The 461,373-nt window shown below is 47.2% G+C and carries 387 protein-coding genes, 1 tRNA gene and 28 pseudogenes; 207 read left to right on the plus strand and 209 right to left on the minus strand.

Going from position 1 to position 461,373, the window contains the following annotated elements:
* Nucleotides 1-34: 34 nt before the first annotated feature.
* The 6 genes from ON05_RS22735 to ON05_RS22760 all read left to right on the plus strand — a co-directional run bounded on the left by ON05_RS22735 (nt 35) and on the right by ON05_RS22760 (nt 6,543).
* Nucleotides 35-568 (plus strand): hypothetical protein, encoded by a 534-nt coding sequence (locus tag ON05_RS22735; protein WP_010468260.1) that lies wholly within the window; start codon nt 35-37, stop codon nt 566-568.
* Between the two features lie 419 nt (nt 569-987).
* On the plus strand, nt 988-1,179 hold the full coding sequence (locus tag ON05_RS22740) for a hypothetical protein (protein ID WP_139025579.1): 192 nt from the start codon (nt 988-990) through the stop codon (nt 1,177-1,179).
* Between the two features lie 109 nt (nt 1,180-1,288).
* Nucleotides 1,289-1,945 (plus strand): Uma2 family endonuclease, encoded by a 657-nt coding sequence (locus tag ON05_RS22745; RefSeq protein ID WP_010468256.1) that lies wholly within the window; start codon nt 1,289-1,291, stop codon nt 1,943-1,945.
* Between the two features lie 97 nt (nt 1,946-2,042).
* Nucleotides 2,043-2,792, plus strand: coding sequence for an ABC transporter ATP-binding protein (locus tag ON05_RS22750; RefSeq protein ID WP_010468254.1), 750 nt, complete (start codon nt 2,043-2,045; stop codon nt 2,790-2,792).
* The gene (locus ON05_RS22755; RefSeq protein WP_010468252.1) at nt 2,792-5,410 is read left to right on the plus strand and encodes an ABC transporter permease; all 2,619 of its coding nucleotides are present in this window, start codon (nt 2,792-2,794) and stop codon (nt 5,408-5,410) included. Before ON05_RS22750 ends, ON05_RS22755 begins: the two co-directional genes overlap by 1 nt.
* Nucleotides 5,411-5,412: 2 nt before the next feature.
* Complete coding sequence (locus tag ON05_RS22760; protein ID WP_010468251.1) at nt 5,413-6,543, plus strand: lipocalin-like domain-containing protein; 1,131 nt, start codon at nt 5,413-5,415, stop codon at nt 6,541-6,543.
* Between the two features lie 38 nt (nt 6,544-6,581).
* Here the strand turns inward: ON05_RS22760 and ON05_RS22765 are convergent, their stop codons facing one another.
* Nucleotides 6,582-6,995, minus strand: coding sequence for a YHS domain-containing (seleno)protein (locus tag ON05_RS22765; RefSeq protein ID WP_010468249.1), 414 nt, complete (start codon nt 6,993-6,995; stop codon nt 6,582-6,584).
* 282 nt (nt 6,996-7,277) lie between these two features.
* On the opposite strand from ON05_RS22765, the pseudogene ON05_RS22770 reads away from it, so the two are divergent.
* A pseudogene (locus ON05_RS22770) lies at nt 7,278-8,666 on the plus strand (ISKra4 family transposase).
* Nucleotides 8,667-8,682: 16 nt separating this feature from the next.
* On the plus strand, nt 8,683-9,537 hold the full coding sequence (locus ON05_RS22775) for a LysR family transcriptional regulator (RefSeq protein WP_010467863.1): 855 nt from the start codon (nt 8,683-8,685) through the stop codon (nt 9,535-9,537).
* Nucleotides 9,538-9,607: 70 nt separating this feature from the next.
* Here ON05_RS22775 and ON05_RS22780 read toward each other — a convergent pair whose 3' ends face one another.
* The 6 genes and pseudogenes from ON05_RS22780 to ON05_RS22805 all read right to left on the minus strand — a co-directional run bounded on the left by ON05_RS22780 (nt 9,608) and on the right by ON05_RS22805 (nt 18,977).
* Nucleotides 9,608-10,636, minus strand: coding sequence for a hypothetical protein (locus ON05_RS22780; RefSeq protein WP_010467865.1), 1,029 nt, complete (start codon nt 10,634-10,636; stop codon nt 9,608-9,610).
* Nucleotides 10,637-12,979 (minus strand): single-stranded-DNA-specific exonuclease RecJ, encoded by a 2,343-nt coding sequence (gene recJ / locus ON05_RS22785; protein ID WP_010467867.1) that lies wholly within the window; start codon nt 12,977-12,979, stop codon nt 10,637-10,639.
* Nucleotides 12,969-13,133, minus strand: coding sequence for a hypothetical protein (locus tag ON05_RS22790; protein WP_010467869.1), 165 nt, complete (start codon nt 13,131-13,133; stop codon nt 12,969-12,971). The genes recJ and ON05_RS22790 overlap by 11 nt, the downstream gene beginning before the upstream one ends.
* Before the next feature lie 190 nt (nt 13,134-13,323).
* A complete protein-coding gene (locus ON05_RS22795; protein WP_010467870.1) occupies nt 13,324-14,067 on the minus strand; it encodes a helix-turn-helix transcriptional regulator in 744 nt (247 codons plus the stop codon).
* A 109-nt stretch (nt 14,068-14,176) separates the two neighbouring features.
* A complete protein-coding gene (mutS, locus tag ON05_RS22800; RefSeq protein WP_010467872.1) occupies nt 14,177-16,828 on the minus strand; it encodes a DNA mismatch repair protein MutS in 2,652 nt (883 codons plus the stop codon).
* Between the two features lie 761 nt (nt 16,829-17,589).
* Nucleotides 17,590-18,977 (minus strand): annotated as a pseudogene (locus ON05_RS22805) (ISKra4 family transposase).
* A 734-nt stretch (nt 18,978-19,711) separates the two neighbouring features.
* Between ON05_RS22805 and ON05_RS22810 the strand changes: the two are divergent.
* The 6 genes from ON05_RS22810 (at nt 19,712) to ON05_RS22835 (ending at nt 27,667) form a co-directional block, all read left to right on the plus strand.
* The gene (locus ON05_RS22810) at nt 19,712-20,569 is read left to right on the plus strand and encodes a WecB/TagA/CpsF family glycosyltransferase (RefSeq protein ID WP_139025692.1); all 858 of its coding nucleotides are present in this window, start codon (nt 19,712-19,714) and stop codon (nt 20,567-20,569) included.
* Nucleotides 20,570-20,648: 79 nt separating this feature from the next.
* On the plus strand, nt 20,649-21,602 hold the full coding sequence (locus ON05_RS22815) for a glycosyltransferase family 2 protein (protein WP_010472382.1): 954 nt from the start codon (nt 20,649-20,651) through the stop codon (nt 21,600-21,602).
* A gap of 31 nt (nt 21,603-21,633) precedes the next feature.
* Nucleotides 21,634-23,130 (plus strand): lipopolysaccharide biosynthesis protein, encoded by a 1,497-nt coding sequence (locus ON05_RS22820; RefSeq protein WP_010472380.1) that lies wholly within the window; start codon nt 21,634-21,636, stop codon nt 23,128-23,130.
* Nucleotides 23,131-23,370: 240 nt separating this feature from the next.
* Nucleotides 23,371-24,594 carry an O-antigen ligase gene (locus ON05_RS22825; RefSeq protein ID WP_236618926.1) on the plus strand — a complete coding sequence of 408 codons (1,224 nt, stop codon included), beginning with the start codon at nt 23,371-23,373 and terminating at the stop codon, nt 24,592-24,594.
* 92 nt (nt 24,595-24,686) lie between these two features.
* Nucleotides 24,687-25,457 (plus strand): sulfotransferase, encoded by a 771-nt coding sequence (locus tag ON05_RS22830; RefSeq protein WP_010472378.1) that lies wholly within the window; start codon nt 24,687-24,689, stop codon nt 25,455-25,457.
* Between the two features lie 110 nt (nt 25,458-25,567).
* A complete protein-coding gene (locus ON05_RS22835; RefSeq protein ID WP_010472377.1) occupies nt 25,568-27,667 on the plus strand; it encodes a P-loop NTPase in 2,100 nt (699 codons plus the stop codon).
* A gap of 225 nt (nt 27,668-27,892) precedes the next feature.
* On the opposite strand, the gene ON05_RS22840 is transcribed toward ON05_RS22835, so the two are convergent.
* The 3 genes from ON05_RS22840 to nei form a co-directional block, all read right to left on the minus strand.
* A complete protein-coding gene (locus ON05_RS22840; RefSeq protein WP_262560991.1) occupies nt 27,893-28,435 on the minus strand; it encodes an IS630 family transposase in 543 nt (180 codons plus the stop codon).
* A 13-nt stretch (nt 28,436-28,448) separates the two neighbouring features.
* Complete coding sequence (locus tag ON05_RS22845) at nt 28,449-28,952, minus strand: winged helix-turn-helix domain-containing protein (RefSeq protein WP_010482719.1); 504 nt, start codon at nt 28,950-28,952, stop codon at nt 28,449-28,451.
* A gap of 277 nt (nt 28,953-29,229) precedes the next feature.
* Nucleotides 29,230-30,051: an endonuclease VIII gene (nei, locus tag ON05_RS22850; RefSeq protein ID WP_010471036.1), complete on the minus strand. Its 822-nt coding sequence runs from the start codon at nt 30,049-30,051 to the stop codon at nt 29,230-29,232.
* Between the two features lie 161 nt (nt 30,052-30,212).
* Here nei and ON05_RS22855 point away from each other — a divergent pair, with 161 nt between their 5' ends.
* Nucleotides 30,213-30,824: a hypothetical protein gene (locus tag ON05_RS22855; RefSeq protein WP_010471034.1), complete on the plus strand. Its 612-nt coding sequence runs from the start codon at nt 30,213-30,215 to the stop codon at nt 30,822-30,824.
* On the opposite strand, the gene ON05_RS22860 is transcribed toward ON05_RS22855, so the two are convergent.
* From ON05_RS22860 to ON05_RS22875, 4 genes are all read right to left on the minus strand, one after another.
* On the minus strand, nt 30,811-31,569 hold the full coding sequence (locus ON05_RS22860; RefSeq protein ID WP_010471031.1) for an ABC transporter ATP-binding protein: 759 nt from the start codon (nt 31,567-31,569) through the stop codon (nt 30,811-30,813). The genes ON05_RS22855 and ON05_RS22860 overlap by 14 nt on opposite strands.
* Nucleotides 31,570-31,584: 15 nt before the next feature.
* Nucleotides 31,585-32,802 (minus strand): ABC transporter permease, encoded by a 1,218-nt coding sequence (locus tag ON05_RS22865; protein WP_010471029.1) that lies wholly within the window; start codon nt 32,800-32,802, stop codon nt 31,585-31,587.
* 2 nt (nt 32,803-32,804) lie between these two features.
* On the minus strand, nt 32,805-34,259 hold the full coding sequence (locus ON05_RS22870; protein WP_010471027.1) for an efflux RND transporter periplasmic adaptor subunit: 1,455 nt from the start codon (nt 34,257-34,259) through the stop codon (nt 32,805-32,807).
* A gap of 189 nt (nt 34,260-34,448) precedes the next feature.
* The gene (locus ON05_RS22875) at nt 34,449-36,065 is read right to left on the minus strand and encodes a hypothetical protein (RefSeq protein WP_010471024.1); all 1,617 of its coding nucleotides are present in this window, start codon (nt 36,063-36,065) and stop codon (nt 34,449-34,451) included.
* 111 nt (nt 36,066-36,176) lie between these two features.
* Between ON05_RS22875 and ON05_RS22880 the strand changes: the two genes are divergently transcribed.
* Nucleotides 36,177-37,535: a hypothetical protein gene (locus ON05_RS22880; protein ID WP_010471022.1), complete on the plus strand. Its 1,359-nt coding sequence runs from the start codon at nt 36,177-36,179 to the stop codon at nt 37,533-37,535.
* Nucleotides 37,536-37,556: 21 nt separating this feature from the next.
* Here ON05_RS22880 and ON05_RS22885 read toward each other — a convergent pair whose 3' ends face one another.
* Complete coding sequence (locus ON05_RS22885) at nt 37,557-37,844, minus strand: DUF2470 domain-containing protein (protein ID WP_010471020.1); 288 nt, start codon at nt 37,842-37,844, stop codon at nt 37,557-37,559.
* A gap of 210 nt (nt 37,845-38,054) precedes the next feature.
* Between ON05_RS22885 and hisS the strand changes: the two genes are divergently transcribed.
* The 3 genes from hisS (at nt 38,055) to ON05_RS22900 (ending at nt 40,874) form a co-directional block, all read left to right on the plus strand.
* Complete coding sequence (hisS, locus tag ON05_RS22890) at nt 38,055-39,347, plus strand: histidine--tRNA ligase (protein WP_010471018.1); 1,293 nt, start codon at nt 38,055-38,057, stop codon at nt 39,345-39,347.
* Between the two features lie 116 nt (nt 39,348-39,463).
* Nucleotides 39,464-40,621 (plus strand): hypothetical protein, encoded by a 1,158-nt coding sequence (locus ON05_RS22895; protein WP_010471017.1) that lies wholly within the window; start codon nt 39,464-39,466, stop codon nt 40,619-40,621.
* A gap of 22 nt (nt 40,622-40,643) precedes the next feature.
* Entirely contained in the window at nt 40,644-40,874 is a 231-nt protein-coding gene (locus tag ON05_RS22900; RefSeq protein ID WP_010471015.1) for a hypothetical protein, read from the plus strand.
* Between the two features lie 85 nt (nt 40,875-40,959).
* On the opposite strand, the gene ON05_RS22905 is transcribed toward ON05_RS22900, so the two are convergent.
* Entirely contained in the window at nt 40,960-42,165 is a 1,206-nt protein-coding gene (locus tag ON05_RS22905) for a phosphoglycerate kinase (RefSeq protein ID WP_010471014.1), read from the minus strand.
* A gap of 185 nt (nt 42,166-42,350) precedes the next feature.
* Here ON05_RS22905 and ON05_RS22910 point away from each other — a divergent pair, with 185 nt between their 5' ends.
* Nucleotides 42,351-42,752 (plus strand): universal stress protein, encoded by a 402-nt coding sequence (locus ON05_RS22910; protein ID WP_010471013.1) that lies wholly within the window; start codon nt 42,351-42,353, stop codon nt 42,750-42,752.
* A 59-nt stretch (nt 42,753-42,811) separates the two neighbouring features.
* Here ON05_RS22910 and ON05_RS22915 read toward each other — a convergent pair whose 3' ends face one another.
* The 3 genes from ON05_RS22915 to ON05_RS22925 form a co-directional block, all read right to left on the minus strand.
* Entirely contained in the window at nt 42,812-44,773 is a 1,962-nt protein-coding gene (locus ON05_RS22915; RefSeq protein ID WP_010471012.1) for an ATP-binding protein, read from the minus strand.
* Nucleotides 44,745-45,293 (minus strand): heme NO-binding domain-containing protein, encoded by a 549-nt coding sequence (locus ON05_RS22920; RefSeq protein ID WP_010471011.1) that lies wholly within the window; start codon nt 45,291-45,293, stop codon nt 44,745-44,747. The genes ON05_RS22915 and ON05_RS22920 overlap by 29 nt, the downstream gene beginning before the upstream one ends.
* Nucleotides 45,294-45,654: 361 nt before the next feature.
* The gene (locus ON05_RS22925) at nt 45,655-46,362 is read right to left on the minus strand and encodes a pirin family protein (protein WP_010471010.1); all 708 of its coding nucleotides are present in this window, start codon (nt 46,360-46,362) and stop codon (nt 45,655-45,657) included.
* Nucleotides 46,363-46,500: 138 nt separating this feature from the next.
* Between ON05_RS22925 and ON05_RS22930 the strand changes: the two genes are divergently transcribed.
* From ON05_RS22930 to ON05_RS22940, 3 genes are all read left to right on the plus strand, one after another.
* Complete coding sequence (locus ON05_RS22930; RefSeq protein ID WP_029315067.1) at nt 46,501-47,421, plus strand: LysR family transcriptional regulator; 921 nt, start codon at nt 46,501-46,503, stop codon at nt 47,419-47,421.
* A 200-nt stretch (nt 47,422-47,621) separates the two neighbouring features.
* The gene (locus ON05_RS22935; RefSeq protein ID WP_010471008.1) at nt 47,622-49,394 is read left to right on the plus strand and encodes a S8 family peptidase; all 1,773 of its coding nucleotides are present in this window, start codon (nt 47,622-47,624) and stop codon (nt 49,392-49,394) included.
* A gap of 7 nt (nt 49,395-49,401) precedes the next feature.
* Nucleotides 49,402-49,626, plus strand: a complete 225-nt coding sequence (locus tag ON05_RS22940) for a hypothetical protein (protein WP_010471006.1) — start codon at nt 49,402-49,404, stop codon at nt 49,624-49,626.
* A 3-nt stretch (nt 49,627-49,629) separates the two neighbouring features.
* Here the strand turns inward: ON05_RS22940 and ON05_RS22945 are convergent, their stop codons facing one another.
* From ON05_RS22945 to pgeF, 3 genes are read right to left on the minus strand one after another with little or no spacing between them, the layout of a single operon-like run.
* Nucleotides 49,630-50,496: a hypothetical protein gene (locus ON05_RS22945; RefSeq protein ID WP_236618882.1), complete on the minus strand. Its 867-nt coding sequence runs from the start codon at nt 50,494-50,496 to the stop codon at nt 49,630-49,632.
* A gap of 39 nt (nt 50,497-50,535) precedes the next feature.
* A complete protein-coding gene (locus tag ON05_RS22950) occupies nt 50,536-51,033 on the minus strand; it encodes a hypothetical protein (protein ID WP_050857439.1) in 498 nt (165 codons plus the stop codon).
* Nucleotides 51,009-51,824, minus strand: a complete 816-nt coding sequence (gene pgeF, locus ON05_RS22955; RefSeq protein ID WP_010471000.1) for a peptidoglycan editing factor PgeF — start codon at nt 51,822-51,824, stop codon at nt 51,009-51,011. The genes ON05_RS22950 and pgeF overlap by 25 nt, the downstream gene beginning before the upstream one ends.
* A gap of 84 nt (nt 51,825-51,908) precedes the next feature.
* Between pgeF and ON05_RS22960 the strand changes: the two genes are divergently transcribed.
* Entirely contained in the window at nt 51,909-52,604 is a 696-nt protein-coding gene (locus ON05_RS22960) for a biotin--[acetyl-CoA-carboxylase] ligase (protein ID WP_010470998.1), read from the plus strand.
* Nucleotides 52,605-52,818: 214 nt separating this feature from the next.
* Complete coding sequence (locus tag ON05_RS22965) at nt 52,819-54,087, plus strand: M23 family metallopeptidase (RefSeq protein ID WP_010470996.1); 1,269 nt, start codon at nt 52,819-52,821, stop codon at nt 54,085-54,087.
* Nucleotides 54,088-54,379: 292 nt separating this feature from the next.
* On the opposite strand, the gene ON05_RS22970 is transcribed toward ON05_RS22965, so the two are convergent.
* Nucleotides 54,380-54,565 (minus strand): hypothetical protein, encoded by a 186-nt coding sequence (locus ON05_RS22970; RefSeq protein ID WP_010470992.1) that lies wholly within the window; start codon nt 54,563-54,565, stop codon nt 54,380-54,382.
* 427 nt (nt 54,566-54,992) lie between these two features.
* On the opposite strand from ON05_RS22970, the gene ON05_RS22975 reads away from it, so the two are divergent.
* Together ON05_RS22975 and ON05_RS22980 are read left to right on the plus strand one after the other, a co-directional pair.
* On the plus strand, nt 54,993-56,453 hold the full coding sequence (locus ON05_RS22975) for a glycoside hydrolase family 13 protein (protein ID WP_010470991.1): 1,461 nt from the start codon (nt 54,993-54,995) through the stop codon (nt 56,451-56,453).
* A 149-nt stretch (nt 56,454-56,602) separates the two neighbouring features.
* Nucleotides 56,603-57,307, plus strand: a complete 705-nt coding sequence (locus ON05_RS22980) for a hypothetical protein (protein ID WP_010470988.1) — start codon at nt 56,603-56,605, stop codon at nt 57,305-57,307.
* A 115-nt stretch (nt 57,308-57,422) separates the two neighbouring features.
* Here ON05_RS22980 and ON05_RS22985 read toward each other — a convergent pair whose 3' ends face one another.
* Complete coding sequence (locus ON05_RS22985; RefSeq protein ID WP_010470986.1) at nt 57,423-58,283, minus strand: M48 family metallopeptidase; 861 nt, start codon at nt 58,281-58,283, stop codon at nt 57,423-57,425.
* A gap of 393 nt (nt 58,284-58,676) precedes the next feature.
* Here ON05_RS22985 and infC point away from each other — a divergent pair, with 393 nt between their 5' ends.
* Nucleotides 58,677-59,210, plus strand: a complete 534-nt coding sequence (gene infC, locus ON05_RS22990) for a translation initiation factor IF-3 (RefSeq protein ID WP_010470985.1) — start codon at nt 58,677-58,679, stop codon at nt 59,208-59,210.
* A 37-nt stretch (nt 59,211-59,247) separates the two neighbouring features.
* Here the strand turns inward: infC and ON05_RS22995 are convergent, their stop codons facing one another.
* The gene (locus ON05_RS22995) at nt 59,248-59,517 is read right to left on the minus strand and encodes a YciI family protein (protein WP_010470983.1); all 270 of its coding nucleotides are present in this window, start codon (nt 59,515-59,517) and stop codon (nt 59,248-59,250) included.
* Nucleotides 59,518-59,520: 3 nt separating this feature from the next.
* Entirely contained in the window at nt 59,521-60,393 is an 873-nt protein-coding gene (locus ON05_RS23000) for an S-methyl-5'-thioadenosine phosphorylase (protein WP_010470981.1), read from the minus strand.
* 184 nt (nt 60,394-60,577) lie between these two features.
* Here ON05_RS23000 and ON05_RS23005 point away from each other — a divergent pair, with 184 nt between their 5' ends.
* Nucleotides 60,578-61,093 carry a type IV pilin-like G/H family protein gene (locus tag ON05_RS23005; RefSeq protein ID WP_139025644.1) on the plus strand — a complete coding sequence of 172 codons (516 nt, stop codon included), beginning with the start codon at nt 60,578-60,580 and terminating at the stop codon, nt 61,091-61,093.
* Between the two features lie 67 nt (nt 61,094-61,160).
* On the opposite strand, the gene hemF is transcribed toward ON05_RS23005, so the two are convergent.
* The 4 genes from hemF to ON05_RS23025 all read right to left on the minus strand — a co-directional run bounded on the left by hemF (nt 61,161) and on the right by ON05_RS23025 (nt 63,426).
* A complete protein-coding gene (gene hemF / locus ON05_RS23010) occupies nt 61,161-62,186 on the minus strand; it encodes an oxygen-dependent coproporphyrinogen oxidase (protein ID WP_010470977.1) in 1,026 nt (341 codons plus the stop codon).
* A 113-nt stretch (nt 62,187-62,299) separates the two neighbouring features.
* A tRNA-Ala gene (locus ON05_RS23015) sits at nt 62,300-62,372 on the minus strand.
* A 95-nt stretch (nt 62,373-62,467) separates the two neighbouring features.
* Entirely contained in the window at nt 62,468-63,007 is a 540-nt protein-coding gene (psbP, locus tag ON05_RS23020) for a photosystem II reaction center PsbP (RefSeq protein WP_010470975.1), read from the minus strand.
* Between the two features lie 146 nt (nt 63,008-63,153).
* Entirely contained in the window at nt 63,154-63,426 is a 273-nt protein-coding gene (locus ON05_RS23025) for a hypothetical protein (RefSeq protein WP_010470974.1), read from the minus strand.
* Between the two features lie 76 nt (nt 63,427-63,502).
* On the opposite strand from ON05_RS23025, the gene ON05_RS23030 reads away from it, so the two are divergent.
* Nucleotides 63,503-64,285: an ABC transporter permease gene (locus ON05_RS23030; RefSeq protein ID WP_010470972.1), complete on the plus strand. Its 783-nt coding sequence runs from the start codon at nt 63,503-63,505 to the stop codon at nt 64,283-64,285.
* A 3-nt stretch (nt 64,286-64,288) separates the two neighbouring features.
* On the opposite strand, the gene ON05_RS23035 is transcribed toward ON05_RS23030, so the two are convergent.
* Both ON05_RS23035 and argC read right to left on the minus strand, forming a co-directional pair.
* On the minus strand, nt 64,289-64,723 hold the full coding sequence (locus ON05_RS23035; protein ID WP_039779368.1) for a hypothetical protein: 435 nt from the start codon (nt 64,721-64,723) through the stop codon (nt 64,289-64,291).
* 48 nt (nt 64,724-64,771) lie between these two features.
* Entirely contained in the window at nt 64,772-65,830 is a 1,059-nt protein-coding gene (gene argC / locus ON05_RS23040; protein ID WP_262562312.1) for an N-acetyl-gamma-glutamyl-phosphate reductase, read from the minus strand.
* 268 nt (nt 65,831-66,098) lie between these two features.
* On the opposite strand from argC, the gene ribBA reads away from it, so the two are divergent.
* Together ribBA and ON05_RS23050 are read left to right on the plus strand one after the other, a co-directional pair.
* Entirely contained in the window at nt 66,099-67,781 is a 1,683-nt protein-coding gene (ribBA, locus tag ON05_RS23045; RefSeq protein ID WP_010470965.1) for a bifunctional 3,4-dihydroxy-2-butanone-4-phosphate synthase/GTP cyclohydrolase II, read from the plus strand.
* A gap of 271 nt (nt 67,782-68,052) precedes the next feature.
* On the plus strand, nt 68,053-68,796 hold the full coding sequence (locus tag ON05_RS23050) for a tetratricopeptide repeat protein (RefSeq protein WP_010470964.1): 744 nt from the start codon (nt 68,053-68,055) through the stop codon (nt 68,794-68,796).
* A 154-nt stretch (nt 68,797-68,950) separates the two neighbouring features.
* Here ON05_RS23050 and ON05_RS23055 read toward each other — a convergent pair whose 3' ends face one another.
* From ON05_RS23055 to ON05_RS23080, 6 genes are all read right to left on the minus strand, one after another.
* Nucleotides 68,951-70,324: a cytochrome P450 gene (locus ON05_RS23055; protein WP_010470963.1), complete on the minus strand. Its 1,374-nt coding sequence runs from the start codon at nt 70,322-70,324 to the stop codon at nt 68,951-68,953.
* 220 nt (nt 70,325-70,544) lie between these two features.
* Nucleotides 70,545-70,901: a hypothetical protein gene (locus ON05_RS23060; RefSeq protein WP_010470962.1), complete on the minus strand. Its 357-nt coding sequence runs from the start codon at nt 70,899-70,901 to the stop codon at nt 70,545-70,547.
* A 66-nt stretch (nt 70,902-70,967) separates the two neighbouring features.
* Entirely contained in the window at nt 70,968-71,978 is a 1,011-nt protein-coding gene (gene thiL / locus ON05_RS23065; RefSeq protein ID WP_029315066.1) for a thiamine-phosphate kinase, read from the minus strand.
* Nucleotides 71,979-72,052: 74 nt separating this feature from the next.
* On the minus strand, nt 72,053-73,147 hold the full coding sequence (locus ON05_RS23070) for a peptidylprolyl isomerase (RefSeq protein WP_010470960.1): 1,095 nt from the start codon (nt 73,145-73,147) through the stop codon (nt 72,053-72,055).
* 198 nt (nt 73,148-73,345) lie between these two features.
* Complete coding sequence (gene murI, locus ON05_RS23075; RefSeq protein WP_010470959.1) at nt 73,346-74,248, minus strand: glutamate racemase; 903 nt, start codon at nt 74,246-74,248, stop codon at nt 73,346-73,348.
* A gap of 399 nt (nt 74,249-74,647) precedes the next feature.
* A complete protein-coding gene (locus ON05_RS23080) occupies nt 74,648-76,666 on the minus strand; it encodes an elongation factor G (RefSeq protein WP_010470958.1) in 2,019 nt (672 codons plus the stop codon).
* Nucleotides 76,667-76,921: 255 nt separating this feature from the next.
* On the opposite strand from ON05_RS23080, the gene ON05_RS23085 reads away from it, so the two are divergent.
* On the plus strand, nt 76,922-78,016 hold the full coding sequence (locus ON05_RS23085; protein WP_010470957.1) for a lipopolysaccharide assembly protein LapB: 1,095 nt from the start codon (nt 76,922-76,924) through the stop codon (nt 78,014-78,016).
* Nucleotides 78,017-78,031: 15 nt separating this feature from the next.
* Here ON05_RS23085 and ON05_RS23090 read toward each other — a convergent pair whose 3' ends face one another.
* A complete protein-coding gene (locus tag ON05_RS23090; RefSeq protein WP_010470954.1) occupies nt 78,032-79,288 on the minus strand; it encodes a pitrilysin family protein in 1,257 nt (418 codons plus the stop codon).
* A gap of 33 nt (nt 79,289-79,321) precedes the next feature.
* Nucleotides 79,322-81,460 (minus strand): glycine--tRNA ligase subunit beta, encoded by a 2,139-nt coding sequence (gene glyS, locus ON05_RS23095; RefSeq protein WP_010470951.1) that lies wholly within the window; start codon nt 81,458-81,460, stop codon nt 79,322-79,324.
* 262 nt (nt 81,461-81,722) lie between these two features.
* On the opposite strand from glyS, the gene ON05_RS23100 reads away from it, so the two are divergent.
* From ON05_RS23100 to ON05_RS23115, 4 genes are all read left to right on the plus strand, one after another.
* Nucleotides 81,723-82,139, plus strand: a complete 417-nt coding sequence (locus ON05_RS23100; RefSeq protein WP_010470949.1) for a heavy metal-responsive transcriptional regulator — start codon at nt 81,723-81,725, stop codon at nt 82,137-82,139.
* A gap of 60 nt (nt 82,140-82,199) precedes the next feature.
* Nucleotides 82,200-83,351 carry an ACR3 family arsenite efflux transporter gene (gene arsB, locus ON05_RS23105; RefSeq protein ID WP_010470947.1) on the plus strand — a complete coding sequence of 384 codons (1,152 nt, stop codon included), beginning with the start codon at nt 82,200-82,202 and terminating at the stop codon, nt 83,349-83,351.
* A 22-nt stretch (nt 83,352-83,373) separates the two neighbouring features.
* Complete coding sequence (gene arsC, locus ON05_RS23110; protein WP_010470946.1) at nt 83,374-83,772, plus strand: arsenate reductase, glutathione/glutaredoxin type; 399 nt, start codon at nt 83,374-83,376, stop codon at nt 83,770-83,772.
* Nucleotides 83,773-84,008: 236 nt separating this feature from the next.
* A complete protein-coding gene (locus ON05_RS23115) occupies nt 84,009-85,805 on the plus strand; it encodes an SLC13 family permease (RefSeq protein ID WP_010470943.1) in 1,797 nt (598 codons plus the stop codon).
* A 27-nt stretch (nt 85,806-85,832) separates the two neighbouring features.
* On the opposite strand, the gene ON05_RS23120 is transcribed toward ON05_RS23115, so the two are convergent.
* The gene (locus ON05_RS23120) at nt 85,833-86,855 is read right to left on the minus strand and encodes a WG repeat-containing protein (RefSeq protein WP_010470942.1); all 1,023 of its coding nucleotides are present in this window, start codon (nt 86,853-86,855) and stop codon (nt 85,833-85,835) included.
* A gap of 220 nt (nt 86,856-87,075) precedes the next feature.
* On the opposite strand from ON05_RS23120, the gene ON05_RS23125 reads away from it, so the two are divergent.
* The 6 genes from ON05_RS23125 to fabZ all read left to right on the plus strand — a co-directional run bounded on the left by ON05_RS23125 (nt 87,076) and on the right by fabZ (nt 93,207).
* Nucleotides 87,076-87,891 carry an inositol monophosphatase family protein gene (locus tag ON05_RS23125; RefSeq protein ID WP_010470940.1) on the plus strand — a complete coding sequence of 272 codons (816 nt, stop codon included), beginning with the start codon at nt 87,076-87,078 and terminating at the stop codon, nt 87,889-87,891.
* A gap of 24 nt (nt 87,892-87,915) precedes the next feature.
* Nucleotides 87,916-88,326, plus strand: coding sequence for a DUF1824 family protein (locus tag ON05_RS23130; protein ID WP_010470938.1), 411 nt, complete (start codon nt 87,916-87,918; stop codon nt 88,324-88,326).
* A gap of 115 nt (nt 88,327-88,441) precedes the next feature.
* Nucleotides 88,442-89,179, plus strand: a complete 738-nt coding sequence (purC, locus tag ON05_RS23135) for a phosphoribosylaminoimidazolesuccinocarboxamide synthase (protein WP_010470936.1) — start codon at nt 88,442-88,444, stop codon at nt 89,177-89,179.
* An 87-nt stretch (nt 89,180-89,266) separates the two neighbouring features.
* Nucleotides 89,267-91,807 (plus strand): BamA/TamA family outer membrane protein, encoded by a 2,541-nt coding sequence (locus ON05_RS23140; RefSeq protein ID WP_010470934.1) that lies wholly within the window; start codon nt 89,267-89,269, stop codon nt 91,805-91,807.
* A 27-nt stretch (nt 91,808-91,834) separates the two neighbouring features.
* Nucleotides 91,835-92,704: a UDP-3-O-acyl-N-acetylglucosamine deacetylase gene (gene lpxC / locus ON05_RS23145; protein ID WP_010470932.1), complete on the plus strand. Its 870-nt coding sequence runs from the start codon at nt 91,835-91,837 to the stop codon at nt 92,702-92,704.
* Between the two features lie 32 nt (nt 92,705-92,736).
* Nucleotides 92,737-93,207 (plus strand): 3-hydroxyacyl-ACP dehydratase FabZ, encoded by a 471-nt coding sequence (gene fabZ, locus ON05_RS23150; RefSeq protein ID WP_010470930.1) that lies wholly within the window; start codon nt 92,737-92,739, stop codon nt 93,205-93,207.
* Here fabZ and ON05_RS23155 read toward each other — a convergent pair.
* On the minus strand, nt 93,204-94,742 hold the full coding sequence (locus ON05_RS23155; protein WP_010470928.1) for a hypothetical protein: 1,539 nt from the start codon (nt 94,740-94,742) through the stop codon (nt 93,204-93,206). The genes fabZ and ON05_RS23155 overlap by 4 nt on opposite strands.
* A gap of 95 nt (nt 94,743-94,837) precedes the next feature.
* Here ON05_RS23155 and lpxA point away from each other — a divergent pair, with 95 nt between their 5' ends.
* Entirely contained in the window at nt 94,838-95,653 is an 816-nt protein-coding gene (gene lpxA, locus ON05_RS23160; RefSeq protein WP_010470926.1) for an acyl-ACP--UDP-N-acetylglucosamine O-acyltransferase, read from the plus strand.
* Between the two features lie 6 nt (nt 95,654-95,659).
* Entirely contained in the window at nt 95,660-96,835 is a 1,176-nt protein-coding gene (gene lpxB / locus ON05_RS23165) for a lipid-A-disaccharide synthase (RefSeq protein ID WP_010470924.1), read from the plus strand.
* Here the strand turns inward: lpxB and ON05_RS23170 are convergent.
* Both ON05_RS23170 and ON05_RS23175 read right to left on the minus strand, forming a co-directional pair.
* Nucleotides 96,828-100,421 (minus strand): diguanylate cyclase domain-containing protein, encoded by a 3,594-nt coding sequence (locus tag ON05_RS23170; protein ID WP_010470922.1) that lies wholly within the window; start codon nt 100,419-100,421, stop codon nt 96,828-96,830. The genes lpxB and ON05_RS23170 overlap by 8 nt on opposite strands.
* A gap of 319 nt (nt 100,422-100,740) precedes the next feature.
* Complete coding sequence (locus ON05_RS23175; protein ID WP_010470920.1) at nt 100,741-101,223, minus strand: GNAT family N-acetyltransferase; 483 nt, start codon at nt 101,221-101,223, stop codon at nt 100,741-100,743.
* A 412-nt stretch (nt 101,224-101,635) separates the two neighbouring features.
* Here ON05_RS23175 and ON05_RS23180 point away from each other — a divergent pair, with 412 nt between their 5' ends.
* The 6 genes and pseudogenes from ON05_RS23180 to ON05_RS23205 all read left to right on the plus strand — a co-directional run bounded on the left by ON05_RS23180 (nt 101,636) and on the right by ON05_RS23205 (nt 107,213).
* Nucleotides 101,636-101,893, plus strand: a complete 258-nt coding sequence (locus ON05_RS23180) for a hypothetical protein (protein ID WP_010470918.1) — start codon at nt 101,636-101,638, stop codon at nt 101,891-101,893.
* Nucleotides 101,894-101,902: 9 nt separating this feature from the next.
* Nucleotides 101,903-103,255, plus strand: coding sequence for an MFS transporter (locus ON05_RS23185; RefSeq protein WP_010470916.1), 1,353 nt, complete (start codon nt 101,903-101,905; stop codon nt 103,253-103,255).
* The gene (locus ON05_RS23190; RefSeq protein ID WP_010470914.1) at nt 103,252-104,526 is read left to right on the plus strand and encodes a glycosyltransferase; all 1,275 of its coding nucleotides are present in this window, start codon (nt 103,252-103,254) and stop codon (nt 104,524-104,526) included. Before ON05_RS23185 ends, ON05_RS23190 begins: the two co-directional genes overlap by 4 nt.
* A gap of 48 nt (nt 104,527-104,574) precedes the next feature.
* Nucleotides 104,575-105,129, plus strand: a complete 555-nt coding sequence (locus tag ON05_RS23195; protein ID WP_010470912.1) for a sugar O-acetyltransferase — start codon at nt 104,575-104,577, stop codon at nt 105,127-105,129.
* A 182-nt stretch (nt 105,130-105,311) separates the two neighbouring features.
* Nucleotides 105,312-106,399: pseudogene (locus tag ON05_RS23200) on the plus strand (ISAs1 family transposase).
* Between the two features lie 22 nt (nt 106,400-106,421).
* Nucleotides 106,422-107,213 carry a hypothetical protein gene (locus ON05_RS23205; protein WP_010482435.1) on the plus strand — a complete coding sequence of 264 codons (792 nt, stop codon included), beginning with the start codon at nt 106,422-106,424 and terminating at the stop codon, nt 107,211-107,213.
* Nucleotides 107,214-107,301: 88 nt separating this feature from the next.
* On the opposite strand, the gene ON05_RS23210 is transcribed toward ON05_RS23205, so the two are convergent.
* The gene (locus tag ON05_RS23210; RefSeq protein WP_010482436.1) at nt 107,302-107,898 is read right to left on the minus strand and encodes a TetR/AcrR family transcriptional regulator; all 597 of its coding nucleotides are present in this window, start codon (nt 107,896-107,898) and stop codon (nt 107,302-107,304) included.
* A gap of 43 nt (nt 107,899-107,941) precedes the next feature.
* Between ON05_RS23210 and ON05_RS23215 the strand changes: the two genes are divergently transcribed.
* The 10 genes and pseudogenes from ON05_RS23215 to ON05_RS23260 all read left to right on the plus strand — a co-directional run bounded on the left by ON05_RS23215 (nt 107,942) and on the right by ON05_RS23260 (nt 120,991).
* On the plus strand, nt 107,942-108,430 hold the full coding sequence (locus ON05_RS23215; protein WP_010482438.1) for a hypothetical protein: 489 nt from the start codon (nt 107,942-107,944) through the stop codon (nt 108,428-108,430).
* A gap of 198 nt (nt 108,431-108,628) precedes the next feature.
* Nucleotides 108,629-110,018, plus strand: a pseudogene (locus ON05_RS23220) (ISKra4 family transposase).
* A 310-nt stretch (nt 110,019-110,328) separates the two neighbouring features.
* Nucleotides 110,329-110,817: a hypothetical protein gene (locus ON05_RS23225; RefSeq protein WP_010467699.1), complete on the plus strand. Its 489-nt coding sequence runs from the start codon at nt 110,329-110,331 to the stop codon at nt 110,815-110,817.
* Between the two features lie 167 nt (nt 110,818-110,984).
* Nucleotides 110,985-111,287 (plus strand): annotated as a pseudogene (locus ON05_RS23230) (transposase); the annotation flags it as partial.
* Between the two features lie 96 nt (nt 111,288-111,383).
* Nucleotides 111,384-111,752: a VOC family protein gene (locus tag ON05_RS23235; protein ID WP_010467697.1), complete on the plus strand. Its 369-nt coding sequence runs from the start codon at nt 111,384-111,386 to the stop codon at nt 111,750-111,752.
* 502 nt (nt 111,753-112,254) lie between these two features.
* Nucleotides 112,255-113,628 (plus strand): sensor histidine kinase, encoded by a 1,374-nt coding sequence (locus ON05_RS23240; RefSeq protein ID WP_139025558.1) that lies wholly within the window; start codon nt 112,255-112,257, stop codon nt 113,626-113,628.
* 11 nt (nt 113,629-113,639) lie between these two features.
* Entirely contained in the window at nt 113,640-114,515 is an 876-nt protein-coding gene (locus ON05_RS23245; protein WP_010467695.1) for a response regulator, read from the plus strand.
* 54 nt (nt 114,516-114,569) lie between these two features.
* A pseudogene (locus ON05_RS23250) lies at nt 114,570-116,208 on the plus strand (IS1182 family transposase).
* 67 nt (nt 116,209-116,275) lie between these two features.
* Nucleotides 116,276-117,640 (plus strand): bifunctional diguanylate cyclase/phosphodiesterase, encoded by a 1,365-nt coding sequence (locus ON05_RS23255; RefSeq protein ID WP_255345122.1) that lies wholly within the window; start codon nt 116,276-116,278, stop codon nt 117,638-117,640.
* A 129-nt stretch (nt 117,641-117,769) separates the two neighbouring features.
* Complete coding sequence (locus ON05_RS23260; RefSeq protein WP_010481154.1) at nt 117,770-120,991, plus strand: PAS domain S-box protein; 3,222 nt, start codon at nt 117,770-117,772, stop codon at nt 120,989-120,991.
* 280 nt (nt 120,992-121,271) lie between these two features.
* Here the strand turns inward: ON05_RS23260 and ON05_RS23265 are convergent, their stop codons facing one another.
* Entirely contained in the window at nt 121,272-121,559 is a 288-nt protein-coding gene (locus ON05_RS23265; RefSeq protein WP_010481156.1) for an RNA-binding protein, read from the minus strand.
* Nucleotides 121,560-122,192: 633 nt separating this feature from the next.
* Nucleotides 122,193-123,533, minus strand: a complete 1,341-nt coding sequence (locus ON05_RS23270) for a TAXI family TRAP transporter solute-binding subunit (RefSeq protein WP_010481159.1) — start codon at nt 123,531-123,533, stop codon at nt 122,193-122,195.
* 26 nt (nt 123,534-123,559) lie between these two features.
* Between ON05_RS23270 and ON05_RS23275 the strand changes: the two genes are divergently transcribed.
* From ON05_RS23275 to ON05_RS23285, 3 genes are all read left to right on the plus strand, one after another.
* A complete protein-coding gene (locus ON05_RS23275) occupies nt 123,560-124,756 on the plus strand; it encodes a dipeptidase (protein ID WP_010481161.1) in 1,197 nt (398 codons plus the stop codon).
* A 520-nt stretch (nt 124,757-125,276) separates the two neighbouring features.
* The gene (locus ON05_RS23280) at nt 125,277-126,389 is read left to right on the plus strand and encodes a diguanylate cyclase domain-containing protein (protein WP_010481163.1); all 1,113 of its coding nucleotides are present in this window, start codon (nt 125,277-125,279) and stop codon (nt 126,387-126,389) included.
* Between the two features lie 406 nt (nt 126,390-126,795).
* Nucleotides 126,796-127,710, plus strand: coding sequence for a M23 family metallopeptidase (locus tag ON05_RS23285; RefSeq protein WP_010481165.1), 915 nt, complete (start codon nt 126,796-126,798; stop codon nt 127,708-127,710).
* Here ON05_RS23285 and dxr read toward each other — a convergent pair.
* Nucleotides 127,679-128,884: a 1-deoxy-D-xylulose-5-phosphate reductoisomerase gene (gene dxr / locus ON05_RS23290; protein WP_010481168.1), complete on the minus strand. Its 1,206-nt coding sequence runs from the start codon at nt 128,882-128,884 to the stop codon at nt 127,679-127,681. The genes ON05_RS23285 and dxr overlap by 32 nt on opposite strands.
* Before the next feature lie 82 nt (nt 128,885-128,966).
* Nucleotides 128,967-129,332: a hypothetical protein gene (locus ON05_RS23295; protein ID WP_010481171.1), complete on the minus strand. Its 366-nt coding sequence runs from the start codon at nt 129,330-129,332 to the stop codon at nt 128,967-128,969.
* 116 nt (nt 129,333-129,448) lie between these two features.
* Between ON05_RS23295 and ON05_RS23300 the strand changes: the two are divergent.
* Nucleotides 129,449-130,563: pseudogene (locus tag ON05_RS23300) on the plus strand (IS630 family transposase).
* On the opposite strand, the gene ON05_RS23305 reads toward ON05_RS23300, so the two are convergent.
* The 4 genes and pseudogenes from ON05_RS23305 to ON05_RS23320 all read right to left on the minus strand — a co-directional run bounded on the left by ON05_RS23305 (nt 130,539) and on the right by ON05_RS23320 (nt 136,503).
* Nucleotides 130,539-130,832, minus strand: a complete 294-nt coding sequence (locus ON05_RS23305) for a hypothetical protein (protein WP_175307199.1) — start codon at nt 130,830-130,832, stop codon at nt 130,539-130,541. The pseudogene ON05_RS23300 and the gene ON05_RS23305 overlap by 25 nt on opposite strands.
* 95 nt (nt 130,833-130,927) lie before the next feature.
* Entirely contained in the window at nt 130,928-132,991 is a 2,064-nt protein-coding gene (locus ON05_RS23310) for a zinc metalloprotease HtpX (RefSeq protein WP_010471773.1), read from the minus strand.
* 258 nt (nt 132,992-133,249) lie between these two features.
* Nucleotides 133,250-134,848, minus strand: coding sequence for a Ppx/GppA phosphatase family protein (locus ON05_RS23315; RefSeq protein ID WP_039779597.1), 1,599 nt, complete (start codon nt 134,846-134,848; stop codon nt 133,250-133,252).
* Nucleotides 134,849-135,510: 662 nt separating this feature from the next.
* Nucleotides 135,511-136,503, minus strand: a pseudogene (locus ON05_RS23320) (IS1 family transposase).
* 258 nt (nt 136,504-136,761) lie between these two features.
* On the opposite strand from ON05_RS23320, the gene ON05_RS23325 reads away from it, so the two are divergent.
* Nucleotides 136,762-137,442 (plus strand): hypothetical protein, encoded by a 681-nt coding sequence (locus tag ON05_RS23325; RefSeq protein WP_010477190.1) that lies wholly within the window; start codon nt 136,762-136,764, stop codon nt 137,440-137,442.
* A gap of 142 nt (nt 137,443-137,584) precedes the next feature.
* Here ON05_RS23325 and ON05_RS23330 read toward each other — a convergent pair whose 3' ends face one another.
* Entirely contained in the window at nt 137,585-138,499 is a 915-nt protein-coding gene (locus tag ON05_RS23330) for a LysR family transcriptional regulator (protein ID WP_010477188.1), read from the minus strand.
* A 238-nt stretch (nt 138,500-138,737) separates the two neighbouring features.
* On the opposite strand from ON05_RS23330, the gene ON05_RS23335 reads away from it, so the two are divergent.
* Nucleotides 138,738-139,388, plus strand: a complete 651-nt coding sequence (locus ON05_RS23335; protein ID WP_029315460.1) for a ParA family protein — start codon at nt 138,738-138,740, stop codon at nt 139,386-139,388.
* Complete coding sequence (locus ON05_RS23340) at nt 139,388-140,371, plus strand: hypothetical protein (protein ID WP_236619075.1); 984 nt, start codon at nt 139,388-139,390, stop codon at nt 140,369-140,371. The genes ON05_RS23335 and ON05_RS23340 overlap by 1 nt, the downstream gene beginning before the upstream one ends.
* A gap of 18 nt (nt 140,372-140,389) precedes the next feature.
* Here ON05_RS23340 and ON05_RS23345 read toward each other — a convergent pair whose 3' ends face one another.
* Entirely contained in the window at nt 140,390-142,834 is a 2,445-nt protein-coding gene (locus ON05_RS23345; protein ID WP_236619074.1) for a type II CAAX prenyl endopeptidase Rce1 family protein, read from the minus strand.
* 259 nt (nt 142,835-143,093) lie between these two features.
* Here ON05_RS23345 and ON05_RS23350 point away from each other — a divergent pair, with 259 nt between their 5' ends.
* The 3 genes from ON05_RS23350 (at nt 143,094) to hemL (ending at nt 147,077) form a co-directional block, all read left to right on the plus strand.
* The gene (locus tag ON05_RS23350; RefSeq protein ID WP_010477179.1) at nt 143,094-143,816 is read left to right on the plus strand and encodes a lipid-binding SYLF domain-containing protein; all 723 of its coding nucleotides are present in this window, start codon (nt 143,094-143,096) and stop codon (nt 143,814-143,816) included.
* Nucleotides 143,817-143,827: 11 nt separating this feature from the next.
* Complete coding sequence (locus tag ON05_RS23355; RefSeq protein ID WP_010477178.1) at nt 143,828-145,516, plus strand: phospholipase D-like domain-containing protein; 1,689 nt, start codon at nt 143,828-143,830, stop codon at nt 145,514-145,516.
* 262 nt (nt 145,517-145,778) lie between these two features.
* Complete coding sequence (gene hemL, locus ON05_RS23360) at nt 145,779-147,077, plus strand: glutamate-1-semialdehyde 2,1-aminomutase (RefSeq protein ID WP_010477177.1); 1,299 nt, start codon at nt 145,779-145,781, stop codon at nt 147,075-147,077.
* Between the two features lie 222 nt (nt 147,078-147,299).
* Here the strand turns inward: hemL and tsaA are convergent, their stop codons facing one another.
* From tsaA to ON05_RS23375, 3 genes are all read right to left on the minus strand, one after another.
* The gene (tsaA, locus tag ON05_RS23365) at nt 147,300-148,064 is read right to left on the minus strand and encodes a tRNA (N6-threonylcarbamoyladenosine(37)-N6)-methyltransferase TrmO (RefSeq protein ID WP_010477176.1); all 765 of its coding nucleotides are present in this window, start codon (nt 148,062-148,064) and stop codon (nt 147,300-147,302) included.
* The gene (locus tag ON05_RS23370; RefSeq protein ID WP_010477175.1) at nt 148,051-148,782 is read right to left on the minus strand and encodes a TrmH family RNA methyltransferase; all 732 of its coding nucleotides are present in this window, start codon (nt 148,780-148,782) and stop codon (nt 148,051-148,053) included. Before ON05_RS23370 ends, tsaA begins: the two co-directional genes overlap by 14 nt.
* A gap of 251 nt (nt 148,783-149,033) precedes the next feature.
* The gene (locus ON05_RS23375; RefSeq protein ID WP_010477174.1) at nt 149,034-149,333 is read right to left on the minus strand and encodes a DUF4282 domain-containing protein; all 300 of its coding nucleotides are present in this window, start codon (nt 149,331-149,333) and stop codon (nt 149,034-149,036) included.
* Nucleotides 149,334-149,894: 561 nt separating this feature from the next.
* On the opposite strand from ON05_RS23375, the gene ON05_RS23380 reads away from it, so the two are divergent.
* Nucleotides 149,895-150,902: a hypothetical protein gene (locus tag ON05_RS23380; protein ID WP_010477173.1), complete on the plus strand. Its 1,008-nt coding sequence runs from the start codon at nt 149,895-149,897 to the stop codon at nt 150,900-150,902.
* Nucleotides 150,903-150,919: 17 nt separating this feature from the next.
* Here the strand turns inward: ON05_RS23380 and ON05_RS23385 are convergent, their stop codons facing one another.
* From ON05_RS23385 to ON05_RS23425, 9 genes are all read right to left on the minus strand, one after another.
* Nucleotides 150,920-153,427 (minus strand): hypothetical protein, encoded by a 2,508-nt coding sequence (locus ON05_RS23385; RefSeq protein WP_010477171.1) that lies wholly within the window; start codon nt 153,425-153,427, stop codon nt 150,920-150,922.
* Between the two features lie 126 nt (nt 153,428-153,553).
* Nucleotides 153,554-155,065 carry a flotillin family protein gene (locus ON05_RS23390; RefSeq protein WP_010477169.1) on the minus strand — a complete coding sequence of 504 codons (1,512 nt, stop codon included), beginning with the start codon at nt 155,063-155,065 and terminating at the stop codon, nt 153,554-153,556.
* Nucleotides 155,066-155,067: 2 nt separating this feature from the next.
* The gene (locus tag ON05_RS23395) at nt 155,068-156,420 is read right to left on the minus strand and encodes a flotillin family protein (protein ID WP_010477167.1); all 1,353 of its coding nucleotides are present in this window, start codon (nt 156,418-156,420) and stop codon (nt 155,068-155,070) included.
* Nucleotides 156,421-156,521: 101 nt separating this feature from the next.
* A complete protein-coding gene (locus tag ON05_RS23400; RefSeq protein WP_010477165.1) occupies nt 156,522-157,163 on the minus strand; it encodes a DUF1449 family protein in 642 nt (213 codons plus the stop codon).
* Nucleotides 157,164-157,262: 99 nt separating this feature from the next.
* Nucleotides 157,263-158,537, minus strand: a complete 1,275-nt coding sequence (locus ON05_RS23405; protein WP_010477163.1) for an amino acid permease — start codon at nt 158,535-158,537, stop codon at nt 157,263-157,265.
* Nucleotides 158,538-158,597: 60 nt separating this feature from the next.
* Nucleotides 158,598-158,891, minus strand: coding sequence for a membrane protein insertion efficiency factor YidD (gene yidD / locus ON05_RS23410; RefSeq protein ID WP_010477161.1), 294 nt, complete (start codon nt 158,889-158,891; stop codon nt 158,598-158,600).
* Between the two features lie 100 nt (nt 158,892-158,991).
* Complete coding sequence (locus tag ON05_RS23415) at nt 158,992-159,594, minus strand: hypothetical protein (protein WP_010477159.1); 603 nt, start codon at nt 159,592-159,594, stop codon at nt 158,992-158,994.
* A gap of 166 nt (nt 159,595-159,760) precedes the next feature.
* The gene (locus tag ON05_RS23420; protein ID WP_010477157.1) at nt 159,761-161,101 is read right to left on the minus strand and encodes an OB-fold nucleic acid binding domain-containing protein; all 1,341 of its coding nucleotides are present in this window, start codon (nt 161,099-161,101) and stop codon (nt 159,761-159,763) included.
* 139 nt (nt 161,102-161,240) lie between these two features.
* Nucleotides 161,241-162,347: a saccharopine dehydrogenase family protein gene (locus ON05_RS23425; protein WP_010477156.1), complete on the minus strand. Its 1,107-nt coding sequence runs from the start codon at nt 162,345-162,347 to the stop codon at nt 161,241-161,243.
* Between the two features lie 761 nt (nt 162,348-163,108).
* Between ON05_RS23425 and ON05_RS23430 the strand changes: the two genes are divergently transcribed.
* Genes ON05_RS23430 through ON05_RS23440 form a run of 3 tightly spaced genes read left to right on the plus strand, consistent with a single transcriptional unit; the run spans nt 163,109 to nt 163,947 of the window.
* Complete coding sequence (locus tag ON05_RS23430; RefSeq protein WP_175307261.1) at nt 163,109-163,276, plus strand: GNAT family N-acetyltransferase; 168 nt, start codon at nt 163,109-163,111, stop codon at nt 163,274-163,276.
* A gap of 38 nt (nt 163,277-163,314) precedes the next feature.
* The gene (locus ON05_RS23435; protein WP_010477150.1) at nt 163,315-163,545 is read left to right on the plus strand and encodes a hypothetical protein; all 231 of its coding nucleotides are present in this window, start codon (nt 163,315-163,317) and stop codon (nt 163,543-163,545) included.
* Between the two features lie 9 nt (nt 163,546-163,554).
* Nucleotides 163,555-163,947: a RidA family protein gene (locus tag ON05_RS23440; protein ID WP_010477148.1), complete on the plus strand. Its 393-nt coding sequence runs from the start codon at nt 163,555-163,557 to the stop codon at nt 163,945-163,947.
* A gap of 45 nt (nt 163,948-163,992) precedes the next feature.
* On the opposite strand, the gene ON05_RS23445 is transcribed toward ON05_RS23440, so the two are convergent.
* Nucleotides 163,993-164,277 carry a DUF427 domain-containing protein gene (locus ON05_RS23445; RefSeq protein ID WP_010477146.1) on the minus strand — a complete coding sequence of 95 codons (285 nt, stop codon included), beginning with the start codon at nt 164,275-164,277 and terminating at the stop codon, nt 163,993-163,995.
* A 142-nt stretch (nt 164,278-164,419) separates the two neighbouring features.
* Between ON05_RS23445 and ON05_RS23450 the strand changes: the two genes are divergently transcribed.
* Nucleotides 164,420-164,812 (plus strand): hypothetical protein, encoded by a 393-nt coding sequence (locus ON05_RS23450; protein WP_262562319.1) that lies wholly within the window; start codon nt 164,420-164,422, stop codon nt 164,810-164,812.
* Between the two features lie 355 nt (nt 164,813-165,167).
* Entirely contained in the window at nt 165,168-165,605 is a 438-nt protein-coding gene (locus ON05_RS23455) for a hypothetical protein (RefSeq protein WP_139025991.1), read from the plus strand.
* 152 nt (nt 165,606-165,757) lie between these two features.
* On the opposite strand, the gene ON05_RS23460 is transcribed toward ON05_RS23455, so the two are convergent.
* The 11 genes from ON05_RS23460 to ON05_RS23510 form a co-directional block, all read right to left on the minus strand.
* Nucleotides 165,758-166,708, minus strand: a complete 951-nt coding sequence (locus ON05_RS23460) for a cation diffusion facilitator family transporter (RefSeq protein ID WP_139025989.1) — start codon at nt 166,706-166,708, stop codon at nt 165,758-165,760.
* Nucleotides 166,709-166,726: 18 nt separating this feature from the next.
* Nucleotides 166,727-168,007, minus strand: a complete 1,281-nt coding sequence (locus ON05_RS23465; protein ID WP_010477138.1) for a DNA methyltransferase — start codon at nt 168,005-168,007, stop codon at nt 166,727-166,729.
* Nucleotides 168,007-168,828, minus strand: a complete 822-nt coding sequence (locus ON05_RS23470) for an SDR family oxidoreductase (protein WP_010477137.1) — start codon at nt 168,826-168,828, stop codon at nt 168,007-168,009. Before ON05_RS23470 ends, ON05_RS23465 begins: the two co-directional genes overlap by 1 nt.
* 54 nt (nt 168,829-168,882) lie before the next feature.
* Nucleotides 168,883-169,554, minus strand: coding sequence for a histidine phosphatase family protein (locus tag ON05_RS23475; protein ID WP_010477133.1), 672 nt, complete (start codon nt 169,552-169,554; stop codon nt 168,883-168,885).
* 14 nt (nt 169,555-169,568) lie between these two features.
* The gene (locus ON05_RS23480; RefSeq protein ID WP_010477131.1) at nt 169,569-170,894 is read right to left on the minus strand and encodes an aminotransferase class I/II-fold pyridoxal phosphate-dependent enzyme; all 1,326 of its coding nucleotides are present in this window, start codon (nt 170,892-170,894) and stop codon (nt 169,569-169,571) included.
* Entirely contained in the window at nt 170,887-171,342 is a 456-nt protein-coding gene (locus ON05_RS23485; RefSeq protein WP_010477129.1) for an acyl carrier protein, read from the minus strand. The genes ON05_RS23480 and ON05_RS23485 overlap by 8 nt, the downstream gene beginning before the upstream one ends.
* Before the next feature lie 366 nt (nt 171,343-171,708).
* The gene (locus tag ON05_RS23490) at nt 171,709-173,589 is read right to left on the minus strand and encodes a fatty acyl-AMP ligase (protein ID WP_029315458.1); all 1,881 of its coding nucleotides are present in this window, start codon (nt 173,587-173,589) and stop codon (nt 171,709-171,711) included.
* Nucleotides 173,590-173,602: 13 nt separating this feature from the next.
* Nucleotides 173,603-174,385, minus strand: a complete 783-nt coding sequence (locus tag ON05_RS23495; protein ID WP_010477125.1) for an aspartyl/asparaginyl beta-hydroxylase domain-containing protein — start codon at nt 174,383-174,385, stop codon at nt 173,603-173,605.
* A 73-nt stretch (nt 174,386-174,458) separates the two neighbouring features.
* Nucleotides 174,459-175,190: an aspartyl/asparaginyl beta-hydroxylase domain-containing protein gene (locus tag ON05_RS23500; protein ID WP_010477123.1), complete on the minus strand. Its 732-nt coding sequence runs from the start codon at nt 175,188-175,190 to the stop codon at nt 174,459-174,461.
* 31 nt (nt 175,191-175,221) lie between these two features.
* The gene (locus ON05_RS23505) at nt 175,222-176,031 is read right to left on the minus strand and encodes an aspartyl/asparaginyl beta-hydroxylase domain-containing protein (RefSeq protein WP_010477121.1); all 810 of its coding nucleotides are present in this window, start codon (nt 176,029-176,031) and stop codon (nt 175,222-175,224) included.
* A 73-nt stretch (nt 176,032-176,104) separates the two neighbouring features.
* Nucleotides 176,105-177,898 (minus strand): fatty acyl-AMP ligase, encoded by a 1,794-nt coding sequence (locus ON05_RS23510; RefSeq protein WP_010477119.1) that lies wholly within the window; start codon nt 177,896-177,898, stop codon nt 176,105-176,107.
* Between the two features lie 782 nt (nt 177,899-178,680).
* On the opposite strand from ON05_RS23510, the gene ON05_RS23515 reads away from it, so the two are divergent.
* Nucleotides 178,681-179,694: a lysylphosphatidylglycerol synthase transmembrane domain-containing protein gene (locus ON05_RS23515; protein WP_039781261.1), complete on the plus strand. Its 1,014-nt coding sequence runs from the start codon at nt 178,681-178,683 to the stop codon at nt 179,692-179,694.
* 128 nt (nt 179,695-179,822) lie between these two features.
* Here the strand turns inward: ON05_RS23515 and ON05_RS23520 are convergent.
* A pseudogene (locus tag ON05_RS23520) lies at nt 179,823-180,179 on the minus strand (endonuclease domain-containing protein).
* 101 nt (nt 180,180-180,280) lie between these two features.
* On the opposite strand from ON05_RS23520, the pseudogene ON05_RS23525 reads away from it, so the two are divergent.
* Both ON05_RS23525 and ON05_RS23530 read left to right on the plus strand, forming a co-directional pair.
* Nucleotides 180,281-180,461: pseudogene (locus ON05_RS23525) on the plus strand (ISAs1 family transposase); the annotation flags it as partial.
* A gap of 114 nt (nt 180,462-180,575) precedes the next feature.
* Nucleotides 180,576-181,338: pseudogene (locus ON05_RS23530) on the plus strand (ISAs1 family transposase); the annotation flags it as partial.
* 36 nt (nt 181,339-181,374) lie between these two features.
* On the opposite strand, the gene ON05_RS23535 reads toward ON05_RS23530, so the two are convergent.
* Nucleotides 181,375-181,818, minus strand: a complete 444-nt coding sequence (locus ON05_RS23535; RefSeq protein WP_039778935.1) for a DUF2004 domain-containing protein — start codon at nt 181,816-181,818, stop codon at nt 181,375-181,377.
* A gap of 166 nt (nt 181,819-181,984) precedes the next feature.
* Here ON05_RS23535 and ON05_RS23540 point away from each other — a divergent pair, with 166 nt between their 5' ends.
* Complete coding sequence (locus ON05_RS23540) at nt 181,985-182,443, plus strand: YaiI/YqxD family protein (RefSeq protein WP_010469601.1); 459 nt, start codon at nt 181,985-181,987, stop codon at nt 182,441-182,443.
* On the opposite strand, the gene ON05_RS23545 is transcribed toward ON05_RS23540, so the two are convergent.
* Nucleotides 182,428-183,048 (minus strand): bifunctional 2-polyprenyl-6-hydroxyphenol methylase/3-demethylubiquinol 3-O-methyltransferase UbiG, encoded by a 621-nt coding sequence (locus tag ON05_RS23545; RefSeq protein ID WP_010469599.1) that lies wholly within the window; start codon nt 183,046-183,048, stop codon nt 182,428-182,430. The genes ON05_RS23540 and ON05_RS23545 overlap by 16 nt on opposite strands.
* 5 nt (nt 183,049-183,053) lie before the next feature.
* On the minus strand, nt 183,054-183,926 hold the full coding sequence (locus ON05_RS23550; RefSeq protein ID WP_010469597.1) for an alpha/beta fold hydrolase: 873 nt from the start codon (nt 183,924-183,926) through the stop codon (nt 183,054-183,056).
* 192 nt (nt 183,927-184,118) lie between these two features.
* Between ON05_RS23550 and ON05_RS23555 the strand changes: the two genes are divergently transcribed.
* Nucleotides 184,119-184,418, plus strand: coding sequence for a hypothetical protein (locus ON05_RS23555; protein WP_010469595.1), 300 nt, complete (start codon nt 184,119-184,121; stop codon nt 184,416-184,418).
* Nucleotides 184,419-184,506: 88 nt separating this feature from the next.
* On the plus strand, nt 184,507-185,211 hold the full coding sequence (locus ON05_RS23560; RefSeq protein WP_010469593.1) for a glutathione S-transferase N-terminal domain-containing protein: 705 nt from the start codon (nt 184,507-184,509) through the stop codon (nt 185,209-185,211).
* A gap of 205 nt (nt 185,212-185,416) precedes the next feature.
* Here ON05_RS23560 and ON05_RS23565 read toward each other — a convergent pair whose 3' ends face one another.
* Both ON05_RS23565 and ON05_RS23570 read right to left on the minus strand, forming a co-directional pair.
* Complete coding sequence (locus ON05_RS23565) at nt 185,417-185,569, minus strand: hypothetical protein (protein WP_010469592.1); 153 nt, start codon at nt 185,567-185,569, stop codon at nt 185,417-185,419.
* A gap of 29 nt (nt 185,570-185,598) precedes the next feature.
* Nucleotides 185,599-186,525, minus strand: coding sequence for a hypothetical protein (locus tag ON05_RS23570; protein ID WP_010469590.1), 927 nt, complete (start codon nt 186,523-186,525; stop codon nt 185,599-185,601).
* A gap of 229 nt (nt 186,526-186,754) precedes the next feature.
* Between ON05_RS23570 and ON05_RS23575 the strand changes: the two genes are divergently transcribed.
* The 5 genes and pseudogenes from ON05_RS23575 to ON05_RS23595 all read left to right on the plus strand — a co-directional run bounded on the left by ON05_RS23575 (nt 186,755) and on the right by ON05_RS23595 (nt 205,374).
* Complete coding sequence (locus tag ON05_RS23575; RefSeq protein WP_175307182.1) at nt 186,755-195,649, plus strand: PAS domain S-box protein; 8,895 nt, start codon at nt 186,755-186,757, stop codon at nt 195,647-195,649.
* 147 nt (nt 195,650-195,796) lie between these two features.
* Nucleotides 195,797-200,713 (plus strand): AAA family ATPase, encoded by a 4,917-nt coding sequence (locus ON05_RS23580; RefSeq protein ID WP_262562322.1) that lies wholly within the window; start codon nt 195,797-195,799, stop codon nt 200,711-200,713.
* Nucleotides 200,710-202,100 (plus strand): annotated as a pseudogene (locus tag ON05_RS23585) (ISKra4 family transposase). Before ON05_RS23580 ends, ON05_RS23585 begins: the two are co-directional and overlap by 4 nt.
* 134 nt (nt 202,101-202,234) lie before the next feature.
* A complete protein-coding gene (locus ON05_RS23590; RefSeq protein ID WP_262562489.1) occupies nt 202,235-204,703 on the plus strand; it encodes a PAS domain S-box protein in 2,469 nt (822 codons plus the stop codon).
* The gene (locus ON05_RS23595) at nt 204,700-205,374 is read left to right on the plus strand and encodes a response regulator (protein WP_010471708.1); all 675 of its coding nucleotides are present in this window, start codon (nt 204,700-204,702) and stop codon (nt 205,372-205,374) included. Before ON05_RS23590 ends, ON05_RS23595 begins: the two co-directional genes overlap by 4 nt.
* Nucleotides 205,375-205,430: 56 nt before the next feature.
* On the opposite strand, the gene ligA is transcribed toward ON05_RS23595, so the two are convergent.
* The 3 genes from ligA to ON05_RS23610 form a co-directional block, all read right to left on the minus strand.
* On the minus strand, nt 205,431-207,458 hold the full coding sequence (ligA, locus tag ON05_RS23600) for an NAD-dependent DNA ligase LigA (RefSeq protein ID WP_010471707.1): 2,028 nt from the start codon (nt 207,456-207,458) through the stop codon (nt 205,431-205,433).
* Between the two features lie 107 nt (nt 207,459-207,565).
* Nucleotides 207,566-208,525, minus strand: a complete 960-nt coding sequence (locus tag ON05_RS23605) for a hypothetical protein (RefSeq protein WP_039779579.1) — start codon at nt 208,523-208,525, stop codon at nt 207,566-207,568.
* Between the two features lie 14 nt (nt 208,526-208,539).
* On the minus strand, nt 208,540-209,010 hold the full coding sequence (locus ON05_RS23610; RefSeq protein ID WP_010471704.1) for a Rad52/Rad22 family DNA repair protein: 471 nt from the start codon (nt 209,008-209,010) through the stop codon (nt 208,540-208,542).
* 200 nt (nt 209,011-209,210) lie between these two features.
* Here ON05_RS23610 and ON05_RS23615 point away from each other — a divergent pair, with 200 nt between their 5' ends.
* Complete coding sequence (locus tag ON05_RS23615; protein WP_010471703.1) at nt 209,211-210,221, plus strand: protochlorophyllide reductase; 1,011 nt, start codon at nt 209,211-209,213, stop codon at nt 210,219-210,221.
* Between the two features lie 104 nt (nt 210,222-210,325).
* Here ON05_RS23615 and ON05_RS23620 read toward each other — a convergent pair whose 3' ends face one another.
* Genes ON05_RS23620 through ON05_RS23645 form a run of 6 tightly spaced genes read right to left on the minus strand, consistent with a single transcriptional unit; the run spans nt 210,326 to nt 214,459 of the window.
* Nucleotides 210,326-210,988 (minus strand): HupE/UreJ family protein, encoded by a 663-nt coding sequence (locus ON05_RS23620; protein ID WP_010471701.1) that lies wholly within the window; start codon nt 210,986-210,988, stop codon nt 210,326-210,328.
* A gap of 43 nt (nt 210,989-211,031) precedes the next feature.
* A complete protein-coding gene (locus ON05_RS23625; RefSeq protein WP_010471698.1) occupies nt 211,032-211,379 on the minus strand; it encodes a nitrile hydratase accessory protein in 348 nt (115 codons plus the stop codon).
* A gap of 16 nt (nt 211,380-211,395) precedes the next feature.
* Nucleotides 211,396-212,019: a nitrile hydratase subunit alpha gene (gene nthA / locus ON05_RS23630; protein WP_010471697.1), complete on the minus strand. Its 624-nt coding sequence runs from the start codon at nt 212,017-212,019 to the stop codon at nt 211,396-211,398.
* A 3-nt stretch (nt 212,020-212,022) separates the two neighbouring features.
* Nucleotides 212,023-212,769 carry a nitrile hydratase subunit beta gene (gene nthB / locus ON05_RS23635; RefSeq protein ID WP_010471695.1) on the minus strand — a complete coding sequence of 249 codons (747 nt, stop codon included), beginning with the start codon at nt 212,767-212,769 and terminating at the stop codon, nt 212,023-212,025.
* Nucleotides 212,766-213,767, minus strand: coding sequence for a GTP-binding protein (locus ON05_RS23640; protein WP_010471693.1), 1,002 nt, complete (start codon nt 213,765-213,767; stop codon nt 212,766-212,768). Before ON05_RS23640 ends, nthB begins: the two co-directional genes overlap by 4 nt.
* Nucleotides 213,768-213,781: 14 nt before the next feature.
* Nucleotides 213,782-214,459: a formylglycine-generating enzyme family protein gene (locus ON05_RS23645; RefSeq protein ID WP_236618899.1), complete on the minus strand. Its 678-nt coding sequence runs from the start codon at nt 214,457-214,459 to the stop codon at nt 213,782-213,784.
* Nucleotides 214,460-215,134: 675 nt separating this feature from the next.
* Here ON05_RS23645 and ON05_RS23650 point away from each other — a divergent pair.
* Nucleotides 215,135-215,620: a hypothetical protein gene (locus ON05_RS23650; RefSeq protein WP_262562323.1), complete on the plus strand. Its 486-nt coding sequence runs from the start codon at nt 215,135-215,137 to the stop codon at nt 215,618-215,620.
* Here ON05_RS23650 and ON05_RS23655 read toward each other — a convergent pair.
* Complete coding sequence (locus tag ON05_RS23655; protein WP_010471687.1) at nt 215,617-216,300, minus strand: bifunctional 2-polyprenyl-6-hydroxyphenol methylase/3-demethylubiquinol 3-O-methyltransferase UbiG; 684 nt, start codon at nt 216,298-216,300, stop codon at nt 215,617-215,619. The genes ON05_RS23650 and ON05_RS23655 overlap by 4 nt on opposite strands.
* 79 nt (nt 216,301-216,379) lie before the next feature.
* On the opposite strand from ON05_RS23655, the gene ON05_RS23660 reads away from it, so the two are divergent.
* The 3 genes from ON05_RS23660 (at nt 216,380) to ON05_RS23670 (ending at nt 218,348) form a co-directional block, all read left to right on the plus strand.
* On the plus strand, nt 216,380-217,333 hold the full coding sequence (locus ON05_RS23660; RefSeq protein ID WP_010471685.1) for a pentapeptide repeat-containing protein: 954 nt from the start codon (nt 216,380-216,382) through the stop codon (nt 217,331-217,333).
* 195 nt (nt 217,334-217,528) lie between these two features.
* Nucleotides 217,529-217,927 carry a DUF4259 domain-containing protein gene (locus ON05_RS23665; protein ID WP_010471683.1) on the plus strand — a complete coding sequence of 133 codons (399 nt, stop codon included), beginning with the start codon at nt 217,529-217,531 and terminating at the stop codon, nt 217,925-217,927.
* A 247-nt stretch (nt 217,928-218,174) separates the two neighbouring features.
* Nucleotides 218,175-218,348 carry a hypothetical protein gene (locus tag ON05_RS23670; protein WP_175307197.1) on the plus strand — a complete coding sequence of 58 codons (174 nt, stop codon included), beginning with the start codon at nt 218,175-218,177 and terminating at the stop codon, nt 218,346-218,348.
* On the opposite strand, the gene ON05_RS23675 is transcribed toward ON05_RS23670, so the two are convergent.
* The gene (locus ON05_RS23675; protein WP_010471680.1) at nt 218,326-220,215 is read right to left on the minus strand and encodes a vanadium-dependent haloperoxidase; all 1,890 of its coding nucleotides are present in this window, start codon (nt 220,213-220,215) and stop codon (nt 218,326-218,328) included. The two genes, ON05_RS23670 and ON05_RS23675, sit on opposite strands and share 23 nt — an antisense overlap.
* Before the next feature lie 548 nt (nt 220,216-220,763).
* On the opposite strand from ON05_RS23675, the gene ON05_RS23680 reads away from it, so the two are divergent.
* From ON05_RS23680 to ON05_RS23700, 5 genes and pseudogenes are all read left to right on the plus strand, one after another.
* The gene (locus ON05_RS23680; RefSeq protein WP_262562325.1) at nt 220,764-221,147 is read left to right on the plus strand and encodes a hypothetical protein; all 384 of its coding nucleotides are present in this window, start codon (nt 220,764-220,766) and stop codon (nt 221,145-221,147) included.
* A 41-nt stretch (nt 221,148-221,188) separates the two neighbouring features.
* The gene (locus tag ON05_RS23685; RefSeq protein ID WP_262562326.1) at nt 221,189-222,277 is read left to right on the plus strand and encodes an ISAs1 family transposase; all 1,089 of its coding nucleotides are present in this window, start codon (nt 221,189-221,191) and stop codon (nt 222,275-222,277) included.
* 12 nt (nt 222,278-222,289) lie between these two features.
* Nucleotides 222,290-223,813, plus strand: a pseudogene (locus ON05_RS23690) (NACHT domain-containing protein); the annotation flags it as partial.
* A gap of 123 nt (nt 223,814-223,936) precedes the next feature.
* A pseudogene (tnpC, locus tag ON05_RS23695) lies at nt 223,937-225,360 on the plus strand (IS66 family transposase).
* A gap of 65 nt (nt 225,361-225,425) precedes the next feature.
* Nucleotides 225,426-226,976: a WD40 repeat domain-containing protein gene (locus ON05_RS23700; protein WP_262562328.1), complete on the plus strand. Its 1,551-nt coding sequence runs from the start codon at nt 225,426-225,428 to the stop codon at nt 226,974-226,976.
* 58 nt (nt 226,977-227,034) lie between these two features.
* Here the strand turns inward: ON05_RS23700 and ON05_RS23705 are convergent, their stop codons facing one another.
* Together ON05_RS23705 and ON05_RS23710 are read right to left on the minus strand one after the other, a co-directional pair.
* Nucleotides 227,035-227,955, minus strand: a complete 921-nt coding sequence (locus tag ON05_RS23705; protein ID WP_010481482.1) for a hypothetical protein — start codon at nt 227,953-227,955, stop codon at nt 227,035-227,037.
* 4 nt (nt 227,956-227,959) lie between these two features.
* Nucleotides 227,960-228,574, minus strand: coding sequence for a sigma-70 family RNA polymerase sigma factor (locus ON05_RS23710; protein WP_010481486.1), 615 nt, complete (start codon nt 228,572-228,574; stop codon nt 227,960-227,962).
* Nucleotides 228,575-228,830: 256 nt separating this feature from the next.
* On the opposite strand from ON05_RS23710, the gene ON05_RS23715 reads away from it, so the two are divergent.
* From ON05_RS23715 to ON05_RS23725, 3 genes are all read left to right on the plus strand, one after another.
* Nucleotides 228,831-230,105, plus strand: coding sequence for an NAD(P)/FAD-dependent oxidoreductase (locus tag ON05_RS23715; protein WP_010481489.1), 1,275 nt, complete (start codon nt 228,831-228,833; stop codon nt 230,103-230,105).
* A 133-nt stretch (nt 230,106-230,238) separates the two neighbouring features.
* A complete protein-coding gene (locus tag ON05_RS23720) occupies nt 230,239-230,646 on the plus strand; it encodes a DoxX family protein (protein WP_010481490.1) in 408 nt (135 codons plus the stop codon).
* A 194-nt stretch (nt 230,647-230,840) separates the two neighbouring features.
* A complete protein-coding gene (locus ON05_RS23725; RefSeq protein ID WP_010481491.1) occupies nt 230,841-231,251 on the plus strand; it encodes a hypothetical protein in 411 nt (136 codons plus the stop codon).
* Between the two features lie 78 nt (nt 231,252-231,329).
* Here the strand turns inward: ON05_RS23725 and ON05_RS23730 are convergent, their stop codons facing one another.
* From ON05_RS23730 to ON05_RS23740, 3 genes are all read right to left on the minus strand, one after another.
* Entirely contained in the window at nt 231,330-231,752 is a 423-nt protein-coding gene (locus tag ON05_RS23730) for a rhodanese-like domain-containing protein (protein ID WP_010481492.1), read from the minus strand.
* Between the two features lie 19 nt (nt 231,753-231,771).
* Nucleotides 231,772-232,404, minus strand: a complete 633-nt coding sequence (locus tag ON05_RS23735; RefSeq protein WP_010481493.1) for an HAD-IA family hydrolase — start codon at nt 232,402-232,404, stop codon at nt 231,772-231,774.
* Nucleotides 232,405-232,489: 85 nt separating this feature from the next.
* Complete coding sequence (locus tag ON05_RS23740) at nt 232,490-233,554, minus strand: hypothetical protein (RefSeq protein ID WP_010481494.1); 1,065 nt, start codon at nt 233,552-233,554, stop codon at nt 232,490-232,492.
* 257 nt (nt 233,555-233,811) lie between these two features.
* Here ON05_RS23740 and ON05_RS23745 point away from each other — a divergent pair, with 257 nt between their 5' ends.
* Entirely contained in the window at nt 233,812-234,126 is a 315-nt protein-coding gene (locus ON05_RS23745) for an SH3 domain-containing protein (protein WP_010481497.1), read from the plus strand.
* A 237-nt stretch (nt 234,127-234,363) separates the two neighbouring features.
* Here the strand turns inward: ON05_RS23745 and ON05_RS23750 are convergent, their stop codons facing one another.
* A complete protein-coding gene (locus tag ON05_RS23750) occupies nt 234,364-234,867 on the minus strand; it encodes a hypothetical protein (RefSeq protein ID WP_010481498.1) in 504 nt (167 codons plus the stop codon).
* Nucleotides 234,868-236,317: 1,450 nt separating this feature from the next.
* Here ON05_RS23750 and ON05_RS23755 point away from each other — a divergent pair.
* Nucleotides 236,318-237,312, plus strand: a pseudogene (locus ON05_RS23755) (IS1 family transposase).
* 149 nt (nt 237,313-237,461) lie between these two features.
* Here the strand turns inward: ON05_RS23755 and ON05_RS23760 are convergent.
* The 11 genes from ON05_RS23760 to ON05_RS23810 form a co-directional block, all read right to left on the minus strand.
* The gene (locus tag ON05_RS23760; RefSeq protein ID WP_010468109.1) at nt 237,462-237,725 is read right to left on the minus strand and encodes a hypothetical protein; all 264 of its coding nucleotides are present in this window, start codon (nt 237,723-237,725) and stop codon (nt 237,462-237,464) included.
* A 255-nt stretch (nt 237,726-237,980) separates the two neighbouring features.
* Nucleotides 237,981-238,517, minus strand: a complete 537-nt coding sequence (locus tag ON05_RS23765; protein WP_010468107.1) for an IS630 family transposase — start codon at nt 238,515-238,517, stop codon at nt 237,981-237,983.
* A 278-nt stretch (nt 238,518-238,795) separates the two neighbouring features.
* Nucleotides 238,796-238,933, minus strand: coding sequence for a transposase (locus ON05_RS23770; protein WP_010468102.1), 138 nt, complete (start codon nt 238,931-238,933; stop codon nt 238,796-238,798).
* Between the two features lie 417 nt (nt 238,934-239,350).
* Nucleotides 239,351-240,304: a F0F1 ATP synthase subunit gamma gene (locus ON05_RS23775; RefSeq protein ID WP_010468100.1), complete on the minus strand. Its 954-nt coding sequence runs from the start codon at nt 240,302-240,304 to the stop codon at nt 239,351-239,353.
* 9 nt (nt 240,305-240,313) lie between these two features.
* Nucleotides 240,314-241,831, minus strand: a complete 1,518-nt coding sequence (atpA, locus tag ON05_RS23780; protein WP_010468098.1) for a F0F1 ATP synthase subunit alpha — start codon at nt 241,829-241,831, stop codon at nt 240,314-240,316.
* 73 nt (nt 241,832-241,904) lie between these two features.
* The gene (gene atpH / locus ON05_RS23785; protein ID WP_010468096.1) at nt 241,905-242,462 is read right to left on the minus strand and encodes an ATP synthase F1 subunit delta; all 558 of its coding nucleotides are present in this window, start codon (nt 242,460-242,462) and stop codon (nt 241,905-241,907) included.
* Nucleotides 242,459-243,019 carry a F0F1 ATP synthase subunit B gene (locus ON05_RS23790; RefSeq protein ID WP_010468094.1) on the minus strand — a complete coding sequence of 187 codons (561 nt, stop codon included), beginning with the start codon at nt 243,017-243,019 and terminating at the stop codon, nt 242,459-242,461. Before ON05_RS23790 ends, atpH begins: the two co-directional genes overlap by 4 nt.
* A 32-nt stretch (nt 243,020-243,051) precedes the next feature.
* On the minus strand, nt 243,052-243,480 hold the full coding sequence (locus ON05_RS23795) for a F0F1 ATP synthase subunit B' (protein ID WP_010468091.1): 429 nt from the start codon (nt 243,478-243,480) through the stop codon (nt 243,052-243,054).
* Between the two features lie 145 nt (nt 243,481-243,625).
* A complete protein-coding gene (gene atpE / locus ON05_RS23800; RefSeq protein ID WP_010468088.1) occupies nt 243,626-243,871 on the minus strand; it encodes an ATP synthase F0 subunit C in 246 nt (81 codons plus the stop codon).
* 130 nt (nt 243,872-244,001) lie between these two features.
* Nucleotides 244,002-244,772, minus strand: coding sequence for a F0F1 ATP synthase subunit A (gene atpB / locus ON05_RS23805; RefSeq protein ID WP_010468086.1), 771 nt, complete (start codon nt 244,770-244,772; stop codon nt 244,002-244,004).
* 59 nt (nt 244,773-244,831) lie between these two features.
* Complete coding sequence (locus tag ON05_RS23810; RefSeq protein WP_010468084.1) at nt 244,832-245,281, minus strand: hypothetical protein; 450 nt, start codon at nt 245,279-245,281, stop codon at nt 244,832-244,834.
* 151 nt (nt 245,282-245,432) lie between these two features.
* On the opposite strand from ON05_RS23810, the gene ON05_RS23815 reads away from it, so the two are divergent.
* The 3 genes from ON05_RS23815 to ON05_RS23825 all read left to right on the plus strand — a co-directional run bounded on the left by ON05_RS23815 (nt 245,433) and on the right by ON05_RS23825 (nt 250,181).
* Entirely contained in the window at nt 245,433-246,371 is a 939-nt protein-coding gene (locus ON05_RS23815) for an alpha/beta hydrolase-fold protein (RefSeq protein ID WP_010468080.1), read from the plus strand.
* A gap of 30 nt (nt 246,372-246,401) precedes the next feature.
* The gene (locus tag ON05_RS23820; protein ID WP_010468077.1) at nt 246,402-247,739 is read left to right on the plus strand and encodes a recombinase family protein; all 1,338 of its coding nucleotides are present in this window, start codon (nt 246,402-246,404) and stop codon (nt 247,737-247,739) included.
* A gap of 186 nt (nt 247,740-247,925) precedes the next feature.
* Nucleotides 247,926-250,181 (plus strand): ankyrin repeat domain-containing protein, encoded by a 2,256-nt coding sequence (locus ON05_RS23825; RefSeq protein WP_010468076.1) that lies wholly within the window; start codon nt 247,926-247,928, stop codon nt 250,179-250,181.
* 5 nt (nt 250,182-250,186) lie between these two features.
* On the opposite strand, the gene ON05_RS23830 is transcribed toward ON05_RS23825, so the two are convergent.
* The 4 genes from ON05_RS23830 to ON05_RS23845 all read right to left on the minus strand — a co-directional run bounded on the left by ON05_RS23830 (nt 250,187) and on the right by ON05_RS23845 (nt 254,094).
* Complete coding sequence (locus ON05_RS23830; protein ID WP_029314930.1) at nt 250,187-251,365, minus strand: hypothetical protein; 1,179 nt, start codon at nt 251,363-251,365, stop codon at nt 250,187-250,189.
* A 282-nt stretch (nt 251,366-251,647) separates the two neighbouring features.
* On the minus strand, nt 251,648-252,592 hold the full coding sequence (locus ON05_RS23835; RefSeq protein WP_010468071.1) for a WD40 repeat domain-containing protein: 945 nt from the start codon (nt 252,590-252,592) through the stop codon (nt 251,648-251,650).
* Between the two features lie 153 nt (nt 252,593-252,745).
* Nucleotides 252,746-253,258 carry a hypothetical protein gene (locus ON05_RS23840; RefSeq protein WP_010468069.1) on the minus strand — a complete coding sequence of 171 codons (513 nt, stop codon included), beginning with the start codon at nt 253,256-253,258 and terminating at the stop codon, nt 252,746-252,748.
* Nucleotides 253,258-254,094, minus strand: a complete 837-nt coding sequence (locus ON05_RS23845; protein WP_010468068.1) for a DUF2059 domain-containing protein — start codon at nt 254,092-254,094, stop codon at nt 253,258-253,260. Before ON05_RS23845 ends, ON05_RS23840 begins: the two co-directional genes overlap by 1 nt.
* Nucleotides 254,095-254,277: 183 nt before the next feature.
* Between ON05_RS23845 and ON05_RS23850 the strand changes: the two genes are divergently transcribed.
* The 3 genes from ON05_RS23850 to ON05_RS23860 all read left to right on the plus strand — a co-directional run bounded on the left by ON05_RS23850 (nt 254,278) and on the right by ON05_RS23860 (nt 256,476).
* The gene (locus ON05_RS23850; protein ID WP_010468067.1) at nt 254,278-254,943 is read left to right on the plus strand and encodes a class I SAM-dependent methyltransferase; all 666 of its coding nucleotides are present in this window, start codon (nt 254,278-254,280) and stop codon (nt 254,941-254,943) included.
* Nucleotides 254,944-255,241: 298 nt separating this feature from the next.
* Complete coding sequence (locus tag ON05_RS23855; protein ID WP_029314929.1) at nt 255,242-255,718, plus strand: pentapeptide repeat-containing protein; 477 nt, start codon at nt 255,242-255,244, stop codon at nt 255,716-255,718.
* 113 nt (nt 255,719-255,831) lie between these two features.
* Nucleotides 255,832-256,476 (plus strand): DUF4033 domain-containing protein, encoded by a 645-nt coding sequence (locus ON05_RS23860; RefSeq protein ID WP_010468065.1) that lies wholly within the window; start codon nt 255,832-255,834, stop codon nt 256,474-256,476.
* 12 nt (nt 256,477-256,488) lie between these two features.
* Here ON05_RS23860 and ON05_RS23865 read toward each other — a convergent pair whose 3' ends face one another.
* From ON05_RS23865 to cysH, 5 genes are all read right to left on the minus strand, one after another.
* Nucleotides 256,489-256,785 (minus strand): Txe/YoeB family addiction module toxin, encoded by a 297-nt coding sequence (locus ON05_RS23865; RefSeq protein WP_010468064.1) that lies wholly within the window; start codon nt 256,783-256,785, stop codon nt 256,489-256,491.
* Complete coding sequence (locus ON05_RS23870; protein ID WP_236618804.1) at nt 256,766-256,945, minus strand: type II toxin-antitoxin system Phd/YefM family antitoxin; 180 nt, start codon at nt 256,943-256,945, stop codon at nt 256,766-256,768. The genes ON05_RS23865 and ON05_RS23870 overlap by 20 nt, the downstream gene beginning before the upstream one ends.
* Nucleotides 256,946-257,159: 214 nt before the next feature.
* A complete protein-coding gene (locus ON05_RS23875; protein ID WP_010468062.1) occupies nt 257,160-257,945 on the minus strand; it encodes a class I SAM-dependent methyltransferase in 786 nt (261 codons plus the stop codon).
* A gap of 61 nt (nt 257,946-258,006) precedes the next feature.
* Nucleotides 258,007-258,276 carry a hypothetical protein gene (locus ON05_RS23880; RefSeq protein WP_010468061.1) on the minus strand — a complete coding sequence of 90 codons (270 nt, stop codon included), beginning with the start codon at nt 258,274-258,276 and terminating at the stop codon, nt 258,007-258,009.
* Nucleotides 258,277-258,330: 54 nt separating this feature from the next.
* Entirely contained in the window at nt 258,331-259,158 is an 828-nt protein-coding gene (gene cysH, locus ON05_RS23885) for a phosphoadenosine phosphosulfate reductase (RefSeq protein ID WP_010468060.1), read from the minus strand.
* A 253-nt stretch (nt 259,159-259,411) separates the two neighbouring features.
* Here cysH and ureE point away from each other — a divergent pair, with 253 nt between their 5' ends.
* Together ureE and ON05_RS23895 are read left to right on the plus strand one after the other, a co-directional pair.
* Nucleotides 259,412-259,870, plus strand: a complete 459-nt coding sequence (gene ureE, locus ON05_RS23890) for an urease accessory protein UreE (protein ID WP_010468059.1) — start codon at nt 259,412-259,414, stop codon at nt 259,868-259,870.
* Nucleotides 259,871-259,936: 66 nt separating this feature from the next.
* A complete protein-coding gene (locus tag ON05_RS23895; RefSeq protein WP_010468058.1) occupies nt 259,937-260,509 on the plus strand; it encodes a Uma2 family endonuclease in 573 nt (190 codons plus the stop codon).
* Between the two features lie 16 nt (nt 260,510-260,525).
* On the opposite strand, the gene ON05_RS23900 is transcribed toward ON05_RS23895, so the two are convergent.
* The gene (locus tag ON05_RS23900) at nt 260,526-261,629 is read right to left on the minus strand and encodes a glycoside hydrolase family 113 (RefSeq protein WP_010468057.1); all 1,104 of its coding nucleotides are present in this window, start codon (nt 261,627-261,629) and stop codon (nt 260,526-260,528) included.
* A gap of 506 nt (nt 261,630-262,135) precedes the next feature.
* On the opposite strand from ON05_RS23900, the pseudogene ON05_RS23905 reads away from it, so the two are divergent.
* The 3 genes and pseudogenes from ON05_RS23905 (at nt 262,136) to ureG (ending at nt 265,200) form a co-directional block, all read left to right on the plus strand.
* Nucleotides 262,136-263,662: pseudogene (locus ON05_RS23905) on the plus strand (IS5 family transposase).
* Between the two features lie 132 nt (nt 263,663-263,794).
* Nucleotides 263,795-264,496, plus strand: a complete 702-nt coding sequence (locus tag ON05_RS23910; protein WP_010479693.1) for an urease accessory protein UreF — start codon at nt 263,795-263,797, stop codon at nt 264,494-264,496.
* 89 nt (nt 264,497-264,585) lie between these two features.
* Nucleotides 264,586-265,200, plus strand: a complete 615-nt coding sequence (ureG, locus tag ON05_RS23915) for an urease accessory protein UreG (protein WP_010479691.1) — start codon at nt 264,586-264,588, stop codon at nt 265,198-265,200.
* A 74-nt stretch (nt 265,201-265,274) separates the two neighbouring features.
* Here ureG and ON05_RS23920 read toward each other — a convergent pair whose 3' ends face one another.
* Complete coding sequence (locus tag ON05_RS23920; RefSeq protein WP_010479689.1) at nt 265,275-267,110, minus strand: iron uptake porin; 1,836 nt, start codon at nt 267,108-267,110, stop codon at nt 265,275-265,277.
* A gap of 1,220 nt (nt 267,111-268,330) precedes the next feature.
* Here ON05_RS23920 and urtA point away from each other — a divergent pair.
* From urtA to ON05_RS23950, 6 genes are all read left to right on the plus strand, one after another.
* Nucleotides 268,331-269,623 (plus strand): urea ABC transporter substrate-binding protein, encoded by a 1,293-nt coding sequence (gene urtA, locus ON05_RS23925; protein WP_010479687.1) that lies wholly within the window; start codon nt 268,331-268,333, stop codon nt 269,621-269,623.
* A 46-nt stretch (nt 269,624-269,669) separates the two neighbouring features.
* Nucleotides 269,670-270,830 (plus strand): urea ABC transporter permease subunit UrtB, encoded by a 1,161-nt coding sequence (gene urtB / locus ON05_RS23930; RefSeq protein WP_010479685.1) that lies wholly within the window; start codon nt 269,670-269,672, stop codon nt 270,828-270,830.
* A gap of 9 nt (nt 270,831-270,839) precedes the next feature.
* Nucleotides 270,840-272,018 carry an urea ABC transporter permease subunit UrtC gene (urtC, locus tag ON05_RS23935; protein WP_010479683.1) on the plus strand — a complete coding sequence of 393 codons (1,179 nt, stop codon included), beginning with the start codon at nt 270,840-270,842 and terminating at the stop codon, nt 272,016-272,018.
* Entirely contained in the window at nt 271,993-272,748 is a 756-nt protein-coding gene (gene urtD, locus ON05_RS23940; RefSeq protein ID WP_010479680.1) for an urea ABC transporter ATP-binding protein UrtD, read from the plus strand. Before urtC ends, urtD begins: the two co-directional genes overlap by 26 nt.
* Nucleotides 272,741-273,487, plus strand: coding sequence for an urea ABC transporter ATP-binding subunit UrtE (gene urtE, locus ON05_RS23945; protein WP_010479678.1), 747 nt, complete (start codon nt 272,741-272,743; stop codon nt 273,485-273,487). The genes urtD and urtE overlap by 8 nt, the downstream gene beginning before the upstream one ends.
* Nucleotides 273,488-273,650: 163 nt before the next feature.
* The gene (locus ON05_RS23950) at nt 273,651-274,268 is read left to right on the plus strand and encodes a glutathione S-transferase family protein (protein ID WP_029315629.1); all 618 of its coding nucleotides are present in this window, start codon (nt 273,651-273,653) and stop codon (nt 274,266-274,268) included.
* Nucleotides 274,269-274,310: 42 nt separating this feature from the next.
* On the opposite strand, the gene alr is transcribed toward ON05_RS23950, so the two are convergent.
* Nucleotides 274,311-275,471 (minus strand): alanine racemase, encoded by a 1,161-nt coding sequence (alr, locus tag ON05_RS23955; protein ID WP_010479674.1) that lies wholly within the window; start codon nt 275,469-275,471, stop codon nt 274,311-274,313.
* Nucleotides 275,472-275,498: 27 nt separating this feature from the next.
* Nucleotides 275,499-276,038 carry a 5-(carboxyamino)imidazole ribonucleotide mutase gene (gene purE / locus ON05_RS23960; RefSeq protein WP_010479672.1) on the minus strand — a complete coding sequence of 180 codons (540 nt, stop codon included), beginning with the start codon at nt 276,036-276,038 and terminating at the stop codon, nt 275,499-275,501.
* Nucleotides 276,039-276,249: 211 nt separating this feature from the next.
* Here purE and ON05_RS23965 point away from each other — a divergent pair, with 211 nt between their 5' ends.
* From ON05_RS23965 to ON05_RS23975, 3 genes are read left to right on the plus strand one after another with little or no spacing between them, the layout of a single operon-like run.
* The gene (locus tag ON05_RS23965) at nt 276,250-276,513 is read left to right on the plus strand and encodes a hypothetical protein (protein ID WP_010479670.1); all 264 of its coding nucleotides are present in this window, start codon (nt 276,250-276,252) and stop codon (nt 276,511-276,513) included.
* A gap of 10 nt (nt 276,514-276,523) precedes the next feature.
* On the plus strand, nt 276,524-277,690 hold the full coding sequence (nagA, locus tag ON05_RS23970; RefSeq protein WP_010479668.1) for an N-acetylglucosamine-6-phosphate deacetylase: 1,167 nt from the start codon (nt 276,524-276,526) through the stop codon (nt 277,688-277,690).
* Nucleotides 277,691-277,696: 6 nt separating this feature from the next.
* Nucleotides 277,697-278,851, plus strand: coding sequence for an alanine--glyoxylate aminotransferase family protein (locus tag ON05_RS23975; RefSeq protein ID WP_010479666.1), 1,155 nt, complete (start codon nt 277,697-277,699; stop codon nt 278,849-278,851).
* 42 nt (nt 278,852-278,893) lie between these two features.
* Here the strand turns inward: ON05_RS23975 and ON05_RS23980 are convergent, their stop codons facing one another.
* The gene (locus ON05_RS23980) at nt 278,894-279,121 is read right to left on the minus strand and encodes a DUF2949 domain-containing protein (protein ID WP_010479664.1); all 228 of its coding nucleotides are present in this window, start codon (nt 279,119-279,121) and stop codon (nt 278,894-278,896) included.
* An 833-nt stretch (nt 279,122-279,954) separates the two neighbouring features.
* Here ON05_RS23980 and ON05_RS23985 point away from each other — a divergent pair.
* On the plus strand, nt 279,955-280,701 hold the full coding sequence (locus ON05_RS23985; RefSeq protein ID WP_010479660.1) for a heme oxygenase (biliverdin-producing): 747 nt from the start codon (nt 279,955-279,957) through the stop codon (nt 280,699-280,701).
* Here ON05_RS23985 and mscL read toward each other — a convergent pair.
* Nucleotides 280,698-281,138: a large conductance mechanosensitive channel protein MscL gene (gene mscL, locus ON05_RS23990; RefSeq protein WP_029315627.1), complete on the minus strand. Its 441-nt coding sequence runs from the start codon at nt 281,136-281,138 to the stop codon at nt 280,698-280,700. The two genes, ON05_RS23985 and mscL, sit on opposite strands and share 4 nt — an antisense overlap.
* Before the next feature lie 227 nt (nt 281,139-281,365).
* Here mscL and rsmH point away from each other — a divergent pair, with 227 nt between their 5' ends.
* From rsmH to ON05_RS24005, 3 genes are all read left to right on the plus strand, one after another.
* Nucleotides 281,366-282,262, plus strand: a complete 897-nt coding sequence (gene rsmH / locus ON05_RS23995) for a 16S rRNA (cytosine(1402)-N(4))-methyltransferase RsmH (protein WP_262562330.1) — start codon at nt 281,366-281,368, stop codon at nt 282,260-282,262.
* Nucleotides 282,263-282,499: 237 nt separating this feature from the next.
* Entirely contained in the window at nt 282,500-283,009 is a 510-nt protein-coding gene (locus tag ON05_RS24000) for a hypothetical protein (RefSeq protein WP_010479653.1), read from the plus strand.
* Nucleotides 283,010-283,030: 21 nt separating this feature from the next.
* A complete protein-coding gene (locus tag ON05_RS24005) occupies nt 283,031-284,839 on the plus strand; it encodes a penicillin-binding protein 2 (protein ID WP_010479651.1) in 1,809 nt (602 codons plus the stop codon).
* Between the two features lie 190 nt (nt 284,840-285,029).
* On the opposite strand, the gene ON05_RS24010 is transcribed toward ON05_RS24005, so the two are convergent.
* Complete coding sequence (locus ON05_RS24010; RefSeq protein ID WP_010479648.1) at nt 285,030-285,473, minus strand: thiol-disulfide oxidoreductase DCC family protein; 444 nt, start codon at nt 285,471-285,473, stop codon at nt 285,030-285,032.
* Between the two features lie 146 nt (nt 285,474-285,619).
* Between ON05_RS24010 and ON05_RS24015 the strand changes: the two genes are divergently transcribed.
* A complete protein-coding gene (locus tag ON05_RS24015; RefSeq protein WP_010479647.1) occupies nt 285,620-285,955 on the plus strand; it encodes a hypothetical protein in 336 nt (111 codons plus the stop codon).
* Between the two features lie 58 nt (nt 285,956-286,013).
* Here ON05_RS24015 and ON05_RS24020 read toward each other — a convergent pair whose 3' ends face one another.
* Nucleotides 286,014-287,504: a pitrilysin family protein gene (locus tag ON05_RS24020; RefSeq protein WP_010479645.1), complete on the minus strand. Its 1,491-nt coding sequence runs from the start codon at nt 287,502-287,504 to the stop codon at nt 286,014-286,016.
* Between the two features lie 129 nt (nt 287,505-287,633).
* Here ON05_RS24020 and ON05_RS24025 point away from each other — a divergent pair, with 129 nt between their 5' ends.
* Nucleotides 287,634-288,038 carry an NIL domain-containing protein gene (locus ON05_RS24025; protein ID WP_010479643.1) on the plus strand — a complete coding sequence of 135 codons (405 nt, stop codon included), beginning with the start codon at nt 287,634-287,636 and terminating at the stop codon, nt 288,036-288,038.
* A gap of 98 nt (nt 288,039-288,136) precedes the next feature.
* On the opposite strand, the pseudogene ON05_RS24030 reads toward ON05_RS24025, so the two are convergent.
* A pseudogene (locus ON05_RS24030) lies at nt 288,137-289,327 on the minus strand (ISAzo13 family transposase).
* 139 nt (nt 289,328-289,466) lie between these two features.
* On the opposite strand from ON05_RS24030, the gene ON05_RS24035 reads away from it, so the two are divergent.
* Nucleotides 289,467-289,874, plus strand: a complete 408-nt coding sequence (locus ON05_RS24035) for a hypothetical protein (protein ID WP_236619123.1) — start codon at nt 289,467-289,469, stop codon at nt 289,872-289,874.
* Nucleotides 289,875-289,996: 122 nt separating this feature from the next.
* On the opposite strand, the gene ON05_RS24040 is transcribed toward ON05_RS24035, so the two are convergent.
* The 6 genes from ON05_RS24040 to ON05_RS24065 form a co-directional block, all read right to left on the minus strand.
* On the minus strand, nt 289,997-290,758 hold the full coding sequence (locus ON05_RS24040; RefSeq protein ID WP_010479210.1) for a hypothetical protein: 762 nt from the start codon (nt 290,756-290,758) through the stop codon (nt 289,997-289,999).
* 38 nt (nt 290,759-290,796) lie between these two features.
* Nucleotides 290,797-291,849, minus strand: a complete 1,053-nt coding sequence (locus tag ON05_RS24045; RefSeq protein WP_010479213.1) for a polyprenyl synthetase family protein — start codon at nt 291,847-291,849, stop codon at nt 290,797-290,799.
* A 40-nt stretch (nt 291,850-291,889) separates the two neighbouring features.
* Nucleotides 291,890-293,887, minus strand: coding sequence for an FAD-dependent oxidoreductase (locus tag ON05_RS24050; RefSeq protein ID WP_010479215.1), 1,998 nt, complete (start codon nt 293,885-293,887; stop codon nt 291,890-291,892).
* A gap of 47 nt (nt 293,888-293,934) precedes the next feature.
* Complete coding sequence (locus ON05_RS24055; RefSeq protein WP_010479217.1) at nt 293,935-294,780, minus strand: encapsulin; 846 nt, start codon at nt 294,778-294,780, stop codon at nt 293,935-293,937.
* A gap of 128 nt (nt 294,781-294,908) precedes the next feature.
* Nucleotides 294,909-295,799: a DUF3237 domain-containing protein gene (locus tag ON05_RS24060; RefSeq protein WP_010479219.1), complete on the minus strand. Its 891-nt coding sequence runs from the start codon at nt 295,797-295,799 to the stop codon at nt 294,909-294,911.
* 18 nt (nt 295,800-295,817) lie between these two features.
* Complete coding sequence (locus ON05_RS24065) at nt 295,818-299,258, minus strand: adenylate/guanylate cyclase domain-containing protein (RefSeq protein WP_010479220.1); 3,441 nt, start codon at nt 299,256-299,258, stop codon at nt 295,818-295,820.
* 787 nt (nt 299,259-300,045) lie between these two features.
* Between ON05_RS24065 and ON05_RS24070 the strand changes: the two genes are divergently transcribed.
* The 3 genes from ON05_RS24070 to ON05_RS24080 all read left to right on the plus strand — a co-directional run bounded on the left by ON05_RS24070 (nt 300,046) and on the right by ON05_RS24080 (nt 303,865).
* Nucleotides 300,046-301,176 (plus strand): cob(I)yrinic acid a,c-diamide adenosyltransferase, encoded by a 1,131-nt coding sequence (locus ON05_RS24070; RefSeq protein WP_010479221.1) that lies wholly within the window; start codon nt 300,046-300,048, stop codon nt 301,174-301,176.
* A 149-nt stretch (nt 301,177-301,325) separates the two neighbouring features.
* A complete protein-coding gene (locus tag ON05_RS24075; RefSeq protein ID WP_236619124.1) occupies nt 301,326-303,449 on the plus strand; it encodes a PAS domain S-box protein in 2,124 nt (707 codons plus the stop codon).
* Between the two features lie 35 nt (nt 303,450-303,484).
* Nucleotides 303,485-303,865 carry a response regulator gene (locus ON05_RS24080; RefSeq protein WP_010479225.1) on the plus strand — a complete coding sequence of 127 codons (381 nt, stop codon included), beginning with the start codon at nt 303,485-303,487 and terminating at the stop codon, nt 303,863-303,865.
* 27 nt (nt 303,866-303,892) lie between these two features.
* Here the strand turns inward: ON05_RS24080 and ON05_RS24085 are convergent, their stop codons facing one another.
* From ON05_RS24085 to ON05_RS24095, 3 genes are all read right to left on the minus strand, one after another.
* The gene (locus tag ON05_RS24085) at nt 303,893-304,129 is read right to left on the minus strand and encodes a hypothetical protein (RefSeq protein WP_010479227.1); all 237 of its coding nucleotides are present in this window, start codon (nt 304,127-304,129) and stop codon (nt 303,893-303,895) included.
* A gap of 435 nt (nt 304,130-304,564) precedes the next feature.
* Nucleotides 304,565-305,263: a J domain-containing protein gene (locus tag ON05_RS24090; protein WP_010479229.1), complete on the minus strand. Its 699-nt coding sequence runs from the start codon at nt 305,261-305,263 to the stop codon at nt 304,565-304,567.
* 61 nt (nt 305,264-305,324) lie between these two features.
* Nucleotides 305,325-306,689: a cytochrome P450 gene (locus ON05_RS24095; protein ID WP_010479231.1), complete on the minus strand. Its 1,365-nt coding sequence runs from the start codon at nt 306,687-306,689 to the stop codon at nt 305,325-305,327.
* Between the two features lie 255 nt (nt 306,690-306,944).
* On the opposite strand from ON05_RS24095, the gene ON05_RS24100 reads away from it, so the two are divergent.
* A complete protein-coding gene (locus ON05_RS24100) occupies nt 306,945-308,252 on the plus strand; it encodes a pentapeptide repeat-containing protein (protein WP_010479233.1) in 1,308 nt (435 codons plus the stop codon).
* A gap of 39 nt (nt 308,253-308,291) precedes the next feature.
* On the plus strand, nt 308,292-308,609 hold the full coding sequence (gene grxC / locus ON05_RS24105) for a glutaredoxin 3 (RefSeq protein ID WP_010479234.1): 318 nt from the start codon (nt 308,292-308,294) through the stop codon (nt 308,607-308,609).
* Between the two features lie 61 nt (nt 308,610-308,670).
* Here the strand turns inward: grxC and ON05_RS24110 are convergent, their stop codons facing one another.
* Nucleotides 308,671-309,528, minus strand: a complete 858-nt coding sequence (locus ON05_RS24110) for a fatty acid desaturase (protein WP_010479237.1) — start codon at nt 309,526-309,528, stop codon at nt 308,671-308,673.
* 162 nt (nt 309,529-309,690) lie between these two features.
* On the opposite strand from ON05_RS24110, the gene ON05_RS24115 reads away from it, so the two are divergent.
* The 5 genes from ON05_RS24115 to ON05_RS24135 all read left to right on the plus strand — a co-directional run bounded on the left by ON05_RS24115 (nt 309,691) and on the right by ON05_RS24135 (nt 316,854).
* Nucleotides 309,691-310,902: a TetR/AcrR family transcriptional regulator gene (locus ON05_RS24115; RefSeq protein ID WP_010479239.1), complete on the plus strand. Its 1,212-nt coding sequence runs from the start codon at nt 309,691-309,693 to the stop codon at nt 310,900-310,902.
* A gap of 754 nt (nt 310,903-311,656) precedes the next feature.
* Nucleotides 311,657-312,025, plus strand: a complete 369-nt coding sequence (locus tag ON05_RS24120) for a hypothetical protein (RefSeq protein ID WP_010479243.1) — start codon at nt 311,657-311,659, stop codon at nt 312,023-312,025.
* Nucleotides 312,025-313,530, plus strand: a complete 1,506-nt coding sequence (locus ON05_RS24125) for a glycoside hydrolase family protein (protein ID WP_010479245.1) — start codon at nt 312,025-312,027, stop codon at nt 313,528-313,530. The genes ON05_RS24120 and ON05_RS24125 overlap by 1 nt, the downstream gene beginning before the upstream one ends.
* Before the next feature lie 637 nt (nt 313,531-314,167).
* Nucleotides 314,168-316,186: a lipoxygenase family protein gene (locus ON05_RS24130; RefSeq protein WP_010479247.1), complete on the plus strand. Its 2,019-nt coding sequence runs from the start codon at nt 314,168-314,170 to the stop codon at nt 316,184-316,186.
* A gap of 230 nt (nt 316,187-316,416) precedes the next feature.
* Nucleotides 316,417-316,854 carry a hypothetical protein gene (locus tag ON05_RS24135; protein WP_175307278.1) on the plus strand — a complete coding sequence of 146 codons (438 nt, stop codon included), beginning with the start codon at nt 316,417-316,419 and terminating at the stop codon, nt 316,852-316,854.
* Here ON05_RS24135 and ON05_RS24140 read toward each other — a convergent pair.
* Entirely contained in the window at nt 316,835-318,076 is a 1,242-nt protein-coding gene (locus ON05_RS24140; RefSeq protein WP_010482646.1) for an ISAs1 family transposase, read from the minus strand. The genes ON05_RS24135 and ON05_RS24140 overlap by 20 nt on opposite strands.
* A gap of 106 nt (nt 318,077-318,182) precedes the next feature.
* On the opposite strand from ON05_RS24140, the gene ON05_RS24145 reads away from it, so the two are divergent.
* Nucleotides 318,183-318,980 carry a cytochrome P450 gene (locus ON05_RS24145; RefSeq protein ID WP_236618961.1) on the plus strand — a complete coding sequence of 266 codons (798 nt, stop codon included), beginning with the start codon at nt 318,183-318,185 and terminating at the stop codon, nt 318,978-318,980.
* Between the two features lie 529 nt (nt 318,981-319,509).
* A pseudogene (locus ON05_RS24150) lies at nt 319,510-321,036 on the plus strand (IS5 family transposase).
* Between the two features lie 197 nt (nt 321,037-321,233).
* On the opposite strand, the gene ON05_RS24155 reads toward ON05_RS24150, so the two are convergent.
* Nucleotides 321,234-322,133 (minus strand): hypothetical protein, encoded by a 900-nt coding sequence (locus tag ON05_RS24155; RefSeq protein WP_010468595.1) that lies wholly within the window; start codon nt 322,131-322,133, stop codon nt 321,234-321,236.
* 125 nt (nt 322,134-322,258) lie between these two features.
* Nucleotides 322,259-325,714, minus strand: a complete 3,456-nt coding sequence (locus ON05_RS24160; RefSeq protein ID WP_063825616.1) for a DUF4157 domain-containing protein — start codon at nt 325,712-325,714, stop codon at nt 322,259-322,261.
* 89 nt (nt 325,715-325,803) lie between these two features.
* On the opposite strand from ON05_RS24160, the gene ON05_RS24165 reads away from it, so the two are divergent.
* Nucleotides 325,804-326,061, plus strand: coding sequence for a hypothetical protein (locus ON05_RS24165; protein ID WP_010468593.1), 258 nt, complete (start codon nt 325,804-325,806; stop codon nt 326,059-326,061).
* On the opposite strand, the gene ON05_RS24170 is transcribed toward ON05_RS24165, so the two are convergent.
* On the minus strand, nt 326,030-326,668 hold the full coding sequence (locus tag ON05_RS24170) for a Crp/Fnr family transcriptional regulator (RefSeq protein WP_012161435.1): 639 nt from the start codon (nt 326,666-326,668) through the stop codon (nt 326,030-326,032). The genes ON05_RS24165 and ON05_RS24170 overlap by 32 nt on opposite strands.
* 109 nt (nt 326,669-326,777) lie before the next feature.
* Complete coding sequence (locus ON05_RS24175) at nt 326,778-327,446, minus strand: ABC transporter ATP-binding protein (protein WP_010468591.1); 669 nt, start codon at nt 327,444-327,446, stop codon at nt 326,778-326,780.
* 163 nt (nt 327,447-327,609) lie between these two features.
* Between ON05_RS24175 and ON05_RS24180 the strand changes: the two genes are divergently transcribed.
* Nucleotides 327,610-328,056, plus strand: coding sequence for a DUF3531 family protein (locus ON05_RS24180; protein WP_010468590.1), 447 nt, complete (start codon nt 327,610-327,612; stop codon nt 328,054-328,056).
* A gap of 24 nt (nt 328,057-328,080) precedes the next feature.
* Here ON05_RS24180 and ON05_RS24185 read toward each other — a convergent pair whose 3' ends face one another.
* The 3 genes from ON05_RS24185 to ON05_RS24195 form a co-directional block, all read right to left on the minus strand.
* A complete protein-coding gene (locus tag ON05_RS24185; protein ID WP_010468589.1) occupies nt 328,081-329,076 on the minus strand; it encodes a ribose-phosphate pyrophosphokinase in 996 nt (331 codons plus the stop codon).
* Between the two features lie 130 nt (nt 329,077-329,206).
* On the minus strand, nt 329,207-330,481 hold the full coding sequence (ftsZ, locus tag ON05_RS24190) for a cell division protein FtsZ (RefSeq protein ID WP_071826329.1): 1,275 nt from the start codon (nt 330,479-330,481) through the stop codon (nt 329,207-329,209).
* 206 nt (nt 330,482-330,687) lie between these two features.
* Nucleotides 330,688-331,614 carry a cell division protein FtsQ/DivIB gene (locus ON05_RS24195; RefSeq protein ID WP_010468587.1) on the minus strand — a complete coding sequence of 309 codons (927 nt, stop codon included), beginning with the start codon at nt 331,612-331,614 and terminating at the stop codon, nt 330,688-330,690.
* A gap of 256 nt (nt 331,615-331,870) precedes the next feature.
* Here ON05_RS24195 and msrP point away from each other — a divergent pair, with 256 nt between their 5' ends.
* The gene (gene msrP / locus ON05_RS24200; RefSeq protein ID WP_010468585.1) at nt 331,871-332,878 is read left to right on the plus strand and encodes a protein-methionine-sulfoxide reductase catalytic subunit MsrP; all 1,008 of its coding nucleotides are present in this window, start codon (nt 331,871-331,873) and stop codon (nt 332,876-332,878) included.
* On the opposite strand, the gene rfbD is transcribed toward msrP, so the two are convergent.
* Nucleotides 332,855-333,769 carry a dTDP-4-dehydrorhamnose reductase gene (gene rfbD / locus ON05_RS24205; protein ID WP_010468583.1) on the minus strand — a complete coding sequence of 305 codons (915 nt, stop codon included), beginning with the start codon at nt 333,767-333,769 and terminating at the stop codon, nt 332,855-332,857. The two genes, msrP and rfbD, sit on opposite strands and share 24 nt — an antisense overlap.
* 235 nt (nt 333,770-334,004) lie before the next feature.
* Between rfbD and ON05_RS24210 the strand changes: the two genes are divergently transcribed.
* The gene (locus tag ON05_RS24210; RefSeq protein WP_010468581.1) at nt 334,005-335,210 is read left to right on the plus strand and encodes a glycosyltransferase; all 1,206 of its coding nucleotides are present in this window, start codon (nt 334,005-334,007) and stop codon (nt 335,208-335,210) included.
* On the opposite strand, the gene ON05_RS24215 is transcribed toward ON05_RS24210, so the two are convergent.
* The 3 genes from ON05_RS24215 to ON05_RS24225 form a co-directional block, all read right to left on the minus strand.
* Nucleotides 335,207-335,512 (minus strand): hypothetical protein, encoded by a 306-nt coding sequence (locus tag ON05_RS24215; RefSeq protein WP_010468579.1) that lies wholly within the window; start codon nt 335,510-335,512, stop codon nt 335,207-335,209. The two genes, ON05_RS24210 and ON05_RS24215, sit on opposite strands and share 4 nt — an antisense overlap.
* 25 nt (nt 335,513-335,537) lie before the next feature.
* Nucleotides 335,538-336,455, minus strand: coding sequence for a cation diffusion facilitator family transporter (locus ON05_RS24220; protein ID WP_029314954.1), 918 nt, complete (start codon nt 336,453-336,455; stop codon nt 335,538-335,540).
* A gap of 177 nt (nt 336,456-336,632) precedes the next feature.
* Nucleotides 336,633-337,175: an NADPH-dependent FMN reductase gene (locus ON05_RS24225; RefSeq protein WP_010468575.1), complete on the minus strand. Its 543-nt coding sequence runs from the start codon at nt 337,173-337,175 to the stop codon at nt 336,633-336,635.
* A gap of 317 nt (nt 337,176-337,492) precedes the next feature.
* On the opposite strand from ON05_RS24225, the gene ON05_RS24230 reads away from it, so the two are divergent.
* The 5 genes from ON05_RS24230 (at nt 337,493) to ON05_RS24250 (ending at nt 341,495) form a co-directional block, all read left to right on the plus strand.
* Nucleotides 337,493-337,996: a hypothetical protein gene (locus ON05_RS24230; RefSeq protein ID WP_010468573.1), complete on the plus strand. Its 504-nt coding sequence runs from the start codon at nt 337,493-337,495 to the stop codon at nt 337,994-337,996.
* 512 nt (nt 337,997-338,508) lie between these two features.
* A complete protein-coding gene (locus ON05_RS24235) occupies nt 338,509-339,123 on the plus strand; it encodes a hypothetical protein (protein WP_010468568.1) in 615 nt (204 codons plus the stop codon).
* Nucleotides 339,124-339,831 carry a response regulator transcription factor NblR gene (gene nblR / locus ON05_RS24240; RefSeq protein ID WP_010468566.1) on the plus strand — a complete coding sequence of 236 codons (708 nt, stop codon included), beginning with the start codon at nt 339,124-339,126 and terminating at the stop codon, nt 339,829-339,831.
* Entirely contained in the window at nt 339,812-340,357 is a 546-nt protein-coding gene (locus ON05_RS24245) for a DUF192 domain-containing protein (protein ID WP_010468564.1), read from the plus strand. The genes nblR and ON05_RS24245 overlap by 20 nt, the downstream gene beginning before the upstream one ends.
* A 175-nt stretch (nt 340,358-340,532) precedes the next feature.
* Nucleotides 340,533-341,495, plus strand: a complete 963-nt coding sequence (locus tag ON05_RS24250; protein ID WP_039778657.1) for a methylenetetrahydrofolate reductase — start codon at nt 340,533-340,535, stop codon at nt 341,493-341,495.
* Nucleotides 341,496-341,566: 71 nt separating this feature from the next.
* Here ON05_RS24250 and ON05_RS24255 read toward each other — a convergent pair whose 3' ends face one another.
* The 3 genes from ON05_RS24255 to ON05_RS24265 all read right to left on the minus strand — a co-directional run bounded on the left by ON05_RS24255 (nt 341,567) and on the right by ON05_RS24265 (nt 346,355).
* Nucleotides 341,567-344,506, minus strand: coding sequence for a UPF0182 family protein (locus ON05_RS24255; protein ID WP_010468561.1), 2,940 nt, complete (start codon nt 344,504-344,506; stop codon nt 341,567-341,569).
* An 84-nt stretch (nt 344,507-344,590) separates the two neighbouring features.
* Entirely contained in the window at nt 344,591-345,688 is a 1,098-nt protein-coding gene (locus ON05_RS24260) for a DUF4268 domain-containing protein (RefSeq protein WP_010468559.1), read from the minus strand.
* Between the two features lie 292 nt (nt 345,689-345,980).
* Nucleotides 345,981-346,355, minus strand: a complete 375-nt coding sequence (locus ON05_RS24265; protein WP_050857416.1) for a hypothetical protein — start codon at nt 346,353-346,355, stop codon at nt 345,981-345,983.
* A gap of 57 nt (nt 346,356-346,412) precedes the next feature.
* Between ON05_RS24265 and ON05_RS24270 the strand changes: the two genes are divergently transcribed.
* Nucleotides 346,413-346,604, plus strand: a complete 192-nt coding sequence (locus tag ON05_RS24270; RefSeq protein WP_010468553.1) for a hypothetical protein — start codon at nt 346,413-346,415, stop codon at nt 346,602-346,604.
* A gap of 342 nt (nt 346,605-346,946) precedes the next feature.
* Here the strand turns inward: ON05_RS24270 and ON05_RS24275 are convergent.
* The 14 genes and pseudogenes from ON05_RS24275 to ON05_RS38695 all read right to left on the minus strand — a co-directional run bounded on the left by ON05_RS24275 (nt 346,947) and on the right by ON05_RS38695 (nt 360,659).
* Nucleotides 346,947-348,036, minus strand: a protein-coding gene (locus ON05_RS24275) for an ISAs1 family transposase (RefSeq protein WP_262561039.1) whose coding sequence is annotated in 2 segments (ribosomal slippage) — nt 346,947-347,495 and nt 347,497-348,036 — 1,089 coding nt in all. Because the reading frame shifts where the segments join, the coding sequence is not laid out codon by codon here.
* Between the two features lie 128 nt (nt 348,037-348,164).
* The gene (locus ON05_RS24280; protein ID WP_139025618.1) at nt 348,165-348,566 is read right to left on the minus strand and encodes a hypothetical protein; all 402 of its coding nucleotides are present in this window, start codon (nt 348,564-348,566) and stop codon (nt 348,165-348,167) included.
* A 67-nt stretch (nt 348,567-348,633) separates the two neighbouring features.
* Nucleotides 348,634-349,011, minus strand: a complete 378-nt coding sequence (locus ON05_RS24285) for a hypothetical protein (protein ID WP_010469956.1) — start codon at nt 349,009-349,011, stop codon at nt 348,634-348,636.
* A 471-nt stretch (nt 349,012-349,482) separates the two neighbouring features.
* Nucleotides 349,483-349,971, minus strand: a complete 489-nt coding sequence (locus ON05_RS24290) for a hypothetical protein (RefSeq protein ID WP_010469954.1) — start codon at nt 349,969-349,971, stop codon at nt 349,483-349,485.
* 218 nt (nt 349,972-350,189) lie between these two features.
* A complete protein-coding gene (locus ON05_RS24295) occupies nt 350,190-350,438 on the minus strand; it encodes a hypothetical protein (RefSeq protein ID WP_010469952.1) in 249 nt (82 codons plus the stop codon).
* 1,005 nt (nt 350,439-351,443) lie between these two features.
* Nucleotides 351,444-352,133 (minus strand): deoxyribonuclease V, encoded by a 690-nt coding sequence (gene nfi, locus ON05_RS24300; RefSeq protein ID WP_010469950.1) that lies wholly within the window; start codon nt 352,131-352,133, stop codon nt 351,444-351,446.
* Between the two features lie 209 nt (nt 352,134-352,342).
* Nucleotides 352,343-353,275: an NAD(+) kinase gene (locus ON05_RS24305; protein ID WP_010469945.1), complete on the minus strand. Its 933-nt coding sequence runs from the start codon at nt 353,273-353,275 to the stop codon at nt 352,343-352,345.
* A 64-nt stretch (nt 353,276-353,339) separates the two neighbouring features.
* Nucleotides 353,340-354,101 carry a GNAT family N-acetyltransferase gene (locus ON05_RS24310; RefSeq protein ID WP_262562331.1) on the minus strand — a complete coding sequence of 254 codons (762 nt, stop codon included), beginning with the start codon at nt 354,099-354,101 and terminating at the stop codon, nt 353,340-353,342.
* Nucleotides 354,102-354,162: 61 nt separating this feature from the next.
* Complete coding sequence (locus tag ON05_RS24315) at nt 354,163-355,539, minus strand: FAD-binding oxidoreductase (RefSeq protein WP_010469941.1); 1,377 nt, start codon at nt 355,537-355,539, stop codon at nt 354,163-354,165.
* Nucleotides 355,540-355,863: 324 nt separating this feature from the next.
* A complete protein-coding gene (locus ON05_RS24320; protein ID WP_010469938.1) occupies nt 355,864-356,889 on the minus strand; it encodes a hypothetical protein in 1,026 nt (341 codons plus the stop codon).
* A gap of 522 nt (nt 356,890-357,411) precedes the next feature.
* Nucleotides 357,412-358,773 (minus strand): S-layer homology domain-containing protein, encoded by a 1,362-nt coding sequence (locus ON05_RS24325; RefSeq protein ID WP_029315019.1) that lies wholly within the window; start codon nt 358,771-358,773, stop codon nt 357,412-357,414.
* A gap of 424 nt (nt 358,774-359,197) precedes the next feature.
* On the minus strand, nt 359,198-360,100 hold the full coding sequence (locus ON05_RS24330; protein WP_010469933.1) for an Rpn family recombination-promoting nuclease/putative transposase: 903 nt from the start codon (nt 360,098-360,100) through the stop codon (nt 359,198-359,200).
* A 109-nt stretch (nt 360,101-360,209) separates the two neighbouring features.
* Nucleotides 360,210-360,425, minus strand: a pseudogene (locus tag ON05_RS38690) (pentapeptide repeat-containing protein); the annotation flags it as partial.
* A 30-nt stretch (nt 360,426-360,455) separates the two neighbouring features.
* Entirely contained in the window at nt 360,456-360,659 is a 204-nt protein-coding gene (locus tag ON05_RS38695) for a pentapeptide repeat-containing protein (protein WP_010469929.1), read from the minus strand.
* Between ON05_RS38695 and ON05_RS24335 the strand changes: the two genes are divergently transcribed.
* From ON05_RS24335 to ON05_RS24355, 5 genes are all read left to right on the plus strand, one after another.
* A complete protein-coding gene (locus ON05_RS24335; protein WP_175307186.1) occupies nt 360,570-360,770 on the plus strand; it encodes a hypothetical protein in 201 nt (66 codons plus the stop codon). The two genes, ON05_RS38695 and ON05_RS24335, sit on opposite strands and share 90 nt — an antisense overlap.
* Before the next feature lie 76 nt (nt 360,771-360,846).
* Nucleotides 360,847-361,374 carry a GNAT family N-acetyltransferase gene (locus ON05_RS24340; RefSeq protein ID WP_010469928.1) on the plus strand — a complete coding sequence of 176 codons (528 nt, stop codon included), beginning with the start codon at nt 360,847-360,849 and terminating at the stop codon, nt 361,372-361,374.
* 154 nt (nt 361,375-361,528) lie between these two features.
* The gene (locus tag ON05_RS24345; protein WP_010469925.1) at nt 361,529-361,861 is read left to right on the plus strand and encodes a hypothetical protein; all 333 of its coding nucleotides are present in this window, start codon (nt 361,529-361,531) and stop codon (nt 361,859-361,861) included.
* Nucleotides 361,862-361,998: 137 nt separating this feature from the next.
* Nucleotides 361,999-362,385: a DUF423 domain-containing protein gene (locus tag ON05_RS24350; protein WP_010469923.1), complete on the plus strand. Its 387-nt coding sequence runs from the start codon at nt 361,999-362,001 to the stop codon at nt 362,383-362,385.
* A 14-nt stretch (nt 362,386-362,399) separates the two neighbouring features.
* Nucleotides 362,400-362,990 (plus strand): NUDIX domain-containing protein, encoded by a 591-nt coding sequence (locus ON05_RS24355; protein WP_010469922.1) that lies wholly within the window; start codon nt 362,400-362,402, stop codon nt 362,988-362,990.
* Nucleotides 362,991-363,048: 58 nt separating this feature from the next.
* On the opposite strand, the gene ON05_RS24360 is transcribed toward ON05_RS24355, so the two are convergent.
* The gene (locus ON05_RS24360; protein WP_010469921.1) at nt 363,049-363,264 is read right to left on the minus strand and encodes a DUF3134 family protein; all 216 of its coding nucleotides are present in this window, start codon (nt 363,262-363,264) and stop codon (nt 363,049-363,051) included.
* A gap of 171 nt (nt 363,265-363,435) precedes the next feature.
* Here ON05_RS24360 and modA point away from each other — a divergent pair, with 171 nt between their 5' ends.
* On the plus strand, nt 363,436-364,215 hold the full coding sequence (gene modA, locus ON05_RS24365) for a molybdate ABC transporter substrate-binding protein (RefSeq protein ID WP_010469920.1): 780 nt from the start codon (nt 363,436-363,438) through the stop codon (nt 364,213-364,215).
* Nucleotides 364,216-364,218: 3 nt separating this feature from the next.
* The gene (gene modB / locus ON05_RS24370) at nt 364,219-366,021 is read left to right on the plus strand and encodes a molybdate ABC transporter permease subunit (RefSeq protein WP_010469919.1); all 1,803 of its coding nucleotides are present in this window, start codon (nt 364,219-364,221) and stop codon (nt 366,019-366,021) included.
* A 541-nt stretch (nt 366,022-366,562) separates the two neighbouring features.
* Here modB and ON05_RS24375 read toward each other — a convergent pair.
* Nucleotides 366,563-368,335: an aspartate kinase gene (locus tag ON05_RS24375; protein WP_010469918.1), complete on the minus strand. Its 1,773-nt coding sequence runs from the start codon at nt 368,333-368,335 to the stop codon at nt 366,563-366,565.
* Between the two features lie 151 nt (nt 368,336-368,486).
* Here ON05_RS24375 and purT point away from each other — a divergent pair, with 151 nt between their 5' ends.
* Nucleotides 368,487-369,713, plus strand: coding sequence for a formate-dependent phosphoribosylglycinamide formyltransferase (gene purT, locus ON05_RS24380; protein WP_010469917.1), 1,227 nt, complete (start codon nt 368,487-368,489; stop codon nt 369,711-369,713).
* Between the two features lie 367 nt (nt 369,714-370,080).
* Entirely contained in the window at nt 370,081-370,383 is a 303-nt protein-coding gene (locus tag ON05_RS24385) for a hypothetical protein (protein WP_010469916.1), read from the plus strand.
* A gap of 288 nt (nt 370,384-370,671) precedes the next feature.
* On the opposite strand, the gene ON05_RS24390 is transcribed toward ON05_RS24385, so the two are convergent.
* Together ON05_RS24390 and ON05_RS24395 are read right to left on the minus strand one after the other, a co-directional pair.
* Nucleotides 370,672-370,872: a hypothetical protein gene (locus ON05_RS24390; protein ID WP_010469915.1), complete on the minus strand. Its 201-nt coding sequence runs from the start codon at nt 370,870-370,872 to the stop codon at nt 370,672-370,674.
* 207 nt (nt 370,873-371,079) lie between these two features.
* Complete coding sequence (locus tag ON05_RS24395; protein WP_039779040.1) at nt 371,080-371,706, minus strand: TetR/AcrR family transcriptional regulator; 627 nt, start codon at nt 371,704-371,706, stop codon at nt 371,080-371,082.
* A gap of 225 nt (nt 371,707-371,931) precedes the next feature.
* On the opposite strand from ON05_RS24395, the pseudogene ON05_RS38700 reads away from it, so the two are divergent.
* From ON05_RS38700 to ON05_RS24415, 4 genes and pseudogenes are all read left to right on the plus strand, one after another.
* Nucleotides 371,932-372,321, plus strand: a pseudogene (locus ON05_RS38700) (ADP-ribosylglycohydrolase family protein); the annotation flags it as partial.
* Between the two features lie 73 nt (nt 372,322-372,394).
* Nucleotides 372,395-373,483 (plus strand): ISAs1 family transposase, encoded by a 1,089-nt coding sequence (locus ON05_RS24405; protein ID WP_262561039.1) that lies wholly within the window; start codon nt 372,395-372,397, stop codon nt 373,481-373,483.
* A 10-nt stretch (nt 373,484-373,493) separates the two neighbouring features.
* A pseudogene (locus ON05_RS24410) lies at nt 373,494-374,084 on the plus strand (ADP-ribosylglycohydrolase family protein); the annotation flags it as partial.
* On the plus strand, nt 374,081-374,593 hold the full coding sequence (locus ON05_RS24415) for an ankyrin repeat domain-containing protein (protein WP_010472820.1): 513 nt from the start codon (nt 374,081-374,083) through the stop codon (nt 374,591-374,593). The pseudogene ON05_RS24410 and the gene ON05_RS24415, both read left to right, overlap by 4 nt.
* 123 nt (nt 374,594-374,716) lie before the next feature.
* On the opposite strand, the gene ON05_RS24420 is transcribed toward ON05_RS24415, so the two are convergent.
* Nucleotides 374,717-374,998: a hypothetical protein gene (locus ON05_RS24420; RefSeq protein ID WP_010472819.1), complete on the minus strand. Its 282-nt coding sequence runs from the start codon at nt 374,996-374,998 to the stop codon at nt 374,717-374,719.
* A gap of 154 nt (nt 374,999-375,152) precedes the next feature.
* Here ON05_RS24420 and ON05_RS24425 point away from each other — a divergent pair, with 154 nt between their 5' ends.
* From ON05_RS24425 to ON05_RS24440, 4 genes are all read left to right on the plus strand, one after another.
* Entirely contained in the window at nt 375,153-376,352 is a 1,200-nt protein-coding gene (locus tag ON05_RS24425) for a glutathione S-transferase family protein (RefSeq protein ID WP_010472817.1), read from the plus strand.
* Nucleotides 376,353-376,492: 140 nt separating this feature from the next.
* Nucleotides 376,493-377,119 (plus strand): hypothetical protein, encoded by a 627-nt coding sequence (locus tag ON05_RS24430; RefSeq protein WP_010472814.1) that lies wholly within the window; start codon nt 376,493-376,495, stop codon nt 377,117-377,119.
* Nucleotides 377,120-377,225: 106 nt separating this feature from the next.
* Entirely contained in the window at nt 377,226-377,831 is a 606-nt protein-coding gene (locus ON05_RS24435) for a hypothetical protein (RefSeq protein ID WP_010472812.1), read from the plus strand.
* A 247-nt stretch (nt 377,832-378,078) separates the two neighbouring features.
* Nucleotides 378,079-378,908, plus strand: a protein-coding gene (locus ON05_RS24440) for an IS5 family transposase (protein WP_396150064.1) whose coding sequence is annotated in 2 segments (ribosomal slippage) — nt 378,079-378,496 and nt 378,496-378,908 — 831 coding nt in all. Because the reading frame shifts where the segments join, the coding sequence is not laid out codon by codon here.
* Nucleotides 378,909-379,285: 377 nt separating this feature from the next.
* On the opposite strand, the gene ON05_RS24445 is transcribed toward ON05_RS24440, so the two are convergent.
* Nucleotides 379,286-379,774 (minus strand): hypothetical protein, encoded by a 489-nt coding sequence (locus ON05_RS24445; protein WP_010472124.1) that lies wholly within the window; start codon nt 379,772-379,774, stop codon nt 379,286-379,288.
* Nucleotides 379,775-380,171: 397 nt separating this feature from the next.
* Between ON05_RS24445 and ON05_RS24450 the strand changes: the two genes are divergently transcribed.
* Nucleotides 380,172-381,056, plus strand: a complete 885-nt coding sequence (locus tag ON05_RS24450) for an SH3 domain-containing protein (protein WP_010472123.1) — start codon at nt 380,172-380,174, stop codon at nt 381,054-381,056.
* Nucleotides 381,057-381,203: 147 nt separating this feature from the next.
* Here the strand turns inward: ON05_RS24450 and ON05_RS24455 are convergent, their stop codons facing one another.
* Complete coding sequence (locus ON05_RS24455) at nt 381,204-381,428, minus strand: hypothetical protein (RefSeq protein WP_010472121.1); 225 nt, start codon at nt 381,426-381,428, stop codon at nt 381,204-381,206.
* A gap of 584 nt (nt 381,429-382,012) precedes the next feature.
* Here ON05_RS24455 and ON05_RS24460 point away from each other — a divergent pair.
* Both ON05_RS24460 and ON05_RS24465 read left to right on the plus strand, forming a co-directional pair.
* Nucleotides 382,013-384,376 (plus strand): EAL domain-containing protein, encoded by a 2,364-nt coding sequence (locus tag ON05_RS24460; protein WP_010472119.1) that lies wholly within the window; start codon nt 382,013-382,015, stop codon nt 384,374-384,376.
* A gap of 11 nt (nt 384,377-384,387) precedes the next feature.
* Nucleotides 384,388-385,719: a diguanylate cyclase gene (locus tag ON05_RS24465; protein ID WP_010472118.1), complete on the plus strand. Its 1,332-nt coding sequence runs from the start codon at nt 384,388-384,390 to the stop codon at nt 385,717-385,719.
* Here ON05_RS24465 and ON05_RS24470 read toward each other — a convergent pair whose 3' ends face one another.
* Nucleotides 385,720-386,121, minus strand: a complete 402-nt coding sequence (locus ON05_RS24470) for a hypothetical protein (RefSeq protein WP_010472117.1) — start codon at nt 386,119-386,121, stop codon at nt 385,720-385,722.
* Nucleotides 386,122-386,545: 424 nt separating this feature from the next.
* On the opposite strand from ON05_RS24470, the gene ON05_RS24475 reads away from it, so the two are divergent.
* The 5 genes from ON05_RS24475 to ON05_RS24495 all read left to right on the plus strand — a co-directional run bounded on the left by ON05_RS24475 (nt 386,546) and on the right by ON05_RS24495 (nt 392,590).
* Complete coding sequence (locus tag ON05_RS24475) at nt 386,546-388,096, plus strand: hypothetical protein (protein ID WP_010472116.1); 1,551 nt, start codon at nt 386,546-386,548, stop codon at nt 388,094-388,096.
* A gap of 271 nt (nt 388,097-388,367) precedes the next feature.
* A complete protein-coding gene (locus ON05_RS24480; RefSeq protein WP_010472115.1) occupies nt 388,368-389,837 on the plus strand; it encodes a hypothetical protein in 1,470 nt (489 codons plus the stop codon).
* Nucleotides 389,838-389,960: 123 nt separating this feature from the next.
* A complete protein-coding gene (locus ON05_RS24485; protein ID WP_010472114.1) occupies nt 389,961-390,833 on the plus strand; it encodes a Tfp pilus assembly protein FimT/FimU in 873 nt (290 codons plus the stop codon).
* Nucleotides 390,830-391,891 (plus strand): type II secretion system protein J, encoded by a 1,062-nt coding sequence (locus tag ON05_RS24490; protein ID WP_010472113.1) that lies wholly within the window; start codon nt 390,830-390,832, stop codon nt 391,889-391,891. The genes ON05_RS24485 and ON05_RS24490 overlap by 4 nt, the downstream gene beginning before the upstream one ends.
* Nucleotides 391,892-392,245: 354 nt before the next feature.
* Nucleotides 392,246-392,590, plus strand: a complete 345-nt coding sequence (locus tag ON05_RS24495; RefSeq protein ID WP_039779686.1) for a hypothetical protein — start codon at nt 392,246-392,248, stop codon at nt 392,588-392,590.
* 243 nt (nt 392,591-392,833) lie between these two features.
* Here ON05_RS24495 and ON05_RS24500 read toward each other — a convergent pair.
* Nucleotides 392,834-393,830 (minus strand): IS1 family transposase gene (locus tag ON05_RS24500; protein ID WP_262561004.1). Its coding sequence is split into 2 segments (ribosomal slippage): nt 392,834-393,466 and nt 393,468-393,830, totalling 996 coding nucleotides; the frame shifts between segments, so codons are not numbered across the junction.
* A gap of 843 nt (nt 393,831-394,673) precedes the next feature.
* Between ON05_RS24500 and bchD the strand changes: the two genes are divergently transcribed.
* Nucleotides 394,674-396,722 (plus strand): magnesium chelatase ATPase subunit D, encoded by a 2,049-nt coding sequence (bchD, locus tag ON05_RS24505; protein ID WP_010478137.1) that lies wholly within the window; start codon nt 394,674-394,676, stop codon nt 396,720-396,722.
* 7 nt (nt 396,723-396,729) lie between these two features.
* Here the strand turns inward: bchD and ON05_RS24510 are convergent, their stop codons facing one another.
* Together ON05_RS24510 and ON05_RS24515 are read right to left on the minus strand one after the other, a co-directional pair.
* On the minus strand, nt 396,730-398,190 hold the full coding sequence (locus ON05_RS24510; protein ID WP_010478139.1) for a DUF3084 domain-containing protein: 1,461 nt from the start codon (nt 398,188-398,190) through the stop codon (nt 396,730-396,732).
* A 25-nt stretch (nt 398,191-398,215) separates the two neighbouring features.
* Nucleotides 398,216-398,596, minus strand: coding sequence for a DUF3110 domain-containing protein (locus tag ON05_RS24515; protein ID WP_010478141.1), 381 nt, complete (start codon nt 398,594-398,596; stop codon nt 398,216-398,218).
* 326 nt (nt 398,597-398,922) lie between these two features.
* Between ON05_RS24515 and ON05_RS24520 the strand changes: the two genes are divergently transcribed.
* The 6 genes from ON05_RS24520 to fmt all read left to right on the plus strand — a co-directional run bounded on the left by ON05_RS24520 (nt 398,923) and on the right by fmt (nt 409,476).
* A complete protein-coding gene (locus ON05_RS24520) occupies nt 398,923-404,109 on the plus strand; it encodes a translocation/assembly module TamB domain-containing protein (protein ID WP_010478144.1) in 5,187 nt (1,728 codons plus the stop codon).
* A gap of 6 nt (nt 404,110-404,115) precedes the next feature.
* A complete protein-coding gene (gene pgsA, locus ON05_RS24525; protein ID WP_010478146.1) occupies nt 404,116-404,640 on the plus strand; it encodes a CDP-diacylglycerol--glycerol-3-phosphate 3-phosphatidyltransferase in 525 nt (174 codons plus the stop codon).
* 557 nt (nt 404,641-405,197) lie between these two features.
* Entirely contained in the window at nt 405,198-405,680 is a 483-nt protein-coding gene (locus ON05_RS24530) for a hypothetical protein (RefSeq protein WP_010478148.1), read from the plus strand.
* 679 nt (nt 405,681-406,359) lie between these two features.
* Complete coding sequence (locus tag ON05_RS24535) at nt 406,360-407,163, plus strand: photosystem II manganese-stabilizing polypeptide (protein WP_010478151.1); 804 nt, start codon at nt 406,360-406,362, stop codon at nt 407,161-407,163.
* 428 nt (nt 407,164-407,591) lie between these two features.
* Nucleotides 407,592-408,386, plus strand: coding sequence for an RNA polymerase sigma factor SigF (locus tag ON05_RS24540; protein WP_010478152.1), 795 nt, complete (start codon nt 407,592-407,594; stop codon nt 408,384-408,386).
* 91 nt (nt 408,387-408,477) lie between these two features.
* Nucleotides 408,478-409,476 (plus strand): methionyl-tRNA formyltransferase, encoded by a 999-nt coding sequence (gene fmt / locus ON05_RS24545; RefSeq protein ID WP_029315508.1) that lies wholly within the window; start codon nt 408,478-408,480, stop codon nt 409,474-409,476.
* Here fmt and ON05_RS24550 read toward each other — a convergent pair.
* Together ON05_RS24550 and ON05_RS24555 are read right to left on the minus strand one after the other, a co-directional pair.
* On the minus strand, nt 409,404-410,420 hold the full coding sequence (locus tag ON05_RS24550; RefSeq protein ID WP_010478156.1) for an alpha/beta hydrolase: 1,017 nt from the start codon (nt 410,418-410,420) through the stop codon (nt 409,404-409,406). The two genes, fmt and ON05_RS24550, sit on opposite strands and share 73 nt — an antisense overlap.
* 4 nt (nt 410,421-410,424) lie before the next feature.
* Nucleotides 410,425-411,530, minus strand: a pseudogene (locus tag ON05_RS24555) (amidinotransferase).
* A 674-nt stretch (nt 411,531-412,204) separates the two neighbouring features.
* Between ON05_RS24555 and ON05_RS24565 the strand changes: the two are divergent.
* Nucleotides 412,205-414,865: an EAL domain-containing protein gene (locus tag ON05_RS24565; protein WP_010478160.1), complete on the plus strand. Its 2,661-nt coding sequence runs from the start codon at nt 412,205-412,207 to the stop codon at nt 414,863-414,865.
* 35 nt (nt 414,866-414,900) lie between these two features.
* Here the strand turns inward: ON05_RS24565 and ON05_RS24570 are convergent, their stop codons facing one another.
* The 4 genes from ON05_RS24570 to ON05_RS24585 form a co-directional block, all read right to left on the minus strand.
* Nucleotides 414,901-415,977, minus strand: coding sequence for a GNAT family N-acetyltransferase (locus tag ON05_RS24570; protein ID WP_262562336.1), 1,077 nt, complete (start codon nt 415,975-415,977; stop codon nt 414,901-414,903).
* 144 nt (nt 415,978-416,121) lie between these two features.
* Entirely contained in the window at nt 416,122-417,207 is a 1,086-nt protein-coding gene (locus tag ON05_RS24575) for a GNAT family N-acetyltransferase (protein WP_010478164.1), read from the minus strand.
* A 6-nt stretch (nt 417,208-417,213) separates the two neighbouring features.
* Nucleotides 417,214-418,134, minus strand: coding sequence for a phytanoyl-CoA dioxygenase family protein (locus tag ON05_RS24580; protein ID WP_010478166.1), 921 nt, complete (start codon nt 418,132-418,134; stop codon nt 417,214-417,216).
* A complete protein-coding gene (locus ON05_RS24585) occupies nt 418,131-418,766 on the minus strand; it encodes a sugar transferase (RefSeq protein WP_010478168.1) in 636 nt (211 codons plus the stop codon). Before ON05_RS24585 ends, ON05_RS24580 begins: the two co-directional genes overlap by 4 nt.
* Before the next feature lie 944 nt (nt 418,767-419,710).
* Between ON05_RS24585 and ON05_RS24590 the strand changes: the two genes are divergently transcribed.
* Together ON05_RS24590 and ON05_RS24595 are read left to right on the plus strand one after the other, a co-directional pair.
* Nucleotides 419,711-420,979 (plus strand): sensor histidine kinase, encoded by a 1,269-nt coding sequence (locus ON05_RS24590; RefSeq protein ID WP_010478172.1) that lies wholly within the window; start codon nt 419,711-419,713, stop codon nt 420,977-420,979.
* Complete coding sequence (locus ON05_RS24595; protein WP_010478174.1) at nt 420,979-421,608, plus strand: response regulator transcription factor; 630 nt, start codon at nt 420,979-420,981, stop codon at nt 421,606-421,608. Before ON05_RS24590 ends, ON05_RS24595 begins: the two co-directional genes overlap by 1 nt.
* 58 nt (nt 421,609-421,666) lie before the next feature.
* Here ON05_RS24595 and moeB read toward each other — a convergent pair whose 3' ends face one another.
* On the minus strand, nt 421,667-422,839 hold the full coding sequence (moeB, locus tag ON05_RS24600) for a molybdopterin-synthase adenylyltransferase MoeB (RefSeq protein WP_010478175.1): 1,173 nt from the start codon (nt 422,837-422,839) through the stop codon (nt 421,667-421,669).
* 36 nt (nt 422,840-422,875) lie between these two features.
* Complete coding sequence (locus tag ON05_RS24605) at nt 422,876-423,382, minus strand: Mov34/MPN/PAD-1 family protein (protein ID WP_139026021.1); 507 nt, start codon at nt 423,380-423,382, stop codon at nt 422,876-422,878.
* Nucleotides 423,383-423,949: 567 nt separating this feature from the next.
* Here ON05_RS24605 and ON05_RS24610 point away from each other — a divergent pair.
* From ON05_RS24610 to ON05_RS24645, 9 genes and pseudogenes are all read left to right on the plus strand, one after another.
* Nucleotides 423,950-424,438 carry a hypothetical protein gene (locus ON05_RS24610; RefSeq protein ID WP_010478179.1) on the plus strand — a complete coding sequence of 163 codons (489 nt, stop codon included), beginning with the start codon at nt 423,950-423,952 and terminating at the stop codon, nt 424,436-424,438.
* A gap of 61 nt (nt 424,439-424,499) precedes the next feature.
* Complete coding sequence (sodN, locus tag ON05_RS24615) at nt 424,500-425,027, plus strand: superoxide dismutase, Ni (RefSeq protein WP_262562337.1); 528 nt, start codon at nt 424,500-424,502, stop codon at nt 425,025-425,027.
* Nucleotides 425,008-425,688, plus strand: a complete 681-nt coding sequence (locus ON05_RS24620) for a transposase (RefSeq protein ID WP_262562338.1) — start codon at nt 425,008-425,010, stop codon at nt 425,686-425,688. The genes sodN and ON05_RS24620 overlap by 20 nt, the downstream gene beginning before the upstream one ends.
* Entirely contained in the window at nt 425,648-426,247 is a 600-nt protein-coding gene (locus tag ON05_RS24625; RefSeq protein WP_262562339.1) for a transposase, read from the plus strand. Before ON05_RS24620 ends, ON05_RS24625 begins: the two co-directional genes overlap by 41 nt.
* Nucleotides 426,248-426,382: 135 nt before the next feature.
* On the plus strand, nt 426,383-426,496 hold the full coding sequence (locus ON05_RS38705; protein WP_396150078.1) for a hypothetical protein: 114 nt from the start codon (nt 426,383-426,385) through the stop codon (nt 426,494-426,496).
* On the plus strand, nt 426,471-426,857 hold the full coding sequence (sodX, locus tag ON05_RS24630; RefSeq protein ID WP_396150081.1) for a nickel-type superoxide dismutase maturation protease: 387 nt from the start codon (nt 426,471-426,473) through the stop codon (nt 426,855-426,857). The genes ON05_RS38705 and sodX overlap by 26 nt, the downstream gene beginning before the upstream one ends.
* Nucleotides 426,858-427,109: 252 nt before the next feature.
* The gene (locus tag ON05_RS24635) at nt 427,110-428,030 is read left to right on the plus strand and encodes a CPBP family intramembrane glutamic endopeptidase (RefSeq protein WP_010478184.1); all 921 of its coding nucleotides are present in this window, start codon (nt 427,110-427,112) and stop codon (nt 428,028-428,030) included.
* A 269-nt stretch (nt 428,031-428,299) separates the two neighbouring features.
* Entirely contained in the window at nt 428,300-429,235 is a 936-nt protein-coding gene (locus ON05_RS24640) for a type II CAAX prenyl endopeptidase Rce1 family protein (protein ID WP_029315510.1), read from the plus strand.
* Nucleotides 429,236-429,430: 195 nt separating this feature from the next.
* Nucleotides 429,431-430,495: pseudogene (locus ON05_RS24645) on the plus strand (ISKra4 family transposase).
* On the opposite strand, the gene ON05_RS24650 reads toward ON05_RS24645, so the two are convergent.
* Nucleotides 430,462-431,610: a phosphatidylserine/phosphatidylglycerophosphate/cardiolipin synthase family protein gene (locus ON05_RS24650; RefSeq protein WP_236619209.1), complete on the minus strand. Its 1,149-nt coding sequence runs from the start codon at nt 431,608-431,610 to the stop codon at nt 430,462-430,464. The pseudogene ON05_RS24645 and the gene ON05_RS24650 sit on opposite strands and share 34 nt — an antisense overlap.
* A 442-nt stretch (nt 431,611-432,052) precedes the next feature.
* Between ON05_RS24650 and ON05_RS24655 the strand changes: the two genes are divergently transcribed.
* Nucleotides 432,053-433,372: an EAL domain-containing protein gene (locus tag ON05_RS24655; protein WP_010482321.1), complete on the plus strand. Its 1,320-nt coding sequence runs from the start codon at nt 432,053-432,055 to the stop codon at nt 433,370-433,372.
* A gap of 217 nt (nt 433,373-433,589) precedes the next feature.
* On the plus strand, nt 433,590-433,733 hold the full coding sequence (locus ON05_RS24660) for a hypothetical protein (protein ID WP_175307320.1): 144 nt from the start codon (nt 433,590-433,592) through the stop codon (nt 433,731-433,733).
* Here ON05_RS24660 and ON05_RS24665 read toward each other — a convergent pair.
* Nucleotides 433,730-434,725: pseudogene (locus tag ON05_RS24665) on the minus strand (IS1 family transposase). The gene ON05_RS24660 and the pseudogene ON05_RS24665 overlap by 4 nt on opposite strands.
* A 547-nt stretch (nt 434,726-435,272) precedes the next feature.
* On the opposite strand from ON05_RS24665, the pseudogene ON05_RS24670 reads away from it, so the two are divergent.
* Nucleotides 435,273-435,368 (plus strand): annotated as a pseudogene (locus ON05_RS24670) (IS5/IS1182 family transposase); the annotation flags it as partial.
* 1,189 nt (nt 435,369-436,557) lie between these two features.
* Nucleotides 436,558-437,643, plus strand: a complete 1,086-nt coding sequence (locus ON05_RS24675) for a calcium-binding protein (RefSeq protein WP_010482339.1) — start codon at nt 436,558-436,560, stop codon at nt 437,641-437,643.
* Between the two features lie 336 nt (nt 437,644-437,979).
* Here the strand turns inward: ON05_RS24675 and ON05_RS24680 are convergent.
* Nucleotides 437,980-439,007 (minus strand): annotated as a pseudogene (locus tag ON05_RS24680) (transposase).
* 507 nt (nt 439,008-439,514) lie between these two features.
* On the opposite strand from ON05_RS24680, the pseudogene ON05_RS24685 reads away from it, so the two are divergent.
* Nucleotides 439,515-439,688, plus strand: a pseudogene (locus ON05_RS24685) (ISKra4 family transposase); the annotation flags it as partial.
* A gap of 29 nt (nt 439,689-439,717) precedes the next feature.
* Here ON05_RS24685 and ON05_RS38710 read toward each other — a convergent pair.
* The 3 genes and pseudogenes from ON05_RS38710 to ON05_RS38715 all read right to left on the minus strand — a co-directional run bounded on the left by ON05_RS38710 (nt 439,718) and on the right by ON05_RS38715 (nt 440,465).
* Entirely contained in the window at nt 439,718-439,855 is a 138-nt protein-coding gene (locus ON05_RS38710; protein ID WP_396150490.1) for an IS3 family transposase, read from the minus strand.
* A 29-nt stretch (nt 439,856-439,884) separates the two neighbouring features.
* Nucleotides 439,885-440,370, minus strand: a pseudogene (locus ON05_RS24690) (IS3 family transposase); the annotation flags it as partial.
* A complete protein-coding gene (locus ON05_RS38715; protein WP_396150086.1) occupies nt 440,334-440,465 on the minus strand; it encodes a transposase in 132 nt (43 codons plus the stop codon). The gene ON05_RS38715 and the pseudogene ON05_RS24690, both read right to left, overlap by 37 nt.
* Before the next feature lie 184 nt (nt 440,466-440,649).
* Here ON05_RS38715 and ON05_RS24695 point away from each other — a divergent pair.
* A protein-coding gene (locus ON05_RS24695; RefSeq protein ID WP_262561004.1) for an IS1 family transposase occupies nt 440,650-441,644 on the plus strand; the annotation gives its coding sequence in 2 pieces (ribosomal slippage) (nt 440,650-441,004 and nt 441,004-441,644; 996 coding nt in all).
* Nucleotides 441,645-441,770: 126 nt separating this feature from the next.
* Here the strand turns inward: ON05_RS24695 and ON05_RS24700 are convergent.
* From ON05_RS24700 to ON05_RS24710, 3 genes are read right to left on the minus strand one after another with little or no spacing between them, the layout of a single operon-like run.
* Nucleotides 441,771-442,211 carry an HNH endonuclease gene (locus ON05_RS24700; protein WP_262562341.1) on the minus strand — a complete coding sequence of 147 codons (441 nt, stop codon included), beginning with the start codon at nt 442,209-442,211 and terminating at the stop codon, nt 441,771-441,773.
* A 19-nt stretch (nt 442,212-442,230) separates the two neighbouring features.
* Nucleotides 442,231-442,554, minus strand: coding sequence for a hypothetical protein (locus tag ON05_RS24705; protein WP_010468435.1), 324 nt, complete (start codon nt 442,552-442,554; stop codon nt 442,231-442,233).
* 8 nt (nt 442,555-442,562) lie between these two features.
* Nucleotides 442,563-443,009: a hypothetical protein gene (locus tag ON05_RS24710; protein ID WP_262562342.1), complete on the minus strand. Its 447-nt coding sequence runs from the start codon at nt 443,007-443,009 to the stop codon at nt 442,563-442,565.
* Between the two features lie 141 nt (nt 443,010-443,150).
* Here ON05_RS24710 and ON05_RS24715 point away from each other — a divergent pair, with 141 nt between their 5' ends.
* A complete protein-coding gene (locus ON05_RS24715) occupies nt 443,151-445,211 on the plus strand; it encodes a thioredoxin domain-containing protein (RefSeq protein WP_029314945.1) in 2,061 nt (686 codons plus the stop codon).
* On the opposite strand, the gene ON05_RS24720 is transcribed toward ON05_RS24715, so the two are convergent.
* Nucleotides 445,192-445,791, minus strand: a complete 600-nt coding sequence (locus ON05_RS24720) for a hypothetical protein (protein ID WP_010468430.1) — start codon at nt 445,789-445,791, stop codon at nt 445,192-445,194. The two genes, ON05_RS24715 and ON05_RS24720, sit on opposite strands and share 20 nt — an antisense overlap.
* A 678-nt stretch (nt 445,792-446,469) precedes the next feature.
* Here ON05_RS24720 and ON05_RS24725 point away from each other — a divergent pair.
* The gene (locus tag ON05_RS24725; protein ID WP_029314944.1) at nt 446,470-446,925 is read left to right on the plus strand and encodes a DUF4347 domain-containing protein; all 456 of its coding nucleotides are present in this window, start codon (nt 446,470-446,472) and stop codon (nt 446,923-446,925) included.
* A gap of 1 nt (nt 446,926) precedes the next feature.
* On the opposite strand, the gene ON05_RS24730 is transcribed toward ON05_RS24725, so the two are convergent.
* The 7 genes from ON05_RS24730 to ON05_RS24760 all read right to left on the minus strand — a co-directional run bounded on the left by ON05_RS24730 (nt 446,927) and on the right by ON05_RS24760 (nt 456,829).
* Nucleotides 446,927-447,187 (minus strand): hypothetical protein, encoded by a 261-nt coding sequence (locus tag ON05_RS24730; protein WP_010468425.1) that lies wholly within the window; start codon nt 447,185-447,187, stop codon nt 446,927-446,929.
* A 304-nt stretch (nt 447,188-447,491) separates the two neighbouring features.
* Nucleotides 447,492-447,824, minus strand: a complete 333-nt coding sequence (locus ON05_RS24735) for a hypothetical protein (protein WP_010468422.1) — start codon at nt 447,822-447,824, stop codon at nt 447,492-447,494.
* A gap of 657 nt (nt 447,825-448,481) precedes the next feature.
* Complete coding sequence (locus ON05_RS24740) at nt 448,482-449,972, minus strand: sodium:solute symporter family protein (RefSeq protein ID WP_010468421.1); 1,491 nt, start codon at nt 449,970-449,972, stop codon at nt 448,482-448,484.
* Between the two features lie 164 nt (nt 449,973-450,136).
* Complete coding sequence (locus ON05_RS24745) at nt 450,137-451,549, minus strand: MFS transporter (protein ID WP_262562343.1); 1,413 nt, start codon at nt 451,547-451,549, stop codon at nt 450,137-450,139.
* Between the two features lie 299 nt (nt 451,550-451,848).
* Nucleotides 451,849-456,072 carry a DEAD/DEAH box helicase gene (locus ON05_RS24750; RefSeq protein ID WP_010468415.1) on the minus strand — a complete coding sequence of 1,408 codons (4,224 nt, stop codon included), beginning with the start codon at nt 456,070-456,072 and terminating at the stop codon, nt 451,849-451,851.
* A gap of 53 nt (nt 456,073-456,125) precedes the next feature.
* Nucleotides 456,126-456,596 carry an N-acetyltransferase gene (locus ON05_RS24755; RefSeq protein WP_029314943.1) on the minus strand — a complete coding sequence of 157 codons (471 nt, stop codon included), beginning with the start codon at nt 456,594-456,596 and terminating at the stop codon, nt 456,126-456,128.
* A 68-nt stretch (nt 456,597-456,664) separates the two neighbouring features.
* Nucleotides 456,665-456,829, minus strand: a complete 165-nt coding sequence (locus tag ON05_RS24760; RefSeq protein ID WP_010468412.1) for a hypothetical protein — start codon at nt 456,827-456,829, stop codon at nt 456,665-456,667.
* A 230-nt stretch (nt 456,830-457,059) separates the two neighbouring features.
* Between ON05_RS24760 and bcp the strand changes: the two genes are divergently transcribed.
* Entirely contained in the window at nt 457,060-457,530 is a 471-nt protein-coding gene (gene bcp, locus ON05_RS24765; RefSeq protein ID WP_029314942.1) for a thioredoxin-dependent thiol peroxidase, read from the plus strand.
* Between the two features lie 175 nt (nt 457,531-457,705).
* Nucleotides 457,706-458,161, plus strand: a complete 456-nt coding sequence (locus tag ON05_RS24770) for an NUDIX hydrolase (RefSeq protein ID WP_050857415.1) — start codon at nt 457,706-457,708, stop codon at nt 458,159-458,161.
* Between the two features lie 2 nt (nt 458,162-458,163).
* On the opposite strand, the gene ON05_RS24775 is transcribed toward ON05_RS24770, so the two are convergent.
* Both ON05_RS24775 and ON05_RS24780 read right to left on the minus strand, forming a co-directional pair.
* Nucleotides 458,164-458,991, minus strand: a complete 828-nt coding sequence (locus ON05_RS24775) for a pantothenate kinase (protein WP_010468406.1) — start codon at nt 458,989-458,991, stop codon at nt 458,164-458,166.
* Nucleotides 458,975-459,409, minus strand: a complete 435-nt coding sequence (locus tag ON05_RS24780) for an anti-sigma regulatory factor (RefSeq protein WP_010468404.1) — start codon at nt 459,407-459,409, stop codon at nt 458,975-458,977. The genes ON05_RS24775 and ON05_RS24780 overlap by 17 nt, the downstream gene beginning before the upstream one ends.
* Before the next feature lie 232 nt (nt 459,410-459,641).
* On the opposite strand from ON05_RS24780, the gene ON05_RS24785 reads away from it, so the two are divergent.
* Nucleotides 459,642-460,769, plus strand: coding sequence for a PP2C family protein-serine/threonine phosphatase (locus ON05_RS24785; RefSeq protein WP_010468402.1), 1,128 nt, complete (start codon nt 459,642-459,644; stop codon nt 460,767-460,769).
* Nucleotides 460,770-460,791: 22 nt separating this feature from the next.
* Here ON05_RS24785 and ON05_RS24790 read toward each other — a convergent pair whose 3' ends face one another.
* Nucleotides 460,792-461,118 (minus strand): STAS domain-containing protein, encoded by a 327-nt coding sequence (locus ON05_RS24790; RefSeq protein WP_010468400.1) that lies wholly within the window; start codon nt 461,116-461,118, stop codon nt 460,792-460,794.
* Nucleotides 461,119-461,373 lie beyond the last annotated feature (255 nt).

A 461,373-nucleotide genomic window follows, 5' to 3' on the forward strand; every position in this document is an offset into this window, starting at 1 on the left:
ACCATAATCCAGAGCATGGATTTGTTCACAGAGAATGAGTATAGATTTTTGCATTGCCTGCAATGATTGCTACGAATATCTAGAGTTGCATAAATGGTTTCCTGATGACGACCTTTCTGAAAAATATCCATGTGATCTGAAACGTGGAAACTACAGTGGCTCCCCTACAAATAAGAATAAAGTAGAGAAAGCAATAGCCATATTCGAAACTGGGCTAAGACAAAAGTGCCCTGGCCATTGGATCGAAAATCTGGTCCCATATTTGCAGTCATTTATTGAAGCACATGATGGTCATTCCCTGTCCATATATAACGACTGTGGCGATATGCCGTGGGATTTTGCTGAGCCTGACTGGCACAAATGGAAAGAAATTAGAGGGCCAATGTCGTGCTGGGATGAAAACTTCAAAGACGTAGTTCTTCCTAGAAACATGATTGATGATTTAGATATTAGTACTTGGGAGGATGCACTAACTCATTACAAAAATAACTGTCTCGATATAATTGGCCCAGGGATACCCAATGAGCTCAAAAAAATCTTCAAAACTCATCTTGAGAGTTTGAAATAAGTAGTTGAACAATGCTGTAATCCCTATGAAGTTTTTTCGTCCAAATATATTGATACTTCGAGATTCAAGTTCGGTTAAGTTTTTCTGATTCACTTTTGGTGCTTGTTATTCTTTGGAGTACGGTTAAGCCTTGTGTGAATCGGATGTTCGCCGCTAGTTCTCATGTTATGTGGATTCCGGTCTGTGATTTAACCATGCGACGGACTGGATATTCTAATCACCTTATTAATTGGGCTATTTTTTTCATTCATGGGGGTTATCAGGATTCGTTATCCGGCTGTTCATATACACGAATACTTGTTACAGACATGGAGACTTCACTTTATAGATTACTCTGGCGAAATCAACTTATCGCTACTCTAAATGAGGTTCACCCGTTTGATTTTCCGTGGGTCTGTGCGAGATTCGTTGCTGAAGAAATGGATCCACAAATCTACCAGTTTCTTCAATGGATCGATCGCGAATCGAAAACGGAAGATGGGATTATTAATGATCCACCATTCCCCAACGAGTTACTGGATGATTGGTACATCGAGAAACCAGATGGCTCAAAGTCCGAAATAATGTTTCCTGTCTTTGATTTCTCGGATGGCACAGTCGAATGGCGATAAGGAACAAGTATAGCAATTTGGATATATTTTGCAACATTAAATTTGGGAAGCGGACAAAGAGTTTTGGTATGTACACTAAAGGCAATGAGCTATCAGGAGTCTGGAGACGATGCAAACTCAGCTACCTGTAACGGAAACCACCCAGACAAGTTCCGCTGAACAGCGGCTAACGCTGAGTAATGTTTCTTGGGAGACTTATGAGAAATTACTGAATGCCTTTGGCGAACATCGAGCCGTTCGACTTCACTATGACGAAGGAGTTCTAGAATTCATGGTTCCTTTAGAAGCCCATGAAAATCCGAGCGATATCATTGGAGCCTTTATCCGACGCTTAGTTGTGGATAGTGGCTGTGACATCAAAAGTATGGCATCCACGACATTACGCCGCAATGAGCTACAGAAGGGAGCAGAACCTGATAAGTGTTTTTATATTCAAAACGAATCCAAGGTGCGGGGCCGAGAAGTTGACTTAGACCAAGATCCACCGCCTGATTTAGTGGTTGAAGTAGACATTACCCATACTGATATTGATAAAAACAGGCTATATGCCCAATTGGGTGTGCCTGAGCTGTGGCGCTTCAATGGTCAATCGCTAACGATTTATCAGCTTCAAGGTGAACAATATCAGGAAGTTGAGCAGAGCCGTAGTCTGCCATGGATAAACAAGGCTTTGTTTTACGACTACCTCAATACCTGCAAGTCCATGGGAGAAGCCCAAGCGTTGCGTCAGTTATCCGCTTGGATCACCACACATCTGCCCCAGTAGACTTAGATATTCTCGAAATCAAACGCTTCTCCAACCTTGTTGCCTCAAAATGTTAACCTTTGTAAAGGATTTTCATTCTTATTCAGGTTAATTTACGATGGCTCGATCTTCTCCCCTGCAAGAAGCGGCTTCAGACAAGGGTTCTAGCGAAAGTCAACCCTTTATCCAATTAGAGAGACTGAGTAAAGCCTTCCAAGAAGGGATGGTTGACCGTCAGGTCTTGCAGGAGATTACAGCGACCTTTGCCACAGGTGAGTTTGTGGTCCTATTGGGTCAGAGCGGCAGTGGTAAAAGCACGCTCCTGAATTTGATCAGCGGCATTGAACAACCCACCAATGGAAGAGTCACCATCAACGCCACAGAATTATCTGCACTGAATGAACGAGACCGCACCTTGTTTCGTCGCGATCGCATCGGTTTTATCTTTCAGTTTTTCAACCTAATTCCTACCCTGACGGTGTTAGAGAATATCACCCTGCCCCAGGAATTAGCAGGCGTATCCCAGGCAGAAGTATCGGAAAAGGCGATCGCACTGTTGCAGCGGGTGGGTCTCGAAGATCGCGGCGATGCCTTTCCTGACAAACTCTCGGGGGGCCAGCAGCAGCGGGTGGCTATTGCCAGGGCCTTAGTCCATGACCCAATGCTGGTCTTAGCCGATGAACCCACGGGAAATCTGGACGAAGAAACGGGCAAGATTGTGCTGGATCTGCTGCTAGAACTGACCCGGTCGGCTCAGAAAACTTTGATTATGGCTACCCATAACCCCGAAATCGCCAAGCTGGCTGACCGGGTGGTACGGATGCAGGATGGTCATCTGGTGGAAGACACACGACTGGGGGCGGCCTGATGACCGCAGTCTTAGAACCTCAAAGAGAACCCCAAAGCTCCAATCGGCCTCTATGGCGAATGGCTTGGCGACGGTTTCAGCAGCGCTCCTTGCAATATCTTCTCTGTTTGCTGGGGGTGGCCTTGGGGGTGGCAATGCTGGTGTCTATCGACTTGGCCAATGGCTCAGCTCAAACTGCTTTTGAATTATCTACAGATGCGATCGCAGGTCGCGCTACCCACCAAATTGAATCCATTGCCCCTGCGGGTATTGACGAGTCCGTTTATCTGCAAATTCGCCAACAGGCGGGCCTGACTAAAACTGCCCCGATTGTGGATGGTTATGTTTTGGCCCCTGACTTGGGCAACCAGCCCATGCGCCTTGTCGGTGTGGATCTATTTTCAGAACCGCCTTTCCGTAATTACTTTGCCCCGGAGAATCAAACTGTAGGGTTGGCGGGACTGCAAACCTTTTTGACCGAACCCAATACCGTCGTTCTTTCCACGGATGTGGCTCGACGCTATCAGGTGGATTTAGGGGATACCCTGACCCTCGATTTAGCGGGGCGTCAAGTTCCAGTGCGGTTAGTGGGCAAGGTGCAGCCGGAGAGCGCCACCACCCAGCGAGCCTTAAGTAGCCTGATTTTTACCGATATTGCTACGGCTCAAGAAATTTTACAGATGGGAGGGCACCTTAGCCATATTGATCTGATTGCCGAAGCAGAGGGAGACTTGGATACGATCGCATCCCTATTACCAGAAGATGCCAGACTAGAAACCGCTGCTGCTCAAAAAAACGCCGTGCGGCAGATGACGGCAGCCTTCCGGTTAAACCTAACGGCCCTCAGCTTACTGGCCTTGGTGGTGGGTATGTTTTTGATCTACAACACCGTCACCTTTAGCGTGGTTCAGCGTCGTCCTTTATTTGGTGTGTTGCGCTGTTTAGGCACCACCCCCAGACAGCTTTTTACCCTGATTATGGGTGAAACGGCTATTCTGGGAATTCTCGGATCTTTTCTGGGGATGGGATTAGGGATTGTATTGGCCCGCAGTATTGTCGGTCTGATTACTCAAACCATTAACGACTTTTACTTTGTGGTCAGTGTGCAGCAGGTGGCAATCCCGCCCGTCTTGCTGGTGAAGGGAATGCTGATTGGCATCAGTTCTGCTCTGCTGGCCGCTTTGGTGCCTGCCATAGAAGCCATGCGCACTAGCCCCCAAACCATCTTGCAGCGCTCCTCATTGGAAAATAAGGTGCAAAAGCTTCTGCCCTGGCTTTTTCTCAGTTGGGTAGTGATTACAGTGATTGGCATTGGCCTATTGCGACTGAAAGCGGGATTAGTGGTGGCCTTTGCGGGGCTATTTGCCATTGTCCTGGGATCCGCTTTGCTGACGCCTCCCGTTACTGCTGCTTTGATGAAGTTGGTCCAGCCCCTTACCCAGTCCCTGGGAGTGTTGGGACGGTTGGCCCCTCGGGATATTGTTCGATCTTTGAGCCGGACTTCAGTTGCGATCGCAGCTCTAATGGTAGCGGTCTCAGTGATTGTCGGCGTTTCGATTATGGTGGGGTCTTTCCGGGTTACCGTGGTTCAGTGGTTGGATCAAACCTTGCAGGCAGATATCTATGTCACTCCACCCAGCACCAACGCCAACCGGGTCTTAGGCCAACTCGATCCAGCCGTGGTAGCCGAAATAAAACGCTGGCCAGGGCTAGATGATGTGGTCACCTATAACGATACCGATGCTACCGTCACTGCCTTTACCTATGGCGACAAGACCTTAGAGATCGAACGATCGATCAAACTAATTTCCGCTGAAGGCGACGTCTCCCACGGTCAACGCCCCTACTCCTGGCGGCAGAACGCCATTGATCCGTGGCCTGCCTTGAATCGAGGGGAAGGTGTGATTGTCTCCGAAGCCCTGCTCCTCAAAGCCAACTTGAGCGATCCACCCACCGCAATTACGATTGACAGTCCCCAAGGTCCACAGACCTTCCCCGTCTTGGCGGTGTTCTACGACTATTCCTCGGATCAAGGCACGGTGATTTTGGACAACGATCCGTTTATCCAGATTTGGGGGGACGAGGGTATCGCCTCTATGGGTCTCTTTACTACTCCCGATATTGACCTAGATACCGTAGTGGAGGATCTAAGGGAACGATATCAAGGCCGCACGGACGTGGTGGTCCAATCCACCCGCAGCCTTCGGGACGGCTCCCTAGAAATCTTTGATCGCACCTTTGCTATTACCCAAGCCCTGCGCTTACTAGCTGTGATCGTGGCCTTTATCGGGGTTCTGAGCGCCCTGATGAGTCTGCAGCTAGAGCGCACCCGCGAAATTGGTATTCTCCGGGCCACAGGTATGACGCCTCAACAGTTGTGGTGGATGACCTTGCTGGAAACAGGACTCATGGGCAATGTGGCGGGTTTTCTGGCCATGCCCCTTGGCTACGTTCTGGCCTGGATTTTAATCTACGTGATTAATGTGCGGTCCTTTGGCTGGACCCTACAAATGCAGCTCAATCCCAGCTATTTCTGGCAGGCTTGGCTAGTGGCCATTGTGGCTGCTTTACTGGCAGGGATTTATCCGGCTTGGCGATTGAGTCGAGTCACGGTGGCAAGCGCAATTCGGGAGGAATAATCATGCGGCGATGGCTTGGATGGGTAATCAGTTTTGTTCTCGGCTTATTTTTAATAGGCAGTCCCGCTTGGTCTATGGAACAGGGCACGGTGGAATGGGCTGCTCCCGCAGAGGTTCCTGAATTTCAAAAAGCAACTGCCCCGATCAAGCTCTCGTTTCCCAAGGACTTTGGCCCCCATGAAGACTACCAAACTGAATGGTGGTACTACACGGGAAATCTAGAAACGGAATCTGGACGGCCTTTTGGTTATGAGTTAACCCTATTTCGTCGGGGACTTACGCCTGGTTTAGCCGATCAACAGGGATCGGCTTGGCGCAGTAATCAAGTCTATTTCTCCCACTTCACCCTTAGCGATATTGAGAATCAACAGTTTTACCCGATCGAGCGGTTTAATCGCGGTGCCGCAGAGCTGGCTGGAGCACAGGCGAATCCTTATCGTATTTGGCTGGACGACTGGTCTGTCGAGGAAGAGCAGCCAGGACAGCTACAGCTCCATGCTCAAGGGCCAGAAGCAGAACTTAACTTACAGATATCCCTGACAGACCCTGTTCTGCAGGGTAATAACGGTTTTATTGTCAAAGGCACTGAGCCTGGGAACGCTTCCTACTATTACTCTGTCGTGCAGCAACCCACCCAAGGAACAGTCGTTATTGAAGGAGAACCATTCACGGTTTCAGGTTCTAGCTGGACGGATCACGAATTTGCCACCCGACCGCTGAGTCAAGGGACTCAAGGTTGGGACTGGTTTTCTCTGCAATTAGAAGATAGTTCAGCGTTAATGCTCTATGGTCTTCGTTCAATTGATGGCTCTGATTTACCAGAATCGAGTGGAACCTATGTTAATTCTGATGGTAAGGTGCAGCATTTGAATGGTGAGGATTATCAAATCCAAGTCTTGGATCGATGGACCAGTCCTAAATCTCGAACCCAGTATCCGTCCAAATGGGCGATTTCTGTTCCCAAACTCGATTTAGAGATACAGGTCGCACCCATGATGAATAACCAAGAGCTACTGCTATCTACAAAGTACTGGGAAGGAGCCGTTGGCATTTCTGGAACACAATCTCAACAGTCGATTCAGGGCAAGGGCTATGTAGAACTCACAGGTTATGATCGCGACCTAAATTTTTAAGGTGCCACACAAATCTCCAAGATTTTGAGCATTAGAGCTTAGTAATCGACAGTCGGATAAACCACCTTTAGATCATCGTTTTGCCAGTGCTGATTGGCATTGACTTTACGGGTTGCTGCATCTGACTCCCACTGTGGTTTTGTATTGCCTAGCTTACCGTTATAAAAGAGATACAGTTTGTCATCGTCTACAATGTAGCTGCTGGGATCAATAGGGAAGGTTTTACCCTCTGAAACCGCCACAGCACAGAATCCACCATATTGAGGTGCATATTTCGTGGGAGCTGCATCAAATGTGGCTTTGTTAGCTGTGCTACTGAAGTGATAAGTTGCACCTTCATAAGTCGTGGAAATTTCGGCACTCCCTTTGACAGGCTGGTTAGAAAAGTAAGACACAGGATCATATCCTTGAAGTGCAACCCCTGCTTCATTGAGGTTGAGTAGATGGGCCATGATTACCTCCTGATGTATACCTGATTTCTTGTAGTTAAAGGCTTATAGCTCTTATCGTCAGCTAATTACAGGGTCTGAGCAAGACGTTTTTTCAGATTGAACCTATAGACAATATCTATCGCGATGGATCTCTACCAAATTCGCTATTTCTTAACCATTGCTGATGTAGGTAATTTTACAAAAGCAGCTGAGCAACGGGCGTAAGCACAGAATCGGGGATGTATGGCTCAAAGAAAAACGGGTCAAGGACAATAGATCCTGTACCCGAATCAAAAACTTGTCATGAGCCTAACATCGCAATTGCCAACCGTACTAGAGCATCACGAATTTCTAGAACAGGTCGAAGCACTCAAAGAATCACCCAGCCTGAGTCAGATGGTTTATATCGTTCTGCAAATGGGTTTGTATTTGGCTCGATGGCTTCTGGAGGATGAACTCTCACGGCGAGCAAAAACAGTATTTGAATGGCCTAGGTGTAGCACCTGCGGAACCCGCTTGCACTCGAAGGGATGGGAATCTCGTCAGATGCAGACACTGGTGGGAAATATTTACTGAAAGCGACGGGTGGGTCGTTGTCCAAAAGGGTGTCCAGGTAGTCTATCAGCTCCTCTGGACCAATCCATTGGGATTACCTCTTACCAGCACAGCAGTAAAGAACTGGTGCGTCTAGGCTGCTTGTTAAGTCTATTTATGCCCTATGAACTGGCCAGTTGGATGCTGAGTCAGTGGAGTGGTTTATCCGTCAGTTCATCAAGCTTGTGGAATTGGGTGCAAGTCATGGGCAACAAAGCTTATCAGGAGCTAGAGGCTCAACTCAAAGCTCAAGCATCAGGTGAACAGGCTCCTAGTGAAGCGATTTCAGAGGTGTTGTCTGCTCTGCCTTTGGCCATTGCTGCTGACGGTGTGATGGTGCCCTTTCGCCCCACTCCGAAAACCCCCAAGGGAAAAATCCAGTGGCGAGAAGTTAAAGTCGCTATCTTAGCCCGCCTGGGAACACGGCTCACCCGAGCTAAAAGAGTGTCCCCAACTACTGCGTCGAAGACTGGTAGCAGTATTGGGCGATATCGACCAGTTCATCCCCTTACTGCAACTCGAAGCCCGCAAACAAGACTTTGAATCGGCCCCAAGCGTCATCTGGTTGAGTGATGGGGGGCGAGGCTTCTGGCGAGTCTACCGCACCTTGTTCTCTCACTGTGCTGTGGCAGTTCTCGATTTTTTCATGCAGCAGGCCATCTTGCACGAGCAACAAAAGTGATGTTTGGGGATGTTCGCTCTGCTCAAGCCCAAGCCTGGTTTCGGCGCTGGCGACACCAATTGCGACATGGGCAACACCTATTAGTATTGCGGTCCTTGACGATGTTGATTCACTCACAATTGTTTACGGGCAAATCTTTTACGACGTTGCTCCAGGTACAGGCTTATTTCCAGCGCCATCTGCGACACATCCAATATCGCCACTTTGAACAACTACAGATACCGCTGGGGTCAGGAATGGTCGAAAGTGCTTGTAAGTGGCTGATTCAACAGCGCTTTAAGGGGGTTGGTATGCGCTGGAGTGAGGATGGTTTCAATCATCTACTCATGCTGCGGCTTGCCTGGGTCAATCAACGGTTTGACTCCCTATTCCCAGGGGTAACCATTCCGAAGTCTAAGGCATCCCCGATCCATTAGCTACGCCCCTGAGCAACTGTTCGTTTCGCAGCCATCGCTCTCAGCGGGAATTAAGAAGCTCGAAAAGGAATTAGATGCAACGCTATTTGAACGAGGAGGACGAACAGTTCTATTGACCCCTGCAGGGCATCTATTCCAAGAAAGGGCACGAGCGATTGTGGCAGAATACCAGTCAGTGCGCCAGGACTTACAGCAACTTAAGGATAAGCCAACTCTCCGAATAGCTACTCTGCACTCAATCCGGGGAAACAGCATAGCTGAGTTAATTAGTAAATTCCACAAACAATATCCCAACGTTTTTATTGAACTTTGCAATGGGTGTCTTCCAGACCTTCAGGACTGGCTAGAGCAGGGCAAGGCTGACTTAGCGCTAACTTGGTTGCGTGAGCAGGATGATGATCAAAACTCCCAATTCTTGTTTCATCAGCCCTTAGCTCTAGCCGTTCCTAGCAATCATACTTTTGCCCAGATAAAAAGTGCTTGTTTAGCCGATCTAAACGAACAGCCCTATATCAAGCGACTAAACTGCGAATTCTGGCAACTTTATCCCAAACTCTTTGATCAAGCAGGTGTTATACCTCATATGGTCTATGCCTCTAATAATGAAGAATGGGTTATCTCACTGATCCAAGCAGGTGTAGGGATGAGTATCATGCCTGTTTGGGACGATCTAACTCATATCACCTACATACCAATGACTGATTTGAGTCTAAGCCGAACTATCGGCCTACAGTGGCGTCGTCAACAGAATTTCGATGTTGTTAACTGGTTCCGTAACTTTGTGGTCGAGCAAGACTGGCAGGTAGCTTGTTCATCGTTGTGCCAAAAAGCAGATATGCAATTAGACAAATCACTCCCAAGCCAAGAATAATCAAATACTTTCGAGCATCAGCAGCAATCTCTCGAATTTTATGCATTGGCTTGTTTTTGAAAGAATTTGATTAGTTCAACGACTGCTGAAAGGTTTGTGCCATTGCCTTAAATTGGGGCAGATAGTTCTTAACTTGCTGTTGGCCTACCATTCCCATCATCAGAATATATCCCCCTTCGTCTGGGAAAAGCATGACCTGATAGAGCATCAAGGGAGTTTGAGATTTTTGATCTTTGCCCGTCGCAGTCAGTTCATAGCCCTCTAGCTCATCGATGGTTATAGGTGTCGTGGTCTGGACCGATTCAATTTCAGTTTGGGCTGTTTCCAACAACCGCCGTCGTGCATATTCTTTACGATTCCCAACGAATACCTCCCCAATCGATAACGCCACAATAAACATAGGATCATTCGGAGTAGCAGTAGGAATTGTGCCATTTAGGGTGAATAGGGCGGTATTCCCCATTGCCACCCCTTGGACTTGGGCTAGGTCAGCGACCGCTTCAATCTCGAAGGGAAGGGGAGCTGCCGCCATTTGAGACGGTTCAACAGACTGAAGAACCGTTTGCAGTGAGTGTCTCAGTTTAGATGCATGAGTCTTAGGGGCGGTAGCCACAACCATTTTTGTCCGTTCGGTATCACCAAAAAGCACCGCCCACTTCAGAAATTCCTGGCCATTGGCTTGCTGAGAAAAGTACACCTTGACGCCAGACTGCCCCTTAACTTGAGTTAACTCCTTGGAGTGCAGGGTCATTCCTTTTTCTGCCAGAGCCGGTTTCGTAAACCCCTGAGTCACTTCTGCAAAGGGCCCTGGAATGGCCAACACCATCACCGATGCCCCCGTAGAAGGTTGTTGAAATCCATAGAAACTTTCTGCTTTCTCAAATCCTGACGGCTGCAGAATCGCAACACCCACATCTGGGAAAGCCACAAGAGATGGAGCTTCCTTGGCAACTTGAGCCTTCAGTTTTCCGGGGGTTGCTAATAGGGGGATCCAAGCCAGGGCTGCGACAAGTTTTCGGAGCATGATGGGTAAAGGAATCAGAAATAAGAGGGTATTTAGGAAAGCTTGATTGTGGAGGGAGGAAAGTTGCGATCGCACCTAGGGCATCACATCATCAGGGTCCTGCTGGTCAGCAATGATTCCACCCATCACATCCACAGAAACGGATTGAAAGTACTGCTGCTGAAACTGTTCTTCTCGGACCGCATCTACAAATTGCAGAATAGCCTGCTGACGCTCTTCCGCCGTCAAGTTTCTAACAGATGGCTTGCCGCTAATATGGATCAGGTTTTTGTGATCACGCACCGTGAAACCATAGACCTGCAAACTTGCCAAGCCTACCTGCAGCGCATGAGGGCCAATCTTGAGGCTGGCTTGCAGCAAAGTTCGGCTGACGCCTCTCTTCATTCGCGCCAAGTACTTAGCCATCCCCACCAACTGTTTCCATACCGCCACTGAGTCAGGGGCATCAGCGCTCTGATAAGCGACGGCTAACGTCTTACCCGCCATTTTGGCCTGCTTTGCCCAACTTTGAACCGTAGCCCAGGAATCGGGACAGTGATCCATCACCAATAGCTCTGGACTGGGTTCAGCTTTATTTGGGTTCTGTCGCCAATCCATGATGGGTGAATTCAAGGTCTGGGTTGGATTTTCTGCTACAGGTCGCACTGCTTCCAGGCGGACCTCATATCGTCTTTCGTAAGCATTAAAATCCAGCTCCACAATCGCATCACAAGGACCAGCGGGAATCTCCTCCTTATAATGCCCCCACCATAATCCTGGGAACCCTGACTCAAATGACGTATCACAGATATAGAAGGTGGTTTTGATGTATTGAACCTTATTGCCCTTGCGATCTTTGATGTTCTTATTCCAAACCTGATCAAACCAGCAGTTGCGGATCAGTAACTTAGGGACTGGATTACCCATCCCACAGGGTTCTAACAGCTTTAATTCCTTAAAAAGTGATCGGCCCCCATCGGTGGCTAATTCGGCTAAGGTCACCACCAAATCGGCCTGAACAACGGCTTCGGGTTCTGTGGCCTGCTGCTGCCGAGCTTGCTGATTAATACCCTCCACCAGTAAAGAAATATTGGCAACGGGCAAACTCAAGCCTGCGGCAAAGGGATGTCCACCGAAGCTCGTCAGTAGGTTTGCCTGGCTATGCACCAATTCATAGAGATCGATCTGGTTTACAGACCGGGCTGAGCCACGGGCAAGGCAAACATTGCTCTTGCCCGCCACCGTTTCCTCCCAGAGAAGAATCGTCGGTCGGCCATAGGTTTGAGCAATCTGACCTGCGACTAATCCCAATACACCAATGGGCCACTGCGGATCACTTAAAACAATAACGGACGTAGTAGACAGATCCAGTTGTTCAAGCTTGCGAGTCACCTGCCGCAGCACGTCTTTTTGCAGGGATTTGCGGCGGGTATTGGCCAGTTCAGTCTCTTCTGCCAACTGCCGACAGCGAGCCGGATCTTTGCTGGTCAGTAACTCCACACAAAAACTAGCCTCGCCATGAATGCGGCTAACCGCGTTGATGCGGGGGCCAAGGCCAAAGGAAATATCGGTGGGACGATCGCCATTGCGCTTACACAGTTCTAAGAGCTTGGTTATGCCAGGGCGCGTTCGTTGGGTGAGTTGCCGTTGCAGCTGCTGAATGCCCCGTTGGGCCAAATACCGACAATCTCCTTTTAGAGCAACCAAATCGGCAATCAGACCAATCGTCACTAAGTCTAATAGATGATCTAGGGGCTGCTGAGGAACCTGGGGCAACGCCAAGTAAAGGGCTTCCACCAGCTTAAAAGCCACTGCTACTCCAGACAGATGGGCCAAGGGATGATCCGAGGGGAAATACCGCGAGTTAATAATAGCGGTCACTGGAGGCCGTTCTAGCGGCAAGGTATGGTGATCCGTGATGATCACATCTAGCCCCAGCTCGTTGGCATATTCAATTTCGGTCAGATTAGTACTTCCCGTATCACAAGTAACGATCAGCTGATAGCCTTGCGCCGCTAATCGCTCAATTCCAGGCCGATTCAGACCGTGGGATTCTGTGATGCGATTGGGAATGGTGTAGGTGAGGAAGCGATTCTGGGTAAAAAATTGTCCGAGTCCGTCCCAGAGAACGGCGGTCGAGGTGATGCCGTCGGCATCGAAGTCGCCCCAGATGGCTACTTTTTGGTTGCGATCGCAAGCCTGTATCAGCCGCTGAACCGCTTGCTCCATCTCTGCCCCAAAGGCAGACGGAGAAGTGGGTTGGTAATGATTCGGATCTAAAAATCCGGGAATCATTTGAGGGTCGTGAATCCCCCGCTGCCAGAGTAATTGAGCTAAATATTGACCTGAAATTTCTGGCGCAACACGTTGTATATCAGCAATCAGCCACTGCGGTGGCGTGACGGCTTGAATAAGATGCCATTGAGGGTCAGTGGGCATTCGCAGTAGTGTGGGCAGCGTTTTGCTCAATTAGCTCATCCACCAAGGAGGAATAGTGGTGGACACCAATCTCTCCTCTAAGATAGCGTTGATACACCTCGGCAATGGCCTGCATAAGGGGCTGACCTTTGTGGGCTAAAGTAGTTGTGCTCATGATGTATCGATCCCTTTTGTTAATAGTGTCAGTTAAGTCGGTTCAGACTTGTTTTTTGAATTAACTAAACAATACCGAGATCACAAATCAAACAAATCAGGAAAAATACGGATTATTTAGAAGTATCCTAACCCTTCATTTTTAAGAAGGGCAAAATACAGACAAACCGTCACCTAGACTACATTTCATCTCAAACAGGCGACACTTTTGCCCGATATAAGAGCTGTTTGCCCTGCCGATACCCCACATAGCGAAATCGGACTGGATCTCCTAATTTCAGGGGTTGTCCAGTCATGGACATAACCTGGTGCCACTGAGGATCATAGGTCGTTTCAGCTCCCACTTCACCAATCGGACTGACGCCCCAAGACGCTAATAATTTTTCTAAGGGACTCAGTAAAGGCAACAATTTTACCGCCGGGGCATCCGGGTTTTTACGGGCAGCATAGGCAGCAGTCGGCCATTGCAATAGCAATGGCTCTAGGGCCTGAATCGTGGATTTTTGGTACTCCACTAGTAGGTATTCTTTCTGGGTCTGTAGTTGCTGCTGCTGGCGCTGGTATTCCTGTTGTAACTGCACCATCTTTTGCTGAAGTTCTTCATGCTTCTGAGCAGAGAGGTCAGAGTCCCTACGCAAATTTACGGAGACAAGCTGATTTTCTCCTGCCGGAGACTGCAATCTCCGTATTATCACGGAGTCATTTTGAGAAAAGGTGGCCAGCAATACCTCCAACTCAACTTGTAAAACCTCACTTAACAAGAGGACCTTTTGCAAACGCAAATCTAAGATGCGACCTTGTCGAATCCAGTTAATATGTGCTCTCGAAAGGCCTGACGTTCGGGATAGCTCGGCAAAGCTCTTAAACCCTGATCGTTGCATCAATTCGATCAGCCTTGGGGTGTAGTCAGGGGCTGCTGAAGGGTTAATTGCCATCAATTAAGCCAACCAAAAACATAAATCCCAGAATGCAACATCGGATGGAACCACTGCAAATCTACAGACTGGCCGGGGGGGTCCCACAATCTCACGCTCTTCATCAGCCTCAAAAAGGTAATTCAAACTGCTGGGTTTTAGCCTCAGTTTCAGCAGATGATTTACGAGCATGCGGTTGAGTATTACCTTTGCGAAGCCCCACAGCAATTTTGCTATGCTGCTCGATCTGCTTCATCACTTGCTTTGCTCGCTTAATCACCGATGGGGGTAAACCGGCCAACCGTCCCGCCTCAATCCCATAGGAACGACTAGCCCCACCTGGGCAAACTTGGTGCAGAAAGATAATTTGATCTGGAAGTTCTTTAACCAGCACCTGATAGTTAGCCACATTTTCTACCAAACTCGCCAGCTCATTCAGCTCATGGTAGTGGGTGGCAAAAATCGTGCGGGCTTGGATAACGGTAGCAAGGTGCTCAGCCACGGACCAGGCAATGGCCAAACCATCAAAGGTGGCGGTGCCTCGACCAATTTCATCTAGAAGAACCAATGATTTAGAAGAGGCATGGTTGAGGATATTTGCGGTTTCATTCATCTCCACCATAAATGTGGACTGTCCAGTAGCCAAATCATCCACAGCTCCTACACGAGTAAAGATGCGATCACAAATGCCTAACCGTGCCGATTGTGCTGGCACATAGCTACCAATTTGAGCCATCAGCTGTATCAGCCCCACCTGACGCAGATAACAACTTTTACCGCTCGCGTTCGGCCCCGTCAAGATAACGAGGTCGGGATGGGGCGTTAAATCAGCGGAAGGCGCACTCCCGAGTTCAGTCGCATTAGGGACAAAAAATCCGGGTGGCAAAGACTGCTCTACCACCGGGTGACGACCGTCAAGAATTTGAATCTCGCGACTGTCGCTCATATCAGGACAGCAGTACCCCTGATACACCGCAACCTCCGTCAGCCCCACCAGAATATCAACGGCAGAGACGGCAGCAGCCACCGTCCGAATCAAGCTGGCCTGCTCCCCGACTTCTGTGCGAAGAGTGACAAACAGGTCATATTCCAGTTGAAACTGTTCCGTTTGGGCGGTGAAGATCCGAGCCTCTCGTTCCTTTAGCTCCGGGGTAATAAACCGTTCTTCGTTGGTCAGTGTTTGTTTACGAATATAGTCATCAGGGGCTTGATCGGCTTTGGCACGAGAAATACTAATAAAGTAACCAAAGGCTTTATTGAACCCCACTTTCAGGGTGGAAATTCCCGTGCGTTCTCGTTCGTCCTTCTCCAAATTGGCAATCCACTGCTGGTCGCTAACAATTTGCTGGCGCATCTGATCCAGCTCAGGATTAACGCTCGGCTTAATAAGGCCCCCTTCCGTTAAAGAGATGGGGGGAGACTCCACTAAATGAGCACGCAGACGCTGGGCCAGCTGATCGAGGATGGGAGGAACCGTTTGCAGAGCCTGCAAATAATGAGCCTCACACTTGGCGACTTTGTGGGATAGCTCTGTTAATTGCCCCAAAGATTCTGCCAAAGCAACCAGGTCACGGGCATTCGCAGTGCCGGAGCCCGCCCGCCCTGCTAGGCGTTCTAAGTCGTAGATTTTCTGCAGCTGGTTTTGGAGTTCTTTACGAAAACCAGTTTGGGGCAATAATTCAGTAATGGCAGCTTGACGGGCTTGAATATCATTGAGATCGAGTAAGGGCTGCAATAACCATCGTCGCAAGGCTCGACTACCCATAGCAGTTCGGGTGCGATCGATTGCCCAGAGCAAAGACCCCCGAAAGGTTCCATCGCGGGAGGTTTGGGTGAGTTCTAAATTACGCCGACTTTGGTGGTCAAGCACCAGATATTGGCTGAGGGTATACGTGGCCAGGGGCTGGAGGGGAATGTGGGTATCTTTTTGGGTGGCTTCTAGATAAGCCAATAGTCCACCCGCCGCTCGTACGGCCAAGGGGAGATGCTCGCACCCTAGCCCTTCCAAAGAACGCACTCCATAGACTTCTTGAATTCGCTGGCGGGCTTCTGCTTGAGTGAATGACGTTTGCGATCGCAACGAGTAGCAAAACTGATTCGGCAATCCTTCCGGAAGTAGATCCGACTTTTCGCCAGGTCGCAAAATCTGTTGAATATCGGGCGCATCCGTTGGGAACAATACTTCCGAAGGCTGAAGCCGCAGCAATTCTTGAGCCAAAGTTTCCCGTTCACTAAACTGAGTCGTCAAAAACTCCCCGGTGGAGATATCCGCATAGGCCAAACCCCAGTGATTACCCGCCAACACAAACGCCGCCAGAAAGTTATTACTACTGGCATTCAGCATCCCCTCTTCCAACAGGGTTCCAGGTGTAATCACCCGAGTGACTTCCCGCTTCACTAACCCCTGAGCTTGGGCTGGGTCCTCCATCTGATCACAGATAGCAACGGCAAAGCCTTTCTCCACTAGCAAACGACTATAGCGATCGAGCTGATGATGGGGAATCCCTGCCATTGCCACTCGACCCACCTCATTTCCAGACTGCCTACTAGTCAGGACCAGTTCTAAGGCTTGAGCAATAGTACAAGCATCTTCAAAGAAGGTCTCATAAAAATCCCCCATTCGATACAGCAAAATGGTTTGAGGGTATTCATCCTTGAGGTCCACATAGTGGCGCATCATCGGGGAGAGGGCTTCCCGATCTACAGTAGTGCGATCTCGATGTTGGGCTGGGTTTTTGCCTTCTCTTATAACAGGGACATCAGGGGCAACAGAATCGCTCATGGAGGATCATCAAGTCTGAATCGTATGTTTACGACTCTATCGCAGCCTACAAGGCAGCTCAACTAGATAAGTTATACTTCGCCTATTTATCTAGTTAATCTAAGGCTACTTCAGCAATACTCCAACTTAGATTCACTTGAGAATAGGCTGATAACTCGTACGCGATAGTGCCATAACTACGCGAAAATCTTTCACACACGCTTGCGGGACCTTGATGAGGAACCCCAAGCCATCCACTAGGACATAAAATCTCCGTCCTTGGAACTCGTTTATCTCCATCAAAACCACAGATCTTGCACCTTTTCTCGTAACTTTAACGGACTAACGATCGGTTGCCATGGCTAAAGAGTAGGGAGATTCGCCCCTCTACTAGGATAGTCTCTTTCGCAGAGGGCGGTTAATGTGCACTTATCCCCTCTTAAACATAAGAGTACAACATTTAGCTCAGTAGAAAATCATGAAGTACAAGATACTATTGACAGCCAGTTCCTTAAGTAATGGCAGGTGGCAATAAAAGCAACTATATCAACATGTGGATACTGGAATCACATAGATTCCATATAGGAATAAACAAATTAATATAGAAAGCCGAAAAAATATTCAAGGCACCTGCTTCAAAGCATCTTAAATCACTTTTAATAGAAGGAGCTTAATAAGCAATTACCTTTTATATCCTTTAAAAAAAATCTTATAAAGCTATTTACTAAAAGCTCTAATCGTTAATAATTTCATATAAATACTATTGCTCCAACAGGGCGTAGCTAATGGATCGGGGATGCCTTAGACTTCGGAATGGTTACCCCTGGGAATAGGGAGTCAAACCGTTGATTGACCCAGGCAAGCCGCAGCATGAGTAGATGATTGAAACCATCCTCACTCCAGCGCATACCAACCCCCTTAAAGCGCTGTTGAATCAGCCACTTACAAGCACTTTCGACCATTCCTGACCCCAGCGGTATCTGTAGTTGTTCAAAGTGGCGATATTGGATGTGTCGCAGATGGCGCTGGAAATAAGCCTGTACCTGGAGCAACGTCGTAAAAGATTTGCCCGTAAACAATTGTGAGTGAATCAACATCGTCAAGGACCGCAATACTAATAGGTGTTGCCCATGTCGCAATTGGTGTCGCCAGCGCCGAAACCAGGCTTGGGCTTGAGCAGAGCGAACATCCCCAAACATCACTTTTGTTGCTCGTGCAAGATGGCCTGCTGCATGAAAAAATCGAGAACTGCCACAGCACAGTGAGAGAACAAGGTGCGGTAGACTCGCCAGAAGCCTCGCCCCCATCACTCAACCAGATGACGCTTGGGGCCGATTCAAAGTCTTGTTTGCGGGCTTCGAGTTGCAGTAAGGGGATGAACTGGTCGATATCGCCCAATACTGCTACCAGTCTTCGACGCAGTAGTTGGGGGACACTCTTTTAGCTCGGGTGAGCCGTGTTCCCAGGCGGGCTAAGATAGCGACTTTAACTTCTCGCCACTGGATTTTTCCCTTGGGGGTTTTCGGAGTGGGGCGAAAGGGCACCATCACACCGTCAGCAGCAATGGCCAAAGGCAGAGCAGACAACACCTCTGAAATCGCTTCACTAGGAGCCTGTTCACCTGATGCTTGAGCTTTGAGTTGAGCCTCTAGCTCCTGATAAGCTTTGTTGCCCATGACTTGCACCCAATTCCACAAGCTTGATGAACTGACGGATAAACCACTCCACTGACTCAGCATCCAACTGGCCAGTTCATAGGGCATAAATAGACTTAACAAGCAGCCTAGACGCACCAGTTCTTTACTGCTGTGCTGGTAAGAGGTAATCCCAATGGATTGGTCCAGAGGAGCTGATAGACTACCTGGACACCCTTTTGGACAACGACCCACCCGTCGCTTTCAGTAAATATTCCCACCAGTGTCTGCATCTGACGAGATTCCCATCCCTTCGAGTGCAAGCGGGTTCCGCAGGTGCTACACCTAGGCCATTCAAATACTGTTTTTGCTCGCCGTGAGAGTTCATCCTCCAGAAGCCATCGAGCCAAATACAAACCCATTTGCAGAACGATATAAACCATCTGACTCAGGCTGGGTGATTCTTTGAGTGCTTCGACCTGTTCTAGAAATTCGTGATGCTCTAGTACGGTTGGCAATTGCGATGTTAGGCTCATGACAAGTTTTTGATTCGGGTACAGGATCTATTGTCCTTGACCCGTTTTTCTTTGAGCCATACATCCCCGATTCTGTGCTTACGCCCGCTCCAACACTTATGTCATACCCTGAAAATATCCAGTTTTAGAAGCATTATGAACCAAAATCTAATATTAATAACACCTAATTGAATTTATTAACTAAACTATAAGTTGCTCAAGTGCAGAAAAACTCTTAGAAAAACAGTTGCTGATACTAACAAGAAGTTGTAAACACTTTAAAAGTATATAGACGAACATTTATCAATTTAGTTCCATGATAATATCACGTCTCAATTAATTTTCAGTACAGACCACAATCTACCATCCAGATATTTTATGATTTCTCAAAATAAAATAAATTTTAGTTATTTCAATAATACATTTATCACACATCCTTTATAGCCCACTCTAGCACTGTCTTACAGATCATTATTCATGAGCGATTTATTGTCTATGGCAATACTCAAAATTATAATTCACTAACTTTATATGACTAAATATTACTTTTTCTAGTCTATTTTCTACATTGACATAATATCCAAGAATTATTATCCTTTGTAGAGCTTATGCAAGTGAGGCCCTCCCATAGGTGGTTTAAAGCTTACTTTCACCAAATATAGTAAATTTTCCTGCTCAGTAAGTTCAGATTGCCACACTACAAATTGCTTATCTCCTGATGATGAAATTCCCCTACTTCTCCCTCACTCGTATCCATGCAGCTAGAATCAAAATCGGCCAATCTGGGCCTAACCCTCAAAAAAGGTTCAGTTGATCAACCAATTATCGAAGTTTCACTTCTTGAGCGTCGAATCACATTCATGACAACGTCAAGAATAGTTGACGTGATAGATGATGCCTGTCTTCACCACAACAAAATTGTAGTGTCCAACTACAATGTCCATGGTTTCAACTTATCAATGCAGTTGCCTTGGTTATATCGCTTCCATCAAAAAGCAGATTATGTCCATTGTGACGGCATGGGAATATTAAAGACAGCAAATTTCCTGGGCTTAGATCTGCCTAGCAGCTACCACACATCCTATACATCTCTAATGCCAAAGGTTCTCGACCTTGCGAACCAAAAAGGCTACTCAGTATTTTTCCTTGGGGGCAAACCCCATATTTTGGAGACAGCACTTCATAATCTAAGGCTTAACTATTCCAATACCAACTTTTTTGGTCATCATGGATATTTCCTATCAGATGACCCAGCTGAGAATGCCTTAAACCAGCAAGAAGTCCTAACTTCCATTAATGAAGTTAAGCCAAATATTTTGGTCATGGGTATGGGGATGCCTCTACAGGAACAATGGGTAGATAGGAACAAAGAGCACCTCAGTGTTAATGCAATTATGCTTGGAGGGGCAATTATCGACCGACTGGCCGGTGAAGTGCCTGACTGCCCTCAACTTCTTACAGAATTGGGACTTGAGTGGATTTTTCGACTAGTACGAGAGCCAAAACGTCTAATGGGTCGATATGTTATTGGAAATCCTACTTTTTTGATGAATATTGCCTTGGCGTCTGCCCTTGGCATTCAACCTTTAACCATTCATCAACATAATCAGTAGATTGATTCCTTGCTCACAATATTTATTCTATATAAAAATACTGAATAGTTAAGTCTAGACCTTTAAACTCCTGAAATGCATGAAGCCTAAGGTATCTGTCATAGTCCCAGCGTACAATATCTCCAAATATATACTTGACGCTTTAAACTCAATTAAAGAACAGACTTATCAAAATTATGAAGCCCTCATTATTGATGATGGCTCTTTAGATGAGACTCCCTCAATTGTCGAGGAATTTTGTAAGGCTAATCAACAATTTAAATTATTAAAGAAACCGAATGGTGGTTTATCCTCCGCTCGGAACTACGGTATTGATCATGCTAAAGGCCAATACATTGCCCTTTTAGATGGTGATGATATCTACAGCAAAGACAAATTGGCCAATCATGTAGCACATTTAGATAATGACCCATCAATTGGTGTTGTCTATAGTGCATCTCAAGCGATTCGTGATGATGGCAAAGCAACCTTTTTTGTCCTAAGTGGTAAGCCACTGTATAAAGACATCCTTACTTCTCTACTATGCAAGAACTTCATTGGGCATGGTTCTAATGGGGTTTTCCGCCACTGCTTAATCAACGAAGTTGGTAACTTCGATGAATCCTTGCCTAGCTCAGAAGATTTAGATTTTTGGTTGAGAGTTGCTAGTACAAAACGTTGGAAATTTTATAGAGAGAGGAAGATTCTCTCTTACTATCGAGTTCGACCTTCAGGCCTTTCTTTCAATATTAGCCGAATGAGAAAGTGTAATGAAAGAGTGATAAGCATGGCTCTTGAGCGATCACCAAAGTTAGTAGCCCCAATTCTCCCTAAAGCTTACGCTTATATGTTCCGATATTTAGCGAGATTAAGTTTAACTTCTGGAAATATTCCGCAAGCACGGGAATACATCAATAAGTCCTTATCTCATGACCGTTCAATTTTTATCCAAGACCCAAGATCTTTATTAACTCTAATTTCGGTATTAGTTTCACCTCTCACTACCCTTACATTAAGAGGGATATTAGGCTCAAACTCTGCAGCTAAGCCTTAACAATCAAGTTTTTTACATTGAGATAGATAAAGTGATTAAGGCCAAAGCACCAACATCAGCAGCGATAACAGAGCAAACTTTCTTTAAAACTGATCATCTCCAGAAAGATTTAAAGAAAAAGTCTGTACGTGGTGGAGCGATAACAATGGCCGCCCAGGCTATGAAGTTTATGCTGCAGATGTGCTCAACAATCGTTTTGGCCCGTCTGTTGACACCCGATGATTATGGTCTCATTGGCATGGTGACAGTCGTCATCAAATTTGTCGTCCTCTTCAAAGATTTAGGTTTGTCAACTGCAACAATTCAAAGAGCTAATATCAATCACAAACAGGTCAGCACATTATTTTGGATAAATATTGCATTTGGAATATTTGTTGCTTTAGTTGTTGCAGGATTATCGCCGTTAATAGCTTGGTTTTATAAAGAACCCAGGCTAATTAGTGTTACTAGCGCTCTAGCATTTATTTTTATTTGCAGAGCCCTATCTGTCCAACATGAGGCATTATTAAAACGCCAAATGATGTTTAACATCTTGGCAAAAATTGATGTTCTTTCCATGCTATTTGCAGTCATTACCGCCATAGTTGCAGCAACCCAGGGGGCAGGTTATTGGTCCATCGTTTACATGCTATTAATGATGGCTACCATTAATACCATTGGTGTTTGGATAGCTTGCCCTTGGCGTCCTGGCTTACCTCAACGTAACTCAAATGTTCGTTCAATGCTGGCTTTTGGGAGCAATCTAACAGGGTTTAAAATTGCTAACTATCTTTCCCTAAACTTAGATAATATTTTAATCGGGCGTTTATGGGGAACAGTTGCATTGGGGCTATATGCAAAAGCCTATCAACTCGTTCTGCTTCCCATGGACCAAATCAATGCACCTTTAACAACTATTGCTCTTCCAGCTCTCAGTCGAATCAACAGAGATCAAGAGAAATATCGAAACTATTACTACAAGGCTGTATTGTCCGTTACGTCAATAGGTATGCCTCTTGTAGGCTATATGTTCGCAACTGCAGACCAACTAATTCCTTTTGTCTTAGGTGATAAGTGGTCTGATGCTGTTCCAATCTTTCTATTTTTGGCTATACCGGCATTTCTTGGGACACTAGAACCTGCAATGGCCTGGGCCTATCAATCTCTTGGAAGAGCTGACCGTCAATTTAGATCAGGACTAGTTATATCAGTATTGACAGCCATTGCATTTGTTATTGGAGTTCGTTGGGGGGCCATTGGAGTTGCTGCAGCGTTAGGAATTACTCGGCCTTTAATAATAATTCCTTCCTTAATCTATTGCTATAGAAATACACCTTTATCGCTTTCAGGTTTGATTCTTTCAATCTACAGGCCTGCTTTAGCTTCAATCAGTGCCGCTCTAATAATTTACTTATTCAATAGAGTTTCAATCCTTACAGGGAACATATTTATTAATTTAGTTATCAGTTTAGTTGTCTACTTAATTTTTTATGCAGCAATATGGATAATTATTCCGAATGGGCGAAAAATAATTCGTGAGCTACTATAAATCCACTAATATTACTCCATAAAATTCACTTTATTTTATCAAAATTTCACTTATAAATACTCTCAAAAGATTTAGCTTCTATTATTTTGTTGGAATTAGTAAATCAGGAAAAACAGCAGGATATTTTTCAGGCTTTTACCAATGAATCAGACAATTTACCCATTATTTAGATTCATCCATCAGAATGCCAGAATCAGGCATGCGTCACATGCTGAGAAAATAGTTTTCTGGACTATTATCTTGACTCCTTTATGGTGGTTATTAGGTATACAGCCATTACTCTATCCGGCCATTCTGATTTTTATTTTCATCAAATCTATTAACCTAGATACACTTATTCGAAATCCTCCTCCTCTATCCATATGGGCATGGCTAGCAATGTCATTGATCATGTTGTGGACTGCTTTAATAGGCATTAGTGACGCATCTTTAGGACTGAAAGAAACTTTAGCTGCAATAGTCACATTTGCTAAAGGTTACTTTCTTATTTTCATTAGTTTAATACTACCTTTCTGGAATCCTATTCGTACTGTAATAATCACCCGAGCGGTAGCTTGGATGGCGAGTGGTTATCTCGTAGGTATACTCTTACTAATCATTAGCTTATTCTTAGGTTTTACAGAATCTTTTTCACCACCCTGGGCAAACTTCTTTCCTGGGAATCCTGCTAGCTTTGTTGTTAAAGCACCAACTTTTCAAGCATTCTTTGGCGTTGTTGTTCCTCGTACTACCTTATACTTTCCAGACCCTCCAATCCTCGGTATCTGTGGGCTTCTCTGCTTCATCATATGTCTAGGAGAATCTTGTCCTACATTAAGAAGGTGGGGACTGTTGGGCAGTTTTACAGCTTTAATTATTAGTCAGAGCCGACTGGCATGGATTTGCTTACCTCTTTCTCTCTGCATATATTCAATTTTTCGTACTCAAAGAGCCCGTTTGGGATCGCTTTGGACTGGCGCATCAGCAGCTCTTCTTTGCACATCGCTTGGTGGGATAACCATTGCAGAATTATTAAATAAGCCATTGGAGATTTTTACGAGTGCACGTCCTGCTTCCTCTACCGATAGAGAATTCGTAGTTCGTAAAACCTTAGAAGCCTGGCAAGAATCCCCTTTTCTAGGTTGGGGTGTTGCTCAAGGAACTGCTGATTGGCATACCTACAGTATTACACTAGGCTCATTTTCCACCTATGCTGCCGTTCTCTATCTACATGGCGTTGTAGGTTTTGCTTTCTTTTTAATAGCTTTACTAAGTACATTATGGAATTTGTGGAAGCTTGCCATCCAAGATCATTCCGCAGCGCAAAAAGCTCTGGGAGCGGTAATTGCCTTAATTATTTTTATGGAGGCGATCCCATTATCTTGGATGGCAGTATATTTTTGGTTCTTTTTTGTTTGGGTAGGAAGTATTCTTATCGAACTAAATTCTCAAAATGATGAACTCATAAAAATATCTCATAGTTAGCTTGTCCATCTAATTTCCTCCTTACTTCCATGCCTTATCTTCCTAAAACGTCTCTAAGAATAAAGCGCTTCAAATCCGTAGTTGAAGACAAGATGCTCAATCAACACCTAATACAAGGGCATCAGAACTACCAGAAATTCGTTGTTCTTGCTAGACCGAGAACAGGTTCTAATCTCTTGGTCAGTTTATTACAATCTCATCCAAATTTAAGGCTATTTTATGAGTTATTCAATGAATCTCTTAGCAGCAAAACATTCTGGGATTTCATCAACTATGATATTGATAATGTATATCAGTATAAAGAAGAAGAGCCTGTCAGTTTTTTGCAGAAATTAGTGTATAGAGAGATGCCTAAATCTGTTTCAGGCGTAGGTTTTAAGCTATTTTATAATCATGCAAGGTCAAGCCATGAAAATCAGGTCTGGGACTATTTGAAAGAATCCAAAGATCTGAATGTAATTCATTTAAAGCGCAAGAACCTATTAAAAACTCACCTATCTGAGCAAGTTGCATTAAAGACACAGATATGGGTAGGGAAGAAAAATCCAAGCGAGATTTACCCAATTGAATTGGATTACAATAATACTTTAGAATTCTTTAATCATATGAAAGAGCAAGAAGAGGAACACCATCAGTTTTTCTCAAATCACAATATTTTTGAAGTAAACTATGAAGATCTAGTTAAGGATATTGAATTCTATTCAAGAAAGTTACAGGCATTCTTAAAGATACCCTATAAGTCGTTATATGTCTCGACACCAAAGCAATCCAGTATACCTTTATCTCAAGCAATTTCAAATTTTCGTGAACTCAAGGAGAGATTCAATGGCAGTCCTTGGTTTGAATTATTTCAAGTAAGTTAGTCATAATCAATCAAAATATAGTATTCTCATTTTTAGAACAAAAATATATTTTCAAATTATAGAATTAATAATATTTACTTATAAGAAATCAGTGTAATGGAGTTTTAAGCGTGGATTTTTGGGTCACTATTTTTAGACACAAGAAATATTTATTATCTTGGAATATATTTGTTGCCATCATAGTACTTTATGCTTGGAGCACATCAGAAAAGACTTGGACTTCTACCATCAAGTTTGTTCTCCCCCAAGCGTCTAGCCAACTGGAAGCAAGCTTAGGAAATCTTGGATCATTAAAAGATAATGGGACTACATTTTCAACCCAGCTGAATCCGATCAAGACCCAAGAGACAATATTAAGAAGTGATGTTTTGGTAGCTCAAGCCTTACGTCTTGATCCTGAATCTACTACCTTTACTGATACAGAGCAGTACAAAAAAGTATACGAAATCAACGCAGTCGAACTATCAAATGTTTTCTCTCTTGATGTAAGTGCGAAAGATCCAGACATTTCTCTTAAAAGAGCTCAAATTCTGACTAAAGTCTATCAACAAAGATTGCATGAGCTTAGAAAAACAGACGTTTCAAGTCGAAAGGAGTTCTACCAATCTGACTTAGAACGGGCTCGGCAGGAAGTCAGTCGGGCCCAATATGCCATAGCCCAATTCAAAAAATCTTCTGGTCTTGTAAGCGATGAAGCACAAATTGACAAGGCTGTAACCCTTTTATCCTCCTTGAAGGAAGCCCAAGCAAAAGCACTTGCTGAAGCTCGAGCTGAATCTGATCAAGCAAAAGCACTATCATCCCGGCTTGGAATTACTTCGAAACAAGCAGTACGTGCGCTTCAATTGGACAAAAATGAAGATTATTTATTAGTCCGCCAAAAACTCACTGAACTTGAGTCAACTCTTAAGGAACAGCGAGCCAAATTAACTGAAAATCACCCTGCCGTTCAAGAAACTCTAAATACTCGCATAGGTCTACAACGCCAGCTTAAACAGTATATTAGCCAGGCAAGGACAAGCAAACAAAGTGGTCTCTTATCCAGTGGTATAGAAGGTCAGACAACGTTTATTGAACAGCTTGTATTATCAGAAAGTCGCGTACAGGCGAAATTAAAAGAAGCTCAACAATATCAAACTGAAATTAATTCTCTGAACTCTCAATTGAGCACCCTTCCAGCAAATCAAGCTCAACTGCAAGATTTACAAAGGAAATATGATGTTGCCCAGGGTGTCTACAACGGCTTAATTGCTCAAATGGAAAAAAGCAATATCGATGCTTTCCAAACTTACCCTAATGTTCAACTATTAAGTCCACCTGCACTAAACCCTATTCCTTCTTCTAAGCTCCTCTTAATCGCTGTCAATGCTTTCTTTGCTGCAGGATTGGGCAGTCTAGCATTGTTATTATTATTGGAGTCGCGTAATCCTCTACTCCGCCCCAAAGATCTAGCGAATGTGGAATTCCCTCTTATGGTCAGAATTCCTCATATGAAACGTCAGCTAGATGATGTTGACGTCACAACGGTTTTAGGAAGCGATGGTGAACCAGCTTTTCTACAGTTGGCGGCCGGAATCCAGTCTCAGCTCCCCGAAACCCAATCTATAGATAGTCGTTGTCTTATGGTTACTAGTGCCGTAGCAGGTGAAGGTAAAACCACTGTAACAACACACCTCGCATGGGCTCTTGGAGAATTAGGGCTTAAAGTACTAATCATCAAAAATGGAATTAAGAATCTTCCTAAGAAAAAATTATTATGTTTAGAGCAGAGCAGTAATCATTTAGAAGAAGATACTGATATTTACGAAGAGAATCTATTTAATTCTGAACTAAAGCCCCCTATCCCTAAACCACAGCGAGTGATTTATACACAGTTTATTAATCGAAATAGTTTTGAAGATCGCCTTCATAAAATCATTGACTCTAATGACTATGATTTTGTTCTGGTGGATGGCCCACCAATAACGAAAGGCAGCGTTGCAACATTAATGGCAAGTATTATTTCTAATGTTTTGTTAGTAGTTAAGCCTGGTAAAAGTGAGCGCTTTCCTGTCCAAGATGCCGTAGATATCCTCTTACAAAGCCAAGTAAGATTGGCAGGTCTCGTTGTCAATGATACAGAGTCATCAAATTTCTCTCCCAGAAATTCATGGAAAGCAAAACACAATTCAGCTGATATTGTGGATCCTAGTCCTGCAGTTCCCATCTAGGATCTTTTTCGCACACTGAGTAAAAGTATTGAATTAGGAAACATTGAGTTAACAAAAGAGTGGCGGTACATAAAATTGATTCATGCGCTCAATCAGTTTCCAAAAGCTCCGATTTATACCAGAGATGGGAAAGACAGCTAACCAAGGCTTAAGCCGTTGATAGAAAATATAGGGTTCAACAATTATACCAAATCCGACTCATTAACCCCCGAAATATCTTATCTGTCAAGCTGGCCACCAATGGTAGTGAGTGAGAGCTTGAATGTCTGATTGCATTGTCATTAAAGTTCGACAGCGCTGCTCGAGCACATCTTCCAACTCATCCAGGGTCTCAAAGCATCGATTGGCCAGTGGTTCATCCGCTAGCCGCCACAACCGTTCAGCGGGCTGTAGCTCTGGAGAATAGGGGGGTAAAACCTTCAGATGAATGCCTTTAGGTACCACCAGATTTTTACAGGTATGCCATCCGGCTCCATCGAGAACGAGAAGAATCTGTTTGTGCTTTCCCGCTCCAACTTGCTGAGCAAAGCTTTGTAGGGCTTGATTAAACCATTCTCCATTGACCCGAGGCAGAATGAACCATTCGGTATTGCCAGTTGCGGGATGAACGAATCCATACAGATAGGTCCATTCATAGCGATGGTCCACCTCAGCAATTGGACGCTGACCCACAGGCGCCCAAATCTTTCGAATAATGGGTTTAAGGCCTAAACGATGTTCATCCAAGGACCAAACTTCGACCTGAGCATTAGGGTAGCGTCGCTCCAATTCTGCTTTGTACTTAGGCAGTTTTTTTAAAAGCGGCTTGGGCCTCTGGTTCACCTTTACGGTGGTGAGGACGTGGGCATTGCAGGGACTGCTCCAATCGCTTGAGATAGTCCCAACCGCGTTGGGGCCAAACCTTATCGACTCCTGTCATCTGAGCGATGACCTGGGCTACTTTGGGGCCGTTCCATAGACCACCGTCGGCGGGTGGGGTTTGTAGACGAGTCAACAATTGTGCACATTGGTCTTGAGTCAGAAGACTGCGAGATTGATGAGGTCGCTTATCTTTGCGTCGGTTGCGTAACCCATGGGCGCCATTGTGGTTATACTCCCTGACGATTTCTCGAGCGTAATCGTAGTTGAGACCGACCACTTGGGCTGCTTGAGTTAGCGTTGTTTGCTCACTGACGAGCCACAGCAGATGCCAGCGGCGCGATTCTACTGGGTCTTGGCTGGCTCGATAATGAGACTTCAGCTCGTCAGGCGAAAAATGGGGTTCGAGATATAGTTTTCTTGGCATTCTCTAATTATGCATTATATCGGAGTTATATAAATCGGATTTGGTATTAGACGCAAATTATTGAGCGTACTTTTCCAATTAGCGCCATTCTGCTAGTGCAAATGTTGACAAAGCTCTTCTAACATACAGAAATCGGCCCAATCTAATTCATTTTTGATTTGCTTGAAGCTATATTCAATTCAGTTGCGCAAACTATACAGTAGCGGCAATTGGAGGTTGTCTCTGAGTAAGCCAGTCATGATGTACCAGCTGTCACTGACTTATAGGGTGGGAAAACTTATTCTCCTTGGCATTGGGGACAGTAATAATACCGACGTCCACCTTGAGCATCTTTGACAATCGGGGTTGCACAGACCCAACAGAACTGCCCTGCTCTGGCAAAGACCCAATGGCGATACACACGCCGCGCAAATCCCTGTGATTTCAATTTAGCGGCCCAGGCAATATCGTTGGTGATGCCGCCGGTTTCATAGGACTGCCTGGGTAGCGCTAGAGCTGCTTCTGCCAGTTTTTCTAACTGCTCATCGGTACAATCTACGGGTCTTAGGGAAGGATGAACCCTGGCAACAAACAAGATTTCACTTCTGAGGTAATTTCCCAACCCGGCCAGAAAATGCTGATCAAGCAATAGTGTCGTGAGCCGACGACGGCGGAAGCGATCGCAACTCAGTCTCTCTTGCAGTTGCTCAACCGTCGTAGATAAATTGAGAACATCTGGCCCAATCCGACTCAGAAAGGAATGGGCTTGAATCCCAGCCGCATCCAAGACATCAATATCTGATGCGCTGTAAAGGAGAGCGGATTTTCGATCGCAATGCAAAGCTAGCCGCAATTGTCGCTTGGTTTGGGGATAGTTGTAGGCTTTACGGATCATCCATTTGCCATAGAGCTGGTTATGGCTGTAGATGCTAAGTCCACAGCCAAAATGCATCAGCAGACCTTTACCCCGAGTTTCTACCTGTTGAATTTGACTGGCACCTAATTGAGCTTCGTATTTTTTTAGGTGGGGAAAGGCGAACCAGACTTCCTGTAGGGGTTGGTTTGCGATCGCACCTGCAATCCGATCCGCAGCACGTCTAATTTCAGGTCCTTCAGGCATGGAATCTACAACAACAAAGAAATACTATCTCAGAAAGATAATGCAATATGCAGTTAAGCTGGTGTAAGAATTTATAACCTAGTAAAACCATTTCGATAAAAAAACATCTACATATCAATTTCTCAAATGAGGCTGACGAGATCAATCTAAATCAACTAAATATGAAGAAGAGTGCGTCTATTCTTTTCACACTAATACTTTCTTTAGCCATACAAAGTTGTAGGGACATTATTTACTCAAAGCCTGAAATCCTTCAGCGAGAAAACAAAAGCCTGATCAAAAACCCTGCACTCAACTCCGCAATTGAAACATATATAGATAAACATTATTCAGAAATAATTCGAATCAGGAACTATAATCCTGACCGTGTAAGAAGAGTATTCTGCATACATCACACAGTTTATGTTGAAACAGCTGTATCAACATCCAATTCAATCACAGCCTATCTTAAACTGACCTGCGCTGAACCTGGAGACTCCTCACCTCAAGGAAAGGCATTATCGAACTTTCGATCACTCAATTCAAAAGCAAACCTTCAGAAATATCCGAAGCAAGAGAAATTCAAAGTTATTTCGCAAGAAACACCTCGTGAAACACCTTTCTATTCAGAAGACTTAAATCGGATTATTAGTAACAATGAGGCGCTAAATCGCCTTCAGAATTCAAAATTCTCCCAAAAAGAAGATAGCAAAGCAATCGCTTCGAAAGCTACAGCTTTTTATAAGAAGTCTCAAGACTGTCAAGAATCCCGGAATAAATTTAAAAAGCCGTAGTATGCAGTTCTTCTGGGTCGAGATGAGCATGAACCACTTGGCCATCTCGGAACCACACCACTCGCTGGGTGGTACGCGCCACTTCTGGCTCATGGGTCACCATCACCACCGTCATACCACTGGCGTTTAAGGTTGAGAAAATATCCAGAATCTCGTTTGTTGTTTTGGTATCCAACGCCCCCGTGGGTTCATCCGCCAGCAGCAAAACAGGCTCATTCACAATGGCTCGGGCAATCGCCACCCGCTGTTGTTGCCCACCAGAAAGTTGAGTCGGTTTATTATGAATGCGATCGCCCAATCCAACGCGTTCTAGTGCAGCCTTACCCCGCTCCCGTCGCTCTTTAACCGGCACATTGGCATAAACCATGGGCAGCATGACATTCTCCAGGGCACTGACCTGACTCAGCAAATGAAACTGCTGAAAGACAAACCCAAGCTTGCGATTGCGGACCAGGGCCAGCTCAGTATCAGAAAGCTGAGCCACATCCACTCCATCCAGGAAATATTTGCCGGACGTGGGCCTGTCCAGACAGCCAATCATATTCATCATGGTCGATTTGCCGGATCCAGAAGCCCCCATAATCGAGCAGTATTCACCAGGGTTGACCACCAGATCCACCCCATCTAAGGCCCGGACTTCCGTTTCGCCTGCACCATAGACCTTAGTGATTGACTCTAGGCGAATAATGGCCTGTTCTGGATTCCCTTTTGTCAGGGACTGAGCTTGCGGCTGTGTAGAAGTCATAGTCTTATTCTTCCCTTAAGCACTACGCAGAGCCACAATTGGATCAAGCTGAGCCGCCCGTCGAGCGGGGACAACGCCAAAGAACAGCCCAATGCCCCCCGAAACACTCACAGCCAATATCACAGCCGGGATGGAAATACCTGTTTCTAAAGGGGTAAGACTGCCTACCATTACCGTGCCACCCACACCCACAAAAGTGCCAATCATGCCGCCCACCGCAGACAGAATAATGGCCTCGATCATAAATTGGACCAAAATATCAGTTTGGGAGGCCCCAATAGCTTTACGCAGACCAATTTCTTGAATGCGTTCTGTTACAGACACCAGCATGATATTCATAATGCCAATACCGCCCACCAGCAAAGAGATACTGGCGATCGCCGCCAACATAAGCGTCAAAGCTCCGCTGATATTGCCGATGATTTCCAATGCTTGCTTCTGAGTCCGAATTGTAAAATCATCTTCGTCAATGATTTTGTGGCGGATCCGCAACAGATTGCGGATCTGAAACTCTGCCGAGGGAATACTCGCCTCATCTTTAGCAGAGACCGAGATAAAGGTTAGCTCCGTACCAAAAGGAGATGTAGATCCCACCACCCGATTCGCCATGGTCGAAATGGGGATAAAAATCACATCATCTTGGCTACTACCGAGGAAAGAGCCCTTCTCCTCCATTAAGCCAATCACTTCAAAATTAAGGTTTTTAATCCGAATTCGCTTACCAATCGGATTTTCAGACCCCACCAAGCGCTTAGCCAAGTCAGTGCCTAATACAGCCACCAAATTGCCTCGCTGGATATCCTGCGGACTCAGGAATCGACCTTTAGCCACATCATGGTTCCGCACAATTGGATATTCATCCGTTGTGCCCATCACCAAGGCCGTTGTATTCGCCCCTTGGTAAACAGTGGTCAACTGATTCTGAAGTTGAGGAATAACAGATTGCACCGAAGAAACAGCTTCTTTAATTGCTTTAGCATCGGCCCATACCAAGGTCTTGGGCACTTCAAAGGTCTGTCGACGGGCTTTATCAGTTCCCGGAACGATAAATAGAATGTTGGGTCCTAAGGACTCAAACTGACCGGAAGCATACTTTTGGGCTCCTTGCCCCACGGCGATCATGGCAATAACAGAAGCATTGCCAATAATCATCCCTAACATCGTCAAACTACTGCGAAGACGGTTGGCGACTAACGTCGCTGAAGCCATTCTTACGCTTTCGAGGATATCCACGGTTACTCTTCCTCTTTTAAATCTTCGGGCTTTTGACCTTCTGGAAACGTTTCAAAAACTTTTTGACCAGGGGTTACCCCCTCCAGAATCTGGGTTTGATTCTTGATCGATGACCCAGTCGTTACCGGCTGAAACTTAGGCTTGCCATCTTCATCAGGAATATAGACCCCTGTTTTTCCATCTTTTGTGGCAATCAAACCGGTGGGTAGCACCATGCTGTCAGCAACGGTATCCCCCAAGAACGTTAGATCTGAATTCATCCCCGATCTCAGCTTGTCTTGCCCAGAGGTAATATTTACCCTGACCTGAAAGGAAGTGACATTTTGCTCTTCAATCGCTTCTGGTGACACCAACCGAACGCGCCCCTTAAAAACCTGATCGGGGAACGCATCTGCGCGAATTTCAACAGACTGGCCGGGTCGGATCTGACCAATATCGATTTCAGGAACCGTGGCTAACACCTCCAGCTTTTGGGCTAAGGCCACGATAGACGTCGAAGTGGCCGAAGAGGTACTCGATGCAGTCGTTGTAGGCGTTACAAAGGCCCCTTCCGTCGCAAATTTTTGGGTAATGATGCCTGCAAAGGGGGCGCGAATAATCGTATCGTTGACCTGGGTCATCACCACCCGCTGACGGCCCTGAGCCTCAGCTACTGACGCTTTTGCTTGAAGAATTGCTTCTGGGCGACTGCCTTTTTGCATCAGCTGGTAGGCTTGACGGGCTTCCGCCACATCGGCTTTAGCCCTTAAAACCTCTGCCGGTTGAGACCCTTGCCGTAAAATTTGCAGGCGCTGTTGCACCTCTCTTAAGTTGGCTTGGGCCGTATCTGCTTCTGCTTTGGCTTCATCCCTGCGATCGCGGGTTTCTGCCCCCGCTTTGTAGAGCTGTTCAAAACTATTTAGGCGAGTCAAGGCTAATCTCAGACGAGCTTTCGCCGACTCCACTTGGCTTTGCACCTGGGTAATCGTTTCCAGTTGATTGCCCCCAGCGATTTGGGCGAGTTGGGCCTCCGCTCGGACCAAACGAGCCCTGGCCTGTTGAATTTCCTCTGGGCGGTTACCGGCCTGCAACTCTGACAGCCGAGCCTTTGCCTGGGCCACCGACGCATTCGCTTGAATAAGCTGGCCTTCTAAATCACGAGTATCCATGCGGGCAATGACCTGCCCCTTTTCAACCTCGTCCCCTTGCTCCACCAACAGCTTGGCCAAAACGCCTGCTTGCTTGGGACTTAAGTTGACACTTTTAGCCGGCGTAATCGTACCGCTAGCCCCAATCCGGAGGGTGACATCTTTTGACTCCACCTCCACCGTCAAGTCTTCTAGGGTTGGCTTATCCGAAGACTGATTGACAAAAGACCTTGCCCCAACTGCCCCCAACAGGACAACGGTACTTACCAGACCAACCACCCATACCTTAGGTTTCTTGACCTTACCAACGACCGGAAGATTGATGTACACGATTGCTTAATATTTCGTAACCTTTTCTCATTCTAGCGAGGATCTTACTCGCTTGTCGTTTTAGTTCTAAAATTCAGCCCTTAGACATAAAGACGATAAGCCTTCCCTACAGGGTTCCCGGCCTTCCCCCAACCTAGACGGATCTCTGGTTAAAGTTGAACGATGCCTCCAATAGGTGAAAAGTCAGCTTCACCGTTGTTGAGCTGAACCTTGCGCCGTAAAGTCCACCAATGCCTGATATTTCGGGGCAGTTTCTAACGGTTGGTTTTGATATTCCAAGGCTCCCCAACTGCCAAAACGGGTATAGGGTGAAACATCTACAAAATGACAGAGCAATCCTCCACCGGACTCCTGCCATTGCTGGAGATACTGCTTATACAAAGTGGCCATGCGGGGGTGACGGTTAAGGGAGGTAAACAGTTGAGTAATCTTCTGCTCATGTTCTTCGCTAAATGCAGCACTGGTTAAATGCTGTCCCCCTTCATAGGCAATTAACTCCAACCCAAACTCGTCTCGAATACGGCTATAGTGCTCCCGCAGAAACGGCCCATAGGACTTAATTTCGGCCTCCATCTGTTGCCAAATTTCGGCTTCAGAACTCTTGAGTAATCGGGGCAAGTTTTCCAGATAATCCCATTCCCCACTGAAGTAGGGGGCAATAGCATAGGCATCTGCGGATTGATAGGCATCTTTCCAAGTCAGCACCTGTTCTGCGGTCCAGGGGTTGACATACTGAGATGCTAATACCCTCACTAGGCGATCGCGGCTGCCAAATACCGATTCCCAAAGTTTGAAAATCTCAACAGATCTTTGGGAGTAGAAGCGTAAGCTAGCTTGATAGGGGTCTTCTGCAAGCTTTAATTCCAATCCTTTGGATTGAGCATACTGATATTGATTAAAGTCGGGGGCGCTGTTCCACACCTCGTTAGAGTACTCCACGTACACCTTGAGCCGAGGATCTAACCGATCGCGTACCATCGTCGCGAATTGACGAACATAATCATCCGAGGCCTGATGGGGCAAGGTAAACCAAGGATTGGCTTGTAGAGTATTGGCCAGATCGATCATGTACTCTAAAGCCACTCCATTGCCAGCCGCTTGGGTCACATCCGACACTTGGGGCCGATCCCGCCACTCTTGAATGTCAGAGCCATTCGTTTCCATCCAGTCCATAAACCGCAAGGTTTTGAAGGGCTGCAACCGCTCCAGGAACAATGGATGAAAAAAACGTTGCTGATAGGCATATTCAAATCCAGGCAAAATCAAGCGAATATTTCGAATGGGGTTTTGGGGATTCGTTCGACTAATTTTCAACCAAATCCCCGTTTTCATTGGCGTTACATCCAATACCATCCGTCCAGATTGCTGACTCGCAATGGTGGCACTGCCATAGTTAAAGCTAATCTCTCCCTCTCCGTCATACAGCAGGGTATATTTCCCCGCCGGGTAATGACCTTTGCCATTGTCAAAGATCACGGTCTCCGCGAACTGCTTGGGTTCTAGGGCCGCAATCCAACCTTCAGGAGTGAGCTTCAGGGGACCTCCCTGGTCAAAACCAGCCCCCTCCCGCCCCGAGAACCAAGGGCGCGATAGCTTAAAAGCATCCACAAACGGCCATTGACTGGTGTAACTCACCACCTCCCCTAAATTCATCCCCAGTTGTGGATTAGAGACCGTCTGGGTAGCCTGGATAGTAGGAGAGGGCGGCTGATTAAACCCGACCACACATAACGCAAACATCGCGATAAAGAGTAGAACTAAAAACCACTCCCTGAGATTCCGAAAAGGATTGCGTCGTCGAGGCACGTTTCATCTCACTCCAATGACATCAATATTCCGTTGAACTCGCAATATCTAATCCATTATTCTGCTGTTAATTTCATCTTCTAGCTTAGCGATCTCATCCTGGCCCGGCTTATGAACTTCATCGTTTATCTCGTGATGTTTGGTTGGATTCCTTTGGTCCTTTATCTATTCAGCCAGCTTCCGGTGCAGCGGGCTTTGGTTATCAGTTTTATTGGCGCTTGGTTATTTCTCCCCCAGGCCAGTTTTCCCTTGGTGGGTCTGCCCGATCTCACTAAAATGTCGGCAACTTGCTATGGCATCTTACTGGCAACGTTTATCTTTGATGCCAAACGGTTCCAGCTCTTCAAGTTCAGCTGGATAGATATTCCCATGGTGATTTGGTGCCTCTGTCCCATTGCCTCGTCCTTAACCAATGATTTAGGGCTATACGACGGACTCGCCCAAGCCTTGGGCCAAACCGTTACCTGGGGATTTCCCTATTTCTTGGGGCGACTGTACCTAGGGAATTTAAGCGGGCTCAGGCAGTTGGCAACTGGCATTATTATCGGCGGCATCCTGTACGTTCCCCTTTGTTTGCTGGAGATCCGGCTGAGTCCCCAACTCCACCGCTGGATTTACGGCTACCATGCCCATTCTTTCGAGCAAACCTTTCGGCTAGGGGGATTTAGACCCACGGTCTTTATGGAGCATGGACTAATGCTGGGGGTTTGGATGATGAGCGCCACCTTAATGGCCATTTGGCTATGGCGCGCTGGCACCCTGACTCGCTTAGGGGATATTCCCATGATTTGGTGCGTATTGGCCCTGGGAGTAACCTTTATTCTCCTGCGGTCTACCGGGGCCTATGCCCTGTTACTCATCAGCCTTATTCTCCTATTTGCCGTTACTTGGTCTCGATCTAGTATTGCCATTTGGCTACTCGCTCTACTAATGGCGGGATATTTAGCCATCAGTTCAACGGGGTCGTTAACACCCACCTATACCCGGCAGCTCGTTGCCACGGCAAGCCAAATCACCGGACCTGAGAGAGCGGCATCCCTCAGCTTTCGGCTTGAAAACGAACAAATTCTATCGGCAAAAGCCCGGATTAGACCCATCTTTGGCTGGGGAGGATGGGGCAGAGCACGAATTTATAATGACCAGGGTCAAGATATCTCCGTAACCGATAGCCTATGGATCATCACCTTTGGCAATCATGGCTTAGTGGGATTAGTGAGTTTAATGACGGCTCTAGTTTTGCCCATCCTGATGTTAGCTAGACGAATTCCTGTCTCCAACTGGACTCACCCCGCTGCTGCCCCCGTCGCTGCCCTGTCGGTGGCCTTGATTATGTATGGGCTAGATTGCCTTGTGAATGCCATGATCAATCCTGTGTTTGCCCTGGCCGCCGGTGGACTATCTGGTTTAGCCGTCCAGAAGATCAATCGGAAACGCTTGAGACGCCCCGGCAGCCAGAGAATCGCTACCTAAAGTCCCTTGCGGCCCCTCGGTTTATGAGGTCATTTGGGTACGGGCAGTTTTTACCATGGCAATCATTGTTTGATGGGCATCTTCGGAATCTTGCAGCACATGATCAAAGACAATCCGGATGGTAGAGTCTTGGTCCCCTGCATTTACGGACAAGTCCATCCCTTCTGGATCAACTTTTAGCATCTGGGCGGCTTCAGCCTCGGTGACCTTGCCATAGGCTTTGGCATAGAGTAAAACAGCATCGGCATGATCATCATTCATGTGTTTGCAGATGCGATCGCTAATTTCGGGGGTAATGGTATCGGCCATAGGATTTATTTGCCAAAATTAATAGGTGTAATAACAAATGGCTTAGTGTAACTCTTTCAAGCCATTGCCTGGGTCAAGTTCATCTTATCTCGCACCTATAAATCTTAGGTACAACGCTGATTCCTTTTCAACCTCAAATAAATCTGAGGCAGAACTGAGCCAATCGGAGATAATAAGCACCGGGGTCAAGGCCATAAGGATATTTTTTTCATGGGATTCATTCAAGTTTCACGAGGGACAAGGGACATTCTGCCAGATGAGGTGATCTATTGGCAGCATGTCGAAGCCACAGCCCGTCAGCTTCTCCATCAGGCGGCATATCGAGAGCTGCGGACCCCCATCTTTGAGCAGACCAATTTATTTGAACGGGGCATTGGCGAAGCCACAGACGTCGTTGGCAAGGAAATGTATACCTTCCAAGATCGAGGCGATCGTTCGATTACCCTGCGTCCAGAAGGGACGGCTGGCGCTGTTCGTTCGTTTATCGAGAACAAGCTTCATGCCCAGGGAGGCGTTCAGCGTCTGTGGTATATCGGCCCCATGTTTCGCTATGAAAGACCCGGAGCAGGACGACAGCGACAGTTTCACCAAATCGGAGTAGAAGCGCTGGGTAGCCAAGATCCGCGTGCTGATGCTGAAGTTATTGCCATCGCTTCCCAACTCCTTAAATCGTTAGGCGTTCCTGATTGGACCTTATCTCTCAATTCGCTCGGCACGGCTGAAGATCGACAAAAATACCGCGAGGCTTTAGTCACTTACCTTAGTCAGTACAAAGATGACCTAGACCCTGACTCCCAGGATCGCCTCCAGCGTAATCCTCTGCGCATCTTAGATAGCAAGGATCCTAAAACAAAAGAAATAGCCCAGTCTGCCCCCAATATCTTGGAATACTTGGGCACTGACTCCAAACAGCATTTTGACCGTGTTCAGCAACTTCTCACGGATCTAGAGATTGCCTATAAGCTCAATCCTTGCCTGGTTAGAGGATTAGATTACTACACCCACACCGCCTTTGAGTTTGAGTTGGATGGGTTAGGGAATCAAGCCACCGTCTGTGGCGGAGGACGCTACGATCGCCTCGTTTCTGAGCTGGGGGGACCCGAAACCCCTGCAGTGGGATGGGCCATCGGCATGGAACGACTGATTCTGCTCCTGCAAAATGCTGAGATCACCTTAAATCAATCTTTAGATTTTTACTGCGTGGCCCGGGGTCCAGAAGCAGAAGCTCAAGCCTTACTGATTTGCCAAAATTTGAGGAAAAACGGCTTTTCCGTGGAGATGGATTTAAGTGGGAGTGCGTTTGGCAAACAACTTAAACGAGCCAATCGGAGTGGGGCCTCAGCCTGCTTGATTTTGGGCGATACGGAAGCTTGCGATCGCACCGTGCAACTCAAATGGCTAGCCTCTGGTGAACAAGAATCCATAGCTCAGGCCGATCTCAGCAACCTCACATCCCAACTCCAAAATAAGCTAGCTGCAGCCAAAGGGAATTCCTCCACCTAAAGCTCCCATTTCTGAACAAGATCAGTTAGACTGTGCTGCATGTTGGAATCCCTTGACAACACCCAGAAAATATGGATCTCTGAACTGTGGCTGTGTGGAGTAGGACGTAAATAACGATGACAGTGGACATAGAATTTCTGATTCAAAAAGAGGGAGATTTTGCGTGGCTCCCCCTCGAATCTCTCAGTGTTGAAATATTAGTCGGCAGATATCAACTGATCGCCCAAACCAGTGAGGCAGACTGCCCCATTCAAGTCCATATCCATCATCAGTACGTGGAAGATGGGTTGTGGCAAGAAGTCGTCCAACACCAACTCTTCCACACCGATTCCCAAGGCCGCATCGAAGTCCTACCCCCCACCTTCCTTCAACATGGTCGTTGGATCATTAGTTGCGCAGCCAACGAAGACGAGCAACTTGCCAACTCAGAGATCGATCGCCATTGTGTACAACTCCAAGTCCTTGAACAAGAAACTGATCTAGACCAAGATTGGGAATTCCTCAGTCATTCTATGGCTTGTCCAGAGTCTAATGGACAGCAAGCAGACCTACTGGCACCCTTGCAAGCTGCCAATATAAGGGCAAAAACGGCTTGGAATAACATTGCCCCGCCCGAAGAGAGCATCTCCATCCCTGAAGAAGGATTAAATCTCGCAGAGAACATCTCCATCCTGGAAAAAGAATTAAATCTCGCAGAGAGCTTCTCCATCCTTGAAGAAGAATTCAACCTCGAAGAAAGCATACCCATCCCAGGGCAAGAACCTGAGGAAACATCCTCCATATCTCCCACTCTTTTCAATATCTACGAGCCAGCCAGGGCTGCAAACAACCCAGATGTACAGCCCTCCCAAGACAGCCGCCCAGAATCCACTGTCCCGCAACTACCGGAGATTCCTCACGATATCACCCCGATCCGTCTGCAGATTTCACCGGGTCTGATTCTTCCACCTGAACTCTTCACACCAGAAACCGATAATATTCCTATCCCCCAGCTTCCTGAATTCCCACACCTTAATCAGTGGAAAGATCTGTCTTATTCAGAACTATCCATTGCTTTAGGGCGCCTTCACTGGAGCAAACTCGATACCTACGGTGAAGCGATTGATGTCGACTTTGGGGCGCTCGAATTACAGGAGCGATTTTTAGCAACATTGACTCAACTATCCACACAGAAAACCGTAAATCCCAACAACGGTACATCTGTCACACCCGAGAAAGAAACACAATCCAACAGTAAAGCCTTGGTCCCCATTGCCTCAGAAGGGGCATCCTAAAGACCAAAAATAAGGACTGAATATGCGTATTTGGCTCATTAGTTTTCTTACCCTCTTAGCCTTAGCAAGAGGATTAGAGTGGCTCCACCACCTGACCTTGCCATTCCCAATCCTCTTATTAGGGGGGGCAATGCTGTCGATTCTATCCAACGAGTCGACCCTAGCAGGCTTACCTTGGATGCCAAAATCACGCTCTGCCAAAATTTCCCAAATAGAACCTGTAGCCCCTGAAAACACCTTTACTCCCCAATAAATTCATTGACCTAGTTTTTGACAAGAAAGGGGTGCTCAAATGAGCACCCCTTTCTCGCTAAGTTTTATAGCTTGAGATAACTGTCTTAAGCTTCATTAAGGGCCGCAATTCCAGGTAAGACTTTACCTTCCAAAAGCTCTAGACTTGCACCGCCTCCGGTAGAAATATGGCTCATTTTTTCAGCCACACCCACTTTTTCAACTGCCGCAACCGAGTCACCTCCTCCAATAATGGTGTCAGCGCCTGTCTCGGTAATTGCAGCCAAGCTATGGGCAACCGCATCAGTTCCTGCTGCAAATTTATCGAATTCAAACACACCCATCGGTCCATTCCAAATCACAGTTTTGCAATCAGAAAGGGCGGCCTGAAACTCTTTCACAGAGTTGGGACCAATATCCAAGCCCATCCAGCCATCAGGAATATTATTGATGCTCACAGTCTGAGCATTGGCATCAGCAGCAAAATTATCTGCAACCACAACATCACTAGGCAGTAACAGAGCGACTCCCTTCTCTTTAGCCTTAGCCTCTAGAGTACGAGCTAAATCTAGCTTGTCTTCTTCAACCAAAGACTTACCCACAGCCAAACCACGAGCTTTATAGAAAGTGAAAATCATACCGCCACCAATCAGTAGTTTGTCTACCTTGTCTAACAAGGTTTCAATCACACCAATTTTGCTTGAGACTTTTGAACCACCCACGATAGCGGCCAAAGGACGCTGAGGGCTCTCAATGGCTGCCTGTAGATACTTCAGTTCTTTCTCAATTAAATAACCCGCCACAGAAGGGCTCAGGTGATGAGTCACTCCTTCAGTAGAAGCATGGGCTCGGTGGGCCGTACCAAAAGCATCATTGACGTACAGATCTGCCACTGAAGCTAGCTGGCGGGCAAACTCAGGGTCATTAGCCTCTTCACCCGCATGGAAACGTACATTTTCCAGAAGGGCAACTTGTCCATTCTGTAATGCGCCGACTTTTGCCGCCACCTCATCTCCAATACAGTCATCACATTTGGTGACCGATTGACCCAGTAATTCAGACAAACGTGCAGCAACGGGTGTTAGGCGCATGGACTCATTGACTTGTCCCTTAGGACGTCCAAAGTGGCTCGCAAGAATGACCTTAGCACCTTTAGACGTTAGGTCTTGAATCGTGGGGAGAGCAGCGCGAATGCGGGTATCGTCTGTAATTTTGCCGTCGCCATCTAAGGGCACATTGAAATCGGCACGCACCAAAACTCGCTTACCAGATAAATCTGCCGATGTTAAATTGGCTATTGTTTTCTTGGACACAGTAAAAATCTCCTAAATGCGTCTATTGCGTTTTATTACCCCCCATAGCAGAGCGCATGGGGTATTGGCATGATGATGGTTGGGATAAATCTATACCCAAACTCGTCGGTCGGGTTGGTTGTTAATGTGAACTGATACCGTGCCGTCCATATTTTACCGGAGTCCGTACCCTGGAGTAGAGCTTCATGTTTAAGACGATTTTGTTTCCAATTGATCAAAGTCGAGCTTCTCAGGATGCTGCTGAGAAGGTGGCCGAAATCGTTAAATTTTGCAATAGCAAACTCGTCATCCTATCCGTACAATCAGATGCTGGGAACACTCCCGAAAACAGTACCCCTGCCAATCAAGCCATTGACCAACTCCTCCAAAACGCAAAAATCGCTTTTTCAGATTGGGGGATTGCTGCTGAGATTACAAAACAAGTCGGAAGACCCGCCTTCTGCATTTGTGATTATGCCGATGAAATCAATGCCGATTTAATCGTTATGGGTTGCCGAGGCGTTGGCCTTACTGAAGAAGGAGCTTCAGAAAGCGTCAGTAATCGGGTGATTAATTTAGCCCCTTGCCCTGTCATGGTTATTCCTTAGGTGAAGGCGTCCTTCACTAAGGATGGCCACACAACACCGACTCAGATGCCCTATCTCGATTATTGCTGAGTTAATTCCAGGATTACATCACACCGATAATTATTGGCCAGGGAGGCCAAAAGGTTTTTTAAATGCTCATATTCAGGTGAGATGTCTTCTAGCAAGTCAAAAATTCCATCCGTATCTAAATTAATGGCCTTACTCTGCAGGTGGTTCAGCCATGATTCAGACATCACTTCCTGTAATTGAGCCTTAAGATCATTCCGTTTAGGTAGGGACAAAGAGTCGCAATGGGTCAACGGAGGAGTCAATTCTTCATATAAATACTTCACCCCTAAATGCTGCGTCATTTTCTCCAAGATAATCGTCTCATTACAGGGTTTATGGAGAAAATCATCACAGCCACACGTCAGCGCTCGTTCTTTATCTTCATCAAAGGCATTAGCCGTTAAAGCAATAATCACTGGTTGTGGGATCTGAGGCATTGCTCTAATCTGTTGAGTCGCCTCCAGGCCATCCATTAAAGGCATCTTAATATCCATCCAAATTAAATGGGGATGCCATTCTTGGCACACTTCCAAAGCTTCTTGGCCATTTTGTGCAGATTTCACCAAAAAGCCAATGGTGGCCAGTAATGTGACTAACAAACATCGATTATCTGCATGATCTTCCACTACCAAGATCCGAAAAATCGGTTGATGAGGGTGAACCTGAAGAATACGCTGTTCGAGGGTGGGTACCAATGCACTAGCAGTACTTACTTTTACGGGAATTGAAAAAGAAAAAGTCGCTCCCTTATTAAGCTGACTCAATATGGATAATTCTCCCCCCATTAAATTGACAAATTGACGACTAATTGACAGTCCTAAGCCTGTCCCATGGACCCCCTGATGGGACTGTTTGCCATACTCAGTTTGGTAAAAAGGATGAAAAATCTTCTCTTGATCCTCTTCTGAGACACCAGGTCCCGTATCCTCTACTGAGAAGGTTAATAAACAAGTCGGCTCCTGAAGGTTTACAGAGTAAGCATCATCGAGATAAAGACGACTGGCTACTTTCAGATAAACTTGCCCTTCATTAGTAAATTTAATTGCATTCCCCAGTAAATTAATTAGTACCTGACGAAGCTTTTTGATGTCAGCTTGAATATATTGGGGAACCGTTTTAGAATATTGAAATTTTAAAGTAATTTTTTTGGAAAAAACCTTCTGTTGGAACAAATTATATAGGCCTTCCAAAAAGTGATGAAGGTTAAAATTGGTGGGATCTAGGGTAATTTGACCAGCCTCAATTTTCGACATTTCTAGAATGTCGTTGAGAAGAGCCAGGAGATGTTCACCACTATTATTGATGATGCTTAGCTTATGAAGATGAGCCGCCGTCAAGGTTGAATCCCGACTCAATAGTTGCGAAAAGCCTAAAATTGCATTTAGAGGTGTTCGCAATTCATGACTCATATTGGCAAGAAAGGTGCTTTTAGCTAAATTCGCACTTTCAGCCATCTCCTTAGCAGCCACTAATTTTTGAGCCCGTTCATCCGCCAACTTATGGGCTTCATTTAAAGCTGTATTTTTGGCCTGTAAAAGAAATAGAAAATCTGAGACCCGATCATGAACAGCAAAATGGTTAAGCCGTAACCCCAGAGGTTTAAGCTCATGGATTTCTGTTACCCAGAGAGAACCAAGGAAAAAAATTAAATTAGTCTCGGCTACATACACCATCTGCCCTTGCAACTGCATATTTATAGCAAGGCAATCTAAAATCAACAACGAACGGCAAGGCTCGCTGAGACTAGCAAAATCTGGTGACAAAGGGGGTCTTTGAATCGCAAATTGCTGTTCAAACTGACTCCCACAGATTTTAGGGAGTAAATGCTGAAGAGAGTCTCCAGCTTGAATAATCTCTAAATCTGAATTGAGAACGAAATGGAATGGGAAGGCAGTGGCAAATTGCCCTGGCGGTAAACTATGCCGAAAGAAAAGAGTCTGATGACTAGGGCTGATAGGTGACTGAGAACACATCGTGATCAGCTCCCTGCTCTCGATCTTGGACTTGGGTTACTTCTACTGCTGTGTCAAATCGCTCCCCTAGCCCTTCCACCAATCCAGATACCATCGGAGCCATTCCTTTTCGATGGGAATAGTAATGCAGGTTTAAGGTCTGTTTCTCCTGATCGCTACATTGAAAGGAAGGCGGTTGCATTTTTGGGAAAATTACCCCTAGACGGCTATGTAAGTCATCGAGATTTCCCAAAAACTCTGGCAAATCATCGCCAGCCAGGTCCATCATTTCGCCATACCCTTCTTGTCCAGTAAACTTTACCCAATATTTCCCAAAATCTTCCATGATCTCGGCTGCAGAAATTCCCAGCACTTGACTGGCAGACTTGACCAAACGATGGGTCAAGTCGTCCGGATAGCTCTCCAAGCTAATAAAATTTTCAGATTTAGTTTCGGAAAGTTCTCTAATCGCTTTCCAAGCATCCTCACCAAAATGGTCACAAACCATTTCTTGAATGGCTTTATTCACTAAGCCATACATACAGCATCCCCCCACTCATTTATTTCTCGGCAAATTAATCTTATAGAAGAGATTTGCCTACAACTATTCCCTCTAATATAATCAAGAACCAAAAATTCGGTCCAAAACAATAGGTTTTATTCAGGAAATCCTTCTGATTTTATTTTGACTATTGCATTTTTTTGAGTTGGGAATAGATAAGCAAATGTTCTTAACTTAGCTGTGGAAACAGGTTGAGTACTCTAGCAAATAAACCTCTATCGCTAAAAAATGAAAGGACATCAGTTATTTCTCTAGCCACATTTTGATCGAATTCAGTAAAGCGTCATATACATATTTGAATGGAGTACCTTACCCAGGACGACAAGCACCTGTTGGCCATCTAGGTCGCCATATCGAATAATATGATTTCAGCACTTTCAGACTGTCCATGAACTGTTATCTCATGGCTATTTGATATAGCAGCAGCATCTCCCGCTATTAGATCATGCTTCCCGTTCAACTGAATCGCACCTTTGGCAACGTGTAACCAAGCTTTCCGTTGGACAGGCATCGGATGGACAATAGTACCTTGCTGGCTGAGCTGGGCCGCATATAAATCCACTTGTTGATGAATAGTGACTGCACCCTGCCGACTCTTTTTAGCCCCTATCAGGTACAGGTGATTGAATGGCTGATCAGCTGATAAGCGAACTTGTTCATATCCAGGCTCTAAATCTTCGGCATCAGGAACTATCCAAATTTGCAATAGGTGTACCGGCTCAGAGAGGGAGGGATTATACTCACTATGCTGAATTCCTGTGCCAGCGGTCATTCTCTGAACATCGCCAGGTTTAATGATTGAGCCATTGCCCAAACTATCCCTATGCTCTAAAGCCCCCTCTAGCACATAGGTAATAATTTCCATATTCTTATGACCATGGGTTCCAAATCCCTGGCCTGGCTGGATGACATCTTCATTAATCACCCGCAAGGGTCCAAAGCTCATATGGCGAGGATCGTAGTACTGACCAAAGGAAAACGTGTGATAGCTCTTGAGCCAATCTAAGTCTGCTGTTCCTCTTTCTTGGCCCCGACGAATATCAATCATTTGAGTCGACCTATCTTTATCTAAAGGAAGGGCAATTCACCTCTTTCAGTTCGGTGATATATCTATCATTAACTAACTCTTTATAAATGACAATATGATATTTTCATGACTTATTGTCTCTTTATTTGCGACAATAAGATGGATAAATTCGACAGTATGTATGCCTTCACCCAAGTGGTTGATGCAGGGGGATTTGCAGCAGCCTCCCGAAAAATGGGACTGTCGCGATCGCAAGTCAATAAACTGGTGATTAACCTAGAGGACAGCCTAGGGGTGCAACTTTTACAACGCACAACGCGCAAAGTAGCCCCCACAAAAACCGGTCTAGCTTTTTATGAGCGTTGTCGGGCTATTCTGGCAGACGTGGTAGAAGCAGAAGAAGCTCTTACTCAATACCAAACCCAGCCCAAAGGAATCCTGCGCATCAACGCCCCCATGTCTTTTGGCACAGAATACTTAGCTCCGCTCCTGCCTGATTTCTTAACTCAGCATTCAGAATTAAAGGTGGAATTGGTTTTAAATGATCGATTTATTGATCCGATCGAAGAGGGGTTCGATATTAGTATTCGTATTTCTGCTCAACCGACAGCTAGTAGCTTAATCGTTCACACCCTTTGTCCTGCCCCCAGAGTGCTATGTGCTGCCCCTGATTATCTTGAGCAACATGGTATTCCTAGGCATCCTGATCAGCTCAAGCACCATTCTTGCTTGCACTATGGTTACTTGGCTCCACTCCATCTGTGGCAACTCAAAGGACCTGATCAAACCCATCGGATTCAAGTCCAAGGTGCTATCTGTTCGAATAATGGAGAAGTACTACGACAGGCAGCTCTCAAGGGATTAGGGATTGCACTGTTACCGATTTTTCTTGTGGGAGAAGATTTGAAAGGTGAGCGATTGCAGGTGGTTTTATCAAATTATGACAGTCCTGGAATCGCAGTGCATATCCTTTATCCCGTGAGTAAGCATCTTTCTGCCAAGGTGCAGTTATTTACAGCGTTCTTACAAACACACCTTGGCCCAGATCCACAACTGGCCGAAGAGGCAGGCAAGAATTAAGATGGGGGAACGAACCTTTCTCAAAATCGCTGAAATACCGTTTTTTGACCTGACTTCGTTTTTAATCAGCCCCTTAACAGAAGTCCTAATTCTCACCCCACTGACTAGCACCCAGTCACCCAGTCTACTCCTAGGCCAGGACCCTACTGAACCCTCTGGACCATTCGTTATACAAGCAACTTATTTGCTAAGGATTTGATATGAAAAAATGGCTGCTGTTGCTAATGTTCATTGCAGGTTTCAGTTGGGCGATCGCAAATTTCCAAGGGCTGTCGGCTCAAGGACAATATGACTCCCTCGTATTTGATTTCAAAGAATCTCTCTCCACAACAGAGATTGAACAGCAGGTCAATGCTTTATCAGAGCAATTCCGCACTAAGTTAGCCTATAACAGTGAGTTTTCCTTAAAGGATCATGTTTTCATTGCTAAGGGAGATGAACAGCTCCTCAAAGCGGTTAGAAAATCTGGCATTAGCGAATTTACTGAATTTGTTGAGCCCAACTACATCTATCAAGCATCGTTCAGTCCTAACGATCCAGAGTTTGACAAGCAATGGAACCTCAAAAGCATCAACATGGAGGCAGCCTGGCAAGCCAGTCGGGGGCGAGGTACAACCGTTGCCGTGATTGATACCGGTATTGCTCCCGTGGCTGATTTGAAACGGACTCGCCTTGTCCCTGGCTATGACTTTGTCAACGATCGGGTCAAGGCCACTGATGATCATGGTCATGGTACCCATGTGGCGGGCACCATCGCTCAATCCACCCATAATAACTTTGGCGTCGCGGGTATCGCCTATGAAGCCCAACTGATGCCATTAAAGGTTTTAAGTCGAGGCGGATCCGGGACTGTAGCAGATATTGCAGAATCTATTCGCTTTGCAGCAGACAACGGAGCCGACGTCATCAATATGAGCCTGGGCGGGGGTGGCGAAAGTGAACTGATGCAAGAAGCCATTGAATATGCCCATCAAAAAGGGGTAGTGATTGTGGCCGCTGCGGGTAATGCCGCCAGAAGTGCTGTAGAATTTCCGGCCCGCTACCCCCATGTCATTGGCGTTTCTGCTCTAGATGCGGAAGGCCAAAAAGCACCTTACTCCAATTATGGGGCTGGGGTCGATATTTCAGCCCCTGGAGGCTCCCTTAAAGGCAACAATAGCTTGGGGGGTATTTTGCAAAATACCATCAACCCTCGAGATGGCTCTTCAATCTTTGCCGCCTTCCAAGGAACCAGCATGGCGGCCCCTCATGTGGCGGGCGTTGCAGCCTTAATTCGATCCATTGGGGTCCAAAACCCAGATCAAGTCGAACAGGTTCTCAAACAGTCTGCAGCTGCGGTCAAAGATGATGCCTCCAATTACTTTGGTACGGGTAAATTAGACGCCAGTAAAGCCGTCAGCTTAGCCGCTCAAAAAAGTTTTGGATTCAACAGCTTTATGGGGTGGCTGCGGAATGGCTTATTCTTAGGACCCCGCTTCTGGTTCGACGCCAGAGCAGTCAATTGGGTCAATAAGTTTATTATGCTAGCGGTTGCAGCTGTGCTCGCCTCCCTATTCCGCTTACCTTGGAATTGGCCCATGGGGTTAGGGCTGATTTTCGGTAGCACCGGCTTATTTATCCTCCGCTGCTTTCATCTGGTGGATCTCCCCCATTGGCCCTTGCGCGTTTTGGGAAGCTCCTTACCCGAATTGGGTAGTGCGATTCAGGGCACCAATGCATTAAATCCCTTAACAGCTAACGTTTTGGCAGCTTTAGCCCTGATTGTCCTCTTCCTAAGCCATCCTCAACTCAAGTGGTTTGCCCTTGGCGGTTCAGTGGGAATTACGGCCTGTTTAGGGGTGAGTGCATTTATAGCGCCCCAAGTCGTCTGGTTAGGCAGCACCGCTGTTGCCCAGGGCTTTTTAGCCATCAATGCTTTGCTCTGCTTAGGGTTAGTTTATTTAGCATCTAAATCCGCCACTCGTTCCGCATAAAATCAGTATGTCTATAGAAGCAAAAGGAACCATCACCTTTCAAAATTTTGGCCTCGGGGTATGGGCTCTAGCGGCCAAAGATGTTACCTACGAGCTATTTGAACCGCCCACCGAATTACAGCAGGAGGGGCTGTCAGTGAACATAACGGGCATCATACGAGATGACATTATGACCGTGGCCATGATTGGCCCAGTTCTAGAGGTTCAAAGCTTTGAAATTTCGGATTCTTAACATTTAAGGTTGATTAGAGCGAACCACAAAGCTTTGCCGGAGGCGGGCAGTTTTGGTTCCCAACCCATAACTAACCCCCAGCAATACAAAACTGGTCAACCCAAACATGAGTCTGGCCGTAGCGCCTGTTTTACGAATGTCTGACTCACTCCCTCGGAGGATTTTCAGTTCTTGGCCTGAAGGAGCGACCAACTTGCTGGTTTGCCCTGACTCAATACTGGCAATAAGAGTTACTTTTTCCCCACTCGGGAAATACTGGCGCAATACTTTAGGGGTCACCGTGCGAGTCGTAGGCAGATCAGCCAAGGGAAAGGTTTGGTCTTGGTACTCAATCGCGATGGGGCGAGAAGTTCTTGAAGATCCGTCATATTGCAATTTAGCGCGAGCCCTTCTATCCGTTCTTAAGGACAGCTGAGCCAAATCGACATCCACGGAAATGGCCTGGTTTGATGCTTGAAGCCTGTTGACCTGAGACAACATCACGCCATCCACCTGCTCCTGCCACTCGTACAGCATTTCATGAGTTGTCTCTCCTGAGTCACGAAATTTAGCTGAGATCTGGAGTTCTCCTTTGATCACCTTCAGCTCCGGTTCATCTGGCATGGAAATGGGATTTGAAGCTAATAAATAGCCTGAGATTTTGAAGGGAGAAGCGCCTTCGCCTTTATGGTTGAGCGCGTCAGAAATCGACATCTCGGGTAGTTCTGCCAGCTCATTCCCTTGCCAGGTGGTCATCCCCAACACACTACTGATCAAAAGCATTGCCCCTAATCCACCCGTGACGACCGTTCCAAACACCATAAATGAATAGCGATTGTACGCTTGCTTGCTGACTTGACGAGGACGATCGGTCCAAAAAGAACGTCGCATCTTCATTGAGATTATTCCTATTCCATCTCTCCATAACATTCACGGTTCGGGTTCAAAGATTTCAACCTGCTGGGACAACACCCCCAAGGCAACCGTCATGCCTGTCTTCATCTGGGGGATAAAGGGCGCTAATACTTCAATGAGTGAGGGTTCCTGAAAATGCTTCGGCTTCGTTTCAGGGTGAGGATAGTAAATCAGTCCTGAAGTAAGGTGGTCGCCAGACTTCACTTGACAGGGGGAGAAGGAAAAGGTTTCGGGGCAAGATGCTGGATACCAATGCACCAGGGGAAACGTCCATTGGGGCTGAATCATCTGGAACTGAGCGGGAGCAATCGAAATATTCAGGGTGCCAGGATAATAGGGGGTTAGGTCTAATCCTAATTCTTTGAAATAAGGTGTTTGTAGCGCAATCGTCCCTTCTGGATAAGGAGAGTTAACCGCTCGTCCAGACGCTACACCATAGCCTGAGCGCAGTTTTCCAGACACATAGGTCCAGGCTGGGTCTTCTGATGCTAACAACTGACGATACCTGACCATTGAACTTGTTTCCGATGTTCTCGCCGATAGGAAAAGAATTTATCGGGGTCTTGGTAGGTGCAATGGGGTGCGATCGCAACTTGGTCTGGCAGCACTCCTATCTGTTCTAATTGCATGGCATTTACCCGCCGCACGTTTAATCGCACTCGTCCTGGCTCTGAATCGGCTATCAGTGGGGAGTTTTTAACTTGAAGGAGATGCTCAGCAATAACTTCAGCAGGCTGCTCTGATAACTGGGGGTCAACGACGGTACTGCCAACTTGAGCTGCAACTTTCGTATCAACCTGATACATTTCACCTGCGATCGCAGGCCCCATGGCCACTCGAATATCTTCAATTTGACTCCCTTGCGCTTGCAGACGCGTCAGAGCGACCGGCACAATTTTGGCCGCCGTGCCTCGCCATCCGGCATGGACCGCTGCAACATGGCCCAAGCGAGTATCCGCAATCAATACGGGGGTGCAGTCAGCCGTACAAACCCAAATGGCCTGGTTTTTACTCTGGCTGATCAAGCCATCTGCAGGCGGGAATTCTGATACCGATTCATCTGTTTCAGGGGCTAGAGATGGCAACTGGTTCCAATAGGCCTGAACTTCTGTCGGATCTAACACTGCATTGCCATGGACCTGCTTAACCCGAAAGGTTTGAGCGTCTGCTTTGAGGGCCGGAGCTAATTCAGCTGGGGGCCTTGGCCAAAATTCTCGGGTGAAAAATCCATGGGGCCAAGGATCTAGCAAACTACAGGTTAAGTACGAGCGCCCCTCACAGGTACGCCAATTCCAAGTATGCATGGGGGTAGATTAGACCTTAAACAATGCTAGGCTTACCTATGCTAGCGCGCCGATTCCAGTTTTAACGGGCCTAGCCCCCGGACTGTGAGTTTTGATCAACTAGCGTTTCAGCAGTATCTAACCACCCAATCTTGGGGACGGCCTCTCCACCACTTTGAGGTTCTTGACTCCACCAACACGACACTCTGGGAATTCATTAAGCAAGGGGCGAAACCGGGAACGGCGGTTGTTGCCGCCCAACAACGAGCCGGTCGAGGCCAGCGGGGACGAACTTGGGAGTCTTCTCTGGGGGGACTGTATCTGTCGGTTGCGATCGCACCTTGTATTCCTGCCGATCAAACTGCCCAACTCACCGTGGCAACCATTTGGGGCCTGGCTACCCTACTACGACAGCATCACATCCCAGTGTGGCTCAAGTGGCCTAATGACCTACTTGTACTTGGAAAAAAATTTGGGGGCATCCTGATTGAAACTAGCCTCCAAAATCAACACGTTCAGACAGCAGTGGTCGGCATTGGCCTAAATTGGCGTAATCCAGTGCCAGATCAAGCCATTAACCTAGTGACCATTACAGAACAGTCCCCCTCACACCATAGATCTTCGATTCATTCCTTAGAAAAGTTAACAGCCCTCACCTTATTGGGTCTAGAAAATGGCTATCGATTTTGGCAAACCCAAGGCATCCATCCATTACTACCCGATTATCTAGATCTAATTAAAATATATCCTCAAGCCAGTCAACCCATCCGCCAAGATTTGGCAAAACGTCTAGGTTTATGAACTCATCAACACTCTAGGTATAGTAAAAGGAAGGAACTCGTTTCCTGGAAATTTATCTACCATGAGGAAATAACTGGCTAGGTTGATTCTTCCTTAGTAGGTATGCTTTGCTTAGTCTTGAAGGTTAACTTAACCTTGTCTCTCTTTGCTTTACTGATGTGTTTTCCATTGATCACCGACAAAAAACTGAATCACCTCTAAGGATCGAATTGGTATGATGCATCGCTCTCACTCAATCTCTATCCGAACTCACCTTCGGTCAACCTCTCTATTATGCCTGGGCAGCTGGCTAAGCCTTCCTCTTGGCTTGGGAGTTCTGTCTCTGAATCAACGAGCCCAAGCGATTGATCTTGAGAGTCCGACCATCACAGAATCTGCCCCCATCACACCGGCAGCCCCTCCCGTCGACACATTTATCGATCCGCCCGAACCGGCTTGGGAGCCAGCGCCTATCTCACCTCCCATTCCTGAGCCCATTGCCTTACCTGAAGCCCCTGCACCGGTGGCTCCCGCAGCACCAGTAGCACCAGCCATATCGCCACAAGTCATGCCGCAGGTGGCTGACCGTCCTGCCAATCCCCCCACAAATGAGGGAATCTCTTCCGTTACCTATGGTGCAGGCGATGAGCCGGTAGAAGCCGTATCTGCCCCAACCTCAAGTAAGACCGTTCTATCGGGTAGCGTTTCTGGCTGTAAAGCGAGTCTCAATATTGATCCAGTCCTTGCGGCGACCCTTTGTGGCCCTGCGGTCCAAACCGCCCAGCAACCTAACATTCCAACTCGTCGGCATACGCCTGTTGCTTCTGCTCCAACCCATTCGACCTATTCTTATCAACCCCCACAACAACCTGCCTCCCAGGAGACAGCCTATTCTCCGTCCTATATCCCTAAAACGGCTCCAACTCCGTGGGTTACAGGTGCTCCAGCCACTTTGAGCCCCTTAGCAAAAGCCTCTCCTTCGATCAAACGGCTGTCTTCCTCACCTAACCCTCTAAAGTGGCTCGTTCCAAATCGGCAGCGAATGATCTTTCCGTTACCAATGCCCGCTTCTATCACTTCAGCGTTTGGTTGGCGGACTCACCCCATTTCAGGGAAAACCAGTTTCCATGCTGGCACGGATTTGGCAGCACCAACCGGCACACCTGTTTTAGCAACGTTTCCTGGCCAGGTCCAAACCGCAGGCTTTATGGGTGGCTATGGCTTAGCAATTCTACTGCACCACCAAGATGGGCAACTGGCAACCCGGTATGCCCACTTATCCAAGGTTTATGTCCAACCAGGTCAATGGGTTTCCCAAGGAACCATCATCGGATTGGTGGGGAGTACTGGCAATTCCACTGGCCCCCACCTCCACTTCGAGACGTTAAAGCGTCAAAATAAGCGCATGGTCGCTTTCGACTCGGGAATTCAGCTCAAGGTCTCCCTGGCAGAATTAATTAAAGCCATGCAGACCGCAAAAGTTCCTCCCAAACCCCAGGGCTAAGTTAGGCAGGGCAGATTGAAGTTCAGTCACCTAAATGAACTCAAGCCTAGCTGTCTTTCTCGCTGATTGATAAGGCACCCTTAGCGATTGAACATTGGAGCCAGTTTTTCATAGACACCTTATTTTTTATCACCATCTGCTGACAATCTGATGTGTGGCATATGTGAGCATGCATTACATCCATCCGTACTCAAATACTCAAGGTTGCTCACTCATTTAATCAAGCAACCGATCATCTTATAGCTGGAGGCTGAATAAAACCGTTCTAGTCATAGAGTCCATGTACCGATAACTAATCTTTAGGAGATTGGGATGGATTGCAAGCTTGCCATACTTCAATCATGGCTTGCACTGCCATCTCCACAGGAATTTGTTCCAGAGTTTGGCTGTGATGAAATTTTAAGCTGATAATCAGTTGCTTGTGTAAAACTGAGAGGCGCTGACGTTCATGGGCAGCCTCAACGACGTCATCTTTCATGGGTTATTAGATTGGAGCCAATAGCATCCAAGAGAAATAAGCATCAACATCAAACACCTGCACTGCTAATAATTTTACATAGCAGAGGAGGAGAGAGTCTTAGAAAAAGCAAAACGAGATGGTTAACCGTACTATCTTCCATTGATATAGACAACAAATTTCTTTTGCCTTCTCGACACCGTCATAAGTCCTAGAGAAAGATGCAAAAGTCTAATCAATATATCCTCAAAAAATGATGAGGTTGAGGATAGCCCAAGGAGAATTAAATTAATACTAACTTAGACAACCGCTATATGGATACGTAACTTCAGATATAGAATCGTACAGGTTCTTGGTTTAACCTCATTGCTACAGCTAATGAAGGGATGGCTGATTCTTCAGACAATTGTTATACCATTGCCATTACTCTGTCGCTTAGTTGGTGATAATGCAGATTAATACGCCTGATTGGGTCAAAAATGCTGTCTTTTATCAGATTTTCCCTGATCGCTTCGCTTGCCGCCCCCATCCATCCATCCCATCCCAAGTTAATTGGGAAGCTTGGCACGCCCCACCCACCTTTCAAGGATATAAAGGGGGAAATTTGTGGGGGATTATTGATCGCCTCGACTATTTGGCTGATTTAGGTATCACAGCCCTCTACCTCACGCCCATTTTCCAATCGGCATGCAACCACCGGTATCACACCCATGATTATTACCAAGTCGACCCCATTTTAGGAGGGAATGAAGCCCTAACTGCTTTACTCACAGCGGCCCGTAAACGCCACATCAAGGTGGTTCTGGACGGTGTCTTTAATCATGCCAGCCGGGGATTTTTCTTTTTTAATGACATCTTAGAAAATGGTCCCCACTCACCTTGGGTGGATTGGTTTCGAATTGAGGGCTGGCCTATTGCAGCGTATCAAGGCAGCAAGCCGGCTAACTATGTGGGCTGGAGTGGGAATCGAGCCTTGCCACAGTTCAACCATAACCACCCTGATGTGCGTGAATACATTATGCAAATTGCGGAGTACTGGATCAAACAAGGCGTTGATGGGTGGCGGCTAGATGTACCCAACGAAATTGAAGTGCCCGGATTCTGGCAAGAATTTCGAGATCGCGTCAAGGGTATCAATCCAGAAGCCTATATTGTGGGTGAGATCTGGGACAACGCCCAGCCGTGGCTACAAGGCGACCAATTTGATGGGGTGATGAATTACCAATTCCGACAAGCCACTATCGCTTTTACAGCAGGTGATCGAGTGGATGTCGCCTATACAACACAACCTGCCTATGCCCCTTATCCTGCCCTGGACGCATCAGACTATCAACAACGGATTCAGGACTTACTGACCTGGTATCCCTGGGATATTCAACTCACTCAGCTTAACTTGCTGTCCAGCCATGATACGGCTCGGCTACTGTCCATGGTGCACCTAGACTACAGCACCATAGAACTAGCGACCCTTTTGTTGCTCACCTTTCCCGGTGCTCCTTGCATCTACTACGGGGATGAAGTGGGGCTTCCCGGTGGAATCGATCCCGATTGCCGTCGCAGTTTTCCTGAGGAGGCAGATTGGCATCTACCCTTACAAGCTATACATAAGCAGCTGATCCAAATTCGGCACCAGCATGCTGCCCTTAGAACTGGTCAATACCAAGTTTTACTGGCTACGGATGAAGCCTATGTTTTTAGCCGGTCCTTGGCAGAAGAAGTGATGATTGTGGCCATCAACACGAGTACGAAGTCTAGCTCTCTCACCATCGATCTCAGCCCGTTATCCCCATCTATTGCAAAGTTGGACTCTATCTACGGAACCCCTAACGTCTTAGCAATAAATACGAATACTGCAACCGTAGAGTTATCCGCACGACAAGGGAGTATTATGATTGCCAGTTTTGAATAAATAAGGCCTCAATTCGCTTAAACCATCGTTTTGGTATCACAGACGTCGGATTACCCTCACCCGTTGGGCATCCTAAGGATATGGGGGGACCCCAGATTCGGGGATGTCATGAATGCATCTAAATTCCCGTACATTAGAAGCCTTAACAGATGGAAGCAATTTTAATGGTTCTAGCTGGATTGCTATTGGGTATTTTTGCCACCGTAGCAATTCTCTATGCCTTCTTGGTGGTCCTAGTTTTACCAAATAGAGAATCTATCTCTACTTTTCAACAACACTCATTTCAACAGCACTTGTCTCAACCACAACGACTCACGACTGAAGTTCGTGAACTCAGTGATTTACAAGCTTTGATGGAAATTAGACAGCCCCAGCCTGTCGAAGCCCAATCTTGGCATCAAGATTCTGAATATCTCGCTTTAAAGGCAGATATACAAGCTGAATCGCAAGCTTACCAGCGTATTCCCACTTTTCTCAGAGGGTTTATGCCCAAACCGTGGAAAAAAGCTTGGCAGTACAGCGAATCATTAACCTATGTGAATGATTCAATCCCCAAAATTCTTGGAAACTGGGATAGTCGAGAATTCTCTCGTCAATGTACTCCTACGTTATTGAAGTCAACTCAAAAGGACAGCTTAGATCAAAGCTTTGCCGATTTACTGGGTCGATGTGGCCAGATGACAGCTTATCAGGGCATCAAATACTTTGGATTGGATAACCTAAGAGGCGATTCGGTCTGGCAATTTGTGGCTCAAGCCGACTTCGAGAACGGATGGGCTATTATAACCGGACGTGTGATTTGGCAAGGACAGCGCTGTTGGTTCGATCACTTCAGTATTAGCAACGCCATATAGTACTGAAATAGACGCCTCAGAGTAGCTTTCTAATTCACGTATTTTAGATGGATTTATTAAAGAGCAGGATGTGCTAAATTGCCAACCCTGCTCTTTTTTAGCAGTTGGGCAGGGATCACCAATCCTTCCAAGCTAGCGGGTGGTCTGTATCAGCTGCATAGGTTTGCAAAAGAGATTGATACATCGGGCTATCTGACCATCGATCAATTTCTCGGGCTCGCAGCACCGGCAAAGGATGAGTCAGTTCAGCTGTTCGCACTGACTTGAGGAGATTTGCTAAATCATGATCGATACGATCATAGGCTCGGGCTTGGTCAATAAAGGCATCCACATTAAGCTGAGACGCCAGAGAAGATGATCCCCCCGCTAATTTCATCAGTACGGAAGCCATAACTTTGGCATTTTGGGTGACGAGTAACCCGGCGCGATCGCAAGTGAATTCAGCACAGCGAACCCAAGCCATCAACTGCCGTTGTAGGTTTTGGGCAATTAAGCTGCCAAAGGGAGACAATTGGCCAGCTGCCAGCACCAGCAGGTTAGCAATGGTGAGATAAACACCATGCTCACATTTGAGGTGCCCGAGTTCATGGGCTAAAACAGCCTGTATTTCTGGGGGATCGAGCAATTCCAGCAGTGACGTATGCACCACAATAAACGGTTGCTGTCCCCGCATGGCCAAGGTGTAGGCATTCGGTGTGGGGTTTTGGCGAACATACAGCTGAGGCTGTTCCAAATCGAGAATATGACAAGCCTCAGTCAGCAGTTGGTGCAGATCAGGGAGTTGTCGTTCACTGACTAAAACGCTGGAACCAATATTTTCTAAATAGAAGACTTGTTCTGCAACACTACCTAGCAGGCTTCTCACAAGCCAATCTAACCCAGGAAGCTGCTGGAGTGTTTGGGTTGCTTCCAAATCAATAGGATGTCGGAACTGAGCAGCCTGCAACCCCAATAAGGGAATTTTTGACATCGGCATTTTGTTTCTGTTTGCGGTGTGGCCTAACTTCATTGTGACATTTGTTTTTAGAGTAGAGAAAAGGGTTAATTTTTTATCGCCTTAACACTGGGAGAAAAGTAAGGATAAGTTTCTATTTACTTTATTTTTTGATGGGACAACAAAGGGTGGCAAACCGACTTGGACATCAGGGTATATTGAGATGACTAACCGTCCAGGGCTTATATCTATCGGCCATTCTCTAGCAAGCGGCTCCATCTAGTTGAAGTGCACCCCCAGCAACCGCTTTTTCAAAGTAGATGTGACGGATGTGTTAAGAGAATGCTGATTCTAATCTGGATCTGTTAGTTTGAAAGGGGTATTCGTTTTCCCTTATTTCTTTCGCTATCTTAATTAACAGTAAATTAAACGCCTGTGGCTCCAATCAAAAAAAGAAATCAACAAAACCAGCCAAATATTAACGAACGCATTCGTTTTCCAAAAATCCGCGTAGTCGATGCAGATGGAACTCAGCTCGGCATTATGGCGCCTAGCGAAGCAATGGAAATCGCTGATGAGCGGAATCTGGATTTGGTGCTAGTGAGTGATAAAGCCGATCCACCGGTTTGCCGGGTCATGGACTACGGTAAGTTCAAGTTTGAACAAGAGAAGAAAGCCCGGGAAGCAAAGAAAAAGCAGCATACTTCTGATGTTAAAGAAGTAAAAATGCGCTATAAGATTCAAACCCATGACTACGAAGTGCGGGTGAACCACGCTAAGCGATTTCTAAAATCCGGCGATAAGGTAAAGGCGACCGTCACGTTTAGAGGCCGGGAGATTCAGCATTCCCATTTAGCCGAAGCGCTACTAAAGAAAATGGCGAACGACTTGCTTGATTTTGCCGAGATCCAGCAAGCACCCAAGCGCGAAGGACGCAACATGATTATGTACCTATCTCCGAAGAAATAGGACTGGCGAATTTCCTGCGCTGGCAACATAATGCAAACTACAAAGGCAGCCCCCCAACTTGTACCCATTCGTGTACTTCGTATTCCACACAATGGTTCAAGATCAGGGGGTCTTGCTCTACAATTTTTTTTGCTTCTTCATAGGACTGAGCCTCAAAGATAAGCATGCCCCCAGCACTCTCCCGCCAATAGCCCGTTTTGGCCTGATGGCTCTCTAGGGTCTTAACATAGGCAAGGTGGGCAGGCACATGGCGATCAAAGGTGGCTTTGTCCACAATGCCGCGTTCGATTTTGATATACCAGGGCATGGCTTAAAGATACTTTTGCAAAATCAAGGAAAGCTGCTCCTTGGTGGCCGCTGGAGCCTGATCCAAGGGGGTAAAGATCGCGTGTTTCAGAGCCTTATGCGCTTTGGAAGCAGGGGGTGATTGACTCAAACGTTTAACGGTTTCTTTAATGACGCTTTGGGCATTACTCGCATTCTTGTGCAGATTGCCAATAATCATTTCCACCGTAACGCTGTCATGTTCAGGGTGCCAGCAATCGTAGTCAGTGACTAGGGCTAGGGTGGCATAGGCAATTTCAGCTTCCCGAGCCAATTTAGCTTCTGGCAAATTGGTCATGCCAATCACGGTACCGCCCCAACTCCGATATAAATTAGATTCAGCTTTGGTGGAAAAGGCTGGGCCTTCCATACACACGTAGGTGCCCTGACGGTGAAGGGTAACATCCGGGAGATTCAGGGATGCGATCGCATCCCCCAATACCCCTGCCAAAGCTCCACAGACCGGATCGCCAAAGCCAATATGGGCCACAATGCCATTACCAAAAAAGGTAGACACCCGATTCTTGGTGCGATCGATAAACTGGTCTGGCACCACCATATCTAGCGGTTTCGCTTCTTCTTTAAGAGAACCAACGGCTGAAGCTGAGATTAAATACTCCACTCCCAAGGATTTCATGGCATAGATATTGGCCCGAAAGGGCAATTCACTCGGGATAAGATGATGATTTCGACCATGACGAGCGAGAAAAGCAACCCGTTCTCCCTCTAAGGAGCCGACGATCAGCGCATCTGAAGGATCTCCAAAGGGAGTTTTAATTTGAACTTCTTCTACATCCGTCAGAGCCTCCATTTTATAAAGGCCACTACCGCCAATAATGCCAATTTTTGCCTGAGCCATATCCAAAGTTCGTGAGTGTTTAATCCTTTCGTAGTGTACTGGGAAAGTTAGGTGTAGCAACTAGTTATTTGCCTACCCTTATTTCATAATCGGTAAATGAAAAAGATTTCCCCTTAGATAACATTCCAAAGAACCTGGGTAACCTAGCGCAGAAGCAAGTATTTGCCGAGGTACGATGTCAAAAATGCCCTTAAAACCTAATTTTCGTTCGCCGTTCAAATCAGTGTTGATCTTCAGTCTTGTCAGTTTAATGGGTGCTTGTTCGGGGGCAACGGAAAACAGCCCCGAGACCAGTCCTCCAGCAGCTACGAGCCCTGGGACACCAGCCCCCACCTCGTCACCTGTGAATACCGCACGCAATGCCGAAGGGGAAACAACCCTAGGAGCAGTGCTTAGAGCTCAGCAGGCCTATTATCTAGAGTATGGTAAATTCGCCGCCAGCCTAGAAGATCTCCAAATCGGAATTACAATGAACTACTTCACGTTTGCAGGATTAGAGGCAGACACAGCCCAAACGACCTTCAAAGCCGTTGCCAACGAAGCAGGTCTGAATAGCTATGCGGGTGGGGTTGCTAGCGTCGACTCCAGTTTTGAAGTGATTCTATGTGAGAGTAGTTCGCCCAGCCAAGATATTACCCCTCCCCAATTTGAAGGGGGCACTTGGAGTTGTAGTCCAGAGTCCCAAAAAGTAGAGGGTTAACAGACAAAAATCAGGGGATGAAAACACAGCCAAGCCCTTGGCTTTTGCTTTAGATATTTAAATGAGCCTAAGCTGAAGCCCACTCTTGAGGCTTTAAGAATGTCTCATATAACTCTGCTTCAGGAGTATCAGGCTCAGGAGAGTAAGCATACTCCCAACGCACTAGGGGTGGCAGCGACATCAGGATAGATTCAGTCCGACCATTGGTCTGCAAGCCAAAAATAGTCCCTCGGTCATAGACCAAGTTAAATTCCACATATCGACCTCGGCGATAAAGCTGGAAGTTCCGTTCACGGTCACCATACTCAGTATCCCGACGTCGCTCGATAATCGGGACATAGGCAGGCAAAAAGGCGTTACCGCAGTCTTGAGCAAAGGCAAATATCTCATCCCATGACCGTTGGGGTAGAGTGCCGAGCTGATCGCTATGGCGAGCAGCAATCCCCTCAGCATGAGGACCACGATACAGAGCACCGATACCATCCTGGTAATCAAAGAAAATACCGCCAACTCCCCGCATTTCTTGTCGGTGCTTCAGATAAAAATACTCATCACACCAAGGCTTAAAGGTGGAGTAATATTCAGGGTGATGACGATCGCAGGCCGCTTTCATCGTTTGATGAAAATGGACCACATCTTCTTTGAAGGGATAATACGGCGTCAGGTCAATCCCACCCCCAAACCACCAAACCGGTCCGGCTTCAAAATATCGATAATTCAGATGTACCGTTGGCACGTAGGGACTGCGGGGATGCAGTACCATCGAAGTCCCCGTCGCATAAAATCGGTGCCCTGCAGCTTCTGGCCTTTGTTTAAGAATAGAGGGAGGCAAATGATCTCCCCAGACCTCGGAGTAATTGACGCCACCCTGTTCTAAGAGTCCACCTTCTCGAAGGACCCGCGAGCGACCACCGCCCCCTTCCGGTCGATCCCAGGAGTCTTCCTGAAAAGTGCTTTTACCATCTAACGCTTGCAGCTTGTCACAAATACTATCCTGCAAACCTCGCAGAAATTTTCCCACCTGCTCTTTAGAGTCTGAAGGAGGTGGAGGAGCATTTGTTACCGCTGAAGGAGTAGAAGGAGATGCGGTCATGAGGGGCCTCTAGAAAAATAGGGGCTGGGCCATGATAAATATGCTTCGCTAATTTTGTAGGAAGCAGATAGCCAGCCAGGTTGCTTTATCTACTCTAGAACGATTTGGACCAATGGAGAATAGGGGATTCGAACCCCTGACCTCTGCGGTGCGATCGCAGCACTCTACCAGCTGAGCTAATTCCCCAAGAAACGCGGGCTATAGCCGCGTCCATGTAGTCTAATAAGTCCGTCTTGGCTCTGTCAATTGCAGAACAGCCACGTACTGATTAACCAACCAGTTTAGTAAACAGAGAAAGAATCCACGACGCGCTGGAACACAGGCTCAACCTTGGTCCAACGAGACTCTGGTGTGGAGAGGCTAAGGGTAAACAGCTTACCTCGACGAACGACAACGGTCGAAAGGTTATGACGCTTACCAATGGGTAAATCAACCGAATATTCAAGGGCGTAATAGACCTTATCATCTTCTGTTCGTGAAGCTGCAGCCAATAAATCCGCTTCCTGGCCAGATTGGGAAGGTGCAATCACTGCATTCAAAAGGGTGCGGGCTACTTCAGTTGGATCCCCTAAATCCGTCAACTGAGTGTCGCTAGTGATGTCACTCACGACTACGCTCACGTTTTCGGTCTCTTCAATCAGGTCATGAAACACAACGTCAGAGCTACCGGGTACTTTGATGGGTGCCCAACCATTGGGATACATAAAGGTATACCCATCAATATTGTCTGCATAAGCTTGCAATCCGGCTGTATCAGACGCGCAGGCTTGTAAGGTCAGACTTAATATGATGAGTGCAAGTGCTGCGATTCTTTTGAACATGTTTTGTGTCCTTAACCCGTTTTCCTTTGCTTGTAGACAAATTTGCTTCATTGAGTGAGTTTATTGTCGCATTGGGAGGAGCGTTACCTCCATCAATTGCAACAAGATGTTTAACCCTCTGGCTCAACATCCTTTACTTCAAACGGTTATGGATACCAATCCGGACAAGTTGAAGACTGCTGCCAGCCAAAAGGGTGAATAGCACAGACTAACGCTTGCCGTGCTTCACTCATACCATAGGCTTTTCCGTGATAATTGGCACAACCCTGACAAGGAGACACTGCTGATTCCGTCTTAGGAGCGAACCCGACCTGAGTTTTAAGAATTTGCCGTTCGCACTCTAGGCGTCGCCATCGTACATTCAGTGCTTTTAAGCGAGCCTGATTAGCTTGACGAAATGGATCTCGCTTCTGCAACATGATGACCTCGCCAAGTTCAGTATCGTTTATCTTAAGGGTGTCTTACAGGGAAATCCAGGCAAAAAGGGGCGAAAGGATGAAACGGTATTTTCGGGTGCTGAAGCTGTTTTGGGCAACGACCATTGCAGCAGAGATGGAATATCGCTCCAACTTTGCAATCTCAGCCCTTAGCAGCCTTGGGAATCTCGCGGGTAGCTTATTTGGCCTATCTTTGTTTTATCGTACAGGCTATACCTTCCAAGACTGGAATTGGCATGAAGCCCTCGTTGTTTTGGGCATCTTCACCCTACTCCAAGGCTTTTCAGCCACCTGCCTAGTCCCAAATCTAAACCGAATTGTTCGCCACGTTCAAGAAGGCACCCTCGATTTCATTCTGCTCAAACCCATCAGTAGCCAATTTTGGTTATCCACCTATTCTGTCTCCCCTTGGGGCATACCTGATGTCCTTTTTGGCCTAGGGCTTATCGGCTATGCCGGATTTCAATTGGGGCTAGGTTGGCAAAATTATGCCCTTGGCCTAGGGCCACTGCTTTGCGGATTCCTTAGCCTCTATAGTCTGTGGTTTATTTTGGGAGCCACCAGCATTTGGTTTGTCAAAATCTATAACGTCACAGAAGTCTTGCGGGGGCTAGTCGAAGCTGGCCGCTATCCGGTCGTAGCCTATCCAACCGCCTATCGCTTCTTTTTTACCTTTGTAATTCCCGTAACATTCCTAACTACAGTTCCCGCTCAAGCCATGCTTAATCGAGCCACCTGGAATTGGAGTCTAGGCGCAGGCATACTCGCAATCGCCTTATTTATATTGTCCAATCGGTTTTGGCAGTTCGCACTTCGTTTCTACACCAGCGCCTCCAGCTAGCCATCAATCCACCACTACCGGGTTTTCCAAAGCGCGAATTTCGACCATAGCTGCCAGCAGTCCACCCATACCTGAGGCAATGAGGCCAATGATCATTCCCACTTGAGTCCAATTGATTGCAGCAAACGGCCAGACAATACTACAGATAGCAATGGGGGCCAGGACCAAGCCTACTGATAAGTTAATAGCACCGAGCAAAAAACTGGCTTTGACGGAGAGGGCTTCCCATCCAGCAGTCGCATCTTGATTGACACGGCTAGCGATTGCTTTCACCAAAGCGCCAATTCCAATCACACATCCCATTCCTGTGACCACTGCCATCGTCGTTCCTGCAGACGCTTTGGTTGAACCCACCAAAGCCCCAACCGCAGAACCCATGCCAATGGTGACGATGGTCCACACCGCCCACACCAGCCTATTCTTATAATTTGTAGCCATCTGCCTAGAGAATTTGTAACTCTTTTATTTTCCCCCAATACGGTTCGCTTAGGGGTAAAAGGTTAGTTCCGGCAATCCCATGGTTTCTGGCCAGCCCATCATCAAGTTCAAGCATTGGACTGCCTGCCCCGCCTGGCCCTTCATCAAATTATCAATAGCAGAAATCACGATAACGCGACCGGTGCGCTGATCCACTTCTATGTCGAGGTAGCAAAGGTTCGTGCCATAGGCCCATTTTGTATAGGGATAGGTACTGCCTGGTAGGACCTTGACCCAAGGGGAATTCCGATAAAATGCGCTAAAGATCGTAATCAAATCTTCTCTAACTAGCCCAGGGTCACGCATCGTGGCATAAACCGTGGCCAAAATTCCACGGGTCATGGGTGCTAAATGGGGCGTAAACTGGACAACCACCTCTCGCCCTGCCAAATCACTACTTACCTGTTCAATTTCAGGGGTATGGCGATGATGGGCGACGCCATAGGGACCAATACTATCATTCGCCTCCGCCAGGAGCAGATGGGTTTTGGCTTGGCGTCCTCCACCGGAGGTGCCGGTTTTGGCATCAATAATGGCACTGTTCGGATCAATGAGCCCTTGTTTAAGCAAGGGGGCCAAAGCTAACAAACTAGCGGTGGGGAAACACCCTGGACAGCCCACTAAGCTGGCCGTTGAAATTCCCTGTCGATAGAGTTCGGGCAAACCATAGACTGCTGTAGAGGCCAACTCACGATCTTGTCGTTTCGTCCCGTACCAATCTTCATAGGTATCCAGGTTTGTAAATCGATAATCAGCAGAGAGATCCAAGACTTTGCAACCTCGTTCCACCAAAGTCGGTGCCATCTCTGCGGCCAAACCATTGGGAAGAGCCAAAAAGACCACCTGGGTCCGCTCAACGACTTTGTCTAAATCGATGGCTTCTACTTTTAAGTCTTGTTTAAACCCCAAGTGGGGATACAAGTCTGCAAACGGACGCCCCGCACTACTATCGCCCCCTAAATAGGCCAGCTGGACATGGGGATGTTCCAACAGTAGGCGAGTTAGTTGGACCCCGCCATATCCAGACGCTCCAATAATGCCAACAGGAATATCTTCCTGAGAACCCATATTCATTTTTTCCTCAGAGGTCAGTCATACAAACAGTTAATGTAGTTCAGGCTTCCCAAAAATAACGATGATGATATCGATCACCACTTTTATTGATATCGATCACTGCATTGAATAGCAACGACTGCATTAGCTCACATGAGCTGCATTGTAGTACCAAATACCGATTTCGACTGGTTTTGGATAATCAAAGGATTCTGTGCGAACTGGCGTCCCCACCCCTTAGAATTAAGGAGAAGATGTTAAAAAACGTTACGGTACCGTCACTTTGAATCCCCACGCTACGCCAACAGACTCTTTTGAATTTGACTCCATTGAAGATGCCCTTGCGGAGTTTAAAGCGGGACATGCCATTGTCGTAGTGGATGATGAGAACCGGGAAAACGAAGGCGATCTAATTTGTGCAGCTCAATTCGCCACCCCTGACATGATTAACTTTATGGCCGTGGAAGCGCGGGGGTTAATTTGCTTAGCTATGACTGGGGAGCGATTAGACGCCCTAGAATTGCCCCTCATGGTTACCAATAACACTGACATGAACCAAACTGCCTTTACTGTCAGTATCGATGCCTCTCCTCATCTAGGTGTGACAACCGGCATTTCAGCGGAAGACCGAGCCCGTACCATCCAAGTCGCCGTCAATCCTGATTCTTTGCCCACAGATTTGCGACGTCCTGGGCACATTTTCCCTTTGAGAGCCCGCTCGGGAGGCGTGCTACAGCGAGCAGGTCATACTGAATCGGCGATTGATATGACTCGCTTAGCAGGGTTATATCCAGCTGGCGTAATTTGTGAAATCCAAAATCCCGATGGCTCCATGGCTCGCCTACCGCAACTTAAAGACTATGCCCATGAACATCAGCTTAAAATCATCAGCATTGCCGATTTGATTAGTTACCGGCTTCAACATGAACGGTTTGTTCATCGAGAAACCGTTGCTGAGATGCCCTCTGAGTTTGGCCAGTTTCAAATTTATGCTTACCGCAATCAGCTCGATCATAAAGAGCATGTCGCGATTGTTAAAGGTGATCCAAAACAGTTTGGTCAACAGCCCGTGATGGTGCGGATGCACTCCGAATGCCTCACTGGAGATGCCATTGGCTCCCTTCGTTGTGACTGTCGGATGCAGCTCCAGGCCGCCCTCAAAATGATTGAGAATGTGGGGCAGGGCGTTGTCGTGTATTTACGACAAGAAGGCCGCGGGATTGGTCTAGTCAATAAACTCAAGGCCTATTCTTTGCAAGATATGGGTCTCGATACCGTAGAAGCAAATGAAAAGTTAGGATTCCCAGCCGATTTACGAAACTACGGTGTGGGGGCTCAAATCCTTAATGATCTGGGCATTCAAAAAATTCGCCTGATTACCAATAACCCCCGTAAGATTGCGGGGCTCAAAGGTTATGGTTTGGAAGTTGCGGATCGGGTCCCTTTGCTAATTGAGGCCAACACCTACAATACGACCTACTTAAACACGAAGGCAGAAAAGCTAGGTCATATGCTGCTGCAAACTTACCTAATGACGATTGCTATTCGATGGCAGGATGAACCCTTAGATGTGACTCAACGCTACGACCGTCTCGAAAAACTTCGTCATTTGGCAGACAACCAACATCTCTTATTACAAGAAGAGGCTCGTCCTGTAGCAATAGCGCTGTTCGAAGGCCCCTCCTTGATTTGTCATTTAGGTTTAGACCAGCCAGATGTTGCCTCGGCAGATTGGTATCAACAAAAAGGACACCCTTACCGGGAAGCGGTTATTCGTATCTTTGGAGATTTAAAGCAAGATTCTAATGTTGCTAGTGTTGAATTTTTGATTTCTTCTGGCACCGATCCGCTCAAGAATCTCCAAGTCAAATTAGATCGAAAAAGCATAAAGGCAGATCAATTACCTTTACCCTTATGTCATGATTTAGAAACACAAACAATCTATAGCGTTGACCTAAGCGAATAGCTATTTCTATATAGGGAAATACCTATTCAACCTGAGTTCAGGATAATCTGAAACCTTCGTTCTTGCGTGGAAGAATCTAAAAAATGGTCTTAACCTGAACTTAGATTATGTAGGCATTTATAAGAAATCAGGCTACTAGACGATATTCAAAATCATTACAGCCATTCGTTTTTTGACCTAGAAAATCGTGATTTTTATTCAAAAACTTGAAATTCGATCACCTAAAGGTTGGAGATGGGAAACCTAAGGGTAATTCATAAGACTACCTTTGATGTTTCATATTGTTGTATTTGCCACAACGGGTTTTTGGATGTATGCGATCTTCGATTGCATCCGAAACGATCCAGATCGAAATGTTTGGATCTGGCTGTTGCTATTCTTTAACTATCTGGGTGCTGTCATTTATTTCGCGACGAGAATGCTACCGCGAATGAATACATCTTCAGCTCCCAGCTACTTTAAACGCTGGACTAAAGGAAGAGAGTTACGAGCGGCCGAAGCTGCAGTCGTTAATATTGGTAAATCACACCAGTATGTTCAATTGGGTAACGTCTTGCTGGAGATGAGTAAGGTAACTCAAGCGGAGGAAGCCTTTCAAGAAGCCATTTCTAAAGAGCCCAACCATCTCGATGCCTTATGGGGATTAGCGTCAGTGGCAACATCTGCCAAACGATGGGAGGAAGCTCAAGCTTATCTACAGCAGATTCTATCTCTTGATTCTGAATATAAGCGGGGCGATGCTTCCTTGCTGCTGGGTAAGGTTCTTGTCTCCAGTGAACAGAGAGAACTAGCAAAACCCCACCTCATTCAAGATATTAAAGCCTGGAGTCATCCTGAGGCAGCATTAATATTGGCTACGCTCCAAGCTGAAGATGGTGAGAAACAGGATGCCTACGATATCTTAAAGGCAATGCTGTCAAAACTGAAAGCTTGCCCTGAGTTCTATTACAGACAGCACCGCCATATCGCTAATAAAGCAGACCGAATGCTCCAGAGCCTAGAGAAGGAACTCTAGGAGACAACCATTAGACCTTATCGGAAATAAAATGGGTGAGAATAACTTCAAACGTCTATGTCGTAAGTCTTTTAGGTCGATTTTCCTCCAAAAATAAAACGCTTTCCCAGTAAGGTTTTCAGCTATTTCCGATAAGGTCTAGTTAATCCAAAATTTAGCCGCCTAGGCGGGTAGCTAGCATAGGCACACCCCCTGCTGGCGTAAAGGTAATTCCCCGCCGAACGGGTTGAATAGGTTTTGAGCTGACCAATTGTAGGCTGGTTTGCCTGAGAATGGTGGCGAGCACTAATTTCATCTCAAATAGGGCAAATGCATACCCTAAACAGCGCCGATTACTCCCGCCAAAGGGGAAATACTCATAGGGTGAAAACTGGCGTTCCAAAAATCGCTCAGGTCGGAAGGTATTGGGATAGGGGTAGAGATCTTCGCGGTGGTGCACTAGATAAATACAGGGGGTTAGCATTGCTCCTGGAGGCAGATCGTAGCCCATCACTCGTAGAGGTTGTTTGAGGGTGCGGCTAAAGGTAAACAATACCAGGGGATAAATGCGCAGCGTTTCTGAGCAAACTGCGCTGAGATAGGGGAGCTTGGCAATCTCACTCGGGTCTGTGTTTGGGGTGATATCCCTTAGCTCTGCTAATAATTTCGTCCGCACTTCCGGAACCTTATGGATCCAGTAGAAGGCCCAAGCCAACGCAGAAGCAGTGGTTTCATGACCAGCAAAAAGGAGAGTCATCAACTCGTCCCGAAGCTCGGCATCACTCATGGGTTCTCCCTGCTCATCTTGGGCAGCAAGAAGCAGGCTCAGAATATCTTGTCCCAATGGCTGTTGCCGCCGTTCCTGAATCTCAGCCAATAGCAGCTCATTGATGGCTTGTCGGCGTCGCAAGAATTTCCCCCATAAGCTCCAAGGGCCTAAGTCTTTTTGCAACCCGGTGAGAAAGAGATGGCTGGACCCCAAAGGAGTATCGAAGGTATGGAGCATCTCGTCCAGGAGCTGACTGAGCTGCTGAAATCGCTCATTGTTGTCAATCCCAAAGATGGTCCGAAGAATAACCCGAAGGGTAATTTCTTGGGTGGCTGAGCGCATCTCAAAGGGCTGATTTTGGGGCCATTCTTGGGAGATTTGGGTTGCGATCGCACACATGGATTCACCATAGGCCCGCATCCGCTCACCATGAAAGGGAGGCATCACCAATTTCCGCCGTTTTTTATGGGCTTCTCCTTCTAACAGCAGGAGACCTTGATCACCCGTAATCGGAGAGATGATCTGATTACCACTGACGCTATCAAAGAGGCTGGGGTCAGTGGTAAAGACCTGCTCAATAGCATCCGGGTGACTAAGGATCACAAATGGAGGAAACCCAAAAGACCGCCCTTCAAAGATGTCACCATACTCAGCATAAGCGTTCTCTAAGTAGGGAATGGGATCGGCTATGGCTCGTATCGTTTGCAGCCACGTCGGAACCTGGACCCGAGGAATGGGTGCAGAGGGAGTAGGGGCAAGAGTAGGCGCTGTAGCAGTCATGGTTTGTCCTCCAAGCTAACAATAGGCTAACCTTGATTCCACTCTCATGGCAGACCCAATATCTAGCTAGGGAAGATCAGAATTTTAGGGGGAAACTTAAGGGAAAAACTAAGGTTCTGGCTTTGGTGCATCTGCTTGATTAGTTGCAGAATTAGAAACAGTGGATGTTAAGACTCGTCCCATCTTCGCGGGCATACCTGCCAGACATTTTACTTTTTAGTCAGCCATCATCACACTTGCACTGTGTTGTATCGAGAGTACCTTTTGCTTGTAGATAAGCAATCATTTCCTTTGCACGTTTAGTCCCTCCCCAACCAATATCAGGATGCAACAGAGTTGAGAACCTAGCTGCAAAATATTCTGCATCATCCCAATTCAGTTGAAGCATGTTTTGCGATTGGCCTATCCATAGAGTTGGGGGCCAGTAACCGATTCGATCGTAATTATGGTTCTTTCTAACCCGTAATTCTAGTTCACAAATGCCTTCATTGGCAGTGGTGTAAGCCAGCAGATAGGATCCACCATCACGGCAAATATCTGCATATTGAATTGATTCTGGGATTGGTAAATTGTCCATTAGAATTTGGCTTGAAGCAGCAGAATAAACGAACAACCATACAAAGTTAATCTACTGCAAAGGAAATCATTTGAAATGTTGGTAGCCTTTTTGCATATCTAACAAATTTTTCTCTCCATTCGACTTAATTAAAGTTACATCATCCTCAGCAACTATATGTCCAATAATCATTGCTGTTGGATCAATTCGTTCCAACAATTCCTGGGCAAACGATAGAGGTAAACATAGCACTAGCTCAAAATCTTCTCCTCCATAAAGTGCCCATTCTATCGCTTGCTCTGAGGTTAAAACTTGGGCATTTCTCAAACTTTTAGGTATCGGAATTTGAGTTTGCTGGATCACAGCCCCCATGCCACTCGCTCTACAGATTTGCAAAACAGCATCTGCCAATCCATCACTACTATCCATTCCCGTCACTCTAGGGACAGGTGTGAATTCTTTGAGCACTTGAATCACATCTAGTCGGGGCTGGGGACGCTGGTGAGCTTGCTGTAGCTCTATTCGCGCTGTAGGACTCAACGCCTGCCCCCAATCTGAGTGGAGTAAGAGTTCCAATCCGGCCCGAGCAGCACCATGAACTCCCGTGACCACAATGGCATCTCCCGGTTGAGCCGTAGAACGCAAAATTTGCTGATGGGGCAAGACCTCCCCTAACGCCGTCATACTGACGGTGATCACTGGAGAACGACTTAAATCTCCACCAATAATGGCCGTTCCATAAGTGTTTAAGCAATCAGCTACCCCCTGATAAAACTGATCAAGCCAGCTAACTGGTAACGTTTCAGGTAAGCCCAGGCTAATAGTCAGCCCCAAAGGACTCGCTCCCATGGCCGCAATATCCGATAAATTGGCAGCAGCAGAACGCCAGCCTACATCAGCGGGAGACGTGGTGCGATCGCAAAAGTGAATCCCATCCACCAACATATCCGTCGTCACCACTAGGAGATGTCCTGCCCGCGGAGTGAGTACCGCAGCATCATCACCCACCATACTGGGTTCACAGAACTGATACAGCCGTTGTAAGACCTGTTGCTCACCTAACTCGGCAACAGTGACACCTAAGTTGTTCTTTTCCATCTGTCCCTGATCAAAAAAAGGCTTGGAAGCAGTTCCCAAGCCTATTGTGGTTGATACTTGTCTAGATTTTGAAATTAGACGAGATTCTCAGCCCCTTTAATCACCCGAGCAGACTCAATCACGTCACCTGGCTTAATCGTCCCGAGAACATCTTGGCCGTCCACCACATAACCAAAGACCGCATAACGACCATCCAATAGATTGGATCCAGCAGGGGTTAGTTCAGGCTCAAAGAGCAAGAAAAAGAACTGGGAGGAGCCGCCGTTAGCATCATCCCCTGGACGAGCCATAGCCATCGTGCCGTAGGAAGAGAAGGTCAATACTGGTTCATCCAAGTAAATTCCTAAATCCTCCAAAGTAGATCCATAAATTGGCTCAGAATCCCCCTTAACCATGATTTCTAGAGGAATCGCCCGATATTCTCCAGTACTCGGATCGATAAAGCCCGCATCAGGGCCATCCGGATCGCCAGTTTGAACCACATAGGACTCTTCAGCCCGCGTAAACTTCAGGCCATCGTAAAATTTGCGCTGCACTAGATCAACAAAGTTGCCCGCGGTCACAGGAGCACTATAGCCATCTACCACCACAGTCATATCACCTTTATTAGTCGTGATGGCAATCGTGGCTCTACCTTTCAATTGAGGCAGATCTTGATATTCTTCAGGTACTTCAAACGGAAATTCCGTAAGCATCGCTTCTTCGATAATACCGACTCGATCAGCTAGGGGCTTACGAATTGTATTGAATTGGTCAATATCTTTGGCCGCTACAGCATCTTCTAAATCCAATAATGCTTGAGCAATAAAATCCAACTGCTCTGATGCAACCGCCTGCTGGTCTGGAGCGACCGCAGCCAAAATATCAGAACGGTGACGCTCAAGGGTTCGTTTAGCTTTACCCAATCCCTTGCGAATTTCAGGCCATCGCTTACCTCGAATTTGGGGCGTCGTTCCCTCTACTGCATTTTGAATTTCCCGAATATAGGGTTCATCAATGGGTAAAGCAAAGCGCAGAATACTGCTGCCATCTTTCACAGCATTTGCCGTTGGCAAAACTGATAGGGGCAGAAACGGTGCAGACCAGGCTGGGCCAGACAGACCAAGAGAGAATACGAGGGTGAGCAGCAACAAGGCTGTTCTTTTCAACCAAGAATGAAGACTATACATAGATCCTAAAATTGCAACTTAAATCAAGCCAGCTCGATCGTGAGCCACCCCACGAGGCTAGAGTTGTTGTTCTGTATCAACAATCCATAAACTTAGTCAAACTAATCAGCTACCGTTGAGACAAATCAACAATAGTGATCATGACGTGTTTGCGAGCCTCTGCCTTACATTAAGGACAGCAATCTTGATCTGGTAGATTTAAATCTGCTCAACAGCCTCAATAGATTGTGGTGAGGTATGTTCAGGCAAGATAACCTTCTCAACGACTGGCAGAAACCCTAGCCATTGGTAGGATAACTCAGCAAACTGTTCGGGACAACCACTGACAAAGAACCGAGTCGTTTGAGCAGCGTGTCCGTTCTGCAATTGGAGAAGCTTTAGCTCTTGTTTGGCGGCAGTCGTGATATACACAGCTGGGTCGACGGTTTTCACATGGGAAGGTAAAATCTGTCGAATCACACCAGACAAGTGAGGGTAATGGGTGCATCCATAGACTAGAGTGTCAATTCCTTGTTGCAGGAGGGGTTGCAAGTGTTGGTGGACAATTTGAAGCGTTTCAGGTTCGCGAATGCGGTTATGTTCAATCAGAGGAACAAATTCTGGGCAGGCCTCTTGGAAAACCTGGGCAGTGGTATTGACCTCTTGAATCGCTTGGGGGTAACTTTCACTCGCCACAGTGGCAGGTGTTGCGATCACACCAATGCGTTTCCCTTGTTTAACGGCTGCTCGTGCCCCGGGCAAGATAATCCCTAAAATTGGAATATCAAACTCAGCGCGTACTTCATCTAAGGCCAATGCCGAACTTGTATTGCAGGCCATAATCGCCATCTTGATGGGCTGTGAAGTCATCCAGCACAGAATTTGGCGAACAAACCCAAGAATTTCGGCCTGGGAGCGCGTTCCATAGGGAACATTAGCCGTATCCCCAAAATAAAGAAAAGACTCATGAGGAAGCTGCTGCTGCAATTCCTTTAGAACCGTTAATCCCCCCACACCACTATCAAAAACGCCTATGGGTAATTGCTGAGGGGAATAAGCACTTGTATTTCTTCGAACGTAGCTGGGGATACCATCGAGATCGCCTTCGCTTCTTTTCCGCACAACGACTGTAACTCCTCACAAACACAAACAACACACACACACTTGACTACGCATTATTGCTTAGAATATGCATTTTTGCCTAGAGGCACCTGACAATATACCTTGAGCTAGAGTATTTTTATTCCCTTTACAAGAAAATATAATCTTTGCTCATTAGTAATGGCTGTGACCTTAAACAGTTAGAGGCTGTGATCCAAGCGCTTAACACTGATAGCAGGATTAACATTCCCGCTTTGTATAGAAAATATGCAGCCTAACTAAGGATAGGCAAAAGAACTTCATAATTTATCAATATTTGGGAGAAATTGGTTTGTAAATCTACAGGAATTACCAAAAAAAGTGATGCGGTTGATACCAACAGACCGCATCACAATAATTCGGAGAAAGACGAGGAAAACCTTAGACTTCTGTTTCGACTCTTGCCAAAACACGTTCAGCCACTTTGTCGGGTACTTCTTCTAAGTGGTCGTCTCGCCAAATAAAGAAGCCCACCCCTTGAGTGAGGGATCTCAACTCAATAATCAGACTTTGCATCTCTGCCATCGGTAAGTAGGCCGAGATTTCATCCCAGCTATCCCAACCGCTTTTGCCTTCATAGCCTAGAACCTGGCCTCGATGATTGCTGATCAAGCGCAGGACCTGAGACGTGAACTTCGTGGGCGTTGACAAGATCACCCGCTCAATGGGTTCCAAAAGCACAGGCTGACAGTTGGGAAGTCCAGACTGCATGGCAATGCGAGCAGCCTGCTTAAACGCCTGTTCTGAGCTATCCACAGAGTGGTAGGACCCATCCGTCAGGGTGACATCAATATCCACGATGGGGAAACCCAAGACGCCATGCTGGAGAAATTCACGAACTCCCATCTCTACACCTGGAATATATTGACGAGGGACTACCCCTCCTACAATGGTTTCCTTAAACGTAAAGCCTTCTCCTCTAGCTTTGGGTTTGATATCTAACCGCACATCCCCAAATTGACCATGGCCACCCGTTTGGTGCTTATAGCGACCATGACTAGAGGCAGACTTCCGAATACTTTCCTTATAGGGGACATGGGGGGTATGGGTTTTAATCGGTAACTTATGCTTTCGTCCTAGCCGATCGATGGCAATTTTTAAGTGGATATCGCCTTGTCCCCACAGAATGATCTCATGGGTCGTCTCTCGATGCTCCCAACTTAAGCTGGGATCTTCTTCCAGAAGTTTACTAACGGCACTACTGAGCTTAACTTCGTCTTTGCGGTCTCTGGGGGCAATCGCCAGGGAGTAAACCGGTTCAAGCTGTTGAGCAGTGGGTAAGTTCGGTACAGCAGATCCATCGACAACGACCAGCGTATCTCCCGTTTTGACGCCATCTAAACGGCTTAAAGCCACGATGTCTCCAGCCTCTGCCTGGGTCAGCGTTTTTTGCTGTTGTCCCAGTAAACGATAGATGCCTCCCACGCGCACCTGATTTAAGATCATGCCATCGGTCAGGGTGCCTTGCCACACTCGCACTAGGGATAGTTTGCCGCCCTGGGGAGAGAAATAGTTTTTCAGGACCTGGGCAACCAGACGATCTGAGCTGGGCTCTAGTTCACGAGATTTAGCCGTGTCATTCGCCTCAGGTGCTTCCTTCTCTAGGGCATCCAGGAGAGGGCGTACACCATACCCAGCCTCGGCCACTCCCACAAAGACGGGTACAATTAAATCAGCCCCGAGTTCTGTTTTCAGATCTTGTAGGACTTCGGATTGAGAGGGCTCGATATCTTCTAGTAATTCTTCTAAAAGGTGGTCATCAAAATCGGCGAGCGCTTCTAACATTTCTGTATGGGCCGCCTTTTCCTGGTCTGCCAACTCTGCGGGTAGAGGCATCGGATCTGCTGGAGAGTCGGGATGGTAATGGAACGCTTGTTCCGAAACGAGATCGATGAATCCCTGAAGGTCTTCATTTTGGCCAATGGGATATTGATGGAGAACCGGTGGACGGCTGGAGACCTGCTTGAGGGCATCCAGGACTTCGCTAAAGGGGGAATTGGCGCGATCCATTTTATTGATAAACACCAGATGGGGAATCTCCCATTCATCTAGGGTTTGAAACAAGGGGGCCAGAGTGAGAACCTTCTGGGGTTCCGGCTCACAAACCACCACCGCAGCATCAACCCCAACCAGACAGTTAAGGGTTTCTTGCAATAACTCGACGGAACCTGGGCAGTCTAAAAAAGTAAAAGAAAGGCCGCCATGTTCAAAACTGGCAGCCGTTACTTCTGTACTCATTTGGCGTTCCCGGGCTTCAGCACTTGCATCCCCCACGGTGTTGCCTTCTTTTACGGACCCTTTTCGGGTGGTGACCTCCGTGACATGAAGTAAACTTTCGAGGAGCGTTGTTTTGCCACTGGAATAGGGACCCACCAGGGCGATATTTCGGAAACTATTCATAGTTGCCTCGTTGATGGACGATAGTGTTGCGATCAAGCACAGCTTGCAAAATGAAGAAAATTGAAACTAGAAGGGGTAAATCTCAGTCTCATGAATGAAGGAGTTCCTGCTCGTAGACTGCAGAGACTTGAGACGTACCTCCGGTGTAACTCAGGATTCAGTCTGTTTTGGTAAAAATGCCATTTCTTTTAAGGCAGGGTTAACAACAGTGAAGTATGTTGACGTTTTTGTAATCAGGAGAGATGAATGTTAAGCATGCGCTTACTAAGCACCAGTATTTTGTTGATTCTGGGGGTTGGAGTCATCATTCCTGAACAGGTAAACAGCCCGGTTCACGCTGAGCCTATCGCCCAGGTCAATAAAGATCGCCAACTCTTTCAGCTATTTAAGAAAGGTAAAGAGTTAGTGGAGGCCAATGATTTAGATATGGCCTTGCAAGCGTATCGGCAAGCCACTCTTTTAGATACCAAAAACCCACGCATATTCTCAGCGATTGGCTATATTCAGGCTCAAAGAAAGGATTTTGCGAGATCAGTCGAAGCCTATAAAAAAGCGATCGCATTAGATGGCAAAAATGCCAATTTCCACTATGCCTTGGGGTATAGCTTGGGTAACTTGGGCCAAAATGACCAAGCTGCGGCAGCTTATCAAAAAGTAATTGAATTGGAACCCAAAAATGTTCGGGCCTATGAAGGCCTAGCGGTCATTTACAGTCGTCAACAGAAATATGACGAGGCCTTTCTAAACTTTCAAAAAGTCATCGAGATTAACCCCAAGAATGGTGGAGCCTACAACTCGATTGGCCTGATCCACTTAAAAAGGAATCAGGTAGAGCCCGCCGTTACCAATTTGGAAAAAGCCGCCACCCTCTCTCCCAAAAATGGCGAAATTCAGATGAATCTGGCTTTGGCCTATGCCGCCCAAGGTAAAACGGAAGAAGGATTAGCAGCCCTAGATAAAGCGGTCAAATTAGATCCAAGAAACCCTAAGGTCCATTTGCGGACGGGACAGCTATTGCAGAGCCAGGGCAACAACGAGCGGGCTATAACAGCCTATAAACAGGCCTTGCGGCATGACAAGAATTTAGGGGCAGCCCACGAAGGTCTGGGGGATGTCTTGATGCAAAAAGGGGATGCATTAGGGGCTGTGGTTGCCTTTCGCCAAGCCACTAAGCTAGAAAAGCGCAACCCTAGCGCCTTTTATAAATTAGCCAAAGCGCTGATTGCCCGAAACCGCCATCGGGAAGCCATTCCTGAATTACGCAAGGCTCGCCAGCTATTTCAGCTTCAGCGCCAAGCCGATGGCGTTAAAAAAGTGGATGCCCTGTTGAAACAGTTATCGGTTAGTTAAGATCGGTCTCTGGGATTAAGATCCTGGCAGTACCGTTAACACTCGATAAGCAGTCGTAGAGAGATAGGTCTGAGCGGCCTGCTGCAAATCAGCTGGGGTCAGTTGCTGAATATGCTGTGGATATAGAAGACCTGCCTTTAGGTTATGGGCGATCGCATGATGGTATCCATACAAACCGGCGCGACTAGACGGGCTTTCAGTACCAAATAGATGCTGATTCACCATTTGCCGTTTTCGTTTTTCTAACTCTGAAACAGGCAACCCTTCATCTTGGAGCTGCTGCAAATGGCTGATAATTTCTGCTTCTACCCGCTTCAAATTCTCTGGCGGCACCTGGGCAGAGATCCAAAATAGCCCTTGCCAGACCTGGGTGAGGTTACTCACAGAAATACGCTCAACCCACTGTTTCTCTTCCCGCAGGGATTTGACTAAGCGGGAGTTTCGTCCCCCTCCTAAAATCTTGGCCAGGACATCTAAAGCATAGGTTTGAGAGAGCTGTTGAATACCGGGGACTCGCCATAGCAACACTAAACGAGCTTGAGTCAGTTTAGGATCGACTACCGTTTGCCGAGTAATTTCAACAAAAGACGGTTCGAGGGATTGGACCGGAGCCAGGGGAGGGGGGCGAGAAGGGGTGGCAAATTCTTGAGCTACGGTTTCAATCATCTGTTCTACGGGCAAATTCCCCACCACAACGGCAGTGATATTTTCGGGATGATACCAGGACCGATGATGGTCATACATTTGCTTCGGTGCCAGGGATTGAATCACCTCAGCAGGACCCAGGACAGGTCGCCGATAGGGCAATTGGGCATATCCCAAGGTCATGGCTTGGCGAAATAACCGACGGCGGACATTATCATCCGACCGTCGAATTTCTTCTAAAACAACCAGCCGTTCCCGCTCAAAGCTCTCGGCATCGAGACGAGCGTTGAGGGTCAGATCGATTTGCAGTGGTGCGATCGCATTAAAGTCCTGGGGAGCAACGGTGATGTAAAAACAGGTATAGTCTTGGCTGGTGACGGCATTAGTGACACCGCCGCGGGCCTCAACTTGGCGTTCAAACTCGCCTTCAGGGAGCCGCTCTGTCCCTTTAAATACCATATGCTCCAAAAAATGAGCCATCCCATTGATGGCATCGTCCTCCACCGCCGAACCGGCATTGATCCACAAACTAAAGTTGACCACATCCACGGGTAGATGTTCGGCAATAACCGTTAACCCTTCAGGAGTACGGTGGCAGGTGGGATGCAGTAAGGGGAGAGTTGCCATGGAGGCAAAGGCACTGTGCGTTCGTCTTTAATTCTAGCTTTTGACAATCGCACCGAAGTCCCCGAGCACGAGGGCGTGATTGCGTAATAGACCTAGTAAATTTAAGCGATTCGCTCGCAAATCATCATCTTCTGCCATTACTAAGACACTATCGTCGCCATCAAAAAATTGGCTGACCGTCGGTGCAATTTTGGTTAAGCCTTGAACCAGCATTTGATAGTCTCGCGAAGACTGGGCCGCTTGTGTTTGAGGTAAAAGGGTGAGTAAGCCATCATAAAAGGCCTGCTCAGATGACTGTTCAAACCGCTTTGGATTAACTACTCCCTTTGGATCCAGGACATCTGAGGCTAGATCCCCTTTGGTGGCTAGGCGAGCAGCACGGTTGACGGTTTCATAGATCGTGTCCAAGGTGCCGTTGGTGCGAATTGTCTGCAGATACTGAGCGCGATCGCGTCCATCTAACACATCCACTAAGACTCGCTGAGTATGCTCGCCCTTTTCTCCTAACACTGCATTAACCAAGTCATAGTCAATCGTCTGCTCATCTTGCAGGAGACTGCGTAAGCGTTGACCAAAGAAGTCTCGAAGCTGTTGGACATCGGGCTGAAACTTAGCAAAAGTCTGAGCAAAGGCAGCAGTCGTTTCGGTCAGGAGCTGATCTAGGTTGAGATCTAGATTGGCAGCCCAGACAATATTGAGAATGGCGTTGGCCGCGCGGCGCAGGGCAAAGGGGTCAGAAGACCCCGTCGGTATCATCCCTAGGCCAAAAATACTGACGAGGGTATCCAGGCGATCGGCAATACCAACAATTTGCCCCACCAGGGTCTGCGGAAGCTGGTCATTGGCCCCTTTGGGCAGGTAATGCTCGACGATAGCAGTGGCAATCTCGGTGGATTCACCACTTGCGATCGCATATTTCTCCCCCATCACCCCCTGCAATTCGGGGAACTCGCCCACCATTTGGGTCACGAGATCCGCCTTACAAAGCTGGGCGGCCCGCTCGACTTGCTGAGTCATCTTCTGATCGAGCTTGAGTTGTTTTGCAACCCACAGGGCATTGGCCTGGATGCGATCCACCTTGGCGCGGACAGACCCCAAATCTTCTTGAAAGGTAACCGTCTCTAGCTTTGGTAAATACTCTGCTAAGGGCATAGCCTGGTCAGCTTTATAGAAGAACTGACCATCGGCTAATCGAGCCCGAATCACCCGTTCATTGCCCGATGAAATAATGTCTGATTTGGCTGGATCGCCATTGGAAATAGTAATGAAGTGGGGCAATAGTTTCGCTCCCTTGGGGGCCTCCACCGGAAAATAGCGCTGATGGCTGACCATTTCCGTCGTAATCACTTCAGCAGGCAGTTCCAGAAATTCCGACTCAAAGCCGCCCACCACAGCAGTGGGCCATTCCACTAAATAGGTAACTTCCGTCAGCAGATCTGCAGAAATAACGGCTTTGCCTTTGACGGATTTTGCACAGGCTTGAATCTGCTCTTGAATTAAAGTTTGACGCTGGTCTGGATCCACCTGAACGGAGGCCTTTTCTAAGGTGGCCACATAGTCTTGGGGATGCTTAATGGTGACCGGATCAGGGTGCAGAACTCGGTGGCCGGAGGAAATGCGATCGCTAGATATCGTACCTGTTGAATTTTCCAATTTAATAGGTATGAGATGGTCGTCCAACAGGGAGACTAACCAGCGAATGGGGCGGGAAAACTTTACTTCACCATCGCTCCAACGCATAAACCGCTTGCCTTCTAGGCTAAAAATCCAGGTGGGGATTAGGTCGGCTAAAACATCAACCGCCGGTTTACCCAGAGTCGTTTTCTGAACAAAAACAAATTCACCTTTTTCCGTATCGCGCAGCTCAAAATCTTTAATTTCGACCCCCTGTTTGCGGGCAAAACCTTCTGCTGCTTTGGTAGGTTCGCCATCCTTAAAGGCAGCTTTTGCTGGGGGACCTTTGACTTCGACCGTTTGGTCCGGCTGCTGGTCTGGCAAGCTTTCTGCCAATATAGCCAGTCGTCGAGGTGTGCCGTAGACCTTCAGAGATTGGGGGGTGAGCAGATGTTCTTCTAGGCTGTTTGGGATTTGCGATCGCCATTGCTGAATCGCCGACTCCACAAAACTTGCGGGCAACTCTTCTGTACCCACTTCTAATAAAAACGTCGCCATCACCGACCCCGCTGAAATATTGCCGAATATATGCAGACCAAAGGTTTGCTTACACAGTCTATCGTGGGTCTACAGCAAAATGGGAAGAGGTTTAGAGAGAACGTCCTCGTCCAATGATTAATCATCTCAACCAGAACAACTTCGATAGATCAGGACGACTTTGAACAATACAGATTCTGAATTCAAACAAGCATATTCCCCCTTGACCTTATACCCAGATACAAGGTTTATGATGCAGTCAGTGTAAATCCCTATCGCCATCATGAATCGTGTTAGCGATGTTGCTCGCACCTTTGGCCTCAACCCCCAGACCCTCTACTACTATGAGCGGATTGGCCTCATTCCTGCCCCTGGAAGGAATGACTCAGGCTATCGAGTCTTTAATGATCAAGATTTGGCCCGTTTATCCCTTATCGAGCGGGCCAAAACCTTAGGACTGACCCTAGACGAGATTAAAGAGATCTTGCAATTACAAGCCGGGAATACCTTAACCTGCTGTGACATTCACGAACGGTTACGCAAAAAACTTGAGCAGATCGAAATCAAAATTACTCAACTACAAGAACTGAAAGCAGAATTACTGCCTCTGATTCATCGATGTGAAGCGCAACTCAGCCAGCAGCAAATTCATACCGATTGCGGAGTCTTTGCTGAAGAAATATCCCTAGACAAAAGTTAGATCGTTTTTCGTGCTTAAAAATTTTCCAAGTTGAGCTATCTCTAGAACACTTCACTCGTCATGACCACTCAAAAAACTCGATTTACCCCACCAGTCCAGGCAGGGGGACAGCTTAATGTCTTTGAACGCTACCTCACCCTTTGGGTCGGTCTATGCATTGGTGTGGGGATTCTTTTGGGACGCATTGCCCCCGGTATTGCAGTGGGCCTAAATGCGGCCAGTATTCACCAGGTCTCTATCCCCATTGCGGTGTGTCTCTTTTTTATGATGTATCCCATCATGGTCAAGATTGATTTTAGCCAAGCTCGCCGAGCAGCTCGCACCCCAAAACCAGTGCTATTAACCCTTGGCATCAATTGGCTCGTCAAACCTTTCACCATGGTTATATTTGCGCAGTTTTTTCTAGGACAGCTCTTTGCCCCACTCCTGCAAGGGACTGAAATTGTTCGCGGGAGTGATATTACCTTGGCCAATTCCTACATTGCTGGCGCTATTTTATTAGGAATTGCCCCCTGCACAGCCATGGTCTTGATGTGGGGATATCTGTCTTACAGCAATCAGGGACATACCTTAGTAATGGTTGCCGTCAATTCTCTAGCCATGCTTTTTTTGTACGCCCCATTGGGGCGCTGGCTATTAGCGGCCAATGATTTAGACGTGCCTTGGCAGACCATCGTGCTGTCTGTATTGATCTATGTCGGCTTACCTTTAATCGCGGGCATGAGTTCTCGGCACTGGATTCTGAAGCACAAAGGTCAACAGTGGTTCGAACAAGTTTTTCTAAAAAGACTCAGTCCCATGGCTGTGATTGCCCTTTTGGTGACCTTGGTGCTATTGTTCGCCCTCAAAGGGGAATTAATCGTGAACAACCCGCTACATATTGTTCTGATTGCAGTTCCACTCTTTTTACAAACGAACTTTATCTTTCTCATAACCTATGTCATCGCTCAAAAGATGGGATTGACCTATGAGGATGCAGCCCCAGCAGCGCTGATTGGAGCCAGCAACCACTTTGAAGTCGCCATTGCCACGGCGGTAATGCTGTTCGGATTGAATTCGGGGGCAGCCCTGGCCACAGTGGTTGGGGTTCTGATTGAAGTACCCGTTATGCTGGCACTGGTTGAGGTCTGTAAACGCACGGCTTTTTGGTTCCCCAGAGATCCTGAAAAAGCGACGCTTTTAGATCCTCGTTGTTCTCGTCCTTTGGCTTAATCCAAATTCCTGGGAGTAAATGATGAAACGCATCATGTTTGTTTGTAAGCATAATTCTCGCCGATCCCATATGGCTGAGGGTTATGCTCGATCAATGGTAGGGGACAAGCTAGAAGTGGCTAGTGCGGGGTTAGAAGCGAGCCAAGTCGATCCTCTTACCATTCAAGTGATGGAAGAAGTGGGCATCGACATTAGCAATCACACCTCTAACGCCTTAGCTGAATTTAAGCCAGAGGATTTTGAGGCCGTTATTTCTTTATGCGGTTGTGGTGTGAATCTACCCGAGGCGTGGGTAGCTCGGCCAATATTTGCAGATTGGCAACTAGACGATCCAGCGGGTCAATCGATTGACGTATTTCGCACCATCCGCGATCAAGTCAGGCAGCATGTCAAAACATTAGTCGAGACTGTCAGCCCCTAAGGACGAATCATCTCCTGATCTAGTCATGGCCTAGAGCCCGTCATGGCTTAGAAATAGTTATCTAGTCATCTGTAGTTAGGGCTGCTATTCTACCCATTACTAGCCATCACCCTTAAGTTTGTGATAATCTCACCTGACTCACCATTTGCGAGCCTACCGTAAGCATAGGCCAGTTCGCGGTTTAAGTTTGATGGCAAACCCCCAACTTCGGCGATTTTTGGAGTGACGGTCCCTCTATGGAGCCAATTTTTCAGACCCTTTTGGTGACAGGACTGACATTACTCTGTTTTGTATTTGAATGGTTACCTCCAGATCTGACGGCAATCTGCGTTATGGTCGTCCTCATGCTGCTGGGACTCGTCACCACAGCAGAAGGGTTATCAGGATTCAGTAATCCCGCCACCATCACTGTAATGGCCATGTTTATTCTTAGTTCGGGAATTGCCCGAACTGGAGCCATTCAAATGGCCAGTGAGTTTCTGCTCAAATGGGGAGGCAAACGCCCCGCCCGACACATGCTGATCATGGGGGCTGTCATCGGGCCATTTACAGCCATCATTAACAATGTCGCGATTGTCTCCGTTTTTCTACCCGTTGTCGAAGATTGGAGTCGCCAACGCCGCATTCCAGTATCCAAATTGATGATTCCCCTGTCTTACATCACCATTTTGGGGGGCATGATTACCGTTCTGGGCACCTCTACCAGCGTATTGGCCAGTGGCTTATCGTCTGACCTAGGCTTAGGCTCTTTTGATATTTTCCAATTTACGGCCCTGAGTTTATGTACGTTTATCGCTGGGCTCGTGTATATGGCTACGATTGGTCATCGCTTGTTACCCAATCGGAAGACCTCTTCCAGTCTGAGTCAAGGGTATGGCCTGAAGGACTATGTCAGTGAAGTGGTGATTACCCCTCAGTCAAGTTTGGTGGGGCAAACCGTTCAGTCGAGTCTGATCCAGCGCATCTATGACGTTGACATTTTGGAGCTGATCCATGATGACAACCATTTTCCACAGCCCCTAGCGGACAAATCCCTGTCAGCTGGCGATATTTTGCTCGTGCGCGGAGGACGGGAAGATCTGTTGAAAATTCGGGATGGCCAAGGTTTGGAAATTCTGCCAGATGTGCAATTTGGCCAAAAATCCTGGCAAGCGGATTTAAGTGCTGAAGAAGGGGCAGCTGAAGCCATGGTACTGGCGGATTCCAACCTGATTGGTTCGACCCTTAAAGATTTACGGTTTCGCCAACGTTACAACTGCACAGTATTGGCGATTCGACGGGGGCAAGAGTTAGTTCGAGACCGGTTAGGAAAAGTACGACTCCGATTTGGTGACTTGCTATTGGTGCAAGGACCGAAGCAAAGTTTAGTGGGTTTACAGACCAGCAAAGACCTATTGGTTATGGAACAGCGGGATGTTGAGAACCTGCGCCGGGACAAAGCATGGATTGCGATCGCAATTGGTCTCCTGGTCGTGGGAGTCGCTGGCACCAAACGGTTCTCCATTGCCGTCACGGCCTTAGCTGGGGTGATGCTAATGGTCTTGACGGGCTGTCTAAAACCAGGTGAACTCTATCGAGCGGTTCGTTGGGATGTGGTCTTCCTGCTTGCGGGCTTATTCCCCTTAGGCATTGCCATGAAAAAGTCTGGCGCGACCCAACTACTAGCGGATCAATTAATTTCGATGGGCGGACAATTATCCGGCTATTGGCTGCTCACGCTGTTTTTTGTCCTCACGGCGTTGCTGACGGAGATTCTCTCTAACAACGCCACGGTTATTTTATTGTTGCCCGTGGCGGTCCAAGTTGCCCAAGAACTCGGCTATAACCCCTTTGCCTTTATGTTTGTCGTCACGTTTGCAGCCTCGAACAGCTTTATGACCCCGATTGGTTATCAAACCAACACAATGGTCTACGGAACGGGAGGGTATCGCTTCCTCGATTTTCTGCGAGTGGGCGGTCCCTTAAGTCTACTCATGGCGCTCATTACCCCACCACTGATTATTCTGCTCTATGGTTTACAGCCTCTTTCCTGAGTTCAGGCGTATATCCATACTTGGCGTTCAAGGGCTTTGCCATACAATTTGGCCCTCAGGATTAACATATCCCTCGCGGCCTCCCGTTTTAATGAAAGCTAATCCCTGCTTAAAGTTGCTCGCTTCATCAAATCGAGGGGAAATCACAAACGCCCCAGCCTTATTGATATAGCCCTGCTTGTTGCTGACAGTGACCCAGGCCTTGCCTTCAGAGAAAGAGCCTGCTCGATCAAACTTAGGGGCAATCACGATTTTTCCGGCTTTATTGACAAACCCATATTTAAGGCCAATGCGAACTAGTCCTAAGCCCTCGCTAAACGCCCAGGCCCGGTCAAACTGGGCTACATGGGCAAATTGGCCATTCGGTTGGATATAACGCCATTTTTGATTGGTTTCCACTGCTGCTAGTCCCTCTCGAAAAGGAGTGGCTTCATAAAACTGGGGAGCAATAACAGCTTGTCCCGTTTTATTGATAAACCCAACCCGACCATTGCTTTGAACTTTAGCAAGACCATTGGAAAAATCGTGAGCCAGATTATATTGCGCTGGTATCACCACCTTCCCCTGACGGTTTATAAAGCCATATTTTTTACCGATTAAGACCCGCGCCATCCCTTCTGAGAACGGTCCCACCAAAAAGAATTGGGGTTTAATCACCCATTGGCCCGAAGCATTAATATAGCCCAGCTGATCGTTGATCATGACAGCAGCCAAGCCTTCAGAAAAATCTTCTGCCAACTCAAATTGGGGCTTAATCACCCATTGGCCCTGAGGGTTGACATAGCCGTATTTTTCGCCAAGCTGAGCCACCGCTAGCCCCTCAGAAAAAGCATGGCTATCGTCATACTGAGGCGACACCACAATTTGGCCCGAGCGGTTGATAAACCCCAGCTTGTCATTCTGACGGATCTGAAACAAGGGATTGCCCTGGGCGGGTTGAGACGATTGGGGAGAAGACGCCGGTTGGCCCTGAGCCAGAAGGGAAGGGCAGCCACTGGCGATTGCTAATCCCAGACCCACAATCGACAAACGACGGAAAAGATAAGTCATAGTGAAATAGAGATGAAACCCAATAATGGCAGTGAACAGTTAATTATTGAAATTCAGTCCTAGAAAGAGAACCCAATCACGTCTGGAAACTGCAAATCTACACATTTTTATACAGTCACCGGGTATTTAGAACGTTTGACGTCTAACTGAGGGAAATAGTTGCTCGATTATCCTTCATAAACAAGGTACGGTAGAGGTCAACATCCCATATGGAAAATTGATGCAAACATTCTGGACTTCGGTCGTCACTTTTGCCCACACCGTTACACAACAAGTGGGGGAACGTTTACTCACTGAATTTGGGAAAGTTCAAGCGACCTCTAAGTCCGATGGTAGCTTAGTCACTCAATCAGACCAATGGGCTGATCACTATCTGCGTCAGGCCATTGCCACTGCTTTCCCCGACCATGGGGTACTGAGCGAAGAGGCAGAACATATCTTTCCCAATACCAACTGGTGTTGGGTCATCGATCCGATTGATGGCACCACTAATTTTTCTCGCGGTGTCCCCATTTGGGGAACCTCCTTAGGGTTGCTCTATCAAGGGGTGCCAGTGTTTGGGTTTGTTCATTTTCCTCCCTTAGGGCAAACTTTTCATGGGTTTTGGTCTGCACCAGAGCAACCAGATGGGGCCTTTTGTAATCAAACCCCTATCCACACCCGGCCCGATGCACCCGCTGGAAATCAATGTTTCAGTCTCTGTGCCCGTAGTCTTTCGGTGTTAAAGAACCCCTTTCCCTGCAAACTTCGAATGCTTGGGTCCGCCAGTTACAACCTACTCATCGTGGCCCAAGGCGTTACCATTGGTGCGGTAGAAGCGACGCCTAAGATCTGGGATATTGCTGGAGTTTGGCCCATTATTCAAGCCGCTGGGGGAGCATGGATCTCCTTAGCCCCTGACCCCATCTTTCCGTTAACCGTGGGTCAAAATTACAGCCAGGTGGCTTATCCTACCTTGGCCCTTAGTCAGGACCAGTGGGTCGAACAATTTGTCCCCTTGGTGACGTCCATTGGTCAACCTCCAGCTACGTCATAGTTTCCTTTTAGGATAAAAATTGCGATGTCCCCTTCCCCCACCGTCCAACAATCTCAAGCGGCCCTTGCCAAATTTGCAGCCCTAGACCCTCCGCCTATTACCACGACCGAGGAGCGAGAGCAGGCTAAGACCGATTTATTAGCGTTGGCCCAGGCCACGGATTACCAAATGTTCGGCATCTTGGCGGAAACCTGTGATCAAGCGATAGCTGCCTTAACGGGCTACAGCCAAGCGTTTGGCTATGAAATGCCGACGAATTGGCAGCCCATTACCGGCCCCACTTACCTGAAGTTCAACCCCAACTTAGGCAGTTGCTATACCGATAACTATGTGGGGAACCATCGTGGGGTGCTGATCTCGTTCCAGTCTGAATCAGAAGAAATTATCAATCAGACCTATGGTCATTTCCCCCTGGATTTATTCTCTAATCCTTGATCCATCTCCAGAAAGTGTCACTCCCAAAGCATTGACTTTGACCCGGATCCCATAGAATCTTTGCAGCTCATCTCTACTGCCCCACCCCCTGAATACCTGAATTAAGGAGACTGTGATGTCTACTGGCGAGTTTCTCTACGAAGGGAAAGCCAAAATTATTTATCGGACGGACGATCCAGACATCCTTTTAGCCCAGTACAAGGATGATGCGACTGCCTTTAATGCTCAAAAACGCGGCACAATCACCAACAAAGGCCGCATCAATTGCGCCATTGCTACTCACCTATTCAAGGTTCTGGAGGCCGCGGGGATTGCAACCCATTTTATCGATCAGCCAAACCCAGACCAGATGCGAATGCGAGCGGTACAGATTGTGCCCTTAGAAGTCGTCGTGCGGAACATTGCAGCCGGGAGTCTCTGTCAACAGACAGGACTAGCGTTAGGTGTTCCCTTGTCACAACCTTTAGTTGATTTCTATTACAAAGATGATGCCCTGGGGGATCCGTTACTCACCCGCGATCGCATTTTTCTCCTGGAGCTTGCAACGCCAGAGCAGCTAGAGCAACTGCGCCAACTGGCCCTGCAAATTAACCAAATCCTGATTAATTTTTTCCATCAATGTGGGATTACCCTCGTGGATTTCAAATTGGAATTTGGGATGACGTCGGACCAACAGCTTTTGTTAGCAGACGAAATCAGCCCTGATACCTGTAGACTCTGGGACGATGCTGAATCAGATCCCACGCGACGGGTCATGGATAAAGATCGGTTCCGCCGTGATTTAGGAGAAGTGGACACGGCCTATGCTCGGGTCATGGAGCGGGTTCTAGCTCAGGACATATACGTTCCCTAGCGCGGTGCGATAGAATACTCCCTGTTTTGGATTTTTTTAAGGTTTCTCTAAGTAATCATTGTTGTTCAGTTGCATGTGGTGTGTGAAGTGACTCAATCTCTATCGACCAAGATTCTCAGTCTTCCACCGATTCTCGGTGCAACCGTAATTACGGCGGCCCTGCTGGGCATTGCACCAGCCCAAGCAAAAGACCAACCTTCTTCAGACAGAGATCATCGCCAAGAGGAGACTAGTGCCTCCGCTTCCCTTGCCCCCTCACTACACCTTGGGCAACTGCCAACAGATGACGCCCCCAGCCAAACTGCCCCAGTTTTTCCCTTACCGGTCCAACCCGATCAACCCTCCACGCCAGGGGTTGAAACACCGTCCACATCGGAAGAACAAACGGATCCAGACGAGGCCACCCCAAATACTGGCGCACCGGGAGACACGCCAACAACAGATGAGATCGCTCCTGGAGACACCCCTGCTGCAGATGATGCCGCTCCAGCCCCTGGAGATGCGCCTGCCACGAACGAAGCGGTCCCAGATAGTACGGGCGCTCCTGGGGATGTGCCGACAGAAACAGAAACGCCCTCTGCCGATGACGCCGCTCCAGTCCCCGGAAACATCCCCCCAGCAGATGACACTGCGCCAGCTCCTGGAGATGGAGATGTACCGCCAGAAACAGACATTCCCTCTGCCGACGACGTCACCCCCACAGACTCGCCAGCGGCCCCCAATCCTGGACTTCCGGTTCCCGGCGGTGATATTCCCAGCGGCAATCCTGGCGAAACTCAAGCCCCGTCTCCCGATAGTTCGGTAGAATCTCCGGGTTCCCCTCCTCAACCCCCCACTGAAACGGCTGAGCCAGCAGCCCCTGAACCAGAGGTTTTGGTCTCAGAAGTCTTAGTTGAAGGGGTCGATGGTGATTTAGCGATTAATGCCTATGAAGCCATTAGTACGCGGCCGGGACAAACAACGACGCGATCTCAAATTCAATCCGATATTAATGCCATTTTTGGCACCGGCTTTTTCAGTAATGTCAGAGCAGAGCCTAGTGATACTCCCCTAGGCGTCAGAGTCACCTTCTTTGTTCAGCCCAACCCCACCCTCCAATCCGTGCAAGTGGCTGGCAATCAGGTTCTCACCCAAGAGAAAGTGGATGAGATCTTTCAATCCCAATACGGCAAAATCCTTAACCTCCGGGACCTCCAAGCTGGCGTCACTCGGGTCAATAAATATTATCAGGATGAAGGTTTTGTCTTGGGCCAAGTGGTGGGCGTGCCCCAAGTGGATCCAGATGGCACTGTCACCCTCCAGGTGGCAGAAGGGGTCGTTGAAGATATCGATGTTCGCTACATCAATGAAGATGGGGAACCTACCAAAGGCAAGACTCGGAAATTTATCATTACCCGCGAAATGCGCACCGAGCCGGGTTTGCCTTTAAACCGCAACAAGCTGCAAACCGACCTACAGCGCGTGTTTGGGCTGGGACTGTTTGAAGATGTCAAAGTAGCTCTTGAACCAGGTCAGGACCCACGGAAAGTCGTGGTGAATCTAAATGTGCAGGAACGAAGCACGGCTAGCTTCTCCGCTGGTGCTGGTTTTAGCTCTCGAAGTGGTTTCTTCGGCACCGGCTCCTTTACTCAGAATAATTTAGGGGGCAACAACCAAACCCTGAGCGTCCAGGCCCAGGCTGGAACCCGAGAATTCTTATTTGATGCTGGGTTTACGGATCCTTGGATTGCCGGAGATCCCAACCATTCCTCCTACAGCATCAATATTTTCAACCGACTAACCCTTCCCCTCGTGTTTGATGAAGGCCCGATTGAAGTGGATCTGCCCAATGGAGACACTCCCAGGGTCAACCGCTTGGGGATTAGTGGTGTGTTTAACCGCCCCTTCACGACAGACCTAGATAACCTAAGACAAGCCTGGACTGGATCGATTGGTTTCCGATACCAACGAATTTCAATTCGCGACAGTGACTTCTCCATTTCTCCTGTTGACGAATTGGGCAATGCCTTAAGTTTTAGCGGGACGGGCAATGACGACCTATTCACCGTCCAGCTCGGCATTGGCCGTGATTTACGGGATGATCCAGCCGACCCCACCAAGGGATATGCCCTACGATTTGGCCTAGAACAATCGGCTCCCATTGGCTCTGGCAGCATTCTATTAACGCGACTCCGGGGGAGCTTTAGCTATTTCGTCCCCATCAAACTCACCAACTTTACCGAAGGCCCCCAGGCCTTGGCCTTTAATGTCCAAGCTGGAACGGTCCTCGGGGACCTACCTCCCTATGAAGCCTTCTCCCTCGGCGGCAGCTCTTCAGTACGGGGCTACGGGGAAGGAGATTTGGGCAGTGGTCGCAGCTTTATGCAGGCCACCGCTGAATATCGTTTCCCATTAATTAATTTCTTAGGAGGTGTAGGGGCTGTCCTCTTCTTTGATGTGGGCAGTAACCTAGGCACTCAAAGTAATGTTCCGGGTCAACCTGGTATTGTTCGCGGCAAGCCTGGGGTTGGCTTTGGCTACGGCATTGGGGTACGTGTCAAAACACCTATTGGTCCAGTCCGACTGGATTATGGCATCAATGACGATGGAGACAATCAATTCCACTTTGGCTTCGGTCAACGATTCTAAGGATCCAGTGTTTATCTTGAGGCAAGCGTGGATGCCAGTAAGACCGATGGGTTGAAGGGTTTTGAGGATGCGATCTCATCTCCCTATCAACACACCCTAAGCCACAGCTTTACCCTTGCTGGCATAGGCTTGCATACAGGGGCTACTACCTCCGTCACCGTTCATCCAACTCCGCCCCATCAAGGGCGATATTTTGGTTACCAAAATCAGCCAGATATTCCTGCTCACCTCTCATCAGTACACCAAACCCAGCTCTGCACCACCTTGAAACAGGCAGATACCACCATTTCAACGGTGGAGCATTTGCTGGCGGCTTTAGCAGGAATGGGCATTGATAATGCCCACATTGACCTAGACGGATCAGAAGTGCCGATTTTAGATGGATCGGCCCAGATGTGGACCGAGGCCATTCTGAAGGCTGGATATCGGGTGCAGTCAGAGCTTCGCCTCAGGCCCACCCTGCATCATCCGGTTTTGGTGCAAGATGCAGACGCCTTTGTTTTGGCCCTGCCAGAGCCCCACCTCTCCTTTAGCTACGGCATTGAGTTTCCTGAACCCGCCATTGGTAAACAGTGGTGCCGATTGAATCCCCACGCGTTTCTCTCTGAGATTGCCCCCGCTCGTACCTTTGGTCGGGCCAAGGATGTCGAATCCCTGCAAGCTAAGGGGTTCATCAAAGGTGGTAGTCTAGACAATGCTTTGGTTTGTCGTCAGGACGAATGGCTGAATCCGCCGTTGCGATTTGCAAACGAGCCGGTTCGCCACAAACTGCTGGATTTGATTGGCGATTTAAGTTTATTGGGGTATTTACCCCCCGCCCATTACGTTGCATATAAAGCCAGTCACTCCCTCCACATTCGCTTTGCCAAACGCCTTCAGCAAGCCTTAATTGGCTGACTGCATTTTCTGTTGAATCGTGATTGCTTATTATGTCAAATCCCTCTGATGGCTCTTCTAATCCCAAAACCACCTTTATGATTGAGGAGATCCAAGAGCTACTGCCCCACCGATATCCCTTTCTGCTGGTGGATCGCATTATTGACTACAAAGAGTCTGAGCGGGCAGTGGGCATCAAAAACGTGACGATGAATGAAGAGTTCTTTCAAGGCCATTTCCCCGGTCGACCGCTGATGCCAGGGGTATTGATTGTGGAAGCCATGGCTCAAGTGGGCGGGATTGTTCTGGCTCAGCTTCCCGATATCCCTTCTGGCAAGTTATTTGTCTTCACAGGGATTGATAAAGTCCGAATTCGCCGCTCCGTTGTCCCTGGAGACCAGCTCGTGATTACCGCTGAATTCTTGTCATTGAAGCGCAAACGGTTCGCCATGATGTCCACGAAGGCTGAAGTGGACGGCAAACTGGCCTGTTCAGGAGAGTTGATGTTTGCGATGGTGGACTAATCTGCCTCAACCTCAGCCGTATCAACGCTTTGTTCAATACTATCCATAGCCTGTAAATAGGCCGGATTATCGGCTGGGGGGGGGATTTCTTCTAGCTCAGGCTCTTCCACTTCCAGGGCTTTGCGAGCATTATCAGCAATGATGGCATTGGCAAGCCGCTCTAAGGACTCCGGCTTATCCAGATTATTGAGGATGCCGGCATATTTACGGCTATGGAGGGGCCGCACAGATTCTTGACAGTAATTAGACAGCTCTCGACTTTTCGTCATCACTTGGAAGGCAAATTCCTGTTCTTTGCCATCCCCACAAATCACCATATGCAGAAGATTAATCATCGACGCATCATGAACTTGAATTTTATATTTAGTCGTAATTTGGGGCCAATAACGCAGGGCTTTGACCCCCTCTAATCCCCCTTTTTTGAGGCCCGCATCTTCACACCACTGTTCAAATTCTTCGATATTCAACGGACATCGTCCATGTTCTTTCATGGATTGTGCCAACACTTGTCCCGCTCGGAAGTTGCGGGTCGGTTTCCCGGTGGTGGGGCTGGTCATACTGCCCCGCACATCAGCCACCATAGCCGTTAATTGGGAAAATGTATGATCGCGAACCTTTTCCTTATCGCCCCCTTGATTGAGGGTCGCTTCAATCATGGGCACGCCATAGCCCAACTCCGTCAAATCGATGGGCTGCTGAGTGTAGAGTTTTTGTCGATCGCGCCGGGACATGGACACCGTTGCCGCCTGATCTAAGCACTGATCTAAGAGGAGAGTAAGCAAGGTCGGTAAAATGCCCGTATTGTCCCAGTGAAACTCATAACCAAACCCAGCAAAGATCGAGGCCATATTTTTGGCGGCCTTAATATATTGGGCTTCGACATTATGTATCCCGGGGGAAACCTGGATATTAAGGGAAATGCCATCCAGCATAAAGGCACCGATCAAAGCGGTTAGGGCATTTGGATGGCAAAAATTAGCCGTAAAACTATCGACCGGATCTCTTAAAGCACCATCTCTATGAAATCCGGAGAAAAAGGCCAAATTAGGATTTTTTTCACATAAAACATAGGCGGCATTGGTGGCCTTGTCATGGCTAAAAGACCCTGCCAAGCAGGCTAAAACGACATTGGAGCGACCCAATTTGTGGCGCAGGGCGCAGGCTTCCTCTAAATCCTGTTCGATGTAATTACTATTGGCACTGAGAACCACCAATTCACAGGTCTCAATCAAATACTCTAAGGTGTTGGTAACGCTGGCATGGCCTTCATTATGGCGAGCCATCCGGTGTAAGTTAACAACATGGTCTGGATCCATACCGCCTTTGGCTTCTTCTGAGAAAGCCCCCATGAGGTCCCGCCCTGGTCGAGGGGCCAAAATTAAAGGGGTCCCCCCTGCTTGCATCACGGCATTGTAGGCCAGAGAACCCGGATAAAGACCAATACTATAGAATCCAACGGTGGCTTTCTCGAGTTCACGGATACGTTGTTTGATAGAGGCTTTGTCTAAGGAATCGTCAAAAAAACTGTTCCGCATTAATTTCTACACTCAATACAATCGGAAGACGAGGAGTTTTGGCCGTTTATCTAAAATGCTACCCTCAGATAGCCATTGTAAAACGCTGACCCTGAATGACCGACTTGATTCACCCCACCGCTGTGATTCATCCCCAAGCAACCGTGCATCAAACGGTTCAAATTGGGGCCTATGCGGTGATTGGGAAGCAGGTCAGATTAGGCCCCGGAACCCAGGTCGGACATCATGCTGTAATCGAAGGCTGGACTGAGATTGGGTCCGACAATCATATTTTTCCTGGGGTGGTGATTGGCATGGAACCCCAGGATCGCAATTTTCGCGGGGAACAGAGCGGTGTCAAGATTTGCGATCGCAACCAGATACGTGAATATGTCACCATCCATCGGGCCAGTGGAGATCAACAGTTCACCACCATTGGCAGCGATAATCTATTGATGGCCAATGTACATATTGGCCATAACTGTCACATTGCTGATCGGGTGGTGATAGCCAATTCTGTCGCCCTGAGTGGCCATGTGCAGGTGGAATCCCAAGCCAACATCAGTGGGGTCCTCGGCATTCATCAGTTTGTCCATGTCGGTCAGCTAGCCATGATTGGGGGCATGAGCCGCATTACCCGAGATGTTCCCCCCTTGATGCTCGTAGAGGGCAATCCTGCCCATGTCCGGGCCTTAAACCAAGTGGGGTTGCAGCGTCATGGAGTCTACGACCTCTTGCAGGGGGAGATGAGAAGCCTCCTTAAGCAAGCCTTTCGGTATCTGTATCGGTCGAATCTCCAATTAGAGGTGGCCCTTGACCAAGTCGAATCTTTATCAGAGCATCCCCTGATTCAACATTTGTGCCAGTTTATGCGGGCAGCCCAAACCAGACGCGGCCTTACCCCTGGGCGTCAGCGCTGGGCTTCGGTCTAAGGCACGATGGATCGGCCCTACCGAATTTTTATCAGTACCGGCGAGGTCTCTGGCGATCTCCAGGGCAGTTTACTGATTCCTGCCCTGATAGCAGAAGCCCAGTCCCGAGGATATTCCCTAGAGATCTGGGCTTTGGGGGGTCCGCGAATGGCTGCTGTAGGCGCTCGACTCCTAGGGGATACCAGCCAGATCGGCGCGATTGGTCCCGTCAATGCATTACCCTTTGTCTGGCCCACCCTGAAGCTACACAAGCAGGTGATGGATCAGTTCAAACAGGTTCCCCCCGATCTCACGGTTTTGATTGACTATATCGGCCCCAACCTTCGATTAGGCCAACGCCTCAAGCAGGCCTTCCCCAGCCCGGTGGTCTACTACATTGCCCCCCCCGAATGGGTCTGGTCCCAAGGGTTAGGGGTCACCCGGCAAGTCGTGGACCTCAGCGATAAAATGCTGGCTATTTTTCCCCAGGAAGCCACGTATTACCAAGGGATGGGGGCAGATATCAATTGGGTGGGCCATCCCCTGGTGGATCACGTCCATCAGTTTCCCCCACGAGAACAAGCCCGTCAGCAGTTGGGGCTTCATCCCCAACAACCCATGATGGCGCTGATGCCTGCCTCGCGCCAACAGGAACTGGATCACCTCTTGCCCATAATCCTCACCGCCGCCCGACGGATCTACCACCAGGTACCAAACCTTCAGTTCTGGATGCCTTTGGCCCTATCGGCCTATCGTCGTGATGTCACTCAAGCCATTCAAAAGACGGGGCTCCCCATTTCTATCTCCCCGGATTCTCAAACGGTCATCGCCGCCGCAGATGTAGTAATTACTAAATCCGGGACCGCTAATCTAGAAGCAGCCCTTCTCAATGTCCCGCAAGTGGTGGTCTATCGGGTGGGAGCCATCAGTGCTTGGCTCTATCAGCATCTGCTTCACTTTGAGGTTGAGTTTATTTCGCCGGTCAATCTTGTGGTCGGACGAGAAATTGTGCCCGAGCTATTGCAACAGGAGGTAACTCCAGAAAAGATTGCAGAACTTGCCTGTTCACTACTAGAGAAAGGGGAGGCTCGACACACCATGATGGCTGAGTATCAGGAGTTGCGATCTCACCTTGGTCTTCCAGGGGTTCTCCAGCGAGCGGCGGAAGCCATCCTAAATGCTTTAGAGCAGTCCCTTAGGTAGACTCTAGATCAGCCGGTAGCTCACCAATAATGGTTTGGCGGCTATTAAAGGTAGATGTCGTCAGGCTAGGTTTAATGGCTAAGAGCGCAGAGGATAGAGAACCTTGCTCAATGGGACGCCAATTAATGGTCGCCAAGACAACCCTAACTTTGGCCATCACGTCAATCAAATTTGAGAAAATACTGCCTTCATCAAACGCTGCAATCAACTCAGATGCTCCCTGATGGGTCGCCCATTTTCGTTCAGACGCTGGGACAAACGTACGAGTGCCGCTCGTCAAAATAATTTTGAGGGTAGGATGCAAATTATGGCACCATCGACAGAAACTGTAGGGATTGGGCTTCAGAATCGTCATATCCAGCAGCAATAGATCTGGAACCCCTTGCCCTGACTTAATGGACTGGGTCAGATATTGAGCCAAATCTATATTTTCATTCAGCCAAGTCAGGGAGATGCCCTGAGAACTCAATGCTTCTTTCCAGACTTGCCCCTGCATATGGGAAGCCTGCATCATCAATACATTTTTAGGCGCCGTTTCGATGGCACTTAGGGCAGATTCTCTAGGGCGGTGATGAAATTCCAGTTGAGAATGGCCAATGGTAATCAAATCACCATCCTTGAGAGCAACGGGCATGGTCACCCGTTCACCATTCACCACCGATCCATTCCCGCTTCCCAAGTCAATGAGGAAAAATTCGCCTGCATCGGTAGCCCGCAATTGGGCATGATTACGAGATGCCCACCGATCAGGGAGAACAATCGTGTTATCTGGACTGCGGCCAATGGTCCAGGACTGCTTGCCCACAAGCGGAACTTGCGATTGACCAATCGGACTGTAGATGATCAATAGGGACATGGATGATGAGGGGTTCATGCTGTCAAGGGGTTGGGAGTATGACGGTTCAAGCCAAGGATCGGCGGCATGGGCAGGAATAGGATCTGTAAAATTATGACCTTGTCCATAATCGCATTTCAACGCACTCATCAAAAGACGCTGCTTCGGGGTTTGAATCCCATCCGCCAACATCTTAATTTCTGCACTGGCTGCCAGGATAAACAACGAATGGATCGATTCTAAATAGCCTTGCTGATCTAGGTTACCCAGAAGAGTCGATGACAGTTTAACCCAATCGACCGGTAAACTTTCCTCTCCAGACAACCAATCAAAATCTTGATTATCTTGCACCCGAGCCAGTTGGACGCCTCGCGAGTGAACGTCCTGGAGATGGGCTAAGACCTTCTTGGATGGTCGTGGCCACAGGGATGGGGGTAACTCTAGAACCAAATGCTGGGGGTTGATGTCATGTTTTTCGAGCAGTCGCTCAAATTTGGATAAGAAATTAGAGGAAGTCAGTTGTGCCTCAGACACCACCACCCAAATTGATAAGGGTTGTTCGGTGGGCATTCGCTGCCACTGGTGGAGCTGAGCACAAGCCTTGCGCAAGACCCACCAGCCCAAGGATCGCTGCAGTCCCGTATCTGTCACTGACGGCAGAAACTCAAAGGACGGCAGCATGCCTTTTTGGGGATGCTGCCAGTACATCTGAAGCGTAAAGCCCCAAACCTCGTTATTTTCCAAGGAATGGACGGGTTGACAGTATAGGCGAAACTCCTCATCATCCAGGGCCTGCCGCACTTCTGTCTCGACTTGCACCTGGGCTAGGGGCTGGAGGGGCATCTCTGGAGAAAAGACGGCATAACAGCCCTTGCCATTAGCCTTAGCCCGATAAAGAGCAATATCTGCATGACGTAGCAGGTCGTCTGGTTTATGCTCTGGATTGCCACTCATGGCAATGCCGATGCTCACGGTAATAAAGACTTCGGTATGGTCGAGGGTAAAGGGCTCCTTCAGGGATTGCAAAATGCGATCGCTAATATGCATCGCATCCTCAGCCTGATCAATATTGGGAAGCAGAAGCGTAAACTCATCCCCCCCGAGGCGAGCCACTGTATCCTCAGGCCGAAGGCAGGTTTGTAGCCGATGGGCCACGGCCACCAGCAGTTGGTCCCCAACCATATGACCAAGGGTATCGTTGATAATCTTGAACCGATCAAGATCTAAGAACAGAACGGCAAAAATTTCCTCTGGATGCCGCTGAAAGGAACGACAAGCCTGCTCCAATCGATCCATAAACAGAACCCGATTGGGTAACTGGGTTAAACCATCATGAAGTGCATCATGGAGCAGAGCCTGTTCTGTTTGCTTCCGTTCTGAGGCATCTTCCAAGGTGCCTGCTGTGCCTATACGGGTTCCGTCCTCAGCGCGCATGACATGGTTATGGACCACCACCCAGGCGCACCCACCCTGCTGACTAAAGAAACGCAACTCATGGCCATAGCTCTCGGCGGTCTGTTCCACAAGATTATGAAACGCCTCCTGAAGACCCGGTCGATCGTCGGGATGCACAAAATCCCAAATGGGTTTCCCTAGGCTGTCTTCTAAAGAAACCCCAGTTAATTTAGACCATGCAGGATTGAGATAGGTCCAATGCCCTGCTAGATCTGTCTTAAAGATGACAATGGAGATATCAGCCAGCAGCGTTTGATAGTGGTCAATTTGCTGCTGAGCATTCACTTCTAGGCGCTTAAAGCCAGCAATATTGGTCAGGACACCCACAACCCGGTTCGGAACCCCTTGGGCATCCCGCTGGATCACGCCCCGATCGCACATAAAGGGTTGCCCATCAGATTGCCAACGATACTCCAGCTCAAATTGATCCTCCCCCTGAAAGTCTTGATCGATCAGAGTTTCTAATAGATGTCGATCTTCAGGATGGATTTGATCCAGCCATTCCAGTACAGAGAATTGGCGGGGGGCATGGGGCTTAGCAGCCTGCTCCTCAGTTGTTTTCGTAAACTGGAGGATGGAAGCGGAGGCAATATCCCAGTCATAAAAACAGCCTCTGAAACTGCTAGCAACTAGGGCAAATCGTTCTTGAACGGTATTGAAACAGGTGTTCGACCGTTCAGCCTGGATGAGCCAAGCCAAAAAGCTGGCGACCTGTTTGCCCCACAAACAGAGCATATCTGCATCGGGCAGGAGCTCAGGGCTCCCTAATGTCAACATCCCCAAAACCGTATGATTGGTTGCCACAGGCAGTTGCACAACCGTTTTAAGTAATGCCGAGGGAGGGAGGTAAGATGCCAAGTGGGTCTGGTTGATCACCCCTTGATCATCCACCAGAACAAGGGGCCTAGAAGCCCCGAGCACCTGGCTAGCCTGATGGTTAAGGCGTTGTAATGTCCCCTCATCCTCATGATTGAGACGTCTAATCGTCCCGGCCTGAAACTGCAGGGTTTGCTGATTCGGGTCATAAAAATCAAGCACAACGATGGCAAATCCCAGGGTCTCACTGAGAATTTCCACTGATTTTTGCAACCGTTCTGATAAGGACAGATACTGTGAATCCAGATCAGCTAGTTTCTGGTACGCCAGCAGAAAGTGATTGCCTGTAGCCTGCGACTGGGCAACTTCTGGCAAGGCCAACGTGGGTGATTCCAACTGATCAAGCAGGGTTTTAAGCCCCAACGACAGTTGTCTTGGGACAATGGTTAATTGATTCCAGAACTGCTGAATTACTGACAACCTCGTTTACTCTGCGACCGCCTATTATTAATTGCCCTGCCCATCTCTTTAACGAAAGAGATGGTTCCTCCAAACTGTCCTTGAAACACCTATCGTTGCAGCCTTCTGCCAACCTCAGAATGCACAACGGCCCGTATTCAGAACAGCTTAAGGAGTGTAATACTCATCATGATCAAACAACAGGACCAAAAGAAGCCAAACCCTCATCAGCCTTAGTGTACCCCCAGAGGCAGCTGACTCTTAACAGAAAAATTCGAATCTGATGACGTTTTTAACTCTCTTAGCACTCTTATTAAAAATAATTCTCACAAACGGCCAATCAACCTTCTCGTAAGTCAAGCTTTAGCAACGGTAAGAAACGATCAGGAATGCTTTCAGATTCAGTTTGGCCAATCCGGTAAGCCCCTACATTACGGTAAAAGGCCTCCGCATTCGGATCGCTCTGAATCAGAATCGATTGCGTCTCCCAAATAGCAGCTTGGCGTTGGGCATGACGGATCAGATATTTGCCATGGCCCTGCCCAATAGAACTGGGGGACACAAACAGGGCAATCAGCTCCATTTCTTGGGCAGGCAGGTGTTCTAATCCATAAAAGCCAATTAAACGATTTTCTCTTTCACCTAGAAAAAAATGATATTGGGGTTGATTAATGTGTGCTGCAGTGTAGGTTAATTCAGACCGACAGGCTACCATAAAATCAGAGGAATATCCCCAATAGGCTTTTGACTGAAAGGCTAACTGGTTGAGTGCAGGTAAATCCTCACAGCTTGCTTTTCTGATTTCTAATGAAAAAATAGGCATAACACTGGACACTTAAGAAATCTAAACACTAGGGTTTGACTTTAGTTTCACGCAATAGCATCTTGTTAAATAGATAACCTTTCAGATTTAATCCTTAATCTCCATTTAACGTACCTTTTAGCTATCGACATTTAAGTCCTAATGTCCAGTAGTTGAAGGCATTCATGATTCCTTCAAGGAAACAAAATCTGAACCTTTTATGTCATTAGATTGCTACTAGCTAGCGTTAAAAGTGTGTTGCAGAATGATTCATCTCGCTGGCTAAATCAAACGGATGAAACCAGTCTAGATTTAATCTAATTACTGTAGTAGCAATACTTGATTCAACAATTCCCCCAAACCGTCGTTATCCAAGTTTTGAATAAGCAGAAGTTTTCTTCATGCTTTTTCTCCATGGCTTAGGAAAAATTCTATGGATTTTAAATCAAGAAAACCCATATTCGCCGTTTCGACTTCTTGGATGAGGGGTTCACTCCAGCAGTTTGAAATATTCATTCCAAATGATGCGCGAGTCGGACATCAACCTGTTTTAGGGAATTGGCTACATCAAACATTAGCCTCTTGGATTGACTCTGGATTGCTGCTGCCCAGCCCCATCAAAACGTTAAGGGGCCTCCTGAAGCCGTTTTTTCCAGCGCAACAACCTGCTGATTTTGTCGCCAAGGTGTAAAGGAGCTAGATGCAAACATTTCTGCTGATTTGGTTAGGACAAGTCGTTTCCCTGCTAGGGACAAAACTGACAGAGTTTGCCCTTGGAGTATGGGTTTATCAACAAAATCAGTCGATTAGCCAGCTGGCGCTGGTGATTTTGTTTACCTACTTGCCCAATACGCTAATCTCACCCATTGCTGGGTCCCTCGTGGACCGATGGGACCGTCGCTGGGCAATGATTCTCAGTGATGCAGCCGCAGGTATTGGCACGCTGATTATTGGTGCCTTAGTCCTCACAAATCAGCTGGAGATTTGGCATATCTACCTGGCCGTGGGTGTTAACTCTATTTTTAATGCCTTCCAAGTGCCTGCCTATACGGCCGCCATTTCGCAGCTAACTCCGGCTAGCCAATATAGCCGTATGAACGGTATGGTCCAGATTTCTCGTGGTATCGCTCGGGTGATCTCACCTGCGATCGCAGGTTTCCTGATCGGCATTGTGGGTATTGGCGGCATCTTAATCATCGACTTCAGTACCTTTTTGATCGCCCTCTCAACCCTGTTAATTGCCCGCTTCCCCAAAATCGTTCGCACCCGGCCGACCAAACCGCCCCAAATCCGGCGGCTCCTTCAAGAGATGCAGTTTGCCTGGCGATATATCACCAAACGCCCTGGTTTATCTCGATTACTGCTCTTTATGTCCACTAACTTCTTTTCCGTAGGCATTTTAGAAGTTGTGTTTTGGCCATTGATTTTGGATTTTGGTTCTCGGGAAGAGCTTGGCTATGTGCTCTCCATCGGGGGCAGTGGGTTACTACTGGGCAGTATTGTTATGACCGCTTGGGGTGGCCCTAAACGCCGGGTCTACGGTTTGCTCTACTTCATCCCCTTACAGGCTGGAATCATGTTGATGGCAGCACTCCAAACCTCCATTCTTCTGGCGGCCATGGGACTGTTTGTCTACTTATTCGCTCAACCCATTATTGTCAGTTGCAACCAGGCCATTTGGCAGAGTAAAGTCCCCCAGCATTACCAGGGGCGAGTATTTGCACTGCAACAAATGATTGAAAAGTCTCTGGCAATTTTTGCCTATATTGTCGTGGGGCCTTTAGTCGAGAACTTCCTAGAACCCCTGATGGCGGGTGGCCCGTTTGCTGAAACGGTAGGTCCCTACATTGGCGGAATTGGGGAAGGTAGAGGGATTGCCCTGATGGTGCTGATGATGGGAATCGGGAACCTGGTAGCCACTGCTATGGCGTTTAGAAGTCGTCGCTTACGCCGCTTGGATGTAGAGATTCCAACCGTTAAAACCCTAGATCGCCCCACCTCCAAATCGGACATCCGTGACGCTTATAGTTTTGAGGAGGTAACCTCTCCATGAAGATTGCCATTATTACCTCTGGTTTTCTGCCTGTTGTCGATGGCGTTACCGTCGCTGACTTCAATCGGATGAAAAAGCTGAGCCAGTGGGGACATCAAGTTCGAGTCTTTTGTCCTGACTACAGTTCATTAGCGAGCGTCTATCCGAACTGGCAGGATTACACGGGCGAAATTCTCCCTAACATTGAGGTCGTCAACCTCCCCAGTGATGCTTTTATGGGGCTGGATTTTGAGCGCAATGTTAGTTGGCGAGCCCGCCCCTATTTGATGCAATCTTTAGAGGAATTCCAGCCAGATATCCTGCATGTAGATGAGCCAGAACGACTGTCTGTAGGGCTTTTGCAAACCCCCGGCATCAATTATGCTAAGCAAGCTGGCATCCCCTGTGTTTGCTTTTACCGCACGAATTTTATTGAGTATGCAGAGGACTATTTCGACTGGCCTGCCGCTGCCATTTCCGGCCTCCAGAATGTATTTAAGCTACTGCTGCGACGGGTGTATAACGCTTACGATCAGACCTTTACCACCAGTCCAATTACACAAGAGAAAATTATCAAGCTGGGGATTAAAAACAGCCGGTATGCAGGGTTAGTAGGCTTTGATACCGATCAGTTTAGTCCCAACCTGCGACAGCCGAACTACTTTGCCCAGAATTACGATCTACCGGAGGTGGATCAGCAAGTCAAACTGGTGTTTGTTGGACGGCTTACCCCGGATAAAGGCTGGGGATTTACCTTCAAAGCAATGCGAGAATTTTTACCCCGCATTGATCGCGATAAGGTGGCGCTGATTGTGGCGGGCGATGGCTCGATGCGGGAAGAAATTGCGGAAGAATTAGGGGCTTTAACCCCCCATGTTCATCTGTTGGGTCGTGTCGATCCAACGCAAATTCCTGTGCTACTGGCCAATAGCGATATTCATATCACCACTTCAGAAAAAGAAGCCCGAGGTCTAACCATCCTAGAAGCCTTTGCTTCAGGGATTCCAGTCGTCGCTCCCCGAGCAGGTGGGGTCGTTGAAAACATTGAGCATGGTTGCAACGGCTATCTGTATGAGCCCCAATCGGTCCATGACTTTGCCAGCAAGCTTCAAGCCCTAATCGAAAGCCCGACGCTGCGACGAGGGATGGGAGATTATGCGCCATCCAGCATTGAAAACTACAGTTGGGACCGAGCATTTCAGACCCTGGTGGAGCTATGGGAAGAGGCAATCAGCAAAAATCAGGCTTCAACAACTAAACACACTTTAGTGGGGACCACATCTGGCCGATAATTTTCCCAGATATCCCCCTACTCGATAGGGCTCAGTCTGTCATTTCAAATGCTAAGTGAAAAACAGAAAATGCTCGCAGGGGCAGATTACCTCGCTTCTGATGCGGAATTAACGAGGGATCGGACGCTAGCTCATACAAAATGCCATGAGTTCAACGCAACCCCTGGATACAGTCCCGAGAAGCTGGAAATTCTAGCGCAATCCTTTGGCTCATACGGGACGGATTGCTATATTGAGCCACCCTTTTTCTTTGATTATGGCTATAACCTCTTCCTGGGGCAGAATGTCTATCTGAATTTCAACTGCGTCATTCTCGATTGTTCGTTGGTGACCATCGGTGATTTTGTAAAATTTGGCCCCAATGTTCAGGTGTACACAGCTGGACATTCTTTGGATAATGCCAAACGATTGCAAGGGTTCGAGTTTGCAAAGCCAATCACCATCGGCTCCAATGTTTGGGTTGGAGGGGGCTCAATTATTTTGCCTGGGGTTGATATTGGCGAAAATGCTGTGATCGGTGCTGGCAGTTTGGTATCCAAAAGTATTCCTGCAAATGTGGTGGCAGCCGGGAACCCTTGTAGAGTTGTTCGGAACAATACTTAAATAGATTGGGCCAAACCGACAAAGCTCAGTTCCCTCAATGAAACGACTTTGATCATATTGATGAGTTTTTCCTTATCCCTCAGCATGACTTCATACTCCTGATACCCCGCTACACGCAGGGTTGTTTTACGTTACTCCTAGAAAAAATAGGATGGTTCTACTGACCAACAGTAGAGAGACCGATGAGCCATCTAATCGATACTTTGAAGCAAGTCCCGGATTTCCGCAGTGCCCATGGCCGTATTCATCCGTTATGGCTGCTGTTGCTATTGATGGTGATGGGCATGCTTGCTGGATATCAAGGGTACCGTCCGTTAGAAACCTTTGTGAGCGATTATCGCCAGCCTTTAAGTGAGCTATTGGGGCTTGAGAGCCTCGAAGTTCCGTCTCACTGTACCTTTCGTCGAGTGATGAAGGGGCTTGACTTCCAAGCGTTGAGCCACCAATTTGAAGCATGGATGCTCTCGAAAGCCCAGACTCACTCTCCGATAATTATGCAGCCTCCATTGATGGCAAACGGATTCGTCAGGGGCTGACAGATGCCAAGGGGAAGCAGCGTTTTGTAGGGTTGGTGAGTTTATTTGCGGTGGAAGCAGGCATCACCCTCAAGCTCGAAGCCCTCACTCAGGAGGATAATAGCGAAATCAAAGTCGTCCAGGCACTATTGGAAACCCTTCAACTCGATGGCTTGCTGATTACCATGGATGCCTTACACGCCCAAAAAAACACTTGAGAAGATTGTGGCCTCGGGTAATGACTATCTCGTGGCGGTCAAATCCAACCAGGGAAGACTTTACGACCACCTCCAGACTTACTTTGAGTGTCTTAAACCCATGGCTGAGCACATCCACTCCGCCCAAAGTAGAGGACGAGATGAACATCGGTGTATACAGGTTTATGAGCCTGTCGGCATAGCCCTACAAGAATGGACAGCAATTCGCTCTGTACTTTGTGTCCAACGATGGGGTACTCGCAAAGGAAAGGAGTATCACAATACGGCCTATTACATCAGTTCAGCTGCCACCTCACCCCAGCATTGGCAATCTCTGGTCCGAGAACATTGGGGCATTGAAAATCGGTTGCATTGGCCGAAGGATGTTGTTTTGGCGAAGATGATTATCGACTCGAAGATGAACAAGCACTGCTCAATTGGTCAGTGCTTAGAACTATTGGGATTAATATCCTGCGGCTAAACGACTATCAATCCCTCAAAACCGCGATGACTAAGCTGGCTAATCGGGTCGATATTATTTTTTCGCTGCTAACTTAAAACAGCCCTGCCGCTACACGTCATGAATTGGATTAACGAGCTTGACAAACATAGCGATAACGCCATAATCAAGGCGTTGGTTGGGCACTTAAAGCAAGAAAGATATCCTACTGCCATCATCAAATGGTCAACTCAAAATAAGTTGGGGGTCGAATTCAAATTCGAAAGTGTAGAGCCGCATTTCTTGAATATTTTGCCAGATGCATTGGAATCGTCTTGGCAGGAAGCACAACCTATCACTGCAAAATATATACAACTTGTGGATCTGGTGTACGTCGATGATGCCAGCCTACCCTTCAACCCAGATTATGGTGTTCCATTTGATCCCAATGAAGGTATTTGGTTTAGTTTTGGTCGGGTGTACTCTAACCCAGAACAGCAAAGAGACTCATTTGAAAGCACAATTTCCTATCAATTGCCCACAGACTTTGTTGAAATGATAGGACGAACTTGTGAAGGTGGATTTAGCGATTATTACCAGGTTTATCGTGAAAATGATCGGGCAGTAATGTGGGTTCACCTATTGTTGATGAAAATTGCCGATGAGCATGATCATCTTGAGCATGATGTATTAAGACTGCTTCAGGAAAAGCCTAATCTGTTCGGAAACATTGGGAACTTAGAGTTTTTTCCCTTTGGTGAAGCATGGATTGTCAACAATTCGACTGATGAAGTAGAAGGTGGCTACCTTGTATTTGATATTGGACGAAATAATGCAGTGGTGTGTTTTTCAGAATCAGGTGAATTGCACATCGATATTGCTGATTCATTCCGCCAGATGATGCTGAGTTCTCTTTGTCTATTTCTGGGATAGTTATGCCAAAAAAGAAGTAACCCATAATCGGTTAAGCTCTTTTTCTCAGTACCTTTGTTATGTCTTTGGAAACCCTTGATTTCGCTAGTCAGCCATCATTACTCCCGTTCGAGTTAAGCAGCAAGCTGAGTGCACGGCGGATATAGTCCGTCCAAGCTTCTTCCGGTGGAAAGATTAATGCATAGAGCATAATGCCGCTCATCGTGTCGAACACTAAACCTGCATCCACATCACTTGCAACTTCCTGTCTTACTTTTGCCCGTTCAATAACGCTGGCGAAAGCTTGTTTTCGAGGTAGAAGATATTTTTCCCAGTAAACTTGCGCAAACTTCGCATTACTAGAGGCGCTGCTAATGATCATGGCAACGGCTTGCTTCCCGAGTGGGGTCAGCGTTATTTGTGCTGCATTTTCGATTAAGGCATCCATATCCCCCCAAAGATTCCCTGTATCGGGAACGCAAATCTCTTCCCGCACACTCTCGATGGCATCAGCAACGAGTTTGTCCTTATTGGCATATCGCCGATAAATGGTTGTCTTGCCTATTCCTGCGCGTGTTGCGATCGCATCCATACTCATCTTCTCAAACCCTATTTCGGCCAGTAGTTCCAGCGTGGCTTTCAACATGGCCTGGTGAGACGACGCACTGCGAGGTCTCCCCGGTGACTTTTTATAGGCATCTTTCATAGATGCTATTATGAATTACGATACAACTACGTATCGTAATTAAATGAGTCAACAACCCCTATATATGGATAAAAAAAGTACTCAAACCCTGAGAGAAGGGCTAATTGAGTACTATGCATGCAATCCGCATGTCACAAATCCAGGGACTCAACCCACTCACTTTGGCAAGATTTTACGGGCACATGATGTGGGTCATGTGATTTATGGCTGCGATACAGGTATGCACGATGAGCTAAAAATTCTGCCGTTGTTTTGGTGGACGAGTGAATGTACATTTCAGACGTATCTGAAAATGAAAAACTCCCCTGCAGTTGATGTGATGTACGACGATATGATTCGAGAGAAGGGGGCGCTTTGGCTATATGGAGCGGTTTTGAGCGTACTACCTGCAGTATTGATTGATCTAATTCCCATTTGGATTAGAACTCGTAACCGTCAGAAGCTGCTGCCATTTCTGGATTTCGAGCCGTTGCTTGAGCGATCGCTATTAGATATCCGCCAGGAATTTGATTTGATATCTTTGTTGCCGTAAGGAAAGCGAACCTGTCACCTTACACAATCTAAAAGTAGGTAAGGCATTTGTTAGGTGTCAATTATCTTGGCTATTTTGAGACAATCAGTCTACTTTCAACTGTTTTGTTGCAGGGCGTAAGCACAGAATCGGGGATGTATGGCTCAAAGAAAAACGGGTCAAGGACAATAGATCCTGTACCCGAATCAAAAACTTGTCATGAGCCTAACATCGCAATTGCCAGCCGTACTAGCCCATCACGAATTTCTAGAACAGGTCGAAGCACTCAAAGAATCACCCAGCCTGAGTCAGATGGTTTATATCGTTCTGCAAATGGGTTTGTTTTTGGCTCGATGGCTTCTGGAGGATGAACTCTCACGGCGAGCAAAAACAGTATTTGAATGGCCTAGGTGTAGCACCTGCGGAACCCGCTTGCACTCGAAGGGATGGGAATCTCGTCAGATGCAGACACTGGTGGGAAATATTTACTGAAAGCGACGGGTGGGTCGTTGTCCAAAAGGGTGTCCAGGTAGTCTATCAGCTCCTCTGGATCAATCCATTGGGATTACCTCTTACCAGCACAGCAGTAAAGAACTGGTGCGTCTAGGCTGCTTGTTAAGTCTATTTATGCCCTATGAACTGGCCAGTTGGATGCTGAGTCAGTGGAGTGGTTTATCCGTCAGTTCATCAAGCTTGTGGAATTGGGTGCAAGTCATGGGCAACAAAGCTTATCAGGAGCTAGAGGCTCAACTCAAGCTCAAGCATCAGGTGAACAGGCTCCTAGTGAAGCGATTTCAGAGGTGTTGTCTGCTCTGCCTTTGGCCATTGCTGCTGACGGTGTGATGGTGCCCTTTCGCCCCACTCCAAAAACCCCCAAGGGAAAAATCCAGTGGCGAGAAGTTAAAGTCGCTATCTTAGCCCGCCTGGGAACACGGCTCACCCGAGCTAAAAAGAGTGTCCCCCAACTACTGCGTCGAAGACTGGTAGCAGTATTGGGCGATATCGACCAGTTCATCCCTTACTGCAACTCGAAGCCCGCAAACAAGACTTTGAATCGGCCCCAAGCGTCATCTGGTTGAGTGATGGGGGGCGAGGCTTCTGGCGAGTCTACCGCACCTTGTTCTCTCACTGTGCTGTGGCAGTTCTCGATTTTTTTCATGCAGCAGGCCATCTTGCACGAGCAACAAAAGTGATGTTTGGGGATGTTCGCTCTGCTCAAGCCCAAGCCTGGTTCCGGCGCTGGCGACACCAATTGCGACATGGGCAACACCTATTAGTATTGCGGTCCTTGACGATGTTGATTCACTCACAATTGTTTACGGGCAAATCTTTTACGACGTTGCTCCAGGTACAGGCTTATTTCCAGCGCCATCTGCGACACATCCAATATCGCCACTTTGAACAACTACAGATACCGCTGGGGTCAGGAATGGTCGAAAGTGCTTGTAAGTGGCTGATTCAACAGCGCTTTAAGGGGGTTGGTATGCGCTGGAGTGAGGATGGTTTCAATCATCTACTCATGCTGCGGCTTGCCTGGGTCAATCAACGGTTTGACTCCCTATTCCCAGGGGTAACCATTCCGAAGTCTAAGGCATCCCCGATCCATTAGCTACGCCCTTTGTTGCATTGTTAGGATTGTCAATTTCTACGAAATAGGAACTCTGTGAGAAGGTAAATTTATTGGTCTCACAACCTAATAGTTATTTAGCCTAATTGATAAGGTATTCTTCGATGAGGATTTATTTTTATTTTATGATAATGATATTAAAAGATAGAACATCTAACGTGCTGCTATGGCATTTTTAATGCGAGAGGTCCAAAATCAAAATACTCTGTCATCCCGATTAACAAAGCTTGGTGGATTACCAATCACGAACTCTGGCACTGAATGGAAGCGTTGTTCATCGTGCAATAATTGGATGCATTTTATTGGGCAGATAGACTTAGAAGAAACGAAAATACCTGTAGTTGAAGAACGCCACCAAATCCTTTTATTTTTTATTTGCACTAATTACCCTCTATACGCAGGATCCTGTAATGAGTGGGATCCAGACTTTGGTGGAAATGCTGCAATTTTAGTACCCAAAACTAACTTATTGGAGCTTAATGCTCCATGTAACGATGAAGAGTTTTTATTAGATGAGACAAGTGTTCTTTTAGAGGGATGTGACGATTCATCAGAGTACTACTGCAACGCTTACAATAAATCGGATGATTTATGCGGGAAAATTGGTGGTGAACCTTGCTGGATACAGTACGACACGACTCCTGTATGCAGTTGTGGGGCTAGAATGACGTTTATTGCGCAGATAGAACATACGGGTGACTTTGAATTCTATGAGTGTGGTTATGTATTCGTATGTCCTGTTTGTCAGGATCAAGCTAAGTTCTTATATCAGACCGACTGAAAATGGCATTAGAAGGTTATCCCTTCCAGCCCAGTAACAAGCATTGCTCCAATCTTCAATCATGAAGAATCAAAATTGCTGCCATCTTAGAGGCTGTTTTAGAAGTCAAGGAAGCTCTCAAGAAGCTAATTTGTCACTGTAGAATTTCTGACAGGATCTTGAGAGCAGTGTCTACATCTGACGATAGCGGCCTAACAGCAGAGCAATGGGAATTACTCACCCCCTTATTCCCGCTACTAAACCAGGGGGCAGACCTCGAACCACTGAATACGCTCAGTGTTCTCAATGCCAACCTTTATCTGGTTATTACCGACTGTCAGTGGCTACAACCGCCCCATGTTTTCCCTGCTGGTCAACGGTGTATAGCTATTTTCAATATGGAGCGATGATGGCACTTGGAATCACATCAATGTACAGTGCGGGTGAGTGAAGATCGTCATCCGGGTCCCAGTGCGGCTATCTGCGATGCTCTTTATGATCAAACGTTTGCATTTACTAAGATCTAGGCCACGACTGATTGAAAAAATGTCACCATGATCAGTGATTGGCGTTTAGGAATCAATAATATGGCCGCTGAATTTAAACATGTCATGCTCATGGTCAAAGACATTCCAGCAACCGTTAAGTTTTACTCAGAAGGGCTGGGGTTAGCTGTGAAAATGCAAAGTCCGGGTTGGGCAGAGCTAGATGCGGGAGGGACGACGATTGCGCTCCATGCAGCAGGTGAAACGGCAGGGGGTGATTCTCCCATTTTGAGTTTTCATGTTGAGGATGTACATGCTGCGATCGCAAACCTTGAATCCCTAGGTGCCCAACTCGAAGGTCGTGTTAGAGAACCTGCCTTTGGTAAGGTTGCTGCCATGCGCACCCCAGATGGCAACCTTTTGAGCTTATTGCAGCCCTCAGAAGTCCCTGCAACTAGTCATTCCCACTAAACCTCATAACATCCCACTCAACCGGTTTTCTCAGTTCCAAGAGAAAACCGGTTTTTGATGAAAGGCGAGAACGTGTATCAACGGATTTGCTCAACTCGTCACTTAAACGGAGATCTAGGAATAAGTGATCCGTAAAAATACTTAAAGCCGTTATATCATCTAGGGATTTAGAGGTTTCCCCCGTCAGTTGAAAAATATTTCGATACGATAGTCTCAGTAATTTTACAGAGGCCACCAGGGTCAATACCTGAGAGCCTATATCTATACATTAGGTATTTGTACGGGTGCCTAATAAAGCTAGACCTGCAATTCTATGGGTTATAAATTTAGAATTTCGTGCTTTATCGGGCCATAAACTTCAAAATAAACTGTAAGTATCTAAATACTTAGATAAACGCGATATCTTTCATCGGGAGAATAGAAATGTCGGGGGGGGAGCCAAGACCATTTCATTCAATTTGCCCTTATACCGCATGGGCATTGCTACCTGTGGGACCCTGGATTGGTCGGACTACACGTGGCCTCGGATACTTTAATTGCGATTGCCTATTTTTCAATTCCGCTGGCATTGATCCATTTTGTTCGCCAGCGCAAAGATCTGCCTTATCCATGGCTATTCCAGCTCTTTGGTGCATTTATCATTGCCTGTGGCCTTACCCATGTCATGGAAATCTGGACACTCTGGCATCCGATCTATTGGGTCTCAGGTGTACTCAAAGCCTCCACTGCCATTATTTCCCTCACCACAGCAATTGCCCTAATTCCCGTCCTTCCCCAAGCATTGTGCTTGCCGAGTCGCCAAGAATTGGAACAGGCCAAAGCAGAGTTAGAAAAGCGCGTTACAGAAAGAACTCAAGCCCTGCAATTGAGCGAAGAACGTCTCCAGATGGCTTTAGCGGGGTCTAGAGATGGATTGTGGGATTGGGACATTACCACAGGCGAAGTGTTCTTTAGTCCCCGGTGGGAGGAAATGCTAGGTTACGAAGTAGGGGAACTGCCGGGGCATGTGAGCACTTGGGAACGTCTAATTCATCCAGAGGATAAGCCCGGTGTGATGAAGGTTCTAGCCAAGCATTTACAGAATGGCGAGCCCTATACCTATGACTATCGCTTCTTAACCAAGTCAGGAGAATGGACCTGGATGGCAACCTACGGCCAGGTTGTGAAATTCAGTCATACAGGTGAACCCGAACGAATGTCGGGAACCCACAAGGATATTAGTGCCCGCAAACTTGCGGAAAAAAAGTTGTCAGAGTCTCTGGCTGAGAAAAACGTGATGCTGCAAGAGATTCATCACCGGGTTAAAAATAATCTGCAGGTGATCTGTAGTTTGCTGAATTTACAAACTCAAACCAATCCTGGCTCGAAGATTGCTGAGATTATGCAAGAAAGTCAAAACCGTGTGAAATCCATGGCCTTGGTTCATGAAAACTTATACCTATCTCAAAATCTCTCCAAAATCAGTCTAGAAACCTACGTCAAAGAATTAACCAACAATCTGATTCGGTCCTATCGGTCTAAAATTAGCCGGATCAAAATTACCCTTGCCATTGCCAGTATCTCTCTCGACATCGATACCGCTATTCCCTGTGGATTAATCATCAACGAACTGGTTTCTAATGCCCTCAAATATGCTTTTCCCGATCAGGACTGCGGGGAAATTAAAGTCAAAGTTACTCAGGATTCACAACAATCGATCACCCTAACGATTGCCGATAACGGCATAGGACTCCCCCATAAGGTCAATTTGGAACAAACCCAAACGTTAGGACTACGAATGGTAAAAACATTAACTCGACAAATTTCGGGGACCCTAACCATCAGTCAAGAAGCTGGAACCTCATTCAATATCCATTTCCCTCAACCCTCTTATTAGTGCGAGTGTCTATGTCTTCTCTTCTGTCTCAAGAACAAAGGTCTGTACCCGTTACCGCTGCCAAAATATTGGTCGTTGAAGACGAAGGACTGATTGCTCTGGATATCGAAAGTCATCTTCTCGTTTTAGGCTATCAAGTCTCTGGCATTGCTGAAACCGGTGCCGAAGCCATTCTATTGGCCTTAGAAACTCAGCCTGATCTAGTGTTAATGGATATTCGCTTAAAAGGCGAAATCGATGGTATTCAAGCAGCAGCTAAGATTACCGAACATCTCGACATCCCCATTATTTTTTTAACCGCCTTTGCGGATGCAGAAACCCTCAACCAGGCCAAACAGGTTTCCCCTTTTGGCTATATCCTCAAACCCTTTGATCCAATTGATCTGAGGACCAGCATTGAAATTGCCCTCCATAAACATCGCTCTGATCTAGAAATTAAACAGCAAAAAACTTGGCTACACACCATACTGGCCAGCATTGGAGATGCAGTGGTGGCTACGGATAATCATGGGTCTGTCACCTATATGAATCGGGTGGCGGAGTCGATTACCCAATGGCAAGAATCTGAAGCCCTTGGTAAAGATGTCAACGATGTCATTCCCCTGATTACTGGAACTGCCAAAAATACCCTGGAAAACCCCCTCAAGCAAGTCCTACGAGAAAATCAGGGGGTGGTCTTACCAGAGAACACCTTCTTAATCACCAAAAATAGAGAAGAAATTCCCATTGATGACAGCGCTGTACCCATCGTCGATGCTCAGAATCAAGCCCATGGTGCGGTCATCGTTTTTCGCGACATTACTGATGCTGTTGGCGAATGTACTACGAGAGATTTTTTTGTATTATCAAAACCTGATTTCACTTTGCTATCTAAAGTACAAAAATAAGCACTGATAATTAGTTGAGTATCCAAACTAATCGTTATCAGAACTCTCAACACTATGTCACTTCAACCGCATGCTCCTGGTTTTATACCTGAAGAAACTATTCGTGTTGCACATGCTGCATTCCCTAAAGGCAATGTGTTCATGGCTTTAAGAGAAGAGATAGGAACCATCTACACCGATCAAGACTTCTCAGCTTATATCCAGCTCAAGGTCAACCTGCTATTAGTCCCTGGCGCTTAGCTCTAATCTGTGTCATGCAGTTTATGGAAGGACTGACTGATCGGAAGGCAGCAGATGCTGTCCGCAGTCGAATTGATTGGAAATATGCGCTAGGACTAGAATTAACCGATTCAGGATTTGATTTCTCGGTGCTATGTGAATTCCGTCAGCGTCTTATCCAAAGTCATACGGAACAGCATCTACTCGATCTCTTGTTGCAACGATGCCAAGAGAAAGAATGGCTCAAAGCAGGTGGTAAGCAACGAACAGACGCCACCCATGTCATCGCTCATATTCGGATGCTGAATCGACTTGAAGGTATTGGAGAAACCTTGCGAGCGGTGCTGAACGAGATCGCTGGAATTGATCCTGATTGGTTGCAGCAATGGGTTCCACAAGATTGGTATGGCCGTTACGCATTACCAGTAGAAGAGTATCATCTGCCTAAGGGAATAGCAGCACGCCAAAACACGCTGAAATGATTGGCAGGGATGGGATGCAGTTGCTTGAAAAGCTTGGGATGAAACTACTCCTATTCATCTGCGCCAGATTCAAACTGTTGAGATTATGCGTCTGACTTGGGTCCATCAATACTTCGTTGAACGCGGCAAAGTCCGGCTTCGCCCCGCGAAGGATTTACCTCCTGCAGGTCAGCGCTTCGATTCACCCTATGACCCTGAGGCTCACTATGCCAATAAGAGAACCACTACCTGGGTTGGTTACAAGGTACATTTAACAGAATCCTGTGACGAGAATCAGATGCATCTGATTACTAATGTCCTGACGACCCATGCTCATCTTGCTGATGTCGATCAGACTGAAAAAGTACACAAGGCACTGAAACTCAAAGACTTACTTCCAAGTGAACATATTGTCGACTCAGCCTATGTTGATAGTGAATTGCTTGTAACAAGCCAAAGTCGATATGAAGTGACATTAATTGGCCCCACACGACCCAACTCAAGTTGGCAAGCCAAACCCCTGAAGCATATGATTAGACCAATTCAAGATCAATTGGAATACGCGACGAGTGACTTGTCCTCAAGGCAAAAAAGCCGAACTTGGAAAGGAGCAAAGATGCTTGGGGCAACCGAGTGATTGTTGTCAAGTTCTCCCGGACAGACTGTCGATTGTGTCAGCATCGTGGTTTATGTACTCGTTCCCCCACTGAAGCGAGGTCTCTGACCCTACGCACTAAAAAAGACATCAAGCATTGCAAGAGGTTCGAAAGCAACAAAATACAGAAGAATGGCAACAGACTTATAACAAGCGAGCGGGGATTGAAGGGACTATTTCGCAAGGAGTCAATGCCTTTGGAATGAGGCGATCTCGCTATTTAGGATTAGCTAAAACGCGCTTGCAGCATGTGCTCACAAGTACTGCGATCAATGTAAAACGCATTGTTTCATGGTTGCAGGGAACACCGCATGCTCAAACCCGGACATCGCGATTTGCAGCGTTAGCCACTCCCTAGAATTGACAAATTTTCAGGTTTTGATAATACAAAAAAATCTCTCGTAGTACATTCGCCAACAGCATCCATTACTGAGCGTCTCAAGACCAACCAACAACTCTTTCACCATGCGTACTACGATTCACTGACAAATTTGCCGAACCGAGAATTATTTATGGATCGGCTTCAGCATTTAATCAATCTGAATCAGCGGTATGGGAGCCACCCTTTTGCCTTGCTGTTTGTCGATTTAGACCGCTTTAAGATGGTCAATGATAGCTTGGGTCATCCCGTGGGCGATCAGTTGCTAATTGCCACGGCCAAACGGTTACAAGAATGTCTCCGCCCGACGGATACCGTCGCCCGATTTGGCGGAGATGAATTCGCCATTTTGCTGGAGCAGATTTCGGATATCAACAGCATCTGTACCCTAGCCGAACGAATCAACCGGGAGTTGGGTGCCCCCTATGAGCTGGGCAACTATGATCTTTTTAATTCTGCCAGTATTGGCATTGTCCAAAGCCATTCTAGGTATGATCTCGCCGAAGAGCTGATTCGGGATGCAGATATTGCCATGTACCAAGCAAAAACCAATGGCAAAGGCTGTTATGCCGTTTTTGATGCGGCGATGCATACCCAGGTCAAAGGGCAATTAACCCTAGAAAATGATTTGCGACGGGTCATTACGGATCAGCAATTAACGTTGCACTATCAACCCATCGTTTCCTTGCACGATCAAGAAATTGTTGGGTTTGAAGCCTTAGCCCGGTGGCAACACCCTGAGCGAGGACTGATTCCACCAGGTATGTTTATCCCCATCGCAGAAGAAACAGGGCTGGTCGTACCTTTGGATTTATGGGCAATCCGCAAAGCCTGCCAACAATTGCAAAGGTGGCAGGCTCAGCTTCCGCCAGACCGCAGGTTAGGCATTAGTGTAAATCTATCCAGTCGTCATTTTTCACGGCCTGATTTAGTCGAACAAATCGGAAAAATCCTTAAGGATACGGGAGTGACGACTTCGGGCTTAAAACTAGAAATCACGGAAAGTGCCTTAATTGAGAACCCTGAGTCAGCGGCCCAAATCTTGTCGGAGTTAAAAGCTTTAGGTCTTCGAATCTATATTGATGATTTTGGCACGGGCTATTCATCCTTGAGTTATTTGCATAAGTACGACATTGATACCCTAAAGGTGGATCGCTCATTTATTCAGTATCTTGACCGCAATGCCGATCGATTAGAAATTGTCCGTACCATTGTCGTTCTCGCCCATACCTTGAAAATGGATGCGATCGCAGAAGGGATTGAAACCACTGAACAGCTCGCTGCAGTGCAAAGCCTTGGCTGTGAATATGGCCAAGGGTATTATTTCTCCCCGCCCTTAACCCAAGCTCAGGTGGATACCCTCATGCAAGATCAGACCTTTACAATATTGGGCAACTTAAAGGAGAATTAATCAAAGCCAGAAAAGTGGCAATAGATAGAGAATAATCTCTTTTGTCAGCCTATTCGACTTACAACCATTCATTAATCCTTAGATAGAGTAAATAATGCTGGATTACGAGCCAGATCTGCTGCCAATGAGATGAGTGAAGAGATCCTATCTTGTTCCCTATCTGGCGTCGTTTCCTTAGATTCTGCCATTGATCGGCATCCGGTTATTTGTCCCCCTGATACATCTGTACAGGAGGTCTTGATGCTGATGACTCAGGGGCATGCCTGCTCCGTGGATACGGCTACTCCAGCCGACATTCCTCACCGTAGTAGTTATGTGCTGGTCATGGACCAGCATACTTTAGTGGGAATTTTTACCGAACGAGATGTCGTTCGCTTAAGTGCGCAAGGGTCAATATTTACGACCCTTTCCATTGCTGAAGTCATGATACGGCAATTAGTGACCTTATCAGACACTGACTCGTTGGATCTAGAGAGTGTTCTGACTTTATTTCGTCTACATCAAATTCGCCATCTTCCCATTCTGGACGGGGATGCAAAGGTTTTAGGCGTGATCACCACTAGTGAGGTACACAAAGCACTTCAGCCGAGTACCTTACTGAAAATGCGGACCGTTCAAGAAGTGATGACGAACAATCCCGTTACGGCGAGACCCACTACTCCTGTCATGGAAATCGCTCAGCTGATGGCCACCCACCATATTAGCTGTGTGGTGATTGTCCAAGTTGAAACAGAAAACGCCCGTCCACACCCCATTGGCATTATTACTGAACGAGATATCGTCCAGTATCAGATCTTAGAAGAGAATATGACCCAGCCAGCCCAAGCGGTTATGAGCAGCCCCCTGGAATGCTTAACAGTGGACGATACCCTTTGGCAGGCCCAGCAAACAATGCAGAAGCTACGGGTCAGGCGGTTAGTGGTCACAAATGCCCAAGGTAGTCTACAGGGAATTCTCACCCAATCCAGCATGCTGTCCGTCTTAAATGTCAAAGACATGTGCAACACCTTAGAAATTCTGCAACAGCAGGTGGATCAACTTCAAAATGAGAAAATTCAGCTCTTGCAAAGCCTCAATGCCACCTTAGAGCATCAGGTAGAAGAAGATACGGTGGTGCTCAACTCTTGCCAAAATTTCTTTACCGCTACCTTTGAACAAGCCGCGATTGGGATTGCCCATGTTGATTTGGACGGCCAATTTCTCGCCGTCAATCAGTGGTTCTGCGATTTGCTGCAATATAATTCAAATGACCTATTGCAACGATCATTTCTGGAGATAACTCATCCAGAAGATCGCGCCGAAGATCAGCGGCAGGTACAGCAGCTGATCAAAAATAATCGGGCTGCATTTAAGCGAGAAAAACGATATCTTCGCCGAGATGGGTCCGTGGTCTGGGGAAAAGTTACCGTATCTTTGGCTCAATCCGAAGTAAATTTACCGGACTATTTAATCGCGGTGGTGGAAGACATTAGCGATCGCAAACGGGCCGAACTCGCCCTCCAACAGCTCAATCAGGAACTTGAAGAACGGGTGATCCGTAGTACAGCCGCTTACCGCGCTAGCGAGCAACGATATCGAACCCTATTCGAATCAGCTCCTGACATGTTGTTCGTGCTTAGTCAGGAAGGGATTATCCAGCAGGTCAACGCCGTAACCTTGGCAAGATCTGGCTACTCTGAAACGGATTTACTGAATCAACCCATATCAACCTTTCTCGCTACAGTTTCTCAACCCGCCTCTCAACTCTTTGAGAGGTTACGTAACCACGGAACTTTCCGGGAGGTCAGTCGACTGTACTGCCAAAACGGCATCTCGCTCTTTGTAGACTGTGCCTATTCTTTAATCCACGATGAGCAAGGCCATGCCTCTCATATCCTGGTTATTCAGCGAGATATCAGTGAGCAAATTCAAACGGCAGCAGCCCTAAAGACCAGTGAGGCCCGGTATCGCCTGCTCTATCAAAATACCCCCGTTATGCTGCACTCCATTGATCAACGTGGTCGTTTGGTCAGTGTTAGCAATACCTGGCTCACCAAGATGGGCTATGAGCGCAGTGAAGTGATCGGCCGAGCCTCAACGGATTTTCTCAGCCCGACTTCGCAAATTTATACACGCCAAAAGGTACTGCCCCAGTTTTTCCAAACGGGTACCTGTCAAGATATTCCCTATCAATTGGTAACCAAACAGGGGGACATGATAGATGTATTGCTGTCTGCGTTCGCAGAACGAGACGATCAAGGCAACCTGATCCGCACCCTAGCCGTTTCCATTGATGTGACAGAACGCAATCGCATCGAAACCGCCCTCCGGGAGAGTGAAGAGCGATTTCGCTTGGCCTTCGAGAAAGCCGCTATTGGCATGGCGATAGTTTCCCCCACAGGAAAATGGCTCAAGGTCAATGCATCCCTTTGCGACATCGTGGGTTACTCAGAAGCCCAGTTACTGACCATGACATTCCAAGACATTACTCACCCAGACGATATTGCTCTCGATTTGCAGGCTTCAGCACAGCTCCTCAAGGGAGAAATTGACAATTACCATACCCAAAAGCGCTACATCCATCAACAAGGCCATATCGTCTGGATCTCCCTCAGTGCCTCCCTGGTGTTTCGCAACGATGGTCGCCCCCTTCACTTTATTACCCAAATTGAAAACATCAGTGCCCGCAAGGTTTCTGAGCAAAAACTATCGGAATCCCTAGCGGAAAAGAACGTGATGCTGCAAGAGATCCATCATCGCGTTAAAAATAATTTACAAGTGATTTGTAGTTTGCTCAATTTGCAAACTCAGGCCAATCCGGACATAGAAATTGCTGAGATTATGCAGGAGAGCCAAAATCGCGTCAAATCCATGGCTCTAGTCCATGAAAATCTCTACCAATCTCAAGATCTGTCCAAAATTAATTTGGCCAACTATATCAAAGAGCTCACCAACAATCTATTGCGGTCCTACCGTTCTAGAGCCAGTCTCACCCAGATCAAGATTGATATCTCCCATCTCTACCTCAATATCGATACGGCTATTCCCTGCGGGTTGATTATCAATGAACTGGTATCTAACGCGCTCAAGTATGCTTTCCCTGAAGATATTCGGGGGAATATTACCATCCATATCTTTGAGAATACACCCCAGGAATTGACCTTAACCGTTTCAGATGATGGCATAGGACTCCCTGAAGATATCTCGACAGACAATGTCCAAACCTTGGGATTGCGAATGGCGAACACGTTAACACGCCAGATTTCAGGTAATCTAACCATTGATCGAAAGACAGGCACGACATTTCAAATCTGCTTTCCTCAGCCCTTAACGGAGGAGAAAAAGGTCACGCCAGTCGTTCCTAATAACTGATCGATTATCTCAACGAGGACAATCTCATCGACGATGCCAATAAAAAATACCGAGATATTCCACAGATTAGGTTACAAGAAATGGGTCATTTATTTTGAGCCGTTTTTGAAGCTCAAGCCATTTCAGATCCATGTCCAAACTCTCAAGCACTAGACCAAATGGGACTTGTTCGTCTTGTTGATCAAGCCCTTTGCTAAGGGATAAGAGAAATTGCAAGAAAAAACCTCATAGCCCAACATATTAGAGCTATGAGATCAAATCTTCTCAAACCAAATGGGCTTTAGTAGCGTCGTCCGCCACCAAAGTTCCCACCCCCGCCTCTATTTTCACGAGGTTTTGCTTTATTGACTTTCAGGGTGCGTCCCATCCATTCAGCACCATCTAGTTCTTCAATTGCCTTGGTTTCTTCGGCATCATCACTCATCTCGACAAAACCAAATCCTCTCACTCGTCCTGTTTCACGGTCAGTAGGAAGTTTGGCGGACTTTACAGTTCCATATTCTGCAAAAACAGTGTTTAGGTCTTGCTCTGTAACATCATAAGAGAGGTTACCAACATAAATCGACATGAATTAAATCCCAAAATCAGTAGGGTGTAGAGAATTAGATTTCGGTGCGTGGTCTTAAAAATTGAGCTGGATAAAACCAAGCAATTCTGAAAACTAACGGGAAACCGATATTTATATCTCGCTGCCTATAGTAACCGATCCCCAAACTTGATGCTGAGTTAAGAAGCAATCTTTACAGTGATTTTGGCCTTTTTTGACATCTAAAAACCCTATGCAGTCGTTAATAGTGCTAGAACTAGTCAGTCAAAGGTCTCCAGTTTCACTGGAGGCAAGGATGAACCCCTTTAAAGAGGATTTTAATCGCAGATCATAAAATTCTCACTTTTACTGTTGGCGGTAGTATATTTTACATAATACGCTGGTATCACCTTTAAGCTGGGCAATCAGCCCCAATTTTGTGGGACTGGCAGCACCCGGCTTTGTTGGATGAGGCTATAACCACAGTTAAAGTCAAACCTAACAATTCCTCCGACCAAACCAGAGGATTAAAGCGAATCAGATGGGAATTGAAGCCTTCCAATCCAACAGTTGTTTCCTTAAGCCCAAGCCTCCTAAAGGTGGGTTCTCAAGAGCATAGACAAAAAGTGTAATCGAGCAAGAGAAAGAATATCATTAGAGCAAATTGATCAAGAACTATGGAGATTGCACCTTTAACAAGATGGTTTCTCTATGTCGCAGCGTGGTGATAGCCACTTCCCACGGCATAGTGAAGGACTGAAAAGATTCTGCCGAAATGCGGTCCTTATCAAGATCAATCACAACGGCTTGCAGAATTGAAAACAATCTCCGTCTGACCTGTTTAAGTTCTTCCAGATCTTGGGTTTCTTGGATAGTTTCGATCAAATCCAGCAATTGGAGATTATACATATCTGCTCGGTTTTTTTGTCGTCCAATTAACCAGAGACGAAGCTGCCAGATCCCGGAAATACCCAGTACAGCAAGAGACAGAAATAACCCTAACAGCTCTGCATACTGCACCCAAAAATTAGGTTGATTCTTGGTGTAATACTGTTCTGCACCAGCGTGGAGAGACCAGCCTAAAATGTCTTGGGATTCTGGCCGCTCAATATTAAACGCGGGTGGATAAGCGGTCACTATCTCCATTTTTCGCTCATGGAGCACACGAGTAATGGCATAAATAACTTCAGCATTAACTTGCTTATTGGCAATGATTAGGGCTCGAACGGCAACTGTTTTAACATCTTGAAAGGGAAGGGGAATCTTGCCGTCGTAGGTCCCTTGGGGAATAAACGCATCTTCTAAGTAGGGGTAAGTGAGGCGAAGGGCATCGGTTTGCTCAATCGGTATGAGATCTATATTTGGCAAACGCAATATTTTCCGCAAAGCCTTATTCCCGGGGCGTATTACCTGAAATAAAGCATCCACCTCTCCTGCCTTTAATTGTTGATAGGCCGTAGAGGCTGAAGAAAAGGAGCGAATCTGATTCGTATTGAAGCCATAATGCTGGGCAATCGGCATAAATAATTGATAAGCACCACTCCCTTTAGGTGGTAAAGCGACTTGTTTCCCTGGCAAATCTGCCATCGTTTCGATACCCGCTTGTCTATTGACGAGGACATGGGCTGTCTCAGGGAACAGTAACGCCATCGCTTGCGCTGATGATTGAATCGATGAATCTCCCTGGATAAGAGCTAACTGGGCTACCCCTGATTCGATCAGCTCCAGATTCTGCGACGAGCCTTCTGTCTGAATGACGTTAATCTGAATTTGGGGATGATGGCGAGCGACAACCGTTGCTAATGCTTGGCCAAATTGATAGTATTCGCCGGTTTTACTCGCGGTTGCTAAGGTTAGAACATAGCTTTGACGATGCTGCCGGAAGACTTGTACAGCCATCCCTCCAGCAGTCAGTAGGCTAATGATCAGGATAGAAATAGTAATACGCCCCCGATTCATCCGTTCAAAGCGACCTATGGTATCGATGACATAGATCCTAGTGCTTACCAGTCCCATGAAGAACATTCATCAACATTTTGACAATGTCTAAACGCAAACGAGCTTCTCGATGGCGTAAACGTCGTTGGGGCCTATTGGGAGTAATTGGACTCGCAATTATCGCAGTGTCCCTAGTCTGTGCCCAATTACCTATCCTCATGGATAAGCGATTTAATCCGGTGGTACAACGGCCGCCCTACCCTGTTGTAGACTCAGTGAGCCAGATTCATCAAGAATTATGGATTGCCGATCTTCATGCCGATTCTTTGCTGTGGAACCGGGACTTAAGTCAGAAACATCCGTATGGACATGTTGATTTGCCACGGTTGCAGGATGCCAATGTGGCCTTGCAAGTCTTGACCGTTGTCACCAAGGTGCCCACTGATCTCAAGCTGGAGAATAACGATCATCGTTCTGATGACATATTGAAGCTAGCCCTAATTCAACGTTGGCCGTTATCGACCTGGAACAGCCTATTACAAAGAGCGTTGTATCAAGCGGAAAAACTCCATAAGCTGGCTGAGTCTCAACGCCAGTTTCGACTTATAAACAATCAAGCTGACCTCAAGTCTTTTCTCCAAGATCGGAAACGGCAGCCCCAATTAACGGCCGGTCTTTTAGGACTAGAGGGAGCTCATGCCTTACTAGGTCGTTTGGAGAATGTAGATCGCCTTTATGAGGCCGGATTTAGGATGTTGGGACTAGCTCATTTTTTTGATACTGAAGTAGGGGGTTCAGCCCATGGCCTGCAAAAAGGGGAGCTAACCCGTTTTGGGCGCCAGGTCATTGCAAAAGCCCAAGATCTACACCTGCTGCTAGATTTAGCTCATTCTTCTGCTCCAGTAATTGATGAAGTCGTTGCCCTGAGTATCCAGCCTGTTGTGGTTTCCCACACAGGTGTAAAAGGAACTTGTGATAACGCGCGTAATCTCACTGATCAACAGGTTAAGGCAATTGCAAAGACAGGGGGAGTGATTGGAATTGGATATTGGCCAGCCGCAATTTGCGGAAATGATGCTGCATCTATTGCCAAGGCAATACGTTATGTTGTTGACCTAGTCGGAGTAGATTATGTTGGTTTGGGGTCTGACTTTGATGGAGCAGTTCGCTCCCCCTTTGATGTTACAGGTTTGCCTTTAATTACTGAGGCATTGCTGGCAGAGGGATTTAACACTGAGGAAATGAGTAAAATTATGGGACTCAACCTATTGCGAGTCCTTGAACTCGTTTTACCTGAGTGAGCATGAAGCATTTGCCAAGTGAATAACGACTATCAAATCTGCAATAAGCGAGGCATCTTAATGCTAATTAATAAATTATTTTTACCCCTTTGAGTTAATTCAATCGACATATATCACCATTAAAGAAAAATCATATTAAACAATTAATGAATAGTCACAAATAATAATCAGCAAGTGTTTTCTAGTTATCTCTGGTCAACTGGAAAACGATCGCAGATTGTATCTAAAGCTACAAAAAATCGACACCAAGCAGTATTCACACGATTCAGAAGGGGTGGATGGGACTGGCTCCTTGGGCAGGAAAGGGAACGGCCCAAATATACTAGGATGCCTTGAACCTGCTTCAATTATTTTCATTCTTCGAAGCCTTAAAAATACGTAGGATTACGGAAGATTTTGGGCATCATAGGGCGGTATAAGAGAGATAACGAAGGACTTATCTTCTCCGTATTAGTTCGGAAGGATAGTGATTTTTTGCCCAGAAGAACGTCTATTTTTTTGACAAGGGGGCCCCTAAAAAATGCAAGCTGCTCATCTCAGTATTCTAATGATCGATGATGACGAGCAGGATGTAGAAATTGTTCGGGAATTGCTGAGTATCAGCCATGATTTCCCTGTAGATCTTTTACACTGTTCCGATCTAGTGAGTGGGTTTGAGTTATTAGAGTCTGAGATTGAGATTGATCTTGTTCTATTGGATTTGTGTATTGCAGGAACTGTAGGACTTGATTTATTCCGCCAAGTCAATCAAGCGTTTCCTTTAACACCCGTAATTATATTGAGTGGCAATTCAGATGAAGCAGTCGCGCTGAAGGCGATGCAAGAAGGTGCCCAAGACTATTTAGTGAAAGGACGATTTACAAGTAGTCATTTACGTCGTTCTATTCAGTATGCCGTTGAACGCCAAAGCTTATTATTGGAACTAGATGCAAAAAATCGAACTCTGCAATCTCTGTCTGAACAGCTTGAACTTGCCAATCAGCAGTTGGAAGAACTGGTAACGATAGATGGTTTAACTCAAGTCAACAATCGTCGTTGCTTTGATGAGACCTTTTTATCGGAATGGAATAGATTGTGCCGAGAGAATCATCCCTTATCCTTGATTATGTGCGATGTCGATCACTTCAAGGCCTTTAACGATACCTATGGTCACCAGGCTGGAGATGTTTGTCTACGGCAAGTTGCCCAAGCCATAGCTAAAGTAGCCAAACGACCTGCCGATTGTGTTGCTCGCTATGGAGGGGAAGAGTTTGCCATTATCTTACCGAATACCGATTTAGATGGGGCAATCCAAGTTGCTGAGACAATCCGCAGTACGATTCAGGAGCTTGCGATTCCTCACCAACACTCTTCGACAGGAAATAACGTTACTGCAAGCTTAGGGGTTGCCAGTCAGGTCCCTGATGAGAATGTGGCCCCCTCAATTTTGATCGAAGCGGCAGATCGAGCTTTGTATGTGGCTAAGCAACAGGGGCGCGATCGCGTCCAGACTCATCAAAAAGATTGTGCTTCTTTGGAGTCTCGACGAACATTGGAATTAGTCGGACGTTTACAGCAAGCCCTCCATCAGCAAAAAGCAAAGCGGCGGGGTAAGCTACGTTTGAGACCTGGAGCACTGTTTACATCCCAATAGCTCCAGCTCTAGTGGAAGACATTGCTTATTCGAGAACGTACCAAACCAATAGGTAAAGACTTATTTCCCACCTTCAGGGTGGGAGTGTTTTCTCTGAACCGATCATTCTCGATTTAGCCCCTTCAGCTAAACAGATGCAAAGATATTTCTTCAAGAAAGTTCACTAATTCTTCTTAACAAGATAACAATTTATTTATGTGAGACTCAGTAGGACAAAACCTTTGTGTCAATTCATTTACAAAGTTTTGATTCAGTCCCGTTCAAGGGCAAATTATTTTTAGATATAAAGAACAAAAGACTTTCTCTTACGTCTGGAAATAGTACTGGTATCTGTAGACTTGTGAAGTGATATTTAGCTTTTTAATCTGCAGTTTTCCTCTGTGATGTTTCTCCTTTAGCTATCTAGATGCCATGCATCACTCTAGATCAGCTTCTTCTATCAATTCTTTCAAAGAACATCTGGATTGGTGAACGCCTCGTGCAACAAGGAATGAGTGATCAAGCTCCTCAGCAACGTCCCCCTTCAATTTCACAACGTAATTTCGGTAATCAGAGGCCCCTGGTCTCTTTTCTCACCAGGATGCACCAGTCCCCCTATCTATGGATGACTTCAGGGTTGGGACTCATATTAGTGCTATTAGCGATTTTCCATCCCTATAGCCCTTTTAAAACTCACTTGACCGGCACAATGGGGGGCGCAGATATTGCTAAGGATGATCCCCCTATTGCCCAGCCTCCACAGGAAATTAAGCCGACAGCCAATCTGAGGTTATTGACCTTGGCTCTCCATGAGCAGCCGACCGTTGACTCGCCTTTGGAAGGTTTTTGCCATCCGCTCTGGGGACAAGGATGGCTGAGTCAAGGGATACGAGGGGTCACCCACAATGGTCGGATGGAATATGCCTATGATTATGCAGCTGGGATTGGTACGCCAGTCTATGCGATGCGATCAGGGCGAGTCATCAGTATCCAAGATAAATACCCTGATCGTGGGGGCGGCAAAGAACAAATTCATCGATTTAATCACGTCTGGTTGGAACATGATGGTGGGTACCGTTCTGCTTATGTTCACCTGCAACAAGGATTTCGCCACCGGGTGAACCTTAAAGTTGGGGATCAAGTTAAGGCCGGACAGATTATTGGCTATAGCGGTAACTCTGGCTGGAGTAGTGGGCCACATCTTCATGTAGAGGTCCATCGTGCCGAAGAACCCTTTCAGTTCACCCAAACCGTTCCCTTTGCGATTGCTAGCTCCTGTAGTCTGGGGCGTCAGGCTACAGAACTCGCAACTAAATCGCCGACAGTTGTGGACTCACCGTAACCACTGGGGTTTGGCTTTGGCTAATGGTGAGAATCTCTTGTCTTGCCCACTGATCAGCAGCCAGGATATCTTCTAGGCTAGGTTGCAAGGTGTTTTGGGATTGGTAGCGATCGCAAGCCGTTTCAATCACCTTGGGAATATCTAAGAAGCTGATTTTCTCTTCTAAGAACAGGGCAACGGCCTGCTCATTGGCAGCATTCATGACCGCCGGCATGGCTCCCCCCATGCGGCCCACATCATAGGCCAACTGCATGCAGGGATATTTCTGGTGGTTGGGCTCACGGAAGGTTAGATCCCCAGACTTAACGAGATCCAGCTGTTCCCAATCAGTCGCAATGCGCTCGGGCCAGGACAAGGAATAGAGCAGAGGAAGCCGCATATCGGGCCAGCCTAGCTGAGCCAGTACTGACGTATCTTGCAGTTCAATCAAAGAGTGAATAATACTTTGGGGATGGATAACAATATCAATATGGTCGTAATCCACGCCAAATAGGTAGTGGGCTTCAATCACTTCTAGCCCTTTGTTCATCAAGGTGGCGGAGTCAACGGTAATCTTTTTGCCCATGGACCAGTTGGGATGCTTGAGGGCATCAGCAACGGTGACTTCTGGTAACTTTTCTACCGGCCAATCTCGGAATGCCCCCCCAGATGCCGTCAAGATAATCCGGCGTAGTCCACCTTCTGGCACACCTTGTAAACACTGAAAAATGGCAGAATGCTCTGAGTCTGCAGGTAATAGCTTGACCCCATGTTTCTCCACTAGCGGTAGTACCACTGGACCGCCCGCAATTAGGGTCTCTTTATTGGCGAGGGCAATATCTTTCCCAGCCTTGATGGCGGCAATGGTGGGCAATAACCCTGCACAACCGACAATCCCAGTCACAACGGATTCGGCATCGCCGTAGGCAGCCACTTCCACCACACCTGCTTCTCCGGCTAGGAGTTGGGGTTGAGGATCGACATCTGCGATCGCATCTTTGAGATCAGCAAGTTGATTCGGATCTGCGATCGCCACAATCTCAGGCCGGAACTGCCGTATTTGTTGTGACAGCAGCTCAATATTTCGGCCAGCAGCCATCCCCACAATTCGAAACTGATCAGGGTACTGAGCGACAATATCCAGGGTCTGGGTTCCGATGGATCCTGTTGAGCCGAGAAGAGTAATTGCTTTCACAGTTTCTTAATAATTGCGGGTCTCTCCTATCTTACTAGGTCAATGGACCTCTAGGGGAGAGGGGCAATCACCAGCGTATGGCTTAAGTCACCTGTGGGGATAAGCTTTTCAGAACAAATTGAGCCACCCCAAACAGAATGATAGTTTCACCCAACAACTCAGCAAATTCCTCAACCGTCACTCTGAGATGTTCAATCCAAAACAGCAGATTTAAATTTTGACCTGCCAGGGTGAAGGAGGCTTCAGGAGAGACCCCTGCGTACAGATGCTCCTTGATCAGTTCTGCACCAAATCCACCCAGCAAGAAAATACCGAGTCCCATCAATACCCACAGGACAATTGACCGATGTTCACACCATAACCGAGCGAGATCCCGCCGACACATGACTGGAATGGCAATCAAAATAGCCACATAGATGCCTTTCCAGTTGTATTGATTCAGGTGCAAGTGGAGCTTTGTTAGCTCATCAATGCCCCCATACAGACAAAGGGACGCTAGTGCTCGACCACACTGAATTAGATAGGTAAGCTAGAAACAATCTAGCTGTTTTTAGCCAACCAATCATGCCTGATAAATATATTGTGACGCTAACGCCTGAAGAACGCAGTGAGCTGATGCAACTCACCCGACGTGGAACCTTGTCAGCGCGAAAAATGAAACGAGCCCAGATTTTGATGTTGGCAGATAAGGGACACAAAGACGACACCATTACTCAAATGCTCAATGCAGGCATCTCTACCGTGCATCGTACTCGCCAGAAATTTGTGGAAGGTGGTGTGGAGTTCGCCCTCAATGAGCGTCCCAGGCCAGGGGGGCAAAAGAAGCTCGATAGCAAAGCAGAGGCCTTGCTCATTGCGACAGCTTGTAGCGACCCACCTACCGGTTGTTGCCGGTGGACCATGCAGCTATTGGCAGAACGGCTAGTTGAACTCAACGTCGTCGAAAGCCTATCGGATGAAACGGTGCGACGCACGCTCGAAAAAAACAGCTTAAGCCGTGGCTAAAAGAGCAGTGGTGTTTTTCTACTGTAGGCGCAGACTTTGTTTGGCGGATGGAGAACGTTCTAGATTTGTATGCCCAACCCTACCATCCTGAGGAGCCTGTTGTTTGTTTTGATGAACGGCCTTGCCAACTGATTGGCGAAACCCGGGTGCCCCGTCCACCAAAGCCCGGTCGTCCCCAACGCTACGACCATGAATATGAGCGCAAGGGCACTTGTAATATATTTGGCTTTTTCAACCGCTTAAAAGTTGGCGACATTTGAAGGTGACTGAGCATCGAAAAAGTGAGGACTTTGGGGTGTGCATGCAGTATCTAGTAGATGGTCTGTTTCCTGATGCTCAACAAGTGCACGTTGTCTTAGACAATCTCAACACCCATACTCCCGCTGCACTCTACAAAACCTTCAACCTGATGAAGCTTTGAGGATTCTCAGTCGCATCCAGTTTCACTACACTCCAAAACATGGCAGTTGGCTCAATATGGTTGAGTTTGAGTTTCGGCTCTTTCTAGGCAGTGCTTAAATCGACGAATTCCTGATATTGAAAAACTCCGGCATGAGGTCACCGCATGGGAACAAAGGCGTAACCGAGATAAAACGACGGTTAATTGGTTATTTACAGTGGATGATGCACGAACTAAACTCAGCCGACTCTATCCCCAAACTACCCTGTCATAATCACTGTGGTGAAGCACTAGTGCTAAAGGGAGCAGTCTAGAAACAGGACGTCGGATTCGCCGCCGGAAGATAAGCAAGAGCAGCGCCAGCGCCCCTATTGCAAATAATGTTGCAGCCTGCATCAAGGATGGCAACGATCTCAACCCATTCCAATCCAACCAAGCAGGGACAGACTGCTGCCGCCAGACAGCGATCAGATAGGCCAAAGCAAGTCCAAATTCTAGGCCAATAAGGAGCCATAGCCCAAATCGCAATCGTTTTGGCAGCATCTTCAATTGATTAGCGAGGAGTGAGGGAATGATCAGGACTCATTGATCTAAGGATGTGAGTCCTCAGAAGCGGCATTAAGGAGTGTTTTTCGGAATTAACCGACCAATCCAGGAAGCAGTAAAAAGTTGAAGACCAACCCCAGAACGATGAAAAATCCGCCAAAACTGAAAGACCAAAACCGATGATAGCTATTGATCACACGCCCGCCATCTGTTCTGAGTTGGATAAGATCCATCCAGGGGGCAATACTGCGACGGAACCATCCCGTTGTGCCCACCTGGGTTCCAATCAAGTCCTTGACTTGAGACATACCAAATAGGAAGTTGCCGATCGGCCCAAAGCGAGAGGAGTAGCGGAGAAATAACATGCCGCTTTTATCTTGCAGTTTCAAATCTGAACCAAATTTATAGCCCGCATCTCCACGCCCAATCAGTTGACCTTCAAGCTGCACGGGTTGCCCACGCAGGGGACTGGCATAAGGATCCGACATCAGGGTTAAGATATCCCGTTCAGGAGCCTGACCAAAGTTGGGATACATGATGAAGGTTTTAGCGAGAATACCGATCCCTAAACCGATCAGCATTAACGAAATGGGATTTGTTCCGACGGCAAGTCCTAGAATCAGACCCACCCCTAAGCCAATAAATTCGGCCCCATAGAGCAATAAATCTAGGAAGAAGTGGCTATAGAGGCGTTGCTTATTTAAATGGCGACCTTCTCCCACGACTCGGCCCATATCAAACTCAATATCCAAACCCAGTTGCTCCGCGTAGGTACTCAAGGCTCGAACGCGTTTACCCGTGAGGGGGTGGGTGGATTGCAGCTCCATCCAAAACGCCCAGGGGTTGAATAGATCCCACAAAAAGACACGACCAATTTTGCTGCTATCTGAAGCGACTCGATAGGCCGTGCCGGAGGAGGTCGCCGCTTTGGCATCGTAGATCCCCAAAGCTCGGGTTCCTTCCAGTAAACGGCTAGGCTCTTTGGAACGTTGACCTTCTTCGACAATTCCGTAGGCAATTTTGACTAAAGCTCGGGATAAGGCATTGGGGTTGCCAGTTACTTCTGCCGCAAAGTGATCGGCAAAATACTCCCGAGTTCGGGATAGGTATAAGACCAGATAGGTGCCAATGATGTAGAAGACATAGGCTGAGATCGCAGCGGCTTGCAAAGCATCTTTTCCTTTACTGCTTCCCCCTCTACGTCCTGCTCGGCTGGCAAAGGTGTAAATCAAATAAGTGATCTGCACCAAAGTAGAGGCCAAGGTCATGACCGCAAAATCCCAGTGGACGATGTGGCCTAACTCATGGGCATAGACCGTCGCCACTTCGTCTTCATCTAGGTAGGTGAATAATCCTCGACTTACGACGAGCCGTGCACTGTTAGGCAGAGAACCGTAGGTAAAGGCGGTGGGATTTTGATCTTCAATCATGCCTAAACGAGGCATCTTCAGATTCTTCTCAGTACAAATTCTCTGCAAAATTTGGCTGGTTTCGGGACTGAGATGTTCTAGCTCTCCCAGGGTGATCCAATGGGTGCCATAAAGCCACCGCTGGGTCCAATCCATGAGAAAGGGTGAAAAGAAGAAAACCGCTGCATTAATAACAAGAGTCAAAATAACGGCAGCTCCAAGTCCCAAGCCTGGATTATCACTTTCCGTGATCAAAAAGACGCCCAAGACGAGGACAAGCACCATCCCAAACAGCAGGCTTATGGTAATTCCAGAAGCCAAACTGAGATTTCCACCAATACCAACCATTGCCAGTTTCATCCCACCGAAAGACCGGGACTTTTGGCTAAATTCTGGACTAGGTTGACTAGGTTCTGGACTAGGAACAGAAGTCTCTGCCGTAGCGGATGCCGTAGCGGTTGGAATTTGATTCTCCTGGTCTTGCTGTAACTGAGGCAAGACCTGATTAGCCCATTCCTGAACTTGGGCAATGGGACTGGTAGCAAGAGGCTGGCAGAGCATCAAAGCTTGTTCGAGTTGACCACAGCTCTGATGAGCCATGATCAGATACATTTGGGCCTGCACATGGACAGAACTTCCTGGAGTGGCAGCTTGCCACACACGCTCTAAAATCTGGATAGCCTGGGACTGTTGTCCTTGTTGGTGTGCGGCAATTCCAGCTTTTAAGTCTTCCTGTAGTGAGGCCATAAACAGCTCCTTGCTTTGTAAACGGCTATAGATAAACCGAGAGCAGTTAAACGAAATTCAGCTTACCAGTATTTTTAGAGGTGTGTAGTGACTTAACCCCTAGTCAAATAAAAAAATTTGTGCAAGGGATTGGATAGCTTTAGAGAATCAAGGAAGATCTCCTTAAATGATTCTCTTTCCATTCCTAAGCTAACAAGTTAGCTCTAGATGAGGTGGAATGTCCAAATCCTTGGGTTTAACAGTGAGGACTAGGATTAATCAGGCTGGCTGCAAATCGGGACTAGGAGCAGATTCAGCAAGTTGAGCGACCAAGGTGACATCAAATTCGGCTTCAAAACAAGCCTTTTTCATATCTAAGCTCCATAGTTCTAAAGCACAGTCATCGTCGGCTTGACTGGCTTGAAGATGGAGGGTGATGGTATCTTCTTCAATTTCACAATGCAGGGATTCAATGGCACCGATTTGTCGTCGATCTAATGCGACCGCTAACTTCAGGATGGCGCTGAGCTGATCGACAATCCGACGTTGGGTTTTATTCACTAAGTTCTGATAATTCTCATGCTTTTTCTTGGGGGGGCCTTTGCGGTGATACCGAGCTAGGTTAGCAATAATTTCTACTTCGGCATCGGTATAACCCAACAAACCGCCATGACGAATTAAGTAATAGGAATGCTTATGGTGGGCGGAATGGCTGATGTAATGCCCACAATTATGCAAAATAGCGGCGGCCCACAGTGAATGGCGTTCATCTATTCCCCAATCATGGAGTGCGCCGTGGGTCTGATCAAATAAAGCAACGGCAAAATCAGCGATTCGTTCAGCTGTCGCCAGTTCCACATGATACTGATGGGCCAAGTTCAAAACGCTACGCTCTCGCACGGACCCCTGGTAGCGGAGGCGATCTTCGATTAAGCCTTGCTTCATCATCCAGTCCACCACAATGCCTTCCCGTAGGGCTCGTTCACAGGTGGTAATGGAGTCTAATTTCAGCAGGGTCATTGTTTCAGCCAAAATCACGGCCCCGGCTAAAATAATTTCTGCGCGCCGCTCAGTCATGCCAGGCATTTTGCAGCGCTCTTCGTAATTGAACTTTCGTAACTTGCGAATCAGTTCGTTTAGGTCATCCAGGGTGAGGACATGGCCATGAAGAGAGGTGGGACAGGCTCCCATCACTTCGCAGGCATGGAGTTTGAGAATACTTTCAATGGTGCCGGAGGTCCCAATAAGGGTTGGAATCTCGCCAGGGGAAAGATGGGAATGCAACTCTTCAACAGGCCATTCCAACATCCCTCTGACGAAGGCCTGTAATCGTTCAAATTCGCGAGTACTGACTGGATCGGTGGTGATATATTCCTCAGTTAGCCTTACCGCACCTACTTTAGTGCTGCTGAGGGAGCGAGGATCTTGGCCATCCCCTAAAATTAGCTCGGTGGATCCACCGCCAATATCAATGATGACGTGGGGTTTTTTATTAAATTCGATGCCCGACAAAACCCCAAGATATATTCGACGAGCTTCTTCTGGACCGGAAATAACATTAATTTTGAGGCCGAGTTCAGATTCAACGGCACGAATAAAGGTCCGACCATTGAGGGCTTCCCGGACAGCACTGGTGGCAACCGCCTGAATCTGCTCGACTTTACAGGCTGCGGCCACTTCTTGGCAGCGACGAAGAGCGGCAATTGCTCTTGCGATCGCATCGGGATGCAGCTTCCCAGTATCTTTGCTTCCTTCCCCTAAGCGAACGGTACTTTTTTCGGTATCAATAATATTAAATGCTGGAATTTCAGGGTTAACTTTCACCACAACCATGTGGATTGAATTGGTTCCCACATCAATAGCAGCAATGGTTTGCATGGCTCGTTTGGCCCCTGGATGATTCTGTTCAAAACTGTATGCGGATTTGGGGACAGTGGTCAACGGGGTTTGAATCTCTGCAATAGATTGGCATCTATCTTTAAATCAGAGGATTAGGGATTTTAAGTGATGCAGAAGCCCTTATCTAAAGCTGAATTATGCATTATTTTTACCTGTACTGATGGCCATTGCCTTCAATATTTCACTTTTCAAAAGCAATGATTCCTAAAGAAGCTCTATGTCATTAAACCTCTGACTTTAACCAACTCAGAACGATGCCTAGGATTATCTATATTTTTAATTTTTGCAATTTAAAACAAAAAATAAATGAGAAAATATTATTCTTGCACATGAAAATACCTCAAATACAGAAAAATAATTCAATGATTTACATCACCAAAAATCTTGAGAATAATCACCCTCAGATTAAATTATTTAATTCATATTGATTTCAGATTATCGAGCTAAAAGCAGAGTTAAATCAACCGAAATATTCTCAGCGTGTAAAAGTCTTTAAAATTGAGTTTTAGCTATCTAAAATGGATGGCTGTGGCAGTAGTGCCTAAACGTCAATCTAGTCCTCTACTGTGAATACTGAAAGTGCTTGTAGTTTTTATTTAAACATTTGCACATCAGTAAGCTTGGAGTTCGGCACTGGTCTACTAACAGGGCACATACCTAAACCCTTTATTGGTGAGGAGTTCTAGTGTGCTCAACGGACGAGAACAAAATCCCATCTCCATTGCTGGTGTGGTCTGCTTACTGAGCCCCCAATGGGGTCTAACCCAGTTATGAATCAGGCGTTGTACATCTAGCACTCGCTGTAACCCCGACCGCTTCTTAGCGTAGAGATTCTGCCGTCTTCGATAAGCACTACATCGTCTCCTCAAGGCAGCATTGTGAGCCTCATTATGATTGGCATGGACCTCAGACCCTAGACTGATAGCGGTAAAGGGATGCTCTGCTTTCACCCACTCTACTCGCCGATTCCCCTGAGACCCTTTAACTTCATCGCGACTTCTAACCCCTCTCGCCAAACCTTGCGATGCCCATAGTCAGGATGACACTCCTCACCATTGAGATAGACATTGGCGAGCTTCCAAAGTTCTTGTCCATAACGCCTCTCACCATCGGTAAACCATCGAATCCCATCACAGGCTTTGACCCACTCCCAAGCTGAGTAAACGCCATTTGCAAAAAGTTGTGCATCCTTGAGGCCAGCTTGTGCTGTCAACCAATAGCGGCTTTCGCGTTCAAGGAAATGGATGGTCCAGCCCTGGGATTGGCTGGGGGGAAGATTTTGCCTACACGCGTGTAAACTTCATCCCCTTCTACCGTCACATCAGAGGCTGCTGGTGCGGGAGGTGACCAGTTCTGTGCTTGGTCTGCTAGGCGTTTTTCCCAACGCATAATGGTGGTATGAGATTTACCGAAAGTTCGACCTGCAGCACGAATACCCATCCCTTCGGTGCGAGCTTTGATGGCATAGCTCACTACTGAACTAGCGGTGCGTAAGCGAGCCATTGGGTACCCGTGCGTTCGTTGAAACGCCGATTGCAATCCTTACACTGATATCGCTGGACTAATGTCCCATCTTGCAGGCTATCAAAGCCGCGCTTTAGGATCTTCTCGCTTAGACAATATGGGCATTCCATTGATCTACATTAGGTTGCGTCGGAAGCATTATAGCTAGATCCTGCTAACAGACCAGTGCCTGGAGTTCTCAGGGGCATTAACCAGATTAATGCTTTGTTAGCAATGCCTTAAAAAGACGTAAATAACAAGTAAAAAACTTAAGATTTAAGTTTCAAGAGAATATTATTCTCGATTTATTTCAGCTCTCGTTAATAACCGCTCTATTCCATGATCTTCACTGAAGATCGTTGATCGACAATCACATAAAGGACATTCTTATGCTACTTTCAACCTTCGAACTCCTTCTCAAGGATATTACACCTGCAGAAGGGAATATATCCAACTCAAACCGAAAAATTTTGCAGGGATATTTTCTGACTGTTTCCAATCCTAATAACTTTGATGTGTTATTGCGTTTGAAATTTAATGCCACCACACCTGCCCTGGATACCAGTAATCTAATTGTGATTCGAGATACGGGTGGTTCTAATGATTTTGGCACCTTGGACGCTGATAATTGTTATGACTTTGGCCTCAGAGCCAATGATACAGGCCTAATCATTTTGCAGCCTGATATTCTCACCCTTAACCCTAATGTCGATACCGTTGAATTTCGAGGTTATGTCGAAGTCTTCGTTCGGCAACGATTCCCATTCCCGGCATTGCTGAATCGCCAACTTCTATTTACCCCTGAGCATCGCGGTACGTTTCTGCCCAATGCTGGCGAAACTGAATTTGACCAGCTTTTCACCGCAGTTCCCACTTCTACGGGAGCCAGTCTAATGGAGGTTGATTCTATCTTTACTGGGGGAGTTGGGATTCCTTTACCGATTTCTCCTACGACGACCCCCGCATTGCCTAATGGCACTGGGGCAGACGTAGAAAGCCTTCAGCAAGCTTTAGCCATTATGTCCCAAAGTGTTAATGATCTAAGCCAACAGGTTAATGGGGTGAACTAGCGGCAACCCGTTTCTAGAGCGCCAGCGGGGGCAAGAGCGCCTTTGTCCCCGCTATACGTTTTTCTGCGGTAAACAATCCTAGAGATCTAATGCCAAACTGCTAGATTCGTGATTCCAAATGATTCAAAGGTACTGACAAAAATTACTTGAAATGCATCCAAGGCATCTCCGCATGATCTGTAACCGAGACGAGGTAATGCAGAAAGGTTTCAGCCACAACAGAGAGATGTTTACCGGATAAATAGGCCACGGACCATTGCTGCTCAATGGGAAAATGCTCGACATCTAGAATAGCGAGGTCGGTATATTCTCGACCATTGAGGGAATGGCGCGATAAAACTGAGATTCCTAGTCCCCCTGCGATCGCCTGTTTGATCGCCTCATTACTTCCGAGTTCTAGTTTGATTTCAACATTGACTTTATGTTTGTTGAAGAGGGCCTGAACGGCGTGGCGGGTTCCCGAGCCTGGCTCCCGCATAATAAAGCGCTGATTGTTAAGGGCAGAAATATCAATATTCTTTTGACCCACGAGGGGATGGGAAGGGGGGGCAACCACCACAAGGGGATTTTTAATGACGGGCTGCACTTTGAGATCAATATGTTGGGGGGGATGACTGAGGATGTACAGATCATCTCGGTTTTCCATCATCCGCTTTTCCAGCTGGAGATGGTTGGTAATTTTTAAAGAAATATCAATGCCGGGATATTGATCACAAAAGTTACCCAACAAGCGGGGGACAAAATACTTGCAGGTGGTGACAGTAGCAAGATGTAACTTCCCCTGGGTCATTCCTTGCAAATCACTGACAATCATCTCGAATTGATCTAGTTCTTCAAAGATGGATTGGCAGGTGGTAAATAACCGATTACCCACTTCTGTTAAGTAGAGCTGTTTTCCCAACTTCTCGAATAAGGGGAAGCCAACTGTTTTAGAGAGCTGTTTAATCTGAATCGATACGGTAGGTTGGGTAAGATAGAGTTCTTCAGCGGCGCGGGTGAAGCTGCCGTGGCGGGCAGCAGTTTCAAACACTTTCAGTTGATGTAGAGTAGGCTGCATTGCGATCGCACAGAGGTATTTTGGATAGACTTTAGTCGTTGCCTAGCCCCATTGTAATAGATAATTGTCTATTCATCTAAGAAATATGTCCTCAGAGCAAGAGCACATCTGGGCTGTAAACGCCTACAAAAAAGGGGATTAGTAGTCAATAAAGCTGTATAGTCATCCCAGGAGTCTTTTGCAAGTTGCAAAATCGGAGCCTCCTGCTTACTATTGGCAATCATTAGTGGTGCCCAAGTTGCCTTCTAAATCTTCAAAAACTAAGGTTGTAGCAGTCCTTAATGGCAAAGGTGGTGTCGGTAAAACCACCACAGCTGTCAATCTCACAGCCGTATTTGCAGAAGCTCATCAAGTCCTCCTGATTGATGCCGATCCGCAAGGATCCGCCACATGGTGGACCCAGCGCGATACCAACTCCCTTAAATTCCAAGTCCAGTCTGGGACTAGCGCCAAAGAATTGAAAACTTTGCGCCGATCCAGTAAGCAAGAGCTAGTGGTCGTGGATACACCACCAGGACTGGAATCCGAGATTTTGAAAATGGTCATTCCTGTGGTTGACTATCTAGTGCTTCCTACGCCGCCTGCCCCAATGGAAATAGCCGTTCTCATTGAAACGGTGCGGACATTGGTCAAGCCATCCGGTGTGGCTCATCGGGTATTACTAACACGGGTCGACCCTCGAAGTTTGCGAGAAGCATTGGATGCTCAAAATACATTGATGGAGTTAGGCATTCCGGCTTTTCATGCCTTTGTACGGAGCTATAAGGCCCATGAACGGGCAGCTTTAGAAGGACAGCCAATTACACAATGGAAAGGGAAATATAGTAAAGAGGCAAAAGCAGATTATTGCCGCGTTGTTGATGAAATTAAGCGGGATTGGGAAAGTTAATGGCTACGAAGAAGAGTTTGTCAGATTTATTACGGGAAGAAGCAACTAAAACTGCAGCCCCTGATCAAAAAGAGGATGCAGGTGCTAAACCAGCTGCGGCGTCGACCCAAAAGAAAGCCACAACAGCTAAAAAAACTACGGCTAAAAAGACAGCGACAGCCAATAAAAGCACGGCGAAATCAACGACTACTACTAAAACCACAGCAAAGAAGACGGCCGGGACGACTAAAACTGCTGCACCCGCTGCTAAGGCTACAGCCAAAAAATCAACTGCTAATTCAGCTTCGACGGCTAAGACTGCATCAGCGGCAGCGAAGAAGTCAACTTCGACGACAAAGGCTACTACAACCTCAGCTAAGAAGTCAGCTGCAAAGACCAAAACGGCTGCACCTGCTGCCAAAAAATCAACGGCAAAATCTTCTACTGCCAAAAAGGCAACGTCTAGTCGCTCCTCTAGTCGGAAAACAGCTGCAAAGCCCCCATCAACAGCAAAGAAAGCTAAACCTGCCACCTCTACTGCTAAGAAAGCAGCCGCTAAACCTGCCTCAACAAGCAGCCGTACCGCCAGCGCTCAATCCATCAATGCTGATTTAGAAGTGCAGGTGAGTACCCTAACCAAGGATTTAAAGGCAGCTCAAACCAAGGAGACCTCTTTACAGAAGAAAGTGGCTCAATTGGAAGCACAGCTAGCGGAACAAAAAACGGCCCTGACTGCATTGCAGAAATCAAACAATCAAATCGATACGATTAAGGGGAAACTGGAGCAAACCACCCAAGATGCAGTGCGATTAGCAAAAGAGAATGCCCGGCTACAAAAAGAATTGACTGAGCAGCAAACCACTGCAACTCCTAGAAAAACACAGAAGTCCTCAGCATTAGCCCCTCGCAAGAAACCAACGAATACCAAATCCATCTTCCATCGGCCTGTGCGTTCAAATCAGGCTCCACCCAACCGATCCTTTGATACCTGGTGTTACGACTAAAGGGCTGTTTCATCTGATCTAAACTTTGCTCAGACGTTCTTGCCCGCCTAAATACAGCAACCAAATTGCAACAGCAAGCCAGTGCAAAATAGTTCCTGGCCAGATTGAACCTGTGAACAGATAGGTACCAGTACAGGCTATCCCCAGCACAGCGGCTAAAGTTAAAAATCTGGGATTAAAGAAGGTTGGATCGCCTGCTTTGTAGAGGGTACGGGCATTGAGGGGATGATAGAGCACAAAGAGGATTAGGCTAAATCCTGACCAAAGCAGCAGAGTCACCCACCACACACCTTCTTGGGGGTGGGGAATGAGGAGGCAGCGGAATAATAATTCTTCGACTAGGGCTGGCATGATCAAACTGCCGATCCAGAGTCTTACTTGCACAGATGGGGAATAAGCAGCCCATTTGAGTGGGGTCAGAAACCCAACCTTTCGGCCCCAAACGACAGCAAAGAGACCATATCCACTTATGATCACTCCTGAAACGAGCCATCCCATCGGAGTTGGAATCGTTGTGGTTGCTTCCACCAACCGAGAGAAGGAAAAGGAAACGACTGGCCATTTCCCAAATAACTCTGTGGGGGCTAGGGGGCTGATATCCGCATCCCAACCTCCCACCTGATTCGTGTTGAGAAACCAAAGCGGGGTGCCTTGTCTAAGAAAAATGCGAATGATTTGATCTTGAGCAACCCGAGGAATCAGGGTTCGCCAGCTCAGAACCTGAGCCAAGAAATCGTCTGAGTGGCGAAATGTCCCGGGTGTAGCAATACCTGCTGCAACCTGGGCATTTTGCTGCCAATCACTGCGGACAATGCCCAGAGGGACGAGTTCTTTCTCCAGGGCATTCCCTAAAATCGTTAATTCTTGAAACCGAAGGGTTTGAGGGGCGTGAGGGTGATCAGCTAACCAAGTTTGAATCGCTGAAGACATCTGCACCTGATATTGAATGCGCTTAATGGTTTTGTAAACCGCTTGACTGGAATCTTGAACACAGGACTTTGCCGGGGTGACCAAAGCAGAACCGGTGCCATCACCAATTCGATAGCGTGCTGCCATTAGTTGTAGCTGGGTTTTAAGCTCAGTTAAGGGATCTAGACTGATCTCGCCAAATTTATAGGGCTGCGTCAGAGCATCAGACTTGACCAACACGTCCAATACGGGCCGACTTCCCAACCATCCCCGGTTAAGATGGCCCATATATTCGGACCAATGGCTAGGTCCGGCCACAATTCCCTCTGGGTTGTGGGCATACACCTGTTGGTACTCGATCTCAAACTGACGTTCCCCTGTAAAAGGATCTTTAATGACCGTAGCGATACCGTAGCCAAAATGCCCCGTGATCGTGCCGATGACTGCCTGAGGCTCCGCTTTGTTACCACCAATGCCGCCAAACAGATGGACAACTAGGGCTTGATCGCCTTCTTGCCACTGCTCTAGGGCGGTTTTTTGTTTTCGACGCTGGCCATCTACCAGAGCTCGCTGAAGTTTACCCTTGTGTTGAGCAGTTTGTTGCCAAACTTTGCGTTTGAAGTAGTGCAGTCCTGCCCCCGGAGTGGAAAAGTGATAATCGGGCTGGAGTTGGAACAGAGACCGAGGTGCGATCGCATTCACCTCAAACATCCCTTCCCTATTCCTCGAACCATAGATATACCAGCCTGAACGTCCGGCTGGAGAGTCGGCTAATTTCCTAGGAGTGGACTGAAAAACTCCAGCTGAATTGGGCTGATCCTGACGAATGTGCACCCTTTCTTCAGGGCCATTAAACCGTTGAGTTAGGGGATTGTAGTGACGCACCCGAGTCAACTCGCTCGGACAAGGAGGTGATCCAGGACAGTCTTTGGGAACGGATGCTGACGTGGAGACTGGCCCGAGGATTTTGACGAGTCCATAGTCGAATCCAGGGACCTGTACTGGATCTTCTGCAATTTCTAGGTGAGGACTAGGGTCAGTAACGGCTTGCACCTTTTTTAATTTCACGAGTAGGTCATCGGTGGGCCTTGCTCCCGCCAGAGACTGCAATGGTCCCACCTGCCGCCGTCCATCTAATCGTTGCGGATGGATATTGCCCCGTTCCAGGCTTTGGTGAGCTTCTGCCGAGAGGTTGATATCCTGTTGTACCCGTTTGATGCGGGCTTGGATATCAGGCTTATCCTGCCACTGCAACCGCACAGTTTGACTGACAAACTCAGGATTGGGACTATGGTGAACTTCAAACCAAACCCAGTCCGTGCCATCCGCGGGTGGTAGTATTAACCGTCCTACCCATTCACCCACCGGACGATAGCCTTCTTCAGTAGAGATCTGTGCTGAAGAAATTTGAGGGGCAGAAGAAGATGCTGCCACTGCTCGAAGGGGCTGCCCCATTGTTAGCTGGAGTACGCCCCCGCTGAAACATAGCGTGACCAGACTGAGGACGATCCATCGGTAGCGGTTACGAACAAAATAAAGGAATTTTTGAACCATCTTCCATGGGGAATATCAAAAAGCAGGGTGGGCTAGAGCAAACAACAAGTTTCATCTCGAAAACCTTGCCATTTTATAATTTCGGTGCTAATTAAAAGGCTAGAAAATAAGGGACTGAAGCCAGTTTGCCCTCTACCGTAGTTGTAACTAAGCACGGTATCCCAATTTCGGCACCATTTAGATGGATGAAGCGGCTGAAACTTTCCGGTAAACCCAGGGTCATTACCCATATGCTCGTCTTGTCTAGGGAGAGATAGCGATGAAATTTAAGTCTATAGTGGCTGTGCCCGTAACAGCAGTGCTCGTAGTCACCACCAAGATGCCGACCATGGCCGCGACAGATGTGGAAAAGCAGGCCCATGCCGAAAAAATTATTTACTCTTCTCAAAATGTCTTAGAAGAAATTCTCAGTGATCCCAAGACTCAAATTCCCTCAGAACTGCTAGAACAAAGCGAAGGTATTGCCATCTTTCCCGGTGTCATCCAAGCAGGGTTCCTGTTTGGCGCTCGCCGAGGCACGGGGGTGATGATGCTGCGACAAGAAGATGGCACTTGGAGTAACCCTGCATTTATCAACATCACGGGGGGCAGTTTTGGTCTCCAAATTGGGGCTAAATCCAGCGATATTGTCTTGGTGTTCCCCAACCGCAGCACGGTCAATGAAGTGCTGTCCAAGTCTTTCGATATCGGCGGTAGTATCTCGGGAACGGCTGGCCCCGTGGGGGCAACGGCGGTTGATCCCACTAAAGATTACAGCAAGTCCCCGATTCTGACCTATGCCCGCAGCAGTGGTCTATTTGGTGGTGTAGCCATTGATGGCTCTAAACTCGGCTTTAACAAAGGGAAGAACCGCGATTTATACGGCAAATCCATTACCCCGCGCCGAATTTTTAGAGATCCAGATGTAGAAGCACCTGTGGTGGTTGATTCTCTCCGTCAGGTGTTAGAAGAGTCCGAGTTAGGGACCTTTAGCCGCTTCTAGCTTCTCTATTGATGCAGCGTCTGCAATTGGGGTTAGCTTCCCTTGTCCTACTGGGTGCCCTGGGGATTGGAGTGAATCGTTGGCAGCGATCGCAACCGCAATTCCAGTCCATCGAACCTCTCCCACAACATAGCCAGATTCAGGTGTATATGAACCAGAGTCTGGCTAATTCTTTTACGGATCCGTATCGACAAATTCACCGCCCAGGGGATGATTTAGAGTCGATTATTGTCGAGAATATCCAGGCCGCACAATCCACAGTGGATGTAGCAATACAGGAATTGCGATCGCCCCGGATTGCCCAAGCCCTCCGAGATCGCAAACAAGCCGGTGTTCAGGTCCGAGTCATCTTAGAAAACACCTACAGCCGACCTTGGAGTAGCTTTACGCCCCAAGAAGTGGCTCAGATGGATCCACGGCAAAAAGACCGATACCAAGCCAACTTTCAACTGATCGACCAAGATCGAGATGGCAAGCTGAGTTCGACTGAAATCAATGATTACGATGCGCTACAGGTGATTCGTCAGGCGGGTATCCCTTGGCTAGACGATACAGCTGATGGATCTGCTGGCAGTGGACTGATGCACCATAAGTTTGTGGTCATTGATGGGCAGGCCATCCTTGTGACAACGGCCAACTTTACGTTGTCTGGCTTGCTCGGCGATTTAGATCAGCCAGATAGTCGAGGAAATGCCAATTCTCTAGTCGTCCTTAAGAACCCAGCTGTCGCTCAGCTATTTACCGAGGAATTTAAGGTGATGTGGGGAGATGGTCCCGGTCGAGCAACCGATAGCAAATTTGGGGTGAACAAGCCCTGGCGTCCAACCCAAACTCTTAAGGTTGGTGATGCCAAAGTGCAAGTGCAATTTTCTCCCACATCCGTCTCTACGCCCTGGTCTCGCAGTACCAACGGTCTGATTCGCCAAACCTTAGCGAAAGCGAAACAAGAGATTGCGTTGGCGCTATTTGTCTTTTCAGAGCAACCCCTAGTGGATCAGCTAGCCGTGGAAGACCATCAAGGGGTAAAAATTCGGGTATTGGGTGACCCTCAGTTTGCCTATCAAAGCTATAGCGAAATTCTCGATATGTTAGGGGTGACCCTCAGTTCCTCTCGCAGTGGAACGTTAACGTGTCAGGCTGAACCCCAAAATCGACCTTGGTCTCAACCCTTGCAAACCGTGGGGACACCTCAACTCCCCAAAGGCGATGTGCTGCACCATAAATTTGGAATTGTAGATGGCCGGATTGTGATTGTGGGATCTCACAATTGGTCAGATGCTGCCAATCGTCGCAATGATGAAACCTTACTAGTGATTGAACATCCTCAAATTACCGATCACTATCATCGGGAATTTGAGCGGTTATATGCCAGTAGTCGTCTCGGCATTCCGACCTTTCTCCACAACAAAGTCCAAGACCATCAACGCCAATGTGGTGATTTACAGCTCAATACCAGAGATACCCCCCAAACCATCTGGCTAGGAGAGGGACAAACCGCTCCGGGTACTGACTCCCTCGTCAACTTGAATACTGCCAGTCAACAGGAACTAGAAGCATTACCTGGTGTGGGGCCGAAGTTGGCGGCCCGAATAATCGAGGTGAGGCAAAAGCGTCTTTTTACCTCCCTTGCAGATTTTGATCAAGTTCCTGGCATCGGGCCGAAATTGCTGGAACAGCTACGGAATAAAGTGACCTGGTGAGCACCATTCTTTGCCTTGAGGCCAGTCAGGGGCTGGATCGCATTTTTACTACGCATGTATAAATTTTTTCAATTGTTTACGTTTTACCGCTTCAAACTTGAAGAATGTAGACCAACCTTCAATAGTTTTGATCCATATAGAGTGAAACAGTAGAATGAAAGACTATGTTGATAGGGCTTAAGCATAAATTTGCTAAACGCACCTTTCAAAAGCCTTGATAATTCAACCATTCAGCACGTCAGCTGACCTTAAGGAGAAAACGTTGCTTACTGACACCTTAAATACAACAAAGTCAGAGGAGATTTTTGCGGCAGCGCAAAAATTGATGCCTGGTGGCGTAAGTTCACCGGTCCGCGCATTCAAATCTGTGGGCGGCCAACCCATTGTTTTTGATCGGGTTAAAGGGGCTCATGTATGGGATGTTGATGGCAATCAATATATTGATTACGTCGGCACCTGGGGACCCGCAATTTGCGGTCATGCCCATCCTGAAGTCCTCACAGCTCTCAAGGAAGCCTTAGACAAAGGCACTAGCTTTGGCGCTCCCTGCTTGTTGGAAAACGTACTAGCTGAAATGGTCATTGATGCCGTTCCCAGCGTGGAAGTAGTCCGCTTTGTGAACTCAGGAACTGAAGCTTGTATGTCCGTCTTGAGACTGATGCGAGCCTTCACTGGCCGGGAAAAAGTGATCAAATTCGAAGGCTGCTATCACGGCCATGCTGATATGTTTTTGGTCAAGGCTGGCTCTGGTGTGGCAACTTTGGGGCTACCGGATTCTCCCGGTGTGCCCAAATCTGTAACGGGAAATACCCTAACGGCACCCTACAACGACTTACAGTCCGTACAAGCTCTATTCTCCCAACATCCCGATCAGATTGCTGGGGTGATCTTAGAACCAGTCGTCGGTAATGCTGGGTTTATCCCGCCAGATGCCGGGTTCTTAGAAGGCCTCCGAGAAATTACCCAAGAGAATGGCGCTTTACTGGTTTTTGACGAAGTTATGACCGGCTTTCGCATCTCCTATGGCGGTGCTCAAGAGAAGTTTGGCATTACCCCCGATTTAACGACCCTAGGTAAAGTCATTGGGGGCGGCCTGCCCGTGGGTGCGTATGGCGGACGTCGAGACATTATGAGTATGGTTGCTCCGGCAGGCCCCATGTATCAAGCAGGTACATTGTCCGGTAATCCCTTGGCGATGACGGCTGGTATTAAAACATTAGAATTGCTCAGACGTTCAGGAACTTACGATCAATTAGATCGGGTGACTGGTAAGTTAATCTCTGGATTGTTGCAGATTGCTCAGGAAGCAGGCCATGAGGTATGCGGGGGACATATCAACGGCATGTTTGGCATGTTCTTTGCCCCTGGCCCGGTTCATAGCTATGACGATGCGAAAGCCGCTGATGCAGCTAAGTTCGCTAAATTCCATCGGGGAATGTTGGAACAAGGTGTTTATTTAGCGCCTTCCCAATTTGAGGCGGGTTTTACCTCCTTAGCTCATACTGATGCAGATATCGACCAAACCTTAGAAGCAGCCAAAGTTGTATTGGCTAATATTTAAACTTTAATTGAGAAGTTGATTTCAACAGCAAAATACTATCTTTAGAAAATTATTCGAGAGAGGCCTATAGGCCTCTCTTTTTTATGCTTGACATCCATAAAGATTGTGATTTACTCCCTTCCCGCCATAAGATTATTGAACAAGCGAAAATATGAAATTAACCTAGAATTCTGCAGAAGTATGGATCGTCTTTGTCCCTATAGCCTATGGTTCAGGACCACATCAATCAGGATCCTGGTTAAGGATGGATATTGGGAATAGTTTTGTCACAGTTGCGATGCCAGCTTCTACTTTCCAGAAAATATCAAATCCTGCTAGGCGCATATTCCACTCTTGCCCTGGTTGACCATCTTTCCGCCGTTCATAGCCCGGACGAGGATCTTGGGCTATAACCTCTGAGATCACCTGTTGGGTTTCCTGTAAATCACGGGTCAAAGCTGAGGTCAGGCTGGCCATTGCTTCGGGACTCCATTCCACCGGCAAGAGTGGATCCGCATCATCAGCCCAAGCACTGGTTGCAGATGGGATTGCATCTGCATAGGGTACATAGGGTTTGATATCTAACACAGGTGTGCCATCTAAGAAGTCTCCGCCATGAATATGGAGCAAAATTTCATCTGAAGTTTGTTCAACTTGATCTAAAGGCACCACACTCAGTCCGATCTGATTTGGACGATTGGGGCTGCGGGTTGCATAAACTCCCATGCTTTTATTCCCACCCAAACGGGGTGGACGCACCAGGGGACGAAACTTGGTAAAGGATTGACCATGCAGAAGAAAGATCACCCAGATGTGGGAAAAGCTCTCAATCCCTCGCAATGAATGCCAGTGCAAATCGGTGTTGGGAAAGACAATGGCTGCTTTGGCCGACGCCACCAAGCCTGCCTGTCGGGGAATGCCAAATCGTTCAGGGTAACAAGATCGAATATAGGCAATCGGGGTTAAAGATACTGTATCCAAGTTGGAAAGGGGATTAGGGGTCGGCATGATGATGATTCCCCTGCTTGGCTTCCAGGCAATCTAAGGTGCGGTCAATACAGGCTCGAATATTATGCAATAAATAGAGATCTTCAGAACCCAATCGGGCCAAACCGCGAGTAACGTATTTCTGGTAGCGTTCGGCCAAGCCGATGCGCTCCATAAGCTGAAGGGAGGAGTGTTTGAGATTGGCATATTCTAGCGGGGGCATGGGGGTACGATTAAGGCGTTGGTCTTTAATATGTACCGCCGACTCAGACAGCATAAAGCTGTACACCATCACTGCCTGAGCTAAGTTCAAGGACGGATGGGGATTCCCTTGAGGGATGGTCGTGATCAAATCGCAGCAATCGATATCCTGGCGATTCAAGCCAGACCGTTCTCCCCCAAACACAAACGCAACCTGTTGCAGATTCTCTCCCTTTGCCTGTAAGCGCTGGGGCACCTCCCGGACGGAAATATACTGATACTTCTCATAGCGATGGCGGGCGGTGGTGGCGCAGGCAAAATCAATGTCATGCAGCGCATCGGACAAATTCTGATAAATGGGGGCTGCATTGAGGACGGCTTGGGAGCCGTGGGCCAGGACTTGGGCTTTTTCAGAGTTGCGATCGCATCGGGGTCGCACTAGCCGCAAATCCGTATGGCCCATGGTATTTAAAGCTCGGGCGGCAGCCCCGAGGTTTTCTGGAACTTCTGATTCAACCAGGATAAATGAGAACTGCATGAAGATAGAACGGTTGTCTTGTCACAAAGAGTACACGGTATAAGATTTAATGCAGAATACTCTCTGACTATTGACGCTAGCATGATCTACCCAATGACGTTCAAATTCATTCCCTAATAGGCTTTATCAGCCTTTAATAGTGTGGAAGATAATCGCATGTCCATCGAGACTCTTTATTATAGATTTGAGTGAGTTTGAGTGATTTTTAAATGGGACTTTATGGACATAATAAAGACAGAAAATGCTACAGGCTAGCGATTAATTGAATTTGCGATTCGGCTAGTATTTTCAGCGGTTCTAATTGAAGCGATAAACGATTCCAAAACAATTCGGAAGAAAATAACATACAGTACAAAGGCGAGTGGTGCAATAATCAAAGCGCCAATGGCGGGTAGGGCACCTTGACTTAACCCTGCGAATAAAATGCCTAAAGCAGTTAAACCAATAAATAAAATTCCTATCCCATAAAGGACTCCTGCGATTTGAATCGCGATAAATTCGGAGAAGGACAGATCAAAGAGCTTAGCAAAGAACCCTTTTCGAGAAGCCATATTAAGTTATCCTCACTTGACTTTATATTTTGGCCTCTATTATTAGGAAGAAAATGATAGATTGCGCTTTCTTAATAGTTTTTTTATTATCTAAGAGTTTAAGCCAAAATAACTTCAATTATATGTATTTATATATAAATATTTATCGACTTTTCTGTATCTTTGTTGAAGAGCAATGGCTAATTGACTCATGCATAACCACTAGATTTAAGTCTTCTGAATAATTTTCACTGAGGATAAAAACTGAGCTAGGGGTTAACTATCAATTTAATCAGGCTGGTTATTTAGAGAGATTGCATAGATTGCAAGAACAAAAAAAGGTACTTTGAAGATTCATCTCAGATTTAAAATAAAGTAAATATACTTTTCTCTAGATTGATAATTAAATCCTGATTTTCTATCATGACAGTACTCATGATAGTTCTCACTAAAATCTGTGTATCTTAAATTGGGAATCATTGTGTAGCTCCACATATCCATAAATCTGAGTGCTCCTCTCTAACGATCCCGTAATTGGGTTCTTAACCGAAGAGAGAAGAAGATTGCGAATAGGTATCCACTATGGCTTTTTTAGACCAAGAAAATAGTACACAGCAACAAAAACAACACCGAGCTTGGTGGAATCGGCCTCTAGTCGGTGACCGGAGTATGACAGAGCGCGTGGGCTCTTTAATCAAACGGCAAAAGAGAGAAGAAGTCCCTGAGCGAGTCCTTAAAACCCATACGGATGCTTTACAGGCAATCAATAAATTGGTGAAGCGAGCATTGTCTATTGACAATGGCAAATATGGAAATCCTGAGTTCCTTGCTTTTGTGAAGCTTAAGCGAGCGTTTGCGGAAGGCCATGAAGGATATGAGAATCTAGATCGATATCTACAGTTGCTGCATGCGGGTATTTCAGCCAAAAACACATTTGTAGCTCTGGAACGCATGGAGTTTAAGTTCTATGGTTCTAAACATGGGCTCTTGTATGACTATGTCGAGGCTTTATTTCAAAGCAATGTTCCTCAGGCTGAGTTTCTAGAGAGCTTACAGGCCAAATTTGTTGAGGTCCAACCGCAACTCCGGACAGAGGTGGGGAAAGAAGTACTACAGCAATATCATCAAAATTTAGAGACAATCACCAAGCATCGGTTTGGATTTCGGCTATTGCGTTCCTTTAAACGCCATAAAATGACCAACTATTCCATGCTCAATACGGTAGCCAATATTATTGATGGATTAGATCGATTGGACTTGCATGACTTAGGCATCCTCAATACGGAAGTGATTGCCCATTATGAAACCTTTCAACGATTGGGTGAAATAATCGGCATGCCAGAACCCTTGGTTAACCCCAAAACCTTTGGTCGGATGCTGCAGTATGTCGCTTTAGAAGAAAAATATAAAACGGCTTATCCTAAATTTCAGGAGCTAGTAGTACTGCTTGAAGAGTGGTATCGACACTTTACCGTCGCCCAAAATCTACGCAATGAATATAATCCCAAAAAATATAAACGGGTGAAGGAATTTGGAACTACGATTCCAGGAATTGCGCTCTACAATAAATACAAAGTCTATTTCAGTTAGGAAGCAGGTTGTTCTAACTAGTGCTGCCATTGTCGATGAATTAACTCCATATTCTGCACAGTGCAGTGGAGAATCTCGGGCCTTGCTAAATATTCCATCAATGGACTGAGCTTGGGAATATTGAGAAGAAAAGCATCGTAATCGAGTGCGGTCAATTGGTGTAGGATTTTACACCACTGAGAATAATCGATCTGCGAAGGGTGAATTTGAGGAAGCAATCGGCTTAAGGACTTGGCGCGATCGACTTTATCGGTAAATTCAAAGGTAGCAGCCAGGGTCTGCCCCAATAGGTCATTGGGAAGCAAGGCATTGAGAGAATCCAGGGTCCTTTTTCTGGCTTCCCATGGACTTAATTTCAACCCTGAGGAGGTCAGTTGAGCCTTAAGGGTACTTATGACTGATGTATAAACCTGATTCTTAGGGTGTGGGCTCCTCAGTGCCTGAATGTTTAACAGTAATCCTGGAGAACAGTAGGGAATCACAATTTCAAGGATTCTCTGCTGTTTGTCTTTGCTGGTTACTTTTTGAGCAATGGCTAAGACATGCTGAATCTGCTCATGGGTTAACAGTGGGGCTAACTGCTGAAAGGCCAATATCTGGGCATCTATATCGGTGATTTGGCAGGCCGCTGTCAATGCCGCAGGCAGCAGTTTGGGACGCTGTTGACTTAAAGTCCAGTAGGCTCGAAATTGAAGCTGGCTATCTTGGCATTGCGACAACCAGTGAAGTGCCGTGGGCAGAGTAGATGTCTCTGTACTGGCCAGTTGGCAAATGGAGAGTACTTTTGCTGTTGGATTGGTGAAAGCACTAATCTGACCTTGCACTTCGCTTTGGACCGATGGGGAGAAATGGGGGTAAAGAGTTCCCAACGCTTGCCCCCGGTCTAGTTCATCCGGCAAAGTGTTGATTATTTTGAGCAGTTTGGTCGTAATGTTAGCTGCAAATTGATGTTCGTAAATGGGGGGAAGGACAGTGCTGTAGGCCAGTGGATCCTCAAACTTTTCCAATATGTTCAAAGCAAGTTGAATTTCAACTTCACTTAAATATGGAACAATTTTGCTGAGGGCGAATGCACAAGATCGTTCATCCTCAATGGAACATACTGTGCGAAAGGTCACCGAAAGCAGACCAAGATGATGGGGAAGTAGGTGAATGAGAAGCCTAGCCCTTGTAGCGGGTTGGTCAATAGAATTGATGACTTCCAAGACCTGCGCTTTTTGAGCATTAGAAATCGTCGGTGCAATTGCCACCAAGAATTCTGAACAAACACTCTCTTCTATTTCACCCGTTTGGCGATTGATTAGCTGATTCAAGTAAATGGAAGTGGTTTGGGGCCAACGGGTCACAATTCCGCAGGCAGCAACCATTTCATCCGACGGGGAAAGGGTTTGGGCAATGGTGATGGTTTGATCTAACAGGGAAGTGGGTATCTGGGCTGATATCTCACGCAGCACAATCGCTTTGTAAAAATCAGCCGGTAAGGATCGGATGATTTTTAACAGCTCTGGAAATAGCCTTGCCTCCAAAAGGGGAGCTAGAAGGCACAATAACTGCGCTTGGTGGGCGGCATGAGACTGACGTTGGATAACTGAGAGGATATAGGGGTGATAGGTGGTGGGCAGAGCTGGGATTAAGCCCTGCAGAACCTCAAATTGATGTTGCGAGTCTTGAATCAGCTCAAAATAGGTAATGCTTTGGGTCGGTGTCCAGACTTGTTGGCGGACAAAGGCTCCAATCAAAGGGGCTGGTAGTCGACGAACCACACGGTGATGAGCAACCGTCATCATGGCATAGCGACACTGCAATTGAATGGCTTGAGTGGGGGATTGCTCGTATTGCTCCTCTGCTAGTTGCCACGCTAAGTCCACATCCCGGCAATAGAAAGCCGTATAGCCGTTGCGATCGCACGCTTCATACCAACCATTTGCCCCGGACTCCGCTTCTTCCTGCAGAAGAATGTGGATTTCATCACAGCGATCCGCGGCCTGCAAGTGCCAGGTTAAATGGGCATGAATATAACCATCATCTTCCAGGGTATGCCACAACCGTTTATGGGTAAGGGCCTGATAGCGCTCCACCAGAACCCCATGAGCTTCCCGCGCATCAAGCTGGTTCAATTGCAGTAAGCCAGCATAGGCAACCTGCTGCAAAGAGACGGGGAGTTGGTAAATATGCGGAAAAGGACTGAGGCTGGACTGGGACCATTGCTGTTCAATGAGGATCTGCTGTTCAACCCATCGCTGCAAGAGCACTTCAGCCTCGGTAATGGGGCAGAACCACAGAGTCGCGGCAGTTTTAGCCGTAAAGGTTGCGTTTTTAGCCAGAATTCCCAACCAGGAGAATCGTTGCTCTTCTTCTGCATTCAGAGCAAACGACTGAGACAGGTCAGACGGGGGTTGACTTGCCTCCAGGGTCTGTATCCGATCAGCGAATGAGCCTGCGGCTAAGTCTTCCGCTACAGGGCTCGATTCATCTATGGATCCTGCCGATGCCAAGGGAGGAAGAATAGTGTCTAAACGGCTCACAAAAGCGAATACTAAGTTCGGAGACAGCCAAACTTAGTATTCCCAATGGTTTTGGCCGATGGGACAATTTGCCCCTTATCTGCCTCTATCAATGGCCCTCAGGCCTTGTGGTGAGAACAGGAGAAATTAATCATCCTCCTGAATCCAGGCCTCAACAATCCGTGAGGGAATGCGAATCACAGGATGCTCAAAGAGAGCTTCAATGGCAGCATCCCCCCCGGCCTGCAGGGCGCGTTGAAGACGCTTTTGCAGGGAAGTATCCATTTTGACTGCTGCCTCTACAGAACGTTCGGCCTGAATCCCACCCAACTTCGATTGGGCCACGATTCCTAGAACATTCTGGACATCGGCACGCAAAGCGATAAAGTCGTTTTCTGACATCTGCGGCTCAATGGGCTTTGGAGCAGGGTCTGATTTGACGATGTTCTGGACTGCCCCCGCAATATCCATACCCGTGGTATGGCGAATCTGCTCTAGAAATGCAGCGGCTTTCGTCGCGCCTCCGCCATTCGTTGTATCCACAACTGTGACATTTTGAACCGTCACATCCGGCACTGTAGCAGTTAGGGTCGAGAGCAGTACTTCCAGTTTCTGCAATAGGAAAATATCGCGAGCGCTACTACCTGCTTTCTGCCAGGATTCTGCGAGTCGCAACGTGCCTTCTGCCTGGGCTTTGCCATCCTCAATAATCTGGGCTGCATCTCCTTGGGCGCGGGCAATGGCCCGTTTGCATTTCGCTTCGGCAGGGGCCACCACATCGGCCTGGAGCTGTTGTTCCACCTGTTTGATCCGCTCCTGTTGCACCGGAATCTCCGCTTGAATTCGAGCTAACTCTGAGGCAATCTCGGCTTCGGATTCTGCAACAACCGCGCCGCGCTTGGTTTTAGCATCCTGAATTCGACGTTCCGCTTCAGCAGTAGCAATGCCGATGTCGCGGTCTAATCGCTTGAGAGACGTGATCCGTTCATTTTCGGCGGCTTTAATGGTGGATTCGGCCTGGGCTTCCGCTTCCGAAATCCGAGCATCTCGCTGCAGATCCGCTTGCTGTTTGCGACCAATGGAATCTAGGTAGCGCACATCATCAGAAATATTTTGAATCTGTAGGGTATCTAGGACTAACCCCAGCTGTTCTAAATCATCTTCAGCTTCTTCCAGTAGGCTTTTGGCAAAGGCAATTTTGTCTTCATTCACCTGCTCAGGGGTTAGGCTAGCCAAAACGCCCCGTAGATTGCCTTCAAGGGTTTCCTTGGCAATTTGCTCAATTTCTTTGCGGCTTTTCCCCAACAGTCGTTCAATGGCATTGTGAATGGTAGGTTCTTCCCCAGCAATTTTGATGTTAGCAACCCCTTCCACCTGCAGCGGAATGCCCCCTTTGGAATAGGCATTAGAAACCCGCAAGTCAATAATCATATTGGTGAGGTCCATGCGTAAGGCCCTTTCCAGCAAGGGCTTACGCACACTGCGACCACCTTTGACGAGGCGATACCCGACCCGCTTTCCATCGGCGGATCGCTGAGTACTCCCCGCAAAGATAAGGACTTCACTGGGCTGGCAAATATACAGGAGATTGCGGATAACTAAAGCAACGGCCCCCGTTCCTAACCCCATCACGCCCAACAGGGCAATCACTAATTCCATGTCTACTCTCCTTTATCCTCATGCTGGGCTTTCAGGGTGCCAGTGACGTCAATGCCGAGGGTTTGATCGACCCGCTCGAGGAATTGTCGCACCATTTCTGGGTAAGCATTTACCAAGCTGGCAATGGACTGTCCATCCCCGTTATCAATGACATTGATCCGTTCTAATTTGACCCGATTGGGAATCTCTGCTGCCTGTTGCAGCACCATCTCAATTTGCTGAATTAAGAAGACTTCTGAAGCATCCGTCCCGGTTTCTTCCCAGACCTTGGACAACATATCGTTGACTTGGGCTGCGGCTTTGGCGTTTTCTCCTAAGCTGGCTGCTTCTCCTCGAGCCTGCAATGCCTTGGCCTGCCGCTGGGCTTCTGCGGGAAGCACCTCATCTGCTTCTAGGCGCAACCGCTCTAAATCGGCCCGCATGGCTTGGAGTTGCTGTTCGGCCCGGGCGCGGGCTTCTTTCCCTGCAGCAATGGTTCGTTCTTCTTCAGATTTGGCTCGCTGTTCTAGCTCCGCTTTAATTTTGCGTAGCTCGTTTTGCTTTTCCTGAACAATGGCTAGGGCCTGGGTTTGAGCGACTTCTGACTGCTGCTGACAGTCAGCTTCAATCCGCTCAGCTTCTCCCATGGCGTTGGACTCGGCAATCTCGGCGTCCCGGACAATCTGGGCAATTTGTCTCCGACCGATGGAGCTAAGATAATCAACCTCATCGGCGACGCTCTGGATTTTGAGGGTATCCAGCTGTAACCCCAGCTTTGCCAGTTCTCGCGAGACGTCCTGGGCAATGCGCTCGGCAAATTCCAGTCGGTCTTCGTTGATTTGTTCGGGGGTCAGCAAAGCCACCACACCTCGCAAATTTCCCTCTAAGGTTTCTCGGGCCACCCGAAGTATTTCTTTGCGATCGCGATCGAGGAATCGCTCAATGGCATTCCCAACCACCGCCGGATCACTGGAGATTTTGACGTTGGCAATGGCTTGGATATCGAGGGGTGTCCCTCCCCGAGAATAGGCATTTTTGACTTCAACGGGGACGGGCATGGTGGTCATGTCCATGATTTTGACAGATTCCAAGATGGGAATCGAAATCACTCGGCCCCCAAAAATAACCCGATAGCCAACGGTTTGACCGTCTTTAGTGCGATGTTTGCGCCCCGATAAAATCAAGATTTCATTGGGATTGCAAATTCGCAAAAAATTCTTGAGAAACCAAACGACCAGAATGACACCAAAAATGGACACCGCAATCGGCACTGCCGCAGGTATACCAGCTTCCTCCTGATTCACTCTAGTTGAAGATTCAACTTGGGCAATCAATTGGGATTGCTCCCAAATGGGCTGATCAACAGACTCACTCATAGATTGAAATTTCCTGCTACTTACCATGTCAAAAAACACAACAATGTAACGACAACACAAAACAGAAATTCGCTACTAGGTGTTGCAAAAAACGCTAAAACTCAGGGTTGACCGCTGCTCAACGCATCTGGCGGCTGATTAAACGAATCACTAGAGACGACCCAAACTCTGTTCTCTTGGGTACCCACGACGACCACTTGCTCACCGGGCCGAAAAGAACCATTGCCATCGGTAAAGGCTACAACTTCCAGGATGCTACCCTTTACTTTTAAGCGGACTTTGCCTCGGGATTGGGCATCAAAGGGGATTTCAACCGTGCCTGCTAACCCCACCAAATCATCATGGCTAATTAGGCTATCCGTTTGCTGATGCTGGAGGTATAGGAGTAACCCAGACATGGCCGTTCCACAGAACAGGCCCATTGCCATGGCGATCAACGTAATCGCTAGGGTCGGCAACCCTATTTGTAATGTACTCAGCAGGACGCCGGTTAGACCAAAAAAACAACTGCCAAAGGTCCAGAATTTGAGGCTTTTAATCAGACCTAGTAAGGGGAACTTTCGGTGTTTCTTAGAGATGGAGTCGAAGGTGGAGGAGGAACGAGATCTTTGATCAAAGATTTCTACATCTGAGTCTAGTCCTAACTCATCTAGTTCAAACTCAACTCCATCAATCCCACCAATAACAGCTAGAAAAACAAAAACACCACCGATCAGAAAACAAGACCAATACAGGGTCAGCATTACTGAGTACACCTAGTAGGCTATTTCAATCTTAGCCACTAGATTTCCCAATTGTCGGAAATACCAAACATTCTTAAAGGAGTAGGAAAAAAGATAACTTTAAGCCGTCACCATCGTTGAAATTTGGATGGCAATCACGGCCACGGCCAGAACCACCATAATAATCAGCGTCCCCCGGCCTCCTGGTACTAACATTTGGGGTGAAGTCTGCAGAGGAGAACGATACCGTAACGTCCAGGCCATGATCGCCGGTAAGATTCCCCCTAGAACCGAAATACTAAAGGCTCCCGCATAATCAAGGGCCGTAAAGAAGATATTGGGATTTAAGGTGGACAGGCCCAAGGCGGGGAGAAAAACAATCGAATAAAAGGGGAGGCGATTGTCGGATGTTATTTCCCGGACTTGAAACGCGTCTTTGAGGAAATCTAGTAGCCCGTAGGTGAAGCCGATGAACGAGGTTGCGATCGCAAATTCCGAAAACACCGATACCACGATACTCAACCCCGGTAAGTCAGCATTGTTGCGCAGTATTTCTAAGGGGTCAAACACTTCACTGCTAGCGCCTAAGCTAGCTAGGCCCCCTATGCTTCCCAAAATGACTGCATTCCAAATGAGAAACATCAGCAAGGGAATCACAGAACCCACCACAATCGACTGGCGGATTTTGCCTAAGTCTCCCTCCAGTTGGGTTGCTACCACCGGCACTACATTGTGATAGAACAACGCCACTAACATGACCGAGATGGCAGGACTAATGGCGGGCCAGTTTTGATGGACTAATTCTCCCGGATCAACCTGAGTACCGCTCAGCACCAATAAAGCCACAAACGTGATAATTACGATTCCGACAAAGGTGCTGTTAAACTTGGCGACCAGATGATCACTTCCCCAATACAGAAGTCCCCCAAAGATCAAGGCAAATACCGAGGGTCCTATCCAACTAGGAACCGCTCCACCCACAAGATGAGCCAACCCACCGGAAAGAATATCTCCCCCTTGAGATAGGTAGGCAACGAGTAACGCATAGTGCAGGAACAAATAGGCGCCCCCCGCTACATTAGCGATAGGTTTACCCAGGGTACGTTCGACCATCCCCAGCAATCCCATATTGGCCTGCCCCGATCGGCGCATACAAAAGACATTGACTTCAGCCAGCAACAGGGCCGCCACCAGGGCATACACCCAGACCACCATCAGCATCACCGTTGAGGGCAGAAATCCAGCGGGGTGAGTCATGGCCGGTAGGGCTAAAATACCTGCCCCAACCGTGGTTCCAGCCACTAAGGCGATGGCAGACCATCGTTGGTCTGGTCCCTGCTTTAAGGGCTGTTTAAAGTCCTCAAGTTGAATTAACGGTCGATCTTCTGTTAGCAAATCTTTTCTCAAGTAGTAGAGACTACATTAACTGTAATCTTACTTCATGAAACTCAAGCTTTACTCAGAACCGTGAGGGCTATTGCCCTGATCTGCCTCAGAATCAATCGTTTCAGAATGAGCTGAATCCGATAATGTAGCAACTGTTGGCACAGGATCGTAGCCACCAGGGTGAAAGGGATTACAGCGACAAATCCGTTTAGCGGCTAACCAACTGCCTTTGAACGTTCCCCAAGTAGAGATGGCTTTGATGGCATAAGCAGAACAAGTAGGATGAAAGCGGCAGGAAGGAGGGAAAAGAGGGGAGATCAGTCGTCGATACACCTGAATCATCCCAATCAATAGCTGTTTCATAAAACTAGCTCAAACCAAAACAGGGATAGCCTATTAGTCTATCCCTGTTCAATCATATAAGTTTAGGTTTGGAGGTTGACTCTATCCGTTCAAACCATAACTACCACAAGGCAGGAATAGGCTCAGAGGGAATGGGGTCAGGCTCAGCACCACCAAAAGGAACAATTGGCTCTTGGACGGGCGGGGCAACCACAGGAGCTGCAGCTCTGGGTAGACAAACCTTCGTAGCCCAAGTGTCTGCGAATTTGGTCACCATCATTTCTTTGCCAGGTTCTAGGCCTAAGCGAGAAATCGTGCTTTGGGACACTCGTGTGTCGATAGGTGCGTCAGCGCCTTCCGGTAAAAGGGTAACGGTTTCGCTTTCTAAATCGACATCCGTAACTGTACCGCGAATGACTTCGTCTACAACAGGGGGCTGGACATTAGACACCATAGTGCCTTCTTTATCAAGATCAAACCCAATCAGATCGCCTTGCTTTAAGGCTGGAGAAGTACCTTCAGGAACTGAGTAGGTTTTTTGGGTACCGTCTAATAGGCGAACCTCTAGATTCTGGCCATCATAAGAGCGGACAAGCCCATAGTTTCCGGGTAGAGATTGTGGATCAATACTAGTTTCTTGGGCAAGGCTGACATTCACCGACCCGAAAGAGGCAATAGTGGTTACTAGTAGGGATACACCTGCTCCAGTCAATAGGTTTTTCATTGGCGTTCTCTTGCAGATTTGGTTTGTATGCTAGATACCCCCAGCCTATAAAGCCAATTATGGCGCAGAAATTTGCATATGCCTAGGTCTAGCGGTGAAATATTCATGTCCACCAGATATATTATGCATATTTTTGCGAAATTAAAATTATCCACAAATATTTTTTTCAGGTTTTTAAGTCAACCAATACCGAAGAGGATGCTCGAAAGCCAGCGCTGGCAAGAGCTTGAACCGCCATATGCTCATTTTGGACTCGAAATTGGGACCCCAGACGAACCAATTGACTTTTTTCATCTCCCTTAATTTTGGCAATGACGGATACTTTGGCGGCGTTTTCCTCTCCAGCCTGCTGTCGCAAAATTTCCTTGAGCCGTTGCTGTTGCTGGATATTACCGGCATCTTGGGCCGGAATTTCCACCATAACAAGCTTCACCTCTTCGATCGGCTCGGCATCTTCAACGATGATCTGAATGCGATCGTCTCGCCGATCCACTTTTCCCCAGATCATCAGGCGAAGGTCTGTCTCAATATATTCGCCAATCCGCTCAAAGCTTCGAGGAAAGACGACGCCTTCTGCCTTCCCCGACAAGTCTTCCATCTGCACGATCGCCATCCGATCGCCTTTCTTGGTAATAATCGGTTTGACTTCCGTCAGTAACACAATGGCGCTGACGGTCGTTTTTTCTGGCTGCTCTTCTAAATTCGCCAAACTGATGGGAGCCATGAGCCGAGCAGGCCGCTCAATTTCTCGCAAGGGATGATTAGAAATATAGAAGCCGAGGATTTCTTTTTCCAGCTTCAGCTTTTCGGATTCTTGAAAATCTTCAACGGGTTCAGCCTTGGGGGCTGTCTCTAAAGAGGTAGGTGCATCGCCTTCGCCGCCCATGATGTCAAAGAGATTGCCCTGGCCGATAGCTCGATCCTTCGCCCGCGACTGAGCCCATTCCAGAATGAGTTCTAAATCATGGACTAACTGATTGCGATTAGTGTCAAAGGCATCCAGAGCACCGCTATAGATTAGCGCTTCTAAGGCCCGCCGATTAACCACTCGTGGATCAACGCGATCGCAAAGCTCTGCTAAGGACTCAAATCCCCCATCCTCATCCCGAGCCGCCAAAATAGCTTCAATGGCCCCTTGACCCAAATTACGGACCGCAGACAGGCCAAATAGAATATTTTTATCTAAGGGAGTAAAGTCCACGCCAGAACGGTTAATATCAGGCGGTTCCACTTCAATCCCCATGCTGAGGGCCGTGGCGATGTATTTCTGCACCTTATCTTGGTCACCACTATTGGCGGTGAGCAAGGCCGCCATATATTCAACAGGGTAGTTGGCTTTTAAATAGGCCGTTTGATAGGTGACATATCCATAGGCGGTGGAGTGAGATTTATTAAAGCAGTTGGCCGCGACCCAGCCATTGGCAATCACAAAATTATGATCCTGGGCAAGACCGATATCATAAACAGACTGGAGGCCAAGGGAGCGACGTTGAGTAATCTTCACCACAGAACTTTGATCCTAGATTGACGCAATGGGAAGGATTCGGGCAGGTCAGTTTCTCACCATCTTAATCCTAAAATTTCGCCTCGTTGGTTGAGACTAAGGCCGATCAGGCAATTTGTAATCTCCCGTTAAGGTTTGCAGTTCACGAAATAGGAGATATCACTTGCTCAATCTGGACCTGGCGTTGGGCCATGGTTTGCTGAAATAAAGACGTCGGCACAGCAGCTTCCACGGGCCACACCCCAGGTTTCTCTAACGCCTGGGTCAGAATCAGTTGGGCAATGCTACCTGTACCGTATCCAGCTGCGATCGCAGTATCAGGCAACACCAATGTAGATATAGCCTGCGTTGGCTTCCCCAGCCGGATACCCGTTACGGCAGAGCGCATGGCGACACCCACACCACTAAAGCGATCCGTAAATTGTGTTGTCACAAAGCCGCCCCAGGATAGAAATTCAATCATGCGTCGGTTTTGTAGCCAAGCTTTAGGCATCCAATGGGCTAAAGCCCAGGTAATCCCGTTATAAATCTCAGGAACTGATCCAAATTTAGTGATGACAGACTGTACGGGAAACGTCTGCGGTAAGGTGAGTCGCTCCGGCACATCAAACCAAAAGACATTGACCCGACCGTAGGGCGAGGGAAACGTAATCGTTTCCCGACCACTATAGGGCTGGATGGGCTGCCATTTCCCCTGGAGCCACCCAGGAAACGACTCAATTAATCCCAGAAAAGTAGTGCGCATAATCGTCACTCCAGCACCTCCCGTACCAGCGACGACATAGCTAAGGTGAATGGTATCGGCTTGATCCAACGCTTCCACATCTTGGCGGACCATGCTGTTGGAAATCCCTGGGAAAACCCCTGTGTTAATGATCGCGGTAACCCCTGCAGCCTGGGCTTGCCCCTGATACTGAAGTGCTTTTTCTGTAAAAGAAGGATGATCGCTGACATCCAGATAATTAACTTGGTGTTGAATACAGGTTTTCAAGACTCGGGCATCGCGATCATGGAATGGACCGGCACAGTGAATGACGAGATCATGGGATGCGATCGCATCCTCCAATGTCACCCAGTCATCCAAATCTAACTGCACAGCGTGAATATTTGAGCCAAGGCCAGTAGCCTCTTGAGTGCTTTGTATATCCCGGCTGGTAACCGTAACATCAACACCTGGTTGCTTTACAAGATCAGATGCGACACTTTGCCCTATGCGCCCCCCTCCGCCAATAACTAAAACCCTACTCATAGAGCTGAAACCTCTCAAACCTTGCACCTTAAGTATTTAGCTTGACTCGAAGAAATGGGGGTTCCCAAAGTGAACATCAATCAGGTTGAACCTTCACGCGATTGATGGAGGAGAAATTAACTCAGCAAATAGCAGCAGGACCCCAAACTATTTTTTTGTTGTGGAACATGTTTAAATTATGTAAGAAAAAGTTGGCGTGAGATAAATTGGGAATTTTCTCCGCTTATCCTGCATAAATTAAGATAAAAAGCTTTTTGATTGCAAAAGCAGTAAAAAATATTGAATACTTAGCTCTAGCTTCGTTTTGCCGTCTAACCCATCAAGGACGACCTCAGGTAATTCTCAAATGATACTGACTCATTCACTCCAGACTCTTCTATCCGGGGGTGTGGTTACCCTTTGGACACTGCCAGTTAAAGCTGTAACCCTCATACTTTGGTCCTTCTCCGGAATGTTGAGCATCGCTGATGGCGTTTCCCTCTTTGAGGTTATGATGGATACGCCTTCAAGAGTGAGAATTAAGCCCTTCTCTTACGGGGTGGGCGTTTAGCAGATGGACCAGATATTTCACCAGGTGGATTTGCCCTCATTTTGACCTTAGTTTGATAGCAACAATACTGTTATTGCTGACAACATAGCAGTCGATAATTTATTAAGGACGCGAAGTCTAATACAGACTCCATCGTTTACGACATTTCTTGACCTTTACGATCTACTGAGTCTATTTCAATGCGTAAGTCCTGAGTTGATTAAAGGTGCAAGTGTTTGATTCCGCGACAAATGATGACAACATTTTCTTCTTCAAAGGCTTTGGTTTTGAGATGGTCGGCGTGCAAAAAGAGGTTGGACATGTTGCTGATCGTTGGCAAGATGTTACCATCATGCAGCTCATTCTGCCCCAAGTTCCACCCTATTCAACCGGAGAATAAGCGTTAGGGTATTAAGAAGCAAAACTTTTACATCAGGCATGCAACCCATCACAACTGTTGAAGCGGTTTTACAGAAGATAGACACGTTTTCTGGCGAAGCTGCTGAATTTCAATTACCCATCTCAGAATCGCTCATGGATAAGATTGGCATCAACATGGCAATTATCACGGACCGAATCTTGGCGAAGGGATGGACACCTAACGGTTTTCAACAAGAAGAGGGGTATCGCGTTTATTCATATCGCGATTTAAATGGATTCGGATGTTGATAGATAGTAATGAATGACGCAGAAGAAGCAGCGGGACTCCCGAAAACATCAAACTATCGTTATGCCAAACAAGTGGGCAACCAGCTATTTGTGGCTGGACAAGTTCCGCACAATTCCAGTGCCCAACTGGTGGGTCAATCTGATCCATCCCTTCAAGCAGCTCAATGCTTAGCTAATCTTCGGCAGCTTCTGATCGTGCATAGATTTAGCGAAGTCGATATTCAGCAGCTCACCATTTATGTGGTCGGCGAAGCTGCCAATCTTACGAGTGCCTGGAGTGCTGTCGAACAGTGGTTTAACAGGAACGTACCTCCTGCAACATTGTTAGGTGTTGCTCAGTTAGGGTATGCCGATCAGTTAGTCGAAATCGATGCCACTATCATTCGAGAAGTGTCAGAGTAAACCAGCCAGGAAAGCTTACTTGGGATACAGCCCAATACAACCCAATTAGGCCGTCACCTGCACGCCTTTCCAAAAAGCAATGTACCCCTTAATATTCTTAGCGGCATCTTTAGGATCAGGATAATACCAAGCGGCATCTTTGTTGACCTGACCGTCCACTTCAAGACTGTAATAGCTAGCAACACCTTTCCAAGGGCAGGTCGTATGGGTGTCGCTGGCCTTGAAATAGTCAGATTTAATGGCATCGGGTGGGAAATATTGATTCCCTTCTACCACTTCGCATTGGTTGCTTTCAGCCACAACCACACCATTCCAAACTGCTTGTGCCATTCAGGCTCTCCCCGAATCAAACTACTCTTCCTTGTAACGTACCGTGTCAAATCTGACAAGTGAATGGGAAACCTGTTGTTAGGGCCAAATAGATATGATTTGGCTACTTGACAATCCTTTTATCCAATACAAACTAGGGAATATGGCTCCAACTAAACCTAAGCCCCCCGTTCAAGTAATTGATTCTTTTCTCACTCAGCAGGATATTTTGAGTGCCTTAGTAGTTTGGGTGATTCTCGAAGGATTTAGCTTTATTCTCTTGCCCAACTTCACACTGATCACTGGGGAAAATAAAACCCTGACTTGGGTTTTGATCAGTGCTCCTTTAGGAATTATTGGATCTATCATCATCGGTCTTTGTTCTAGCTGGTTGCAATACTGCCATGTGCGATTGCATAAAACCGATCCTAAAAAAAAGCTTATGGTTGCCTTCGCGAATATGGGGAGCTGGCTTGGTTTGGCCGGAATTGGATTTCCCCTAATAATGGTGAGTCTAGAATTCTGGTTGCTGATAATTCATGGTATTGATAGCTAAACCGTTAAAGCTAAAAATATTGTGATTGGCCTGTCGCTCCTTTAATAGACCTCTTGCAATACTCGTTTCATGAGGTGCTACTTATGAAAAAAATGCTGCGATCTGATTCAGATTTTAGCCCTCTACCATATCGATTAGCTGAATTATGCAAGAGGTCTGATACGTTGAGAATATATTGGTGGCTTACAGTATTCAGCCCAGTTAACTCGCAGTTCAGCTAGGCAAGTTCTTAAATAACTTTGGTGCTCGGGAGTAATCAAGTGACAGCTCATGCTCTCAAAGAGAATAGAAGAAGATAAGAAACACTGTTAATGATATAAAGCGAACTTCTAAAGTGATTTTTTTTACGTTCTTCATGAACCATCCAGATGAGATACAGGAACGTATTAACTGGAAAATAGCTTCTGCAGCTGTTGCTTATATGAGTGATGCAAAGTGGCGTAAACTGTTCAACGCTCTTGTCAGCTATTCCGGGAATATCCATGGATTATATCTAAAGTTCGTCAATGATGAGCGAATTCTGCTATTGGACAGCATTCCAGGGCCATATAAAGCAAATGAGCTCGGATTTAGAGATGAAATGCCATCTCCATACATTCCATTTAGAGAAATAGATTTTGTACTGATCCCAAACGCAGTTCAACATCCAAAAGCGGATTTGAATCGTCCCCTTCCTGATTTGAGTAACGATATAGCTTCAATAATTTTGTATTTAGAGAATATTGCTAAGTTTCCTATTCAAAATTGTGTAGACGGTAGCTTTAAGATTCTGGGTTATGAATGGAGTAACTAGTTTCAGTCGTTTGGACGAATCAGCAAGTCTAATCTTTGAGTTCATCTAGAAATTCAATGGATGGACAGCTGCCATACTTCTCCTTGTTAATGAGAGGGAATAATCTTAACTCATGTTCCTCCATACTTCACTTAAAGAGTCAAAAGTCCTTTCTATTGGCCATCTTTGAGCCAATAGGGATCTTCCGTGAATACGATATCGACTTCTGGAAATGGATGTAAATCTGCGATCGCATCCGCAAATTTCTGCCTCAACTGGTCTAGCTCTTGCACCCGATCAACCACAAACTCAGCAGGGACCAAGATCTGGATAAAGACATATAACACCCGTCCTTGCACCATCATCTGCAAATGAAAGCGATCGATGGGGTGTTTTTGAATACGGGCGACTTGGGAAATGGTCTTGCGAATCTCACGATCCAGCTCACTTTCTGGGGCAACGCCCAGTAGCTGATTGACGCCTTCAAATACGGTGCGTAGAGGCAACGGGATAATTACCAGCACCAGTATGGCAACCAGCAGCGGGTCAACGTAAGAAAGATAAATATTCCAGGAGGTGTCTTGCAGCAACAACGTCACCACAAAGGTCAACGCTACCGCGCTACTGATACAGCCATCTACTGTCCAGTCTCGGGCTTCCACCTCCAGCAACGGTAAGTTTAACCGTTGAGCATAGCGATGCATCAAAATGGCAAAGGTAAAACACCCGACCGTTGATAGGGTCGCGTAGGCCAAAGCCAGGCCCACGACGAGATCTCGGCCACCATGTAGCAAGTCTTCTATCGCGGATACAAAGGCGAATAAACTAACCGATAGAACGATGATGCCTTTAATCGTATTAATAAAAGGTTCAAAGCCGTAATAGCCAAACTGGTAACGCCGACTGGGACCTTCCTGGATTAGGGCTGCCACCTTGAGACTGACAAAGCTCATGGTCATGGTCATCAGGGAATAGAACCCATCCAGCAAGATCGCGCCAGAATGAGTATAGAGTCCAAACACCCCACCCAGAACGGCAAAGACGGCGGATCCCATAATCGAAAGGGTCAAGGCCCACTGTTCTTGCGACCCCTGATCGGACGGGGTTGATGTTGTTGCTAGCATTTCGCTGTCCATCTGTGCTTAGGGGGAGGACAGCCGCTCATACCCTGGCCATTCCAGCCAAACGACTTCTTCCCGTAATTGTTCGCCCGTGACACTGGATAAGCGAGTTCGAAACAGCTCTACGTCCCGGACTGTATAGCCAAGTTCTTCAGCAATGGCCGCCAACAGCTCTCCGGTACGAATTAAAACCTGGAGAAAAGAGGCTTGATCACCAACAACATAGGCTAGTTGGGCTCCCGGCTTGAGGATGGGGCGCAAATTCGCAAAATGGCGTTTCATGCCCCCAAAGTAGAGGGAGGTGACCCTATGATATAACTTCTCAAACCCAGAATCTTTGCCCAATTCTAGTCGGCGGCGTTCGATGGTGGCAGCGAGCTGGGTGACTTGCGGTGTATTTGCCACCCATAAATCATCCCGATCCGCTGCAAAGGCATTGCGGGTATTGGAGCGCAGCAGCGACTGTTTGTAGGCTTTTAAGTCAGATGGATCCTTGAGAAACCCCAGCAGTACGGACTCTAACCGCGTAGTGCGGGTATAGTCTTTTTCATTGGGATAAGGGGGAGAGGTAATCACCGCGTCAATGGATTCTGGCTGCAGAATTCGGGTTAAATCTCGAGCATCTTGGTGATAACAAATCGTTGGAGGGGAGCAATCAATGGTTGCTAAGTCCGCTGCCATCGCCAAAACCTGCTGATGCCAAGCCGTCAAGACAGGGGCATCTTGTTTTCGCTGGCGGCTAATACCCACTTCTGGGGCAAATCGGAGGTTGCTGGCGGTGTGGACGCTGGTATGGGCAAGGGCGAGCTGAAGAAGATGTCGTAGTGGCAGATTGGGTTCGGCATCGATAGCCTCTTGCAGGACCAGACATTTATGGAGGGGCAGATCGCCAATGGAGTTTTTAAGCAGGAGAGATCGCGCGTCTGGTGCCAGCTTTTTTAGGTGGGTTGTATTTTTAGGTGTAATGTCGGCAGCAATGCGATCGCAAATCCGTTCTGCTGCCCTTCGCACCTGATCCGGGTCAACAGTCCAGGTGGTTTTCGTCCGAGAAGCAAACCAGGACATGGGTGTCGCTTCGGTGCCAACGGCAGGAATACCCTGCTTCTTGGCTTCTACAATGGTCGTCCCGGTACCGCAAAAGGGATCTAGCAGCGTGCTTTTTTCAGTCAGACCAAACTTATTGATATAGGTGCGAACTAAATGGGGCGGAAAGGACAAGATAAAGCGATACCAATCATGGAAACTGCGATCGCACTCCTGCAAGCGGTTCAGGTTCAGGTCTTTGGGATTAGAAACGTCCATTAAGAGGATTGCGATCTCGTCTTCGTAACAATCCGATCAAAATACCAGTTCAGCCCTGGGGCTAAAACACTGTGCAGCTTGGCCAATAGCCCCATTTCCAAACCAGGAGCCACCACAAACTGTTGGTGTTTAATCCCTTTGACAATCTCTTGGGCCACAGCTTCCGGCTGCCACATCTCCGCCGAGGCGGTGATATTTTTGGTCTCTGGAGGTTTGGTTTTATTCTCTGCTTCCAGTTGGGGTGTATCGGTATCGGGGGGATAAACAATCGATAAACCAATCCCAGTCCCTTTCAGTTCTCCCCTTAAAGATTCGGCCAACCCCCGCAGGGCAAACTTGCTAGGGCTGTAGGGGGTATAGCCAAAGAGTCCCACCAATCCTGCCCCTGATGAAATCAACACAATATGCCCTTGCTGACGTTCCTCCATAAGGGGTAAAACCGCTTTGATCGCATACAAGGTGCCAAAGTAGTTGACCGCCATCGTTTGCTCAAAAACGTCTAGCGGTATTTCTTGAAAATAGCCAGGACGAGCCATGCCTGCAGCGGTAATTAAAACATCGGGTGGCCCCAGTTGAGTCGTTGCAGTTTGGATAGATTGGGTCAAGGCTTCTTGGTCAGCCACATCTGCTGTGAGCGCTATAACCTGCTGGTCTGACTGGACCTGAGCCGCTGTAATTTCTTGGACTGCGACGTCTAATTGACTCGGTGTACGAGCAATCAAAGAGAGATTGGCTCCCTGATTGGCAAGGAGGCAGGCAGTGGCTTTACCAATGCCACTCGATCCACCCGTAATCATGACATGGCGCTGATTAAAGTCCATTCGCTGACTCAAAGATTGTCCTTAACGATAGAAATTGCCCTGGAACCCTCACCCTTAGCGATGAACAATTTGCCGTAATAGATAATTCCATATCTCTGGAATCGGGTGGCGAGGCTGGCTGAGATGGGAGGTTTCGCCCGTAAAAGCCATCTTCCATTCTCCCTGTTCACGAACCAGTTTGGTTAACCCACAGGTGGGAAAGCGAACGGGAGGGCGTTGATTGATCAGCCCCCAAGCCGCTCCCTTGCCAATTAACTCATGGGTAACAATCAGCAACGGTCCTGAAAAGGTGCCCACCAATTGCTGAAGTGCTTCTCCGGCTCGAGCGAGGGCTTCTTCTTCCGTTTCTGGAAAAAGCGGAATAATTTGGCTCTGGTAATGTCGATCAACCTGAGGGAAGCGATCGGCCATTTCACCGACAGGCAGTGGTTCGGGACGGCTTTTGAACAGATGGGAACTCATATGTTCTCCTAACCCAGCCTCTAAGTGGATGGGCAAATTTAGCTCCGTTGCTGTATGGGCGGCTGTCACAACGGTTCGTAAAAAAGGGGAAGCAACGATATGCGCAATGGATTCTGCCTTAAGACACTGGGCCAAGTCCTGGGCCTCCACAACCCCTGCAGCCGAAAGGCCTGGATCATGGGGACGGTCTGCCTGTTTGCGCCAGCCTAAGTCAGCATAATCTTGCCGATGGCCATGCCGCGCAATCCATACTACTTCAGACATATGGGCACCCCCAATTAGGCAGGGATTTCAGTCTCTATATGCGCTAGAGCAGTGGCAAGGGTCTCTACGGTTTGGCGAATTTGCGCCTCCGTATGGGTGCTGCTGAGGAAAAAGCGGAGTCTAGCTTCGTTTTGGGGCACCACCGGGAAGGTCATCGGCTGAACATTAATGCCTTGGTGAAATAGCTGCTGCGACAAATGCAGGGCTTTGAGGGTCTCACCCACCATCACGGGAATCACCGCTGAACCATGACTAGTACCGGTATTGAGTCCTTTCTCTTTCGCCAAGTCGAGGAACAACTGAGCCCGAGCATGGAGCCGAGCCACGCGTTCAGGTTCTTGTTTCAACACCTGCAACGCCGCCAAAGAGGCCGCCGTATTGGCAGGGGTAATGCCAATGCTATAGATAAATCCCGGTGCCGTACATTTGAGGTATTCAATCAGGGGCTGAGAACCGGCAATATATCCGCCACAGCTGGCAAAGGACTTACTCAGGGTGCCCATCCAAATATCAACGGTTTTAGGGTCAATGCCGAAATGCTCGCTAATGCCTTGACCATGCTCGCCCAAAACACCAATCGAGTGAGCCTCATCCACCATCAGAAAAGCCTTGTGGCGTTCTTTGAGTTCAATAAATTTAGGTAATTCAGGAATGTCGCCATCGGCACTGTAGACCCCTTCAATCACCACCAGAACTCGCTGATAGCGATGACGATGCTGCTTTAAGAGTCTTTCTAGATCGGCTACATCATTATGGGCAAAGGACATGGCCCGAGCGCCCGACAGCATACAGCCAAGAAAAATACTGTTGTGGCTATAGGCATCGTAAAGAATCAGGTCATTACGGCCAAATAAATGCCCAATGGTTGTGACGTTGGTACCGTGACCAGCGACATAGAGAACGGCGTCATCTACACCAATAAAGTCTGCAATTCCTTGCTCAAGCTCTAAATGTAAGGGTTTCTCACCAGAAACGGGGCGGCTGGCTGACACCGAAGTGCCGTAGCGATCAATGGCTTGTTTAGCGGTTTCAGAAACCGTCGGATGTCCGGCTAGTCCTAAATAGTTGTAGCTGGAGAAGTTGATCAGCTCTTTGCCATCAATGCGGGTGGTATCTCGGGCAATCCCTTCATGGACAGAGAAATAAGGGTTGCGGATATCATTCGCCTGCAGTTGGGCTTGTTGCTCTTTGAGCTGGAGATATTCAGGGTAGAGATCGAAGCGATAGTGCTCGGGAGGAATCTCAGGTTCGGCGTCGGCTTTTTTCTGCAATAATTCCGCCAGCAATTCGCGCTTTTCTTCTGCGGAGAGATGATCCAGGGAATTAGAGGAATTACTCATGGGCAACATTATGCTCTGACAACATCGCGTTCAGCAGGCCATCTACTTCATCGTCACTCAGTACATCCAATTTGGATAGGAGTTCATCGGCATCTGCGGGTAATGCTGAAGTAGTGGGAGAACTGCCTTCATTATCGGCTACTAGGTGCTCTGATAATTCACGAATATTGGAATAATCTAGAACCAGCATGGGATCCAAACGGCGACCCAGAAAATGTTCTAGTTCACCGGAAATATTGACGACTTCTACAGAGTTCATTCCGTAATCAATGAAATCCACATCGATATCAATTTCCTCTGGACTCATTTCCAAGGAAGTTGCCAAGTGTTTTTTTAACCAGGCTTGAATGTCTGCTAATTTAGGGGAAGTCTCCAGGGGCGAAACAGCGCCCTGAGGCTGCGCTTCCGCTACAGCGACCGTGCTTTGATAGTTATCCTGGATTGGCATATTGTTTTTACTCTAATTGCTTTAGACAACAGGTTAAACCGAATTGTGAATTTAAGTTAAAACTTCGGTTCATCATAAAAGATTTATTTAACAGCAACAAGGTGGCATGTAGAGATTAATCAATTGGCCCATTCTTTAAAAGTCTCAGAAACTAAATGTTCCAATCTCCTTAGTAATGCCGCTGATCGGTCTATCCCCTTGCTGTTATAGGGTAGTTATAACTTAGTCCAGAGAGGGGAAAAGTGATCAAGGTTGCGTTAGTCGGAACCGACTCATGGTAAGCATGGCTGATGTCCTTCCTGAGATAAGTGTGTAAGTTGAGACTGACTTTTTGCCTGCAAAAGTTCCAAGAATTGCTGTTTTCTTTTAGGCGCGGGGCACGCTCTTGGCCACGCTCTCTAAGTCTCCCTCTAGAAATTTGGCTCTACAGGTAAACCGCTGAATTTTACCACTAGAGGTCTTGGGAATACTGCCGGGTTTGAGCAACAACAGGGCATGAATCTGCAGGTCATGGTCTTTGGCAACAGCTCGACGGATTTGAGTGAGAATATCTTTTTCGACGGCGGCAGGTTCTGACTCTCCCGTCAGGCTGGTGGGGGGGACAAAATTATTGAGCTGAGGCGGTTGGGAAGAGGGCTTCTTGCCATTTTTTTGATAGCGGTTGATATAATTCCGCTCCAATTCCGCCACCACGACTAGCCGTTCTTCCCCGGCTTCCGTAATCGAAAATGCTGCAGCACAATTGGGTCGAATACCCGGATAGCTTTGGACGACGGTCAACTCAATGTCCTGGGGATAATGATTACGGCCATTGATAATAATCACGTCCTTTAAGCGACCGGTCACAAACAGCTCGGAGCCCACCAAAAAGCCATAGTCTCCGGTGCGTAAAAAGGGGCCAGCTCCGGTATCGGCTAAATGAGCCTGAAAGGTTTGCCGAGATACGTCCGATTGCCGCCAGTATCCCTGGGCAATGCTTTGGCCAGACACCCAAATTTCGCCGACTTCTTCGGCTGGACATTGTTGGAGGGTTTCAGGATTAGCAATCACAATTTCTTGACCTTGGAGGGCAGTGCCGCAGCCCACTAAGGTGCGAGCATCGGTATCTCCTAAGTGAGCAGAGACGACTTGATGTTGTTCTAAGGCTGCCCCTTGGACCGTTTTAAGCGCAGGTTTGGCCTGTCTCTGTCCCCCAGAAACGATCAGGGTGGCTTCGGCAAGGCCATAGCAGGGGAAAAAGGCTTCAGGCCGAAATCCGCAGGGAGCGAACTTGGTGGCAAAATCTTCGAGGGTTTGAGCACTGATGGGTTCTGCGCCATTAAAGGCCACCCGCCAAGAGCTTAGGTCCAGGGTTTCAAGCTGCTCTGGCTTGATCTTGCGCAGACATAAATCATAAGCAAAATTTGGCCCGCCGCTAGTGGTGGCTCGATAGCGAGAAATGGCTTGGAGCCAGCGAATCGGACTTTGCAAAAACATAAAGGGAGACATCAGGGCTACGGGGAATCCGCCGTATAAGGGCTGCAAAATCCCGCCGATTAAACCCATATCATGGTAGGGCGGTAGCCAAATCACCCCTTGGCACTGGGAACTGTGCTCAAAGCATTGGTGAATCAGCGCCAGGTTCTGCAACAGATTGTGATGGGTAATCATCACCCCTTTGGGCGTTGCGGTTGAGCCAGAGGTGTATTGAAGAAAGGCTAAATCTTGGCCCTGGGGATGAATCTCTTGCCAAGCTTGACGGGGTTCGGTGACGCTAAGGCTATCGGTGGCCAACCACTTTAGGGCCCTTAACTCTGGGGCATCAATCAACTGTCGTTCTAGCTTCGACAGAATTTGAGAGGTGGTCAGGGCAAAAATGGCTTGGGAGTCCGCGATCACACTCTGCAAGCGCATCAGGGAGCGATTCGGGCGGGGTGGATAAATGGGGACCGCCGTAACGCCTGCATAGAGGCAGCCAAAGAAAGCGGCAACATACTCTAATCCGGGCTGATAGACCAGTAGAGCGCGATCACCGGGTTGACAGGCAGACTGTAGCGCAGCTGCGATCGCACGGGCTTTGGCATCCAACTCCGCATAGGTCAGATGGAGGGTTTCTTCCTCGCCATCCACTAAAAAGGTGAAGCCTTGATGGCTAGGCTGGTGAGCGGCTCGATAGCGGAGTAAATCCACCAAACTGTCCACCTTTGGCGGACCCGTTGCTTCGACCTTGGCATCCCAATTTTTTGTTTCAGCCACGTTATACTCCATCCTGACTACAGGATTATGAATTCGTTTTCGATTTGAACAGCCCTTGTAACCGCTGGTCCCATTTCTTTTGATTGGTCTCGGCATCCTTGATATAGGGAGACCAGGCAATCAGCTGAATAATAAATTGATTCAGCAGGGATGCAGGGAATTTGAGGGGACGGACAATATCAACAAAAAGAACCACCCGAACTTCGTCGGTATTATTCCAGGCTTCGTGCTCGAAGGAGTCATCGAACACGAGGCTCTTGCCTTCTTGCCAATGGCGGACATCTTCTCCCACTCGAATCCCACAGTCTGAGGCAGCCTCAGGAATGATCAAGCCCAAATGGTAGCGCAGCACCCCATTAAACGGACCTCGGTGGGGTGGGATTTGCTTTTGGGGCAGCAAAATCGAGAAAAAAGCCGTCTTCACCCCGGGGATACTGGACAACAGCTTGGCCGTTTCCGGGCAGAGGCGACAGTTTTGCTCTGCCGTCACTCCATAGGCATAGAAGAAAAAGGTTTTCCAGCGCTGATCATTGGTGATGTTGTACTGATCCGGGGAAATATCTTGAAAATTTGGTAGGTCGTCTCTATATTTAAGAATCTCATCGAGTTCCTTGCGAATCACCTGCCAGTTATCTTCGAAGGTTTTGACCCATGCAAACTGATCAGGATCGAAGAAGGTTGAGTTGCCCACTAAAGAAGAGGTTCGGATGATCCGCTCCAACTGACGCAACAAGCCTTCTCCTGCTTTGAGGGCAACCTCACGGTTCTTGGTTTTGAAATCGGTGTAAAACTGGCTCAATGCACTCATAAGTTAGGGCTTAGAAATCAACAATCGGGCGCATTAACACTCCAGCCAATGTACACCATGATCTGTCACGACGCTATTGGGTCCCTTTCGCAGCCAATACGGCATCCAATCGCTTGTCCCATTTCTTTTGATTGGCGGCTGCGCCTTGAATATAGGGGGACCAAGAGAAGAGTTGAATCACGGCTTGGTTCAGCAGAGAGATGGGAAATTTGACGGGTCGGACCACATCCAAGAACAGGACAACGCGCACACTATCCGTGTCGTTCCAGGCCGTATGTTCGAAGGAATCATCGAAGACGAGACTTTGGCCTTCTTGCCAATGGCGAATATCCTTACCGACACGAATACCGCATTGGTCTGTGGCCTCCGGCACCATCAACCCGAGGTGATAGCGCAGCACCCCGTTATAGGGCCCCCGATGAGGCGGGATGCGCTGATGGGGCAGCAAAATCGAGAAAAAGGCAGTTTTCAACCCCGGAATTTGTTCGATCAGCCGGGTGGTTTCCGGGCAGCGATCGCAATTCTTTTCGGCTTTAATCCCGTAGGCGTAGAAGGCGAACATTTTCCACTGGGTATCTTTGGTGAGGTCGGCGTCATACTCCACCAACTCTTCAAAATTGGGCAATGCCTCTTGATATTGAAGAACCTGTTCCAGTTCCTGACGAATGGTTCGCCAGTTCTGTTCCAAAAGAGGGACCCAGCTAAATATTTGGGGGTCAAAGAAGGTTTTGTGGCCCACAAGGGACGAACGCGAAACCAAACCCCCAATATGCTTGCGCATTAAAGTTTCGAGAAATTCTTTCACAGGACTGTATTCCAATGATGTGTTGACTATATTAATCAATCCTTAACGTTTGATGCCTAACGCTGGCATCAGAATGTTTCATAATCGCGCCTAGGCGCTGTTCCCACTGGTTTTGAAGCTTTTTAGCATCCTGGACAAAAGGCGACCAGGAAATTAGGCGAATCAGGGTCTGATTGAGCAGCGAGACAGGAAATCGCAGGGGGCGGATCACATCAATAATCAGGACAACCCGCACCTCGTCGCTATCGTTCCAAACCTCATGGGGAAATCGATCATCAAAGACTAACCCCTGCCCCTGCTGCCAATGGCGAATTTGGTCTGCCACCCGGAGACGACATTGAGTTTCTGGTTGAGGCACTTTCAGGGCCAGATGGTACCGAACCACCCCCTTAAAGACCCCGCAATGCTCGGGAATATGTTTATGGGGCAGCAGGATAGAGAAAAAGGCCGTTTTCATGCCCGGAATCGATTCAATCAGCTGGCTGGTTTGAGGACAGCGGGCGCAGTTCTGGGCCGCTTTCACCCCAAAGGCATAGAAGAAGAAGGTCTTCCAGCGATCGTCTTGGGTGAGACGATACTGATCCGGCGATAAATCTTGGAAATTGGGCAGCTCATCTTGATATTGGAGAATATCCTCCAATTCTTGGGCAATGGTGGGCCAGTTATGTTCTAGCTGCTTGACCCAGGGGAACGGTTGAGTCTCGATAAACGGCGTATTGCCCACTAGGGAGTGGGACTCGATTAGACCTTCGAACCGCCGCAGGAGCTGCTCGGCTGCCTTGAGAAAGCGTTGGCGAATTTTGGCCTGCCAATTTCCATCCGGTTGACTGAGAACATTCATAGCACTGGAGTTTTGGGGTAGACAATCGGTCCTTGGCTTGCACCAAGGAGGACAATATTCGGGGAACTTTAAATTACGGTTGATTCGCAGCCATAGGCGCCATCAAATCGGAGATATTACCTTGGGTTTCTTGTTTCCACTCGGCAACCGGTTGAAAGCTGCTTTCTAAAAATTTAGTCCGACAAGCACGGCGTTGAATCTTGCCACTAGAGGTTTTGGGAATTGCACCTGGCTTGAGGAGCAATACGGCATAGACTTCAGCCATATGGTCCTCGGCAATGGCTAAACGAATCGCTCCGATAACCTCTTCGACGGGGAGGCGTCGGAAAAAGTTTCGTTCCACCTCATGGACAATCACCAAATGCTCTTCACCATTCAGGGGAATGGAAAAAGCGGCACCATGATTGGGTCGGAGAGCAGGATGACATTGCTCCACGGTCTGTTCAATCAGCTGGGGATATTGGTTCCGACCCCAGATAATCATCAAATCTTTAATCCGGCCCGTGATATAAACTTCGCCATCCTGAACAAAGCCTAAGTCTCCGGTCCGTAGGAAGGGGCCTTCTCCGGTATCGGCTAAGCGGGCTTGAAAGGTCTCGGCGGTGACGTCGGGTTTGTTCCAGTAGCCTTTGCCCACGCCATCCCCGGCAACCCAAATCTCACCGACTTGATTTTCCGCACATTTAGTCAGGGTATCGGGATTTGCGATCGCAACCTGATCCCCTAACCACATACGACCACAGCCGATAATCGCCTGGGCCTTGTCTGACGCTGGCTCTACAGGAACCACCTTGTTTTCGGCCAAAGCCGTACTGTCAAGATAACGAACGATGGGGGGCTCCGACTTTAGGCCCCCAGAGATAAAGAGGGTGGTTTCAGCCATACCATAGCAGGGATAAAAGGCTTCTCGCCGGAAACCACAGGGACCAAAGAAGTCCACAAATTGATCCAGGGTATCGGCTTTGATCGGTTCTGCCCCGGAAAAGGCCACTTCCCATTTGCTTAGATCCAACTGGTCTCGCTGCTGCGGCTTCACCTTCTGGCAAAGTAAATCGTAGGCAAAATTGGGACCGCCGCTGGTGGTTGCCCCATATTTGGATACGGCCTCTAACCACAAAATCGGTTTTTGGATCAGGGCAATCGGCGACATCAGGGTGACCGGGAAGCCACCATATAAAGGTTGGAGGACGCCCCCGACCAGCCCCATATCGTGGAATAGGGGCAGCCAAATCACCCCCTGACTCTGGTCGGAATGGCCAAAGCTCTCATAGATCATCTTGGAGTTATGGAGCATATTGCCATGGGTGACCATCACCCCTTTCGGATCTCCGGTGGAACCCGAGGTGTACTGCAAGAAGGCGAGGGTATCGGTCTCTAACTCCGGCTGAGTCCAGGCAGAGGCTTGATCCGTGGGTACGGTATCCGTTGCCAGCCAGGTGAGCTGATTCAAATACGGGGCTAAATCAGGATTCTTTTTGAGCTGGTTTTTCAGATGCTCTAAAAATCCTGCCGTGGAGACCAGCACCGTGGCTTCTGAGGCTTTGGCCCGGATTTGAAGTTTGGCAATGGCTTCGGGCTTCCGGGGTGGATTATCGGTGACGGCCACCACTCCGGCATAGAGACAGCCAAAAAACGCGGACACAAATTCCAGTCCGGCATCGTAGGGATAAACGACCAGAACGTTGGTGCCTCGGGCGGTTAGGGCCTGTATTGCGGCTGCAATTGCCCGAGCCTGCAAATCCAAGGTGGCGTAGGTGAGGGTCCCGGATTCGTTTTTGCCGTCGGCCAAAAAGGTATAGGCCGTTAAATCAGACTGGAGCTGAGACCGCTCTCGCAGTAAGTCGACTAGGGTTGAAGGTTGGGTCATAGGGTCAAAATCTGCAGTAGCAAAATCCTAAATTTGAGCATATAAACCCGCTAGTACTTACATCACAATGAAGGCGGATCTGCATCACATTACTGTAGTTTAGGGATGCTTTAGACTTCAAGTATTCTGGCGTACAGTTGGCAGTGAATGGCTCTTCCTTGGACGTGCCATTGCCCCTCTAGTTCCTTCTAAAAGATGGATTTGACGATCAACTGTGACGGTCAATTTTGTTGCATATGCGACCCAGAAATCACATTTTCACTGTCCATACTAGCGATAGTTAATGATGAGTGAGGATGCGTTTTTGGCTTAAGTCCCAGGCAGGGAATTCCTCAGTTTTGAAGCTGTTGCATCGCACTTCTCAGACCTTGCTGCCAAGACAAATGCTCCCTAAAAAGGGATAATGGCAACAAAATACAAGGAGGATTAAGCCTCTAAAAGTCTGTTCACCTTGGAGAAATCAACCCTTAGAAATAATGACTTCCCTGGATTCACGAGGGACAAGTTTAGATCTAAAAAAACAATCCATTTCTATTGGTTAATCTAGGCTTTGATTGTCCAGGCCACAGAATGATTCTACTCAAAACCTCAACGCGTTTGCATAGAGAGATGATGCAGATAACTTTTTCCCAAAGTAAAAAGAATGATTGGAGAATTGGCGATCAGCATCTCTAGGCAGAGTATTAGACCCATCAGTGGAGAAGGAGACGAATCTTGCAGATATCAAAGTTGTTATTCCCCCATTCAACCGCTCATGCCAAGTCTCATCTTGCTGCAAACCAATGAATAAGTTTTGGCATAAGAAAACGTTTGTCCGTCTCTTAATGCTGTTTTGCGTTGGACTTGGACTCGCTTTTCTGTTTCAAAAAATCAATCTCCAAGGCCGTGATTTGCTAGAAGCATTTCAACGGTTTAGTCCCGAAATGCTCGTGCTAATGCTAGGGGTTACATTAGTGCAAATGGTGTTTCAGGTAACTCGCTTATGGGTGCTTTGTCCCCAAGCGGCTGGGGTGAGTTGGGCACAAGCGGCGAATACCTATGTATCAGGCCAGTTTATTGGCAATTTTGTGCTTAGCCAAGCTGGACATGCCGTCAAAATTGCCCTGTTGCGCAAGGATAAAGATGCGAAGGGCCGCAAGATTGATGCGGCTGAAGCCACGGCGGTTATTTTAGTGGATAAGGTGCTGGATGTTGGCATCTTGGTCACCTTAGCAGTGCTATCCGCCTTACAAGTCTCTGTCGGGCTACCCCAGGTTGATTGGTGGGAGAAAGGCATTATTGTTCTGATCGGCATTCCTTTTCTGGGGATTGCCTTGTGGGCACTTCAGCGAAGTTTGCGCCAACGGTTCCCCAAACTACGGCAGTGGCTTCGTAAGTTTAAGGTCGGACTGGCAGTGATTCGTAATCCTCTCCAAATTCGCAATGCTGCGGTCATGGACTTGGGGGATTGGTTTACGGAATGTCTGCTGCTGCAGCTATTGTGTATGGCTCAAGGCCATGTTCTGTCCTTACCACAGCTTTTAATTTGTCTGTTTATTCTGAATCTGGGGCTGACGGTGCCAACCACGATGGCGAACTTGGGCACCTATGAAGCGGCCTTGGCGTTTTCTCTGAATGGTATGGGGGTTCCTTTGGCACAAAGTGTCGTGATTGCCACGATGTTTCATGCCTACCAGCTGTTTGGATTACCGGTGTGGATGTTTATCCAAAAATTGAGTGTTCGCTTCTCACCCAAGTTGGATTCTGCGGTGCCTATTCCTGTCCCTCAAGAGCGGCCTAAAGTTACGTCCAAGTAATTTCTTACAGGATAAAAATTAAAGCCGTTGCCCTCTGTCGTCATCATGAGCCGCGTTGAGAAGCTGTTTTGGACGCTCAGTTAAACTTTGCATTCGCTCCCTAACTCCCCCATCTTGGGGGACTTTGACTATCGATCAATACTTTTCTTACTCGCATATTGGATATGCTGAAGTACAGGATCTAGGTGGTGCATAACGTCTGAGTTATGGAATCGGATTACTCGGGAACCAAGCTGGTTGAGCTGCTCAGTACGGGCTTTATCGTATTCCACCTGCTGATTGTGGATGTCGCCGTCTAGCTCAATCACTCATCGGCATTGGGGACAGTGAAAATCGACAATGAACGAGCCAATGGCGTGTTGGCAGCGGAATTTTAGACCGCTGAGTTGACGTTTTTGCAGTGCTTTCCACAGCTTTTGTTCTGCGGTCGCCGGATTTATTCTTAGTCGTCGCGCGGCGGCAATGGCTGGGGTCGTGCCGCGAATGTGGTGGTGTTGCGTCTGCTATTCTCGCATCTTGTTACCCCTAACCCTGTCTCCCATCTCGGATAATCATAAATCTCAAAGTCCCCCAGAATGGGGGATTTAGCGATTATCGCCAGCCTTTAAGTGAGCTATTGGGACTTGAGAGCCTCGAAGTTCCGTCTCACTGTACCTTTCGTCGAGTGATGATGGGGCTTGACTTCCAAGCGTTGAGCCACCAATTTGAAGCATGGATGCTCTCGAAAGCCCAGACTCACTCTCCCGATAATTATGCAGCCTCCATTAGACCTCTTGCATAATTCAACTAACGACATGGTAGAGGACTTAAAATTCGAGTCAGATCGCGACATTTTTTGCATAAGTAGCACATCATGAAACGAATATTGCAAGAGGTCTATTGATGGCAAACGGATTCGTCAGGGGCTGACAGATGCCAAGGGGAAGCAGCGTTTTGTAGGGTTGGTGAGTTTATTTGCGGTGGAAGCAAGCATCACCCTCAAGCTCGAAGCCCTCACTCAGGAGGATAATAGCGAAATCAAAGTCGTGCAGGCTTTGTTGGAAACCCTTCAACTCGATGGCTTGCTGATTACCATGGATGCCTTACACGCCCAAAAAAACACTTGAGAAGATTGTGGCCTCGGGTAATGACTATCTTGTGGCGGTCAAATCCAATCAGGGAAGACTTTACGACCACCTCCAGACTTACTTTGAGTGTCTTATACCTCTGGCTGAGCACACCCACTCCACCCAAAGTAGAGGACGAGATGAACATCGGTGTATCCAGGTTTATGAGCCTGTTGGCATAGCCCTACAAGAATGGACAGCAATTCGCTCTGTACTTTGTGTCCAACGATGGGGTACTCGCAAAGGAAAGGAGTATCACAATACCGCCTATTACATCAGTTCAGCTGCCACCTCACCCCAGCATTGGCAATCTCTGGTCCGAGAACATTGGGGCATTGAAAATCGGTTGCATTGGCCGAAGGATGTTGTTTTTGGCGAAGATGATTATCGACTCGAAGATGAACAAGCACTGCTCAATTGGTCAGTGCTTAGAACTATTGGGATTAATATCCTGCGGCTAAACGACTATCAATCCCTCAAAACCGCGATGACTAAGCTGGCTAATCGGGTCGATATTATTTTTTCGCTGCTAACTTAAAACAGCCCTGTGTTGTACATGCTTCTTGCGCTCTTTTTAGCTCTCATGGGTAATATCAATTAGAGAGCTATCATGATTTAGCATGACAGACAGGAATCTATCACTTAAATCATTCGGGAATGTGAAGTCAAATACTGAGTAGCACTCATTGCTTGGGTAGATCCCTACTCTCATGAGGACAAGCGTACCAAGCTCTAACCTCAGTCCATAATCCTTAATCAAGTCTTGGTGGCACTCAAAATATTCAACGATTAACTCATCATCTTTAGCTAAGTGATTTAGATATTTCTGGGCAATTCTTATATTCTGTGGAAGGAGACTCAAAAAGACTTTTATCTGGTGGAGTTTAACCTCTTCCAAACTTGATATCTCAAAGTTTAAGTCCAATTCAACTGGTTTTTCGTCAAATTGAATTTTGGTTTCAAGATAGTCAGGTAGGTTCTGATGATCGATTTTCCCAAAGTAAGGTATTTCAAACATAGTTATCCAAGCAACCTGTCCATATAAATGTGATAAGGGGTAAAGACCTAATAGGATAAAACGTTTGACTAGCTGTATATCTCCATACTTCCTTTTCCTAATCCGTATAATGCTGATACGCATCAGATAGCAGGGACTACATCAGAAATAGAACGGGAAAGAAATTATGAAAATTTGGGTTGATGCCGATGCCTGCCCGAATGCAATCAAAGAAATTCTGTATCGAGCTGCAAGGCGAGTCAAAATTCACGTAACGTTGGTCGCGAATCAATATATTAACCCTCCTGCATCCGATTATATTGATGCGGTTCAAGTCCCTACGGGCTTTGATGGCGCTGACAACCATATTGTGGAACATCTCCAGGCTGGCGATCTCGTGATCACGGCTGACATTCCCTTGGCCGCTGCTGTCATTGAAAAATTAGGCCATGCCCTCAACCCCCGAGGTGAGCTGTATACGCAAAACAACATGCGAGAACGACTCTCGATGCGTAACTTTATGGAAGAGATGCGAGAAGGTGGACTGGTCACGGGTGGACCACCGGCATTAAATCAACGAGATCGACAACTGTTTGCCAATCAGCTCGATCGATTTTTAGCTAAACATCATCACCCCCCAGCCTGAGGTTTAACCGCCACAATCACCACCCAAGACTGTTGATCTTGGGGAAGTCCCGGCGGTCGGTAGTAATGCTCCACTACGGTGAACCCAGCTGCTTGCACCAAAGGGGCGAGGGTTGCATATTCCCAATAAGAGACAAACCGCTGACCGGAAGGGCGATTGACAAAGCCCTCTTGCTTACCTCGGGCCATGGATAACACAATGGCCCCTTCAACCACTAAGGATTGCCACAAGTTATTGAGGACCGACTCCATTGAAGCTTGGGGGACATGCAGTAAAGACGCATTGGCAAAAATCCCGTCAAAATAGCAGTCTGGCAGATCTAGATCCAGAAAGGTTTGCTGCCAAACTTCACAGCCTATTTGCTGAGCCATCTCCACAAAGGCGGGAGTGGCATCTAAACCAATTGCTTCATGCCCTTGTGATTTAAACGCCAAGAGATCGCGACCGGGGCCGCAGCCTAAATCTAAGATGCGACCCGGATTGTGGGGCATCCATTTCACTAACGCCTGTCGGTTCTGGGAGACATCATGGTCCCAAGTTCCTTCTCGGAAGCTGTTGGCAGTAGCCTGATATTCAGCAATGGTGATATTTTCGTGGGATTCCACTCGGCTCAAACCATCAAAAAGGTGCGCATATATTGATTGACCAGCTCCGGCTGTTCTTGTTGGATCCAGTGGCTACACTGACTGAGATAGTGTAGTTCAAGATCGCGAACATAATCTTTAGTACCATAGGTGAGTTCCTTACCCAGGGCAAAGTCATCTTCTCCCCATAGCAGCAGAGTAGGAACGTCCAAGACTCCCCACTCTTTTGGCTTCAAGAGCATATCAAGGTTACTGCGATAGTAGTTGATCATGGCAGTGAGGGCACCTCGCTTGGCCGCAGCGTTTTTATACGCTTCTAAATCGGCAGGGCTAAAGGCATGTTTATTGGTCGCCCGTTCTGAAAACATAGATGCGATCGCACGGTAGTCATTAGCCTGAAACATTAGCTCCGGCAACATCGGCACTTGGAAAAAGCCGATATACCAGCTCCGCAGCATTTGTTGGGGATTACTGCGTAGCGCTTCTTGGAACTTGGCGGGGTGGGGCAAGTTCATAATGATCAGTTTGTGCAGCATCTCTGGGTGAGCATAGGCGAATTGCCATGCGATCGCACCACCCCAATCATGAGCGACCAAGATGCACTGGTCATAGCCCAGCCCTTGAATCACCCCCTGCACATCCTTAATCAGCTCTGCCATGCGATAGGCACTGATATCCTGGGGCTTTTCACTATCGTTGTACCCTCGCATATCCAAGGCCACAACTTTATAGTCCTGGGCAAAAACAGGAATTTGATGTTGCCAAGAATACCAAAATTCTGGGAAGCCATGGAGCATCAGCATTAATGGCCCTTCCCCCTGGGTCACATAATGTAACCGCACCTGGTTAGTGGTGATGTATTCATGTTGAAAAGCGGATCCTAGCTCATTGTCAGCCATAGCTTTAAGAAGATTCAGCTTATCTAGAGTTATCGTGTTTTTGAAAGGCCAATATTGCGATTATGAGGCATCCTTCCATAAATTCAAAGTTCCAGGCTGATGCCTATTCCTGCCATCTGGATTAGTGATAATGACTATCATAAGTAGGGGGTATGAATGTCCCCATGGATAGACACCTAATTTCACCCAGGAATGGATCAAGGCAAAGCACCCATCACGGTTTTCTTATCTTTAATCTTAGGGGTACTCGCTTATTTCCTCTGGATTAAAACACCAATAGGCCACCACATCGTCTTTAAACAATCTGAGATCCTGCGGGGTGACATTGCCAAAATTTCGGTTGTGCCCAATACCTTTACCAATTTACGAATTTATTTATTTGCCTACAGCGTTAAGCAAACCCTTTTTTGGGTGAAGCTGCTTGGCCCATTTGTGGCTGCAGCAGGATTATTGATCCTGGCCGCGACTGCTCTTTTTTCGCCAGAGGAATAAGTTAGCATCCATACATCATCATTGCCCTGATCTAGAACAGGGTAGACTCTATTCCCTAACGCCCCTCGCCGTTCTGCCTGTTTTCACCATGATTGAGCTATATTATTGGCCCACTCCCAACGGACATAAGATAACCCTATTCCTAGAGGAAACTGGGCTAGAATACGAGATTAAGCCCATCAATATTGGGACTGGAGATCAGTTTCAGCCAGAGTTTCTCAAAATCTCTCCCAATAATCGGATTCCTGCCATCATTGACCATGCTCCTGCGGATGGCGGTGAACCTGTTTCAGTCTTTGAATCTGGCGCTATCTTGTTGTACTTAGCAGAAAAGGCCAAAAAATTTCTGCCGAACGATATACGGCAACGCAATATTGTGCAGGAATGGCTATTTTGGCAAGTAGGGGGATTAGGGCCAATGGCTGGGCAAAACCATCACTTTTCTCAATATGCACCAGAAAAGCTACCCTATGCCATTACCCGATATGTGAATGAAACAAATCGATTATATGGCGTTTTAAATCTGCATCTCCAAGGGAAAGACTTTATTGCCGGTGACTACTCCATTGCCGACATGGCCTGTTATCCCTGGGTTGTGCCCTACAAATGGCAAGGTCAACAGTTAGAGGACTTTCCGGAGATTGACCGCTGGTTTCAGCAAATTGAACAGAGACCTGCTACCGTCACCGCTTATGAAAAAGGCAAGCAGATTAGCCAATCAGCCCAATTGACCGCCGAAAAGAGAAAAGTCTTATTCGGCCAAACGGCAAAAACTCAATCGTCGCAAGTTTGAGTTGATAGTGGCAAGGCGGGGGCCAGGCTAGCAGACAAAACAAATCTCCCGGTCCAGTACAGAACCAGGAGATACATAAAGGTTATTTAGAGTGTTAATCGCTTTGAAGCGGAAATAAGCTCGATTCAATGAAGCCAGGATTCTTAACAAAGAATTTGCTAGGAATCTAAATTAATTTATTAATTCAAAAGGCCAATGGTGACGCTTAGTTTAGTCCGCCTAAGCTAGCCAATAGATCATAAGCTTGGTCGGGAAGTGCGAAGGGTCCCATCTTCTGCAAGTCATCCATACTGACTTGAGTTAATTCTTCAATCGCTCCATGAATCTCTAATTTAGGGGAAGTCCAGGCTTTTTTCATGCTCATTTCACTTGTTCCGCGACGGAACTCTATTTTACCACTTCACACTTTAGCGAATATTTCCCAGAATGGGTACTCTTTATATGGTCTTTTAAGAATTCAGCTAATTTCGAAAGCTGGTTCAAGTCCCGTGGACGCCTTAGTCTATACAGATTTACATGCTTGACCAGTTGAGCTGCTTGCTTAAAATGGCGGCGGTCTCGAACCGGCAACACGGACTTTAAGCCAGAAAACCTGAGTAGTTCAATAATGGCTTGCTGCTGGGGCACGGGTTCAATAGACCAGTCTTCTCCATATTCCAAAATGTACAAATTCTGAAGGTCATAAGCTTTGGAGGAGCTGGCTATCGAAAATGCGAAAGCAGATTCTTCAGTCGTCGATATCGAGGAGACCAACTGGAGCTGAGCGGCAGCGGTTGCAGACAACTTCATCTTGGGGACACCCGAATAGAGCGAGGCGTTGTCTATATTGACATGAACGGCTGTTAAATCATCCGTGATACCGATCCATCCCTGATCTACCGATGCGGCCAAAGCGGATGATTTACCCGCCCCCGAGTCTCCAAGAAAGGCAATGGCTATGTTGTTAATAGCGACTGCGCTCGCATGCAAAATATAGAGTCCTCGTTGATGCAGCAGAACGGCCAGCACAACACCCAATAATGCCTGGCAGATGGATTCTTGTTCTGCACCTTGGGTACAAACGAGGACTATTTTGCACCCCCCTTGAACAATAAAAACACCGATACCCCGTAGATAAACTAAGGCATCCGTTGGATCAATTTGGATCGCAATGGGCTGTTGGGCAACCCCTGGGGGGATAAAGTCATGGATACAGCCATCCGTCACCAGCTGAATCGTGGCATCTGGCTTCTGGTCTGTAGGCAATAATTCTGGTAAGTCTGGAATAGAAAAGGTTGATTGAAAAATCAGACCATAGAGCTGATAAAAATGCATATCGAGAGAGGGGACACTAAGGGATAGAGGCTCGCCTCTCGTGCTTGGAGAAAGTGGAGAGTTTTAGAGCGATGCTTTGACAGGGGGCCGAAACAGGTCAGAAATGAGTTGGGAAATTGATTGGCTCCAAATAATAATCTAACTCGCATCAGGAATTAGGGTTGAAAGTATACCTTTGTGGGCATGCTCAAAAGTAATGGACCTTGTGGGAAAAATGGATCTTTCTGACATGCGCCTGACTCCAAGTGCTCGTTTGAGCGGATATACTCCCCTTGAAATGCTGCATGAGGGACAGAAGACGCGGGTCTATCGGGCCTTACGGGTCATTGATCAGCAACCTGTAGTCATCAAAACTACGCCTCCTCAAGTGATCTTAAGTTTTTCCGATCACCTTGCCTTTCGGAATCAATTCACTATCAGTCACAACTTAGATCATCCTGGGATTATCACGACCTATGGTCTAGAGTCCTACGATCAGACCTATGCCCTGGTGATGGAAGATATCCAGGGGATTCCCCTTTCACAATTCTTACAGTCTTCTATTTCTCTCAAAGTTGGGTTAAAGATTGCCCTGCAATTGGCAGACGTACTTCATTACCTCGGTCAACAGCGTGTCTTACACAAAGACATCAAGCCTGCCAATATTCTGATCCATCCTCAAACGCTTCAGGTTAAGCTGATTGATTTTGGGATTGCGTCCCTTTTACCCAAAGAGACTCAAGAGATCAAAAATCCTAATTCATTAGAAGGAACTTTAGCCTATATGGCCCCGGAGCAAACGGGACGTATGAACCGGGGAATTGATTTTAGAAGTGACTTTTATGGCTTGGGTGTAACGCTGTTTGAATTGTTTGCAGGTCAGCTTCCGTTTCAAGCAGATGAGCCCATGGAGTGGCTCCATTGCCATATTGCTCAAGAACCCCCTTCCCTGACTCAGTTTGGGGTACCAGAAGCTATTGCAACTATCGTGGCTAAGCTCCTGGCTAAAAATGCTGAAGATCGTTACCAAAGTGCGTTGGGGTTGAAGCATGATTTGGAACATTGTCTTTTTCAGTGGACTAATAAAGGAGCAGTTGAGCCGTTTGAGGTTGGGCGGAGAGATGTGTGCGATCGCTTCTTGATACCCGAAAAACTCTACGGTCGGGAAAAAGAAGTACAAACCTTGCTAGACACCTTCGACCGTGTGGTTGAGGGTAGTTCAGAACTTTTGTTGGTGGCAGGTTTCTCTGGCATTGGCAAAACGGCAGTCGTCAATGAAATCCACAAACCGATTACTCGACAAAAGGGCTATTTCATTAAGGGCAAATTTGACCAGTTCAATCGGAATATTCCTTTCGCTGCATTTGTACAAGCTTTTCGTAGCCTGATGGGACAACTCCTCGGTGAATCAGATGCAGCACTAGACCAATGGAAATCGAGAATCCTAGCTGCGGTGGGCAATAGTGGTCAGATCTTGATTGAGGTGGTTCCAGAACTTGAGCAGATCATTGGTAAACAACCTGCTGTGCAGGAATTAGCAGGGGAGGCAGGGCAAAACCGATTCAACTTAGTATTTAGCAGGTTTGTAGAGGTATTAGCTACCCAAGAACATCCTCTTGTGATCTTTTTGGATGATTTGCAGTGGGCAGATGCAGCCTCGCTGAATTTACTCAAATTGATTATGGAGGGTGTTGGATTAGACATAAACACAAAACACCTGCTCATGGTAGGGGCCTATCGAGATAATGAAATATTCTCGGCTCATCCCCTTATGTTGGCCTTGGAAGAGATCGACTCATATGTGGCCATTCAAACCCTTACTTTGCCTTCCCTCGAAGCCCTTTCTATTCAGGAGATTGCGGTAGATACACTGCATTGTCCAGAAGAAACAGCTATCCCCCTTTCCCAACTTATTTACCAAATAACCCAGGGGAATCCTTTTTTCTGCATTCAGTTTTTACAGGAACTCTATCAAGCAGGTCAAATTTTCTTTGACTATGAGGTAGGGCATTGGAAATATAACTTACACAAAGTACATCAGCTGGCTTTCAATACTGATTTACTAGACTTCATGGTAGCAAGGCTTCGAAAACTACCACTATCTACCCAAGAAATCATAAGACTAGCAGCATGCATTGGCAATACTGTCGATTTAGACACTCTAGCCACTATTTCCAGGCAATCTCCAGGTCAGATAACTGAGCACTTGTGGACTGCTTTACAAGGAGGATTTATCGTTCCAGCGTCAGAAAACTATAAGTTTTTCTATGGGAATAGTGTATCTTCCCTGGCGATTGAAGCCCCATCAACATACCACTTTGCCCATGATCGGATTCAGCAAGCTGCCTATTTATTGCTACCAGATGAACTGAGGATAAAAACTCATTACACGATCGGCCAGTTACTGTTAGCCCGCACCCAAGAGCATCAAATTGACAACAACATATTTGAGATTGTCTCTCACCTCAATATCAGTAGCGAACAATTGAATACAGAGACGGAGATACGTGAACTCATTAAGTTGAATTTGCAAGCGGCTGACAAGGCACTCATATCAACCGGATATTCCACAGGATTAAGATGTATTTGCACTAGCATCACGCTACTGCACAAATTAGGAAATGATATTTGGTCTGTTAATCGTGAGTTGGCATTGTTGTTGCATGAGAAAGCAGCAGAATTAGCGTATCTCAGTGCTGACATCGCCACTATGGACGCTTGTATTGAGGAGGTTCTGCTGCATGCAACCACGACATTAGAAAAAGTCAGTGTATATAAGACTAAAATTCAAGCTCAAACCGCTAGTCGTCAACCCTTGTTAGCGGTTCGAACGGCCTTGAAAATTCTAGACGAATTAGGCGTGAAGATTCCTCTGTATCCATCTGATGCAGATATTGAGGCGATATTAAACAAGACTCAAACGGCGCTGTTGGATCTATCCATAGACCGATTACTAGACCAACCCATTAATCAAAACCGTAGACAACTTGCTATCGTCGAGATTCTAGGTGTAGTTCATTCCGCCGCCTTTTTTGCCGCACCTCAACTGATATCTATAGAAATTTGTACCCGTCTCGGTATTTGTTTGCAGTATGGTCACTGCCCAGAATCAGCTCATACGTATGTAGATTATGGTTTGCTGTTATGTGGAGTCTTGAACGATATTGACTCTGGATATCAGTTCGGAGAGTTAGCTCTGGCGATCACCCATCAATTCCCCCAATCTGGAATACAGGCTCGGGCTAAAGTGGTACATTTTTTCGGTGTTGCCCATTGGAAAATACCTCTAAACTCACTCGTCGCCCCCCTCAAACAAGCTTATGGGGAAACGCTGGAATCGGGGGATTTAGAGTTTGCAGCCTACGCAGCCTTTGAAATTTGTGCAACCTCATTTCTGGCAGGAAATAGCCTCGATGAGATCAAACCAACCATAACTACCTACTGTGATGCCATCACTCAACTTCGCCAGAAATCACAACATGGGTGGAGTCAAATTTACTACCAAACAGTCATCGTACTTATAGCAGGCAACAAAACCCCCTGGAATTTAACAGACGATCAATTTGATGAATCCGCTCTCTGTAAGCGCTATCAGGCAGAAGGAGAAGGACTAGGCACGTTCGTCTTGCATACCAATAAAATGATGCTGGCTTACTTGTTTGGGGCTTTAGAGGTAGCGGCTGATAATGCTGATGTGGCTCAGCAACATACGGCTAGTGCTACCGCCATGGTCATCCAGCCTATTTTCTACTTTTATGATTCTCTTGTGCAGCTAGAACGGTCGGCATTGCTAGCAGATTCCAAAAGACAAGAGCAGCTGATGCAGAGGGTTAAAGGGAATCAAGAGAAGTTTAAGATGTGGAGCACTCATTGTGCCGCTAACCATCAACATAAATATGATTTAGTTGAAGCCAAGAAAGCTGAATTAGAGCAGCTATATGCTGAAGCCATTCATCTCTATGATCTGGCAATATCTGGCGCTAAGGCTAACCATTTTCAACAGGAAGAAGCCCTTGCAAATGAACTTGCTGCCAAGTTTTACCTCGCCTGGGGGAAAGAAAAAGTGGCTGCTAGCTACATGCAAGAGTCTTATCACTGTTATTCCCGCTGGGGAGCCAAAGCTAAAAGCAACGATCTTGAACAGCGTTATCCTGAGTTGCTCCAACCCATTCTCCAGAAAGCTTCTCAGATTTTCAGCCCATTGGACACCCTTACAAGCTTCTCTTCACCTAGCCTATCCATTCATTCTTCTGCTTCAGCTCAATCAACGCACAACAGCATCAATACAGCATTCGATTTGGCCGCGATTCTCAAAGGTGCTCAAGCCCTTTCAGAGAGTTTACACCTGGATCAATTACTAGAAAAACTCGCGCCGATGATGCTACAAAATTCTGGTGCAGATCGATTGATTCTACTGCTCCCTGAAGCCGATAGCACTTGGCATGTCAGAGCCACTGCGACCCCTGAAATGATGGAACTGTCTTCAGCTCCTCTGGCGGATCACCCGGATCTACCCCTACAACTGATTCAGTTCGTTAAAAATACTCAAGAAGCGCTGGCGATTGATGATTTAAAGACCGATTTACCGATCATTGATCATTATCTTGAAACCCATCAACCTCAAAGTGTTCTGTGTTTGCCGATTCTGCATCAAGGGCATTTGAATGGACTGGTGTACTTGCAGAACCAATTGGCGTCGGGGGTATTTACATGCGATCGCATCACCGTCCTTAACTTCCTCTGTTCCCAAGCGGCTATTTCTCTAGAGAATGCTCGTTTGTACCAACTCGAACAAGATAAAGCTGCGCAATTAGCCGAATCAGAACACCGTCTGCAAACTTTATTTGATCAGGCGGCAGATGCGGTGTTCTTGTTGGGCGATCAAGGCTTTATTGACTGCAATCAGGCGGCGGTTGATCTGCTGCAATATGCCCATAAATCTGAATTATTATCCCTCCACCCCTGCCAAATCTTGCCAGAGAGGCAGCCCAATGGTCAACGGTCTGCTGATCACGTTCAGGCGATCATGCAGGCCGCCCTAGACCAGTGTTTTCTCCGATTTGAGTGGGTCCATCAACGTTCCAGTGGAGAACACTTTTGGGCAGAAGTGACCCTCACGCCCATCCAATATCAGGAAGAAATGATCTTCCACTGTACCCTTCGAGATATTGGCGATCGCAAACAGCTAGAGCAAGAACAAGCCCGTCTTACTGCCGTTCTCGAAGCCACACCCGATTTTATTGGTATCTCCAATGCTAAAGGTGGGGACGTATGGTGTAATCGTCAGTTGGCGAACCTTCGCCCTGATTTGATGGCCTTAAGCCAACGATGTATTGCCGACTTTCATCCCCCATGGGTGAACGAATTAGTAGCCAGCGAAGTCATACCGACCGCAATCCAGCATGGCAGTTGGTCTGGAGAATTAGCCGTCTTAGATACCGAGGGGAATGAAATACCGGTTTCTCAAGTTGTGATTGCCCATAAAGCAGCGGATGGCACCGTTGAAAACTTTTCAACCATCATGCGAGATATTCGCGATCGCAAAATTGCGGAGGCCAACTCTCATCTACTGGCATCCGTGGTTGAATCTTCCAATGACGTGATTTTAACGAAGACCTTAGATGGCACCATCACCAGTTGGAATCAAGCAGCCACCGACTTGTTCGGATATTCGGAAGCAGAAGCGATTGGCCAATCTATCTTAATGTTGTTTCCACCGGATCGACATCATGAAGAAACCCACATTCTGACTTGTCTTAAAGAGAAAAAAAGCATTGAGAACTTTGAAACTGTTCGACTTCACAAACAGGGGTATCCCATTGATATATCAGTCACCATCTCCCCTCTGGTAAATGGCCAGGGTGAGGTAATAGGGGCATCAAAAATCGTCAGAGATATTCGCGAACGCAAAATTGCGGAGGATGCTTTACGACAAAGTGAAAGTAAATTCCGTAACCTGCTCACAAATTTAGATGGCGTGGTTTATCGCTGCCAAAACGATGCAAATTGGACCATGGAGTTTATGAGTGATGCAGTTACAGCTTTGTCTGGCTATCCGGCTGCAGACTTTATCGATAATCGCCACCGCAGCTACACTAGCATTATCCATCCCGATGATATGGAATGGGTGGATCAAGCCATTAACGAACAACTGACTCGCCATCAACCCTTCTCCCTGGAGTACCGTGTGATCCACCGAGATGGTTCAATTCGCTGGGTGACGGAAAAGGGGAAGGGCATTTTTAATGCCGACCATCAACTCCAACATTTAGAAGGTGTGATCGTTGATATTAGCGATCGCAAACATACAGAACTGGCCCTTCAACTCAGCGAAGCCCGAGCCAATGCAGCCTTCGATCAGGCTGCCTTGGGTATTGTGGAAATCAATAATCAAACGGGTAAGATTTCCCGGGTTAATAACTATATGTGCGGCTTGCTGGGCTATAGTCACCTTGAACTACGACAAAAGACCGTTGCCGACATCACCCATCCTGATGATTTGTCCGAATCTCATCAATTGATGCAGCTCCTTCAGAAGGGAAAAATTGGTGACTTTACAACCGAGAAACGATATCTCCGAAAGGACGGTGGCATTATTTGGTCATCAACCACCGCTACCCTCGTGGAAATGGGAAATGGAGAAGCCCAGTATTCCCTAGGGATGATTCAAGATATTGGCGATCGCAAAGCCGCAGAACTGGCCTTGAAGGATAGTCAGGCTCAATTTCGACGGATGACCGAAAACGTACCGGGGATGATCTATCGCTACGTCTTACACCCGGATGGTCGGAATGAGCTGACCTATATCAGTTCTCAGGTTCGGGAAATATTTGAAATAGAACCCGAAGTGGCACGCCAGGATGCGAGCAAGCTCTGGGAGCGGGTCCATCCCGATGACCTTGCTTTTGTCCAATCTGAGGTTCAAGCCTTTCACCAAACCTTGCAATCAACGCCGATTGAATGTCGTCTTCTCCTGCCCCAAAAAGGACTGTGCTGGATTCAACTGATCGCTCGCATCGAACGATTGGATAATGGCGATACCGTCTGGGACGGCGTTGCTCTAGATATTAGCGATCGCAAAGCTGCAGAAGAGAACCTGCGCTTTAGTGAACAACGGTTTCGGCGGGCGATTGAGGATGCCCCTTTCCCGATTATGCTGCATGCCGAAGATGGTGAAGTTCTTCAAATCAACACCACCTGGACAGAACTCACGGGCTATACTCACCCCGAGATTCCCTCCACAACCACTTGGGCTCAGCGGGCCTATGGAGAAGATGCGGACCGGGTGATTAAAGAGGTGATGGCCAAAAAGTACGCTTTAACCTCTCGATGGGAAGAAGGTGAATTTACCATTCACACCAAAGCGGGCGATCAGTGCCGTTGGCAGTTTAGTTCTGCGCCCTTAGGGACTTTACCGGATGGTCGACGAATTGTCATTTCCATGGCAGTGGATGTTACCCAACGACGTCAAGCTGAAGATGAATTAGAACAAGCCAATCAACAGCTCGAGGAATACTCCCACACTCTGGAGCAAAAAGTTGAGGAACGAACCCAGGCACTCCAAATAGCCAAGGAACAGGCGGATGGGGCCAACCAAGCGAAGAGTGAATTCCTAGCCAATATGAGCCATGAACTTCGCACCCCTCTCAACGGCATTTTAGGCTATGCCCAAATCCTCAATCGGTCTTCAACATTAAAGGAACAAGAACGTCACGGCATTAAAGTTATCCACCAATGTGGTTCCCATTTACTCAGCCTGATTGATGACATCTTAGATCTAGCCAAAATTGAAGCCCGTAAGTTGGAAATAGTGCCAGTTGATACCTACTTACCCACGGTGCTTCACAGCGTGGTCGAAATGTGCAAAATCAAAGCTCAGCAAAAGGGGATAGATTTTGTTTATACTCCCCAGGGCCTACCTGTAGGGGTCAAGGTTGATGAAAAATGTCTGCGGCAAGTATTAATCAATTTATTAGGCAATGCCATCAAATTTACGGATTATGGCTCGGTCACTCTCCAAGTTGAAGTTTTGAACACCACTGACCTGGAAACGTCACTTCTATTTCAGGTCATCGATACGGGTATCGGGATTGCTGAAGCAGATCTCTCCAAACTCTTTGATGCCTTTGAACAAGTTGGAGCCCGTGAACGACGAGCAGAAGGCACAGGTTTAGGACTGGCCATCAGTCAGCGTATTGTTCAACTGATGGGCAGCAATATTCAAGTCAAAAGCCAAGTGGGAATAGGAAGCGAGTTCTCCTTTAAGGTCGACCTCCCTCTCACGGAGAATCGGGTTCAATACCAAGTTATTCTCAACAACCACGATCGCATTATCGGCTACCAAGGTGAGCGCAAACGGATTCTCGTGGTTGATGACCATGAGGACAATGTCGTGATGCTAGCCAATCTCTTGAAACCCCTCGGATTTAATGTAGACGTGGCCCATAATGGCTTAGAAGCATTGGAAAAGCTCAGCCATCACCCAGATTTAGTCCTCACGGATTTATCCATGCCCGTAATGGATGGATTTGAGTTATTACTCCATATTCGTGGCAAGGCCGATCTCCAAACCCTCAAGTTCATCGTTTCTTCAGCCTCAGTTGATCCCATTCACCATCAACAAGCGTTAGATATGGGTAGCGATGCTTTTCTCGCTAAACCCATTGATACCCAAGCTTTATTTCAGACCTTTTCCGAACAGCTTAATTTGGATTGGATTTACGAAGCGCTAGCCCCCTCGCCCGAGCAGATGGAGGTTGCTTCACCAGAAATAATGTCTAACGCAACCCAAACCGTAAAAAGCGCTTCGCCAACGGCTCAACCGAACTTAATTACCGACCCGTCAGGCTTGTCAGACGTTGATGGGGAGAGAACATCTCCAGTCCTTCTTAACTCTCCTACCAAGGAAAAAGAATCATTTTCAAACCTAGTTTACCCACCTAAAGAGATCTTAGACAAACTAGTAGGCATGGCCAATAAAGGTAGTATATTTGAAATCAAAGATGAGTTATTAGACATTCAAATGTCCTGCCCAAAATATCAATTCTTTTGCCAGAAAATATTACATTGGTCAAACCACTTTGAACTGAATAAAATTCAAGCTTTTTTACAAGATGCTTACAACAATCATCAAGAAAGTAGATAGAAAAAGTTGTCTATCTCATCGCCCTATTTACTAGGCTAATTTCTTCAGATAAGAGAGTTGAAATCTGATCTCATTTTCTGGTGTTCATTCCCTATATTTATCAGCCCAAAAGATTCATCTATTGCTGAGGCCAAGGCTTAGCAGAATATGGCACCCAATCTTGATGCCCCCTTCCCTTCCATCCCAGGCTATACCATCTCAGAACAGCTCCACGAAGGACATCATTCTGCTGTCTATCGAGCTTTTTCTAAGGAACAGCAGCAATCGGTCATTCTCAAGGTCTTACGGTCGCGGTTGCCCCACTTGCGGGAGCTGGTCAAATTTCGCAATCAGTTCACCCTGACGCAACATCTCAATATCCCAGGGGTGGTTAAACCACTTTGCTTGGTGCCCTGGAACAGCAGCTATGTTCTGGTGATGGTGGATCATCATGCTCTCCCCCTTCACCACTACTCCCTCCATCAGCCCCTTGATTGGCCCCAGGTGCTGGAAATAGCCCTCCAACTGGCTGATATTCTCCACCATCTCAGTCAATCGCGAATTATTCATAAGGATATTAAACCGGCCAATATCCTGATTCATCCTCAGTCTCAGCAGGTCTGGCTGATCGATTTCAGCATTGCCTCCCTCTTACCGAAAGAACGACAGGTTCTCCAAAGTCCAGGGAATTTGGAAGGGACCCTGGCCTATCTGGCCCCCGAACAGACCGGACGAATGAACCGAGGTATCGACTACCGAACCGATTTTTATGGATTGGGGATAACGCTCTATGAGTTACTGACTGGCAAGCTTCCCTTTGCTACGGATGACTGGATGGAATTGGTTCATTGCCATCTAGCGAAGCCACCACAGCCGCCCCACGAGGTGAATTCTCAGATTCCTATGTCGGTCTCCCAAGTGGTGTTGAAGTTGATGGCCAAGAATGCGGAAGACCGTTACCAAAGTGCGTTGGGGCTAAAGCATGATCTGCAACGGTGTTTAGAGCTGAGGCACGACCAGGACAGCGATGAAACCTTTGAGTTGGGGGTGCGAGATGTTTGCGATCGCTTCTTGATACCGGAAAAACTCTATGGCCGTGAACCGGAAGTCCAGACGTTGCTCAATGCTTTTGAACGAGTGGCCCAGGGGAATTCAGAGTTAGTGCTGGTGGCTGGATTTTCAGGCATTGGCAAAACGGCGGTGGTCCATGAAGTACATAAGCCCATCACCCAGAAAAAGGGCTACTTTATCAAAGGAAAGTTTGACCAGTTCAACCGCAACATCCCCTTCTCCGCCTTTGTCCAAGCCTTTCGCGGCTTAATGGCCCAGCTCCTGGGTGAAACGGACGATCGCTTAGCCCGTTGGAAAACCCAAATTCTAGAGGCTGTGGGGGAGAGTGGTCAGGTCCTACTGGAGGTAATTCCGGAACTGGAGCATATTATTGGTGAGCAGCCCGCCGTCCCAGAATTGTCTGGTCTCTCTGCCCAAAATCGATTTAATCGGTTGTTTAGCCAATTCGTCCAGGTCTTTACCACGCCAGAACATCCCTTAGTTATCTTTTTGGATGATCTGCAGTGGGTCGATTCGGCTTCCTTGGGTCTGCTTAAATTGCTAATGGTCGAAGCCCAGGCAGGCCACCTGCTTGTCCTCGGTGCTTATCGAGATAATGAGGTATTCCCGGCTCATCCGTTGATGCTGACGGTAGATGAGCTAAAGAAGCAACATGCCGCAGTCCACACCATCACCTTGGCCCCCCTTGGGCAGCTCCATGTCAATCAACTGGTTGCGGACACCCTGCTATGTGAACCAGAAGTAGCAGTCCCCTTATCTAAGCTGGTGTACCAAAAGACCCAGGGCAATCCCTTCTTTATGACCCAATTCTTGCTGGGGTTGCAGAGTGATGGTCATCTGACTTTTGACCGTGATCTGGGATATTGGCAGTGTGATTTGGTCCAGGTGCAACAACTGGCATTGACGGATGATGTCGTGGCGTTTATGGAAGCGCGACTCCAAAAGCTCCCCACTCCCACCCAAGATGTTTTAAAGCTGGCAGCCTGTATTGGAAACCTGTTTGACTTGGCTACTTTGTCACTGGTTTGCGATCGCAACTCCCAAACCGTCGCCTCCGATCTATGGCCAGCCCTGCAAGCGGGCCTTGTTATTCCCGAAAGTGCCCTATACAAGTTTTTCCAGGGTGAGAATCGAGACCTCACGGATACAGTAGCCATAACGACTTCCTACCGTTTTTTGCATGATCGGGTGCAGCAAGCCGCCTACGCTCTGATTCCAGAGACGCAAAAGCAAACCACCCATATTGATATTGGCCGATCGCTGCTCAACCGACTATCCCCCACAGAGATCGAAGACCGACTCTTTGATATCGTTAATCACTGGAATGTCGGTATTGATATCCTCAAGGATCCTACGGAACAAGAGCAGCTTTGCCAGCTCAACCTCAGAGCAGGAGAAAAAGCCAAGGGGACAATTGCCTATGATATGGCTCAGCATTACGCGGCAACGGCGGTTCAATTCCTCCATCCCCAGAGTTGGCAAACGGATTATGCCCAAACACTAGCCATCCATAACTTGTCCGCTGAAGTAGCCTACCTCAATGGCGATTTTGCCCAAGTTACTCACTGGACTGAGCAGATATTGCAGAATGTGCAGCGGTTGGATCAAACAAAAGCTTATGAAATCAAGATTCTGGCAACGGTTGCCCAAAAGCAGTTTTTAGAGGCGATTGAATTAGGGCGACAGGTTCTAAAACCGTTAGATATCGATATTCCGCGGGAGCCTGATACCCAGGAGATCCAACAGGCTCTTGACGCTACAGCTAAGCTAGTTCCTCAAGCTCAAATTCAGTCTCTGGTGGATTTACCAGAGATGACGGATCCGAAGTCCCTGGCTGCCCTGCGCATTCTCAATAGCATTGCGGTCAGCGTTTACTTGGCTCAGCCCCAGCTTTTTCCTCTGATTGTTCTTGCTCAAGTCAAACTGTCGATCTTGCATGGCAATGCCCCTATCTCGGCCGGAGCATACGCTCGCTACAGTTTGGTGCTGTGCGGCAAGGTCAATGATATTGAAGCAGGCTATGCCTTTGGTCAATTAGCCTTAACCCTCTCAGATCGGTTCGGCAATCGAGAAATCAACACCCGTGTTCTTTTGATGGTGGGGGCATTAACATTGCCCTGGCAGCAGCACTTGAATACGGCCATTCCGCTTCTGCAACAGGGCTATATCGATGGCCTGGAATCTGGCAGTCTAGAAGCGGCGGCCCTGAGTCATTACTACGAAAGTCAATCTGCATATTTAGTGGGTCAAGAGCTGGGGGACTTTGAGCAACAAACTCGGCTCTACAGCGAACATATTCGTCAAATTAAGCAGGCGGTCCATCTGCAGAATAACGAGCTTTTCCGTCAAGTTGCCTTGAACTTGATGGGAGAGGGAGACGATCCTTGGGCGTTAGCTGGAGAGGCGTTTGATGAAACGGTGATGCTGCCACAGTATCAAGCCACCAATAATCTGTTGGGATTATTCTGCTTCCATCTTCACAAACTGATGCTGTGCTATTGGTTTAATCAACCAGAGCAAGCCATAGCCCATGCCCGGCAAGGAGTGGACTATCTATCTGGGGTAACGGCTCAGGCAACCGTTCCAGTCTTCTACTTTTATGATTCATTGGCGAGGCTATCTGAGTCAGTCTCTGATAGCCATCTAGCCACCCCAGACCAGTCAGATTCCAGCTTAGATTTAGAGGTCGTTCACGCGAATCGTGCCAAGTTAGAGCATTGGGCAAAATTTTGCCCAGAGAACTTCCAGCACAAACTGGACTTAATTAACGCAGAGTATCACGCTCGCCTGGGGCAAAAGCTGGAAGCGATAGAGCATTATGACCGCGCCATTCAAGGGGCGAAGGAAAACCAGTATATCCAAGAAGAAGCCCTTGCCCATGAACTGACCGCCAAGTTTTATCTGAATTGGGGAAAAGAACAGGCGGCAGTCGGTTACTTGCAGGCAGCTTACTACTGCTATGCCCGTTGGGGAGCCACCGCTAAAACGGATGAATTGGAATGGTGTTATCCCGACCTCCTCCAACCGATTCTCCAACAGGCCAGTCAAGCATCCACCTCTTTGGGCACTTTAAACAATATTGCACCGCTGAAGCTGTCCATTCATTCGTCCACCAGCACATCTGAACCGTCCACCCAAGGCGTTAATCAAACTCTGGATCTCGCTGCCATTTTGAGATCTGGCCAAGCGCTGTCTACCAGCCTTGATCTGGATGAGCTGCTAGAAAAACTGGCTGGAATAGGGCTACGGACGTCTGGCGCAGATAGATTGAATCTTTTGCTACCGGAAGAGGACGGTTCTTGGCAAATCAGAGTCAACGCTACGCCTGAGACCACACAACTGGATGCTACTCCTCTGACCGCTCCTACTAACCTACCGATTCAACTGATTCAATACGTCAAACATACCCAGGAAGTTCTGTGTATTGATGGCTTGGAAGCAGAATTGCCCATCATTGATCCGTACCTGCAAGGCTGTCAACCTCGGAGTGTCCTTTGTCTTCCTCTCCTGCATCAAGGGAGCCTCAACGGGCTTCTGTATCTAGAGAATCAAGCAATGGCTGGGGTATTTACTTGCGATCGCATCACCGTCCTTAACTTCCTCTGTTCCCAAGCTGCGATTTCCCTAGAGAATGCCAAACTCTATAAATCGGCAACCCTCAAATCCTCCATCATCGAATCGGCGATTGATGGCATGGCGATATTAGAAGATGGCAAATATGTGTATTTGAATGAAGCCCATATCTCTCTATTTGGCTATGAAGTAGAAGAGTTGAAGGGGCAAAGCTGGGAGAAACTCTATTCCCCATTAGAGGTAGAACGCTTAAGGGAAACAGCTTTCTCATCATTGGCAAAGAAAAGGCAATGGACGGGAGAAGCAACCGCAACTTGCAAAGATGGCAGTTCTTTCGCTGAAGAAGTCAGTGGGCGTAAGCACAGAATCGGGGATGTATGGCTCAAAGAAAAACGGGTCAAGGACAATAGATCCTGTACCCGAATCAAAAACTTGTCATGAGCCTAACATCGCAATTGCCAACCGTACTAGAGCATCACGAATTTCTAGAACAGGTCGAAGCACTCAAAGAATCACCCAGCCTGAGTCAGATGGTTTATATCGTTCTGCAAATGGGTTTGTATTTGGCTCGATGGCTTCTGGAGGATGAACTCTCACGGCGAGCAAAAACAGTATTTGAATGGCCTAGGTGTAGCACCTGCGGAACCCGCTTGCACTCGAAGGGATGGGAATCTCGTCAGATGCAGACACTGGTGGGAAATATTTACTGAAAGCGACGGGTGGGTCGTTGTCCAAAAGGGTGTCCAGGTAGTCTATCAGCTCCTCTGGACCAATCCATTGGGATTACCTCTTACCAGCACAGCAGTAAAGAACTGGTGCGTCTAGGCTGCTTGTTAAGTCTATTTATGCCCTATGAACTGGCCAGTTGGATGCTGAGTCAGTGGAGTGGTTTATCCGTCAGTTCATCAAGCTTGTGGAATTGGGTGCAAGTCATGGGCAACAAAGCTTATCAGGAGCTAGAGGCTCAACTCAAAGCTCAAGCATCAGGTGAACAGGCTCCTAGTGAAGCGATTTCAGAGGTGTTGTCTGCTCTGCCTTTGGCCATTGCTGCTGACGGTGTGATGGTGCCCTTTCGCCCCACTCCGAAAACCCCCAAGGGAAAAATCCAGTGGCGAGAAGTTAAAGTCGCTATCTTAGCCCGCCTGGGAACACGGCTCACCCGAGCTAAAAAGAGTGTCCCCCAACTACTGCGTCGAAGACTGGTAGCAGTATTGGGCGATATCGACCAGTTCATCCCCTTACTGCAACTCGAAGCCCGCAAACAAGACTTTGAATCGGCCCCAAGCGTCATCTGGTTGAGTGATGGGGGGCGAGGCTTCTGGCGAGTCTACCGCACCTTGTTCTCTCACTGTGCTGTGGCAGTTCTCGATTTTTTCATGCAGCAGGCCATCTTGCACGAGCAACAAAAGTGATGTTTGGGGATGTTCGCTCTGCTCAAGCCCAAGCCTGGTTTCGGCGCTGGCGACACCAATTGCGACATGGGCAACACCTATTAGTATTGCGGTCCTTGACGATGTTGATTCACTCACAATTGTTTACGGGCAAATCTTTTACGACGTTGCTCCAGGTACAGGCTTATTTCCAGCGCCATCTGCGACACATCCAATATCGCCACTTTGAACAACTACAGATACCGCTGGGGTCAGGAATGGTCGAAAGTGCTTGTAAGTGGCTGATTCAACAGCGCTTTAAGGGGGTTGGTATGCGCTGGAGTGAGGATGGTTTCAATCATCTACTCATGCTGCGGCTTGCCTGGGTCAATCAACGGTTTGACTCCCTATTCCCAGGGGTAACCATTCCGAAGTCTAAGGCATCCCCGATCCATTAGCTACGCCCGAAGTCAGTCTATTTTTACTGGATGATGACAAGCTTATTTGTATCTGCCGAGATATCAGCGATCGCAAACGGCTTGAACAAGAACAGGCCCAGCTGTATAAATCCCTCGCCCTCAAATCTTCTGCTATCGAGGCATCAGATACTGGCATCGCAATTCTAAAGGATGGGAAATATATCTATCTCAACGCCAGCCATCTGTCCTTGCTGGGGTATGAGGAACATGAACTACTGGGCGAGAGTTGGGAAATACTCTATGACCTGGAAGAGATGGAACGATTCAAACAACAGGTTTTCCCGCTTATGGCGCGGGAGGGGCGCTGGTTAGGGGAGGCAACGGCTCGACGGAAAGACGGGAGTTACTTCTCTCAAGAGGTGAGTTTGTCGGCATTAGAAGATAACACACTGATTTGTATTTGCCGAGATATTAGCGATCGCAAACTACTGGAGCAAGATCAAGCACGATTGACGGCTGTTCTAGAAGCGACCCCGGACTACATTGGGATTGCCAGTGCTCAAGGAGAAATCCTATGGCATAACAGACAGCTTAGAACCCTCCGTTCAGATCTGGAGCGGCATCAGGAGCATCGCTCGATTGCAGATTGTCATCCCAATTGGGTCAACCAAATTATTGTTGAAGAGGCTTTACCTGCTGCGATTGAAAATGGCAGTTGGACTGGAGAGTTGGCACTCCTTGATGGGAATGGAGATGAAATCCCCGTTTCGCAAGTCATTATTGCCCATAAAGCAGTGGATGGGACCATTGAGAATTTTTCGACCGTCATGCGAGATATTCGCGATCGCAAAGCGGCAGAAGCCAATCTTCGCGCCAGCGAGCAACGATTCCGACGCGCCATCGAAGATGCGCCTTTCCCGATCATGATTCACGCCGAAGACGGAGAGATTCTGCAGATTAGCTCTACATGGACCGAGTTAACTGGTTATACCCTCGCCGACATCCCCACGACAGCGGACTGGACCCAGCGGGCCTATGGACCAGATGCTATCCGTATTCTCGAAGAAGTCATAGTATCCAAATATAGCCGAACCAAGCGTTGGGATGAAGGGGTGTTTGTTATTCGCAAACAGGATGGCGACTACTGTTTTTGGCAGTTTAGCTCTGCCCCCTTGGGAACTTCACCGGATGGACGTCGCTTAGTCGTTTCCATGGCCGTTGATGTCACTCAACGACGACAAGCTGAAGATGATCTGGAACAAGCCAATCAACAACTGGAAGAGTATTCCCAAACCCTAAAGCAGAAAGTAGAAGAACGTACCATTGCCCTCCAAGCCGCCAAAGAACAGGTTGAGAAAGCCAATGAGTACGAACAGGCACTCAACCGGATCACCAAAGACATTCGCCAAAGCCTCAACCTCAACGATATTTTTGCCACCACAACCCAAGCCGTCAGGCCCATTCTGGGGTGTGAACGGGTAACGGTTTACAAATTTGATGTGTATTGGGGCGGAAAGTTTATTTTCGAGTCGAAACAAGAGACGCTAGAACCGTTAGTTTTTAGCTCTCGTCAAGCCGAGTGGAATGATTCCTTCCTTGTGAATGAAGAAGGGAATCCCTGTGTCTTTAACACCACTTACCAGGTTGATGATATCTACGAGAAAGATCTGTCCCCCTGTCACCTTGAGGTTCTGGAGCGATTTAATATCAGAGCCTACCTGGTAGTCCCAATTTATGTCGGCCAGAAGCTCTGGGGGTTACTGGCGGCCTACAATCATTCCCAACCCCGAGCATGGCAGCCCGGTGAGGTCAGGCTATTTGAACAGGTCTGCAGTCATTTAGGCGTTGCCCTCAAGCAAGCAGAGCTACTATCAGCCATGGCTGAGTCCAAAGAAAAAGCCGATGCGGCGAACGAAGCCAAAAGCCTTTTTCTCGCCAATATGAGTCACGAACTCCGTACGCCCCTCAATGGCATTCTGGGTTATGCCCAAATCCTGCGCCGCTCAGAATCCCTATCGAATAAAGAACGGGAAGGGATAGACACCATTTATCAGTGTGGTTCCCACCTGCTGAACCTGATTAATGACATTCTGGACATTTCTAAGATCGAGGCGCTCAAACTGGAGTTGACCCCTAAAGCAGTCAATCTGCCTCACCTCTTACAGACTGTCGTCGAAATGTGCAAAGTTAAGGCTGATCAAAAGGGGATTCAATTTCACTATCAACCCAGTTCCCAGCTTCCTCAGCAGGTTGAGGTGGATGACAAGCGCTTGCAACAGGTTCTGCTCAATCTATTGGGGAATGCTGTCAAATTTACGGATCATGGCTCGGTGGCCTTTATCGTCGATGTCGCCCCCCTTTCGGAACAGCAGGTTTCCATCTCTTTCCGGGTTATCGATACAGGGGTAGGCATTGCTGAGCAAGATTTGGTCAAACTTTTCCAGTCCTTCGAACAGGTCGGTGATCAACATAAACAAGCTGAAGGGACGGGCTTGGGACTGGCCATTAGTCAGCGTATTGTCCGGCTGATGGTCAGTGAAATTCATGTCACCAGTCAGCCTCAACAAGGCAGCGAATTTTCCTTTACGGTTAATCTTCCCCTAGCGGAGCAGGGGAAGATTAACAGCAGAGTAATCCTGTGATTGTTGATTACCAAGGAAAACGGCGACAAGTGTTGGTCATCGACGATCGATGGGAAAATCGAGTCGTCCTGTCGACGTTGTTAGAATTGGTGGGCTTTACTGTCTTTGAGGCAGAGCAGGGACAGGCTGGACTCGACATTCTGAATCAGGGAACCCCCGATCTAGTCATTACTGATCTGATCATGCCAGGCATAGATGGTTATGATTTTTTAGCTACCGTTCGCCAATCTGAACCCATCAAAACGATAAAGATGATTGCGACGTCGGCAACGATTAACCAAAATGTACAGAACAGAGCATTTAAGGCGGGTTGTGATGCTTTTCTACCAAAGCCCATTGATGCACAGAATTTGTATCACACGATTGCTGAACTGCTGCAGTTGGAGTGGATTTATGAAGCTTTACCCGAGGGACAAACATCTAAACAGACTGGGTTGACCACTCCGAGTACTGATATCATTGTGCCGCCTCCGGAGAAGCTGACTGTTTTGCTGGAATATGCTGCCAGTGGTTTTGTCAAAGACTTGCGCGAACAACTCGATCAGCTGGTTGCAGCTGACACCCAGTATGCTGCATTTGCCCAACCGCTCATAATTTTATCCAAACAATTCAAGATTGAAGAGATCGAAGGGATACTTAGAGATTATTTAGGTCAATCAGACTCCAATTGATACGTTATCAACAGAGCCATCTGGGATTTGAGGATAAGCCCGTTCTGTCTCAATTTCTACTGTAATAGTGCCAGGAGATCGGCTTCCGATAGTTGGTTAATGCCTAATGATTGTGCTTTTGTAAGTTTAGAGCCAGCATCTGCACCAACCACCACATAGGATGTATTTTTACTCACAGATCCGGTGACTTTGCCCCCTGCATCTTGGATCATCTGTTTGGCCTGATCGCGTTTCAAGGTCGGCAATGTTCCGGTAATCACAAAGGTTTTCCCCAATAAGGTTTGAGGCTGAGTCGGCTCAGATACGATGGCCTCAAACTGCAGACCCGCTGCCTGTAGGCGTTGAATCAGGGTCTGGTTCGTGGGGGTTTTAAACCATTCATAAACAGATTGGGCAATTTCAGGACCAATCCCGTGGATGGTTGCAATTGCATCGCCGTCCACGGCCATTAATGCGTCTACCGTCGGATAGTTTTCGGTTAGTAATTGAGCGTTGACACTGCCCACATGCCGAATCCCCAATCCGTAGAGGACTCGATGCCAGGGCTGCTGTTTGGAGGTTGCGATCGCACTCACAATCTTCCGAGCCAGTTTCGTCCCCATCCGATCCAAGTCCATTAGTTTGTCTTCATTCAGTTCATATAAATCAGCCACAGACTGAACCATTTGGGAATCGGCCAACTGACCGACAATCTTTTCCCCTAAGCCATCAATATCTAAAGCCCCTCGGCTGACCCAGTGAATCAGCGATCCGCGCAAGATGGCAGGGCAAGAGGCATTGACACAGCGGGTCACCGCTTCCGATTCGAGCTGCACGGCAGGCTGTCCACAGCTCGGACATTCTGTGGGCATCTGGTAGGGCTGAGCACCTGCAGGCCGCAGCTCAGGCAAAACCCGCAACACTTCAGGAATAATTTCTCCGGCTTTGCGGACGACGACCGTATCGCCAATATGGATGTCGAGTTCCGAGATGCGATCGCGATTATGTAGCGTGGCTCGAGAGACTGTTGTCCCCGCTAACTGGACAGGTTTAAATTCAGCCACGGGGGTAAGGGCGCCAGTCCGTCCGACATTAACCGTAATCTGTTCGATGCGAGTGGCCGCTTCTTCCGGTGGATACTTCCAGGCAATCGCCCAGCGGGGAAACTTCTGGGTAAATCCCAGTTCGTCCTGTACCCCTAAATCATCCAGCTTAATCACCACTCCATCGGTCAAATAGGGCAGATCGAGCCGCTTTAAGGACCAGTCATCATAGTAAGTCTGCACCTCTGCCAGACTTCCGCACTGGCGTCGATTGGGATTAACCCGAAAACCGAGCTGTTTCAGGGTTTCTAAGGCTTGCCATTGGGTTTGGGGAAGGGCCAAATCATCCGTGGGGCCAGAAATATGGATCGTATAGGCGAAGAAATCCAACTTGCGTTCAGCCACCACTTTAGAGTCAAGCTGACGGAGGGTACCAGCGGCGGCATTGCGGGGATTGGCAAACTCGGCTTCTCCTGCCTGGATGCGATCGCGGTTGATTTGCTCAAATACTTGTAGCCCCAAAAACGCTTCCCCTCTCACCTCTAGCCATTCGGGGGGATGTTCAATATTCAAGCGCAGGGGAATGGAGCGGATCGTTCTCACATTTTGGGTAATCTCTTCTCCCTTGGTGCCATCGCCTCGGGTAGTGCCCCGCACCAATAGCCCATTTTCATAGGTCAAGGCCAACGCCGATCCATCGATTTTGAGTTCGGTCACATACCCCGGCTCTTGGCTGAGGTTGGGGACTAATTTATGCCAGCGCTCATCCCAGGTGTCCATATCACCTCGGTCAAAAGCATTTTCCAAACTATAAAGGGGAATCCGATGCTGAACCGACACAAACTGAGTGGCAGGACGTTCTCCCACCCGCTGGGTGGGGCTATCAGTCGTAATCAGTTGGGGATACTGGGCCTCCAAATCCACCAGCTCGTGATAAAGCTGGTCATAAATGGCATCTTCCATGATGGGAGCATCCAACCCGTAGTAGGCATAGCTTGCTTTCTGCAGCAACTGTCGCAGCTCTTGCACCCGTGCTTGATCTGAAGAGGATACTGTGTTCACAGTCCACAAAATCTCCCAAAGTATTAGGTCGGCAATTTCATCTCAGTTAGAGATATCCAGAAGCTAGGGTATATCCCACTCTGGTTTAGAAGTAAAAAAATGAACAATCACTGAAGGAATGGATTGATCGAAATCGGTGTTTTTTGCAGCTTGGCCCCGGTAGGAGGGACAAAGCGAAAGGCGTCGGCAGGAACTGCAAGGGGATTGGTGTATTGAATCACCTTCTCCTGAATATTGAAGTCCAAGGTTTGGGGATTCTGACTGGCCATTTGCAAGTACTTAATTTCAGAGGTCAACTCATCTATAAAGGCCTGCAGCTGATAGCCTTTCGTTTGATCCAAATAGGAGTAGGTGGTGTATTGAGCCCCCTCTAACCGTTGGGTATCAGACTTGAGTCCAGCCTTATCCGGTGCAAACTTAGATTCCAAAATCTCCACCAGCTTGTCTTCTGGCACATTCACCAACAAGGCAATATTGTCTTTCCCAGCGCTATTACGGATGGTTGAAAACAACCGAGACAGCATACCCGAGAGAAAGTTATCATTGGCATCTTGGAACTGTTGATAGTCACGAACCGAGTAAACATTTTTACTGAGATCGTGGGTCCAAACGTGTTGACCGTCTGAGACTAACAGATATTCTCTCCCCACTTCCCCCGTTTGGTCCCTAAAGCTAATCTTGGTTCTGAACCGGTTAGGCTCTTCTGAAATGGTTTGGATTTGAGCCACTGAAACGAGATCTGCCCCAGGCGTTTTAGCCTCCAGGGTCAATTCTGATTGGAGCAAATAACGATCGTTGGCTAAGAACTGGCGCATGGCCCGAACAAGCAGGCCATAGTCAACCGTTTTCTCTGCTGGATGGACAAAGGGTTGGGCAACGGGTGTCAAAAGAGGGGAATGAGACCGGGACCAAGCAGGTTGAACCAGCAATCCCACCATAAAAGCTGACAACAAGCAAACCTGACGCTGATAGCCAAAAAGTTTCGTCATATCCATCAACCACCTACGCCAGCTATCACCTACCGTTCTAGCCTGGATTTTTTGCCGTAGCCAGTCGGGCTTTGGCATAGGATGCCCTATTGCTACCCTGCTTTTTTCAGGGGTTGACGATTCTTTTGGGTGCGAATTTGCTGTCGTATATCGGAATAAGCATAGGCTCTGCCGTCCCCCTGCTTCTGCATATGCCTGATCACAAATTCTTGATTGTCCAGGTAGGCCCCAACGCCAAATTGTTCAGCTGCATTTTTAAAGGCATCAGCAATCGCTCGTTCAATGGGTGTGCCATAGGTTTGCTTTTCGGGATAAGCTTTGTCGTTTCCCACACCTTCTCGGGTTAATCCCTCTAGGGTGAGCTGACAACGCACCACCACATATTCCCCAACGATCACAGGATCGCTATAGGAAACGGACCAGTCTGGACAAACCTCATTGAGTCGTTTGCGAATTCGCTGCCAAGGGATAAAGAACCACTTACCGCCTCCTGGCAGAGTTCGATCTTGATGCTCTGCGGCGGGGAAGGGAGCTTTGAGTTGGTCTAGAAGTTCAGTCTTCATGACTTCGATAGCTTTATAGTATAATTGTACTATATTATACCCATATAAATACAGTGACAATAAGCAAAATACCGAAACCATTTATCAGTCTTTGGTCGATGATTCCTTAAGGTTTATTGCAGAATCCACTGAAACCCTTTTTGTTGTGTGAACCTGAAGATTAGTAAATTTAAGTCAAAAAAGCTTAAGAAGCCTGACAAATGGAACAACAGCAAAAACAAACAGTGGTGGTTACCGGAGCGTCTTCAGGCGTCGGTTTATATGCAGCTAAAGCCTTAGCCCTCACCGGTAAGTGGCACGTGATTATGGCGTGCCGCAATTTTCTGAAGGCAGAAACGGCTGCCCAATCTGTAGGCATTCCCCGCGACAGCTACACTGTCATCCATCTTGATCTGGCTTGCTTTGAGAGCATTCACCGATTTGTAAAAGACTTTCGGGAAATGGGCCGTTCTTTAGATGCTCTCGTCTGTAACGCAGCTATCTATATGCCCCTGCTTAAGAAGCCGCTGCATACAGCAGAAGGGTATGAGCTAAACGTAGGTACCAACCATTTGGGGCATTTCCTGCTCTGTAATCTGATGCTGGAAGATTTAATGCGGTCTGGGTATGATCAGCGCCGTCTGATTATCCTCGGAACCGTAACCGCCAATCCCAAAGAGCTGGGCGGCAAAATCCCCATTCCTGCACCGCCTGATTTGGGCGATATGAGAGGTCTGGAAGCTGGCTTCAAAGCGCCTGTCTCCATGATTAATGGCAAGAAATTTAAGCCCGGTAAGGCCTATAAGGACAGCAAACTTTGCAACATGCTGACCATGCGTGAACTCCATCGTCGTTATCATGATTCTACGGGAATTACCTTTAGCGCCCTCTATCCTGGATGTGTGGCGACCACAGGATTATTCCGCGATCATTTCTCTCTCTTTAGATTCCTATTTCCAAAGTTCCAGCGCTTTATCACCGGTGGCTTTGTCACGGAAGAACTAGCTGGCACCCGAGTGGCCCAGGTCGTTTCTGATCCACTTTTCGGCAAGTCTGGTGTGTACTGGAGCTGGGGGAATCGCCAGAAGGAAGGTCGCCCCTCCTTTGAGCAAGAGATGTCTAACGAGTCTTTAGATGATGCTAAAGCACAACGACTTTGGGACTTGAGTGAAGGTCTGGTGGGTCTCTCCAGCCAAGATACCTCCATGCCCCAGATGAGTACCTCTCACTAATTCAGATCTACTTTGGCATCAAAAACAGAGCGCCGCGGAATCCCACGGCGCTCTTCCGATTTAAACCAGACGAATGGCCTAATGAATCAGACTTACAGTTTAAATTAACCCAGGACAACAGAACTCAGAAACGCAGCTCCCATACCGCTCAGGATAAATCCGGCAAATCTTAAATTCAACAAACCTTGGCTCTGATTCTTTTTCTGAATGGCTTTACCCATGGTCCAGGCCACTAGACTAATTACTAGCTGAATGGAGACAAACCCGAGCAAGTAGGACAGGGTAGGCGTCATCTCCGCACCAACAATGGCTTCACCATAGGCATAGCCATGAAACACACCTGCAGCTGCACCCAGCAGCGATATCAACCAAATATTAGTTTGTAATCCTCGGGCTAAGACTAAGCCAAATGCTAGGACTGAAGCGGAAATAAACAATTCAGGAGCAGGCAAATCGAGGGCCTGTAAATGGATGCCTGTGCCTGCTAGGGACCCTAGTACAAATACTATCGGTACCAGCACCCCTTTGCGCATCAAGGCCGCCACCAGGCCAGCAGCAATCACAAAGGCCAGATGATCCATGCCAATCACGGGATGTCCCATCCCAGACATAAACCCTTCAAAGGCATTGGCTGGTAACCGCCCACCCAAAGGATGATGGGCGAAAACCGGGGAAGAACAGGTCAGTAAGGTGAGGATCCCTAGGGTAATGCCCAGTCCTAGCCGACGGCTAGTGAAGGGGCTGCGGGATCGGGTGGAAATGGTCATCGATTGGCTTTCCTCAGATAGATGATGCAACTTCAATAGGGGGCTATCCCTTACAATCCAACAGTTGGGCCAGTTGGGCCTCTAGTTCACCAGCAGCAATGACCCCAGACTCAACGGCTACTTTTTCTAAAGCGGTTAACCAACATTGATAATAGTCCCATTCCGGATCATCTAGGGAATGGGTGGTTTCCCACTCATCGATGGTCTCGATTAAGGTTTGGCGGAAGGCTTCCCATTCAAAATGCCCCTGTTTTGAGAGGGCAATGGCGACCCCAAAGGCCAGCTTTTCCCAATCCCGTGCGAAATGAAGGTGACCGTCTTGGCGGGGAGGAGCTTCTTCGGGCGACCCCATCAAACTGGTTGCGGCAAAATGCTCAAACTGGGTAAACATGACTGTCATCCTCCTCCTAGACTTGCACGGTGGCAACACCCATCATGGCTTCTGGCGTTAGTAGATCAGCCAATTGGGCCTCGTTCATACCCTCAGTCCCCGCTGGCCGCATGGGCAAGACCCACCAGCGAATCTGAGCACTGCTATCCCAGACTCGTACCTCTACAGAATCGTCCAGGGTGACGCCAAATTCTTTGAGGACCACACGGGGTTCTCTGACCACCCGTGCCCGGAACGTTGGATCTTTAAACCAGTAGGGGGGTAAGCCCAAGGTGGGCCAAGGATAGCAAGAGCATAAGGTACAAACAATAACGTTATGGACCTCGGGGGTATTCTCGACAATCCGCATATGCTCCCCTTCCGCCCCGGACATGCCTGCAGGAAAGTCTAGTTCTTGGCAGGCGGCATTACAATCGGCCAACAGCCGCTGTTTGAATTCCGAATCCACCCAGGCTTTGGCCACCAACTTGGCTCCGTTAAACGGCCCCATTTCCGTTTCAAAGTAGCTGAGGATTTGATCGACGGTCTTGCCAGTGATAATCCCTTTTTCGATCAGCAAGGATTCCAAAGCCTTAACCTTGGCAGCACTGTAAGTTTCCCGATCGGCGCCATATTTAAATCCAGGGTAATTGCTAGGCATAATCTAGGCGGCTTCCAAATAAACTTCAAAAATATCGTTGTAGTAAACAGAATTGGGCTCAGTCAGAGATTCAGGCCAAATATCTTGGGGCTGGAACAGCAGGCTATACACCGGCATGGGCGTACCAATCCCATCTTCAGTGGGGAAGAAGTAGGTAAAGGCCCCTTCATAGACCAAGACCACCACCGCTTCTCTATCTCGCAACTGCCCAGGCAAGCGACTATGGGCACCAGGATGAACATTTTTGACTTTGACGCGATCCCCCACTTTAAATTTGGGCGGGGCCGGGGCGGGCCGCATCGGTGAGTCCCCTTCTCGCAAGTATTTATCGACCTGGGTATCGATTCCAGCTTTGCCACCCTTGGGGAGGGGAGCGGCAGCTTTCGTGCTGTCTTCTAAAAACTCAGCGGTGCGGGTATCGAGTTCTTCTTGGGTAATGTAGCCTTCTTCCACAAAGAAGCCCGAAATCCCCCCCAGCCATTTTTCGTAATACCGTAGCCGGAAATACTCAAAGGGATGCATGGCTTCAGCCCCTTTGCGCAGATGCCCCCAGGTCCAGAAGCTCTTAAATTGGGTGGGGACTTTGGCAATCTCATAATTCGGCAGAGCGGTATCCAGGTGATTGCTCAGGGCCATCATGGCAGTGTGGATACCGAAGATCCGCTTTTCCCAGGGTTCCACAAATACTTGTTTTTCAACGTTAATGGGATCGAGCCCTTCGAGGCCCCCTAGATTGTGCTGTAGTTTCATGCGTATACCTCTGCAGTTAAGGCTGGGGAAAGGGGCTGGGCCAAACAGCTCTGAAAACCAGTACGCAGTTTGGTTTCATCAAGATTTCTGCCGATAAAGACCAATTCATTGCGGCGGGTTTCCCCCGGACGCCAGGGTTTACCGGGCCTGCCGTCTAAGGTCATATGCACCCCTTGAAAAACAAACCGACGATCGGCGTTATCCATATCCAAAATGCCTTTCATCCGAAACAGATCGGGGCCGCGAGCTTGAACGAGCTGGTAGAGCCATCGATTGAGTTTGACGCTGTCTACGGTGCCCGTCTCGGTAATGGCAACAGAGGAGACGGTTTGATCATGTTCGTGGGCATCTTCGTCTAAAAACTCGGGGTCGATGCTGAGGGCATGGCTGAGGTTAAAGGCTTGGACCCCCAGAAGTTGAGTGAGGTCCATCTTGCAGTGGGTGGTGGGATGTAGGGTTGCGATCGCATTGATGCTCCTTACCTGTTGCGTCAGGGCCGTCAGAATTTCCGGTGAGACCAAATCCTGCTTATTCAGCAAAATCACATCCGCAAAAGCAATTTGCTCTTGGGCTTCACTACTCTCCCAGTGGTCCCAAATATGCTTGGCATCTACGACGGTGACGACGGCATCGAGTTGGGTTTGCCGCAGCATCACTTCATCGACAAAAAAGGACTGGATCACGGGGGCTGGATCGGCAAGGCCCGTCGTTTCAATCACCAAGTGATCAAAGCGGTCTCGCCGCTGCATCAGGTTGCCAATAATCCGAATTAAGTCTCCGCGAACGGTGCAGCAGATGCAGCCATTGTTCATTTCAAAGACTTCTTCATCGGCATCAATCACCAACTGATGATCGATACCGACCTCACCAAATTCGTTGACAATCACCGCTATCCGTTGATGGTGCTCTTCTGTCAGAATGCGGTTCAGTAGAGTGGTCTTTCCTGCTCCCAAGTACCCCGTCAAAACGGTAACCGGAATCTTTTGGATCAATGCCATTGTGTTCTCCTGCCCTAACTCAATACCGTCATGACTCGAAATCCAATCGTCCGGTTGAGGGCATTGGGGTCATAACCGGAACGGCTGGCCGAGCGCAGTCGCTCTGGAGGATCTAACCAGCCCCCACCCCGAATAGACCGCTGTGCCAGGGTATTTCGAGCATCGGTTCTTTGCCACCGATCCGCACACCATTCCCACACGTTGCCGTGCATGTCGTGTAACCCAAAAGCATTCGGGGCAAAGCTGCCTACGTCCAGGGTTTGTCGCCGATACGTGCCTGCGGCTTCTCCTGCATAGGTGTATGTGCCCACATAGTCGGCCCATTCGCTGGTGATAGTTGCTCCGGTATGGAACGGGGTCTGGCTACCCGCCCGACAGGCTTGTTCCCACTGAGCTTCTGTGGGTAATTGGTAGGTCCGTCCCGTTAGATGGCTGAGGCGAACACAGAATTCGACCGCCTCTAGCCAAGAGATACTCTCCACTGGACGGCGAGAACCCTGAAAATGGGAGGGGGCAGGATCCAGTTCTCGCTTTACTTTTGGTAACGCTGCGACTGCCGCCCACTGGGCTTGGGTAATGGGACATTGACTAATAAAAAAGGCTGGTTCGCTAGTATGCCGAGCTTGGGCGAAATTGCGATGTTTAGAATGAACCCATCTGACCCAGGATTGACTAGATGGGATGGCTACCATGTTTAATGCTTGTTGAGAATCTAAGGACTCTAAAAAAAACTGGTTACTTAGCTTTTGAAGACCAACTAACTGCCCCTTTCGATTAATTTTTGGTGTCTCATACTCAAAGTTCTGTAAATCAACTGAAGTTAAGGGTTGTGATTGAAAAAACTTTAAATCCTGAAGCTTACCCTGTATTGAACAGGCAAGAGAAATACTTCCAAGTCCAGCAAACTGAAGGAATCTGCGACGTTTTACCACCAAACTAAACCTCCGAATATGGGGTTAACAACTGTCAGCAGGCTTAATAAAGAAGGGATCTTAGTCTAGATAAAACTTTTTAATAATAATGTTTTTTATAGAAGACTGATAATACCAATATTTTATTTTTTACCTGTAGTGAATGTAAGAGAATTACAGCAAGCTTTATGTATTACCTGATACGTTCTCTCGTTATGTCATAAAAGTTCAATAATAATGAACAGACTTCATGCTTGTATTCAGCAAATAAAGGCGGGCTTCAATTATGTCGAATTAAGATGCTAATTGATTTCTTGCATTGGCTTTTTGAACCGTTTGAACGGTGTGCAGAGGCGGGTATCTGCATGGACTGACGCTGTGTTTTAACTAGATGCTTTGATATTGAGGCATGATGGCTACAGCGCTGCCTTTATTGAACGGGTGTAGGCACAGGGAATGATGATGAAAATTTGTCTATGCAGTCTGGGGATACTCCTTTTATCGGAGTCAGTCCTTGCAACCCCCTGTAAAATTTCTCAGAGTGTTTACCGAGATGCTGACGGCAAAGGTTTTGAATTAGTGTTTGGGGTTCCAAAAACCGGATCACCCTTTCTAGCCTCGGCCACGATCCAACATTCCCAACAAGATCCGCTGTATCGATTTAACCTAACCCAGGCGAATGGTTATGGCTCCATCTCATTACTATGGCAGCCAAAGACTAAACAACAAATCCAAAGCTTCCGCTTGAACTTTTTTAGCCCAGACTTTAAATCAGCGACTCCTGTGATCTTTGGACGAGAGCCGCAAGCCCCAAAGTATGCCTTTATTACAGACTTAGGAAGTTTTGACTACTATCAACGTCGAGGTCAAATCTCAGACCAAACCCCACCCCAAATCGTAGACATGATGTGGGTTCATGATCGCTGTGTGGGCAGCAATTAACCCTGAGGATATTGGTAGAGTATTCTCGCCTGCTGAACGGTGATGGTTTCGCCTTCTACAAAGGTGGCTCGCTCTATTTCGACCAGCCCATAATTCTCAAATTCAGCCAGTTCCAAGGGGGACAAGGGCCAGGGAGGTCCCTCACACGCTTGTTCATTGGCACGAATTCGGGTCACAACGAGGAGCTGACCTGTTTTGGCAACGAGCGGTGCGATCGCACCCACGACTTGTGGACGTAAAGGGATGGGCAACGCTTGAATATTGCGGCATTCATAGACCAAATCAAACGCCTGGTTCCAGTCGGGATCTAGGTGAAAAAGATCGGCGACTTGGTAGTCCACTGCCGAGTTCGGGAAGCGTTGATGGCACCATGCGATCGCAGTGGGTGATACATCAAACGCAGTCACCTGATACCCATAGTCTTGTAGAGCCTCAGCGTCATTTCCCAACCCACAGCCAATCACCAGGGCTTTGCTCTGAGCTGGGGGTTGGGGTTGTTCTGGTAGCCAAGCTTGTAAATAAGGATGAGCCGTGGCTTTGGCCCAAGGCACTTGATCTGCATTGCCATTGGCTTGAGCATATAGAGGTTCAAACCAAGCATAGGGCTGGTTTTGGGCTTGGGCTTCGGAGGCTAAAGATTTAACCCGATTTTGCACAGAGTGGGGCTGTTCTTCAAACATATTCTTTTAGGGTTTCTTCTCAAGTATTGCAGGGCAGACTAGTAATGAATGATCGAACAAACCAGCTTTGGGGGCAGGTATGGCGAATTCAGAGCATTTTCAGATTCTGGAGAAAGGGACAGAAGCCTGGAATCAATGGCGGCAGGATAATCCCACGGTTAGTCCAGACTTACAAGCAGCCAATCTCAGCGGGAAAGACTGTTGCGAGATTAACCTCAGTGGAGCCAATCTTACCCAAGCCAACCTTAGCCGTACTTTTATTCGTTGGGCCAATCTCAGCCAAGCCCAACTGGTCGGCGCACAGCTAACAGGTACAGATTTAAGCGGTACCAACCTGGAACATGTCAATCTCAGCCAAGCCAACCTGCAAGGGGCAACCATGCGCTGGGTCGACCTCTCCTTTGCTAATCTGACCCAAGCCAATCTTCAGGGAGCAACCTTGAGTGGTTCCAATCTTTGTCATTCCACCTTAGCGGAGACCGATTTCAGACGGGCTGAATTCCGCTGGGCCGATTTGCGAGGGGCTGACCTATTGGAGGCTGACTTAACTTGGGCCGATCTGCGAGGGGCTGACCTGAGAACGGCTGCCCTTGAATCAACAATTGCTATTGCGGCAGATTTCACTCAAGCCATTTTTACGGGGGCTTGTCTGCAAAACTGGGACATTAGTATCGAAACTAAGCTTGATGATATTGAGTGCCTCCATATTTATCTACAGGCTGACCAGCAGGATCGTCATCCATCCGAAGGAGACTTTACCCCTGATGCATTTAGAAAGCTCGTGCAACCGAAGCTAGCAACCCTCGATTTGATCTTTATGGATGGTATTGATTGGCTCGCTTTTTTGCAGGCGTTTCAATCGCTATGTACCAAATTTAATCAGGACGAGATTGAGATTCGCGATATTGAAAAAAAACATGGCGGGACTTATAGCATTCGCCTGAAAGTGGATAACCATTCAGATCTGGAGAATATTGAATCGTTTATCAAACAAGCTTATGATGAACAGCTTTTAACGGCTGGCAAGGTTTGACGCAGAATGTTATCAAGATTGTTGTGTAAATTAACATATTCAAGCATCTATCACGCAAAGACCATTTTTTTAGTTAAATGGGTTGCTTTTTATCCCAAGGCGAATAATGCTGATATTGATGCAAAAATCGTATTCTTCTTGGAAAAATTGCAATTCTCGGTATAAATTATTCCGTGATTAATAGAGGGGATAACTATGGGTGCATGGGGATATGGCAACTTTGAAAATGACGATGCGATGGACTGGGTAGCTGACCTAGAAGGCTACTCAGACGATGGCATGATCATTGATACGCTCAACACCATTATTGACCAAGCAGATGACTATCCCGAAGCTCCAGAATGTTCAGGCGCTGTAGTAGCAGCAGAAGCCGTTGCAGCCCTTTTAGGAGAACCCCACGAAGATTGCCCAGATGAAATTGATGCATGGGTTGAGGAGCGCACCTCCCCTTCAGCAACGTTGGTGGCTAAGGCAAGGCAAGCGGTGGAAGTGATTATGTCTAATTCTGAGCTTAAGGATTTATGGCAAGAATCCGAGGATTTTGAGGCGTGGCAATCGAGCTTGGAAGATTTACTAACGCGATTGCCATATTGATATAGTTACCATCTGAAACAGTAAAGACATCTGTAAATGAATCAGGAGGGCACCCTCAATTACTTGTGGTTACCCTCCTGATTCGTTAATAAAAGACAGCGCTGCTGATCTTTTCTCGACTTAAGGAGCGACTAGGTTAGAGTTCATTTGAATAAAAACCAAAGCCAATAAGATTGCGAGCGCTACCAGCAACAGTGCTCTTCTTTCTTGGACAGACAGTTTCCCACAAGGTCCATCAGGTGGTGGAGTGACAGGAGTCGTTCTGCGACCCCCAGTTCGCGGAGGAACTGGGCGCACAAACGGCTGCACTTCACGAGTGAGCCGATTGGCAGATGACACTGATGGCGTTCTCCCCCGGTGGGGTGGTCGGATTCTAGAGGGACGACGGGCTGGACGACTCATCGGCGACCAATCCTTCTAACATCGCCATCAAAGGTAGGCACTGATAAGACAAAGGGATCGGTTGAGTAGGTTAGAGCCTGCTCTTCCAGAATCCCAATTGCAATTTCTTCACCCATTCGTAAACTGTCGTAGTAGTCAGTGAAGTAATGAACCCCTGCCATATCTCGACCAATAGAGATGTTGGCTGCAAGCTTATTCAGCTCGCCTTCCAATGTTAGAAAATATTTAATCTCTCTATCTTCCACTAAATTTCCTGAGGGAGCATCACTTGGACTTGATAGGTCAGGTGCCCTAAAAACAATTGGGGAATCATCGCTCTCTTGACGTTTGAAAGCCACTGTATCACCTGATACTGCTAGTACAGCACTCGTATCAAAGAATGCCTTGAGGATCGTTACACATGCTCCTGCCACGGTTGCATGGCCTGCTCCATAAGCAGGGTGCATTGGTGAACCTTCAGGAAATGCCATTGGTAGAAAATAATTCCCTTCAAGAGCATCTAGTGTTGGTTTCAGTTCTGTGGAGAAATTAGCAATGTGTTTCTTGAGTAGCTGAGGAACAGCCGCTTTCTCTTTTTCTGAAAGACGCTCTTTCTCATCTACAGGGGGACTTACAGGGGGACTACCCAGACGGCGCACAAGCTCAATTCTTGCAGCAAGGGCTTCTGGACGAAGTCGAATATGATTGTTGAACTTTTGAAATCGGACGGCTTTTAAGGCCCGCGTTGCAACTTCAGTGACTAAGTTCAAAATATGAGGTCCACCATACAATGCAAATCCACCTGCATTGCGCTTAGTAGTGGGAGAATTTGCTGCTTCACCTACACCCGATAAATGATCGAACCCTGGATCAAAGGGTGTCTTCATTCCCAAAAGAATGATACAGGCATTGAGATAAGCTTCGTACAGCGCATCATAGTGAACGTAAGTTGCTAAATCACGGGGAGTTGAAATAAACCGTCGACCAGGACGATCTGGTGCAATCGCATCAGTACCACCTGCTTTTATGTAGATCTCTGGATTTGTTTTAGGTAGCAAGCCTCTTTGAATTCGGACATACTCCCCCATCTCAGTCATATAATCAACACTGGGTTTAGCAACGGGGACCCTCTGGTCAATCTGGAGAACACCGTAGGTGATCTTTCCTTCTGCAACTTTTCCTCCACCCCCATTGATATCGGTATTACCTATCAATAAGAATTGAGATATATAGGGGCCAACTTCTACACCTGGAGATGAACCACGGAATACGGTTTGAGCATCAAGCTCACGAGTCTTTAGATTAACCTTTCGGGGGCGTCCCGTTTGATTTTTAACATAGCTCAATTTGTTGAGGCGATTAATCGAACTTTCAATATCACCATTGGCTTTATCTTTTTCGAAATTATTGAAAGGTTGATCGCGAAGAATGGCCAATTCATATACTTCTGCCATTTCTAGGACCAGCTCTGGATTAGGTTTCCCACTGGCATCCAGCAATGGTGGGGCTGGGGGCATCGTTACAGCCTGAGCATCTGGGCCTTCTAGCTCAAAAACAACGCCAGCCGTAGGAGCTTCCCATTGTCGGAAATCTTCTGGCTCGCAAATCTCCTCAACTTTGCCTGATTCTTCATTTAGTGCAAACTTAGCACCATGTCGAACAGGCGAAGTGAAAGCATCGATAAAGCCATCATCAATAGCACGGCGGAATTCGACAAAATCTTGAGAATCTTCTAGGAGTCCGGTTTTTCGGTTATGGGGGAGTCCTTTAGTAAAGGACATGAAATATTTAGCACCAGCGTATCGTTCTTCATCGCCGTTGGCCTTATGGTCAGGATGATTTCGACTTCTAGCTAGCTCTGCGGCTTCAACTCGAACTGCATAGGAATCTTGTCGACGATCTGTCATAGAAATCTTCCTTTAGTGTGTGTAGAGTAGTCAGTTATATACTTCTGGATAAGCTGTCAGGGACAAGCAAAAAAATTATGCGATATTTGTAAAACATCACATTTGAGAAAGTGGTTTTAGAGTTTGCCCTTACTGATAAGCACTAGAGAGTAAATATCATTGGCTAACCCTATTGATGTGATATTCAGCTGTTCGGTAGCTCTTATGCCTAACTGCTTTATCGAAGAATTAAGAGAGATGGAAGCATCGCCGAATTGTGGGTTCTCTACAGTGTTGAGATTATCTTCACAATAGCGAGTGAGATAGTGTTGTTCTTATTGTTAAGTTCCAATTTCTATCATGTCTGCGAAAAAATGTTTAGCATTTGATTATGGTTAGGTAAAAGCCAAAAACTTATATCTTTAGTGTATATATTGCATGACCGTTTATTCATTGTTTTGTTTCTGCATCGTTAAACAAAAATAAGCACTGAAGGTGTTGGCAAAAAATTGCTTGCATAATGACAGCTAGGCAGATTACGGCCTGAGCTATATTCTGGGAGCGAATTTGTGCCAATCGAAATAGGTCCCCTTGTTGGAGCAATCGAAATAGGTCCCCTTGTTGGAGCAATTGCAAAAATTGCCGCACCTGTTGCAGCTAATAAACTGCAACGGAATGAGGTCGTGATTAAGCTGCTCACGCAATTTGACCTGGTTCCTGAACACCCGCCTGCTGACTTTAGTGGTGCATATGCCTATGCTCTGGTGGAATATGGTGTGGGCAAACCTCCGTTAATGTTGGAGTTATTGCGGCAGGATGAAATTTGCCGGATCTTCAGGGAGTCATTTGAGCACAATAATCCCAATATTTTGCTAGCTGAAGGGGAGCGATATGTTCATGATTTTGCTTTAGGGGATGAGATTAGGGCCAGGGTTGTTTTACGTTCCTCCTAGAAAAAATAGGATGGTTCTACTGACCAACAGTAGAGAGACCGATGAGCCATCTAATCGATACTTTGAAGCAAGTCCCGGATTTCCGCAGTGCCCATGGCCGTATTCATCCGTTATGGCTGCTGTTGCTATTGATGGTGATGGGCATGCTTGCTGGATATCAAGGGTACCGTCCGTTAGAAACCTTTGTGAGCGATTATCGCCAGCCTTTAAGTGAGCTATTGGGGCTTGAGAGCCTCGAAGTTCCGTCTCACTGTACCTTTCGTCGAGTGATGAAGGGGCTTGACTTCCAAGCGTTGAGCCACCAATTTGAAGCATGGATGCTCTCGAAAGCCCAGACTCACTCTCCCGATAATTATGCAGCCTCCATTGATGGCAAACGGATTCGTCAGGGGCTGACAGATGCCAAGGGGAAGCAGCGTTTTGTGGGCTTGGTGAGTTTATTTGCGGTGGAAGCAGGCATCACCCTCAAGCTCGAAGCCCTCACTCAGGAGGATAATAGCGAAATCAAAGTCGTCCAGGCTTTGTTGGAAACCCTTCAACTCGATGGCTTGCTGATTACCATGGATGCCTTACACGCCCAAAAAACACTTGAGAAGATTGTGGCCTCGGGTAACGACTATCTTGTGGCGGTCAAATCCAATCAGGGAAGACTTTACGACCACCTCCAGACTTACTTTGAGTGTCTTAAACCCATGGCTGAGCACATCCACTCCGCCCAAAGTAGAGGACGAGATGAACATCGGTGTATACAGGTTTATGAGCCTGTCGGCATAGCCCTACAAGAATGGGAGGCAATTCGCTCTGTGCTTTGTGTCCAACGATGGGGCACTCGCAAAGGAAAGGAGTATCACAATACCGCCTATTACATCAGTTCAGCTGCCACCTCACCCCATCATTGGCAATCTCTGGTCCGAGAACATTGGGGCATTGAAAATCGGTTGCATTGGCCGAAGGATGTTGTTTTTGGCGAAGATGATTATCGACTCGAAGATGAACAAGCACTGCTCAATTGGTCAGTGCTTAGAACTATTGGGATTAATATCCTGCGGCTAAACGACTATCAATCCCTCAAAACCGCGATGACTAAGCTTGCTAATCGGGTCGATATTATTTTTTCGCTGCTAACTTAAAACAGCCCTGAGATTAGGGCTGAGGAAATTGACTATCCGCTTGAATTTGCCCGTTTCAGTGCCATTTTTTTTGAAGTGGCAAATCGGACGAGAAAGCCTGCAGAGGTCAGACGAGATCAGAATATTGCCAGTCTTCGAGATGGCTTAGATCGGGTACAAGAAAGACTTAATCGGCTACCTACTGTGGAAGCGATGCGGGCAGAGATGGCTCGCTTGGTTTCTCAAGATGGACTTATGCTGACGGGCAGTGACTCATCCCCCCAAGAGAGTTGTCGAGCCTATGGGTTGGCTCAGCAAATGCGGGGGTGGTTTGAGACGTTGGACTATGAGTTTGAGTCTTATGAGGCTTGGGAAACAGACTATTTTGAGTGGATTATTACCTATCGAGTGAGTCGGCGGCGATTTAATCGGGTGCTGGTGAGGGGGGTAGATGGCGAAGGGGGGGTTGCAGATGTTGAGGCTCTAGCGCAATCGGTTAAAGGCCAACGTACTGATGAAGGATGGCTGGTCAGTAGTCGTCGAATGAGCGAGGCAGCCAGGGAAGAGGTGGCGCAAACTGAGAATGAGCATTTGGAGTGCTACACCTTTGATGAATTGCTGGATCAGGATGCGGATTTTAGTGGCTATTTGACTTGGTTGGAGTCGGAGATTCAGCGTCGGCAGATTGATGAGCAATATGTGCCCCTGGCCTGTACAAAGGAGGAATTTAGTCCTCAAACCCAACAACGAATTGCGTTAAGTCGATATGGCGAAGCGAATGGTTGGATTGATGGCTATGTGGATGTGTGGCTGGATGACCCTGCCAAGGAACATATTTCTGTATTGGGAGAGTTTGGGACGGGAAAGACTTGGTTTACGCTGCACTATGCCTGGAAGGCTTTACAAGACTATCGCGAAGCACAGCAACGAGGAACTGAGCGACCGCGATTACCTTTAGTGATTCCGCTGCGAGATTATGCCAAAGCGGTAAGCGTGGAGTCGCTGTTTTCAGAGTTTTTCTTTCGCAAGCATGAGATTCCGATTCCGGGCTATTCAGCTTTTGAACAGTTGAATCGAATGGGGAAGCTGCTGCTGATCTTTGATGGCTTTGATGAGATGGCAGCGCGGGTCGATCGGCAACAGATGATAAACAATTTTTGGGAGCTGGCCAAGGTGGTGGTGCCAGGATCAAAAGCTATTCTGACCTGTCGGACGGAGCATTTTCCTGAAGCTAAGGAAGGGCGAGATTTATTGAATGCCGAGCTAAAGGCTTCGACAGCGGCTTTGACAGGGGAACCGCCTCAATTTGAAGTCCTGGAACTGGAAAAGTTTAATGAGGAGCAAATTCGGCAAGTGCTGTCCTTTCGGGCAGATGAGGAATCCGTGCAGCAAATTATGGGCTATCCCCAGCTTTTGGATTTGGCTCGTCGCCCAGTGATGACGGAGCTAATTTTGGATGCGTTGCCGGAGATTACTGCGGGCAAGCCAATTGATTTAGTGCGGGTGTATCTGTATGCCGTGCGGCGGAAGATGGAGCGGGATATTAAGGCAGAGCGTTACTGCCCAGGCTTAAATCATTGTGTTGAGAATGAAGGTATAACTCTATCTGAGACTATGTTTTAAGCACACCAGCAGTCAATCCGTACTCATTCGTTGAACAAGAAAGTCTCTGACCAGAAAATTAGTGAATCTGATATTCGAGCAATCTACCATCAAGGAGAGGATGCAGTTGTTGAGCTGGTCACCCTTCTTATTAAACGGATAGAGCGACTAGAAGAGCATCTTGGCAAAGATAGTCGGAACAGTAGTAAACCACCCTCAAGCGATGGCTTTGGGAAGCGGACCAAAAGTCTACGGGGTAAGAGTAAGCGTAAAAGTGGGGGTCAAAAAGGCCATCCCGGTAGTACCTTGGAATGGCGTGAAACCGTCGATGCCGTAGTGTTACATCCAGTCACTCAATGTCAAGGCTGTGGTGCCTCGTTAACAGAGGTCGCCGTCCTTGAGTATGAACTGCGCCAGGTTCATGAGCTGCCCTCCTTGTCATTACAGGTCATCGAGCATCAAGCAGAAGTCAAATATTGTGAGCACTGTCAAACCTTGAACCGGGGTAAATTCCCCAGCGATGTCACCAATGTGGTTCAGTATGGCAGTAATCTCAAAGGCTTGATGGTGTATTTGATGGAGGCTCAACTGTTGCCGTTTGAGCGCACCCGTGAACTGCTTAAAGACCTCTTGGGTTGTCAGGTTTCTGAAGGAACCCTGTGCAACACCCGTACAACCTGTGCCCAGCAATTAGAACCGATTGAAGCCCAGATCAAAGACGCTATTGAGCAAGCAGCTGTGGGACATTTTGACGAGACGGGGTTGCGAGTCAACAGCAAGTTGTGGTGGCTGCATGTCGCTTGTACGAGTGGATTAACCTACTACTTTGTCCATGCCAAACGCGGCACAGCAGCGATGGACGAAATGGATATTCTGCCAAACTTTACGGGCACGAGTATTCATGATGGTTGGAAGAGCTATGCCCGCTATGGTTGTACGCATAGCTTATGCAATGCCCATCATTTGCGCGAACTCCGATTTATTGTTGAACGCTACAAACAACCTTGGGCTGAGGAGATGATCTCACTGCTGCTAGATATCAAAGCTGAGGTAGAGCGGGCAAAAGCTGAACACTTAAGCGTTCTCGATGCGAGACAAGTCGAGGCGTTTGAGCAGCGGTATCGCCAAGTGTTAGCCGATGGATTCAAGCATAATCCAATGCCAACCGTCGATGAAAATGCACCCAAGAAACGAGGCAAGCAGAAGCAGAGTACACCCAAAAACTTGCTCGACCGACTTCGAAAGCACCAAGCTGCTGTCTTGGCGTTTATGTATGATTTCAGGTGCCTTTTGATAACAATCAGGCTGAGCGCGATATCCGCATGATGAAGTTGAAGCAGAAGATATCGGGATGTTTTCGCTCCTTGGCAGGTGCCCAGCAGTTCTGCCGCATTCGCGGTTATATTTCAACTTTGAGAAAGCAAGATATCCCTGTACTGGATGCACTCAAAAGTATTTTTGCTGACAATCCTGTTAGACCAGTGCTTCAGCCTGGGCAGTAACGGCAGAGCGAACCTTTACCTCGTTGGCGGATAAGCTTTATTTTCTGTGTGAGCTGTCTTGGGAGATGATTCTGTCGGATCAGATGCGGCTGAACTATAAGCTTTTTCCAGAACGGATTCGGAAGCTATTTGGCCCAGTGGTGCAAGAGCAAACGGATCTGGACCATTGGCACTACGACATGATGGGACAGTCGATGCTGATTCGGGATGCGGAGGGGAACTACAGCCCTGCCCATCGATCGCTGCTAGAGTTTTTTGTCGCCTACAAGCTGGTGGCTTTGCTGGGGGTTTTGGCTCCTGATTTTCTGGATGTGGCGCGGGAACAACCCCATATTGATCAAGCATTGCCTGCCCAGGAATATGACTGGTGGGATTATTACCAGCGGCAAGTGGATGAGCAGGGTGCCATCCAAGAGATTGCTCCTCTACTTCGGTTTAGATCAGAAGATCGTGAGAGTCTTCAGCCGCTACTGGTGCTTGCCCCACTAGCTAAGGCAATTTTGGATTTGGCCGTTCCCATGATCGACTCAGACCTAATGGTGGAACGGTTACTTCCCCAAATTCAAGCCACTCGGGGACAAACTCAGGAACAGGCAGGGTATTGGGGTGGTAACCTAACGCAGCTTTTGGTTGATAGGAATCCTTGGGCTTTGGAAACCCATGATTTGAGTAACACCCATTTACAAGGGGTTAATTTTGCCAATGTCAGCTTACTACAAGTGAATTTGGCCAGAGCTAGCTTGGCAGAAGCCCGTTTCAATAAAGTTCTAGCGGTCATTTATACCATTGCTGTTAGTCCCGATGGCCAGTGGTGGGCTATTGGGGAGAGTAACGGCAGACTGCAGATGTGGGACGCCAGTACCGGGCGCGTGTTATGGATCCGACAAGAACATTCTGGTGCTATTCGGTCGGTGGCCTTTAGCCCCGATGGCCAGCGGATTGTCAGTGGCAGTGATGACAAAACCCTCCGACTCTGGGATGCACAGGGCAACCCCATCGGCCAACCCTGGACAGGCCATAGGGCTTCTGTCAGGTCGGTGGCCTTTAGCCCCGATGGCCAGCGGATTGTCAGTGGCAGTGATGACAAAACCCTCCGACTCTGGGATGCACAGGGCAACCCCATCGGCCAACCCTGGACAGGCCATAGGGCTTCTGTCAGGTCGGTGGCCTTTAGCCCCGATGGCCAGCGGATTGTCAGTGGCAGTGATGACAAAACCCTCCGACTCTGGGATGCACAGGGCAACCCCATCGGCCAACCCTGGACAGGCCATAGGGCTTCTGTCAGGTCGGTGGCCTTTAGCCCCGATGGCCAGCGGATTGTCAGTGGCAGTGATGACACAACCCTCCGACTCTGGGATGCACAGGGCAACCCCATTGGCCAACCCTGGACAGGCCATACGAATTCTGTCTTGTCGGTGGCCTTTAGCCCCGATGGCCAGCGGATTGTCAGTGGCAGTGATGACAAAACCCTCCGACTCTGGGAGGTCGATACGGGTAAATGTTTAGGAGTTGTTCAAACAGGTTTATGTGGTGGCATGGACTTTAGTGGTGCCCTGGGTTTAACAGCAGCCCAAGAGATGGCCTTGAAAGCAATGGGTGCCTACTGTAACGATTAGGAGTCTCCGCACCTTTGCCAATGGATATACTTCAGCTAGCAAGTCATTCTACTTGCCCCTAGCTCTCTACAATCTCAACGGCAGAAGTGAGTTCCTTTAACTCATCTGCCGACAAATCAGACACGATCGCATAGTGAAACTCACCATCACTCCAGAACACCCCACCCGGTCCATCTTGGATCGCGAGATAGAGCTTCTCTGGTGTGAACTGAGGCAGCTCTGGCCGTTGAGAACGAGCAATCTGGTAAAACGAGACCTTGCCATGGTGCTCCGTATCGTACATGATCCGGACGCCCTTAGCCTTACCAAACGTGCAAACACTGCCCCCCAACAACTTAGAACTCATCTGGGAAAGAATCGGCATCGCTGAGGGCATTGGGGCCTGCGCCCTGAGTAAGGCAGCTAGCTCCATCGGCTGATTACTGGGGATGTCCACCGCCTTTGGCCCCTTCTTGAGCGACTTGTGATGATCCACTAGAATCTGTTCTACCCCTTGCCAGTTGCGGTTAACAAACGTATCCGTCGTGGTAATCACCACATTTCTAGGTGCGGTCTGAGGCATCGTCGAGGGCAGTGTAGCCATCAGACTTTTTTGTTCAGCCAACTCCTGGCGAACTTGAGCCAATTGTTGCTGAAAGTGGACGGTTTGCAACCCTAAAGCCATTGTTGTGACAGCTGCAATACCGCCAAAGATTTTGGCCCAAGGGCGTTGTGGATGGGGACTCGATTTGAGGGGCTCAGCGGATTGAGTCTGAGCCGTCTGCATCATCCGCTCCCGAGCGGAGGGTTGAGGTTGGGATTCAGCCAGGGCAAAGGGCAATAAATCCAGGGTCTCTTGCAGCCCAGCGACCTCCTCCCATAGAGAGGGGTGTTCTACCGCTAACTGCTGAAACTCAGCCATCTCTTCAGAGTCGAGGTTACCCAGCACATAGCCTGCGGTGAGTTCTTCAAATCGGTGATGGGGGGTTGGATCGACCATAAGACTAAAGCTCCATTTGCGTTCGTAGCGACTGGCGAAGTTGGATCAATCCTTTCCTTGCCCAGGTTTTGACCGTGCCTAAAGGCTTGTCCAATTGCTCGGCAATTTGGGACTGACTATATCCCCCGAAATAACTGAGTTCTAAAACTTGACGATACTCTTCCGGCAGTTCCGTTAAAGCCTGCTGAAGGGCTTGGCGTTTCTCGGACTGACTGGCATGGTCCAAGGGCGTCGGAGAAGGATTAGGTGACAGGCTGTCTTGCCACTGGGACAAAATGCGCCGACGATTTCCCTTCATTCGCAGTCGATCGATGGCCCTGGACCGAGTCACCGTCGCCAAAAAGCTTGATAAGCTGCCCCGGCTGGGGTTGTAAGTGCAGCGTTCCCACAGCCCCAGAAAGATCTCTTGCATCAAGTCTTCCGCTTCTGAGGAATTGCCCAAAATTTTATAAGCCAGGGTATAAACCAAACTGGAATACTGGTCGAACAAATATCCAAGGGCGTCTAACTCCTGTCGCTTAATCGCTGCAACCAGGTCAGCAATATCTGCATATTGAGAAGAGGGAACGGGGCGGTTCTCTTCTGAAGATGGATTGGGTTGGGGAACTTTCAAAAGCATCTGCCCACAGCATCATTGCACTCATTCTATATACGAGTCAGGTCTGCGATCGGATGTGGGTATCGCCCCATCTTTTTGAACCACATCCAATGGCTTCCCTCGTTCGTATTGAAAATAAGCACAAAAAAAAGGGACAAAATTGTCCCCGAACATCACTTTATTTCTAGGAGCCAGAGTATCATGGCAGCTCAATCAAAACGATCCAGATGTCTGCAAGCCATAACCTTACAGTGAGCGATTCCCCTTAAAGTGACCGATGGCTTCTTCCACTCCTCCCCTTATTGTGATTATTGGCGCTGGTTTTGGTGGCCTACAAACGGCTACTTCCCTGGGGGGAGCAGCAGCTCGGGTCACATTAATCGATCGCAATAATTACCACACCTTTGTGCCGTTGCTCTATCAAGTGGCAACGGCCACCTTGGAGCCAGAGTGGATTGCATTGCCGATTCATAAGCTGCTGCGTCGATATAAAAATGTTCAGTTTGTCCAGGGCAATGTCGAAGCCGTTGACTTGACGGCGCAGCGAGTGCAAACCGAACAGGTTATGTTGCAGTACGACTATCTGGTGCTAGCCACGGGGAGTCAGACTCATCTGCAGGGCGTGCCCGGAGCAAAGGAACATGCGCTGCCCCTCAGGACTTTGGAGGATGCGATCGCACTCAAGCATCATCTTTTACAGTGCATCGAACAAGCCGCCCAAACCAAAAATCCAGATGAGCGCAGGCAACTCTTAACTATCGCCATCGTCGGCGGTGGGGCGACGGGGGTAGAAATGGCAGGGGCTTTGGTGGAGTTGTGTCACCAATCCTGGCCCAAGGACTATCCCTGGCTCCAGGATGATCCAGTGCAGCTAATTTTGGTGCAGTCAGGATCAGAACTCCTACCTGAATTTCCCCATTCCTTGCGAACTTATACCTATAAAAAGCTGGCTATTTTAGGTGTAAACATTCAGGTAGAGACCAAAGTCGCATCAGTTCATGCCTCTCATCTAGAACTGGATAGCGGTACCCGGATTCCCTGTGCGACGACCATTTGGACCGCTGGGGTCAAAGCTGCCCACCCGCCCACGGAAGCAGCATTACCTCAAGGTCATCGAGATAAAATCCCCGTTCTCTCCAGCTTACAGCTGCAGCAGTACCCAGAGGTCTATGCCCTGGGGGATGCCGCTCAAGTTCCCGATCAAGCCTTAGCTGGTGTTGCTCCTGAAGCCTTACAGCAAGGAGTTTGTACGGCTCGCAATTTGCGTCGTCAGCTTAAGGGACTCACTCCCCAGCCCTTTCGATATTTCAATAAAGGTCGGCTGGCAATTATTGGCTGCTTTTCTGGGGTAGGCAAGATTGGCCCCTTTCCCCTTCGGGGTTTTCTCGGGTGGTTTCTCTGGCTGGCAGTCCATTGGGTCTATTCCCCTGGCTATCGCAATCGTTTGATGATTTTGGTCACCTGGCTGCAATCCTTTGGCTCCCGAGATAAATTAGCCCGGCAATTGTTGAAGCGTTCTCCGTCAAAATCTCCTGCTCGATTCAAGGTGTAATCGCTTCCCATAAAGGATCGACATTGTGCTCTAAACCGGGCCGTCCTGTCGATTCCCAGACCAGCGTTTTCTACTGTTTTTAGCCCTACAGACTAAACATCATCCTAGTTTTTTTACTATTTCGAGGACCATCATGACTACAACGTCTACAAATTCCAATCTCTCCATGCAGGCGTTTTCTTTATTACTCTTGCGCCTCGTGGTCGTGGCAATTTTTCTCTATCACGGTTTTCCCAAAGCCATTAATTGGGCAATGGCCAGCGAGAAATTTATCGGCTTTGGCTTACCCGGATTTTTGGGGCCGATTACAGGCATTGTTGAAGTGATTGCCAGCATCCTCATCCTGATCGGCTTTCAAAACTTCTGGGCCAACTGGGTATTGGTAGCGATTATGGCCGGTGCGATCGCAACGGTTCAATTCCCCAAAGCCATTAGCGAAGGGGCATTTATCGCCGGTCTAGAACGAGATTTAATGATTTTGGCAGCCTGTACCGTATCCGCTGCTTTTGGCCCAGGAGCATTAGCTTTGAAAAAGCGCTAGGGTCCTTCTTCTCTACTGCAGTCAGTTACTTTTAAGTCTTCGGCATCATCGACACTAAAGCAATATTATCTGCTACTCATAACGGTATCCATAATCACAACTCTCGAGCAAACAATAGAATGGCACTCAATTTTGGGTACACTAGCCTAATGATAGGCCCAGATAATCCTTTACTTAAACAGAAATAGAATCGTATGGTCACGGTTGACGAATCCCAACAAATTAGTGATTGCTTGCAACAAGTTTTAACCGTCAACGGTGCGCTAGCTGCTGGCATTGGCAATTGGAAAACAGGTCAATGCTTATTTAAAGAAGGTCTCAATAAGCCTGATTTCCCAACGTCTAAGATTGAAATCGCGGTCACCCATAATTCAGAGGTGATTAGGGCAAAACAGCGGGCTGCAGCGGCGCTAGAGTTTGATGACAAAATTGATGATATTTTGATTAGTCTGACTCGCCAGTGGCATATTATGAAACTGTTGAAAGTGGAAGGCTACTTTCTCTACATCGCTTTAGATCGATCCAAAGCCAGTATTGCATCCGCTGGACTCAAGTTAAAACAAGCGAATCGAGAGCTATCAAAAATCCTAGTCAACTATCCCTAAAGGTTGCCACCCTGTAGCTTTTCAGATAATGAATCGACGGTTGGGACCCCAATCACCATATCCCAGATCAGTCCCCCACTAAAGCTGAGTCCCTGGCCCTTTCTCTACGGGGAACTTCGCCTGTCGCCATGCTTTGATATCCCCATCCAAATGGTAAAGTCGATCAAAGCCAGCTTCCTGTAAGGCAGTTTCCGCGATTTGGGCACGGAATCCTCGCTCGCAGTAGACAACAACATCCTGACTAGCAAAAGATTGCAGATCTTGGATCCGTTTGGGCACATCTCGGAAATAAATCTGAATTGCCCCTGGGATATGCCCTGCTTCATATTCTTCGACCGTGCGCACATCCAAAATAACGGGCGGATTGCCCGCATTGATTTGCGCTAGGAGCTGGGTGGGGGTGATCAGTTCATGGGCCTCCCAACTCGGGACACAGGATGTTTGCCCCAGCATCATGACCAGGGCGGGGACTGGCATCCAGATCAAAGCTCTACGCTGCATCACTCATTTTCCCGCCTGGTCATCGATTTTCCTGCTGAAGATAGGCCAACAGCTCTTTGGGCTGATGGATTAAGACTTCTGCCCCTGCCTCTGTTAGCTCCTCTTCACTGCCATAACCCCACAGAACCCCCACGCAGGTAGAGAGCCCTTGCCCTGCTGCCATATCACTGGCACGGTCGCCAATCATCCATAGGGCTGCCTTTTCATGCCTTTGAATATCATGCAATAGTTCGGCTTTGTGGCGACTTAATCCACAACCCAAAACATCGATAAAGTAGGAGCTTAATTCAAAATAATCGATGACCGATTGGGCAATATCTGTCCGCTTAGCCGTCACAATATACAGACGATACCCTTGAGATATCAGTGCTTTTAACAGCTCTGGAATACCAGGGTATAAGATATTTTCGGTATAACCAATGGCCATATATCGCTCTCGATACAACGTAATGGCTTGATGGATAACCGCCTCTTCTGTCGTATTCAGCAACTGAGAGAACGTCCCCACCAAAGGTGGACCAATATACTGGGTCAAGTCCTTGGGGGCGATGCTGGCAGCATCCAGTTTTTCCAGGGCATAGTTGATAGAAGCTGTGATACCTTGGGCTGGGTCACTGAGGGTTCCATCCAAGTCAAATGCAATGACAGCCATTGATCAGCGTGATCCTCTCGAATGAACCTATCTTTTCCCTTATAGCCAGTTAGACCACAATCAGATTGTCCCTAGTGCCAGAGGATTAGGGAGCAACTGGCTTTACGTTTACCTCCGATGGAGCCAGTTTAATAGAGCTGAGAATGGACCGATTGGTGGCGGCTAGTTCATTATAGAAATTCACTTTTTGAGAGTAGGCATCATATTGCTGATTGAATTGCTGAATCCGATCCTGCAATTGCTGGACTTGCCCGTTAAACTCCCCAACTTCACTGTTAAACCGAGATCGGGCCTGCTCAAAGTCATTGACCAAGCTATCATCCCCCCGACTTAGAGAGGCTTCCGCCTGTTGCTTTAAACGGGTCAGATTGGTTTTCATCCGCTCTAAATCCCGATAATACGTCTTTAAATCATCTTCTGCTCGCTGAATATAGTCCTTCTCGGCTTTCAGGTTGATCTCAAGACTATTCAACTCAGGCTCTAACTGATCAACTTGGGACTCAATTTTGGCTAAGACCCTGCGAGAACGGTCTGAAAAAGCCACGACCTGTTTGCGATCACGAAAGTACTGCCGATAATACTCTTCTAATTCTGGGTCTCCCAAATCCCCTAAGCTCGTTCCTAAGTGGGAATGCAGCTCATTGACATACAGGTCTTGATCACCCGACTCATACTCATTGAGCACCGCCAATAAATGCTCATCTTTCACCCGTTTAGCAGCACGTTTTAACTTGGATGCCAGTTGAGATCGCTTCTGGTTACTCAGCTGCTGATAGGCCGCATGGAGCATCTCATGAGCTGCCACCATTTCCATCATTCCATCCAGCCGAGGATCAGTCACCGACTGGATGATGATAGAACCTTCATAGCCATTACTAATAAAACATCCCAGCAGAATAGTCTTTTCCGTATTGTGACTAGCCTTCCGGCACAGTTTATGGAATGTTTTCTTCGGCTCAATTCTCGGCTCTTGCTGATAAAACAGCTGCTGAGCCTTTTGGGTCATCATGGTATCGATCGCCAACTGTTCAACCTTAGGCGAAGTTGGCTCATAGACCTTTGGCGCCAGTAAAGAGCAACCACTCAGCCACCCACCCCCTGCAACAATCCATAGTGAAACGGTGAAAATGGGGTGCCAAGATTTTTGCATTGGATAGGGGTGAGTGAGGAGTCTCTTAACTCAAGATAGACAAGTTTTTTGACCAATATGACTAAAAAGTGATTTTGAGCTAAGAGCACCACGGATTAACTCATCCGCAATCAAGCTTTTTACTCAACAGCCGTTCCCTCAATCACTCTATACCGTGCTGAACATCACAAAAGCACTGAGGGGTTGATCACTGTGCCAAAGGGAGAAATTGAGGACTATAGCCATAGCAAGCAACCACACCGAACCAGGAGAAAAGCATGAAGCTAACACATCGAGCCCTTTCAGTACTCTCGATTTCCTTTATGTCTCTTATGGCAGCCGCCCCCGTCTTGGCAGCTCCTGCCTATTTAGTGGGACAATCTGGTGGTCGAATCAATGTTCGGTCCTCCCCTAGCACTTCCGCCTCTTCTCCTCACTACGGTATCGTGGGCGATCGCGTTCAAGTCATTGATGCAACCTATAGTGACGATGGCTACCACTGGTATTACGTTGAGTTTTCATCCGGTGCTCGCGGTTGGGTCCGAGGCGATTTAGTGAATGTTCAGGATCCGATTGGATTCGATGACTTCTAGGCAATCTAGAGACATCCAGCTATCCATATGGATACATTGAAACGCTGCTTCACTTGCATCAGCTACCCATACTGAAGATTGAACAATGCGATGGTCTCTAACCATCGCATTTTCTTTGGCAAACCCTAAAGCGCTCTCCAGCCGTAGTGGGTGATGATCATGTCACCCAATTCTCTTTCAACCCCCATATCTGAAAATCTTCTTGAAAGCTTTAAGGTCACAAGGTCATGTAACAGCTTAGCTTGACTTGAACCCGGTAAAGACCGTTGGCCAAGAGACCAATAACAACATGACTAAGTTTGCAGCCCAGAACAGAATCACAACGCGAAAAGCCACCAATGGCAAAGAAGACAATGTTAACTGTCCAAATCCATCCACTAGCTGCCACAACCGAAAAGCTGTGTAGACAAAGCCAATCGGGACCACAATACTGGGTACTAACCGTCGACTCAAGAAACCTTCTGAGAATATTTGAATCACCAACGTCAATAAGTAACCGCACCAGAATAATCGTGCAGCAGGTTGCTTCCAAGACTGAATAAGCAGCAGAATAGGCAACAAAATTCCAGCGACCCAAGCTAGGAGTAACCACCCTCGTATAAATTGAAGTTGACTAGCATTAAACCCAAGTTCTTCTGTGAAAGGTAAATATTGAGCTTTTACGCCAAATCCATAGCCAATCATTAGGATTGTCGTCAATAGGATAAAAAGAGCGATAATCAATCCATTTTTATTTAGCATCTACTCGAAGGGGTTAAGCACATTTCTACAAACACAAGAAATTATTGGTATTTACACACTATTTTTTGAATACATCCTTCCAAGGGCATAATACATAACTGATACAAAGCTGAACTTAATCAATCACATATCAAACAATCCTCAGAACTTTTATTTAAAACTTCATTGCTATCCATATCCTAAAAGGCATAAATAACGCCTGAAATCCAGCCTCGGAATAGCTTGACTAGTACCTCTAGAGAGCACGTCCTCTATGAGAGTTCGTTATCGCTTTGAGTGACTCCGAAAAAGCTCGAGATTGTAGATCAGTTATGAGTTCAAAGATTATCAGCAGTATTCTCCTTTTTATGAACGCTCCCTCAAACCAACACCATCCAATCCTTTGATATCAAAGGCCTTAGCACCCTTTCAGCCTTGCCTTTCTGAGCTTATATAGAGATTAGAAAGCAGCACAAATACCTTAGAAAGATATTTTGTGCAGGTGCTTGCGTATCGTCGGCCGCTTCTTAGCACAACCATTTCCCGAGGTAAGAGTATATCGCTCGTCATACAGTCATGATTAAACCATTACCAGACTGTTCTGAGCTAGTTGTTAGTGACTTATGCCCCTAAAGATGACAACTAGGCCTAGAATAACAATGCTAAGTCTATACGCTTTTTAGGGCGAGTACCGACTGGGGCCAACATAATAGCTTGAGGCTTAAAACCTACTAAGGAGATATACCTATTTTTTTAGACTTAATCAATATAAATAGTATCTTGAAACCACAATAATTTTTTTCTTAGGCTGAAAAATATCTAGCAAAAAGTATGTCAATTACTAGTGGTGAGTTGCTAATAAATTAGAAAAAACTAGAGGCTAAGAGCAGCTAAAAAGTTACACTCTTTCACCTCTAGTAGTTTTTAAAAAATTATTCGTAAGTTGTTATTTAAACAACTTTTTTTGTTACTCAACGACAAGACAGAGTTCTTAAACTAAATACACTATCGGCATCACAAACTGTGGATGTTTTAACAAGAATTGCGAATATTAGTCCTACTACAAATAAGCTTCCAACTGTAACTAGAATAGTTGTAAAAGCAGACATATAGCCATTGTCAACAGCGGCGTTATTTTTTGAATTAGCCATAATTAAAATCCCGTAACGATAAGGGTAAATAGGAGTTTAACAAGTGAGTTTTCAAAGCTTGCACTTGTCTATCTTTTTGTAAGAGCAACTTAACCATATAATCTGAGGTTAGAGGTTCGCGAATAAGTTGAACAAAAATTAATATTAATTTTTGTAAAAGTATATCTGTCATTTCTGGTCTACTGACTGATTTGAGACCTTGTTCAAGTATCGACTTTCTCTACAGCTTGCTCTCTAGGTGACGTTTCATCCGAGACAAATGGCACTGTTCATTTAAGAAGTGACTGCTAGGATGATTCTGCAGTATCAGTTTTAGAGCAATGCAATGCATCCATTGTCAAAGCGAAAATGTCGTTAAGAACGGAACTAAGACGCTGAAAACAGCTCAAGTGGTTCAGTACTTTCTGTGCAAAGACTGTGGTCGTCGCTTCAACGAGCGTAGTGGGACGCCGATGGCGAGATTGAGAACGCCAGTAGAGATGATATCAATGGCCATCAATGCCCGCACCGAAGGCCTAGGGATTAGAGCTGCGGGGAGAGTGCTCGGAAAATCACCCAACAGTATCATCCTTTGGGAGAAGCGTTTATCAGCGCAATTATCAAACTTCTCCCCTCCTTCTCCCCAAGCAGCAGAGGTCACAATTGAAGGCGATGAAGTGTACCCCCGCGTAGGTGAAAATCTTCCCCCCCTGGCTCAGTGAAGGTTGGACCATTCATTTCATCGACCGTGAGAGTCGCTATTGGTTCGAGGCTCGCGCGGGTCTTAAGGATGAATCATTATTGAGAAAGTGTCAAAGCTGCTTGGGATTGGGCTAAACCCAGTTCATCGATTCGTTGGTTCACAGATGGAGAACGTCGATACTCCAAGGTATTGTGGAAGCTAGCGAGTACTTACTTGCCCAGGAGTACCACGACCCAGGCCTATCCTTTTCGCAAAGTATGGCGAGCGGGTTTAGAGGTGGCGATGAAGATCAAAGGGTCTCAAGGAAAACCTCGGGTAATGTGGGTTAATCGAGAGCATCCTTATACGGCCATTAGCCCCAAGAGCGATGTCCATGCCAATCATCTTGAAGCCCTCCACAGTTCTTTGAGACGACGGGCTAGCGGTTATCGTAGACGCCAGAACCACTATGCCAAAACCGTTGAGGGATTACAAAGAGCGCTGAATGTGCAGCGATTGATTCACAATTGGTGTCGTGCTCACTACAGCCATGGATACCAGCGAACCCCAGCAATGGTGATGGGATTTATCCAAAGGCCCGTTAAGATTGGCGAAGTGTTGGCAGTCAGAGCTTTTGAATACCTCACTTCTTAACTGAACAGTGCCATAAACATTTTGAATTTGGAGAATTAGGGCTTCCCAAAACTTCAATATAGTCACCGTTTTGCAAAAAATTGATTCATAATCACCCCTGATCTTCACCAACCCTAACCAAGCATCAAGATCAATACCAAACTCTCCTATTAACGATGAGGATGCTCCTCATGTTCATTGCCTTGAGTGTCCACCCACCATTTACTCCTTCCCCAAGTGTCACATCGCATATTCTCAATCGGTTGAATGGTTGGACTTTGAGAGAATTGGAGCTGATCAAACCAATTCCAAGTTACGACGTCTTGTAATCTCCCAGGTAAATCATCTAATTTCAAAGGCTGAATAGGCTGACCATCACAGTCATAGGGCAAAGGGGCTGAATAGCCATGCCCATAAGAATATAAACCTAACAATAGCGAACCGCTCGATATAGTTGCTGTGATAGTCTGAATTTCTCAAGCAGTGGTTTTTCAAGATTTTGAACACTTCAACTTCATTACTCGCAATAGCCAATAACCAACATAGATCAACGTAATCCCATGACTTGGAAGAACGTGGGTGTAAAACTTCCTGCACATTTATCCGCTGCGACGATACTGCGGAAGGAAGACGTTTAGAGCTTGGGGGTTGGATGGGGTTACTATTGCTCCAGTCAGATACAGCAATTTTCACAATGGTTCATGACAGTAACAATGTGCGAACCAATTGCGAATATCCTCGCTCTCAATCAGTTCTAATCCTGCAGTGAGCGCCTCATCTAACCCCTCTCTAACTCTGGCTTTGACCTTACGCAGATAGGTTTTGAGCTTCGACCAACAGTGCTCAATGGGATTGAAATCAGGTGAGTAGGGGGACAGGTACACTAACTTCGCCCCCGCATCTTCAATGAGTGTTCTGATACCATCCACCTTGTGAGCAGGCAGATTATCCATCACCACCACCGCCCCCTTCCATAATTGAGGTACCAACACTGTTCGGACATAGAAACGATAAATATCGCCTGTAGTACCCCCATCGAAACTCAAGATCGCCATCACACCTCGCAGCGCCATTGCCCCAATCAGGGTTACATTGATGCCTCGTTTATTCGGCTTCATGTTATAGACTCGATGGCCCTGCTGTGCTCTTCCATAGAGAGGCACCATCGCCAAGTTCACCCCAGTCTCATCCAGGAAGACTAAATCTTCGAGGGCAACATCATTCATCAGCTCTCAGTAGTGACAGCGCAGCTTTTGGACGCGGTCTGTGTAGGCTTCGGTCGCCTTGAACGACTTTTTTTCCGTATGAGCTTCAACTTGACTAACGCTCGATGAAGGGTGCTAATACCCACTTGCACTTGCGTACGCTCGTAGAGCTGATTAGCCAGCGTTTCGAGCGTTGCATCTTGTTGCTGGTCAACCAATTGTTAAAGGATGTTTAACTGCTGAGCGTTCAGTTTGGCGACAGCACCACCACCATGAGGTTTAGGCGCAATGGTTCCAGCCTAACGATGCCGTTGAATTAGGTCATTGACAAAACTAGCACTAACGTTGAAGCGCGCTGCCAACTGACGAATCGAGCCTTCGCCCTTTTGGCAGGCATCGAAGACTTTCTGGCGCAGGTCCATTGAGTAGGCTTTCATGAGGATTATCACCCCGATAGCAGCACCTCTAGCGTATGCTACTCATGTGAAAATTTCTGTATTTGTCAGGCATGATGGGTAGGCTAAAAACAGTTCGATGCTTTCTAGCTTACCTATCTAATTCAGTGTGGTCGAGCACTAGCTCCAGGCCAATTAACGTTGGAGAAATCCCGCTCTCCAGCAGCATATCGCTCCAACAATTCCTCAGCAGTCATCACTAGAACTCAAGAAATACAATGGTTCCCACCGGGTTCCAATTCCTCCAGGATTCCACTCCATTTAACCTCAACTCCCCAGGCACAAAGAGCCTCAGCTGTCAGTCCATAGGGGAAACCCTGATTCAGAGACTGAACCAGGGCTGACGGGGAATATAAACACTTAGATCAAGAGAGCAGTCAGACTACGGGGTAAAACCCTTTAGTTCAGGGCTTCAGCACCACCGACCACCTCAAGCAGTTCTTGGGTAATCGCTGCTTGTCGAGCCTTGTTATAGGACAAGGTCAGCGTTCCAATCAATTCAGACGCATTATCACTGGCATTGTTCATCGCAGTCATTCGAGCAGCCAATTCACTGGCGGCTGATTCTTGCAATGCCCGCAGTAGCTGATTGTTTAAATACAGCGGTAACAAAGCATCCAGAATTTGAATGGGATTTTGCTCGAAGATCATGTCAGAAGGCATTTCCTGGGGAGTTCCCCGCTCCATGCGCTCACGTTCCACCTGAAACTGTCCACCCCGGGTGGTTAATCGGAAGACTTCATCTTCTTCAGCAACGACCAACGCATCTGGATCGAGAGGTAGTAGGGTCTGGACCACAGGTCGAGAATTCACCAGGGAGATAAACCGGGTGTAAATCAACTCAACGTGATCTACTTCTTCTGATAGATAGAGAGACAAAAGCTCATCAGCAATCTCAGAAGCCTCTTGAGCAGTTGGGATTTGCTCCAGACCACCGTAAGTAGCTTCGATAGGCTGATCGCGGCGTTGGAAATACTGAATCGCTTTCCGACCCACAAGGACAAACGTATAGTCAATCCCTTTGGCTTTTAGCTCATTGGATCGTTCTTCTGCGCGCTTAATCACACTACTGTTATAAGCACCACAGAGACCGCGATCGCCTGTGACCACTAAGAGACAGACTTTACGCAAAGCCCGTTCTTGCAGTAAGGGTAACTCTACTTCTTCGAACTTAAGTCTAGCCTGCAAGCCATAGAGCACTTGAGCAAGCCGATCCGCGAAAGGACGAGTTGCCGTCACCTGCTCTTGGGCACGCCGGACCTTGGCGGCGGCCACTAGCCGCATCGCCTCAGTAATTTTTTTAGTATTCTTGACCGTTGAAATACGATCGCGAATCGATTTGAGGTTTGGCATAATTCCCTCCTAGACCGCAGCCATAAAAGATTTCTTAAAGTCAGCAATGGCTGTTTTGAGAATTCCTTCGGCTTCGTCACCCATTTTCTTCTCGCTACGGACTAACTCGCCATACTTGCCATGGTTGGCTTTCAGGTCATCCCGCATGCCTTGAACAAACTCCGTCACTTTATCCGTGGGGACATCATCCAGATAGCCATTGGTACCGGCATAAATGACTGCAACCATCTCTTCTACTGGTAATGGAGAATATTGAGGCTGCTTCAGAATTTCCCGTAGACGAGCACCCCGAGCCAACTGATTCTGGGTGGCTTGGTCTAGGTCAGAGGCAAACTGAGCAAACGCTTCTAGTTCAGCAAACTGAGCTAGCTCTAGCTTGAGCTTACCGGCCACCTGTTTCATGGCTTTAATCTGGGCTGCAGATCCCACTCGGGACACGGAAATACCGGCGTTAATCGCAGGCCGCAGACCAGCGTTGAACAAGTCAGAAGACAAGAAGATCTGACCGTCGGTAATGGAAATAACGTTAGTAGGAATGTAGGCCGACACGTCACCCGCTTGAGTTTCCACAATCGGTAGAGCGGTCATACTGCCTTCACCCAATTCAGGACTGAGCTTGGCAGCGCGCTCCAACAAGCGAGAGTGGAGATAGAACACGTCACCAGGATAAGCCTCACGTCCGGGTGGACGACGGAGAAGCAGAGACATCTGACGATAAGCCTGAGCTTGCTTGGAAAGGTCATCGTAGATCACCAAGGTGTGCTTGCCGTTGTACATAAAGTACTCAGCAATAGCTGCACCGGTATAAGGCGCCAAATATTGGAGGGTGGCTGGGTCGTTGGCGTTGGCAGCAACCACGACGGTGTAGTCAAGAGCACCCCGCTCTCTTAAGACTTCAACCACCTGAGCCACGGTAGAGGCTTTTTGACCGATGGCGACGTAGACACAAATCACATCTTCAGACTTTTGGTTGAGGATAGTGTCAATGGCAACGGCGGTCTTACCCGTTTGACGGTCACCAATAATCAACTCACGCTGACCTCGGCCAATGGGCACCATGGAGTCAATCGCGGTAATCCCCGTTTGCATGGGCTCATACACGGACTTTCGCTCAATAATGCCAGGGGCAGGAGACTCAATTAGGCGAGTTTCAGAGGTGTTGATGTCGCCTTTACCATCGATGGGGCGAGCTAGAGCATCTAGAACGCGACCAATCAAAGCATCACCCACGGGAATCTGGGCGATTTTGCCCGTGGAGCGCACCGTGCTGCCTTCTTGCAGGTCACGACCGTCTCCCATGAGCACCGCACCCACGTTGTCTTCTTCCAGGTTTAGGGCGATACCGACAGTACCGTCTTCAAAGTCTAGAAGTTCCCCTGCCATGGCTTGTTCTAGGCCATAAACACGGGCGATACCGTCACCCACCTGGAGGACGGTGCCAACATTGTCAACTTTGACTTGCTGGTCGTATTGTTCAATCTGTTGGCGAATAATATTGCTAATTTCGTCGGGTCTGATGCTTACCATGGGACTTGCTCTGATTTGTGATGTGGGTAAAGGTCAAACAACTTAAGCGGCAATTAAGAAAATTGCCATTACCTTAAGACAGGCTTGTTATAGAAGAATTCATCCGGCGCAACTGGCCACGAATGCTGGCGTCTAAAACTTGAGAGCCAATTTTAATAATCACTCCGCCAATGAGGTCAGGATCGATGTTTGTTTCAAGATCAACCTGGGCCGCTTGACTCATATGTTTCACTTTGTCAGTGATGGCATGACGTTGCTCATCGGTAAGTTCTACCGTTGAGGTCACTTCTGCCAAAACCGTGTTATTGAGTTTGCGTAGTAATGCCTGATAGTACTTGCAAATACCTTCCAAGAAGATGATGCGTCGTCGATCAATCAAGAGCAGTAGAAAATTGAAGAACTGCTTCTGGACCCGCGATTCAGCCAACTGCCGGAGAACGGCCTTCTGGGCATCGGCGGGGGTAAGTGGATTGACCAAGAAATCTTTCAGGTCATCAGAGGTTTGCAACAGACTGAGGACAAAGCTGACATCTTCACCAATTTGGTTGGTGAGATTATTGCTTTGGGCCACAGACATTAACGCCTCGGCATAGGGTTCAACAATTGTGGAGCTAACCGTGCTTTGTGTCATGAGTTGCCTCCTAGCAAGGCAATGCTTTGATCGACTAATTTCCGCTGGGCGGATTCATTATTCCCTAACTGATTTTTCAAATCAGCTTCCACTTTCTCTAGGGCCATAGCGGTAACGCGCTGTCGAATTTCTGCGATCGCACGTTCCTGACTTGCAGAAGTGTCTTGAGATCCAGCATCTTTGATGCGTTGAATCTCAGTTTTTGCTTCAGCCAGGATTTGCTCCTTCGCTTTACTCGCATTGGTCTGAGCATTTGCCAAAATCTTTTTCGCTTCTGCTTGGGCTTGAGCAAGCTTCTCTTGCTCCTCTGCCAAAGTTGCAGCAGCCTTCTTTTGATTGGCTTCAGCTTCGGAGATTGCGGTTTCAATGGCTTCTCGTCGCTTTACTAGGGACTCCCCTAAAAAGCCTCGACCAAAATAAATGAGTAATCCGATAACGATTACCAAGTTGACGAGATTGGCTTCCAAAATATCAAAGTTAAGGCTGTAACCACCAGCCTCAGCTAGTTGTGGAAACCCAGTCATGCCAGCGCTTGCCAGCCAATTAAACATCCCCATGTTTATAGTCCTAACTGCGGTGCGGTGATGGCTTATGCCAGGGTGGAGCCTAAGAGCTTATTGAGAATTTGCTGGCTGAGGGTATCAACCTGCTTCTCTAATTCGCTAAAGGCGGACTGTTTCTGTGACTCGAGTTCGGCTTGAGCTTTCATCACTTCAGCTTGAACTTGTTTCTGGGCTTCAGTGATTTGTGTTTGAGCAATTTTTTGGGCTTCGGCTTGAGCATCTGCCAACACTTGTTGTGATTGCTTTCGCGTGCCTGCCAACTCCTGTTCATATTGCTCAGTTAAGCTCTTGGCTTTAGCCAAACGCTCACGGGCTTCAGTATTGTTGGTGCGAATAAACCCATCTCGCTCATCAATCGCTTGAGTGAGGGGTTTGAAGAACACTGCGTTCAGCACAGCGACCAACAAAAAGAACTGGAACATCATCAATGGCAACGTGCCATTAAAATCAAACATTGTTTTGCTCAGTCTAAAAAAGGGTCAGATCAGAAAAAGTCGGAGTTGTAGTGGATGGTGATGAGAACTTAAAGAAGCGCCATCTGGATGCAATACAACTAGAAACGGAGAAGGGACGCTACGGGAACGTCCCTCACTAACCTGTTTAGGCGAAGGGGTTGGCGAACAGTAGAACAAGGGCGATCACCAAACCATAAATGGTTAGGGATTCCATAAACGCCAAACACAACAACAAAGTGCCTCGGATTTTTCCTTCTGCTTCGGGCTGACGGGCGATCCCTTCTACCGCTTTTCCAGCAGCATTACCTTGAGCAAGAGCAGGGCCAATTGTAGAGATGCCAATTCCCAGGGCAGCAGCTAATACAGAAGCAGCAGCAACTAACGGATCCATAATGCTTTTTTCCTTATTTTGAAATAGAACAACAAGGTAGACCTTACACAGGTTGTCAGACTTAAGATGCCTGCACCAGCCACTAATTTTGGAGCCAATCGATTACTGTTTCAGTAACCTGACTTTGAGGTTAGTGGGCCTCTTCTTCTTCCCCATGACCTTCTAATGACTCGTGAATATAGGCACCAGCCAAGGTCGCAAATACCAATGCTTGAATACCGCTGGTAAAGAGTCCCAGCAACATCACAGGCAAAGGCACAATTAAGGGAACCAGTAACACCAAAACAGCAACCACTAGTTCGTCAGCAAGGATGTTACCAAACAGACGGAAACTAAGGGAAAGCGGCTTGGTGAAATCTTCAAGAATCGCAATTGGGAGCAGTACCGGAGTGGGTTCGATGTACTTGCGAAAGTAACCGAGTCCTTTTTTCCGAAATCCTGCGTAAAAGTAAACAAACGAGGTACACAATGCCAATGCGACAGTGGTGTTGATGTCGTTTGTGGGTGCTGCGAGTTCTCCCTCAGGAAGGCTAATCAGCTTCCAGGGGAATAAAGCACCGGACCAATTGGAGACAAAAATGAACAGAAAGAGCGTCCCGATGAATGGCACCCATGGACGGTATTCTTTCTCGCCAATTTGATTTTTGGTCAAATCACGGACAAACTCTAGCGCGTACTCCATGAAATTTTGGAGACCACTAGGAATGCGCTCAACCTTGCGGGTTGACAGCACAGACACAATGACTAAGATGCCGATGACGATCCAGGATGTAATCAGAACCTGACCATGAACCTTTAAGCCACCGATCTGCCAGTATAAGTGCTGACCCACCTCTAAACTTGCTAAAGGCAAGGCGGTGAACCCATTAAAAGAATCTAGCAGAAGGCTGCTGTGATGCATAATACGCCCAACCTCGTTGGAACTTCAGGCAAAAAAAATAGGGGCATTCTGTCGCTGTCTCAAGGGTTAGTTGAGGGGGACAGAACTGCAGACCACAAGGCGAAAACGAGGATGCCAACTTTGTAGGTGAGAAATCCTAAAAAAACAGGTAGGACGTCTAACTGATTCCACTGAGTTGCCACAACAATCAGTAAGACGAAAACACCGAGCTGGCCTTTACCGACCTGGGTATTCCCGCTTCCTAATTGCTCAACATTCTTCGCCAAAATCCTGAGATATAACACTCCAACGGATGCCCCAAGCAAATAGCTGCTGGCAACCTTTAGAGAGTACATCCACCACACAGGGCCAAAAAATAACCCTGCTATAACTGAAGATGAAATTATCAAGCCATTTTTGAGTTGATAAAAGTCATCCATCGAATCTCCTGCTTGAGAAGTCTCTACTTCAGCTAGCTCACTCTCGCTGGAGATGGGGCCGGTCTGAAGGGGAGGATCTGTCAATTCCACAGGTTAGAAATTTGGTTTGGATGCGTTACTGCAGGCCAAGGCCAATGATATCACGACTGGGTAACATTACTTAATGAATAACCTCGAGAATCTAAAATTTAACCCAAAGATATTCTGGTCATTTTTATTTCTATGCGTAGGGGGATGTTCGGTGGCTGAAAAACCTGGTATTTCGTCTTCCCAGCCACAACCCTCGCCATTGCCGATCCAGACCTCTGAACAGATTGACAAGCCACTACAACAGATCATCCCTGTCTCTACTGAAGAGGGCTTAAGGTCGGTGCAGTCCTCTCAATCAAAGGCTTCTAGGGTTGGTGTAGTGATGAATGCGATCGCAGGTTGGAATCGGAATTTGCAGGTCAAAGACGTTTATTACGATTTGTATCTACCGCCACAATTACAAGAAAACCCCAATCCTCAGCGTCCCTGTTTAGTGGTTTTACCGGGCTGGGACTTTCCCCGAACCAGCTGGGTCGAAAACACCAACTTAGTCAGCTTTGCCGATCGCTACGGCTATGTCTTGTTGCTGCCAGAGATGGACAAAACCCTCTATGCCAGCGCCTACTATCCTGAAACCACCCTCAAGTGGAACAGCATCCCAGGGGGAGCATTCATCAAGGAAGCGTTTATCCCCGCCGTCCAGAAACGTCATCAGCTACTCCTGCCGGGCCAGCACAACACCCTGCTGGGTCTGTCTACTGGAGGCAGAGGAGTGGCTTTGGTAGCCCTCGAAAATCCAAGCTTATTTGTTGCGGGAGCTAGCTTGTCAGGAGACTTTAGCCAAGAGAATACGCCTGAGGATCGGCTAATGACCGCCTTGTATGGTCCTTTTGCGCAATTCCAATCCCGTTGGCTGGGGCGAGATAACCCTCAAGCTAGAGCATCAGAATGGACCATGCCGCTTTATCTATCCCACGGCACGGCAGATGACATTGTGCCAGAGTCGCAGAGTCGCTTGTTTTTTGAAGCCTTAAAACAGCAGCCGTCGGCAGTTGTGGAGTATCATCCAGTGGCTGGTGCTGGCCATGATTATCCCTATTGGGGAAGCCAATTAGAGGCCGTCTTTAAGTTTATTGACCAGCCCCGATAGTCTGGCTGTTTCTAAGTTCCTGTTGAACCCATGCGCATTGTTGCCTATCTCTACCAGGACTTAACGTGGGAAACGCAATTGGATTCCACCATTTGGGGCTGGGAAGTCGATCGGGTCTATCAGGATTTGGATTGGCGACGATCTCAACTGGCGGCGATGTTGGCGGATTTTCAGGCCGAGACACCTGATTATTTGTTGGTGATGCGGCTGGAAGATTTGGGGGAATCTCTGAGCCAGGTTACGGAGAATCTAGTGCAGTTGGAAGGACTGGGGATTTGCCTGATTGCAATTGAACAGGATTACCAATCTCCGAATTTCAAACTAGGCCAGGCCAAAATTGAGCAGAATGGTGCAGAAAGCACAGATTCATCCCAGCTATTAGTCTTACTGGATGCCATTCAAGCGGAGCAGCGCAGTCGGCGCATTCGCCACGGTCATGCCCAGAATCGGATCAAACGACGTCCCCCGCCGGGGAAAGCCCCCTATGGCTATAAGCGGGGCAAGGACCGATACGTGATCGATCGCACTGTTTCTCCAGTCGTTAAGGACTTCTTTGAACATTTTTTGCTGTACGGATCGTTGCGTGGATCAGTGCGACATATTGCCAAGAAGCACGGCAAGAAAATATCGGTTTCAACGGGGCGACGATGGCTAACTAACCCTGTATATCGAGGCGATTTAACCTACCAAAACCAGCAGGTGGTCATGGATACCCATACACCACTACTTTCCCGAGAAGAAGGAGCCCAGGTGGATCGGCTCTTGCGCCGAAATCGAAGTATGACGCCTAGGGCTGCGAGTGCACCTCGGTCTCTGTCTGGCATTGTATTTTGTGCTACTTGCCAATCGCCCATGACGATTTCGCGAGTGATGCCCCGAGGGAAGGGTAAGGAATATCTCTATCTTCGCCCCACCAAATGCCCTGATAAACCCAGATGCCAAGCGATTTCCTACGACAAGATTTTGCAGAAAACGATTCAATCTATTTGTGATCAACTCCCTCAAGCCGTAGCCGGGGTGAACCAACCGATTCTGAGTCAGTTTAAGCAAGGGGTAGATGCAGAAATTGCAGCCAAGCAAAAAATTTTGTCTCAATTGCCTGAACTGGTGGAAACCAATGTACTCGACCAATCGACGGCTGATTTGCGGGCCTATAATTTGCAAACGGAAATTGCAGAGTTAAAAAGTCGGTTGGCTCAACTCCCTCCGGTTAACTTAAAGGAGATCGCTCAAACGGTGTCCATTGATCAGTTTTGGATGGATTTATCAGAATCTGAACGACGCTTTTATTTTCGAGAATTTATTCGCCAGGTGGATCTAATTAGGGATGGCAAAGACTGTGCGGTCAAACTGAATTTTATGTTCTGATAGATGAACGAGAATTTATCAATTTATAGTCTTTTTTAAACGCCATCAAACTACCAAAGAAAAAACATTCGCGTTTTTGGTATGAGTGCAAGAATTATTTCTATTCTTTTATAAATAATTCGTCATTCTATTCGCTAGATTTGGGCAATCTAGATCAGTGAAGGTAATGAATTAGGCTTCTAAAAGATGGATTTGTCTCAGGCAATTGGAAATCTCTTTGATCAGGAAGAGGGAGCTAAATCAGAAGATTCAAAACTTTCAGACTTGCTAAGCCGCATCGCCCAGCTTTTACCAGACACTTCATCTTCTAATCCTGATGGTGACCAAGACGCAGAAGTCCTCTACAGACAACTGACTGATGCCGCCCGTTCAGGCCAGAATGACTTGTTTTTGGAATTAGTGAAAGCTGAAAAAACGCAACCACCTTCTAATGAACCTACTTTACTGATGGCAGCCGTCTTGGCTCATCAGCATGAAGTTGTGAAAGCATTGATGGCCGCAGGAGCTGATGTTAATGCCAAGGTCAAAAAGTTCTTTGAATTTAATGCCTTGGATCTGGCTGTTGGCGAAGAAAATATTGCCATTACCCAAACGCTTCTAGAGGCTGGTGCTGACCCCAACTGGATCAATACCAGTCCAGGGCTTGCTCCAATCACTAAAGCGATCCAGAAAAACAATACTGAACTGGTACGCTTGCTCTTGAAACATAATGCCAGTGTGGTGTTTGAGACAAAGGCAAAACCTCTGGTGGAAGCGGCTCAAAACGATAATCCAGAGATCATCAATCTGTTAATCGAAGCTGGTTGCAGCATTAACGACAAGAACTATAATAGCCAATCAGCACTACAGATCGCTTGCCTAAACTGCAACGTTGAAACCATTAAAACTTTGCTTGCTGCTGGCGCTCAGCTTAGTGCTTCTGGGGATGAGCTGTTTTCAATTTTTTATGCTAAAGGATATGCCAGACAACTATCAGGTTTATTAGGCGAGAAACCTGACCCTACACCCAAAATTCCCCTTGCTCTGCAAGCTCTAATCGATGCAGGTGCCGATCTAAATGTGGTTAGCAATACGGGTACAACGGCATTGGCAACAGCTATTCAGCATGGATATTTAGAGGCCGTTAAGTTGCTGTTGGCAAAAGGGGCAGATCCAAACTTGTCCTGTCAGTCCATCGATTCATGGATGTTACAGAACCCCGAACTGCAGGATCATTATCGTGAACGTTTTGATAAAACGATGCCCCTGAATTTGGCGGCTGCTTTTGGCCGATTTGAAATGGTTCAAACCTTACTTGATGCGGGTGCAGATCCAGGATGTATAGATGAAAAAGGACGAACCGCTCTAAAGATTGCCATTAAGGAGGGGCATCAAGACATTGTTACGCTTCTCAAGAAGACAGGTGCCCCTGATACCCCTGAGGTTATGGAGCATCCTTCGGATACTTTGCTGGGTGCCGCTAAAAAGGGACATCTAGAGTTACTCTCATCTGCATTAGCTGCAGGGGCTGATCCGAACGCAAGCCAAGTTTCAGCCGGGCGTCAACGACGGGAAAAGACAGCCCTGATGTTTGCTGCAGAAAGGGGGCATTTAGATGTCGTCAAACGGCTGCTAGAAGCTGGTGCTGAGGTGGACTTGAGCGATCGCCCTGGCAAGAAATTTGGCAAAACTCCCCTGATGTATGCAGCTCAAAGTGATCAGGCTGATATTCTCAAGTATTTTCTGGAAGCAGGAGCAGTGATAGATGCTCAAGATAAGCGAGGCCAAACGGCTCTGTTTTATGCGGTGGAGGCTAAAGCAGCAGCGGCGGTAGAAGTCTTACTCACCTATGGGGCCGATCCCCATAAACAAAGCTGGGATGGTACTCCGTTTGAGCAAGCGAGCTACAGCAATTCACAAATCACCAAATTGATTACGACTGCCGACCATCAGCGAAGCAGCGAGATGAGTGCAGAGGCTCGGGTGGAAATGCTTAGTTCAGCTGCATTCGACGGTAATGCAGACCTAGTAAGGGATTTGATCCACCAAGGAGTGGATATTAATGCAACGGACAAGGATAGCGGTTGGACGGCCCTGATGTCTGGGGCGGCCCAAGGGCACATCACAGTTGTGCAATTGCTACTTGCTGCAGGAGCTGAGGTCAATCGAGACCTTCCTTCTGGGAAAACGGCTTTATCCGAAGCTGCTTACTGGGGCCGCACCGAGATTGTCAAACTGCTAATTTCAGCAGGCGCTAATCTTAACTCGGCAGATTCAGACGGCTGGACACCCGTTATGAAAACCCTGGTTTGGAACGCCACTGAAGTGTTGCAGGTTTTACTAGATGCTGGCGCAGATGCTTCGGTGCGAAATGAGGATGGGAAAATGGTCCTGGCGATAGCAATTGCGGATGGAAAAACTGAGATCGCAAATATCCTTCGCCAAGCTGGAGTGACCGAATAACCTCCTTAGTAACGTCTAAGAAAATCAACTCGCTCAAAACAAGGATCGTTAGCCATCATACTTAAAGGGGGGACATAGATTCCTTCTTGGACAAAGGTTTCATGGATAAATTGACGAATCACTTCCCACTCTGAATCGTCAAAGTTATCGAATTCAGGCTCCTCGCGAATATCTGATTCAAACCTAAATTCATCACAATATCCCGCATCCTCAATCTTTTTCCCTTGATCATAAATTTGATAACCAAATGCGCCAGAAGTATCTTCTTCTTCAAGGGCAATTGCTGAGGTTTGTAACGTAGCAGAACAATGTTCGCAAATTTTCTCTAGATTTTCCCACTCGTCAACAATCCAATACACAACAGTCCAAGGGTTACTGGTTGGCTGAAGCATTGGAATCCAATAGGCTTTGTCGTCATAGGGCAGAGCCTCATAAATTCGCTTAGGACTTTGACTCTGCTTTTGCCACTCTTTGACTTCAAATTGGTCCATGAGAATGGGGCCAACCAGTTCAATGGGAGCTTTGATAGCAAAGATGGCATATTCTGGATGACCTAAATCCATCCAGTCTCTAAATTCTTTCATTCCCAATGGGAATTCAGGCAATGTTAGTAAGTCCACTCGCTCCACTTGTGGATCTGCCAAGTTGAGATCTAATCCTGGAAGATAGATAGCTTGTTCCGCTAGCAGTTCATCAATGGACTGGTCTAGAGCGCTTCGAATTTCAGTAGGACTGATTTTTTTCAGATGAGGCTGTCTACGCAGGGATGACTCAAAGTAAACGCTGTCGTCATAAATCATCCATTCTGCGAACTCTACGTCGTTTTGATTTTCATAACAAAACCATTCCACCCATTTTGACGTGTCTTGTTCGGTTAGGTGCATTACTTTGGTCTTGAGCTTTCCTGATAAAGTGCGACAGTCTTCTCTTAATAAGGGGGCTCGCCCAATCTCCCAATACACGACACACCAAGGGTTGTCTTTAAACTTAACCACTGGCACACCTTGTAAATCCGAAAGCTTGCCAGTCAGCGGCAATCTTGCTTGATGGCCCTGAATACGAAACACTCTTTGTAGCTCAGGGATTAGCTCGTCCATTTCCACTTTGGCTGTGAAAATGCTGTAGGGGGCGTTCTGTTCTCTGACCCAATTTCGAAACGTAAAAGGTGAGTGTGTGGTATTCACAGGCTGTATTACACGTCTGATTACTTGACTCAGTATGCCCAAGCTAGCCGCAGATCTTGGGCGCTAAATCAAGATAAAAACAATTATTTATGATTGGCAAAAAATATTTGCTGATCCCTCAGTTGTAGATTGATTGGCTAATAACTTTGAGTTTTTTGTATTTAATCTTTCTAGGGATTGAGTCTATAAATTTTGGGTTTATTACTGGGTAAATATTTTGCAACATCACTCAGATTTGATTCCCAAATAGTGCCGCACCATAATAATTTACTTCGCTTCCTCTCAGCCTTGAGTAAACTCTGCTCCCAGTTGATATAGTTCTACGGATGCTCGTTGGTAGCTATAAAGTGCCACTTGGGTGAACTTTTGAATAGGGTAGATTTTGTAGATAGGATCCTTACAGTTCAATCCGTTTAGATAACTCCCATCACTGACATCCCAGAAAGAAATACTGCCATCATTTCCTACTGTCATCAAGATTGCGCCACCAGGCAAGAATTTAACATCTCGAATTACTTCTAAATGTTGGCGCAATCTAGGATGACTAGAGCTGTTAATACAAACTACTGTATCCAACGAGTTAAGGTCCCAAACTTGGATTCCCCCTTTACCACCTATTCCAATCAAAGTATCCATGTCATTAAAATCTAAGTGATAGGGGCGAAATGTTTGCTTCACTTCTGATGCATTTATCTGTTGTCCAGTCTCTGTTGCATAAATACCAAGGACATCAACATCCTTATCACACTCATAATCTGAAGCAATAAATTTCTGCCCATCAGTTGTAAAGGCAAAATTTAGGGTGCCATGGCAGGATTTAAACCGAAATCTTCTCTGTTTATTAGATAAATTCCAGGCAGTAATAGTTTCTCCAGAACCAGTCAATAGAGTGTTACTCAACACATTACTCCCCATTGCCAATGGCCAATGGCTGCCCACATTGTAAGAGCGGATTTTCGTGCGACTTTCCAGATTCCACGCCTGTAACAAAGCCCCTCCAACGATTAAGCAACGACAATCTTCAGTTACGGTCAATGCTTGAATTCGATTGCAATCAGGAAAGTGATGTAAGTTGGCGATTGCCCAAGACGCCTCTAGAGTTCCCTGAGCGATGTTCCACAGTTGAATTGTCCGGTCGAGACCACCACAAATAAAGTAACGACCATCAGGGGTGACGGTAGTAGAAAACGGGCAAGAGTCAAGTTTAAAGTAAGCCTTCGATAGCATGATTCATGTGCTCTGCGAATCAAGTAGACGAAGAATGCAACCTAAAGTGTAGATCTGATGAAGTATGAGTTCATAATCCCTATTCTTCAATATTCCTAATGCTCTTTGCTCACTATTATTCAGGATTTGCTCGCATCCTTTCTCTCAAGAATGTTATGAAGATTTACGAAATACTAAAGGTTCAAAAGGCTCGTTAGTCTCATCATAGAAACTGAATTCAAGTCGCTCATTTTGGAGGCGAAGTCTAACTGTGACTACTGAGGAGTCTCCAGGATCACCAATATCTTCATGCCAAACTGCCTTCCCCTGAAATACGGAAGCAGTAGTCTTTCCATTTTGAAGCGAGAATTCCTGCTGTAAAGTAGTTCCTAGCCTAATAATGCCACTTTGTATTCGCAGCACCTTATTCTCTTCAATTATCAGATTTAAGAGGGTTTCTAAGTTCTCGCGCTTTTGGGGATGAGTTGTGGCATCAAGCTTAGTTTGTATCTTTGCGATGCTTGAACTTTTCTCAGGGACGAGATCATAGTTGCCATCAAACTGCGCTGTGCTTACCTTGGATGGTACTGAAAATTCCTGTTTTGGGTTGAAGGTTGGGACACTACAACCAGCTAAAAACACCACTATCACAAGCATTTGTGAAAGCCATAGAACTTTCAATGGCATCACGGTTTGGGTGCGACCTTTTCATCTTCTGGGCTTGATTGGGGCGATTCAGGCCCAAATTCTTCTTGCATGATTTCTTGTAAAAGCTGAGTGATTTCGGGTAGCAAAATATCGTTCGATTGAGCCAACGCTTCTTTTGTTAGTTGAGGCAAAGTTGCGATCGCTTTTCGTCCTGTTGGCGTTTGGTAGAACTTGATTAAGTCTTTTAGCTCCTTCTCGGTGTAGTACTTGGCATACAGATTGGTGCTAATTTCCTCCGTTATTTCACCAATATTGACCCGGCTGGGCAATAACTCGCGATACCGTTTTACCATTCGTTGGGCTGTGGTTGTGACGCGTTTTACCAGTTCATCCCCTTGTAACTGAGTGCGATCGCGGATCATATTGGCCAACACCTTCGGCAAGGTTTCCTCCATATTGGCCAACATGACCTCTAGGCGCTGTTCAGCATTTTTTTTCTGCTCCGTAATCAGCAACAGCCGCTGAATCAAAGCTAATTTCTTAGGAGAAGGAGGGGGTGCAGTTTCTTCAGGTAGGGCTGTTTCCTTGGGTGTGTCCTTTGCACCACTTTTGTGGGTATCTACAGTCGGTGTGACCGTTTTAGGATCTTCCGCTTTCTCTTCAGAATCAACTGGGGGTTGCTTATCTAGTTTGGGGGATGAAGAATCTTGTGGTGTCTCCGTTGCTGGGGCAGCTGGCTCGGTTGTTGCATTCTCTTCCTGAATCGATGTGGTCTGGTCTTCCGCTTTTACCTCAAAGGGGATACCCATTGGCGTGCCCAGTATCGTCATCGATAGTCCAAATAACCCAATTCTTACACCCCAAGATTGAACCAAGATGTCTGCACTCCTAATAACCGTAAACAACTTATGGGTGCCAGTTTAGCAATTCCTTAAAGACATCATTATTTTGCCTCCAAAGGTTAGCGTGCTTGAATCAGTTACAGGCTTATTTCTACCAAAGTCCTTGTCCAAAAGACTCTTAGAATTAAGTCATAGGTTGTATTGAAGATCCTGACCATGCCTAAGATTCCATCCCAAACTAGTACTGCCTGGCACAGCCCACAGTGGTATCAACGTTTTTTTGCCTGGGCGATGGCTACGGCTGCTCAGGGGTATGAAACCAAAATGGCTGATCGCAAACGCCAGCTGTTTGCACACCTACACGGAGAAATCTTAGAACTGGGACCTGGTGCAGGGCCAAACCTCCCGTACTTCAAACCTGAAATCCATTGGTTAGGTCTAGAGCCCAATCCCTATATGCACCCTTACCTCCAGCAGCAAGCGGATGCGTTAGGGCTAAATATTGAAGTACAGACAACGACCCTCGCTGACATTGCTATTCCCGATAACAGCAAGGATGTCGTCTTATGTACCCTCGTCCTCTGTTCGGTCCCAGATTTAGAATCCACGGTACAAAATATTCTGCGGGTGCTGAAGCCTGGGGGACAGTTTTTATTTATAGAGCATGTCATGGCTCCTGCGGGTAGTTTTCTGCGCCGCGTCCAAACGGGACTTTGTCCCCTCTGGCAAGTCATCGGAGATGGCTGTCGCCTAGATCGAGAGACCGGTAAGGTGATTGAATCTGCTGGATTTGCCAAGGTTGACTATCAAACCTTTGAAGCACCTGTCCCAATTGCGGTCGTCAAGCCCCACATTATTGGGGCTGCGACCAAAGCCTCTTAATCCTCACAACTTCCTCAAACTCTTTGCCTAATTTGGATATATCGAAATAAGGGAAGGGTCAAGTCCCCTTCCAGCTTTGGTTGGTATTGGGAGGATTGCTCATGAATACGACCCGTCGTCAGAATGATCTCTGGCATCGTGACCCTTACGGCATTGTATTTTCAGGTTTGCTTATTTTGTTATTTCTGTTTTTTTCCATCGCATCACTGTTTTAGAGGGGTGATGCAGGACGGAGAGAGTGAATCTATCTGGAGAGGAGATTCACTCTCTCGATGGTAAGTATGCAGAGGGAAAGCTTATGAATTCAACTCAATTGTTACGAGACTATGGTTCTGGACAACGTAGTTTCCAGAATGCCTATTGTCATCAGATTGATCTGCGGGGTGCAGCCTTAAGTCAGATCAATTTGAGTGGGGCTGATCTGAGTCAAGCGGACTTAGCCAGTACAAACTTAAATGGTGCCAATCTGAGTTGCGCTAATTTGACAGATGCTGATTTGAGTCAGGCCGATCTGCGGAGTGCAAACTTGAGTCAGGTCAATTTGATTGGTGCTGATCTCAGTGGGGCAAAGTTGGGGCGGGCTAATCTCAAAGGTGCTGACTTGCGGTGTGCCAATCTGAGTCATGCCGATTTCATTGGGGCTTGTTTGGATGGCGCTGAATTGAGTGGGGCTGAGTTAAACGGTGCCAACATTACCCAAGCAGAATTAAGCCAAACGGCGCGGCATAGTGGTGAATCCCATCGGTGGGTTACTTGGGCCGGTGGTCGCTCCTAGGTTAATGACCGCTCTCTCCTCTCGCCTGGGCTACAGAATGACCTCGTAACTCGGTTTTGGATTACCGTTATATTGAGGAAATGGTGTAGCCCTGCTAGGCGTAGGAGATTTGGGTGAAGACAGTCTACAAAGACAATTGGTTTGATCGGGCTTTTATTTGGTTGTTCTCAGAAAAGATGGCCCAGGTCGCGGGTCAAAAAAGTGAGCTAGCGGGTTACGAAGGGCTGGTCGATCTGTCTGTGCAAATTATGCGAGGTCGAAATGCCAAGCAGCAGCAGGAAGCTTTAGCTACGGTGTTGCGATCGCTCATCCCCAGCTTTGTCTTACTCGGAATTCGCACCCTATTCAATCCCACTCAACGCATCCTGGAATGGAATGCCTGGTTTGCCAGCCGGATGTTTACTTGGCTGGTAGGTCCCTGTGATCTGACGGAGGTAGAGGTCGTCGGTGAGAATGGACAGCTCCGCACGCAACGAAGCGGTCTTCATATTCAAAAATGTCGCTATCTAGAAGAAAGTGGCTGCGTGGGTATGTGTGTGAATATGTGTAAGTTACCCACCCAAGACTTTTTTGCCAAGGAGTTTGGCTTTCCCCTCACCCTCACCCCGAACTTTGAGGATATGAGTTGCGAGATGGTGTTTGGTCATTCTGCACCCCCTATCGAGGAAGAAGCGGTTTACAATCAGCCCTGTCTAGTAGGTGAATGCCAGATTGCTCAACCCAAGGCCCTGGCTTGCCCGCAGATGCGAAGCAACTGACGGGAGCATGGCCTAATAGTGATATTTTTCTGCTAGCAAATATACTTTCCCATCCCGAACAAGATTAACAATGCGGTGTTCTTGATTCAGGCGTCGGGACCACAAATTAGAACCCAGATGCTTAAGCGCTTCGGGCTTGCCAATGCCCGTAAATGGATCTGTGGCAATGGATTCAACCACAACCATTAACCTTAGCGCCAGCTTCCGATCCTGTTGAATCCAATACTGCAAATCTTCTCTAAAATTTGGATCAAGGATGATTTCCCACTTGACCTCAGAAGGGATAAACTTAGCCTTCTTCTTCCCCAAAACCCAGCTCCTGGGTGAGTTCATTTAGAGTCGTGTGCTGTCCTTCTCCTGCTTCAGCTCGTGCGATCGCATCAAAGAGACGGGTGGCATTGGCGGGCGATCTCAGTAGGTGAACCGTTTCCATCATGCTGCTCAGCTCATCTGCCGCAATTAAAGCCACACCGGGTCGATTCGGACGTTGAACAATGACATAGAGCGATTGTCTTCAACATCATTCAGGGTCTCTGCAAAATTAGCACGAGCCTGACTATAACTAAGGGTTTTTGGCAGCATTGACGTACTTAAATCCGGTACGTCAATATTCTAGCAATTGGAATTCTGGTTTCAGGAGAGCTGTAACAGTAGCGGTTGAACATTGCTTCCAAACCAGAATGCTAGCTGAGTTGATACGCCCATATCTCAAACTGGGCTTCTGACGATATTTCAGTTTTTAATGAGCCATAGTGCCCAAGGCAAAACGTCTCAAATTCATTTAGTGCCTGTTCAAAGTCTTCATCAGACGACCGCCAACATAAACCGTAGGCGCGAGCATGCAGAAACCCCAGCAGCTCTTCCACCGTATTGCTCACCAGCCATTTCTTAGCAACTGCATAGTTGGCTCGATATCCTTTTTTGCCGAAATAGTCTTCTACGTTAATCTCTTGGCTGGGGGTGGAAGATGGTGTGTGGGTACCCTTCGCCAAAAACGCTTTGAAGTAATGCTCAAACTCCATGCGGGCAGGTGGTGTGATCCATTGGGCATTCAAATAGAATCCTCCCGGTTTGAGAACTCGTTCCACCTCACCTAAGAATTTCTGCCAGTGAGAGACGGTATGCACCATATGAACCGTAAGGACAACATCGAAACTGTTATCTGGCAAGGGAAGTTGGGATGCATCTGCCTGGATCAGAGTCAGATTTTCAGGATTGCCCTTCAGCTTATGGCGAAATTGATCGAGCATTTCCTGGGAAATATCTATGCCAGTCACAGAATAGCCCCGCTTAACCAAGGGAAGGACATTCAAGCCAGTCCCCACACCAGGCTCTAAAAAAGAGGTGTCTGGATTGGCATTAACCAACTCCAAAATGTAATCTGCGACCTCTTCTGCCACTGACTCCGACATCCAGCGCGTTTGGTCATAGATTGAAGCGATGTTGTCGTAATAGTTGGATGGGCTCATATTGCTGAATACTCAACCGTACTCAAAGCTTATTGGAAGCAAACAATATCTGAACCTACGACTAACCCCACTCATATCCACATTGGTTGCACCGCAATTTTGGGTTAGTCTCCATAAGATCACACCTACCTAAAGAAATCAATCCCTTGTCCAAATCTTGCTTCAATTGATCGTCAAAACTGGGTAATCCATACAAGATCAAAGACGTATTTTGAGCATCACAACTAGGACATGGTAGTTGATGGATTTCCTCAAGATACTGGCGTTCAGCGGCAACTTTAGCCTTGGCTCTGGCGGCTGCCCGATATTTTTTACTGTGGATTCTGGCCATGGTTCATCCCAGGAGCGTGCCGTTGCTAACTCAGCTTTTTGGAATCGCAAACGCCTACAAAGAACTGGAATCTAGACTTTGTGACTCTTCAGGGGTTTGTGGTAAGTGCAAACCACATTCTTCCTTGAGTCCTTGGAACCGGGTGGCGCGATCATTGTCGTCATCGGCACCGACTGGACGGCTAGAATGCCAATCTCCGACAGTGGTATAGCCTAAGTCAAAGAAGGGGTGATAGGGCAAATCATGGGCTTGTAGATATTGGTAAATATCTTTAGAGTGCCAGTTCAGGATGGGGAGAATTTTATACAGATCGCCTTGAGTCTCAACTCGGCGTAAAGACTGCCGAAAATTAGTTTGCTTACTCCGTAGTCCAGCCAGCCATGCGGTCGCCTGCAGTTCCTGCAAAGCTCGCTGCATGGGTTCAACTTTCCGCATCTGATCGTACTGATTGAACGCTTTGACATCATTGAATTCCCACAGCTTGCCGTAGAGCGCTTCCATGCGGGCAGGGCTAATAGCAGACTGATACACCTTGAGGTTAAGCCCCAGTCGTTCAGTTAGTTGTTCAGCAAACAAATAGGTTTGTGCAGGCAGATATCCCGTATCAATCCAAATAACGGGAATATCAGGGACAACCTGCGTGACTAAATGCAGCATTACCGCAGCTTGGATGCCAAAGCTAGTACTCATCACTAAGCCGTCCCCAAAAGACTTGGCAGCCCAACCAACAATATCCTCAGCAGACGCTTGATCAAACTGTTGGTTGATCTGTTCTAAATCCATTGTTTGGCTCGAAGGTTCCATTGCTGGGGAACCAGTTGAAGTGCGGAGGCCATCGGGTTCCCTGCTCTGTTCAGAAGGGGAGGCATCAATTAAGGACATCACAATACCAACGCAGGTTCAAATCTATTAGTACCATGCTTTTTCTATCCGCGATTGATGATTTGTACCGTTCATCCTAGGCAAACGCAGTCTTTATAGATATTGGGGGTTCTAGGGTTGTTCCTGTCTATGCCAGCCCCCATAGTATTAGTGCAGTCTGACTCAACCATTCCTCTCGTTCTGGGGAGTTCCCAAAGCTTCTTCCATCGCTTTATGCTGGGGATTAAAGTTGACATAAGGGATAGAGCTGATCGTGTCACTGGTATTTATTCGTAAGCTGTCTAAAGCAGAAAAACGTGAAGCGGATTTGACATTAGCGTTAACAGCGGAAGAACGAACGCGATCGCGCCATAAATTCCAAACCCCAGAAGGCCAAACCGTCTTCCTACAGCTAGATCGAGGCACGGTTCTTTATGACAATGACTTGCTGCAATCTGATAGCGATACCGTATTGCGTATCGTTGCCAAACCCGAACCTGTTTTAACGGTCCAGGCTCCCACTCCCCTAGATTTATTGCGAGGGGCCTACCATTTAGGCAATCGCCACGTTCCCTTAGAAATTACATCGACCTGCTTGCGTCTTGCACCTGATTCGGTTTTGCAAAATATGCTGGAACAGCTGGGAATGGATGTGACGGAAGAGATGCATCCCTTTCAGCCTGAAGCGGGCGCTTATGGTCAGCAGGGACACCACCATAGCCATTCCCATTAACTAGCCATCAATCCTGTCCATAGATCTTAGAGGCTAAAATAGTCTCATTGCTCGTTAGAAGATCCCATGAATCCTGCTGCAATAGAAGAGCGTGTTCGCTGGACCACTTCGGACCTAGAATTACTTCCTGAAAGTAGCAACCGCTATGAAATTATTGATGGAGATCTGTTTGTGACTCGTGCCCCTCATTGGCAACATCAAAATGTCAGTGGTAACGTTTATGCTGAATTGCGGGCTTGGTCTTTAGAAACAGGGCTGGGGCAAGCAGTTATGGCTCCCGGTCTTATTTTTAGCGATGCAGATAATGTTATTCCTGATGTGGTGTGGATTGGTAAAGAACGTCTAGCCGTTGCCTTGGATGAATCAGGACATCTCGTGGCCGCACCTGAGTTAGTGATTGAAGTTTTGTCAGCGGGTACAGAAAATGAGCGCAGAGATCGCCAAGCCAAACTCAAGCTCTACAGCGTACGGGGGGTGCAAGAATACTGGATTATCAATTGGCAATTGCAACAGGTGGAGATCTACCGTCGCCAACAGGCGATGTTGAAGTTGGTTACAGCGCTACTCGATGATGCAGAGACGCTCACTTCCCCCCTTTTGCCTAACTTTGTTTGTCCTCTCTCGCGAATCTTTGTTTAGGAACCGATTGTCATTATCAGGATGACTGAGCTGAAGATAGACTCTGGCTATAGTATTTGCGGATTACTTGTTCTGCCGGTTTGTTTTGGGGCGAGAAACCAGCCCCTTGTTGTTTAGGATTGGCCTCAATTGAGGGGAACCACTTCCACCAGTACACCCCAGCCAACCAATCTTCCTGCCAGATGGTTTGGAAAAAGGCTTCATAACAATTGGCTTGAGTCTGTAAACCGTCTGGGGTTGCTAATTTAGAGGGATTAATCTCAGAGGTATCAGGCCATTTCCACGGTTCGATAGCGGCATCGGACGTACTGCGATAGCCCAATTCTGTGAAGATAACGGGTTTTTGATATTTATTGTGGAGGGATGCGATCGCATCCCTATACTTCTGCCAAGCCTGCTTCAACTCCGCTACCCTCGGCTCAGTTTTAGAGGCCAGGGGAAAATACGCTTGAATACCAATAAAGTCCAAGGCATCCCAAAACTGGATTTGTTCATAGGCTTCATACCAGTTGGCAGCATAGGTAAGCTGACCGGGATACACCTGCCGAATTTCAGCAATTAATTGTCGCCAATCTTGTTCTCGTTCTACGGCTGTCGTCTGCAGTTCAGTGCCAATACAGAGGATGGGAATATTCTGCTGTTTGGCTAACTGGGCATAATGCAAAATAAATTGGCGATAGTTGGTAAACCAGGTCTGCCAATCCGCCTCAGACTTCATTTTGATATCCGTCCGCCACTTGCCATCACGGGGGCGAGTCAGCCAGATATGCGGTTTTAACAGGGTTTGAATACCCTGCTTTTGGGCCAGTTGGGTGGTGGTGATCAGCCCCTCATCGGTCTCGCCCCACCAAACCCCTTTGGTGGTTAACGCTAAATCAGGGGAGTCAATATCCTGCTGCCATCCAAAAGGGGTTTGAACAATCCAATTCACATGGGCATTAGTTAGGGTTTCAAAATTCTGGGCAGAAATGGGTGTCCGTTCAGCCGTCCAAGACATCCCTCTCTGCTTAGCTCCAGGTTCAATTTGAGCGGTAGCTGGCGCTTGACTATCAGCTGGGAAGAGCTTGCACCCCACTATCAGCATTACGGTCAAACTCAAGAGCAGGATAAATTTTCTCATTCAGTCTCTCAAATGGTTTCCTAACCTGGTTCCTAGGCTAAAGGATTTAGATAATGGCAATATGAGTAATTGCTGAAAATCATCTCCGATAGAATATTTCTACAGGTGAGGAATACTCAATGCTGGACGAGATTTTAAATTCAATCTATGTGGCAATTGTTCTAGATATTTTTGGAGGAGCGGCACTTGCTTTAGGTGCTTCGGCTGGATTGCTTTATTTATCAGTCCTATCAGGACTTTACTCTGAAAGATGTTATGTTTTGACCACATGGTCATTAATTGGCCTTACCCCAGTCTTGGTCGTAATCTTAAGCGCCAACGCCGGATGGGTTGCAACATTGAGTTTCTGGGTTGGTTATGGGGTTCTTATAGTATTTCCATCTCTAAGTAGGGCTTGCTTCGAAAGTCTAAGGTTGAATATTTGCAGTGTATCCAAGTGTTGAGCGCCCTTGAGAAGTGCAAGGAAAATCGTTCAAAATACTCAAAACCTTTGCACATGCACCCCAATGTATCGTCGCCCATCCCCCGGTCAACTGTCCTTTAAGAACTTCTACTTGCCCTTCGGAGGCAAACTATCAGAAGAGAATCGCTGGGTCAAACTCGCCGAGCTGATTCCCTGGGAAGCTTTGAATCAGAATATGCAGACCAATTCAGTCAGACCATGGGGGCACCTGCCAAACCCTTTCGTGTGGCCTTAGGGACCTTAATCATCAAGAGAAACTGGGTGTATCCGATGCAGAGACCGTAGAACAGATTCGAGAGAACCCCTACTTGCAGTACTTTCTGGGTTTTAGTGAATATCGAGAGAGTGCTCCGTTTGATGCCTCCATGCTGGTTCACTTTCGCCAACGGTTGAATCTAGAGCTACTGACTCAAGTCAACGACGCAGTCGTGGAATCAGTGCTCGCATCTGAGGGTTCTCCTGTTGTGATGTCCCCTGAGTCATCTCCTTCTCCTGAAGATGACGAAGATGAGCCTCCTGCCCCTCCCAACCAGGGCCAATTGTTGATAGACGCGACCTGTGCGCCAGCCGATATTCGCTATCCGACAGACTTAGATCTGCTCAATGATGCCCGCAAAGCGAGTGAAGCCATCCTTGATGCTTTATATGCTCAAGTCATGCTGTCTCTCAAGGGCAAACCTCGCACCTACCGCCAAAAGGCCCGCAAAGCTTATCTGGCCATTGCCAAGAAACGTCAACCGAGTCGCAAGCTGATTCGTAAAGGGATTCGTCAGCAGTTGGGCTATGTGCGTCGGAATCTAGCCCACATTGATGGATTGATAGCTTTAGGAGCGTCTCTGTCCCGACTGTCCCGGCGACAGTACCGTCTGTTGCTGGTGATTCATGAAGTCTTTCGACAGCAAGAGTGGATGTATCAACAGCACGTGCGTCGAGTAGATGACCGTATTGTCAGCCTCACTCAGCCTCATGTCCGACCGATGGTCCGAGGCAAAGCTGGAGTACCTGTTGAGTTTGGGGCCAAGCTATCCCTCAGTTGTGTCAACGGATGTGTGTTTCTGGAACGTTTAAGCTGGGATGCGTTCAATGAATCCCAGCATCTTCAATATCAAGTGGAAGCTTTTCATCGTCGCTTTGGCCATTATCCTCTCTCAGTCCATGCCGACCAAATCTATCGAACCCGAGCTAATCGACGATGGTGTAAAGCTCGAGGTATCCGATTGAGTGGACCACCGTTAGGAAGACCTCAACAAGACCCCCAGGTGCAGGGCCAACTCAAGCAACAAGCACGGGAGGACGAAAAGGTGAGAGTCCAAATTGAGGGCAAGTTTGGGCAGGCCAAGCGAAGATTTGGCTTGAATCGAGTGATGGCGAAGTTAGCGGATACGGCTGCTAGTGCGATTGCTATCACGTTCTTGGTGATGAATCTAGAGCGGTGGCTCCGCCACCTTTTATCATTCATTTTTGGGTGGGATTGCTGGTGTTGGAAAGCGTTATGGAGCTGCCAGGGCTGCCTTGGGGCTTTTCTAGGGCCAGTGAAGGAATATGGCCCTGGCCGTCACAACTGGGTTGATTGTACGATTTGATGCCAGGAATTAGCTCAATTTACTTTTTCAGCAAACCCTAAGTAGAATAAATGTCTGGGTACCGATGCGAACGACAATAACCTACTTAATGGCTTTTGCTCTTGTAACAGTAACTTCGATTGTCTTTCTCTCCTATCAACTTGGATATTACTCAGCGCTTACTTCAACTTACTAGCCCTGCTTTACCCGTCGGGGCCTATAGCTATTCCGAAAGTCTGGAATGGTTAGTTGACCAGGGAACGATCAATAACGAGTCCCATTTGCAGACCTGGCTGCTGCAAGAGTTAGCCTATGGCTCCATTCGTATGGAAACTGCGGTCATGGTCCGTGGGTATCGAGCAAACACCGATGTGCAAATATTGCAGTACTGGAATGCTTGGTTATCTGCTGCCAGGGAAACGGAAGAGTTGAGATTACAAAGCTTACAGATGGGGCGATCGCTGTTGCGATTATCTAAAGCCTTGCAAGATCCAGAACACACTAGCCCTGAATTGATGGAGGTTTGGGAGCAATTACAGGCCGGATGCAATTTTGCGATCGCATTTGGACTCACTGCCAACCTCTGGCAAATCCCCTTAGAATCAGCCACCATTGGATATCTCCATAGTTGGGCCACCAATCTGATTAGTGCCGGAATTAAGCTGATCCCGTTGGGACAAACGACAGGCCAACAACTGCTCTTTCAGCTACAGCCCCATATCGAAGCAGCCACCCAATCCATCCTTTTATTAGAAGATGAGGATCTCTGTAGCTGTGGCTGGGGACTGGCTCTGGCCAGTATGGCCCATGAAACGCAATACAGTCGTTTGTTTCGCAGTTAAAACATTAGAACCATAGGCCCACTAAGGCTTGTAAGATACTGGCAGCCTTTTTATTGATCAACCTTCTAAAACCCTAGGACTGACCTCAAATGAATTCCCTTCGCGTGGGGGTTGCCGGCCCCGTTGGATCAGGCAAAACGGCACTCGTCGATGCCCTCTGTAAAGCCATGCGGGATCAGTACAATCTTGCCGTTGTCACCAACGATATTTACACCCAAGAAGATGCCCAATTCTTAGTTCGTAGTCAGGCCTTAAGCCAAGACAGAATTCTGGGGGTCGAGACTGGAGGCTGTCCCCACACCGCCATCCGCGAAGATGCCTCCATCAACCTAGCGGCGATTGAAGACTTAGAGCAACAGTTTTCTCCCGATATCGTGTTTGTCGAAAGCGGGGGAGATAACTTAGCGGCCACCTTTAGTCCTGAGCTAGTCGATCTCACCATTTATGTCATTGACGTAGCGGGTGGTGACAAAATTCCCCGCAAAGGTGGACCTGGGATCACCAAATCAGACTTATTGGTTATCAATAAAACGGATCTTGCGCCTTATGTAGGGGCCAGCCTCCAAGTCATGGAAGAAGATACGAAGAAAATGCGTGGCCCTAAACCCTTTGTGATGACGAATCTTAAGCAGCAGGTGGGTCTCCCCACCGTCATGGAATTTATCGTCCAACATATTCAGCCAGTCCCCAATAAAAAGCGGTAATCAGCAAAGCCAATTACCGCGCAGAGAAGTGAGTAAGGAGTCAAACCATGAAGTTCACTCCAGGAGTTAAAAAGCTAGAACGAGAACACAACCCGTAGTAAGCCCTGATAGAGATTAGGCTCAATACTGCTACTGTTGGGGTTCAAAATAGCCGAGAAGATAGGGCTAATCGTGATGTTGTCATTCACAGGGAAACGATAGAAGGCTTCCAAGTTAATTTGGTCTTCATCGTTTATGCCTACCCCTGGTGATGGCAGATTGTTGAGGAAAGGCATCCCTGCAGATACTGCAAACAAAGAGCCGGGTACTAATAAATCGTGAATACCAGCACCTGCCTGCCAAGTTTGGGCATCAAAGCGGCCTACAGTGCCTGCAGCAAAGGGAATGGGGTTAGCCACACCTTGGCCATCAGCAAAGGAATAACCATAGCGACCGAATACGCCAAACTGGCCAAACTTCGCTTCGGCATTCACACCCACAACATTTTGTTGGACGCCAAAGGTCTCAGAGTTTGTAAATTGCAACTTAATGGCAAAGTTAGAATCATCACCTAACTCACCCGCATACTCCAACTCAGCCGTAGCTTGATAGGGATCACCCACTAAACCACCATCACTGGGAGGACCCGTGTTGACTGCGGAAAAACCATTCACAGCCACATAAGCACCCCGTAGGGACACTGGACCGCCATTGAAATTCCAATCAAAACCAGCACCCGCACCCCCTAAAAAGTTGGTGACATAAGGGGTTATCAAGGGGTTATTGATCAAGAACCAGGTACTAAAACCTGTAAACGGACTGGTGTAGCTATTGCCATCAATAATATCCGTGGGATAGTACAACGGAGCAATGGTGACAGCCAAGTCTTCAACCGGTTTGAAGGTATAAGCTAAGCGATAAAGCGTTGCATTATTCGGCAAACCTGCAAAGTAGTACTGACCAGGGTTGAATAAAGGTGCACTTTGGGCAAAGGGCAGTGTTGCAGTGCTTCCAACCTGGGCATTGGAGAATAAATCTTGACCGTTGTTACCAAAGAACAACGTGGTTTGCAAAAGGTCATCTCCAGAGAAGCTGGTATTGAAGCTCATGTAAACAGAGCCAATTGCACTTGCCCGTGAGTCTGCCAATTGGTTAACGCCAGGCGTTAAACCATCGGAAGAGTTATCGAAAGCTTGGTTGTCTGAGTCACCAAATTGGGCCGTAAAAACAGCATCAACACTCAATTTAGTCGTTGTGGAGAACTGCTGTGCTTCAACGGTTGCGACCCGAGCTTCTAGACCATCAACCCGTCCTCTAAGGGTGGCAAGCTCAGCTGCAAACTCATCTTGCAGAGCTTTTAGAGCATCCAGATCTTCCTTGGTTGCAAAGCGATTACTAAGGTTATCCAGACAGGCGTTCACCAAAGCCGCTGCTTCCCGACGAGACATGGCTCGGCTCGGACGAAACGTACCGTTGGGGTAACCGGCGACACAGCCATAGCGTTCAACTAAAGATTGAATCGCCTGAAACGCCCAATCATCTGGCTGAACATCAGATAATTGGGATACGGAGGTCACTTGACCCACAGAATCAGTTTGGGTTTCCTCCATCAACTCTGCGACAGACGGGGAGGTTGCAGTCGATTGATCTGCGAGATATAAAGACTCCACTTCCGCTACTGAGCTGTTAGAAGCCTCATCAGACTTGACATCCACTTCTGTCAGTAATTCTGAAGGGGCCAAGGATACCTGAACGTCCTCACTATTGTTAACTTCGGAATTGAGCGCTAACTCCAAGGAGGGGATCGCAGTGGTATCGACTTGTACTTCTTCTAAAGCGGCTGGTTCTACTGCTCCTACTGCTGTAGGGAGCAAGCAGGCCCATAATGCAAGAGATGAAAAAACGAGGGATTTATCCCGAATATTGGTCATTTAAAAATCCTCACACACACCTAGAACAGAGATTCATATTTTGAATCTGTTCTCAAATACTAATAAGCCATCAAAAACAATGAACAGACTGCTTAACCACAGACACTAAATGCGAATGATTTAGATGTTGTGGGAGCTTTTGAGTGTTGAATCAGACAAACTAAATCCATAAAAACGCATCAATTGACTATAAAACAGTAGCCAGGAAGACAAAGGATCCGCTTTTAACACTCTGGTCACATTGCTTAGATGATAATTTCCTAACTCCTAGATTAAGGGAGTCTTAGAAGATCCTTAATCTAAGTCCCCCAATTACAACTACGTTATGGCAGGTAATTATTTTGTAAAATGCAATACAAATTCAGAAATAATTAAACTTGTGACTTCTTGCAATCGAAACTGACTTATTCTTAATGGACTCTAGAACTCTTCAATATGTTAACTTTGGCAATAGATATTGAAATATTTGAGTGATATGATGATAGGATTTCGAATTTGAAAAATGAGCTATTGGCCTTGACAAACCACTGTTAAAGAACTACTCATTGAGTGATTTCTCAGCTGAATCGTCAAAGCCAAAAACAGATTTTTTTGACTCATTGAGTGATTTCTCAATTATTAGCCTAAGAATAGAGAAAATTTATAATTTCTCATGTATGGGCTAGCAGCATCCAAGTCTAAGAAGATAAGGCTTAGCCGAACTCAGGTAACAAAAGATATATGTAAGTACGGGTCTAAATGAGCAATTTTCTTTAAAAATAACCAAATTAGGTTTTTAGCCACTATTACTAGAACTTGAGTTTAATAATCATGTTCAAACGTCATGCCCATAGTGTTCTAGCATCAGGGAAAGTATTGGAATTTAAGCTTTTGTTAATAAAGTCAACAAATTCCTATAGTCTTTACAGGGCAAGAGCTTTGGGTTTTATCCGCTTCTGCGAATAGGAGGAAAAGCAGATTTTCTGTATCAGAGGCAACATTTTTCTTGTAACGTAAATCCCTAGTATTTCCCTGTTAAAGGTAATGTTGTTGAAAATCAACGGTTATTAGTATCGTGCTAGTCAAAGGACAAAGCAACTGAATTAGGGGGAAGATCGGAACTGTTTCTTCGGAGATTGAGAAAAAATTGTCTACCTATGACATGTTATGTAAGCAATCTGTTATTTGTAAAACATGTCTGTAGTTTTAAAGTTACTTTGTGTTGAGGAGTGAATCGGTTTATGGCCAGAGGATTTGGTCGGCGCGAATTCCTAATCATGGGTTCCGTCGCTTCAGGGAGCGTGCTGCTCAAAGCCTGTACACCAGGTAGTCAAGAAGGTAGTAGCACTGATAGTGGTAGTGCTTCTGGTGACACCATCAAAGTAGGGATTCTCCACTCTTTAAGTGGAACCATGGCGATTAGTGAAAAAAGTGTGGTTGACGCTGAAAAACTAGCTATTAAGGAAATTAATGAAGCTGGTGGCGTCCTTGGGAAACAGATCGAGGCCATTGTTGAAGATGGTCAGTCTGACTGGGATAAGTTCTCTGAAAAGGCTAAAAAGCTGATTGAGCAAGACAAGGTTGTGACCGTCTTCGGATGTTGGACCTCTGCTAGTAGAAAAGCTGTCAAACCTGTATTTGAATCCAAAGACCATATGCTTTGGTATCCCGTTCAGTACGAAGGCCAAGAGTGCTCTAAGAATATTTTCTATACAGGTGCGGCTCCAAACCAGCAAATTGAGCCTTCCGTTGATTGGTTGCTGGAAGAATATAAGGACAAGCCTTTCTTTTTGGTTGGGTCAGACTACGTTTTCCCCCGCACTGCAAACACCATCATTAAGGCTCAGCTAGAAGCGAAGGGCGGTAAGCATGTGGGTGAAGAATATATCCAGTTGGGTAGTACTGATGTCACCCCTGTGATTGCCAAAATCCAAGCGGCCTTGCCGGATGGGGGTGTTATTTACAACAGCCTAAATGGTGATACCAACGTTGCCTTCTTTAAGCAACTCCAAGGTAAAGGACTAGGCCCCGATAAATACCCCTCCATGTCAGTCAGTATTGCGGAAGAAGAAGTAAAGGCCATCGGGGTTGAGTATCTTAAAGATCACTATGCAGCTTGGAACTACTTCCAAACGGTTGATTCTCCTGAAAGTAAGAAGTTCGTCGAAGCCTTCAAAAAAGAATATGGCGAGGATCGGGTTGTGAACGATCCCATGGAAGCGTCTTACATCATGGTTTATTTGTGGAAGCAAGCTGTTGAACAGGCAGGCACTGCAGATGATCTAGAAAAAGTAAGAGCTGCTGCGATTGGCCAAGAATTTGCAGCACCCAATGGTCCTGTTAAGGTTGCAGGCAACCACCATATTTCCAAGACCGTGAGAATTGGCAAGATTGGAGAGGATGGTCTCTTTGAAATTGTGAATTCCACCGATGGTCCTGTAGAACCCATTGCCTGGAACCAATTTGTGAAGGATACCAAGGGATATGCCTGTGATTGGTCTGATCCCAATAAAGGCGAGAAATATAAGATCTAAACCTCGCCTAACGTTATCAACAACCCTGTCACCATAAGGAGATGCTTTGCTCACTTCGTTATTGGACGGTTTGTTTGATGGCATCAGCATAGGCTCAGTGTTGCTGTTAGCAGCATTGGGCCTTGCCATTGTTTTTGGCCTAATGGGTGTGATTAACATGGCCCATGGGGAGTTGATGATGATCGGTGCCTATACAACCTTCGTGGTCCAGAATGCTTTTAAATCGTTCGGGGAACCCTGGTTCGGTGCCTATATTTTTGTGGCATTGATCTGTGCTTTTTTAGTCACCGCTTTATTGGGGCTCATTCTAGAAAGAGGAGTCATTCGCCACCTTTATGGCAGACCTTTAGAGACACTCCTGGCAACCTGGGGGGTCAGCTTAATTCTGCGACAGTTTGTGCGGAGTGTAAGCTGGGTGATGGTGCTAGGGATAGGCGTGTTTTGCATCCTTTACTTTGGGGCAATGATCATTATTTCCCGGATGCCAAATGTCGAAAAAATCCGAGGCTGGGCGCGTACTGTTTTAATCCCTCTTTCTGCCGGGATCGCCTGGTCAGCCGGTAGCATGTTGGGGCAAACCTATCAGCTAGCAGCGACTAAACCTTGGTTTGGTGCCCAAAATGTCGATGTCACTGCGCCAGGTTGGCTACGGAAGGGGATCAAGCTAGGCACCTATCAATTGCCTTATGTTCGTCTATTTATCCTGGTATTGACGATTGTTTGCATCATTGGCATGTATATGTTTTTACAACGCTCGGCTTGGGGACTGCGGATTCGAGCAGTAACCCAAAATCGGAGTATGAGCGCTTGTTTAGGCATTCCCACCAAGCGAGTGGACGCCCTTACTTTTGCCTTGGGGTCAGGTCTGGCAGGGGTTGCGGGTTGTGCCGTGAGTTTATTAGGTTCCGTTGGTCCCAATACAGGCCAGAATTATATCGTGGACACCTTTATGGTGGTTGTTGTCGGGGGAGTAGGCAAGCTGGTCGGCAGCATTGTTGCGGCAATGGCGATTGGCATCGCCAATTATATGATTGGCGCTAATGCCCTTAGTCCGCTAGTAGCCTGGTTTCCTCAGCTGGCTAGTGTTTTAGAGTTCTTCGCCAACGCTAGTATGGCGAAAGTGCTGGTCTTTGCGCTCATCGTTACGTTCTTGCAATTCCGACCTGCTGGCATATTCCCTCAAAAAGGACGCATGGTAGATGCTTAAAAGCAGCATATGATTACAGATTCTTCTCCCGTCAAGTCCTCATCTGCCATGCGCCGACGCTCATTATTGATCGAAGGGGTGATCGTGGTTGTGATCGCACTCTTTATCCAATTTGGTGCGCCCCTACTGCTCACTGCCATCGGTCAGGAATTCCGCATCAATATGCTGGGCCGCTTTATGTCCTTAGCGATTGTGGCTTTGGGGATTGATCTGATCTGGGGCTACACTGGCATGCTCAGCTTAGGCCACGGTATCTTCTTCTCATTAGGGGGATATGCCCTAGGCATGTTTCTGCAGCTCCAACTCCCGGAAGGTCAGCTCCCAGAGTTTTTTACCTTATTTGGGGTAGACAAGCTCCCCGGGTTTTGGCAACCCTTTCACTCCCTACCCTTTACCCTGGCAGCCATTGTGTTGATTCCGGCTTCAATTGCTGCCCTACTCGGCTACTTAGTGTTTCGCAATCGCATTCGAGGAGTGTACTTCTCAATCCTGACCCAAGCGTCTCTGATTGTGTTCTTTAACTTTTTCAATAGCCAACAGAAGCTGATTAACGGCACAAACGGCCTAAAAACTGATACTACGAAGATATTTGGGGTTTATGCAGGATCAGACCAAGCCCAGGCTGTTTTCTACACCCTCACGGTTATTTTCTTAGTCTTGGCCTACTTACTCTGTCGATGGTTGACCAGTGGCCGGTTGGGCCGATTATTAATTGCGATTCGGGATGATGAAAGTCGGGTGAGATTTTCAGGTTACGATCCGACGGGTTTCAAGGTTCTGGTCTTTGCCGTATCAGCAGGACTTGCCGGAATTGCTGGCGCACTCTATACCGTCCAATCAGGGATTATCTCACCTAAAACTATGGATATCGCCTTTTCCATTGAGATGGTCATTTGGGTTGCTGTTGGGGGAAGAGCCAGTTTAGTCGGTGCCATTTTTGGGGCATTGGCCGTTAATTTCGCCAAAAGTCTTTTGAGTGAGCAATTCCCCGAAATTTGGCTGTTTTTCCAGGGGGCTTTGTTCTTGGTGGTTGTTACCGTCCTCCCCGGTGGATTTGTCGGTTGGCTACGCAACGAAGGACAGGAACTGCTCCGCTCCTTGCTGGGTCGACCGCGGCGAATCATGACCTACCCTAGTTTGGCTGAAGATCCGGAAGTAGACTATGAGCGACAAAATCTTAGAAATTGAAAATTTAACCGTCAGCTTTGAGGGGTTTAAAGCCCTGAACCAGCTCAACTTCAGCATGGACACCGGAGAGCTGCGGGTCATTATTGGTCCCAATGGCGCTGGCAAAACCACCTTTCTGGACGTGATTACAGGTAAGGTTCAACCCACAACCGGGAGGGCCTTATTCAAAGGTAAAAATCTCCGTTCCAGATCCGAGCACAACATCTCTCGGCTGGGGATTGGTCGCAAGTTCCAAACGCCGCGGGTCTATCTCCAACTCACCCCCCGCGAAAACTTAGATTTATCTTGCAATCGCCATAAAAATGTCTTGGCGACTTTGATGGGACGCCCTTCTGGAACAGAACATCGCACCGTTGCCGGGTTACTTGAAACCATCGGACTGACCACCAAAGCGGATATTCCGGCGGCGCTCCTGTCCCATGGTGAAAAACAACGTCTAGAAATTGGCATGCTTGTGGCCCAATCACCGGATTTACTGTTAGTAGATGAACCTGTTGCCGGTTTAACGGATGAGGAAACAGAAAATGTGGGCAGCTTGTTGATCACCCTGGCTGAAAGTCATTCGATCATTGTGATCGAGCATGACATGGAATTTGTCCGCCAGATTGCCCGACAAGTCACGGTATTGCATCAAGGTTCTGTCTTATGTGAAGGCACCATGGATGAAGTGCAGAATAATCCCCAAGTGATAGAAGTTTATTTGGGACAGCCGGAGGAAGACGATGGTTAATCACATGGACTCGTCCCCAAATCAAACCCCCCAGCCTCTCCTCGATATTTCCAACCTCAATGTCTACTACGGCGAAAGCCATATTCTTCGCAATGTGGATATGAGTGTAGGCCCGGGCAAAATGGTCTGCCTGATTGGTCGCAACGGCGTTGGTAAAACGACCCTGCTCAAAACGGTTTTAGGCTTACTGTCTCCCCGAACAGGCAACATTGCGTTGGACGGTCTCCCGTTACTCAATAAAACACCCGATCAGCGGGCACGATTAGGGATTGGGTACGTTCCCCAAGGCCGAGAAATCATTCCCAGTCTGACGGTGCAAGAAAATCTAATTTTGGGGTTAGAAGCCCGACCTCAAGGTCGCAAAAACAGCTCAGCCATTCCTGATCAAGTGTTTCAACTCTTTCCAGTCTTAGCCAGTATGCTGGGACGAATGGGAGGAGACCTGAGTGGCGGTCAGCAGCAACAATTAGCCATTGCTAGAGCATTAGTTGGTGAGCCACGTCTATTGGTTTTAGATGAACCGACGGAAGGCATTCAGCCGTCGATTATCCTTGAAATTGAAGCTGCTGTGCGCCGAATTGTTGAAACCACAGGCGTCTCTGTGCTTTTGGTTGAACAACATCTTCATTTTGTACGCCAGGCGGATTGGTATTACGCTATGCAAAAGGGGGGGATTGTTGCATCTGGGTCAACTGATGAGCTGAGTAATCAAGTGATTCAAGAGTTTTTAGCTGTTTGATCCCTTTGTACCTAGACTAGGCCGACACTGCTTGAGACAAATGCTATCTTACCCATAAACATGATCTTAGGGAGATAAGCGAATAAAACGCTAGAATTGCAATCCGAGACCAAATGATAAGCCCTTTACGCTGTCATACGGTTCCATACGTCCGGATATAGTGATGAGCAAATTCAAAGTATACGGCGATATCTATTCTGGTAACTGCTATAAGGTCAAGCTACTTTTGTCTTTACTAGAGATAGAGCATGACTGGATTCATGTTGATATCCTGAAAGGCGAAAGCCGGACCAATGAATTTTTAGAACGGAATCCCAATGGTCGTGTGCCTGTATTGGGGCTTCCAGACGGGCGATGGCTGTTTGAATCGAATGCGATTCTCCATTACTTAGCTAAAGACTCATCTTTTTTGCCAGCAGAGCCCTTTGCCCAGGCCCAAGTGTTGCAGTGGCAGTTTTTTGAGCAATATAGCCACGAACCTTATATTGCGACATCTCGTTACATCATTCGCTATTTAGGGTCTCCCCCGGATCGGCAGGCTGATTTGGAGGCTCGGAGAGTCTGGGGATATGCCGCGTTGGACGTTATGGAGAGTCATTTAGAGAAACAAGATTTTTTTGTGAACACTCAATATTCTATTGCCGATATCTCCTTATATGCCTATACCCATGTGGCTTCAGAAGGAGGGTTCTCCCTTAAACCTTATACGAATGTTCGCAAATGGTTACGGCGTGTTTCCCAACATCCTAAACATGTGACGATGGATCAATTTGCACCTTAGATTAGAAACCCAGAGTATTCCAGGTTGACTATCAGCTAGCGTTCAAAGTCGCTGAGGAACATCGCTATTGACTAAGATGCGAGGAAGCCGATGCTTGAACCCGCAGACAATCTCGTAAGAAATAGTACCCAGAACGTCTGCCCAGTTTTCTGCTGAGATTGAAGCCTTACCATCCTGGCCTAAGATGGTGACCACTTCTCCCACCTGCAAATTGGGAACATCGCTGACATCCACCATCAGTTGGTCCATAGTAATAGCACCGATTTGAGGGGCCAACCGCCCTCGGATAATCACATTCATCTGATTAGATAAGGACCGGGGGACCCCATCTGCATAGCCGATGCCAACGACTGCGACAGTGAGGGGCTGCTCGGTCGTGAAGGTATGGTTATAGCTCACCCCCGATCCTGCAGGTAAGGTTTTGATTTGGGTGATTCGAGCCTTCACTTGCATTACTGGCTGCAGGGCAATTGCTTGCTGGAAGTGGGGAGCCGGATAAAGCCCGTAAAGTGCTAGTCCCACTCGAACTAAGTCGTAATGAAATTGAGGGCCGACTAAGGTTCCGGCCGAGTTGGCTAGGTGCAGTTTAGGTAAAGGGATATCTTGAGCTTGGATGCGGCTTAAAACATCCTGCAACCGACTTTGCTGCTGCAGCATAAAGCTAGAGTCTGCATCATCGGCCGTGGCCAGATGGGAATAGATACTGGCAATTTTAAGGTTCGGTAGGCGGGAGACAAATTCAATAAAGGTGGCTCCCTGCTGCCAAATGGGACCCAATCGAGACATGCCTGTATCCACTTTGAGGTGAATGGGTAATGGATGTTGTAAGTGCCGGGAAAAGATGAGGGCTTGTTCTGGACTACAGAGGGTCGGCTGCAGTTGCCAGCGAACAATCGCTTCAATTTCTTGAACAGTATGGGTGGCCCCGAGGATTAAGATGGGCGCATTGATATCGGCTTGGCGGAGTTCAATCCCTTCCAGGATGGTGGCAACCCCCAGCCAAGTCGCTCCATTCTCCAAGGCGGTTTGGGCAACCGTAACGGCACCATGGCCATAGCCATCGGCTTTGACCACGGCCATAAGTGCGGTTTGGGGCAACAATTGTTGCTTGATTTGGCGAACATTGTTTTCAAGCGCTTTAAGATCGATATTGACCCAAGCGCGTTCACAAGCCAATGTCCCAGGGGATGCATGCTTTACCATTCCTGAATCCGGCACACTGTTCGAATCTTAGCCTGCAGAGGAGGCAGCTTGATAGTCCTTGAGGTATTGTTGATAACCGACCGTTGCTAATTGTTCCTGTTTGTCTTGAACCATTTCTGAGAGGGAGCGACGATAGGCAATGACCTGCTCTAGGAGCTCTGGGCGCTGAGCAGCCAACATTTGAATGGCCAAGAGACCCGCATTTTTGGCATTGCCAATGGCAACGGTGGCCACGGGAATACCCCCTGGCATTTGGACAATGGAGTAGAGGGAATCCAATCCTTTTAAGTGGCGGCTGGCCACGGGGACACCAATCACGGGTAAGGGAGATAGAGCTGCCACCATCCCTGGTAGATGTGCTGCCCCCCCAGCTCCGGCAATGATCACTTTTATGCCCTGTTGGTGAGCCTGTTGGGCAAATTCCACCATCCGTTGAGGGGTGCGATGGGCGGAAATGATTTCCACATGGGGCGTGACTTTGAAGTCTTCGCAGACTGTGATCGCAGCTTGCATCGTCGGTAAGTCCGAATCACTGCCCATAATGATGGCAACTTCAGGATGACTCAAGGGCGCTTCTTTCCTTTGTTAAAACAGGGACAACGTTAAAATAGGACCATTCACAGGAGCAGCAAGTCTTGTTTTTTAATTAAAAACATCCCGTTTGATCTGGATTTGTCTAAAATTTGATCACTTCTGGCAAACGGCATGTTTCATGATCATCAGCCTTCCAGACAACCTGCAACATTGAGAAATTCTAATTCTTTTTGAGGACGCTTCGATGAATCCGTTACAAGGGTACCGTTTTTCCTGCACCCTCACCTTTGGCGACATCTATGCCCAGGTGATTATTTGGTTGATTGTGATTTTCATTGCTTTAGCCTCCTCCGTTGCCCTATACCAGAACCCCATGTATGCCTTTTTAACTGGGGGATTGATTTTGGTTTTGTCATTACCTTTTCTGCTGTTTGCCTTTGTGACGACCCTACTGAATCACATTGAGCTGACGCCCGTAGAGCCCAAAGAAGAGGTTTCAGCAAGCTAGCGTCAAGGCCATGAGCACTTTACCCATCCGGCTAGAGAATGCTCGGATCATCGGCTACTCAAAATTGCAGGAAGTCAGTATCCAAAATGGGGTGATTCAGACGATTCAACCCATGGATGCTTCGCCCCTAACGCCCGCCCCGCAAGCAATTGATTTAGCGGGCGATTGGCTGTCTCTCGGTGGCATTGATTTGCAGATCAATGGTGCTTTGGGCCAAGCTTTTCCCGATTTGACCCATGCCGATCAAGCAAAACTACAGGAGATTTGCCAGTTTTTGTGGCAGCACGGTGTTGACGGTTTCTTGCCAACGTTGGTGACGACGTCCGTAGAGAAGTTCCAGCAAGCCTTGGCTACCCTGTCTACTCAGCGTTCACAAAATGGTAAAGGCCAAGCACAAATTTTAGGCGCCCATTTGGAAGGTCCCTGTTTGAATGCCACCAAACGGGGTGCCCATCCCCAGGAATATCTGCAGCCTTTGAGTATTGAAACCCTACAAGCGGTCATGGGGCCCTACATAGATAGGGTTCGGGTCATCACCCTAGCGCCAGAGTTAGAGCCATCTGGGGAAGCAGTCGCCTGGTTACGTTCCCACAATATTATCGTTAGTCTCGGCCATTCCCAGGCCACGGCAGCAGAAGCGGAGGCAGCCTTTGAACAGGGCGCCACCATGGTGACCCATGCCTTTAATGCCATGCCGAGCTTGCACCATCGCCAACCCGGATTATTAGCAGCAGCATTGATGCATCCCCAAGTTTGGTGTGGTTTTATTGCCGATGGTCAACATGTTGACCCATTGATGCTCAAGCTAATGCTTCAGGCTAGCCCTGAGCAGGGCCTATTTCTCGTGAGTGATGCCCTTGCCCCCCTCGGGTTACCGGATGGCGTTTACCCTTGGGACTCTCGCCAGATTGAAGTAGTGGCAGGGACGGCCCGGCTCCCTGATGGCACTTTGTCTGGAACCACCTTGTCCCTATTGGCTGGAGTGCAGAATCTAGTCCGCTGGAACCTTTGTTCTGTGGAGCGTGCCATTGCCTTAGGGACAGAAGCACCGCGACAGGCTTTAGGGTTAACCGGTCTGGGTCCAGGACAACCAGCTTGCTGTTTGCTGCGTTGGCGTCATCATCCTCAGACCCAAACTCTGAAATGGCAGCGCTTGTTTCCCTCTGAAAATGCTTAATGCCCTATGGAAAATCCCTTGCTGCTGATGATTCCGGGTCCCACTCCAGTGCCCGAACCCGTCTTGTTTGCTTCGGCTAAACAGCCCATCAGCCATCGTAGCCAGGATTTTCGGGATTTGATGGCTGATATTACGGCTCATTTGAAATGGCTTCACCAAACCCAAAATGAGGTGTTGATATTAGCCAGCAGTGGCACCGGGGCCATGGAAGCTGGCATCATTAATTTTCTCAGCCCAGGTGATCGAGTATTGGTGGGATGTAATGGCAAGTTTGGCGATCGCTGGGCGCTGGTTTGTGAACAATTTGGCCTAATTACTGAGCGGATTACGGTCCCTTGGGGACAGGTGTTGAATCCAGAACTGTTTCGCCAGCATTTAGAGACAGATCAAGACAAGCAAATTAAAGCTGTGATTTTGACCCACAGCGAAACCTCAACCGGAGTTCTGAACGATCTTGAAACCATTAGCCGTCATATCACAGCCCATGGACAAGCCCTCAGCATTATTGATGCGGTCACCAGTTTGGGGATTTGTCCAGTTCCTGTCGATAAATGGGGCTTGGATGTGGTAGTCTCTGCATCCCAAAAAGGATATCGAATGCCGCCAGGTTTAGGGTTTGTTTGTGTTAGCCCTAAAGCGTGGCAGGCGTATGAAACGGCTCGGTTCCCCCGGTTTTATTTAGACCTCGGGAAATGCCGCACGGATGCAGCAGCGAATACGACCCCGTTTACCCCACCTGTAAATTTGTTCTTTGCTTTGCAGGTGAGTTTAACCATGATGAAGGCAGAAGGGCTTTCGACTATGTTTGCTCATCAGCAGCGATTGATGCAGGCAACCCGAGCCGCCCTCCGCGCCCTGGACCTGCCTCTATTTATTCCAGATCCTTATGTGGCTAGCCCTGCTGTTACTGCCATTGCCCCTGATCAGGTGGCGCCAGAAACACTTCGATTCAAATTACAGCAGCAATATGGAGTGGTGATTGCTGCAGGGCAAGACCATATGCGAGGTAAGCTTGTCCGCATCGGCCACTTGGGTTATGTTTGCGATCGCAGTATCGTTACTACCATTGCCGCTATAGAAGCAGCCTTAAAAGATTTAGACTATCCATTTCAGGTTGGGGCAGGTGTGGAGGCTGCTCACCGCGTCTTCAAAAGGAGTTAGGATTTGCCTAACCCTATGTTTCAAATCCCTTAAATTTGCAAATTATGTTGTTTCCAGCCAATCATAAATTTGATTGAGTTGATCCAAAGTAATCAAACCATATTGCCAGAGCACAATCGGCAACGGTCCTGGATCTTGCTCAAGGTGGCGAAGGGCGAGACCAATAGAGTCGCTCGGCAATGCTAGCTCTTCCTGCAGAAAAGTCAGCAATCGCTTTTGCGATGCTGATTTCAAACCAGAAAAATCTTTTGTAAACCGAGATACTGCCATTGTTACTAACTAAGAAACCGAGTTTTACCTATGAGAGGAGAGTATTAAAGCGTATTAATAAAGAATCCTACGGACTTAAACCAACTAGGTGAGAGTAGAGATAGTTTTTGACCTATTTCACTACCAAGAACCTTCTAGGACTCTTAACCAAATCGTGGTGTAACTAATATCAACTGACATTGATTGAATTACAACCAAAAAGAGCTTTGCCTATGCGATGCCGCCGCAAAAGCCTCTAAAAAAAGAAGCTATTGGAATGGATGATATGAGGTTCTAAGAGCAAACCAGATAACTTGCGCTGCACTAGCTAAACATTGCAGAAAAAATTGCGAAAAGCCGATCAAACGCAACACAAAAAAACTTTCAATCGACAATTAGGCTTCCCCCGGACCCTAGGAAAAGAATTACTGCAAACTACCAATCAGTAGTTGAAATTTCAGTAAGTATTTCCAGTCGTATTGGGATAAGAGTGTAACACAATCTTTAAAGATTGATCCAACTTCAATATTTATTTTTATAAAGTTCCTAGAAACTTAAAGATGCCGGTCAGATGGCTAAGTAAATACACTTAAAGGGTAGGCTTGGTAAACTTGTCCCACTAAGGGTTATAGAAGTATGGTCTAGCTCTATAAATCTGAGGTTTAGAAAGGGTTTTAGAAAAAATCAATGGGTGATGAGCATCCGGAATCCGACGATGGAATTGTCTAGTTAATGTCATCTGTGGGGCAAAATAAGTTCATAATTTTGTGTAAGCTTAACCGGAAAGGCGATTTCTTTTCGCCTCACACTGCTTATCCAACTCCAATGATGATTCGTGTAGAGGCTGCAAATTGATGAGTGGTAAGTTGGCGACCCGGCTACGAGAAGGGACGAAACAATCTCATTCTTTGGCAGAAAATGCGGATTTCATCCAATGTTTTCTCAAAGGAGTGGTTGAGAAAACGTCTTATCGCCAACTATTGGGAAATTTTTACTTTGTCTATACTGCCCTAGAAGATCAGCTGACTCAGCATCAAAATCATCCACTTTTAAGTCAACTTTATTTTCCAGAGCTATATCGCCAGCAGAGTTTGGCGACAGATCTCAGTTATTATTGGGGACCTCAGTGGCAAACGGCAATTACCCCTTCCGATGCTACCCAGCGTTATGTTGACAGAATTAATGATATTGCGATCGCAGATCCAATCCTGCTAGTTGCCCATAGCTATACACGGTATCTTGGAGACCTTTCCGGAGGACAACTGCTTAAGAAGCTTGCCCAAAGAGGTATGAGTCTACCTCAAGGCCAAGGCATCGCTTTTTATGAATTTGACGATATCCAGACCCCCAAAGCCTTCAAAGTCACCTATCGACAGTCTCTGGATAGCTTGCATCTAGATGAAGCCACCATCACCCGCATCGTTGATGAAGCTAACCTAGCTTTTAAGCTCAATATGGAATTGTTCAAAGAAGTAGAAGGTAACTTGATTCAAGCCATTGGTCAGATGATCTTTAGTCATCTGACCCGCTCTCGTAGAAATCGGCAGTCTCCATGGCCTACCGAGTTGGGAGACCCCACTGCACTGCAACCCCAGGATTAACTGCGTTCTCGCAAGGTTTGATTAAGCTGATCGATGGAAGCGATCAAGCGCTCATTTGCCTCCAGAGCAGGATCGGGGGTAATTTCTTCCGCCATTTCTTGCTTGCGCTGCATTTTCTTCCGAGCTTGTTCAAAGGACCGGATTAACAGGAAAATTACAAAAGCAATCACAACGAAGTTTAGCACTGTCGCCAAAAATGAACCGTATTTAATGCCGTTTATCGACAGCTTGGACAATTCATCCACCCCCGCTTTTTTCATGGCAGGATTTAATAGGGCTGGGGTAATAATATCCTCAACCAATGAGCCGATAATTTTGCCAAAGGCCCCGCCAATCACTACGGCAACCGCTAGGTCTACGACATTTCCTTGCATAAGGAAGTCGCCAAAGTCCTTGAGGAATCCTCCGGCTTTTGCTCTACCATTTCTACTTGTCATTTTTATTAATATCTCCTTTATGCAGGGGACGATCCTAAACAGTTTTACTTAAAACAGCAATATTCTATCATCAGAATTTTTTATTTTCAGTCTTAAAGTGGGTTGATCCAGCAAATTCGGTAGATAGTGGTTCTATATTGTGTCGCTTCCCTAGACCAGGAGCCAGGTACAATCTGTAGGTTTAAGTCAAATCAAAAAACTATACCTTGTTCACTTCAAGGGAGCCTATGACACCAGACCCTGGGGCCTTTAACCATATTTCAGTCTTAAGCCATGAACTGATAGAAGGACTGATGCTGCGTGAGCATGGCGTGTACTTGGATGCCACCGTAGGTGGTGGCGGCCATAGCGCCATAATCTTGTCTCAATGTTCCCAGGCTCAGGTGATCGCCCTTGATCAAGATATTCAGGCCCTGGACGCCGCTCGGGATAAATTGCATGAGCATTGCGATCGCATCCAGTTTTGGCAAGGGAATTTTTCTACCTATCACCCCGGTGAACTTCGATTTGATGGCATTATTGCGGACTTAGGGGTCAGTTCTGCCCAGTTGGATCGGCCCGAGCGGGGTTTTAGTTTCCGTCATGACGCAGATCTAGATATGCGCATGGATCAGAGTCAGGCATTAACCGCTGCCGATGTCATCAACACCTATTCAGAGCGGGATTTAGCCGACATCTTCTATCACTATGGTGAAGAACGGTTTTCTCGACGCATTGCCCGCAAAATTGTCTCCAAACGTCCCCTGCGTACAACCTCTGATTTAGCCCAGGTGGTGGCGTCTTCCCTACCTTCTGCCAAAGGGCGTCGCCGTCGACTTCACCCAGCAACCCGAGTCTTTCAAGCCCTGCGAATTGCTGTTAATCAAGAATTGCAGGTTCTTGAAAAATTTATTGAGATTGCGCCTACCTGGCTCAAACCAGGAGGCAGAATTGGCATTATTAGTTTCCATAGCTTGGAAGATCGAATTGTCAAAATCCACTTCCGCCAGAATCCCCTACTACAGGTAGTCACCAAAAAACCGATTGTTGCTTCCGAACAAGAGAAAAAAGGAAACAGTCGCTCTCGCTCCGCTAAGCTACGGTTTGCCGAACGGGTTCCTTGGGCAGATGAAGCTGAACCGTAACTGATGCAATAACGCCTGGTTTTGCAACCAGTATTTTTAGTTTTTGCCAAGGATAAACTAAGCGCCCTATTTATAGGAAACAGTGCATCCATACAAATCTATGAACAAAAGATAAGTATTCTGGAAACAATTATGAATTTATGCATTTATAATGCATGAGGCAACCACTGAAAATTGCCACAAAACAAAGTTTCCGAACCCATTACCAGGTGATTTCCTGGGCTTGAGGAGTTGAGTATGGCCGTCGCTAGCCGATCTAAAGTTGTTCCTGTTCGATCGAAAAAGGCTGCCCTGTCAGCTCGCTCCCATCCTCCTCAGGGACGCCGAAAAACGAGGACTCCGTCTCGGCAAGAACAGCCCTTAGATCTCCTTGATTCCCGTTCACCCCAATTTCCCAATTGGCTCATACTATTGATGGTGTTTCGAAAGCTATCAACCCCAATTTTGATGGTGACAGTCCTGGGAATTTTGCCCCTCTATGCTTGGCGAGTCAATACGCAACAATCTTGGGGAGATCAATATACCAAACTAGAGAAACTACAGCGTGATCAGCGCCATTGGATCACCCGCAATGAAGAGCGCAAATTCCAAATTTCTGAAAATTTAGAAAACAATCCAGCGGGCTTTGTCCCCAAAAGTTCTAAGACGACCGTGTTTTTTAAGCCAGCCCCGGCACGTCCGGTTCAGCCTGCCCCTTCTCAGGGAAATGGCATCACCCATATTGATGTTGCTCCGATTGGTTATTAAGTCCAACTTCTTTGCAAGTCTATGCCCACTCCCTCTTACCCCGTCCAAGATCGTCGGGCCGCAATTAAAGCCCGAATCCGAACGAAGCAGCCCCATCGAGTTCCAAATCAGCGTTTACGCTTATTTCTAGTTTGGTTGGTGGTATTCGGAGGTATTGTGGGCCTGTTGGCCCGTTTAGTCTATTTGCAAGTCAGTGCGGCCCCGTTTCTCCGAACAAAAGCTCAAGATCAGCAGTTGGGCAATCTACCTGAACGAACCTTTCGCTATCCAATCGTCGATAGCCAGGGGAATCTACTCGCCAAGGATGAACCTGTCTTTCGTCTATTTGCTCATCCCTTTTTATTCCAAAAACAGCCAGATGAAATCGCGAAGGCCCTAGCCCCGGTCCTTGACCGCTCCTCCGATTCTCTAATTGAGCTATTTAAAACTGGAGAGAGTGGGATTCCCATTGGGTATCGCCTGTCGGAAACCGAAGCGGAAAAAATCAATAATCTCTATTTAGATGGTTTAGAAATTACTCGGGAATGGCAACGGGTCTATCCCCAATCAGGACTAACGTCGGGGCTGGTTGGATATGTCAACACCGAAAATCAGGGACAATCTGGCATTGAATATAGCCAGCAGCCTCTCTTGAAGGGAGATCCGATTCCTTTGCTCGTCGCAAGGGATGGCCAGGGCAAGCTCTTACCGGATCGATTTCCCTTAGAACCCCTGAATGCCAATGATCTGACCCTGAAATTGACCCTAGATACTCGACTGCAGCGGTCGGCACGACAAGCCCTTCATCAAACAATGGCAAAGTTCCGGGCAAAACGAGGCTCCGTCATTGTGATGGATGTTGAGGATGGCTCTCTCAAAGCTTTGGCTTCGGAACCCTCCTTTAATCCCCAGCGTTATTTTGAAGCGAATACCGAGCTGTTTAAAAACTGGGCTATTTCGGATCTCTATGAGCCAGGGTCGACCTTTAAGCCGATCAATATTGCGATCGCATTAGAATCCAATGCCATCAAAGCCGACAGTGTTTTCCATGATGGCGGTCAAATTACCGTAGGGGGCTGGCCAATTAATAATGCCGACAACTCAGGTCACGGCAACCTTTCCATTACTGGCATCTTGGAATATTCCAGCAACGTGGGCATGGTTCATGTCATGCAGCGGATGGATCGATCGGCTTACTACAACTACCTCAAGAAAATTGGGATTGGCCAAATTACGGGTACTGATCTTCCCTTTGAAACCCCTGGTCAGTTTAAGGATAAGCAGCAGTTTTTGGACTATCCCATTGAAGCGGCAACCGCAGCTTTCGGCCAAGGATTTTCGGTGACGCCTCTGCAAATGGCGCAGCTCCATGCCGCCATTGCCAATGGGGGCGAGCTAGTAACTCCCCATGTGGTCGATGGTCTGTATAACCCTGCTGGCAAGAAAACCAAGGGTTTAAATCTCATTCAACCCCGACGCATCTTTTCGGAAAATACAGCCGCCAAAGTTCGGACCATGATGGGCAGCGTCGTTCAAAACGGAACGGGTAAACCCGCCAAAATTCCTGGCTACCGCTTAGGGGGTAAAACAGGAACAGCCCAAAAAGCAGATAGTGGTACCTATAGCAATGCCCGCATTACTAGCTTTGTGGCATCCTTCCCTTTAGAGTCCCCTAAATATGTGGTATTAGCCGTAGTGGATGAACCGCAAGGGGGCAATGCTTATGGCTCTACGGTTGCCGCTCCGGTTGTGAAGTCAGTGTTGGAAACTTTGATTAGCGTTGAGGGCATTCCTCCCAGTCATCCTGCTGAATTAAAGGCAAAGCCTAAAGCATCTCGCCCAGGCGGATGAAGGGCTTTCCTGTTCATTCCTACCTGACTAAGGGACCACCGAGAATTGAGTTAGGAATTGTGCAGAGACCAAACCAGTGAACAGTCGTCTTGTTCAGTGAGGAAACTGCTCATTTTAACTGTCTTGCAACAGCATCACCCTACGCAAGGGTTGGCATCTTAATTTGAAGTGTTTGGGCACTAGTAAAGCGTTAGGGGAGAAACCGCTTTTGCTCAACTTCACTGGGCATTCGGCAGGTAGCTCGTCGTCCAAAGAGTCGATAGCGATTGCGGGCAATGAAACGATAGATGCGATCGCGAATAGGTCTCGGCATGACACCAATGGCAGTAAAGACGGACCAAACGCCACCCAAACGGTTACAGACTTGAATAAACGCATCAGACTGATCGTATAGATGATGCTCGTCCCGATAGTAAATCGACCAAGCCTCCCGATCTAGGGGTAATGGGGGCAAATACTGTCTGGCTGTTTGACCTTGTAAAGGAGCAATTAGGATAGTTCCCTGTGGATCGACTTTTAGCAGGATGTCCACAAAGCCATTACACATCACACATTCCCCATCAAAAAACACGATGGGCTGCTGCGTGGAGACCGTCTGGCTGGCTATCTGATTTGAAAGTCGTGGTGTCGCCATGCCATTGCTCTAAGAACCTATTTTGAATCTAACATGGCTGCTTTGGCATTAGCATAGGGCTGTCTTGCGGGGCTCGGACATATCCTTTAGCAGGAACGGCAGCTTTCGAGGTAGGATCTGCAAGTTACATCTATGCTAGTTGAACAATGGCTGAGCGACCGATTAAAAAGTCTGAATTAGAAAAGCGTGCCCAGGCTGAAGGCCAAACAGGCGATGACAAAAACCGTAACCAGAAGGGCCGCAAGGGTGGACGAGGTAAAGGTCGAAACAACAAAGATAGAGATAGGAAAAAGCCTGCTGTTCCCCTAGCATTGATGCGGGGTCCCAAGCCATCCGCCAAGGTGGAAGAGCCTGAGCCCGCCCCTGAAGAAGCAGTTGCAGAAACCACCCCAGAAGGTGAAGAAGCCGTAGCTGAGGCAGCCGATGCAGCCGAAACGGACTCAGCCGAAGCTAGCGAAGCAGATCCCGCGCCTGAAAATTAACGATTAGCCTCAACATAAATTCTGAGAGAAATTATGCTGAGGCTAGATTCTTGGCAGATTAAGAAGACACGGGTTGAGGAATCGTGATATCAATCGGTGTCACCGTTTTTCCTAAGTCTTCTAATGGGGGTTGAATCGCTGAGCGGTTCCCCACGACTAAAGTGACAATCTGATCAGGCTGCAGATATTTCTTCGCTGCAGCCTGAACTTTTTCAGCCGTCATGGTTTTGACTGCCCGCTGATATTGGAAGATAAAATCATCGGGATAACCAAAGTACTCATATCGCATTAAACGAGACAAGGTTTGGCCTGGATCCTGAAAGTTAAAAACAAAAGAGTTGAGAATTGAATCCTTGGCTTGTTGAAGTTCATCCGCCGATAAGGGGGCTTCACGGACCTTTTTCAGTTCACCCAACACCGCATTAATAAATGGCACGGTGGCTTCTGAACGCGTCTGCCCCCCAGAAATAAATAACCCTGGATAATCGTAACGAGCGCTCCATACTGCATAAACGGAATAGGCCAATCCCTGGCGAGATCGGACTTCGTTAAATAACCGTCCCCCAAAGCTGTTGAGGGCTTCATTCATCACTAGTAAGGAGAAAATATCAGGACTATCAAACTTCCCTCCCAAATGACCGATTTGGACATTGCTTTGGGAGAGTTGAGGTTGATCGACGATAAATGTCTCCCCAGCTTTGAGTTGCTCTGCTCCCGGTGCTGGTGGCATTTCATCCCGCTCGGGTATGGCGGGCCAATCGCCAAATTCCTGTTTGATCCGCTGAGTCATAGCGGCAGGATCGAAGTCTCCCACAATGCCTAAAATCATGCAGTTGGGATGGAAGTTCTGTTGGTAAAAGGATTCGACATCGGCTTGGGTGATATTGTCGAGAGTTTGATATTCCTGGGTGCGGGCATAGGGGCTGTCTCCCCCATAAATCAGTTTTTTAAATTCTCGGCCTGTAATGTCGTCAGGGTCATCGTTACGACGAGCAATGTTTCCTCGACGCTGAGTCTTGGCTAAAACGAGCTTGTCCTCTTCGAACGCCGGTTCGCGAATGACTTCCGAAAACAAACCAAAGACGGTATCTAAGTCTTCACTCAAGGCGGCGAAGGATGCACTGCCTGAAGCGGTACTAATCCCTGTCTCTACGGATGCGGCCCGTTGCTCTAGCATTTGGTTAAGCTGATCAGAAGGATGCGTTTTGGTGCCGCCCGTCCGCATCACGGTGCCAACAATATCCGCTAAACCTACTTTTTCGGCAGGCTCAAGCCGTGACCCTGTCCGCATACGAGCAATACCGTTGACCAAAGGCAGCTCATGATTTTCCATCAAATACACGGTCAAACCGTTATCCAGTTGGAATCGACTATATTCTGGGATGGTTACTTCAGGGAGGGGTGGAAATTCTAAGTCTGTATAGTGTTTAGCGGTGGCCGCCGTACCCGGACGAATCGAACCGATGACTAGCAAGAGGGGAATAACCGCGAAGGCAATTAACCGCTGTAGGGTTTTACGTAGAAATCGGTTGCGGTGGGCGTTGGGCATGGTTAACGTGCTTTTCCTATGAACAGCTCATCTCTAACAGATTAGCCTAAACTTTTACGAGGCGAGGGGTGAATTTATATCCTTTTGACCTGCTTTACAATTAAAAGTGCCCCTACCGTTGTCTGGCCCGTGAAAAAGCGCGTTACTCTTACGTTCCCTCGGCGAGCCGTTCCGGTTCCAGTCACCTATCGATTGGCAAAAGATTTCAATGTGGCAGCAAACATTATTCGTGCCCAGGTTGCCCCAAACCAAATTGGTAAGTTGGTGGTGGAACTGGCAGGAGATATTGATCAGCTTGATGCGGCAATTGATTGGATGCTGTCGCAAAATATTGATGTGTCTTCCTCGAATCGCGAAATTCTGATCGATGAAGATAGTTGCGTTCACTGTGGTTTATGTACGGGAATATGCCCCACCCAGGCCCTCACCCTTAGCCCCAAATCTTTTTTGCTGAACTTTACGCGATCTCGCTGTATTGTTTGTGAACAATGTGTTCCTACTTGCCCCGTACAAGCTATTTCTACTAACTTTTAGTAGGCATTGAGCATGGTTGACCTTGAATCTCTTCTCAAAACAGAGTTGCCACGCTGTCTTGACCAGGTTAAGGGATCTACAAATAAATAAGGTACCCATCAATTGGGCACAATCTTGATATCCCATTTGGGTAACGCTTCAGAACATAGCCATTGTTGTTTGTAGGCTTCTAGCTCATCTGAGGGCACAGTAATGTTCTTTTCATAGGTGCCCTCAATCAAATGAACCAAAGGCTTCAATCCATTCCAGGTCATATTCGATGCCCACTGGACAGCCGTATCAATGGAGTTGAGGATAGTGCCATTCCAATATTGTTCCAAGGCTGCCCAACATCGCTCAATCGGATTGTATTTGCTGTGATAGGGCGGATAGTAAATCAGATGAACCGATAATCGTGTCATTTGGACAAACTCAACCATACGCTTGATAAATTGTGTGCGGTTACTGCGCACTGCAGAGCCGCCATCAAGGTTAATTTCTAATCCCTCTATCTGAGGATAGTTATCGTGATGTTCGCGCCACCAAGCCTCTAAACAATCAACAATAAAATCAGTAGTTTCAGCAGACTGACCAAAGTAAATTGACAGTTGCCCTGCGAGCACATCGAGAATCCCGAAGGGTACCAAAATAGCGTCCCAATGGTCATCATGGTCATTGGCTTTTGTCGCGTCTAGGGTACGAGCTTTGCCGCCACGAGAGAGGTTGCCAATTTTAACTTTGGCTTTGCTATCAATCGAGATGCGCAATAGGTTGGGGCCGCATCGGCAGCATAATTGGCTTGAGCGACATTTGCGAAAATCGCATCGGTTTGCGGCAGTTTTTCAGGGGTTTAACTTTTGGGTTTTTAAGCGATAACCCATTCGATTCAATAGATTGCCGATGGTTTGACGGGTTGGTAATGCCTCATCGCTGTAGCCTTTCTCCTCAATCAATGCCTCACGCACGGCCCTGGCACTGATACGGGTGTAGTACAACGTTGATTTGAACTTCGGATCAGCTTGGGCTTCACCATCAACTAAATCCCGAATGTCAGTTGCTAAATGGGGTAGTTTCGTTTCGCTAAGCTGACGACCTCGGGCTTGATAGTTGTCAACGCATCTAATGCCAGTCCGTCGTTCATCAAGGCCCAGTTGAACACTGGTACGTCTCCAACCTAAATGACGCTCAGCTTTGCGGGCAGAGCCGTCCAGGTAGTCTTCAGCCACTTTTGCCATGAATGCTCGCTTGTGTGGGCCTGTCAGTTTCTTGGCGGCATCTCGAAACGTCTCTTTTATAGGGGCATCTAGCATCAGATATCCTCAAAACAATCGGTCAATCATGTATTGACTTGTTTCTTAGATTCGCAGGTACTTTATTTCTTGGCAAGTCCCTAAAACCATTTCAATTCCCCCATTCAGCCCCAACGATGCCATCGCTACGGCATTTACATTGACATCACCGCTAGATAGCGCTTTAGAGGTACAGGTTTTGGGCCATCCACTGGTAGCCTACAATCCCAATTGCGGAGATGACTCTAGCTTTATCAGTCCGCTTTATCTTAAATGGTCCAATGGTCCCGAAATTTGTGTTTTCGATAGTCAAATACATGGCTATCACGGTGAGATGAATGCATCCGCTAAATTTCGTGGTTCAGGACTGCCAAATGTCTATTTATGCAGTGAATGCGACCATGATTGGTTTCATGTTTCGTTGCAATTAGATTATTGGGACGCCTGTGACGATCTTTTAGAAGATGAGCCTGATTTACCGATCCAAGACTATTTTTGCCATGCCGTCTTTGCAGGGAAATGTCTTCAGTGCGGGAAGGTGAACACTATCCTGGATATGGATCTGTAATTGATAGAGGGGGAATTCGTCCCCATGCAAGTCAATTCAGTGATTACAGCCAAAATGTGATGAATTCTAATCGGAAGAACTTAAACGCCGACCCTCACATTCCCTTAAAGAGGCGATGTTGGTTAAGTTACTACTACCGAAATCATCGCTTTTAAGTAAGACAACTCCGTTGCCATCAAAATCCCTGAATACTCGCCTTTAGGAAGATGCTGAGGAAGTTGAATGAAAATGTTAATGGACTCTGTTGCATCGGGCGCAAGACTGAGCAGATTGGGGGCAATAGATATGGCATCCTGAGCAATCAGATCGCCTTGGCAACTGTACAAATCCGTACAAAAAACTTTGGTTTGAGTGGATTCTGATCGATCATTGTGAACCTTAAATGAGATCTGAACTGTTTCTCCTGCGTGGCTGGGGTGAGCAGGCTGCAGTAGAGGGACACCTGCCTCGCTCGATGGTGCTGATTCTGATACGCTACCCGGCAGATTTGATTTGAGGGAGAGCAGATTAGCCAACTCATTGACAAACCCATGCATTTCGTCCACTAAGCCTGGAACGGAAGAGCTATTGGGTCTAGAGGGAGTCGTCGTTCCTAGATCTAGAGGAGTGGCCACGGTTTGGGCGGATTCGAGGGGCGCGGATAGATCGCTATCAAGAATAGTGGCCGCTTGCTGTACAAGAGCTTCAGGGGTGGGTATTGTTTCACCGGCCATGGGCTGGATAACCTGGGCAACCGGTTCTGTGAGCGCTTTGGGCTCAGCAGCTAGCCCTCCCGCTTCAGACACCGTATTAGGAAGCGTTTCAATCTGTTCCAGAAGGCCAGTGACCGATTCGGGTAACCCTTGATCGATGAGCTGGAGGGGTTTACGTCGATAGTGTTTCATCTTGACTGTCCTCTACTTGCGACTCAAAACCAGTAGCCCTACAGATTGCGGCTAATCATATAGTGAATCAATTTGGGGATAAACGCTTTCTCCGCTGAGTCAGGCGTATCCCTATAGGCCACGGAGAATTCCTCTAAGGCTGCTTCGGCAAACTGATGGGCGACTGCGATCGCATAGTCAATACTGCCGTAATCTTGCATGCGCTGAATCACCCAGCTCACCTCCTCTTCAGACCGTTCTCCCCGAGGCTTTGCCATAAAGGTTTCCAGTACATCCCGCTCTGATGGGGTGCCCTGTTTAAATAGGTGCACTAACATCAACGTTCGCTTCCCCTCCCAAATATCACCGCCAATTTCTTTGCCATACCGGTGGGAATCCCCCACCAAATTCAGCACATCATCCTGAATTTGAAAGGCTGCCCCCATAAAGTATCCAAACTTATTAAAGCGATCCAGATCCAGAGTGTCTTTAGAAGCAATCAGACCGCCAATCCGACAGGGATGCATAAAGCTATACCAACAGGTCTTATTCAAAATCATCTGCAAGTAGTCTGCTTCGGTGATATCACAGCGGTTGTCCCGTACCCACCCCAGTTCTGAAGCTTGTCCCTCCAGGGATTTCAACATCAAATGTTCAAACTCTTCATAGATCCGTTGGGTCAGTTGATGACCCAGGATAGGAACATTTTCCCGGACCAATCTCAGGCTTAAGGCATTCATAGCATCGCCAATATTCACCGCGATGGGCACCCCTTGCTCTGCCTGCAGGGTGGGCATGCGATGGCGGCATTCACTGTTATCTTCCACGTCATCATGGACTAGGAACGCATTGTGAATCATTTCTAAGGCAACGGCTGATTTGAGGGACTGTTCTTCAGTCCCCCCAAAGGCCTGACAGGTCGCCATACATAAGGCGGGTCGCAATCCCTTCCCCATATGGGAGAGGTGTCTTTTGATCGGCTCATACAGATACCGTTGGGGTTCACCCGTGGGAATCACAGCCAACAACGCGGCCAACGTCACCTCTCGGTAATGACCGAGATGGACCTGGAGGGTCTCTAGATCCGGAGGGGTAAGGGTAGCTAGGGACACCAGACACCTCTAGCTAGCGAGTAGGGGAGGAGACTCGTCATCACTCAGGAATAATGCGGACTTTTCCGGAACGCTGAGGGGGCTGTGTAGAGGACTGAACAGAAGAGGGGGGTGGCTGTTCGGATAATGTTTGGAGTGTAGCCAAGCTAGGGATGGTTTCAGGCATCGTTTGGGACTCCGCCATCCGCACCACAATATCTAGCACTGACTTTTGCACCACCTCCATCAGCTCTTGCCGCAATTCAACATTGTCAAAGCCTTGGGTGCCGACCGCATAGAGGGGGTTCCCTAATTTTTCCAGGGGTTGATCTATGGTGACTCCGAGCAACTGCTCCAGAATTCGGCCACCTTGGTGGGCCAACTTGAGGGCCGATAACCCCCATCGCACCAAACTGTCATCCCAGGGTAAGCCCTGGTGAAACCGAATGCGATCGATTACTCGCCAGGGTTCAAAAATTTCCTGCTCATGCAGCTTCCAGATCTTGCATGGAGGGACATCCACTTTGGCCGACTCAATAATGCCGTTGACAGCCCGACGAGCCGCTTCATTGGCCCCTTCCATCGTCGCCAGATCCGTATAGGTGCGAACATAATCGGACGCCAGAAATAGATTGGGAATATCCGTCACCGCGTCTGGGCGTTTCACCCAAGTATTAATTAAATTGACCAGCAGCGGTTCTTCATTGGTATCACCTTCCCCCTCGACCAGGTAAATCGCCGGATCCAAAAACCAATGGTCTAAATATTCATCCTTGAGGATTTCTTGGCCGTGAATATTGATGCTCTTTTTGAGTTGCGCCCACACTTCATTTTTGACTTCTTCTCGGGTGCATTCCTTGGCAGTTTTGCCATTGAGGCCCTTTTCATCCCACTCGGAAATATCAACGGAGATGATGCCTTTAATCCGACCGTCGGCATATTGATTAAAATCAACTCCTGGCCAAAACTGTCGTTGGGAAATAGACGTGAGCGCCCAGGGAGAATCCACATAAATCGCATGGCCGTGAGATAGGGGCACATCCTCCGTCAGATAAAGTTGAATGCCGTTCATCCAGGACACCCCCCCTTCACTGAGCTGCTGGAGCTTCCCTAATTCTGGATCCGCCGTTTTAAGACTGTCGGTCACCAGCTCTGCCATCCGCTCAATCGGGACTGCAGCGATATAATAGTCCCCTTGAGCCTGAAAGGTCTGGCCCTCTTGCTCAATCGTAGCTCCCTGAATCAGACCATTCACACAGTCAATGGCTAAGACCTTGGCCTCTAGATGATATTGCACCCCTTGTTGAATTAAGTAGGCCAGCCAAGGGTTGATCCAGGCATCGTTGGTGGGCGCATTGAGAACGCGATCGCTACTCGGTCCCGGCTCCACTAAATCAAACAGGAGCTGAACAAAAATATCGCCAATGGTTTTGGTACTCGCCAGATGTGCCTTTGCCGCCACTAGAGAGCGAGTAATGCCATGACCAAAAATTTTCTGATAGGCCGGGGAACGCTGGTCCGCTCCGACAAACTCCCACCAGTCTTCTTTTTCATACTCCGCTAAGCGTCGTTCTTCGCAAGAGGTGACGATTTGCCAGACCTTGGTGCCGAAGAACGCAATTTCTTCAGGAGAGACGCCAAAGTCGGGACCAAAGATGGTGGGAAACTCATTGAGGATTTCCTGGACATCTGCAAAGGTACGGGGAGAACGGGATGGAAATACAATGGGGCGCTGGCCATAGCGGGCCATTTCGACTCGCGTGGTATCGACGAGATTATCGGCAACAGATTTGTCTTTCCCATAAGGGATGCGTGCCATGGTATCGACAATATGCTTGTAGAAGCGAGGGAAAAAACGGAAGCCATGTTCTCCGGGCAGGGGCTTGCGAGGACCATTGGGGCCCATGCCTCCGGTATTGGGCACGGGAATACTGCGGGCCTTTCCTCCAGGAATTTTCTTGGCTTCGTATACGTCTACGGCAAACCCTCGTTCAATCAGCTCATGGGCGGCACTCAGTCCAGCCACGCCTCCACCAAGGATCACAACCTTTTTTTGCATGATGTTTCCTGTCTGCTATGAGGGGGGATGGGGATTAAAATTTGGGTTTAGGGCAAAGAAAAGGCACTCACGGCACCCTCTTCCTTCACTCTCAGGACAAATTTCTCATAGACGCGAAACAGGTATCTCGCTTCGTTACTGACATTTAGAAATTGAACGGTAGGGGAGGTGGCCACGACTAAATCGATGGGATCACCCGCCAAGGAAACGACCACCACCTGCTTGCTATCTAAGGTGCTGGATCGCAATAGCTGGGTACCAAGCATGGGTTCAATCCGGTCTTTGGGTAAGACTAAAGAGCCAGGAATCGGTGTATTGGCTTCTACAAAGGCAACTTGTCCCAGAATGCAGGCAAAGGGACCTAAGTGTCCGTTTTGCTCTAGGGTTGCGATCGCACCAGCAACATCACTGACAAGACCACCTGTAAGAGTTGGTAAACTTCGACTTCCCTCTGCAACTAGTCCATTAACATTATCTCCTCCTGACACACTGCATTGTGGAGGCACTCCTTGTGGAATATTGAGTACAGGTGGAGAAGATGGTTGTGATGGCCGTACGTTATTAAAAACAATGGCATCTTCTGCCCGAGCCAATAAATTCGCAGCTCGACGAAAAGCAGAAACAGCCCCAGAAAGGTGTTCTTCAGCCAACTGTCGTTGCCTTAATTCAACCTGTACCGCTAGAGTCCATAGTTGAAGCGTTGAAACATCATCTACAGTAATGGGCGCTGGCTGATCCGATAATCGTTGAGTGCGCACCACTGTTGCGCTTCCCTCTAGTGGACCACAACAAGATAGGAAGGATCCCGCAACGCTAGCCTTACTGACCTCATCAGCAACAACCTGTTGTATCTGATCCCACTGCTCAGACGTCCAATCAATTTGAGAGTTCATAGAGGCTGAATATCCTAAATATCGAAAGATAAGCTAACTGCTTGCACAACACAGTTATTAGTAGAAAACCCAGTGCAGAAAATTCAGATCAAAAAAACAAAATGGAAATGCCAAAAGTTTACAACAAACTAGAGGGCATACAAATCATAAATCACGAGCAAATCTGACATTTGTACTTCTCCAATTCCAATACATTGGAGGCGATTTAGCCATTTATACTTTGGATGCTCAGTTAAGAATCGAGGGGTTGATCGTAAAGGTGGAGCATGGGGCCATTGTTTGTTGAGAAAATTCTGATAGCCTTCGTCGCCTAAATCAAAAACGCCAGAATAAGTGGTATAAATTAGGGCTTTTTCTGGGGTCTCTAATGTGGCTCGTATTCCCAACACACCAATTCCATCAGAACGAATCGTCATCCAATCCCCTCCATGAGGGCGGATTTTGGCATTAAGCTTCGGACCATAGACCTCTCCCCCCTGCAAAAACCAATTGACTCGCAATCCTTCTGGTGTTTCACCAATGATCTCTGGGGAGTGGCTTAACTGTGCCTTGACTCTCCCCAGAAACATCATATTCACAGGGAAGGAGGACTCAGGTGGAGCACTGTTGGAGGTAGCAGCTTGGCTCTTGAACTCTGTTGAGCCTGAAGATGTTTTGGCGCTTGACTCATCAAGCTGAAACATAGCGGGAAATGAGCTGGCAGTAGCGGCATCTGGTACTTGGCGTCCTGAACATCTCAAAATCACAATATACTCGACCAATTTCCCTTTTAATCCTTGAGGCCAACAGGCACGAAAGTATTGGGTATTTTGAGCAGGATTTGACCGAATCAAAACCGCAGATAACGTTCTGATCAAGCCGCCATCTACCCGATAACGAATGGTTACGCTGTGGTTAGGGTTTGCGGGAGTAACCCCAACAATCAATCTAGGGGAGGGATCTAAGGGACTGGCCGAGGTTGGACCTGGAGCATCTTCTGTCTCAAACCAAATTGTCAAGCCATCATTGGAGAATTGCAAAAGAGCTGACCTCAGGCGTTATCTGCTGATTTCACTCAATAATGATTGTGCATTTTCGAGTTCTGGAGAACACCAACCTTCTGAAAATTTACTACAAATATCTGACAGAAGAGAATGGGCTTCTTGTAATTTTTCTTGTTGCTTTTTGAGCTGGCATAGCCCCATGACGGCTCTTAGTTCAAGCATTAAAGCATTTTGGTGTTGAGCAGTTGCGATCGCATCTTGGTATGAATGTTCCGCCTGTCGAATCATCTCCTGATGCTGTTCCTGAGAAGAATCCAAAGTTTTTCGTAACAATACCTCAGCTTTAAGGCGGTAAAGTTCAGGCTCCATATGATGTTCATTCCTATCTCTGGCATGGATAAGGCCTTGCTCTAAAGCGGCAAGGGCATCATTCAGAGAGTCAGCTTCCATCAACGCTTCGGCGAGCATGACCATGATGTGGGGATAAATAATAGCTGAATCAGTCTTTTGAAAGAGCTGAATCCCTTCCCTCATTTTGGCCAGTCCTTCTTGTACATCACCAAGCATGACAATGGACCACCCATTGAAAATGAGTGCTACAGGATGCCAAAGCAAAAATCCTTCATTCAACGAAAGCTCTATCAATTGAGACGATTTTTCCTGAATCCATTCAATATTTTTTAAATAGTGATGATAATAACACCCTGCAGCCAGTGCATAGGCAATGCTAGGAGTATGTTTGAATTCTTGAGCTAAGCGTAGTGCCTTTTCTGCATGAGTAGGCGCTTGTTCAAGATAACCAAGCATCCACAAACTTCCAGCCATGAACATCCGAATCGCAACGGTTGAAGAGAACTGAAATGTAAGAACAATCGTTTGTTCTATCGCTAAGTCATATCGTTCTAGTGCCTGTTCAGCATAGGATTTAGCTTGCAGAAATTCTCCTCGAAAGTGACAGGTATACCCCACAGCATGGCAAGCAATAATATGCAGCAAGGGTTGATCCGCCTTGGTTGCCAGCTTGAAAACCATTAAGGCGGTTTCTTTCGCTGGATCGAGCTGTCCTCTCAAAAAATAATTAGTCCATAGTCCCCATAAAGCCCCAGAAAGACTTTGGGGATCTCCTAGTTTTTCACTTAGATCTTTCGCTCGGATACAGGAATACTCGACTTCTTTAGCTGCCCACCCTTTAATCGCCATATAAGCGGGAGCAAGACCAAGCTGCATCTGCAATTCCAGCCGATCTCGCTCTATGCCTTCAGAAATACCGTCCAGTAACTCAATGCCTTGACCTAGATGTGCGATCGCTTCCGAATTGGCGGCTTGTCCTAAGTCTCGTTGCCCCGCCTGCAACCAATACTGGATAGCAGCATGCAGAAGCCCCGCTTCAGTAAAGTGATAGGCCAACAGCTCTGGACGAATGGATTCTTGGTCATCTCTGCGTCGCTCAAGGGTGTAGGCAATGCGCTGATGATAACCCTGCCGACGTATTTTCACTAATGATTGATACGCCGCATCCTGAATCAGCGCATGTTTGAATTGATATTTTGCAAAAGGTGGAGACCCTTCTTGGTAAAGGAGTCCTGATTCAACCAGTTGATTCAAACCATTGCGGAGGGTGGCTTGATTCCACTGAGACACCTCTTCTAATAATTCATAGTCAAATTCGCGTCCTAAGGTTGAGCCGAGTTGGGCTACTTCCTTGACGACAGACAGACGATCCAGACGCTCAATCAAAGAGTCATGTAACGTCGTTGGAATTGCCAAAGAGATATTGTCATCGCTGAATCGGTGTAACGCAGGGCTTTCATCAACATCAGCTTCTAAAACCGTTTTCGTCAATTCCTCCACAAATAGGGGGATGCCATCTGTTTTCTGAACAATTTGTTGGACAAGGGCCTGGGGGAGGGATTTCTCCTGAGCCGTTTCCTCAACCATCACCTGAATTTCTTTCTGCCCTAAGCTATTGAGCTTTAAAGCGTGAAGGTGGGGGTAGGTATGCCAAGGCGACGTAAATTCGGGGCGGCAGGTTAATAAAATCAGGAGGCGATGATCGCGAATATGCTCTAAGAAATAAGTAATGGCATCTAGGGTCGAAGCATCCATCCAATGTAGATCTTCAATCACCAGTAGGACAGGCTGTTGCTTCGCTATCGCCAAACAAACTGCCGTCATGGCCTCAATGGTTTTTTGTTTTTGCCGCTCAGGGGTCAGGTTTAAAGGTGGATACTGTTCTTCAAAGGGAACTGCCAACAAACTTGCAAATAATGGGGCATATTCTCCTTGGGATAACGAACATTGGCCGATGAACTGTTCAATTTTTACCAATTTCTCAGCAGATGTATCGTCCTGAGAAAAGTTAAAGGTCGTTTGCTTTAAAAATTCAGTAATGGGATAGAAGGCACTGTTGCGATAGTAGGGTGAGCCTTGAATCTCAGTGAGCCATACGTCTTGGGCTTGAGCAACATTTTTTTTAACCTCCCAAACCAGCCTAGATTTCCCCATCCCTGCTTCCCCTTGCAACAGGACCGCATGGGTATGGCCAGTAATAACTTCCTGCCATCGTTCAGATAGCAGTGCTGTTTCAGCACTGCGGTTAACAAAAGGGGTTAACCCCGACTTTTCAGCAACAGCGAACCTGCTTTTGGCTTTACTCGCCTTGAGAACTTGAAAAATATCAATGGGATCTGAAATCCCTTTTAATTTTTGTTGTTCCAATTTCTGGCATTCAAAAAACCCCTGCACGAGGCGTTGAGTAGCGGCGCTAATGACAACGGTATTGGGCTGAGCCAGGGACTGTAAGCGAGCCGCAATATTGGGAGTTGCACCCACAATAGCCATGGGATCGGGTGCATCTTTCACCCCCATTTCGCCAATCACCACCAGTCCAGTGTGAATGCCAATGCGAACCGATAGACGCTCTCCCCACTTTTTCATGATTTTGGGATTGAGTTTTTGCAGGGACTCTAATATCCGTAGACCGCTGCTAACGGCTCTCCGAGCATCATCTTCATGGGCCCTAGGGTAGCCAAAATAGATCAGAACCCCATCCCCTAAGTACCGAGCGATATATCCTTCAGCATTTGCAATGGCCTCAGCACAGAGTTCTTGATAGGCCAGAAACACATCCCGCAGATCTTCAGGATCAAGTCTTTCTGCTAGCGGTGAAGACTCTACCAAATCACAAAACATCACGGTTAATTGCCGCCGTTCGGTTTCCCGACTCCACCCATCCTCCGATGGCGTGTTTATGTTTGTCTTCAGCTTGTGGGAGTAGTTTTTTTGTAAGGAGATTTGATGTGCTTCTAAAGTCTGAGCAACCAGTATTTCTTGATTGCGATCAACAGCAATTTTGAGGACATCAATAATCTCATATTTTAAGTCTGCTAAATATTGATCATCAATACCAAATTGCCGCTTAATCGCCCTATAAGAAACTTGACCTCGACGATGCAAAATCTCAATTGTTTGTTCTAGTATCTCTTCAAAACTCATTTCAAGTCACGGCTCTCTTATTGAGAGAAAGTATTCAAACTCAAAAAGTTACAATATCTCTCCGAAGTTGAGATTCAGTGTCTAGCCAAAAAGGTTGAGATTTTAACCATCGTTAGGTTGCCCCACGCTCTAGCATAACGCATCTGCAATAGGAAGAGTATAGAAGTCAAGCAGGGAGGACGATGGAGTGAGGTTTAGACAAAGAAGTTCGAAGGGGGTTTTCAATAACTGATACCTTGCTTAAAGGTATTGATATTTTTAATATTAGACAGCCTATTTACTTATGTGAATTAGCTGGTATTCATGCCATATAAATCACATACTGGGCCAGTATATTCTAATATCATCTATCTCTTGCGGACACCCAGATTAGTATAACCATTTGTAACGACTAACCTTTGATATTCATTCTTTCAATCCTTTTTCCCAAATCAAGGATAGATAGGCTTCAAAGTGTAGCCCTAATGCCATAACTATCTCTACCCAAAAACAGAGAAATTAACGAGCTGAAGAAAGGTGGGCGCTGTAGAATGCTGATTTTCCGATTTCGTTTTGAGGCCGCTCAGATTTTATTCAGGTTCTCTGGGAGATTGATAGCAATCCCTTTAAGATGAAGAGAGCCTAAGAACCAGGTAGAGTACTTTGGGGCATAATCGATTAACTACATCCTTCCAGAGACTCATAGGGGAGAACTTAGTCTTTAAGATAGATTTTGACCCTCACCATAGGGGATACCTAAATTACAATCTACCCGTTTAATGATTAAAAGGATACAGATAGAGTAATTATGGCCAGAAATGGGATTGGTATCAATACAGCCCAAGATCGCTCAGAACGGATTGTTGGCCAAATTCACGTTTATGATGGAGCCGGCAAGGGCAAATCACAAGCGGCCTTGGGGGTGGTATTACGTTCAATTGGTTTAGGCATTGCGTCTGCATTTCCGACCCGTGTTCTGCTACTACGGTTTTTAAAGGGGCCTGGCCGCCCCTATGCTGAAGATGCTGCCATTGAAGCCCTACAGCGTGCCTTCCCTCATTTGATCGATCAGGTGCGAACGGGTAGGGCTGAGTTCTTTGGGGCGGACGATATCACTAAGTTTGACCGCCAAGAAGCTCAACGGGGATGGGATATTGCCAAAGGTGCGATCGCATCCGGTCTCTACTCGGTCGTCGTTCTAGATGAGCTGAACCCGGTTCTGGATTTAGGCCTCCTCGACATCAATGACGTAGTTCAGTCCCTCCGCAAAAAACCCGACCATTTAGAAGTGATCTCCACAGGGAGAGGGACACCTCAAGGCCTGCTGAATGTTGCCGATCTCCATTCCGAGATGAAGCCTCACTCCCATGAAGGGACTCGCCAAGGGATTGAAGGAATTGAAATTTATACGGGATCCGGTAAAGGTAAATCCACCAGTGCTTTAGGTAAAGCACTTCAGGCCATTGGTCGCGGCATTAGCCAAGACCAATCCCATCGAGTTCTAATTATGCAGTGGCTCAAAGGGGGTCTCGGCTATACCGAAGATGCTGCAATTTCAGCCATGCAGCAGAGCTATCCCAATCTTGTGGATCATCAACGTTGTGGTCGCGATGCCATTGTGTGGCGGGGCCAGCAGCAAGAAATAGATTATGTAGAAGCAGAGCGGGGGTGGGAGATTGCCCGAGCTGCGATCGCATCCGGTCTTTACAAAACCATCATCCTAGATGAACTCAATCCCACAGTTGATTTGGAACTCCTGCCAGAAGAACCAATCATGCAGGCCTTTTTACGTAAACCTCGCGATACGGAAATCATTATCACAGGGCGTTGCCAGAATCCCCCTGCCTATTTCGAATTGGCGAGTACCCATTCTGAGATGGTCTGTCATAAACACTATGCAGAAAAAGGAGTTGATCTCAAACGCGGTGTAGACTTTTAACGAATCTGTTGCAGTTTGCTCATAGATGCCCAGACCCTACGTTTGACATTTATGATGGGGGCAGATTCTTATTCCTAGACTAAAGAATTGACCGTTGTCATCAGCAAAGAGATCCCTCCCTTTTGTCCATGAGTCTGCCGTTATCCGCAATGAACTTAGAGAAGCATAACCAACGGATGCAGTTGTTAGCGGATGTGACCTACAAGATCAGGCAATCCCTGGATCTCCATGAAATTCTGCAAACCACTGTCACTGAAGTGCGACAACTGCTGGATGCAGATCGGGTGGTTATGTTTCAAATCCATCCCGATGGGGCGGGAACCGTGGTGCAAGAAGCAGTATTACCGGGTTGGTCAAAATCGATTAATCAAAATATTGTAGATACCTGTTTTGGCACGAGCTTTGTTGAGTCTTATCGAAATGGTCGCGTTTCCGTTATTAACAATATAGAAGAAGCCCCCATTACCCCTTGCCATGCTGATCTATTGCGGCAATTTGAAGTTAAAGCTAATCTTGTTATCCCAATCATTAGCCAAGGGCAGCTTTGGGGACTGCTAATTGCCCATCAATGCTCAGCGCCTCGAAACTGGCAAGACTTTGAAGTAGACCTGCTGAAGCAGCTTGCGGATCAAGCGGGCATCGCACTAGCGCAAGCTAAATTGTTGGCCGATCTGAATCAAGCACATCAGCAACTCAGATTTCATGTGGAAAATTCTCCCCTCGCCGTGATTGAGTGGGATCATGCCTGTCGGATTCAGCGCTGGTCAGCCCAGGCAGAACGCATTTTTGGTTGGTCAGCAGCGGAGGTTACGGGTCGAGGTCCGGATCACTGGTTTATTCATACGGACGATCTCCATCTTTTTCGAGAGCATGTTTTAAACCTCACTGGGCATCCCTTCCCGAACTACTCCAATCCAGACATGGAGCGACTGACCCGAAATTATACAAAAACTGGCGAGCTAATCGATTGTGAGTGGTATAGCTCGGCCCTTTTTGATGGAGAGGGCAACTTGGTGTCTATCCTGTCCATGGCCCAAGATGTGAGTGCTCGCCAACAGGCAGAAGCGGCATTACAACAACTCAATCGAGAGTTGGAAATGCGAGTTGAGCAACGAACTGCAGCCTTGCAAGAAAGTGAGCAACGGTTCCGTTCCTTGTTTGAGGCAGCCCCAGATTTTATCTATGTGCTGGATACGCAAGGGGTGATTCAGCATGTCAACCCTGTGGTGATTGAGCGCTCAGGTTACCGTAAATCTGAACTAGAAGGTCACCCCTTTATCAATTTGTTTGCCCCCAAATCTCAGGTTCTTTGCCAACAACAGTTTTCAGATTTACTGGCCCTGGGGAGCCACCGCCAAGAACTGGAGTTCATGGGCAAAAACGGAACCATTCTGACGGTGGACTGCTCCTTTAAGGTGGTTAAAGATCCCCTGGGACAAATGTCTATTTTGGTGGTGCAGCGCGATATTAGCGATCGCAAAGCGTTAGAGCGTATTAAAGACGAATTTATCTCTGTCGTCAGTCATGAATTACGCACTCCTCTGACATCTATCCACGGATCAATCAAACTGCTAGCCACCGGACAATTGGGAGATTTATCAGATGATGGACAGCAAATGCTCGATATTGCAGACCAAAATACCGATCGCCTCGTTCGCTTAGTCAGTGATGTTTTAGATCTACAGCGAATCGAATCAGGGCAAGCCAAAATTTATAAGCAGCTTTGCGATGCAGCAGATCTCATGACCCATGCAACTGATGCAATGCGCAGTATGGCTTACCACCATAATGTCACCTTAAAAAGCACGCCCCTCTTAACCATGGTTTGGGCCAATCCAGATTACATGGTACAAACCTTAACGAATTTACTCAGCAATGCCATTAAATTTTCCCAACCTGGTGGAACAGTTGAGTTAGCGGCTGAACTTCGGATTGAAGAGCGGCGAGCAAAAGGCCGCTCCTCTCCCTCTGAAAGTCATGACACCCCCTTTCCCATCACGATTAAACACACTGAACTGTGGTTTCAAGTGATTGACCAGGGCCAAGGCATTCCGGCTGATAAACTGGAAAGCGTTTTTGAGCGCTTTCAACAAGTCGATGCTTCAGATGCTCGGGAAAAAGGTGGTACCGGGCTAGGCTTAGCCATCTGTCGCAAAATTGTAGAACAACATGGTGGCAAAATCTGGGCCGAAAGTGTTTTGGGCCAAGGCAGCTGTTTTTTTGTGGCCTTACCCATGTCTTGTTGGTTAGTGGAAAAAGCTGAGGTCAGTTAATCGTTGGTTTCCATCCCCCTACCTTGACCTAATCTATGGCAGAAAAACGCATCCTGATTATTGATGATGAGCAAGCGATTCAAGCTGTAGCTAGCCTCAGTTTAAAGATGGAAGCTGACTGGCAAGTCATCACCGCGAATTCAGGGGCTGAAGGAATCGCCATTGCTGGTCTGGAGCAACCTGACGCTATTTTGCTAGATGTGATGATGCCGATGCTGGACGGGATAGAAACCTTCAAACAGCTACAGCAAGGCCCTTTAACCCGTAGCATTCCGGTTATCTTACTCACGGCTAAAGCACAAGCTGCAGAACAACAGCAATTTCAAAGCTTAGGGGTTGCTGGGGTGATTACCAAGCCTTTTAATTCCCTAACCCTAGCGAGTCAAATTGCTCAGGTATTGGGGTGGGTTCTATAGCTTTTACAGATGCAGAACTAAACAGAGCTAACCAGAGGAATGGGACTGATACGCAAGTCTTTCCTGGGCTAAATCCCGAATTAAAGGGAGTCTTTCACTGATATAGGCGTTCAAATCGCGAATATCGACCCGTTTGAGGAATTCTTCTCGACGTAGCTGCCGAGACAACCAGATCACCAAAGCATCATTGTCTAGGGTCAATAAAATATTGGTTTGTGTCTCTTCAACTAATGACCAAAATTTACGGATTGCTTCAGGAGACATGAATCCGGCCTTTAAGATTCTCTTTATATTTATCAGGTTACATGAGAAATTTTGAGGCGAGAGGGATCTGTCGGAAGATGACATAAAAGTTACATAATACTCATGAAACCAATTGACTTTCATGTGCAAGCTTAGCGAAATATAAATGCTGATTGAGTTGATAAATCTCTGTAAGCTTTGTAGAGTCTGGGCTTATCCGAGATTTAGTCGAACCTTGATTATGAAATGATCACAGTCAAACTACACTCATTAAATTTCCTCACTTCAACCACCCAAGATAAAAATTGAGCCCAATCAATCCCCTCGCCTCATCTACGAACAGCTTGTAGCCATTGAAATGCCTCAAAGCCACTGAATTGATTCCCCTCCATACAAAATGGCGTCGATTTTTCTTGGAACAGGACCAAGTCAGGCAGAATTGCAGATTCATTCAACCTAAAGCACAGCTTTGATTGCATCTTGAGCTTCATTTCGTAATTTTTTGGAGATGCGGAACAATTCTCGTCCTGTAGTGAGGTAACTATCGTCGTAGCAGTAGGTAAACCGTTCCAGATCTTCGATACCGTCCTCAATATGGTTGAGACAGTAGTATAAATGGGCAGCAACACTGGCAATATTGCCGGGATTCGGGAAAGATTGGAAGATCGTTTGAGCCTTTTCTAGGCGAGTCCGGCAATCGGCTAAGTAATCCTGAAAATCTGCCATTAAATCATCGTCATAGGGATCGGCAGATAAACATTGGATTTCATCGGCTAGGGGGTTAAGAATATTAGCCAGGTGTCGATTGACAGGTGTGTACACCTGCTTTAGCCATTGTTGGAGATGAATCTCTGTTTTGCGAGCGGTTTGGGTTGGTTTTCGGTAGGCTTGACTGCGGGCAGCTCCAGCCTGTGCATTTCCCCATGAACCAGTGGTGGGAGCAGTACGGCGATGTTGGTCATAGGCCAACCGTCGATGGGGATCTTTTAAAATTTCGTAAGCTTCATTCACCTGAGCAATGCGCTCATGATTCGCCATCTGATGATGGCTATCAGGGTGAAATAACTTAGCCAGACGCCGATAGGCAGATTTGATCTCAGCTGGTGTTGCAGCTGGATCGACTTCTAGGGTTTGGTAGTGATTATGACCGGACATGAGGTCATTGTACTGAAGCTCAAAGAGGTTGAGAATGGCAACAGCAGGACTTTATGTTCCCTTAACGTCGCTGGGTCAAGATCATTTTGAAGTGAGAGGGCGGTGCTAGAGTTACACCTCTACGCACAGGTTTTAAGGGTTGAGGCTGCTCTAGCTGGAATTGATAACCAGTCAGGAGTGTCGAGAGGACCAATTTCATCTCGAATAGGGCGAAGGTCATCCCCAAACAACGGCGGTTGCTACCCCCAAATGGCAGATATTCGTAGGGGGAAAATTGACGTTCCAGGAAGCGCTCTGGCTGAAAGGCTTGAGGATTGGGATAGAGGTCAGGGTGTCGATGGGTGAGATAGATACAGGGGGCTACGGTGGTTCCGACGGGAAGGTTATATTCCATTAGGGATAGGGGCATTCTCGTTGTTCGAGGAGAGGTGATTGGGGCGATCGGATAAATTCTCAGGGTTTCAGAGCACACTGCATTCAGGTAGGGTAAACGTTGGATACCTTTGGCATCATTGAGGTCAGCAGTGGCTAACTCCGCGATCAGTTTTTCTTTGACATCCGGGAGGAAATGAATCCAATACAATGCCCAGGTCAACGCTGAAGCGGTGGTCTCGTGCCCTGCTAGCAGCAGGGTAACTAACTCATCTCGCAGCTCTATATCGGTCATGGGATTGCCCGCTTCATCTGTGGCCGCCAGCATGAGGGAGAGGATGTCTGATCCCATTTCGGATTGACTTCGATGTTCGTCCATCTGCTGATAGAGGAGGTGATCGAGTTGCGATCGCACCCGCAAAAACCGCCCCCAAGGACTCCAAGCTCCACAATCCTTCTGTAATCCTTGTAGAAACAGCAAACTCGCACCAGCCGGTGATCCGGTTAAGTCCAGAAAGTTAGGCAATAGTGCCTGCAAAGCTTGGTATCGTTCAGGGTTCGACACGCCAAACACCGTTTTGAGGATGACATTGAGAGAAATCGCCTGCATGGCCTCTCGCACATCAAAAGGGTGGTTGACTTGCCAAGATGAAGCAATATCTTCCGTAATCTGAGTGATAGATGAGCCATAGGCCCGCATCCGTTCTCCGTGAAATGGGGGCATCAAAAGCTGTCGCTGTCGTTGATGGGAGTCGCCATCTAAGAGGATGACGGATGCATTACCAAGCAAAGGCAACAATACAGAGTTATTACAACCCGCATCCATCTTTTTAGGATCTGCCGTCAGAATCTCTTCAATGCCTTCAGGATTGCTACAAAAAACAATTTGGCCCAATTGCCCCAACTGCAAGGTAAATAAATCCCCATACTGTTGCTGACAAGCTTCCATAAACCCAAGGGGCCGTCCAATCCATTGCAACATTTGCCACAATCCAGAAGAAGAGGGACCTTCGGGTAATTTGCGAGTGGAGGGTTGAGCGGCTATCGTTTGCATCAATCTTGTCCTAACCAGCTTAGGGAAACAGTGCTGTAGAGAGGTGCACTCATCGGCAGTGTAACGTACCTCTGTCTGGGACTGCACCAGAATCTGTGAGGCAGTCATCGATAGAACACAGACGTCTACCGCTACACTAGATCCCAAGAGGCAGATCAGCCCTGTAGGAATGGTTAACACCTGAAGCGTAACTAAAATAATGTCTTCAGCTTATTTCTAAGCAAGTAGCCTACTGTTAAGACGGTGAGACGTAAGGTGACTCGGTATACCTCTCCCAAAAATTATCTAACTCAGAGAAGGCTGTTCATTCTGGCTTCAGCAGGCGTTTGTTTAATCCTGCTCCTATGGCTAGTGCCCCAGTGGCAGGTTAACCAACTTCCCGCCTTAGATCAAAATCGTTTACGGCAGCTGTCTGTTACGGATCAACTACAACTGGAACAAGAGGAGACCTTTCAACGGGCACAAATGGAAGGAAAACAGCGGAATACCTTGCTTCTAGCGATGCTGGGATTGTTGGGCGGGATAGGAACGCATTTCTCTTGGCAAAATTACCACAGACAAAATCGAAGGCACAATATTCATGATTTCCGCAAAGCAGTGGAATTGTTGGCAGCCAAAGACAAGATAGAAGTGCGATTAGGCGGGATATATCTTCTGGAACAAATCGCCAGTGATTCTTCTGGACAACAAGCGATTGTGTTGGAAGTTCTAACGGCTTACATCCGGGAACATAGCACCAGAGCGGGGGATACCCGACAACTAGGGTCAAATGAAGTCAATACCTTGCGAGTGCCTACGGATATTCAAGCTGCCCTAACTGTAATTGCCCGATGTCATGGTCAATTCGAAACGAGTTTCTTGGATTTTCAAGATGCCTATTTGATCCAAGCCAACTTGATTCAAGGGAATTTTCAGGGCGCTAACTTCCAAGGAACATACTTGATTGGGACCAATCTCCGGGAAGCAAACCTACGGGAAGCTAATCTTCGTAATGCGGATCTCTTAAGTGCCAATTTGAGTGAGGCGGATTTGACCCAGGCCAATCTCAGCAGTGCCAATTTGTTAGGGACCAATCTGAATAGTGCCAACTTCCAAAATGCCGATTTGACGGGGGCCAATTTGCGGGGGGCATATCTAGGCAGTGCAAATCTACTGGGGGCCAATCTAAATAGTGCAGATTTAATTGGTGTTTATCTGAGTGATGCTAATCTGAGTCAAGCAAAATTGGTGGGTGCTAATCTTCGGACGGCGAAGCTTATCGGGGCGAAACTGACGGATACGGATTTAAGTGAAGCCAATTTTACAGGGGCAGATTTGAGTGATGCCAATCTGGAGGGAGCCGATTTTACCGATGCCAATCTCCGGGAGGTTTCTTTCCAACGTACTCAATTTCGAGAGGCTGATCTGAGCGGGGCTGATCTACGGGGGGCTATTTTCCTAGAGGTCGATCAGTTAGAAGAGTGCAAACTGTGCCGGACTAAATTACCTGACCATCTTGAACTAGATGCCAATCGAGATTGTGCTTCGATTACCCTCGCAGATCAATCGGTTACGTCACAATAAAAGAGTAAGTTCTTACCTGTTGCCAATTAGGAATTTCCCATGCCAAATTTCTTAAACAACCTTTTGGGACGCCATCCTGAGCGAGTCAAGGCCAATACTGAAATCTATACCTGGCAAACTTGTCCGTTTTGTATTCGAGCCAAATTATTGTTGTCTTGGAAAGGGGTGAAATACACCGAGTACAAGATTGATGGAGATGAGGCTGCACGGGCCAAAATGGCTGAACGGGCCAATAACCGCAGATCCGTTCCTCAAATCTTTATCAATAATCAGCATATAGGCGGTTGTGATGACCTGTATCAGATGGATACGATGGGCCAGCTAGATGACTTACTCTCTCAACCTGCTGCGAGTTAGAACCCAGATCGATGAGGAACGCCCAGTATGCTTTGGGCGTTCCTCATCAATTCTGAAACTGCTACTTACTCACATACTGAAGAGATTTAGGATAGGTCACAATTTTCTTAGCCAATCCCATTTGCTTGAGGACACAAATGGCCCACCAGGTAAAATCGATCTCCCACCAACGATAGCCAGACTTGGCCACATGGGGGTAGGAGTGATGGTTGTTATGCCAGCCTTCACCATAGGTTAATAGAGAAACCCACCACAGGTTTTGGGCACCATCATTGGATTCAAAGGTGCGATATCCCCACATATGAGAGGCAGAATTCACTAACCAGGTGGAATGCCAAAGAATGACGGCCCGGACAAAAATACCGTAGACCACGAAGGACCATCCCCCCAAAGCATATAGCACAGCAGCCAAGGGGATTTGGAGCATCAGGAAATTGCGATCTAACCAGCGATAAAAGGGCTGACGGGCCAAGTCGGGGGCGTTTTTACGGTAATGTTTGGCATCAAAATATTCAGGACGAGGATAAAAAATCCAGAGAATATGACTCCACCAGAAGCCTCGCTGGGCAGAGTAGGGGTCATCGTTGACATGTTCAGTATGAGCATGGTGTTGACGGTGACCACTTACCCAGAAGATAGGACCACCCTGTATAGCGAGGGAACCTAGGGTTGCGATCGCATATTCCAATACCTTGGGCACGCGGAAACTCCGGTGACTGAGGAGACGGTGATACCCCAAGCAGATGCCAATCCCTCCGAGCAGCCAATGTAAGAATAGGGCGACCCCTAGGGCTGACCATGAGAAATAATGGGGGGCTAAGCTGATAGCTAGTAGGTGAAATGCACCAAAAAAGCCAACATTGGTCCAGCTCAAGGCGGGGCTGCCCGCGGGGGCAGTGACGACAGGATTTGTAGTCATAACAGTCCTATGAAAAAAGATGAACAATACTAGCCCATATCTGCAGAGGTGGGCCTCGCTTTTTGTTTGAATACTGGGTAAAGTAATAGTGCAAGCATCACTTGCATGCTGTCATGCTAACACCCATCCCTAAGTCTTGCAAGTAATACTTGCATATTATCTATGTCTTCTCAGTCATCAACTCGCCAACGCTTGATTCAGTCGGCTCTTCAGCTCTTTATTACTCAAGGAATTAGTGGAACGACCACCCGCCAAATTGCTGAAGCCGCCGAAGTGAACGAAGTGACGCTGTTTCGGCATTTCGGCAGTAAACATGGCCTTTTATTGGGGGTCTTAGAAGAGTCAACGGCTTTTCAGAGCCTGGGACAGGCCCTGAACCGTCAAAATCAGTCCGCTGCATCAACGGAGCAAGCCTTTCAAGAATATGCAAGTTATTGCTTGCATGCATTAGAGCAAGTGCCAGATTTAATTCGATCTCTAGTAGGAGAAGCCAACCAATACCCCGCCGACAATCGACTGGCCTTGGGAAAGCGGATGACAGAAATCACCCAATATATGGCTCAGTATCTAGAATCCTTTATGGCTGAGCGGCAGTTAACCCCCCAGTTCTCAACGGAAAAACTGGCAAGCTTATTGGAATGCTTGCTCCTCGGGTATGCCGTTATTGAATTCACCAGTGAATACCATCAGCTATGGCATCACCAAGACGACTTTTTAGAGCATGCGGTGCAGATGATCCTGTTTGGCAGTATTGCAAGTGACACTTTCAGGGATTCTCCCCCACAGCCCACAACCGTGGCTGATTTGCCTGCGGAAACCGTTCATCTTATTCTCCGACAAGCCAAGAAACAGAGTACCCAAGATCATGCTCTGGCCTATGTTTTATTTGGGGCAGGTTTATCATCACCCGAAGTGATCGGGTTATTGCGATCGCAACAGATCAGCAATAATCAACAGCATCTGCTACAAATTCAGGCCAGCCGCCAGGTAGCCGTCAATCAGTGGGTCATGGGGAAACGTGTTGGCTCCTATACTTCCAATCCCCTGACCAAATGGCTAAAATCTCGCAAAGATGATGAACCTACAATGTTTGTGGATGATCAGCAACAGCCCCTGACGCCGACAACACTGGCCGATCGATGGAAAAGCTGGACGGAAGGGATGACCACCTTAGCAGGTCACCCTCCCCATCTGGAACAGGCCCAACAAACCTGGTGCATCGATATGCTGATGCGGGGAGTGACCCTTGATAATTTGAGCTTATTGACGGGGTGGACGTTAGAACAGCTCCACCCCTATGACCAACGAGCCAAAGAAAAAGCGGCTTTAGAACAAGCAACGCGTCTAGATCAGAAGCCATCCAGCAAAGATTGAACTGGGCGGCTACCTACAGACTCTCTGAGGGGGCATCAGCAATGACAAAGTGCCGTGTTCGGTCGATGGACAGCCACCCCTCCTGCCGCAGATTGCCTAAAAGAGAGATTTCCTCATCCCTTACCCCTGCATAGATCATCAAACAGATAATGGCCCGGTCCAGGATCTCAGTGGCCTAGCCTGAAAACGATTCAAATAATGCCTCCACCTGAAACAATGCCAGGTTCTTCCATTCCGTTTTTGGCGTAACCGGAATACCGGAATACTGATGGTTGCTGGGGTTACCCTCGATATACCCTGCCTTTATCAACCCGGAAAAGAAGCTCTTGATCGCGATCAAGACAGCGCCCACGGAGCCTTGCTTCAACTATCGGCTATACCATTTTTCAGTGTGCAGCCGTACATCATAGCAATTTTAGTTAATAGGTCTGCTCTAGACGGTTATAGTCTCAAACACAGTGAACACACAAAATGTGTTCACAATCACCTTGAAAATCATCATATATCACTGAATACCCCTAAAACGGGTGCTCTAATTCAGATAGAAATCAGCTCAAATCAATCCTTAGGATTAATTCACTATTTCTCTTGGAAATAGACTAATGCCACAAGAATTTGAAGACTGATTTGAAGTATCGAATAGCTTTCACCAGATCGGCTAACGATACTTGTCTTGAGTCTTAGGGATATCTGCACAAATCAAAGGATTGCAGCAAAACACAACACCATCTATCGCTATTCAAGGAGATTATGTATGACCGGGATATTACAAGATGCTAAAGGTAAGCGATCCTCAGGCAGACTGCAGACCACTGCATCAGTATTGGTGGGATTGGGTCTCGCCATTACTTTGGCCGCTGGCGAATGGCGAGGGAAGACTTTTTCCGAAAACCTTTACATCCTCACCGGGGCCTTAACCATTGGCGGTGCAGGTATGAAGGGCTTGCAAAAATTCTCCGAGCGTGACGAGAAGCCTGTATCGAATTCAGTGGCTCCAACAACAATAGCAGCATCGCCAACTGTAACGGTGCCATCCACCGAGGTGGTCTCAACTACATCCAAAGTGATCAAGGTCCAAACCCCTGAGAAAGAATTAACCGCCGTTTTACAGGAGGGCTGGTAATGCCATTTATCACAGCGAAAAAGAATACACTCCTGGCACCCCTGCCACACCAACCCCACCTTCAAAAATTAAATCAACTCGCAAAAGTGTATGAGGGGGGAATCTTAGGCGTTATCAAAGTGTCTACTGTCAATTCACAGTTGGCTGAGATTATCTTGGCGGGGCCTTATACCTGGCATGACCATTACCCAACCATTGAAACGGGTGTCAAACGATATATCAATCCCATCTCATGGGATATTCCAGAAGATGCATGGGAACAGCAGCCCGTTTCTGCCCTGGTTCCAGTGTCTACCCCCTCTCAACCGGAGACTCCCTCTGCTCCGTTATTACCGCCGGAAGTAGCCCAACTCAACCACTTTTATGAAGGCTGTCAACGGAAATTATCGGATGGACGGATTCAAGCTTACCCTGATCCGAGGGCTGGCAGTGGGGGCCTACCCGTCACCATCGGTTGGGGCAGTACCTACTATAAAAATGGGTCTGCCATCCAAATGGGAGATATCATCACCCAAGCTGAAGCAGATGACCTGTACGACTATATTTGCCACAAAGATTTTTGGGTCAAGCTGCAATCGACCATTCCCCACTGGGATGATATGACCGATTTGCAACGAGCCGCACTGACCAGCTTTGCCTATAACAATGGTGCTGATTTTTATGGATCACCGAACCATAGAACCATCACCCGCAACTTAAAAGACAAAGATTGGCAGGCGGTTCCCGGCACCCTGATGATGTATCGCAACCCCGGTGAAAATGTGGAAGTGGGGCTAGGTCGCCGTCGATATGCCGAGGCCAAAGTCTGGTGTGGCGAAACGCCGACCACCGCTTGTGCCGCCGCTGCCCAGGAAATTCAAACGGCCCAAGATTGCGAACCCATTGAACAGCGGCTCAAAACGAACCCACCGATGGTGGCAGGTTTTGAACCAACAATAACCGTCTCGCAACCCACCCAATCGGCTGGTCCTCGCCAGCCCAATATTATTGCAGGGATGAAAGGTCCCAAGTCCCATCCAGATGCCCATGGCTTTAAGCCCGGAGACTACCATTTGGTGGCCAATGATGCCGTTGGCAAGATCAAGTGTTACGACTATAGCGGCACGCTAATGTGGGAATTGCCCTGTCTCTGTCGCGGCCAGTTTGAGGACAATTACTTTGGCCGTCATGGGGATACCCCCGCAGGTCTTTACAAATGTGGGCAAATTTATCGTGACTATGAGCAAGCAGGTGCAAGTTCTGCCTATACCCGCGATCGCATGTCTTATGGCTGGTATAGTATTGACCTCGTTGAACTAGAAAACCAAGAAGCAAATCTGGGTCGGGCAGGCATTATGCTTCACGGCGGCGGCAGCGGTTGCGGATGGCCAGGAGCTTGGGCACCAAAGCAATCTCTTTTCTCTACCCTAGGCTGCATTAGAATGCATAACCAAGATCTAAGGGACAAAGTAGTGCCTTTGTATGATCAGCCCGGCGCCACCCTCTTTGTCAGTGTCTATCAGTAGCCAAGAGGCAAAATTACGGGTTAGTGCTCCACTAGAGAATATTCCAGTGGAGTACTAACCCCCGATAGTGCCTTTTCTGCAAAGCCGTGAATGAGGTGATTCACGTTTTGACACCTCCCAGTCATATGGCAGAATTCGTGACTTTATCTGACAGAAGAAAAAAGCTCATCAGCGGTGTTAGTGAAATCGAATAAATATTACAGATTTTCTAATAATAGGAAATGCAAAATTAGCGGTTAACATGACAATTTTAATTGACTTTTCTAGCCACTCCTGATATTTTCCTTAGTCATGTAATTCCATGACTATAAAATCAATAATTCAGAAAAATCTTTAGAGATTTCTTGATATAGATCACGCCATTTTTAGTGCAGTAAAAGTACGATTAGTTCTGTAGTAGACGGTCCCTTTATCTGCCTAGTTACATTCCTGCTGTAGAGGATCACAATTACCTGATTTCACTCTCCTACTGCTCATTCATCTCCTATAAAGGCTGGATACGCCCCATTAATGAACAAAATCAGAAGAAACTAATTACTTTTCGCCATTTTTTTTAGTTTTTATCTTTTTGAAGTAGCTTCCATCGTTTTCACCTAAACCTTTTCCCCTCACGTTGTTGTTAGTCACATTTGGTCTTATGAATATCTCTCTACCTCAAAATGATCCCAATCCCGCTCAACGGCAAACGGATTTAGTGGCTGCTCGCCGAGACTATCGCTATAACTACACTTACCTCCCTAATGGCGGGGCAATGGCCGAGAAAGTGCCCCCGCAAGATCAATCCCTTGGCAAATTTCCTTGGCTTCAAGATGCCTTATCTCTACTTCTGAGAATAGATGCTAACCAAGCTTTACAAGACGTTAATGAAACAGGTTCCGTTCGAAAACTCCGCCGATTTGCCAGGCTCACCCGTATCACCCGTTTCTTAAATAACCCTGAACGTGCTGGCTTTTTGAAGTTTTTGTTAGCCAAAATTCTGCCAATTATTCGGTTGTTTCAGCGCTTACAAGATGGCGAACCACCCTCCATTGAGCAAAACAGTTCTCCAACCCCCTCGGCCAAAATGACCGATATCCACCAGCCATTACTGGAAACATTAATCTCTGAGGTCAAAGCTCCCCGAGACCATGCTCAAGAGCAGCAGAAGCTCAACCATCAGGCTTTAGCCATGCAGGTTAAGCAGACCCAAGATAGTTGGTCAGACTACAGCCAACTCTTTCAAGCCTATAACGATCTGTTTCAGAGCATTTATTTGCCTTGTATTAGCCAGCAGTTTTGGACAGATCGGGCCTTTGTCGCCCAGCGAGTTGCAGGAGCGAACCCCTTAGTACTAGAGCAATGCAAGATATTGCCAGACCACTTCCCAGTCACTAACGATCAATATCAGGCTGTGATGGGAACTGCTGATTCTCTCCAAAAGGCTGGAGCAGAGGGGCGACTTTATATCACTGATTATGCAGTGTTGAACCTATTAGAACCGGGCACCTTTCCGGATGCTCAAAAATATGTCTATGCTCCCCTCGCCCTGTTTGCAATACCTGCGGAAGGAAGCGGCTCCCTCACAGCTGTAGCCATTCAGTGCCAGCAGCAGCCAGGCTCTGATAATCCTATTTTCACTCCACCCCCTGAGGGTAGCTCCCAGTCCGAGCAATGGGCTTGGCTGATGGCAAAAACCATCGTTCAAATCGCTGATGGCAATTACCATGAGCTCATTTCTCATCTCGGTCGGACCCACTTATTAATCGAGCCCATTGTAGTGGCTACCTATCGTCAACTGGCCCCTAATCATCCCCTGAGTGCCTTATTGCGTCCTCATTTTGAAGGAACATTGTTTATTAATAATGCAGCCATTTCTGGCCTTGTTAACGATGGAGGTACCGTGGATTCAGTGATGTCAGGCACTATTGAATCCTCTAAAGAGCTCAGTGTTAAAGCCGTACAAGGGTTTCCCTACGGTTTTAATGATTCGATGCTACCTGCCACACTCTCCAGACGGGGGGTCGATAATGTGGATCAGCTTCCTGACTATCCCTATCGAGATGATTCACTACTCGTTTGGAATGCGATACATGATTGGGTCGAGAGCTACCTAGACTTGTATTACCTCAGCGATCAGGACGTGGTAGAGGACACCGAACTCCAAGCTTGGTTAGCAGAAATGGTCGCTCAAGACGGAGGGCGGATGACAGAAATTGGAGAAACCTCATCGGATCAGGAGCAACCTAGCTTACGCACTAAAGCTTACTTGGCAGATATGGTGACGCTCATTATTTTTACAGGGAGTGCCCAACATGCAGCCGTGAACTTCTCCCAATCGACTTATATGACCTATATCCCCAACTTGCCTTTAGCGGGATATCGACCAGCGCCAAAGTCAGCAAAGGCAACCACTCAAGACTATTTCAACCTTCTTCCTTCCCTGAAACAGGCAGAGACCCAGATGGATATGACCTATTTGTTGGGTTCTCTCTACTACACCCAATTAGGGGAATATGGAGATGAGCACTTTACGGATGCTAGGGTGCAACCTCTACTCAAAGCATTTCAGCAACGGTTAGATGCCATTGGCATCATCATTGATGAACGGAACAGTGTTCGCCCGACATTTTATGATTTCTTACATCCCAATAAAATCCCTCAGAGTATTAACATCTGAGCTCAACTTTCTCCAATCAAGGGCTTTGTTCAGATCTGGCCAAAAAAGGGTAACGCTGACCAATCAGGCCATTTCCCAAAAGGGCTTATCCAAAACTTGTTCCTTTCGCTCAGCTCTTTTGAAGAGTTTGAATTCTAGTAGTTCTAGCCATTAAGGATGTTACTCTCCTGTCATTACTTCTCTGGGACTACCATATTTTGCAATTCTGTTGATAAATTAATGGGGCAGCTATGAGTTTATTAATTCGTTTCTCAAACCGTATCCAAATTTGTCTGTTGCGACACCCTAACATCCTGACTACAATGCTTATGAGGTTTTTCTATGTAGTGGATGTTATTAGTTATAGTATTGTTACTCCTCAAGAATTTTTAGGTAAACGACAAAAGATTTTTGGCCAGAACTTTGCGGCTTTAGGCAGAATTATTGTGGGTGAATATAATCTTGCTGCCAAAATCATTGCAGAACCACAACAAAGAGAGCCTTATATTGGCCGTTTTCGCTGTATCCCTGATCGATTCTCTAAGAATTTTTTGCTTTTTTTGTCTGACAAAGAAGTAAAGGGTGATACTACTCATAAAAAAGCAAGATCAGCCGTTTTAGAGGTCGTTTTTAAACCAGCCTTTGATAATCAGGGTAAGCGCAAGAAAATTATGTCTCTGAAAGGCTAGACTGTAAAGGAATAGAAGCGCCTAGAACTTTGAGCATATACGCTTCATCCATGCTCGCCCGTTTTAGTTTTTGACGGGTACTTTTCTTAAAGGACGTTTCTTGATTCAGGAGGTTGATGCTCCAGCGCTTCAGGATGGCCATGTTTTCCGGCGCATGTCCTGTGCGGATACGGCTGGCATCTTCGCCAAAGGTCACATCTAAGACCCAGTGGAGTTGGTTCTCAATCGACCAATGCTGGCGGATGGCTTTGCCCAACTGCTGAGCAATGGGCGGTAGAGAACTGATGTAAAACATCACCTCATAGGTGGTTTTGTTCCACAAGTGGCGGGTCCGAGCGACCTTGACGATGCTTTGCAAGCCCTTCCACTGCGCCTGCTTGTACAGAGGACCCATTTGTTGAAGGGACACCGCCCAAACTTGTCGTTTCTCGCGACGATGGTGTCCGGCTTCCACCCGCACATCATAGCTGTACTCAATGCCCTTAAACTCATTCGCTTCCGCCGTTTCAAACCATTGCTCAACCTGCTCAAACAGCGTGGGATGATTCTCTTTGAGGGCCAGTACATAGTCTGCGCCTTTGGCCTGAATGCGACAGGCAATCTCGTGCTGAGTCCCCATCGCATCAATGGTGATAATGCACCCGGCAATGTCTAACAGCTCTAAGAGGGCTGGGATCGCCGTAATTTCATTGCTCTTGTCCTCGACTTTGACTTGTCCCAGAAATAACCGATATTCACTGGCCCAAGCACTGACCAGATGCAAGGCGGATTGGTCTTGATTGCGGTCATAGGAGCCCCTGAGTTGTTTGCCATCAATCGGGATCACTTGAGCACCGAGGGTCGTCACGACCTGATCCAACCAGTGATTGAAACTCTGCTCAAAGGCGGTGGGGCAAATACGCTCAAACACCCGTCGATAGGTGTCTGCTGTCGGTATTCCGGACGGTAGGCTCAGAAAACTCGACAACCAATCCTGATGGCTCAGACCATAGGTTTCAATATCTTCCCACCCCTGTGCGCCACCTAAACTTGCCAATAGTCCAATCACGACGATGCTGACAAACGGATGCTGGACACCTTGGCCTCCCCGTGGATCAGTCAACTCCTCAAAACACTCGGTCAGTTGTTGATAAGCCTGATCGCAATCCGTGGTTGGCAGTAGTGACGAGGATGAGTCAGTGGAAGCTGGTGAGGAAGGAGGCTTGCTGAATCCTGTAGCCATGGGGAAACCCTTTTAACAGAATGGAGTTCCATAGCATATTACAGCTTTATTTTTCTTGCGCTGCCCCTGCTTTGATAATACTGAGTCCCAAGAAGCTAAAGATCTCTTGAATCAGTTAGCCACCATTGCTAATCAACATGGAAATCCTCCGGCCTTAGATGACATTAGCGATGATATTCAACGCACTGTCATCCAGTACATCATGTTAGTGCTATTAGAAATCAAACTTTCTCCACAGCAAATATCATCTCTGAAAACGCTATTCTTCTCTGCAAAACCAAGGGAATCATTGTTGATCTCAAGGGTGAAACCCTTAGCCCCATCTGCCAACAAGTTGCAAGAGGTCAAACGATTAGAAGAGGTCGCCCTTAACCTGATTGAGAACTCTCCTGTTATGAGTAGGTATGTTCCAACCACTGAAAATGATTTAAGTCGAACAGAACTGAGTACTTTGCTACTGGAAGCGATCGCAATTGCAGGATGTCTAGGGAGTGAGAGTTTACTCCGGTCCTTAATAGCCAAGGTTCCACGCGATCTGGAGATCGATGTAGATAATCGTCATGAAGTGTTGCGAGTAGTTTTAGAAACAGCTCGTCGACACTCGCCAGTGAATAACATCAATACCATTGCCCAGACAGAAACAGAGGTGACCATCAATGGCCGAAAACGTAAGTTTCCCAAGGGTACGCTGTTCTCCGCAAACATCGGGTTGGCTAATCTAGACAGTACGGTCTTTGAGAACCCCTTAGACTTCAATCCTCATCGAGACAACCTATTGGCAGCCCTCAGCTTTAACTCAGTAGGTGAAGCGAAGCGGCGTGAGTGCCCAGGGCGTAGTATTGCAGAAAAAATGGGCTCTGATTTACTGGTCGCATTGCAATGCAAAACAGTTAAGAGTCAATAATATCCCATCTGTAAATTGTTCTGGGTTTTCATACTCCGCAGCGGTTTGCAGAAATCAGAACTGTTGCCATTGACCATTGAGTTCCACTGTTTTCAGCGATTCTAATGGTCGCCTGCACTCCTGGTTTGCATAATTCAAGAATAGTCTCTGATGCCCCCCTCTTCTCGTTATCTTGCTCAGCTTAGGGCTCATAATGGCCGGGGGGCTATCTATGATCAAATCGCTAGAACCTAGTTAAAAACTAAATTTCACACTTGCAAATGGCCATCATGCCAATACGAGTGACACTGACTTTCCCATATTCAAATGCTGTAATTTTATTTGGCCGGGAAACCCTTATGGGTATTCATTCCCCCAAAAGAATGGACTATCAATTACTTGTAAATTCGAAGTCTGAAAAGTACTGCTAAATAGGGCTTGCTTCGAAAGTCTAAGGTTGAATATTTGCAGTGTATCCAAGTGTTGAGCGCCCTTGAGAAGTGCAAGGAAAATCGTTCAAAATACTCAAAACCTTTGCACATGCACCCCAATGTATCGTCGTCCATCCCCCGGTCAACTGTCCTTTAAGAACTTCTACTTGCCCTTCGGAGGCAAACTATCAGAAGAGAATCGCTGGGTCAAACTCGCCGAGCTGATTCCTTGGGAGAGCTTTGAGTCAGAGTATGCAGAGCAATTCAGTCAGACCATGGGGGCACCTGCCAAACCCTTTCGTGTGGCCTTAGGGACCTTAATCATCAAAGAGAAACTGGGTGTATCCGATGCAGAGACCGTAGAACAGATTCGAGAGAACCCCTACTTGCAGTACTTTCTGGGTTTTAGTGAATATCGAGAGAGTGCTCCGTTTGATGCCTCCATGCTGGTTCACTTTCGCCAACGGTTGAATCTAGAGCTACTGACTCAAGTCAACGACGCAGTCGTGGAATCAGTGCTCGCATCTGAGGGTTCTCCTGTTGTGATGTCCCCTGAGTCATCTCCTTCTCCTGAAGATGACGAAGATGAGCCTCCTGCCCCTCCCAACCAGGGCCAATTGTTGATAGACGCGACCTGTGCGCCAGCCGATATTCGCTATCCGACAGACTTAGATCTGCTCAATGATGCCCGCAAAGCGAGTGAAGCCATCCTTGATGCTTTATATGCTCAAGTCATGCTGTCTCTCAAGGGCAAACCTCGCACCTACCGCCAAAAGGCCCGCAAAGCTTATCTGGCCATTGCCAAGAAACGTCAACCGAGTCGCAAGCTGATTCGTAAAGGGATTCGTCAGCAGTTGGGCTATGTGCGTCGGAATCTAGCCCACATTGATGGATTGATAGCTTTAGGAGCGTCTCTGTCCCGACTGTCCCGGCGACAGTACCGTCTGTTGCTGGTGATTCATGAAGTCTTTCGACAGCAAGAGTGGATGTATCAACAGCACGTGCGTCGAGTAGATGACCGTATTGTCAGCCTCACTCAGCCTCATGTCCGACCGATGGTCCGAGGCAAAGCTGGAGTACCTGTTGAGTTTGGGGCCAAGCTATCCCTCAGTTGTGTCAACGGATGTGTGTTTCTGGAACGTTTAAGCTGGGATGCGTTCAATGAATCCCAGCATCTTCAATATCAAGTGGAAGCTTTTCATCGTCGCTTTGGCCATTATCCTCTCTCAGTCCATGCCGACCAAATCTATCGAACCCGAGCTAATCGACGATGGTGTAAAGCTCGAGGTATCCGATTGAGTGGACCACCGTTAGGAAGACCTCAACAAGACCCCAGGTGCAGGGCCAACTCAAGCAACAAGCACGGGAGGACGAAAGGTGAGAGTCCAAATTGAGGGCAAGTTTGGGCAGGCCAAGCGAAGATTTGGCTTGAATCGAGTGATGGCGAAGTTAGCGGATACGGCTGCTAGTGCGATTGCTATCACGTTCTTGGTGATGAATCTAGAGCGGTGGCTCCGCCACCTTTTATCATTCATTTTTGGGTGGGATTGCTGGTGTTGGAAAGCGTTATGGAGCTGCCAGGGCTGCCTTGGGGCTTTTCTAGGGCCAGTGAAGGAATATGGCCCTGGCCGTCACAACTGGGTTGATTGTACGATTTGATGCCAGGAATTAGCTCAATTTACTTTTTCAGCAAACCCTAAATATAGTTCACAGCTATTCTGTGAGAAAAAATTTCTCTATCCCGGCATGAACCCTAATAGAGAATGGCCCGGTCCCGGATCTCAGTGGCCCGTCCTGCAGCCGCTTCAAACAGCCGCTAACCGGTCTTGACAGATTCTTTGGGTTAACCCGCCGTGAGATCTAATTTTGACCACTCATTGACCTTGCTATTGAGAGCTGACACTGCAGCACGCAAAGTATCGATAATCGTTTCCTCCGTAATAGACGGCCCTAATAGGGTTAGGTTATCAAGGCGAATTCGCCCATCGACTAGAGTCAAGGAACCGAAAACGAGGTCAGTATCAGCTACAGCAATATGTGATGAAAGTTTTGAGACCCCAGCATCAGAGAGCTGCTCTATCCATTCCACATTGACAGTTATCCCAGAAGAAGACTCGTTGGGACGAATTCGACAGAGATAGCCACGGTCTTCGGCATAAAGCGTAACAGCAAAAACCGAATCCTCCTCAATCCAAGAGATCGGAATACCAGACTCAATCAACGCATCGACGATAATACGAGATACTGGGCCACGGCGACGAAGTCGATCAACCTCGTCAGTGAACACAGAAAACGCTGTTCGATAGCCAACCCGCATCGTACCACCACCAATCGATGGATCGATAGGGTACTCTTGCCAGAGCTGTATCGCATTCCAGACCGTATCATCGAATAGTTCAGGAGAAGGGGGTGGCTCAATTACAAATAGGTCAGTGAGGTGTTGCACTGCATCAGAACTTGGGCAAGGCAAGTGAGGATAGTACTCGGGTCTCAATGCAATCTCCATCCGAACAGGCAGATCTTCGAGGAATGGCCGATTTTGCCAATCGAGGCGACTCTCCGGGCGGTTGTGAAACCAGCTCAGTTCTTCACCTCTCGCAGCGATAACAGGGGCACATTCAAGCACAACGCTGACAGCAGACCAATTTTCATCATTGATTTGGGCAACTAGCCTCAAGAGATGAAGTACATGAGCCTCTCCACCTAGGTGCCATGTCGTTTTTTGGTCGAGTGTAATTTCCATTTATAAGCCTCTAGATGGACACTAGACTAAACCTCAAAGAATTTCACTGACATAATCATAAGATGGAGGATTAAATTGGTAATATTTCCAAATTAATTATCAAAATTGGCCTAAAATCACCGCTGCTAATTGCTAAAATACTTCTGCTCGATATAGGCAATTTTCCCGGCACTCAACCTGAGCATATACCACCCCGTTTCAGTGCCATCAGTGTTCACGACTTCGCCAACAATATGGTAGTTCTTCTTTCGGTATTGCCTTGACAGGCGCTTGGCATCCTGACGAGGCTCACTGCGTACTTTAGCCCAGTCTTTAATGGTGCTTTTTGTCATTTTTTTAACTTTTGTTTTAATCGGCTTAACGTGAAATTCGCCTTCACCACCAATATTTTTGGGATGACCAGCGGTTGAGTCAGGTTGCGCGATTTCTTCTTCAGGTAAGTCGAGTTTGTCACGAAGCTTAGATACTGAATAACCATCTAACTCATCAGTAATGCTTTTCTTTAAGGAGTTGTCCCCACTAACTTGAGTCAAAAGGAAGGTTTTACAGGACTCGATTGGGTTCTGACGAATCAAGCCACATAGTGCCAGCAAAACCCGAGCCTTCATGGGAGCTGTCTCCATTTTTACGAGAGTTTCAACTGAGTCCTTGATGAGTGCGAAATCAAGGTATTTGTCGGCTACGGTTCGCCTCCAGCCGGGAACCCCCAGGTTTTCCATAAATTTTAAGCGCTTAGAGTCATCATGAAGCATCCAGTCTTGGTAGATCACAAGTTTCGACGACTGATACTTAGCCTCTAAAATAAGCAACGGATAAAAAGCGTCACGGTGCTTTTTACTCATATCATCCGCAGCCAGTCTGGCAGAGCGGCAGTCATCACCACTATTTAAAACACCCATAAGCACATGGGCTGTTTTAGTGAACTTGTTTGCCGTAAGGATGTCATTCTTATACTGGTTTAGCAATGTACGGTAGAGAAGTTTAATAACGAATTCTGCATTAGTGCTAGCTACCTCTTTAATGCGGTCCTGCATTTCTGCGAAGCAAGTAACTGGATCGTTTGCCCAGCTCTCAATAACTGCTTTGAGAGCACCAGAAGGCTCTTTACCATGACGAACATAAGTGAGTTTTGGGCCAGCAACATGAGGATCAGCTAGTGTAATAAAATCCAACTCGCCAGTATCTTCTTTGATTGCACCTATATCAGCTGATGTAATTGAGGACTGGGCTCCAAGAACCTCCGCTCTCCCTTGGGCTTGGTCGTCCAATTTTGAGGCAAGACTTCCATGCTTCTCAATGTATTTCCTAATGCCTTCTCGAATCTTTTCCTGATTTTCGGTAGTTTTTGTATCAACTACCGTATCAAGATCAAGGATGTTCTCTTTTTTCATCAACTTCTTAAGTTTTTTCTCGTCAACCCTATTCGATGCAGTTAGACAAGCACGCAACAACACCTTGGGCTTCAGCCCCTTCTTCTCTTCCATGTTGGCGAAAATTTGTTCAAAGAACAGGGCAAAGACACGCGCGTTTGTTCCTTCTAATTCTATCGGAACTACATCTTTCTGATCGATCGACTTCTTGCCCCCGTCTTCAGTAACTTCTGTACCGCCACCAGCGAATTCAATCTCGGTAGATTCACCGTGGCCAACGGCCATAACCTGAGTGATTTTGCCGTCAAGGCCATACTTCTTCGCTAGTTCTTGGAAGCCACCACGGATGAGAGATTTTACCTTCTCTATAGCATGACCCTCAATGAGATAAACCTTAATTTTGTCGTTTTGGATGACCTTGTTAACATGCTCATGGCGAATAAAAGCACCATTATGATCGTAAAGAGAATGCAAAATAAGAGTTAGTGGTTTGTCCTTTACGGACAGATCAGCCTTTAGCTTATCGAGCGAGGTCTTGGGAAACTTATGAAAGTTTCGAATGTCTTTTAGAACGTTCTTGTAGTCCTCGATCTTGGCTCCCTCTTCATGCACAAGTTTGATGAAACATGTAATTTCTTTGCCCTTAGAGGTTTGTAGGTTGGGCTTCATCTCATTGAAGTACTTGATGAACTCCTCAGCAACTTTGCCAGAATCAGTGTCAACTAACTGAGTGAATACATTAGTTGGTACAACAAGCTCGGTTCGTTGCCCAAGGAGACCATGAATTTTCTGAAGCCAGTCTCCGTAGTAGATAGCTTTTTCCAATGTAGTCTGTGGTGCCAGTCGAACGGTTTTCTCCCCATTAAGTTCGCCATTGAGTCCTTCACAATAGGCCTTCATATTACGAAGGTCTTCTTTACTATTTTTACCTTTGTCAACGACATCCTTGAGTTTGAATAGGTCTAAGCCGTTCAGCCGCCAGTCGATAATTTGCCAGATGGTGTTGCGTTCTTCTTTTGCAAATCCCTCCACATTGGCCCAGTCCATCTGCTCAGCCTTCCGATGGGTTTCGAATTCTCCGACTGTCAGGTCGAGAAGATCGCCTTTTTCTTTACGGTCCATCTGCACCGTATCCGGGCTAGTTTTTAAGAAGGGCCGATCAGAAGGGGGGAATCCTTGAATAAGGTCCGTTTTTGCCTCTATAAATTTGGCCTCTCCCTCTGCAGCAGGGTAATAGGTCTGCATGATGGGGTTTATTCGCCCTTGCCTTTGCTGTAGGACTTGTACATCTGATAGATCGATGTTGTCTAAGTCTTCCTGGCGACCTTTCCTCTGCTCAGGCGTAACCTTTTGGAGATCGGTAGATGGACCATTGGGTTGAAGCTGCATTGGTTTAGCGTTTGCCTCAAATTGACCATGCAGCAGTTCATCATTTTTTCTAAACTGACTTTGCCTTCTCACCGCTCCAGCATTCTGCTGAATGACATGGGTCAACTCATGGGCAATCAACTCCTGCCCTGCTCGATTTTCAGGCTGATATGCCCCTTGTCGAAAAAAGACATCTTGCCCCGTCGTAAATGCCCGAGCCTGAATCGATTGATTTAACTGGTCTGACTGAGTATCTGTATGTACTCTCACCCCACTAAAATCTGCACGCATCGCCTGACCCATTGACTGTTGCAACCCTGCATTCAATGGTTGTCCACTCCCTCTCGCTTGATTGATAGCAGACTCTAAATCCGATGATGCCTCTTCACCTGCTATTGTTTGCTTTCTCTGGATAGCAGCTTGAAAGCCTTTCGCGGACATTACCCCTTCTAAGCCGTTCTCGCGCTGAATCGACTGCCTTATATTGTTTTCTTTTGAATTAGGGGGATTTATGGTTTGCACTACTTGAGATGCAATCCGATCTGCCTCTCGTTCATACTTATCTCCTGGCTGCCCAAGCGTCAATTTCCGTTGAAGCCAGGGTTTTGGGTGTAATGGACTGGACTCATCATTCTCAAGTCTAGGTGGACCCATTTGTATCATTGAAGTACCCAGCCGCTGGAACTTCCTCAACCGCTCAGCATGTTCAGCTAAACCCTCTTCATTCGACTTGGCTTGAATTGCCGGAGGCTGCACTGAAGACTGAACTTTAGAAGATCGAGGAACAGGGTTATAGGAAGACTGGGCGGCTCGTTTCTTATGAACGTATTGATGAGTTCTCATTACAAGCTTCCATATTCAAGCAGGCACTGATATTCTCTCTCGAATATAAGCTCCTATCGCCTTTCACACAATGAGATGGGACGGAAGAGATGTCCACCTTAGTAGGTCACCCCCCTTGTCTGGAACAGGCCCAACAAACCTGGTGCATCGATATGCTGATGTGGGGAGTGACCCTCGATAATTTGTGCTTATTGACAGGATGGATACTTGAACAGCTCCACCCCTATGACCAACGAGCCAAAGAGAAAGGGGCTTTGGAACAATCAACGCGTTTGGATCAGAAGCCATCCAGCAAAGATTGGGATGGGCGGCTACCTACAGGCTTTCAGAGGGGGCATCAGCAATGACAAAGTGCCGAGTTCGATCAATGGTTAGCCATCCCTCTTGACGCAACAGTCCTAACAATCGGGTAATCGTCACTCGTGTTGTGCCTAGCAGGTTAGCGAGCTGTTGATGGGTCAAGCGCACCTCTAAACGCACACCATCCGGCGTTACATGTCCTACTTCCTGTTTCAGCATCAATAACAGCTGCACTAAGCGATCGTATACCCGTCGTTGGCTGATCATCGCTAAGATGGCCTCGGTTTGCTGCAATCGCCGACTCAATTGCTGGAGAACACCCTGGGCTAATAATGGGGAACTTTCTAGCTCCACCTGATTGAGACGCATTAGAACAACATCAGTCAGGGCGAACGCTTCGTAGGGATTCAGCTGTGTTAAGGGCAAACCAAAGGGCATTGCTGGGTAGACAAAACCTAAAACAGCTTCATCACCAGATGCGAACAAGGTCCCTAATTGCACAATTCCTCGACAAACAATCCATAGGTCCTGCGGTCCCATGGGTATAGTGCTTCCACTTTTGAAGTCATATGTATGTCGTCCCTGATAAGCTTCTTCAAAAACTTGACGCCAATCGGTTGGAGCTGGCGACACGGATACCTGAGTTTGCAGCATCTATTAGCAATGAATGAGGTGTAGTGATCTGACTACAGACTAAGAGACACTGCTAAAGCACAGGTAAATTCGGGGTTGTGAACAGATTAAGCTCTGCCCCATAAAAATTCTATAGGGATGCCACCGAGGTCTTCGCTTGTAAAGAAGCCGGATCGACCGTGGCCAGTTGCCCCTGGTTTAAAGTCCAACATCGATCGGCAATACTGACGAGTTCTGCCGGATCATGGGTGACAATCAATAAGCTCCAATGCTGTTTGAGTTTCCCTAGCAGGGCCACCAGCTGCTGTCGCATAGACCAATCGAGGCCTGCGGTGGGCTCATCTAGAAGTAGAAGATGAGGCTGACGAATTAACTGGACTGCCAAAGCCAAACGCCTCTGTTGACCACCACTCAAGGATTGAGGAGACGTAAAAAGAGATAGGTCCCCTAACCCTACTTCCGATAGGGCTTGATGGACCTGTTCTGATCCTAGTTCGGGGTGACCAATGCGTAATTCCTCCAGAATGGTGCCCCCGCAAAAATGCCGCTCTGGGAATTGAAAGACTAGACCGGCCAGCTGCTGTAGATTATTGGGTTTGAGTTCTTGCTGACGCCAATAGAGGTCACCGGAGGTCGGTGCCGCTAAGCCCGCCACTATTTCTAACAGGGTACTTTTCCCGGAACCGCTCGGACCAATCACTAGCCCCAGCTGTTGAGGCGGGAGTTCCAAAGTGACTGCCTTGAGAATTGCAGTTGAAGTTGCCGCTGGATGATAAAGGAGTTGTTTTAATCGAAGCATTCTTTTAGCGTAATGCAATCAACTACAATCAGGAGCAGGTTTGAGGGTTGTACCATTCCCCTTTATATCAGCATGCCCAATCGAGAAGATGTTACTTGCTGACCCTAGGGGACAAAGAAGCGGCTCTTGTTAATCTTCTGGCTCGTCGTGTTGTTTTTAGTCTATGAACATTCAGTTTCGTGAATTTAATTCGTTTGATTTATGGCTTTGGCTAGAATTTGAAACCGTCTTGTCGGAACAGGAGAAACAATACTTAGAAGAAGTCTTTGATTCCTGGTTTTTTCTGGGGAAATTGGGGGGGTTTAATGCCGAGAATTTACAGGTGCAAGATGCTGGCTATGAATTGAGCTATCTCCAGTATGAACTAGAAGCTAAAGATGGCAATTTGATGGCTCTAATGCACAATATGGGGGAGATTGAGTATGAAGGCTGCTGGGCACGGTGCTGGTTTGATTTGGGTACTAGCGATGCGATCGCACTAGATGTCCTACTCAATGCCTTGCAGCAATTCAACACAGAGTTTATCGAAATTAAGCAGCTATTGATCGGGGGTGAAAACGAAGATTGGCCCCTGCCAGAACATCGGGATCGGTTCTACCAAGAGCCTTAAAAAAAGCGCAAACGAGTCTAGCAGCTAGCGGAACATGCTACTCACAGAACTATCTTCATGCACCCGCCAGATGGTCTCACCTAGTAGACTAGCCACGGATAAGACTCGCAGTTGGGGGAAATGACGCTCTGGGGGGATCGGGGTGGTATTGGTGACCAGCACCTCTTCGAACAGCCCCGTTACGGATAAACGCTCCACCGCAGGGGGGGAGAAAATGGCATGGGTTGCACAAGCATAAACCTGGCGAGCCCCTTCTTCTCGCAGTAGTTTGGCTCCAGCGGAGATGGTGCCTGCCGTGTCAATCATGTCATCCACTAAAACGGCCGTTTTCCCTTTGACATCACCGACCACATTCATCACTTCGGCCACATTATGGGCTTGGCGGCGTTTATCAATAATGGCTAATGGGGCATCATCTAGTTTCTTAGCGAAGGCACGGGCTCTAGCGACACCCCCCACATCAGGGGAAACAACCACTAGGTCAGGCAATTCTTTCCGGGCTAAGTAATCCAAGAGCACGGGAGACCCATAAACATGATCCACCGGAATATCAAAATAGCCTTGAATCTGAGCGGAGTGTAAATCCATCGCTAGAACGCGACTGGCTCCTGCTTGGGTAATTAAGTTGGCGACCAACTTGGCCGTAATGGATTCTCGACCGGCTGTCTTCCGATCGGCCCTTGAATATCCGTAGTAAGGCAGCACTGCCGTAATTTGCCTGGCAGAAGCCCGTCGACAGGCATCAATAATAATCAGCAACTCCATCAAATTGTCATTGACGGGGTGGCAGGTGGGTTGGATCAAATAGACATCACAACCCCGAATTGATTCTTGAATTTGGACATACAGTTCGCCATCAGCAAAGCGCTTGCGAACCATGGGGCCCAGATCAACGCCTAGGTAGCGGGCCACTTCTTGGGCCAGGGAAACATTGGCAGAACCGGAGAAGATTTTCAGCCGATTATTCTCAGCAACCAGAGGCAGAGGAGGTTGCAGAGTTAGAGTTGCAGGACGGATCACTACGAGTCCCCAAAACACATTCTAGGCAATCTTAGCATCCCAAATTGCCCTTAGTACGGTTGAAAATTGTGAGTTTTAATTAAATTCCTCCGAGGGATCCTAATATCCCTCAAGTACTAGGTAAAAAAGCTTAGGAACGACCTGGACGGCGCTTTTGTAGGAAATCGGGGATATCGAGATTTCCCCCTCGTGTGGGAGGTCGCTGAGTGACGGTTTTGGGGGCTGCTTTTTGCTGTTGGGTGGGCGCGGCGGCTTTTGCTTTGGGTTTTGCTTCTGATTTACGAGGTGGAGTCCCGGCATCGCTGGAAAAACCCGTGGCAATCACGGTCATTTTGATCTCACCTTGAAGGGACTCATCAATGACGGCACCGAAGATAATATTGGCACTGGCATCGACGACTTCGTAGATGGTTTCGGCTGCGGTATTCACCTCATGAAGGGATAAATCATGGCCACCGGTAATATTAAAGACCACTCCTTTCGCTCCTCGAATTGAGGCATCTAATAGGGGAGAATCAATGGCTGCGATCGCAGCTTCCTTTGCCCGAGATTTACCCGATCCCACACCAATGCCCATCATGGCTGAGCCTGCATCTGCCATGATCGCTTTGACGTCTGCAAAGTCCACATTCACCAAGCCGGGGACGTTAATAATATCGGAAATACCCTGAACACCTTGCCGAAGAACATCATCTGCAGTCTGAAAGGCTTCCTGCACAGGGGTTTGTTCAGCAATGACCGACAGAATCTTATCGTTGGGGATCATAATGAGTGTGTCAACCCGAGTTTGCAAGGCAGCGATGCCTTCCTCAGCTTGATGGCTGCGACGCCGTCCCTCAAACGTAAAGGGACGAGTAACTACCCCTACAGTGAGTGCTCCCATCTCTTTGGCAATTTCAGCAATAATGGGGGCCGCACCGGTTCCAGTACCCCCTCCCATGCCGCAAGTAATAAAGACTAGATCAGAACCGGCTAGGGCTGCAGCAATATCATCGCGAGATTCTTCTGCTGCTTTTTGGCCAATGGCAGGGTTGCCGCCTGCCCCGAGACCACGGGTGAGCTTTTGGCCCACCTGAAGACGCTTTGCTGCAGAGGATTGAGTTAAGGATTGGGCGTCGGTATTAATCGACCAGAATTCCACCCCTGAGACGTTACTGGCGATCATGCGATTAACGGCATTCCCGCCACCGCCGCCAACCCCAATCACTTTAATGGTGGCTGCACCATGTCGAACAATATTGTCGTCTTCCATACTCACATCCTTACGGGGTGCAGATGGGGGAGCGCTATCTTCAAAGTCAAAAATATTCTCTAAACTATCCTGAGACGCTGCGTCAGAACTTTCCCCCGTTCCCCCTAATTGATCCACAGGCCCACCATTCAGGCGGTCGTCATTTTCATTCATGAATAGGGAATCTGTAAAGGTTTGATCTGCAGGCGCCATTTTGACTAGTTATGAACAGCAAAAAAAGGATGGGCAATCTTCGTTACTCAACTATAGGACAAGTTCCTCCAAAAACCAATTGAGCGATATTGGCTGTAAACCTCTTGATTCTGACGGGTAAAAACCCGTTTCACTAGGTTTTAGAAAAACAGAAGTTTTTCTTAAGGTTAAGGACTGGGTTGGGGTTGCTTCCGTAATTCTAGAACGGGACTTTCAGGATTCTGGATGTCAATGTAAACAATCTGCTTCGGATCGACAGATTTAGGCAAGGTTCGCATTTCATCTAAGGCCTGAAGTTGCCGATCAAAATTGTCACTAAATGGACCAATATGAATCTGGCCCAATTTGGTTTGCAACATCAGTTTATTGGGGTTTTCCCAATTGAGATGTTTAATCTGAACGGGACTCGTCTCCATTGAGGCGTACATCTGCAGCCATTGTTGTTGTTTTTGACGGTCAATGGAAACAAGTTGCGTCGCTGAATCGACAGGGGAATTGTCTGAAGTGTCCTCATTGGCTTCAGGTTGTAAATAGCCTTTTAAGGTGAGTTTGGGAAGTTGATGGGGTTTTTCCAGTTTGGGATAACTATCAGCGGGTAGAACGACGCCCCGCTGATCTAATAACCAAACATTGGCCGGCCCCAAGGTGGTGGAATCAGCTTGACCAGGCTTTAGGACGAGGGTGCATCCTTTACATTCCGTCATGGCCACCGGGGGTAATTCTCGCACGACCACATTGACCCTAGGAGGAAACAGCTTCCGCGTCACAATCACATGGCTAACATGGGCGTTGTTTTTCAACTGAGCAATCAAGGTTTGAGGCTGAAAGCGAATTAGAGAAGTCGGAAATTGTAGCACCATCAGGTGTTCCAGGGTCTGGCTGTCGATGGCTTCATTCCCCGTTAGGGTGACTTGATTCGATTGTTGAATTTGCCATTCAGGTTGGCAGACTGCCCATCCCAATCCTACCGTCATGCCTAAGATGATCAATGTCCGCCAAGCACCGCGCCGAAAATTTTGTTTGCGCTGGCGAATGAGCTGCTGCTGTCGATCTCTGATATTGACGATTTGAGGTTCGGGGGTTGAATCAGTCATGTTGCTCAAAGATTAGAGGGGCTGGACTTTTGAAGATATCGATGATCTTCGGAATCATTGGATGAAACGAATGTTTAGGGCATCTTTTCAATTAAAAACTGCCTGATTCGTGCTGGCAAGAGCATAACGATTATGGTGGGGATTCGCTAGGCTCTCTGACTTCGCTAAGCTAGAGGTCCGGGGTCGATGCCCGTTTGTAGTTGATGTATTGCAGCGAGCGGGAAAGATACAAATATCCCGCTATCAGGTCCACTTCATGGTTCTTATTCGCATTCCTAAGCCTTGGCAGAACGAATCGCAGCCGATCACTTCAGAAACGGCTTATTGGCATCGGCGACGATTTCTAAAAAATATGATTGGCTTTGGCATTGGTGCAACCGTCTTTCCCAGCATTAGCTGCTCTCGGTCAGATAGCGAGATTGAGCCGGACCTCCAGGCAACGTTACCTCAAGGCCAGCTTCCTAATGTCAAACGGTCTCCCATCTATTCTGGACAGGGATTGACGGTGACGCCTGAGGCGAAAACGAGTCGCTATAACAATTTCTATGAATTTGGCGGGACAAAAGATATTTGGCAAGCGGCTCAAGCACTGCCGACGGATCCTTGGAAGTTGGAGGTGACGGGGCTGGTGAATCGGCCTCAGACCTATGATTTGGATGATTTGACCCAGAAATTCCCCCTAGAGGAACGGATCTACCGATTTAGATGTGTAGAAGCTTGGGCCATGGTGGTGCCGTGGCTGGGATTCCCGATGCGATCGCTAATACAAGACGTCGATCCCAAGTCCAATGCCAAGTTTGTGCGCTTTACCTCTTACTACGATCCGCAGATTACCCCTGGTCCCGGTGGCTTTACGGATTCCAGTGGATTGCCCTGGCCTTACACCGAAAGCTTGCGGATTGATGAAATGGCCCATGACTTAGCCTTTTTTGCGGTGGGGATTTATGGCCATCTGCTCCCCAAACAGCATGGCGCACCGATCCGAATGGTCACTCCCTGGAAATATGGATTCAAGGGGGCAAAATCCATTGTCAAAATTGAGTTTATGAACTTTCAGCCTCCCACCTTTTGGAATACCCTAGCGCCAGATGAATATGGGTTTGAAGCGAATGTTAACCCGAATATTCCCCATCCTCGTTGGTCCCAAGCCGAAGAGCGTTTGATTGGCACCGGGGTGCATCCAGCGGTGTGGAAACGACAGCCCACGTTAATTTATAACGGCTACCCGGAAGTGGCTCCATTATATGGAGGCGTCTTGAACTAATTCCTGCAACATCTGGCGTAAGGACTGTCGCCAGTGAGGGGCCGGTTTGCCCAGAATAGGGGTGATTTTGCTGTTGCTCAAAACGGAGTAGGCAGGTCTTGGGGCAGGTAGCGGATATTCCGGCGTGGTAATGGGGATAACCCGTTCGATTTGAAGGGGAACACCCAGGGCTTGGGCTTCAGCAAAGATAGCAACGGCGAAATCATACCAGCTGGCGACCCCACGGTTGGTGAAATGGTAGGTGCCATACAGGTCTGCTTGGGTGGCCGGATCTGAGGTGGACCAGTGGTGAATCAGGGTTGCGATCGCATCTCCAATCTCCTTGGCCCATGTGGGCGCACCAACTTGATCATCCACAACCCGCACTTCTGATCGCTCCCTGCCGAGTCGCAACATCGTTTTCACAAAATTACCTTTGCCTTGGGTACCGTAAACCCAGGCCGTCCTTAAAATAATATGCTGATTCCAGATATGGCGAATGCCCTCTTCCCCTTGCCATTTTGAATGACCATAGACACTTTGAGGATTAGGAGAATCGGATTCAGTATAAGGATGGCTTTGAGTCCCATCAAACACATAGTCGGTCGAAATATGGACGAGTAAAGCCCCCACAGTCTTAGCGATGTCGGCTAAGACTGTGGGGGCTTTTTGATTTACTGTATGAGCTAATTCAACCTCTGACTCAGCCTGGTCAACCGCCGTATAAGCTGCGGCATTAACGATAATGTCTGGTTGAACGGGTAGGATCGCTTTGTGTAATTGTTCAGGGACAGCCAGATCGGCCGCCTCTTTTCCCACAGCAATCAGTTCACCCATCGTTGGCAACGTTTTTTGTAATTCTTGGCCTAATTGTCCTTGTGCACCAAGCAGAAGAATACGGGACTTTGCCATGGGGAATTCCTATCGTGCACTAACACGGATCCTATCTTGTCCAAAGAGTAGATATCTATTAGCCACTTCAAAGAAGAAGGTACAGATCCAAATCACTACGTGATATTTCTCTACCACAGTAGTATGTGAATGAAAGGTGCTGGAGCTGATGTTACTTCAGATCGTTCATCCCCATACACAGCGCAAGAAAAATTGCTCCCCAGGGTAGTCTAGGACTACCATTGCTGGCCCAATTATGACTACGGTTGCTTATCTGATTAATCAATACCCCAAGGTCAGTCATAGCTTTATTCGCCGTGAAATTTTGGCCTTAGAAGCCCAGGGGTTGAATATTCGCCGTTATTCCATTCGTCCCTGTCCTGATCAGCTCATCGATCCCGATGATGTGGCAGAGCTAGATAAGACTCAAGTCCTGCTGTCCGTTGGCGTCTTGGGGCTTGTTTTAGCATTGATTTGGGTCATGTTTAGCCGCCCCCTTGCCTTTGTTAAAGCTCTGGGGTTAACCCTTAAGATTGGTTGGCATTCTGATCGTGGCTTGTGGCGGCACTTTATCTATTTAGCAGAAGCAAGTGTTTTCCTATTTTGGCTAGGCGTTGCAGGGGTTGACCATGTCCATGCCCACTTCGGCACGAACCCTGCTGCCGTTGCCATGTTGTGTCATGCCTTGGGTGGACCTTCCTATAGCTTTACGGTGCATGGTCCCGACGAATTTGATAAACCCCAGATTCTCCACTTAGCGACCAAGGTTGCCCATGCTGATTTTGTGGTGGCAGTTAGCTCCTTTGGCCAAAGCCAACTCTACCGTTGGAGTAACCCTCAACATTGGTCCAAAATTCACATCGTTCGCTGTGGTTTAGATCGATTATTTTTGCACCAACCTCCAACCGCGCTGCCAGAAACGCCTCATATCGTTTGCATTGGTCGTCTTTGTCCTGCAAAAGGGCAACTTTTGCTGGTTGAGGCTGTTTCCCAGTTAATCCAAGAGGGGGTCGAAATCAAGCTGACTTTGGTCGGAGATGGTGAATCCCGCGCTGCCATAGAATCCGCCATTGCCGCAGCACATTTAGAAAAGGTAGTTACCATCACAGGATGGGTGAGTAGTATCCATATTCGGAACTATTTACTAGGGGCCAAAGTTAAAGTTTTACCGAGCTTTGCAGAAGGTTTACCCGTGGTTTTAATGGAAGCTTTAGCTCTGAGACGTCCTGTAATTTCTACCTATATTGCAGGCATCCCTGAATTAGTAGAACCTAGTCATGGCTGGTTGATTCCAGCGGGCTCAGTTACAGCTTTAAAGGATGCGATTCAAGTTAGTTTAGCCACCAGTACGGCCCAACTCCAGGAAATGGGGCAAGTTGGGGCTGAACGGGTACTTGCGGATCACAACATCGAAACAGAGGTAGAGAAACTCTCTCAATTATTTGCAGCGAATCGGTCTTAGATTCTAAAACGCTCAGAAGTATCCACCCAGCTCTGGTTAGGCGGTTGAGGTTCGGAGTTTGTCGTTGAGCGCAACCACTGGATAAAATGCACGACCCCAACGGCGGTGACCGCTCCCAGCGCTAACCCAACCACCAACAGAATTCCAAAAAATTTCTGCATCGTTCGTTGGTTATCTGCTACCGCCCGACGACTATCTTCTGATAATTCAGCTAAATCTCGTTCCAGATCAGTGTTCGTTCGGTGTTGAGTTGACAGTAAAGACTCAAATTCGTCTGGCGGTTGGAAAGGCTGGGGACTCATCACCTAGCTCCCTAGATAGTGCTTGTCAGACTACAGAAGCTGCTTCTAGAAAAATTCGCTTTACTTCTGTGTGGGATTCTCGGATTTTGCGCTCAATACGGCGGGTAGCCGCTTCGATTTCATCGGAAGAGAGGTCATCCCTAAATTCGATGTTCATGGCCAACATTATATCTTGGGGACCAAAGTGGAGGGTGATGGGGGACTCCATGCGAGTGACGGCATCATCCGATTTAACAATTTGTTTGATGCTTTCGCGGGTTTCTGGTGAAGCACTTTCACCAATGAGTAAGCCTTTGGTTTCAATAACCAGCACAACGGCAACCACGGTTAGCAATAGCCCGATGATAATGGAGGCAATACTGTCGTAGATAGAATTGCCCTTCAGTTCGGTCATAAATACGCCGATAAAGGCCACCCCTAGACCAATCAACGCAGCACAGTCTTCAAAAATAACAATAAACGAGCTTGGATCTTTGCTGTTGCTTAAGGTTTTCCAGAAACTATTGGAGGTTTTCGGGGTGGATTTATTAAACTCACGAATCGAGACGAATAAAGCGATTCCCTCAAATACAGCGGAGGCGGCCAAGACGATATAGCTGAGCCTAGGATCGTGGGCCGGGGCCTGCACTTGCATGCTCGTAATGCCTTCAAAAATGGAAAGGCCTCCGCCTAAGGCAAAGATTAAAACAGCAACGATCAAAGACCAGAAATAAAGCTCTTGTCCATAACCCAAGGGATGCTGTTCATCTGGCCCCGTTTCACTCTTATGAAGACCGTAAAGCAATAGCACTTCATTGGTGGAATCCACCACAGAATGAATCCCTTCCGATAGCATGGCTGAGCTGCCGCTAATTCCGGCACCGATAAACTTAGCGATGCCAATGGCAATATTGGCAGCCATGGCTGCATAGATTGAAACCTTAGATGAATGCGCGTTAGACATAAAAGTGAAGTTGAGTCGCTAGTTCCGTTTGAAGGGTGGGCCATGGTGGAAGATAGTCTGCAAGCTTCCACAGCCCTAAAAATGGTTTTTCCCATCACCGAGATGGGTCACTAACAATAGTGCCCTGGCTTGCCCCACTTTTCCACTCTTATACAGATTCTAAGGTTAGTTTTGATACTATTTTTGACTCAGTTTTTGGGTATTGGTAACCAAACTTTGGGCAAATGAATCTAACCGTTCGGCTAGTTTGTCATCCATTAATTTGCCGTCTTCATCAAAAGCCCGCCAAGCTTGACCAATGGCAATTTGTTCTGGAATGACCCATGCGTGAACCCACCGCATAATTAGTCGCATTTCGTTAAGGGCATTGCTATTGGGCTGTCCCCCCAAAACACTGATTAATCCAGTGACTTTGCCGCCCAGTTCTGTAAACCCCATTAAGTCCAGGGCATTCTTAATCACCCCACTGACACTGCCATGATATTCCGGGGTGGCCAAGATTAAACCGTCGGCTGCAGTGACGACCTCTTGCAGGACATGAACGTCTGGAAACTCTGAATAGTCTTTGCCCCCATCACAAAAGGGCAGAGTCATGGTTCTCAGATCCAAGATTTGAATATCAGCCCCCAGGGCTTGAACTCGCTCGGCTGCTAGTTCTAAGGCCATCATGCTGTAAGAAGCGGTTCTGAGGCTACCGCCAATGCCAACAATTTTGGTCATGGGTATTTCACTCACAGAGGATTACTCAGAGTGTAACGAAACTGATACTGGGTTGGTTTTTCTTGCCGTGATCGGGGGAAATGGGTCCTCCTATGGTGCTGTGGGAGGTAAGACCCCATCTTAGGCTAGGGAGGGTGGTGTGGGTCACCGACAGGTGGGGGGAAGGGATGCGTTGATAGGAGATGATATTTAGGAAAAAGACACGGTGGGGGAAATGAACGGCCCATGCTGATATTGCTGAGGTCTGAGAGATTCAGTTGCAGTAGTTAAGGATAATTTTCTGTGAGATGGGAAAAGGAAGGAAAAGAAGACTTGGTATGGCGATTCTGCTGACGATGTTTAGTGTTTCATACCCAACTCAGCTGATGGCGTTGCCAGCAGATCTCGCCCAAGAGTCCGTTGCTTTGAGCAAGATGCTGAGTGATGGATATGCCAAATTCTACCCTGAGCACTCTCAAGTGGTTGAAATCCCTGGCTATCCATCTTTAGGGTTCAAGTCAGGGGTTGCTGTTTTGATGAGTATGGGAGGTTGGGCGGGTGGCAATACCAATACCCAATATGTTGCTGTCTATGGCATCAATGAAGACCTGAGGCTGGGCAAAGCCCCCAATAAATATCGCCTCATTTCCTTTAAGAGAGTCGGAGGCAAAGGTGATCGTCTATTTACAACCTTGAGGCATGAAAATCAGGCTCTGGTTCTATCTGGTTTTGGCTATGGTGATAGTGATGGCTTGTGCTGCCCAAGTCTGCCCATCAACTTAATTCTTACCATTGGTGATCGTGGTGATCTGAGAGAATCTCTCAATTCCGCTTCGCAGTAAATTTCAATATCCAAACGAACAATAGGCTTGGTATTTAGTAACGCCAAAAAATCTGCATAGGCAAAAAGTGCTCATCCATGATTTGGAATAATTGGTGGATAGAAAGAAGGCCAAGATAAAACCGTTATCACACGTAAATCGGGTTTCATCACTATGGAAATAACATTCATTCTGGTTTTGGTCGTGCCAGTAGTTTTCATGATAAAGTCCGTGGTCATTTGCAAATATACGGAACGAGTAGTGATTTTTCGAGGAAAGAAACCGCACCGTGCAGAAGGTCCCGGCCTAGTTCTGATCATCCCTGTTTTAGAGCGAGCGATACGGGTTAACATCAACGGTTTTTCGGATCAGCTCAGCAAGATCTCCCCTGAAGAATTACTCAAAAGGTTAGTGGAAGAAATAAAGTATCAGTGAATCTCTTCAATAGCCTTAACCCAGAGGATTAATAGGGCTGATTCACATGCGCTAGCGAGAGAATAGAATGAAAGTGCAATGGGAAGGAAGTCCTTGTGATGGTCTTGGCTCGAATAGTGACGATGATCGGTATCCTACTGGGTGTGGTTGCGGTCCTGATCCAAAATCAAAGTCCAACTTTGGCGCTGGTGTTTTTGGGAATGAGATCGCAACCCCTACCTTTGGGACTTTGGATTGCTGCAGCCGTTGTGATCGGTGCTCTCCTCAGCCTTGGTTTATTTGCCATTCTCTCTGCGACCTCTGCCCCCTCTCGCAAGGCGAGACGTCGTTCCTCAGCCCAACGGTCTCCCTTTAAGCGTCCGGCTAAACCAAAAACAGAACGGGAGAGCTACTCTTCTGGGTATTCAGATTGGGATGAACCCGTTGCGACGGAGTGGAATACTCAACCCGCTGATTCCTTCTTTGACGATGAGCCGGACTACTATGACGATCCGGTTGACTATCCCGAAGAGGATGACTATGACGATCCAACCCCTCCTTGGGAAAAACGGGACTCGGCCTATTCCTATAGCTATCGCGATCCTGAATTTGCCCAGCAGAGCAGTCAGCGAGAATCCGTCTTTGATGCGGAATATCGCGTGATCAAACCACCCCAACGACCGGAAGCGGATGACAACTGGGATGAGTTTGATGATTCGTTTCGAGAAGACTAAATGTCTGACCTGTCACGGGTGATGCCAGGAAATCTGCCCCATGTTTTGCTGGTGATCGATCAACCCGAGGTGTCTCAGCGCTTGCGTGATACGTTTCTAGCCCAGGGTTTTAATGTCATGGTGGTTGGGGATGCAGGGGATGCGATCGCACAATGCAAAACCCAAGCACCCACATTAGCCATGATTGATCAGCAGATTTCGGAACAATCGGGGGTACAGCTCTGTCGTCAGTTGAGAGCTGAGGGGGTTAGAATTCCCCTGATACTCTTGATGGATAAAGATACCCTGGAAGACCGAATCGCCTGCTTAGAGGCTGGGGCGGATGATTATGTCCTGAGCCCCTATACGGGAGACATGCTGTTGCAGCGGGTGAATCTGTATCTTCAATCAGAGTCTGGTTTACCAACGACAGTCCTCAGCTTTCAAGATCTACAGCTCGATTTAGCTACCCGTCGTGCTCAACGGAGAAGCAGAACCATAGAACTGACCATGAAAGAATTTGAGCTGTTGAGATATCTAATGGAGCATCCTCGGGAAACATTAACCCGTGAGCAAATTTTAGAACATGTTTGGGGATTCGATTTTCGGGGGGAGTCGAATGTGATTGAAGTCTACATCCGCTATTTGCGGCTCAAGGTGCAGGTCGCCCCTGAAAAACGTCTTATTCATACTGTTCGTGGAGTTGGATATGTCCTCCGAGAAGCCTAATCAACATCGAATATTACACCTGTTTGGCCTAATTGCTGGGGTCCTGATGCTGGGGTGTCAACCCCTGAACCAAGCGACAGAGGCAACAACTCCCCAACCCAAACCCTCCGTAGCGGTAGCTGCTACCCCTGGGCAACGGTTACCCATAACGGCCCAAGCCCAAATCAAAGACTACGTGGTGGAATTGGAAGTTGCCCAAACTCGCCAGCAGCAAGCGACGGGATTAATGAGCCGAGACAGTTTGGCCGATAATCGTGGCATGTTATTTCCATTCAGCCCCCCTCAAACTGTCAGCTTTTGGATGAAAAATGTCCTAATTGATTTGGATATGATTTTTTTGCGCCAGGGGAAGGTCATTGCCATTCAACATAGTGCTCCACCCTGTCAATCCATTCCTTGTCCCACCTATGGACCTCAAGGCGAAATCATTGATCAAGTGATTGAGCTTCGGGGGGGAAGAGCAGCTGAGCTTGGGATTCAGACAGGCGATCTCATCCCGATTCAGCCTGTTTCCCCTGAATCGTAAAATTTTGCAGAATAGCCCCAAAATCTGGTGATTGTAACTTGACGGTTGGCAAGCATGCTCGTCAGGATGATACAAGTATTGAAACTGATTTAAATTTTTTTCATACCTATTTATTTTTCATACCTGTTTTTTATAGGTATAAAGTCACCCTTTATTGCTAACCTGTGAATCTTTTATGACCTCTCCTATTGCTCCTGTTCATGATCTATCTGAACAGCTATCCTCCCCGATTGCACATCGATTCCAGGCTGCAATTCATGCTGGAGAGTTTTTAGTGACCGCAGAGGTGATGCCTCCTAAAGGTGGTTCTATCCAGCATATGCTGGACCAGGCCCTCCACCTCAAAGATTGGGTTCATGCAGTTAATATTACTGACGGTAGTCGAGCAGTTCTCAGAATGAGCTCTTTAGCCGTTGCTGCTATCTTGCGACAGCACGGAATTGAACCGATTTGTCAGATGGCCTGCCGCGATCGCAACCGGATTGCCCTCCAAGCGGATCTGATGGGAGCCCATGCCTTGGGGATTCACAACATCCTGGCCCTGACGGGAGATCCCATCAAGGCAGGAGATTTCCCTAAAGCAAAAGGGGTATTCGATCTAGAGTCCGTCCGCTTGCTGAATATCATTCGCCAGCTCAATAATGGCCTGGATGGGAATGAAAAGCCCCTCCCTGATGGCCCAACCCAGCTCTTAGTGGGTGCCGCTGTTGATCCGCAATTGGCAAGCTGGTCAGGGCTACAAAGCAGATTTGAGAAGAAAGTAATGGCGGGAGCTGAATTTTTCCAAAGTCAATTGATCGTTGACTTTGATCGCCTGGAAAAATTTATGACAGAAATTGCTGCGCCTGCCAAAAAACCAATATTGGCCGGTATTTTTCTACTTAAATCCGCAAAGAATGCCCAATTTATTAATAGGTGTGTTCCTGGGGTTAATATCCCTGACGCTATCATCAACCGTTTGGACAAAGCCACCGATCCACTGCAAGAAGGAATTGCGATCGCAGCTGAGCAAGTCCAACAGGCCCGTCAACTCTGCCAGGGGGTCCATATGATGGCGGTCCGTCGAGAAGACTTAATTCCCCAAATACTGGAGCAGGCAGGCGTTACACCTGTAAGAAAAACTCAAACCATCTCATAGATTTTCAATTTTCCTGTCTGTGGTTATGGGAACCAAACGATAGTTCACCTTTGAAGTCACCCTTGCCATTCTTAAGATGCTGGAGGGGCTAATTCTTCAGTATCAACGGGGCGGACAATAGCTTCCGTCTCCTGTCCATCAGTCTGAAAAATACCAGCCAGTCCTTGGTCTAGGGTTTTGGCCATCACAATTTTGTTTTCATAAACGACGATCACCCTGGCCAGAATCGGTACGCTATTTTCTTCTGCTTCTAGATATAACGGCTCCACATAAAGCAGCGAGTCTTCAATGGGAATAATCAGTAAATTTCCCTGAATCACCCGTGACCCCTGTCGATTCCAGAGAGAAATTCGTTGAGAAATAACAGGATCCTGATTGATCAGCGCTTCAATTTGTTCTGGGCCAAAAATGAGTTCTCGTTTAGGGAATTGGTAGAGCAGCCGTTTGCCATAGTTTTCACCATCAGACCGGGCTGCTAACCAGGCAATCAAGTTGTTCCTGCGAACTGGGGTAAAGGGATAGAGCAAAATAAATTCTTCTTTATCTGCCTCTGGCAACTTCATCGTTAGGTAATAGGGCTTAACCAGCTGACTTTTCTCACCATAAATTTCATTGGGGACCCGCCATTGATCCTCCCGGTTATAAAACACCTGGGGGTCGGTCATATGGTAGGTGAGCAGGCTTTGGGATTGGGCTCGAAATAGATCCGTGGGGTAGCGGGTATGGCTGCGCAGACTGGGGGGCATAGCCGCTAAAGGCTGAAACATTTGGGGGAAAATTTCCCGCCAGGTTTTGAGGATAGGATCGTTGAGATCGACACTGTAGAAGGTTACTGAGCCATTGTAGGCATCCACCACCACTTTGACGGAATTGCGGATGTAGTTAAAACTTTCTTTGCCTGGATCGGAATAGGGGTAATGATTGCTAACGGTATAGGCATCAATCACCCAGAATAAAGTGCCAGGAACTGCGGGTTTATTGGTACGGTTGAAGGCTTCCACCTCCACATTGGCTGTCACCAAATAGGGATTGCTATCAAACCGCAAAAAGGGAGCCAGCTCTTCTACGCGTTCTTTAATTTGGCGGCGAAATAGGACTTCAGTTTGAGGGGTGAAATTCTGGGTAAACAGCATCTGCCAATCCCTCAAGTAGAGAGAAAATAGCCCTCGCCGCCACCAAGATCCAATCGCCACACCTCCGGTGCCGTCATAGGTGTTGTAGCGATTATCATTGCCGCTGGGATAGTCCAGTTCCTGTACCTTGGTGCGGGTCATCACGTAGGTATTAGTCAGTTCCCCAAAATAGATTCGGGGCACATTGATAGGAATGCTGGCAGCGATGTCTGAGGTTGCCGTTTGTAAGGTCCCTTCGTTATTTCCCGCACCAATATCTTTAACAAAGTAAGTGGGTAAACCACTGGTCTCAGCCGTATTCACAGGACTGAGGGTAAAGCCGTAACCGTGGGTATAGATCAGACGCTGGTTAATCCAAGTCTGGGCTTCGGGAGGGACATTGCCATAATCCAGCTCACGAGCTGCCACCAGCACCTGGCGTTTTTCGGTGCTCGATGGGGGCGCAGTGCTTTCTTCGTCTGGGTTGGCAGGCCGGGATGTTTTAAGGGTGTAGCGATCCACATCGGCGCTGGGAAACTCATAGTAGAGGCGAATGCGCTGGAGCTGTCGATTGGCCTCTAGTAGCGGTCGGGTATCCCATAGGCGAATATTGCGCAATGTAGAATCATTGGCCTTGAGCTTGGCGGGGGTTAAGTCGGCTTTGGGCTGGAAAGTTTTGGTCTCAATATTGTCGAGGTCAAAGGCCGCTCTGGTCAGTTGAATACTTTTTTCGATATAGGATTCTTCTCGGGCCAGCTCGTTGGGTTGAACCACCAGGGCCTGGACCCCTCGGGGCAAAATCAAACCTGCCACAACGGCAATGCCGATATAAAAACTGAGAATCCAGGAGAGTTTAACCGGACGCCGAGCCGGACGAGAAAACACCGCTCGCCCAAAAAAGACGACCGCAATGGTGGCTGCGCCAAAACAGAGAATTGTTTTGGTGGGTAAATCTACTGTAACGTCGGTATACCCGGCCCCATAGAGAATACCTTGGGTGGAATAGAGCAGGGAATAGCGGTCTAGCCAAAAGCCCCAAGCCAAGGATAAGGCGAGGGCACCTCCTAGGCCATAGAGGTGCTTTTTCTGAGGCAGACTGAATCCTGGGAAACGGCCTTGACTGAGACTATCGCCAGCTAAAAGGTAGGTGAAAGCGACGCTGATAAATCCGGTGAGAGTCACCCCCATCAGCCAAAATCGCAGCAGTTCCCAAAGGGGTAAAACAAAGACATAAAAGCCAATGTCATGGCCAAACAGCGGATCGATGTTTTTGAAAGGCGTAGCGTGCAGAAAGGCTAAAACGGTGGTCCAGTGGTTGGAGGCGACTAGCCCGAGTCCCAGGCTGAGACAAAGTGCGATCGCACCCAGTACAAATCCAGGATGCCAGAGTAAAAAAGCCGTGAAACCAGCGACTAGCAGCAGTTGCCAGGGCATCTGCAACCAATGTTTGAGCAGATCGGTCGTAGCAGAAAAAGTAAACTGCTGCAGATTCTGAGAACTGGACGTAGCAATTTCGGTGGGGGGATACCAAAACTGGATGATTACCTGACCAATATGGGTCAGCAGACTCGCCAACAACAGGCTTAGTCCCACTAATACCAGCAGTAATTGTGTCAGCTTAAGAGCACCGGGTTCAGTTTTGTCGATATCAACAGGTTGACGGTAGCGCCAGCGGCGGGCCAGGACTAAGTTGCCAACCAGATATCCTCCGGTACTGGCTAACGCTAAGACCCATAACCCCATTCTGACTGCGAGTTGGGTTTGAAAGACGGATAGATAGCCTAGATTTTTGAACCAGGCAAACTCAGCAATAAAATGAGCCAGCAGATCTAGACCAAATACCACTCCCAATGCGAGGAGTAGAGCTTTAACCAACCAACCAACAACCTTAGAGGACATTACAAGGAACCGCTCTTGGCATGTAACTTTCAAATCATAGAGGATTCATCCCAAATCGATGCATAGGATTCTTCGTCTAGGTCTTTAACTCGGTAAACTCAACACATCAGCAACTGAATGGTGGTGTCCTCGATGATAGTCATCGGCATTCAGAGACTGCACCAGATCTGCAAAGGTGAGATGAAAACATTCCAATCCGCCACAAAGCCAATCAATATAGTCTGGCCATTGGTCTGTGGCATTGATATCTGTTTCGGGAAGAGGGCAATAGATGACACATTCGGAGACCAGATTTTCCCAGTTCAGGGCAAATCCCAGTTCGGATTCAATCTGTTCCTGTTGCGCAGCGAGTAACTCGTAATGGGCTTGGGCATCTTCATCAAATAACCGCAGCTCAATGGCTAGAGATGTATGCTCTCGATTCAAATGGGCAGAGAGCAAAAATCCCGCTCTTCCAATGGCAAAATCAATATGATCATCCGGAGGTGGAGCAACGGCTTTGACCACACTGCCCCGTTGTTCTAGCTGATCGCAGAGTTCCGACCAAAACGCGACATGCTGTTCTTGTTCTGCTGTTAATGGCTCCGGTTCTGGCTCCTCCTGCTCTGGCTCAGGATCAGGCAATGCTTCGGCTTGTTGTTCGAGCTGACTCTCTAGATCCAACTCGGTGGGGTCATCTGGGGCATCTTCAGTCGATTCTTCCGCTGGTGAGACCAGATTAAACTGGGCAGCCATTGCGGTTTTGCCAATTTGCCATAGCTCGATTTCTACGCCCCAAAATTGCAGGGAGGGTTGGGCATGTTGATTGAGCCAGTTGAGCAGTTTGAGATGTTCTGCCGAAAACTGACTGGCAATCCAAATAATGCCTGCTGCACTAATGTCGGCCCCTTCCGTCAGTAGCTGCCCGAAATGCTGCTCATCGGTGGGGCAAAGCTGACTGCCAATCAAGATCCAGTTTTTGGTGCCCGCCTGCCGACAGAGCAAATCCCCTTGGCGATCGCACATTTGCTGCGCATCTAAAACCACTTCCAAAGACAAGCCAATGGCTTCCCCCAAAAGCTGCATATTCTCCTCATGGCATAGCCAGGGCGCAAAATCCTCAGTGGCGGACTGCCAATATTGGGTGACATCGACTTTCTCTAGACGACCCAAATTGGGCTTGGAGGGGTGCTTGGGAGACATGGGTATCGCTCTAACGATTTATCCTCCCCGACTGTCAAATCACATCAAGGAGGAAACGGGCTTAATATTCAATAGCTTAACGGGTATAGAGTCCCTCGGATCAGCCAAATCAACGGCAATATCTAACTTGGGGACGTACCTCAAAATACAGTACCAACTTCAAATCCCTAATGTACATTCCAGACTTATCGGATTCGTTGTTCAGCTTTAATGTTGTATTTGGTTTGCGAGGGTCGGGGTGGCGCGGTCAGGAATTCGAACTTAGCACGAAAAAATAACGCAGTTAAGACAATCACTTCTCACTATTGGCAAAGTATTCGTCGTCAGTCGGGAAAAATCTTATGGACTCACTGTCGCAAGGATATATTTTTCTCGCTGCCTCCATTACTTTTACACCCAACTCGCCACTTTCTGTTTCCGAAGACAGCCTCCACTTATCCCGAGGAATCCCATAGTAGTTCTCAGTCTCATCAATTAGTTCTTTCAGACTGTAGAACAGATTATCACCTTCGACGTTGACTGGATCTAGGCTGTAGTATCTAATCAGCAAGACTAAAATGGCCCCATTAGAATCAGTCATAATCTCTACCCCTAACGCTTCTAAGTCTCGGTCATCTGAAGGGTCTGCTAAATGAGGTTGGGGTTTTACTGTGGAGAAAATATGCATGCTTAGCTCAATACCCAATGGGATGGCTGCTCCGATGTTAAGCTGAAGCCACACCAAATGGTAGGTGCGCTCATGGATACGCTAGCGAAACATTTAGATACAAAGCTTCGAGAGTGGCAGCCTGATATCGTTGACCAAGTAAGGCAGAGAATCACAGAAATTATTGATCTTGCAGATCAAGATGCCTTAGACATCCTCCGCTCCCGCACCATAGATCAAGAAGTCTTAGATTTACTCGATGAACCCTAAGCCTGGTGAAGTTTGGCTTGCTGATTTAGGATTAGCCGTAAAGACTCGTCCTATAGTTGTTACACGTTAAAAACGGTTGGGAGCTAGGGGTTGCTTACGATATTAGCTTCCACATACAAAAAAGTGTATCCCTTTGTCCGTCTTGCTTTTTGGATATCTCAGCTTTTATCCAATCTAGAAACTATTTCAAAAATCTCCCTGGTTTTGAGCGGGGTCAATAGAATTATCTGATTCGTTTTCTAGAATCAGTATCGGTTAAAGAAATGTCTCATCAGCGTAAGCAATACCCACAAGTACAAACCAGATTAGTGATGACTGAGTGGTCGAGTGTACAGGGCTGTTTTAAGTTAGCAGCGAAAAAATAATATCGACCCGATTAGCAAGCTTAGTCATCGCGGTTTTGAGGGATTGATAGTCGTTTAGCCGCAGGATATTAATCCCAATAGTTCTAAGCACTGACCAATTGAGCAGTGCTTGTTCATCTTCGAGTCGATAATCATCTTCGCCAAAAACAACATCCTTCGGCCAATGCAACCGATTTTCAATGCCCCAATGTTCTCGGACCAGAGATTGCCAATGCTGGGGTGAGGTGGCAGCTGAACTGATGTAATAGGCCGTATTGTGATACTCCTTTCCTTTGCGAGTGCCCCATCGTTGGACACAAAGCACAGAGCGAATTGCCTCCCATTCTTGTAGGGCTATGCCGACAGGCTCATAAACCTGTATACACCGATGTTCATCTCGTCCTCTACTTTGGGCGGAGTGGATGTGCTCAGCCATGGGTTTAAGACACTCAAAGTAAGTCTGGAGGTGGTCGTAAAGTCTTCCCTGATTGGATTTGACCGCCACAAGATAGTCGTTACCCGAGGCCACAATCTTCTCAAGTGTTTTTTTGGGCGTGTAAGGCATCCATGGTAATCAGCAAGCCATCGAGTTGAAGGGTTTCCAACAAAGCCTGGACGACTTTGATTTCGCTATTATCCTCCTGAGTGAGGGCTTCGAGCTTGAGGGTGATGCCTGCTTCCACCGCAAATAAACTCACCAACCCTACAAAACGCTGCTTCCCCTTGGCATCTGTCAGCCCCTGACGAATCCGTTTGCCATCAATGGAGGCTGCATAATTATCGGGAGAGTGAGTCTGGGCTTTCGAGAGCATCCATGCTTCAAATTGGTGGCTCAACGCTTGGAAGTCAAGCCCCTTCATCACTCGACGAAAGGTACAGTGAGACGGAACTTCGAGGCTCTCAAGCCCCAATAGCTCACTTAAAGGCTGGCGATAATCGCTCACAAAGGTTTCTAACGGACGGTACCCTTGATATCCAGCAAGCATGCCCATCACCATCAATAGCAACAGCAGCCATAACGGATGAATACGGCCATGGGCACTGCGGAAATCCGGGACTTGCTTCAAAGTATCGATTAGATGGCTCATCGGTCTCTCTACTGTTGGTCAGTAGAACCATCCTATTTTTTCTAGGAGGAACGTAAAACAACCCTGGTCGAGTGTATGCATATATTCGAAAGTGTCAGAGTAAAATATAAGCCATTATTCAGAAGGGATTAGACTTGCGAGTCAATATCATGCCAACTACCTAAATCTTCAAATTCTTGAACATCATCAAATTTCCCTGTAAATTTTGGCAGAGCTACTAAGCTATCAACCATTTGTATCAATTTTGCTTCAGCTTGAATTTCTGGAATACAAACACGGACATAGGGGCCTTCATTCAAGTTCCAGTCGTAAACGTATAGTCCCAGTTTTGCATAGTCATCCCAAACAGAAGAACTCCCCCAATTGGGAGAATCAATCGACTGAGATATTTCATCATGCTCAGAGAAAAATTTCATGACTGCGTGAGGGATATAACCTATACCTGCCGTTGAGAACAGTGCTATACACCTACTGGAATCGATAGCAAACCAATCAAACTCCCTTCCAACAAATTCGTAAATATCAGCCATATGCTCTGAATTTAACTACTCATTAGGCAGCAATTTTTGCGATGATCGATCGCGCCACCCATTTAACCTACTCAATTTCATAATCTACCAGTAGATCTGGATTGCTTTTTTTCAGATGCTGTGCAACTTTTGAAGATACTTGGGTATTTAAAACGGATAGGTATTTTAGGGATTTTAACTTCCCCAGAAGCATGATTCCGGAGTCATTTACTTGAGTGTCCTCAAGCCAAAGTTCTTCCAAAGAATGGAAAGTCGCTACCCTGTAAAGGGATTTGTTAGTGATGTTGCAACCATCAAAGTCAATGCATCGAATTTGATCTAATTGAGGCATAGCAACCACACCGGCATCAGATATGAAGGAGTTCTCAAGTCTGAGAAATACTGTATTCTTTGGTATTTTTTGAAGATCGTTGTCTGTGTAACGACTGCCATTGATAAAGCCCATTTTCGAATGCATCGTAAACACTAATAGATCGGAGTCTTTTCTCATACGACTTTGGGGCGTTCAGTATCAAGGAGTCAAAATTTACGCCTGACAATATGATAGGTATGATCATTTCAGGTGTTTGCTAATTAAGTTTGGTATTGAATTTCAATTGGTGATTAACATCATCTTCGGAAAGATTTAATACCATGTATCAGATAATATGCCTTATCTGTATAGGTTTGCGGCATATTGGCAGTTAACACTTCTCGCTATTCACAAACCTGAAGTAACCATCTCATAAAAAATAGTTTTATCAACAACATCAATAAATTGATCATTTGGGACGAGTGAAGAAACGATACTTAGATCAGGAAAGCTCTGAAGGGCAACTAGAATTATCTGGTTCGTTTTCCCGAATGAGTGTCGCAGGCCCACCAAACTTTTATTACTGCACATGGTTATGCATGGTCAATTTTGAGCCTATTTGCTTCATTCCCAAATTGCTAAGCATTTTTTGCTTTGCCAGAAGTTCTCCAATGTCATCTTCGATTTTATACAACACCTAATCGTTAGCGGGCTTAGTCTGACACTAATTGGATGCGAACATTGTCCCTGCCATGTACCTATATCGACCACATCTTCTCCTTCTAACGTGATCTCATGTCGCTTCAGATATTCCATGATTGCTGGTACTTGCAGATCAACCCCTGTCGTTGCTTCAGCATGAGGATTGCGTAGTACTTTAGCTAACGTTACTAATTCTCGTAAATCATGTTGATTATTTTCAAAATGTTCAACATAACTCTGGTAGTAAATTGTATCTAGAGCTGTATCTTGATCGACAAACTCACCATCTATCACATACCCAATCGCCCAATTCCCCTCACCATATTTTTTATCCCAATCGCGTTGTCGGGCCTCTCTCCTTTTTACCCCACCGGCTCGCCCAATCTTTCTATCAATGACCTTCCAAGTCATGTTCTATACCTGTTCCAACATTTCTATCTCTGCGCCATTCCACACTATCGATTAATTGATATTTCGTGGACAGTGTCGATCTAAGCCACCGTAATTCGTTTATTAAGATCGCAATTCACAGTCCAAACAATTTCTTTGGTAGATACTGACTTCGTCGTTAATATCCCAAATGCCCATTGCATAGGACCTGGGTGTTGCTAGCCGACACCTCAGTTTCGTTAGATAGGCTCCAAGTCGTTCGGAAACGCCGAAGATCTTTCTTCAGCGGTATCATCAGCAAGATTTCGAGTGTTCCAGCTTCGGTTTAGGTGAGCGTAGACGTGGGCTATCTGGATTTTGAAGTCAATCTCATCAATTTGACCCTGCTCTGCCATCTGGCTCATCAGCGACTCAATATGTTCCTTCGCATCATCCAGTTCGTAGAGCAAAAGAGCCCAGTTGATCGGGCTATCAGTGGCGTTAATCATAGTTAGTTGCCTATCATCTGGATTAACCAGGCCGGAACAGAAGACATTGACTTCAGACCACGCATTTTTGAGAACTCCTGTTCAACCCGTTGTCACACCGCATTTTCCGCTGGCGAGAAGTTCCAAGTATCGGGTAGTTTAGCATCGCAAAATTGGCAATAGTACCACGAGTCTTTCACGATATTACGTTCGTTGCATTTAGGACACCGCCGAAAGATAACAGTACTCGTGAATCGGCCGGGATGTTTGATGCCGATGCAGTTGAGTACGGATTCAACAAGCATCCATGATTCAGGTTCAGGACAAAATCCAGTGGATTGGTTTGAGATTTCGACGACCTCGCAGTTACGATCAATCGTGATTTCACCTGCCGCAAGAACAGGTCCACCAGCCGCGCATGCAACGTGTTCGGACCGGCGAGGTGCAACTCTTAGCGTTTGATCTACTCCAACGGTGAATGTTGCGATCGAACTTCCGTCCAGGGTGCGTTCGGTTGGATCAGCACTGAGCCACGTAGATAGGTCATCTACACTGTGTATTGGCTTACCAGACGGCTGAGTGCGGGCAGTATCGCGAATTTCGGGCGGGCCGACGTAGTGATATTCGCGATGTGGTTCCATTTCCGATTGTTGAGTTGGATAACTATGGTTATACGTCGAGTGTCAAAAATACCCTTCCAAAAGAAACTAGATGCTATACTCCGAACGAGTTGAAAGTTTACTTTTTAGATGAGCTTCAAATTCCTTGGTAGAGAGAGTTATAGCTCAATCTGAAATGTTAATCCCTCAGCCGTTGGCAGTATATATGTCGAATAATATGACTTAATTGGATAGATATATGGGACATGAGTAGTGAATACTTCTCTTTATTCGCACTCTTTACGTATAAATCTTATAGTCAAGGTAAATTTTCTGTAAAAGAATTGTAGGATTCTTCTGAAAAACGTTGCCTAAATCTGGAAGACACCTGGAGTAAAAGACTACGACTTCGCTCAACCAGGAGCTTTTAACTCCTCTGTTCAGGGTTGGGAGGGATTTTTGAAGACGCTAACTTATCGGCCCAACGGGTAGTCTCCGGTAGCCGATAGCGGGTGGTACAGCTCATCACATATTCAATGGCACAGTCCAAACTTATCCGATGCCCCAAAGAAATATACAGGGGCTTTGTTTTGGGGCGGGTGCGGAGGACTGCCCCAATCCGTTCATCCTTGTCGATTAAGGGCTGCCAATTCCCTCGGGTTTGATCTACAGGCTCGTGCTTTCCCACTAAACGTGATTTGGCTACACCAATCGCAGGTAGATCCACCAGCACACCTAAATGGCAGGCAATCCCAAAACGTCGGGGGTGGGCAAGCCCCTGACCATCACAAAGCAGCAAATCCGGGGTGGTTTGAATTTGGGCTAAGGCTGCTAAAACCGTTGGAATTTCTCGAAACGATAGCAAGCCTGGAATGTAGGGGAACGAAGTGGGTTGGCGAGCAATCGTCGTTTCGTGGAGTTTTAGCTCTGGCCAAGTCAGAACTGCGATCGCAGCGCGAGTCGTTTTACCTTGGTCTTCAAACCCGACATCCACTCCCGCGACAAAGCGCACCTCATTAAAGTCGTCAGTGGGGATGACCTGGGAACAAAGTTGTTTTTGAAGTTGAATAGCGTCTTGAGCCGTTTGGGGCCAATTCTCAATCTTAGGAACTCGCACTTACCACTTATGAAGCCAGTGGGTATCAATAAAGTCCATCACCATCAGGGCTCCGAGCATACCGCCCATGATTCCCAAAATGAAAAGTAAAGGGTTAGCAACGGCGATTAGACTGCCTAATGCGCACATAACCACTGTTAAGAAGAAAAGAATTATGACTAAAAGTAACGGTCTAAATAAATCCATATTAATTTCTTATGAGATATATATCAATTTGTAATGCGATGATTGTTATTGTACTGTATTCGTGCACCTGCCCAGTCTAATTTCTCCCGTAGGGTGCGATAGTACGAATAATTTTCCCGCAGTAATACAAACCTGGCCCGGTATTTAGCCATCCAGATATCCACTCGCTGTCCCGGCCAAATTGAAGTACACAGGACCCCATCCATCCATAGCTTGGTCGCCAGTTCCCGATCGGCAAGGGGCCAGACACTCACCCGAGAGCCAGGCGGCAACACAATAGGCCGACTGGATAAACTCAACGGGCAAATTGGCGTGATCGCCATAGCTTCCATGCCCGGATGCAAAATCGGTCCGCTAGCTGCAACGGTATAGCAGGTAGACCCTGTGGGTGTAGCGACTAATAATCCATCGCCTTGATACTGATCCACCACTTCGCCATCAATTTCCAGCTCCAGAATGGAAGTAATCATGCGATCAGCAGAAGCAGGCTTGATGCACATTTCATTGAGGGCGGTGTAAAACGGTTCTTCCTCCGGGGTATCCGTTGGATCAACATCACGGTCGGCAACTCGGGCCCGCAACATCATCCGCTGTTGAACAGCGTAGCGATCTTCAAAAATTCTTTGCCAAACCTGTTCTGTATCCATAAATAGATCGGCGGGTTCAGTCAGGAATCCTAAATGCCCCCCAATATTGACGGCCAGCATGGGAATGCCATCGGGAGCCAAATGTCGAGCAGCCGCCAGGGCAGTTCCATCTCCGCCCAGCACAATGGCGAGGTCAATGGGCTGGGTGGCAGAAGCCAGAAAAACTGGATAGGGATTATCTTTCGGACCACTGGGACCCATCAAGATATGGCAGCCCTGGGCTTCTAGCTGACGGGCACATTTCTCTGCCCATCGTTGGCTATGGGTATCCCCAGCTTTATAGACGATGATGACTTGCTGTAACTGCACCCGATTGGTCCCCTTTTCTGCTTTGCTCAGGCGTATGTAATCACCGTACCCTGTTCGCAGCGCTTTATGAGTGGGGGGTAGATTCTGATAGGTGAGAGGTTTCCACAGCAACTGATTCAGGTGCTATGGCTGTCGGTGCAATGTCCCATTGCATAAAGTTCAACTTAAATCCCCATAACCGAGGATGGGGACGGAAGATGCGGAAACAGCGTTTGACACCAGGAGGGAGATCGCGCCAGGACTGCACAGTAAATCCTTGCCGTTCATAAAAAGGCACCACCTGAGGTTTACAGGCAAGATACACATCTTTATCAGATTCCTGGATCAGGGTTTGGACGATTTGAGATCCCCACCCCTGATGACGGAATTGAGATTGGACAAAGACATAAGCCAACTCACTATGGCTGTTATAGGCATTGAGTAGTGCACAGCCGGCTAAGGTTCCCTCTTGCTCAATCACCTGAAATCGAGACCAGTTAAAGACAACCCCGAAAAATCGCATTATCAACTGACCCATCACTAGACTGGCGAGGTACAAGCCCAGCCCCGCTGTCGCCACATTCGCGATGGCCAAAATAAACTGCACATCGACCATCGTTGTCGATTGACGCCAGTAGATTTGTAACCACAATGCCAGCCCCACCAACCCTAAACGGAAAAAGGCAAAGCTAAAGAGTCGCACATCTAGCTCAATGCCTTCATCCCAGGTGAATTGCCAAAGCATTTGTTGGATGGCCCATTTATCTTGGGCTTGGGCGGGACGCAGCACATAAGGAGGAGACGTTGACATGGAGCTAGGAAAAGAGGAAGGGTCTGTTCCATTCATATCATTTGCCCGCCAGATTATCTGAGGTTCTTTGGCGGGTGGTGTTATGAAAAAGCTATGGCTAGGGAAATAGCTTAGAGCAAAGGACATGATTGGGGTCGAAGGCGGCTTTAGCCTGCTGCCACGCTCGCCAATGAGGTCCAAAGTGTTGAGACCAAAAGTCAGGGTTAGTCTCTCCCAACCATCCGGATAAATAGCGTTTGCCGCCTGCTTCTATCACTAACTGATGGGCTTGTTCTAGTGCCGTCAATGCTTGAGTCTTTAACGAAAGGGGAATGCCTGTCGGCAATACGGCAAATAGAAAGGCTTGTTCAGGTTTCATTAGAAAACGAGGGGTTGGTCGTTCAGCAACCCACAGCACGCGATGACCATCGCCAAAGCAGGGGGGCAAAATCTCTAGAATTTGAGGGATGATCTCTGTTGCCGTACTTACGGGCAATAGACAGTCAAACCAGGGATGCAGCTGTTGCCAGGCCCCGCTGGCCTGCATGGATTGAAACCGCAGATCATAGCGAGCGGCATAATCAGCCGTATCGTCATCTTCGATATAGAGGAGCTTGTGGTAATGCAAGCCTGCTAATACCTGTTCTTGCTGGGGTGGCGTTGCCGGATCAAACTCTACGCTGACATGTAGCCCCCACAACCACTGCACTAGAGGACGTCGACCTGTCGGCGTTTTCTGTAAGCCCTGCATATTTGCAGAGCAAAATCCTTCTAGGTAATCGATGCGATCGCACAACTGATGCTGGTCCCTGATCCAGGTTTCCAGATCTTCGTAGACCAAAAAATAGGTGCGTATCTGCGGCTTAATCGGTCGCGTGGCTAGGGTGGCCGATAGGATGACTGCACATCGTCCCTGCCCCCCCAGGACTGCAGCATAAAGATCTGGGTGTTTATCAGGAGAACACCAAAGTCGTTCTCCTGCACCCGTCACCACTTCTAGGGCGATTACATTTGCGATCGCAGGACCATACCGATGGCTATTAGCTCCAAATCCTCCCGCCGATAGCGTACCCCCTACGGTCAGATTGAGATTGAGCGGCATCATACAAGGTAGACATTGATGGGGCTTCAGCATCGCAACCAGTTGTCGCCAGGTCGCACCTGCACCACAGGTCACCTGCTGCGGCAACGCTTTAGAGTAGCGAATATCATCTAGTCGCGACGTATCTAAAGTCATACCCCTGGGACTGATGGACTGCCCATTTTGGCTACACCCTTTGCCCCTTAGAGTGATCGGCAACTGATATCGATTGGCCTTTTGCATCAAGGCCACAACATCTTCTCCCTGTCGAGGTTGAACGACTAACTGCGACTGCCCCTGAATAAGGTGACCAAAATCCGTACTTGCGGCCGCCAATACTGCGGCATCCCGATCGAATGGGATGCCCATTTCACTAACTTGATGAGCCAACGAAAATATTTTCTGGCTAACCATCTTGTCGCTCCTAAAAAGAGGTTGTGATATGCAAAAGTTTACTGAAAAATAATCAAAAAATTTAAAATATAGATTGAAGTAGAAAAAGATTTCTGATAGAATTATTGCAAGATAGAAAGATTTTTTATTAGTAAATACAGAATTCTAATTAGATTGACATCAAGATATGGCTAATGAATTGAATCATTAGATCTCATCGCTCTAATCCCATTTAAGAAAAAGAGATCTAGATCGAATTAAACGAAATTTTTTGGATGACTAGTAAATTTTGTCCTGCCGATAACAAGATCTAAGCCATATCTCGATATCTAATTTATGCGAGCCTTAGCCGACATTGATAATAGATGCTTGCTGTTGATACTTTCGGTGAGGCTGAATAATATTTTTCATCATGTACTCGACTGTATTCTGGTGAATCCAGCCTTTTTCAGCTAATAGATTACCAATTGGCTTATGGTCTGATTGTTGCTCTTGTAAGACTTCCTCAAGCTGAGCATGAGTCACTAAGTTCGCTTCCAATAGATAACAACCTAGAGGTTTGAGATTGGTATTGACCGGTCTCGACGGCGCTGAGGTGGGTTGGCGGTCAGTATAGAGATTGTTATGGTTGACCCCTTTGAGATAGTCAAGATATTCATGCTCTAGCGAGGCTTCAGGCTGAATGTTGGCTTGCTGGGCAAACGCCAATAGCTCATTCATTAAGTTCGTAAAGACGTCAAAGGTCTGATCGACTGCAACAATCGCAGCGTCACGTTCCTCTTCCGAAAGCTCGACCGCTTCAATGACTTGACGAGACTCCGTAGAGCAAAAGGTATGCCCCGTATCCACTTCTAAATGACCCGCCCCAAAATACTCATAGTCATTATTGGTCTCTTTAGACAGTTCGCGAGCGGGCACTGCAGAATTGGCTAACAAAATATTCCCAGTGGATTCTGTCGCCTCAATAATCGTGAACTTCCGCACGGGACTGGCTTTATAGGTCGCATTGTACAGATAGTATGCGGCTGCCCGGGCATTAACCGTTTGCTGATTCCAGAGAAACTCTAAGGATTGATTAAAGCTCAAGGTGGGATTAAACCTTAGCTTTTCCATATCACTCAGTAGCCATGGCCAATGATGATCATCTTCATAGGTATGGACATTGATAATCTTCTGGATTTCATCTGTCGTTGGCTCAACCCGAAAGACGTTGCGATTGAGTTCTCCAAAACTCATGGCAAACGGCGCAATGCAAGGTGCAAAGGCCAATCTTTGTCTCGGATCAATGGTTTGATCTTGAAGGAACTCAAACAACGGTAACTGAGCAAATTCTTTCTTCTTTTGATTAATGTAGGCCAGGACTTTTTTCATCTTGATCCCCTTATATAGGTGAAGTACTTGAATCCAATTTTTCCTCTGAAAAAATATTATTCTGCAACTAAAATGCTTGCAGAATAATGCAGAAACTCACACTAGTGTTAATGATTATTACAGACATTATTGATTTCGTGAAGTGATGAAAAATACATGAACAAGCTATTGATATTTGATAAAAAATGCTTATCATAGAGTTCCGTGAAATAATATTTATATTTTTTTAATAAATAAAAATTTCTCTCCCATAAGAGTTGTGTATATATGATTTTTTTAAGTAATAATTGTTTGTTTTACTCAACTCAAGGCGATTAGTATATTTTGCTCGGGGATATATTTTAAATACTATGGGTCAAAAGCTATAACAGACAGTAAATGGATGATTTTTATCCTAAATAGCCAGAAAAGCTGAATCTGTATTTACTTGCTTGGAAAAAATCGCCTTTAAAAAGGGAGAGCCAATCAGTCTCTCTACTGGCATAAAGACTGACTGGCCCGTCAATGGATCAAGCGCAATCGCTAGCTCAAGCTAAAGGGGCGCTCTAGCTGTAGGTTGAGGTCAGTTTGTGAATCAATCACAATCACTTCCTGTAGGGCTGGATCAATCACACCACCAATAGTGGCCCCAGAAGCGGCCCCGGCCAGAATTTTTTCGGCTGTAATGGTGCGATCACCAATAACGGCGGATAAGCCAGCCGCTGCTGCGGCTCCTAGGGCAGAGTCTCTCGCCACCGATTGCCATGGACGATTCCGATTGGTTTCAATCGCCGTTCCCACAGCGGCTCCAGTCAGTACTTTTTCCGCCGTGATGGTGCCATCACCAATGACAGTGGACAGTCCAGCTGCCGCGCCAGCCCCTAATACAGCATTGCGGGCTAGGGCTAATAAATTCGGATCGCGGGCACTCACGGTGCGGGTAATAATTTCAGACGAAGCTTCTAATGGGTAGGAGTTGCCATCAATCACGACCTCACGGGCTACAAATTGAGTGCCACCCCCTTGAGGCTGAAGTTCTCCCAGAATAGAGCTGCCTTTAGGAATAACTGTATTTCCCCGATTATCTTTGATATCTTCGGTGGCTTTGACGGTTAAAGGAGCTGTCTCTTGGGGAGAGACAATCACTTTCTTGGCGACATCGTAGACAACTGGAATATCGGTTCTGGCTTGTAGGCCTTCTGCTGGGGAACCAGCAATGTAGTTCCCAGAAATAAGAGAGGCTTGTTGAGGGTTTTTCAGGGCTTGGCAAAGGAAGGCAGCCACTTCAGCGCGAGTGGCTCGGCTGTTGGGATTCAGATAGCGGATATCAGGATAGTTGACAACAAGCTGGCGTTGGGTTGCGGATGCGATCGCACCTCGTGCATAATTTGGTATCGCACTGGCATCGGCATAGGTGTTGCCGAGGGTGGCATTAATGGATCCTGTGGGGGAGTACCCTAAGCCGTTATTGAGAGAAACCAACACCTGAGTTCGAGGAATTTGCTGAGCAGGCCGAAACTCACCACTGGGATATCCCGTCAGAAATCCTGTTTGGGAGGCGGTCCGAATCGCATTGGCTGCCCAAAAGTTAGACCGAACATCTGTAAAGGAACGAGCACTGCGGCTTCGATCTGCATTGGGAAACGCATTGACAACCATTGTTGCGTACTCGGCTCGAGTCACCGGAGCATTGGGGCGAAACTCTCCATTGGGATAGCCATTGATAATGTTGCGCTGGGCCAGGGACTGAATACAGCTTTGAGCCCAATGCCCTTGCGTATCTGAAAAGCGAGTTTGGGCAAGGACAGTGGATTGAACTAGGAAGGGACTAACCAGAGCGGTAGAGAGACCCAAACTCAAAAGCGCAGCCGTTGAAGATTTCCATTGGTGTGAGGGTGTCATCATGTAGGTCACCAAAAATGATTTTCAGTGATAAACGATGATTGTTTGATTATTTTGGTTCCAATTCAACTAAATGGAACTTTATAGGCATTATTGAGTCTTATGCTTAAAAATATAGTACTTATTTCCTATTTTTAGGAATATTTGGAACTTTATTCTGTATCAATAGTCTGATGGGTAACACTACATATGTGATCAGGCTTCGCAGTGGCTAAATATGGGAATGTCTCGCTTAAGTCATTTGCCCTGCCCTCAAGTAGGGCGATACTGAACATCCATTTAACGCTTTAGGGGATGGATTGGGAGGAGGGAGAGTACGCTTTACGAAAGCATGGATGTGCTCCCCTACCTGACTGGAGTGATGTGGGGATGGATGACTATGGAAAATGGTAAATGGTATCTCATCAATGTTGGATGAATCGGTTGCTCAAACCGCTTGATTTTTCTGTAACCAGTTCACAAGGTCTGCGGGTTCAGTAAAGTCGAGCAGCGCCTCACCAAGGGCTTCGAGTTGGTCGAGGGATAGAGCTTGGATGGACAATCTCGCCGCTGGGGGCACCTCACCGATGCGGCGAGCGAGTTGACGGAGGATCAGGGATTGTTCACCTTCCTGGCGACCTTCCTGGCGACCTTCCTGGCGACCTTCCTGGCGACCTTCCTGGCGACCTTCCTGGCAACCGGCTTCCCAACCTTCCTGGAGAAGTTCTTCCTTCCACTCTTGATAGATAACTGATTGCTGCATGATCTCTTTCCGCAGAACCTGATTAATGAAGTCTTTCTCCAATGTTAACCCAGCCAGAATCCCTGCTGACGCAGCCACATTGCTTTGAACTCGCGCATCTGGGACAGCATCAATATATCCAGCGACCTGTCGCAGGGTTTGGGCTTGGTCTGAAGTGTTGGTGAGGACAGCCAGTGGCAGTAAACCGATTGATTCCAAAAAAGGTTGAGTGGGCTGTTCCCAGAGGCGGATCGCCTCAAATTCATGACGAGTTCCCGGAATATCAAAGGCTGTCTGGTAAACATATTCGGAGTTAGAGGGGGTTAAATACACCACCACTTGCTTCATGTCTTTCTGGGGAAAGCGGCGGTAGACCCGCAGGCGGTAATCTGCGAGTCGAAAGGCCATGTTTGGATCTGGCTCGGTCTGAAACTCAATCTGTAAGACGATGTCATCTGATTGCAGCAAAATAAGCGAGTCGGCCCGAATCGGCTCTAGGGATAATTCCGTTGGACTAAGTTCTGTCAGGGAGATGGGTTCACCGAGTAGCCAGGAGGCGAAATCACTGGAAAAGCTTTCTGCAAGGAACTTACAGGTAGAATCAAACATGCTGGGATTATATCAGCCCCATGCAGGAGGAAGGCTTTTTGTCGTTTGATAGGGAATGGCTTCCAAACTCTCCTAGATCATGACTGTTCCTGGGAAGTGTGGGCATTGCTCACCTTTGATTCATTACCCAGTCGGTCCATATAACGCCATTTAAACCAGCACCCAACATAGCTCCTTCAATGGTGACTAGCCACGCTCGACACTCAAACCAATTCACATCAACCAAATCGGCACCTATGAACCACACGCGATCAAGAACCGCACCACTAAAGTTGGAGCCAGTCAATTTTGCGTTACTAAAATCCACGATTTCAAGAGTCGCACCGCTGAAGTTGGCTTCACTGCCATCGACCTCTCACAAATCAGTGGGAAGCATAGGGTTAGGAGTGTTCAAGTACCCGCTAAGATCACTGTCTCTCAAATCTACTTTCCTCAAGTTGGCTCCTCTTAGAATAATCCCTTGCAGTTCATGTCCACTCAAATCAGCGCCCTCAAGGTTGATACCACTGAAATCTCGCTCCCCAGCAGCATAACGCTCCAACAATTCCTCAGCAGTCATTACTACAACTCCCAAAACACAACCATTCCCACCTGGCTCCAATTCCTCCAGGACTTTAACCCATTCAAAATCAATGGAGAAGGGAGCTTAAGATGCCCAGGTTATACCTAGAATTCCTAGACGAACCTATTTTTTAACGCTGATGCCATGATAGAACTGGCTTGGGTTGCCAGGGATAGTGCCTTCAATGTCAGACTCAGAGCAGATTCAGATTCGAGTAAGTATGCCAGCAGATTATGCTGCGATCGCATCTATATACAATGAAGCGATCGCAACAGGCAGTATCACCTTCGATACTCGTCAATTCGAAGCGTCAGATATTCAAGCCTGGGTGAATAAATTTTGCGATCGCGAATGTCTGTTGGTCATTGAGCGTCAGCAGCAGGTTCTAGGCTGGGGCATTGTCAAACAATATAGCGATCGCCCAGGATATCGGGTCTGTTGCGAAACATCGATTTATCTGACCTTTGCGGAAAAGGGCCAGGGGTTAGGAAAAATGATGCAAACGGCTCTCCTGCAAAAGGTGGTTGAGCTAGGCTATCACCACGTAGTCGTAAAAATTGTCGCAACTAATGATGACAGCATTGCCTTCCACAAACGCTTTGGGTTTGAAATGGTCGGCGTGCAAAAAGAGGTTGGTCATGTTGCCGATCGCTGGCAAGATGTTGCAATCATGCAGCTTATTTTGCCCCAAGTTCCACCCCACTCATCTTGAACAGTAGGAGTTCTTGATTTGAGTTCTGTGAAAATGAAACAGCGAAAAGGTTGAGCCACCAAGCCTAGCAAATCCTATATTGTAGATTCTCAAATTTCATAAACTGGGCATTTTAAATAAAGAAGCCATTTCTAAAGAGTGAAGGGAGTTGTGAATGGGCAGACTAATAGGCTTAGGATTGTTGATCCTTGGCTTTTACTTTTTGGGGCAAAACATTTACTTCACAACCAATGTGCATCCCTACTGGTGGAGGGGAATTGCAGCAGATGCTTCCGTTCTCTTTCTGACAGGGGGAATCGTTTCTCTCTTTTTTCTACCTAGACGAGAAAAAATGTTCGGATGGATTCTGATGGGAATTGGTGTGCTACTGATTTTCTTTGGCAGTCACGCTGTTCTAAATCCCACAAGCTTATGGCAGTTCTGTGTCTCTTTTGGATGTTTTGTGGGAGGCTATCAGCTATTTAGCACGGGTCGATTGAATATTTAGGTAGGTCGCCAGTGAAGAACGAACAAGGATGGCTTTGGGGGGAGCGCGCCTTTCTTCATACCTGAGTGGACCATAAAGATGAATTAAAACAATGCCATGATCCATAATGTTACTTTCATCAAGAGAATCAGGAATTCATGGCGAAAATATTCCTATTGGCTGGTGCCGCTTTCGGTGGCCTTTCAGTGGCGGCTGGGGCTTTTGCCTCCCATGCTCTCAAAGCCCAACTTAGTGAAAAATCACAACAGATTTTTGAGACTGGCACTAAGTATCAGATGTATCATGCTCTCGCTCTGATCCTGGTATCACTGCTGTTGAGTCGGGCAGAAGGAGGAGAAGGGTTACTGACCCTGGCAGGCTATGCCTTTATTGCCGGTATCGTTCTATTTTCTGGCAGCCTCTATGGATTGAGCCTATCTGAGATCAAGTGGTTTGGTCCTATTACCCCATTAGGAGGTGTTGCCTTTTTAGTCGGGTGGGGATGCATTGCGATCGCAGCCTTAAAATCATCTCCTATCAGCTAGCGGGGACTCCTGCAATGCCCTTATCAGAGCAACCTAACTCTCCTGGTCAGGTGCCCCATTATCATGAGCCAGAACGCACTTATCAAGCTGATCTTGATGCCAGATTACCAACAGAGGTCTTTAGCCAAGCTCTGGATCATTTGGTCATTACCTGTGTTGATTTAGTCTTTACCCATCAATGCCAGGTGTTATTAGCGAAGCGCTGCACCTATCCGCAAAAATCTTGGTGGGTGATTGGCGGACGTATGATCGCTGGAGAGTCCCCCTTGCAAGCTGCCCAGCGGAAAGCGAAGGAAGAAGCAGGACTTGCGATCGCAACCGATCGATTCCAGTTTGTGGGCGTCTATTCCACCTGTTTTGCCCATCGGCAGCAAGCCCCCCAAGATCGGGGCTTACACAGCCTCAATCTCACCTATTTAGTCGCTTTGACTGATTCAGAGAGGCCACTCCTTTGCCTTGATCCGAAGGAGTATCAAGAGTGGCAATGGTACTCTCATCGTGAAGCTACCTTGCAACTCAAGGCTTCCCAGGTGATGGATCAACTGCTATTGAGCCTGTTGGATCGCATCAATTCTATGGGAAGCACATCTGGCAAGATCAGTTGATTTGATCTCACCGGTCCAGATTGGGGGTACCCATATCCTTCCAAGACAAACAATCGTTTTATGCAGCCTTGGGGACATAGCTTGCTTCTTCGTTGCTGCTGGAATATTCCGAAAGCAGCTCTTCATCGTCCGTAGACCAGTCGAAATCGGAGTCGTCGTTTTGGCGGAAGCGACCATTCTCTTCTAACCAGTCATATAGAGACGTATTTTTGCGAGGTGCAATTACGGGGCTAACCTGATTACGGTTTTCTTCTGTCAAAGAGGGATTATACATGGGTGTGATCCAAGGGAAAACGTGTTCGTATACACAAATTTGCCCCATCTATAAGCCTTATGCTTCGGTATTTATAATGAATTTACTCAGAGAAAAATCACTGTTTTCTCCTGGAATTTACACAGGTCTTTTTGCCTCTAGGATAAAGGCATCCTCCTTTACAGCTTCAGCATGGTGAAACTTCCCGTCCCACAACTGATAGTCAGCCTAGGGGGGTTGATACTGGGGGGATGTCAGCTTCTCCCTCAAACCCGCCAGCTCAGGGTATCTGCAGCTTCCAGTCTGCGAACCGTTTTACAAACCCTAGAACCCGAATTTGAGAAGGCATATCCCCAGGTGGATCTCACCTTTAATTTTGCGGCCTCGGGGGTCTTACAGCGCCAAATAGAGCAAGGGGCACCTGTGGATGTGTTCTTTTCCGCTGCGCCTCAACCCATCAATCGTCTGCTGGAACAGCAGCTTATTACCCAAGACTCCCATCGGTCTGTGGTTACGAACCAACTTGCTCTAATTGTGCCTGAGCAGTCTCAGATGTCTCTGACTGGGTTTCAGCAGTTAACGTCCCCCCAAGTCAAAAAAATTATGGTGGGGGAACGAGCGAGTGTGCCTGCGGGACAATATGCCCAAGAAGTGTTTACGACACTCGATTTATCTCAACAGCTTCAGGCTAAGCTGATTTTTACTAATAACGTGCGTGGGGTTCTGGCGGCGGTGGCCAGTGCCAATGTGGATGCCGGTATTGTCTACGCCACGGATGTGCGCCAGTCCGACCAGGTGAAGCAGGTGGCCCTTGCTCCGGCCCAAAGCCATTCTCCCATTGTGTATCCGATTGCAATTGTGGCTGCAAGTTCCCAGCCCCAGGTGGCTCAATCTTTTATCGATTTTTTATCCACGCCTGAAGCGCAAGATCGCTTCATCCAGGCTGGATTTGGTTTAGTGCCGAAGGATTGACCTGTGAACATTGCCCCCCTGTGGACCTCTTTAAGGATTGCTGCGATCGCAACAGGTATCACTTTTATCTCGGGGGTGGCAATGGCCTATGCCATGCACCGCTATCGGGGCAATGGCAGAGCGGTGATGGAGAGTATCCTCCTGATCCCTTTGGTTTTACCCCCCACCGTGTTGGGGTTTATGCTCCTCTTTCTTCTGGGGACTCAAGGTCCCATCGGTCGGCTCTTAACCCCTTTTGGATTGAACCCTGTATTTACTTGGTATGCTGCTGTGATTACGGCAACGGTCGTGTCTTTCCCTTTGCAATACAAAACCGCCTTAGGGGCGTTCCAGCAGCTCGATCCCAATCTGCCAGCGGCGGCTCGCACGTTGGGGGCGTCCGAATGGACCGTATTTCGACAAGTGATCTTACCCTTGGCGGGGCCAGGCATATTGGCCGGTACAAGTCTGGCCTTTGCCCGAGCCCTGGGGGAATTTGGCGCTACCCTGATGTTGGCGGGGAATATTCCAGGGCAGACTCAAACCATTCCAATAGCCATTTATTTTGCCGTTGAAGGTGGGGCCGTTGAGGAAGCGTTGATTTGGTGCAGCATCACCCTCTTTGTCAGTTTAGGATGCCTGGTGGGGGTGAATCTATGGCTCAATCAAAAACCTCGCTGTCTAAAGTTCCGTCGTCGTCGCCCTTTGAGACCCAAATTACCTTCAGGTGTGTCCTTTCCTCCTACTAAACAGGGGCTATGGGTTGATTTGCAAAAGCGAGTGGCTGGATTCCAGCTGGATATCTCCTTCCACACCCAAGAAACGACTTTGGGGGTGTTGGGAGCGTCAGGGGCTGGAAAAAGTATGCTCCTTCGCTGTATTGCTGGCATTGAGACTCCTGATCGGGGCAGGATTGTTCTGAATGGTCGAGTGCTGTTTGATTCTGCGCAGGGTATTAATATACCGAGTTGCGATCGCAACATTGGCATCCTGTTCCAAAACTATGCCCTGTTCCCCCATCTCACCGCCGCTGAGAATATTGCCTTTGCCTTATCAGCAGGGCGGTCGTTAAATACGACTGAAGTGACATCCCACTTAGCCCCGCTGCAGTTGGCTGACTACGGCCACCGCTTGCCCCAAGAGTTATCTGGAGGACAGCAACAGCGGGTAGCCCTTGCGAGGGCCTTAGCAAGTCAGCCCCAACTCTTGCTGTTTGATGAACCCTTCTCAGCCTTAGATACCCACCTTCGCAACCAGATCGAGAAAGGGATGGTATCTCGTCTATCTACCTTTGATGGCATGACCCTGTGGGTGACCCACAATGTGGAAGAAGCCTATCGACTCTGTGATCAGTTGATGGTGGTGGAGCAGGGGAAATCATCTACCTTACGCCCCAAGCATCAAATCCTAGAACAGCCCGAAACCCTCAGTATTGCCCAACTGACGGGCTGTAAAAACTTCTCCCGCATCCAGCAGATCGGCCCAGAAGAGGTATTTGCCCTGGACTGGCAGTGCCCCCTACAAACCCTGGAGCCAATTCAGCCCCACCATTCCCAAATCGGTATTCGAGCCCATCAAATTCGGTTTTTAGATTTAGAAGCACCCGTGACTTCAACTAGTAATACCTTTCCAGGCTGGCTAGCGATGACCCGGGAAACCCCTCACCGGATGACCCTCTATTTAAAGCTCCATTCGCCCCCCACTCACGCAGAAGATTACTATCTTCAGGCTGAAGTATTCAAAGATAAATGGCAACAGCTCAAAAACCTGCCTTTTCCCTGGTCCATTGCCCTTGACCCCATGCGAATTTTATTACTTCGGGAGTAGTTATTTCCCCTTTTTTCTTGGCTATTTTTGTAAGTGATAAAGATTGCTTAGTTAAGGTGATTTAGATCACACTAACTTCCATTTATTACAGCGATATTAAAGAAGACTTAGTGCTATCTGAGTCGTCATTGGGGAACACACATACGTCCGACAGGTTGGTTCAGCTTGTCGGTGTTTTTTTTGGAAACGATGCACCGACGGGGTTTAGCCTGTCGGTTTTTTAGTGACATGGTATTGACGACGAAAAGACCTCCGTATAAACACGGAACTTTTTGACTTTCTTTTTTTTACTCTTCAGAGACATTTTGTTTACTCCGAAAATTCTCCTAGAAAATCCTTTGGACTCCGTAATTATTCGGTAGAGCTTACTTGTGACTGCCGATAAAGTGTAATCACTGTGTGTTCACCACTGTTTCTGGGTAAGAACTGCTGTAGTAGTTCTTACCTGGATCCAAATACAAATCCTTGAATGACCTCGCTTGATCACGAGGTCATTTTCTTTTTTCAGTATTAGGGAGGGTAGAGCCTTGCAGCCGAAAAGCTAACCCTCTAGGCCAAATGCTTGATGAATGGCCTGTAAAGCAGTACTCCCATCTTCTTGGGCCACGACGCAACTGACTCGAATTTCCGAGGTGGCGATCATTTGAATATTGATTTTCTGCTGGGCTAAGGCCATAAACATCTGAGCTGCTACCCCCGGTTGCCCCAACATACCGATACCGACGATGCTGACTTTTGCGATCGCAGAATCCGATGCCACTTCACCACAACCAAGCGTCCTAGATAGATCCTGCAAGAGTTCCTTCGCCACCTGTAAATCCCCTTCAGCTACGGTAAAGGCAATATCTCGGGTAATCTGCCCTTCTACCTGACGGGAACGCTGGGACTGAATAATCATATCGACACTGATATTTCGCTTGGCCAGAACCTGGAAAATATGAGCCGCCATGCCTGGACGATCCGGGACATTTCGAATAGCCAATTGGGCTTGCTCCAGATCCAAGGCCACCCCTCGCACTGGAGGAATCGGATAATCCGGTAAGGCGATTCCACTATCAATCGAAGAGCTCGTCACTTCAAACACATCGCACAGGGCCTTGGTTGCCCGTTCACAATCTGCTGCGGCAATCGTGCAGCTGACATTCACTTCAGACGTGGAAATCATCTGCAAATTAATGCCTAAATCACTCAAAGTCTGAAACATTTGGGCGGCAATTTGTGGGCGACCAATAATCCCTGCACCAACAATACTGACCTTGGCAACATTCGGTTCGACTAGCACTTCCGAGGTACTTCCAGAAGGCACCGTAGAATTAAAGGCATTTGCCACAGCCTCCGCTTGAATACAACAGTCCTGGGCAACGGTGAAGGCAATATCATTTGAATGACCATCATGGATGGATTGAATAATCAGGTCCACATCCAGACCCTGATTGGCTAACTCGCCAAACAACCCAGCTGCAACACCGGGGCGATCCGCCACGTGGAGCAATGCCACCTTGGCCTGGTTCAGATCAAAATGCACCGCATCCACAGGCCGACCCAACTCCAGGTCCGTTAAGGTCTTAGGCTGGGTCCCGGTTGAAATGATTTGGGTGCCCGGTTCATCGGTCCAGCTGGAGCGAACGGCCATCTGCACCCCATAATTGCGAGCAATTTCTACGGCCCGAGGATGAAGTACGTTGGCTCCTAGACTTGCAAGCTCCAACATTTCCTCGCAGGTAATCTCTGTCATCAGTTGGGCCTTCTCCACCAGCCGAGGGTCCGTCGTCAGTACCCCCGCCACATCCGTATAGATCTCGCATTTCTCAGCATGGAGAGCCGCCGCCAACGCCACAGCCGAGGTATCCGACCCGCCTCGGCCTAAGGTAGTGACCTCTAGATCGGAGGTATTAGAAGTACCCTGAAAGCCAGCTACGACAACCACTTTTCCTTCACTTAGGTGGCGCTCTAATCGTTCTGTGGCAATGTGCAAAATACGGGCGCGAGTATGTTCGGGTTCAGTGACAATTCCCACCTGCGCCCCGGTCAAGGAAATAGCGGGTTGTCCCAGTTCTTGGAGGGCCATACTCAGCAAGGAAATCGAGACCTGCTCTCCCGTCGATAGCAGCATATCCATCTCGCGCCGACAGGGATTGGAAGACACTTCTTGGGCCAGTTGGACGAGGGTATCGGTGCTCTTGCCCATGGCAGATACCACCACCACCACCGAGTTGCCCTGGGCAACGGTCTGCTTGACTCGCTGGGCAACCGCTTTAATTCGCTCGACTGAACCAACGGATGTGCCACCAAACTTCTGAACAATTAGGCCCATGATTGTTAAATCTATCTGTAAAACGCAGGACTAGATCCAGCAAGAACGCCATTCTATATCCCACAAACTGCTAATCAGCATTATGGTATGAAACCGTTATGGGTCATACTGCTTCCATGTAAATCTATAGAATGAATCCTCTCTGACAACGATGATCAGCCGTCCTGCCAACACTTCTCTTGCAGCACCTTGGGGTGCCCCCCTTTCTGATGCAGCCAAACGGTTGCTGTTGTTGGGGTCAGGAGAACTAGGTCGGGAAGTGGCCCTAGAGGCTATGCGTTTGGGGATTGAAGTGATTGCAGTGGATGCCTATGATCATGCCCCTGCAATGCAGTTTGCCCATCGGAGTGTTGTGATCAATATGCAGGATGGGGCGGCCCTGCGTCAGATTGTAGAGTCTGTGAAACCGGATCTGATCGTGCCGGAAATTGAAGCCATTGCCACTGCAACGCTGCTCGACCTAGAAGCGGAAGGATGGAATGTAATTCCCACGGCTAAAGCAACTAATCTGACTATGGATCGGGAAGGCATTCGGCGTCTAGCAGCTAGTGATTTAGGTCTAAAAACCTCCCCCTTTCAGTTTGCTTCTACTCAAGCTGAATATGAGCAGGCCGTGCAGCAAGTTGGTCTTCCCTGCGTGGTCAAACCTGTCATGAGTTCTTCAGGCAAAGGGCAAAGCTTAGTCAAAACAGATAGTGAAATTATCCCAGCCTGGACCTATGCTCTAGAAGCCGGACGTGGCAATGCCCCTCGCGTCATCGTTGAAGGCTTTGTCGAATTCGAAACAGAAATTACTTTACTCACCGTGCGGTCCCAGTCGGGCACCCACTTCTGCCCTCCCATTGGTCATGTCCAGCAAAGCGGGGACTATCGAGAGTCCTGGCAACCCTGCCCTCTCCATCTTGATACGCTGCAAGCGTGCCAAGATATGGCCCGCCAAATTACGGATGCCCTAGGGGGCTGGGGGTTGTTTGGAGTGGAACTTTTTATTGCCGGCCCTGCCGATCAGGCCCAGACGGTGTATTTCAGCGAAGTCAGCCCGCGCCCCCACGATACAGGCATGGTCACCATGGTCAGCCAAAACATGTCAGAGTTTGAGCTACATGCTCGCGCTATACTGGGACTCCCCATTGGCGATATCCAGCTGGTTAGCCCAGGAGCGTCTGCAGTCATTTTGGCCTCAGAAGCATCTAAGGAACCCAAGATTGAAGGTGTTGCTGCAGCTCTTACGGTGCCAACCAGTCGCGTGCGCCTATTTGGCAAACCCACTGCCCATAAAAATCGACGGATGGGGGTGGCCCTAGCCCTCGGTGAGACGATAGAAGAAGCCAGACAACGAGCTAAAACCTGTGCCCAGCAAGTTACCGTTACTAGTTAATTAGCGCTAAAACTCATTCCAATTACCTTCCTGTTTTTACCTGCATTTGACTATAAGCGAAGACCATAGGCAGCTGTAAAAATCGTCAAGAGTTAGATGCCTGTTTCGATTGACAGTAGCAATAGATACCAAAAAAAATCATTTTCCAATAGATTATTAAAAAACCATTGGCCCCTTCCTATAAACGAAGCCACCATCCCAGCAAGCCTTGTTTTCATAAGTAAAAGCTTCTGGGAAGAACGCCTATAGATCATCATATTTAGCACTCACTACCTTGGAGTGCTAAATAATAAAGATTTTGCCGACTATTTAAGCTGGAAATGATGTTAGGGGCACCATTAGTAAAAGCTTAACCAGGAGTGATGCTATGACTTTACACATTGAATTTAAGTCTAGTACGATCCAATTCTGGAAACAGTTAGAGATGTTCCAAGCCTTTATCCAATATCCAGAATTAGGGGTTCAGGTCTCTATTGATCAAGATCCAATTAACCGAATTTTTCTCCGTTCTGAGCATTGTGGGATTGAGGTTCCTGAACGACCCACTATCATGTTTCAAGCCACTATTATTGATGCTCTTCCTTTGGCATCTGTTGAAGCTATGATTCAACGATTTACTTTTAAAACAGAAGAGCAATCTTGTATTGCAACCCTTGGATTAATGTCTTAATTAGAAGAAGGCAGTTGAAACAGCCATAATTAGATATCCCAAATATAAATGCTGTAGCAGTTAAGCAATGCTTAACTGCTACAGCATTTTGAGTGCGAATGAATAACTTTAAAACGCTTGAATGAGTTCAACTTGCATTGGACCTTTGCTGGAATATGCTAAGTAAAATTCATATCGATTGATCCGATTTTCCGGGTGCCGCAAACATAGCGTTGCCCAACGATAGGATGATTCTAAAATATCGCCGTTGAACAACGCCCCCTATTGGCTATTCAGGCAAGATGTCACTTAATTTTGGGTAGAAGTATTCAACCGACTGAGTTGTTGGCCAATATCTTGAAGTTCTTCAGCACCAATATCGCAAATTTCGGCTATTTGAGCTGGAATTAACCCTGCATCTACCGATAGAGCTAAGTTCGAGCATAAGTCTCTAAGTTGAACTAATCGATCTATGGTTTCTCCTAACTGCTTAGGGGTATTTTGGGACATTACTCATCGTTCTCCGTAGGATTAATAAAATGGCACTCATCAAACTTGCACTGACAGAGCAAGCTATTGCTCAGTGAAGCAAGACAACACTCACCAAAAGCTTTTTCATTAACAAACAGCTATGAAAAGGCTAAAAATCTATTCTCTTTACTGACAAAATCAGGGTTATGCGGATGGGGATAACGTTACAAAGCCGGTCTCGACCCATCAGATGGGTTCAGAGAAAAATATTCCCATACAGAGTGCCAACACTTGGTTGACCTGTTCCTCAAGACTGATATTGCCAAAGGCTTCCCGATCAATCACGGATCGACTGATCAATCCCAGTGTCACGCTGATTAGGGCTTCATCTGCAATCGGGCGGACGGGATAGTGCTGGCGCAAATATTGGAGTAAATCCAGCATTTTGCCATAAGCAATTGAGAACTGACCGGTCGTATAGTCATATTGGCCTTGAACCAGACGATTCTGTTGAGTCCGAATAAACCGAAAGGTATACTCTTTGGGATGCTCTAGGCCCCATCGAATAACACCTTTGGTAATTGCGATTAGAATCTCAAGCGGATCTGTACCAGCCTTTTCGTAATCAATCAGAATTTGACGCTCGGTCAGCTTAAAAATATGTACAGATAATGCTTCAGCAACCGCTTCTTTACTTTCAAAATGTGCATAGAGACTCGCCTTTGACTTAAATCCTGCAGCTTTGCGTAGATCCTCAACTGAAGTTTCTTCGTAACCTTGGCGGGTGAACAACTCAAGGGCCGCATCTAAGATGGCTTGTTTTCCATCGCGACGATAAGAACGTTTGGGTTGAGTAATCTCCAAAATGGGCATTCCTACAAACTGAACGTACGTTCGTTAATATTCTAGAAAAGCCCACAAGGGAGTGACCTTATCTTGTTGCAAAAGTTTAAATATCCAGAAAAAGGCATAGATCTTGCCCCATCTCTATAACCTTTGTGGCGGTATAAAAGCGAATTAGAAATAGGTGAGCCGCAGACCTCAACTATCCAGTTGTTAAAGTTGTACTGGCAGTTCCAAAGGTCTTGAGTGGGAAAGATGGTTAATCTCCTACCTGAAAAAACTCCTAGACATCACCCGTGCTCCAAAGTTCTTTCGGGGTTGATGGGTTTATGCATTGGAGATGCACTGGGCGTACCCGTTGAATTCCTGAGTCGAGAGGAGTTGATGGAGAGTCCAGTGACCGATCTGGATAGCCGAAATGAATGGCGGGAACCGCCCGGAACATGGTCCGATGATAGCTCTTTAACCTTTTGTCTAGCGGATAGTCTGTGTGATGGATTCTCACTTCAAGCTATCACAAATTCCTTCTGTCGCTGGTATTACGAACAAGAATGGACGGCACGGGGAAAAGTATTTGATATTGGCATTACGACTCAGATGGCGATTGAGAAATTACGTAACGGTGTGTCACCGCTTGAAGCGGGTGATACGGCAGGGTTGTTTTACGTTCCTCCTAGAAAAAATAGGATGGTTCTACTGACCAACAGTAGAGAGACCGATGAGCCATCTAATCGATACTTTGAAGCAAGTCCCGGATTTCCGCAGTGCCCATGGCCGTATTCATCCGTTATGGCTGCTGTTGCTATTGATGGTGATGGGCATGCTTGCTGGATATCAAGGGTACCGTCCGTTAGAAACCTTTGTGAGCGATTATCGCCAGCCTTTAAGTGAGCTATTGGGGCTTGAGAGCCTCGAAGTTCCGTCTCACTGTACCTTTCGTCGAGTGATGAAGGGGCTTGACTTCCAAGCGTTGAGCCACCAATTTGAAGCATGGATGCTCTCGAAAGCCCAGACTCACTCTCCCGATAATTATGCAGCCTCCATTGATGGCAAACGGATTCGTCAGGGGCTGACAGATGCCAAGGGGAAGCAGCGTTTTGTAGGGTTGGTGAGTTTATTTGCGGTGGAAGCAGGCATCACCCTCAAGCTCGAAGCCCTCACTCAGGAGGATAATAGCGAAATCAAAGTCGTCCAGGCACTGTTGGAAACCCTTCAACTCGATGGCTTGCTGATTACCATGGATGCCTTACACGCCCAAAAAACACTTGAGAAGATTGTGGCCTCGGGTAACGACTATCTTGTGGCGGTCAAATCCAATCAGGGAAGACTTTACGACCACCTCCAGACTTACTTTGAGTGTCTTAAACCCATGGCTGAGCACATCCACTCCGCCCAAAGTAGAGGACGAGATGAACATCGGTGTATACAGGTTTATGAGCCTGTCGGCATAGCCCTACAAGAATGGGAGGCAATTCGCTCTGTGCTTTGTGTCCAACGATGGGGCACTCGCAAAGGAAAGGAGTATCACAATACGGCCTATTACATCAGTTCAGCTGCCACCTCACCCCAGCATTGGCAATCTCTGGTCCGAGAACATTGGGGCATTGAAAATCGGTTGCATTGGCCGAAGGATGTTGTTTTTGGCGAAGATGATTATCGACTCGAAGATGAACAAGCACTGCTCAATTGGTCAGTGCTTAGAACTATTGGGATTAATATCCTGCGGCTAAACGACTATCAATCCCTCAAAACCGCGATGACTAAGCTTGCTAATCGGGTCGATATTATTTTTTCGCTGCTAACTTAAAACAGCCCTGGGTGATACGGTGGAGCGGAGCAATGGCAATGGTTCATTAATGCGGATTTTGCCGATGGCTTATTGCTACCAAACGGTTGATTTACCCACCTTGATCCATAGAGTTCATCAGGTCTCGTGTATCACCCATGCTCATCCTCGATCGCAAATGGCCTGTGGAATCTACACCTGTATTGCCATCGCCTTACTTCAAGGAGCTAATCCTAGAGATGCTTATGTCAAAGGATTGGATCAAGCTGAGGAGGTTTACCAAGCCTTTCCATACCTTCTAGAAAAGCACCATTTTGAGCGGATATTTAACCGGGATATAGACCATTTACCGATTGAAAGTATCAATTCAGAAGGGTATGTGATTGACACCTTAGAAGCGGCGCTATGGTGCTTACTCACAACATCCTCATACCCAGAGGCAGTATTAAAGGCAGTCAATCTGGGTGAAGATACAGATACAACTGCAGCGGTAACAGGAGGGCTGGCAGGGATTCATTATGGAATAGAAAATATTCCATCTAATTGGATTAACGGAATTGCGCGTTCGCAAGATATTCAAAAATTGGCAGATCGCCTGGAAACTTCTCTACTCCAATCATGACTGTTTCACATGAAATTGTTGGACAATTTGTGGATGCCGCTGTACTGGATTCACAGCTAGCAAATCGTCTGTTGCAAAAACATCCTGAGCTGAAATCTGCAACATTGCTTGGCGAATCGCTCCTTCACTTCTTGGCTATCGAAAATTACCCTAACGGTATCCGTTTCCTAGTGAAGCGGGGCTGGTCTATTGATGAATGTGAAGAGGATGGAACAACACCATTGATTAGTGCTGTGTTCGTCGGGGCATTTGATGCAGCAGTCGCATTACTTGAACTTGGGGCGGATCCGAATGCTGTCTCGGATACATATGACAACCCGCTCCACTGTGCTATTTCTGATGGCAATATCAAACTGGTTGACCTCCTGCTCAAAGGTGGAGCAACTCCTTTGTATAAAATGAATTGTGGAACCACCGCTTTTGATGTGCTGCCTAATAACAAACCCGAAAAAAATGCCACAATTAGAGCAATGTTAAGAGAGCATGGTTGGGTTGCACCTGATGAGTGATGGCATTATATGTTGATGCTGGCTCTCCAATCCAACACTGTAATCCATCGTGATGTATAGTTTTGCTGCCTAAACGGAACTTTTCTGAACAATAATTTGATTCTTGTCTGGATCATTAATGATTTAGCTACTCTCATTCAACATTCTGTGTTTCGTGGTGATCTGAAAATTCTCAAACTTATCGGCATTCACCCTTAAGCCAAATGTTATGGGGGCGGAAAGTCTCTCATATTTTTGAGGGTAAAATTCAACCACTGACTCACCCAGTTGGATCGAATAGTGGAGAGGCCCTTTGCCATGTTTCTCCTCATTGACCGTATGGCCTAACAGTTTTCCGTACCAAATCGCCAGTGCTTTGGGGTTACTGGAATACAAAACAATGAGGTTCAATTCGATTTGGGACATAATTTGAAATGAGTGCCCAGAGTGTTTTATACGGCCTGCCACAAGCAAGACTACATTCTAGCTGTCAATCTTCCCTCTAAATATTCGAGGTTAAACTTCCGTTAACCTCAGAACCCTTTATAATCCGATCGCCTTGTGTTTCCCTAAAATCCCTATGAGTACCCCCTTGAGCTGGTCTGAATTAGCTGACCGTACTGACTTCCATTTGGATCCTGTGAACGGTCCAACCAATGCCCAATCCTGCCTGCGTTTGTTTGGTCAATCCGAAAACGATGTAAAGGTTACACTCTTCCGTGACAATCACGCCTGGTGTCCCTACTGCCAAAAAATTTGGCTATGGCTAGAAGAGAAGCAGATCCCCTATCGGATCGAAAAAGTGACGATGTTTTGTTACGGGGAAAAAGAACGGTGGTATAAGCAGATCGTACCCTCGGGGATGTTGCCTGCTCTGGAGCTAAAGGGTCGGGTAATTACCGAAAGTGATGATATTTTAATTGCCTTAGAAAAAGAGTTTGGTCCCTTGGGCAAAGGTATGCAAGATCCAGCAGTTATGCCTTTGCGCCAACTGGAGCGATTGCTGTTTCGGGCCTGGTGTACTTGGTTGTGCTATCCCTCTCGTCCTCGGCAAGATCAGCGAAATCGGGAGCAGTTTGTCAGCGTGGTGGAAAAGGTAGAAGCAGCTCTTAGCAGTACACCTGGGCCTTATTTTTTGGAAGAGTTCGGCACAGCAGACGCAATTTTTACCCCCTATGTCGAGCGCATGAACGCTAGCCTCTATTACTACAAGGGCTACTCTCTGCGAGAAGAGAATCCCCGGTTTTCGGATTGGTTTGATGCTATGGAAAGTCGGCCCACTTATCGAGGCACTCAAAGCGACTTCCACACCCATGCCCATGATTTACCCCCGCAGATGGGCGGTTGCTATAAGAACAGCGATCCGCAGACGCCCATCAATATGGATCGAGTGGATAATGGTCCTTGGTCAGAGTTGCCGGATGTGACCTATCCAGAACCCGAAACCTCTCGGGCGGAAGCATTACATCGGGTGGTGAAGCATCACGAGAATATTATTAAGGTCAATCCAACCAAGGATGAGTTATTTGATGAAGCTCTGCGCTGTGCCCTGACCCATTTGATTACGGGGGAGGTCTGCTCACCCCCGCCGGGTTCGGATATTGGGTTGCGTTACTTGCGCGATCGCATCAGTGTTCCGCGCGATATGTCCATCTATGCAGCTAAGCGTTTGAAGGAATCCCTGGAGGCAACAGCCGCCCTCGTGGGTAATCGTCAGGGGACCCCCATCCCTGTGCGTCACCGCCGTGATCAAGACCCAGCCAATTTTGCCAAGGCATGATTGAGCGTATTGGGTTCAGCAAGAGATTAGATACGCTAATTGATAATGGTGTTAGTAAGAGGGGAAGAAGCTAGTTCTAGACAAAGCGTTTGTCCGCTTTAAATTTGAATTATTTCATCTGAGCAACTAGGAGTTATGCCGTGCCAAAAGCTCCCATTATCCAGCCGGATCAGTCCTATACCTTTTCGGATTATTTTAAGCTCAACTTTGCTCCACAAGATATTTTGGCGCACTTCAAGGCAAGTTTGCTTCGTCGCACGTTAACCTTGCCTCGTTATCCTGGGCCTTTAGACCGACTTCACGATTTAAGAAGTCGAATAGAAGAGAGCTTGCCTCGGTTAAGTTTGACGTCTGAAATGGTGAGACGGGAATTTCTGATTGCACCTGTTTTAACCGATGTTCTGCACTATACCCAAGCCACGCTAAATGTCGAATATCCCGTTGCAGTGAGTGACCAGCTCAAAGGTTCTCTCGATTATTTACTCCAAAATCACCAAACTTTTCTGGTTATTGAGGCCAAGAACGAAAATCTTGAACGAGGGTTTGTTCAATTGGCTATTGAGTTGATTGCCCTCGATCAATGGATTGAGTCTGACCAAAAGATTCTGCATGGTGCAATATCCACTGGAAATATTTGGCAGTTTGGGCAGTATGATCGCCAATCTAGAACTATTACCCAAGATCTCTATCTGTACCGTGTTCCTGCTGACTTGGAGGATCTGTTACGCATCCTAGTTAATATTCTGAAGCAATTAGAAGACGCCTGATAGTCCTGTTGAGGTCTCTATTATTTGTCGGCCTCTGTGTGATCGGTATCCTTGTGATAGCGCTCTAGGGCTATTAAAACCGAGATAGTGACTGGGGTAGAGGACGATGAATAAAGTTTGGACGGGTTTGGTGGTTGCGATCGCATCCTGTAGCACCATCTCATCAGCACAAGCCTTCCCCGGGATGACCAAGGCTGAAGTAACGCGTTGGTCATCCCAAAACTATGCAGCTCAAGCTGATGCTGGGCTAGCCAAAGTCCCCCCGTTGCAGACCACCCAAAAGTACGAGCCAGATCAATCCGACCTCGATGTCTCGTTTAAGACGATGGATGGCACAGTTCATCTCACCGTCTTTTTGGATCCAGCGGGGAAGGTCAAAATGGAAAATATAGACTACCGACCTGCCTGTTACTGGGAGGGGAAGTCAGGCTGTTCTAGCCCGATTGAATTTGGGCAAGGCAAGCAGGGCAAAGGAGCTAAGCTGATTCAATCTATCTGGGGACAGGCCGTTCTGGCCGATTTTCAGGCCGCAACTTTAACGAAAACCCATACCGATGGCGATACCTATCGTTGGTATCAAGGCCAGCTCTATAACTATGAGACGTTTCAGGGGGAAGGCAATACTACCGTGCAGTTCAGTGTGGTGTCAAAGGATGTTACGCAACGCGATCGCATTCAACGCTTCATGGAGGGGCAAAGGCTACCCCAGTAGACATCTATCAGGCCCAAATTGTAGAGAACCCCCTAAAGCACAGCATCTTTAGGGGGAGGATAGCCTTCTGTACTAAGTCATAGATAAGGGAGTTCAAAAGGAACTCCACCACCAACCTACCAATCAAATTTGGGGAAATGTTGAAGGCAAGCTATTCCAATTAGAGTGCAACTACTAGACCTCTTGCATAATTGGATTTGCGATATGGTATTGAATCTGATGTTGTTCCTATTCAGTGCCATACCCCATGAATTACGAAGCAGCCCAAAAGCTGAGTGCAAAAGACTTTAAGCGACGAACTGGAGTCTACAAACAAACCTTTAAACGCATGCTCCACGCATGGCATACCTATCACCTCAATCGCTCAAATGCAGGAAGACCTCCAAAGTTGTGTCGTTGTGATCAACTGATGGTGGCCCTTCAATATTGGCGAGAATATCGGACCTATTTCCACATTGCTGGAGATTGGGAAGTCCCTGAATCAACCGTCTGCCGTATTGTCCACCAGGTCGAGAGTGCTCTGATGAACTCAGGACTCTTCCGCTTACCCGGCAAGAAACATCTAATACAAGGATTTGAGCGACCTGATGTTGTCGTGATGGATGTGACTGAGACACCGATTGAACGTCCTCAAAAAGGACAAAAAGCGTATTATTCAGGAAAAAAAAGAGGCATCCCCTCAAATGCCAGATTATTGCTGACCGCAACACTTTAGAGATTATCTGTCTGAGCTTTGACAAAGGTCGTCGGCATGATTTTCAGATATTCAAGGTTTCAGGTATCCATATCCATCCAGATACCGAGAGTCTGCAAGATAGCGGATATCAAGGGATTGCAGCCTACCACGCCAACAGCTATGTTCCTCTCAAGAAGCCACAACACAATGAACTGACTTCCCTGCAGCGAGAGTATAACCGTGCTTTGAGTCAGGAACGAATTGGCATTGAACACATTAATCGCAGCCTGAAGATTTTCAGAATTTTGTCGGAGCGCTATCGCAATCGTCGTCGTCGCTACGCCCTGCGGTGTAACTTGATTTCAGCCATCTATAACCATGAGCTATCTTTGGCTGCTTAAGGGATGGCAAACAGCAATACCACATCGTGAAATGAATATTGCAAGAGGTCTATTACTCATGTTCGATCGGCTGGTTCTTCTCACCTTGCTGACAACCGATCTGGAAGGTGAATGCAGCATGCCGACTCCAATGCCCTTGTCACCCATGACTACGCTTTCGCCTAACGGAAAGCTACGACGTCTTGAAAAACTGAATATGAGTGTTGAGTTGGTTATCCTATTTATGAACGTTCGGTCAACATCTGGTATTTCAGTACTGTCTTCACAAAATCATATATTTCTCTAATCCTGTCAACCAGGCTTTATTCTACAACCGAAATAAAGCGAACCCTGCCTTGAGCATTATTCAATAGAGATCGAGACAATTCAGAAAAGAATTATTCTTTTCTGATTAGCCCTTCATGCATCTGATTTTTTCGATGATTGAGAAATCCTAGGATGAGGATAGGCCAAATAGTGCTAGTAACCGTTAGAAAAACAAACCACTCAGGTGAACCACCATTCGGCCAATAGTTTTGCCCATGTCGAATGCAGAGTACGACGGGTGCTAAAGCTAATAAAGCGAAACTCCAGCCTAGAATATAAGTCCGTATTACGTTGGGTAAACGTAAGGGTTCTTGGCCAATAATATCGAATCCAAAACTTTCGCCAATGAATACTCGATTGACAGAGCTATCTTGAATTTTAAAGGGACGGACAACCCGTGATGTTAAAGGGAAAATAGGAATAAAAAATATAGTTATCCAAAGCGTTACACGATACAGTCCATTTGGAAACGGTCGATATCCGAGAACTGAAACACCTATTCCATAGATAGAAAAACCTGAGAATTGGCTCAATGATATTTCAAAGAGGTTTCTCTCCATAAATTGCTCACCTGCTCATCATTGAATAGAGATGATTTAGTGGTTTGGGATTAAAGTTAAGTGAGCAAGAAAAAACAATGCAATAAATGTAATTTATTGTCCATATTAAAGAAGATGGAAATTCCAGCTCAGTCAAAAAAATAAGTATATATACTCGACTGCCTAGACCTTAAGGCAACCCTTCAATCCAAAAAATAATTCTTAAACTCTCTACACTTATAATTCCCGAATTGTGGTAGTTTTCCTACACAAAAAGAATGGGGATTCGGTACCGTTTGAAAATGACAAAAATAGGGCCTAATAGTGGTTTAACACTTTGTAGTGATCTTTGTCATCGGCAAAAACAAGGATTAATTTTATACTGTGAACATGAAATTCAGCTTTGAGATGGTTGGCAATGAAACGGAATCAAAGACTTAGCTTTGTGTTGCTCCTTTGCCTATTTGGTTTGGGGTTATCCATTCAAGCTTGCCAACAAACTTCGGCCGATACGAATTCACCCAGCACTGAGACTCCAGCTGACCGTCAACAATCTGGGGCAGGCCAATCTGGTCCATTCAGTCAAGAATTAGACAAAATCGGCAAACCTGAGAGTTCTTCATCTTCCCCTGATGAAGGCGAAATCCGAGAGGTCACTTACATCGCCGAAAAAATTACGCCTGTACCCGCCCAACTCGTGAGCAAAGATCCGAATTCCCGTATTAATGTGCGATCGCAACCCTCCACTCGCTCCAAAGCCAAACATTTTGGCTACAAAGGAGATGCGGTCACCCTGCTTCAAAAAGCGAAAGGAGAAGGAGAGGCCATCTGGTACTATCTTCGCTTTAACCAATCTCAAGCAGAGGGGTGGATTCGTAAAGACTTCATCAGCCTTACCTCATCAAAACTGAATCCCAAGCAGCAGTATCTCCCATTCAACTTGAAAACAGATCCATGGATATCCTCCTTTAATCAGAGCTACAAAGCTGCTAAGCAAACTAACGAACCCTGGCTGTTTAATGCCCCGACTGTCGCTTTGAAATTATTGGGCTATCCCAATACGGATGGCTGTAAACCGACAAACGTCTCAACCATCGAACATAGTCCCTCTAAGGTAACGGTGATTGTCAGCAATGGCCCAGAGCAAGTGCTGCCTTGTGCCGGTGATTCCGTTCTGGCCTCCGAGACGCGAGTTGATTTAGTCAAACAAAAGCGCATTTGGGCCATTGAATGGGTAGGTGGTCGCTATCGGTGCCACCAGGGTCGCGGGCAACAAGAGTTCGCCCCTGCACGATGCAATTGATCATGCGTAACGTAATCATGAGCGGCTTTAGCACCATAAATATCTGACTATAAGGATGGTAAGCCAATGTCCTATCCAAGCTCAGCACGATTCGACCTTGACCCCGATAAGCAGGGGCTAGTGTCGCACGGTGGGCATCCATCAATGTCAGCCTGATTCAAAGATAGATTCAAACATGGCTCGACGGCTGATTTGCTTTGTAGGAGACCATACTATCTGGTTATAGATGCCTTGCAAGGTTTTATTCGGACTAATGAGCAACCCACTGATATAGCGGCTAATGTGAGCAAAGCCTGCTTCTCGACAAAATACTGGACGGTAGGAGGATAGAGCACTGGCAATGGTGTCGGGAATGCCGGCTAATGGGAACATGGCTCAAATTGAAGATGCACGACTTATGTTGGTTCTATCACAGACAAAACAGTAACCTTTCAAGTCATATTTAAAAACCTCTTTGGCTCTGTCAAAATGGAGCTTTTTGTGGCAGAAAACTATTTCTTTTTCTAGGGCACTAGCTTTGTCTCAAAGAATACTAAAATCCTAGGAAGCCTACCAATGTAGACAAAATAGAGCCACAGAGGCATGGCAAACTACAACATTATTGTTACCCATAATGATGTCTACACTTTAAAAACTTCTCTATTTATTCTCCTATATAACTAAATAACCTCTCCAGACTTCTCTTTATGATTTGAGTCGCTTTGTGAGTCATAAATATTGAACGATATCAACTAATAGAGGGTTTTATGAAGCGTTCAGTTTAAAAAATGAATCTCTTTGTAAAGGAAATTTCAGTAGATTTACATATTTCTCTTTCAATAGAATTGGCTAGGATTTAGGGCAGTGAAATCATCTACTGCTACAAATTGGGTGGTGTGTGTCCAAACTTAGTTTTATGAACCCTTGTGATCCAATTGCGTATTTAACAGTTCTCCATATTTGAATCGTTGGTTTTTATGAATGACTTTGCGACAAATCCTCTAGATAGACAGTCAGAACTCACTGAACTAGGGCAGAAGGCGTTGTCCGGGTTTAGCTTAACTGACTTGTATCTGGATGCGATCGCACTAATGAGTCACCACTTGCCGATCTCAGACTGTAGTTTGTGGCAAGTCCTCTCTGATAGCAACACTCTGCGGTTAGTAGCGAAACAAAAAGCGTCTCTCCTAGGGGGCTCCACCGATATCGATAGCCGAGACTATCCGTGGTTACAGACCTTGATGCAAACGGGACAAACAGCCGTTATTGCCGGGCAATCCGAACAACTTCCCCTGACGCAACCCCATGGAATAAGCGGTCTGTGTATCCCGATCTCTGGGCCAGATCGTCCCCTGGGATTACTGGAGATTTTGACCCCTGCCCCTCAGGATTGGAATAAAGAGGATCGCAATTTTGTTAACTATGTGGCCCAGGTATTAGCAACGGCTATTCAGCGCAAACGTTCAGAAATGCTGCTGCAAACCCAAACCCAAATTTTGGAAAATGTGGCAACGGGGCAAGGGCTAGATGAGATTCTAAACAGTTTGTGTCTATTGATTGAGAGTCAGTCTCCAGGGACGGTTTGTTCCATCCTTTTACGGGATGCTCATCAACCGGAACTACGCATGGGAGCAGGTCCCAGTTTGTCCTCGGAAGTGGCCGCTGCCTTTGATCATTTGCTAATTGCTGAAAATGCTGGCTCTTGTGGGACTGCAGCCTTTCGTGGCCAGGCTGTATATGTGGAAGATACGCAACGCGACCCCGTCTGGGTGGACTTCCGCGACTTTGCCCAACAGCATAATATTCGTGCCTGTTGGTCAACCCCTTTTTTCTCTCAGTCTGGGGATCTATTAGGAACCGTTGCCTTATCTCATCAAGTTCCCTGTTCCCCTACCGCTCATCATCTCAACATCATAAAAACCGCCACCCATTTAGCGAGTATTGCGATGGAGGGACACCGGACGGCCGAGAAACTCAAACAAAAGGCGCTATTTGATACCTTGACGGGATTACCGAGCCGCGACTACTTCTATGAACAGCTTCAACGTAAGTTGCAACAGATTCAGCGCCAGCAGCTAGAGGGATATTCTCGTCAGGCAGAGCTTTGCCATTTCGCCGTTTTGTTTCTGGATGTCGATCACTTTAAGCTCGTTAATGACAGCCTGGGGCATAGCGTGGGGGATCAGCTTCTTGTTGCAATTGCTCGGCAGCTTAAAGAGAGTTTGCGTCCTCAGGATTTACTGGCTCGCTTGGGGGGAGATGAGTTTGCTATTCTCCTGGATGGAGTCGTCAACCACCAACAGGCCCATAAGATTGTCCAACGTATCCAGCGGTCCCTGGCTAAGCCATTAAAGCTCAATCAGCAAGAAGTATTTACTTCAGTCAGTATTGGGATTACCCACTCCACCAGCCTGTATCAACACCCTGAAGAACTGCTGCGAGATGCAGATACAGCCATGTATCGAGCCAAAGCCCACGGTCGCGGGGGGTATGTAGTCTTCGATGAGACCATGCATAAGCAAGTTCGCTCTCGCTTATGGTTAGGCAATAGTCTTAGATATGCGGTCAAAGCGATTGAACAAGGACAGAATCCCTTTCGATTGCAGTATCAGCCCATTTTCTGTTTGCGGCAACAGCGGCTGATTGGTTTTGAAGCGCTATTGCGATGGCATCATCCCCAGCAAGGCCTGATCTCTCCCGAGAAATTCATTCCTGTGGCTGAGGAAACGGGGCTGATTATTCCGCTGGGGGAGTGGGTTTTAAAAGCTGCTTGTCAACAACTCGCGGCATGGGAACAGGAATTTTCCGTACCGTTAACCATGAGTATTAACGTGTCGAGTCAACAGTTTCTGCAACCTTACTTCGTCCAGTCTGTTGAATCTTTAATGCAGTCGCACCATCTGGCCGGTCACCATCTCAAACTGGAAATTACCGAAACGGTGTTAATGGAGTCCACTCACTACGTCACCGATCGACTGGAGCAATTGCAAAACTTAGGCATTTCCCTCAGTTTGGATGATTTTGGCACCGGATATTCATCCTTGAATTATCTGTATAACTTGCCCATTAATACCCTCAAAATCGATCGATCGTTTGTTTGGGGCATTGGCCAAGGACAAGATCAAATTGTCAAAACCATTATTGCTCTTGCCCATGGCCTAGAGATGAATGTTGTGGCAGAAGGGATTGAAACGATAGAACAAATGCAATATCTCCACACCTTAGGGTGTGAGCTTGGACAAGGCTATTGGTTTGCTCGTCCTCTTCAACCGGAGGCAGCCCAACAGGTCATTGCTACCCTGTCTAGTCCCATGAGCTTGTCTTTACCGATTGGGGAATAAACAGTACTTCTATGCCCTTTTGGTTCACCCCTAAAACCTCTCTAAACCAGCGTCTTCGACTGGGCTTAGGGACCATGTTTGTCCCTTTGCTGATGTTGGCGACCGGGGCAATCATTTCCTTTGAAGGAGCATTAGGTCGGTTTGATAAGGGTGAGAATGTAGGGCGCGAAGCCTTGTTCCCATTGGCCCATGTGGAAGGGCTACTTCTAGATTTAAATGTGGTGGCATCGCCAGTTGAGCTATCTCACTCCCTAACGTGGGAGGAGTATCAGCAAAAAAGTCAGGCGATCAAAACGAGTTTGGAGAGGCTCTTGGAATTCTCCCACCAGGATCCACACCAATTTAGTTCTGTACAGGAAATACAGCGAAAATGGCAGCGAATTTCCCAGCTGTGTCAGCAAATCCTGGATCCTTCTGTTGCTCAATCGGGAAAGGGCTTGTCACACTCTGCCAGGGTTGAGCTGCAAGAACAGCTCAAAATGATTTTGCAAGATGTCCAGCGACTGAATTATCGGTTGATTGCGTTTCAAAATGATGCCAATGTCAACCATGCAGAAGCCGTTCGCAAAGAGGTTAGACAGCTGATCGCTATGATTTTTGGTTTGGCGTTAGCGATAGCAGTCCTGTTTGCCTATGGGCTCTCTCGGTCTATTACGGTGCCATTAAAATCTTTGGAGGACGGCGTTGAGAAATTAGGTAAGGGAGATTTGAGCCATCGGATTTCTTTGGCTGCTGACGATGAATTTAGTCATTTAGCCGCAACCTTTAACTTGATGGCGGCCAAGCTGGAGCAAAGTCAAAAAGACTTATACCGTTTAGCAACCTTGGATGGGCTAACGGAAGTCTACAATCGGCGGGAATTCAATCGCTGGTTGAGGGTGGAGGTGGAGAAATCCCAGCGCAATACTGATCAAGTTTCGCTGATCATGGTGGATATTGATCATTTCAAGCAGCTCAATGACACCTATGGCCATCAGGCCGGAGATTTGGCCCTGTGTGAGGTGGCTCAACTTCTACAGCGTGAAGTGCGACCTGGAGATATTGTCTGCCGATACGGTGGCGAAGAGTTTGCAGTCATTCTGCCCAAGACGAATAGTGATGAGAGTGTTGCGATCGCAGATCGGATTCGCCTAGCCATTGCAGAGGAAGCGATTATTCTACCCTCCTTGCAGCAAATAGAGATGACGGCCAGCTTAGGGGTTGCCACCTTCCCTGGTGATGCCCAAACCAAAGAGCACCTGATCAAACAAGCCGATCAGGCGCTCTATGGTGCTAAGACTTCAGGTCGAAATCGAGTCCACCAGGCTCAACAAAATGTTGTCGAAACCCAAGTGGTGGTCTAACTACTTCTTATCAAACAAGGCCCCTAACGTATCAGGGTTCATCATGTTGCATTCCATCAGTTTGAGGGCCAAGGCTGTGCCGACTCGATTGGCTACAACTTGCTGTAATTTCGGTTGGGTACGGGCAGAGGCTAGTAATTGACCTTCTAAAGATAGCTCTGAGGTTTTGCTACCCTTGCTATTACGCATCTCTTTCAACAGATCGCGAGTATCTTTGCAGGAGGAGGCTGAGATACGGGCGGCAACAGTATCACTCATGCGCGTGATGATAGCAAATGTTGTCTCTTCAGGAATTCCTAACTGCGAAGGATCTGCTTGGGCATGCGCCCCAAAGGGTAAGATTGCGCTGAGCGCAACAAAGGCGCAACTTCCTAAAGATAGGATTGATTTGCTTCTCGACATATTCCACTCCAAAAATTATTCGTCAATTGGGATTGTGCCACTATGGCACGGCGATCTAGCGATGCTGACGCCTAGTTATGGTCTGGCACAGATGAGTTCAATACACCTAAAAATTCGGAATGCACCTAAATTAACTCAACCCTGACCACCTATACCTACAAAATAGGTTTAATTTCTTGATGTTGAGACGAAATTAAGAATCACTCTATTTTCATCCCCCCATAAGTTAAAGTGACGGATATGAGCGTTTTATAGCTCCGGCTTTTAGGTAATGTTTAGTTGAACTGCTGACCTCCTCTAGGTTTACTATGGCTGGGTTTGAAGCATTTTGCAGTGATCGGTATCATGCTAGCGGCGTGATCAAAATGCCTGATGTGGGGACGTTTCAAGCCATTTCTCTGCCTTTGCAGAGGGGGACGAACGGATGCCCCTAAATCCCTTTACCGCAACAGTGATACGTTGGTGGTTACAGCAGCGCCACTCTACCAACCGCAGGGATGCAGGCTTTGCCTTACCCTTGGCTTTGGGGTTGGGTTTTGTGATGGTGGTACTGGGACTGACGATGATGATGACCGCCCAAAGCGATCGCATAACATCTTGGCAACGGAAAGAATCGGGTGCCAGCTTATCGACCGCAGAAGGGGGAATGGCAAGGACTTTAGCCCAGCTCACGGTCCCCAACAACGCCATTTTGCTCAACCGCAATTACGACACAATTAATCCCCAAACGGGTAAAACCTATTTAGGCCCAGATGGAATTTTCAATAGTGGAGATGAAGAGACAGAGCCCATTGATGAATGGACCAGCTATGACCCCAGTAATCAACCCTGCCACCAGCAGATGAACTGGGGGGCTCCAAATTTTAACTTTTCTGGTCCCATCGGTGTGAATGGCACCTACGCTCTGAAGGCCTATCGTTATGATCCCAAACGGCAGCAAGGCACATTATTCGTAGAAGCAACCACCAATGATCAGACCACGGGAATCGTGATCAAAATTAATGTAACCCCAGATTTAGACAATTTTCCCGGTATTATCGTCTCCCGCAACACAAATGGAGCTTTTAAGACGGGGACCTTGGCGCTCAGAGGTCGAGAGATTCTAGGAAGCAAGGGGAATATCTACTACAACCCTGACGGTTCAGCCAATGATGCCCTAACCAACAGTGCTGCCCCAGGCGATCTAAGTCGGAATGATTATTTGAATGCCATCTGGTCGACCAATGAGGAAGATTTTGAGGCGGATGGCAGTCCCATCGATACGGTAGAAGGAAAAATCTTTGCCTGTAACTTACCCCCTCAGCTACCGACGACGATTCAAGGAACCAACTTCGGTCGTATCACTTCCAGTACGACCCTGAGAGGGGTAGGAGGCATGTCCCCAACCCTCTATCGCGTCGAAAGTATTGATTTAGGTAATGATGACGTCTTGACCGTTGATACCACGGGAGGCCCAGTCCAAATTGATGTTGTGTATGGGGGGACCGATCCAGAGCTAGCCATTACCCTGCGAGATAATGCCAAAATCCTTAATGTTCGGACAGACGCTCAACCCCCTCAGGTCGGCGATCTGCGCATTCTGGCTAGGGGAAATAGTCAAGTGAACCTCTATGATCGTAGCTGCATCCAAAATGCCTTTCTCTGGTTCCCGATTGACGAATTAAGGTTGCTGACCAGCGGTCCAGGTTGTCCAGGTGGACGAAATACGAATGTTGAGGGGGTGTTATGGATGGAAGCCATCTTGGCCCTCAAGGATCAGGAAGTTCACCGGGATGTGAACTTTCTCAATGGCTTCAATGGCACCAACTATGATCAACCCAAAAACACCTATTATCCCTTGGTCAATTCAAGAATCACAGCTGGAATCGCGGTGCCAGAAGATGTGTCCAGTCTGATGGATTTACTGAAATATGTGGAGTGGCCAGCTCGCTATCGATTTGGGGGAGTGCAAAACTGGCAGCGTGTGCGGCTATAAGACTGAAGTTCTGTTTAGTTGAGGCGATCAAGGCCAGCCTGCATCTCACTACTCTTCTCCTCAAAAGTAGGGAATTCCGTATTATCTCTGTCGTCAAGTACAAGCAGGGAAAGTCAGGATAAGAACAGTGTTGTCCTGAACACGGTCCTGCCAATGTTCCCCATTGGCATTAAACGTCCTCTGATGTACTTATGCTTAACCGTTGGTGTCACTTTTCTTATCGCAGTTGTTATTGCATCCCGTTTACGGCCCGTTGGCAGGGGAAGGGATGATGGGCAACAAATTTTCAGCATCTTTGCTGCGCGGCTGGCTACTATCCTATCTCCGTTCTCAATCTTCCAGACGTTCTGCGAACCAAGGCTTTGCCTTACCCCTCGCTTTGGGTTTGGGCTTTGTCATGGTTATTTTGGGGATGTCAACGATGATGATTGCCCAAAGCGATCGCATCTCTGCCTTTAACCGCAAAGAATCAGGGGCAAGTTTGGCTGTGTCAGAAGGAGGTATGGCTCGAATGCTGTCCCAAATGACCCAACCGAATAATCGAATTTTATTGACTCGAAACTACGATACAGTCAATCTCAAAACTGGAACCACCTATCTCGGTCCGGATGGCATTCTCAATTCTGGGGATGAAGAAGCTACCGCTGTTGATGAGTGGACAGGATATACAGGCAGCACTTCATCTCCGTGTGAAGACACTTCGACGACCATTACTCCCAGTATCACCACCTCAGGGGCCATGAGTTCTGGTGGTCAATATCAACTTAAAGCCTATCGGTATAATCCGACGGAACAAACGGGGACTCTGTTCATTGAAGGTCAGCATGGAGAACGAGTGTCTTATGTGCTGTCTACCCTGTCTATACAGTCGGAAGTAGAGAATTTCCCTGGTGTGCTGGCGATGCAGGGGGCCTTTATTCGAGGACGCACCCTTATTGGTCAACATGCCAATCTTTACTACGATCCGGCCTGGTCTGCTGACAGCAGTTTGACAGATAAATCTGCCCCGATTGATAGTGACCGTTCTGCTTATCTCAATGCCATTTACTCCACTTCAACGGATGGTCCGGGTGAAGATTTAATTTCTGGCAACATTGTGGGATGTCAGATTACCCAAACCTTGTCAGTCGATTTGCCCGCAGAGGTTACGAGCTTAGGCACCGTTGCAGGTAGTACTACGCTCACCGCGGCCAACAGTCCCTACCATATCGAAACATTGGCATTAGATGGTACTGATGTCGTCACTGTGGACACAACGGATGGCCCCGTCTATCTTTATGTCACTGATTCCTTTGAATTACGGGGCAATGCTCAACTGAGAAATATTCGCTCGGATGGGCAAGCTCCACGAGTGGGTGATTTGAGGATTATTGTTCATAATGCAAGCGCTGTAACACCTGCTATCGAACTGTACGATCAATCTTGCATTGACACCGCCTTTGTTTACAACAAGATTAATGATCTCCACTTACAAGGGACTGGAGATGGCTGCCCCAGTAGTGGTAATACCAATTTTGATGGCGTCGCTTGGGTAGAGGATGTCGTCAGTTCGATCAATATTAATCCCCATACCCGCATGGTGCCTTCTGAAGATGATGACATCATCACGACCAATGGCAGTACGTCCGGCATTAGAGTACCCAACGATGTATCCAGCTTGGCAGATGTGGTCAGTGGTATTGGCATTACACCCAAGAATAAGTTTGGCTATGTGAAAAGTTGGCAACGGGTGAGGTTATGACCAAAATGCCTTAATCCGTTTCTTGTCAAAGTATGGGCAAGTCTCATAGGGGATGGAAAGTTTCTCCCCCCTGAAGCTGAAAGCCTTCTTTTTTTTATGTTCATTCTTCTGCTGTAAATTGCCATGCTCCGCTTGTATCCATTGATTCAACTCAGACCTTCACACTCAGAGGCGGGGTTTACTCTGGCTGAAAAAATGGTCATTGCTGCCATTATCGGCATCGCTGCTGCCATCTCAGCTCCGAGTATTATGGCGACCATGAACCGAGCCAAAGTTAAACAGACGATGGCAGAAGTCCGCACAGCCTTGAATGAAACTCAACGAGAAGCCATTAAAGGCAATAAAATTTGCACCCTAACCCTCAATTTTGTGGAAGGGAAAATAACTGGACCGTGTCTCAAATCGGGTGATCGCACCTTGGAAACGGATGTTGCGATCGCAACTAATCTGATAGATCCAAACTCAAACACAGCCCGTACCAATAAAGGGCAGCCCGTTCTAATTGGTTCAGATGTGCAACCCTCTCTAGGACTGAGCGATGGTGAAACGATCTCCCAAATTGCTATGGCTCCTGTTCCTGAAGAACAAGCTAAAGCGTCTAAAGCGGGAGTGGTCGTTCAGGTTATCGCTAAATGTAAAGGTAATACCGAAAGAGGATTAGGGTTAGGGACCTGCAAAGCTAAAGATGATGACGACGATGATGATGATGGTGGACACGATTCACCCTCTATCCCAGGGCCATCGGCCATCATCCCGATCAAATATGGTGTCTTAGGCAACCCTGAATTTGCGATTGTTAGTGCTCAACAAACACCAACAGATCCTAGCGGCAAGATTATCTTTTACAGTCTTGATGATTCCAAAGCCACTAAACACTGTATTGCGATTTCCAATACTTTAGGGTTAACCCGTATTGGTACCTATCAAGGCGATATGAGTCCGGCTGCCATTACGGACTCGGGTCGTTGCACTGCCGCGAACTGGGAGGAGCAATGAAGCATCATTTAGGGGGAGATGGTTTGCATCAACTGTCATCTAAGAAGACATTACCCACTCACCATGGCTTTACTCTGGTGGAACTCTTGGTTGCGGCTTTCATTACTAGCCTGGTCGTCAGCGTCGCAGGATTTGGGGTGATTGCAGCAACCCGAGCCAACAACCGGACTGAAGCGATTGCGGCTAGACGCCACGACTTAAGCCGAGCTTTTGATTTCATTAGCAATGAAATTAGGATGGCGAAACGCATTAACCAATCCCAAATAATGAAGGCAACGGATGCCTCTTCCATGTCTAGTATGCTGACCAGCGCAGGTTTACAAGCTTCGGACTGGAGTAACCCCGTACTTTACTTAGAAATTCCCATCACCTCCCAGGTTCCAAATATTTGTCCTGCTGGAGGTCCTAATGCAGGTTCACCTCCACCCCAACCCGCGACCTATGATCAAGTCGTGTATGATATCCGCCCCAGTACCCAAGATTGGCTTGCTCCCAACTCCATTCACCGGTATGGTCGTGTTCCCGCCAGTGATGGCAGTATCAATCCCTGTAGTAACCCTGTTGCTAGCGATACCTTAGTGGATGCGATCTCAGAGGAAATCGATACCCCCCCCACCTGTCCTACACCAGGGGTAATGATGGGGAAAGGGGGGTTTCAAGCCTGTGTACAGGGCAGTCAAGTTGATTTAATTATGCGTAGCCAAATCTCTGATGTAGAAATTCATCGATTGAGCAGTACTGCTACGTCCCGCGCAGGAACTAGCCAACCTAGCCAACCTATCCCTGTTTTAACTGCTACTCAACAACCCGGCACCAATCAGATCGAGTTAAATTGGCAGTGGTCCGGTGCTCTAAGTGGCGTCACTTTTGAAGTGAATCAGGAAATTCCTTCAACGTCCCAGAAGTCCAAAATTTATACTGGTTCAGACAGTCGTAACTCAACCGAAATGCAAGGATTGGCTGGAGAACAACATTGCTATACAGTCACCGCAAAAGTGGGGCAAATTACCAGCCCTGAAAGTAATAAAGTTTGCTTTACTCCAGTCACAGTTTATTAAACTGGATTCTACTGTTTTTATTTAGATTAACTTTTAACTACATAAGCTCAGTTCAACCTAAGCGCATTTTCTTGGATATTTTAGTAAGAAAATATAGGTCTCAGCCCAGGCAAGAATCAGAATTCTAATTCATCCTGGGCTGAGATCACATATTGAATTCAATATTAAGCTCATTCTGTGACCAGAAAATAAAAATCCACATATTTAATCAATTCAATACGTGGCTATCCTGGGAAAAACATTTAAAAGATCAGGGATATTACTGAAGGGAGCAGAAAACAAGGACAATACAATTAAGTTATACACAACTCATACATGTATTTGTTGTCCCCTTTCGTTTTCCCCTCGATCCCCATGGTTACCGTTGACGATATCACTGGTTTTTTTCTCGATCATTCCTCTGAAGGCCGAAAGGTTACAAAGTATGACTTCAAGGGGGTTCCAGTAATTGAGTCATGGGTAGGCTTATGTAAAAACGGCAGAGTCACCATTAAAGGTCGCATTCATAATCATGAGATGTATACCCAGGGTGTAAAGATCAATACCTCAAGTGTCACAGGGTATTTTTCTGAAAAAGGTCGTGTTTATGTCACAACGAAGAACTCGATCTATGAACTTGGAAGTCCTCTAAATGAAGTGGAACTTTTAATCAATATTCCTGAGTTTCAGGATCCCAAAAAAGTAACTGCATGGAATTAGTCTTAATAGGTTTTTGGGTTGATTTCACAAAAAAATTAAGTTTCTTTAGAGAATATCCCAAGAGACTTATGCAATAAACAAAAATTTCACTGAGCTGGTTCTTCACTAAGCTTAGTGATTTTTTTGGGTTAAACCCAGTTACTTTTCAAGACTATTTAATTTCACCGGAAGTCATTCAAAAGCACTAGAAACAAGAATGTTATACTGCCAACAGCTGAGGGATTAACATTTGGCACTGGTCTACTAACAGGGCACATACCTAAACCCTTTATTGGTGAGGAGTTCTAGTGTGCTCAACGGACGAGAACAAAATCCCATCTCCATTGCTGGTGTGGTCTGCTTACTGAGCCCCCAATGGGGTCTAACCCAGTTATGAATCAGGCGTTGTACATCTAGCACTCGCTGTAACCCCGACCGCTTCTTAGCGTAGAGATTCTGCCGTCTTCGATAAGCACTACATCGTCTCCTCAAGGCAGCATTGTGAGCCTCATTATGATTGGCATGGACCTCAGACCCTAGACTGATAGCGGTAAAGGGATGCTCTGCTTTCACCCACTCTACTCGCCGATTCCCCTGAGACCCTTTAACTTTCATCGCGACTTCTAACCCCTCTCGCCAAACCTTGCGATGCCCATAGTCAGGATGACACTCCTCACCATTGAGATAGACATTGGCGAGCTTCCAAAGTTCTTGTCCATAACGCCTCTCACCATCGGTAAACCATCGAATCCCATCACAGGCTTTGACCCACTCCCAAGCTGAGTAAACGCCATTTGCAAAAAGTTGTGCATCCTTGAGGCCAGCTTGTGCTGTCAACCAATAGCGGCTTTCGCGTTCAAGGAAATGGATGGTCCAGCCCTGGGATTGGCTGGGGGGGAAGATTTTTGCCTACACGCGTGTAAACTTCATCCCCTTCTACCGTCACATCAGAGGCTGCTGGTGCGGGAGGTGACCAGTTCTGTGCTTGGTCTGCTAGGCGTTTTTCCCAACGCATAATGGTGGTATGAGATTTACCGAAAGTTCGACCTGCAGCACGAATACCCATCCCTTCGGTGCGAGCTTTGATGGCATAGCTCACTACTGAACTAGCGGTGCGTAAGCGAGCCATTGGGGTACCCGTGCGTTCGTTGAAACGCCGATTGCAATCCTTACACTGATATCGCTGGACTAATGTCCCATCTTGCAGGCTATCAAAGCCGCGCTTTAGGATCTTCTCGCTTAGACAATATGGGCATTCCATTGATCTACATTAGGTTGCGTCGGAAGCATTATAGCTAGATCCTGCTAACAGACCAGTGCCTAACATTTCAGATTGAGCTATAACTCTCTCTACCAAGGAATTTGAAGCTCATCTAAAAAGTAAACTTTCAACTCGTTCGGAGTATACCAGTAGCCTGGGAATACAAGAATTTTTGCTTCAGTTTTCCTTCCTGGAACTTGAATTAGCCTTGGTTACTGACCACCCACACTTAGCCCTCATACCCCCCGAGATTGGGATAAGTTGAAGTCTCCATTCTGCAACCTAAAATTCTTTGGTAGACACACCAAAAAAACCGGAAAGCAGCATCTGCCCTGAATAACGTTAGCCGTGAGAGCTATTTAAGAATTTGAATAAAACAGATAAGAAATCACAATCGATGAGCAAAAATACTTAGTTCATCTATGATAGACTAATTAAAATGATTGATTCAAACTAAATTGATTTTAATCAATACTTGCTGCCTGCACATATCCAGGACAACATCATTTGAAAGGGGTGTTTGAATGTTTAGTGGTTTCTTTCTGGTGATAGCTCTTGTTTGTATCACTCTTGCCATCAAACTGAGAAGAACTGAAGAAGTCCATTCCATCGCTGCAACCTGTGCAGGTCTCCTAAGTAGCCTATGCAGTTTTGCCCTCGCTCCTCCGTCTGCTCAGCTTGCAATGACTTTAGTGATGGTTGGCATAGTTCGGTGGTTGCCGCTACGCTTCTAAGCTCTCTCATCCGTTGAGATGAGGTAATGGGGCAGACAAAATCCTGAAACAACGCCTTTGAAGCATGGATCTTGGTATTCTGAAGGTCTGAACACCAATGAAATCTTCTATGCCAGTTGCTGAACTTCCCCAAAAAATAACCACCTTTCCCCTCACAGCTGTGGTGGGTCAAGAAGCGATTAAATTGGCATTATTACTCACAGCCGTTGATCCAACTCTAGGTGGGGTCGTTATTGCCGGTCGGCGAGGGACCGCGAAATCAGTTATGGCCCGAGCGGTTCATGCCCTTCTCCCTCCCATCGAAGTGGTCAAAGACTCCATCTGCCAAGGCGATCCAGAGGATACTTCTGCTTGGGATGATGATCTATTGGCCAGTCTGGAGGCTGGCGACATTCCGATAGTGGATGGACGGCCCCAACCCAAAACCGAAATTATTCCGACCCCATTTGTCCAGGTTCCTTTAGGAGTGACAGAAGATCGGCTGTTAGGTTCTGTGGATGTTAGCCAATCCGTAAAACTAGGAGAAACCGTATTTCAACCTGGACTGTTGGCAGAGGCCAATCGGGGAGTCTTATATGTGGATGAGATTAATCTTCTGGATGACCAGATCTCCAATTTATTACTGACCAGCCTAACGGAAGGTCGAAATCAAATCGAACGGGAGGGGCTCAGCTTCCAGCATCCTTGCTCTACTATTTTTATTGCTACCTACAACCCAGAAGAAGGCCCTCTACGAGAACATCTTCTAGACCGTATCGCTATTTCCCTCTCAGCAGATCAGGTGTTAGGCCTTGATCTGCGAGTCCAGGCAGTTGAACAGGCTACTGCCTATGCCAATTCTCCTCAAGCGTTTTTAGCACAGTATGAGGATGAAACAGATGATTTAAAAACTCAGATTTTGCTGGCGCGGGAATGGCTCAAGGATGTCCAGATCCAGCACTCCCAAATTGTCTATCTCGTGGACGAAGCCCTCAGAGGCGGAGTGCAGGGTCATCGAGCCGAACTATTTGCCGTTCGTGTAGCCAAAGCCCATGCGGCCCTCAATGGCCGTTCAGAAGTCACTGCAGAAGATTTACGGCGTGCTGTTGAATTAGTTATTGTCCCTCGGGCAACGGTCATTGATGCCCCACCCCCAGAACAACCCCAACCCCCACCTCCCCCACCCCCTCAACAAGATAATTCCGATCAGTCGGATCAAGATGAAGAAGAAGAGGACGATCAAAACGAAGAAGATCCACCGGAACCCGAAGAGCCTCCCAGCATCCCTGAAGAATTTGTGTTCGATCCCGATGGTGTTGTCCTCGATCCCCAAGTTTTGTTCTTTGCCCAAAATGCTAGCCGACAAGGGAAATCAGGCAGTCGGAGTATTGTCTTTTCGGAAGATCGGGGACGCTACGTCAAGCCCATGCTGCCTAAGGGTGGCGTTAAGCGAATTGCCGTAGATGCCACCTTGAGAGCTGCTGCCCCGTATCAAAAAGCCCGGCGGCTTCGTCACCCCAATCGGCGAGTCATTGTTGAACAATCTGATGTCCGCACCAAGCGGTTAGCCCGGAAAGCAGGAGCATTGGTCGTGTTTGTGGTGGACGCTTCAGGTTCGATGGCTCTGAACCGGATGCAGTCGGCGAAAGGGGCCGTGATGCGCTTATTAACGGAAGCCTATCAAAATCGAGATCAGGTTTCTTTGATCCCTTTCAGAGGGGAACGGGCCGATGTGCTCCTACCCCCGACTCGGTCTATCGAAGCTGCCCGCCGTCGCTTGGATACCCTACCCTGTGGTGGTGGATCTCCCTTAGCCCACGGTCTGACTCAAGCCGTTCGGGTAGGTATGAATGCCCTCTCATCTGGGGATATTGGTCAGGTTGTATTGGTCGCGATTACGGATGGTCGAGGTAATATTCCCTTGGCAACATCCTTGGGTGAACCGCCAGTGGATGGGGAGAAACCTGACATTAAGGCCGAACTGTTAGAAATTGCGGGGCGCATTCGAGCCTTGAATTTGAAATTGCTGGTGATTGATACCGAGAACAAGTTTATTTCCACTGGATTTGCCAAAGAGCTGGCCCAAAATGCAGGGGGCAACTACTATCACTTACCGAAAGCCACCGATCAAGCGATTGCCGCAGTCACCCAAGATGCCATCAGCAACTTGACGGGTTAGGCCTAGCTTATGACGGCTCTGGAGCGTTACTTCGAAGAATGATTTGCTGGTCTTTAATCGCAATTAGCTCAATGGCTAGGGGACCTGCGGTCAGTACTGTATTCGGAGTAATGGCAATAATATCGACAGGGCCTGGATCGTTCCGATCTTTCAACGCCAAAATAAATCGGAATAGATCTACTTGACGAAAGGTACCCACGGTACCCGTCAGGGGATCCGGTAAGAAGCCAGCAACAATCGCTTGCTGATTGACCACTCTTAGTAATTGCTCAATTTGGAGGAGGAGTTGCTCGTCACTCACTTGAGCGGGCTGGACAGAAATTCGGGCAATGCGGGTATCGGCTTGGTAAATGACTCGGTTCGCAGCTAACTGAGGAACGACAAAGATGGTTCGTTCTCCTTGTAAATAACTGGCAGCCGCTAGAATCTTGACCACATAAGATTTCCCATCCCCGATGCGAAGGGCCAGCCGCTCAACGTCAGACTGTCGCATTTGAACAACCTGTTGTTCATTCGGAAGGTCTGCCAGATTGGACAAGGCAATCGCACTTTGACGGGCTTGGGTGAGCAACGTGTTGATGGCTTGGATCGCATCGGCTTTGGAATTGATGTCTTGAATTACCGCTGAGGCCAGGACTTGTCCTGTGCGAATGGCAATGGTGCCTCGACGTAGCCCCAATAGGAGAAATTCGACATTTTTCTCTAGGCGTTCACGATTGGCTTCTAGGGCCTGAACGTCTTGTTGGAGTTGTTGACGTTGTTGATTGGCTGCTCGAAGTTCCAGACGCCCTTTTGTAATCGTTGTGGTTAGCTCCTGCTTTTGAATCTCGACTTGGCGGAGTCGGGTCTGAGCTTGAGTAATCGCGGTTTCGAGTTTCCTTTTTTGAGCGTTAACTTGTTTGAGCCGGGCTTCAGATTGATTGCGCTGAACTCGGAGGTTTTTTTGTTCTGTGCGGAGGGACTGAATTTGCGATCGCAACTGCCTCGCTTGTCCCGCGAATTTCGTGATCTGCTGCTTAGACTGGAGAAAGCGCTTTTGGGTTTGCTTGAGTTGGCGTTCGATCCGCTTTTCTCGGGTAATCGCTTTGACCAAAGAACGATTGGCCGTCTTAAGGCGTTGGCGAGTCTGGCTGAGGCTAGTGCGGGACCGCGTGAGATTCACCTCAATGGAGTCTTTTTCCGCCTGGGTGTCCGCCAGTTCCTTTTGGACAATCCGACTCCGTTTCTGGATATCATCAAACCGAAATAGGGCATCTCGAAACTGTTGGCTAAAGGCAAATACAATCCCTAAGGTAAGGGCAGAAATCACTGCACCCGTCATGATCGTAATGACAATGGCCGTATTTTTAGGACGGAGGTTGAAGAGGCTTAAGCGAGCTTTGCCCACCTTCGAACCAATCCGATCGCCCAACGTTGCGATCGCACCGCCCAAAATAATAATGACAACAACTAGAAAGTAACCCAGCATGGAAACCCTTGCAGACCGTAACGGGTTAATCCAGCAGATTCTCTAAGCGACGACGAATTTGATCTAAATCATTAACATCGGCTTCCGGTTGATCCGGCTGCCAGTCTGTTTTATCGACATTAGCCTCTGGCGGTACAGCAAGGGAGCCCACAGGAATTAATTCCAGTTCTAAGCCCGCACTGTCGCAAAATGCTTCAATCTCTTCTTGATCAAATCCCTCTACCGTGGCTGCTGGAAAATCTTGAGCTTCCAGCATTAAGGCAAAGCGAGTGGCGTCGTCTTCCTCTTCAAAAGCCAGCACTACATCTTGTGTATAACTGCCTTCATCGGTGGAAACCTGCTTTTGTAAGGAGTGAATGCCCTCGTTCTCAGTTCCAGCATTAAATAACAAAACAAATACACGCATGATCCTGAGTTGAAATCTTATATATACCTTTGATCGACCACTAGAGGGTGCTGAACAAGAATAACATTTACCTCTATAATCAATCTTTGTCTGGACAATGATAGCAAGGCTAACCCTTGGGGAGTCACACTCCACCTTTACTTGGGGGACAGGATATCTGAAGAGGGTCACCTGATTCAAATCATTTTTAAATTCTGTTGTGCGTTATGGATTGTTGAGGAACTAACCCTTAAAAAAGCCTTCTGTAAGGCTACAGTTCATTGATTCAGATTTTGAGTTAAAGGGCCTACTACTTATCTGTCAACGGTACCCCTCTGAGGGATGTCATGCCCCAACCTTCCCCTCCCGGGCAAGCTTCTCGTCCATCTCCACCCCATCGACACTTTACTCGTCTTCACGTTCTGCTCATTGTAGTTGGATTGTTACTGGCTGCGATCGCAGGAGTGAGCTGGTGGGTGCTGAGATTTATTGATGAAGACTTAACCCCCCTTGTGGCAGAGGAGCTGAGCAAAACTTTAAATCGGCCCGTCAAAATGGGGGACGTACAAAATTACTCCCTTACCCATATTCGGTTTGGACCGTCAGAGATTCCGGCTTGTTCACCCCAGCAAGGATGTGCGAAAGAAGACGCCGATTCCGCCAAAATGGAAGCCGTTGATATCCGGTTCAACCTGTTGCCAGTTCTTTGGAGCCGTAAACTGCCTCTAGAGGCAACACTGATCAAACCCCAGCTGTACCTCGACCAGACTCAGGATGGGGAATGGATTGCGACGCGACTTCGCTTTGGACCATCAAAGGCTTGGATTAAAGTCAAACTAAATCAGCTTCGGGTGCAGCAGGGAACGGCTCAGATTGAACCGGCCAACATCGAGGCTCGACAATTCAGCCAGCTCAACGGCACCCTTAATTTCTCGACCCCAGAAACCCTATACTTCAATACCCAAAGTCAGGTGGATTCGGGGGGCCAACTTTCCGTTAAAGGGGCATGGCAATCCAAACAGAAAAAGTTAGAAGTCAATGCCCAAACCAAGGATCTTGTGGCTGCCCCTTTGATGGGCCTGCTGCCCAAGCTGCCATTCGAAATCAACAAAGGACAATTACAGGGGCAATTTCAGGTCAAACTGCGTCCCCAACACCCCGTAACCATTCATTCTGATGCCACCTTATCCCAAGGGGATATTTGGATTCCCAGGCAAGCCATTCGGGTCCAAGCCAACAACATTCGCACCGATGTTCGCATCGAGGTGCTCCCTCAGCGTCCGGTGGAGTTGAAGGGAGAGGCCTATATTGATGGAGCAAGGGCAGATGTTCCTGAAGATCTCATCCTAGATAATCGACGTCAGCGGCCTCGCCGTTTGTCCCAACTCCAGGGAACCGTTGATTTCCTGGGGCTCAAACAGCGGTTTCGCTTTGATCTCAAGGGACGGATGGGTCAAACAGGGCGACTGAAGGCTAGAGGCACTGCCTCCTTCCTAGAACAACAGACCAATATGCGCTTGCAGCTTCAGAATCTGCCAGCGCCCTTATTTGACCAAGCCTTTCAACTCCCCATCACCGCAGATTCGGGGCAAGTCAGTGCCAGCATTCGGGTAAAACTCCGTCCCAAGCAGCGTCCAGATGTCCAAGGTACGGCCCTTCTCAAACGCGTTGAAATGGGAATTGTCAACGTTCCTCAACCCTTCAGTCGTGTACGCGGATTTCTGCGATTTAAGGGAATCGCCGTGCGCCTAGAGGGGCTCAAGGGGGACTATGGGCAGATCCCCATGCAGGCTACGGGCTGGATTGACCCAGATCGGGGCTATAGCTTGGTGGGGCAGACAGAGTGGGTAGCCGCTCAACCCACCCTGGAAACGCTCCAAGTCACGGGTTTACCGTTTCCCGTGACGGGACAGTTCAAAGGGGATAATCTCCGATTTGATGGTGCCATTGACCAACCCATTTTTTCGGGTTCAGTTCAATTGGCAAAGCAACCAAAGGTGGATCGGGTACCGTTTAAGCAACTCACAGCTCAGTTCCAATTGGCCGATGCCTTGCTAAAAATGGAGGACATCAAAGCCGAGCCCACGGTTGGAGGACAGTTTCGAGGGACAGCACGCTTTAATGTTGAGCCAGGGGGACAGTTATTAACCCAACTCGAAGCCAGCAATATCCCCGGGAATGGGATTGCCCAGTCCTACCAAGCCGATCCGGGTTTTCCCTTGGGTCCCCTCCAAGGACAGATTAAGATATTTGGCCCCCCAGACGATATCCGCACCAATGTCGATTTTCAAGCTCTGAAAGGACAATTCCCGACTAGGGGAAATATTTTTGTTCGCGATAGCGTTGCTCAACTCAGACGGATTGTCACTCAGATTCCGGGGGGAGAACTGCGCACCCAAGGTCAGATTAAAGATAATCGGATCAACGTCACAACGACGACGTCAGGAGTGGCCCTAAAAGCTTATACCCCTGATGCTCGTGGCCAAATGACCGGGCAACTCAAAATTACAGGTCCCTTTGATCGGTTTAGTGTCAATACCGCTAGAGCCCAGGGACAGGCCCGCTTTTCTGATGGGATTGCCATTGTCTATGATCCCATCGCCGCCCAACTGCGATGGGATGGACAGCAAATTTTGGTGGATCAAGCCACAGCCCCAGGATTTTGGTCTCAAGGCCAAGTGGGCTTGGATTTTGACACGCCCCAAGGTCCTCAGCTGACGACCCTGAATCTGGCAGTCCGTTCTTGGGGCTACGATTTGGGATTATTTCCGCCCTTTGGCCCCACACAAGTCAAAATGGCAGGGCGGGCCAACCTAGTGGGACAACTCACAGGGACTGTGGCGGATCCCTACCTAGACTCTACCGTGCAAATCAACAACCTTTTGGTCGGAGGGATTCCCTTTGAAAATCAACTCAAGGGCAAGATGCTGTATGGTCAGCAGGCCAAGCTAGATTTACGCGTATCGGGACAACGCGATCGCATTAACCTCGCATTAAATTCCAATCAATTACCCACCGCCTTTGATATCCGCCGCGATCAAGCCTGGGCAAAAGGTAGAACAGAGCAGGGTAAGCTAAACCTTGCGTTTCAAGATGTTCCTCTCGCAGCCTTAAACTGGCAGCCCGTTGATAACCTTGGACCGATCTCTGGCCTCTCTTCAGGCAAGTTTTCTCTTAATCCCACCACTTATGCGGGGCACGGAACCCTTGCTGTGACCCGCCCGGCCCTGGGCAAGTTAGTGGGCGATCAATTTTTAGGTCGGTTTCAACTGACGAGCGATACCATTCGGTTGCAACAAGGTGAATTACGCGATCGCAACAACTTATACCAGCTCCAAGCCAACGTTATCCCTGGCATTAATCCCAAATTTTCAGGGACCCTCAACATTCGCCAAACCGAAATTGCCGATTTGGTCGCCGCGGCAACATCCCTCAATCTCAACCCATCGGCGTCTCTGGATCAGCCTCGAGGTAAAGCCAAAGATGTTGAAACCCTTCCCATTGGCTCTGCCCAAGGGTCTTTAATGATGCAGCTTCGCCGCCTGTCAGAGTTAGATGCCTTGGCGACACAACAACAAGCCGACGCTCCTCCAGACCCTCTATTTCCCGATTTAAACGAATTATCCGGTAAGCTGGCAGGCCGACTACAGTTTTCAGGGTCTCTACAATCAGGTCTAGATACTCGTTTCGCGCTGCAGAGTGAGGCATTGAAGTGGGGGGACTATGCCATTGATCGTATTACGGCACAAGGGCAATATACAGATGGCAGCTTAAAACTCCGGCCTTTATTGGTGGCAACGGGAGAACAGGAAGCCAAGTTTCAGGGAACGATTGGTCTTCAGCAGCAGTCCGGCCAGTTAACCCTAAAGAATTTACCGTTGCAAGGACTGAATCAATTTCTCGATTTGCCCTTTGAGGTTGCGGGTACGGTGAATGGAACGGCAACCCTTGCTGGCACTTTAGCCGACCCACGTCTCCAGGGTGAGCTGAATTGGGATGAGGCTAGGGTGAATACCCTTGCCCTCAACCAAGCTCGAACAACCTTTGCTTATAACCGGGGGCGATTGACCTTTGAGGGCGGCTCAGAGGCTCTTCCCTTCAGATTTACAGGAAATATCCCCTATCAATTACCCTTGACTGCGGTGGGACCGGATAGTGATGCCCTGGAGGTGTCCCTTAAAGTCAAGGATGATGGCCTGTCTCTGATTAACTTATTTACGGATCAGCTTAATTGGGTAGAGGGCCAGGGAGAAATCGATCTCAATGTCACTGGTACCCTAACCCAACCTTCCATGCAGGGGAGTATCCAGTTAAACCAGGCCACACTAACATCTAATTTATTGTTTGAACCCCTCACCAACGTTACTGGAACCATTCAATTCGATCGCAATCAATTACGGATTAACCGTCTGATTGGCCTCTATAGCCAGGGGGAACTGGAAGCTTCGGGCAGTCTCCCCCTATTTGTTTCCGAGCCTCCTCCCTCTTCTGCTTCACTGCAGCTAGCACTTAAAGCCCTCAAACTCAATGTCAAAGGACTGTATAAAGGTCAAATTGATGGCGATCTGAATATCTCTGGCTCCCTGCTAGCCCCTCAATTGGGGGGCGTGATGGCCTTAACCAATGGCCAGGTTATTTTAGCGGATGTCAACGTGGCCTCATCCAGTACTTCAGGCCAATTTGGACAAACCACTCCTCTGGAATTTAACAACCTGCAAGTTCAGCTCAATAATAATGTTCGGGTCACTCAGCCCCCTTTACTGAGTTTTGTTGCGGCGGGTAACGTCACCGTCAATGGTTCTGTAAATGCCCCTCGTCCTGCCGGTAAGATTCGATTTCGCCAGGGGTCTGTAAATCTATTTACTAGCCGTTTTCGGATTGATTCGCGTCGAGATAATTTTGCCGAGTTCGATCCGAGTTTGGGGTTAGATCCTTTTCTTAGCATTGGCATGGTGACGACTGCCACCGATATTGCCGGAGGGCGGGCTACGGAACTGAATGAGTTTGAGGACCTCCCTGCAGGCCGAATCGGGGCCATTGAATCGGTGCGCGTCCGGGCGACAGTGGAAGGACGGGCCAGTGAACTGGTCAATAACTTTAATCAAGTGGTGCAGTTGACCAGCACGCCCAGCCGTTCGGAGGGAGAAATCCTAGCCTTGTTGGGGGGGAGCGTCACCAATAATTTAGAAGATGGGAATACCGAACTTGCCTTAGTTAACTTGGCTAGTTCGGCGTTTCTAACCGGCTTTGAAGGATTATTCTCCGATGCCTTGGGAACACGGGCCAGCTTCCGCTTGTTCCCCGTATTAATTCCCAATGATGACCAAGATCAGTCTGTGTTGGCATTTGGAGCCGAATTGGGTTACGACGTGACGGATCGATTCTCCGTGTCGGCCTTGCAAATCTTAACAGGACTAGATGAAGCCACTTTATTTAATGCGAGTTACGACATTAATGAGCAACTACGGGTGCGAAGTGCTATCAGTACTGATGGAGAAGCTGTTGGCATTCTCGAATATCGCATTCGTTTTTGACACCCTATGACCCTTGCCACTTGGATTACAATTTCCCGACTATTTGCCCTTCCCTTTCTGCTTTATGGTTTACAGGGCGATATTGCGGATAACTTCCCTGCTCGCTGGATTTGTTTAGCCATCTTTATTGTGGCTGCGAGCACTGACTGGTTAGATGGTTATCTGGCCCGTAAATTCGATCAAGTGACCGATCTGGGAAAATTCCTCGATCCCCTTGTAGATAAGTTACTGATTTTAGGTCCCTTAATTGCACTAGTCGAATTAGGCCAGATCCCTGCTTGGAGTGTGATGATTATTCTGACTCGGGAGTTAGCCATTGCTGGATGGCGCGTCCAGCAAACCCAAATTTCAGGAGCAAATTGGTGGGGCAAAGTTAAAACTGTTCTGCAGATTATTGCCGTCTCTTTCTTAATCGCACCTTTGCCAGGGGTGTGGGTAACCGTTTCCTTAGGAATTTATACCGCATCGATATGCCTAACAGTCGTTTCTGGCATTGTATATATACTGCCTCAATCACCTTCTGTCCAATAACGCAGAGTGTTATGAAGGAGAAAAATTTCCACAAAGACCTTGGATTAAAAGTTAATAATATTTTAATTTTATCGTAATTTCAGTATTTCCCGTAGCGTCTTCTTTTTCAAGATATAAATAGTCAGAGGTATATCAACGAGTTTGAGTTGTATATTTACCTTTTGTCTATGTATAAGAAGTTATCCGAGATATGAAAAGCGTTCGTTTTTTTCTCCGCAAGATTACGGAACGAGCGAACTATTCGATTTCTGTAAAGCTGATTATGAAAGGCTTATGTGAATTTACGGAAGTATTTTTCCAGTGATCCTACGGAAGATATTTCTGTGAGGGTAGAGCAAGATATTAATAGTAGATTCGTATTTCTTAGACAAACTGTACACCTCACTGCATTTATAGAAAGAGCTGTTCTTGTTCATTTGTTTTGCAGCATATTAGGTTTTCAGAAATAGTCAAGTCCCATCGTCTCGCTCATATCGTCACTTCACCTTATTAATCATATGAAAGTTATCCATTCACATGATAATTCCGGCAATTCAGAGAACAAGCAGCCTATTGAGATGCTGAAAGAAGGACAACTATTATCCTTATCCGAAAGCTACCCTGCAGGACTCATTCTGCAAAAACCTTATTATGCTGAGTATATTGGTCCGGGTTCAGCCGTAGGTGGGATGTTTGATCTCCAGTGCGTCACGATTCACCCTTTAGGCAAAGCTGAACTCAGTACTCCTGAGACATTGGATGAGCGCCAAAACGCGTTTCAAAGGAGAATGGAAGATATCGAACAGATGCAGCTAATTTGTGAAAAAGATCTACCCATAGAACGAGCAGTTGCCGTTCTTGAAATGCTAACTCAGCATTTTTATCAAGATGAGATCCAAATGATTCCCAATGAAGTTTTGGCTAAGCTGGTGGGGGTTTTACCTTCAACGATGGCAACAGCTTGGAAACAATTATCGACCGGAGGCCACAAGTCACACACCACTTCCCAGTCCTCTGCCCCTGAGCCTAATTTTGCCTCCCATGAGGTGGCGTTTGCCTAGGTGGGCAGTATTGCTCTCTTAAAGACTCGGTGACGGTTCAAAGCTGAATGGATTGAAGTCAGAAGCTTCTCTAACTTGGCGTTGACCCATAAAATCATCAGTCCCCTATTGATTAGCGTGTAAGCTGCAATTGATAGAGGTGCTGGTGATTTTTTGTAGTGACTAGGTTTAGCAAGGTGAGTTGAAGCGATGGGAGGATTCGGTGTCACGAATAGTTAACTGAGAACTGCCGCTAGTAAATAGATATCATTCACTAATGTATATGCTGGCAGAATAGCGAATTCCCATCTGACTCCAGGCAATCCCTATCGCAAATTAAACACCTGATTTCTAAAACCAAGCATAGTAAAAGCGTCAACGCCGTGTACAATGCTCTATGAGAGAGGGAATCCTTCCTGCGATCGCAGAAGACCACCCATCAATTGTATAGGTGGTTTTTTTCAAGTGGAATCTACAAAGGTTCTACCCTTCTCCTAGACGATTTCTTCGGTGCACTTGCACCCAGAGCATAGCACTTACATCCCTAAAGTGCGGACTCTGTGAAGGTCATCGTTTTATGACATTACCGATAGAAATTATTGTTGGCTCTAAAGCTAAAAGTCTTACCAAACATGGTCATCAGTGCCTTGATGGCAATCTGGCAAGAATTAACATAACTTTTGATACTAGAGGGTGATCAATGAGATTTCGCACTTTAATCGTTACTTTTTTAGCGGTCTGTCTGGGGGTTTTCTCAGTCAACGCCAAAGCTTTGGCAGTTGTACCCAGCTCTATGACCTACGACCAGGTAAAAGGCACTGGTCTGGCTGATAGCTGCCCAACCCTTCCTACAGGCACCGGTGACACCATATCAGTCGGAGGCTCTGCCTACATTACAGATTTGTGTTTCCAACCCACTTCTTTCTTCGTGAAAGAAGAGCCTAAGAACCCTCGCCAAGAGGCCGAATTCGTGCCTGCGAGCGTTATGACTCGGAAAACAACAACCCTTGAGCAGATTGAAGGTCCTTTATCTGCTGATGGCGGCGGTTTAACCTTCAAAGAAAAAGACGGTATGGATTTCCAAGCTATTACCGTACAAATTTCTGGCCGTGAACGGGTACCCATGCTGTTCACCGTCAAGGAGCTTCTAGCTTCTGCTTCTGGTAGCACCATCGCTGATGGAACTAGCTTCTCTGGAGAGTATGCTGTTCCTTCTTATCGAACTTCAGGTTTCTTGGATCCCAAAGGTCGGGGTGTTGCCACAGGTTATGACAATGCTGTCGCACTACCTGCTTCTGCAGACGCTGACAAGCTAAACCGAGCCAATGCCAAGCGCTTTGACCTCACCAAAGGTAGTATCTCCATGGATGTTGCTTCTGTTGATAGCGAAACTGGAGAATTTGGTGGCACCTTCGAAAGCGAACAGTTTTCAGATAGTGACTTAGGTGCTATTGACCCCTTAGAAGTGAAAGTCCGTGGAATTTTCTATGGTCGTGTCAACTAAGAGATTCTCTTAACTTGAACATTGAAGGTTATTCTGTAACCTAAAATATACATTCGAAAAGCAGGTGTGTTTTAATCAAACACACCTGCTTTTTATGTCTCAATTAATTGAATAGGGAAACTGCGTATTCTTACTGACCCCATCTATACTAAGGAAATTCTTGTTGAGTTGCAGGGATGCCAGGCTTTGATCCGACACACTTCAAATTCCCTCCTGTCACTAGCTTGTCGAGCTCTTCATACTTCTAAAATTACGGGGAAAAGATAGATAGATAAGGAATGTTAAGGAGTGATCAACAAAGTTCCGTGGATTTGCTGATGTCCGTTTATCCTCTGACTTCTTAAGTTAATGGAAGGTTCGAAATCGTTTTCTTCTCCTCAGAATTCCGAATTAGAACGGACTAAAAAACAAATTCATATTTTTTTGACATGACCGCAACTCTTACTAATAATCTTAAAAGTGAAAGCTTGGAGTTATTGCAGCAGTATCAACAGTCCTCATGCACTGAGTTGCGAAATCGCCTCGTTCAGATGAATTTGGGATTAGTTAGAAGGGAGGCTCATCGATGGGTAGGCCATTCCACTGAAAGTTTTGATGATTTAATGCAGGTAGGTTCCCTCGGGTTAATTCGAGCCATCGAACGGTTCGATCCCTTTAAGGGCCATGCCTTTAGTTCCTTTGCAGTTCCCTATATCCGAGGAGAGATTCAACATTATCTGCGAGATAAAAGTCCTCAAGTTCGGATCCCTCGCAAATGGCACGAACTTCAACGGCAGGCCATTAACGTGACCCGGGAAATGAGGGATGAATTACAACGGCAACCTACAGACGTTGAGGTGGCTGCAGCCTTAGATATTTGCCAAAAGGAATGGCAAGAAGTAAAGCTGGCATCTTGCAATCGCTCAGTTTTGAGCCTTGATGCTCCAGTTCATAATTCTGAGCAAGAATCCATGTCTTTGGGTGAGCTGCTGCCCGATCGCCACTATCACAGTTTTCAGCTCGCTCAAGAAGATCAAATTCGATTACGCCAAGCCTTATCTAAGTTAGAAAAGCGAACTTCGGATGTCCTAGAGTTTGTCTTTTTCCATGACTTAACTCAAAAGGAAACAGCTGAAGTTTTGGGTATCAGTGCGGTGACGGTCTCTCGTCAAGTCAAGAAAGGATTAGTTGCTCTCCGCCAAATGTTAAAAGGCTCTGAAGAGACAGCAGAGAAAACCGTTTAGATTCCCCCGCTTTTAATACTATGGGTCTTGATCTTTGCTGCGCTGGGGTATGATGCCAAAGTTGTAAGCAAGGGCCAAGATTGGCGGTGTGATTAAGCTTATTTATTGGGGAACCCCGCAGTTCGCCGTTCCTAGTTTAAGACGTCTGCTCCAAGCACCTGAGATAGAGGTGTTAGGGGTGGTGACTCAGCCGGATAAACGGCGAGGTAGAGGAAGCAAAGTGTCTCCATCTCCCGTGAAAACGGTTGCCATGGACGCAGGATTGCCGATTTGGCAATCTCATAATATTAAAAAAGATCAAGAGATTTTGGCAGAGTTGAGATCGCAAGGGGCGGACGCTTTTGTTGTGGTCGCCTATGGTCAACTTCTATCCCCAGAGATCCTGGCTATGCCCCGCTTAGGCTGCATTAATAGCCATGGCTCCTTACTTCCCAAATATCGGGGGGCGGCCCCTATTCAGTGGGGGCTCTATCATGGTGAAACCCGAGCAGGTATCACCACCATGCTGATGGATGAAGGCATGGATACTGGCGATATGCTGCTGACCACAAGTATTGAGATTGGTCTACTGGAAAATACCCTGGATGTGGCGATTCGCTTGGCTGATTTGTCTGGTGATCTGTTGATAGACACCCTGAACCAGCTAGATCAACAAACCCTAACGCCTACCCCTCAAAGTTCTGACCAGGCCACCTATGCGCCCTTGATTCAGAAATCTGATTTTGTATTAGATTGGTCTCGATCTGCGATCGCACTACACAATCAGATTCGAGGATTTTCACCTAACTGTGTTACTCAATTTCGAGAATCTGGCCTTAAAATCATGGCCACAGCCCCTCTAGGGGAAACCTATGCAGCTGATCTACCCGAGGAGTTAGCCGCTCTCACTCCGGTCATCCCCCCTTCAGATGCATCTCCCGGTCGCATCGTTTATATTGCACCTCAGCAAGGTCCAGTCATACAAACGGGTGAAGGGTTATTGCTATTGCGATCCTTGCAACTGGCCGGTAAACGTCGTCAGTCGGGGGGAGACTTTGCCAATGGATTAAGGCTCTCGGTAGGGGAACAATTGGGAGAAGCGGCAGCCTGAAGATATTGAGAAATTTCAGCCCAGGCTAGCTTTGCACCACTACAGAATCGAGGAAAACTCAGAAAACCATGGACCATGCCTGGATAGTCCGTCAATTGGGTGGGAATACCAGCCTGCTGTAAGCGCTGAGCATAGGCTTGGCCTTCATCGCGTAAGGGATCATAGGCCGCCGTAATTACCAGGGCAGGCGGTAAGTGATTCAAGGACTTAGCTAACAATGGCGAAAAATAGGGGGACTGAATATCTGCAGGCGAATTGGCATATTGATTGATGAAGATCTCCATGGCAGTTTTCTTGAGAACGGGGGCATCCGCATACTGATCCATGGAAGGATGGTTGAGAGTGCCATCCAACGCAGGATAGAGCAAAATCTGTTTTTGGAGGTGGGGACCCTCTAAATCGCGAGCCATTAGACAGACGGCTGCAGCCAGGTTGCCTCCCGCACTATCTCCCATAACCATGAGTTTTTGAGGATCAACCCCTAAATGCTCAGCATTTTGAGCTGCCCACTGGGTTGCATCATAGCAATCTTCTAGAGGGGTGGGATAGGGAAATTCAGGAGCTAGTCGATAGGCCACCGACAGGATCAAAGCCCCACTTTGATAGGCAATCTGCCGACAGAAGGCATCATGGGTGTCCAGGTTCCCCGTTACCCAACCTCCACCATGAAAGAAAACAACGCAGGGAAGAGGGGAGTTCAAGCTGGGGTAATAAAGTCGAATGGGGATATTGCCATGGCGACCCGTCACCCACTGATTGCGAACTTTGGGTAATTTGCGTTTGCGCCCATGCTTGAGCCAATCAATGACAGCCGGGCGCGATGTTTCATTCCGCTGGCGCAGTGCTTCAGGGCTTAACAGCTCAATCGGCTGAGAACGGTTTAATAACGCATTCAGAATCTGGAGTTTCCAGTCCAATCGATACTTCTGCGCTGAAGACTGCATGGGCCTAACAGTAGGACTGCAAAGTACCACGCCGACGGATATCCAGAGTAGCGCAGTGGAAAGACCCCCCAAAGGGCGCAAAGTTGATAAAGGGACATTTAATCGGTTCAAATCCCCAATCTTTAAAAGCTGCGATCAATGAGGTTTGATCCTCCTCCACGATCACCCGTTTCTCATCCAGCATGAGAACGTTGAGACTAATCCACTTACTACACATGGAGGGAACGCCCTTGATCGGATCTGGTTCAGGGGGAACTAGCATATCCCACGATTTAAGGGCTTTAGGGAGTTTATCCACATCAATATACTCAGGATTAATCAAGGCTTTCCCCGGTGCCAAGGGAATAAAGGTAGAGTCAATATGCATGGGGGTGGGACAGGAGCTATCAATCTCGTGAATTTGATAGCGATCACCCAAGTGACGCCGGAGCCAAGTAATCCCAGCCTGATTGGTGACATTACTTTGAGTCACAAATAAATCGCGGCCACAGCGAACAAAATCAGCGGCATCAAAGACGGGTTCAAACTCATTGATCACATAACGAATGGGTTCTCCCTTGGCGGGGGGCTTAAAGGAATAATCGAATAGATCGTCCGTTAGCTCTGGCTTAGGGGCAGAGGTCCAACGAGCCCCTTGGGCAAAATATTCCTTAAAGAGCGGACGGTAGGCATGGGTTTCAAAATAGCGGCACCGCCATGCCATTGGGGTTTCAATAATTTCGTCGCCCAGCACCATAAAACCATCGCGAGGACAGGCAGTACAAAACCCCTTAGAAGACCAATCCAAGGCTTTATATCGTTTGGTGCCTTTAATTACTTCAGGACGTCGAACAACCACCCCTTCAGATTCTAGGATGTGAATAAATTCATCTAGTTCCCGCTGAGCTTTTTTGAGCAAGAACCCAGGATACTTTTGCCCTGCAAAAATTCGGTATAACCGGGCGGTACTGGGGGGATATTGTAGGTGACAGTCACATGATAGGGAGGGATAATCGCTCCTTCTAAGTGACCGACAATCACCTCTTCTAATGGATCCCATTCATTATAGGAATTGACTGGACAGGGAGTAGTAGTGGTCGAATCTATCGTGTCTGTCATCAATTCCGTCATTATCTTTCCTCACCTTTGTCGAATGGCCCCTAGTTGATGCCAAAAGTTTCCTCAGAACTGTATGAGATCTTGTTCAGAAAATCAATCTTGCTCAGTAGCAGGATCTTTGTCTGTAACGATTTGCACCGTCTTGGCGGGGTTTCTGACTCCGATAATCGAGTTTTAACTCCCGTCTCGGTCATTGATCTCGACAGCAGTGTGAACTTTTGTCGACTTCAATCTAGAGCTTGATTGTGAACCATCAAGCAGTTTGGCCCTATTTAGCGTTGTGTGTTCTTCAACCCCCTCAAATTCAATCGATAAAATCAGTCTGTTCCCTCGCGACCGCTTCTTCAATATTTCAATTCAAACTAATGAGAAAATATTGTTTTTTTAAGCTTCAGTTATTGATTTATTCAATTAACGAGGGATTTGAGGGTTTTGCAAGTCGGTGATTTAATCGCTATTGTCCAATCTTGAATACTTTTATCGGTAAGATGTTTCCCATCAAGGCAGTCTTATTCAGCCCATGTAACCTCGCCCTCAGAGCATCTCCATCGATTGAGCTTGATAAATTTATTCAGTTAATACTTAACCTCTCTGACTAATGAATAATTAATGGTGGTATAACCATAAAATCACTGTATTAGCAATTTTCTGGCTAACAAATGCAGTAAAAGGGTTGCATTGATGACATGGAACAGTTAGAACGCTGGAAAAAGATTCGTTTTCCACTCCATCGAACGTTACCGTTACGTTTTATTCTGATTGTTTTATTCGTTCTGCAATTACTGGTTTCTGTGGGTCTGGTGGGCTACTTGTCCTTGCGTAATGGCGAAGAGGCGATAGAAGACTTAGCCAATCAGTTGATGTCAGAAACGGGAGATCGGATTTCAGAGCGACTCAATATTTATCTATTGACCCCTCATCAAGTCAATCAACTCAATAAAGATGCCTTAGATATGGGGCAGCTCCAACTCAATGATCTCCAGAGTATGGAACGCCATTTTTGGCGTCAGAGCCAAGTGTTTGAGTTGATTAGCTACATTCAATTTGGCAATTCGCAAGGGGAGTTTGTAGGCTTAGCGGTCAACGATGATGGGACGCTCACCTATCAGGTGACAGAAGAAACGGGAGCACTGCAGACCTACAGTATTGATACAAAAGGCGATCGCAAACAGTATCTTAAAACCTCTCCTAACTTTGATGCTCGTCAGCGTCCCTGGTACATTGTGCCTCAACAGGCTGACAAACCGGCCTGGACAGAGATCTATCCCTGGGTCAGCCCGCCCACCTTAGCTATCACCCTGGGTCAGCCCTATTATGATGCTCAGGGAAAATTCCAGGGCATTTTAGCGACGGATCTCTCTCTGGCCCAAATTAGCGATTTCCTCAAAGAGTTGAGTCTGTGTGACTCAGGTCGGACATTTATTCTGGAACGCTCCGGTGATATTGTTGCGACTTCCTCCAATGAGCTGCCGTTTGTCTGGCGCAATCATAAGCCCGGCCGGCTGATGGCAGCCCATAGTGAAGATGGGATTGTCCAAGCTACTGCGACTTATTTAGCAAAGCAAGCGGGAGGGCTTCAGCAAATTAATGCTAGACGCCAAATCCAATTTTCGATTGAGGGGCAGCGATATTTCCTGCAGGTGACCCCGTTACAGGATCAGCATGGGTTAGATTGGCTCAGCGTATTGGTGATTCCCGAATCCAGCTTTATGGCTCAGATCGATGCCAATACCCGAACCACCCTGTTGCTTTGTTTCCTGGCGCTGGGGTGTGCCATCTATTTGGGGGTATGTACCGCCAGTTGGATTGCCAGACCAATTCTCCGTTTTAGTCAAGCGAGTCAAGCCATGTCCTCGGGGCAATTTGATCAAATGGTAGCCGTCAAAGGATTTAAGGAAATTGGGGTTCTTCAGCGTTCCTTTAACCGTATGGCGGAGAAACTACAGGCCACTTTTTCTGATTTGGAAGCGGCCAATCTAGCTTTAAAGAAAGAGGTAGTAGAGCGACAACGGGCAGAAGAACAGTTTAAGCATCTCGCCCTTCACGATCCGTTGACGGGGTTTCCCAATCGCGCTTTTTTTATGGAGCAATTGGAACGCGCGGTGAAGCAGACCCAGCGTCATTCCAAATATTTATTTGCCGTACTGTTTATTGATTTAGATCGGTTCAAGATCGTCAATGATAGTCTGGGCCATGAAGTGGGCGATCAGTTATTGGGTGCGATCGCACATCAGCTTCATTCCCTAGTAAGAGCCACTGATATTGTGGCTCGATTAGGTGGAGATGAGTTTGTTATTCTTCTCGAACCCATTGAGGAAGTCAACGATGCCGTGCGAGTAGCAGATCGGATTGTGCAAGAGTTGAGCGCTCCGATTGACTTGAGTAATCGTCAGGTCTTTATTTCAGCCAGCGTGGGCATTGCCCTCAGTTCGCCGGACTACAGTCAGGCCACAGATATTCTCAGGGATGCGGATATTGCCATGTATCGGGCAAAAAATAGAGGAAAAGCTTGCTTTGAAATCTTTAATGAGCGGATGTATACGCAAGCCTTAGATCGACTGCAACTCGAAAATGATTTGCGACAAGCCTTAGACGATCAACAGCTCCAGGTGTTTTATCAGCCTATTGTCAATATCCAGATAGGCAAATTATCGGGGTTTGAAGCTTTAGGACGCTGGCCTCATCCCCAACGGGGATTTATTCCACCAACAGAATTTATACCCATTGCCGAGGAAACGGGCTTAATTATCCCGTTAGGGGAATGGATTTTGCAATCAGCGTGTCAACAGATGGCAACTTGGCTACAAACCTATCCATCGGCAGTGAACTACACCATCAGTGTAAACATGTCGATCAAGCAGCTTAAAGATCCAAACCTGCTGAAGAAGGTTGATAGAGCCTTAGAGCAATCGGGATTAAACCGTCACCAATTGTCTTTAGAGTTGACTGAAAGCATCTTGATGGAGAATGTGATTGAATTAAAAGTAATTTTAAATCAATTAAAAGAAAGAGGCATTCAACTGAGTATTGATGATTTTGGTACCGGCTATTCCAGTCTGAGTTATCTTCATTTATTTCCCTTCAATACCATCAAGATTGATCAGTCTTTTATTACTCGCATTGGTGCCCAAGGAGAAAATCAAGAAATTATTGAAACCATCATTAATTTAGCCAGTCAATTAAATATGGATGCCATCTCTGAGGGCGTAGAATCCAAACAGCAACTCAATTACTTAAAGAAGCTATTGTGTCAGAAAGCTCAAGGGCACTATTTCTCCCAACCTCTGTCTAGTGACGCTGCTGAAGTCTTTATCCTCAACAATCCTCAACTGATTCAAGTCCATTAATAACATCACCTCTTCTTGGGGAGCGATTCCCACGGTTAGGAGGCTGTCCGATAAGCCGGGAAAAAGGTGGATTGCTGTAATTGCTCAACAGGTACATCTATAGCTTGGGCCCGATGTTGAAGCAATTCAGCATAGACTTCAGGATTGACGATCAACCTGAGGGTGTAAAAATCATGCTGCTGCCTAGAAAAGCCCGACTTAAATTTAAATAACCGATCCTCTTGCGATCCGCCCACCCCTCCACCTAGGTGTAGAAATTCATTTCCCTGCTCCTTTGCCCAGAGACGCATATGATGAAGCAATAAGCTAAAGGGAGACTGGGTCATAAACGCCGTAAGGGTTCCACCGAGGTGGGCTTGAACAATGCCACAACATTCAAAGAATAAGCTAGCGGCAACAATTTGATCAGTATTTTCGACGATGCAGCAGTGTAGCTTGTCACCTAAATTGAGCAAGTTTTCCAAATAGTCTTGATTAAAGTAATAGGATTGAGTAGCTGCAACCCGATTCATTGTCTCGGTATAAATAGACGTAAAGACCTCAATACTCTCAGCGTAAGGGACGATTCTGGCTTGCAGTCCCAGTCGTTTGCACTTGTTAATAGTGCTTTGATGCCCTTTTCTGGTGTGAGCCCAAATCTTTGATTCTGGTTGCAATAAATCAACTGAAACGGTTACACCGTCTGGAGTCGCCCTAGGGGAATCAAGATGCTCAATATACCGGGAGCTTAAAATCGGGTGAAGCCGAAAGAAGGCTGAACAAATGTTTTTATCTTTGAAGGCTTTTATGCTCTCTTGGAGTGATGATTGGATAAATATTGGGTCTCCAATTGCTTCTGGACTCAAGGCGATTCCCGAATAACCATAGGGAGAAATAATATCGAGTATCTCTTTATCTTTTAGGTGGTCAGGGCAAACATCTTGGCAGGAGCGAAGTAAGTAAGGCAAAAAAAGTATCTTGTTTTTGTCTTGAACCACAATCGCTTCTGCAGGAGACTTTAAACGTTTGGATTCAATGGAAACGTAAGCAGGCAAGTGATAAACATCATGCCGAATACCATCAAGAACTTGGAGCCAGCGAGGATCATCTAATGCAAGTATCTGCACATCCATTTTCGATTTTACCTATGACTTATATTTCAGACTGGGTAAAAATGATTAATTTCTAAAACTCACTGGGATTGGGTCTATATCGGTAAGCTGGGAAAAACTGAATAGAGTTTAGATGGTCAAGATCAAGGTAAAAATGATTAATTTCTAAAACTCACTGGGATTGGGTCTATATCGGTAAGCTGGGAAAAACTGAATAGAGTTTAGATGGTCAAGATCAATGTTATGCGCTTTTGAATAGGATTCAAGGAGCAGTTTATATTGTAGCGGCTCAATAATGATAGAGGCGGTATAAAACTCATGCCTTTGTTTCGAAAAGTTTGCTTTGTATTGATAAAGACCATCTTCAGAACAACCGACTCCACCACCTAAATGAAGGATTGTATTCCCCCGCTGCTTTGCCCATAGACTCGTTTGGTAAAACTCTAGACTAGTGGGAGAAAGTTTTAGCCCTTCAGGGGTTGTTCCTCCCAATAGTCCTTGAACAATACCCGAACATTCAGAATAGAGTCCAGCAGAAATAATTTTATCTTGATATTCAACAACACAGACAAATAGTTTATGGCCAAGATGCTTTTGGAGTAGGTAGAAGTAATCTCGATTAAATGAGAAAAAGCTGGTCTCAGCTTCAACCCGCTGCATCGTAGCTTCATAGATGTTGCAGAATTCATTGATGTATTCAGAAAATGGCTTGACCTTTGCCACTAACCCCAGTCGTTTCCCTCGGTTAATTTTGTTTCTCTGACTTTTATGGGTATGACTCCAGAGATCTGATTCTGAAAGCTCTAAGTTAATGGAGACCGTATGCCCCACTTTCTTGACGAGGATATTATTTATCCCTTGGGGATGAGTGGTATTAAGACTAGGGTGAAGACGAAGAAACGCTGAGCAAATTCCCTGTTCTTTCCCTAAGTTAAGAAATTGCTCCCAAGCATGGGAGCCAAATACTGAATCTTCTAAGGCTGCTGGATTAAGTAAAAATCCTGAATACCCATTGGGGGAGGTGATGTCATAAATGTTAGCGGGTGCGGTTGGAATGAAATTGCAAGACCGCCGTAAATAGGGAATTAGACAGGCTTTGTGCCCTTCTGTAATTAGGATTGCTTCAGGAATGCTTTGGGTTCTCAGGGCCTCACAATACAGATATTCAGGTAAGTGGTAAATGTCGTGAGACAGGTGAGTCAGCAGGTCTGACCATAAGGGATCGCGCCAATCCAATACTTTGCTTTTCATTACTGTTTAAGATTCTGACCATAGTTCTGGAAAAACACTCGGGTCACTAAAGTCTGGATCGTCATTGGGGAGGGTTCTACACAACTGTTCGTCAAACATATGAATGGCTTGACCTTGGTCATTCTGGTAGGGGCGATAGCGGTTGGATCCATCTTGAAGATGTACTGCGATCGCAAGTCGGGTTCGTTGGCTGCGGTTTGGGTAACTGCCATGAATGGTCCAACAGTTATGGAAGCTGACTTGGCCTTTCCGTAAGGCGAGAGGAATTTCTTTGATCGAATGGTCGATTCCCATCTGTTGAAGTTGCGCCGATAGCTGGTTTAAGTCTTTTCGATGAAATCCTCGCAGATGCTCTAGACCTGACCATTGATGACTACCATCAATAACGACTAATGGCCCCATGTCAATATCACAATCATAAAAAGGGATCCAAGCCGTCAGCAACTGATCAGACGTACAGTTGGCCCAATAGGCCCGATCCGCATGCCAACCGACGCTGGTTTGGGCAGTGTGATCTTGAGGGGGCTTGTAAACCAGTTGATCATCCAAGAGACGGATTTGGTGAGTGCCTGCTAATTTTGCGGCAATTGCTCCCACTACCGGCTGGAGTGCCAATTGTCTCAGGGATTGACTTTGTAAAGATACAAACTCGTTATTGCGCACCAGGTCCAAACCATCCCTGGGTTGCCAATCACTGAAACCTTCGTTGACGGGAAGCACCGCATCTCGCTCCCCCTGATAGTAGCGTTCCGCCCCTGCAATGGCCTGCTCTATAACGTCATCCGGGATGACGGGTGGAGTAACAAACCAGCCATGCTGACGATAGAAGGCAACATCTTGGTCCGTGGGTAGTAGAGCTTGCTGCTGAGGACTTAAGGATTGCTCCAGAGGCTCCCATTGCATGGTGGATAGGGCTTGAGGCCTCATGGATCTAGGGTCCCCATAAACTCTTCTGAAGTCGCAAAGCCCTCTTGGTTAATGCCATCTCGCTTCAGAACTTTCCACACGGTCAGGGCCAGGATTTTGCAGTCCAGCCATAGGGACCAGTGGTCAATGTACCAAACATCCATTGCGAATTTAGATTCCCAACTAATGGCGTTGCGGCCGTTAATTTGGGCTAGCCCTGTGATCCCCGGCAATACTTCATGGCGGCGATTTTGTTCTGGAGTATAGCGATCAAGATACTCGACAATCAATGGGCGAGGTCCCACAAGACTCATATGACCGAGGAGCACATTCCATAATTGAGGCAGCTCGTCCAAGCTGGTTTTACGAATAAACTGGCCAAAGGGCGTCAACCGCTGTTCATCTGGCAGGAGTTGGCCATTGCCATCCAGCTGATTGGTCATGGTCCGGAATTTATAGAAGGTAAAAATTTGGCCATTTTTACCCGGGCGAGGTTGGGTAAACCAGGGGGGCCAACCCATCTTGATACAGATTGCGATCGCAATCATCCCCAACACCGGAGTTAGCAGAATTAGCGCCAACAAAGCAACGGTGCGATCAATCACCCACTTCAACACAATCTGAATTTGGTGGTGGACAGAGGAAGGAGCCATGATGATCAATCGTCAAAGTCACCAAAAGATGAACGAATTACCTTGGTTACTGATAGACCCCTCACTCTGGGAGAGGACATTACAGCAATACAATCAACTGATTCAATTACTGCGAAAATTTTCTTTGATAGAACCTGAATAGATCTTGAGAAGAACTAATATTTTGATAGGCCAAAAAATATTAATTAATTATTGAATTTACAATAATCACTAACCTTTGCATCAGTATAGTCCTTTATGAAAAAAAATTGAACTAAATTAATTTTGATGCTATCAAGCTTTTTTAAAGCGAGAAAAAAGTCTGTTTGCTCATATCGATGACGCTAAAGCCATTCGAGTCTAGTAAAGATCGTAATGGTTGCTATGGAGTAGCAGCTGTTTGGCACTAGCTCGAGTCGCTTCGACCATCCTTTATCAACAGCATAGAATGTTTTTAAGCTAGACTTCCCTATGCCCTGATTAAGGCAACTGAACCCAGGAAGATAATTATCAGCCGTCGAGGATTATTGTGTTATCCACTGGCAAGTCAAGAGGGTTCGAGGTTGATCACTATCGAGAACGGAAAGGATATTGACGGGTTGCCAACAGTTCAGAAGTGATCATTATCAATCGAGCAGATAACTGTAGAATTAAACGTTTTCCTCATGCTTCAAACTGTGCAGGAGATAAAGGTTAGCTATTTTTTAGAAATTCCATAGATGTTTTACACCCCATATCGAATTTTTTTATATGAGGCCAAGAACACATTCACATTGACCGTTAAGATCTCTTTTCTAACAGATATAGTCCCCCTTGCTCTATCAACTTGTATTCTGGGAGACAAATGATTTAGCTTAAGCCCAAGAAGCGCTGGGAGACAAACCAACCTAGAAACCGTCACCTATAGTGGGAGAACATCAAAGCCCTAGCGGCCTGGTAAATCCTTTCCTGGACTGGGAGCCTATATGTCTCGGCTGTTTCGTTCCAACCATCCATTTCACTTACTGCTGTATTTGGAATGGATTTTGTTGGGAGTTGCCCTATTAACGTTGTTTGTACCTTTTCCTCGCCACCATTTTCTACTGCCCCACATTACGCCACGGGGAGGATTGAGGTTTCCCTTGGGCATCTTCCTAAGTATTCTGGCATTAGCGGGTTTAGGCCTTAAACTCCCCATCCATCAATCTCAAAAGGTGAAAGCGCTGTATACCTGTTTGGGCTTTCTTCTTTGTTGGACAACAGTGTTTATGGGAGGGCGGTTTCGTGACTTTTTCACCCCGATGCTCTTAATAGTGGTGATTCGAGCCTGCTTACTGTTCCCTTGGCGGCAGCGGTTGATAGTAGCCTCCGTCGCTTATGGTTCTTTTCTCGTCCGCTTAATGACAGGGGTACAGCGGATCCGCCCATTCCCCAGGGCAGGGCCACCCCCACCTTGGCGGGGGAGAGGACTGTCCCAAGACTTACTGGCAAGCTTGCAATTGAGAAGTGCACTTTTATTTGGGTTAGTCTTGGTCTTTGTCTTGTTGATGGTGGGGGCGCTTTTGACGGAACACCAGAGTCGGACAGAATTAGCTGCGGCCAACCAACGCCTACGGCAATATGCCCTAATGATTGAAAATCAAGCCACTCTGCAGGAGCGAAATCGAATTGCCCGAGAAATGCATGATTCCGTTGGTCATTCCCTCACGGCTCAAAGTATTCAGCTGGAGAATGTGGACGTATGGATGGCCACTGATCGGGCCAAAGCTTCAGATCACTTGGCGAAAGCGCGATCTTTGGGAAAAGAGGCTCTTCAAAATGTCCGCCATACCGTTGCCACCTTGCGGAATAATCCCCTTCAAGGCCAGTCCTTGTCCCAAGCACTATCCAATCTGACCCAAGAATTTGAACGAACCACATCGATTCAGGTCCAATTCGCTACCCACCTTGAGACGCCAGTCCCTAGAGAAATGGCTGCGGCCCTCTATCGTTTAGTACAAGAAGCCCTCACCAATGTTTCAAAACACAGCGAAGCGACCCAAGTTACGATTGAGCTAACGGAGCAAGAAATGGAACTGTTCCTCAACATTTCTGACAATGGCAAAGGGTTTCTACCCGAGAAAAATACCACCGGCTTTGGTCTCCAAGGGATGCAGGAACGGACAGTCGCCTTGGGTGGCCTATTCGAACTCCAAAGCCAACCTCAAACAGGCTGCCATATTCAGATCACAATTCCTCGATTAGGAGAAGCGTAATGATTCGAGTGATGTTGGTAGATGATCAAGGGATTGTGCGGGAAGGGCTCTCTAGTCTGCTTAACACTAAACCGGATTTAGAAGTTGTGGGTGAGGCGGAGAACGGTCAAGTTGCCCTTGAGAAAGCTTTGGAAATTCAACCCGATATTATCCTGATGGATATGCGTATGCCGGTGATGGATGGAGTCGCTGCGACCCAAGCGATCCGGCAGCAGGCTCCTCAAATCAATATTTTGGTCTTAACCACGTTTGATGATGAGGACTATGTCTCTCAAGCCATGCGCTTAGGGGCCAAGGGCTATCTGCTTAAGGATACCCCCTCTGATGAATTAGCAGAGGCCATTCGAGCGGTTCATAAAGGGTACACTCACTTTGGCCCTGGCTTGTTTGAAAAGATGATCACAGCAACGCCAACGGTGGAAGAACCGCCCGAATTGGCAGAACTGACACCCCGAGAGACGGAAGTTTTGGCCTTAATCGCAGAGGGCCAGAGCAATCGAGAAATTGCTGAGACCCTGTATATTTCTGAACGGACGGTCAAGAACCACGTCAATAGTATTTTGAAACGGTTAAATGTGCGAGATCGCACCCAAGCTGCCATCCTAGCCACCAACCTACAACAGCGCTAGCCATGCAGGCTGGGGCATATCGCACCTGAAATTAGATCTATACCTATTAATTCAGGGCTTAATATTCAGGTACCGAAGAATCGATTTCACGACTCCAAGCCGTGATTCCGCCGGTCACATTGGTGCCTGAAATCCCTGCTTCTTGGAGGAAGCCTAGGGCCTTAGCCGAGCGTCCCCCCATCTTGCAGTGAGCAATCAGGCGGTGGCCATTCAGCAGCTCTTTGACTTTGGGAATGGCTTCGCCACTTTCAATCTCAGACAAGGGGATCAAGACTGAGCCAGGGATGCGGGCAATCTCATATTCATGGGGATTACGCACATCCAAGAGGACAAAATCATCCGCACCGCTATCGAGCAGTTGCTTGAGATCTTGAACGGTCATTTCTTCCATATTGGCTTTTTGCTCCGCTTCGGCTGCTTGGGCTTGAGGAATACCACAGAACTCTTGGTAATCCACCAGCTTTTCGATCACAGGACGCTCTGGGTTGGGCCTGAGCTTTAACTCTCGGAACTTCATGTCTAGAGAATTAAACAGTAGTAAGCGGCCACTCAAGGTCGTACCCTGCCCCAAAATAATCTTAATCGCTTCGGTGGCCTGAATAATACCGATAATGCCTGGCAGAATTCCCAAAACACCCCCCTCAGCACAAGAGGGCACTAGTCCAGGAGGTGGGGGTTCTGGATATAAATCCCGATAGTTGGGACCGCCTTCGTAGTTAAATACAGTGGCTTGACCTTCAAAGCGGTAGATCGACCCATACACATTGGGCTTATCTAACAAGACGCAGACATCGTTGACCAGATACCGAGTCGGGAAATTGTCCGTACCGTCAATAACAATGTCATAAGGTTCAGCAATTTCTAAGGCGTTTTCTGAGGTAAGCCAGGTGTTATACAAGTCCACCTGACAGAGGGGGTTGATTTCGTGAATGCGATTTTTGGCGGATTCGATCTTAGGCTTACCCACCCAAGAGGTGCCGTGAATCACCTGGCGTTGGAGGTTAGAGCTATCGACCACATCGGCATCAACAATGCCCAAACGGCCAACTCCAGCGGCGGCCAAATAGAGTAATAACGGTGACCCTAAGCCCCCGGTACCAACACAAAGGATGCTAGCGGCTTTTAAGCGTTTTTGTCCCTCTAGGCCCACCTCCGGCAAAATGAGGTGGCGAGAGAACCGCTCATATTCTTCTTTATTGAGCTGAATCTGGTCCAAATTCGGATTAAGCATGGCGGAAATCCTTAAGGGTCAGGATGTATGAGGTTTCTAAATATCTGTTTCAAGGGTTGACGTAACCATAGTATCCACAACCGTTACTGGTTCTGCTCGAAATTGCTGTTGGTCATCCAACATCCAATTGCGAAAGTCGTGGGGTACACCGTTTTCGACGGCAACTATCACATAGGAATATTGGGGCCAAGCCCATTTGCGATCGCATTCAGAAGGCACGGCTTCGTGATCGGGATGTGAGTGGTAGACCCCTATAATATCCCACCCCTGTGTGCGTGCGTATTTCTGAGCGTTAAATAAATCTTGAGGGGCAATCCAATAGCGGCGGGTTGCGGTTAACGGTGTTCCTGACTCTTCTATTCGTATAGATGATTCGGCTTGCTCCCAGGCATTATCTAGAGGATAGAGTTCAAACAGTTTCTTTTCTAATTGAGCATCTGTTTCTAGGATTTTCCCAAGCATCAGCCCACAGCACTCTTCGGGATAGCAGTCTTGGGCATGGGCATAAATCTGATCCATTTGGTGGGGGTGAAGGGTTAGCACGGCAAATTAATTAAATCGATCCAACCTTACCCTCCCATGATATTTTCCTGAGAGTTCTCAACCAACAGAAGATTTCAAGCTTTTCAACATCTCTTGGCGGGGATTGTCATGAACGTCGCTCCCCCAACGTAAACATCTGAAAATGCTCTCTCTTTGGCTATGCCACCCCTTTGTATCTATCGGCTTGAAAAAAGGCTGGACTGCAAGCAAAACTCCAGGAGTAAGGATCCCTGAAACGATGTGCTGAAGACCCTTAAATTGCTTATTGATAACAGTTTGCAATTGGTAACTAGATATGACAGCATAAGGTCTATGGTGATGCCTTAGCCAGCTAAATACTCAGTAGTTAACGGGTTGAAGCTATGAGCCGTGCTGATAAGTTTTTATCGATATCGTTTGTAAATCAAGGTAGACAATGGTGCTTAGCAGTTTCTACCCTCAGGGAGGTGGCCCAACTCTATCTTCAATTCAAGGCTGAAAAAATGATATTTAATTCACATCCTGACGGTAGAAATAGTTGATCGACGGGTAATCCTGGTCTACTTTACGCATAAAGAATCGCTCGATATGGCTTACGATCCTCAGATTTACTCTTCCTACGAATTGAACTGGCAGTTGCACACTCAAGCAGGCAACCAGTGTCTGCTTGCAGGTTCATATCTGGAGGCCCTACAGGCCTATCGCAAAGCCATTGCCTTGGCTGAGTTAATGTTGATGACTGCCAAAAAAGAGCGTTGTCACCCGGAAGCTATCCATGCTTATGTGACGGCTTGCCACAATTTGGCCGATAATTTAGTAAAACTTGAGGATTTCCAGGTTGCAGAAACCACGATGCAACAAGCGTTGGATCAAGTGGTTGATCTGATGCATGCCACCCAATATTCTCAATGTCTCCGCATCGAAGCTGCAAAAGCATTGAAAATGCTTAGCCTCAAGGTCTATGAGTTTTATCTGCGTCTAGGACAGCAGGATAAAGCTCGCAGAATGTTTGAACAAAACGCTGAGCTTGCCCAGATGTTTTTCAGTCAGATACAACCTCGGTTGTTGAGTGTATAGTATTCATGGATTTGACTGACACCTTGGCGAAGATTGTTTCGATTCAGATTAAGGATTAGTTATGGTTCTGCGACAAATTAAGACTCAAATTAAGCGTTGGTTCCCGGCTCCTATCGCTCATGCTCACTGTGATGGTCCCTGTGGAGTATATGATCCAGCGACAGCCAGGATTTATACCGAAGCGGTCGTTTCGATGACGCGCAAGATTTTAGATCTGCAACCCCCAGCCGATCAAAACCCGCAGGCCATGGCGACTTATCTGAATACCATGTCGCGATATATCCAAATTAAAGAAGAGCAGGCTCAGAAGGCTAAAGAAGAAATTTTGATCCTGTGGACAGATTATTTTAAGCCCCAGCACCTGGAGCAATATCCTAATCTGCACGATATGTTTTGGAAGGCCGCTAAGCTTTGTTCTTCTTCTGGAGTCTGGCAAAACTGCTTGATTGGCCATCAAAGACCACACCGTAGTAAATTCAGGCCATTAACCATCGTGTTTGCCCAAAGGTGTAGTCATTCTAAAAAGCATCATCCATCCAGACCAGGCTCTAAAACAGTACCTCTCACACTTGAGCATCCCGTTATCTAAACCTCAACAGCAGCATGTGCTGCGTATTGTTGAAGGATTGATTGTGGGCAATGGCCGCAAAACCCTTAGCCACTTGTATGCTCAGTGGGTTGATGCTCCAGATGCCAGTGCAGTGGCTGACTTTTTACGAGTGAGTACCTGGTCTGAGCAATCTCTCGACAAACGCCTTGGGGAAATCAACCTGGCCGATGTCATAGAGCGCGTGCAGCGAGGAGGAAGTTCTCCTGTGGTGTATGTGAGTATTGATGACTCGACCAGTAGCAAAGATAAGGATACCCATGCCTTGGAAGGGGTGGATTGGCAGCATGACCACAATGCCAGTGGTCGCAATACTCCCAAGTACAAGAAAGGGATGGTGCATGTGAGTTGTCGGGTTCAAATTGGCAACCACAGTGTTCCCTTCGCCTATCGGCTCTATTTACGGGCAAAAACGGTTCGCAACTTGAACCGGGGACGTGCCAAGGAGGAGCGATTGCGCTTCCAAACCAAGTATCAACTGGTCCGGGAGATGCTTCAGCAGCTCCAGCCTCTATTACCCAAAGAATGGCGGGTGTACGTTTATTCGATAGCTGGTATGCCTCCGCCAAACTACTCAAGTTTGTTCGGCGGCAAGGCAAGCGATGGTTTTGTTTGGGCGCTATCAATCCAATCGCATTCTTGATGGCAAGCGTCTGAGTCAATGGAACAAAGACCTCAAGCACAAACACTACGACTCAGTTGAGTTAAAAACAGTGACAGGCTCAAAGCACACCTACCTAACGCGCTCGATTACGGGCCGATTAAATGAGGTGCCTTTTGACGTCTGTGTGGTCATCTCCAAGCGGCACCCTCGGGATTCTCACCCGAAGTATTACCTGTGCACAGACACCTCATTGTCTGCGGCCAAAATACTGAAACGCTACTCAAAGCGCTGGTCCATTGAAACAGATTATTGGTATCTCAAGCAATGTTTGGGATTGGGGGAGTTTCGCGTCCAACACTATGAAGCGATTCACAAGTGGTACTCTTTGGTGCATTTAGCGTTGCATTTTTTGTATGCTCAACTGCGCTGTTCTCAACAGAGGGATGATCCATTCATTTCAATTGCCCAAGTGATTGAACATCACCGACAGCAACAGGCTCAAGCGGTCTTAATGGCTGCTTGTGAGCAGGCCATCACGGATGGCAATACGCAAGGAGTCGTGAAGCGCTTCATTCTACCAACTCGGATTGCAGCCTAATGGCTTGAGAAACATTAGCTGAATTCGAGTTACTGCTCTGAGGCACACACTTCAGAGTAGGTTACCGCCTGTTCTGGCGGTAATGAAAGGAGGCTGAACTTTGATGAAATTTGCCAGACTCCAGCTTCTTGCAAAGTGGAGGTCAATCTGCAACATGCTGAACAGTTGCTAGCAGCAGTTGAAGAAGTTCATAAAGTCTTTTGGGCAACTAAAAATCGAACGGATGTGTCCTGGTACAAAGCCAGTTAAACCCGATTTCCCTGTAAGTTCATCACTCCCAGACTGCACAGTTTGGGAGTTCTTGCTATGGTGCTGTCGACGTCGTCGGCGTTGGGAGGTGCAGGGGCGGTCCATGCTGCCGACTTTAAGTCCTGGCAATCAGGTTCTTATTCACCCCAGAGCCTATCAGCTGACGACACCCCAAGTCGGAGATATTGTATTGGCGTGCCATCCGTTTCAGCGCCAGCTTTATCTAATTAAGCGTATTCAATCCGTGAGTGATCATTCCTATTTCTTAGTCGGAGATAATGCAGCTGAAAGCACAGATAGTCGGGTATTTCACGCCGTTCCTTTAGATTGCATTGTCGGTAAAGTAACCAGCTTTTTTTAGGATGCAGTCCAGGATATTCCAATGGGATGAGAGGGCTTTAGCTGTTTAAACTCACTGTAATCATGATGGTGTATGGCTTTTATTGGAATACGCGCTTCGACACCTAAGCTTAAGCTGGAATATGGGCACCCTAAGTTTATTGATGTTCACTGCTCTATACCTTCAGTGAGTAGGAGTTTGACTTGTCCGTTGGGCTCTGCTCAGCCTGTGAACTGACAATTAATTGCCATTGATACTATTTCGTATTTTTCCATGACTTCAGGTTTGGGTTCTCAACAGCCTTCTCAGCCCTTAGGCAGTTTGCTCGGTAGATTCTATCGATTTTTACGTCGTCCTTTTTATACTGTCAACGTCCCATCTCAGACTCAACCCCTGAGAGATATTCTCAGGCTATATGCATTAGCGTTAGTGCTCGTGTTGCCTCTCGCAATTATGGTGGGTCTCCTAGCGGAGAAGCTGTCCAGTAGCCATGCCATCAGTGAGATGGCTGATCAACCATTATTGATCTTCACTATGGCAGTGATTATTGCTCCGCCCTTGGAAGAAGTTCTGTTTCGGCTGCCTCTACGCTACACGCCGATCAATTTAACCTTACCTCTGTTTCTATGGCTACTCATTATCCTGGGCACATTAGCGAGTGCAAAGATTGTATCGGCCCTATGGATTTTGCCTTTGTTATGCTTGGCGTTTCTAGGATGTGTGTTTTTGCGAGTTTGGCTTAAGGAAAAGATGCCTGCCCAACCCATTCATAAGCATTATGAAAAATGGATTGGATGGTTCTTTTATGGTTCCACCATCATTTTTGGGTTGATTCATATATCCAACTATCAGCTCATTAATGATTCGGCTTTACTATTGGCACCACTGCTGGTCTCTCCTCAGGTATTGCTCGGTGTTTTCTTTGCCTTTGTCCGACTAAGATATGGGTTTTGGTGGGGCGTGTTTACCCATGCTTTCCATAATGGTTTATTGGTCGGACAGATGCTGTTGTATCGGATGTTTTCGTCCACATCGATGTCCACAGAAGTTGACAAAATCACCGTCAACCAAAAACTGATTACAGTGATTTTTAGTCTTAGCCAGATCGCGTTTCTTCTATTGTGTCTTTTTATTGTGGTGAGAATGGTGCATGAGTGGCGAGCTGAAGGGCAAGTTTCCCAAGCAAGTAGCTAGGGCCACTCTCGCAGTAAAGACAAGGCTTTGAGCCAATAGCGTATCGGCATTCAACACCCAAGCCATTGAGGGAAATATCATCTGTTGGGATAAATCCTGTTGTCCTGAGCTAAAGCTTAGGACAATGCTTGATTAGGTTTGGCTTTACAGTGGAGATACGTCTTCATTACGGCTGTTGCCATTGGCCAAATCTCCAAGGCAGTGGTTTAGAACGTTTTTCTATGAGTGCTGGGTAGTGTCTTGCCTGGCGATTAATGCGGATTAAAATTATGACTTATCACGCATCGTCCCCTCAGCCGTCAAATGTATCTCAAAGCCTGTTGGGTCGTTTTCTCAATTTTTTAAGACATCCTCGCTATACAGTGAATGTGGCCACGGATCATCGCGGCATAGTTGATGTTCTCAGGCTCTATGCATTGGCTTTGGTAATGGTTTTACCCCTCGGTGTGTTGAGTTCCAGATTGGCAGAGAATCTTGAATCGAGTAACAAAGTTTTAGAGTTCGCTCAAACCGTATCTTTCTGGCAAATTATTTTGTTTGCGGTGATACTTGCTCCGCTTTGGGAGGAAGCGGTCTTCCGATTGCCTTTGCGCTATACCCCAATTAATCTAGCTCTCCCTTTTGGTCTCGGGATGATGCTGATTGTGTCTTTCCTGACGTCGGCTGGTATCCTCCCTCCCGTAGCCGGGATGCCTTCGTTAACTGGAATGGTTGTTCTAGCGGTCGTTCTGTGGCTGTGGCTTAGGCAACTGGACTCTCAACCCATCCATGCTTTTTATGAGAAGTGGATAGGTTGGTTGTTTTATGGTTTGGCTCTGGCTTTTGGTCTCATTCATGTGAGTAACTTCACCAGTTTGGGGGTGCAGGCCTTGCTTTTAGCTCCCCTTTTGGTTTTGCCCCAAACCGTGATTGGGGTTTTTTTGGGATTTATCCGATTGAAGTATGGGTTTTGGTGGGCGGTGTTGACCCATGGTTTCCACAATGCCTGTGCCATAACGCCACTGCTACTGGTACGTTTGGGGTCAGAGAATCTACTTGAGAGTATGGGCAATGGTATCCAAGAGAACGCCTTAGTTGGAACAGACTATGTGCTTATATTGCTGATGGTTACCTACGTACTCGGCGGTCTATTGCTCTGTTTAATTACAGTGTGGAAGTTAATCGCAGAATGGCGACGGGAACAGCAGACGAACTCCAGTTCCTAGGGGCCATTAAGGGGAGGATGGTCTAGGCAGCGGGTGCGATCGCAATAATTGAAACCGCCCCAAAATAGTGTTGCCCCTAGGAGTCCTTCGGCATCACAGGGTAGCCCCGCACGGCGGTATCAATGGGAGCATGTCACCTTTGCAGATTGTTTTGAAATCGTTCAGGATACAAGTGTTGCCCAGAAGTCTTCATCAATGAACTCCGAAAAAGCAGCTCAACTCAAAGTCCATCTTGATGCGATAGCCCAATTACTGTACGAAGAAAGCGATCCAGAGAACCTGAAGACGCTAGAAGGTATTGAGATGACGGTGCGTCAGCAAATTCAGACCCATGTCAGTCCCGAACTCGGTCATTTTTATCCGCACAGCTACTGGCACAGCAGCAGGCCGCAACCGACGCCTGAAAAGCACCTTGGGCGTTCTAAGCATTACAACTCAACAGGCACAGCATCTAGCCGTTTCCCCCTATCGTCAAATCAGTCCTCATTTAGAGAATTGTTGCTTGCGCATCAGTGCCAATGTCTCCTATGCTCAAACTGCTAAAGATGTGGCTTATTTAACTGGGATTCAGGTACCAGCCAAAACCCAGCAGCGATTGGTGCATCAACAACGGTTTCCTACCCCCAGGCTCATGAAGCTTTAACCGAAGTGAGTGTAGATGGTGGCAAAGTGCGCATCCGCACCCCTTTAGGACACCCTTGTCAGTGGAAAGACTATAAAACCCTGGCAACGCATGTGGGACTCATCGCGGATTATCACAATAATGCCCGGCTCATTGACTGGACTCACCAGCAACCGTTAGCCTCTCCACTGACTTGTTTAGGGGATGGTCATGATGGCATTTGGAATATCATTCGTCAGCTGAGCATACCTGAGCAACGGCGAGAGATTCTGGACTGGTACCATCTGGTGGAAAATCTTCATAAGGTCGGTGGGTCCCTCAAACGTCTGCACCAGGCTGAGCAGCTCTTATGGCAGGGGAAGGTTGATGAAACCTTGGCTCTATTTGAGTCATTGAAGAAAAAGCAGGCCCAAGTCTTTTGCAACTATGTTCGCAAACATCGGCATCGGATCGTCAATTATGACTATTACCAGAGTGAGCAAATCTGCTCTATTGGGTCTGGGGCTGTTGAATCTGCTATCAAGCAGATTAGTCGCAGAGTCAAAATTTCAGGGGCGCAGTGGAATGAAAGTAATGTCCCGCAAGTGCTGGCACATCGGTGTGCTTACCTCAATGGCTTAATTGGAATGCAAAGGTGACATGCTCCCGTATCAATGACTTGGGTGGATTTCATCCCGCGAGAGAAGAGAGCCAAGGTTTCTACGGCTCGCAAAATGCCATAGGAGAGCCAGCCTCGCAGAGCACTGGCTTGGCCATCAAAAGGACGGCAGCGAGCCAGATCGGGTTCTAGGACCTGTTGGCGAAACGTCTCAATTACAGTGGGATTAGAAAAAATGGCCAGGACTTCTTCTTCAATGCGATAGCTTAAAAAATCAAAATTAGACGAACCCACCACCAGATAGCGATCGTCCACTAGAGCTGCTTTCATATGGCTCATGCCGTCGTAGAGACGGACATCAAACCCGGACCGTTGGGCCTCCCATAGCAAGTAATCTCGCACCGTGCCTTTGTTGTTGCCTTCTGGGGTGAGTAGAGTGACGGGTACCCCGCGCTGAGGTAGTTCAGCTAGGGCTGCACAGAATGGAAAGGTGAGATAGGGGCTAATAATATGCAGAGATGTTTGGGCCGAGCACAGCAGATCTAGCAAGTTTGCAAATGTCGCTTCATTCGAACGGCCATCTAGAAGAAAGAACTCGCAGTCCCCGAAATCAGCATGGCTGGGTAAGGATTGATCGTGCCAGGTGGCCACAAAATCAGCCCGCAGGAATTCCACAATGGCTGGGTCTTCTAGGCGAAACATCAGATCATGCCAAGCAAAGTTATGGTCGCTGAAGTTAAAACCGCCAATGTAGGCAATCTGGTTATCAATCACGATCAGTTTTTTATGGCTGCGCCCCACAAAATGAATCAAGCAGGGGCCGACAGGATTTGTAAATCGGACCTGACCTCCTTCCTGGATAAGGGCTTCAAACATGGCGTGGGTCTGGCGGACCTCGGTTTTAAGGTCTTGATCCGACCAATATTTAGGATGATAGATAAATTTATCACTCTGAATAAATCGCGTGTAGTTATCGACTAAAATCTGTTTGCAAGGCGCTTCAGAGGCTAGCATGGCCTCGATCACTTGCTGGCCGGTTTGGTCACCTTCAAAGGTCATCATCTGGAGCATAATTTCGTGATCAGCCGCTTGTAGATCGTTCTGGAGACGATGCCAAAAGGCGTCCGCATCAACAAGAAGCTCCACAGAATTCATATGCTGGACCAAACCATAAGGGACTCACAGACCACCAAGGATTGTGCTCGGGCAACCCTCTTGACGATTGTTACTTTGGTCAGAGTATCAAAGCTTGTTTCTCACAGCAAAAAAGCCTCTTAAGAGATTAAGCCTGGGGTCGAGAGGGGATGCGATCTCATCTGGTATCACCTTAGAGATATCTGGAAAAGGCACAAGATGATGGCCCTCATTCAAGTTTTAACGTTGAGCAAGATCTCAATAGCTTTAGTTGACTAAACCGAAGACTCAAAACTTCATTTCAAACGGGTCTTTGGCCTGTAGATAGATAAAACAGCCAGAAATAGGGACATAGCCTTAAAGACCTTGGAAAGTTCTACATGACTTTAGCAGTCTTGATTTTGGGCATCCTAAGACTAGGTAAATATCGATTTTCGAGAGTTCTCGTTGAGAACCAAGCATTATGTCTGAGGGAAAAGAATCTTCGTTGTTGGTTAACTTTCAGCCTGGAGAGCTGATTTTTGCGACTGGCGAAGAAGGTCACCATGCCTACATTATTGAGTCGGGCCAAGTCGATATTTTTGTGACCACAACAGGAAAAGACGTGTCCTTTAAATCCCTGGCCAAGGGAGATGTATTTGGCGAGATGGCTGTCATTGACGCTTCACCTCGCTCGGCTTCCGCTCGGGCACTCACAGAAACCTGCTGTGTTGTGATTTCCCGTGAGCAAATCTCAGATCGGATTGAAGCCTCCGATCCTGTGGTCAAGCTATTAGTCTCGCGGTTATTGGACCATATTCGGTCCCTCAATACTGGGGTTTCCCAGGCGGAAATGTCTGCTTCAGACCTGCCGAATTCCTCGGTAACGTCATCGTCTCCTGTTTTACCTCACCAACCCGTCTTGGAAAAAATGCGGTTGGAGTCGGAATTGCTAGATGCGATCGCAACCAATGCATTTGTCCCACATTATCAGCCCCTTGTTGATTTAGAGACCGAAGAGATACTGGGATTTGAATTCTTAATTCGGTGGAAAAGCCCTACCCGAGGTTGGGTTTCTCCGGCCCTGTTTATCAATACCGCAGAAGAAACGTCCTTGATCCGTCCCATTGGTCGTTGGGTGATTGAAAACGCCTGTGCAGATCTCAATCGCTTTAATCAGGCCCTCTTAAATCCTTCGGCAAGTCCAGGAGAAAACAGACCACCGTTATTTATCAGCGTTAATGTCTCTGCTCGCCAATTTCAAGCGCCACAATTTAATGAAGAATTGCTTGAAATTCTCCAGCGTCATCAGATTCCCCATTCCCAAATTAAACTGGAGGTCACTGAGCGGGTTCTTATGGAGGGGCCTTCAGCTATCAACATCATTCAACAGTGCCGACAGCTCGGATTTCATCTAGCACTAGATGACTTTGGCACAGGATTCTCTAGTCTCACTTATCTCGCCAAATTTGAGATAGATAGCCTCAAAATAGACCAGTATTTTGTCCGCCAAATGTTAACAAATCATCGAACCCTGGCCCTGATGAAGCATATTTTGGCCATGACTCGGGATTTGGAGATGCTTTCTGTCGCCGAAGGCGTGGAAACCCCAGAAGAACTTGATATTCTGCGTCAATTAGGTTGCCAAGTTGGGCAAGGGTATTTATTTGGCAAACCTCTCCCTTTTGAATCAGCAAAAAACTTACTGTTAGACAACTATCGTCACCCACCAAGATCAACTGCCAAAGTTTTTATGGGATCTGTAGAAGGGCATCTGCCGATCCAGACAGGTTCCTGCATTTAAACTAGGCCGTTTTACTGATCGCCCCCACTTTAGCCTCCTCAAGTGTCAACTGAAGCTAGCCCAAAATCTGATCAGATAGCAAAGAGATAGTGGAAAGAGCAGCCAAAGCATTTTGACAGACCAACAGAGTATTTCTCCATCTTTAGTCAATACATCGGATGCAAATCCAACACGAGTGTTTTACGATGTAACGGTTTTCTGAGGTGGAGGGTTGACGGTGGGCTACTCATACGGATTTGTAACTCGTTCATCAAAATATACGGATTTAGAAGAGTTATTGGATGCCTGGGCACAATTTTGTCGAGATATCTACTTCGTCGACTTTAAGATTGCAATTGATGATTGGGCACTGTTCAGTTAAGAAGTGAGGCATTCAAAAGCTCTGACTGCCAACACTTCGCCAATCTTAACGGGCCTTTGGATAAATCCCATCACCATTGCTGGGGTTCGCTGGTATCCATGGCTGTAGTGAGCACGACACCAATTGTGAATCAATCGCTGCACATTCAGCGCTCTTTGTAATCCCTCAACGGTTTTGGCATAGTGGTTCTGGCGTCTACGATAACCGCTAGCCCGTCGTCTCAAAGAACTGTGGAGGGCTTCAAGATGATTGGCATGGACATCGCTCTTGGGGCTAATGGCCGTATAAGGATGCTCTCGATTAACCCACATTACCCGAGGTTTTCCTTGAGACCCTTTGATCTTCATCGCCACCTCTAAACCCGCTCGCCATACTTTGCGAAAAGGATAGGCCTGGGTCGTGGTACTCCTGGGCAAGTAAGTACTCGCTAGCTTCCACAATACCTTGGAGTATCGACGTTCTCCATCTGTGAACCAACGAATCGATGAACTGGGTTTAGCCCAATCCCAAGCAGCTTTGACACTTTTCTCAAATAATGATTCATCCTTAAGACCCGCGCGAGCCTCGAACCAATAGCGACTCTCACGGTCGATGAAATGAATGGTCCAACCTTCACTGAGCCAGGGGGGGAAGATTTTCACCTACGCGGGGGTACACTTCATCGCCTTCAATTGTGACCTCTGCTGCTTGGGGAGAAGGAGGGGAGAAGTTTGATAATTGCGCTGATAAACGCTTCTCCCAAAGGATGATACTGTTGGGTGATTTCCGAGCACTCTCCCCGCAGCTCTAATCCCTAGGCCTTCGGTGCGGGCATTGATGGCCATTGATATCATCTCTACTGGCGTTCTCAATCTCGCCATCGGCGTCCCACTACGCTCGTTGAAGCGACGACCACAGTCTTTGCACAGAAAGTACTGAACCACTTGAGCTGTTTTCAGCGTCTTAGTTCCGTTCTTAACGACATTTTCGCTTTGACAATGGATGCATTGCATTGCTCTGAAACTGATACTGCAGAATCATCCTAGCAGTCACTTCTTAAATGAACAGTGCCGATGATTGCCTCTACTGGTTTGGCAATATGCAATATCCCGAAGCCTATGAGGCATCGCTAGTCTTCCCTGACCGAGACGAGTTGAAATCCAATACACAGGATGGGGATACGGTTGTTATTTATAGGGCGGGTTCTTGGTCAGACTTAGCAAGCGAGATTGAAGCTGAAGCTAAGTCGCGGGGAATTGCCCCCCGTTGCGGCCCCGGTATCAACGATGAGTTTGACTGCTTTATTCCAGATGGTTCAACTATCTTTGGCTGTGGCTATTGGGAAACACCTGAATTTTATACAGTGAATGGCAATACAGCCCATAGATTGCAATATGGCTTTGCAGCAGACTATCGCTATTTACCCAGTTCTGTGGAAGATCATCGGGAGGTTTATGGCGATAACCCAGATATTTACAATGAACAAGGGCATTCTGATTGGGCCAGCTACCTGTTATTTGTTGCAGAAATGATTGCCAAACATAAAATAGCCTATGAAATTTGTCGGAGCGCTATCGCAATCGTCGTCGTCGCTACGCGCTTCGGTGTAACTTGATTTCAGCCATCTATAACCATGAGCTATCTTTGGCTGCTTAAGGGATGGCAAACAGCAATACCACATCGTGAAATGAATATTGCAAGAGGTCTATTGTTACTGATTGATCTCACCCTAATTCTCTCTCCTATTCTGAATGTGCTTTTTCCAGCAGGCAATAGGCTGAGCTTGAGTCTATCAGTAGTTGTTGTAAACCATTTCCCCAAGCAGAAGTATTTACACTAGGCAGGACTCATAAGGATTTGCAAAGCCTAAATTCATGGATTGAGAAAAAGATAGTTGCAAACAATATTTTTATTTATATCTAGAGAAAAATCGCATAAAAATCTTCCCACCAATCAATTAAAAATAAAACAATATGGCAATATGAACCTCAAGGGTTGATCTAGCTGCCAGTGGCATTAAAATTCCCATGTCTATCGTTTTTGAGAGATAGTGACTTCTTGAGGCTAATATTCCTTTCTTCATAAAGCATCGAAACCATTGGCGGCAGGGGAATTGTCTTAAACTCAATCAAAATCCACCCACTTTATCCTGAGGTTTTAACTTGGAATTAAACCTGGATTTAATCGTGAAGGCTTTCCAGTACTGAGATTATAGGTTCTATATCCTTAAAGACTATCTTCAGAAATAGCAGAAAATTACCGTGATTTAAATCATAAGTGCATATAGCATAATACTCGCATGGCTTATCTATTTTTGCGTTATTGATATGTCAAGATTCTACGCATTTTTATTGTGAATAAGGATAATTATATTATTTTATATTCAAAGTAATATGCATAACTATTTTGGATATGAAAAATTGAAATATAAAAAAATTATATATACAAAATGACATCTCTCATGTAGGATTAATCCAGATTGACTTAAATATGCTTTACGCAATTAATCCAAAAATTATATTCAATTGATCTGTTCTAAATAATGAAGCTATCTTGACGGACATTTCATTGTTTTAACGATGAGACCAGGGTTTACATACTGAATTTCCTTAGCATGTAAACCCCAATGTGTTGTGCGTTTTTGAAAAGCTTTTCAGAAGACAATTCCCTGAATATCTCCTGTTAAATATCATTATTCTTGAATATTTTCAATGTGTATACATCATTTCTTGGTGCTCTAAAACATTACCAAATGATGATGTTCAGTTTTTGGTGTTTAGATTTCTGCATTAGATTGTTTATATTTTTTTGAACGTTGAAGTATTAGCTTTAATGAGGTAATTACATGGCTACTATTGTTGGATCTAATAATCCTGATAACATTTTCGGAACGGCTGATGGCGATGGCATCTTCGGGCTTGGTGGTAATGACAGAATTCTTGGTGGTGCTGGTGTAGACATCATCATTGGAGGCGCTGGGAATGATCGGATCTTTGGACAAGATGGAGATGATCTTATCTTTGGCGATTCTAGATTCTTTGATCCTGCTGCTGGTGATGATGACTTTATCAGGGGTGGTAATGGAAATGACCTAATCTTTGGTGAAGGTGGCAACGATAATATCCGAGGTGATGCAGGAAACGATAACCTATTTGGTGGAGACGGTAATGACTTTATTGCTGGAGGGTTAGGCGCCGATAATATCTTTGGAGATGCTGGCGATGATAATATTCGCGGCGGCTCTGGCGACGATATTCTCAATGGTGGCATTGGCAATGATTGGCTTCGTGGCGATATCGGGAATGATCGCTTTTTCGGCGGCAGTGGGAATGATACCATTGCCGGCGGTGCAGGTAACGACCTCATTGATGCTGAAGATGGTAATGACTCGATCCTGGGTGGCGCTGGTGACGATGTAATGTTCGGTAGTATCGGTGATGATACTATTCGCGGTGGAAGCGGTAATGATGTTCTAGTCGGTGGGGGCTTTACGAATGACACCCTAAGTGGTGGAATTGGCAATGATTTCCTAATTGGTGTCGATCCCTTTCTTCCACCTTTTGGGTTTGGTGATAATGAAATTGATGTTCTTAGAGGCGGCACTGGAGCTGATACCTTCTCCCTTGGGGATAATGGTACGGTCTTAGGTCAAGCTAGAGGTGGTCCTGAAACGTATTACCTTGGTGGTGGAGATGCTGACTATGCGCTTTTAAAGGATTTCAACTTTTTCGCAGATACCATTCAGCTAGCGTCAAACGTTAGCTTTGCTGACCTTGATTTTTCATTCACTGGCGGTAGCCTACCCAGTGGAATTGGTATTTCATTAAATAATGACTTAATCGCTATTATTGAGGGGAACTTCCTAGGGAGAGCCCGTGGTGGATTGACTCAGTTTGTGTCAGCAAACAGTAATATCTTCCAGAGCGCATAAGTCAGCAATCCAATTCACCCTTATATTGTCCTTGGTGACATTTTTTGAGCCTAATGCAGGAGAGGTTTAATCCTCTCCTGTAAGCTCATTACGAAATATTTTGAGTCCTTGAAGACCCTATAGTTCATTCTTGAAATCTGACCAGGTTTTACTGTATACAGATTGGTTTAGTCATACCGAATCAAAGGATGGCTTCAATATATGCCAAAGATAAATGAATCTTCAGAATATCTTGATTAGATATTTAAAACAAGAAAAATTCAGATTAATAAAAAGCCTTGTAATGAAGTACTAAATCACCAGGACTAACGCATTGACAGAAATTACCCCCAATGTTCAAGAGAGCCATCCCAGCAGTGGTTGTTCAAGAATGAATTGTCGAGCAACCTCTTGATATAACTTGCGTTGTAGGGCATACCAGTTGTCTATCTGTTGGTGCCAAACTTGTAATTCCAGCTCCACAAAAGCCCTAAGAGCACAAAACACATGGGTATGAACAGCCTCAGTTAAACGCACACGAAACCGCTGAAGTCCACACAATTGTTTGCCTGCACGATGAAGCATTCAATGCCCCAGTGGAGTGTGTGTAAATGCTCAAACTCAGCTTTACCTGCAATAGCAAGCTCCTTCGGGTCTGGCGCATACAGAAGGTAATAGCGACACGATTCGTTTTGAATCGCTGGCAAAAACCTTCACGATGCCCACCCCTTTGAGGTAAACATGTAATCCTTGTTCAGGGATGACAAGGGTATCCACGCGTTGATACTGGCTCTGGCCCAATCGCACCTGTCGATTTTTGGCAACACCAACCAGGAATCCCAATTGCACGTCTTTGAGTAAATTGAGATTGGCCTTGGATGCATACCAAGCATCGCTGGTGAAGGTCGTCGGTCGAAGCCCCCAAGCTAAAACCTCTTGGAGCATTTCCTGGAGATATTGATTCTTGGTTTTGCCCTCCTGTTTGTCATAAATACGATAGTTAATGGGGACTCTCAAGCCATTGGGACTGGTGTAGTACAGGGTGATTAAGGGGATTCCCAAAATCGGTTTGCTATGTTTGCTACTCCAGTAATATCCCAACAGGTCCATTTTCTTGGGGTTGCTGTAGAGTTTCTCAAGAACAGTATCATCAGCACTCAAAACGCCTCCGGTCAGCTCAATCCATTCATTGTCTGCAAGTAAATCAAATAGATCTTTGGGCTCATAGCGTTCTCGAAGCAAAAGCGGTTGATGCTGTCGTGAGAAACATCTTTGAGGATTTCTGCCATATGGCTGCATCCATCTCCTTGGGGTTGAGCTAGGAGATAGCGGACATAAAGGTCTTGGGTGCACTGAGCAGTTGAAGGCTTGCTGGGTATTCGCAACAGAGGGAGAACATTAACGGCCTTTATCTTTCAACCCACAAAATAAAACCCGTGTCAATGCGTAAGTCCTGATCACTTTGATCTCCTCAAGCAACAAAGGCGAGACATACATTCCCTAAGCAGTCAGTTCAGCTGCTTTATGTATTCATATTGCAATAATTCCGACAATAATTACTTCCCTAGCATCAAGTTCAGCACTAGAAGGAAAACAGTTGGTTTTATACCTAGAACTATTGGTCTTTATAACAACTTGGTGTTAATTTATCGCAGTGAGTAAAAACCACAATCTGGTGAAAGAGATTGAATTAAAATCAATCTCCTAATAGCCAAAAAATGCTCCTGACTTCAAATTTCCAAAATTAACTGCATTCGAGAATATACAGTTTCGAGAATTCAAACCATGACACGTAGATTGACCGAGGGGCCAATAGGCCCTATGCTCCGGGAGCGTGTCACTTCTTTGAGAGAAAAATGATAATTGATCTTAGATGATCCCTCTTGTTGACTATGACACCAGAAGAAGAACAAGAATTCAATGCTTGCGTAACACGCATTTCAGAACTGCTGTATCAAGACTCCCAATCCCAGTCTCTGCCCATGAATACTTTGGCAGAGATTGAATGCACCGTTCGGACTCAACTGCAAACTCATGTGTCGCCTCAAATGGGTCTTTTTTTATTGACCTTTACTCGAAAAAGTGGACAGTTCATTTAAGCTGCGAGTGTTTGATTTCGTGTCCTCCAGTAATTTTCTTCAAATTGGACAGGGGCGCAATATCCAAGGGTTGAATGAAGTCGTTGTCGGTTGTAGAAAACCTCAATCCATTCTGCAATAGCCGTCTTAGCCATCGCTCGATTAGGGAACGTTGTGGGATAAATTAACTCAGTTTTGAGGGTCCCCAAAAGCTTTCAGCCACCGCATTATCCCAGCAATTGGCTCGACGACTCATACTACAAGTGATTCCCTTCTTGATTAAAGCCTGTTGATAGTCCCCACTGGCATATTGACTGCCTCGGTCAGAATGAAAGATTAATCCAGTCTGTGCTGGTATCTGTTGTCCTAAGGCAGCCTTTAGGGCATTGAGAACTAATTGTGTCCGCATATGCTCAGCCATGGACCAACCTACGACTCGTCGAGAGAACAAGTCAATAATGACGGCCAAATATAACCATCCTTCATGGGTCGAGATATAGGTGATATCTGCAACCCAAGCTTGGTCAGGTTTCTCGCTCGTAAACGTCCTGTCTAGGATATTCGGGGCCATCGGCCCATCATGCTCAGAATGAGTAGTGACTTTGAATGGACGCTTCGCTTGAGCACAAATCCCTAGCTTTGCCATGAGTCGGACCACCCGTTGGCGACTGACTGGAAATCCTTTTCAACCAACGATGCATGAATTCGGGGTGAGCCGTAAGTTTGACGACTCTCATCATGAATCTGTTGAATCTGCTCTGACAAGATTTCATTCTCCTGGTGTCTAGGGGAGGGCTTTCGCTTTACCTAGGCATAGTAGCCACTTCTCGATAACTTGAGGACTTTACACATCAAGACAATGGGGAAGTTCACCTTCTCTGCTTTGATTGGCACTGGTCTGTTAGCAGGATCTAGCTATAATGCTTCCGACGCAACCTAATGTAGATCAATGGAATGCCCATATTGTCTAAGCGAGAAGATCCTAAAGCGCGGCTTTGATAGCCTGCAAGATGGGACATTAGTCCAGCGATATCAGTGTAAGGATTGCAATCGGCGTTTCAACGAACGCACGGGTACCCCAATGGCTCGCTTACGCACCGCTAGTTCAGTAGTGAGCTATGCCATCAAAGCTCGCACCGAAGGGATGGGTATTCGTGCTGCAGGTCGAACTTTCGGTAAATCTCATACCACCATTATGCGTTGGGAAAAACGCCTAGCAGACCAAGCACAGAACTGGTCACCTCCCGCACCAGCAGCCTCTGATGTGACGGTAGAAGGGGATGAAGTTTACACGCGTGTAGGCAAAATCTTCCCCCCAGCCAATCCCAGGGCTGGACCATCCATTTCCTTGAACGCGAAAGCCGCTATTGGTTGACAGCACAAGCTGGCCTCAAGGATGCACAACTTTTTGCAAATGGCGTTTACTCAGCTTGGGAGTGGGTCAAAGCCTGTGATGGGATTCGATGGTTTACCGATGGTGAGAGGCGTTATGGACAAGAACTTTGGAAGCTCGCCAATGTCTATCTCAATGGTGAGGAGTGTCATCCTGACTATGGGCATCGCAAGGTTTGGCGAGAGGGGTTAGAAGTCGCGATGAAAGTTAAAGGGTCTCAGGGGAATCGGCGAGTAGAGTGGGTGAAAGCAGAGCATCCCTTTACCGCTATCAGTCTAGGGTCTGAGGTCCATGCCAATCATAATGAGGCTCACAATGCTGCCTTGAGGAGACGATGTAGTGCTTATCGAAGACGGCAGAATCTCTACGCTAAGAAGCGGTCGGGGTTACAGCGAGTGCTAGATGTACAACGCCTGATTCATAACTGGGTTAGACCCCATTGGGGGCTCAGTAAGCAGACCACACCAGCAATGGAGATGGGATTTTGTTCTCGTCCGTTGAGCACACTAGAACTCCTCACCAATAAAGGGTTTAGGTATGTGCCCTGTTAGTAGACCAGTGCCGAATTAAAGCAAAATCTAATAGTCGTTTGCATAAGTGGCATAACTTTGACACATAAAGTTCACTCCAAAGTCTAGAAGTTCATGTTTTTTCGTTTGTGTTGGTAGCGAGAATGTTTAATGGTGTTTCAGTGTAGTGGGTTTCAGTAATTCAGTCAGTCTAGCTTCTCCATGAATTTGCATAATGGCATAGTCCAGAGACTGTTGGCGAAACGGATGCAGTTGTCGCCTCCATAGGATGAAAGGTTGAGTCCCTTTTTTTTTATTGCATCTCCAACACATCACCAGCATATTATCTTGGCACAGGGTTTTGCTGATGTGGTTGCGCTTAGGTTCCAGGTGGTCAATGGTGCTATTAGAGACCGCCAATCCTCGCTGGCAGACGGGGCAAATATCTCCCAATTTTTGGAGTTGTTGCTCGATCAGTTGACGAGCTTCCGGCGTTTGTCGCCAGTCCTGATACTGCTCACGGTATTGAGAATACACTCGATTCACCGCTGCATGGGCCCGCAGCTTTGCCCCTTGCATTTGGTTAAAGAGCTGCAGGCAAGTTTCCATCCGCGTCATCGCTACTGTCCTAGGCTTCGAATCCATAAATATTATTGACGAGTTCGGTATGCTGCCAGCTCTGAGACCGTTGGCGCACTTGCTTGACCGTTGATTTGATGGCCGTTGCAGCCTGTTGCATGCGGGCAAAGTTAGACAGGATTTTGGCTTCAACCTGATTTGAAGTGGTTTGGATCTTTTGGGTAATCCAGGTGTATAAATCAATCACTTGCTGCCAGCCTCGGTTGAGGAGTCCCTGCTGCTTGCGTTCTGCATTGAGTTGATGCTGAGTCAGCAAGGTCCGATTATAGGTTTGCAGGTCCCGATAGGACATGTTGTCGTGGGTACGAGCCATATCCTCTCCTAATCCAGTTGGGCTAATAGCGTTCTCACCAATCTGAGGATTTCGCTCCGTTCTAAATCAAGGAAATTCCTGAGGAGTTCTTTGAAATACTGCTGATATTTTTCGAGCTGTTGTTCCACATAGTTGAGCTGATTTAAGGCATAATCTCGCTCATTCTCAATTCGATATTTAACCAAGCCATAGCTGCGATTATTTTTAGCAAAATGGTTACGCTGCTCGATCAACAATCGAATCGCATCAGCCAAATCATCTTGTTCTCTAACGGCATAGAGTAACGCTCGGACTTGATCGGCGCTCATGCGTTGGGCAAAGGCGATATCGAGATAATGGGTCTTTTTGAGTTCGGCAATGGCCGCTTTCTTGGATAGAAGGGTTTCCTGCTTATCTTGGGGAAAGGAAGAAACGACCATAACGATTGCCAAAACGCCTAGGTCAAGTATACTCATTCATCCCCAGTGAACGTCGGAAATCATGGGTTTCTTTGGGTTTAAGGGCGAGATTTGACTTTAAGAATATTTTTGGGATTAGGAAAAATTCCCCCAAGAAGATAGCGATAGACTGTGAATGCACTCTCCTCTGGTGGCTTCATGCCGAATCGTCTTGCCCATTCTGCTAGCCTCTATCTGCGCAAGCATGCTGATAATCCCATTGACTGGTGGCCCTGGTGTGAAGAAGCCCTAGAACGTGCAGCCCAGGAGAATAAACCTATTTTTCTCTCGGTAGGGTATTCCAGCTGCCATTGGTGCACGGTGATGGAAGGAGAAGCCTTCTCCAATTCTGAAATTGCCAAGTATATGAACGCGCAGTATATCCCCATCAAGGTGGACCGGGAAGAGCGCCCTGATATCGACAGTATCTATATGCAGGCGGTGCAGGCGATGACCGGGCAGGGGGGATGGCCCCTCAATATGTTTCTGTCGCCAGGGGACTTGGTGCCTTTCTATGGCGGCACCTATTTCCCGGAGGAACCCAAATATGGACGTCCTGGATTTCTACAGGTTCTAGAAGCGATTCGCAGCTTTTATGACACTGAGAAAGAGAAACTAGATACCCAGAAAGAGAAGCTCAGTGGCCATCTGCAAAGCTCAACCGTTCTCAATCCCATTGGTGATCTCCAGCCTGAACTGTTGAGTAAGGGCATTGCCAAGAATACAACGGTGCTGATCAATAAAATGCCAGGGCCAAGCTTTCCCATGATGCCCTACGCTACGATCGCACTGCACGGATCGCGCTTTTCCACTTCTGAGCAAGAGCAGGCCCAACAAGCCTGTCGCCAACGGGGACTGGATTTGGCCTTGGGTGGAATCTATGACCATGTGGCTGGCGGCTTTCATCGCTACACGGTCGATCCCACCTGGACGGTGCCTCATTTTGAAAAAATGCTCTACGACAATGGCCAGATTGTCGAATATCTAGCGAATTTGTGGAGTACAGGGGTTGAAGAGCCTGCTTTTAAACGGGCGATTGCGGTTACTGTTGCCTGGCTCCAGCGAGAAATGACGGCAGAGGCGGGCTATTTCTATGCGGCTCAAGATGCGGATAACTTCGTCACAACGGCAGATATTGAGCCTGAGGAGGGGCGCTTTTATACCTGGACTGACTCGGAGTTGACCCATCTGCTGACCCCAGAAGAATATGCTGCCATGGCGGAGATTTTCAATCTGAGTGTTCAGGGCAACTTCGAAGACGGGCTGACGGTACTGCAGCGCCAGCAACCCGGCGTAATCAGCGAAACAGTAGAAGAAGCTCTACAGAAACTCTTTCAGGTCCGTTATGGTGACCGGCCCGAATCCTTAAAGACCTTTCCACCTGCCACCCATAACCAGGTGGCTAAAACCCATCCTTGGCCCGGTCGTATCCCTCCAGTAACGGATACCAAAATGATTGTGGCTTGGAATAGCTTGATGATTTCAGGCTTGGCTCGGGCTGCAGCAGTGTTTCAACAGCCTGACTATCTAGCATTAGCTACGAAAGCTGCCAGCTTTATTCTCGATCAGCAATGGTCCGAGGGACGGCTACACCGCGTTAATTATGATGGCGAAATTGCGGTGATCGCTCAATCAGAGGATTATGCGCTTTTGATCAAGGCGTTTTTAGATCTCCATCAGGCTTGTCAAAGCCTGGCCGTGGGTCAAGCCAGTCGGTGGTTAGAGGCAGCGCAAACCACACAGGCTGAGTTTGATGAGCATTTGTGGGCTGTAGAAGGGGGAGGTTATTTTAATACGGGCAGTGAAATATCTGAAGAACTGCTGATTCGGGAGCGGAGCTGGCTGGATAATGCCACACCTGCGGCCAATGGGGTTGCGATCGCAAATTTGATCCGCCTGAGTTTGTTTTGCGATCGCACCGAGTACCTCAGCCAAGCCGAACAAGCCCTGCAAACCTTTGGGCAAGTTATGGACTCCTCAACCCAGGCCTGCCCTAGCCTATTTGTCGCCTTGGACTGGTATTTCCATCACACCTCCATTCGGACATCGGTAGACTTAGCATCAACCTATTTACCCACCGCAGTGTACAGTCCATCCTCCGAAGTTCCACCCGGTGCCCTGGGCTTGGTTTGCCAAGGATTCAGCTGCCTAGAACCGGCCATGACAATGGCAGGACTCCACCAGCAAATTTCAGACAGTCTTACTCGACATCAGGTTTAGCTTCTGGTGTCGCCGCCACTCCTGAGGTCTCACTGCGTTCCTCGGCGGCAATGTCCACATTTTGAATCACATAGGGCAAGAAGGCCCCTTTGAGTCCTCGCTTAATGCGTTCTGATGTTTCCTCAAACAATACGAATAAGGGATACATTTTCTCTGCCCCCTCATTAAAAATATGTTGAAACTGCTGGGGCATCTCCCAGGTATAGCCCCGACTCAAGGCAACTTGGGTTTGCCGCCAACGGCTCACCAAATGCGAAAAATCCTCTTGGGGACGGTGGATAAAGACTAAGATTTCTACTCCAGTTTTTATTTTCCACTCTGGATCACACATCAACAGTGCCAAATCGCAAGGGAGTGTAATGAGCTCGTAGGGGCTATCGGAGGACTTGATCTCCGATTGGGGGATTCGGCACCTTACTTGCACCACAGGTAAGGGAATAGTGATCACACTATCGCGAGACCGACGAATACTGGGAATTTTCTCAAAGTAGGGACGGTGCTGTCGAAGCAGTTCCACCGCATGGTGATGATTACTATAGGTTGCCAGCAACTCTTCATAGTGGGATTGATAAACTGGCATGTTCTTCGCGAGGTGATCTTCTTTATCTAGTAGTACCCGCACAAAGCCAAAAATCTACGATACAGCGTCTTCTGAATCAAAGCTGAAACGTTGAATTTTGAGTTTGTCGATATATTATTTTGTATCATCTCATCAAAACAGCGATATTTTTTCGATGTTCAAGAGATTTAAACAGATGAGAAATAATACCCCCTCTGTTGTTGCCTGAAGAACATGCTTATCCTCATGATTACTGGTATGAAGTTTGAGGGATTGAATTCATTCTCAGGCTAATTGTTCGATGTAGCTATCACCCGACTAACTAGAAACTTGTGGCAATGTAGCTAACTCCAACGGCTTACCCTAGCGTAGGGGAACAGGTAGATCTTTTTGGGGCCAGAGAATTCTAATTGAAGGCAAAGATTCTATTTCTTGGAATGATGAGTGTCTTGGCCGATCCAACGGCAATTGGGCATATCTATTTAAATCCAAACCTATAAAACAGACGTATGGAGGTATATGGAGCCTTTAAGGTTCATGTGCACAGATGCATAGACTAGTCGGTCAGAGGGTGAGCCGTGGAATCCTCCATCTATAGGGAACTAATCCAGACGGAACCGTCTACAGAAATGGCCAAACTTGGCAGCACCTGATTTATTTCCCTTGGTGTTTTGTACTTGTTGAACCTGGAGGAGGACCATGTCACAACTCATGGCTACGAAAAATCGATCAGCGGAAACCTTGGCTCTGCTAACAGAATCTGGCCAGCACGCCCAATCCATCGTGGTGGTTGATGCAGCCGTCAACAACTATCAGTATTTACTCACTAATCGCCTTCTTGGCATCGATGTCCATATTCTGGATGGTCAACAGGATGGTATTACCCAACTACAAACCCTATTACAGCAGTCTCAGACTTTATCGAGTCTCCACTTGATTTGTCAGGGATCACCAGGTCAGCTACAGCTAGGAAGCACCTTGCTGTGTGAAATGAATCTATGGGTTTATGCAGACGACATTCGCCAATGGCGAAGTAGTTTGAGTGATAATGCTGAAATTTTGATTTATGGATGTGACCTAGCGGCTAACCGAGTCGGCCAAGCGTTTATTTCTTGGCTAAAATTTCTGACAGGAGTTGATGTCCACGTCTATTGACTCAGCTTTCTATGGGCTTGAATGCCTCAACCCTGTGAATGGCTTGGCGGACTTGATCTTTAGGAATAACTGCAGTGACTGCATCATGGGGGTTTTCGGCTAAGCCATCGGGATGACAGGACTCCCAAACGCTAGCCATAACCTGTACTGCAACTTCTAAAGGAATTCGCTCGAGTGTCTTACCATGATGAAATTTGAGGCTGATTGCCAACTGTTTTTGCAGTACCAAAATCTCATCAATCCCACCCGTTTTGTCATTCATGATGCTCAATAGCTCAAACTCATTGAGAATAGTGTCAATCTAAAAAATTCAATTCCCTAGGTTCGCAACAATTTTTTTAACCTAGTGTCGCCCTTAGCCATAATCACATAGGTTGTTCAATCACGATATTTTTCTACAAGTCAAATGAAAAAATATCGTAAATTCGCAATAGTTGGTGTTGAATATTCAGATGTACTGACGGTTGATCAGCATCATAAATTTTAATTCTTTCGGTTGTCCTGATCTAAATTGGTCACAAAGGATAGCTCAATCTGATCCCAAGCAAGAAACCTAAATTCGATAACTACTGGGCCTGGTAGATTGCCTGAGCACGCCCTGTTGTGATGGTGCGATAACGATTGATAGTAGCTTGCACATCTTGAGATGAACTAGCTCTCGAGCGTGCTTCCTTTCTGCCATCGTTAACGACAGGTGTTAATGCTTGGCGGGCCGTCGTTACTGTTGGGGCAGTTGTAACGAACGTCGTATTCTCCATGATCACGGTAGGTAACATATCAGTGGTGACAGTGGCCTGAATCATCTCATCTGCCTGATTAGGCATGGCCTCTGCTGGAGTAACAGGGATAACAGAAAAGGTGATGAGAGCTGCTAAAAAACCGATGTGGGGGGAGTTCATTTTTTAATCTTGTGGTGATGAGGGCGATAAATCGGATCAAAAAGTCCGTTGTCTTGTCAAGAAAAGCCTGTAGTAGAACTTCTGTATAACTTGTATATCCCTATGATGACTGACATTAACGATGCAAACATCATGGGAAATACGGAAGTTGAGATATCTATTCAAACTCTAAAATTATCATGATATATTCAATTGATTAAGCTGTTCTAGAAAACAACCAAAAAATCCTAATTCCTGATCTTGAATCCTGATGAAGTCTTTATAATTAGGGGCTATAGATTTATTTATTGGTATTAATAATCTAATTAAATTAGGTTTGCATTGATTGCAAGCAAGTGTCTTGAAAAATAATAATAGTACTATTTGTATGACTTTATTATTATTTTTAGACTATATAACACGTTCTTCCTAGTAGATAACTTGCGTATACTTACTGATTAACATCTGCCGATAACCAGTCTGTATTCACATCAACAATCCTGCTAAACCTAGAGTGCCAAATTTTTTTTACTGCTTCAGTTGATAAAGCAGGGGGCGAATGGCACATAGACTAACTGTCTAAAACTCCCATAGCAAGTCGTACTAGCTCCTAATGATTTCTTGTGCCAAAACCAAACGTAATCATCAGTCCAGTGGCTTTGAACTAAGAGACAAGGATTAAACCTTCTGGAGGGTGCGCTGAACGGGCTGTTCCACAATAGGAAGGGGCCGATAGGTTAACTTAGAAATCACTAAAAATAGGCATAATCCAATTAAAGGGCTGATTAGGGTGGGAATGCCATCAAAATCAGCAGTGAAAATACTATTGGGTATGTATAGAAGGGTATTTTTAATTCCAAACGTCACGGGCATTAGTGCAAAGAGAAGTAACCGAGTAAATGAACCCACAATAATGCAAGCTAATGCGCCTTCTTTAGTGGCTTTTGGATAGAACAGTCCTCCAGCCAAGGGAACCAACAATCCGGCAAACCCCAGATCAAATGCTAATAGGAGTAAAACCCCAGTTTGGGGAACTCTTAAAGCAAAAAACACGCCCATGATAGTGATGACTACTGCCATCGAGCGGGTCAAAGCCAGAAGCCGATCGCCACTTGCACTGGGCTGATTATGGCGAATGCCCAGGATGTTGTGAGCGATCACCGAAGAAGTTCCCAAAATAGCGCCATCTGCAGTTGAAAGAGAGGCCGATAAAATCGCCACAATGACTAAAAGAGCCAAAGAAGAAGGCACAACATTCTGCAACAACGCATAAAGGATAGGACCATCAGCCGTAACACCAGCTGATGCCAAAATTTCAGGTGTAGAGAGAGCGATGATCGAGAACGGAACACCAATCACTACGGTACCTAAAGAGCCGATCAGGCAAGCTCTTTGAGCCGTTTCAGGACTTTCTGCAGAAAAGATTCGAGCCATAAAGTCAATGGCAACGATATCTCCCAGCCCCAGGGCTAACAGCGTTGCCCAATTGACTAGGGAACCTGATGCGGGGCTAGTCATCTGTGCTAGGGCTAAAGGACCGGTACCTGCTGGAATGTTGAAGCCGAAATTCAGTCCGATATAACCGAAGAGACACAGTGACCCCACTAAAGCAATCAGTACTTGAATGGCATCGGTATAGGCGACGGCAAATAAGCCGCCACTGGCGGTGTAGATCAAAACGATGACCGCAAGCAACAACACCCCAATGGTGTAGGACATCCCTAAAAAGGTTTGAAAAAGATATCCTCCTGCAACTAAATTACCTGCGAGTAAGAAAGAGAAGCTAATAACCATCAGTACGGCTGCTACCCATTCGGTGGTCCGCCCATATTTCACCCGATAGAAATCGGGCAACGTGATTAACCCCATCCGATTCATTGGTTTGGCGAAAAACAGAGCGGTCAGGAAGAGGCAAAGGGCTAAGCCCAGCGGTAGTGAGGCTCCTGCCCAGAATCCGAATTCTGAAGCCAGATCCGTATTGCCCAGAGTGGCATTTGAGTCGACAGATTGGGCCATTAATGTGGCGGCTGCTAAGGGCAGCGTTAGCCCTCGACCTGCGACTAAAAAGTTAACACTGTCTCCTTTAATTTGTTTCGACGCATAAACGCCGATGCCCAGGGTGGCGAGGAGGAATGCAATGATACCCCCAGGCAGCAATGAGTCAGCCATGGTTGAAATCCCTACGTCAGGTGAAATTGCCCATTGGTGACATCATAAAGATAGGCAAAGCACAACATTGTATCCATCTCAACAAACTGGCTAATATTAGCCCAGTGGAAATAGTGGGATGCTGAGAATAAAGGTCTGGTAATTGTCCTTTGGCTCAACAGCAGCTAATGCAAGCTCACTAAGCTCTCGAAAGTCTTTTGAGTTGAATCTGGGTTCTCAGCTTCTGGATGGATCTGCACTCGCTGGGTCAGTACGGCTGCAATCATCATAAACCCACCGCCCAAAATAACTGCTGCTAGACGATTCCCGGCAAAAATATGACTCATTATCCATCCCAAGCCAAGGGCTGCCGCGATCTCTGGTAACACGATGAAGAAGTTAAAAATCCCCATGTATAGACCGCTTTTACTGGCCGGTAAGACGTTAACCAACATTGCGTAGGGCAAAGAGAGCATACTGGCCCAGGCAATTCCCACCCCGATCATTGGGAGCAGCAGAACATATTGATTATGAATCCATAACAAGGAACAGAGCCCCAAAGCGCCACTCATAAGACATAGGGAATGGGTTCTTTTAAGGCTAATTTGCTGGGTTAATTTAGGCAAAATGAAGGAAAACAGGCAGCAAACGCCGTTGTACATGGCAATACATAATCCTGCCCATTCAATCCCTGTGGTGTAGAGTAAGGTCCCTTCTGACGTAGCACCGAAGATATTATGTGCGATCGCAGGTGGGAAATACAAAAACACACAAAACATCCCAAACCAGCTACAGAACTGCACCCAAGCCAATTGGCGCATCGTTACAGGCATCTCCCGTAAGGCGATACCAATATCCGATACCATGCCGTTTGAATGGGGTTGAATTGTTTGTGGATGAGTCACTTCAAACTCTTCTGGTAGGGGTTCGGTCGTAGTGACAACGGTCCACACTACTGAACCCAGAAAAATTAAAGCACCTATATAAAAGGAAAGCTTAACAGCGATAGGTACAGTGTGATAATTTTCTTGGGACTCAATGACCCCAAAGACATGGTGCAACAGCCACGGTAAAGCTGAGGCAATCACCCCTGCTAAGCCATGAAAAATCCCTTGAATCGTAAACCCTAAGGTGCGTTGCTCTTCTGGCAGCAAATCCCCAACAAAGGAGCGAAACGGCGTCATGCTGACATTGGCAGAAGTATCCAGAATCCATAGCAATCCCACGGCCATCCATAGACTGGGAGCATTGGGCATCATTATGAGTGCTACGGAACCTGCGATCGCACCTGCCAGGAAATAAGGCCGCCGCCGCCCCAACGGTCCCCATGTATGGTCACTTAAATACCCAATAATGGGCTGTACGACTAGCCCCGTGAGGGGAGCTGCTAACCAGAGCATGGGGAGTTGATGAGCCCGGGCTCCCAAATGTTCAAATATACTGCTAGTGTTAGCCATTTGCAGGCCCCAGCCAAACTGAATCCCAAAAAAGCCAAAACTCATATTCCACAGCTGCCAAAAGCTGAGTTTATGGTCTTTTTGGGGGACTGCAGTGTCGGTATTTCCTGGCTTATCGATTCCCTGCCCTACCGTAATCATAAAGGGCACCTACCGTTCAACAATCGCAACAGGAAATATTTGATAGACACAACCTCAAAATAACGATAGAAACTTTGCAACCTATCTTTCTCAATCGCAAAGATAAATATAAACAGGGATGTTTTTCCCTGAGGAAAACGTTCGAGTCCCTTATATCATCACCCTAGTTTTCCCTATAAAGGCGATTCAGTGATGGGGATCACCCATAAAAATTAACAAACGTAAGAAATATTTTCATTGGTTTATGTATTTTAAAAAGCTAATTCTCTTGCAAGTTAAATCATTGACATAGACAAAGATTAACCGTTCTGAATTAATCGCAGTAGCTCATCGGTGGATATCTTACCGCTGATTTCCGTTCCCTCCAGCAAACTATCCGCTAAGTCACGCTTATGCCGATGCAGGTCTACAATTTTCTCTTCAATCGTGTTTTTAGCAACCAGCCGATAAATGGTAACAGGCCGTCGTTGACCAATCCGATGGGCACGATCTGACGCTTGATCTTCTACCGCAGGATTCCACCAAGGATCCATATGAATGACATAGTCGGCAGCCGTTAGGTTCAGTCCGGTTCCTCCCGCCTTCAGACTGATGAGAAAGACTTCACCTTCGCCAGACTGAAACGCTTTAACCCTCTGCTGACGTACTTTTGCAGGGGTACTGCCATCCAGATACTGATAAGCAATCTGTTTCTTGTCTAAGTAATCTTGCAAAATTTTGAGGTGATCGACAAACTGGCTAAATACGAGGGCTTTATGATGATTGGCCAATAATTCCTCCAGGACTTCACCAAACAGTTGTAACTTCGCGCTGGCAGGCGGTGATTCAGGCATCACCAGTTGAGCATTACAGCAAGTCCGGCGTAACTTCATAATTTCTGCTAGGACCTGGAGATGTTTTGCTCCCGCTTGGGCATCACTATCGGCAAGATTTGCGATCGCTTTTCGTCTCAGAGCTTCATACAAGGCCATCTCTTCTTCACTCAATTCCACCTGAAGGGTAATTTCAGTCCGAGATGGTAGCTCTTCTAAAACCTGGCTCTTGGTCCGGCGGAGCAAAAAAGGCTGAATCAGTTTCTTCAGCCGCTGACGGGCTTGGGGGTCCTGACTTTTCTCAATGGGTGCGGCAAACTGCTGATTAAATCGTTCCATTGATCCTAAGAGACCCGGATTAATAAATCGGAATAAATTCCACAGTTCCCCTAAATGATTTTCAATTGGGGTGCCGGTCGTTAAAAGTTTGAACTCAGCCTGGAGATTCATGGCCGCTTGAGAGCGCTTCGTCGTCATATTCTTAATGGCCTGAGCTTCATCCAGGACAATCATTTGCCAATTCACCTGGGCCAGCATTTGAGCAACCTCTTCTTGCTGCAATAAACCATAGCTACAGACCAATAGATCAAAGGGCTGAAGCTGATCGAGCAGTTCTTGGCGTTGACTGGTTCCAAATTGCAGCGGGCGTAAGGTCGGTGCAAACCGCTGGGCCTCACTAATCCAATTCAGACCCACGGAGGTGGGAGCAATGACTAAGGCAGGCCCTTCAGGGGCACGGGTCAACATCACCGCTAGAGCCTGCAAGGTTTTTCCTAGTCCCATATCATCTGCCAAACAAGCCCCTACGCCCCAATGGGATAGTCGGGCTAACCACTCAAACCCTTCTTGCTGATAATCCCGTAACTCTGCTTGCAGGGTTGTGGGTAGCTGGGGTTGTAAAGCTTGCACATCTTTTAATTTTTGGACGTGGGCTTTCCAATGCTTATCCACCTTCAACTTACCCACATCCTCCACCATGTCCTCCAAGGTCATGGTGGTTAGAGGGTGAAACCGCAACCCCTTACCTTGTTGTTCAGAATATGCTCGGAGGTCGTCTAGCCGTTTGCGAAACTCCTGAGTCAGGGCAATAAACTGCCCTTCGCCAATGGGGATAAAACGGCTGGGGGTTTGCTCTAACAAGGCTAAAAGGGCTTGCATATCCAGAACTAAATCATCAGAGAGTTTTAACTCTCCGGTTGCCGCAAACCAATCCCGCTGACGCTTGATCTGTAACTGGAGCTGACCTAAATCCGCCCGATGTCTGACACTTAGTTTCTCTCCTTCAGGCCATTCCAGCACAACAGACTCTTTTAAGTCCTGGAGTTCTAGTAGAAGCTCCAAGCAGGCTTCCGGGTCTTCCACCAACCATTCATGATCCTGCGGTGTCAATTTCGCTAGTGTTGGACAAGCCGCAATCGCTGCTTTGGCCAATTGTCGCTCTTTAACGAGATTGCGTATGGTCTGTAAACGTTGGCCTTCAATTTCGGCAATGACCGTTTCGCCACCACTCCCTGGAGGATAGTAGGGACCCCCTTCCGCAAAGGGACGGGACAATACTGCAACCTTCAGTCCTTCTCCAGCAGGGAGTAAATGTACATGGGGAAGAGCTTGTGCTGGAACCTCTGTGGCGCTCGCAACTCCACCCCCAATATCGGAGTGAACCGTTACTAAGCTAGAAACCGCACCAATGGCAGCCAATACCTGTTCTTTTGCGCGTTCGGGAACCGTCAGCCGATTTTTCTCCCCTAGAATGTTGGCAATTTGGCGATGCTCCGGCTTGATATCAATAATTTTTAAGCGAGTTGGGGTTTCTTTCGTAACGACCAGGGTCTGACTCGCCTTCAAGGCTGGAGAAAACGTAAGGGCCAGTTTGTCTCCTTTTTGTTTTTGGATTAATAGTTCAGGTTCCCCCTTCACCACCTCCACGCGAGTCGTGGGTGCATCTTCCCAAAAGACGAGGGGATGGCTGATTAACTCTACAATGGCTTCCTCGCTAAATCGGTACTCTGTTTTGTTGTAATAGCCATAGGACCCATAGGACGAATAGGTTTCAAGTTGGCTACAGACTCGTAAATCCTGATCGGTGAGATAGTTAAATTCACCGGGCTTGCCGTACAACCGTTTCAGGGCAATGGGACGGCCTTTACTCCACCCCCCTTTTGCCGTCATTTTCTGCTCCTTGGGCTGCAGTAACCAAGTTTGACCATAGAGGGTGATAAACCAGGCCAGACGCAGTTCTGCTTGGACGACGGGGGCTTCTTGTTGCAGATGCGCTAGGGCATTCAGGCACAGCTCCCAGGGCTCTTGCGATCTGATAATATCAACCAGTGGCTTGATGCCACTTCCCTGCCGCAGGAGTTGAGCTTGGGCCTGATAGGGATTGTCAGCCTCTTCGGTCTCCAGTTTGGCTATTAGTTCTGCTGTTTCCATGGCAAACCAGTGATACCCAGACTGCGTGGCTTGCCGACAAAGGGGGCTTAAAACCCTGGGCAACCATTTTTTGGCCTTTTCAGCATCAACCCAATATTGGCAAAGGGCTCCGAATAAGATATCTAAGCTATGGTGTCCTTCATAAGGATTGAGAGAAGCCTGAAGCAAAGTTTTCTTGGTTGATAAATTTCCTTGTTGAATTTGGATCAAACTATCTAGCCAAGAATAGGTGGTTCGCAACCAATAACCCGACTTACGCACCATATGCTGCACATAGCCTTGGGCCTGAATCAATCGTTCTGAAGATCCCTCCTGCAGCAAGGCCAAAATAAAAAAGAGCCCCGAAATACTAGTAAAGTAATAGCTGCGTTTACGTTTTGTTTTCCGTAATTCAGTTAAAGCGCTGGTGAAAAGGTCAATGGATTGATCCGTGTCACCTTGTAGAAAGGCCAACCAACCCCAGTAGGGCGCAGTATTATCCTGATTTTTTTCATCAATTGACTCTAGTACGGAGGAGACTTCTTCCACATAGCTACGTAATAATAGTTGCTCGGCTAAAACCACCTTCAAATAATCAGAACAGCGAGTCTTCTGATTGGCAAAATCTTCCTGAAGTACTTCAAAAGCTTCTTCACTAGAAGATAAATCCAGAATGCTGTTCGACAGAATACTGGTCAGGGCTAGCTCATAAAAGTCAGTGGGAAGTGTTTGAATCCAGTCTGCATCAAAGGGGTTGTTGCAGATGATCGTAATGACATCATCCAGAGATAACGGGTCCTGTCTTTTAAAGACTTTTTGGTAGTCCGAGAGTTGTTCAGTGAGAAACTTTAAATCCTGGCTATAAAAACCAATTCGGGCTTCCCGCAGAAATTGAGCTTCACTCCTAAAGCTTCGGGGGCCTGAACCCCAGGGTTCATAAACGGGCACAGCCCCTTGAATAATGGGGGCAAGGGTTTCAAATTTGCCCATCTCTAAGACATCACGGGTGGCAATTTCAGCCAGCAAGGGATGACACTGAGGTCCTTGGCCTCGTTCTTGCAATACAATCCCTTGATCAAGCAAGCCCTCAAGATGTTGCTTCAGCAGTTTGGAATCCCAGGTTTTATAATCCGAGTCTGCAGCTGCCTGACGATTCAAACAAGTGAGAATGGCACTACGGTTGACGGGCTCATAGGCTACTGACAGCACTTGGACAAGTTGCTGGTCTAAGGGGGACAATGCTAAATAATCTGCTGCGAGTTGGGCCTGTTTCTTAGATGAAGCTGTGCTGGATTCAAACATGACTAATTCATCACGGTTAAGGGAAAGCTTTCGATGGCCTACCGAGCCCTTTATTACGTTTGAATGGGCTTGACTAACAAGTGTGCTTTAGGCTGATAGCCTAGCTTCTCATATAGCGACAATGCAGGATGGGCATTCGTAAACACCTGTAAGCCAATTTGTTGATCGCCTTGCTGAGCAGCCCAATCTTCAGCTTTCTGCAATAAGGCGGTCCCTAAGCCTTGCTGGCGATATTCAGGATCGACGTAAAGGATAAATATATGGGTATAAGCATCCCCTGTGACTTGATCAACCGCCGTTCCTAACCATAAACAGGCCAAAAACGCATGGGCATTATCCTCAGTAGTGATCAACCAGTAGGGCGTATCCGTCGACCAATATTGATCAATAACGGCCCGTAAATGTTGATAATCATGTCCAGGGTAAAGTTCTGCGTAGGTCCGCTGCATAAATTGCAGTAATAAATGCTGCTCTCCCTTCGTCCCTAAACGTGCATTGAACCCCGAAACAAAGTTTCTATCCAAGATTTAGACTAAACCATAGAACATAAATCAGAGGAACCAACGGAATGAGAACCCGCTGAAGAGATAGGTTAGCCCTCAATGATCATAGCGGGGACCCAGCTTACTCCCTCCTCCACTGGAGCAGGTTGCGCCATATCATCTGGCAGGAACGCCCTGGCGCTGACCGCCACCAAAGCCACGACAAAGATCAAAACAATCAAAAAAGGAGCAATATTTTGGCGAAAGAAGGTCATGACTGAATATCACCGGAGACTTGTTCCTTTATCGTACCGCTGTCTTGAACGAGCTGTAGTCGGTTAGGATGCCTCTTAGGATGAACTGGTTATCGAAAAGCCTAAGCCTATGCGTCTTAATGCATAATTCTAAAAGAACGGGGATTGATGAGGCGCAACCGCTGCCAATTCGCAATCTGGTTTTAGCTCTACCGACTGTTTCTGTCTGCTCTCTTTACGCTCAGAAGATTATGACATTGGACATTGGCGATTACGCTCCAGAATTCACCTTACCCAATGCAGATGGTGAATCCATTGACCTTAAACGTTTTCGAGGACAATGGGTGGTGCTTTACTTTTATCCCCGGGACAATACGCCTGGCTGTACCAAAGAAGCTTGTGGATTTCGCGATCAGTACGAGACCTATCGAACTGAGCAGGTTGTTATCCTAGGGGTTAGTGGAGATGATTCCAAATCCCATCAGAAATTTATCAATAAACAAAATTTGCCTTTCCAATTACTCTCCGATCTCGATTTCAATGTGGCAAAATCCTATGAAGCCTATGGACCCAAAAAGTTTATGGGTAAAGAATATGAAGGGATCTATCGACATTCTTTTCTCATTGATCCGGACGGCAAGCTAGCGAAGATTTATCGAAAGGTCAAGGCTGCCGATCACGCCACAGATGTGTTGCAAGATTTAGAATTACTGAGAAAGTAGATATTAAACTCACTCTCTTTTAGATTTATTTTTAGTATCTAAAACGGAGTTCTTGCACAAAAGATTAATGCATAATTTTCTAGATTTGCCTTGATATATTAGGAGGCACTCTAGTCTATTGATGGATACTAACGCACCTCACTATGTGAACTAGCCTACCTCTGTATTTTTGACTATGAAACGTTTCGCATACATGGTTCAGACGGTGCTGGGCCTTCTCTTTCGACACCCATTATTAGGGGTATGTTTAATACCGATCCTTGAAGATGGACAAATCGTATTGGTTAAACGTCAGGATAATGGCCTATGGAGCTTACCGGGCGGCATGGTGGATTGGGGTGAAAATATTCAGCACAGTATCAAAAGAGAACTCCATGAGGAAACGGGGTTATCACTCACAACAATGGGACGATTTGTGGGGGTATACTCAGACCCCGATCGTGATCCTCGATTACATTCCATTTGTTTAGCCTTTGAAATTAAGGTTGAAGGGAAATTGCAAGTGAACGATATAAATGAAATATCTGAGGTGCAATCTTTTTCCCTAGATGAAGCGATGAACATGTCTTTAAGTCATGATCATACCCAGCAGCTGCAAGACTACCTCCAAGGTGAATTAGTGATTCGCTAGCTCTAGAAATGCAGCGACCGATCACCTTTCTGCTGACGTAAATGTAGAAGCCCTATCCCTTGGAGTTGGGGCTGTAGAATAACCCGGTCTAGTAGTTTTTGCACTGCTTTAGGTTTAGAAGCTTGCAATAGATAGCGATATAGTGTTTCGGAGTCTCCCCCCGTTAGGACAATTTGACTGGTGGGATACTGCTTTAGCCAGGCTGAGATAAAGTCAATCATGCCAGAGACTAAAGTATGCAAAATACCGCTTTGGATGGCTACGTCGGTCGTCAGCGACCATCGATTGGGAAGGTTTTGGGGTAAGGCAATGGTGGGTAACGCTGCTGTAGATTGCGAGAGCGATCGCAGTTGCAATCCCAAGCCTGGCAATATCGCTCCTCCCACACAGTTGGTCGATGAAGTGGCTCCTGTATAGGTCAGCGCAGTTCCAGCATCAATCACCAATATGGGCCATTGATGCAGGGTACCTGCAGTCCAGATTGAAAGCGCTCGATCCAGTCCAAAGGTTTCATAAGGATACTGAATCGGAATATCGGTGGCAGTAATGACTATGGATTGGGGATAAGTCTGCCAAATACAGGTTTGAGATGGAACAACAGAGATAACCCACAGCTCTGGCATAGTTACCTTAGAAGAGCAGTGGGCCATGGCAGGGGAATAGGCCTGCCACTCCTCCCAGGTGGAAGGGGATCTTGTTTGGGATATCTCCATGTGGCAGGTGTCCCAGGTCTGAACTAAATTTGACCCTTCATAATAAAACCAGTGCAATCGGGAGTTGCCGATGCTCAGAGCGATCCAAGGCTTAATATCCTCAGTGGATGGGCTCATTCAAAGACAGGTACTTAACGATAGAAAGACAGTTTTGGCAGTTGTCTATTCTTCGATATTGAACGTTATCAGCAATCCGGTTGATCAGCAGCAGCCCCCGACCACCGCCCATATCCTGGCTGGGGAAAGTAGGGTGATGCTGTAAATATTGGCGTAGATCAAAGGTGGGACCCTGGTCCCAAATTCGGATTTCCACATGGTCTAGCTCAATTCCCAGCTCTAACTGAATGGGGGTAGTGGGCGGTAGTGATTGATGGGCATGGCTCACCGCATTGGTAAATCCTTCTGCCAGTGCTATCTGGCACTCCAGCCACTCTTGTTCTGCGACTCGAGTAGGGTGCAGCTGTTGGAACCAGTCCAGAACTTGAGGCAGGTTATTGAGGTCAGAATTAACACTTAGATGATAGTGCTTTGGCATCTGCTATGAGGAGGTCAATCTCTCCAATTGCATGGGTCCAAGGCTATTGACATAAGAAGTGGTGTCGTTATTCGACCAGGCGACTTTAGCTTAATTATAGGGAACTCATCCCCCAAACATTAGCTTTCTTAGCAGAGATTATCCCCTTGCTAAACTTGAACGGTGTGGATTAGCCCTCGCCCTTGCGAATAAATTCACAATAGATGCTCAAATATGGCCTTGTGAAACATCTATGGTGAAAATTCTGATCATCGATGATGATCCCATTACCCAGCTCCTCTTACGCCGCACACTTGAAAAACAGGGGTATCAGGTGACTGTCGCCAGCGATGGTCAAGAAGGCCTCTCAAAGGCACAGCAACTCTGCCCTGCCTTAATCATCTGCGATTGGATGATGCCGGTATTGGATGGAATTGGCGTTTGTCAGAAATTAAAATCAAATCCACAACTTTCTGCCACTTTTTTTATTTTGTTAACGTCTCGATCTGATCTGGACGATCGAATTGCTGGACTGAATGCTGGGGCCGATGAGTTTTTAACAAAACCCATTGATATGAGTGAACTGCGGGCCCGTGTGCGGGCAGGGCTGAGGCTCTATCACTTAAACCAGGACTTACACGAACAAAAACAAAGGCTGGAAGCGGAATTGGCAGAGGCTGCCCAATATGTTCGTTCCATTTTGCCTGCCCCCCTACAATCACCGATTCAAATCCAGTCCCGGTTTATTCCGTCTAGTCAATTAGGTGGGGATTGCTTTGATTACTATTGGCTAACCCCAGATACGTTGATTCTGTATCTTCTAGATGTGTCGGGACATGGTTTAGGGGCAGCCTTGCCATCGGTATCAATATTAAATATGTTGCGATCGCAAGCATTCCCAGGCATCAATTACCAACATCCCCATGAAGTGTTGCATGCTCTCAATCAACGATTCACCATGAGCCCCGAAAACCCTAAATACCTCACCATTTGGTATGGGGTTTATCATCGCTCTCGTCAAGAATTAGTATTTTCCAGTGCCGGGCATCCGCCAGCCCTATTGATGTCAACATCAGAACCAGAGGTACAGACCTTAAAAACACCAGGACTCCCCTTGGGAATGTTTGCAGAATTTACCTATCAAAGTCAGAGCTGTAACATCACGCCACATCAAACCCTCTATATCTTTAGCGATGGGATTTATGAAATCCCTAAAACCAACAATCAACTGCTGGGGCTAGAAGGATTCTCCCATGTACTCCAACAGCTTCATCAAATAGGATCCCCCACAATTGAAACTATTTTGGACCAAGTACAAATATGTTGTAAGCACCAGCGCTTTACCGATGATTTAGCACTAATGCAAGTTGTCTTTCCGTAAGTACCGCCTGAGAACTAGAACTTCAAGAACCTAAAAGCCCACTTTGTTCGAAATGTTGCCGATTGTCGTAGATCTGAAACACTTGAGCGATTTCAGTCAACTGAAAAAGGGTCTTAACCTGCTGATTGAGCGAACAAAGCACGAGCTGACGTTCGGCTGCCCGCATAAATTTCAGGGCTAGGACCAAAGCACCTAGACCAGAGCTATCCATAAATGAAATATCTTGGCAATCTACCAAAACAATATCGGCACCCGCCTCAACTGCAGCTGCTACTTCCTGACGAAAGACCGCGCCAGTGACTCCGTCCAAAATATTATTCGGTTGTATGGTTGTTACATTGGGACGCATTGTTTACTTGGAGCATAACGATTCAACTGTTCCGCAGAAATCAGCCCATACGCAGATCTCACAAGCCATTATGGGGTTCATCGATCAACATCAGATGACCACAGTTCAAATGACGAAAAGAGCTGTTCCTCAGAATACTCTTTTTTTTTGGGATATCGCCAGATCGAATGCTTTTTGCTATCCTCTATGCATCTTCTCTCAGCTTAACTAGCTGCGGAGAAAGACATCGGCGTAGGATAATACCCCTGAGGGAAA

This window comes from Acaryochloris sp. CCMEE 5410, from assembly GCF_000238775.2.
In the GTDB taxonomy this organism is placed as follows: Bacteria; Cyanobacteriota; Cyanobacteriia; order Thermosynechococcales; family Thermosynechococcaceae; genus Acaryochloris.

Bases quoted from the DNA above. Each gene is read 5' to 3' on its own strand.
- ON05_RS22735 (WP_010468260.1), top strand. From the start codon at position 35: ATGAGTATAGATTTTTGCATTGCCTGCAATGATTGCTACGAATATCTA.
- ON05_RS22740 (WP_139025579.1), top strand. From the start codon at position 988: ATGGATCCACAAATCTACCAGTTTCTTCAATGGATCGATCGCGAATCG.
- ON05_RS22745 (WP_010468256.1), top strand. From the start codon at position 1,289: ATGCAAACTCAGCTACCTGTAACGGAAACCACCCAGACAAGTTCCGCT.
- ON05_RS22750 (WP_010468254.1), top strand. From the start codon at position 2,043: ATGGCTCGATCTTCTCCCCTGCAAGAAGCGGCTTCAGACAAGGGTTCT.
- ON05_RS22755 (WP_010468252.1), top strand. From the start codon at position 2,792: ATGACCGCAGTCTTAGAACCTCAAAGAGAACCCCAAAGCTCCAATCGG.
- ON05_RS22760 (WP_010468251.1), top strand. From the start codon at position 5,413: ATGCGGCGATGGCTTGGATGGGTAATCAGTTTTGTTCTCGGCTTATTT.
- ON05_RS22765 (WP_010468249.1), bottom strand. From the start codon at position 6,995: ATGGCCCATCTACTCAACCTCAATGAAGCAGGGGTTGCACTTCAAGGA.
- recJ (WP_010467867.1), bottom strand. From the start codon at position 12,979: ATGCCCACTGACCCTCAATGGCATCTTATTCAAGCCGTCACGCCACCG.
- ON05_RS22790 (WP_010467869.1), bottom strand. From the start codon at position 13,133: ATGAGCACAACTACTTTAGCCCACAAAGGTCAGCCCCTTATGCAGGCC.
- ON05_RS22795 (WP_010467870.1), bottom strand. From the start codon at position 14,067: ATGGCAATTAACCCTTCAGCAGCCCCTGACTACACCCCAAGGCTGATC.
- mutS (WP_010467872.1), bottom strand. From the start codon at position 16,828: ATGAGCGATTCTGTTGCCCCTGATGTCCCTGTTATAAGAGAAGGCAAA.
- ON05_RS22810 (WP_139025692.1), top strand. From the start codon at position 19,712: ATGCAGCTAGAATCAAAATCGGCCAATCTGGGCCTAACCCTCAAAAAA.
- ON05_RS22815 (WP_010472382.1), top strand. From the start codon at position 20,649: ATGAAGCCTAAGGTATCTGTCATAGTCCCAGCGTACAATATCTCCAAA.
- ON05_RS22830 (WP_010472378.1), top strand. From the start codon at position 24,687: ATGCTCAATCAACACCTAATACAAGGGCATCAGAACTACCAGAAATTC.
- ON05_RS22845 (WP_010482719.1), bottom strand. From the start codon at position 28,952: ATGCCAAGAAAACTATATCTCGAACCCCATTTTTCGCCTGACGAGCTG.
- nei (WP_010471036.1), bottom strand. From the start codon at position 30,051: ATGCCTGAAGGACCTGAAATTAGACGTGCTGCGGATCGGATTGCAGGT.
- ON05_RS22855 (WP_010471034.1), top strand. From the start codon at position 30,213: ATGAAGAAGAGTGCGTCTATTCTTTTCACACTAATACTTTCTTTAGCC.
- ON05_RS22860 (WP_010471031.1), bottom strand. From the start codon at position 31,569: ATGACTTCTACACAGCCGCAAGCTCAGTCCCTGACAAAAGGGAATCCA.
- ON05_RS22880 (WP_010471022.1), top strand. From the start codon at position 36,177: ATGAACTTCATCGTTTATCTCGTGATGTTTGGTTGGATTCCTTTGGTC.
- ON05_RS22885 (WP_010471020.1), bottom strand. From the start codon at position 37,844: ATGGCCGATACCATTACCCCCGAAATTAGCGATCGCATCTGCAAACAC.
- hisS (WP_010471018.1), top strand. From the start codon at position 38,055: ATGGGATTCATTCAAGTTTCACGAGGGACAAGGGACATTCTGCCAGAT.
- ON05_RS22895 (WP_010471017.1), top strand. From the start codon at position 39,464: ATGACAGTGGACATAGAATTTCTGATTCAAAAAGAGGGAGATTTTGCG.
- ON05_RS22900 (WP_010471015.1), top strand. From the start codon at position 40,644: ATGCGTATTTGGCTCATTAGTTTTCTTACCCTCTTAGCCTTAGCAAGA.
- ON05_RS22910 (WP_010471013.1), top strand. From the start codon at position 42,351: ATGTTTAAGACGATTTTGTTTCCAATTGATCAAAGTCGAGCTTCTCAG.
- ON05_RS22915 (WP_010471012.1), bottom strand. From the start codon at position 44,773: ATGTGTTCTCAGTCACCTATCAGCCCTAGTCATCAGACTCTTTTCTTT.
- ON05_RS22920 (WP_010471011.1), bottom strand. From the start codon at position 45,293: ATGTATGGCTTAGTGAATAAAGCCATTCAAGAAATGGTTTGTGACCAT.
- ON05_RS22925 (WP_010471010.1), bottom strand. From the start codon at position 46,362: ATGATTGATATTCGTCGGGGCCAAGAAAGAGGAACAGCAGACTTAGAT.
- ON05_RS22930 (WP_029315067.1), top strand. From the start codon at position 46,501: ATGGATAAATTCGACAGTATGTATGCCTTCACCCAAGTGGTTGATGCA.
- ON05_RS22935 (WP_010471008.1), top strand. From the start codon at position 47,622: ATGAAAAAATGGCTGCTGTTGCTAATGTTCATTGCAGGTTTCAGTTGG.
- ON05_RS22940 (WP_010471006.1), top strand. From the start codon at position 49,402: ATGTCTATAGAAGCAAAAGGAACCATCACCTTTCAAAATTTTGGCCTC.
- ON05_RS22945 (WP_236618882.1), bottom strand. From the start codon at position 50,496: ATGCGACGTTCTTTTTGGACCGATCGTCCTCGTCAAGTCAGCAAGCAA.
- ON05_RS22950 (WP_050857439.1), bottom strand. From the start codon at position 51,033: ATGGTCAGGTATCGTCAGTTGTTAGCATCAGAAGACCCAGCCTGGACC.
- pgeF (WP_010471000.1), bottom strand. From the start codon at position 51,824: ATGCATACTTGGAATTGGCGTACCTGTGAGGGGCGCTCGTACTTAACC.
- ON05_RS22965 (WP_010470996.1), top strand. From the start codon at position 52,819: ATGATGCATCGCTCTCACTCAATCTCTATCCGAACTCACCTTCGGTCA.
- ON05_RS22970 (WP_010470992.1), bottom strand. From the start codon at position 54,565: ATGAAAGATGACGTCGTTGAGGCTGCCCATGAACGTCAGCGCCTCTCA.
- ON05_RS22975 (WP_010470991.1), top strand. From the start codon at position 54,993: ATGCAGATTAATACGCCTGATTGGGTCAAAAATGCTGTCTTTTATCAG.
- ON05_RS22980 (WP_010470988.1), top strand. From the start codon at position 56,603: ATGGAAGCAATTTTAATGGTTCTAGCTGGATTGCTATTGGGTATTTTT.
- ON05_RS22985 (WP_010470986.1), bottom strand. From the start codon at position 58,283: ATGCCGATGTCAAAAATTCCCTTATTGGGGTTGCAGGCTGCTCAGTTC.
- ON05_RS22995 (WP_010470983.1), bottom strand. From the start codon at position 59,517: ATGCCCTGGTATATCAAAATCGAACGCGGCATTGTGGACAAAGCCACC.
- ON05_RS23000 (WP_010470981.1), bottom strand. From the start codon at position 60,393: ATGGCTCAGGCAAAAATTGGCATTATTGGCGGTAGTGGCCTTTATAAA.
- ON05_RS23005 (WP_139025644.1), top strand. From the start codon at position 60,578: ATGCCCTTAAAACCTAATTTTCGTTCGCCGTTCAAATCAGTGTTGATC.
- hemF (WP_010470977.1), bottom strand. From the start codon at position 62,186: ATGACCGCATCTCCTTCTACTCCTTCAGCGGTAACAAATGCTCCTCCA.
- psbP (WP_010470975.1), bottom strand. From the start codon at position 63,007: ATGTTCAAAAGAATCGCAGCACTTGCACTCATCATATTAAGTCTGACC.
- ON05_RS23025 (WP_010470974.1), bottom strand. From the start codon at position 63,426: ATGTTGCAGAAGCGAGATCCATTTCGTCAAGCTAATCAGGCTCGCTTA.
- ON05_RS23030 (WP_010470972.1), top strand. From the start codon at position 63,503: ATGAAACGGTATTTTCGGGTGCTGAAGCTGTTTTGGGCAACGACCATT.
- ON05_RS23035 (WP_039779368.1), bottom strand. From the start codon at position 64,723: ATGGCTACAAATTATAAGAATAGGCTGGTGTGGGCGGTGTGGACCATC.
- argC (WP_262562312.1), bottom strand. From the start codon at position 65,830: ATGGGTTCTCAGGAAGATATTCCTGTTGGCATTATTGGAGCGTCTGGA.
- ON05_RS23050 (WP_010470964.1), top strand. From the start codon at position 68,053: ATGTTTCATATTGTTGTATTTGCCACAACGGGTTTTTGGATGTATGCG.
- ON05_RS23055 (WP_010470963.1), bottom strand. From the start codon at position 70,324: ATGACTGCTACAGCGCCTACTCTTGCCCCTACTCCCTCTGCACCCATT.
- ON05_RS23060 (WP_010470962.1), bottom strand. From the start codon at position 70,901: ATGGACAATTTACCAATCCCAGAATCAATTCAATATGCAGATATTTGC.
- thiL (WP_029315066.1), bottom strand. From the start codon at position 71,978: ATGGAAAAGAACAACTTAGGTGTCACTGTTGCCGAGTTAGGTGAGCAA.
- ON05_RS23070 (WP_010470960.1), bottom strand. From the start codon at position 73,147: ATGTATAGTCTTCATTCTTGGTTGAAAAGAACAGCCTTGTTGCTGCTC.
- ON05_RS23080 (WP_010470958.1), bottom strand. From the start codon at position 76,666: ATGAATAGTTTCCGAAATATCGCCCTGGTGGGTCCCTATTCCAGTGGC.
- ON05_RS23085 (WP_010470957.1), top strand. From the start codon at position 76,922: ATGCGCTTACTAAGCACCAGTATTTTGTTGATTCTGGGGGTTGGAGTC.
- ON05_RS23090 (WP_010470954.1), bottom strand. From the start codon at position 79,288: ATGGCAACTCTCCCCTTACTGCATCCCACCTGCCACCGTACTCCTGAA.
- glyS (WP_010470951.1), bottom strand. From the start codon at position 81,460: ATGGCGACGTTTTTATTAGAAGTGGGTACAGAAGAGTTGCCCGCAAGT.
- ON05_RS23100 (WP_010470949.1), top strand. From the start codon at position 81,723: ATGAATCGTGTTAGCGATGTTGCTCGCACCTTTGGCCTCAACCCCCAG.
- arsB (WP_010470947.1), top strand. From the start codon at position 82,200: ATGACCACTCAAAAAACTCGATTTACCCCACCAGTCCAGGCAGGGGGA.
- arsC (WP_010470946.1), top strand. From the start codon at position 83,374: ATGAAACGCATCATGTTTGTTTGTAAGCATAATTCTCGCCGATCCCAT.
- ON05_RS23115 (WP_010470943.1), top strand. From the start codon at position 84,009: ATGGAGCCAATTTTTCAGACCCTTTTGGTGACAGGACTGACATTACTC.
- ON05_RS23120 (WP_010470942.1), bottom strand. From the start codon at position 86,855: ATGACTTATCTTTTCCGTCGTTTGTCGATTGTGGGTCTGGGATTAGCA.
- ON05_RS23125 (WP_010470940.1), top strand. From the start codon at position 87,076: ATGCAAACATTCTGGACTTCGGTCGTCACTTTTGCCCACACCGTTACA.
- ON05_RS23130 (WP_010470938.1), top strand. From the start codon at position 87,916: ATGTCCCCTTCCCCCACCGTCCAACAATCTCAAGCGGCCCTTGCCAAA.
- purC (WP_010470936.1), top strand. From the start codon at position 88,442: ATGTCTACTGGCGAGTTTCTCTACGAAGGGAAAGCCAAAATTATTTAT.
- fabZ (WP_010470930.1), top strand. From the start codon at position 92,737: ATGTCAAATCCCTCTGATGGCTCTTCTAATCCCAAAACCACCTTTATG.
- ON05_RS23155 (WP_010470928.1), bottom strand. From the start codon at position 94,742: ATGCGGAACAGTTTTTTTGACGATTCCTTAGACAAAGCCTCTATCAAA.
- lpxA (WP_010470926.1), top strand. From the start codon at position 94,838: ATGACCGACTTGATTCACCCCACCGCTGTGATTCATCCCCAAGCAACC.
- lpxB (WP_010470924.1), top strand. From the start codon at position 95,660: ATGGATCGGCCCTACCGAATTTTTATCAGTACCGGCGAGGTCTCTGGC.
- ON05_RS23175 (WP_010470920.1), bottom strand. From the start codon at position 101,223: ATGCCTATTTTTTCATTAGAAATCAGAAAAGCAAGCTGTGAGGATTTA.
- ON05_RS23180 (WP_010470918.1), top strand. From the start codon at position 101,636: ATGGATTTTAAATCAAGAAAACCCATATTCGCCGTTTCGACTTCTTGG.
- ON05_RS23185 (WP_010470916.1), top strand. From the start codon at position 101,903: ATGCAAACATTTCTGCTGATTTGGTTAGGACAAGTCGTTTCCCTGCTA.
- ON05_RS23190 (WP_010470914.1), top strand. From the start codon at position 103,252: ATGAAGATTGCCATTATTACCTCTGGTTTTCTGCCTGTTGTCGATGGC.
- ON05_RS23195 (WP_010470912.1), top strand. From the start codon at position 104,575: ATGCTAAGTGAAAAACAGAAAATGCTCGCAGGGGCAGATTACCTCGCT.
- ON05_RS23205 (WP_010482435.1), top strand. From the start codon at position 106,422: ATGAATTGGATTAACGAGCTTGACAAACATAGCGATAACGCCATAATC.
- ON05_RS23210 (WP_010482436.1), bottom strand. From the start codon at position 107,898: ATGAAAGATGCCTATAAAAAGTCACCGGGGAGACCTCGCAGTGCGTCG.
- ON05_RS23215 (WP_010482438.1), top strand. From the start codon at position 107,942: ATGAGTCAACAACCCCTATATATGGATAAAAAAAGTACTCAAACCCTG.
- ON05_RS23225 (WP_010467699.1), top strand. From the start codon at position 110,329: ATGCATTTTATTGGGCAGATAGACTTAGAAGAAACGAAAATACCTGTA.
- ON05_RS23235 (WP_010467697.1), top strand. From the start codon at position 111,384: ATGGCCGCTGAATTTAAACATGTCATGCTCATGGTCAAAGACATTCCA.
- ON05_RS23245 (WP_010467695.1), top strand. From the start codon at position 113,640: ATGTCTTCTCTTCTGTCTCAAGAACAAAGGTCTGTACCCGTTACCGCT.
- ON05_RS23260 (WP_010481154.1), top strand. From the start codon at position 117,770: ATGAGTGAAGAGATCCTATCTTGTTCCCTATCTGGCGTCGTTTCCTTA.
- ON05_RS23265 (WP_010481156.1), bottom strand. From the start codon at position 121,559: ATGTCGATTTATGTTGGTAACCTCTCTTATGATGTTACAGAGCAAGAC.
- ON05_RS23270 (WP_010481159.1), bottom strand. From the start codon at position 123,533: ATGGGACTGGTAAGCACTAGGATCTATGTCATCGATACCATAGGTCGC.
- ON05_RS23275 (WP_010481161.1), top strand. From the start codon at position 123,560: ATGTCTAAACGCAAACGAGCTTCTCGATGGCGTAAACGTCGTTGGGGC.
- ON05_RS23280 (WP_010481163.1), top strand. From the start codon at position 125,277: ATGCAAGCTGCTCATCTCAGTATTCTAATGATCGATGATGACGAGCAG.
- ON05_RS23285 (WP_010481165.1), top strand. From the start codon at position 126,796: ATGCCATGCATCACTCTAGATCAGCTTCTTCTATCAATTCTTTCAAAG.
- ON05_RS23305 (WP_175307199.1), bottom strand. From the start codon at position 130,832: ATGCTGCCAAAACGATTGCGATTTGGGCTATGGCTCCTTATTGGCCTA.
- ON05_RS23310 (WP_010471773.1), bottom strand. From the start codon at position 132,991: ATGGCCTCACTACAGGAAGACTTAAAAGCTGGAATTGCCGCACACCAA.
- ON05_RS23315 (WP_039779597.1), bottom strand. From the start codon at position 134,848: ATGCAAACCATTGCTGCTATTGATGTGGGAACCAATTCAATCCACATG.
- ON05_RS23325 (WP_010477190.1), top strand. From the start codon at position 136,762: ATGCTACTTTCAACCTTCGAACTCCTTCTCAAGGATATTACACCTGCA.
- ON05_RS23330 (WP_010477188.1), bottom strand. From the start codon at position 138,499: ATGCAGCCTACTCTACATCAACTGAAAGTGTTTGAAACTGCTGCCCGC.
- ON05_RS23340 (WP_236619075.1), top strand. From the start codon at position 139,388: ATGGCTACGAAGAAGAGTTTGTCAGATTTATTACGGGAAGAAGCAACT.
- ON05_RS23345 (WP_236619074.1), bottom strand. From the start codon at position 142,834: ATGGTTCAAAAATTCCTTTATTTTGTTCGTAACCGCTACCGATGGATC.
- ON05_RS23350 (WP_010477179.1), top strand. From the start codon at position 143,094: ATGAAATTTAAGTCTATAGTGGCTGTGCCCGTAACAGCAGTGCTCGTA.
- ON05_RS23355 (WP_010477178.1), top strand. From the start codon at position 143,828: ATGCAGCGTCTGCAATTGGGGTTAGCTTCCCTTGTCCTACTGGGTGCC.
- tsaA (WP_010477176.1), bottom strand. From the start codon at position 148,064: ATGCCGACCCCTAATCCCCTTTCCAACTTGGATACAGTATCTTTAACC.
- ON05_RS23370 (WP_010477175.1), bottom strand. From the start codon at position 148,782: ATGCAGTTCTCATTTATCCTGGTTGAATCAGAAGTTCCAGAAAACCTC.
- ON05_RS23375 (WP_010477174.1), bottom strand. From the start codon at position 149,333: ATGGCTTCTCGAAAAGGGTTCTTTGCTAAGCTCTTTGATCTGTCCTTC.
- ON05_RS23380 (WP_010477173.1), top strand. From the start codon at position 149,895: ATGGCTTTTTTAGACCAAGAAAATAGTACACAGCAACAAAAACAACAC.
- ON05_RS23390 (WP_010477169.1), bottom strand. From the start codon at position 155,065: ATGGAATTAGTGATTGCCCTGTTGGGCGTGATGGGGTTAGGAACGGGG.
- ON05_RS23395 (WP_010477167.1), bottom strand. From the start codon at position 156,420: ATGAGTGAGTCTGTTGATCAGCCCATTTGGGAGCAATCCCAATTGATT.
- ON05_RS23400 (WP_010477165.1), bottom strand. From the start codon at position 157,163: ATGCTGACCCTGTATTGGTCTTGTTTTCTGATCGGTGGTGTTTTTGTT.
- yidD (WP_010477161.1), bottom strand. From the start codon at position 158,891: ATGAAACAGCTATTGATTGGGATGATTCAGGTGTATCGACGACTGATC.
- ON05_RS23415 (WP_010477159.1), bottom strand. From the start codon at position 159,594: ATGAAAAACCTATTGACTGGAGCAGGTGTATCCCTACTAGTAACCACT.
- ON05_RS23425 (WP_010477156.1), bottom strand. From the start codon at position 162,347: ATGAGTAGGGTTTTAGTTATTGGCGGAGGGGGGCGCATAGGGCAAAGT.
- ON05_RS23435 (WP_010477150.1), top strand. From the start codon at position 163,315: ATGCAACCCATCACAACTGTTGAAGCGGTTTTACAGAAGATAGACACG.
- ON05_RS23440 (WP_010477148.1), top strand. From the start codon at position 163,555: ATGAATGACGCAGAAGAAGCAGCGGGACTCCCGAAAACATCAAACTAT.
- ON05_RS23445 (WP_010477146.1), bottom strand. From the start codon at position 164,277: ATGGCACAAGCAGTTTGGAATGGTGTGGTTGTGGCTGAAAGCAACCAA.
- ON05_RS23450 (WP_262562319.1), top strand. From the start codon at position 164,420: ATGGCTCCAACTAAACCTAAGCCCCCCGTTCAAGTAATTGATTCTTTT.
- ON05_RS23455 (WP_139025991.1), top strand. From the start codon at position 165,168: ATGAACCATCCAGATGAGATACAGGAACGTATTAACTGGAAAATAGCT.
- ON05_RS23460 (WP_139025989.1), bottom strand. From the start codon at position 166,708: ATGCTAGCAACAACATCAACCCCGTCCGATCAGGGGTCGCAAGAACAG.
- ON05_RS23465 (WP_010477138.1), bottom strand. From the start codon at position 168,007: ATGGACGTTTCTAATCCCAAAGACCTGAACCTGAACCGCTTGCAGGAG.
- ON05_RS23470 (WP_010477137.1), bottom strand. From the start codon at position 168,828: ATGGACTTTAATCAGCGCCATGTCATGATTACGGGTGGATCGAGTGGC.
- ON05_RS23475 (WP_010477133.1), bottom strand. From the start codon at position 169,554: ATGTCTGAAGTAGTATGGATTGCGCGGCATGGCCATCGGCAAGATTAT.
- ON05_RS23480 (WP_010477131.1), bottom strand. From the start codon at position 170,894: ATGAGTAATTCCTCTAATTCCCTGGATCATCTCTCCGCAGAAGAAAAG.
- ON05_RS23485 (WP_010477129.1), bottom strand. From the start codon at position 171,342: ATGCCAATCCAGGATAACTATCAAAGCACGGTCGCTGTAGCGGAAGCG.
- ON05_RS23490 (WP_029315458.1), bottom strand. From the start codon at position 173,589: ATGGAGTATAACGTGGCTGAAACAAAAAATTGGGATGCCAAGGTCGAA.
- ON05_RS23495 (WP_010477125.1), bottom strand. From the start codon at position 174,385: ATGAGTGCATTGAGCCAGTTTTACACCGATTTCAAAACCAAGAACCGT.
- ON05_RS23505 (WP_010477121.1), bottom strand. From the start codon at position 176,031: ATGAATGTTCTCAGTCAACCGGATGGAAATTGGCAGGCCAAAATTCGC.
- ON05_RS23510 (WP_010477119.1), bottom strand. From the start codon at position 177,898: ATGACCCAACCTTCAACCCTAGTCGACTTACTGCGAGAGCGGTCTCAG.
- ON05_RS23515 (WP_039781261.1), top strand. From the start codon at position 178,681: ATGAATAAGTTTTGGCATAAGAAAACGTTTGTCCGTCTCTTAATGCTG.
- ON05_RS23535 (WP_039778935.1), bottom strand. From the start codon at position 181,818: ATGTTTGAAATACCTTACTTTGGGAAAATCGATCATCAGAACCTACCT.
- ON05_RS23540 (WP_010469601.1), top strand. From the start codon at position 181,985: ATGAAAATTTGGGTTGATGCCGATGCCTGCCCGAATGCAATCAAAGAA.
- ON05_RS23550 (WP_010469597.1), bottom strand. From the start codon at position 183,926: ATGGCTGACAATGAGCTAGGATCCGCTTTTCAACATGAATACATCACC.
- ON05_RS23555 (WP_010469595.1), top strand. From the start codon at position 184,119: ATGGATCAAGGCAAAGCACCCATCACGGTTTTCTTATCTTTAATCTTA.
- ON05_RS23560 (WP_010469593.1), top strand. From the start codon at position 184,507: ATGATTGAGCTATATTATTGGCCCACTCCCAACGGACATAAGATAACC.
- ON05_RS23565 (WP_010469592.1), bottom strand. From the start codon at position 185,569: ATGAAAAAAGCCTGGACTTCCCCTAAATTAGAGATTCATGGAGCGATT.
- ON05_RS23570 (WP_010469590.1), bottom strand. From the start codon at position 186,525: ATGCATTTTTATCAGCTCTATGGTCTGATTTTTCAATCAACCTTTTCT.
- ON05_RS23575 (WP_175307182.1), top strand. From the start codon at position 186,755: ATGCGCCTGACTCCAAGTGCTCGTTTGAGCGGATATACTCCCCTTGAA.
- ON05_RS23580 (WP_262562322.1), top strand. From the start codon at position 195,797: ATGGCACCCAATCTTGATGCCCCCTTCCCTTCCATCCCAGGCTATACC.
- ON05_RS23605 (WP_039779579.1), bottom strand. From the start codon at position 208,525: ATGCCAAAGCCCGACTGGCTACGGCAAAAAATCCAGGCTAGAACGGTA.
- ON05_RS23610 (WP_010471704.1), bottom strand. From the start codon at position 209,010: ATGAAGACTGAACTTCTAGACCAACTCAAAGCTCCCTTCCCCGCCGCA.
- ON05_RS23615 (WP_010471703.1), top strand. From the start codon at position 209,211: ATGGAACAACAGCAAAAACAAACAGTGGTGGTTACCGGAGCGTCTTCA.
- ON05_RS23620 (WP_010471701.1), bottom strand. From the start codon at position 210,988: ATGACCATTTCCACCCGATCCCGCAGCCCCTTCACTAGCCGTCGGCTA.
- ON05_RS23625 (WP_010471698.1), bottom strand. From the start codon at position 211,379: ATGTTTACCCAGTTTGAGCATTTTGCCGCAACCAGTTTGATGGGGTCG.
- nthA (WP_010471697.1), bottom strand. From the start codon at position 212,019: ATGCCTAGCAATTACCCTGGATTTAAATATGGCGCCGATCGGGAAACT.
- nthB (WP_010471695.1), bottom strand. From the start codon at position 212,769: ATGAAACTACAGCACAATCTAGGGGGCCTCGAAGGGCTCGATCCCATT.
- ON05_RS23640 (WP_010471693.1), bottom strand. From the start codon at position 213,767: ATGGCATTGATCCAAAAGATTCCGGTTACCGTTTTGACGGGGTACTTG.
- ON05_RS23645 (WP_236618899.1), bottom strand. From the start codon at position 214,459: ATGGTAGCCATCCCATCTAGTCAATCCTGGGTCAGATGGGTTCATTCT.
- ON05_RS23650 (WP_262562323.1), top strand. From the start codon at position 215,135: ATGATGATGAAAATTTGTCTATGCAGTCTGGGGATACTCCTTTTATCG.
- ON05_RS23655 (WP_010471687.1), bottom strand. From the start codon at position 216,300: ATGTTTGAAGAACAGCCCCACTCTGTGCAAAATCGGGTTAAATCTTTA.
- ON05_RS23660 (WP_010471685.1), top strand. From the start codon at position 216,380: ATGGCGAATTCAGAGCATTTTCAGATTCTGGAGAAAGGGACAGAAGCC.
- ON05_RS23665 (WP_010471683.1), top strand. From the start codon at position 217,529: ATGGGTGCATGGGGATATGGCAACTTTGAAAATGACGATGCGATGGAC.
- ON05_RS23675 (WP_010471680.1), bottom strand. From the start codon at position 220,215: ATGACAGATCGTCGACAAGATTCCTATGCAGTTCGAGTTGAAGCCGCA.
- ON05_RS23685 (WP_262562326.1), top strand. From the start codon at position 221,189: ATGAGCCATCTAATCGATACTTTGAAGCAAGTCCCGGATTTCCGCAGT.
- ON05_RS23700 (WP_262562328.1), top strand. From the start codon at position 225,426: ATGATTCTGTCGGATCAGATGCGGCTGAACTATAAGCTTTTTCCAGAA.
- ON05_RS23705 (WP_010481482.1), bottom strand. From the start codon at position 227,955: ATGGTCGATCCAACCCCCCATCACCGATTTGAAGAACTCACCGCAGGC.
- ON05_RS23710 (WP_010481486.1), bottom strand. From the start codon at position 228,574: ATGCTTTTGAAAGTTCCCCAACCCAATCCATCTTCAGAAGAGAACCGC.
- ON05_RS23715 (WP_010481489.1), top strand. From the start codon at position 228,831: ATGGCTTCTTCCACTCCTCCCCTTATTGTGATTATTGGCGCTGGTTTT.
- ON05_RS23720 (WP_010481490.1), top strand. From the start codon at position 230,239: ATGACTACAACGTCTACAAATTCCAATCTCTCCATGCAGGCGTTTTCT.
- ON05_RS23725 (WP_010481491.1), top strand. From the start codon at position 230,841: ATGGTCACGGTTGACGAATCCCAACAAATTAGTGATTGCTTGCAACAA.
- ON05_RS23730 (WP_010481492.1), bottom strand. From the start codon at position 231,752: ATGCAGCGTAGAGCTTTGATCTGGATGCCAGTCCCCGCCCTGGTCATG.
- ON05_RS23735 (WP_010481493.1), bottom strand. From the start codon at position 232,404: ATGGCTGTCATTGCATTTGACTTGGATGGAACCCTCAGTGACCCAGCC.
- ON05_RS23740 (WP_010481494.1), bottom strand. From the start codon at position 233,554: ATGCAAAAATCTTGGCACCCCATTTTCACCGTTTCACTATGGATTGTT.
- ON05_RS23745 (WP_010481497.1), top strand. From the start codon at position 233,812: ATGAAGCTAACACATCGAGCCCTTTCAGTACTCTCGATTTCCTTTATG.
- ON05_RS23750 (WP_010481498.1), bottom strand. From the start codon at position 234,867: ATGCTAAATAAAAATGGATTGATTATCGCTCTTTTTATCCTATTGACG.
- ON05_RS23765 (WP_010468107.1), bottom strand. From the start codon at position 238,517: ATGAATGATGTTGCCCTCGAAGATTTAGTCTTCCTGGATGAGACTGGG.
- ON05_RS23770 (WP_010468102.1), bottom strand. From the start codon at position 238,933: ATGAAAGCCTACTCAATGGACCTGCGCCAGAAAGTCTTCGATGCCTGC.
- ON05_RS23775 (WP_010468100.1), bottom strand. From the start codon at position 240,304: ATGCCAAACCTCAAATCGATTCGCGATCGTATTTCAACGGTCAAGAAT.
- atpA (WP_010468098.1), bottom strand. From the start codon at position 241,831: ATGGTAAGCATCAGACCCGACGAAATTAGCAATATTATTCGCCAACAG.
- atpH (WP_010468096.1), bottom strand. From the start codon at position 242,462: ATGACACAAAGCACGGTTAGCTCCACAATTGTTGAACCCTATGCCGAG.
- ON05_RS23790 (WP_010468094.1), bottom strand. From the start codon at position 243,019: ATGGGGATGTTTAATTGGCTGGCAAGCGCTGGCATGACTGGGTTTCCA.
- ON05_RS23795 (WP_010468091.1), bottom strand. From the start codon at position 243,480: ATGTTTGATTTTAATGGCACGTTGCCATTGATGATGTTCCAGTTCTTT.
- atpE (WP_010468088.1), bottom strand. From the start codon at position 243,871: ATGGATCCGTTAGTTGCTGCTGCTTCTGTATTAGCTGCTGCCCTGGGA.
- atpB (WP_010468086.1), bottom strand. From the start codon at position 244,772: ATGCATCACAGCAGCCTTCTGCTAGATTCTTTTAATGGGTTCACCGCC.
- ON05_RS23820 (WP_010468077.1), top strand. From the start codon at position 246,402: ATGCGCATTGTTGCCTATCTCTACCAGGACTTAACGTGGGAAACGCAA.
- ON05_RS23825 (WP_010468076.1), top strand. From the start codon at position 247,926: ATGGATTTGTCTCAGGCAATTGGAAATCTCTTTGATCAGGAAGAGGGA.
- ON05_RS23835 (WP_010468071.1), bottom strand. From the start codon at position 252,592: ATGCTATCGAAGGCTTACTTTAAACTTGACTCTTGCCCGTTTTCTACT.
- ON05_RS23840 (WP_010468069.1), bottom strand. From the start codon at position 253,258: ATGCCATTGAAAGTTCTATGGCTTTCACAAATGCTTGTGATAGTGGTG.
- ON05_RS23850 (WP_010468067.1), top strand. From the start codon at position 254,278: ATGCCTAAGATTCCATCCCAAACTAGTACTGCCTGGCACAGCCCACAG.
- ON05_RS23855 (WP_029314929.1), top strand. From the start codon at position 255,242: ATGAATTCAACTCAATTGTTACGAGACTATGGTTCTGGACAACGTAGT.
- ON05_RS23875 (WP_010468062.1), bottom strand. From the start codon at position 257,945: ATGAGCCCATCCAACTATTACGACAACATCGCTTCAATCTATGACCAA.
- ON05_RS23880 (WP_010468061.1), bottom strand. From the start codon at position 258,276: ATGGCCAGAATCCACAGTAAAAAATATCGGGCAGCCGCCAGAGCCAAG.
- cysH (WP_010468060.1), bottom strand. From the start codon at position 259,158: ATGTCCTTAATTGATGCCTCCCCTTCTGAACAGAGCAGGGAACCCGAT.
- ON05_RS23895 (WP_010468058.1), top strand. From the start codon at position 259,937: ATGAATCCTGCTGCAATAGAAGAGCGTGTTCGCTGGACCACTTCGGAC.
- ON05_RS23900 (WP_010468057.1), bottom strand. From the start codon at position 261,629: ATGAGAAAATTTATCCTGCTCTTGAGTTTGACCGTAATGCTGATAGTG.
- ureG (WP_010479691.1), top strand. From the start codon at position 264,586: ATGAATTCCCTTCGCGTGGGGGTTGCCGGCCCCGTTGGATCAGGCAAA.
- ON05_RS23920 (WP_010479689.1), bottom strand. From the start codon at position 267,110: ATGACCAATATTCGGGATAAATCCCTCGTTTTTTCATCTCTTGCATTA.
- urtA (WP_010479687.1), top strand. From the start codon at position 268,331: ATGGCCAGAGGATTTGGTCGGCGCGAATTCCTAATCATGGGTTCCGTC.
- urtC (WP_010479683.1), top strand. From the start codon at position 270,840: ATGATTACAGATTCTTCTCCCGTCAAGTCCTCATCTGCCATGCGCCGA.
- urtD (WP_010479680.1), top strand. From the start codon at position 271,993: ATGAGCGACAAAATCTTAGAAATTGAAAATTTAACCGTCAGCTTTGAG.
- urtE (WP_010479678.1), top strand. From the start codon at position 272,741: ATGGTTAATCACATGGACTCGTCCCCAAATCAAACCCCCCAGCCTCTC.
- ON05_RS23950 (WP_029315629.1), top strand. From the start codon at position 273,651: ATGAGCAAATTCAAAGTATACGGCGATATCTATTCTGGTAACTGCTAT.
- alr (WP_010479674.1), bottom strand. From the start codon at position 275,471: ATGGTAAAGCATGCATCCCCTGGGACATTGGCTTGTGAACGCGCTTGG.
- ON05_RS23965 (WP_010479670.1), top strand. From the start codon at position 276,250: ATGAATCCGTTACAAGGGTACCGTTTTTCCTGCACCCTCACCTTTGGC.
- nagA (WP_010479668.1), top strand. From the start codon at position 276,524: ATGAGCACTTTACCCATCCGGCTAGAGAATGCTCGGATCATCGGCTAC.
- ON05_RS23975 (WP_010479666.1), top strand. From the start codon at position 277,697: ATGGAAAATCCCTTGCTGCTGATGATTCCGGGTCCCACTCCAGTGCCC.
- ON05_RS23980 (WP_010479664.1), bottom strand. From the start codon at position 279,121: ATGGCAGTATCTCGGTTTACAAAAGATTTTTCTGGTTTGAAATCAGCA.
- ON05_RS23985 (WP_010479660.1), top strand. From the start codon at position 279,955: ATGAGTGGTAAGTTGGCGACCCGGCTACGAGAAGGGACGAAACAATCT.
- mscL (WP_029315627.1), bottom strand. From the start codon at position 281,138: ATGACAAGTAGAAATGGTAGAGCAAAAGCCGGAGGATTCCTCAAGGAC.
- rsmH (WP_262562330.1), top strand. From the start codon at position 281,366: ATGACACCAGACCCTGGGGCCTTTAACCATATTTCAGTCTTAAGCCAT.
- ON05_RS24000 (WP_010479653.1), top strand. From the start codon at position 282,500: ATGGCCGTCGCTAGCCGATCTAAAGTTGTTCCTGTTCGATCGAAAAAG.
- ON05_RS24005 (WP_010479651.1), top strand. From the start codon at position 283,031: ATGCCCACTCCCTCTTACCCCGTCCAAGATCGTCGGGCCGCAATTAAA.
- ON05_RS24010 (WP_010479648.1), bottom strand. From the start codon at position 285,473: ATGGCGACACCACGACTTTCAAATCAGATAGCCAGCCAGACGGTCTCC.
- ON05_RS24015 (WP_010479647.1), top strand. From the start codon at position 285,620: ATGGCTGAGCGACCGATTAAAAAGTCTGAATTAGAAAAGCGTGCCCAG.
- ON05_RS24020 (WP_010479645.1), bottom strand. From the start codon at position 287,504: ATGCCCAACGCCCACCGCAACCGATTTCTACGTAAAACCCTACAGCGG.
- ON05_RS24040 (WP_010479210.1), bottom strand. From the start codon at position 290,758: ATGAAACACTATCGACGTAAACCCCTCCAGCTCATCGATCAAGGGTTA.
- ON05_RS24050 (WP_010479215.1), bottom strand. From the start codon at position 293,887: ATGCAAAAAAAGGTTGTGATCCTTGGTGGAGGCGTGGCTGGACTGAGT.
- ON05_RS24055 (WP_010479217.1), bottom strand. From the start codon at position 294,780: ATGAACTCTCAAATTGATTGGACGTCTGAGCAGTGGGATCAGATACAA.
- ON05_RS24065 (WP_010479220.1), bottom strand. From the start codon at position 299,258: ATGAGTTTTGAAGAGATACTAGAACAAACAATTGAGATTTTGCATCGT.
- ON05_RS24070 (WP_010479221.1), top strand. From the start codon at position 300,046: ATGGCCAGAAATGGGATTGGTATCAATACAGCCCAAGATCGCTCAGAA.
- ON05_RS24075 (WP_236619124.1), top strand. From the start codon at position 301,326: ATGAACTTAGAGAAGCATAACCAACGGATGCAGTTGTTAGCGGATGTG.
- ON05_RS24080 (WP_010479225.1), top strand. From the start codon at position 303,485: ATGGCAGAAAAACGCATCCTGATTATTGATGATGAGCAAGCGATTCAA.
- ON05_RS24085 (WP_010479227.1), bottom strand. From the start codon at position 304,129: ATGTCTCCTGAAGCAATCCGTAAATTTTGGTCATTAGTTGAAGAGACA.
- ON05_RS24090 (WP_010479229.1), bottom strand. From the start codon at position 305,263: ATGTCCGGTCATAATCACTACCAAACCCTAGAAGTCGATCCAGCTGCA.
- ON05_RS24095 (WP_010479231.1), bottom strand. From the start codon at position 306,689: ATGCAAACGATAGCCGCTCAACCCTCCACTCGCAAATTACCCGAAGGT.
- grxC (WP_010479234.1), top strand. From the start codon at position 308,292: ATGCCAAATTTCTTAAACAACCTTTTGGGACGCCATCCTGAGCGAGTC.
- ON05_RS24110 (WP_010479237.1), bottom strand. From the start codon at position 309,528: ATGACTACAAATCCTGTCGTCACTGCCCCCGCGGGCAGCCCCGCCTTG.
- ON05_RS24115 (WP_010479239.1), top strand. From the start codon at position 309,691: ATGTCTTCTCAGTCATCAACTCGCCAACGCTTGATTCAGTCGGCTCTT.
- ON05_RS24120 (WP_010479243.1), top strand. From the start codon at position 311,657: ATGACCGGGATATTACAAGATGCTAAAGGTAAGCGATCCTCAGGCAGA.
- ON05_RS24125 (WP_010479245.1), top strand. From the start codon at position 312,025: ATGCCATTTATCACAGCGAAAAAGAATACACTCCTGGCACCCCTGCCA.
- ON05_RS24130 (WP_010479247.1), top strand. From the start codon at position 314,168: ATGAATATCTCTCTACCTCAAAATGATCCCAATCCCGCTCAACGGCAA.
- ON05_RS24135 (WP_175307278.1), top strand. From the start codon at position 316,417: ATGAGTTTATTAATTCGTTTCTCAAACCGTATCCAAATTTGTCTGTTG.
- ON05_RS24140 (WP_010482646.1), bottom strand. From the start codon at position 318,076: ATGGCTACAGGATTCAGCAAGCCTCCTTCCTCACCAGCTTCCACTGAC.
- ON05_RS24155 (WP_010468595.1), bottom strand. From the start codon at position 322,133: ATGGAAATTACACTCGACCAAAAAACGACATGGCACCTAGGTGGAGAG.
- ON05_RS24160 (WP_063825616.1), bottom strand. From the start codon at position 325,714: ATGAGAACTCATCAATACGTTCATAAGAAACGAGCCGCCCAGTCTTCC.
- ON05_RS24165 (WP_010468593.1), top strand. From the start codon at position 325,804: ATGTCCACCTTAGTAGGTCACCCCCCTTGTCTGGAACAGGCCCAACAA.
- ON05_RS24170 (WP_012161435.1), bottom strand. From the start codon at position 326,668: ATGCTGCAAACTCAGGTATCCGTGTCGCCAGCTCCAACCGATTGGCGT.
- ON05_RS24175 (WP_010468591.1), bottom strand. From the start codon at position 327,446: ATGCTTCGATTAAAACAACTCCTTTATCATCCAGCGGCAACTTCAACT.
- ON05_RS24180 (WP_010468590.1), top strand. From the start codon at position 327,610: ATGAACATTCAGTTTCGTGAATTTAATTCGTTTGATTTATGGCTTTGG.
- ftsZ (WP_071826329.1), bottom strand. From the start codon at position 330,481: ATGAATGAAAATGACGACCGCCTGAATGGTGGGCCTGTGGATCAATTA.
- ON05_RS24195 (WP_010468587.1), bottom strand. From the start codon at position 331,614: ATGACTGATTCAACCCCCGAACCTCAAATCGTCAATATCAGAGATCGA.
- msrP (WP_010468585.1), top strand. From the start codon at position 331,871: ATGGTTCTTATTCGCATTCCTAAGCCTTGGCAGAACGAATCGCAGCCG.
- rfbD (WP_010468583.1), bottom strand. From the start codon at position 333,769: ATGGCAAAGTCCCGTATTCTTCTGCTTGGTGCACAAGGACAATTAGGC.
- ON05_RS24210 (WP_010468581.1), top strand. From the start codon at position 334,005: ATGACTACGGTTGCTTATCTGATTAATCAATACCCCAAGGTCAGTCAT.
- ON05_RS24215 (WP_010468579.1), bottom strand. From the start codon at position 335,512: ATGAGTCCCCAGCCTTTCCAACCGCCAGACGAATTTGAGTCTTTACTG.
- ON05_RS24220 (WP_029314954.1), bottom strand. From the start codon at position 336,455: ATGTCTAACGCGCATTCATCTAAGGTTTCAATCTATGCAGCCATGGCT.
- ON05_RS24225 (WP_010468575.1), bottom strand. From the start codon at position 337,175: ATGACCAAAATTGTTGGCATTGGCGGTAGCCTCAGAACCGCTTCTTAC.
- ON05_RS24230 (WP_010468573.1), top strand. From the start codon at position 337,493: ATGGCGATTCTGCTGACGATGTTTAGTGTTTCATACCCAACTCAGCTG.
- ON05_RS24235 (WP_010468568.1), top strand. From the start codon at position 338,509: ATGGTCTTGGCTCGAATAGTGACGATGATCGGTATCCTACTGGGTGTG.
- nblR (WP_010468566.1), top strand. From the start codon at position 339,124: ATGTCTGACCTGTCACGGGTGATGCCAGGAAATCTGCCCCATGTTTTG.
- ON05_RS24245 (WP_010468564.1), top strand. From the start codon at position 339,812: ATGTCCTCCGAGAAGCCTAATCAACATCGAATATTACACCTGTTTGGC.
- ON05_RS24250 (WP_039778657.1), top strand. From the start codon at position 340,533: ATGACCTCTCCTATTGCTCCTGTTCATGATCTATCTGAACAGCTATCC.
- ON05_RS24255 (WP_010468561.1), bottom strand. From the start codon at position 344,506: ATGTCCTCTAAGGTTGTTGGTTGGTTGGTTAAAGCTCTACTCCTCGCA.
- ON05_RS24260 (WP_010468559.1), bottom strand. From the start codon at position 345,688: ATGTCTCCCAAGCACCCCTCCAAGCCCAATTTGGGTCGTCTAGAGAAA.
- ON05_RS24265 (WP_050857416.1), bottom strand. From the start codon at position 346,355: ATGCATATTTTCTCCACAGTAAAACCCCAACCTCATTTAGCAGACCCT.
- ON05_RS24270 (WP_010468553.1), top strand. From the start codon at position 346,413: ATGGTAGGTGCGCTCATGGATACGCTAGCGAAACATTTAGATACAAAG.
- ON05_RS24280 (WP_139025618.1), bottom strand. From the start codon at position 348,566: ATGGCTGATATTTACGAATTTGTTGGAAGGGAGTTTGATTGGTTTGCT.
- ON05_RS24285 (WP_010469956.1), bottom strand. From the start codon at position 349,011: ATGGGCTTTATCAATGGCAGTCGTTACACAGACAACGATCTTCAAAAA.
- ON05_RS24290 (WP_010469954.1), bottom strand. From the start codon at position 349,971: ATGACTTGGAAGGTCATTGATAGAAAGATTGGGCGAGCCGGTGGGGTA.
- ON05_RS24295 (WP_010469952.1), bottom strand. From the start codon at position 350,438: ATGATTAACGCCACTGATAGCCCGATCAACTGGGCTCTTTTGCTCTAC.
- ON05_RS24310 (WP_262562331.1), bottom strand. From the start codon at position 354,101: ATGAATGGAACAGACCCTTCCTCTTTTCCTAGCTCCATGTCAACGTCT.
- ON05_RS24315 (WP_010469941.1), bottom strand. From the start codon at position 355,539: ATGGTTAGCCAGAAAATATTTTCGTTGGCTCATCAAGTTAGTGAAATG.
- ON05_RS24320 (WP_010469938.1), bottom strand. From the start codon at position 356,889: ATGAAAAAAGTCCTGGCCTACATTAATCAAAAGAAGAAAGAATTTGCT.
- ON05_RS24325 (WP_029315019.1), bottom strand. From the start codon at position 358,773: ATGATGACACCCTCACACCAATGGAAATCTTCAACGGCTGCGCTTTTG.
- ON05_RS24330 (WP_010469933.1), bottom strand. From the start codon at position 360,100: ATGTTTGATTCTACCTGTAAGTTCCTTGCAGAAAGCTTTTCCAGTGAT.
- ON05_RS24335 (WP_175307186.1), top strand. From the start codon at position 360,570: ATGTCCACTCAAATCAGCGCCCTCAAGGTTGATACCACTGAAATCTCG.
- ON05_RS38695 (WP_010469929.1), bottom strand. From the start codon at position 360,659: ATGACTGCTGAGGAATTGTTGGAGCGTTATGCTGCTGGGGAGCGAGAT.
- ON05_RS24340 (WP_010469928.1), top strand. From the start codon at position 360,847: ATGTCAGACTCAGAGCAGATTCAGATTCGAGTAAGTATGCCAGCAGAT.
- ON05_RS24345 (WP_010469925.1), top strand. From the start codon at position 361,529: ATGGGCAGACTAATAGGCTTAGGATTGTTGATCCTTGGCTTTTACTTT.
- ON05_RS24350 (WP_010469923.1), top strand. From the start codon at position 361,999: ATGGCGAAAATATTCCTATTGGCTGGTGCCGCTTTCGGTGGCCTTTCA.
- ON05_RS24355 (WP_010469922.1), top strand. From the start codon at position 362,400: ATGCCCTTATCAGAGCAACCTAACTCTCCTGGTCAGGTGCCCCATTAT.
- ON05_RS24360 (WP_010469921.1), bottom strand. From the start codon at position 363,264: ATGTATAATCCCTCTTTGACAGAAGAAAACCGTAATCAGGTTAGCCCC.
- modA (WP_010469920.1), top strand. From the start codon at position 363,436: ATGGTGAAACTTCCCGTCCCACAACTGATAGTCAGCCTAGGGGGGTTG.
- ON05_RS24375 (WP_010469918.1), bottom strand. From the start codon at position 368,335: ATGGGCCTAATTGTTCAGAAGTTTGGTGGCACATCCGTTGGTTCAGTC.
- purT (WP_010469917.1), top strand. From the start codon at position 368,487: ATGATCAGCCGTCCTGCCAACACTTCTCTTGCAGCACCTTGGGGTGCC.
- ON05_RS24385 (WP_010469916.1), top strand. From the start codon at position 370,081: ATGACTTTACACATTGAATTTAAGTCTAGTACGATCCAATTCTGGAAA.
- ON05_RS24390 (WP_010469915.1), bottom strand. From the start codon at position 370,872: ATGTCCCAAAATACCCCTAAGCAGTTAGGAGAAACCATAGATCGATTA.
- ON05_RS24395 (WP_039779040.1), bottom strand. From the start codon at position 371,706: ATGCCCATTTTGGAGATTACTCAACCCAAACGTTCTTATCGTCGCGAT.
- ON05_RS24405 (WP_262561039.1), top strand. From the start codon at position 372,395: ATGAGCCATCTAATCGATACTTTGAAGCAAGTCCCGGATTTCCGCAGT.
- ON05_RS24415 (WP_010472820.1), top strand. From the start codon at position 374,081: ATGACTGTTTCACATGAAATTGTTGGACAATTTGTGGATGCCGCTGTA.
- ON05_RS24420 (WP_010472819.1), bottom strand. From the start codon at position 374,998: ATGTCCCAAATCGAATTGAACCTCATTGTTTTGTATTCCAGTAACCCC.
- ON05_RS24425 (WP_010472817.1), top strand. From the start codon at position 375,153: ATGAGTACCCCCTTGAGCTGGTCTGAATTAGCTGACCGTACTGACTTC.
- ON05_RS24435 (WP_010472812.1), top strand. From the start codon at position 377,226: ATGAATAAAGTTTGGACGGGTTTGGTGGTTGCGATCGCATCCTGTAGC.
- ON05_RS24445 (WP_010472124.1), bottom strand. From the start codon at position 379,774: ATGGAGAGAAACCTCTTTGAAATATCATTGAGCCAATTCTCAGGTTTT.
- ON05_RS24450 (WP_010472123.1), top strand. From the start codon at position 380,172: ATGAAACGGAATCAAAGACTTAGCTTTGTGTTGCTCCTTTGCCTATTT.
- ON05_RS24455 (WP_010472121.1), bottom strand. From the start codon at position 381,428: ATGTTCCCATTAGCCGGCATTCCCGACACCATTGCCAGTGCTCTATCC.
- ON05_RS24460 (WP_010472119.1), top strand. From the start codon at position 382,013: ATGAATGACTTTGCGACAAATCCTCTAGATAGACAGTCAGAACTCACT.
- ON05_RS24465 (WP_010472118.1), top strand. From the start codon at position 384,388: ATGCCCTTTTGGTTCACCCCTAAAACCTCTCTAAACCAGCGTCTTCGA.
- ON05_RS24470 (WP_010472117.1), bottom strand. From the start codon at position 386,121: ATGTCGAGAAGCAAATCAATCCTATCTTTAGGAAGTTGCGCCTTTGTT.
- ON05_RS24475 (WP_010472116.1), top strand. From the start codon at position 386,546: ATGCCCCTAAATCCCTTTACCGCAACAGTGATACGTTGGTGGTTACAG.
- ON05_RS24480 (WP_010472115.1), top strand. From the start codon at position 388,368: ATGGGCAACAAATTTTCAGCATCTTTGCTGCGCGGCTGGCTACTATCC.
- ON05_RS24485 (WP_010472114.1), top strand. From the start codon at position 389,961: ATGCTCCGCTTGTATCCATTGATTCAACTCAGACCTTCACACTCAGAG.
- ON05_RS24490 (WP_010472113.1), top strand. From the start codon at position 390,830: ATGAAGCATCATTTAGGGGGAGATGGTTTGCATCAACTGTCATCTAAG.
- ON05_RS24495 (WP_039779686.1), top strand. From the start codon at position 392,246: ATGGTTACCGTTGACGATATCACTGGTTTTTTTCTCGATCATTCCTCT.
- bchD (WP_010478137.1), top strand. From the start codon at position 394,674: ATGCCAGTTGCTGAACTTCCCCAAAAAATAACCACCTTTCCCCTCACA.
- ON05_RS24510 (WP_010478139.1), bottom strand. From the start codon at position 398,190: ATGCTGGGTTACTTTCTAGTTGTTGTCATTATTATTTTGGGCGGTGCG.
- ON05_RS24515 (WP_010478141.1), bottom strand. From the start codon at position 398,596: ATGCGTGTATTTGTTTTGTTATTTAATGCTGGAACTGAGAACGAGGGC.
- ON05_RS24520 (WP_010478144.1), top strand. From the start codon at position 398,923: ATGCCCCAACCTTCCCCTCCCGGGCAAGCTTCTCGTCCATCTCCACCC.
- pgsA (WP_010478146.1), top strand. From the start codon at position 404,116: ATGACCCTTGCCACTTGGATTACAATTTCCCGACTATTTGCCCTTCCC.
- ON05_RS24530 (WP_010478148.1), top strand. From the start codon at position 405,198: ATGCTGAAAGAAGGACAACTATTATCCTTATCCGAAAGCTACCCTGCA.
- ON05_RS24535 (WP_010478151.1), top strand. From the start codon at position 406,360: ATGAGATTTCGCACTTTAATCGTTACTTTTTTAGCGGTCTGTCTGGGG.
- ON05_RS24540 (WP_010478152.1), top strand. From the start codon at position 407,592: ATGACCGCAACTCTTACTAATAATCTTAAAAGTGAAAGCTTGGAGTTA.
- ON05_RS24550 (WP_010478156.1), bottom strand. From the start codon at position 410,420: ATGCAGTCTTCAGCGCAGAAGTATCGATTGGACTGGAAACTCCAGATT.
- ON05_RS24565 (WP_010478160.1), top strand. From the start codon at position 412,205: ATGGAACAGTTAGAACGCTGGAAAAAGATTCGTTTTCCACTCCATCGA.
- ON05_RS24570 (WP_262562336.1), bottom strand. From the start codon at position 415,977: ATGGATGTGCAGATACTTGCATTAGATGATCCTCGCTGGCTCCAAGTT.
- ON05_RS24575 (WP_010478164.1), bottom strand. From the start codon at position 417,207: ATGAAAAGCAAAGTATTGGATTGGCGCGATCCCTTATGGTCAGACCTG.
- ON05_RS24580 (WP_010478166.1), bottom strand. From the start codon at position 418,134: ATGAGGCCTCAAGCCCTATCCACCATGCAATGGGAGCCTCTGGAGCAA.
- ON05_RS24585 (WP_010478168.1), bottom strand. From the start codon at position 418,766: ATGGCTCCTTCCTCTGTCCACCACCAAATTCAGATTGTGTTGAAGTGG.
- ON05_RS24590 (WP_010478172.1), top strand. From the start codon at position 419,711: ATGTCTCGGCTGTTTCGTTCCAACCATCCATTTCACTTACTGCTGTAT.
- ON05_RS24595 (WP_010478174.1), top strand. From the start codon at position 420,979: ATGATTCGAGTGATGTTGGTAGATGATCAAGGGATTGTGCGGGAAGGG.
- moeB (WP_010478175.1), bottom strand. From the start codon at position 422,839: ATGCTTAATCCGAATTTGGACCAGATTCAGCTCAATAAAGAAGAATAT.
- ON05_RS24610 (WP_010478179.1), top strand. From the start codon at position 423,950: ATGGCTTACGATCCTCAGATTTACTCTTCCTACGAATTGAACTGGCAG.
- sodN (WP_262562337.1), top strand. From the start codon at position 424,500: ATGGTTCTGCGACAAATTAAGACTCAAATTAAGCGTTGGTTCCCGGCT.
- ON05_RS24625 (WP_262562339.1), top strand. From the start codon at position 425,648: ATGGTTTTGTTTGGGCGCTATCAATCCAATCGCATTCTTGATGGCAAG.
- sodX (WP_396150081.1), top strand. From the start codon at position 426,471: ATGTGTCCTGGTACAAAGCCAGTTAAACCCGATTTCCCTGTAAGTTCA.
- ON05_RS24635 (WP_010478184.1), top strand. From the start codon at position 427,110: ATGACTTCAGGTTTGGGTTCTCAACAGCCTTCTCAGCCCTTAGGCAGT.
- ON05_RS24640 (WP_029315510.1), top strand. From the start codon at position 428,300: ATGACTTATCACGCATCGTCCCCTCAGCCGTCAAATGTATCTCAAAGC.
- ON05_RS24650 (WP_236619209.1), bottom strand. From the start codon at position 431,610: ATGAATTCTGTGGAGCTTCTTGTTGATGCGGACGCCTTTTGGCATCGT.
- ON05_RS24655 (WP_010482321.1), top strand. From the start codon at position 432,053: ATGTCTGAGGGAAAAGAATCTTCGTTGTTGGTTAACTTTCAGCCTGGA.
- ON05_RS24675 (WP_010482339.1), top strand. From the start codon at position 436,558: ATGGCTACTATTGTTGGATCTAATAATCCTGATAACATTTTCGGAACG.
- ON05_RS38710 (WP_396150490.1), bottom strand. From the start codon at position 439,855: ATGGCTAAGACGGCTATTGCAGAATGGATTGAGGTTTTCTACAACCGA.
- ON05_RS24700 (WP_262562341.1), bottom strand. From the start codon at position 442,211: ATGGAAACTTGCCTGCAGCTCTTTAACCAAATGCAAGGGGCAAAGCTG.
- ON05_RS24705 (WP_010468435.1), bottom strand. From the start codon at position 442,554: ATGGCTCGTACCCACGACAACATGTCCTATCGGGACCTGCAAACCTAT.
- ON05_RS24710 (WP_262562342.1), bottom strand. From the start codon at position 443,009: ATGAGTATACTTGACCTAGGCGTTTTGGCAATCGTTATGGTCGTTTCT.
- ON05_RS24715 (WP_029314945.1), top strand. From the start codon at position 443,151: ATGCCGAATCGTCTTGCCCATTCTGCTAGCCTCTATCTGCGCAAGCAT.
- ON05_RS24720 (WP_010468430.1), bottom strand. From the start codon at position 445,791: ATGCCAGTTTATCAATCCCACTATGAAGAGTTGCTGGCAACCTATAGT.
- ON05_RS24725 (WP_029314944.1), top strand. From the start codon at position 446,470: ATGTCACAACTCATGGCTACGAAAAATCGATCAGCGGAAACCTTGGCT.
- ON05_RS24730 (WP_010468425.1), bottom strand. From the start codon at position 447,187: ATGAATGACAAAACGGGTGGGATTGATGAGATTTTGGTACTGCAAAAA.
- ON05_RS24735 (WP_010468422.1), bottom strand. From the start codon at position 447,824: ATGAACTCCCCCCACATCGGTTTTTTAGCAGCTCTCATCACCTTTTCT.
- ON05_RS24740 (WP_010468421.1), bottom strand. From the start codon at position 449,972: ATGGCTGACTCATTGCTGCCTGGGGGTATCATTGCATTCCTCCTCGCC.
- ON05_RS24745 (WP_262562343.1), bottom strand. From the start codon at position 451,549: ATGATTACGGTAGGGCAGGGAATCGATAAGCCAGGAAATACCGACACT.
- ON05_RS24750 (WP_010468415.1), bottom strand. From the start codon at position 456,072: ATGTTTGAATCCAGCACAGCTTCATCTAAGAAACAGGCCCAACTCGCA.
- ON05_RS24760 (WP_010468412.1), bottom strand. From the start codon at position 456,829: ATGACCTTCTTTCGCCAAAATATTGCTCCTTTTTTGATTGTTTTGATC.
- bcp (WP_029314942.1), top strand. From the start codon at position 457,060: ATGACATTGGACATTGGCGATTACGCTCCAGAATTCACCTTACCCAAT.
- ON05_RS24770 (WP_050857415.1), top strand. From the start codon at position 457,706: ATGAAACGTTTCGCATACATGGTTCAGACGGTGCTGGGCCTTCTCTTT.
- ON05_RS24775 (WP_010468406.1), bottom strand. From the start codon at position 458,991: ATGAGCCCATCCACTGAGGATATTAAGCCTTGGATCGCTCTGAGCATC.
- ON05_RS24780 (WP_010468404.1), bottom strand. From the start codon at position 459,409: ATGCCAAAGCACTATCATCTAAGTGTTAATTCTGACCTCAATAACCTG.
- ON05_RS24785 (WP_010468402.1), top strand. From the start codon at position 459,642: ATGGTGAAAATTCTGATCATCGATGATGATCCCATTACCCAGCTCCTC.
- ON05_RS24790 (WP_010468400.1), bottom strand. From the start codon at position 461,118: ATGCGTCCCAATGTAACAACCATACAACCGAATAATATTTTGGACGGA.